Raw genomic sequence first — 449,913 nt, forward strand, 5'->3', positions numbered from 1 at the left:
CGCGCGGACCAGGCCGGCGTTGCGAAACCGCACCTCGGTCTTGGCCGGATGCACGTTGGCGTCGACCTCGCGCGGATCGAGCGTGACAAACAGCGCCAGCACCGGATGGCGGTCGCGCGGCAGATAGTCGGCATAGGCCCCGCGGACTGCCCCTAGGATCAGCTTGTCGCGCACCGGGCGGCCGTTGACGAAGAGATATTGCCCGAGCGCGTTGGCTTTGGTCAGCGCCGGCGCTGCGGCATAGCCGGCGACCACCACGCCCTCGCGCTCGGCATGGACCCCGATGGCATGGCTGCGGAACTCCGCCCCCAGGATGTCGCCGAGACGGGTCAGGCGACCGGCGACGCCGGGCAGCGCCGCAGCCCAGGTCACCGGCGCGCGCTCTTCGCCCGCGAGCGTGAAAGCGATTTCGGGTCGCGCCATCGCGAGGCGCCGCACCACCTCACGGATCGCTTCCGCCTCGGTCCGGTCGGTCTTCAAGAACTTCAGCCGCGCCGGCGTCGCGTAGAAGAGGTCGTTGACCTCGACCCGCGTGCCGTGGGCCAGCGCCGCCGGCATGATCTCGGATTTCTCGCCGCCCTCGACATTGAGCGCCCAGGCGTGCGGCTCGCTGGCATGCCGCGTGGTGATGGCAAGCCGCGCCACGGAGCCGATCGAGGGCAGCGCCTCGCCGCGGAATCCGAGCGTGCGGATCTGCAGCAAGTCCTCGTCGTCGAGCTTGGAGGTGGCGTGACGCTCGACCGCCAGCGACAGGTCCCTGGCGGTCATGCCGCCGCCGTCGTCGGTGATGCCGATCCGCCGGCGTCCGCCGCCATCGGTAAAGACGTCGATCCGGCTCGCGCCGGCGTCGATGGCGTTCTCGACCAGTTCCTTGACCACGCTCGCGGGACGCTCGACCACTTCGCCGGCGGCGATGCGGTTGACGACCTGTTCGGGTAATTGGCGGACGGGCATGAAACTCGATTTTCGGCTTTGATCTTGGGCTTCGATCTGGATTCGCGGAGAACGCCATTCTAGGCCGTGTTGCGTCAAAAGCATGTGTTGGGCAACAGGAACGTGGCGGGCTGGGGAAAAGGGCTATCTATCGCATTGATGGGATTGGACGTTCGAGAAAATCGCGCAACCGGGATGGATCGATCTCCGGCTGCCGTCCCGATTGTGGGGTACCGGGCTGCGGTGTAGCATCGCGAAAAAATGGCAACAGGACGGGAGGACGCCATGTGCCATCTCTTCGCGCATCAGCCCCAAGGCGACTACGAATCCCAGACCCGCTCGTTGCGGATCGGTGGGCATTGCACCTCGATCCGGCTGGAAATGGCATTCTGGGACACGCTGGAGGAGATCGCGGCCAAGGAGAACATGAGCGTCGGCAAGTTCCTGACGACGCTCTACACCGAGGTGCTCGACCATCACGGCGAGGTCAACAATTTCGCTTCGTTGCTGCGCTGCTCCTGCCTGATCTACCGCTCCAAGACGGCAGCGCCGGTGCAGGCGTTCAAGACGACGGTTGCGCCCATCCTCGATGCAGCGGAATAGCCCTGATGTCGTCCTGGCGAAGGCCAGGACCCATACCGCGGAATCCATCAGCGATGGGCGGTATGAGTCCCGAACAACAAGCCTTCGCCGAACTCCTTCCCGGGGCAATGGGTCCTGGCTTTCGCCAGGACGACGAACGAGATTGGATCAAATTTCCTTCTTCTGCATCGCACCCGCAATGTAATCCGCCTGCCGGATCGCCAGCGAGACGATGGTCAGCGTCGGATTGCAGGCTGCGCCGCTGGTGAACTGGCTGCCGTCGGAGACGAACAGGTTCTTGACGTCGTGGCTTTGCCCGAACTTGTTGACCACACCATCCCTGGGCTTCTCGCTCATCCGGTTGGTGCCGAGATTGTGCGTGCTCGGATAGGGCGGTGTCGGATAGCTCACGGTGGCGCCGACGGCGTCGTAGACCGCAGCGCCCTGCTTGTAGGCGTGCGCGCGCATCGCGAGATCGTTGGGATGATCGTCGAAGTGCACGCTTGCGACCGGCTGGCCGAACTTGTCCTTCACGACAGGATCGAGCGTGATGCGGTTGGTTTCCTGCGCCATGTCCTCGCCGACCAGCCACATCCCGGCCATCCTGGGATAACCGTCGAGCGCGGCGGTGAACGGACGTCCCCAGGCGCCGGGGTTGAGGAACGCCGCCATGAAGGGCAGTCCGAGCGACAGCGTCTCCATCTCGTAGCCGCCGACGAAGCCGCGCTTCGGATTGTTGGCGGCCTCGTCGCGGATGATGCCGGCCATGGTGGTGCCGCGATACATGTGCACCGACTTCTCGAACACGGCATAGACGCTACCGGTCATGTGGCGCATGTAATTGCGGCCGACCTGACCGCTTGAGTTGCCGAGGCCGTCGGGGAACATCGTGGATGCGCTGTTCAACAGCAGCCGTGGGCTTTCAATCGAATTGCCGGCGACCGCAACGATGCGTGCCTTCTGGCGCTGCATTGCACCGCTCTCGTCGGCGTAAACCACGCCGGTGACTTTGCCGGCGGCATCGTGCTCGATCTTGACCGCCATGCTGGCGGGGCGAACCTCGAGATTGCCGGTCGCCTCGCCCTTGGGTATCTCGGTGTAGAGCGTCGACCATTTCGCGCCGGACTTGCAGCCCTGGAAGCAGAAGCCGATCTGCTGACAGGCGCCGCGTCCGTCGCGCGGCTGGCTGTTGATCGCCATGTTGCCGGTGTGCACCGTCTTGTAGCCGAGCTTCTTTGCGCCGGCCTCCATCACTCTGAAGTTATTGTTGCCGGGAAGTCCGGGAATGCCGTTGGTGCGGGTCACGCCCATCTTGTTCTCGGCCTTGGCGTACCACGGCTCCATCTCCGCGAGCGTGACCGGCCAGTCCAGCAGGTTGGCGCCGGGAATGTTGCCGTAGGTGCTCTTCACCTTGAACTCGTGCTCGTCGAACCGCAGCGACGCGCCAGCCCAGTGTGTGGTCGAGCCGCCGACCGCCTTGACGATCCAGGCGGGAAGACCCGAGAAGTCTTTTGCGACGCGCCATGATCCCGATGTGGTGCGCGCATCGGTCCAGGCGAGCTGCGAGAAACTCTCCCACTCGTCATTGACGAAGTCCTGATTCTCGATGCGGGGACCTGCTTCGAGAATCACGACCTTGACGCCCTTCTGTGCGAGCTCGTTACCCAGCGTGCCGCCGCCGGCACCGGAGCCGACGATCACCACAACGCTGGAGTCGTTCAGATCGAATTTTGCCATATGCGTTCTCCTGAACCGTTGGGTGAGCCTTAAGCCTTCGGCAGCCAGTCGATGTCGGCGAAGCCGCGGTTGATGTAGCCGCCGTGTTCGGCGGAGGAGCCCTCGTAGCCGAACCGCGGCCAGACCTCTTTCTGGTTGTAGAGAGAGACGACGAGGTCGCCGCGCACCTTCTGGAAGAAGTCGCTCTGCTCGATCTCCTTCAAAAGCACCACGCGGTCGGCTTCCCAGGGCACTTCGACATAGGGCGCCTTGTGGCGATCACGCGCGTTCTGATCGAGCCTGGTGATGCCGTCGCTGATTAGCGCCTTGACGGCGGGGTCCTTGGCGGCCTTTCCGTCCCACGGCTTGATCGCGGTGATGTAGTAGCTGTCGCCGAGGACGTCGTGTGGATAGATATCGCGCGCGACTTTCAGCAGCGTCTTCATCGTCGCGGGCGAAAGCGCGCTTGCCTCGTCGGCCCAGGCGCCCTCGATGCTGACGGCGACGCTGGTCGCGACTGCCGCGACCGGCACGGCGGCCGCGGCGCCCTTGAGAAAGATGCGGCGGCTGTGCCTGCTTCGACGATCGACTTCTCTCATGGCATTCCTCCTTTTATGATTTTGATTTTGTGGTTCGATCAGTTGAAACGTCCGCCGCGCTGGATCACCTCGATCTTGTAGCCGTCGGGATCGCTGACGAAGAAGAAGCGCGCCAGCGTTTTGCCGTCGTGCTTGAAGTCGCGCAGCGGACCCGGTGCGAGCTTCTCACGCTCGAAGCGGGCATGTTCGGCATCGAGATCCTCGACCACCACGGCGAGATGTCCGTAGCCGTCGCCGAGCGCATACGACTCCTTGCGATCGAAATTGACCGTCAGCTCCAACTCGAAGGGTGAGGAGGGGTGACGCAGATAGATCAGGGCAAAGTCTGCGAACTTCAGACGGTCGGTGACTTCCAGGCCAAAGGCCCGTCTGTAGAAGTCGAGCGAGCGCGCCTCGTCGAGTGCGCGGATCATGGAATGGACCGGCTTTGCCACTCAGTTCTGCTCCTTAAGAAAGGCGATGATGGCGGCGCGCGTCTCCGGCTTCGCCTGCCGGTAGACCATGACCACGCCGGGAATCACGGCTTGCGGATTGGTCAGCCATGCGTCGAGCTTCGTCTCGTCCCAGGCGAAGGCTGCTTTTGCGAGGGGCTCTGAATAGTGAAAGCCTTCGACCTTGCCGGCGGGCCGCCCGACGATCCCGACCAGCGGCGGACCCTGCCGCACCGGTTCTGACAGGTTCGTGGTGTGGCACACCGCGCATTGCTGCTTGAACAGTGTTGCGCCATCCGGCGGCTTTGCAGCCGGCAAGGGCATCTGCGCCTCGGCCACCCGCACCACCAGCACCACCGCGGTGCACAATCCCAGCACGATCGCGCGCATCGTCAAAAGTCCGCCCGTCGACGTCAATTCAGCGTGCGCAAACTCTAGGCGCGGCAAAACATGCGGTGGTAGTAGCGGGCTGTTTCGCTGCGTGCGGAGGTGCACGCGGGTGCGTTGTTCCGCGCTGCCGTATATGCGGAGGACAATTCCGCGAAACCGCCGTCAAATCCCTAAACGATCACCACACGAGACAGGTTGCATTGCGGTCGCGCCGTTCGAGCTCGTAACGCGATGGACTGGTTCGGCTCAGACGGACGGCGCATCAAGCCGCCGAACCGATCATCGCGAAAATCCAGGAGAAATGGATGAAGTTGGTGAAGACCTCCGCAATCGCATGCGCCGTCTCGGCTCTCATTGTGACACCGGTTCTCGCGCAAGGTACGTCGTCTGGCGCGAGGCCTAGCGGCGCCGTGCAAAGCAAACCCATGCAAGGCAGCACAATGGGCAGCGGCGACGAGGAGATGAGCGCCCAGCCGGGCGCGGCGGGCGAGACGACGGGCATGAAGCCGACGAAGGGCACCAGGGGCACGGTTGGCACCACGGGCAGTGCTGCACACAAAGGGACCGCCGACGATTCCGCGACGGGCGGTGCAGCCACGGGCAAGCGCTACTAGCCAATGGAGTGAGACGGCAGAACTCCGGTCGCCCTGCGGCCGGAGTTCTTTTGCAGTCTCTGCTAGTCGTCGAAACCGCGCCCGCGCTTCGACTTGATGTCGCTGCGGTGTTTCTTGCCCTCGAGCCGGCGCTGCTTGGAGCCAAAGGTCGGCTTTGTCGCGCGCCGCGGCTTCGGCCGGATCATGGCTTCGCCGAGCATCTCCGTAAGGCGGTCGATGGCGTCCTGGCGGTTGCGCTCCTGGGTGCGGAAGCGTTGGGCCTGGATCACGATGACGCCGTCCTTGGTCATGCGCTGCCCTGCGAGCCGGGCGAGGCGCAACGCGGCATCCTCCGGAAGCGTCAGCTTCCGGGTGTCGAAGCGCAATTGCGCCGAGGTCGCGACCTTGTTGACGTTCTGCCCGCCCGGGCCGGAGGCGCGGACAAAGCCGATCTCGATGTCGTCCTCGTCGATGACAAGATCGCGGGATATCCGCAGCATGGTGGCACCATTCGTGATGCCCGGACATATCCCGGACGCCCAAGTTCGGCAATGGCGCCCCCAAATGCAAATGGCCGGGCGAGCCCGGCCATTTCAGAAGGGTATGGAAGACGTCAGTTCGACTTCGTCGCCGGTGCGGCTGCCGGTTGCGCCGCGGCCTGCGGAGCGCGGCCGACGACGACGGTCAGGAGGCCCTGGCCCCAGAGGCGCTTTGCGGCCGCCTTGGCGTCGTCCATGGTGACCGCATCCACGACGGCGTTGCGCTTCTCGATATAGTCGATCGGCAGCTTGTCCTGCTGATATTGCAGCAGCGCCTGCGCGAGCTTCGAGGAGGTGTCGAGCGCCAGCATCTGCGAGCCCTTGAGGTAGGATTTGGCCTCGTCGAGCTCCTTCTGCGTCGGGCCTTCCTCGGCGATCCGGCGCACCTCCTTGTCGATGGCATCGATGGTGTCGCCGGCACGGTCGGCGCGGGTGCCGGTATTGCCGATGAAAACCGCCGAATGCTCCATCCAAAGCAGTGATTCGAACACCGAATAGGCGAGCCCGCGCTTCTCGCGCACCTCGCGATAGAGCCGCGAGGACAACCCGCCGCCGCCGAGGATGTGGTTGACGACATAGGCCGCCATGAAGTTCGGATCGCTGCGCTTCACCCCGGGACCGCCGAAGGTGATCACGGTCTGGGGCACGTCGAGCGTCACGAAGGCGCGTTGCGGCGGCTTGGCGGCCTCGACGTCGGGGACGGGCACGAGATTGGCCTTGGCCGGCAGGCTACCAAATGTGTGGTCGAGCAGCTTGCCGAGCGTATCGGGATCCACGTCGCCAACCACCGCGATCTTGAGCGTGTCCTTGGCGAGCACGCGGCCGACATAATCCTTCATGTCGGCAACCGTAATGGTCGGAACGCTGTCGAGGTTGCCGTTGGACTGCCGACTGTAGGGATGATCGCCAAAGGCAACCTCCAGGAATTTGCGGCTCGCGAGCGAGGTCGGGTTGGTTGTCTCGCGGCGCAGGCCCGAGATCACCTGCGAGCGAATGCGTTCGACGTCGGCAGTTTCGAAATGCGGCGAGGTCAGCGCGCTCCGCAGCAGGTCGAAGGCCTCGTCCTTGTTGTCGCGCAGCATGCGCAGGCTGCCGCGGAACGTGTCGCGGGTGGCGCTGAAAGAGAGCTCGATGGCACGGCGATCGAGCCGCTCATGGAAGGTCTTGGAATCGAGATCGCCGGAGCCTTCGTCGAGGAGATCGCCGACCAGATTGGCGACGCCCGATTTGTCCTTGGGATCCTGGGCCGAACCGCCGGCAAAGGAATATTCCATGGCGATCAGCGGCACGGTCGCATCCTGCACGAACCAGGCCTCGATGCCGCCCGGCGAGGTCAAATGCTGGATCTTCGCCGCCGCCTGTGACGGCGAGACGGTAGCGAGCGCGAGTGCCGCGCCGGTGGCAAAGGAGAATGCAACGCGTCGAAGGAAGGGATAGGTCACGAACGCTTCTCCTCGCGCTTGGTGGTCGCGGTGTCTTTGATCAGATAGCCCGTCACCGAGCGCTTCTTCTCGAGCCATTTCTGCGCGACGGTGCGGACCTGCTCGGCGGTGACGGCGCGGATGCGATCTGGCCAGCTCCGGATGTCCTCGATCGACAGGCCCGTGGTCAGTGCGCCGCCATACCAGCGCGCCAGCACCGCCTGGTTGTCCTGGGCGTAGATCGCCTCGGCGATGAGCTGGGTCTTGACGCGCTCGAGATCCTCGGCGCGGATCGGATTCTGCGCGATGTCGGCAATGACGCCGTCGACCACCTGCTCGACCTCGGCGAAGCTGACCCCGGATTTGGGCGAAGCCGAGATCGCGAACTGGGTCGGGTCGAGCGAGATGCTCGAATAGCTGGCGCTGGCGGAGACCGCGAGCGGCTTGTCCACCACGAGCGCGCGGTAGAGATAGGAATTGCTGCCGCTGCCCATCAGCTGCGCCAGCACGTCGAGGGCCGCGCTTTCGCCGGCCGCAGCCGTGGTCGCCGAGGGCACTAGGTAATAGCGTCGCAGGCCGGGTTGCTCGACGCGCGGATCGGCCAGGGTCACGGTGCGCGGCGCCGCGGGTTCCGGCTCCTGCGGGCGGACGCGGCGCGCCGGGATCGCGGGCTGCGCCGGGATGGCGCCGAAATTGCGCTCGACCAGCGGGCGGATGTCGGCGGGCTCGACGTCGCCGGCGATCACCAGGATCGCGTTGTTCGGCGCATAGAAGCGGCGGTAGAAGGCGAGCGCATCCTCGCGATCGAGCTTCTCGATCTCCTGGTGCCAGCCGATCACCGGCCGGCCGTAGGGATGGTTGAGATAGAGCGCGGCCATGATCTGCTCGTTCAGCCGCGCGTCCGGATTGTTGGCGACGCGCATGTTGTATTCTTCGAGCACGACGTCACGCTCGGGCAACACGTTCTCGTCCTTGAGGATCAGGCCGGTCATGCGGTCGGCCTCGAATTCCATCATGGTCGGCAACTGCTCGCGCGGCACGCGCTGGTAGTAGTTGGTGTAGTCGACCGAAGTCGAGGCGTTCTCGTTGCCGCCGACGCGGAGCACGGTCTGGGAGAATTCGCCGACCGCATGCTTCGATGTGCCCTTGAACATCAGGTGCTCGAGGAAGTGCGCGAGCCCGGACTTGCCGGGCGTCTCGTCCGCCGAGCCGACCTTGTACCAGATCATTTCCGTGACGACGGGCGTGCGGTGGTCGGGAATCACCACGACCTGCATGCCGTTTCCAAGCGTGAAGCTGGCGGGCGGAGCCGATGTCACCGTGGTCTGCGCAAGGGATGCGCCGGCCGTGAGGACACTCGTCGAAAGCAGCGCGGCAAGGAGGCGGGCAGCCGATCGGTAAGAGGACATCATGATCCTTATGAAAGGCCGAGCCCGGATGTCCGGCTCGGAGGCACGGCATGGTACACCGTGCGGCAAACGCTTCGCGTCACGAAGCAGAGAACTCAACTCGGGCGCAAGTTACTGATCAGCAATTAAAGACCGCGTCCGGCGCGCACGAGCCGCCGGCGCGGGACCGCGTCTGTCGCGATATCGCGAAGGGACAGGAGCGCTATTGTTCCTTGTCCTTGCCGGACATGATGTCGAAATAGGTCCGCCGGGTCTTGTCCTCTCCGGCGCCATAGGCATAGCTCGGTGACGGTGTCTGGTAGCCCGGCGGCGGCTCGACCAGCGACTGGCGCGGCGGCTCGGTCGTGAATTGCTTGGCCTCGCCTTTGTTGTTCGACATCATGCCCCACAGACCGCCGGAGAAACCGAGCTGGGCCGGGCTGAGCGACGGATTGCCGTTGGTGCCCGGCTGAATAGGATCATTGCTCGTGCGCTCGGGTGCGGCTGTCCTGCCGACCTCCATCTCGGCGGGCGACAACGCCCGGCCTGCCTGCCAGCTCTCCGTGGCCTTGACGGCCTTCTTCCGCTGCGCGATGGCCTCCTTGCGGCGTCTCTCGTCAGGGTCCTTCGGCCAGTTCGGCGCGTTCTTGGCTTCAACGCCGGCGGGCGGCGGCAGGTCGAGCTTGGGCGGCACCACCAGCGGCGACCGCTCGCGGTATTCGATACCCTTCTTCTCCATGCTCTTGGCGCCGATGCCCGACATCAGATTGTCGATGAGCTTCTCTTCGAAGGTCATGTCGTCGTCGTCCTCGCCGTCGTCACCGGCGCGAGCGACGCCAGCCGACATGACGAGACCGATGCCGAGCGCGACAGCGGACAATTTCAACGCCCGCCAGAACCCCTGCCGGGGGTCTTCAACCATCGAACCGCTGGTCTTCGAGCTGCGCATCACTGTACCTGTTCCAAAATGTGGCAGTTTGCCGCTCTCGCGCGGCATAATCCCTCGCAAAAGCAAGGTTCCGCCTGCCGGTCCGTATCGGCCGGGATCAGGGCGCTTTTGCGGCGGGTACCCCCAGGAAGGAATCATACAATAGCGCCGCCACGCCAGCAACGATGGCCACGTCCGCGAGGTTGAACACGTACCAATTATAGGTATTTTCGCCGATATTGATGTGAAACAGGGCGAAATCGACCACCGCGCCATAGGCGAGGCGATCGATCCCATTGCCGATGGCGCCGCCAATGATCAGGCCAAGCGCGATGGTTGCCAGCAGGGTGTGCGAGCGGGCCATCCAGATCGCCAGCGCAACCACCGCGACGACCTTCACGGCCATCAGCGCCATTTGCGCCGCCTGACCGTCGTTCTGGAGCCAGCCGAAGCTGATGCCGATGTTCCAGGCCAGCACCAGGTCGAAGAACGGGGTCACCTCGACCGCGCCGCGACGGGCGAGGTCGAACACGTTCAGCAGCCAGAGCTTTGAAGCCTGGTCGGCCACGAGCGTGAGCAGGGCCGCGAGGATGCCGGCGCGGAGCGGGGTCATGGGCAGTCGGCCACAACACGCTCCGTCGTCGTCCTGGCGAAAGCCAGGACCCATAGTCCGAGGCGGTCGTTGTTTGAAAGACTTGCGGTCATCAGCCTTCGTCGCAATTGGCGGCCGTGGAATGGGTCCTGGCTTTCGCCAGGACGACGGTGAGACCTAGATGCTGACCCCCAGCGCCTTCCATTCGCGCAGCGCCTTGGCGTCGCGCGGGGTGACGTCGGGATATTCGGGGTCTTCACCCACCGTCGGCGAAATCTTCCAGGAACGGGCGCATTTGGTGCCGACCGCCTTCTCCACCACGACAGCGACGCCTGGAACGGCATCGAGACGGAATGCGGAAGCCGGCACCTCGCCCTCGCGCACCTCGTAGTTCGAGGTGATGCAGATCTCGGCGAGATCGGTGTCGAACAGCGTCGCAAGCATGTCGCGGTCGGCGACATAGATGACCGGTGATGCCTCCAGCGACGAGCCGATGTTCTTGGCGGCGCGTTCGAGCTCCAGCGCACCGGTGACGACGCGGCGGACATTGCGGATCGCTTCCCACTTCGCGGCGAGCTTGTCGTCGCGCAGGCTTTCGAGGTCGTCGGGAAACTGCGTCAGGTGCACCGAGGGCTCGGCGTCGGGCCTGTACATCCGCCAGGCCTCCTCCGCGGTGAAGCTGAGGATAGGCGCCAGCCATTTCAGGATCGAGCTGCACAACAGGTCGATCGTGGTCAGCGCCGCCTTGCGCGTCGGCGAGGACGGCGGATCGCAATACAGCGTGTCCTTGCGGATGTCGAAATAGAACGCGGAGAGCTCACTGTTCAGGAACGCGGACAAGGTTGCGACCACGGTCTTGTAGTCGAACTCCTGATAGGCTTTGCGGACGACGGCAGCACGGACCGCGAGCTCGTGCAGCATCAGCCGTTCGAGTTCGGGCATGTCGGCGGGCGCGACTGCGTCGGCCGGCTTGTAGTGATCCAGCGTTCCCAGCATCCAGCGTACGGTGTTGCGCAGCTTGCGATAGGTCTCGATGGTGTTCTTCAGGATCTCCGGGCCGATGCGCTGGTCGTCGGCATAGTCGGTGGCGCAGACCCAGAGGCGCAGGATATCCGCGCCCGAATCCTTGATCACCTTCTGAGGCTCGACGGTGTTGCCGATCGACTTCGACATCTTGCGGCCGTTCTCGTCGAGCGTGAAGCCGTGGGTGAGCACGATGTCGTAGGGCGCGCGGCCGCGCGTGCCGGCGCTCTCCAGCAGCGACGAATGAAACCAGCCGCGATGCTGGTCGCTGCCTTCGAGATACATCACGGTGTCGTCGCCGCCGTCGACCTTGCGAACGATGTTGCCGAGCTGCGGGAAGTTCTGGCGATCCTCGAGCACGAAGGCATGTGTGGAGCCGGAATCGAACCAGACGTCGCAGATGTCGTCGATCTTCTTCCAGTCTTCCTTCGCGCGGGATCCAAGGAAGCGCTCGCGGGCGCCTTCCATGTACCAGGCGTCGGCGCCTTCCTCCATGAAGGCCTCGGTGATGCGCTGGTTGACGATCTCGTCCTGCAGGATCTCGGCCGAGCCGTCGCTGTTCTCGCGCACGAAAACGGCGATGGGAACGCCCCAGGCGCGCTGGCGCGAGATCACCCAGTCCGGACGGTTGGCGATCATGCCGTTGATGCGGTTCTCACCTGACGGCGGCACCCATTGCGTGACCGAGATAGCATGCAGCGCGCGAGCCCGCAGCGTATCGCCCTTCCTGGCGTGGCCATCTTCGCTGATGTCCTTGTCCATCGCGATGAACCATTGCGGCGTGTTGCGGAAGATCACCGGCTTCTTCGATCGCCAGGAATGCGGGTACTGGTGCTTGAGGCGGCCGCGCGCGAGCAGCTTGCCGGCCTCGACCAACGCCTTGATCACGGCTTCATTGGCATCGCCCTTCTCGCCCTTGTCGTTGAGCACGCGCTTGCCGGTGAAGCCGGGGGCCTGCGCGGTATAGGCGCCGTTCTCGTCGACAGTGTAGGGGGTCGCGGTCGAGATGCCGCGCTCATCGAGCTCGCGGGTATTGGCCATCCAGACGTCGAAATCCTCGCGGCCGTGGCTCGGCGCGGTGTGCACGAAACCGGTGCCGGTATCGTCGGTGACATGCTCGCCGGCGAGCAGCGGCACGATAAACGCGTAACCGCCATCGAGGCCGCGCAAGGGATGGGCGCACTCCACGGCGTCCAGCGTATCGCCGGGAATGTCGCGCAGCTTCTCATAGGCCGTGACGCGCGCCTGCTTGAACACCTCTGCTGCAAGCGCATCGGCCAGGATCAGGAGATCGCCGGTCTTCGCCCAATTGTCCGCGGCCGCATCCGTCACCTTGTAGAGGCCGTAGGCGATCTTCGGTGAGAACGAGATCGCGCGATTGCCGGGCAGCGTCCAGGGCGTGGTGGTCCAGATCACGACCGATGCATTGGCGAGCGCACCATGTGCCGGGGACGTGACGGGAAACTTCACCCATACCATGTCGGATGTGTAGTCCTCGTACTCGACCTCGGCCTCGGCGAGGGCGGTCTTCTCGACCACGCTCCACATCACCGGCTTGGAGCCGCGATACAGCGTGCCGTTGGCGGCGAACTTCATCAGCTCGCGGGCGATCTGCGCTTCGGCGGGATAGCTCATCGTCTGATAGGGATGATCCCAGTCGCCGATGATGCCGAGCCGCTTGAATTCCTCGCGCTGCACGTTGATCCAGTGTGTCGCATAGGCGCGGCATTCCTTGCGGAACGCCACCATCGCAGCGGAGTCGCGGAAGTCGGGCTTCTGCTTGCCCTTGGAACGGTAGTTCTCTTCCTCGATCTTCCATTCGATCGGCAGGCCGTGGCAGTCCCAACCGGGCACGTAGTTGGAGTCGAAGCCGAGCATCTGCTGGCTCTTGGTCACGACGTCCTTGAGGATCTTGTTCAGCGCGTGCCCGATATGGATGTTGCCATTGGCGTAGGGCGGGCCGTCATGCAGCACGAATTTGGCGCGGCCCTGGGCTTCCTGGCGGAGCTTGTCGTAAAGGCCGATGTCGTTCCAGTATTTCAGCAGCTCCGGCTCGCGCTGCGGCAGGCCGGCCCGCATCGGGAATTCGGTCTGCGGCAGGAACAGGGTTTTCGAATAGTCTTTGGCTTCGGATTTTTGGGACTTTTGTGGCTTGTCGGACATGAGGCTGACTGGCTCGGAAGGGCGCGGGAACGGATGGCGATGCGGAATCGCGGGTGAAACGACGACATCCCGGTCTTGCGCCGAGCCGAAGGCTCAGGCGGAAGCCGGGCCGCTAATCCCTATGATGCGCCGCGCAAACATGGGCTCTCCATAGCAGGGGGGCGGGGGAAGCGCAAAAGGTTCGGCGGGCCGGTTTCCGGCCTCAATCGATGACGCCAAGCCGCGGAAACGCGTCCGGGGCGGCGGCGAGCATGGCGCGGGCGCGGGCGGAATCGTTGTCCATCTGGCGGATCAGGGCATCCAGGCCCTCGAATTTCAGCTCCTCGCGGATGAAGCCGATAAAGGCGCAGTCGAGCGTCTGCCCGTAGAGATCCCCCTTGAAGTCGAACAGGAAGATTTCCAGCAGCGGCGCACCATTGTCGAACGTCGGGCGGCGGCCGAAGCTTGCGACCCCATCCAGCCGCTCCGCGCCGCGGCCGACCCGCACCGCATAGATGCCGTGCTTGAGGCCGCAATTGGCATCAAGGCGGATATTGGCGGTGGGATAACCGAGGTCGCGGCCGCGCTTCTCTCCGTGGATGACCTCGCCGGTGATAAACCAGGGCGCGCCGAGCATGGCCGTGGCCTCGTCGAGTTGGCCTTCGGCGAGCGCGATTCGGATCGCGCTGGACGAGACCGGCCGCTCGTCGATATCGACATGCGGCTGCACGTCGACCTCGATGCCGAGCCGGGGCGCCTCGTTGACGAGGAGGCTCGGCGAGCCGACCCGACCCTTGCCGAAGTGGAAGTCGTAGCCGACGGCGATTCCGCCGATGCCCAGGCGCCCGATCAGGTCGTGGTGAATGAAGTCTTGCGCGCTGGTCCCGGCGCGGGACTTGTCGAAGGTCATGACCACGGCGCCGTCAAGTCCGGTGCCGGCCAGAAGCCGCAGCTTGGCACGCTCGTCCGTCAGGCGGAATTGCGGGGTGTTGGGGCTGAAAAACCGGCGCGGATGCGGCTCGAAGGTCAATGCCAGCGCAGGGCGGCCATGTAGCCGGCCCATTTCCAGCGCCGCAGCGATTACGGCGCGATGGCCGAGATGAACGCCGTCGAAATTGCCCATGGCGACCACGGCACCCCTTGCAATGGCGGAGTCCGGCGTGGTGTCGCGGATAACGGTAAAATGCGGGGCCATCAGGGGAATCTCGAACCGGCGGGACCGGCCGGGACCGTGGCGCGACGGGCCGGATGAAGTCAAGCAGGAGGGGGCGGCCGCATCGAGTGCGATTTCAGTCCACCGGGGGCGTTCCCAGTTAACGCGCTGTTTAACGCCTTGGTGCTAGTCCTTGGGCGTGGAACCGCGGGGCTCCGGCCCGGCAGGTCCGATCGTAATATTTCCTGGGTTTGCGTTGGGGGAGTCGAGATGGCGGTTGATTTGTCGATGTCGGTTCTGGTGGTTGACGACTACAGCACCATGATCCGTATCATCAGGAACCTCCTGAAGCAGCTTGGCTTCGAGAATATCGATGATGCAAGCGACGGTTCGGCAGCGCTGAACAAGATGCGTGGCAAGAAGTACGGGCTCGTGATTTCCGACTGGAACATGGAGCCGATGACGGGTTACGACCTGCTGCGCGAAGTGCGCGCGGATCCGAACCTCGCCACCACGCCCTTCATCATGATCACGGCCGAATCAAAGACCGAGAACGTGATCGCGGCCAAGAAGGCCGGCGTGAACAACTACATCGTCAAGCCGTTCAACGCGGCGACGCTGAAGACCAAGATCGAGGCGGTCTTCCCGGACATGGCGAGCGCGTAAGGCGCGATCGAAGCCATCAGTTGAATTCGGAAAGCCCGGGCGATTGTCCCGGGCTTTCTGCGTCGGGTTCGTCGTTCCGGAATCGACGCCCCACATCAACCGGGAATGACGATCAACTCGCTACCACTTCAGTTCGCGCATCAGCGCCTTCGGGGGATGGCCGAACAATTCCAGCACCGACGCCGGGTCGAGCTGGTCGAGACCCTCGAACTCCTCGGCATGGATGCCGCGGGTCACGAACAGGCAATCGATGCCGAACTCGCGCGCGCCGGTGAGGTCGGTCCGGACGGAATCGCCGATCGCGAGCACCTTTTTGCGGTCGATCTGGTGGCCTTGGCGTTCGCCGGCGAGCGCCATCGCGCGCTCGTAGATCGGCCGGTGCGGCTTGCCGTAGAAGATCACCTCGCCGCCGAGCTCGCGATAGAGCTCCGCGATCGCGCCGGCGCAATAGATCAGGCGGTCGCCGCGTTCCACCACGATGTCGGGGTTGGCACAAACCAGCGTCAGCTTGCGCTCGCGCGCCTTCAGCATCATGCCGCGATAGTCTTCCGCCGTCTCGGTCTCGTCGTCATAGAGGCCGGTGCAGACGATGTAATCCGCCTCTTCCAGCGGCGCGGTCACCGCATCGAGGCCGCGATAGATCGAGTTGTCGCGCTCGGGGCCGAGCCAGAACATCTTGCGGCCGGGATGGTCGGCGACATAGAGCCGCGTCAGGTCGCCTGAAGACACGATCGCGTCATAGGTCTCGTCGGCGACGCCGAGCTTGCGCAATTGCCGCTGCACGGAGTCGGCCGGGCGCGGCGCGTTGGTGATCAGGATGACCGTACCGCCGCGGCTGCGGTAGGTGTGCAGCGCCTCGCAGGCTTCGGGGAAGGATTCAAGACCGTTATGGACCACGCCCCAGATGTCGCTGAGCACGACGTCCACGCCCGCCACGAGTTCACGCAGGCTTTCGGCGAAATGCAGTGTGGTCATGATGCGTGCGGCCGATCAGATACGTCGCGCGAGCGCGGCGTTGCCGGTGACGCGCTGTGGCGCAGACGCAGCCGACGTCGCGCCTGAGCTGGATATGCCGGAGCCATTGGATCCCTGAATGTCCTGTGCCTGGTTCGGCGCGGCGGTAGCAGATGACCCCTCCGGCCGCAATGGCCGGGGCGGCGCGAACAGGAACCCCTGGCCGAACCGCACGTCATAATCGAGCAGGTCGATCACGGCGCGCTCGCCCTCGATTCGCTCGGCGATCAGATCGATGCCGAAGCGGCCGAGCAGGTCGGAGAGATCGGACGGGTGGATGTCCGAGGCCGAAGCCTGCCTGGGGTCGAGCAGGAGCGAGGCCGGCACCTTGATGAAGCGCACGCCGCGATCGGCGAGCTCGCGCGGTTCGATGCGCAAATCGGTGACATGGTCGATCGAGAAACGGAAGCCGCGCTGGGCGAGCGCCGCGAGATTCTCGGTTTCGGCCGGGCCGAGATTGCGGAAGGTGGATTGCTTGAATTCCAGCACCAGCGAGGGCGCCAGCGCCCGATTGGCTTCGAGGAAATCGAGGTATTGCGCGAAGGTCGTGGAATTGCCGAGCGTGGAAGCCGCGACGTTGCAGAACACGCCGACTTCCTTGTTGCGTACCATCAGGCGCCGCAGCACCTGCACGCAGCGCAGCATGACCATGTTGTCGATGCGCCCGATCAACCCGGAGGCCTCCGCGATGCTGATGAACTCCTCGGCCGCGACCAGCTGGTCACGCTCGTCGCGCAGGCGCGTCACGGCCTCGTAGAACCGGACCTTGCGCTGCGGCAGCGACACCATCGGCTGGAGGAAGATGTCGATGCGGTTCTCGTCGATCGCGTTGCGGAGCGTCGCCAGCAATTGGGTCTGGTTGCGGCCGTTGGCGGTCTGAACCGGATTGGCGGTCTGGGTCTGGATCGCCGGTGCTGCCGGCCGCATTGGCGGCGGCGCGGGCGCCGGGGCAGCCGGCCGTTCCTCCTCGAACGTGGCCATCAGGTCGAGCGGCGCGTCCGGCTCCTGCCTTGCGACCGGCGCGGGGGCCGACACTGGCGCGTTGCCGGCCATCAGATCCTCATGGGCCGACACGGTGGTGGCGAGTTGCCTGACCAGTCCGCCGAGTTCGTTGATCTCGCCGACCACCGACTGGATGCGGTCGGAGTTGGCCGAATTGGAAGAGGCGATGCGTGCTTCGATCGTGGCGAGCCGGCGGCCGAATTCGGCGACCTGACGGGCGAGGTCGGCGGTGCCGCGCGAAAGATCGGCGATCTGGCCGCCGACGTCGCTGCGGTCGCGCAGTCGCATCGACACTGCATTGTAGAGGATCAGGAAGGTCAGCGCCGTCAGCGCCACGATCGCGGATTCGGTTCCGCTGATGCCGGCGACCGCGTAGAGCAGGAGCCCGAGCGAGGCGGCGACCAGAACCATGCAGATCGCGATGAAGATCGTCGAAATACGAATCATGCCGCGCGTTACGCCTCAAGAGCTGACTGCCTGACCGGGAAAACACGGGTGGCGTTTCGAACCCGTCACGCCGCATGCTCCCCCAAGCGGCATGACCTTAACATCATTGTTGATTCGAGGGGATAGCGGCCCAATCGCAGAGTCAGGACGGCGCCGCGGCGCCGACCGTGTCGGCCGAGACGGCCTCGCGGGTGCCTAGCGGCTTGGGCGGCCCGGTGGTCGTGTCGCGCAAGGTCTGCCGTTCGATCTCCGAATTCAGCTCAGCCCCGAACATGATGACGATGGCCGACATCCACATCCACATCATCAAGCCGATCGCAGCGCCGAGCGAGCCGTAGGTCGCGTTGTAATTTGCGAATTCGGACAGATACCAGGACAGCAGCGCCGAGCCGGCGATCCAGAGGATCGCGGCCGTCACAGCGCCGGGGCTCAGCCATTGCCAGCGCGGGGCGTCGCGGCTGGGCGCGAAGCGGTAGAGGACGGCGAGCGCCGCAAGGAGAATGACGAACAGCACCGGCCATCGCGCCAGCGCCACGATCAGCTTGCTTTCGGGCGCCATGCCGAGGTGGTTGAGCGCGAGCGGGAAGGCGACGACGGCGCCCACCATCAGCAGCAGGGCAACGATGCCACCGACCGTGAAAGCCAGCGAGACCGTGTTCAGCCGGATGAAGCTGCGCTTTTCACGCTCCTCATAGGCGACGTTGAGGGCGTCGAAGATGGCTTTGACGCCGGCATTGGCGCTCCAGATCGCGAGCACGAGTCCAAACAGGAAAGTGAAACCAAGGGTCGCGCCGCCGTTCGACACGACGCGCGCCACCTGGTCCTCGACGATCTGGAACGCGCCCTCGGGCAGCATCATCGCGAGCGATTGCAGGTTGGAACTGATCGTCGAGGGATCGGCGAACAGGCCATAGAATGAAACCAGCGCCGTGATAGCGGGAAAGATCGCGAGCAGTCCGAAAAAGACGACGCCGCCGGCGGTCGCGAGCAGGCGATCCTCGTCGATGCGCTGATAGGTGCGCCAGAGGATGTCCTTCCAGCCTGCCCACGGGATCGCGAACGGGCTTTTCGCGCGGCGGCCGCGGCCGGGCTGCGAGGCTGCGCCCGTCGGGCTCGTTTCCGGCGAATTCGCCTCGCCGTTGCGGTGGTCTTGCGGAGGTCCCGGCCGGATCAGGCCAGAATCCTGGAAATACCGTTCCGCGGTGAGCACGAACACGGTCGTGGCTGCGACTAACAGCCAGCTGTCGAATTGCTCGGCGCGCCGCATACGCATTTTCAGGTATCCGCTCCGTGGCCGTGACGCCGCCTGCGCGCGGCCGTGATCCCGACCAGCCCAACGGCCGCGAGCATCAGCCCGAGTTGCACGGGCCGGTTGGACCGAGCCGGCCACGTGCTGCCGCCATGTCCTGACTCATGTCCTCGTTCGCCCGGCGCGAGCGGCGCCAGGGGAATTGTCGTCGCGACCTCTTTCACCGCCTCCTTCACCGTTCCGCGCGGGATGCGCGGGGTGGCGATAGCCACCCGTAGGCGGCTGGCGAGCGGCACGATCGGCTTGGTCTTGCGCTTCATCTGGGCCATGGCCACGCCGGCGCAGGCGGCGGCCAGGACCAGGAGCACAGCGCCGACGGCGCCGAACCCCCAGAATTGCCCGTAATGGATTGCAATCCAGCGGTACAGGGCGATCAGGCCGACGAAGAAGGCTGCGACGACGAACAAGCCCGCAACCGCGAGCAGTCCGGCCGCAGCCGCGTACGACGTCATGCGCCCTGTGGCCTGGTTGCTCCGGTCGCGGGCATAGGACTGGGCGGCGCGCTTGAGATGGTTGAGCTTGAGCGCGACGCCGGCGCGCAGCAATTCGCCCGATGGCGCAAGCATGCAGTTATCCTCCGAGTGCGAGAAAATTCGTCGGGGGATGAACGTGGCGGTATTTGACTTGTTCCGACGAGGTCTGCCCGCCGTGATGGATCAGCCGAGATCGGCTGCCGCGATCCAGAACACTTCGCCCTCGGAGTCCTCGGTGTCGAGCCAGAGCAGCGGCAATTCAGGAAAGGCCTCGTCAACCAATTCGCGGCCGCGGCCGATCTCGCAGATCAGCCCGCCATGCGGCGTCAAATGGCCGGGCGCATCGCGCAGGATCCGGCGCACCACATCGAGACCGTCGGCGCCGCCGTCGAAGGCGAGCTTCGGCTCGGCCCGGCACTCGGGCGGCAGCGCCGCCATGCCTTCGGCGTCGACATAAGGCGGGTTGGTGATGATCAGGTCGTATTTGGTGTTACCGAGTGGGGCGAACAGGTCGCCGCGATGCAGGCTGATCCGGCCATCGAGCCCGTATTCGCCGACATTTCGTCTGGCGACGTCGATCGCGCCCTTCGAGATATCGACGGCATCGATCGTGGCGTTCGGGAAATGATGCGCGGCGAGGATCGCGAGGCATCCCGATCCCGTGCAGAGATCGAGCACGCGCTCGACGGCGCTGGAATCGTCGATCAGCGAGCCGGCTTCGCCGTCGCCGCCGAAATGCGACTCCAAGAGTTCACCGATGAAGGAGCGCGGAACGATGACGCGCTCGTCGACATAAAACGGCAGGCCGCGCATGTAGATCTTGTTGACGAGATACGCGGCCGGTTTGCGCGTGGTGACGCGCTGATGAACGAGATCGATGATGGTCCTGCCCTCGGCGGTCGTGACGCGCGCGTTGGCAAAAATCTCGAACTGCTCGGGATGCAGATGCAGGGCTTCACAGACCAGGAAAGCCGCTTCCGCGACCGGATCGGGCGTGCCATGGGCAAAGGCGAGCTTGGCCTCATTGAAGCGGCTCACTGCATAGCGGACGAAATCGATCAGCGTGAGAAGCTCGCGGCGGCCCACCTTCGCGAGCTTTGGCGCGGCGTGGCCGCGCACGGCCTTTTTGGATGTTGTTGCCATCAGGATCGGGTCCAGCGTGCGGCGGCTTCGTCGTCGCGGGCCTGGGCCTCGACCCAGCCGGTGCCGGTGGCGCTCTCTTCCTTCTTCCAGAACGGCGCGTTGGTCTTGAGATAATCCATCAGGAACTCGGCTGCCTGGAACGCTGCCTGGCGGTGCTGCGAGGCGGTCAGCACCAGCACGATGTTCTGGCCGGGCATGAAACGGCCGACGCGATGGATCACCGTGACGCCGCTGAGAGGCCAGCGCGAGATGGCCTCGTCGGCATGGCGCCTGATCTCTTCCTCGGCCATGCCGGGATAATGCTCCAGCGAGAGCGCGGCGATCTTCGCGCTGTCTTCGTCGCTGCGGCAGATGCCGGAAAAACTCACGACCGCACCGATGTCGGTGCGGTTCCCGGTCAGCACCGCGATCTCGCGTGCGATGTCGAAATCGTCTTGCTGGATACGGATGGTGACGGGGCAGGTGGTGACGGGCATGGCCTAGCCGCCGGTCATCGGCGGGAAGAACGCGATCTCGCGAGCGCCCGCGATCGCGGCGTCCGACTTGACGTGGGCATGGTCGATCGCGGTGCGGATCACCTTCGGCTTCTCGAACGCATAGGCGTAGGCTTCGCCTTGGCCGGACAGCCAGGCGATCAGCTCTTCCACGGTGCGCACGGTCGCAGGCGGCTCGATCGTCTCCTCGGCCTTGCCGATGCGCTCGCGCACCCAGGCGAAGTACTTCACCTTCATCCCTCATCCTCCTTGATGAGGTGATGGATGCCGGCGCCGAAATAGTCGTAGCCGGTGTACATGGTGAGGATCGCCGAGGCCCAGAGCAGCGCCAGCCCGATCATCGAGACCATGGGCACGACCTCATCGCCGGCCGGACCAGCCAGCAGGAAGCCGATGGCGATGAGCTGAACCGTCGTCTTCCATTTCGCAAGCTTGGTCACGGGCACGCTGACACGCAGCGCGGCAAGATATTCGCGCAGGCCCGAGACCAGGATCTCGCGGCACAGGATCACGATGGCGGCCCACAGCGACCAGCCGTGAATGATGCCGTCGGCGGCCAGCATCAGCAGGCACGAGGCGACCAGAAGCTTGTCGGCGATCGGATCGAGCATGCGGCCGAACGCCGATTGCTGATTCCAGATCCGTGCGTAATAGCCGTCGAGGTAATCGGTGACCGCAGCCGCGATAAAAATGGCGACGGCGACCCAGCGCAGCCACAGCGGGCCGTCCATGATCGACTGTGCGTAGATGCACCCGACCACGACCGGGATCGCGGCGATCCGGCCGTAGGTCAGGATGTTCGGGAGGGACATCGCGCGGCTGGTCGTCCCTCGTGTCGTGGCGATGTTCATCCGTCCTACCAATACCGCTGCAGCCTGAAGGTCAACCGTTCCGCTCCCCAAATGGGGTGCGGGATGCGACGACCATATGACCGCGGCCCCCCTTTTATTTCACCCCGGCTGGGGATGGAAATACTCGAAAATCCTGCGGGCGCTCTCGGCGCTCACCCCCGGAACCTTACCGAGATCGGTGATCGAGGCCCGTTCGATCTCCTTCAGGGTTCCGAAATGATGCAGCAAGGCACGTTTGCGTGACGGACCGATGCCAGGAATCTCCTGCAAGCCGGCCTCGCGGATGTCCTTCTTGCGCAGCTTGCGGTGCGAGCCGATGACGAAACGGTGCGCCTCGTCCCGCAGCCGCTGGATGAAATAGAGCACGGGGTCGCGCGGCTCCAGCTTGATCGCCTCGCGCTCCGGCATGAACAGGGTCTCGCGGCCGGCATCCCGGTCCGGCCCCTTGGCCACCGACATCAGCGCCACCTGGGTCAGGCCGAGATTTGCAAAGATGTCCCGGACCGCGTTGAGCTGGCCGCGGCCGCCATCGATGATCACGAGATCGGGCCATTGCGGGAAGTCGTCGTCCTTGGCTTTGGCCGCATTGTCCTCGGGTGGATTGATCAAGCGCTTGAAACGGCGTTCGAGCACCTCGCGCATCATCCCGTAATCGTCGCCGGGCGTCAGGCCCTCCGACTTGATGTTGAACTTGCGGTACTGGTTTTTCACAAAACCGTCCGGGCCGGCGACGATCATGGCGCCGACTGCGTTGGTGCCCTGGATGTGGCTGTTGTCGTAGACCTCGATCCGCTTCGGCGCATGCGTCAGGCTCAGGGTCGTGGCCATGGCGTCCAACAGGCGGCTCTGCGTCGCGGTGTCCGCGAGCTTGCGGCCCAGGGCCTCGCGCGCGTTGGTGAGCGCGTGGGTGACGAGCTCCTTCTTCTCGCCGCGCTTCGGCATGGACACTTCGACCTTGCGGCCGGCCTTGATCGACAGCGCGTTGGCGAGCAGCTCGCTCTCCTCGATCTCGTGCGAGAGCAGGATATTCCTCGGCGGCGGCTTGTCGTCATAGAACTGGGCGAGGAAGGAGCCGAGCACCTCTTCCGGCGTATAGGTCTTCTCCGCGCGCGGGAAATAGGCGCGGTTGCCCCAGTTCTGCCCGGTGCGGAAGAAGAACACCTCGACGCAGGAGAAGCCGCCCTCCTGGTGGATGGCGAACACGTCGGCTTCTTCCACCGTGCGCGGATTGATGCCCTGCTGCGACTGGATCGCGGACAGCGCAGCGAGGCGGTCGCGGTAGAGCGCGGCGCTCTCGAATTCGAGCTCGCCGGAGGCCTTCTCCATCTCCGCGGCAAGCTCCTGCTTCACCGCATGGCTCCTGCCGGACAGGAAGTCGCTCGCCTCGCGCACCAGGGTCGTGTAGCCGGGGAAGTCGATCTCGCGGGTGCAGGGGCCGGCGCAACGGCGGATCTGGTAGAGCAGGCAGGGCCGCGAGCGACTCTCGAAGAAGGAATCCGTGCAGGAGCGGATCAGGAACGCGCGCTGAAGTGCGGTGATGGTGCGGTTGACGGCGCCGGCGGAGGCGAACGGGCCGAAATAGCGACCCGGCCGCGTCTGCGCGCCGCGATGCTTCAGGATCTGCGGCGCCCAATGGTCGCCCGTGATCAGGATATAGGGAAACGACTTGTCGTCGCGCAGCTGCACGTTGAAGCGCGGCCGAAGCTGCTTGATGAGGTTGGCCTCCAGCAGCAGGGCTTCGGTCTCGGTGTGGGTCGAGATGATTTCCACGGTCACCGTGGCGGCGATCATGCGCAGGATGCGCGCCGGCTGCGGCGCACTCTGGCGCGCATAGTTCGACAGGCGCTTTTTGACGTTCTTGGCCTTGCCGACATAGAGCACGTCGGCATTCGCATTGAGCATGCGGTAGACGCCGGGCGAGGTGGGGGCGAGGCGCACCGCGCGTTCGATCGCCTCGTGGCCGGTCGCCAGCGGCTCTTCGCCGACGGTGCCGCTCTCTTCCAGGATGTCCGGCAGCCGCGCATCGTCCTCGTCGTCGCCATTCGCAGTGGCGGGATCGAGGTCCGGCGGCGCGGCTTCCGTTTCCTGGGGAGGGACGTCGGGTGCGTTGCCGCGCACGGGTTTGCGTACGCGTGCGTCGTCCGGATTGTCGGGGGAATCGTGAACCATGGTGCGAATTTAAGCGCTGCGGGTGTCGATTTGAAGTTCCGGCCGAGCGGCACGCACAGGATGGCGGCGCAGTTCCCGGTAACGCTTGCTTAAGCCTGTTAACAGCGCAGTAACCCGGCTTAACAGGCCTTTAACTTAAAACTCTCGATAAATCTTACGCGAAAAATGGTGGTTCCGTAACCATGCGGTTTTGCCTCGCGCGGCGACGCGGGCATCGCAGCGGTGACGGGAGTTGCGTTGGAGTGTGTGATGAAGAGGCTCGTTGTGGGCGCAGCCGCATTGGCTGCAGTCGGCTGGACGGCTTCGGCAGAGGCCGCCGATCTCAATTACGGGCAGCGAGCGCCCTACACGGTCAATCAGCCGCTCAACGCCTATAGCTGGGCCGGTCCGTATCTCGGTGGCAATCTTGGCTATGAATGGGGTTCGGTGAACAACAATCCCGCAAAACCGTCGGGCTTCGTCGGCGGCGTTCAGGCCGGCTACAATTTCCAGAACGGCCCATGGGTGTTCGGCGTCGAGGGCGACATCCAGGCCGCCGGTGCCGACGACACCTTCGCGCCGTGGAAGTTCTCCAATCCGTGGTTCGGAACCCTGCGCGGCCGCGCCGGCTACGCCTTCAGCAACGTGCTGTTCTACGGCACGGCGGGCCTCGCCTTCGGCGAGCTGCGCGCGCAGACGTTCGGCTGGACCGAGTCGCACACCAGCGCCGGCTGGACCATCGGTGCCGGCGCGGAAGTTATGTTCGCGCCGAACTGGAGCGCCAAGCTCGAATATCTCTATATCGATCTCTCGACGAGTCAGTTCGCGATTACGGGCGTGTCAAACGGCTATAGCGCCAGCGTTGTGCGCGCAGGCGTGAACTATCACTTCTGATAGCTAAAGAAGAAAATACCGGACCAACCTCCCGGCCGCTTGCGGCCGGGATTTTTTTGACGCTTGGCTCGCTAGGGAAGGATGACCAAATCGACCGCCTTCGGCCCCTTGCCCTTCTTGTCCGGTTCGACTTCGAAAGTAATACGCTGTCCTTCGGCAAGGTCCTTCAGTCCGGCCCGCTCCACAGCAGTAATATGTACGAAGACGTCGCGGCCCCCGTCGTCCGGTTTGATGAATCCGTAGCCGCGCTCACCGTTGAAAAACTTGACCGTTCCCGTCATGGCCATCGGGAAACTCCCCCTCATTGCTCCTCCGTCGTGACGCAGACGCGCGTCACGACATGACCGGGCCTTACGAAGCCCGGGAGCTGGCCATCCTTCGGCAGACCATTCGGTCCGACTGGATCTTTCTTAGGCCTTCACTCCGCCGCAACCATTCGCGGAAGCGGAACGTAAAGCCAGTCACTGCAACAGCATAATACGGTTCTCTGCAGATTGACTACCGCTCCTGCATATTTTTCCCAAGAATGCCGGAGTGTTACGGTCTCGGCACCTCTAACCGGAATCTGGCAGCGCCACCCTGGCCGAGCGGCATTTCCAGCTCCGGCAGGATCGTCTTGAGTTCGCCGTGCAGCGTGTAAGGGGGATTGACGATCAAGAGCCCGCTGGAGGTGAGGGCTGCGCCGTCGGCTTGCGGCGCCACGCTGAATTCGAGGCGCAGGCATTTTCCCGGCGGTTTTGCTGCGGCTGCGAGCCGCGCCACTGATTGCACCAGCGTGTCGGTGGCGCGTCGGCTCTTGGCGGGATACCAGATTACATAGATACCGGTCGGCCATTTCGCGAAAGCCGCCGAGAAGGCCTCTGCGAGCTTTTCGAACTCGTCCTTTGCCTCGAAGGGCGGGTCGATCAGAACGAGCCCACGCCGTTCCTTCGGCGGCACGAAAGCCGGCAGCGCCATCCAGCCGTCGAGGTCGACCACGCGGGCCTGTTCGTCGCGGCGCAGTACGCCGATCAGCGCCTTGCGCGCCTTCGGCTCGAGCTCGCAGAGCAAGAGGCGGTCCTGCGGCCTCAGCAGGCCGCGTGCGATCAGCGGCGAGCCCGGATAGGCCTTGAGCTCGCCCTTCGGATTGAAGGCGCGGACGATGTCGAGATAGGGCTTGGTCAGCGCCATGGCGTCGTTCGACAACCGCGCCTGCATCAGCCGCGCAATGCCCGTCAGCCACTCGCCGCCCCGGCGCGCTTCGTCGCTTTCGAGATCGTAGAGGCCAGCGCCGGCATGGGTGTCGATGACGCGGAACGCACCCGGCTTGTCCTGGAGATAGGTGATGATGCGCGTCAGCACGATGTGCTTGATGACATCGGCGAAGTTGCCGGCATGGAAGGCGTGGCGGTAATTCATGCAAGAGCACTACGCCACGTGACGGCCCGAGCAAAGAGGCACGACGCCTGGGCTAGCCACCCCGGATCGGCGGCATCGTCACCTGGTCGCGGCGGCAGGCGCGGCGGTCGATCTCCTCGCAGGCGCGGAATTGCAGGTCCTTGCTGAGGCAGATGCGGACTTCCGATAGCCGCGTCCGGTTGCAGGTGATCGAGACGGCGGCATTGCTGAGGCCCGGATTGGCCTTGATGAAGGCTTCCTCCACCTCCGCCGGCGCCACGGTCTTGGCCTGCGATAGATCGAGATATTCGGCTGGAATCTTGATCGCGGCGCGCGCCTTGCGGATCGTCTCGAAATAGCTGCGGTCAGCGAGCCCCGAGCAGGTGCCGTGCTTGTCCCACTCATTGAAGATCAGCCCCGGCGCCGGCATCAGATCGAGCATGGAGGAGACGATGCTGCGGTTCAGCCGCGGCGAGGGCCGCTGGCAATATTCCGGAAATCCGCTCTCATATTGCGGCCACAAACCATGCACCACGAAAGCGTAGGGCCGTCCGCTGCACTGGGTCTGCGAGCGGCCGCCGCGCTCCGCCGCCTCCTCGCAGAAAGAGGGCGACCAAGACAGTGACAGCACATAAAAATCGAATTCGCCGGGCGTGTTCTGCCGCTTGTCCTGGGCCTTTGCGCCATCGGCCAGCGCAGCCAGCCCGGCCGCAAGCGTCAGCGAGATCATCAGGCGGGAGAACGAATGCAATCTGGAATGAAACATGGCGACGCCCCTCAACTAGACTGTGCAGACAAGCCTAGCAGGCGATAAGAACATTTCAAGAACAAAATGCGGGTGACCGTCGTTCGGCCGCCTGATCGGTCCGGATCAGAACGTTTCAATTACTGTTTGGCGGCGCGGCAGGCCGGGTTGTAGGCCCAGTTGCGGTCGAGCCCGACCACGCACCATTCGACGCCTTGGCCGTAGCCGGCGAAGCCGCCATCCTCCACGATCGAGAAATGCACCTTGCGCATCTTGCCGTCCGTGAGCATGGCCTCGCCGGTGCAATAGCGGCGCGGGATGTTGTCGGATGCCCAAGGCCGGAACGCGGTCTCGTGAACTGCGGCGAAGCCGGTGATCTTCAACGAAGAATTCCAGAACGCGCTTTCTTTCTCCCAGAACTGGGTCGCGATCGTCGGCAGCGCCCTGTCGCACTCGGAGACGTTGCCGTCATAGCGCGGCCCGCTCAGCCAGAAATTCAGCTCCAGCGGATTGGCGGCCCTGGCCTCGCCGAGCGACAGCGCCCCGAACAGGAGGCCGAGCACGGCGGCAAAGCGGAGCGATTTCAGGAAGGTCGAGGCGCGCATGGATGATCCAGACAGCATGATCTGCAAGGGTCGGACGGTGCCGTGAAGGCCGGGGGAGGTCAAGTGCAGCGCGGCAACACTTGCCGACGAGTTGACCGCAATGCTGCGTTGGACCGGCCATCCGTTCTTTCCACCGCCGCGCCGACACCGTAAACTGCCGCCAACCAATCGGAGTGACGGGAATGCGAATCATTGCGGCCGCGGGCCTACTTGCCTTGGGTATGATGGCGAGCCAGTCGGCGCATGCCGATCTGCTTCCGGTGCCTCCGTTCAAGGGCAACGACACCGGCGGCATCATCGCCTATTCGATGGCAACCCAGGTCGATGCGCGGCAGGTCGCGGTCGATCACTGCGCGCGCTATGGCAAAGTCGCCAAATTCCTGGCGGTGCAGGCCTATGAGGGCGGCTACATCTCGTTCTCCTGCCGCTGGGTGCCCTATGGCGCCGCCGACCAGCCGATCCGCACGCTCTACTGAGGCGCTTTCGCACGCCGCTACCTCTCAGCCGGGAACTTCCCACATGACGCGCAAACTCGCTTTGCTCGGCTCCGCCCTTTGCCTCGTGTTGTCGGCAGGCAGCGCTCGCGCTGACGACCTGCCGGTGCGTAAGGCAGGGCTGTGGGAATTGAAGATGGTCCGGACCGGCACGCCGGTGCCCGAGATGACCATGCAGCACTGCACCGACGAGACCGTCGACAAGGAAATGAACAACAACGTCTCGCCGATGGCCAAGCAGATCTGCGCCAAGCAGGACATCAAGAAGACCGCGACCGGCTATGTCAGCGATTCCGAGTGCAATGTCGCCGGCATCAGCACGACTTCGCATGCTGAGATCACCGGCGATTTCAATTCGGCCTATACGGTGAAGACGTCGTCGCACGCGCAAGGCGGCGCCGCCGGCGCGGCAGGCCGCGACACGACCGTGCAGCTCGAAGCGAAATGGCTGGGAGCCTGCAAGCCGGACCAGAAGCCCGGCGACATCGTGATGCCCGGCGGCTTCAAGATGAACGTGCGTGACATGGACAAGCTGAAGGCGCTGCTGCCGAAGTAAGGCTCTTCCCCTCTCCCCTTGTGGGAGAGGGTGGCTCGCCGCGCAGCGGCGAGACGGGTGAGGGGTTTGTCTCCGCGTGTGACTCTTTTCGCTTTGAATTCGCGGAGAGAGACCCCTCATCCGGCGCTTCGCGCCACCTTCTCCCACAGGGGGAGAAGGGAAGAGGCAGCTACACCGGTATCCGCACGCTCGCCCTTAATCCGCCCATCGGACTGTCGCCAAGCGTGATGTCGCCGCCGTGCGAGCGGGCGATGTCGCGGGCGATCGCGAGGCCAAGACCTGTGCCGCCTTCGTCCTGGTTGCGGGCGTTGTCGAGCCGCAGGAACGGCTTGAACACCTCTTCGCGCAGATGGGCGGGAATGCCCGGCCCGTCATCGTCCACCGTCACGGTCAAATAACGGTGATCGCGCTGGCCGGTGATGGCGATGCTCTTGCCGTAGCGGGCGGCGTTGGTGACGAGGTTGGCGAGGCCGCGCTTGAATGAGGCCGGCTTCACCGTGACCACGGGCAGCCCGTTGAACGCAACGGTCGCCGTGTGGCCGTGGCGCTCGGCGTCGCTGCGCAGCTCCTCGAGCGCCTGGGCCATGTCGGTCGGCTGCGACTGCTCGCCGGAATCGCCGCGGGCAAACGCGAGGTAGTCCTCGAGCATCATCGACATCTCGTCGACGTCCTTGCGCATGCCCTCCATTTCGGGGCTGTCGCCGATCAACGCCAGCTCGAGCTTGAACCGCGTCAGGATCGTGCGCAGATCATGGCTGACGCCGGCTAGCATCGCGGTGCGTTGCTCCATCGTTCGCTCGATGCGCGACTTCATTTCGAGGAAGGCGACCGACGCGCGCCGCACCTCGCGCGCGCCACGCGGGCGGAAATTCGGCGCCTCGCGGCCCTTGCCAAAACTTTCGGCGGCGTCGGCAAGTCGCAGGATCGGCTTGATCTGGTTGCGCAGGAATAGCACCGCGACGATCAGCAGGATCGAGGACGTGCCGACCATCCAGAACAGGAAGATCTCCGAGTTCGAGGCATAGGCGGCGCTGCGCTGTGCGAACACGCGCATCACGGCGTCGTCGAGCTGGATCCGGATCTCGACGAGGTTGGAGCGGCCGACCGTGTCGATCCAGAAGGAGCGCCCGATCTGGCGGCCGAGCTGCACCGACAGCGTCTGGTCGAGCAGCGAGAAGAACGGCTTTGGTCCCGGCGGCGGCATGTCGCCGGCCGGGAGGAAATCGACGACGAGGCCCAGGCGCTGCTGCGCGATGCGGCGGATCTGGTCGCGATCCTTGTCTTGCGGGTAGCCCTTGTAGACGTCGATCAGCGCGGCGATGTCCTGCACCACCGCGGCCGACAGGCGGCGTGTCACCGTGTTCCAGTGCCGCTCCATGAACACGAAGGCGACCACCGATTGCAGGATCACCATCGGCACGATCATGATCAGCAGCGCACGCGCATAAAGGCCGGTCGGCATCCAGCCCTTGAACGCATTGCCCATCCAGCCATTGGCGGCGGAGACGCGGCCGGCGGCGCTCTTCAAAAGCGTCAGGCCGGTATCGATCGTGCTCATCGGTGGCGGTTCACTCTTTATGGCGAGGCTACCAGCCGGTAGCCGATGCCGCGCACGGCCTGGAGGAACAGCGGATTGGCGGGATCGGTCTCGATCTTGCGCCGCAGGCGGTTGATCTGCACGTCGACGGCGCGCTCGTTGACGCTGCCATTGCCGGTCAGCGCGCTGCGCGGCACGGTCTCGCCCGGTGTCTCCGACAAAATCCGCAGCATCTCGCGCTCGCGGTCGGTGAGGTGAATGACGTCTTCGCCCTGGCGCAATTCGCCGCGGTCGAGGTGATAGATGTACGGGCCAAACGCGATCTTCTCGACCGCAGCGGCCTGTGGCGGCGGCGCGGCGCGCTTGAGGATGTTGTTGATGCGCAGCGCAAGCTCGCGCGGCTCGAACGGCTTTGCGACGTAATCGTCGGCACCGATCTGCAGGCCCTCGATGCGCGCTTCGGCTTCATGCCGCGCCGTCAGCATCACGATCGGCACCGAGGACGAGGTCCGGATGAAACGGGCGAGATCGAAGCCGGTCTCGCCGGGCATCATGACATCCAGGATCAAGAGGTCGAAGTGCAGGCCCAAAAGCTTGGAACGGGCATCGCTAGCGCTCGCGGCGGTCGAGACGCGATAACCTTCGCCGGCAAGGAAGCGCGAGAGCAGATCGCGGATGCGGCGGTCGTCATCGACCAGCAGGAGATGCGGGGCATCGTCTGCGGGACGTGCCGGCGGGCGTGCGAGCGTGGCAGCGAGCGGCACGGTCACTCCTTGTCCTGATTGACGGTGGCAAAGATCGTCTCGAGCACCTTGTCCGGATCGTCGCGGTCGATCATCGCGCGCAGGAAGCGCTTGACGGTCTCGGCATCCTGCGGCGCCATCTCGGCAAGCGCCTTGGTGATGCGCGTGGTCTGGAGGCCGGCGAGCTTCTGCACCAGCGCCTCGCCCTTCGGTGTCGCAAACAGCAGGCGTTGGCGGCGATCATTGTCGCCGGTCTTCTGCACGATATAGCCCTCGTCCAGGAGCTGCTTGAGCACCCGGCCGAGCGATTGCTTGGTGATGCGCAGGACGTCGAGGAGGTCGGCGACCTTGAGGCCGGGATAACGATAGACAAAGTGCATGACGCGGTGATGGGCCCGGCCGAAGCCGAACGCCTCCAGCTCCTGGTCGGGATCGCCGACAAAATCGCGATAGGCGAAGAACAGCAGTTCGATGATATCCCAGCGCAAATTGCCTCCGTCGTCTGCGGCCGGCCGCGGCCCGGCTGCGTCTTGAGAAGGAGTCGCGAAATTTATGTCAGGCATATTGACGTATCTTGGTCTCAATGTTACAAAACGATCAGCCCGCACGAAATTTTAGATCGTTTCGCGTCGGGTGGGCGTCGAAGCAAGGCGGCCGCAGTGGGCCGGACAGGCGGCAACGGCCGGAGCAGATCTACCGTGCGATGTCGAACGGCATTTCGGCAAAACATACTGGACTTCCGTCTTCCGCAAAAGCATGTCCTCCGTGACATGCTGGCCACGGAAACCGGCCGTAACAAGGCTGGCGGCGGTCCGGCCAGAAACCAATCGAGCCAGCCGGGCCCAAATCGGGGCAGGCGGGTGCCACAACGGCGCCGCTACCGGCAGCGGGAGGCAAGGACATGAGCATGAAATTCGACATCCAGCCCGCATCCAATCCGACCTCCGAGAAGGATCGGGTCGCCAAGCTGGTCGACCCCGGTTTCGGGCGGGTCTTCACCGACCACATGGCAGTGGTCCGCTACAACCAGGCCAAGGGTGGCTGGTACGAGGCGCGTGTCGAGGCCCGCGCCAATTTCCAGCTCGATCCGGCCGGCGCCGTCCTGCACTACGCCCAGGAAATTTTTGAAGGCCTCAAGGCCTACAAGCGCGACGACGGCGGCGTGAACCTGTTTCGCCCCGATGCCAATGCCCGGCGCTTCAAGGACTCGGCGGACCGCATGGCGATGGCGCAGCTCCCTGAAGACGTCTTCATCGAGGCGGTCGAGCAAATCGTGCGCATCGATCGCGCCTGGATGCCGGGCGGCGAGGGCAGCCTTTACCTGCGCCCCTTCATGATCGCGAGCGAGACCTTCCTCGGCGTCAAGCCGTCGTCCGAATACATTTTCGCGGTGATCGCCTCGCCGGTCGGCTCCTACTTCAAGGGCGGCCCCGCGCCGGTCTCGATCTGGGTGTCGGAGAATTACACGCGCGCTGCCGTCGGCGGCACCGGCGCCGTCAAATGCGGCGGCAACTATGCCGCAAGCCTGCGTGCGCAGGCCGAGGCGATCCAGCACGGCTGCGACCAGGTCGTCTTTCTCGATGCAATCGAGCGCCGCTACATCGAAGAGCTCGGCGGCATGAATGTGTTCTTCGTGTTCGACGACGGGTCGCTCTCGACGCCGCCGCTGGGCACCATCCTGCCCGGCATCACCCGCGACTCCATCATTGCGCTGGCCAAAGACGCCGGCAAGACCGTGCGTGAGGAGCCGTACTCGCTCGACCAGTGGCGCAAGGATGCGGCCAGCGGCAAGCTGAAGGAAGCGTTTGCCTGCGGCACCGCCGCCGTGATCTCGCCGATCGGCACGGTGCGCTCGGTGAGCGGCGATTTCGAGATCAGCGGCGGTGCCGCGGGCCCCGTCGCCATGGGCCTGCGCAAGCAGCTCGTCGACATCCAGTACGGCCGCACCAACGATCCGCACAACTGGATCCGGAAGGTGGATTGAGGCCCTTCTTCCTTCTCCCCTTGTGGGAGAAGGTGGCGCGAAGCGCCGGATGAGGGGTTCTATCCGCGAGTTCAAGGGTCAGTTGGACTCGCGGATAGAACCCCTCACCCGTCTCGCCGCTACGCGGCGAGCCACCCTCTCCCACAAGGGGAGAGGGGAAAAGGGCATCGCTGGTTGGCTTTTCTCGCCATGAACGCGACACCATGATCGTGCGACAAAGTCCAAGACCTCGCATACCCAGACATCGAGTCATCCGGACATCGCGATCATGACATCCACTCTTCCCCAGTCCCTGAAATGGGTCGTTCTTGCCGCGGTCACCGGCATCACCGTATTCGGCATTCTGACCATCGGCCCCAAGCCGGACGTCTCCGCTGAGGGCCGTTCGCCCGTCGTCGACGTGCGCACCACCGATCCGGAGATGAACACCGCGATCGCGCGCGCCCGCGGCACGCTGCCGACCTTTTGGGCCTCCTACGAGGCGCCGAAGCCGTCGGAGACAGGGCATGCCCTGAAGGTGCACTTTTCGACCCGCAAAGGCGGTGAGCACATCTGGATGGCCGAGGTGAAGAAGCTACCCAATGGGGCCTATTCCGGCCTCTTCGCCAACGAGCCACGCGATCTGGCCGGCAAGCGGGCAGGCGATAAGGTCGAATTCACTGAAGCCGACATCTCGGACTGGATGTTCATGCGCAACGGCAAGATCGTCGGCGGCGAAACCATCAAGCCAACGCTGAAGTCGCTGCCGAAAGCGGATGCCGACGCGCTCCGGGCGCGGATGGAGCAGCCGTAAGCCATTACCCGGCAGTTGCCGCATCACGCGTCGGCTGGTAAATGCCGCGCATGGCCGAAAAACCCAAAAAATCCCAGAAACTGAAGGCGCGCCTGCCGCGCGGGCTCGAGGATCGCGATCCCGCCGCGATCCGGGCGACGCGCGAGATGGTGGAAAAGATCCGGACCGTGTACGAACTCTACGGGTTCGAGCCGGTGGAAACGCCGGCGATGGAATACACCGACGCGCTCGGCAAGTTCCTGCCCGACCAGGATCGTCCGAACGAGGGCGTGTTCTCGTTCCAGGACGACGACGAGCAGTGGATCAGCCTCCGCTATGATTTGACCGCGCCGCTCGCCCGCTATGTCGGCGAGCGATACGGGACCGACGGTCTTGTGTTGCCCTACCGCAGCTACCGCGTCGGCTACGTCTTCCGCAACGAGAAGCCCGGCCCCGGCCGCTTCCGCCAGTTCATGCAGTTCGATGCGGATACGGTGGGATCGGCCACGCCGGCGGCGGACGCGGAGATCTGCATGATGGCCGCGGACACGATGGAAGCGCTAGGCATTGCGCGCGGCTCGTATGTCGTCAAGGTGAACAATCGCAAGGTGCTCGACGGCGTTCTGGAAGCCATCGGGCTCGGCGGCGAAGAGAACGCAGCACGCAGACTGACGGTGCTGCGCGCGATCGACAAGCTCGACAAATTTCCCGCCGAGGAAGTTCGCAAACTGCTCGGTCCCGGTAGATGGGATGGCGGCGAAGAAGGCAAGGGCGACTTCACGAAGGGCGCCAATTTGAGCGCGTCGGAGGCTGACGTCGTTCTCGCCATCACCAAACCGCGCGACGATTGGAAAGAGGCGATCGCCGCGGCGGAGGTCTATCTCGCCAAGAGCGAAGTCGGTCAGGCCGGCGTGAGCGAGCTGGAAGAGATCGCGAAACTGGTGACGGCGTCGGGGTACGGCGCGGACCGCATCAAGATCGATCCCTCCGTGGTGCGCGGTCTCGAATATTACACGGGCCCCGTCTACGAGGTCGAATTGCTGCTCGAGACCAAGGATGACAAGGGCCGCCCGGTCCGCTTCGGCTCGGTCGGCGGTGGTGGCCGCTATGATGGTCTCGTCTCGCGCTTTCGCGGCGAGCCGGTGCCGGCGACCGGATTCTCGATCGGCGTGTCGCGGCTTCAGGCCGCGCTGACTCTGCTTGGCAAGCTCGACACGCGGCCCGAGTTCGGCCCCGTCGTCGTCACCGTGTTCGACCGCGACCGCGTCGCCGACTATCAGAAGATGGTCGCATCGTTGCGAACCGCCGGCATTCGCGCCGAACTCTATCTCGGCAATCCCAAGAACATGGGCAACCAGCTCAAATATGCCGATCGCCGCAATGCGCCCTGCGTCATCATCCAGGGCTCGGATGAAAAAGCGCGTGGCGAGGTGCAGATCAAGGATCTGATCGAGGGCGCGAAGGCGGCGGCCGCGATCGCTTCCAACCAGGAATGGCGCGAGAGCCGCCCGGCGCAGTTCTCGTGCAGCGAGGCCGACCTCGTCGCCAAAGTGCGCGAGGTGTTGGCGCGGCATGACGTGAGCTGGGGCTAGCCATTCGCTGACGTCGCCATGCCCGGGCTTGTCCCGGACATCTACCTCCTGTTTGATGGCGCCCGTCAATGGCCGGCGTCCGGCCCCAAGGGAGAGAAAAATGCCTGAGATCACTGTCAGCATGGCCGAAGGCCGCACCGACGAACAAAAGGCCGGCATGATGCGCGACATCACCCAGGCACTGGTGAAGAATCTCGGCGTCGATGCCGACGCCGTCGTCATCCAGATCAATGAAGCCCCGCTCCGCCACAAGATGAAGGGCGGCAAGACGTTCGTGGAGCGCGCGGCGGCTGCGAAGAAGTAGCCGGCGCTGGTTCGGCAACCACAAAGGTCGTCCTGGCGAAAGCCAAGGACCCATTACCCCAAGCGGCAGTTGTCGCAGCAGGTCGTGGTTTAGACCGCGCATGACAATGTTGGGTCGGGGTAATGGGTCCTGGATCGGCGCTCCGCTTCGCTGCGCTTGTCCAGGACGACGGGGGGAGGCCCCATGGACGCACGCGACTTCATCAAGGTCGGCATGAGCGCCGAGCGCACGCTGGTGGTGCCGGTGGAGCGCACGGTCGGGCATTTCGTGCCCGGCATGCCGATGGTCTATGCGACGCCGATGATGATCCTGGAAATGGAGATGACGTCGGGCGATGCGATTCGTGCGGCGCTTCAGCCGGGCTGGGTCACCGTCGGCACCGAGGTCGATATCCGCCATCTTGCAGCAGCCCTCGTCGGTGCGACGGTGCGGACCACTGCGAAGGTTTTCGCGGTCGAGCGCCGCGTCATCCGCTTCGAGGTCGAGGCCTTCGAAGGCCCGCGAAAACTCGGCGAAGGGCGCCACGCGCGCGGGCTCGTCAATGTCGAGATGTTCAACAAGCGGCTAGCCGCAGGCTCGAAATCGTAGGGTGGGCAAAGGCGCGCAGCGCCGTGCCCACCATCTTTCCGCGATTGCATTCGAATGGGTGGGGCACGCTTCGCTTTGCCCACCCTACGGCACACTTTCTTACTTCGCCAATTCCTTCGACCGCTTCGTCGCCGCCGCGATGGCGCGGATCATCAGATCGCGCAGGCCGGGCTCGCCCATCAGCACGCCGAGTGCCGCGGCCGTGGTACCGCCGGGCGAGGTGACGTTCTGGCGCAGCGTGCCGGAGGCAAGCTCCGACTGGTGGAGAAGTTCACCCGAGCCGGCGACGGTTTCGCGCGCGAGTTTTGTCGCGAGCGCCTCGGGCAATCCCGCCTCGACACCGGCGCGCGCGAGTTCCTCGGCCAGCAAAAACACATAGGCCGGACCCGAGCCGGACACCGCAGTGACCGCGTCCATCAGGCTCTCATCGTTGACCCATTCGACCGAGCCGGTGGCGCGTAGCAGCGCATCGGCCACCGCGCGTTGCTGTGCGCTGACATTGTTCGCGGCGACAGCCACCGTGATGCCGCGACCGATCGCGGCCGGCGTGTTCGGCATCGCGCGCACCACCGCGCCGCCGCAGACCTCCTCGAGCGAGGCGATCGTGGTTCCCGCCATGATCGACACCACCGCGGTCTTGTCGGAGACGAATGGCTTCAGCTTGGCGCCGGCCTCGCGGAACATTTGCGGCTTCACCGCGACGACGAGCGTCTCGACCTGGCCTGCCGTCGTCACATCAGGATTGAGCGCAATCCCCTTGGCGGCAAGTGCGGTGATCTCGGCCGAGATGTGCGGATCGATCACCGCGACGCGGCGCGGATCGAGCCCGCCCGAAAGCCATCCGGTCAGCATCGCGCCGCCCATCTTGCCGGCACCGGCGAGCAGGATGGTGCCGGTGATGTTCTCGAGAGTGTTGTTGCTCGTCATAGCCGTTGCCACAAACTCAGTGTCGTCCCGGCGAAGGCCGGGACCCATAACCACAACTGGTTTTAATGGATGGAGGTGTTGGCAACAAGCAGCGTGCCACAAGCGAAATCACGCGGTATGGGTCCCGGCCTTCGCCGGGACGACGGCGAGCAGGGAGCGACGCCTTCCTCACGCGCTGGAGAGCTGAGTGCGCTTACGCCTCGCCCACCGTGTCGAACATGGCCGCGTCCATGGCTTCCGTCGTGGACTTGCCTGCCCACACCACGAACTGGAACGCCGGGAAATAGCGTTCGCAGGCGTGGATGGCGCCTGCGAGCATGGCTTCGCACTGGCCGGTGGAGGCGATGAGCCCGCCCGGCAGCACCAGGGCCTGCCGGTGCATGATCATGCCGGTGGTGGTCCACAGGTCGAAGTGCCCGACCCACAATTGCTCGTTGACCGCGGCCACGAGCCGCTGGACCTCCGGTCGCCGCGCAACCGGGATCTTCATGTCAAACGCGCAGGCCAGATGCAGCGCCTCGATCTCGCCCATCCAGGTGAAGGAGATCTGGTAGTCGGTCCATTGTCCCTTGGAGACAATCGTGAGTTCGTCTTCGCCGGAGCGTTCGAACGGCCAGTTGTTGCTGGCAGCGATATCCTCGACCACCGCGAGCGGATGGTTTTTGGAATCGATGGTGCCTTCGAGCAGGGACATGCCGTCTCGACCTCTTGCCTTTTTGTTGTCTTTGATACGCACGCGGTTGGTCCGGCGCGCGCTCCCTTAAATCTTGCTAAGGCGATCCATTCGGATCAGCGCGGGCTTGTCGCGGATCAACTGATGTGATTTGCGGAATCTGCGCAACTGGCTGCCGAGTCCGTCCACAAGTCAGGACTCGTTCGTCCACAGCTCATCTCCGCCACAATTATTAACGCCGGTGAGGCCGAACCGGATGGAGAAGAACAAACCGGAATCGGATTCGCCAAAGGCCTGCCAATCGCTAATTCCGTCGCGTGCCCCCTGGACCGCCATGGCGGCATGGGACCATGCGGTTTTCCCATGCGGAACCCGCTTGCCGCGGCCCCGAACCGGCGTCATATTCCGGTCAGGCCGTTCATCCCGGGCGGCCGATGTTCTCAGGGCGGGGTGAAAGTCCCCACCGGCGGTAAGGGCCGTAAGGCCTAAGCCCGCGAGCGCCTTCCTCAAAGCCTTGCTGAGGGGAAGGGTCAGCAGATTCGGTGCAACTCCGAAGCCGACGGTTAAAGTCCGGATGAAAGAGAACGGTCGGTGGCAGACGCATCGCAGGATGCGGCTGTTTGTCGTTCCGTGTGCCCTGATTCTGGTCCTTAACTGAGGAAAGCCATGAATCAGATGTTGCAAGATCCCCAAGCCGAAACGTCCCAACCAACTCAAACGCCACCGCCGGTTCCGCAAGATCCGGTGCCCGACCATCCGCGCTTCGCGAAACCGCAGCGGGTGGCCTTCGTGCAGGCCTGCTGGCACCGCGACGTGGTCGAGGAGGCCCGCATCGCCTTCGCGAAGGAGGCAGAAGCGCGCCACCTCAATCATGTCGACGTGTTCGAGGTGCCGGGCTCGTTCGAGATCCCGCTGCATGCGCAGATCCTGGCCAAGACACGACGCTACACCGCGATCGTCGCGGCCGGCCTCGTCGTCGACGGCGGCATCTACCGCCATGAGTTCGTCGCCGATACCGTGATCAAGGCGTTGATGGACGTGCAGCTGCGCACCGAGGTGCCCGTGTTCTCCGCGGTGCTGACGCCGCAGCAATTCCACGAGACCGAGGTGCACTACGATTTCTTCCGCAAGCATTTTGCCATCAAGGGCGTCGAAGTGGCAGCCGCCTGCGCGGAGACACTGCTCGGGCTCGAACGCCTGCGCGGCCAGGTCGCCGCGGGAATCGTGTAACGCAGCGCAACGACCATCCCTCATCCCGAGGGGCGCGAAACGCGTCTCGAAGGATGAGGGCGATCGCCGCCGTCATCACCCCAGTGACACCCCCGCTTTGGCGCGGCTGATCCCAAGCGTCAGGATGCGCTGCAGGAGAGCCGGATATTTCAGTCCGTCATGTAGAGCGGCCGTGGCGAACTCCTGGCTCTTGGCGATCTCGGGATTGGGATTGGCTTCGATGAAATATGGCGTGCCGTCGGCAGTGAGACGAAAATCGATGCGCGCATAGCCGTCGAGGCCGAGCACCCGGTAGATGCGTTTCGCGGCCCGCTGGATCCTGGCGGTCACTTCCGGCGCCAGATCCTTCGCAGGCCCGTCGACGATGCCGACCTTCTCCTGATAGTCGGTGTCGTGCTTGGCCTTCTCCGTGGCGATATGCCGTGACGAGCGGCCACCCATGCTGCCGAATTTCAGCTCCCAGACCGGCAGAACGCGCAAGCGATTGTTGCCGAGCACGCCGACGTAAAGCTCTCGCCCCTCGATGAACTGCTCGGCGATGGCGGCGGATTCGACCCGCTCGTGGATGAAGGCAACCCGCTCGGCCAGCTTCTCGTCGGTGTCGACGATGGAGGCTTGCGAGATGCCGAACGAGCCATCCATGTTCAGGCTCTTGACGATCAGCGGCAGCGCAAGGCGTGTCGGGCGTTTCACCTTGCGGCGCATCGGGAAGACCGCAAAGGCCGGCGCAGCGATCCGGCGGTGATGCACCAGCGTCTTGGACAAATCCTTGCCGCGGGCCAGGGTCAGGCCGCGCGGATTGCACCCGGTATAAGGGACCTTCATCAGCTCGAGATAGCTCGCGATGTGCTGGTCGAAGGCGACGTTGTTGTGGAATTCCTCCAGCAGCGTGAACACCACGTGCGGCTTGAACTCCTCGATCGCCTCGCGCACCGGCTTGATTTCCTCCTGCGCGCCGAGTGGTCGAACCTCGTGGCCGGCTGCGCGCAAGGTACTCACGACGTCGTATTCGGTTTTCCACGCGTTGATCTCCTGCACGGTGTGTCCGTCGCTGGAGTCCGGCGGCACGAAGTCCGGATGCATGAGCACCAGAATGCGCAGACGTCTCATAGCGCGATCCATTTTCGTTGAGACGGGCCAAACATCGTGTGCATCGTCTTGGCGGTCACGAGGACGATGAAGTCGAGAACGAGCTTCTGTTCGGGGCCGACGGCACGCAGATCGAGCTCGCGGCAGCGAGAGATCATCTCGTCGAGCACGGCATCGAGTGTAAGCTGATTCTCGCCCGTCCATCGCGCCACCAGCTGCCTGATATGGGCGCGGTGCCGCCGGATCAGGGCCGAAGCCGGCTTCGAGCGGTGATGCCGTGGATCGGCTGAAAACAGCCGGGACAGATCGCGGTCGTAGGTCTTGGGGGGCGTGAAGGCGTAGAACGCCTGCTTCTTCTTGTAGTGCTCTTCGAGCGTCTGGCTCAGCCGACCCAGCGTATCGACACGCTCCCGCGTCGTGATCAGCGGTCGCTTGCCCGCGATCTCGCCCATCAGTTCGTCGACATATTCGAGCTTCTTCAGCGCCGGCCAGCCGGCGTATCGTGTCCGCCAGTTCGAACGGGGCCGCAGCCACACCGCAAAGGTCTCGGCGAAATCCTCGTCCGGATGGCTCTGCGCGTACCAGAGCCGCAGATGCTGGACATAGCGCCGGCTGGCCGGATTGGGCCGGTAATAGCGCGGATAATGTTTCGACGACGGGCCGAACAGTTGCTGCCAGCGCCGGCGGCGCTGCAACTGGTAGCCGTGCTGTATGGCGTGGCCCGCTTCGTGACGGAGGATGGCCATGCATTCACGCCAGGTTCCGCCCTCGACGTCGAACATCATCTTCTTCTCGAGCTTCATCAGGCGGGGATGAGCGAGATAGAACGGAATGGCGATGCCGGGAACGCCGCCCGGACTGAACCATTCGCTCGACATCCAGGTGTGCGGCCGCAGCCGGATGCCGCGCTCCTGGAGCTCCTCGTACAGCGCGCTGACGCAATCCTCGAGCCAGGTGCCTTCGACCGTAACCCTCAGGCTGGAGAGGCGTTGCTTGAGCAACTCATCATCCGACAGCTTCTCCCAGGCAAATTTCCGGCGTGGCATCGGGCATCCAGAGGGCAGAGATGACTCGGGATTCGGATGATGTCATGGGCGCTCGTTGGCAACAACCCGGGGGGCGGCGGCGCGTGAGGCCGTAGGGGGCAAAGCGACTTGTCCGCCGGAACTCGACGAGCGAAGGCGGAAGCGTGCTCACCGTCTTCATGGCCACAAAAAAGGTGGGCACGGCGCGTTGCGCCTTTGCCCACCCTACGATTTTCCGCAAGCGGCCAGAGGCGAAAACCTCAGTCAAACAGGCTCGACACCGACTCTTCCGCCGCGGTGCGCGCGATCGCGTCGGAGATCAGGCTGGCGATCGGCAGCGTGCGGATGTTCGGGGCCTTGCTCACCGCATCCGTCGGCAGGATCGAGTCGGTGATCACCAGCTCCTTCAGCCTGGAGTTCGTGATCCGGGCCGCCGCGCCGCCGGAGAGCACGCCGTGGGTGATGTAGGCGTAGACGTCCTTGGCGCCCTTGGCGATCAGCGCGTCAGCGGCGTTCACCAGCGTGCCGCCGGAATCCACGATGTCGTCGATCAGGATGCAGGTGTAGCCGGCGACGTCGCCGATGACGTTCATGACCTCGGATTCACCCGCCCTCTCGCGGCGCTTGTCGACGATCGCGAGCGGGGTGTTGATGCGCTTGGCGAGGCCGCGTGCGCGCGCCACGCCGCCGACGTCGGGCGAGATCACCATTGTCCTGGAGAGGTCGAACTTGTCCTTGATGTCGCGCACCATCAGCGGCGCTGCGTAGAGATTGTCGGTCGGGATGTCGAAGAAGCCCTGGATCTGGCCGGCATGCAGGTCGAGCGTCATGACGCGGTCGACGCCAGCCTGGGTGATCAAATTGGCGACGAGTTTTGCCGAGATCGGCGTGCGCGAACCCGACTTGCGGTCCTGCCGGGCGTAGCCGAAATAGGGCAACACCGCGGTGATGCGGCGCGCCGAGGAGCGGCGCAGTGCGTCGGTGATGATCAGCAATTCCATCAGATGGTCGTTCGCCGGAAACGAGGTCGACTGGATGACGAAGGCATCCGAGCCCCGCACGTTCTCCTGGATCTCGACGAAGATCTCCATGTCGGCGAAGCGCCGTACCACCGCCTTGGTCAGCGGCAGGTCGAGACCTTGCGCGATGGCCTGAGCGAGAGCCGGATTGGAGTTGCCGGCGACGAGCTTGATGGAGCCGTTCTTGGCCGACATGGACGCTTCCTCCCGCGCTTTGCTGGACACGATGTTCAACATCAAACAATACCCACTGGAAGCACGGTTACGACGGGCGAGGAAATATCAGGCCGGGGGCTGCAATGGCAACCCGGGGCACTACGTTTTCCCTGCGAAATCCCGAGTCCGGCCAACGGTTTGGCCGGAAAACGGGGCCGTGGTTTCGCGGGGGTTAGCGCTCGGCATAGCCCAGCGCCGAGGCCGGCATGTCGGCCAATGGAGCCTCCGGGATCACGCTCGCCACGGCCGGCCCGCGCAAGCCGGGCGCCGAGTTCGGCGCATCCGGTGTACCGTTGATCATGTTGGAAAGTCCGCTGAATCCGGCCTGGGCGATCTTCCGCAGCACGAGGTCGTCGGCAGCGCCCCAAGGATCCCGGCCGCCCTTGGCCGCGGTCGGTTCCTCGCCGGAAAGGCGCAGCGCCCGCTGCTGGTTGGCGTCGTAGACGTCCCAGACCCAGGCGATCACGGTCTTGCCACGAACGATCTGGGCGGAGAGGTAGCTGCGCACGCGGTAGGCAGCCGTCCCCTCGCGGGAGACCACGGACAGGCTGCGCAGCTTGGATTCGCTGTCGAGCACGCCGACCATGCGGTCGAACACTTGCGGCGGCGGCCCGTCGATCGATTCGAACGCGACTGTCGCCCCCGAGCCGGCGCTCGGCGCCATCGCATAGGAGTTCGCGGCGCCACCGCCACCGGCACAGCCGCCAAGCGCGGCCGTCAGCAGCATGACCGCGAGCACGCGCGAACCCGCGCGGCGCAAGATGAATGACGCGTCCCTCATTATGGAGGGCAGCGATATCGTTAAAACGCATTAACGTCTAGGGCGGGGGCGCCACAGGCCACTATCATCGCGCGCAGGCATCGCCCCGGAATGACACGGGGTTGCCTTTGTGTTCACGCTTCGAGCGCGATCGCGTGAACGTGGCGGCCGTAATCCGGCTCCTTGCGATGTACCGAGCGGCGGTAGCTGAAGAAGCGTTCGTCGGCGTAGGTGTCCAGACCGAGATCGTCGATCATCAGGATGCCCGCGGCTTCCAGACGCTTGCGGATGAAGCCGGCGAGGTCGAACATCGCGTGTCCCTCGCGCACCGACGGGATGAAGAACATGGCGTTGTCTCCATCCGCCTCGATGAAGCGCGCCACGAACTCGTTGCCGACTTCATAACTGTCCTGGCGGATCAGCGGGCCGATCGCGGCGATGATGCGGCTCCGCGAGGCGCCGAGTTTTTCCATCGCCGAAATGGTCTGCTCCAGCACGCCGGTGAGCGCACCCTTCCAGCCGGCATGCGCGCCGCCGATCACGCCCGCATTGGGATCGACGAACAGCACCGGTCCGCAATCGGCGGTGGAGACGCCGAGCGCGATGCCGGGCACCTTCGTCACCAGCGCATCGCCCTTCGGCCGCGGCCCGCTCGGCCACCGAGCTTCGGCCACGAGCACGTCGGGCGAATGGATCTGGTGCAGGCTGAGAAAGCGTTCGGGTGCGACGCCGACATGCTCGGCCATGCGGCGGCGGTTCTCCGCAACAAGGGCCTGGTCGTCATTGGAGCCGAGCCCGCCGTTCAGCGCGGAATAGATGCCGCCCGAGACGCCGCCCTCGCGGGTGAAGAAGGCGTGGCGCAGGCCGGGCACCGCGGACAGCAGCGAGGAGGCAAGCGTCATGAATCGTCTCCGGCGCGTTCGAGATCGCTGAGTCCCGCAAGGCCCGTCAGCCGCGGCTCGGAGATGCCGAGCACCTTGAACATCGAACCCATGCCGCTGCGCCCGGTTTCGGTCAGGCGCTTGAGCGCGATCGAAATGTCGGTGACGACGTCAGGCGCCGCCTTCTGCATCAAGGCGGCTGCACGGGTCTCGATGCCGACGCGTTTGAGGAAATCGCCCTGCGTCACCGGCCCGTGCACGCGGGCGCCGACGTCCTCCGCCCCGCGCGCGAGCGCCTGGAAGTCGACATGGGCTGTGACGTCGGCCTGGCCCGGCGCCTTCAGGGGATCGGTGAAGGTGTGGCGCGCGATCGCCTGGAAGGTGTCGCCGGCATCGCTGCGCAGATGACCGTAATCGATGATCAGCGCCGCGCCGTCCTGGTCGCGCACGCGGCTGGCGAGCTTCATGATCTCGGCATCGGGCCGCCATTCGAACACGGCCCCGACGGGCGCGGCGCGCACCAGAGGCGGCAGCAACACCTCGAAGCGCGGCGTCGGCTCGGCCGCCGCGCCGAATTGAAGTTTTCCGTTGGCGTCGACCTCGATCACGCGCTCGTGCCAGCCGTTCTCGTGTCGGACCATCTGGTGGATCGGCAGCACGTCGAAATATTCGTTGGCGAGGATGATGCTCGGTCCCTCGGGCACGTCGTCGATGCTGTCGTGCCAGGCGATGTTGCGCACGCCCGACAGCGTCGCACTCTGCCGCTCGCGGAGGACGGGATTGACCTCGACCATGTGGATGTGGAGCGCCTGGTAGAGCGGCGGCAGCACGCGGAGCGCGCGCAGGGCGTCGGCCATCATGGTGCCGCGGCCGGGGCCGAGCTCGATCAGCCGCAGGAATTGCGGCGAGCCCATCTGCTTCCACACCGAGGCGGTCCACAGGCCCAAGAGCTCGCCGAACATCTGGCTGACCTCCGGCGCAGTGGTGAAGTCGCCTTCTCGTCCCAACGGATCGCGCGAGACGTAGTAGCCATAGCGCGGATGCATCAGGCACAGTTCCATGTACCGCCAGACCGGCATGGGGCCCGAGGATTTGATCAGCGCCTTGATCTCGTCGAGTAACGGCTGGTCGGTCACGGCCTATCTTCTCAAAAGGAATTAACGAATAGCCCCTACGGGCTCGGGCGCACCGCGCCTCACTGCCAATACAATAAGTATGAGGCCTACAATAAGCATCGGGATCGACAACAGCATGCCCATGGTTAATCCGCCCCAGAGGAAGCCGAGCTGGACGTCCGGTTCGCGGAAATGCTCGCCGGCGATCCGGCTCAAACCATAGATCAGGATGAAGGCGCCGAGGATCATGCCCGGCCGTTTCAGGGCGCCGAAGCGGATCATGATCGCGAGGGCGGCAAACAGCAAAATGCCCTCCATGCCGGCCTCGTAGAGCTGGCTCGGATGGCGTGGCAGCTGGGTGGGATCATTGGGGAAGATCATCGCCCAGGGCAGCTCCGGGTCGGCGGCGCGGCCCCACAATTCGCCGTTGATGAAATTGGCGATGCGGCCGAGCAGCAGCCCGACCGGAGCGACGGCGGTGGTGATGTCGCCGAGCGACAGGATCGAGATGCGGTTGCGATAGGCGAACCACATCACCGCGACGACGCAGCCGAGGAAGCCGCCGTGGAAGGACATGCCGCCTTCCCACAGCCTGAAAATCGCGGCGGGATGGTCGATGAAGAAGGGCAGGTTGTAGAACAGCACATAACCGGTGCGGCCGCCGAGGATGATGCCGAGCGTGACCCACAGAATGAAGTCGTCGATCTGCACCAGCGACATCGGCGCCGGGCCGCCCCACAGCCGCTCCCTTTTCAGGAGCGAGCGCGCATAGAGCCAGCCGAACACGATGCCGCAGATATAGGCCAGGGCATACCAGCGGATCGCGAACGGGCCGATCTCGATCGCGATCGGCTTGAAGGCGGGAAAGTCGATGAGCAGAAGTTGCATCGCGCCTTCTATGTCTGGACGAGATTGCGGCGATAGAGCGCCAGCAGACGCTCCCAATGCCGCTCGGCGGCGTCGCGGTGATAGGCCGGACGCTTGGGGAAGGCGAAGCCGTGATGGGTGCCGGGATAGATCTCGACTTCGGCTTTGGCGCCGCTCATGCCCTGCTTCACCTTCTCGATGATCTCGGCGGGCGCGTAGATGTCGGTCTCGGCGCAGGCGAAGTAGAGTTCGGCCTTGGTCTTGGCTGCCGCCAGATGCGGGCTGTCGTCCTGGTCGGTTGCGAGCTGGGTGCCGTAGACCGAAGCGGCGGCCTTGACGCGATCGGGAAAATGCGTGGCGGCGTTGACGGCGTAGCGGCCGCTCATGCAGTAGCCGACTGTACCGATCAGTTTGGTGTTCGCGGCCGCCTGGCCCTCGGCATAGGTGAGCAACGCCCGCGTGTCGTCCATGATCATGGGGATCGTGAGCGATCCCATCAGCGCGAACATGCGCTTGCGTTCCGGGGCGTTCGGATCGGCCGGCAGCGCGCCGAGCTCCATCACGCCGGAGCGGTAATAGAGGTTCGGCAGCATCACGTAATAGCCCGATGTTGCGAGCCGGCGCGCCATGTCGCGCAGCTCTTCGCGGATCGCCGGCGCGTCCATGTAGAACAGGATGACCGGAAACGGCCCGCCGCGTTCGGGATGGCTGATGAAGGTTGCGGTGTGACCGTCCTTGGTGGGGATCGCGATCTGCTGATCGATCATCTCGAGCGCCTTTTGTGATTCTTCTTATGCAGGGACGTTGAATACGATTGCAAGGAAACCGGGGCATGACAAGGATACCGCCGATCGGCCCTTGAACCCGCCCAATCGGATTGCCATTGTCTCCCCGCGCGTTCGCGCAGAGTTCATCGAAAGCCGCCAGGAGACCGACATGACCCAGACCAACAACCGGTTTTTCGACGAGATCGGCCGCCTGATGAACGATGCCGCCGGCGCCGCGCAGGGCGTCAAGCGCGAGTTCGACACGGTGATGCGCACCCAAGCCGAAAAATTCCTGCGCGACATGGACCTGGTCAAGCGCGAGGAGTTTGAGGCGGTCAAGGATATGGCGCGCCTGGCGCGCGAGGAGAACGAGGCCCTGAAGGCGCGCATCGCGGCGCTGGAGGCCAAGCTCGGCGGGTAACTCCGCCGGCTCCTTCCGGGCGATCCGGTTCCTTCCGGCCGCCCATTCTCCTTGTTATTTCCGCGTCTTCCGGGTAAAAGCCCGCCACGTCCGCAGCCCCCGCACCCCTGGAGGCTTGCTGCGGCGTATGCCATGGGCCGCGTTGCGGCCCATTAACTTTTGCAAAAACAAGGACTTAACGTTATGGCGACCGTCAAGGAATTGAAGGCGACCGCACGTCCGAAGAGCGGCAAGGGGGCCGCCCGGGCTGAGCGTCGCGCCGGGAGAGTGCCCGGAGTGATCTACGGCAACAACCAGCCCCCGCTGACCATCTCGGTGGACGATCGCGAACTGCGCTCGCGCATCCTCGCCGGCCGGTTCCTGACCACGCTGGTCGACATCGACCTCGAAGGCAACAAGCACCGCGTGATTCCGCGCGACTACCACCTCGATCCGGTCAAGGACTTCCCGATCCACGTCGACTTCATGCGGCTCGGCGAAGGCGCCACCATCCGCATCAGCGTTCCCTTGCACGTGGTGAAGGCCGAAGGTTCGCCCGGCGTGAAGCGCGGCGGCGCCGTGAACATCGTTGCGCATGCGATCGAGCTCGAGTGCGGCGTGGAGAACATCCCGCAGTTCATCGAGGCCGACGTGGGTTCGCTCGAAATCGGCCACTCGCTGCATCTCTCCGACATCAAGCTGCCGGCCGGCGTGAAGGCGCTGACCTCCGAGGACGCGACCCTCGTCACCATCGTGCCGCCGTCCGGCTACGCCGAAGAGCTGAAGGCTGCTGCTGCTGCTCCTGCCGCGGGTGCTGCTGCTCCGGCGGCTGGTGCTGCTCCGGCTGCGGGTGCTGCTGCTCCGGCAGCGGCTGCCAAGGCCCCGGCTGCCAAGGCTCCCGCCGGCGGCGACAAGAAGAAGTAATCTCTCAAAGCTGGCGCGCGGTCCCTGATCGCGCGCCGAGCGAGGGGCGCGCCGCGTCATGCGACTGTTTGTTGGGCTCGGCAATCCCGGCCCGAAATTCGCACGTAACCGGCACAATGTCGGCTTCATGGCCGTCGACGAGATCGCGCGGCGTCATGGTTTCGCACCCTGGCGCCGCAGGTTTCAGGGCGAGACCTCGGAAGGCACGCTCGGCACCGAGCGCGTGATCCTGCTCAAGCCGATGACCTACATGAATGATTCCGGCCGCAGCGTTCAGGAAGCGGCAAGCTTCTTCAAGATCGCGCCGGGCGACGTCACCGTATTCCATGACGAACTCGAACTGCCGCCGGGCAAGGTGCGGGTGAAGATCGGCGGCGGCATCGCCGGCCACAACGGCCTGCGCTCGATCTCCGCCCATATCGGCAACGAGTACCGCCGGGTGCGGCTCGGCATCGGTCATCCCGGCGTCAAGGAATTGGTGCACGGCCATGTGCTGTCGGACTTCGCCAAAGCGGACAACGACTGGGTGGCGACGCTCTGCGACGCGGTGGCCGAGCACGCGGCATTGGTTGCCAAAGGCACGGACGCGACCTTCGCCAACAGGGTGCACCTCGCCATGCAGGCGAAGGGATTTTTGACCAAGGACGACAACGGCAAGGAATAACGCTCGTGGGATTTAAATGCGGGATCGTCGGGTTGCCCAATGTCGGCAAGTCGACCTTGTTCAACGCGCTGACCGAGACGGCCGCGGCGCAGGCGGCGAACTATCCGTTCTGCACGATCGAGCCGAATGTCGGCGAGGTCGCGGTGCCGGATCCGCGGCTCGATAAGCTCGCAGCGATCGCCAAGTCGGGCCAGATCATCCCGACCCGGCTGACCTTCGTTGACATCGCCGGCCTCGTGCGCGGCGCGTCCAAGGGTGAAGGCCTCGGCAACCAGTTCCTCGCCAACATCCGTGAGGTCGACGCCATCGCGCATGTCGTGCGCTGCTTCGAGGACTCCGACATTACCCATGTCGAAGGCAAGATCGCCCCGCTCGCCGATATCGAGACCATCGAGACCGAGCTGATGCTCGCCGATCTCGACAGCCTCGAGAAGCGCGTCGACAATTTGTCCAAGAAGGCCAAGGGCAACGACAAGGACGCCAAGGAGCAGCTCGACCTCGTCAATCGCACGCTGGTGCTGCTGCGCGAAGGCAAGCCCGCGCGCCTCGTCGAGCGCAAGGCGGAGGAGGAGCGCGCCTTCGGGATGCTCGGCCTGCTGTCGTCCAAGCCCGTGCTCTACGTCTGCAACGTCGAGGAAGGCTCGGCCGCATCAGGCAATTCGTTCTCGAAGGCGGTGCAGGACCAGGCTGCCAAGGAAGGCGCCATTGCGGTCGTCATCTCGGCAAAAATCGAATCCGAGATCGCCACCATTTCGCGCGACGAACGCGCCGACTTCCTGGAGACGCTGGGTCTCGAAGAGGCCGGCCTCGATCGCCTGATCCGCGCCGGCTACACGCTGCTCGACCTCATCACCTATTTCACGGTGGGCCCGAAGGAAGCGCGCGCCTGGACCATCTATCGCGGCACCAAGGCGCCGGGCGCGGCCGGCGTGATCCACACCGACTTCGAGAAGGGTTTTATCCGCGCCGAGACCATCGCGTATGAGGACTACGTCGCGCTGAACGGCGAAGCCGGCGCCCGCGATGCCGGCAAGCTCCGCCTCGAAGGCAAGGAATACGTCGTCGCCGACGGCGACGTGATGCATTTCAGGTTCAACACGTAAGACGCTGGAGTTCGTGCCCCGGAAGCGCCCTACCGCACCCCGCCGCCTTGATCCCTGATCGCGCCAAGATGCTCGTTGATGCGGAAGATGATCAGGATCAGCTCGGCGAGAATGCGCGAGAACACGATTCCGACGACGACGCTCGCGATCGACGACAGCAGCATCAGGAAGCCGCCGAACGGGCTGATCGCCATCATTGCGAGCCCGGAGAAGATGCCGGAGAGGCCGAACAGGCAGATCAGCGCGATCACCAGCCAGTAGAAGGTCTTGATGATCGTCGGCGTGATAAAGCGGTCCCATTGAAACAGGTCGCTGAATGAAAACATTGCTCTCCCCAGGGCAATTCAGGTGTTGTCGGGCCTTGCAAATGGATCGTGGCCCCTGCTCGATCCGACTCAAGACCGACGCCGGCGCGCCGAATGTAGCACGAGCCATGCGGGCCGGCGGGTTGAGATTGCCGCAAAGTGCGGCCACAATCTGTCGTTCCCTCAAACCTTTCCCAAGATGACCCTGACCTTCGAAGATTTCCCGCCCGGCCGGTTCGGAACATTCGGCCCGCGCCATGTCACGCGCGACGAGATCGTGGCCTTTGCCGCCGAGTTCGATCCGCAGCCGATGCACCTCGACGAGGACGCCGCCAGCAAAAGCATGCTGCGCGGCCTGTCCGGCTCGGGCTGGCATCTCTGTTCGCTGATGATGCGGATGATGGCCGACGGTTTCATCACCCGCGCCGCTTCGCTGGGATCTCCCGGCGTCGACGAAGTGCGGTGGCTGTCGCCGCTCAGACCCGGCGACGATCTCATGCTCGAAGTCGACGTCGTGGAGGCCCGCACCTCGAAGAGCCGCCCGGAGCTCGGCATCGTCAAATTCAAATGCACCGTGCGCAACGCCGGGGGTGATGCGCTGTGCGAGATGACGTCGCCGATCCTGATCAAGCGGCGCGAAGGGGCGGTCTGATGCCGTTTTTCGAGGAGATCGAGATTGGGCATCGCCGTGAGATCGGCGCCTATACGTTCACGGCCGAGTCGATCAAGACATTCGCCGCAAAGTTCGATCCGCAGCGTTTTCACCTCGACGAGGAGGAGGGCAAGAACTCCTTGTTTGGCGGGCTCGCGGCCTCGGGCTGGCACGTCGGGTCGGCCTGCATGAGCCTGCTTGTCGCCGACGGCCAGCGCCTGGCGCGGGAAGCCGCTTCGCGCGGCGAGGAGGTCGCGGTGTGGGGCCCGTCGCCGGGCTTTCGCGACCTGCGCTGGATCAGGCCGGTGCTCGCCGGCGACATCGTCACCTACGTCAACGTCGTCATCGACAAGCGCAGCTCCGCCTCGCGACCCGGTTGGGGCATCCTGACCGCGCGCACCACCGGCACCAACCAGCGCGGCGAGGACGTCTACGCCATCACCGCAACCGCCTTCGTGCCGATGCGTGTGAACGGCGGTTAGATTCGTTCCAGGATGAACGGCGAAAACAGCGCGCGAGTGTTGCCCCCGCGCTATGGACGCGATTCCGGGTGGCTGCCATAAGCCTGCGCAACATGGTTTTCCCGCGAAGCAATGCGCGGAACCATCGAGTTGCTAACCAATTATGAACCTGTCGCTGTCTATTTGAACGAACTGGGCAGAGTACAGGGGACGAGGACCATGGCAGACCGCGGCGCACTCAAGCTGGTCGGATTCATCTTTGCTACCGCGACGCTGGCCGTGATGCTGGTGGCCGGCATGGTGGTGAAGGGCTATGCCGACGGCGCCTACACCCTGGAAGCTTCGACCGTGGAAGCCGCCCGGTAAGATTTCGTTAACTCCGCGGCCTCCGCCCTCAGCGGCTATAGACGAACGCCAATGTCGCGATCGCAACCGCCAGCAAACCGACAAAACGCAGCATGATCGTGCCGAACTGGTTCGGCGCGGGCCGCAGCGGTATCGGGTCGGTGGTGTCGGGCCGAATGCTTTCCATGAAAAGTCCCCAGGCCCGGCCGCGATGGCAAGAGCGCTTGGCGTTAGTCGCCGGATGGATGCGGGAAGTTCAAACCCCTCCGCTGTTATGCCCCGCCAAAGCGGGGCATCCGGTACGCCGCGCGTCACAGTTCTAGCCTCGCTGCCTCTGGAATACTGGATCACCCGCTTTCGCGTGATGACACTTTTCGTGGGGCGCGTGCGCACCGTCACACACCCCACGAATCAAAACCGCCGCGCCCCTTTCGGAACGCGGCGGCTGGTGATGCGGGATGCAGCGATCAACTGTTGCGCAGGCCGTCGGCGGCGCGCTTCCACTGCGAGACGTTGTCGGCGATCATGCGGGTCGACTTCATCGCGGCCTGGCTGAGCTGGGCGTAGCCGGAGATCTCGCGCTGGACGCGCTGGCCTTCGGCGTGGAGCAGGTCGCGCAGGCTCTCGAGCTCGGAGATCAAATTCTCGATCTCGGCGAGGGAGGTGCCGGCGACGCGCTGGATCAGCGAGTTGACGTTGGTGACGGTGGCCTCCGCGCTCGGATCGAGCGGCGGCGCGTCCGCGGCGGTCGCTGCCGGACGGCGCAGATAGGCGATGTCGTTGCGGACGAAGTCACGGATGCCGGCTTCGACTTCCGTCACTGCGGCAAGGTTGGTGTCGATGGTCTCGGTCTCGGTGGCTTCGGTCTTTTCCGGACGCATGGCGTTCATCGTTATTCCCCTGTTCGCGTTGAGCGCAGCGCGAGTGTCCCCCGCACGACGACGTCGGTCTGGGACTAGGGCGCCGGATTTTGGCCGCAACTTGGCCGAGGTGCGGCAAGGGCGGTCCATTCGGGGGCTTTGCCGTGGCGTATGGTTACCGGAGTCTGAACGCGGCCGCCGCGCCGAAGTGAATGCGCGGCCGGTCGGTGCTCGACTCCCTCGCCCCGCAGGGGGGAGAGGCGAAAACAGCTACCAGCTCTTCTTGAAACCCGCCGTCAGGCTCTTGTTGATCGCCCCTTGCGAGGTTTCGCCGACGGAACCGGAGACGGTGACGTTGTCGAACAGCTTCTGTTCCGCGCCGACCTTGCGCAGCCATTTGTCGTCCGTGGTCGACAGCGACTGGCCCGCGGTGATGCTGGTGCCGGTATCGGTGAGAGTGACCTTGGCCGACTGCTCGGTCTCGTAATTGCGCGTGACGTGACCGCCGACGCCGGGGAGCGCCGTGGTGCCCTGCTGGTTGACGCTGTAGCCGTTCTGCAGCGTCAGCGACGTGTCGCCCGACAGCGGCACCGACTTGATCAGCGAGGCCCCGAGCTTGCTCTGCTCCGCGCCGGGATCGACGCGAGCCTCCACCGCGGTCTTGTCCCAGATCGCGCCGGCGCCCGGCGCGGTCGCGGCCGCCCAGGCGCTGCCGGACGATTGAGGCACGCTGCCGCCATTGCTGGCCTTCTGTGCCAGCAGCTCGGACATCGTCCGCGGCTCGCTCGTCACCGTCATGTCGGCGCCGATGCGGGCGTCCCAGAATGAGGATACCGACTGCTTCACCGTCACCGCCGAGGAGCCGTTGGCGTTGGCGTTCGTCGCCCAGTTCAGCCCGTCCTTGGCGGCGGCCTGCGCGCGCTTCTTGGCGGCGATGATGTCGTTGAGCGTGCCGGCGTCGATCGCGAGCTGGCCCCAGTCGAGCTTGTCAACGTCGATGCCGCTCAGCACGTCGGGGTCGTTGACGTCGGGGGCCTCCGCCGCTTCGGCGTCGTCGTCGGGCGCTGCGGCCGGGCCGGGGGAGAAGGGCGGAATGATCTGCGCCGAAACCGTCAGCACCGATCCCAAGATCAAAGCGGCCGCCAGCATCGGCAGCCTGGTCCAGCCAAACCCTGTCGCGAATTCCATCGTCCTGCCCGTCAGCCCAGTTCCCGCCGAGGATGCGGAACCATCATTGCGAAATTGTGGCGGTTCCATCAGACGCGAACCAACGGGCCGCGCGAAAGGCGCGCGCCCGATGACGAGCTTCTCCACGATTGCATCGGCGGGGCTGGAGGCCAGGACGCGTCGTGGGGTGCTCAGCCATCGGTCCCGAGGTGCGGGGCCCGTTGGTGTTCCGTTCAGCCGACGCTGGTCATCTTCGGCAGATGAATGGCGCGGCCAAGTGCCTGCTCGACCAGATCAAACGTGTCGATCAGCACGCGCATGCTGGTGAGCTTGCCCGCCCTGAACTGGGCAAACTGCGCCACCCGCAAGCTGATCGGCTTGCTGGAATCCAGTGCGGTCAGCGAATAGCGCAGCATCGAGGCGGCGGAATCGACACCGAGCATGATGCTCTCGCGGTCGAAGCGGCGGACCTGGAAATTGTCGGCGAATTGGCGGATGACGTCGAGCACGGCGTCCTTGCCCTGGCGCGCGCCGAGGAACGGAAACATGTCGATCGGCCCATAGAGCGCCCACTCGACGTCCTCGTCGATCAGGGCCTCGATGTCCTCGAAATGCCGGTCGTTGATCGCGCGGTGCAACGCACGCGAGAAACGCCAGAGGCTGTGCTCTGTCATCTTGGGCAGTCCTGAAGCTGGCTTGCGAAAAAGCGAAAAACAACCCCAAGCGCACAGGAAAGATGCCGCGGGGTCGCTCAACTCATTTGTATACGAACAAAATACGTCAATTCGGCCAAAACGCAATTCACGTTTTCGCAATGCACAATTGATTCCGGCGTGTGAGATTTACAATAGAACCCCGTATTTTCCCGGTCCGGGCCGGTTTGGGAGAGAGCTAGCCCCCGTCCACCCGCTCGCCCACGATCAGGGGGCCGATCTCACGTTCCAGCACCTGCTGCACCAGGTCGTAGGAATCGATGATCTCGCGGATCTGCGCCACCTTGCCGCGGCGAAAAGTGTAGAAGACGGCCATGTCGACCTGAATGATGCGGTCGTTGCTGCGCTTCCTGAAGAACACGCGCAGATAGGCCGCGACCGTGTCCCCCTCGGCGACGATCTGCGGCACCTCGTAGCGGATCTCGGCGTATCGCTCCTGCACGGTGCGCCAGAATTCGCCGAGCTCCTGCTTGCCGTGGCAGGGGCCCATGTGCGGCAGCACATCGATCGGCGCGTGGGTGAGGAAGTCGACGTCGTCGGTGCAGCACGACAGCGCGGCAGCGAGATCGCTGCGCGAGATGGCGTCGAGCAGATGCAGCACGCGCTGGCGATTGAGCTTCTCGACCGTCATTCCGCCCGCCCTCATCGGCCGTGTGGAGTTCGCGCAAGGCTAACGCGCTGCCTCGGACACCGGCAATCCGCAAACCACAGGGGATATTGCTGACGTATGACGCGCCAGCGTAATGCCAGGTTCATGACTGCAATTTATGGTTGAGCAAGCGCGAGCCTTCACGAATTCGTGCAGGCGTTCGGCTGCATGGTCTAGCGAAGCATCGCGTGCGCGCGCGGGAACCGGGACGGGCCCGTGCCTGTTGAGAGTGCGAATCCGGAGACATTGATCCATGAAATCCCTCGCCGCCATCGCCGTACTTCTCATCTGTGGCGCGACGTCCGCCGCCAACGCCAAGGGCTGCATCAAGGGCGCCGTCGTCGGCGGCGTCGCCGGCCACTATGCTGGCCATCACGGCGTCCTCGGCGCCGCCGCCGGCTGCCTCTACGGCCGCCACCATGCCAAGGAACAGCAAGAGCAGGAGAGACAGCGGCAACAGCAGAGCCAGGTGAACGGGCAGGGCAAGCTGTAACCCCTGGTCATTCGGGGGGCGCGCGCCTTGTTCCCGCAGAGGAAATGGGCGTGACGCATCTCACATCAGGTCGCCCTGATGGCGGCTGGATTCATCCGCATGTCCTCAGGGAGACGTGCCATGGCCGCCATCGCCAGAGTCAGAAAGTCCAGCCTGCATAACGCGCTCGAAGGCCTCGCGCTGACCGCGACGCTGCAGAGCTTCCCGACCTTCGCCGCCGCCGCATTCCTGCTCAAGCTGGTCGGCAATCACGACCTGGTCGGCGATCCCGGCGTCGCCATCTTCGTCGCCATCGCCTCGCTTGCCCATGCGCTGCTTGCGGTGAGCTTCCCGCATTTGTTCAAGACCGTCTACGAACCGAAGTTCTTCGAGGCCCATCTGTCGCTCGCCGACAAGATCACGGCATGGCGCACCCAGCGGTCGCCTCGCTGCAACTGATGACCACCGTGCTGCTGCTGTCGGTGATGGCGGTGGTGACGGCGAGCCTGGGGTGAGTTCGCGTTCTCATGATTCTCCGACGCCGCCATGAACAACCATGGGCGGCGCCGGCGCTCCGCGCCCCCTTACCTCTTCTTCCACCCACCCCTATGCCCCGGCGCCCCACCGCTCGACCTCGGCGATGGCCCGAACTCCGGCCCTGACTGCCTTGAATCCGTCGGCTGGATGATGCGGCTCTCGCCACCGAACGGCTTCGACGGCAGCGCGCGGTCGCCCCGATATGGCAACGATTCCGGGCCGTGCATCTCGTCGAGATGCGGCTTGTGGATTCGCGAGCCCTTGCTGCCGCTGGCCTTGAGCGCTGTGGCGGCGCTCTTGTTCTTCAGCGCGCTGACCGGCAAATTGGCGGCGTCGCCGTATTTCTTCGCGCCCGCATAGGCTCCGGCCTTGCCCTGCACCGTGCGCTGCTTGACGGTGGGATCGTCGACCACCGCGAGCTCGGTGGCGCGCAGGCGCTTGACCTCGTCGCGCAGGCGCGCGGCTTCCTCGAAGTTCAGATCGGCGGCGGCCTCGCGCATCCTCGTCTCGAGATCGCCGAGCACGGCTTCAAAATTGTGGCCGATCGAGATGACGTCGTCGGTCATGTCGTGGCCGCCGATCTCGACCAGCACGTGATCGCGCTCGTAGACGCTGTTCATGATGTCGCCGATCGACTTCTTGATGCTCTCCGGCGTGATGCCATGCGCCGTGTTGTACTCGACCTGCTTCTCGCGGCGGCGGTCGGTTTCGGCGATGGCGCGCTCCATCGATCCCGTCATCTGGTCGGCATAGAGGATCACCTTGCCGTCGACGTTGCGCGCGGCGCGGCCGATGGTCTGGATCAGCGAGGTTTCGCTGCGCAGGAAGCCTTCCTTGTCGGCGTCGAGGATCGCGACCAGCGCGCATTCGGGAATGTCGAGGCCTTCGCGCAGCAAATTGATGCCGACCAGCGCGTCGAACGCGCCGAGCCGCAGATCGCGAATGATCTCGATGCGTTCGATGGTGTCGATATCGCTGTGCATGTAGCGAACGCGAATGCCCTGCTCATGCAGATATTCGGTGAGATCCTCCGCCATGCGCTTTGTCAGCACCGTAATCAGCGAGCGATAGCCGGCCTGCGCCGTGGCCCGGACCTCGCCGACGAGATCGTCGACTTGGGTGCGGGCCGGGCGGATGTGGACCGGCGGATCAATCAGACCGGTCGGGCGAATCACCTGCTCGACGAACACGCCGCCGCTCTCGTTGATCTCCCAGGCGCTGGGCGTCGCGGAGACCGCGATGGTCTGCGGCCGCATCATGTCCCATTCCTCGAAGCGCAGCGGGCGGTTGTCCATGCAAGAGGGCAGCCGGAAGCCATATTCGGCGAGCGTCGCCTTGCGGCGGAAGTCGCCGCGGAACATGCCGCCGATCTGGGGAACGGTGACGTGGCTCTCGTCGGCGAACACCAGCGCGTTGTCGGGCACATATTCGAACAGCGTCGGCGGCGGCTCGCCGGGCAGGCGCCCGGTGAGATAGCGCGAATAGTTCTCGATGCCGGCGCAGCTTCCGGTTGCCTCCATCATCTCGAGGTCGAAGGTGGTGCGTTGCTCCAGTCTTTGCGCTTCCAGCAGGCGGCCCTGGTCGTGGAGCTGGTCCAGCCGCATCTTCAATTCGGATTTGATCGACTTGATCGCCTGCACCAGCGTCGGGCGCGGCGTCACATAGTGCGAGTTGGCGTAGATCTTGATGAATTCGAGCTCGTCCTGCTTGTGGCCGGTGAGCGGGTCGAACTCCTCGATGGTCTCGACGGTGTCGCCGAACAGGTTCACGCGCCAGGCACGGTCTTCATAGTGCGCCGGGAAGATGTCGATGACATCGCCGCGCACGCGAAATGTGCCGCGGGTAAAATCGGCCTGGGTGCGCTTGTACTGCAGCGCGACGAGGTCGGCGATCAGCTGGCGCTGGTCGATGCGCTCGCCCTTCTTCAGGGCAAAGGTCATCGCGGTGTAGGTTTCGACCGAGCCGATACCGTAGATGCAGGACACCGAGGCAACGATGATGACGTCGTCGCGTTCGAGCAGCGCGCGCGTCGCCGAGTGGCGCATGCGGTCGATCTGCTCGTTGATCGAGGAGTCCTTTTCTATGTAGGTGTCGGTGCGAGGGACATACGCTTCCGGCTGGTAATAGTCGTAATAGCTGACGAAATACTCGACCGCGTTGTCGGGGAAGAAGCTCTTGAACTCGCCATAGAGCTGGGCGGCGAGCGTCTTGTTCGGTGCCAGGATGATGGCGGGCCGCTGCGTCGCCTCGATCACCTTGGCCATGGTGTAGGTCTTGCCGGAGCCGGTCACGCCGAGCAGCACCTGCGAGCGGTCGTTGCGGTTGATGCCCTCGACCAGCTCGGCGATCGCGGTTGGCTGGTCGCCGCGCGGCTCATAATGCGACTTGATCTCGAAGCGCACGCCGCCTTCGGACTTTTCCGGGCGCGGCGGCCGATGCGGGGTCCACACCCTGGTGGAGCCGTCGTCCTTGCGGAACTCCGGCCGGCCCTCGCGGATCAGCGATTCCAGCGCGTCGGCGGTGGCCTTGACGCCGAGCGCCTCCATCTTGCTGCGCGGCGGACGAGCCAGGGCTTCGGCATCGTCCTCTTCCGTCGGGAGGCCGAGCTGACGCGCCAGTTCCGGATCGAGCGTCGGTATCGTGGCCGCGGTTCCGTAATTGGCCTGCGGCGCCTCGTCGAAGCCCGCGTCGCGGGCGCCGGGCGGCTGCGGATTGGGCCGCAGCGGCATTGGCCTCGTATTGTCCTGCGGAAACTCTTTCGGCGTCGAGGCCCGCGCGCGATGCGCGGCGGCCTCGCCTCCGGAGCGGCGATCGCGCGAATTGTCCGGCGGCGGCTGCAGTCCGGTGCCCGATCCGAGCCCGGCACCGCCGCGATTGATCGCGGGATTGAGCAACTCGGCCAACGCCGGCCCGATCGGCTGCACGTCGGGGCGAGACGCCTTGGAATTCGGCGCCTTCGCGTTCGGAGCCTTGGCCTTGGGGGATTTGCCGGATTTTTCGGAGGATGCAGGTTTCTTCGCCATGCTCCGAATATGGGGCGAGTCCGCCTCGCAATAAAGAGCGAATGCCCGGCAATGCTCAGACTGCTGACAGCAGGTTGGCAGCAGGCCTTGGGATCTTGCGATCAGGCCGCCGGCAGCGGTCCCTCATCGTCCCCGGCTGCCTGACGCGGCTCGAGGATGTCGAGATGGATGCCGCCGCAATCGGTGCAGCGCATGGTCCAATACTCGCATCCGGCACGGCCGCCGATCACGCGGAGCACCGTGAGATCGCCCTCGCATTCCGGGCAGCTGGACAACACATTGCGGGTGTAAATCCTCGGCCGCGGCGTGTCTTCGAATTCGATGACTGACATGACCGATTTCCCCCTTTGACCCTGCGCCGTTCCTTGGTTCGCCTGCAGTCCCGCTCGCTTATTCGTCGTCGCTGTCGTCGGCCCGCCGGCGGAAGCGATCGATGTGGTGCTTGGCATGGGCAATCGCGGCATCGGGATCAGGCCAGGCGAAGCCGACTTCCATGGCCGGAAACAGCACGCCGTCGATGGCAACCGGGCTGAAATCGGCACGCCGGATCCGGGCGTGCCACAGCCCCTGGCCAGCTTCGAAGGATTCGATGTCAAAGCCGTCGTAAAGGGTCGTCATTGCAGTCCCCAAAATGTTTTATTCGAGCGCCTTGTTGGAGGGTCAGGGGACCACGTTTGCGGATTCTGGGATGTGAAGCCGTTCACAAGCGGCGGGCTTTTTTGCCAAAGTCCGATAGCAGCGTCAGTTCCGCGCGCTGGTGCGGCCGGGCCGCCGGACGGGACGGGCGGCGGGTTCCGACGCCGCGCGCATGATCCACCGGCGGAACGCGGCAAAGTCGCGCTGCTCGGTCTGGAAGCTGCGATAGAGCAGGTACCAGCGCATGCCCTTGGGCACCGAGAGCTCGAATGGCGCCACCAGCCGGCCGGCGGCGAGGTCGTCGTCGATATAGGGTCGGATGCCCATGGCGATTCCGAGCCCGTCGGCGGCAGCCTGAAGCGCCTGGCCGTAGAACTGGAACTCCGGTCCCCGCGCGTTGACGCGCGCGAGGTTTGCGGCCTTGAGCCAGATCGGCCAGTCCTCGGGCGAATGCGCGACGCGGATCAGGCTCGGTGCCTTGAGATCGGCCGGGCGCTTCAGCGAGGAGGCGAGGCGGGGCACGCAGACCGGCGTGAGGTCGCCGGCGAACAGCGGCTCGGCCACCAGCCCCGGCCAGTCGCCGGTGCCGAGCTGGATGCCGCAGCTCCAGTCCTCGCCGAACGGCACCGACGCGCCGCCGGTGGTGAAGCGCACCTCGATGTCGGGCTCTTCGCTGCGAAACTCCGACAGGCGCGGGATCAGCCAGCGCATCGCAAAGGTGTGGCCGATGCCGATGGTGAGCACGCGGACGCTCGAGGGCGCCGTCACCTGCGCGGTGAGGCTTGCGAGCGCATCGAAGATCGGCGTCAGCCCGCTCTGATAGGCGCGGCCCGCCTGCGTCAGCAGCAGCTTGTTGGCCTTGCGCTCGAACAGCGCGACGCCGAGCCGTTCTTCCAGGATGTGCACCATGCGGCTCACGGCGGCTGCCGATACGCTCAGCTCGAGGCCGGCCGCGGCAAAGCTGCCGGCCCGCGCCGCGGCCTCGAATGCCTTGATGCCGTTGAGAAACAGCAAGCGCCGCAAATGACCGACCCTCAGGAAAGCTGATGCCAGGCCAAGATAACTCAGTTTGCGTAGACGGGGCAAGCGGGGCACGTTTCCTTCGCTTCGCGCCGCGAGCGGGGAGAAGGTCGGGAGATTTTTACGTGACGCCCATCATGATCGCTGCCCTTGGATTGCTGATGGTCGGCACCGCGTTCCTGTCGGGGCTGTTCGGCATGGCGGGCGGGCTGATCCTGATCGGCGTGCTGCTGGCCTTGATGCCGCTGCCGACCGCGATGGTGCTGCATGCGATCACGCAGATGACCTCGAACGGCTGGCGCGCCTTTCTCTGGCGGACGCATATCCGCTGGCGCCCGGTAGCGAACTATATGGTCGGCGCGGCCGTCGCGCTCGCGGCGTGGTCGCTCACGCGCTACGTACCGGACAAGCCGGTCGCGCTGCTGCTGCTCGGGATCACGCCGTTCATGGCCCGGCTGCTGCCCGCCAACATCAAGCCGGATCCCGACCGTCTCTGGCAGGGCACCGTCTACGGCACGATCTGCATGGGCCTCATGCTGATGACCGGCGTGTCGGGGCCGCTGCTCGACACCTTCTTCCTCGGCGGCGATTTCGGCCGGCGCGAGAAGGTGGCGACCAAGGCGATGTGCCAGCTCGTCAGCCATTTCAGCAAGCTGATCTATTTCGGCGGCGTGATCGACCAGGCGGCGACGCTCGATCCCGTGCTCGCGGCCGTCGCGATCGCAGCATCCATGCTCGGCACCACGCTGGCGCGGCGCATCCTCGAAGCCATGACCGATCAGCAATTCGTGGCCTGGTCGATGAAGCTGATCACCACCATCGCCTGCTACTATATCGCCTATGGCAGCTGGCTGCTGGTCCGCACGCCGGTGCTGGCAGCCTTCGACAAGGGAGGTTTGCAATGAGCGAGACTGCCGACCCGCTGGTGCTGGACTTCGTCGAGTGGGTTGCGCGCGAGCCCCGCGCCTATGCCGAGGTGATCGCGACCTGGAAGACGTCGTGCCCGCGCCTCACCATCTGGGAAGACGCCGCCGACCGCGGCTATGTCGCGCGCGAGACGCTGCCCGGAATGGGGCTGGTGATCGCGGTGACGGAGGACGGCGAGAGGCTGCTGCGCACGAACGGGCGCTAGCTCTCCACATCCGTCGTTGCGAGCGCAAGCGAAGCAATCCAGAATGCTTCCGCGGCGGCAGTCCTGGATTGCTTCGCTTCGCGTGCAATGACGGAATACCGGGAGACCCTTTCATGTCGCTCAAACTCTTCGAACTCGTCGGCACAGACGCCTCGCGACCGTTCAGCCCGTTCTGCTGGCGCACGCGAATGGCGCTGGCGCACAAGGGCCTTTCGGCGGAAACGTTGCCCTGGCGCTTCACCGAGAAGAGCGCGATCGCGCCACATGGCTCGGAGAAGGTTCCGGTGCTGCTGCATCACGACCAGCCGGTGGTCGATTCCTGGACGATCGCGATCTATCTCGAAGACAAGTTTCCGGATCGTCCGTCGCTGTTTGGCGGCGAGGGCGGGCGCGCCATGGCACGCATGCTCAATGTCTGGGGCGACATCGCCATCGTCGGCGGCATCTTTCCATTGATCATCGCCGACATTCCCAACAATCTGGATGAGGTCGACGCCGCCTATTTCCGCCAGTCGCGCGAGGCCCGTTTCGGCGGCAAGAGGCTGGAAGAGATCATGGCCAGCCGCGATGCCGGCGTGGTCGCCTTCCGCAAATCGCTCGAGGTGATGCGGCAGACCCTCAAGAAGCAGCCCTTCATCGGCGGCGCCGCACCGAACTATGCCGACTACATCGTGTTCGGCGGTTTTCAGTGGGCGCGCGCGACGAGCCCGTTCAAGCTGCTGGAAGCGGACGACCCGGTTTACGCCTGGCGCGAAAAGCTGCTGGATGCGTTCGACGGCATGGCACGGAAGTCCCCGGGGCATCCAGTGTAGTTGTCGCGAGCCGTCTCTCCTCAACGTCGTCCTGGCGAAAGCTAGGACCCATACCGCGGACGCGGAGGGTTATGTTGCCTCCGCCGCCGCACGCAAGCACGCCCGGCACAAGCAATCCTCGCCCTTGACCGGCATCGGCAGCCGCGCCGTTTCTTCCGCGCACCAGCAGGTGCCGGAGAGGTCGCAGCCGAACTCGGCGCCGCAACGAGAGCAGGCGAGGCGGCGGGGTTGCTGCGCCGGAATGTCTTGCCGATTTGTCATGATTTGCGCAAAAGCCGGGCTGTCGTTTTCATGCCGGGTTCATCTCCCGCTGCGGTATATTAGGCCTCGCGCACGTATCGGGAAAGCGGTTGGCAGCGCGCGAAGGACATATCGATGGCCCGCGATTCGCAAGCCGCGCTCGTCGCGCTCAACCGTTTCGGCTTCGGCGCCCGCGGCGGCGCATCCGGCGATCTCATCAACGCGGCCTCCGATCCTCGCGGCTTTGTGAAGGCGGAACTCACTCGTCCCAACGGTGTGCTGCTGGAGGCGCCGGGCCTGCAATCCGCGCCGCAGCTCGGGCAGGCCGTGTTCGCCTATCAGGATCAGGTCAAGCAGGCGCGCGAGGCCGCCGCGAAGGCCGGCGCGCCGACTGAAGCGCCGTTGCAAGCGCCGGCCGATCAGAGGCCCGGACCGCGCCGCAATCTCTCGCTGAACGCCGTGGCAACCGAGATCGCCGGCCAGATGGCCGAGGCCAAGCCCGGTAACAATAAGCCGGCTGACAACAAGCCGGCGGACAATATGGCCAAGCCGGACACTATGCAGCCCAACGCGGCCGCGCCGCCTGCCGCAAAACCCGCCCCGCAGCCGCTCAACGTCATCCAAAAAACCTTTCGCGCCGAGGCACTGGCGCGGTTGCAGCGCGCGACGCTGGTCGAGTGCGGCTTCACCGAACGGCTGGTCGTGTTCTGGTCCAACCATTTCTGCATCTCCGCCAGCAAGGGCGAGCTGGCGCGGATCTGGGCCGGTGCGTTCGAGCGCGAGGCGATCAGGCCGCATGTGCTCGGACGTTTCGCCGACATGTTGAAAGCGGTGGAGCAGCATCCGGCGATGCTGTTCTTCCTCGACAACCAGCAATCGCTCGGACCGGACTCGCGCGCGGGCCAGAACCGCAAGCGCGGGCTGAACGAAAATCTCGCGCGCGAGATCATGGAGCTGCATACGCTCGGCGTCGGCGGCGGCTATACGCAGGACGACGTCACCTCGCTCGCGCGCATCATCACCGGCTGGACCTTTGCTGGCCGGCAGGGACAGCTGGGAGCGCCCGGTTCGTTCGTGTTCAACGTCAATGCGCACCAGCCCGGGCCGCAAATGCTGCTCGGCAAGACCTACGAGCCGACCGGCCTTGCGCAAGGCGAAGCCGCCCTCGCGGACATCGCACGCCATCCCTCGACCGCGAGCTTCATCGCCACCAAATTCGTCCGCCACTTCGTCGCCGACGATCCGCCGCCGGCGCTGGTGGCGCGACTGCGCGATGTCTTCATCAAGACCGACGGGGATCTCAAAGCGCTGGCAACCGCATTGGTCGATTCCGACGAGGCGTGGAAGGCGCCACTGACGAAGATGCGCAGCCCTTATGATTTCCTGGTCGCGAGCGGCCGGCTGCTCGCGCGCGTGCCGGAGGATCCCGGCGCCTATCTCAACAACCTCAATCTGCTGGGCCAGCCGCTGTGGTCGCCGGCCGGCCCGAATGGTTTCGCCGACACCAATGCCGCCTGGGCTGCGCCGGAAGGCATCAAGCTCCGGCTCGACATTGCCGCGCAAATGGGCGCGCGGCTTGGGCCCAACATCGACCCGCTCGATTTGTTGGAATTTGCCGCCGCGGATGCGGCCTCGATCGAAACGCGGCGGACCATCGAGCGCGCGGAGTCGCGGCAGCAGGCGCTGGCGCTGCTGTTGATGTCGCCCGAAATGCAGAGGAGATGATGATGATCGACTGCGTCGAGAACCGGCTCCTCACCTCGCGGCGCGGCCTCCTGCTTGGCGGCGCCTCGTTCGCGGCCTGGGCTTACTTGCCGAAATTCGCGCGCGCCGCGGATGGCCGCGATCCTCGCCTGATCGTGGTGATCCTGCGCGGCGCGCTTGATGGGCTTTCGACCGTCGCGCCCGTCGGCGATCCCGATTATGCCGGCCTGCACGGGGCGATCGCGCTCACGGCGGACGGTGCGCATCCCGCGATCATGCTCGATACTTTCTTTGCGCTGCATCCGGCGATGCCTGAGTTCGCACGCATGTATCGCGACAGGCACGCCGCGGTGATCCACGCGGTCGCGACGCCCTATCGCGACCGCTCGCATTTCGACGGCCAGGACGTGCTCGAAAGCGGCTATGCCGGCCCGGGGCGGGTGCAATCCGGTTGGCTCAACCGCGCGCTGGAAGCGCTGCCGCGCGGCGAGCGGGTGTCGAGTGCTCTTGCCGTCGGCCCGACCACGCCGCTGGTGCTGCGCGGCAATGCGCCGACCGTCGGCTGGGCGCCGGTGGCGCTGCCGCAAGCCGATGACGACACCGCAATGCGTCTGGTCGAGCTCTATCGTCACCGCGATCCCGCGCTGGCGGCTGTGCTGTCGCAGGGCCTTGCGCTGGAAAAGGCCGCGAGCGGCGACGACATGAAGCCGAAGCCGGGCAACGCGGTCGCGCAGATGCGGCAGGTCGCGCGCGGCGCCGCAAAACTGATGGCGTCCGACGACGGCCCGCGCATCGCGGCGCTCGCGTTCGATGGCTGGGACACGCACGCCAATGAAGGCGGCCCTGTCGGTCGCCTCGCATTCCTGCTCGGCGGGCTCGACGGTGCGCTCGCCGAGTTCGAAAGCGGCTTAGGGGAACGCTGGCGCGACACCGTCGTCGTGGTCGCCACCGAATTCGGCCGCACCGCGCGCATCAACGGCACAGACGGCACCGATCACGGCACGGGAACGATCGCGCTGCTCGCCGGCGGCGCGGTGAAGGGCGGCCGCGTCATCGCCGACTGGCCCGGCCTCAAGCCCGCCAACCTTTTCGAGGCCCGCGACCTCAAGCCCACCACCGATCTGCGCTCCGTGATCAAGGGCGTGCTGCAGGGCCAGTTCGGCCTGTCGGATCGCGTGCTGGCCGAGACGGTGTTTCCAGATAGCGCAAGCGCACGTCCGATGAAGGGGTTGGTTGCTTAACCTACGATTCCGGGGCCCGCACCTTGCGGCGCGTCCCGGAATGACGACATGATCGGCCGAACGTCAGGAGACCATCACCCATGTACATCGCCATGAACCGCTTCCGCGTCGCCAAGGGCTCCGAGGCTGCTTTCGAACAGGTCTGGCTTTCGCGCGATACTCATTTGGACAAGGTGCCGGGCTTCGTCGAGTTTCATCTGCTGCGTGGCCCCGAGCTCGAGGATCACACGCTGTACGCCTCGCACACGGTGTGGGCGAACCATGCGGCGTTCGAGGCCTGGACCAAATCGGATGCCTTTCGTGCCGCGCACGCGCGGGCCGGCGACACCAAGCCGACCTATCTCGGCCATCCCCAGTTCGAGGGCTTCGAGGTGATGCAGACGGTGGGGCGCGGCGCCAAGTAGCGCGCGCCGCCGCAAAGATCAGCCCAGCGTGATCTTGTCGATCTCCGCCATCTCCTGCGCACCGAGTTTCCACGCAATCGCCTTCACGTTCTCCTCGACCTGCGCGACGCGGGTGGCGCCGGCAATCACGCTCGACACTTGCGGGCGCGCGGCGAGCCAGGAGAAGGCGAGCTCGAGCATGCTGTGCCCGCGCGCTTTCGCAAATGCCGTGAGCTTCTCGACGATGTCCTCGTTGCGCGGCGTGACATAGCGGTCGCGTAATGCCGGTACCTTGCCGAAGCGCGTATCGGTCGGGGCGGCCGCGCCGCGCTGGTACTTGCCGGTGAGCAGCCCGCTTGCGAGCGGGAAGAACGGCAGCAGGCCGAGCTTGTACTCTTGTGCCGCCGGCAGCAGATCCTTTTCGATGTCGCGCACCAGCAGGCTGTATTCGTCCTGGCAAGAGACGAAGCGGCTGACATTCATCGCGCGCGCGGTGAACTCGGCCTCCGCTAGGCGCCAGGCCGGAAAATTGGAATTGCCGATGTAGCGCACCTTGCCTTGACGGACGAGATCGTCGAGCGCGCGCAGCGTCTCCTCCATCGGAGTCAGCGGGTCGTAATCGTGCTGCTGATAGAGATCGATGTAGTCGGTCTTGAGCCGCGTCAGGCTCGCCTCGACTGCGTTCATGATGTAGCGGCGCGAAGCGCCCTGCTTGGTTCCGTCGGCCGCCATCGGCTTGGAGAATTTGGTGGCGAGCACGATCTCCTTGCGGCGGTCGCCGAGCACGGTGCCGAGCACCGTTTCCGAACCGCCCATGCCGGCATAGATGTCGGCGGTGTCGAACAGCGTGATGCCGAGATCGAGCGCGCCGTGGATCACCTTGCGCGAGGTCTCCAGGTCCGTGCGCTGGCCGAAATTGTTGCAGCCAAGCCCGACCGCAGACACGCGCAGGCCGGAGGCGCCGAGATTGCGAATTTCCATGGGAGATCCCCGTCGGAGATGGGCAGGGGCGCATTGTGACCGCGGTGCCCCGCCGCAGCAAGCCGTGCGCCGCGTTGCTGCCATGCTGACAAGGCTGCCGACAAGGACTGCCGACAAAAAAATGCGGCCCCTGTCAGACGCGGCGACTGACGGGGACCGCTTTGGGGCGCTTGATCGGTGACGGGGGGCTGACCAGACGCAGCTGCAGCCTAGTCCCGCTATGTTACGCGCAGGTGACAGACAGAGTTATCCACAGGCGGCGCGATCGCGAGGATCAGAAGATCTTGCGATAGACGATGAACCCGGAACGCTCGGCGACCTTGTCGTACAGGCGCTGCGCCGTCACGTTGGTCTCGTGCGTCTGCCAGTACACGCGCGGCGATCCCATGAGCTTTGCGCGCTCGTAGACGCCGTGGATCAGCGCCGAGCCGACGCCCTTGCCGCGCGCGGCCTCGGTCGTGAACAGGTCCTGCAGATAGCAGGACGGCTCGATCGCGGTGGTGCTGCGGTGAAACAGGTAATTCGTCATCCCGAGCAGGCGGCCGTCACTCTCGGCGACCAATCCGTGCACCGGCTCATAGGCATCGAAAAAGCGCTGCCATGTCACGCGCGTGATTTCGGGCGAGAGCGCGGTCGGACCGGAGCGGCCGTAGAAGGCGTTGTAGCCGTCCCACAGCGGCAGCCATTGATCGTAGTCCTGCCTGGTGACGGGGCGAATGGTGAGCGACATATGAAATTCCCGCGATCGATGAGGCGTCCTTCATACGTGATGATGGACGTGCTGATCAATCGCGCATCACTCCGCGACGCGCAGATACCGGATCAGCTTGCGGCCCGCGGGATCGCGCAGCGAGCGGTAGTAGTCGGCGCGGGACGGCGCATCGGTGTGGCGCACGAGGTCGGTCACCGGCGTGTAGCTCAGCATGCGGCCGCCGTCGGGCAGCGCGGCACAGACGAAGCGCAACACCTCGCCATTGCGCAAGGCGATGTTGATCGGCGTGGCATCGCCGATCCGGACCATCTCCATGCGCTGAGCGATGAAGGTGCCGAGTTCGTCCTCGGGCAATTCGAACGCGCCGGTGTCGCGGCCGTGATACATCAGCGCGACGAACGGCGGCTTGCCGTCGGCGATGTCGTCCGGCACCGCAAAATAATCGCGGAACGCGCGGTTGATGAATTCGGCGCGCGTCTCGGCATCGAGCAGCACGATGCCGATATCGACCTGGTCGAGCGCGGCCGACAGCCGCGCGGCGATGGCGTGACTCCGACGCTCGGCGGCAAACGTGCCGAGCAGCCGCTGGCGCATCAGGCCGGTGATGCCTGCGGTGCCCGCGGCCGTCGCGGCCAGGAGGCCGAGCTGGATCATATCCGCCGTGGTAAGGCCTGCAACGCCGTGCCGGCTGAGGAGCAGCAGTGCCGCGCCGATGACGGCGATGGCTGCGCTGGCGACGGCGGAAGCGGGACCCGAGAGCGCGCCGGCGAGCGCCACGATGCAGACGAGCAGCGGCGCGGGCCAGGGAGTGGGGACGAAGCGATCGAAAAACACCGTCAGCAGCAAAGTCGCTGCCGTCAGCGCCGGACCGGAGATCGCACGCCATCCCAACCGCATGGGGCTGTCTCGCTCCTTCCTGAACGAGGTAAGGCGGCAACACTGACCGAACATTGCGCCATTGCGATGCGGTTTCGCGCGGTGTGCTTAAGGTGCGCTTTGGGTCTCGCGCAAAGCTTTCGGATGATTTTAGACCAAGTGCGCGTGCTTGAGACGTTGTTGCAGCGCGGGCGCATTCAGCTTCGACGTCCCCTGGCCCTTGCGCGTGCCGACGAAGATCAACAGCGATGCCGCGACCAGGATGGCCGCGGTCAGGGTGATTGCAACGATGACCACAGGTGATTTCATCGACGTCCTGTCGCGATGCCGGTCGGCGCGGGCCATGCGGCGCCTTGAAGGCGGGTCCAGGATGAAGCGGGAATCAGACCGGCAGGCCCATCGCCATGGTCGCCTTGGTCGACAGCACCGTCAGGGTGACGATCAGGCACAACGAGAGCGCGGCGACGGCGAGCGAGGCCGCGACCGCGTTGGTCAGCCGGGAAGACGAAACGGTAGCGGGTGGGCCCTGAAAGCCTGCCGTGCCGGACGCCCGAATCATGGTCTAAATCCTTCAACGCGCGAGCGAATCACCCGCGACATCGAACAATTTCACTGTTGCAATCGGCAATATTGCGGCGGCCAATCGAGCGAAAATGGCGAGATTGCGGCAATGGTGACCTTTATGCCCGCTATTTGCCAGAGCTCGCCCCTCAGGCACCAGCGGCGATGCTGGCGGGGTCCTCGATGTCGGCCGGCCGCCAGTCCATTGCGACGTAGCCAGGCGCCGCTTCCACGCGCTTCAGCCAGTCCCGGATCGCCGGGAAGGTCGAGAGGTCGAAGTCGCAGCGGTCGGCGAGGTGGGTATAGCCGTACAGCGCGATGTCGGCGACCGTGAGCTGGCGGGCGGCGAAATAGGCGTTGGTCCTGAGATGATTCTCCATCACCTGGAGCGCGCCATAGCCGCGCTCCATCCAGTCCTCCAGCGAATGAGTCTGGAGGTCGCGGCCGCCCCTCACCAGCGACAGCCAGAAATAGGCCGCGCCGATGTTCGGCTCCAGCGCGTGCTGCTCGAAGAACATCCATTGCAGCGCGTCGGCGCGATCGATGCGGTTCTCCGGCGCGAGCGGCGTGCCGACGGCGACGTACCAGAGAATGGCGTTGGACTCGGCGAGATAGCGATCGTCGCCGACCTCGAGCAGCGGCACCTGGCCGGATGGGTTCTTGGCCAGGAAGTCCGGGGTGCGGCTCTCGCCGCGCAGAATGTCCACCTCGACCGCTTCGTACGGCAAGTTCAGCAGCGCCAGCGCAAGGCGGACCTTGTAGCTGTTGCCCGAGCGCTGCATCGAATAGAGCTTGTACATTCTGGGGATGATTCCGGACGACGGGAGGGCGCGGCGCTTGTTGCCCCGCAACGCGGCTAAACAATGATGCCGATGCGAATCCGCCGCAAGACCCGGCCAATAGAAAAACTCGAAAACCCTACCGCATTGCAATGCGGCGGAAGATCATTTCCGTGCGACCATCCAACTCAGTTCACGCTTGCGTCAACGCGCAAGTGCGTTGCTCGACGCGATCGTGTGCGAGCACCGCGGTCGCGTCTTGGGCACTGAAGCTTCCGCATCGTCATGGCCCGCAAAATTGCTCCGAGGGCACGCGTTGTCGGATATAAGGGGTTTGCGCGGCAAAGTTACGGAATATTGCGGGAAATCGCGGCTCGAAACGCCAGACACGTAAACTTTTGCGGGATCGGACCGAAGTTTCTTGCGGTGCAACGGCACTCGTTTTAGGGTGGTTCATTCCCACAATCGGAGTCGTGAAGCCAAAGGGCTCACGACGCTTGTCAGGAGATGACGATGTCCTTCCTTGCCGCTGCGCTCGACCGTGTGAAGCCGTCCGCGACCATCGCGGTCACGGATAAAGCACGTGCGCTGAAAGCGGCGGGCCGCAACGTCATCGGTCTCGGCGCCGGCGAGCCCGACTTCGACACGCCCGCGAACATCAAGCTGGCCGCGATCCACGCCATCGAAGCCGGCAAGACCAAGTACACCGCGGTCGACGGCATTCCCGAGTTGAAGGAAGCCATTATCGCCAAGTTTCAGCGCGAGAACGGCGTCGTCTACAAGGCGAACCAGATCATCGTCGGCACCGGCGGCAAGCAGGTGCTCTACAACGCGCTGATGGCAACCATCAATCCGGGCGACGAGGTGATCATCCCCGCGCCGTACTGGGTCAGCTATCCCGAGATGGTGGCGCTCGCCGGCGGCGAGCCGGTGCCGGTGGTCTGCACCGCCGCGACCGGCTTCAAGCTCCAGGCCGAGGCACTCGAGCGCGCGATCACGCCGAAGACCAAATGGGTGATCCTGTGCTCGCCGTCGAACCCGACGGGAGCTGCCTACACCAGGACCGAGCTGAAGGCGCTCACCGACGTGCTGGTCAAGCATCCGCATGTGTGGGTGATGACCGACGACATGTACGAGCACCTCGTCTATGACGACTTCCAGTTCACCACGGTCGCGCAGGTCGAGCCGAAACTCTACGACCGCACGCTCACCGTGAACGGCGTGTCGAAGGCCTATTGCATGACCGGCTGGCGCATCGGCTATGCCGGCGGTCCGGCGCAGCTCATCAAGGCGATGTCGACGATCCAGTCGCAGTCGACCTCGAACCCGTCGTCGATCGCGCAATGGGCCGCGGTTGAGGCGCTGAACGGTCCGCAGGACTTCATCCCCGCCAACAACAAGGTCTTCAAGGAGCGCCGCGATCTCGTCGTCTCCATGCTGAACCAGGCCAAGGGCATCGAGTGCCCGCGGCCCGAGGGCGCCTTCTACGTCTATCCGTCCTGCGCCGGCACCATCGGCAAGACCGCGCCGTCGGGCAAGGTGATCGACAATGACGAGACGTTCGTCACCGAACTGCTGGAGACCGAAGGCGTCGCCGTGGTGCAGGGTTCGGCCTTCGGCCTCGGCCCCGCGTTCCGCATCTCCTACGCGACCAAGACCTCGGACCTCGAAGACGCCTGCAAGCGCATCCAGCGCTTCTGCGGCAATCTGCGCTGAACTCACAGACATGAAGTGACATCAAAGGGCCCGCGCAATGCGGGCCCTTTTTCTTTCAAGTCTGCACGATCTGGCGCCACCGGAACTGTTGTGGCATAGACCATCGCGCGGCGTGTGCCGCGCCTCCATGCTCGCATCACATTCATCGCCGGAGATATTCATGCGCCGTTCACTCCTCCTCGCCGGGCTTGCCGTTGCGAGCCTCGTCGCCTCCGTTACGGGCGCCAGCGCGCAATCGCGGATGGTGCAGGTGGGCGTGCTCGAATGCCGCGGCGGCGCCAGCGTGGGCTTCATCGTGGGATCGGTGACCCATCTCGGTTGCGTGCTGCGCGTCGATGGTTTGCCGGACGACCGTTACGTTGCGACGATCCGCAAGGTCGGTCTGGATATCGGCATCACACAGGAGACGGCTTTGGCGTGGGGCGTGTTCGCGCCGGTGAACCGGCTCGGCCCGGGCGACCTCGCCGGCAACTACGCCGGTGCGCAGGGCAGCGCCTCGGTCGGTGTCGGTCTCGGCGGCAACGTGCTGGTCGGCGGCTCCAACAATTCGATCGCGCTCCAGCCGCTCAGCGTGCAGGGCCAGGTCGGCCTCAACGTCGCCGCCGGCCTCGAGAGCCTGGAACTCCGCCCGGGACGTTGAGACTCGGCGCCAGCCGAAGCGCTCCTCCTCAACCTCTCTCCGGGAGAGGAGGAAATACCGACGACGCACCGCAGCGATTTTTGATGCTTGCCAAATCTCGGGGACGGGCAGAGCATCAGCGTTTGCCGACCCAATCATGGGCCGAGCTCCACACCAAGGAGGCGGCGAATGGGACAAGACGTCAGAAGTCCCCGAGGTCCACGGTGCATCGCGCTGGTGGGCCCTTTCCAAAGCGGTAAAACCACACTTCTCGAAGCCATCCTGGCGCGAACGGGCGCAATCCCGCGCGCCGGCAGCGTCGATGCCGGAACCTCCGTCGGCGACGCCACGCCAGAGGCCCGTCATCACAAGATGACCGTCGGGCTGACTGCCGTCACCACGAGTTTCATGGGCGACAGCTACACCTTCCTCGATTGTCCCGGTTCCGTCGAATTTGCCCACGACATGCGCGCCGCGCTGCCTGCGGTCGATGCCGCAATCGTGGTCTGCGAAGCCGACGAGAAGAAGCTGCCGCAGCTTCAGATCATCCTGCGCGAGCTGGAGGAGCTGGAGATCCCGCGTTTCCTGTTCCTCAACAAGATCGACCGCGCCAACAAGCGCATCCGCGAGACGCTCGAGATGCTCCAGCCCGCCTCGCGCGTACCGCTGGTGCTGCGCCAGATCCCGATCTGGAAGGACGAACTGATCGAGGGCTTCGTCGATCTCGCGCTGGAGCGTGCGTTCATTTACCGCGAGCACAAGGCCTCCGAAGTGGTCGCGCTCCAAGGCGGCGATCTCGATCGCGAGAAGGAGGCCCGCTTTTCGATGCTGGAGAAGCTCGCCGATCACGACGATGCGCTGATGGAGCAGCTGCTCGAGGACATCCAGCCGCCGCGCGATGCCGTGTTCGACGATCTCGCCCGCGAATTGCGCGACGGGCTGATCTGCCCCGTGCTGCTGGGCGCCGCCGCACGCGAAAACGGCGTGCTGCGTTTGATGAAAGCGTTGCGCCACGAGGCGCCCGGTATCGCGGAAACGGCAAAACGTCTCGGCGTTCCCGAAACGAGGGACGCCCTCGGCTTCGTCTTCAAGACGTTGCATTCGCAGCACGGCGGCAAGCTGTCGCTGACGCGCATGCTCGCTGGCCATCTCGACGACGGTGCCACGCTGCAAGCCTCCTCCGGAGGGGCCAGCCGCATCTCCGGCATCCTCGCCGTCACCGGGGCCTACGACACCAAGCGTACCGCGGCGGAAGCCGGCGATACGGTGGCGCTCGCCAAGCTCGACCCGATCAAGACCGGCGACACGGTCTCGAGCGGCAAGATCCAGCCGGCAGCGCTAACCGCCGTAGAACCCACTCCGCCGGTGCTCGCGATCTCGGTTGCGGCCACCGACCGCAAGGACGACGTCAAGCTCGGCCAGGCGCTGATGCGGCTGCACGAGGAGGACCCCTCGCTCGTCTTCGTGATGAACGCGCAGACCCACGACACCGTGCTGTGGGGTCAGGGCGAGATGCACTTGCGCGTCGCGAGCGAGCGGCTGCGCGATCGTTTCGGCGTCAAGGTCGCTTCGCATCCCCCCGCGATCGGCTATCAGGAAACCATCCGCAAGCCGATCGTCCAGCGCGGCCGCCACAAGAAACAGTCTGGCGGGCATGGCCAGTTCGGCGATGTCGTGCTCGACATCAGGCCGCTGCCGCGCGGCGAGGGCTTCAAGTTCGCCGAGAAGGTGGTCGGCGGCGCGGTCCCGCGCAACTACATCGGCGCGGTGGAAGAGGGGGTCATCGACGGGCTCGCCCGCGGCCCGCTCGGTTTCCCGGTCACCGATTTGCAGGTGACGCTGACCGACGGCTCCTATCATAGCGTCGATTCCTCCGACCTCGCCTTCCGCACGGCGGCGCGGGTCGGGCTCACCGAGGGCCTGCCGCAATGCCAGTCGGTGCTGCTGGAGCCGATCCATGTGGTCGAGATCGTCTGCCCGACCGACGCCACCGCCAAGATCAATGCGATTCTGTCGGCACGGCGCGGCCAGATCCTCGGCTTTGACACCCGCGACGGCTGGAGCGGATGGGACTGCGTCCGCGCCATGATGCCGGAAGCCGAGATCGGCGAATTGATCGTTGAGTTGCGCTCGGCCACGGCAGGCGCCGGCAGCTTCACCCGCCAGTTCGACCACATGGCCGAAGTCACGGGGCGCGCCGCCGACCAGATCATCGCAGCGCATCAGCACGCGGCGTGATCGGTCTGCCGAAGTAAGGGACGCATCACTGTCTCACTCCCTCTCGCCGTTCTTACGGGGAGAGGGGTGGGGTGACGGGCTTCACAATGGGCGTGGCGAAGGTTGGACTCACGCTGCTCCTCCCAACCGTCAGTGTGAGCGCAGCGACTTGTCCGCCGAAGCTTTAGCGAAGGCGGAAGCAATCCAGTCTTTCCGCGGAGGAATTCTGGATTGCTTCGTCGCTTCGCTCCTCGCAATGACGGTGGAGACGGATGGCTCGCATGGCGAGCTTCCCCTTGCGTTCGGTCGTTTATGATGTATTTTACATCATTGTGCATGTTCCAGACATCATTTATAATCTTTCATACGTGAGGCCAAGGTGATCACGTCGTTCCAGATGCGGGCAGCGCGTGCGCTGCTCGGCATTGACCAGAGGGCCTTGGCGGAGCTCGCAGGCGTTTCGCTGCCGACCATTCAGCGGATGGAGGCGAGCACCGGCAATGTCCGCGGCGTGGTCGAGACCTTGATGAAAGTGGTCGAAGCCTTTGATCGCGCCGGCGTCGAGCTGATCGGCGAACAGGCGCGCAGCGAAGGCGGCGGACGCGGCGTTCGGCTCAAGGAGCCGGGGCCGCCGCGTCGGGTGGGAGCATGATCCCGCAATGATCATGCTCGGGAGCAGTCTTAACTAACGCACCGTCGCGCCCCGATACGCGGCCGCACGATGCATCGGAGCGTTGTGGGCAGCGGAGCATTTTGCTGAAATGAGCATCACAGGCGAACACGCAGGCAAGCTGCACCAGCCTCGTCGGCCGACCTTTACCGAACTCTATCTGCCAAAGCTCGTCACCGTATGGCGCGAGGGCTATGGCTTATCGGATTTCCGTGCCGATGTGTTCGCGGGCCTCACGGTCGCGATCGTCGCGTTGCCGTTGTCGATGGCGATCGCGATCGCTTCGGGCGTGACGCCGGACCGCGGACTCTACACCGCTGTTGTCGGCGGCTTCATTGCGTCACTGCTCGGCGGCAGCCGATTCCAGATCGGCGGTCCGGCCGGCGCCTTCATTGTGCTGGTTGCGGCGACCGCCGACCGTCACGGGGTTGACGGCGTGGTCCTGGCCACGCTGATGGCGGGCCTGTTCCTGATCGCTGCGGGCTTCCTGCGGATCGGCACCTATATCAAGTTCATTCCATATCCTGTGACGGTTGGCTTCACGGCCGGCATCGCCGTCATCATCTTCGCCAGCCAGCTGCGCGATCTCGGCGGGATCACGCTCCTCGCGAAGGAGCCCAGCGAATTCGTCCCGAAACTCGTCGCGCTTGCCGGGGGCCTGCACACCGTCAATCCGTCGGCCGTCGCGGTTGCGATCGTCAGCATTGCCATCATCGCCGGCCTGCGACGCTGGCTGCCGTCCTGGCCCGGTATCCTGATCGCGGTCGTGCTCGCGGCGGTCGCATGTGCCGTGCTGTCGCTGCCGGTCGAGACCGTCGGATCGCGCTTCGGCGGCATTCCGCGGGAACTGCCCTCGCCAGCCTTGCCTGCATTCTCGCTCGCGAAGGCGACCGCCGTGCTGCCCGATGCGATCTCCTTCGCACTGCTCGCCGCCATCGAATCGCTGCTGTCGGCGGTGGTGGCCGACGGCATGACCGGACGCCGTCACCGCTCCAATTGCGAGCTGGTGGCGCAAGGTGCCGCCAATGTCGGCGCGGCGGTGTTCGGCGGCATCTGTGTCACGGGGCTGATCGCGCGCACGGCGACCAACATCCGCGCCGGCGCGCGGGGGCCGCTCGCGGGCATGCTGCATTCGGTTTTCCTGCTGCTGTTCATGCTGATCGCAGCGCCGCTCGCGAGCTACATCCCGCTGGCCGCGCTCGCCGCCGTGCTCGTCGTGGTGGCCTGGACCATGGCGGAGAAGCACGAATTCGCGACGCTCCTGCGCTCGTCATGGGGCGATGCCGTCGTGCTGCTCGCAACCTTCCTGCTCACCATCTTCCGCGATCTGACCGAGGGCATTCTGGTTGGCTTCGCGCTTGGCGCGGTCCTGTTCATCCATCGCATGGCGGAAATGACGGGCATCGAGGAACGATCGCCACTGGTGGCCGCCGATCGTCCCGATGACGATAATGGCGGGCGCGTGCCTTACGACCCCGCACTCGCGGTCGATCGCGACGTGCTGGTCTATCGCATCACCGGCGCGTTCTTCTTCGGCGCGGCCTCGGCGATCGGCAGCGTGCTCGACGGCATCGCCGACAAGCGCAAGGGTTTTATGGTCGATTTCGCCGACGTGCCGTTCCTGGATTCGACCGCGGCCAACGTGCTCGGCCGCGTCGCCGCCAAGGCCCACCGCCAGGGCATCCGGCTGTTCATCACAGGGGCGTCGCCTGCGGTCCGCCGTGCGCTGCTCACCCATGGCGTCACGCCGCCACGCGCGCGCTATCGCGAGACCATCGCGCGTGCGGTCGCCGACATCAAGGGCGGCGCGGCGCTGCCCGCGGGTGGTGAGGCGGGCACGACCTGACGTCGAGCCTCTCCCGAGACGGCCCCGCGCGCTTGACAGCGCCTGCGGGACGCGAAATGGATCGCCTCCGAAACCACCCCAGGGGAGGACGACCGTGACCAAGGCTCCCGCAGCCTGCCTGATCGGATGGCCGGCCGCGCATTCGCGCTCGCCGCTGATCCATCGTTATTGGCTGCGCACGCTCGGGATCGAGGGCGGCTATGTCATCGAGGCGGTTCCACCCGATAATTTGCGTGACTTCGTCCTGCGGCTGTCGCTGCGCGGCTTCGTCGGCGCCAACGTCACCATCCCGCACAAGGAAGGCGTGCTCGAGCTGTCGACGCCCGATGCCCGCGCGCGAGCGGTCGGTGCGGCCAACACGCTTTGGTTTGCAGACGGCGAGCTGCGCTCGACCAACACCGACGTCGAGGGCTTTATCGGCAATCTCGATGCCAGCGCGCCCGGCTGGGACGCAGCCGAAGAGGCGCTGGTGCTCGGCGCCGGCGGCTCCTCGCGCGCCATCGTGTTCGGGTTGCTTGAACGCGGCATCAAGCGCGTCCATCTCGCCAATCGCACCGTCGGCCGGGCCGAGATGCTTGCAAGGCAGTTCGGGCCGAAGGTGCATCCTGTTGCGTGGGATGGCATCGACCACATTCTGCCGCGTGCAAAACTTCTCGTGAACACGACCTCGCTCGGCATGCACGGTCAGCCTTCACTCGACCTTGAAGTGGCGCGCCTGCCGGATGGCGCCGTGATCGCCGATCTCGTCTATGTCCCGCTGGTGACGCCGCTGCTGGCGGCCGCACAGGCGCGCGGGTTGAAGACCGCCGACGGGCTCGGCATGCTGCTGCATCAGGCGGTCCGCGGCTTCGAGCTGTGGTTCGGCCAGCGGCCGCAGGTCACGGCCGAGCTGCGTGCGCTGGTCGAGGCCGATCTCACAAAGACTTGAGAGAATAGCGCGTAATCTCCGGAGTTCTATGTCCGTAGGGACAATAGGGCGCAATCGGAGACCATCATGTCTGTTCAACGTGCAACTTTCACACGTCCGCTCATCGCCGTCGCGATGGTGGCCGTCTCGACCCTCTCGGCCCTTGCGCAAAGGGCGCCGGTGCCGACGCGCGTGCGAGGCACGATCGAAAGCGTCAATGGCGACACGATGCAGGTCAAGGCGCGCAGCGGCGAGGATGTCAAGCTGCACATCGCCTCCGACGTGAACGTGTCGGGCATTACCAGGATTTCACTTGCCGACATCAAGCCCGGCTCCTTCGTCGGCGCCACCACCGTGCCGGGACCGGACGGAGGCGCGAACGCGGTCGAGGTGCACGTGTTTCCGGAGAGCATGCGCGGCACCGGCGAGGGCTCGCGACCCTATGACCTCAAGCCCAATTCCAGCATGACCAATGCGACCGTGTCGGAGAGCGTGGTCGGCAATGACGGCCATACGCTGCTGGTCAAGTACAAGGACGGCGAGAAGAAGGTGTTCGTCGCCGACAATACGCCGGTGGTGACCTTTGTCCCCGGCGACAGATCCGATCTGAAGGCCGGCGCCAAGGTGATCGCCTTCATGAAGCAGCTGCCGGACGGCTCATTCGAAACCAACCGCGTCAGCGTCGGCCGCGACGGCCTGACGCCGCCGATGTAAATGGAGAATAACAACATGTCGAAGAGAACCTGGATATCACGCCTCGGCGTGGCCGCGTTCGCCGCCTGCATCGTCACGTCATCCGCCCTGGCGCAGCAGACGCCGACGGTCCGCATCCGCGGCACCATCGAGAGCGTCGACGGCAACACGCTCGGCATCAAGACCCGCGAAGGAACCGACGTGAAGGTGCGCATGACCGACAACGTCGCCGTCTTCGCGGTGGTGAAGACGTCGTTGTCGGAGATCAAGGACGGCTCCTATATCGGCGTCACCGGCCTGCCCGAGCCCGACGGCACCCAGAAGGCGATCGCGGTGCACATCTTCCCCGAAAACCAGCGCGGCGCGGCCGAAGGTTTTCGTCCCTGGGACGCGCGCGCCAACTCGACCATGACCAACGCCACCGTGGCGCAGACGGTGAAGGGCACCGACGGCCAGAACATCACGGTCAAGTACAAGGACGGCGAGAAGAAAGTCGTGGTGCCGCCGGACACGCCGATCGTCACCTTCGTCGCCAGCGACAAATCCGAGCTCAAGCCCGGCGCCAAGCTGATCATTTTCGGCGCGGTGAAGAAGGACGATGGTTCGCTTGAGGCCAACCGGGTGAATGTCGGCCGCGACGGGGTGACGCCGCCGATGTGAGGGCGAACGCTGAAATCTTAGGGTGGGCAAAGGCGCGAAGCGCCGTGCCCACCCTACGATTTGCGAATTGGTGGGCACGCTTCGCTTTGCCCGCCCTACGGCACTGCCGCTGCGGTTCACATCGCGATGATATGTTCGTCGATTTCGTCAATCCGGTTGACGCCGCACAGGCCCATGGTGGTGAGCAGCTCCTTCTGGATGATGTCGATCGCCTTGGCGACGCCGGCCTGGCCGCCGGCGCCAAGGCCATAGGCGTAGGCGCGGCCGATCATGCAGGACTTCGCGCCGAGCGCGAGCGCGCGCATCACGTCCTGGCCGGAGCGGATGCCGCCGTCGAACATGATCTCCATCCTGTCACCGACCGCCTCGGCGATCTCGGGCAGCACCTCGATCGATGACGGCGCGCCGTCGAGCTGACGGCCGCCATGGTTCGAGACGACGAGAGCCTGCGCGCCGGTCTTGGCGGCTTCCTCGGCGTCCTCGACGTCCAGAATGCCCTTGATGATCAGCTTGCCCGGCCAGATGCTGCGGACCCACTCGACGTCCTTCCAGTTCAACGCCGTGTCGAACTGCGAGGCGGTCCATTCGGCGAGGCGATTGAGGTCCTCGGTGTTCTTCACGTGGCCGGCGATGTTGCCGAAGGTACGGCGCTTGCCCCGCAGCACGCCGGAGACCCACGCGGGCTTTGTGGCGAAATCCAGAAATTTAGACATCGTCCACTCGGGGGGGATCGTCATGCCGTTCTTGATGTCCTGGTGGCGCTGGCCGATGACCTGGAGATCGACGGTCAGCACCAGCGCGGAGCATTTCGCCGCGATCGCGCGCTGGATCAACTCCTTGATGAAGCCGCGGTCCTTCATCACGTAGAGCTGGAACCAGAACGGCTTCTCGACATTGGCCGCGATGTCCTCGATCGAGCAGATCGACATCGTCGACTGCGTGAACGGGATACCGGCCGCTTGCGCGGCACGGCAGGCATGGATCTCGCCATCGCCATGCTGCATGCCGAGCAGGCCCACCGGCGCGAGGATTAGCGGCATGGTCGAGGGCTCGCCGAGGATCGTGGTCGCGGTGTCGCGTTTGGAGACGTCGACCAGAATGCGCTGGCGGAACTTGATCGCCTGCATGTCTTCGCGGTTGGCGCGCAGCGTTTCCTCGGCGTAGGAGCCGCGGTCGCAATAATCGAAGAACGCCTTCGGCACGCGGCGCTGATGCAGTGTGCGAAGATCGTCGATACAGGTGATGTGCTTCATGAACGTTTCCCGGCCCGTCTTGTCGGAAGAGTCTTGTATGGGAAGACTCTTGCATCGGAAGATCGAGGGGTCATCTAGCATGGTTGGATGCACAGCCAAATCGTTTGCAAATCCTTTGTGGAGAGGAGGGCGCCATGACCAGGCCGCACACCGGACCGACGCCGGAGGAGATCAAGGAGAAGCATGATCTCGAGGAAGCGCTGGAGGAGGGTCTGGAAGAGACCTTTCCGGGCTCCGATCCCGTCAGTGTCACCCAGCCGGCGCCGAGCCGCGCCGACGGCCATGTGAAGCGCTCGGACTAGGTGCCGGTTCCGCCCTGTTCCAGTATCTTCAACGGAATATAATGTTAACAAGACGTTATCGGGGCCGGGAGCCGCCCGGTTCCGTAATGATTCATCATATTTTTTGAAGCCAAGTTAGCCGTGATGGCTCTATAAGACCTCAGCAAATCAGGGATGCGGGTCCCGCTTGGGCACCCGGAGGTTGCGCTGGGGATCCCTGGTTGTTGCGTGGGGGACGATATGAGCCGCAAATATTTCGGGACGGACGGGATCCGGGGCCGCGCCAACGGACTGATCACGCCGGAGCTCGCGCTCAAGGTCGGCCAGGCCGCAGGCCTGGCGTTTCAGCGCGGTGACCACCGCCACAGGGTCGTGATCGGCAAGGACACCCGCCTGTCCGGCTACATGATCGAATACGCGATGGTCGCGGGCTTCACTTCGGTCGGCATGGACGTGCTGCTGGTCGGCCCGATGCCGACGCCCGCGGTCGCGATGCTGACCAAGTCGATGCGCGCCGATCTCGGCGTGATGATCTCCGCCTCGCATAATCTGTTCGAGGACAACGGCATCAAGCTGTTCGGGCCGCAGGGCTTCAAGCTCTCCGACGACGTCGAGAAGCAGATCGAGCAGCTGCTCGATGAGCCCATCGACAAGCGTCTCGCCCAGAGCGCCAGTCTCGGCCGCGCCCGCCGCATCGACGGCGTGCATGACCGCTACATCGAATTCGCCAAGCGCACGCTGCCGCGCGATCTGTCACTCGACGGCCTGCGCGTCGTGGTCGATTGCGCCAATGGCGCCGCCTACAAGGTGGTGCCGGAAGCGCTGTGGGAGCTGGGCGCCGACGTGATCCCGATCGGGGTCGAGCCCGACGGTTTCAACATCAACAAGGAATGCGGCTCCACCTCGCCGGAAGCGCTGTCGAAGAAGGTGCGCGAGATGCGCGCCGACATCGGTATCGCGCTCGACGGTGACGCCGATCGCGTCATCCTGGTCGACGAGCGCGGCCACATCGTCGACGGCGACCAGCTGCTCGCGGTTATCGCGCAGAGCTGGAAGGAAGACGGTCGGCTGTCGCGATCGGGCATCGTCGCCACCGTGATGTCGAACCTCGGGCTCGAGCGCTTCCTTAATGCGCAGGGGCTCGATCTCGTGCGCACGCCGGTCGGCGATCGCTACGTGCTCGAGCAGATGCTGAACGGCGGCTACAATCTCGGTGGCGAGCAGTCCGGCCACATCATCCTGTCCGACTACGCCACCACCGGGGACGGCTTCGTGGCCGCATTGCAGGTGCTTGCCGTGGTGCAGAAGCTGCGCCGGCCGGTGTCGGAAGTCTGCCACCGTTTCGATCCGCTGCCGCAGATCCTGAAGAACGTCCGTCACAAGGGCGGCAAGCCGCTCGACAATTCCGACGTCAAATCGGCGATCTCCGACGGCGAGCAGCGGCTCAACGGCCACGGCCGCCTGCTGATCCGCTCCTCCGGCACCGAGCCGGTGATCCGCGTCATGGGCGAGGGCGAGGATCGCATCCTGGTCGAGGACGTCGTCGATACCATCGTCTCGGCGCTCGGGAACGCCGCGGCCTGAACTCGCAGCCATCCTTCGAGATGCCCGCTTTCGCGGGCTCCTCAGGATGAGGTTTTGTTTCCAGGCGAAGACGTAGACCCTCATGGTGAGGAGCCCGCCACAGGCGGGCGTCTCGAACCATGCAGGCCGCAGTTTGGCCGCGAAATCTGGCGAAGCGCATTCCAGCCATGGGCGTTTGGCGGTGGATCGGTCGCCGCGCGCATCGTAACTAGCTTGTCGCGGCAATCTGCCGCGCCCGCCGGGATGCTCCAGTGAACAAGCCTGTCGTCGTCTCAGAGGAAACACTGACGGAGCCCGTCCTCGTCAGCGACGTCGCACCCGGCGCCAAAAGTGCCGCGGGGCCGGCCTATGTCGTGCTGGCCGGCATCAGCTTCTCGCACTTCCTCAACGACACCATGCAGTCGCTGATCGCTTCGGTGTATCCGATCCTGAAGGACACCTACGCGCTCGACTTCGCGCAGATCGGCATGATCACGCTGGCCTTCCAGTTCACGGCCTCGCTGCTCCAGCCGGTGGTCGGCCACTACACCGACAAGAAGGCGCAGCCCTATTCGCTGTCGATCGGCATGGCCTCGACCTTCTTCGGTCTGTTGCTGCTCAGTGCCGCCCACCAATATCTGGTCATCCTCGTCGCCGCCGCTCTGGTCGGCCTCGGCTCGGCGGTGTTTCACCCGGAGTCGGCGCGCATCGCGCGGCTCGCCTCCGGCGGCCGTTACGGTTTTGCGCAATCGGTGTTCCAGCTCGGCGGCAGTTTTGGCACCTCGATGGGACCGGTGCTCGCCGCGCTCATCGTCGTGCCGTTCGGGCAGGGCAGCATCGCCTGGTTCTCCTCGATCGCCTTCCTCGCGATCCTCATCCTCTGGCGCATCGGCCGCTGGTACGAACCGCAGATCAAGGCGAAGAAGGCGGTGGTGGATCAAGCCCATCCCGACGCGCCGAATTCGCGTCGCGTCGTCGTTGCGCTCCTCGTGCTGGTCGCGCTGCTGTTCTCGAAGCAGCTCTACGTCTCGAGCCTGTCGAGCTACTACATCTTCTATCTGATCGACCGCTTCGGCGTATCGACGCAAGCCGCGCAGATGTATCTCTTCATTTTCCTCGCAGCGAACGCGGTCGGCGCTTTTCTCGGTGGTCCCCTGGGCGATCGCTTCGGCCGCAAGATCGTGATCTGGATCTCGATCCTGGGGGCGCTGCCGTTCACGCTGGCGCTGCCCTATGCCGGGCTCTATGCGAGCGCGGTGCTGTCCGTGCTCATCGGCCTGATCATCTCCTCGACGACGTCGTCGATCATCGTGTTCGCGCAGGAGCTGGTACCGCACCGCTTCGGCATGATCTCCGGCGTATTCTTCGGTGTCGCCTTCGGCATCGGCGGCCTGGGCGCCGCCGTGCTCGGCAAGCTCGCCGACCACACCTCGATCGCGTTCGTCTACCAGGTTTGCGCCTATCTGCCGGCGATCGGCCTGCTTGCGGTATTCCTGCCCAAGCTGCCGCGGCACGCGCGTTAACATATCCTGACTTGCTGCAACGCGGCTTCATACATCGTTAGGAAATGCGGCGACGGCGTCGCATTTGGCGCTGCATTTTTGCAACGCTCGCGACGCCCGCGCGTGCGAGTTGAGAAAAAATCAACCTTAAAAATTAGGGTTAAGTGGCGCTTAAGCATTTGCTGGCATCGTCCGGGCCGTGAGTTTCCAGAACGTGAGGCGCCGTATTGCCTCACCGGCCAAAAGGACGAAGCCAATGCGTAGCGTTAAGTCTCTCCTTGCCGCGGGTGCGGCAACCCTGATCTCCTCGATGGCGTTCGCCGCCGACATGCCGATCGCGGCGCCCCCTCCGATGTACGCGCCCCCGGCTCCGCCCGCCGACTTCGGTGGCTGGTACCTGCGCGGCGACGTCGGCTTCAGCAATCAGAAGACGAGCGATCTCCACTACGGTCGCGAGTCCGCCTATTCGCAGCTCACCTCGTTCAATCAGCAGTCGTCGTTCGACACCGCCGGCATCTTTGGCCTCGGCGCGGGTTACCGGTTCAACAATTGGTTCCGCGCGGACGTGACCGGGCAGTATCGCGGCAATTCGAATTTCAAGGGAACGGATCGTTTCACCGGAACCGCGGGCGGCGTGCCCTACAGCGGGATCGATAATTACAGCGCATCCAAGTCCGAATGGCTGGTCTTGGCGAACGCGTATGTCGACCTGGGCACCTGGTGGTGCATCACGCCGTTCATCGGTGCCGGCGTTGGCGGCGCACGCGTCTCCATCTCGAACTTTACCGATACCGGCATCAACGATCTTGCGTTCTCGACGGCGAGCTTCTCGAGCGCACCAGCCGGTTCGAAGTGGAACCTGGCGTGGGCTGCCCATGCGGGTCTCGCGTACAAGGTCAATCCCAACCTCGTTCTCGAACTGGCCTACAGCTATGTCGATATGGGTGAGGGGCAAACCGGTGTCTTGTCGACCTACACCGGGGCAACCACCGGCAACGTTTTCAAGTTCAAGGACATTACCTCGCACGACCTGAAGCTCGGCGTGCGCTGGAATCTCGACAGCCCGCCGGCCTACATGCCGCCGCTCGTCACCAAGGGCTGATCGTCAGCCTCATCGCTTAATCTCTCTTAACGGCGCGGGATCATCCCGCGCCGTTTTGCTTTGCGTATTTTTCATGGCGGGCGGCGACGAAAGCCTCCGGCGCAACCATTGGTTAAGGTTAACGGGCCATGATCACGAGCGAAAGTTCGAGTTCGATGGAGCGTTCGATGCGTAGGCTTTTGTTGGCGGTGGCGATGTTGGGGACGGTCTCTGCGGCGCACGCGGCCGATCTCTCCGATCTTCCCATCCTCCGAGGCAGCTTCACCGACGGGCTGTCAAAGACGTCCCACAACTGGGACGGTTTTTATGTTGGCGGCCAGTTCGGGTTTGCCACGACCGATGTTGATTTCAGTCATGCTCCGAAGACGATGACCGACTTCATGCTTCGCAACAGCATCCTTGAGGCGCCAGTCGGCGGCTGGTCGCTGCTGCCGAGTAACCACGTGCAGTCGACCGGGTTTGGCGCCTATGTCGGCCGCAATTGGCAGCTCTACGATGCAGTGTTCGGCGTCGAGGCCAATTACAGCTACATGAAGAATATATCGAGCTCGGCAAGTGATTCCATGACACGCATTCTCGACGGTGAGACGGCGCCAACGGGCCATACCTATACCTACGTCACTTCACTCGGTGGTGGTGCTGCGCTAAAGCTGAAGGATTACGCCACCTTCCGCGGTCGGGTCGGTTGGGACGGCGGCGACTTCATGCCCTATGCCTTCGCCGGTCTGGCGATTGGGCGCGCTGAAGTTTCGCGATTCGCGACGGTGTCCTACATCAAGCATGACGACTATGACGAGTCGATTGTCCTGGGCGGTGTTACGGCGACGATCCATCGACAGGACACGATTGACACGGGTACGTTTAACAAGACTGAGCTGCGCACCAACAGCTTCATGTACGGATGGACGGCCGGTATCGGTGTCGAGTACGCGATCTGCAACAACATCCTGGTTCGCGGCGAATGGGAGCATGTCGGCTTCTCGGACGTGAAGGACATCACTGTCGGCCTGAATAACTTCCGCGTCGGCATTGGCTACCAGTTCTGAGTCGCCCGCTTCCTGTTGACAGATTCCTTCCGTCCTGATGCTCTGTCGCCGAATGCGCGGGGGCACCGATGCGGATCTACGGCGATAGCAATTCCGGCAATTGTCTGAAGGTGAAGTGGGTCTGCGACAAGCTCGCGGTGCTCTACGAGTGGATCGAGATCGACACCCGCAAGGGCGAGACCCGTACGCCGCAATTCCTCCAGATGAACGGTGCCGGCCAGGTGCCCACCGTCGCTTTCGACGACGGTCGCACGCTGGCGCAGTCCAATGCCATCATCCGCTATCTCGCGCGCGACAGTGCGCTCATTCCGGGCGACGCCTTCACTGCCGCCAAGATGGACGAATGGCTGTTCTGGGAACAATACAGCCACGAGCCCTATATCGCGGTGTGCCGCTTCCAGCTCGTCTATCTCGGCAAGGACGCCTCCGAGCTCGATCCTGAAAAGGTCAAGCGCGGCTACGCGGCGCTCGATCGCATGGAGCAGCATCTGGCGGCAAACCGCTTCTTCGCCGGTGATGACGTTTCGCTTGCCGACGTCTCGCTGCTTGCCTATACGCGCGTCGCGCATGAAGGCGGCTTCGATCTCGGTCGCTATGCCGCCATCCGCCGCTGGATCGGCGAAGCCGAGACCTTTCTCGGGCTACCCAAGGTGCGTTAGGCGCGCTTGAGGCAGGAGTAACTTTATGAACGCCGAATCTGTCTCCATTCGTCCCGCGCGCCGCGAAGATGTTGCTGCGATCGTGACGATGCTCGCCGACGATCATCTCGGGAGCGCACGCGAGCGCGTGGAAGACCCGTTGCATGCGTCCTATTACGAGGCATTCGCGCGGGTCGAGCGCGATCAAAATATCCAGCTTGTGGTTGTCGAGAGTGAGGGCAGGGTGGTCGGCTGCCTGCAGCTCGCGATCCTGCCGGGTCTCAGCTCGCAAGGCGGCTTGCGCGGTCTGCTCGAAGACGTCCGCGTCGCTTCCGATTGCCGCAGCCGCGGCATCGGCGAGCAATTGGTGCAATGGGCGGTGACGGAAGCGAAAGCGCGCGGTTGCAATCTCGTCGAACTGCTGACGCATCAGACGCGAACAGATGCGCAGCGCTTCTACAAGCGGCTTGGGTTCACGGCGAGTCACGTCGGCATGACTGTCCGCTTTTGACGCAGCACGCTATGAGCCTTGCGCGATCAGCGAAATCGGATCGCGCGTACGTTCATATTAAGAGCTGATAAACCACCGTCACGGCGTTCACGTTGGTGAAGGAACGAACGGTGCTACGGGACGTCGAAACCGGGCTCGATCGGTTCGGGGATTTCGATGACAAGCTATTCGATGATCAAGGTCGGCAACGACTACGTCGTGCAGGCCAATGACAAATGCATTTTGAAAGTCGGCAGCCGCCGCCGCGCCGCGCAATTGATCAGCGATGCCACGGGCTTGCTGAACGCGCTGGCGGTGGTCGATTCCCCCAAGATCGCACCGGAGGCGCCATCACCCGCGCGTGAGGCGCCGGAACTTCCTTGACTGGTCTTCCCGATTCCCGTATCAGCCGCGGCGGGACACCTCCCCCCAACGGGAGGCTTACTATCTGGAAGGGTAGACGATGACTGTAGCGAAGCCCGCTTCGCGGCCGAACATGCCGCATTTTTCCTCCGGCCCCTGCGCCAAGCGCCCCGGATGGAATGCCCAAAATCTCAAGGACGCAGCGCTCGGCCGTTCGCATCGCGCGAAGGTCGGCAAGACCAAGCTCAAGCTAGCGATCGATTTGACGCGCGAAGTGCTCGAAGTGCCCGCTGATTATCGCATCGGCATCGTGCCGGCCTCCGATACCGGCGCGGTCGAGATGGCGCTGTGGTCGATGCTGGGTGCGCGGCCCGTCACCACGCTCGCCTGGGAATCCTTTGGCGAGGGCTGGGTCAGCGACATCGTCAAGGAATTGAAGCTCAAGGACGTCACCAAGCTCAACGCGGCTTACGGTGAGATCCCCGACCTCTCCAAGGTCGATCCGAAGTCCGACGTCGTCTTCACCTGGAACGGCACCACCTCGGGCGTGCGCGTGCCGAACGCCGACTGGATCAGCGCGACCCGCGAAGGCCTGACCATCTGCGACGCCACCTCGGCCGCGTTCGCGCAACCCCTCGACTGGGCCAAGCTCGACGTCGTCACCTTCTCCTGGCAGAAGGCGCTCGGCGGCGAAGCCGCGCATGGCATGCTGATCCTGTCGCCCCGCGCGGTGGAGCGGCTCGAAACCTACAAGCCGGCCTGGCCGCTGCCGAAGATTTTCCGCATGACCAAGGGCGGCAAGATCAACGAAGGCATTTTCGTCGGCGAGACCATCAACACGCCGTCGATGCTCTGCGTCGAGGATTATCTCGACGCACTGAACTGGGCCAAGTCGATCGGCGGCCTGAAGGCGTTGATCGCGCGCGCCGACGCCAACACCAAGGTGCTCGCCGACTGGAAGGCTAAGACGCCCTGGATCGACTTCCTCGCCAAGGACGCCGCAATCCGCTCCAACACTTCGGTGTGCCTGAAGTTCACCGATCCCGCGATCACCTCACTCTCCGAGGACGCGCAGGCCGAGTTCAGCAAGAAGCTGGTGGCGCTGGTCGAGAAAGAGGGCGCGGGCTACGACTTCGCCTACTATCGCGATGCGCCCGCCGGCCTGCGTATCTGGTGCGGCGCCACCGTCGAGGCCAGTGATGTCGCGCTGCTGACCCAGTGGATCGACTGGGCCTTCGCCGAGACCAAGGCCGCGCTCGCCAAGGCGGCGTAGTTTTTACCTCTCCCCGTTCTTACGGGGAGAGGTCGGGTCGCGCAGCGATCCGGGTGAGGGGCTCTCTCCGCGAGCACCTCGCCTGTGGCTGCCCCTCACCCCGACCCTCTCCCCGTAAGAACGGGGAGAGGGAGAGCAAAGAGCTTCCGAGCAATTCCCCATTCCGGCCCTCAGGCCGATCTCCCTCTAGGGACGGCGAAGGACACATCTCCATGACCAAACCCAAAGTTCTCATTTCCGACGCGCTCTCTCCCGCTGCCGTGCAGATCTTCAAAGACCGCGGCGTCGAGGTCGACTTCCAGCCCAATCTCGGCAAGGACAAGGACAAGCTCGCCGAGATCATCGGCAATTACGACGGCCTCGCGATCCGCTCCGCGACCAAGGCGACCGCGAAGATCCTCGAGAAGGCGACCAACCTCAAGGTGATCGGCCGCGCCGGCATCGGCGTCGACAACGTCGAGATTCCTGCCGCCACGGCCAAGGGTATCATCGTGATGAACACGCCGTTCGGCAATTCGATCACGACCGCCGAGCACGCCATCACCCTGATGCTGGCGCTGGCGCGCGAGATTCCGCAGGCGGACGCTTCGACCCAGGCCGGCAAGTGGGAGAAGAACCGCTTCATGGGCGTCGAGATCACCGGCAAGGTGCTCGGAGTCGTCGGCTGCGGCAACATCGGCTCGATCGTCGCCGACCGCGCGCTCGGCCTGCGCATGAAGGTGATCGCGTTCGATCCGTTCCTGTCGCCGGAGCGCGCCAGGGACATCGGCGTCGAGAAGGTCGAGCTCGACGACCTCTTCAAGCGCGCCGACTTCATCACCCTGCACACCCCGCTCACCGAGAAGACCAGGAACATCATCGACGCAGCCGCGATCGCCAAGATGAAGAAGGGCGTGCGCCTGATCAACTGCGCCCGCGGCGGTCTCGTCGACGAGCAGGCCGTGGTCAACGCTTTGAATTCCAAGCACATCGCCGGCGCCGCTTTCGACGTCTTTGTCGAGGAGCCCGCCACCGCGAATGTGCTGTTCGGTCATCCCAACGTGATCTGCACGCCGCATCTCGGCGCGTCCACCACCGAGGCGCAGGAGAACGTCGCGCTCCAGGTTGCCGAGCAGATGTCGGATTACCTGCTCACCGGCGCGATCTCGAATGCCGTCAACTTCCCCTCGATCACGGCGGAAGAGGCGCCGAAGCTGAAGCCGTTCATCGCGCTCGCTGAAAAGCTCGGTTCGTTCGCGGGACAGCTCACCGAGAGCGGCATCCTCAAGGTCGAGATCACCTATGAGGGCCACGTGGCCGAGATGAAGATCAAGGCGATCACCTCCGCCGTGCTGTCGGGCCTGCTGCGGCCGATGCTGGGTGAGGTCAACGTCGTCTCCGCGCCCGTCGTCGCCAAGGAGCGCGGCATGGTGGTGGACGAGATCGTCCGCGCCGCCCAGAGTGACTATGAAAGCCTGATCACCGTCACCGTCACCACCGAGCGGCAGGAGCGGTCGGTCTCGGGCACGGTCTATGCCGACGGCAAGCCGCGCCTGGTCGACATCAAGGGCATCCGCGTCGACGCTGAATTTGGCAAGTCGATGATCTACGTGACCAACGAGGACAAGCCGGGTTTCATAGGCAAGTTCGCGAGCCTGCTCGGCGATGCCAAGATCAACATCGCGACCTTCCATCTTGGCCGCGTTGCGCCGGGCTCCGATGCCATCGCGCTGATCGAGGTCGACGGCGCGGTGCCGGCCGATCTGCTTGCCAAGGTGCAGGCTCTGCCGCAGGTCAAGCAGGTCAAGGCGCTGACGTTCTGATCCGCCGACATATTCCGACCCGCGGAACAACGCCGCCCTCTCGCGAGGGCGGCGTTTTTATTTCTCCCGCGACCGCCGGACATTGTGTACCAATGGCGCCGAGAAACCTCGACCGATGCTCCGGTCAAAATCGTTCGAAAGGGAGAAAACAATGCGTGAAGCCGTCATCGTTTCCTATGCACGCACGGGCCTCGCGAAATCCGGCCGCGGCGGGTTCAACATCACCCCGCCGATGTCGCTCGCGGCCCACGCCATTCACCACGCAGTCGACCGCGCCGGCGTCGAGAAGGACTATGTCGAGGATTGCTATCTCGGCAATTGCGCTCATGGCGCGCCGAACATCGGCCGCCAGGCCGCGCTGCTGGCGGGAATGCCGAAATCGACCGGGGGCGTCTCGGTGAACCGGTTCTGCTCGTCCGGTCTCCAGACCATCGCGATGGCCGCCAACTCGATCCGCTCGGACGGTTCCGACTGCATCGTCGCAGGCGGCGTCGAGAGCATCTCGATGCCGGGCGGCGGCACGCCGAAGGAATCGATCGATCCCGAACTGCTCAAGACGGCACCGGCGATCTTCATGGCGATGATTGACACCGCCGATATCGTCGCCGAGCGCTACAATCTCAGCCGTGAATATCAGGACGAGTATTCGCTGGAGTCGCAGCGCCGCATGGCCGCCGCGCAGCAGGCCGGCAAGTTCAAGGACGAGATCGTCCCGATGAAGACTAAGATGAAGGTGGTCGACAAGGCGACCAAGGCCGAGTCGATCGTCGATTACGTCGTCGACCGCGACGAGTGCAACCGGCCCGAGACCACGCTGGAAGGTCTCGCCAAGCTCGAGCCCGTCAGGGGCCCCGGCAAGTTCGTCACGGCCGGCAACGCCAGCCAGCTGTCGGACGGCGCCGCGGCCGTGGTGCTGATGGAAGCCAAGGACGCGGAGAAGCGCGGCCTCAATCCCATGGGCCGCTTCGTCGCCTGGGCGGCCGCGGGTTGCGAGCCGGACGAGATGGGCATCGGCCCGATCTTTGCCGTGCCGAAGCTGTTGAAGCGTCATGGCCTGAAGATCGACGACATCGATCTCTGGGAGCTCAATGAAGCCTTCGCCAGCCAGTGTCTCTATTCGCGCGACAAGCTCGGCATCGATCCCGCCAAGTACAATGTCAACGGCGGATCGATCGCGATCGGCCATCCGTTCGGCATGACCGGCGCGCGGCTCACCGGCCACATCCTCCAGGAGGGCAAGCGCCGCAAGGCGAAGTGGGGCGTCGTGACGATGTGCATCGGCGGCGGCCAGGGCGGCGCGGGACTGTTCGAAATCTACAGCTGAGATCGAGCCTCATGAATGCGGAAGGCACGGCGTCGCAAGCGCCGTGCCTTGTTGTTTGAGCACCAGGTCAGGCGTGTACTCTTTGGGTCATCGGTTTTGTGGGATGAAGCGGCTGAAGGATGGTAGTCTAAGACAAAGCTTGATGAGAGGGGAAGCGCGAGGACCGGGATGACGCACGCAGCGACATAACCTTCCGCCAGCGACGGCAGACCGAAGCTCGCCGCTGCCCACACGAGCGTGACGTTGCGGTTTCCGCTCACGAGACCGATGGTACCGGCGGTTTGCCACCCCAGTCTCGCGAACGTCATGGCAGCGAGGACGCACAGACCGAAATTGAACACGATCGCCGCGGCGAGCATCACGTCGAAACGCAGGGCGTTGCTGGTCCATTGCGCCCGTATGCCTTGCGAGGTGGCAAGCCCCACGATCATGAGCCCGACAACGGCGATCCCGGTGGCGGCGCTTTGATCGGGCAGAACAGGAATCACATGACGACGAAACCTCATGGCTAAGAAGGCCACCAGGCCTGCAGCGCCGATAATGCTGAAGAGCCGGATCGCCAGCCTGCCCATGTCGAATGCAATTCCAAGTCCGAGCACCGTGGCAAAACTCGGAATCGAGATCGGCGTGAGCAAGGTCAGTGCGATGGAAACGAGCAGTGCGAGACGTGGTCGCAAACCGAGCATTCCGGCGATCGCAGCGGCGCTTCCGACCGGCGGCGCCAGCAATGAAAGCAGAACGCCGGCCCGCAGCGCAGGATCAAGCGGAGCAAAGGACAGCAGAATCGCAGCAGCGAATGGCAGCACCAGGCCAACCCAGGCAAGCACCACGCCCATCAGGAGCGGACGAATGCTGGCTTCAGAGGGGGCAAGACCCGCCGTAAGAAACGAGCCCAGCGTCAGAAGAAATGCCGAAAAAGGCAAAAGATCGTAGCCGAGATGAGCGAAGGGAGTGATCACCAGCCCTGCGCAAAGCGAGATCACCAGGAGCATGGGTCCTTGTCCGCCAAGCGTGGACAATATCCGGCCAACGTACATATCAGCTCCTCTGGACTTACGCATCAACGACGATGCGTCTTCAGATTTCAGTCATGTCGGCCGCCATTGCGAACGTCAGAAGAATCCGGCGCTCAAATCCAGGCCGTAGGTTCGTGAGAGCACGAACACAAAGGCGCACGCTGCGCACAACAGGAGGGCGTGCTTCGCCAATTCGGCACCGATGACCGAGAGGACCGTGCGGGAAATCGTGCGTATGATTGCTGGCATGTTGCCTCCTGGTTTTTCAAATCCCATGAACCGGCTGCATGTGGCGGCCGTCAGTCGGTGTGCGAAGCGAGGATCAGGGGCGGATCACCTGGCTCGGTCGACGCGCGCTGAATCAGGATCGCGCCGATCACGTGAACGAGGCCGAATCCCAGCAGAACGAGGATCATCAGGCGCGTCTCGCCGCCTGTTCGCTTTCTGTCGTGCGATGCCGGAGATCTGGCCCGAATTGGAGACGCAGCACGGTTGTGATTGTTCACGATTGTCCTCATATGCTTTGCTGTCGCTCGTCCCGATCGCCTACGGCGCCGGCGGGTTCGAAATGTAGTGGGTAACGAAATCGTCGGAGGCGAGGTTGGCTTGGCGCTCTCGGGGCGCCTTGCTCATTGCCGCGAAGGCAATCACCAGCGCCAGGAGCGAGCCATAGAAGGCGACCACTCCAAGTCTCCACATCGCAACCAATCGCTGTTCTTGGTCGGACGCGAGAAACCTCTGCGATTGTCTTCCCTGCTGTGCGATGTCGGTCAATGCGACCTCCTGTTTGATGGCTGTTGTGATGCCGGCGTGCGATCAGTCGCCTCCGAAAAGGAGCGGTGCGACGGGCGGCGCCGACTGCGAAGCGGCCCTGAGTGTCGGGTGTGCAAAGGTCGTCAACGCTGCGTCGAATCCGGCGAGAACCACGAACAAGCCAACGACGATCATGATGAGGTGATGCGCGCGCACGCTGACTTCCGGATGAAATTGCTCCGCGTCGATCAACCAACCGGCATCTCGTCGCGATGCGATCTGAACCCACTGTCGTCGTCGCCGGCGTCACTCGGCCGTCACTGCAGCGTTAATATTGTTCGCTAAGGCGGCAATTCGTGTAGGATGTATATCCGTGAGCGCATCTGCTTATTTTTGAGGCGGAATGACCGAAACTGCACCCGCGCCCAGCCCAAGTTTTACTCTCGCACTTCTTGGACGTTTTGAACTGATCGGGCCGGACGGTGCCGTCAGCTTACCGAACAAGAAGCTCGCGGGATTGCTGGCCTATCTGGCCTACACGGCACCTCAGCCTCAGCACCGCGAAAAACTCTCGACCTTGCTGTGGGGATCGCACTTCGAAGCGCAGGCGAAGCAAAACCTGCGACAGGCCCTGTTCAAGCTGCGTCAAGTTCTTGGTCAGAGTGCTCTCAGGAGTGACGGCGAATTCATTTCGTTGAATGCCGTTGTGATCACCTGCGATGTGCCGCAATTCGAGCGGCTTGTCAGAAAGGGCAGCCGTGACGCGCTGACCGCGGCGGCAGATCTCTATCGCGGGCGCCTCGTCGATGACATCGCGGTCAACGCTGAGGGCTGGAGCGAGTGGGTGGCCGGCGAACGCGAGCGGTTATCGGAGCTGGCTGTCGGCGCGATGGTAGCGCTCGGCGACCAGGAACTGTCCGACGGACGTGCCGGCGATGCCCTGCTCGCCGGCCAGCGCGCCAATGCACTCAACAGCATGCGCGAGGATGCGCACCGCCTGATCATGCGCGCGTTGTCCGCGGCCGGCCGCAACGCCGAGGCGCTCAAATATTATCAGGCCGTCGTTGCCTTTCTGAAGCAAGAGCTCGGCACCGCGCCCGATGCCACAACCAGCGCGCTGGCTGCGGAATTGCGCAAGGTCCAGGAGCAGAAGATCGTTCTGCCGGCAGCGGAGCCGACGGCAGACCTTTCGCACCAGGCGGAGCACGTGTTCGGCAACGACAGGCCCTCCGTGGCGGTGCTTCCGTTCCGCAACATGGGTGATGAAACCGAACAGGACTACTTCGCCGATGGCGTCACTGCAGACATCATCACCGCTCTATCGCGCTTTCGCGAGCTGGTGGTGATCGCGGCCGGATCGAGCTTTGCCCTTCGGGACAAGGGAATGACCAGCCGGCAGATTGCGCAGCAACTCGGTGCGCAATACGTCCTGAGCGGTCATATTCGCAAGGCGGGCAACCGCATTCGCGTCTCGGCCGAGCTCACTCATACCGGAAGCGAGGCCCAGGTCTGGTCCAATCGCTACGATCGCCCCCTGGTCGACATCTTCGACCTGCAGGACGACGTCAGCAGCAGTGTTGCCGCAGTCGTCGATCCCGCCGTTCGTAGCGCCGAGATCGAACGCGCACGCCGCAAGCCGCCAACTGATCTTTCGGCCTATGATCTGTATTTGCGCGGCCTTCATCATTTATGGGGCGGCACCCGCGAAGGTATCGTCAAGGCCATCGATCTGCTTCGGCGGTCTCTGAGCCTCGATCAGGAGCGAACGGCGACGCTGGCGGCGCTGGCTTGGGGACTCGTGATGGCTCCGCCGCTCGGCGCCAACATGTCTGCGGATGCCGCGTCCGAGGCGGTCGGTCTGGCGCGCCGCGCCGTCGAGCAGGATAGTGGGGACGCTTTCGCCCACGCTGTCTATGGCTTCACGCTGTTTGGGCCCGCCGGCGACAACGATCAGGGGCGCATTCACGCCAGCGAAGCCGCAAGGCTCAATCCGAGTTCGGCTTTCGCATGGGGTGTACTCGGAATGATCGACAGCATGGGAGGCGATTATGCCAACGCACTCGCATGCCTGCATCGGTCTCTCGTCCTCAGCCCCGAGGACAGCATGCTCCATATGTGGATGACGGGACTGACCGCGTCCTACTTTGCCCTCGGGCAGTACGAGGAGGGCGTTGCCTGGGCGCGCAAGTCGGTTCGGCACAATCCGAGCAACGGCACCGGACATCGCATGCTCGCGGCCAACCTGGTCGGGGTCGGCCGGCTGGAGGAAGCCCGCGAGGTCACCCGGGTTCGCGATGCGGCACAAAAAACGACGATCCGCGATCTGCGCGCCATGCGCTTTTTCAAGCAGCACGAGGCGCTTGAACGCTACCTTTCGGCCCAGCAGATCGCCGGCGTGGCCGACTGAGCCTCAAGCGCCGAGTGCAACGAGCAGCGTGCGCACGGTCATGAAGACCAGGATGACCGAGCCGACGGTCCACAGCATTGCGCGAATGTCGTGAATTTGCCCGGTGAGATAGGCGAGAAAATGCAGCAGGCGTGAGGCAACGTAGCCGTAGAGCAGGCATTGCGCGAGAAGCAGCGACGGCTTTGTGAGAACATAAAGAAAGCCCGCGGCCAGGAAATACGGCAGGCTCTCGAGATCGTTCATCTGGATCCGGCGGATCCGCTCCACATCTTCGTTGGGAAGAAGCTGCGCCGGATCGGGTGCGGGATTCAGTGGTGTCTTCTTGATGTCCTCCGGCGAACGGTAGCCGCCCTGGGCCCTCACCATCCGGACCACGGTGAGCCACGACATCGCCACGGCCTTGAGGATGATCAAGCTGGCGGCAACGACATAGGTGGCGAAGAGGGGATCGTGAAGATTGATTCCGTCCAATTTGGTACCCCGCTCCGGCAGGGCCATACTACATGTCCGAGCGGGTTGCGCCACTACGTAAAGGCAGCCGCCAGTCCAGTCCCAGCCTGATCTCGCCTTATGCCTTCGCCAGCGCCGATCGGCCATCCGTTCGGCATGACCGGCGCGCGGCTCACCGGCCACATCCTCCAGGAAGGCAAGCGCCGCAAGGCGAAGTGGGGCGTCGTGACGATGTGCATCGGCGGCGGCCAGGGCGGCGCGGGACTGTTCGAAATCTACAGCTGAGATCGAGCCTCATGAATGCGGAAGGCACGGCGTCGCAAGCGCCGTGCCTTTTGCTTTCTGGCGTGTGCTTGGGGATACGCCCGCGGCAACTCAACCGTTCTTCTCGGGCGCGACAGGTCGGAACACCCACTCGCGCCAGACCACCAGCAACGCCGACATGATCACCGGGCCGAGAAACAAGCCCAGAAGGCCGAAGGCAGCCAAGCCTCCGAAGATCCCGACAAACGCGAACAGAAACGGCAGCCGCGCCGAGTCGCCGACCAGGGTCGGCCAGACGAAATGATCGCCGGCCAACATGACGATCGCGCCCCAGAAGAAGACGCCCGCGGCTGCGAAGCCGCTGCCTCCGCCAGAGACCAGCACCACCGCCGCAGCGGTGAAAGCGAGCCAGGCGCCGAACGGAAGCATGGCGAAGGCCGTGGTCAATATTGTGAATACGATGGCATGCGGCACGCGCGCGACGAAATAGGCCACGCCGATCAATAATCCCTCGCCTGCGGCGACCAGCACCGTACCGTTCACGGTGCCGCGGATCGCATCGACCATTTGCTCGGCGAGACCCTCTCCCGCCTCACCGAAAAGCCGATCGCAGGTTTCCAGCACGCGGTCCGAGATCGACCGGCCGTTGCGCAGCAAGACGAACAAGGCGATCAGCGAAAAGAACAGAAGAAACAGGCGATGAAGCAGCTGTCCGCCGAACGTTCGAAACAGTTCCGATGCGTTGTCTGCGTTGACGCTTTTCAGCCATGCGGTCGCGGCTTTGGGATCGGAAAGATTGCTGCGCCACCACTGCTCGATGCTCTCTGCGGCGATCGGAAGGCGGGCGAGCCAATCAGGCACTTCGATCCCGCTCTCTCCGGCCTGTTTCATCCAGCCCACGAGCAGATCGCCTTGCTGCGCGATCTGATAGACGGCAAGCGACATCGGCGTAAACAGGATGAGGGCGACGACGAGCGTGAAGACCAGCGGGGCCAGGCTGGAGCGGCCGGAGGTCACGCGTGCCGCAAACTTGGTGTAGAGCGGCCACAGGCTGGTTGCGAGTATCGCGGCCCAGATCACCGCGGGCAGAAAGCCCGCCGCCGTCCACAACGCGAGTGCGACCAGCGCAAGGGCAAGCACGACTCGGGCGTTCATGCGCGCGCCTGCGCCGGTAGGCAGCGGCTTTCGCTCAGTCGTGGTCGGGCCTCTGTCGCTCCGCACCGCCTCGCTCCGCTTGGGCGGACGCTGCTTCGATGCCACGGATTTCGCTCGTTCGGTCATTTGAAGTCGCTGGAGTGCGGAGCTGCAGTGTCGAACTGATCAGCAGGAGAAACGCTGGGTCCAGGCTTCAAGCCGCAACGAGGGGCTTCGGTTCCGCTCGGGAAGAAGTCGCAATGAGCTGGCGCCCTTCGCGGGGCGCGGCTCGGCCGAAGCCGCCCGTGCACCGCGGGCAGGAAATCGCGTTCGCCGCTTACGCCTGCGCCAGTGCCGGTGCGAACACCACCTCGATCAGCGAGCCGGAGTTCGCCGCGCTCTTGATGTTGAAGCGGGCGCGGTTGGCTTCGACCAGGGCCTTGGTCAGCGACAAGCTCAGCGCCGAACTGTCTTCGGCGTCGCCGGGCGGCGGCGTGCGGAACGGCTCCATCGCGGCGGCGACTTCGCGCTCGCTGAGGCCGTGACCGGTGTCGCGGATGCGAAGTGCGACCTCGCCGCGGTCGGTGAGCGCGGTCGAGACGATGACCTGGCCGCCGGCGCTGGCGAGCCGGATCGAGTTCGAGATCAGGTTCATGGTGATCTGCCGCATCGCGCGCGCATCCGCGCTCACCTGCGGCAGGGCATGGCCGAGCGAGGTGCGGATGATGATGCGCTCGCGATTGGCCTGCGGCTGCATCACCACCACGCAGGCCTCGACGAGATCGTTGAGGTTGAGGTTGGCGAAGTTGAGGTCGAGCTTGCCGGTCTCGATCCGCGACAGCTCGAGCAGGTCGTCGATGATGGCGATGACGCGCTCGCCGGAGGCGCGGATGTCCTTCATGTACTCGCCGTAGCGCTCGTTGCCGAGCGTGCCGAAGCGTTCCGAGATCATCACCTCCGAGAAGCCGATGATGGCGTTCAGCGGCGTGCGGATCTCGTGGCTGATCCGCGCCAGCATGTCGGCCTTGGCATTGGCCGCGCCGTCGACCAGACGTCGCGCCTGCGTCAGCTCGCTCTCGCCCTGCTTGCTGTGCGAGAGATCGCGGAACACGGCGAAGAAGTTCGGGCCGTCGGGCCGGGTGCGGCCCATGATCATCGCGAGCGGAATGACGCCGCCCTTCTTCTCGCGCCCCAGCACCTCGCGGCCGTGGTCGAGCAGGCTCGCGATGTCCTGGCTCTTGAGGTTTTCCAGATAGTCGATCACGACATGCTGGCTCTCCGGCGCGAACAGCGTCACCAGATTCTGCTGCATCAGCGTCTCGCCGTCATAGCCGAACAGCGCCTCGGCGCTGCGGTTGCAGGCGTGGATGTTGCCTTCGGCATCGAACATCACGATGCCCTCGGCCGTGGTGTCGAGGATCGCGGCGAGATCTTCCGCGGCCGCCTCGCCGGCGTCGGGCTCCGGCGCGGTGGGGAAGGTCTCGGGGACAATGGTCTCGGCGGTGACGGTCTCGGCGATGACGGGCGCAGCCTGCGGCAGCGCGCAGATCAGCGCATGCGCGCTCTCGCCGTCCCAGTCGATCGCGTGCAGATGCGCCTCGGTGGTCGGCAGCGGCGCTTCGCCATTGGCGAGCGTCGCGCTGATCGTGACAGGCGTGCCGGCTTGCGACGTGCTGCTGGCCGCGGACACGCCCGGCTCGACATAGAGCGCATCCAGCCCGCCGGCATTCTCCAGTGCGCTCAGGCTGGCATAGCCCATGCGCGCGAGAAACGCGGGGTTGGCGTAGAGCAGGCGGTCGAGCCGGTAGATCAGGATGCCGGTCGGCAGCAGGTCGAGCAGCGCGCGGTCGCGCGGGCTGTGGCCGTGCGCGGGCGGCGCGGGCGCGGTCAGCCATTCGGCCGGCGCGTGCGGCGTCTCAGGCTCGGGCTCCGGCGTCGCCGCCTCAGGCGTGATCTCGGCATCCGGCGGCTCGGACGATGCCGCGATGGTTTCCTTGTCGCGTTCGAGGCGCTCGGACAATTGGCGGGCGAGCTCGTTGAACGCGCTGTTCTCGACCGGCGTCAGCGTCGGCGATCGCGTGTCGCCGGGCGCTCGGAACGGCAGGACATTGGGAGGCGTTTCCACTGGCGGTTCCGGATCGGTTGGATGTGAATTCGCGTCGGGTGTGGGTTCGGGCAGTTCAGCTTCAGGCTCAGGTGCGGGCGGCTCGATCGGCGGAGGCGGCGGCTCTGGCTCGGGCTCCGGCTCGACCACATTGGCGGACAGGCTTTGCGGCGCCGCCGGTTCGGCCAAAAGCTCAAAACGCCTGAGCGCATCGAGCCGGTTGAGGCCGTCGAGATCGCGGCAGACGCCAAATCCCCTGAAGCCCGCGAAATTGCGCTCGCCGTCATAAACCGGAAGTCCGGCAAGCTCGACCGGCAGATGCTCGCCGCCATCGGCCGGCCAGTTCACGGTGATCCCGGCCCAGGTGTCCTTGCTCGCAAGCGCCTGCGCCACGCGGCTCTCAGGATCGAGCGCGAAGGCGTCGGCGATCTCGCGCCAGGGGCGGTCGAAGCCGGCGGCGGTGCGCGCACCGATCAGGTGGATGAATTCGTCGGACAGAAGCACAAAGCGGCCCTCTGCATCCGCCTTCCAGAGGAAGCGCAGCGGATGCTGACGCGGTGCGGGCGGCTCTTCGTGGCCCGACGGCGGCTCGACCATGCCGGTTACGGTCGGCGCGGCCTGCGGCGACACCATGGCTTCGGCCGAGTTTTCAACCGGAGTCTTCGGTTCGACCTCGGCGCGCGCTTCGGCCGCTTGCTCGACGGCTTGCTGGATCGAGACGATCTCGGTCGCCGGCTCGCTTACGGGCGGTTCGTGCGCGATCGTTGCTTGCGGCGCGTCGACCGGCTCGGCGAAGGCGTCGAACAGCGCGATCTCTGATGGCGCCTCGTGCGACGGCGCCGCTTGCACATCCTGCGGTACGGCGGCTGGAGCAGCGGACGGCGCAGCCTCATGCTGAGCGATGTCTTCTCGGGCGATCTCTTCGCGCGCGACCTCTTCGGCGGCCTCGGACTCGACCTCATCAGTCGCAGCCGCCGCCTGCTGCACGGCAGGCTCGATCAGCGCGACCAGGCCGACATCGGCCCCGCTGCCGACCCGCTGCAGCACCATCTGGCCGATGCCGATCGGCGTCTCGGCGCGGCCAAGGCTGAGCGCATCGCTGCGCGCCTGTTCGAGGCCGCCCTCGGTGAGATCGCGGAAGCCGAGCAGGGTGCGGGCCGTTTCGCTGGCCCCGACGAACAGGCCGTCGGGTGCGAACGCCGCCATCGGCGTCTTGGCGCCGTCGACCAGACGAAGCAGCCGCTCGACCAGCGGCATGGTGCGCAAGCCGGGGTCCATCGCGGTGACCAGCACGGCGCGGCCGCCATCGGCGAAGTCGAGCCGGGCGCAGGCGCAGGTCATCAGAGTGCCCAACCGCGCGCCGAAGCCGCGCAGCCGTTCGAGCCGGATCGCGCCGTTCGGAGGCAGCCGGCCGGCAAGCCGGATGATCTGGCGGCGGTGGCTGTCGGCGGGCCCGAAGGTCTTGTCTGCGAGCGCCGTGGCATGGGCCGCGCCGAACAGTCTTGCCCCGACCGGATTGGCCCAGAGCACGCGCGTGCCGTCGATCGACCACAGCCAGACGGGCAGCGGCGAGGTCGCGTGCACGGCCAGCCGGGGATCGCCCACGCCTCGCAACTGGAAATCCGAACTCGTCATCCGACCGGCTTCGCGTCCCGCTTGTGCGCATCAGGCTGCCGGGAATGACAGCCTTAAGAAAGGGTTAGTATCGCCCGCAGGGCCGGGCAGGTCCACGGCCGAAGCCTATGCGCCAAGGCCTAAAGCCGCGATAACCTTAATGTCCCTGACCCCGCAAGCCGTAGCCCGTTCGCATCCCCATTCTTCGAGATCCCCGCGTCCGCAGATACCCATGCCGCCCAGCCTCATCCTGAGGAGATCGCGCAGCGGTCGTCTCAAAGGACGAGGCGCGCGCTCAGGCACCACCTGATTACCTCAACCACCGGTTCCCCATACCGGGAACCTCATCCTCCCCGCGATTAAATTTGCGCAATGCACCCCAAAACCCGTTGCGTTGCACAATGTTGACATCTTAGGCAGGCATGGTCTCCGCGCTGGGCGAGCCATCATTCGTTTTGTGTTTCCAGTCTTCGCACCCGTCACCCGGTTGGCCGGCGGGCGCGCCTGAAGGCTCACTCCGTTTTTTCATTAGTGTGAGGGACAAAGCATGACAGGTACGACTGATCCATTCTCCGCCTCCGTCATTCCGTTCGAGGTTCCGGAGCAGATGCGTGCGTTCGCCGAAAAGGGCGTGTCGCAGGCCCGCGAGAACTACGCCAAGTTCAAGGACGCCGCCGAAACCCACAACGGCACCGTCGAGGCCGTGTTCGCGTCCGCCCACAAGGGCGTCAGCGAATACACCGCCAAGCTGATGGAGTTCGCGAAGGCCAACACCAAGGCCCATCTCGACTTCACCCAGGAGCTGTTCAGCGTGAAGGCGCCGCAGGATGCGTTCGCGCTGTGGACCAACCATTCCAAGACGCAGCTCGAAACCTTCCAGGCCCAGGCCCGGGAGCTCGCCGAGATCACCCAGCGCGCGGCCACTGCCGCCGCCGAGCCGATCAAGGCCTCCGCCGCGAAGCTCTACCCCGCCGCCTGATCTGGCCGGGTCGTTTGAATTAAGAAACCCGGGCCTAGAGCCCGGGTTTTGCTTTGGAAATAACCTCGTTTGCGGGACGTTTTGAGGGTGTTGCGGCCTTGCCAAAAACGCCCGTTGCACCTAGTTTCCGCCCCGTCCAGCCCCCCTCGGTGACCGGCCCTATCAAGGGCGCCCCTCGGGCGGCTCGCAAGGATGCAGTTGTAGCTCAGTTGGTTAGAGCGCCTGTCTGTGGAACAGGAGGTCGGTGGTTCGAGCCCACCCAACTGTACCAACAGAGTTGAATTGCCCTGCAATCCCGGCATCTTACTGATAGACCTGATGTATTTGCGCCGCCTAAAATACAAAAGGCGTCACAAATGGCATTGCGGATGGCTGCGTTAAATCGTGCTTCGGATGGTCGATGGTTTGCCCGCAAAGGCATCCCCGAGGATGTTCGTGTCGAATACCAGCGCCTCTACGGAGTCAAACGTGAGGCTCATCTCAAGCTTCCCGCAGACACTCCTTGGCACGAGGCAAAGACGCGCAAGGCCGAGTGGGAAGCGGAGGTGGAGACGCGCATCGCCACGCTGCGAGCCCAGCGCAATGGCGCGGGCCAGCCTCTTACCAAACTCAATGCAATCGCGCTTGCCGGACGCTGGTACAACTGGTTCGTGAAGCAGTACGAGAGTGATCCCGGACCGGCGAAGGTCTGGCGGGAATTGAGCGACCTCTTCGTGTGGGAAGTGATCAGTCCCGAGGCTCCCGACAGTTACGAGGAGGACCCAAGGTCCGATCCTCACTGGGATTGGGCCAAGGAGCCTAAAGTTCGCGAAGCGGTGCGGCCACGGGTCGCCGAGCAGGCGCGGGTCGCTACATTTCTGGCCAGCGAAGGCATCGCTTTGAACGCTACAGCGTATGCGCTTTTTGTGGACGCTGTCAGCGACAACCTCTTGCCCGCCTTCTCGGTGTTAGAGAAGCGCGCCAACGGTGACTACTCTCGGGATGAAAACCCCAGCACCTTCCCAGAATTCAAAGATGGTCCCGTGCGCGCCTCGGGCGTTGGCTGCTGGGAGCTATTCGAGGCCTACGTTCTTGCGGTCAAGCCTGCACCGACTACGGTTATGCGCTGGCGGGCTGTCTTCCTCGCCATGCAACAGCATTTCGCCGAGGTGGGTGCTGATGGAATTACTGAGGACGCTGCGAGGGCGTGGATACACAGCCAAATCTCTGAGGGGCGTCAGGCCAGCACGGTTCGCGAGGTGTGGTTGTCCGCGTCACGAACGGTATTTGGCTGGGCGCGCGTTCATAAGCGCATTCGCCAAAATCCATTCAAGGAGGTGAAGGTCGATGTTCCTCGCAAGGTTCAGAAGCGAGAGGATGGCCGAAGCTTCACGAACGAAGAGGCTCTCACAATTCTACGAGCGAGCCTCACCTATCGGAAGCCCGCTACGCCCACTGAGAGAACGCGCCGGTGGGTGCCGTGGGTGTGCGCGTACTCCGGTGCTCGGTCAGGCGAAATCACTCAGTTACGAGGCGTGGACATCGAGGAGCGCGATGGCTTCTACGTTATGAAGATTACGCCGGAGGCTGGCACTACGAAGACCGGTCAAGTGCGTGTCGTTCCGCTTCACGAGCACCTAGTGGCTCAAGGTTTCATCGAGACGGTCAGGCAGGTAGGGAAGGGTGCGCTTTTCTACAATGACAAGACACCACAAAAGATGAGTAGCGATCCGCTGAGGCCATCGCGTCCTCGTGCAGCCACCGCGCGCGCCCATCTCGGAACTTGGGTTCGTGAACTCGGCGTTGATGATCCCGACATCAGTCCCAATCATTCGTGGCGTCACCTCTTCAAAAGGATTGGTGACGAGGTTGGGATGTCCGAGAGGATCAACGATGCGATCACCGGGCACGCCCCACCGACTGAAGGTCGGAAGTATGGACCGCCCAAGGTTGCTTCGATGGCTGAAGCTTTGAAGAAGTTCCCGCGCTACAAGCTGGATTGAACTGACTGAACGACAGTCGCGTGTTCGCTCCTCAGGGCCTGTTAAGCCCACGCGCATTACCAAGGTAACCCGATGAAGCCGCAAGGCAGCTCTGGGGCTCGCGAGAACCGCGGTGGCTAACGCACGATAAGCGGACGAGCCGGAGCAGTTCGGAAGGTCGCAGTTTGACCCTAGCGGAAATCTCGGCAGAGGATTACTCAGAAACGTCAGATCGATTTGGCAGCCATCCCCTAGAGTCGAAAGTATTTCAAAATGCCACGCAAGGCGAGCGGGATGGCTGCGAGCAACAGGAGAAAATCGGGCACCAAAGCAATACCGGCAAAGCCAAGACCTTCCCATAGGCTTACCTTCCGAGGACGATAGGGCATGCCATTGACGATGCGCGGCGTTTCGGGATGCACACTATCACCCGTCTTAGCTTGTTCAGTCTGAGGCTCCATGCCCCTAGTTTAACATCCAATCGCGACAGCATCGTTCACGAATGCGGAACCGACATCGCACGACCACACCCCTTCTCGCCGCACAGCTAAGTGACGGTGAATGCAGCACATCAAATCGTGCGCAGCTTCTGCTTGTGGCCCGATGGCGACCTTCGCTCGGAAAGCCGAAATGTCTGCTCCTGGGAGATGAGCCGACCAATGTGAAGTAGCCTGCGAAGGGCAGCTTGTGACCCGTAGCAGCCTACCTCTGTTCATGGAAAATTGAGCATTAGCCGTGGTCACGGTTGACTGCCTGCTGTTTCGCAACCGAAAGACGTTCTTAGTATCGGAAATCTTGCTCGACAGTCAGAATTGAGCCCAAACGTGAGCCTTATCTGCAAAGCCGCGCTCTTAGGCCCGGTAAAAAAGCAAAATCGCAAGATCGGCGCTGTGGATAGGGCTGCCCTCTGGTTCTCGACGGGCAGCGACATTGACGGGCTTTGGGTAGGGACTCAGGAAAGTAAGCGCCACCCCGGCTTGCGCCGCGTCGAGGACGCGCTTCAACTGATCAAACGCCATGACTCGCTTCACTATTCTCGCGTCACTTATAACTTAGAGCGGGTATGGGTGAGCATACTTCCGACTGCTCGTGCTTGCTATGACACGGCACTGAAGGCTTGCGTGCTGGATGAGCGATATGTTCTTCTTGAAACAACGACGCTCGAACAGATTGCTTGCACAATAATCCATGAAGCGACCCATGCAAGGCTGGAGCGATGGGGTATCAGCTACGATGAAAAGAAACGCTCTCGGATCGAAGCGGTCTGTCTTCGGCGAGAACTACACTTCATAGCCAAGATAGCGGGCGGCGAGGAATTGTCGGAGGAGAGAGCGCTCACATTGGAGTGGTGCGCTAGCGATCACGATCATTTCTCCGATCTGAGCTTTCAGCAGCGTAACCTGCAAGGCGCGGTTGAAACTCTGCGCTACTTGGGCGCACCAGACTGGCTCATCAAAATTTTACTGAAGGTGCGGGTTGTAGTTTCCCGGGTCCACCAATTGGTTCACCGCTTCGCCTGGCGGCCCCGGCCACAAGCTTAGGGCCACGGCCGACGTCTGCTCCTGGCCCCGTTTCGGACAAGCTAGGTCGGTTCCGTTATGTCCGCTGTTCGGGGTGGACCGGAAGTGACAGGTAGAAGTCTGCATCGACGCGAATGACCCCCGAAATCGACTTGCGCGACCGTTCAGAGGGTCGCTCTCGCTTTCGTCAAAATGAACAGGTGAGAGCCGGCGGCGATCAGCGAGAAAATGACAATTCCTAATTCAGCACCGTGCACTTGCTGCGGCGCATATGTCGAAGCCAACCAAATGAGGAGGCGGACAGCCGCCATGAAGGCAATCATTCCCCACATTGCGAGCCGTTTTGGCGCGTACCATGTTGGCTGGCCGTTTGGATCCCATTGCATGGCAATGCGCTCGCCTTGGATACGTGGGCCAAAATAGAAGTTCAACGCGACGACCATCGCGAGAGCTAAGCCAAAGACGTAGTCTGCTGGTAACATGCTGTATGCCTTCCAAACACCAGCCGAGACTATCGAGAGACGGAAAAGCTATCCATTCTTGTTTAGAAGGAACCGTTCGCGTCCATTTCCTTATGGTTGCTGTCAGGTTGACCGGACGCGACGACCGCTTCTGCCCATAGCGGCATCTCGGCCAATTCGCGCCTATCTCCGCCATTACGTTCTAAGCTGACGTGCCGCGAATAAGAAAGGCCGCACCTGAGGCTCCGAATGGGAAACCCTGGTGCGGCCTAGAGGCAATTACGCGACCTTCACGAGGAGGCCTTTAGTGGCTCGGCCTCGTCCTTGGACCTTGTAGAGAACACCCAGCTCATGCAGGGCAGTCGCAATGTTGCTTGCCGCCTTCGCCAGGTCTTCCTTCAGTCTGGCGAATTGCCGCTGGGTCAGTGACAGTTGCGTGCGGATGTAGGAGAGCGGGGTCTCTCCGGGCTCGCGTGTCCTCATCAGCTCGATGACGGCTTGAGCCACGGAATTGCTGCGCGGCGCATAGACCTTGGGGCCATCCGGCTCAAAGTCCCATGTTGCCTGTCTGAGACCGGGCATGTTGGTGTGAATGTCCTGCAAGATGGCGTCTCCGCGCCAGTCTTTCGGGAGCACGATGTACACGTCGGCCTCGGCGCATCGCCCCTCAGCATCGGTTACGCGCCTGATGCAAATGCGGTTGATGGCTTGGATCGCTGATGCCGAGACGTCCTTCTGAGAGATGACCGCTAAGATGTCTTCGTGTTCGCCGTGGCGGGGAGCCTTGAGCCACGAAGCATCCTTTGGCCCGTCGATGGCGAACACGTTGTTGATCGGCCGCGTCGGATCTTGCCAGTAGAGCCCAAAGATCACAGCCACGTTGCAATTTTGCCAATCGTTCTTCCCATCCACCGCGCCCCAATAGCCGATGTGCAGCGGCAGCTCTTTTGTACTGTAGGTGCCAGCCAAGTCTTTCGCGCACTTGTGGACGCACAGGAACACCTCTCTTCCCTCTGGCAGTTGCTTTCGCAGTTCAGCGGCGAGGCGGGGCAGGCGTGTATGCTTCGTCTTCTCCATCTTGGTTTTGCCCATGCCCGAGGCCGTGCGTGCGACGTGCAGGGTCACGTTTTCGTAGTTGCGGATGCCGCGAGGTACATCGGCGATCATGACGCCTCCGCCCAGTAGCTCATACGTTACGTTGGAGCGAGCTGTGGCATCCAGCACCAGAACACCCGGCATGCCCTTTGGGATGATGTAGCGCGCAGAATTGAGGGTGTGTTGAGGACCGCTGCGGTGATAGTAGGCGAACTCTTCAAGCATGACCTGCACCGCCTCAAGCACGGTTGACACGTTTTGCGCAGCATCCTCTGCGAAGAGGTCGGGATCGAACTCGACAGAGCCCAAGGCTTCGTGGAGAGCTTCAATCTCCGAGGCTTGCTCGGGGAAGCCCTGAGCCCACAGAGGCACCGTCTGAGCATCGCCGCGAGCGTGCTCTTGTTCCCTCTTGTCGAGGTAGCCCTGCAGTTTCGTCAGTGTGATGATAGCACCTCCGAATTTGTCTCTGTCCTCGTGCGGGATCCCTCGTAATACCAGTTCAATGTCCTTGCTGCTGACCCGATGGTGGCTAACTGAGTTCAGCAATGCCTCGTCCACCACGACGAGATGGCGCTTGCCTCCAGCCCACGAGTAGAGCGAGTTCCAACGCTCCTCTGCGCCCGACCCGAACGACCAGCATGCGCGCATGAAGGCGGCATGCGTGATCACCAGAATGTCCGCGTCAGCCATTTCGTGAGCTTTCAACTTACCCTCGGTGTGACTGGTGACCGCTACAGGACGTCCAGCGATTGCGTTGATCTTCTGCACCAAGCTGTCGGCATCCTTGATAAGCCGTGTGACGATCAATGCGCCGATTGGTGTCCCTTCGCCCTTCGCGTTGGCCTCCGCTTGGAGAGCTGCGTAAACACAGGTGCCTTCGGTCTTACCCGAGCCGGTCGGAAGGGGAAGCACCACAGAAGGCTTGAACGGACTGTCACTTGCATTGTTGACGATTAATTCTCTGGACTTGCTCTCGAAGACGCACCAAGCCTCCTTGAGGGCCGGTGTGGCTGGCATGTTGCCGTCAGAGATTTCGGACCAGTGTTGAACCATACGGTTCAGGAAGATTTGCGAGGGCACGAGAGCAAGCCCGTGCTGGTCGATAGAGGTCTGCAAAGCAGAATTATCCTTGAATTGAACACGACCCCTCATCCGGCCAAAGGACGGTCAGGAAGTGTCATGTTTGATGATTGATAAAACCTCCCCCCTTTCCTCCTAAGAGAACATCCAAGGTGGAGCTTGAGGGGGAGATTGAGTTGTGAGAGAATTGACGGTGAAAAGCTCGAACCGCAGCGGTCTCGGAGCTTGCCTCGGAGCCACAGGAAGCCCGGACGGTTCGTCTGAGCGTCTTGGTGCGGCAACAGCCATCACCCATCAAGAACGCTTCAGTGGAGTCCCCAGAGCCCTTACCGGGGATGGCGTGGTTGGATTGTTTGTTGGTGTTAGGCCAAGGCGTCCAGAAGCCCGCAAGGTGACGTCAGCTATAGGATGTGGTCGGCGAGACAACACCTACACGTAGAGATAAGTTGATCTTGGTCTACGGCGTTCTCCTCTCGTGCAGACCAGCAGGCTTGCGGCCACCAACCCAAGGCTCACCAGAGGCTTCCAAGGTCTCCCATAGTGCCTCTGGTGCTCGCCCTGCGCGGCTGGTGCCGCTCGCGTCTGCTCAGTCGCCCGAGGCGATAAGCGTGTTCAGGAAGTCTTCAGGCCTATCCCGCAAAAGCGCCTCTTTGCCGGTCGGTTTGGCCTTGGTGTACGTGAGGACGATGTTGATGGCCTGAGCTTTCAATCGTGGGTTCGAGGGTCCGACAGCGAGCACGAAGGCCTCGCGCAGGGCACCCTCCGCCTTTCCTTCATCAGTAGGTGGCACGAAGATGCCGCCGTCGCTGTTCTTGGCAACCTGGCGGGGCAGGTCAGGCAGTTCACCTTTCGCCTTCAGGCCTTCGATGAACCTATCGGCAAGTTCGTTAGCTCGCGCCCACAGGTGTTCTGCTTCGGCTCGACGCATCCCATCGGGCACACCGTATCTGTAGAACTTAGCGGGGTCCGCCTTCGCAGCCGCGATCCGCTCTTTATCTCGGCGCTTCATCTTCTCGCGAAACTCAGGGGTAGCCCAGAGTTCCTTGAGGCGTGCTGATGTAGCTTGAGTGGCCCTTGGGGCGCCCTTGCCCCGTGCAGACTTCTTTCGTGGGCGAGATTTGATCGTCGTTATTTCTCTCTTTGATTTTTGCATTGGTCGCTTAGTGCAGGGTTTCGCTCGGGTCTCGTCCGATCAGGTGCGAGAAGAAATCGCGAAGGGCGGTTTCGTAGCCAATCTGCCATTCGTTCTCGGCAGGATCGCACTGGCAGAGTTCAAGCTCCCCGTAGAGCCAATCGAGTGCTTTATCCCAGTTCAGTTCTTCTTGTTCGAAGTCGGTGCCGTTTATCGGAGGTGTCATTTAAGTTCCTTGCGTAGTCGCGTTGAGGTCGCACCGGGAGTTCCGCCTTGTGCCGTTTGGGGCTCTGAAAGCGCCTTCCTGTGCTTCGGGGACGGGCTATCGCCCCTCTGCCCCGGCTATGTTGTTGATTTTTATTGCACTTCCTGGTGTGATCTGCCGAAATTAGTGGACTTAACAAAACAGGTCCGCTAATGACTTGCCGCGATGCAGACCTTCCCTTCCAACCATCCCGTCTTGCACGATGAACATGCCGCGAGAGCCGCTGTGGAAGCCTTGAGGTGGCCAGACGGCGCCGTCTGCCCCCACTGTCAGGCGAAGGCTCAGAGCTTTGAAATTGGAGGAGAGAAGCAGTCCCATCGTGCGGGGCTGCGTCATTGCCGAGAATGTCGCCGACAATTTTCAGCCACTGTTGGCACCGCGCTCGAACGGACCCGAGTGTCTTATGTGAATTGGATGCGCTTGGCTTACGTTCTTAGTCAGACCGGTAGCCGTAACGTGAGTGTGCCCGAGGTATCTGAGGCGCTCGATGTGCCTTACAAGACGGCGGCCCGCATGTTGGAGCGCGTGGCCGATACGCTGGTCACCTACAAGGGGCTACTCGACAAGAGGAGGTTTGGGCCGCCCGCCACCGAGTTCGTCGTGAAAGCTCGGGGGCCTCAGCCTCGACTTAGGTTTCCGAAGCATCCTAGCGACCCGAAGCACAGAGCAAATGTGGGGCAAAGATACGTGCGATGGAAGGAGCGTTTGAAGCTGGACGCATCGGCCACGCCTAACCCGACCGGTGTTCTTCGTTCCAAGGACAATGCTTCGGTGGCACAGGAAAACCTTGATAGGGTCGAGAGGCTCCTCATGGTGGTTTTAAATGCTGACCAAGGCGAAGCAAAAGCTGCGAGGAAGAAGCGGAGTGGATGGGAGTGGCATCGGGCACGGTTTCAGAGGTTCAGAACTCGTCTTCCAAATCGTGCAGGCGTTAGTAAGCGGCTGACCCCTTCGGTGTTGCCTTCGAGAAATGGAGAGCAGTGACCGGGGAAGAACTGGTCGCAGTTCAAGCACGCTGCTGCGGTAAGTCTGGCGGCGGCTGGCCCCTTGAAGCCGAACAGTTTGAAGTCGGGGTGGCCGGGTTGGCCAAATTAGGGTCCGGTGCGTTGGGAGAGGCTCATTTTCGGAGCCTCAAGTGTGTGGGGACTACCAGCCGTGCCCGACAAAGCAGAATGCCGGCGTCCCGAGGACCGTAGCGGCCACAGGCGCCTCGAATGACACCGCGAGCGCCGCGAGCGAGGAAAAGAAGGCTGCAGTTGTCATTGGGTTTCTTGCTTGGCTGCGTTGCCGACCGCGCGCCCTGAAGCCCGCGCTAACATCAGCTTGATTGCTGTTGGGGCGTACGGCTTACCTGTCTTCGTGGAATGCCCTGCCTCAGCAAGCGCTGCAGAGATTTCCCTTAGAGACCGTTTGCCACCCTTGGGCCTCGCGCGTGCCAGCGTGCGAGCAAACTCAACTGTCTCAGGACGCTCTTCACCGATGGACTTTCGCCCTTCCACCTTTACCCCCAAGCGCCGCTTGCGGTCCCGAGCGCCCTTCAGCTTCGCCACCAGTATGGCCTTCTCAAATTCTGAGATGGCTCCAAGCACCTGTCTGATAAGCCGCGCGGTTGGCGTGTCGTCCAGGAAAGACGTTGGGCTATCCGCGGCGATCAAGTCGAAACCCCGGGCCTTCAGCATCGCGAAGCCGACCTCCTGAACCATCAGGTCGCGCGCAAAGCGATTGGCGGTCTCAACGATAATGGTCTTGGTGCCGTTTGCCTCTAATGCCTCAAGCATTTCAGCGAACCCGGGGCGGGTATCTATGGGATCAGAGCCTTTCACGGCTTCATCATGGTAGGCGCCCGCCAGCTCGATCCCGGCGCGCTTGGCGAACCCTTCGATGGCTTGGAGCTGCCTACGGCCGCTGTCCTTGTCCTCTCCGATGTTCGCCGCTGAGGACGTCCTTAGATAAGCGAATGCCTCGGTTGATTTCAGTGATTTTACCATAGCTTGCTTTGCTCGTTCGTATCTTATTCCTGAGAAATAGATACAAGCCTTCGCAAATTCAATGCACAAGTGGGAATCCCAGCGATTCCGAATTGCATGCCTCTTTTCGTCGTGTGCAAATGCCAGCCAAAGTTGAGGGGACACGCTTTGCAAGCTGTCTGGGGGGAACGATGAGTTTCTGGAATGATCGTCCAGCGTCGGTGAGCAACGTGCGCTACTACAAGCGCGAAGACGGTTGGCGTGCTCATGACGATGCAGTGAACAAAGAGGGCCAAGTGACCGAGCGCGGCAGCTCGCGCCTCATCGAGGAATCTTTGACGGCCAGCCTGAACGCTTCAAACCTCATCCTCCTGACAGGGGCAGGCTCCTCCTTTTGTGCGAAGAATAGCGGTCCGAACGCTATTACGGCGCCCGGCATGAGGGACCTTTGGGATACGGTGGTAGCTGAAGCCATCCACGGCTCGATTGACGCAATCGCCCGCCATATGCCTCGTTCGAATCAAGATATCGCGGAAAAGAACATCGAGAAGCTCTTAACTCACTGCAAAATTTACCTGGAGCTGTTCGGACCGGAGGAGGCTCGTGACGTCGCTGAATTCATCGCATCAGCCGAAAAGTCCATTGCGGCTCGTGTGGACTTCGTGAGCGATCAAACGGACCTGTCTGCACATCAGGCGATCCTAAGAAAAATCGCCCGACGCGGTGCAAGGAAGCCACGCGCGCGTGTGTTCACGACAAACTATGACTTGGGGTTTGAATACGCGGCGAGGGCGCTCCGTTTTACGGTTGTCGACGGCTTCTCTCATTCGATGCCGCAAGTCTATGATCGCGGACATTTCGCATATGACATCGTTCGTCGTGATTCCGTCAGCGAAGGGCCTGAGTACATCGAGAGTGTTTTCCATCTCTACAAGCTCCACGGCTCGATAGACTGGCGCCGAAAGGGGGCGGAGTTGATACGCTCTCGCAGCGAGGCTGACGGACCGGCGGTCCTTATTTATCCCCGCGACAGCAAATATCAGGAGGCATTCGAGACGCCATATTTGGACATGATGTCTGCCTTGCAGACGGCTTTGCGTGAGCCCGATACCGCCCTGATCGTCTCTGGGTTCGGCTTTAATGATGATCACATCAGCAAGCCCCTAATGGCCGCACTTGAAGCCAATATGACCCTGCGCTTAGTTGCTTGCGACATCGCGTTTCTGGCCGACGAGGAGTTGGAAAGGAATGAACCTTTGCTGCCAGCAACTGCGCAAGCTCGACCAAAAGCTAGCGCGTGTTTTTCCAGATTGAAGCGGCTCGCAGACATTGGTGACGAACGAGTTACGCTTTTGAATGCTCGGTTTGATGATCTTGCTCAAGCGATCCCAGATCTTGTTGCTCAAACGGAGCGCGAGCGTCATGCGGAGCGAATCAAGGTCTTGAATGAACCCACGGTGGTCTAAGCCATGGCGCGCAGTCTTATCGACCCAAGCCGCTACGCCGGAACGATTACCCTTGTTACCGCATCGGTTGCTCACGCCAATCTTCCCTATGCTACCGCTCGTCCCGAGCGTCGGGCCCTCGCAAGAGGCACCGTTGGGGATTTTGTCTTTGTCGATTGCGAAAGCGCGAAGCTGTTAGGCAGAATCATCGAAGTCAAACTCCCTGACAACGAGCGTTTGAGCGTCGAGCCGCAGATGGGACTGGCGCCCGAGCCGCATCCTATTGGCCGCATTCAGCTGCTAGCGTCCGTCGACCAGAAGAAAAATCGGCTGATCCGCGGGCTCAGGGCGCATCCCCGTGTCGGTGATGCTGTGTATCTCGCTCAGCCTGAACTGTTTGGAGAGTTGGCTGCAAATGCTCTCTCGACTGAAGGGCAGCTTTCCATCGATCTAGGGCTCTTGAGTGCAGGTAGTGAAATGCATTTGCGATTGCCTCCCGAAAAGCTATTCGGCCGTCACTGCGGTGTGTTCGGCGCGACCGGAGGCGGCAAAAGCTGGACGATTGCCACCATACTGGATCAGATTAAAGCCAACGGCGGGAAGTGTGTGCTTTTCGATCCGACCGGTGAGTTCGCTGGCTTGCCTTCTATCACAAAGCACTATGCTTTCAACGAAGGCGAGGAGGGAACTGAGCGCGTGCACTTCCCATACACTCAAACGACCGAGGAGGATTTGTTCGCTCTATTTCGGCCGTCGGGGCAATCTCAGGGACCAAAGCTCAGAGAAGCCATTCGAAGTCTTAAGTTGATGCGTGCTTGCAGAGGACAGGCTCCCGAGGGCATCAGATTCACGGCGCGAGGTACATTAGAAAAAGCATTTCAGCTTAGAGAGCCGTTTTTTAACGCAATCGATCTTCATCGCGACGCGATTAACTCACCTCTGTGTAACTTCAGGATTGAGGGCCTTGCAGAGCAAGTAACCGCCGAATGCGTTTGGTCAAGCGGTCAGGGTGCAAATGCGGATAATTGGGGAGGCCCTGACAACTCCGTGGCTCATTGCGAAACGCTTGTCGCCCGAATTAGGACCTTGGTCGGCACGCATCAACTATCATGCCTCTTTGAAGCAGCCGGTCTGTCGTTAGTTGACGTATTGACGAAGTTCTTTGCGGACGATGAGGATGACATTATTCGTATTTCATTTCGGTCCGTCCACTTCGAACACAACACCCGAGAAATACTTCTAAATGTTATCGGTCGCTATCTATTGAGTGAGGCAAGGAAGGGCTTGTTCCGAACACGCCCGATGATTGCAATTCTCGATGAGGCCCATCAATTCCTCGGCAGGACTGTGGGCGACGAGTATGCAAGCGTGAGGCTGGAATCTTTCGGCATAATCGCAAAGGAGGGACGAAAGTACGGACTTACGTCCATAATGGCGACACAGCGGCCCAGAGACGTCCCCCACGACGTGCTCAGTCAACTAGGCACCCTCATTGTGCATCGTCTCACGAACGACGAGGACCGGCACGCAGTCGAGCGCGCATGTGGTGACTTGGACAAAAACGCCGCCATGTTTATTCCAGCACTTGCCCCGGGCGAAGCTATAATTGTTGGTCCCGATCTTCCTGCCCCGATGCCGGTCCAAATTCATGAGCCACAAGTCCCGCCTGATTCTAAGGGCCCTGACTACAATAAGTTCTGGCGGGACCGAAAGGCGAACTAACTCGTGCATTGATGGCATTCGCGCGCGCGGCAGATGCTACTGCAAGTGGACAAGCTGTTGACTTGGAAGACCTGTGGATAAAAGCCCCAAGCGGTCGGGAAATGTCGTGTCACGAAAGTCGCCGGTATACTACGAGACACCTGAGAGCCGCCTAATGTGCCGCAACAGCTGCGCCGCGGAACCATGAGCCACTCACTTTCTGCCAAGTCAGACCAATTAGCCTTCGATTGGCTCGATCCAGATCGAGACGAACTTGCGCGCTTGGCAAAGCAATTCATCGACGAGGTGATGCGGCTTCCCAAGAATGCGATTGCGCTGGTGTCCTGCGGTAAGAATAAGAAGGACACCAAATCTATTGCTTCGGAGTTGTATACGTCTCCTCGATTTCGGATGTCGATCAATCTGATCAGCCGTCTACAAAAGCGTGCTTTCATTCTTTCCGCAAAGCACGGGCTGCTCACTCTCGCCGCCCAAGTCGCACCGTACGATGTGAACCTGAGCACGTTCGACGAAGAAAAACGCTTTCAATGGCGGTCAGCTGTCCTGTCAAAGTTGAATCGCCATAAGCGCGACAGCTCAGTAGTGATCCTTCTAGCAGATGATGACTATGCAACCCCGCTGGATGAGGGCCTCAGGTCGACCGGGTTCAAAGTAATCAATCCGCTAACTGGGCTCTCAAATAGCGCCCGCTTGTTGTTCTTGAAGGCGTGTCATCATTACCTGGATCGTATTGGAAGCATTGAAGAGCTGTATGCGATTTTCGACAGGTTGCACGCTGCTGGTCACGTCAAGCCGCTTAAAGAAGCACTTGGTGGTGCTCTTCCTGATCAAGGCGTATATTTCTTTTTTGATCCGGCAGAAAAGACCGTGTTCTCGGACGTTCTGCCGAGGCTAGTGCGCGTTGGTACGCACGGCGTTTCCGCGGGATCGCGCGCGACGCTCCGCGACCGGCTCCGTACCCACCTAGGAACGTCCGATGGATACGGCAATCATCGTAGCTCGGTATTTAGGCTTCACGTGGGTGAAGCTCTCATCCGACGAGACGGGCTGCGAGACAGATATCCAAATTGGGGCATAGGACAAAACTTGAGCGGCGTCGAGCGAGACAAGGAGCGGCCACTCGAAAAGGTCGTGTCAGAGATTATCGGTAATCTGTCCATTTGTTGTATCGCCGTCGCCGACAAGTCTGCAAAGGAGAGCGCTCGGTCAGTTATCGAGCGTCTTTCAATCGCTCTCTTCACTGAGCTTCTGCTCCCCATCGAGGTTCCTGGTCGGCTTTGGCTCGGTCTGCATTCCAAGCATGACGTGATTGCGAAGACGGGGCTATGGAATCTTCGGGACGCTGGCAGCAAGGCCGACCTTTCGATACCTAGAACGATCAACGCTCGCCTGATAAAATCTGGCGTCTTGGGAAGTTAGCAGGATGTTGCGCTCCACCGTCGCGCTTGAAGAAGCGTCGAAATCCCAGCCGCAACTTCCAGTCTGGCTGTGCCATATGTGGCAACGGCTTGATCGTCGTCGATTGGGGCTCATCCTTGGAGCCGGTGTGTCCATAGACGCAAATCTGCCGACATGGAAGGGGCTGGTGGAGCGGCTTACCGCTAGGTTTCCGGCGGTCGAAAAAACGTTCAACGCTCACCGAAATGCAGGGTTGCAGGAGACCTACATCACGCAAATTGCCTACGCGTTGCATCAAGCTAGCGTCAGAGGAGCGGCTCCAAGTCTTCCACTGCAGTTTGCGCAGTATCAGATCGATTCCACTTGGATGCAGATTGTCCACCAAGAGCTTTATCGTGACATCGCAAGCGTGAGCTATGACGACATACTTCGACGCCACACGTATTTGAGCTCTCTAGGACAGCTCGTCTGTAGGACGGAGCTGACTGTAAATTTCAACTTTGATGATTTGGTCGACGAAGCAGCAATCAGCTTTGCGCGGAGCAGAAATAAAGTCCAGCCAGAGATCATTTCGCGCCCCAAAATCGAAACGAGGCGCGACGCATCAGTGATTTATCACATAAACGGCTTTCTTCCTCGCGAGGCGCGGAGGCGACGAAGCGAAGGCCTAGTCTTTACTGAGGACGCCTTCGCGGACGTTTTGATATCGCCGACCCTCCATGAATCAGACTTCTTGATGTCTCGCTTCGCGACTACGACGTTTTTGCTGCTCGGGACGTCGCTTAACGATAACTCGTTGAAAAACATGCTGAGAGCCGGGATGAAGCGCAATCCAGCGAATCATCACTACATTATTTATTGGGAGAACCCAGCTTGCCGACGGTCCGATGAAGAGCGCAAACACATCTTCGATGTAAATCTCGACGTCTATAATCTCATTTCTATCTTCTTGGAAACCCAGCAGATCGCAGCCTTGATTGATCTTCTCAACGAAGAAGATAGCGGGCTATTCGAGGCCGATTTGGTGAAGTTTTCACAGCACCCCGCTCGGAGAAAATACTATCTTGTAGGCTCGGTTGTAGCCGGGAAGTCGAGCAATCTAGAAGGATTGCGATGCTTCTCCACGTTCGAAGAGTGGTCCGGCAGGGCGCCGGAAAAGATGTACCAGGATCACATGACGCTCACAGCGTCAGAAAGAAAGGAGATTGATGATTGGCTTTACAGTCAGTTGCGTGACAAAAATGACAAAATGCGGCGAGCTGGCGTCGGTATGCACGTTATGGATCGATGCTTTCTAGACCTCTGCGCGTTTTCTAAGACGAATGCCGAAAATGTCGAAAAACTCAAGGAGCTTAGGGCACGTGTCTGCAAGCACAGTGGCCCACTTGAGGCCGGTCAAATCATATTCTTGGAAGCAGATGAGCACGCGCTCAGCGACAGGCAGGCCCGGCGCGGAAAGCTGCGAGGCGCAGCCATGGTCATCGACTATGATGGCGCTTCGCTCGTCAATCAATCGGCTGCCTTGAAAGCGGTCTATCTGCCAGAACCTCAATTTACATTCGACAATTCTCGCGAGGGCAGCGACAAGACGTCACGAAGGATAGCTAGACAGATCTTGCTAGGCGACTATACCCCCTTCGATTTCGAAAAGCGTATAGACGAGCTTCTGGCAAGCGGAGGAAAGCTGTGACGGCCAACGGAACACGAGTGTATCTTGCGGCTCCATTGTTCTCACAGGCCGAGAGGATAAGGAACAAGTCTCTCCGGGATGCAATCTCGCGCTTCGCGAATGTGTATCTTCCGCAAGAAGACGGCGGTTTGATCCTCGACCTGGTGCGAGACGGGATGCCTGTGGAGCAGGCGAAGTTGGAGATATTCGAACTCGACATCGCTGCCATCAAGGCATGCGATGTGCTCGTCATTATATTGGACGGGCGAACGGTAGACGAGGGTGCGTCATTTGAATTGGGGTATGCCTATGCGCTTGGGAAGACGTGCGTTGGCCTCAAGACTGACCCTCGTATGCTGCTTCCAATTGGGGACAATCCGATGATCGAAGCCGCTCTTCGGAAGCTCTTTTCCGACGACGGCGAGTTGGTGAGCTGGATCGAGAACTTCGACCCGAATATGCAAGCGAGCTAACGAAAGCCGTAGCTACTCGGTTGAGGGACAAGTGGAAGCGGAGCAGCCTAAAATGGTTATGAAAAAATACAAAACCACGCTACAAAAGGGAACAAGGCGAGCGTGAATTCGCTAGGTTTTTCAAGGCTGAAGGCGGGCGTTGGCAGTACCCACCCAACTGTACCAGCGGTGCAATTCTCAGACACCTTAAGCCCCGGCACATTTGCGTCTTGAGAAGACCGATGCAGATCCGACCGGGACAAAGATCACTATCGTTGCTCATTATCTTGAACGTTCAAGCGCGTCCGGGGCAGTCCGGGAGCCCAGTTTTGCTCAGCGATGGGCGAACCATCGCAGCGATGATAATCGGCAGTTACGCTCCTAGGGCAGGTGGCGGCATCAGCTTGGGCGGTGTTGACCCTCATACCTTGCATCAGACCACCCACGCGATTTCCGCTGAGTACATTCGCGAGTTGCAGTCATGACCTTCGATTTCGAAAATTCTACGTCACTTGATTGGATAGGAGCGCTTCCGGCCGCTCATGCAAAGACTATAGAAGCGATGCTCTCCAATGGAAACGAGCTTAGAGGAAATCGGTCAGAATTGGCTGTCCAGGGTCGGTCCCGAGAACACCTTCCCTTTTGGAGCAAGTAGCGGGTCGCATAGTTTTTTCCGTCGAGTGATGGAAGAGGTGCGCAAGTTCATTGCGGAGACCCCTCTTACAAGGACTTGCGCAAAAAAGATCGAGAGCCTCACTAACAAGCATAAGGTTGAAGTCGTAGGCGCCATAGCCGCTGGAATTGGCTCTGTCGTTGGTTTATCGGCAGTTGTCTTGGTTCCTGTGGTCGGCATTGCACTTGCAGTAGCTTGTCGGATCGGCGTGAACGCATATTGCGCCGTACCACAGCCTGCAAGCGAGGCGACAAGCGGACAGAGGGGCACATAGACAAAACGCCGCAATAGCAGATTGCCGCTTGAGACGTGGGGTTAGTCGACCTGCCAGGTTACCCATAACAGTGCACTAACCTCTCGATCCCAGGGCACTCGTTTTCTGTAATCCCAATTTCACGCACTGTAACCGGAATCTCTTTTGTTGCAGCGCGTTTAGGTTGCGCTTCCCCGTACGTTGCGGTTGGATGCACGGCTGGGGGAATAGAACATGCGAGTTTTGGGAATCGTAGCGCTTGGCGTCGCGCTATGTGGTTGCGCTTTTCAGCGCGCCGAAATCGCCCAAGATGCACGAACGCAAATGGTAGGCATGTCAAAGGAGCAGGTGCTCTCTTGTATGGGCGCACCGGCCAACAAAGCGGCCGAGGGCGCGACCGAGGTCTGGGGCTATGATTCCGGCAATGGCATGGAGGTCGCCAGCGTCAGCGGCGATCGGTACGGCGCCACCGCGGTCAGCTCACGTCGCTTTTGCAAGATCAATGTGGTGTTTGCCGGCGGCCAGGTCTCTTCAATGAACTACACCGGCCCAACTGGCGGTCTCCTAACTGCCGGGGAGCAGTGCGCTTACGCGGTGGACGCGTGTGTGAAGACGCGGCAATAGCCCAGGTCCTAATTTCACGCCCACGGACATCCGAACACCGAAGCGTTAATCTGCCAAGCCCCTTTCGGGGCGCCTTGGCGCGCGCCTTCTGTTAGAACCTTCGGATGGCTCGCCTCCCGCCGCAACGCGGTGCTGCTCGCCGTCGCGTTTCTCGCTGGCTGGGCCGTCTATCGTTGTTCACGTAAGGAAGCGCCGGTGTCATCGCGGCCGGAGCTGCGGCTTTCGTCGCCTATCGCCTAGGAAGCTCCCAAGCTGAGGCGGCTCGCCTCCAGGCAGAAGTTGCCAAACAAAACTGGCAAACCGAGAATGAGCGCGTCGTGCTAGAGCTGTTCGACTGCCGTATAGCAATCTTTGAAGCAATAAGACATGTGGTAGCCAAGACCATGTCCTCCGGACAACCAGACGATGGCACACTTTATGAGTACGCGGAGGCAATCGAAAAAGCGCCGTTTTATTTTGGACCAGACGTCAACGAATATCTTGAGCGCATCCGAATTGTGATCATCGATCTGATGGACTCGAACTCTGCAATCAAACTACACGACCCGGCTGGCCCGAAGCTGCACTATGATCGAATGAATGAGCTGAACGAGTATTACCGGACTGCTCCCAAGCTGTTTGGCCCCTACATTCAGGCGCATCAAAAAGTTGGGAGTTGGCAATCTTAGTCCTTGGTTGCAATTTGCTCTCGTCAAGGTCGGCTGGGCCGCCTATCGCTGGCTTTAAGCTCGGGGAATAAGCGAATGACCGACAAGGCACCGTACGAAGGCGCGATTGAAGAAAGCGCAAAAGCCGCCAGCAAGGCGCTGGACCTTGTGAAGGCCAGTTCTCAGCAAATCGCCGATGTTTACGGTATTCTGATTGGAGACCCGCTCCACGCTGCACGGCACCGGCGACTGGATGCAATAACCCGGCGAACACAGGAGATATTGCGGGAGCGCGACGCTAAGACGACCGAACTGCCAGAGCAAATCGCTATACCGTTGCTGGAAGCAGCCCAGCAAGAATCTCGCACGGAGATGCAGGAGATTTGGGCAAGACTTTTAGCTAATGCGATGGACACCGATCGTGCCGCGGATGTCCGACCCGAGTTCGTTGCTGCTCTCCAGAAGCTGCAGCCGCTTGATGCACTTCTATTGCAAGAGGCTCGCGCGCTCGTCCAAAACCCCAATCAGGCAACTGTTGATCCAAAAATCTTTGCGGACCGATTGAGTATTCGCGAGACTCTAGCGGCTGTTTCGATCGAAAATTTGGTAATTGCTCGCTGTTTGTCGCGGCATCTTTCTGGTCAAACCGACTACTACAGGTTAGCTGGATTCGGCATCGAGCTGTTGCACGCATGCCGACCTTGAAATTCGGCGCTCAGTTAGCCTGTACTTGAAGCCCGCTCATACAGTGCTGGGGCAGTGCGGCGCCGGACAAGTCGGCCAGCCGTTCCTTTTAAAACTCTTGGGGTTACGGTGACGCAAAACTCCCGATGCGGGGAGTGCCCATCCGCAACGCTGCTTAAAGTGAGTTTTGTGCGCGGTCACCGTAGCTCCCCCGTTCGCAATGCGCTATCGGTAGCGAGCCAAAAGACGTTCATGGACAAGCAAGCCGGGCGAAAAAGATCGTGAGTTTCTTCGAGCGTCTCAAGACAGCAGCATCCGTTGAGTGGCGGGCTTACACCGAGCATCCCTTCACGAGCGGATTGGCAGACGGCTCGCTCCCCGAAGCGGCGTTTCGTCACTACCTCGTTCAGGACTATTTGTTCCTCATCGAGTTTGCTCGCGCCTACGCGCTCGCGGTCTACAAGTCGCCCCGACTTGCCGACATGCGTGAAGCCGCGGCCGGCCTTTCGGCTATCCTCGATGTCGAGATGAACCTGCATGTGAAGCTCTGCGCCGATTGGGGTCTGTCCCCGGCCGACCTTGAACAGGCCCCGCCGGCGGCCGAGATGCTGGCCTATACACGCTACGTGCTCGACGCAGGAATGCGCGGCGATCTGCTGGCGCTCAAGGTGGCGCTTGCCCCCTGCGTGATCGGGTACGCGGAGATCGCAACGCGGCTCGCCTCGCTCCCCCTCGCGGACGCTGCGACGAACGCCTACCGCGTCTGGATCGCCGAGTATGCCGGCGCGCCGTACCAGGAGGTCGCTGCCAAAGCGCAGGCGCACATGGAGCATCTCGCCGATCTCTACGCCACACCGGCCCGCGAGGCAGAGCTGATTGCGATCTTCAAGGAAGCCACCCGACTCGAGGCGGACTTCTGGCAGATGGCCTGGCGCGCGGGCCAGCGTGTTCAATAACTCTTTCGGCAGTCAGGTTCACAGCCTGAACGTCATACAATTCGAATTACTATGACAGTGCACCAAACTCACCAACGTCAGGCGACACTAACAGAACCTCACCACGCGTCACGCAATCATCGCCTTGATCTGCGCAGTGTCCGCAAACTCGATCAGCTCGATGATCTTGCCGTCCTTAAATCTGAACAGATCCAGGATCTCGGTGCTTGAAGCCTGCCCGGTCGGGCGGTATCGAACGACGAGGCGGGAATGGACGGCGACGCGATCTCCGTCGACCAGCTCAGCCAGGATTTCGCGACCTTCGAAGCCGAATTCATCAATCAATCTACTGAAAGCTCCACGCAGGGTCGGGTGCCCTTGCATGCTCCCTGTCAGTGCGAGCGCGCTCTTGTCGCCCATCAAGGTGAACAAGCCCTCGGGATGAAAGGCTGTCACCAAGCCCTCGGCGTCACCGCCATCGCGTGCTGCGTAAGCGCTTCTGATCACTGCCAGTCTCTCTTCACGCTGTCCCATATCACCCTCCCTGCAGGACGTATCAAGTCAGCCTAGCGACCTTTGCGTGTAAACGCAAAATCATCAGTTGAGGGGGGCGAAGGCTCAGCACGCCACGAAGCAGGATCGGTCGCTTTCGTTCCCCCATTTCAGGAGAAATCGGCGTCGGGCAACGCCGAACCTTTTCACGACCTGGAGTGTTTGTGTTGCGGCAGGACTGACAACGCTGAGGAGCTCAGACATGAACGGCATTATCTATTTGGTCGGACTCGTCGTCGTGATTGGTGTGGTGCTCTCGTTCCTGGGCCTGCGCTGATTGTATTTGGGAGGTGGTGCGGCGCACTCGCCAAGCCGCCGACCACCTCACCTCGCCACCACCCACACCACCACCGGCAACGTCACCGCCGCCAGCAGCGTGCCCGGAGCCACCGCAACTGACACCGGGTTCACCCGCCGCTGATACTGCACGGCGAAGATGTACGTATTCGCGCAGGTCGGCACCTGCATTGGGTCGAGCGCGCATACCACCAGGATGCTCGGCTTCTCGCCCCCTCGAAGCACGAAGCCACAGCTCCGTCGGGAAATCAGTCTGCCAGCTACCCGCCCCATCACGGCGTCGGGGCGACCACATCCTTGAAGTCAGACAAAGCGCGAATGGCTGCCGTTCTGTTCAACACAAATCGCTTCACTTCCTCTTGCTGGCTCGAACTCAAATCCGTCCAGTGATGTTTTTCAGTTGGGAAGCTGATCAGAAGGCCTTCGCTGCGGTGCTGTGCGACTTGGACAGGAACAACGTCATCAGGTGTGTCGACGAGATACTGGTCTGACGGATGATTTTCGGCTTTGAGTGTTCCGGATTGCACCTGATTGGATACCTCGGGAATACCCAACGAGAAACCGAGCGCCTTCAGATCGAAGACCAATGAGCCGGGATGAGTATCGACGCTGACGAACTGGAGAAAGCTGGTCTGCGACTTGGTCACGCCGGTTTTAAGATGACCGTGAACGACCCGCACGAGCTGGCCTTCCGATCCGTTGATCCAGTCTTCGAAGTCCATGAGCGGCGTCGTGAACACGACCGGCTTGCCCACTTGCGCATCCCGCAATTGTTTGGGATCGAACTTGTCGAAGCTCACGGGCGACACCTTGGGCACCTTCTTGAACATGCCGGCACCGATGGTCAGATCACCGCCGATAATCGGCCCAAAAAGCGAAAGTTCGCGCCCTGTACTCAAGTTCTTGATCTTCACGCGGAGCAAGCTCGATTTGACGCCGATACCCGAGGCGCCAAAGAGCGCTGCGATTTTCATCTCCCAGAAGGTGCTCGGCGCATAAACAAGCCGAGGCGGACGGTGCACCTTCTTGTAACCGCCCGTACCTGTCCAAACCAGGTCGACCATGAGGACGACACTGCGATCGATGGCGGCGTTATCTTCGCCGGCCGTCGGAAACGGTTCCGTGCTCCCGACTGCCTTTTGGCCAAGCGCGACGGGCAATCCCGGCAGCTGCATTTTGACGATGGGATCGACCTGGTCGAAGATCGTTTTCGCCCTGAATTCCGATAGGCGTTGGTTCAGTGCGGATGCCGCCGCCTTCGTGCGGGCACCTCTCCAGCGTCGGCTGGCGTGACCAACGCATGTGATGCGGACCGAAACCGTCCCATCTTTGGGAATGCCCATGGAACTGCTCCTTTATTGCAGATCTCTTTTTGGTCAGTTGAGCGTTTGGACCGGTTCAATGCGCCGAAATGGATTTATCACGCGTGTGCTGTCAGGGGTTCCACGCAGATCACACGGCTTTGGACAGCGACGACAAGGTGTCGCCACGAACGCTGATATGCGGATTGCGTTCGATGCCAACAGCTGGATGACATCAAAGAAGTTTTGCTCCAAGCGAGTTATCGCGCACAGCCTGCCTCACCTCGCCACCACCCACACCACCACCGGCAACGTCACAGCCGCCAGCAGCGTGCCCAGCGCCACCGCGCCCGATACCGGGTTCACCAGCCGCTGATACTGTACCGCGAAGATATACGCATTGGCGCCGGTCGGCATCGCCGCAAACAGCACGACGACGCCGGCCGCGAGTGGCGGCAGGTCGAGCATCCTTGCCAGCGCGAAGGCGGCCGCCGGCATCGCCAGCAGTTTGAGCGCGCTCATCACGACCACGCTCAACATCTCGCCCTTGACCTCGAACCTGAACAGATTGATGCCGAGCGCGATCAGCGCCGCCGGCGATCCCGCCTGCGCCAGCAGCTCGACGGTTCGGTCGACGACGGGATGCAGGCCGAGGCCGGTGAGGCGCCAGACGAGGCCGAAGCCGATCGCGAGCATGATCGGGTTGCGGGCGAGATCGCGCAGCACCGGCAGGATCAGCGACGCGGCAGAGGCGGTCTGCTTGCGGTCGACCAGCTCCATCTGCAGCGTGCCGCAGAGCCAGAGCAGCGGCGTGTTCACCGACAGGATCAGCGCCATCGGGCCTGCCGCCTCATTGCCGAGCGCCGAGAGCGTCAGGGGAATGCCGAGCATCACGATGTTGCCGTAGACCGAGCCGATCGCGAACACGACGCCGTCCTCGCGGTCCTCGCGCCGCTGCCGCAGCAGCGCCGAGAGCAGGAGCGCCGCGATCCAGGTCAGCGCGAGCGCGCCGTAATAGGCGCCCCACATCCGCCACGGGCTGACGCCGGAAAATTCCGAGACGACGATGGTGCGGAACAGCAGCGCGGGAATCGCGATGCTGAAGGCGAATTCGCTGATGCCCTTGTGCGCGGTCTCCGAGACGAAGCGAAACAGCACCGCGGCATAGCCGGCCGCGATCAGCGCAAACACCGGCGCGACGATCAGCACCGTGGTCATGCGCCGCTACGACCCCATCTCGATGATCCGGCGCGCCATCCGCACATTGGCATAGTCGATCATCTTGCCGTCGAGCGTCACCGCGCCCTGGCCCTGCGCCTCGGCGTGCTCCATGGCCGCGACCACCCGCCGCGCGTGCGCGAGCTCGGTGTCGGACGGGACGAACGCCCGCAGCGTCGGCTCGATCTGGTCGGGATGGATCACCTGCTTGCCGTCAAAACCCATCGCAGCCGCCTTGAGCGCGCTGCTTTCCGTCAGTCTGCCATCCCGGAACGCGCCGCACGGACCGTCGATGGCGCGCAGGCCGAACGCGCGCGCCGCCACCAGCAGGCGCATCATCGGATAGGCGAACAGATCGAGCGGGGCGGTGGCATAGCCGCTCTGGATGGAGCCGACATGGCGGTAGTCGTCCGGCGACGCGCCGATTTCCGAGGAGCGGGCGCCGATCGACGCCGCGAAATCGCCGACGCCGAGATGAAGGGCGGCGACGCTGTCGTGCGCGGCCGCGAGCGCGTCGACATTGACGAGACCGAGCGCAGTCTCGATCAGCAGTTCGAGCGCCACAGGCGAGGGGCGATCCGGCGCGGCGGCGCGCAGCTGATCGGCAATGGCGGCGATGTCGCTCGCGCGCTCCGCCTTCGGCACGATCACCGAATCCAATCTGGGAAGCGCAGCGAGCGTGCCGATTTCCTGCGCGATGAAGGGGCTGTCGACGGCGTTGAGCCTGACGGCGACGACCTTGTTGCCCCAATCCAGCGAGGATAGCGCCCGCGCAGCTTCCTCCAGCGCCGCGCTCTTCTCGGAGGGCGGGACGGCGTCCTCGAGATCCATAAACACCGCATCCGCGGCCGAGGCAGCCGCCTTGGCGACGAGACGGGAGCGATGCGCCGGAACGGCCAGATAGACCCGCGTCGGCCGCTGAGGGGCCATCGTCATGTCTCCTTTGCGAGACCGAGTTCGCTGAGGATGGATTGGTTGTGTTGCCCGACGTCAGGCACGGGATCCATCCGGGGCGACAGGCCGGGAATGGTGAGAGCCGGCAGGAAGCTCATCACCGGGCCGCAACGAGATCCCACCGTTTGCACCCGGGAGCGGGCGCGGAGCTGCTCGTGCTCCAGGAAAGCCTCGACCGAATTCAGATGCGCGTTGGCGATCGAGGCCTCGTCGAGCAGCCGCAGCACCTCGTCACTGGTCATCGCTGCAAAACGCTGCTCGATATGGACCTGCAGATCGTCCCTGTTCTGCATGCGCAGCGGATTGCTGCGGAAGCGGGGGTGGTCGGCAAGGGCCGCCTCGCCAAGCACGACGGCGCACAGCGATCGCCATTCCCGGTCGTTCTGGATGCCGAAGAAAATCGTGTTGCCGTCTCCGACGCGGAACGGGCCATACGGCGCTATCGTTGCGTGCCTTGCCCCGGTTCGCGGCAGTGGCCGGCCCGTACTCTGCGTATAGAAGGCGGGATAGCTCATCCAGTCCGTGATGGAATCGAACAGCGAGGCCTGGAAGGCGGTGCCCTTGCCGGTGCGCTCGCGGCGATATAGCGCCATCAGCACGCCGTTGAGGATGTACATGCCGGTGGCGATATCGACCACCGACAGCCCAACCTTGGCGGGCTCCGCCTCGGTGCCGTTGATGGCGAGAACGCCGGCCTCGCACTGCACGAGGAGATCGTAGGCCTTCTTGTCGCTGTAGGGACCGCCCGCGCCATAGCCCGACACGTCGCAGGCGATGATCCGGGGATACTTCCGCAGCAGCGATGCGGCATCGAGGCCCAGCCGCTCCGCCGCGCCGGGCGCCAGGTTCTGGATGAAGACGTCGGCCTGCGGCAGCAGGGCCTTGAGCACCTCCTGGCCTTCAGGGCTCTTGATGTCGATGGCGAGGCTTTCCTTCGACCTGTTGGTCCAGACGAACTGGCTGGACATCCCGTTCATCACGTGATCGTAGTCGCGGCAGAAATCGCCGTCGCCCGGCCGCTCGATCTTGATGACGCGCGCGCCCCAGTCCGCAAGATGCCGGCTGGCAAGAGGAGCCGCGATCGCCTGCTCGAGCGAGACCACCGTCACGCCGGACAGCGGCAGCTCCGCCTCATGTCGCTCCATGCAATCGTCTCCGCTCCCGCTCACGCTTTTGTCCAGCGCAGGAGACAAGCCGACCACCCCACGCACGTTCTGTGATGATGGCATCATGCTCCTGTTTTGCCCGACGAGTCAAACCTCATTTCGTAAAATCCGCAAATCGCGATCCGCAAAGTTCAATCGCCACATGGACTTGGCTACTGTGCATGGGGTTGTTTTCGCGTTTTTTGTTTTGGGGGTCCCTGTTGCCGAGACCGCACACGTCCCGCCTTTCGCATCTCCCCTCGGTTGCCAACGAACCCCCGTTCACCCACTATCGTCTCCGACTCGACATTTGGGGGATCGATGCCGGCGTTCCGCTTTAAGAAATCCGTGAAGACATACACGGCTGCCGCGATCACGGGGATCGCCCTGGCCGTCCTGATCCAGCCGGGTGAAGGCTTTGCCTACTCCCAGGAGGAGCAGCAGGCCTGCACGCCGGATGCGATGCGGCTGTGCGGCGAGTTCGTTCCGAACGTCGACGCCATCACCGCCTGCATGATCCAGAAGAAGTCGCAGCTCTCGCCGCAGTGCCGCGCGTTCTTCCGGCCTGGACCGGAGCCGGGCATGGCGGCCGCGCCCCGCGCCGGCAAGCCGACCAGCATCGCGCCCAGGAGCTCGGGCCGGACGGCGAAGAAGAGCACCAAGCCGGCCAAGAAGAAGAAAGCCAGCGAAGGCTGAACGCGGGCGCCGCGTTCCCTTTTTGAAACTCGATCATGCCCGGGCCACAGCGCGCAGTGCGTTTGATGTCCCGGGCATTTGCGTGTCCAGCCCTCGTTCGCTCGCCCCTTGAGTCAAACTGACCCAGGCATCAGCCCCACACCAGCCACCGGACTCCTTTTGTTCGCCTCGGCGTGCGGAAGCTTGCGATAAGGCAGGACGGAAACGGCTAGCGAAACGGATTGCGCGGCGAGGTTGCATTCCGCTTCGTCCTGCCAAGGCTGCTCAAAAAACGCACGATTGCTGGCGTGAAGGTGTTGCGATGCAGCTCGCACCCGTCGTCGCACGCAGTAGTGTGACTCAAAAGCCAACGCGCTTTGTTATTTCATGGCGCCAGCATAACTTATGATAAATTTTTCTTTCCCGAATCACCGCGGTGATTCATTTTCGCCGCCTGGGGTCAATCTGGAGGCAGAGGTATGAACGTTATTGTTTTTGCATCGCGTAAAGGTGGCTCAGGCAAGAGTACGCTGGCCGCACATCTCGCCGCGCAGATCAAGGCGACCAAGCCGATCCTGCTCGTCGATGCGGATCCGCAAGGCTCGCTCACGCTGTGGCACAAGCTGCGTGGCACCAACGAACCGCCGATCAAGTCCGCGGTGAACTCGGTCAGCGGCATCGTCTCCGCGGCCAAGCGCGACGGTTATGAATGGGTGTTGATCGACACGCCGCCGAACCTGTCGGCCGTCGTCGACGACGCCATCCGCAACGCCACCATGGTGGTGATTCCCGCCCGTCCCGGCGTGTTCGACGTCAACGCGGTGCAGGAAACCATCCAGATGTGCCGTGCGGCACGCAAGCCCTACGCGGTCGTGCTCAACGGTGCGCCGGCGCGCCGCGACGAGTCCGAAAGCCCGATCGTCACCATCGCCCGCGAGGCGTTGGCGAAGTTCCGTGCTCCGGTGTGGGGCGGCCAGATCACCAACCGTTCGGATCTGCTGATGGCGCTGAGCCACGGCGAGGGCGCGCGGGAATATCAGGCCGAGAGCCGTGCGGCGCAGGAAATCGCAAGGCTGTGGGCGGCGATCGAACGTTCGGTAAAGGCTATTCGCGGCACGGCGTCGGCGTCCGGCGCAATGCACAAGCAGGCGGCGTAATTTTCATAAATCATTCCCCGGACGAAAAACGCGCGGACATCCGCGCGTTTTGCGTTTTTGGGCGAGCACGATCCGGAAAAGTGTGAAGCGGTTTTCCGATAAGATCGTGCTCAAGAAAGTGGATGGAAGTTACGCCACCATCAGCATGTAGAACACGATCACCGGCGACAGAGTGAGGATCACCGACCAGATGCCGGCGGCCCACAGAATGTCCTCGGTGGTAAAGCCCTGCTGTCCAGCGTCGTAATGCGACGCCATCTCGTTATGACTATTCACAAACGCCCCCGCGATTTCTTCGCTTATGGGCATGAACGCTACACGGGATATTTTAAAATTCCGGGTCGCAGTTTCGCGCGCTTTTGAACACAGCTGCTACCACGAGTTAACCATCGCGGCGCGCTGGCATCACGCCAGCCAGACTCGAAACACCAGCACCGGCATCAGGCCGAGCATCACCGCCCAGAAGCCGAACGACGACACCACCACAATTCCCCGCAAGAAATCAGCCGACGCGAACATGTCTGCCGCCGTCGGGCGGATGCGTTGCCCCATGATCATTCCCCCATTTGAAAAGACTTTGAATGAAGACGATAGGCGCGTTTGCGTAAACGAGCCGTGGATGCGCCATGCGGCAGCAGCGAAGGCCGTTGGGGCGGGGTTAACCACGGTGCATCTTCCCTTCTCCCGCAAGAGAGAAGGGAAGCCTGCCGGGAGAGGTGAAGCATCTAAGCCGCGACTTGCATCCGCCGTTCGATCTCGCAATCGAGCTGCACGGCGAGTTCGCTGCCGATCTCGACCATCGGCAGGCGCACTTCGGGGCTGTCGATCAGGCCCGCGCGCCACAGCCAGTATTTTGCCGGGGCGGGACTGGGCTCGGTGAACAACAGGCGCGTCAGGTCCGCGACCTCCTGCCAGCGCGCCAGCGCTGCATCGTGATTGCCGCGCTTCAGCTCGGCATGGACAGCCGCGAACGTCGCGGTCTCGAGATGGGCTGACAGCACGATGCCGCCATCGGCGCCGTCGCTGAGCGCCTCGAAATAATTCGCATCCTCGCCGGTCAGCACGCGAAAGTCCGCAGGGCGGTCGCGCAGCAGCGCGATGGATTGCTCGCGGCTCGCGCCGCAATCCTTCAGGCCGATGATGCTCGGATGCCCGGCGAGCCGCAGCAGCGTCTGGTTGGTGATGTTGACCGAGGTGCGATAGGGAATGTTGTAGAGCGCGAACGGCCAGGCGGCGTGATCGGCGAGCGCCTCGAAATGCGCCAGCAGCCCCCGCTGCGACGGCCGCACATAATACGGGCTCGCGATCAGATAACCGTCGATCGGCCAGTCCGCGGTCTCGTCGAGACGCTCCTTCAGCCGCGAGGTGTCCGCGCCTGAAAGTCCGAGGCAGATCGGAAGCTTGCTGTGGGCGGTGGTCAGCTCGTCGCGCACGATGGCGACGAGGCGTTCGAGTTCGGCTTCGCGCAGCGTCATGCCTTCACCGGAGGTCGCCCCCAGGATGAAGCCGTCGACGGCCTGCCCGCTGTAATGCCGTGTCAGCCGGCGCAGCGACCTCTCGTCGAGAGCGCCGTCGCGAAACGGCGTTATCAGCGGCAGCCAGAGCCCGTGCAATTGTTCCTGTAGTCCGGTCATGTTCCATCTCCTTCTCGGGAAAAATCCTGAGACGGGGCACATGAAAAAACCCCGTCCAGGCGGCGGGGTTTTCGAAGTTTCGGCTCGCGATGACGAAGGCTGTTAGCGCGCGCAAAAATCCGAGGTCCCCAGATGGGGGCCTTTTTTCGAGGCGACTGCCTGCGAGGAGATTGCGCACGACTTCGTGATCATTCGCAAATGATGCGGGGTAAGCATGGAACTGTCAATACACGCGGAGGGCGATGGCCGGATTTGCCAAAAAAAAGCCGGGCTCGATCGAGCCCGGCTTAAGGTATTGGCCACGTGAGGCCGACACAATCACCTTCCAAGAGGGATTACTGAACTCCCGCGTCACTGGAGGAGGGGGACAAATGCGCAACGCGAAGGCTCAGCGTAGAAACATTATGGGCTAGCCTCGCGCCATGCATCAAGCGTCCAAGCCGCATGTCAGACATGCGGAAATCAGGACGGCCAGCGCTGCGCTTTGCTCACCACGAAGTCGCGGAACACTTGCACGCGCGCGACTGTCTTCAGCTCTTCCGGATAAACAAAATACGTATCGAGCTGGATCGAATCCGATTCGCCGAACAGCTGCACGAGGCGGCTCTGTTCTTCGATCAGATAGTCCGGCAGCGCCGCGATGCCGAGGCCCTGCTGACAGGCGCGGACGAGGCCGAGAATGTTGTTGACCCTGAAATAGGCTTCGCGCGGACCCGAGCCGTTGCGCCCCGCTTCGACCAGCCAGTTGCGGTTCTGAAGATGCGGGGCGAAGTTGCCGTCAGAGAGCGTGATGATGCGGTGGGAGTCGAGCTCCTCCAGCGTGCGCGGCGTGCCGAAGCGCTTGATGTAATCAGGCGAGCAATAGGCGTGGAAGCCCATCGCGAACAGCTTGCGCTGAATGAGATCCGGCTGCGTCGGCTTGCGGGTGCGGATCGCGACGTCGGCCTCCCGCATCGACAGGTCGAGCTCCTCGTCGGTGACGATCAGCGAGATCCGGATTTCCGGATAGAGCGCGGTGAATTCGCCGAGCCTGGGGATCAGCCAGTTGATGCCGACGCCGGGCGTGGTGGTGATCTTGAGATCGCCGCTCGGCCGCTCGCGGCTGTCGGTCAGTTTCGCGCGCGCCGCCTGCAGCTGCATGAAGACGTCATGGGCGGTGCGGAACAGGAGGTCGCCCTGTTCGGTGAGGATCAGGCCGCGGGCGTGGCGGTGGAACAGCGAGACCGAGAGCTCCTGCTCCAGTGCCGAGACCTGGCGTGACACCGCCGATTGCGACAGGCCGAGCTGCTCGCCCGCGTGCGTGAAGCTGCCCGCTTCCGCCGCGGCGTGAAACACCTTCAGCTTGTCCCAGTCCATATCCGTAAATCCGTCGCGTGTTCTTGCCATGATGTCTATTCCGCTGCCGCGCGCTCGCTGGCGCGCAGGGCCAAAAATCGTTCCGCCTCGAGCGCCGCCATGCAGCCGAGGCCGGCCGCCGTGACCGCTTGACGATAGGTCTCGTCGGCGACGTCGCCGGCGGCGAACAGGCCGGGGACCGAGGTCGCGGTCGAGTTCGGGGCGACCTCGACATAGCCCGACGGTTTCAGCTTGACCTGCCCAGCCACGAGCTCGGTCGCCGGGGCATGCCCGATGGCGATGAAGACGCCGTCGGTCGGCACATCGGTCAACGCGCCGGACTTGACGTTCTTGAGTCGCACATGGGTGACCTTGTTCGGGTTCTCGGTGCCGCAGATCTCGTCGACGGCTGAGTCCCAGACCACCTTGATCTTCGGGTGCTTGAACAGACGCTCCTGCAGGATGCGTTCGGCGCGGAAGTGATCGCGACGATGCACGATGGTGACCTGCGAGGCATGGTTGGTGAGATACAGGGCTTCTTCGACCGCGGTATTGCCGCCGCCGACCACCACGACTTGCTTGTTGCGGTAGAAGAAGCCGTCACAGGTGGCACAGGCCGACACGCCGCCGCCCTGGAATTTCGCTTCGGACGGCAGCCCGAGCCAGCGCGCCTGGGCGCCGGTGGCGAGGATCACGGTGTCGGCGAGATAGACGTCACCGCTATCGCAGGTGAGGCGAAAGGGTCGCTGCGAGGTGTCGAGCTTCGTCACCAGATCGGTCTTGATCTGGGTGCCCACATGCAGCGCCTGCTTCTCCATCTGCTCCATCAGCCAGGGGCCCTGGATCACGTCGGCGAAGCCGGGATAGTTCTCGACCTCGGTGGTGATGGTGAGCTGGCCGCCTGCCTGGATGCCCTGGATCAGGATCGGCTCGAGCATCGCGCGCGCGGCGTAGATCGCCGCCGTGTAGCCTGCGGGGCCGGAGCCGATGATGACGACCTTTGCATGGACAGCGGCGGACATTTCGACAGATGCCTTTCACGGGGGACTGCAGCGCGGGCGCGGAACGTGCCGGGAGGCCTCGCGGAGGCGCTGAAATATCAGAGGTAATCTAAGCCTTCTGGTGAGCTATGCAAGAATTGCATTCCCTATCGGCGGATTTTTCCAACAGGGAACAAAAGTCGATTGCGCTGCACGCGCAATAAAATTGCGCCGGTCGTGCGGTCTGGGCTATGAGGATTGCGACAAAGCCACCGATACCGCCGCAAGACCAGGAGTTCCAATCACGTGTCGCGGAACCTAGACGAGATCGACCTGAAGATTCTCACCGAGATTCAGGCCGACGGTCGAATCACGAATGTCGAGCTGGCCAAGCGCGTCGGCATTTCGCCCCCGCCCTGCCTGCGCCGCGTGCGGGCGCTGGAGGAGGAGGGGTATATCCACGGCTATCGCGGGCTTCTGGATGCACGCAAGCTCGGCTTCGACGTCACGGTGTTTGCCGCAGTGCACCTCTCCAGCCAGGCAGAGGCCGATTTGCGCGCCTTCGAGGAGTTCGTCCGCGCCGAGCCGCTGGTGCGCGAGTGCTGGATGCTGTCGGGCGAAGTCGATTTCATCCTGAAATGCGTCGCACCCGACATGGCCACCTTCCAGGATTTCGTCACCCACCTGACCGCCGCCCCGCACGTCCGCAACGTGCGGACCTCGCTGGTGCTGCACAATTCGAAATACGAGGCGGCCGTGCCGCTCGACGTGAGAGGAAGAAGGTAGTTCGTCCTCTCCCCGCAGGCGGAGCGAGGTGGAGTAAGCCGCACCCCCTCGGCAACACTAGATATAAAAAGGCCGCGCATCGCGCGGCCTTTTCAAATCACGCGCGACGGCAAATCGTTACCGCCACTCCACCTTGGTGATCTCATAAGCCTTGGCGCCGCCGGGTGCGTTGACCTCGACGGTTGAGCCCTTCTTCTTGCCGATCAGCGCGCGCGCGAGCGGCGAGGTGATGGAGATGCGGCCCTTCTTGGCGTCGGCCTCGACCTCGCCGACGATCTGCCACACCGTCTTCTTTTCGGTGTCCTCGTCGACCAGTGTCACGGTCGCGCCGAACTTGATGGTGTCGCCGGACAGCTTCGAGATGTCGATGATGTCGGCGCGCGCCAGCTTGTCCTCGAGCTCGGCGATGCGGCCTTCATTGTGGGACTGCTCTTCCTTCGCGGCGTGGTATTCCGCGTTCTCCGAAAGGTCTCCGTGCGAGCGCGCCTCGGCGATATGCTCGATGATCCGCGGACGGTCCTCCGACTGGCGCTTCTTCAGTTCTTCCCCGAGCGCGGCAAAGCCGCCCGCTGTCATCGGTACCTTTTCCATCTCTTCTCTCGTCCTTCGGTCGCGCGCGCCCTGAAAAGTCAGCGCGCACGCAACTTGATTCGTCAGTCTGTCCGGGGGCTCAACGCGCGTGCCGCCGAACGTTCATATGGGCTTGGCACCGGAACAGAACAACCATATGGCCGGACAGTTCCTCCGGCCATAGTGGCTTCACCGCCAATCACTAACAGAAGGTTGGGCCTTCCGCTCGCGATCAGGTTTCCGAAAAGTAGCTCTGCAGGGTCCGAACCTCAAGGTCCCCGCCCAGATAGGCGCGGATGCCCTGCGCGGCCGCCACGGCCCCGGAAAGAGTGGTGTAATACGGCACTTTATGCAAGAGGGCCGCGCGCCGCAGAGAACGGCTGTCGGCGAGCGCCTGCGGGCCTTCGGTGGTGTTGAAGACGAGCTGGACGTCGCCATTGGTGATGGCATCGACGATGTGCGGCCGGCCCTCCAGCACCTTGTTCACCTTCTCGGTCGGGATCCCCTGGTCGGTCAGGAAGCGGGCCGTGCCCGACGTCGCCAGCACCTTGAAGCCGAGCGAATGCAGCTCGCGAACGGCCTCGGTGATGCGCGTCTTGTCGCTCTCGCGAACCGAAACGAACACCGTGCCCTTGCGCGGCACCCGCGTGCCGCCGCCGAGCTGGCTCTTGGCGAACGCCACCGCAAAGGAGCGGTCGATGCCCATGACCTCGCCGGTCGAGCGCATCTCGGGGCCGAGCACGGTATCGACCCCGGGGAAGCGGGCGAACGGAAACACCGATTCCTTCACGCCGACATGATCGAGGTTCGCCTTCTTCAGGTTGAAATCGGCGAGCTTCTCGCCGGCCATGATGCGCGCCGCGATCTTCGCCACCGGCGTACCGACCACCTTGGCGACAAAGGGCACCGTGCGCGAGGCCCGCGGATTGACTTCGAGCACGTAGATCTCGCCGTCCTTGATGGCGTATTGCACATTCATCAGGCCGACGACGTCGAGGCCGAGGGCCAGCTCGCGGGTCTGCCGCTCCAGCTCCTCGATCATCTTGTCGTCCAGCGAGTGCGGCGGCAGCGAGCAGGCGCTGTCGCCGGAATGGATGCCGGCTTCCTCGATGTGCTCCATGATGCCGACGATGAAGGTGTCCTTGCCGTCGCAGAGGCAGTCGACGTCGATCTCGGTCGCATCGGACAGATAGCGGTCGAACAGCAGTGGGTTCTTGCCGAGCACGGTGTTGATCTGGCCGGTCTTGTCGTTCGGGTAGCGCGCCTTGACGTCGCCCGGCACCAGCTCCGGCAGCGTGCCGAGCAGGTAATCACTGAGCTGGTTTTCCTCGCGGATGATTTGCATCGCGCGGCCGCCGAGCACGTAGGACGGGCGCACCACCAGGGGCAGCCCGAGATCGGTTGCGACCAGGCGCGCTTGCTCGACCGAATAGGCGATGCCGTTCTTGGGCTGCTTCAGCCGCAGCTTGTCGAGCACCCGCTTGAAGCGGTCGCGGTCTTCCGCAAGGTCGATGGCGTCGGGCGAGGTGCCGAGGATCGGCACTTCGGCGGCTTCCAGCGCGCGCGCGAGCTTGAGCGGGGTCTGGCCGCCGAACTGCACGATCACGCCGTGCAGCGTGCCGTTCGTGCGTTCCTTCGCGATGATCTCCAGCACGTCCTCGGCGGTGAGCGGCTCGAAATAGAGCCGGTCGGCGGTGTCGTAGTCGGTCGACACCGTCTCCGGGTTGCAGTTCACCATGATGGATTCGTAGCCGGCGTCGTGCAGCGCGAAGCAGGCGTGACAGCAGCAATAGTCGAACTCGATGCCCTGGCCGATGCGGTTCGGTCCGCCGCCGAGGATGATGACCTTCTTCTTGTCGGACGGCGAGCTCTCGTCCGCAGGCGCGCCCGCGAACGGCGCCTCATAGGTCGAGTACATGTAGGCGGTGGGCGAAGCGAACTCGGCCGCGCAGGTGTCGATGCGCTTGTAGACCGGGCGAACGCCGAGCGCGTGTCGCTTCGCCGTGACCTCGGCCTCCGTCGTCTCTGCGATCACCGCGAGCCGGGCATCGGAGAAGCCCATGGCCTTGAGCGTGCGCATGCCGAAGGCGTTGCCCGGCAGGCCGTTCTTGCGGACCTTCGCTTCCATCTCGACGATGCCGCGCATCTCGCTGAGGAACCACGGATCGATCTTGCAGGAATTGAAGATCTCCTCGTCCGACCAGCCGAGCCGCATCGCCTGCCCGACCTGGAGCAGCCGGTTCGGTGTCGGCGTGCCCAGCGCAGCGCGGATCGCATTCTTATCGTCGTCGCGACCGAGACCTTCGATCTCGATCTCGTCGAGGCCGGTGAGGCCGGTCTCGAGCCCGCGCAATGCTTTCTGAAGGCTTTCCTGGAAGGTGCGGCCGATCGCCATGACTTCGCCGACCGACTTCATCGACGTAGTCAGCGTGGTGGAGGCACCGGGGAATTTCTCGAAAGCGAAACGCGGCACCTTGGTGACGACATAGTCGATCGTCGGCTCGAACGAGGCCGGCGTGGCGCCGCCGGTGATGTCGTTGGCGATTTCGTCGAGCGTGTAGCCGACCGCAAGCTTGGCGGCGACCTTTGCGATCGGAAAGCCGGTGGCTTTCGAAGCCAGGGCGGAGGAACGCGACACGCGCGGGTTCATCTCGATGACGACCATGCGGCCGTCTTCGGGATTGACGCCGAACTGCACGTTGGAGCCGCCGGTCTCGACGCCGATCTCGCGCAGCACCGCCAGCGAGGCGTCGCGCATGATCTGGTATTCCTTGTCGGTCAGCGTCAGCGCCGGCGCCACCGTGATGGAATCGCCGGTGTGAACGCCCATCGGATCGAGGTTCTCGATCGAGCAGACGATGATGCAATTGTCGTTCTTGTCGCGCACCACCTCCATCTCGTACTCTTTCCAGCCGAGCACGGATTCTTCGATCAGCACTTCGTTGGTGGGAGACGCATCCAGGCCGCGCTCGATGATGTCGAGGAACTCTTCCTTGTTGTAGGCAATGCCACCGCCGGTGCCGCCCATGGTGAAGGAGGGGCGGATGATCGCGGGCAGGCCGATCTCGGACAGCGCCATCAGCGCCTGGCCAAGCGCATATTCCTGGTAGCGCTTGCGGCGGTCGCTTTCGCCGAGTGTCCATTGCCGCTCGAGTTCTTCGAGTGCAGCGCCCGATGCCTTGGCGCGTTCGGCCTGGTACTTGTCGCGGAACGACTTCTTCAGGGCGGAGGCGTTGGCGAGCCGCGACTTAGGCGTCTCGAGCCCGATCTTGGTCATGGCCTCGCGGAACAGCTGGCGGTCCTCGGCCTTGTCGATCGCGTCCGCGGTGGCCCCGATCATCTCGACGTCGAACTTGTCGAGCGTGCCTTGCTGGCGCAGCGACAGCGCGCAGTTCAGCGCGGTCTGTCCGCCCATGGTCGGCAGCAGCGCGAAGCCGCCGGGAATGACGTGACGTTCCTTCTCGATGATTTTCGCGACGATCTCTGGCGTGATCGGCTCGATATAGGTCGCATCAGCCAATTCCGGATCGGTCATGATGGTGGCCGGATTGGAATTGACGAGGACGATGCGATAGCCCTCTTCCTTCAGCGTCTTCACCGCCTGGGTGCCCGAATAGTCGAACTCGCAGGCCTGGCCGATCACGATGGGACCGGCGCCGATGATCAGGATGGTGGTGATGTCTGTACGTTTGGGCATCAACTCTCGCCGAAGTGGAATTTGGGCACAAAAAAAGGGCGCGCCTGCTGCGCGTCCCTTTGGCCGAGAGCGCGGTGGTCCCCCCTCGCGCGCGGGGTGGGTCTTAGACCAGTTTTCCGGGCGGCGAAACCCCGAAAAACGCCCATCAACCGGCAATTTTGACCGGTTTTGGCCGGGCCTGCCAACCGCGGGCGAGATGGACCAGAAGAGCCGCCGAAACGCTTAATCCGCCGACCCAGCCGAGATCGGCGGGGCTCCACGCCGCAAGCACGGCGCCGCCCAAGGCACCGCCGATCGCAAAGCCGAGATACATGGCCGAGGCGTTGAGCGAGAGCGCGATCATCGAGGCCTGTGGCTCGATCCGGATGATGCTGGCGACCTGGGCCGGGTAGAACGCCCATCCCGAGATGCCCCAGAGGAAGATCGCACCTAGCACCGCGTAATGCGCCTGTTCCGGCATCAGCTTCAGGACCAGCGAATGCAGGATCAGCGCGCTGGCCATGCCGGCAAGTCCGAGACCTGCTGTGGCGAGCGTGCCGAGCCGGTCGGCCAGGACGCCACCGAACATGTTCCCGATCGCGGCGGCGCCGCCGAACACCAGCAGCGCGAGGCTGATCTGCGACGCATCGAATCCAAGGCCGCGCAGCGGGACCGCGAAATAGGTGAAGACGGTGAAGCCACCGAGCGCCCATAAAATCGTGATCAGAAGCGCCGTCAGGACATTGCGGTGACGCGCCACTGCCAGCCGATCGCTGAGCGAGGCCGTGTTGCGTGGCAGGCCGCGGGGCAGACCGAGCAGGAGGCCGGCGAGCGCAACGGCACCGATCAGGGCGACCATGGCAAAGGTCGCGCGCCAGCCGAGCAGGCTGCCGACGAGATTGCCGAGGGGAACGCCGATGACGGTCGCAACCGTGAGGCCCGAGGTAACCAGCGCCACCGCGCGGCCGCGTCGCTCCGGCGCGGCGACGGCCACGGATACGGCCAGCGCGGTCGGCATGCACAGCCCGGAGCCCAGCGCCATCAGCATGCGCGAGGCCAGCAGCAGGGCGTAATTCGACGCCACCATCGCCGCGAGGTTTCCGGCGATGAAGGTCGATAGCGCCAAGGCCAGCACGGTGCGGCGGTCGATATTGTTCAGTGTCACCGCCAAGATCGGCGAGCCGACCGCATAGGTGAGGGCGTAGGCTGTGACCAACTGCCCGGCGGCGGGGACGGAAATCGCCAGGTCCGTGGCGATCGACGGCAAAAGCCCAGCAATGACAAAGCCTTCCGTGCCGATCGCAAAGGCTCCCAAGGCCAACCAGAATACGCTCATCGGAGAAATCCCTATGTTCAACGTTTATTGAACTATTGATGGGACCGGGTCAGGAGTCAATTGGTTCAAGAACTATTGAACATCCAGGTCATTTCGCTATGCTCTTCGGACGATGAGCCGCACCCCACCCCACCCCACCCGCGAGCAGATCGAACTGCCGATGGTTCTGGATTGCCTGAGCGATCCGATCAGATTGGCGATCGTGTACCAGCTCGCGCAGCAGGAACGTGTCAGCGGCGAGCTGTGCTGTGGCGATTTCAACGGGCTCAGCGGCAAGTCGAATCTTGCCTATCACTTCGCCAAGCTGCGCGAATGCGGCCTGATGCAGACCCGCGTCGCCGGCACCAACCGCTTCGTGCGCCTGCGCCGCGACGATCTGGACGCACGCTTTCCGGGCCTGCTCGATGCTGTCATCACCTCCGCGGCAAAAGATGCCGACCGGCTGCGGCTTGTGTCGGAATGTGAAGTGGTTGAGGCTGATTGAGGATTGGGCGGCCAGTCCCTCTACGCTTGCCCTTCGCTCCAGCTACGCCGGACACGCTTAGCCCCCTTCGGGCCTCGCGTGGCTGCGCCACGCGTAGCCCCGTGAGGGGCGAAGCGTGGAGACCCGGCCTGGATTTGAACCAGGATAAAGAGCGATGCATCGCCCTCGCGTAGACACTTCCGCCACCGGGCCGCGGCGATCATTACCGATCGGGGTGCGACAAGCCACCTCAGGCAGACGTTATGCTTAACGGATCCACCAAGCTCAACGGACCAGCGGCGGCCGCGCGACGAACGTCATGCGCCAGCTATTGTGGCCGATATTGCGGTGAGCACGCTGGACCGCGAAGCCGACTCCCTTGAGCGTGGCGGTGATCTCCTCCTCACTGTAGCGCTGTAACCCGATGCGCGTTCGCAGCTGACGGTAATCCGACAGTGCGGTGCTGATCAGCCCGATCAGTGCATCTTTCAAAAAGCCGTGACGCAGGCCGAAGCTGAGCAGCGCCGTAACGTCCCTGAACATGCCGACATTGGGCTGGAGGATATCGCCCAGCACGAGCTTGCCCGAGGGCTTCAGGATACGGGAGAAGTTGAGGAGCGCGGCGTCGAGCTCGTCCGGCGTCATGTATTGCGCGACCGAGTTCATCACGACGAGATCGATCGACTGCTCCTGCATCTTGCGGACGTCGTCGAGCGAGCGGACGCGGATTTTCGTGTTCGGGGCAAACCGCGCGATCAACCGGCCGCGTACGCCGGGCGCAGGCTCGGCGAGGATCAGCTTGCCGCAGGCCGCCGCGACCTGGCTCGCCGACAGCGCCTCGCCGCAGGCATAGTCGAGCACGGTCGCCTCGGGCGAAGAGATGTAGCCGATGATGTCCCGCGCGATGATCTGGAAGTGCAAGTCGCGATGCAGCTTGCTGACATAGATCGTGTGCGTCGAGTCGTAATAATCGATCCAATCGTCCATGGTCGTCGAGGGCCCCGGCCAAACGGTTCCGTTGCAGGAACCGGCGCTGCCCGCCTGCGTTAGGGGTGCGGCGGCGCGCCGTCAATGTCTGCGTCCTAACAGGAAGGTTTCCCGTGAGCAAAGCTCCACAAAAGGTCTCGCCCGACCTCGACACGCCCACCGATCTGTCGTCCCAGGCGGTCAACAAGGTTTCGGAGGCACTCAACGTGCTTCTGGCCGACGCGTTCGCGCTGTATCTGAAGACCAAGAATTTCCACTGGCACATCAGCGGCCGGCATTTCCGCGACTATCATCTGCTGCTCGACGAGCAGTCCGACCAGATCTTCGCCACCACCGACCAGCTCGCCGAGCGCGTCCGCAAGATCGGCGGCACCACGCTGAAATCGATCGGGCAGATCGCCAAGCTCCAGACCATCAAGGACAACAACGAAGACTATGTCCCGCCGCGCGAGATGCTGCGCGAGCTGATGCAGGACAACAAGCATGTCGCCGCCGCAATGCGCAAGGCGCACGAGGTCTGCGACGACGCCGGCGACGTCGCCAGCGCCAGCATCCTCGAGAACTTCATCGACGAGACCGAGCGCCGCACCTGGTTCCTGTTCGAAGCCACAAGACAGGAAGGCGCGAACGAGGCGTAGGGGCACACTGTCGTAGGGTGGCCAAAGGCGCGCTCTTCGCGCGCCGTGCCCACTATCTCTCCGCAGTTCAAACTGTTTGGTGGGCAGGCTTCGCTTTGCCCACCCTACTGCACCGTCTTTGTAGCTACCGCCACAACCGCATCAACGCCCCGTTCTTGCCCGTCACCGGATCGGCCGGCGGCCGCGCGACGTTTGGAATCGTCTTCAGCGCCTTGGCGTGGTTCTCCGGTGTTGCGCGGGTGACCTCCATCTTCGCGCCCGGCGGATAGGCGCCGATCACGCAGAAATCCGCGCTGGCCTTGATGCGTTGGTGACCTGTGCCGGCGGGCAGGATCGCGACGTCGCCGGCCTTGATCTCCAGCTCCTGGCCGTGGTCGCCGCCGAAGCGGACGCGCGCGCTGCCACGCGCAACGCCGAGCACCTCGTGCACCGTTGCGTGATAATGCAGATAATCGAACACGCCATTGCGCCACGTGCCGCCCCAGCCGTTCGCTTCGAACAAGCGTTCGATCGTCTCTTCCGGCTGTCTGGAATCGAGCTTCACCGCGGCCTGGTAGACCAGGAAGGGGAGGATATTGTTGGGCACGAGCCCGTCATCCTCAAATACGATGGCGAGCGGCTCGGCATTGTCGCGGACGACAGACATAAGAGGCTCCTGCGTGAGCGTAGCAGTGATCAACGAAGGGAGTTAAGCGGCGTTCCTCGTTCCGCTGTCATTCCGGATTCGCGCTGCGCTGCGCCCGGAACGACAAGAGCCCGGGCGAAGGCCCGGGCTCGATGTCGTCAAAGCAGTTGCAGGAGAGCGCGCGCCCTACACGCTCTTGTTCTGCCGCATCAGATCGGCAAAGCGCTGGAACAGATAGTGCGAGTCGCGCGGACCCGGTGAGGCCTCGGGGTGGTACTGCACCGAGAACACCGGCTTGCCGTCGAGCTGGATGCCGCAATTGGAGCCGTCGAACAGCGAGATGTGGGTCTGCGTCGCGCCCGTCGGCAGGGTGCTCTCGTCGACGGCAAAGCCGTGGTTCATCGAGGTGATCTCGACCTTGCCGGTGGTCTCGTCCTTCACGGGATGATTGGCGCCGTGATGGCCCTGGTGCATCTTCTTGGTCTTGGCGCCGACGGCGAGGCCGAGCATCTGATGGCCAAGGCAAATTCCGAATGTCGGCGTGCCCGACTTGATCACGTCCTGGATCACGGGCACGGCATATTTGCCGGTCGCGGCCGGATCGCCGGGACCGTTCGACAGGAACACGCCATCCGGCTTCATCGCCAGGATATCCTCGGACGACGTCGTTGCCGGCACCACCGTTACCTTGCAGCCGACGCCGGCGAGCAGGCGCAGAATGTTGCGCTTGATGCCGTAATCGATGGCGACCACGTTGAACTCAGGCTTGTCCTGGCGGCCAAAGCCCTTGTCCCAGAGCCAGGGCGTCTCGTCCCAGGTGAAGCGCTGGCCTGAGGTGACCATTGGCACCAGGTCCATGCCCTCGAGGCCGGGCCATTCGCGCGCTTCTTCCTTCAAGCCGTGCAGGTCGAACTCGCCGTCCCTGGCGTGCGCGATTACGGCGTTGGGCATGCCCTTGTTGCGGATCAGCGCGGTCAGCGCGCGGGTGTCGATGCCGGAGAGGCCGATGATGCCGCGCGCCTTCAGCCACTGGTCGAGGTGCTTGGTGGCGCGATAGTTCGAGGGATCGGTGATCGCGGTGCGCAGGATCACGCCGCGCGCGCCGGGCGTCGCGGCCATGTTCACCGTCTCGATGTCGTCGTCGTTAGTGCCGACATTGCCGATATGCGGGAAGGTGAAGGTGATGAGCTGGCCGGCATAAGAGGGATCGGTGAGGATCTCCTCATAGCCGGTCATCGCGGTGTTGAAGCAGACCTCGCCGACGGCTTGGCCTTCGGCGCCGAGGCCAAAGCCTTCGAGCACCGTGCCGTCGGCAAGCACCAACAGCGCGGTCGGTTTGTGGTCCGGCCAAGCGTGATCGTTATCATGTTGTGTCATGAGCCCGGTTCATAGTCCCCGCGGGCGCTGCCGTCAAAGCGGAGATGCGCCGATTCACATGCGTTTTTGCATATTTGACAGGTCGGCTTGGGCCCCTAAGCTCCGCAGCATAATTTCCGGCAAATTCCGGGGCTCGGGAGGCAATAATGGACCAGACGACGCCGATTCTGCTGGTTCCGGGATTAGCCTCCTCGGCCCGGATCTATGCACCGGTGATCCCGTCGCTGTGGCAGTTCGGCCCGGTGATGGTCGCCAACCATATTCGCGATGACAGCATGGCGGCGATCGCCCGGCGGGTGCTGAGCGAGGCGCCGCCGCGCTTCGCGCTCGCCGGCCATTCCATGGGCGGCTACATCGCCCTCGAGATCATGCGCCAGGCGCCCGAGCGGGTGGCCAGGCTCGCGCTGATCAACACTCAGGCGCGGCCCGACACGGAGGAGGCGACCGCACGCCGCCGCGGCCTGATGGAGCTGGCCCGGCGCGGGGAGCTGCGTGCCGCGCGCGAGGAGATGTTTCCCGAACTGGTGCATCCGTCGCGCCGCGACGATGCAGGCATTCGCCAGCTCGTACACGAGCAGGGCGATGACGTCGGCGTCGAAGGCTATCTGCGGCAGCAGACCGCGATCATCGCGCGGGTGGATTCACGGCCGACGCTTGCGACGATCAAATGCCCGACATTGGTGCTGACGGGCGATCAGGACAACACGATTCCCAACGCATTCTCGAAGGAGATGGCGGAGGGCATTGCCGGCGCAAGGCTCGTCGTTCTGGAGAATTGCGGACACCTGCCGCAACCGGAGCAGCCTGCGGCGACGGTGCGGGCGCTGGTCGAATGGCTGGGAACCCCGGTTGTCTCCGGGCTGCGAACGGCCTAGATCAGGCGTCGGATAGTCTAGGGGATCACGATCATGCTGCGCGACGACATCAACAATGCGGTCAAGGAGGCCATGAAGGCCAAGGAAGAGCGCAAGCTGTCCACGCTGCGCATGGTCAACTCGACCATCAAGAACGCCGACATCGAGGCGCGCGGCAACGGCAAGCCGCCGCTCTCGGACGCGGACTTGCTCGGCGTGTTTCAGAAGATGATCAAGCAGCGCCAGGAATCGGTTGAGCTCTACGAGAAGGGCGGCCGTGCCGAACTCGCCGCGCAGGAGCGCGACGAGATCGCGGTGATCTCCGCGTACTTGCCGAAGCAGATGTCGGATGACGACGTCAAGAAGGTGATCTCGGACGCGATCGCCGAGACCGGCGCCGCCGGCATGAAGGACATGGGCAAGGTGATCGCCGTGTTGAAGACCAAGTACGCCGGCCAGATGGATTTCGGCAAGGCCTCTGGTTTGGTGAAGGCTGCTCTGACGGGCTAGGCGGCCGCGCCGAAGGTTTGCCAGGAGCTGACAGACTATCATCCTGGTCACGCCCGGCCTTGTGCCGGGCATCCACGTTCTTCAAAATGGAGAGAAAGAACGTGGATGGCCGGGACGAGCCCGGCCATGACGAGAACCTCCGATGAGCAGGGCCTCTCCCATGACCGCCATCAAGCCGTTCCGCATCGCCATCAGCGACGACGTCCTCACCGACCTCAAGTCGCGCCTCGCCCGCACGCGCTGGCCGGAGGCGGAGCTGGTCGATGATTGGAGCCAGGGCGCGCCGCTGGCATGGATCCAGGAAATCTGCACCTATTGGGCTGATGGCTACGACTGGCGCGCGCGCGAAGCGAAACTCAACTGCTTCGAGCAGTTCACCACCGAGATCGACGGGCTCGACATCCACTTCCTGCATGCGCGCTCGAAGGAGCCGTCGGCACTGCCGCTGATCATCACCCATGGCTGGCCCGGCTCGATCGTCGAATTCCAGAAGGTGATCGCGCCCTTGGTCGATCCTGTCGCGCATGGCGGCAATCCTGCCGATGCCTTCCACGTTGTCTGCCCGTCGCTGCCGGGCTTTGGCTTTTCCGGCAAACCCAAGACCACCGGCTGGGGCGTCGATCGTATCGCCGCGACCTGGGCCCAGCTGATGGACCGGCTCGGCTATATCAGGTACGGCGCGCAGGGCGGCGACTGGGGCTCGGCAGTGACGACCTCGCTTGGCATGCAGGACGCCGAGCATTGCGCCGGCATCCACATCACGCTCGCCTTCAACGCCGCGCCGAAAGTCGAGGGCGAACCGACGCCGGAAGAGAAGCGCGCGCTCGCCGGCCTCCAGCATTACGTCGACCTCGACTCCGGCTATTCGAAGCAGCAATCGACGCGGCCGCAGACACTCGGCTACGGCTTGACGGATTCGGCGAGCGGGCAGGCGGCCTGGATTCTGGAAAAATTCTGGGCCTGGACCGATTGCAACGGTCATCCCGAGAACATCTTCACCAAGGACGAGCTGCTCGACAACGTCATGCTCTACTGGGCGACGGAGACCGCGACCTCGTCGGCGCGGCTCTATTGGGAAAGCTTTGGCAAGCGCCGGACCACGCCGGTCGTCAAGGTGCCGACGGGCGTGGCTGTCTTTCCCAGGGAGATCATCACGCCGGTGCGGCGCTGGATGGAGCCGAACTTCCGCAACATCACGCATTGGAGCGAGATGGAGAAGGGCGGCCATTTCGCCGCATTCGAGCAGCCGGAGCTGTATGTCGGCGAGGTCAGAAAGTTCTTCCGGACGGTGCGCTGAGACGCATTCTCCGTCAGGCCCGGACTTGTCCCGGGCATCCGCGCCCTTAAACTCAGGTCAAACAAGAACGTGGATGGCCGGGACAAGTCCGGTCAGACGACGCTGCCGGGAAACGACCATGCTCACCGAAGCCAGCACCTATGACGAACTCTACGGCAATTTCCGCTGGGAGATCCCGGCGCGCTTCAACCTGGCGGAGGCCTGCTGCGATCGCCACGCCGACGGCACCGGCCGGCTGGCGCTGGTCTATCTCGATGAGAACGGCGCCATCACGCGCACATCCTTCGACGATGTCGCGGAGATGTCGCGCCGCTTCGCCAATGTGCTGAGGGCGGATGGCCTTGTCCGCGGCGACCGCGTCGCGGTGTTCCTGTCGCAGTCGCTGGAGCTGCCGATCGCGCACATGGCCGCGTTCCGTTCGGCGATGATCTCCATTCCGCTGTTCGCATTGTTCGGCGAAGACGCGCTGGAATTCCGCCTGTCGAACTCGCAAGCGAGGGCGATCGTCACCGACGAGGGTGGCTGGGAGAAGCTTTCGAAGATTCGCGACCGTCTGCCGGAGCTGAAGAAGGTCTACATCGTTGGCGAACGAACGCCGGCGGGTACGACATCGTTCTGGAATTCGGTCAAGGCTGCATCGCCCGACTTCAGGCTGGTGGACACGTCTGCTGACGATCCCGCGCTGATCATCTACACCTCGGGCACGACGGGCAATCCGAAGGGCGCGCTGCACGCCCACCGCGTCGTGCTCGGACATCTCCCCAATGTCGAGATGTGCCACAACTTCCTGCCGCGCCCCGGCGATCTGATGTGGACGCCGGCGGACTGGGCCTGGATCGGCGGCCTCATCAACGGCCTGTTCGCGTTCTGGTACCACGGCATTCCCCTGGTCGGTCACCGCGCGCGAAAGTTCGAGCCGCAAGCGGCGATGCAGATGATGGCCGATCTCGGCGTGCGTAATGTGTTCCTGCCGCCGACCGCGCTGAAGCTGATGCGGCAGGCCGGCGTGACGCATTCCGGCATCAAGCTGCGCAGCATCTTTACCGGCGGCGAGTCCCTCGGCGGCGAGCTGCTCGGCTGGGTGCGCGAGACCTTCGGCGTCGACGCGCACGAGGTGTTTGGCCAGACCGAATGCAATCTCGTGATCGGCAGCAACGCGAATCTGTTTCCGATCCGCCCCGGTTCGATGGGCAAGGCGACGCCGGGTTTCGACGTCCGCATCGTCAATGACAGAGGCGAGGAGCAGCCACGTGGCCAGCGCGGCATCATCGGGGTGCGCCAACCCTGTCCTTGCACGATGCTCGAATACTGGCGCAATCCGGAGGCAACGTCGAAGAAATATGCCGGCGAGTTCCTGCTCACCGGCGATCTCGGGGTGCAGGACGAGGACGGTTACTTCTGGTACGTCAGCCGCGAGGACGACGTCATCACCACCGCCGGCTATCGTGTCGGCCCGTCCGAAATCGAGCACACGCTGATGAAGCACCCGGCGGTGGCGATGGCGGCGGTGGTCGGCATTCCCGATCCGATCCGCACTGAATCGATCAAGGCCTGGATCGTGCTGCGCCCGGGCTTTGCCGCCAGCGACGCACTCGCGCGCGAGATCCAGGAGTTCGTCAAGGTGCAACTCGCCGCCCACGAATACCCACGGTTCGTGGAGTTCGCGGAGACACTTCCAATGACCGCCACCGGAAAGGTGCTGCGGCGCGAGCTGCGGACGAGGGGTTAGCTTCCTGCAATGGCAAAGACGTCTCAAGCCGCGGGGCTTCACCGCGCTTCACTTGCGAAGCTGAGCGAACTCGATGCGGCGCTGGAGCTCATGTATTACGGCTGGCGCGGCATGACACTCGAAGCCGACGCATATCTCGCCAAGCAAGGACTGTCGCGCCCGCACCATCGCATCCTCTACGTGGTGGCGCGCCGGCCCGATATCGCGATCGGCTCGCTGATCGAGATCCTCGGCATTTCCAAGCAGGCCCTGAACCGGCCGCTCAATTTGTTGCTTGAGCGCAAGCTCCTGACCTCAAAACGCTCGCCCGAGCAGCATCGCTCGAAGCTGCTGCGCCTGACGGCCGCGGGGCAGCGCATCGAGCAGCGCGCATCGGACCACGAGCGCAAGGTGCTGCGCGAGGCGTTCGATCGCGTCGGAGCGACAGGTGCGGCTGCGTGGATGGGCGTGATGGAGGCGATCGCCGACACCAACTGACGATTCCTGAAGTCAACATGGTTGACATGAGGAGCGGGCTTTGCCACTTTCCTGGCCAACGAGCCGTGGGAGGGCTCCGCCATGCGTCTTTCGGATATCGTGCTGCTCCTCAACGCGCTCTGGTTCGGCGGCGCCTTCATCCAGTTCAGCATTGCGCAAGCCAATACACTGAAGATTCTCCTGCCGCGGGAAGAGCGCACCAATCCGATCGCGCCGACATTGTCGGCCAGCGTGGCATTCCTTGGCGGCATCAATCTGCCGATCGGCCTTCTGTCGCTCTACCTTCTGGCAGCCCGTCCGGTCTTCTTCCAGCCGGTCGAAGCGCAGCTGGTGCTGTTCCTGTTCTTTGCCGCCTGCCATTTCAGCCAGTTCGCCTACAACCTTCCGGTCCTGCTGCGCGGAGGACGCGTCGGGGTCGCTTATTGGCCCGTGTTGAAAGGCCCGATGCTCAGGATCTTCGTCATCGACGCGGCCTTGTTCGTGGCCAATCTGGGTGCGGCGCTTCTCCTCGCGTCGCGCTCCTGACTACCGCGACGGCGTCGACAGCGCAGATCGCAGCATGGCGGCGAGGTCTCGCCGCCGGAACGGCTTGGTCAGGATGCGGGCATCGCCGATTGCGTCGGGCGCCGAGACCGGATTTTGGCTGTAGCCGGAGGTGAAGAGCACCTTGAGCCCGGGTCGCAGCTGGATTGCTTGCCGGGCAAGCTCCGGCCCGAACATGCCGCCGGGCATCACGACGTCGGTGAACAGCAGGTCGATATCCCCGGACTGGCGCAACAAGTCGAGCGCCGCCGGGCCGCTCGCGGCCGTGATGACGCGATAGCCGAGCGTCTTCAGCTCGCTTTCGACATAAGTCCGAACCATGTCGTTGTCTTCGACGACGAGAATGGTCTCGCTTCCTTCGCGCGTGACGATCCCTTCGGCGGGTGAGGCGTCCTCGTTTGGCGGTGTTGCCAGGCGGGGAAAGAACAGCCTGACGGTGCTGCCTTGTCTCGGTGCGGACTGCATCTGCACCAGCCCGCCGGACTGCCGCACAAAACCGTAGACCATGCTCAGGCCGAGCCCGGTCCCCTTGCCGACCTCCTTGGTGGTGAAGAACGGCTCGAACGCCCGGCTCGCCACCTCGGCGGTCATGCCGCTGCCGGTGTCGATCACGGCCACCATGACATAGTCGCCTGGTCGCGGTTCGCCATTGATGTCCAAGTCGGATTCACCGAGCGAGACGTTGCGCGCCTCGATGGTCAGCCTGCCGCCCAACTGCATGACATCGCGCGCGTTGAGCACGAGATTGAGCAGCGCAGTCGTGAGCTGGCCGGGATCGACGCTGATCAACCACAGGTCCGGTGCGAGCGCGAAGGTGCATTCGATGTGCTCGCCCAAGGGGCGGCGCAACAAGTGCTCCACCTCCTTAATCTTTTCGCCGATGTCGATGTCTCGCGGCCTCAGGGGCTGCTTGCGCGCGAAGGCGAGCAGGCTCCGCGTCAGGTCGGAGCCGCGTTCGGCAGCTGTCGCGATGTCGCCGGCGATCCGGTGCAACTCCTTGTTCCCCGCCAGCCTGTCGGCAAGGTGCTCCGAATTGCCGAGAATGACGGTGAGGAGATTGTTGAAGTCATGCGCCACACCGCCGGTGAGCTGACCCATGGCCTCCATCTTCTGGGATTGGCTGAGCTTCTGGTTGAGGTCCGCGATGGCCGCCCGTTGCTGCTCAAGCGATTCGGCAGTGTCGTTGAGCAGGGTCATCAATCCGCCCAGCTCGCCGCGCGGATGGGGAGGAGGAATTCGCGCGTTGAGATCGCCGAGCCCGAGTCTCTTCGCCATGTTGGCGAGCCGCCCGACCTGGCGCCCGACGCTCACGGTCGCGAGGATCCATACGCCGGCCAGCAGCAGCAGCAAGGCCACCGCGAGGATCGCCATATCCTCATAGAGCCGGCGATTCGCCGCCGCGACCAATCCGTCCTTGGACCGTCCGACCAGGATGTAGAGGCCGGCATCACGGATCGAAGGTGAGTGGGCGACGGCCCAGACCTGCGTGCGGCCGTCGCGATCGGTCACTTCCTGAAATGCCTTTTGATCGGGAGCCGTCGCGAAGCCGAGCAGGTCGGATCCCGCGATCGACGCGCCCACGGGCGCGGTCCAGCCGGCTCCCAAGGGAGCGACGAGAACGGTGCCCTTGCCGTCGATGAGCAGAATATCCTTCTCGGCGAGCAGCCGCTTGTGGTGATACTCGGCGAATTTGCGCAGGTTGAACGAGGCAAGCAGCACCAGCTTCAGCGCGCCCGCCTCCGATCGCACCGGATATGCGATCTGGAGCACCGATATTCCGGTCAGCCGGCCGAATACCGGCTCAACCACGACGTTGCGCGAGACCAGGGCCTGCTTGAAATAGGCGCGATCCCTCAGATCGAGGGTGCGGTTGGTCCGCAGCGAGTCGCAGAACAGGCTGCCGTCCGGATCGATGGTCAGGATTCCCGTGAACTGAGGGTATTCCTCGCGCACGTCCGACAGAAACGCCGAGCACGCCGCCTTGTCGCGCGTGTCGAGGTCGCGCGCGCGGGCCAGACCATAGTGAAGCTGAGCGGTGCCCTGAATCTTCCCACCCAGATCGCTCGCAATGTCGTCGGCCGAGGCCGACAGATTGGCCAGGGCGGCGTTGACTTCACTGCTCCGGTTCTGCACGAAACGCAGCCCGACGAGGCTCGCCGGCACCAGCATGGCCGCGATGACGAGTATCAGTAGTCGGGTACGCAAGCTCATCGGTCGGACGGTCCATTCGAGTCATCGCGCTCGTTCAAAGACTCAATTTGCGGCACCACCCGCCGCTCAGTCCATAGGCATCGGGTCGAAAAAGTCCCCGACGGGGAAAGATTTCGAGCCGCGGGCAGGACGGATGAGCTTCCCGAAGGACGCGCGCCGTCGGCGCGGTGGTTTTCCCGGGTCTGCGCCGGCGGCTTCGGGATACTGTCGTCCAGCCAACAACTCGCGCGTGCGCACCTGCCGCGGGGACGCTAAGATCGAGTCAATCCGCGTGCGACGGAGATCGCGCCGGCGAACGAGGAGGAAGCTGATGTCCATTTCGGGCAAGGTCGACCCGGTGGTGCGTCCCGTCGCGGCGACCGACATCGCCGAGGCGCTGGTCGAAGGCCTGCGGGATTTCCAGGCGCTGCCGCTTTACGGCCTCTGCTTCGGTACGCTCTACGCCGCCGGCGGCATCGCCATCATGCTGTGCTTCACTGCGTTCGGCATGGTCTATCTGGTCTATCCGCTGGCCGCCGGCTTCGCGCTGCTCGGGCCATTCGTGGCGATCGGGCTCTATGAAGTCAGCCGCCGTCGCGAGCGCGGCGAGCCCGTCTCGCTCGGCGCGATCTGGTCGGCTGTGCGCGCGCGCAGCGAGATCGGCTGGATGGCCTTCGTCACGCTGTTCGTGTTCGTGGTCTGGATGTATCAGGTGCGGCTTCTGATCGCGCTGCTGCTTGGCCTGCATGCCTCGTTCTCGAGCCTGCAGGAGTTCATGACGGTGGTGCTGACCACGAACGAGGGCCTGCTGTTCCTCGGCATCGGCAACGCGGTCGGCGCGGTGCTGTCGCTGATCCTGTTTTCGCTGACGGTCGTGTCGTTTCCGCTGCTGCTCGACCGCGAGGTCGATTTCGTCACGGCGATGGTGACAAGCGTGCGCGCGGTCGTGGCCAGCCCGCTGCCGATGATTGGCTGGGCCGCGGTGATCGTGATGGTCCTGATCGTCTCGGCGCTGCCGTATTTTCTGGGGCTGGTGGTGACGCTGCCCGTGCTCGAGCACGCGACCTGGCATCTTTATCGGCGGATCGTGGTGCCGGTGGCGTAGCGGGAAGCCGGACGCAACGGCAGCGAGCTATTCGCCGGTTGCCAGCCGGCGTTCGCCGGATGAGGTCAGTTCGAGTTCGCCGAGGCGCCTGATTGCATAACCGAGGTTGGTCAGGCGCTCGCCGTGCGCTTGCGGGATTTCGCCTTGCGCCTTGCCCTTGCCGATCTCGGCCAAGGACGCAAATTCATCGGCGCTGAGTGCAACGCTGCTGTCTGTCATCAGGCAACCTCGTCGGTCCATACCTTGAAATTGACAAGGGTATTCGGACCGAAGGTTTGGGTGATCGGGACGTCCGCGGCATCGCGTCCTTGTGCGATCAACACGCGACCGATCCGCGGCGTGTTGTTGCGCGGATCGAACATGTGCCAGCTTCCGCCGAGATAAGCCTCAAACCAGCCGGCGAAATCTCCCACGGCCCAGGGCTTCGGCGTGCCGATGTCGCTGAGATAACCGGTGCAGTAACGCGCCGGGATGTTCATGCAGCGGCAGAACGCGATGGCAAGATGAGCATAGTCGCGGCACACGCCCTTGCCTTCGTCGTAGGCTTCCCGCGCCGTCTTGGTCGCGCGCGCGTGCTCATAGCCGAAGGCGATGTGACGATGAACGAAATCGCAGATGGCCTGGACCCGCGCCCAGCCGGGCGGCGTGTGCTCGAACAACTTCCATGCGATATCCGACAGGCGATCGGTCTCGCAGTAGCGACTGCCGAGCAGATAGACGAGCGTGTCGGTCGGCAGCGCCTCGACGGCGTGCTGAGCCGCGTTCGGGAACACTGGATCGGGCAGGCCGCTGTCGCTCACGACGCCGTCGCCGGCAAGGCGAAAGGCGCCAGCCGGCGCCACGATGCGGCTGCACCAATTGCCGAAGAGGTCGCGATAGGGAGTGATCGGCACCGAGGGTCTGGTGGTCAGCAGGTCGGGCACGATGACATCGGAGGCGCGGGTGAAGTGCGTGCCCAGCACCATGATCATAGGCGTGGGCTGCGGGAATTCGTACAGCATCTCAAACCCGACGCGGAGCTTCATACGATTTTCCCTTGGCTAAGCTCGTAACATGGCTACGAAGCGGCCGATCACAAGGCTTTGACGGCTTATTCGGTCGCGGGCGGCAATTGGCGCCTCAAAAGTGCGGCACGGGCGAGAAAATGATAGCTAATTGCGGCGATTGCGCGCACGGTGCGGGAATGTCGAAAGATCTGTCGTTTCTGCGCCTATGCAGCGCCACGACTATTCGCGCGACGTGAAGCGCCTCATTCCCTCGCAGCGGCGGAGCCGACTCGTAGCGACGTCGTAACAGCGGTCGTCGCGCATATTGCCCACTCCAGCGGTGAGTTGGACGCGGCAGGCGCGTGCCGCGGACACCTGAAGGTTTCACCGCGATCGATCATGAGATCGAACGCCAACCGAAAGCACCCGATGCAAACTCAACCGATGCAAGCTCTCTCGCCACGGCACGTCAAGACAGAAGAAGCGCTCCGGCTCGGCGTCGAGTCGGGCTGGTACGCGATCAAGGTCAGTGGGACCTTTGTCTCGGGCCCGCACGACTCGGAAGCGGATTGCAGTCGCAAGATCGACGAAATCAATCCGCCTCCGGTGAAGAAGAAGCGATGACGACACGGAGTTCGCCCGCTACGGCGTCTTGATACCCATCGCCTTCAACGCTTCCAGCATCTGCGCCGGCGGCGCCATCTTGATCTGCGGCGCCTTGCCCGTTTCCAGCAGGCTCTTCAGCCCCGACAGGATTGCGGGCCAGCCGGTGCGGCCGCCGGAAAGGATGTCGTCGCTGAGCGGGCGGTCGTGGCGTTCGCTCACGGTGAGGCGGACGGCCTCGCCGGCTTGTTCAATCTCGTAAGTGACAAGCGTCGCGCCGAGCTTTGCGACGAGGTCGGGCCAGTTGACGTTCCACGTCACCGTCAGCTTGTTCGGCGGATCGTATTCGAACACATCGCCCGAAATGTGTTCCGAGCCATCAGGCGCGCGCACGACGAATTTGCCGCCGAGTCTTGGCTCCATCTCGACCGCAAAGCCGGAAAAATATTGGCGGCTGAACTCGGCGGAGGTCAGCGCCTCCCACACCTGGTCCGGCGTCGCGGCGATGTAAATCGTGTAGACGGTGAGCGGCTTGAACCGATCGAGGTTCATCTTGCATCGAATCCCTTGTTGAGGGCTGCGTGCGGAATGGCCAGCACCTTGCCGCTTTCCAGCAGGCTCTTGAGCCCGGACAGGATCGCCGGCCACCCGTTGGAAACGGCGCCGAAATATTTGCCGCCTTCGACGAAGCCGTCATGCAGCACCGTCAAACGCACGAGCGAGCCGAACGGTTCGATGGTAAAGACCACCCGCGAGATCGGCTCACCGCGCAGCTCCTCGTATTTTTGGTGCTTGAAGCTGTAAGACAGCCGCCGCGGCGGATCGGCTTCGAGGATCTCGCCGGAATCGGTGGTCTCGCCGTCCAGCAGCAGCGCGAAAGGGGAGCCGATTTTCCAGTCGGACCTGACCTCGGCGCCGAACCAGTATTGCTTGGTGAACTCGCTCGATGTCAGCGCCTCCCACAGCCTCGTTGGCGTTGTCTCGATGTAGGTGACATAGACGAATTGCGGCTTACTCATCACGCTTCTCCAACTGGCGTTTCAACTCGCCGAGTGCGGCGAGCTTGCCGCGCTCGAATTTCTTGATCCAGCGTTCGCCGATCTGATGGATCGGAACCGGATTGAGATAGTGCAGCTTCTCGCGGCCGTGCCTGATGGTCGTGACCAGATTGGCCTCTTCCAGAATGGCAAGGTGCTTGGTCACGGCCTGGCGCGTCATCGCGAGGCCTTCACAGAGTTCGTTCAGCGTCTGGCCGTTCCTGGCGTGAAGTCTGTCGAGCAGCGACCGTCGTGACGCATCGGCGAGCGCTTTGAAGACCTCATCCATGGCGGCGATAATAGGCAACCAAATGATTGCATGTCAAGCGCAAGGTCGTGACTTCCGTTCCCGCCCTCGCCATGCATTAATGCCGCAAACCGCTCCCAGCGAGTCCTCCCCATGATGTCTCTGCAAGCCTATCTCGCCTTCCTTGCCGCCTGCATCGCGCTCGCGCTGTTGCCGGGGCCGATCGTCACCCTCGTTATCGCCAACGGGCTGCGCCACGGCACGCGCGCGGCGCTGACCAATGTGGCCGGTGCGCAGGCCGGCCTCGCCATCGTCATCGGCATCGTCGCGGTCGGACTGACCTCGCTGATGGCGACCATGGGGTATTGGTTCGACTGGGTGCGCTTTGCCGGCGCCGCCTATCTGGTCTGGCTCGGCATCAAGCTGATCTGGGCGCCGGTCGAGGGCGTCAATGTGGATGAGCCGCCGGCGCCGCCGCGCGGCGGATTCTTCCTGCAAGGTTTCCTGGTGCTGCTGTCGAACCCGAAGGTGCTGGTGTTCTTCGGCGCCTTCATCCCGCAGTTCATGGACATGAACCGCGACCACTTCCCGCAGGTCGCGCTGCTGGGAGCCACCTTCATGGTCACTGCGGTGATGACGGACGCGCTCTACGCCATCGCCGCGGGGCGGGCCCGGAAGTTCTTCTCGGCTCGCCGCACCCGCATGATGTCGCGCATCTCCGGCGGCTTCATGATCGGCGGCGGCATCTGGCTGGCGCTGACCAGGGCGAAATAACCGCCGTCGGGCTAATCGACCAGCCTTTCCGCCCGCAGTTCAACCTCGATCTCTGCAAAAATCCGCGCCAGCCGCTCGGCCCATTGTTGCTGGCCAGACTGGTCGGCGATCAGATCCTGGCGGATCTCAATGCCGGTATTGACGAGGCCGCGAGCTTCGCCGTGCACGGGGATGGTGTAGTCGGTGAGGTCGTTCACCGCATAGGGCTCGTTGTCGCCCACGACGAGATCGCTCTCGCTGCGGAGATGCCTGAGCAGCAGCTGCGGCAGCACGGTGTCGCGATTGTAGAGCGCGCCGATGTGCCAGGGACGCGCGACGCCGGCGTAAACGGGCGTGAAGCTGTGCAGCGACACCAGCACCGTCGGCCGCTTGTCGTGCACGCGGCGGTCGATCGCGGCATGGATATGCCGGTGATAGGGCTCGAAAATCTCGCGGCGGCGCGCTTTGCGCTCCTGCTCCGAAATTCCCTCGTTGCGCGGGATCGCGGTTGCTTCGGAAATCAGGGGAATCGAGCTCACGGCGGCGGGCGGGCGGTTGCAGTCGATCACCAGCCGCGAATAGCGCTGGGCGATCAGATGTGCGCCCAGCATCTCTGCCAGCCGGTCGGCGACGCCCCCAATGCCGATGTCCCAGGCGATATGCCGCGTCAGCTCGTTCTCGGCGACGCCAAGATCGCCAAGCGCAGCCGGCAGGACCCTTCCGTAGTGGTCCGAGGTGAGCAAAAAAGGCGATGTCCCTTGCGCATTCACCTCGTGCACCGGGGGGACGTCACCCTCGCTGAGGAGTTGATTGGTCGCCCCGATTGTGTCTAAAGCCATCCTGATTGCCTAATGAAACAGCAGTCACCCCGAAGAATCGGGCGGGATTGCTATAGATTGGTCCGCCCGACATCACCATGATTGCCTGACGATGCCGTTGCTGACGATTCATCACAAGACCGAATATCGCTACACCCGCCCCGTGGCGTTCGGCGAACACAGGATCATGCTGCGGCCGCGCGACGGGCATGATCTGCGCGTGCTCGACTCCAGGCTCGAGATATCGCCCGAGCCGATGTCGCTGCACTGGATCCACGACGTGTTCGGCAATTCCGTCGCGATCGCGAATTTCGACGAGCGCGCGGACGCGCTGATCTTCGACTGGCACGTCACCGTCGAGCACAATCCGGTCGAGGAGTTCGCGCTGACGCCGGACGACTCGGCCTATTTCTATCCTTTCGCGTATGACGATGAGGAGTTTCCCGACCTCGTCCACTACATCACGCCGCAATATACCGATCCCGATGGCGAGATCGCGGAATGGGCGCGCGGCTTTCTCGACGAGGACGCGCCGACGCCGACCTTCAAGATCCTGAGCGGCATGACCCACGGTATCCGCGAGCGGTTCAAGTACCGCAAGCGCCACGAGCTGGGCACGCAGCATCCGCTCGACACCTTGCAGTCCGGTAGCGGAACCTGCCGCGACTACGCTCTGTTCATGATCGAGGCGCTGCGTCATCTCGGAATCGCCGCACGATTCGTCTCCGGCTACATCTTCCTGCCGGAGGATATCGAGCAGCGCCATGTCGGCGGCGGTTCGACGCATGCCTGGGTCCAGGTCTACCTGCCCAGCGCGGGCTGGATCGAGTTCGATCCGACCAACGGCATCGTCGGCACCCGCGACCTCATCCGCGTCGCGGTCGCCCGCGATCCGCGCCAGGCAATCCCGCTGCACGGCGTCTATATCGGCCCTGCCGGCGCGTTCGACGCCATGGACGTGACCATCAGGGTGGTGTCGGACGAGCAATGCAGCGGCGAGACACTCGAGGCGGAGGTTTTGTAGATCCGCTGCGATTTGCACGCTGCCGATTGATGGTTATAGAAGGCCATGACCTCCAATCGTCTCTTCGTCTACGGCACGCTGATGCGCGGCTTCGACCATCCGATGGCGCGGTTGCTTGCGGGCCACGCGGATTTTCTGGGTGAAGCGACCTGCCGCGGCCGGCTCGTTCTGGTGACGCATTATCCGGGGCTGCTGCTCTCCGATGTGCCGTCCGACCGCGCCCACGGCGAACTCTTTCACCTGCGCGTGCCCGACGAACTCTTGCGCGAGCTCGACATGTACGAGGCCTGCGGCGAGGGCTTTCCGGAGCCGACCGAATATCTGCGCCAGCTGGTCGACGTGACAGGTGCAGACGGGGTGACGGCACCGGCCTGGACTTACATCTACAACTGGCCCGTCACCGATCTGCCGCGCATCGAATCCGGCCGCTTTCTTGGGCTCTAGCCCGACAGCACTTCCTTCACTGCGCGCACGTCGACCTCGCGCTCGACATAACTCCACTCCTCGGTTCGCCTGAGCATCGCGACCAGCTCCTCGAACAGCGAGGCGTGCGCAGGCGCGAATTCGAACCAGGTCAGGAAGTCGAAGGGCCCGCCGAGGTCGCGGCAATGATAGAGCTGCCGCGCAATCGCAGGCAGGAAGCGCAGGCTGTTCGCGATGTGATGCGACTTGTCCTCGAAGATCCTGCGGCGCTCTTCCTGGGTCAGATCCCACCAGGCCTGCGACTTGCGGATCGGGATCAGCGCCCCACTGGTTGCTTCCAGCCGGCCGAGGCCGGCCTGCACGGCAGTGAGCTGCTGCTTCTCCGGGCGCTCGGTGTAGCGCAAGCTGCTCGCGACACCGACCAGGCGCCAAGCATTGCGCGAGGGCACCAGCGGCAACGCGATGGCCTCGCTGTCGGTGACCGACAGCGTTGGCATGAAGGCGAGGGGCTCGCCCGTCACCGGCGAAATCGAGGTGATGCGCCAACCCCCGCTCTGGCCGCCTCGGAAGGTCCTGAACATGGCCCCCATGGAAGCGTGGAACCGGGCCGGGTTCAAGCTTTCCGTCGAATCTTCGACCTGTGAATAGCCGGGAGAAGCCCTAAGTGCATCGTATTTCCCGGGGGCATCCTTATATGCCTATTCGTTGGCAAAACGCCCGACTCACCCCAGAAATCAACCTGATGCGCTTCACGCCCCAATTCCTCGACGAGCTTCGGGCCCGGCTTTCGGTCTCCGAAGTCGTGGGCAAGCGCGTCAAACTGAAGAAGGCGGGGCGAGAGTGGAAGGGGCTGTCGCCGTTCCAGCAGGAAAAGACGCCGTCCTTCTACGTCAACGACCAGAAGGGCTTTTACCACGACTTCTCCTCCGGCAAGCACGGCGACATCATCAGCTTCATGATGGAGACCGACGGCCTGCCGTTCGCGGAGGCCGTGGAGCGGCTCGCCAATATGGCGGGCCTGCCGCTGCCAGCGGTGACGCCGGATGCAGCGCGTCAGGAGCAGCGGCGCCGCTCGCTGCATGACGTCATGGATCTCGCCGCCAAGTTCTTTGCCGAGACGCTGGCCTCGCGCGTCGGCGCCAAGGCGCGCGGCTATCTCGCCGACCGCGCGATCTCGCCGGCGACGCAATTGCAGTTTCGGCTGGGCTATGCGCCACCTGATCGCTTTGCGCTGAAAGAGCATCTCGGCAAGCTCGGCGTCTCCGTCGACGACATGGTCGAAACCGGCATGCTGGTGGCCGGCAACGACATCCCGGTGCCCTATGATCGCTTCCGCGATCGCGTGATGTTTCCGATCATGGATCTGCGCGGCCGCGTCATCGCCTTCGGCGGGCGCGCGCTGGAGAAGGACGTTCCGGCCAAGTACCTGAACTCGCCGGAGACGCCGCTCTTCCACAAGGGCGACAATCTGTACAACCACCAGACCGCGCGCAAAGCCACCCATGACGGCAGCCCCCTCATCGTGGTCGAAGGCTATGTCGACGTCATCGCCATGGTCACCGCGGGCTTTGCCGGCAGCGTGGCGCCGCTCGGCACCGCGCTCACTGAAAACCAGCTCGCGCTGCTCTGGAAAATGGCGGACGAGCCGATCCTCTGCTTCGACGGCGACCGCGCCGGCCAGAAAGCCGCTTATCGTGCCGCGGATCTCGCCTTACCCTTCCTCGCGCCCGGCAAGAGTCTGCGCTTCGCCCTGCTGCCGGAAGGGCAGGACCCCGACGATCTCGTGCGCTCCGGCGGTCGTGGCGCGATCGAGGAGGTGATCGCGGCGGCGCGTCCGCTCGCCGAGATGATCTGGTCGCGCGAGCTCGAAGGCGGCAATTTCGCCACGCCCGAGCGCCGCGCCGCGCTAGAGGCGCGCATCAAGGAGCTCTCCAACGGCATCCGCGACGAGGTGGTGCGGCGCTATTACCGGCAGGATCTTGCCGAGCGGCTTCAGCGCGCCTTTGCCCCCGAAGGCGCACGCGGCGGCTTCGGCGGCGGCCGTGGCAATTTCCGCCCCGGCTCGGCCGGCCGTCAGTTCCAGCCCCGCGGTGGGGGAGGCGCGAATCGATTCGGCGGTCAGGGATTTGGAGGCCGCCGCGGCCCACCCGGGCCCATCCAGCTGCCCTCCGGACCCTACCAGGCGGCGAGCGCGCAGCTCGCGGCAAGCCCGATCATGCGCGGCCAGCGCAGCGCCATCTCCCGCCGGGAGGCCCTGATCCTGCAAATCCTGATCAATCACCCCTGGCTGCTGCACGATCATCTCGAGGAAGTCGCGGCCCTGGAGCTCGCCCATCCCGAGGTCCATAAGCTCCGGGCCGGCATCATCGCCGCCTTTGCCAACGACCATCACCATTCGCCGGACCCCGGCGAGCTCGCCGAGAAGATGCGCAGCGATCTCGAGAAGGGCGGATTTTCGCAGGCTCTTCAAAGGGTTGAGAGCGGTATCACGACCGCGGCGGTGTGGGGCGCCCGTGAGGGCGCCGCACGGGACGACGTTCTCTCCACCTGGCATCAGCTGGTCGCCTTGCATCGGCAGTACCATTCACTACTTAGAGAGCTGAAAGACGCCGAGCTGGCCTTGGGGGATGATCCCAGCGAGGCCAACATGGCGTGGCTGCGCGACGTCAAGGCTCGGATAGGCGAAGTCGACGGCACCGAGGCCCTGATCGAGGGTTTTGGCGAGCTGTCGGGCCGGTTCCAGAAGAGCGTGTGATGAAAGAATCATGCGGACGGCCGGGACCGGAACCGCTAAAAGACTCGCCAAATCCGAGGTTTGGCGGCAAAAACAGGGTTAATCGAGGCTTAACGGTCTTGTAGCACTTTGGCCACCAGGCGGCCGCAGGCAGAACAGACGCGTCAGGAATGAATCCGCGCAATTGCTGTTGGCACTACACCTGTATCCGCTGCGACAAAGAGGCTCTACGAAGCGTTAGGCAAATCCGGCGAGTGAAAGGTCGGGGGTGGCGACAAGAGGTCCGCGCCGCCCTTTCCGTGTCGAGATCTGACGAAGCGAGAGCATCGAGCAACAGGTTCAAGTGATTTTGCGCGGGCGCGGCGAACGTCTGTGTGAAACGCGTTTAGGAGCAATGGATGGCCACCAAGGCAAAGACGCTGCAGGCGAAGGACAAGGAAAAAGACGACAAGGCAGCGGACGCGCCGGAGAAGGACTCCCAGGACGCGCCCTCGCCGTTGCTCGATCTGTCCGACGCGGCCGTGAAGAAGATGATCAAGCAGGCCAAGAAGCGCGGCTTCGTGACCTTCGATCAGCTCAACGAAGTTTTGCCGTCCGACCAGACCTCTCCCGAGCAGATCGAGGACATCATGTCCATGCTCTCGGACATGGGCATCAACGTCACCGAAGCCGACGATAGCGAAGGCGAGGAGGACAAGGACGAGGGCGGCGAGGACGAGACCGACAACGAGCTCGTCGAAGTCACCCAGAAGGCCGTCACCGAGGTCAAGAAGAGCGAGCCGGGCGAGCGCACCGACGATCCCGTGCGCATGTATCTGCGCGAGATGGGCACCGTCGAGCTGCTGTCGCGCGAAGGCGAAATTGCGATTGCGAAGCGCATCGAGGCCGGCCGCGAGGCGATGATCGCAGGTCTGTGCGAAAGCCCGCTGACCTTCCAGGCCATCATCATCTGGCGCGACGAGCTCAACGAAGGAAAAATCTTTCTTCGTGACATCATCGATCTCGAAGCCACCTATGCCGGGCCCGATGCCAAGGCCGGCATGAACAATGCGATGATCGCCGGTCCGAACGGCGAGACCGGTGAAGCGACGGCCGAAGGCGGCCAGGCCACCGGCGCCGCGCCCGCGCATGTCGCGCCGCCGGCCGCACCGCCGGCGCCGACCCCGTTCCGCGCCGCGCCTGCGCCCGGCAATGTCGGCGACGCCGCGAAGGATCCGGCGGAATCCGCCGCCGAAGCCGACATGGACGAGGACGACGAGTTCGAGAACCAGATGTCGCTTGCGGCGATCGAGGCCGAGCTCAAGCCGAAGGTCGTCGAGATCTTCGACAAGATCGCCGACAGCTACAAGAAGCTGCGCAAGCTGCAAGAGCAGGACATCCAGAACCAGCTCGAGAGCACCTCGCACGGGCCCTCGCTCTCGCCGCACCAAGAGCGCAAATACCGCAAGCTCAAGGACGAGATCATCGTCGAGGTGAAGTCGCTGCGCCTGAACCAGGCGCGTATCGACAGTCTCGTCGAGCAGCTCTACGACATCAACAAGCGCCTCGTCTCGCATGAGGGCCGCCTGATGCGCCTTGCCGACAGCCATGGCGTCGCGCGCGAAGACTTCCTGCGCAACTACACCGGCTCGGAGCTCGATCCGCGCTGGCTCAACCGTGTCTCGAAGCTGTCGGCCAAGGGCTGGAAGAACTTCGTCCATCACGAGAAGGACCGCATCAAGGACCTCCGCCACGAGGTGCATCAGTTAGCTGCGCTGACCGGCTTGGAGATCATCGAGTTCCGCAAGATCGTGCACTCGGTGCAGAAGGGCGAGCGCGAAGCCCGCCAGGCCAAGAAGGAGATGGTGGAAGCCAACCTCCGTCTCGTGATCTCGATCGCCAAGAAATACACCAATCGCGGCCTGCAGTTCCTCGACCTGATCCAGGAAGGCAACATCGGCCTGATGAAGGCGGTCGACAAGTTCGAGTATCGCCGCGGCTACAAGTTCTCGACCTACGCCACGTGGTGGATCCGGCAGGCGATCACCCGCTCGATCGCCGACCAGGCGCGTACCATCCGCATCCCCGTGCACATGATCGAGACGATCAACAAGATCGTGCGCACCTCGCGCCAGATGCTCAACGAGATCGGCCGCGAGCCCACTCCTGAGGAATTGGCCGAGAAGCTCGGCATGCCGCTGGAGAAAGTCCGAAAAGTCCTCAAGATCGCCAAGGAGCCGTTGTCGCTGGAGACGCCCGTCGGTGACGAAGAGGATTCACACCTCGGCGATTTCATCGAGGACAAGAACGCGATCCTGCCGATCGACGCCGCGATCCAGTCCAACCTGCGCGAGACCACCACGCGCGTGCTGGCCTCGCTCACCCCGCGCGAAGAACGCGTGCTGCGCATGCGCTTCGGCATCGGCATGAACACCGACCACACGCTGGAAGAAGTCGGCCAGCAGTTCTCGGTGACGAGAGAGCGTATTCGACAGATCGAGGCGAAGGCGCTGCGAAAGTTGAAGCATCCGTCAAGGTCAAGGAAGCTGCGGTCGTTCCTGGATAACTAGTTCAAACGCCGCCACTTGGTGGTCTGTTGAAACAAGAACGGCGGGCGAAAGCCCGCCGTTTTCGTTCACGCCTACTTCGACAGCGTTCAGCCCAATAGAGGCTCATGCTTTTCCAATCGAATATACACCCGACCAGAGAGGCGCATCGATTCTGGAATTCCGGGTGGATGGCTCCAGCCTCGACGTCGCAAGGATCGACATCTATGCTTTGATGATGCCGGCTCACCTCACCGTCTGGTACAACACCCGTTGCCCTGTCTGCAATGCCGGCATCGACTGGCAGCGCAACAAGCTGTTGGCGCTGGTGCGCGCGGGTAGGATCGAATTCAGGGATATCAACGAGCAGCCCGAGGCGCTGGCGTGCTTTGGCGCCACGCTCGGCGACATCAGGCGCCGCCTGCATGCGACCGATGAGGCCGGCCAACTCATCGTCGGCGCGGATGTCGCGATTGCGCTGTGGAGGCTGACGCCGAGGGAGGGGTGGCTTGCGGGGTTGTTCGGAAATCGCGTGGCGCTGCCGTTCACCCGGTTCTTCTATGACCGGTTTGCCGATCTGCTGTTTGCCTGGAACAGGCGGAGCGGACGCTGGTGAGCGCCTGCCTGGATTGACCTACTTCTTCTTCGCGCCGACCCGCTCGAGGTTCTTGATCTCAAGCGCCGGGCGGCCGGATTTTTCGGCGATCTCGCGGTCCTGCTCCATGATATAGGCGCGGGCCGGCTCGTCGCCGTCGAGGCCGCCGAGCAATTCGGCGGGCACGCGCCGGTTGGAGCGTTGTGAGCCGTCTTCATAGAAGACGTTGAAAAAGGCGAATTCGCCCTTGGGATTGGTTCCGGGTTTTTTGGCCATGGCCGGCTTTTCGTCGATCAGGGGGCCATAGTCAAATGACTTTGGCAGGTTTCCGGTGGCTGGGCGCGGACCCTGCAGCGGCAGAACCAGCTGCGCGATCGATCGACGAACCCATTTACGAGGCGCCTCGATGTCGGGCGGAAGAGTCCAACCCTTCGTAAAACCCGATGCGCTCCTTAGGAGATCCTTGCCTCACCCTTGCCTCAACAAACGGCGGGCCGCGAAGCCCGCCGTTTATTTTGGTCTTCAGCGTCGCCCGGGGCTGGCGGGGCGACAACCTAGAATAGAATGTTATAACCGGCGCCATGCCATGGCAAGGCAAATCGCTGGCGCTGCGATGCCGCAGCGAGCGCATGAGATATGCAGTGGTCGCGACATCGGACTTCATTCGTCGAGCCAGGATGCGATTGGTTCTGGTGAGGATTTGCCGCTTTGACGCGAATCTGGTTCCCGGGCATGATCGCGCGCCGCTCTCCCGCCCATTCCCTGTAGGATTCATCCGAATGTCGAAATACGCCTTGGCCATCGCCTTCATCGCCTGTCTGGCCGGCGGATCGGCGCAAGCCGCGCGCTGCGGCGGCGACTTCAACAGCTTTGTCGCCAGCATGGCCTCGGAAGCGCAGGCCGCCGGCGTCTCGGCGAGCGTGACCAGCGCGGCGCTCAGCGGCGTGCAGCAGGACGGCGCGGTGCTCGCCTTCGACCGGCGCCAGCGCTACACCTTCAACAAGAGCTTCGAGCAGTATGTCTCGACCCGCGTCGGCCCCGGCCGCATCAATGGCGGCAAGGCGCTGTTGCAGCGCCATGCCGCGCTGCTCTCACGCATCGAGCAGCAGTTCGGCGTGCCCCGCTATATCCTGGTTGCGATCTGGGGGCTGGAGAGCGATTTCGGCAAGGGCGACATCGGCAAGCTGCCGGTGGTCCGCACGCTGGCGACGCTCGCGCATGACTGCCGCCGCACCGAGCTATTCCAGGGCGAGCTGCTCGCGGCGCTGAAGATCGTGCAGCGCGGTGACCTGCCGCTGCGCGACCTGATCGGCGCCTATGCCGGCGAGATCGGCCAGACCCAGTTCCTGCCGTCCTCCTACATCAAGTACGGCGTCGATTTCGACGGCGACGGCCACGTCGATCTCCGCCACAGCGTCCCCGACGTGCTCGCCTCGACCGCGAACCTGCTCCACACCAGCGGCTTCAAGATGGGCCAGCCCTACGGCGAAGGCACCGCCAATTTCGAGGCCATGCGCGAATGGAACAGGGCGGTGATCTATCGCAAGACGATCGGGTATTTTGCCGATCGGCTGGCGGGGCAGTGAGGGGAGCCAAAGAGACGGAGCACTCGCGCACATACTTGGTGTCATCGCCCGCGAAGGCGGGCGATCCAGTATTCCAGAGACCGCGCGAGAATACGGAGAGGCTGCGGCGTACTGGATTCCCCGCCTTCGCGGGGAGTGACAACGGAGAGGTCCGTGAACGCTCGCCAGGACGACGGTTTAATTCGACGGCGCCCCTCACTCCGTCCCCTTCGCCATCCTCTCCAGCTTGCGCTGCAACGGCGCCCAGTACGTTGCCGGGCGGAAGCGCTGCAGGAGATCCATGAAGCGGGCGTCGTTGCCGATCAGGATGCGCGGCTCGTTTCTCTCGATGCCCTTGATGATGCGCAGCGCGGCGTCCCGGGGCGTGGTCCTTGCCGCGTTCTCGAACCGCTCGATCGATTGCGACCGGCGTGCGTTGTCGGTGACGCCGACCCCGGTGCGCGAGTTGCGGGCGATGGCGGTGGCGACGCCGCCAGGATGCACGACCGACAGCCTGACAGGGCTGCCCGCCATGGCCAGCTCGTGCCGCACGCTCTCGGAAAAGCCGCGCACCGCGAATTTCGCCGCGGCATAGGCCGACTGTCCCGGCGGGGCGATGATGCCGAAGATCGAGGACAAATTGACGATGTGTGCCTCGCCCAGCGTCTTCAGATGCGGCAGGAAGGCGCGCGTGCCGTGCACCACGCCCCAGAAATTGATGTCGAACAGCCAGTCCATCTGCGCCTGGTCGATCTCCTCGAACGATCCCATCAGTGCAACGCCGGCATTGTTGACGACGATGCCAAGTGCGGGATGCGCGGTGGCCGCCTCACGCGCGAATTGCGCGATGTCGTCGGGCTTGCTGACATCGACGCGATGCAGGCTGAGCTTGCTTGCGGCGCCGATCTCGGCCGCGAGCGTCTTCAGCCCGGGCTCGTCGCGATCGGCGAGCGCGAGATCGCAGCCGCGCCGTGCAAGCTCGATCGCCAGTGCGCGGCCGATGCCGCTTGCCGCTCCGGTGATAGCGGCGGCGCCGCGGATTGCAGTCATGATGATTCCCCCGTCGAGCCACTTGAGCGGAACTATGATTTACATTTTTTCATATTGGAACCGAACCGCATGGCGGTTCCCACCTTAACCTACGTTACTTGATGAAGACAGGCAGCATTGGGAGCCGCCGATGGGACAAGCAAAGCCGTTTCGAGCCACCGCACTGATCGTGGAAGACGACCTCATGCAGAGGGAGATGCTCAGTCTTCTTCTCGAAGAAAGCGGCTACGACGTCATTCAATGCGAGAGCGCCGAGGCGGCCGAGCTTGTGCTGGAGAAGAGCGCCGGCGCGCTCTGCCTGATGATGACCGACGTTCAGCTTGCCGGCCGCATGAACGGCGTCGAGCTCGCGCATGTCGCCAAGGACCGCAACCCGAAGCTCGACGTCGTCGTCACCTCCGGCCGGCCCTTGATGCAGGCCTTGCCGAACGGCGCGAAGTTCTGGGCCAAGCCATGGGCGCCGCTCGACGTGCTCCGCGAGGCCGAGATCGCGCAGCTGTCCTGAGGGTCGATCCGGCAGGCCGGCTTTCGTGGTCCGCGGCGCGGTGATAAGGTCGGTCCATGACCTTGTCCTTCCTGCTCACCTCGCTGATCGTCGTCGCCTCGCCCGGCACCGGCGTGCTCTACACGCTGGCGGCCGCGCTGACCCGCGGCTCGCGCGCGAGCATCGCCGCTGCCTTCGGCTGCACCCTCGGAATCGTGCCGCACATGACGGCCGCGATGCTGGGGCTCGCCGCCGTGCTCCACACCAGCGCGCTCGCCTTCGCCGCGCTGAAATGGTGCGGTGTCGCCTATCTGCTCTACATGTCCTGGCAGGCGCTGCGCGAGACCGGGGCGCTGGCAGTCGACGGCGAGATCCGCGAGCGTTCGGTCGGTCGGGTGATCGTGACCGGCTTCCTGATCAACATCCTCAATCCGAAGCTGTCGATCTTCTTCCTGGCTTTCCTGCCGCAGTTCATCGCCGCGGACGAAGCCCATGTGCTGGCGCGAATGCTGCAATTGAGCGGCGCCTTCATGGCGATGACGTTTGCGGTGTTCGTGGTCTACGGCCTCTGTGCGGCATCGGTGCGCGAGCGCGTCATCTCCCGCCCGCGTGTCATGGCCTGGCTGCGCCGGAGTTTTGCCGCCGGCTTCGCCGCGCTCGGCGCCAAGCTGGCGTTCGCGGTGCGATAGCTTCTCCAGCCAACAAAAAAGCGGGCCTTGCGCCCGCCATCTTCCAACTCAGAACTCCCACCCGACGCCCGGGCGGAGCGTGCTCCACCCGGGCAAAGAATAAGAAGCCTCGCTACTTCTTCTTCGCTGCCTTCTTGGCCTTCTTCTTCGTCGCCTTCTTCGCCTTCTTCGCTTTCTTAGCCATAGGATCCTCTTCAGGGTTAATGGTGAAACGCGACACGAGGGATGCTCGGCGGAGGGCCAGCCTCGCAACATCCTCGATGACAAGCTCAGCAGATTCGCGCGCTTCTGCCCCGCGCTGTCACATCCGTGTCATCGCGTTATCCACAGCTCAGATGCATTTTCGGGTGATTTTAGCTCACGAATCCGCATCGCCGGCATGCCTAACGATCCGACAATGCGCCAGCCGTTCATGAATCCAAAACCAAAGTCATGCTTTCGCGGATCGCAGTGAGACTCCGTTAAGCGCGGCGGCGGCATTGTCCCCCCAAAGAAAACGGGGACGGGATCATGGACGGTCAGCTGGCAGGGACGGAGGGCGCGACGCTGCGCGCGCCGCGTGCGCCATGCTGAACGTGCCGACACTCTGGACCGTGTTCGTCGTCAACTTCCTGGCGCTCGGCCTGATCTGGGCCTACGTGATGCGCACCTATCCGAAATTCGCGGCCGCGCGGTTCTGGATGGCATCGTCCTTTATCGGCGCGACCGGCGCGATGACGGCCCTGCTGCGCCTGTTCGTCGCGTCTCCGTTGCCGCTCCTGCTTGGCGCTGCCGGCGTCATCGCGGCGAGCTGCCTTGCCGCCATGGGCATTCAACGCTTCTATCACCGGCCCGTCTCATGGCGCGTCATGATCGCAACAGCAGGCTTAAGCCTCGCCGGCGTCGTGTTCTTCGTGGTCGGCTTCGACAACATGCAGCTGCGCATGCTCTGCTACACGCTCGGTCAGGCCGTGCCGCTGGTGCTGGCGCTGCGTCTGTTGCTGTCGCCGCCGGAAGGCCGCGTCAGTCCGGGCGCCCGGCTGTCCGGCATCGTCATCCTCGCCATTATCGCGATCCTCGTCGTCCGCACGGTGGGCAATCTGCTCGGCGGCGATTTCTCGGCAAGCGCCGGCGGCCAGGCTCATGGCGTCATGGTGCTGGGTCTCCTGTTCCTGTCCATGACGCTCAATTTCGGCTTCCTGCTGATGGCGATGGACAGCTTGCGCAACGAGGTCGCCGACCTCGCGCTACTCGACGATCTCACCGGCGTCGCCAACCGGCGGCATTTGTTGCAGCGGCTGAGCGAAGAATGCGCCCGCTCGGAGCGCAGCAGCGAGCCGTTCTCGCTGCTGGTCATCGATCTCGACGGCTTCAAGACCATCAACGACACCCATGGCCATGCCGCGGGCGATGCCTGCCTCCAGCACTTCACCCTGATGGCGCAGACGCGCTTGAGGCCCGGCGACATGCTCGCCCGCACCGGCGGCGACGAATTCTGCGTCGTGCTGCCCTCGTCGACCTTGCGCGAGGCGGCTGCGATCGCCCGCCGCGTGCTCGAGGTCTGCCGCCAGGATGCCGTCACCTGCACCGGCGTCGACATTCCGATCGCGATCTCGATCGGGGTAGCGCAGTGGGACCGCGGCGTCGGCCAGTTTCCGGACCGCCTGATCGCGCATGCCGACCACGCGCTCTATGCGGCCAAGAAGAACGGCAAGAACGACTTTGCCGTCCACGATCCGGCGCCGCCGCTCATGCCTGACCCGATCGGTCCAGGCGAGGCCTTGCGCAAATTCGCGTAAGGGCGTGCTAACGTCAGGTCCGCATTGGACCCGCATGATGATCTCTCGCCTGCTCGCGGCCGTTCTCGCCGCTCTCACTCTGATCGCACCTGCCGCTGCGACCGACGCCGAGCTCGCAAAGCTCGCGCGCGCCTCCGGCACGCCCGACATTCCCGGCCTGAAGATGGTGTGGCTGGCGCCATGGGGTGACGTCGGCAACGCAAAACCGTGGCGCAACATCATCGTGCACCAGACCGAGGGACCGGCCGGCTCGGCGCGGGGCGGTGCCGAGGTGCAAGCGAAGAACCCCACGCGTCGCGGCGTCACATTGTGGGTCGAGACCGACGGCACCGTCTATTGGGCGGTCGCGGAAAACCTGGTGCCGACCCACGGCGATGGTGCCAACCGCAACGACAACAAGTACATCGACAACAAGCCGACCTATCGCCAGGTGGTGCGCGACAATTCGATCGGCGTCGAGTTCGCCGGCAACTATCCCGACGTCACGACGGGCCCGACCGCGGCGCAGGTCGCGGCGTGGAAGATCCTCCTCCAGATCCTGCGCGCGCGCTACGGCATCCCGCTCGACCGCGTCTATGCGCACAACTGGATCGACTACAAGGACGCCCGCTATTGCGAAGGCTGCTGGCTCGCGACGCTGGCGCGGGTTTGGGGGGAGTGACGAGCTACACCGGTTGCGACATCCAGCCGAACAGCCGCCGGATCAAGCCCGGCCGCCGCGGCAGTTCCGGCGGGTCATCCGCCGCCAGCACGCGTTTGAAGAAGTAGTCCAGGAACACCATGTCGTTCGGCTCGGTGACGGTGAATGTCTCGTCGCCGAAGTAGACGCTGTAGTTGAAGAAGAACGGACCCATCAGCGGGATCGTCGCGGTCGAGGCGTAGTCCTTCGAGATCACGAACTCCGACGGCTCGAGCCCGTGGTCGCGCATCGCCTGCTCGACCAGCGGCAGCTTCCGCATGAACTGGGCGGAGAAACCGCCGACGGTGGATTGCAGGATGATCGACACGGTGCGTGTCCGTTCTCTTGATGCTGTCGGCCCGATGCTTTTGGTCGGTCGACCGGCAGCGCGGGTTCAAGGCAGAGCCACAACCCCGCTGTCATCGCCCGGTTTAGCCGGGCGATCCAGTATTCCGGAGGCCTGCATTGGAGACCTCGCTCTTGCAACAAGCGCCGCGGCGTACTGGATGCCCCGCCTTCGCGTGGCATGACGGCGAGAGTTGCGTCCAAACAAAAAAGCCGGCGTTGCCGCCGGCTTTCTGTCACTTGTCGATCCGCCAAACTCTGGCGCTAAAAACCTCGCGCTTAGAGCGCGGCTTCCAGCGCGGCCTGTTCGGCCTTTGCGATCGTGCCCTTGACCGCGGACTGCACCTTCTCGAAGGCGCGGACCTCGATCTGGCGGACGCGCTCGCGCGACACGCCGAACTCGGCAGCCAGGTCTTCCAGCGTCATCGGCTCATCGGCGAGGCGGCGCGCCTCGAAGATGCGGCGTTCGCGCGGGTTGAGCACGCCCATGGCGCCGTTCAGGGCGTCACGGCGGTGATCATACTCCTCGTGCTCCGCCAGCATGGCTTCCTGGTTGGGCGAATTGTCGACCAGCCAGTCCTGCCATTCGCCGGCTTCGCCGTCGTCGCGGATCGGAGCGTTGAGCGACGCGTCGCCACCGAGGCGGCGGTTCATGTCGACCACGTCCTGAGCCGTGACGCCGAGACGCTTGGCAATGATGGCCACCTGGTCGGGGCGGAGATCGCCTTCGTCCAGTGCGGAAATCTTGCTCTTCGCCTTGCGCAGGTTGAAGAACAGCTTCTTCTGGTTCGCGGTGGTGCCCATCTTCACGAGCGACCACGAACGCAGGATGTACTCTTGAATCGAGGCCTTGATCCACCACATCGCGTAGGTTGCGAGACGGAAGCCCTTCTCGGGCTCGAACCGCTTCACCGCCTGCATCAGGCCGACATTGCCTTCTGAGACGACCTCGGAGATCGGCAGGCCGTAGCCGCGATAGCCCATGGCGATCTTGGCCACGAGACGGAGATGGCTGGTGACGAGTTGGTGCGCGGCGTCGCGATCATCGTGCTCGCGCCAACGCTTGGCGAGCATGTATTCCTGCTGGGGTTCCAGCATCGGAAACTTGCGGATTTCGCCGAGGTAACGGGAAAGGCCGGATTCGCCATTAAGGACCGGCAGGGTAGCTGTACGGGCCATAGTGCGCCCTCCAAACAGGTTCAGGCCCCCGATAGCGGCGGGCCAGGCAGACGACCGCTTGGTTAAAGCCGATCGGTGCTGCGATGTTCCGCGTTGGTCTTCAACGCAAGCGCAATATACTCCATCGGAAGGCAAAAAGGGAAGGATTGCTGACGTCACGTCCCCGTGTGGCAGCTATAACTTTTTGTAATGTAAAGCATTTCTGAAGCGGCCTGCGTCATAGCGCCGCCTTGAGGGCCCCCTGAAGGAGAAGCAAATCCTCCGGCAGAGGCGTCTCCCAGTGAAGTAATTCTCCAGTCCTCGGGTGCTCCAATACCAGCAGGTAGGCGTGCAGCGCCTGCCGCCCCAGCGCGGCGAGGGCGGCCTGCGACTCGGGGCCCAGCTGGTTCGCCTTGGTCTTGAAATGCGGGCCGTAGACGGCGTCGCCCATCAGGGGGTGGCCGATATGGGCGAGGTGGACGCGGATCTGATGGGTGCGTCCGGTCTCGAGTTCGCAGGCGAGCAGCGTCGCGATCGGCTTGCCGTCGCGTCCGGCAAAACTCTCCAGAAGCTCCCAATGCGTCACGGCCTCGCGGCCGCCCTGGCGCACCGCCATTTTCTCGCGCGCATGCGGGTGACGGTCGATCGGCGCGTCCACGGTGCCGCGATGGCGGCCCGGCAGCCCCCAGGCGAAGGCCATGTAGCCGCGCCGCATCGGCCCGGTACGGCCGTGATCGGCGAATTGCGCGGTGAGCGAGGCATGCGCGAGGTCGTTCTTGGCGACCACCATCAACCCGGTGGTGTCCTTGTCCAGCCGGTGCACGATGCCGGGCCGGCGCACCCCGCCGATGCCGGAGAGCGAGCCGCCGCAATGGGCGATCAGCGCATTGACCAGCGTACCGGTCTCGTGGCCCGCCGCGGGATGCACCACCAGCCCCTTCGGCTTGTTGAGGACGACGATGTCGTCGTCCTCGAACACGATCTCGAGGGCGATATCCTCGCCTTTCGGCTCCGGCGCGGCCGCTTCCGGCACGTCGATTGTGATCGTATCGCCGGAGGCGACGTGATAAGCGGGGTCCCGGATCGCGGCGTCCCTGAGGCTCACCGCGCCCCCCAGAATCAGGGCTTTCAGCCTCGATCGCGATAGCTCGGCAAGGTGCAGCGCCAGCACGCGGTCGAGCCGGGTCGAGCCCTCGGAGCCTTCGACGACAACCTCCAACCTTTGCGCAGAGCCAGAATTTTCCATGACGACGTCTGATACCGTTGTTCCCGAACCGAGCCCCGAGCAGGCCGCGCTGTTCGCGCGGGTGCGGCGGATGATGCTGGTCGCGGGGTTGACCACGGCGCTGGCAATCTGCGCCGTGCTGATCGCGGTGGGCTACCGCCTTTTCAAGTCCGAGGGAAGGGCGCCCGAGCCGGCAGGCGACGTCACCGCGACTCTCCCGAAGGGCGCCAAAATCGTCTCGAGCGGCGTCGCCGGCGACCGGCTCGTGATCACGCTCGACATCGGCGGCGTCACCGAGATCCGCACCTTCGATGCCCACACGTTGAAGCCGGCTGGAAAGCTGAAATTCGCCAATGAGCCGTGAGTACGGCCTCGGAACTCGCCGCCATCGTCTTCCTGGCGAAGGCCAGGACCCATAACACCGGCTGGTGTGGTTGCGGGGACTGGTGGGTCCTGGCATTCGCCAGGACGACAGCGGAGAGCGAGCATCCGAAACCCCTCGATCCCCGCTTGCCGCCGGCAAAATTCGAGGCTATGTCCTCTCCCTCAACGCTCCCTTCGTCTAGCGGTTAGGACGCGGCCCTCTCAAGGCTGAAACAGGGGTTCGATTCCCCTAGGGAGCGCCATTGTCTTGAAGCCAGCCTTTCCCCTGATCTCGATTTGATTGTTCCGCCCCTTGGGTGCGCCTGTGGCATTGGCGATCAATATCCGGTCTGACAACGATTCAGCAGGCGAGATCGTGCGGCTGTGGCATCAGGTTGCCGTCTTCGAGGCCGAGCCCTCGATGCGTGCCCTTGGCTACCGGCCTCATTTTACGTTTGCCATCTACGATTCCCCGGCGGCTCACGAGAAGGCTGCGTGCGATGCAATGCTGGCAGCTAGTTCTGGCGAGAGGCAACTGCGGATCAGGTTCAAACGAATTCGCTGGTTCGAAGCTTCTCCGCTTGTCCTCTGGGCGGAGCCGGAGGCCAACGAATCCCTGGCTCGCATCCACGGCATCATCAGCGCGGCAATCGATCCAGCGCATTGTCGTCCTCACTACCGGCCCGGCGCTTGGACGCCCCATTGCACGCTCGGCACTGCTATTGCCGATGAACGCCGCGATGATGCGATGGACTTCGCGCACGCGTTTGACCGCAACATTGAAGTGTTGTTCGACGTGGTGGATTGCGTCGCCTTTCCGCCTGTGCGGATCATCGCCGAGCGAAAATTGCCATTGTAGTTGGTTGTCGCTTCGGTGTCATTGATCGCGACGCATCAAACTCATGCCGCGCAGGCGCTCTCCTAAGCGATCGTGCCGTCGATCGAGCGGCGGATCACCCGCTGCACTTCGGCATTCGACAGAAAAAGATCGTGGTTGATGATGCCCCAGCCTTCCGCTGACGCATCGACCACGCGTACGCCGAGGCGCGCGATGACGGCTTTTTCGGCGGCGCCGACCCTGGTCATTCCACCTGCGATCTGTCCCGACAACGCCAGTGCGCGATCGTTCGTCGCGGCGATCACGGTGATTTTGCCCGCAAGCGGACCGATGCGCTGGATCGCTGACGAGAACACGTCCATGTCGATATCGGGCGCGGCAAACACCACGGCGCCGATCTTGCTCGTCACTGTGTCGCCGTATCGCGCATAGAGCTGACGCAGGCTTTCGAGCGACAGCATGGTTCCCATGCTGTGCGCAACGATGTTCACGCGGCCGGTGCCTGGCGCCGACACGAGTGTGGAGAGCACGCGCTCGAACTCGTCGCGGGACCACATCGCACTGTCGCGGTCATAGGCATAGTCGAACAGTCCTGCCTTGGAGGGCCAGGAGAACACCATGGTCCGGCCGCGGAACTTGATCCCATCGGAGAGATGGGCGCCATCCAGCACCGCCGTCTCGAACGTCTGCTTGAAGCCGTGCACATAGATCAGCACGTCTCCTCCGCCGGCCTGCGCAACGAGATCGCCAACGTCGGCCGACACCGGTTCGACCCGGTCAAGGCGCCAATCGCCAAGTCCAACCGAGGCCAGAGAAAGGCGGCTCTCGTCCGGCGCCCCCAGCTTCGCCCGCGCGATTGTCATGGTCGTCGCGCGCTCCGGCCCGAACCAGGGCTTCGTGCGACCGCCGTTCACCGGCTTGCGCGTGGTGGTGACGAGCAATGTGGGGTCAAGGGATAACGATGACGCGTCGAAACGCGCCCCGGTCGCACCCAAGCCGGCGCATCCGCCAAGCGCGAGGGCGGTCCCCGCCGACATAAATCCGCCGAGGAGAGCGCGGCGCGAAATAGAATGACGAGGGTCGCGTTGCAGGAGACGTCGAGCGATCACACAAAACCTTTGGGAACTTTGCCCACCGTAGCGCCCCGCTACATCTCTGAATGATAATGGGGGCGAGAAGACGGCGGAGCTGCTCTGCGGTCCATTGCATGGTCGTGCAGTCCGTCGTCTCCGCCGGTTGGGCGAAACAGCCGCAAACGCAAGTCAATCCCTCTCCGCAAAAATATTCCAGTTTACCGAAATTCGGAAATATCGCATGTGTCGGCCATCCCAGCCCACAAAAGGGGCGGTCGTACGTCGTCACGAACGCGGGCTGGGAGTTGCGGTGGACGCGGGCGGCGTTAAAGGCGGGCTTGTTGCGTGCAGGGCGAGATGAACCTCGTGAGCACGGCACGAACCGCATCGACGGACGGCGCCCAGACCTCGCGAAGCCTCTGGCGAAGCAGGCATGTCCTGCGAAGCCTCTTGGCGAAGCAGGGTCAGCCTGCGTACGGCGAAACCGTGTGGTCCTGGCCGTCGTTGCTACGGTCAAGCCTTTGCGAAGGCGTCAGCGCGTCAACCGGCGCGGTGCCGTGCATTTCGCGGGGGTGACGGAGACAAAAAGGAACTCGTCTCCGGGGAGAGCGCGGCATAGGCCGTCAAACCATCGCGCAGGGAAGGCCTGGTCTCGGCTGCCCTGTGTCTCCCCTATGCATTGCGTGTGCAATCAGTTCGCATGGGGGTTTTTATGGGTGCCAGCCGGCGCCCGGTCTTCCCTGCGCCCTTTCTTTTCGAGGGGGTGAAGCGAGAAGCATAGCTCGGGCAAAACATGCCGCGAGGCTGCGAGCGCGTATCCGCAACCCGCATGCAAACTGACCTCCCTTTCGAGCCTCCCTTTCGAGCCTTCCTTGCGAGCATGATGCGTCAGCATCGGTGGAGGTGGTCGTCCCTCCCGGAATCTGCCTTGATGCGAATTCAGCGCGGAGGAATTTTGATATGAGCGGCTTGGTGATCTCTGGCGGCCGGGTGGTGGATCCCGCCAGCGGAATGGACGCGGTTGGTGATGTGGCGGTCGTGGACGGCAGGATCGCCGCGATTGGCGCCTCGCTCGGAAGCGCCGAGCGGACGATCGACGCGACCGGGCTCGTGGTCGCCCCCGGCTTCATCGACCTTCATGCGCATGGCCAGTCGCTCCCCGCGGATCGGATGCAGGCGTTCGACGGCGTCACGACCACGCTCGATCTCGAAGCGGGCGTGCTGCCGGTCGGATCCTGGTATGAGCGCCAGGCGCGGAAGGGGCGCGTGCTGAACTACGGCGCGGCCACCAATTGGGCTTTCGCGCGTATCGGCGCGATGACGGGCTCCAATGCGGAGAGCTCGCTGGAGGCGTTCGGCAACGCCATGCGCGATCGCCGCTGGATGGACAATGTGGCCAGCGATGCGGAGGTTGCCGGCATTCTCGAGCGCCTTTCGCGCGGTCTGAACGAGGGCGGCATCGGCATCGGGATCTTGAACGCCTATGCGCCGGGCGCCGGCGTGCAGGAGCTGACCGCGGTCTGCCAGCTCGCGGCCGCGCAGGACGTGCCGACCTTCACCCATGTCGCCTACATGTCGCGCATCGATCCCGAGAGCGCGGCGGAAGCCTATATCCGCCTGATCGGCTATGCCGGAGCCACCGGCGCGCACATGCACATCTGCCATTTCAACTCGTCGAGCAAGACCGACGTCGAGCGCTGCCGCGTGCTGATCGCGAAAGCGCAGGCGCAGGGCCTGCCCATCACGGTCGAGGCCTATCCCTACGGCACCGGCTCGACCGTGCTGGCGGCCGCCTTCTTCAGCGACCCCGAATTCGTCGAGCGCAACGGCACCGGTTACGATTCCGTGCAGCGGGTCACCGACGGCCATCGCTTCAGCGATCGCGAGGAGCTCCTGAAGGCGCAGGCGGAAGAGCCGTCCTCGCTGGTGCTGTGGCACATCCTCGACACCGAGAACAATGCGCATCACCGCGACCTCCTCGACATGTCGGTGCTCTATCCCGGCGGCGCGATCGCCTCCGACGCGATGCCGTGGACGACGTCGGACGGCAAGACCTACACCGGCGATGCCTGGCCGCTGCCGAATGACGCCACCTCGCATCCGCGCTCGGCGGGCTGCTTCACGAAATTCATCCGCGAATGGGTGCGCGAGCGCAAGACCGTGTCGCTGCTCGAAGGCGTGCGCAAATGCGCGCTGATCCCGGCGGAGATCCTGTCGCAGAGCACGCCCGCGATGCGCGCAAAAGGTCGGCTCGCGAAGGATGCCGATGCCGACATCGTCGTGTTCGACTACGAGAAGCTCTCGGACCGCGCGACCTTCACGGCGATGAACCGTCCCTCCGAAGGCGTGCGGCATCTGATCGTCAGCGGCCAGCCGTTAATCACAGATGGTGTGCTGGACGTCGCGGTGCGGCCCGGCCGTCCCGTGCGCCGTCCCGTCGTCGGGAGCTGAGACATGCCGGTCCCCATTCTCCTGGTGACGGGCTTTCTGGGGGCCGGCAAGACCACTGTCGTGAACCATCTGCTGGCGCATGCGGAGGGGCGGCGGATCGCCGCTGTGGTCAACGATTTCGGTGCGATCAACATCGATGCCGAGCTGATCGCCGGCGCGAGCGACGGCGTGGTCAGCCTCGCCAATGGCTGCATCTGCTGCTCGCTCGAAGGCGACCTGCTGCGCACGCTTGCGACGCTGCTGCGGCGTGATCCGAAGCCGGAATACATCGTCATCGAGACCAGCGGCGTCGCCGATCCCGCCGAGATCGTCCGCAATTTGATGGATCCCGTGATCCTGCGCGAAGCGCCGTTGGAAACGGTGCTCTGCGTGATGGACACGGCGACACCGCCGGCCGCTCTCGACGACGCGCTGCACCGCTCGCAGCTGCGCGTCGCCGACATCGTGGCGCTGAGCAAGCTGGATCTGGCGGATGAGGGTGCGGGCGGGCGTATCCGCGAGGCCATCCGCGCACAGCGCGTTCCTGCCGTGGTGGTCGACGCGCAGCACGGCGAGATTCCGTCCGCGCTGCTGTTTCCCGCGACCGTCGATCGTGCGCCCGCGCCGCGCAAACCCGGACCGAAACGTCCGGCAGAGCAACGCTTCGAAACCCTGAGCTGGACCTCGGACCAGCCACTTTCGCTCGCCCGCTTGCAGCAGGCCATCGGCCGCCTCGCGCCAAAACTCGCGCGGGCAAAAGGCCTGTTGGAGACCGTCGAGCAGCCCGGGCGCCAGATGGTGTTTCAATTCGCGGCCGGCCGCGCCACGCTCGCCCCTGCAGATGCCGCGCTCGCCGTTAGCGATGCCGCGCTCGCCGTTGGCGATGCCCCGGCTCTGCCGTGCGCGCGGATTGTTTTCATCGTCGAGCTAGGCGTGCTCTCGAAGGCGGAGCTCGACGGGATCATGGAGACCTGCGTTGCGGATCGGTGAAGCTGCCGCTTCAGGCGAATTGCGCGATGCCATTTCCAACGGACCAGTTCTCCGCGGGCGCATCGAGGACGTTGACGAACACGTCCTCGGGGCGGAGGCCCGGGTTTTCGCCGAGCAGGTCCGCGATCCGCCGGTACAGGGCCTTCTTCTGCTCGGGGGTGCGCGAGGCGAACACGGTGATCTGGATCAGCACGGCATCGTCGCTGCGCGTGACGCTGTAGGCATTGCCGCAGCGGAAGTTCGCGGGCGAATGCTCGCTGATGGTCATGAACTCGTCGCCTTCAGGGACGTTCAGGGCCTCACGCATGGCGCGGTAGAGGCCGCCGAGGATTGCCTTCCGGTAAGCTTCCGGCTTTCCGGCGCGCATCGAGATGTGGAGGAGAGGCATCGCGAAATCCTCATTGACGAAAGGGCGCATCGGCCCCAGTTTGTTTTTGACGCGGCGTCAAGAAATCATGTTTTTGACATCGTGTCAAATATGCTTGATAGGGGCAAAGCTTGAGGCCGCGCGAGTTCGACCACGACGATGTCCTGCGTATCGCCTTCGACCAGTTCTGGCGCAAGGGCGTGCGCGGCACCTCGCTGTCGGACATCGCGCGCGACGCCGGTGTCCAGCGCGGCAGCCTCTACAACGCCTTCGGCACCAAGGAGGCGCTGTTCCTGCAGGCCTATGAGCGCTATGCGGCCGATTATCTCCTTGCGCTGCAAAAGGCGCTCGGCGCGGGCTCATTGCGAAAGCGCCTCACCGCGTTCTTCGACCTGACCATCAGCAACTTCCGCGCCGGCACGCCGCCGCGCGGATGCCCGACGACGCGCGGGCTGATGGAGCTCGGCGCGGCCGAAGGCGAGGGGCTGGACGAGGAGGCGCGGCAGGCCTTCGCGAACCTCATCTCGCGCATCACCGTTCTGGTTCAGGAGACGTTGTCGGCAGGTGCGGCGCGCGGTGAATTCAACGGCAATTCCGCGGCCGCGGCGCTGCACATCATCACGGTGACGCGCGGCCTCGCCGTGCTCGAACGTGCCTTCGGCGACGAGGCGCAGCTGCGCAAGATCGCGTCCCACACCATCGATCTCGTGCTCGGCAGGAAGGGCGGCTAGGTGTCAGCAGACCGCGAGCGCGTTGACCGCCCGCGTCGTCACGGTCTCGTTCTCGTTGCCGACGAACTGGCAGACGACAGTTTGGAGCTCGCCCGGCTGCTTGCCGCGTGCCACCGCCAGCAGTCGCATCAATTCCGCCTCGTCCTTCGACAGGCGTCGGCACGACGGCGGCATGAAGCACAATTGGCAGGGCCGGCCGCTGCGCAGGATTCTGACGAGCGCGGCAACGCGTGCGACCAGCAGCGGGCTGTCGGTGATGCCAGGCGCCTCGTCGGCAAAGCGATAGGCCGCCTCCCAGCAATCGGACGCGCCGGTCGTATAGGCGGCAGCGATGAACCGGAACAGCGAGAGCGTGACGCGGCCAAAATCATCGTAGCTCTCGACGTCAGGCCGCGTCGCAAGCGCGGCCTGAAGCGGACAGAGCCGCGCCTCGCCGGCTTCCGTGGCAGGCACAGAGCCGCAACTATCCTGCATCATGCGCGATCCCGGTCAGTGCAACGTGGGGCTTCCGACCAGCCAGCTCTTCATCGCCATCGTCTGGTCATGGTCCAAAGACGGAACGTGCCGGTCGGGCAGGATGAGACCCGCCATGCGGAAGATCGTTGCAAGCCCCCGCACGGGTGCGAGAGCCCAATCGGCGCCGACTGGCGGCAGCCAGCATTCGAACTGCTCGCGCGCGATATCGTCGCGCTCTTTCTGCGCGGCCGCGATCGCCCGTAACATGCTGTGCTCGCTGTCGGACATGCGGGGGCAGGTCGGGCAGTGCACCGCGATGGCCGTATGCGCCGTGCAGGCAAAGATCTCGATGATGGATTCCAGCGAAGGCACGGCGTCGCCCACGCCAAAATGGTCGTCACTTGCTGGATGTCGGCCGCGGTCGGAACGGCGCTTCCGCTGCGCGCCTTGGCCCGAAATCCCCAAATGAAGAGCCGCTCCGCTGCGCTCAGCGCCGGAAGGTCGAGAGACCCTGTCGATGTCGATTGGTGCATTGAGCCTCTGGCCTCCGGCTGCGCCCATGCCCCGGCTGGCGCCGATGATCTGCGCCGATCGTTCCGTCAGAGCCCCCTGCAAGTCAACGCTCGGAGGGGCGATGTCGAGGTCTTCTAGTTTTGAAGAGTTCGCATCTCGGATGCAGCCAGCCTCGCGAGCCTGCGAGCCGTCTGCGGCATGCCGGTAGGATGCATGGAGTTTTGCGGGGTGGGGGAACCCGAATGCTTAAAGCTTTGCTAAGGGGCGCGGGATAAACTGGCATATCAGCCTTCCAAATCTTGCGAGCACCAATGTTTTTCTCCCGCATCAGTTTCAAGCTGGTCCTGATTGTCGGCATCAGCCTCCTTGGCATGATCGCGCTGGCGCCGATCGCGCTTTCGACCTTGCGCGCGCAGATGATCGCCGATCGTCAGGCCAAGACGCAGCACTTGGTCGACGTCGGCTACGGCATCCTGGCGCACTACCAGAAGCTCGAGAGCGAAGGAAAACTCCCGCGCGAGCAGGCCCAGGCCGGCGCGATCGCGGAGATCAAGAGCCTGCGCTACGACAAGGTCGAGTATTTCTGGCTGAACGACATGACCCCCAAGATGGTCATGCATCCGATCAAGCCCGAACTCGACGGCAAGGATCTCTCCGGGATGAAGGATCCGTCCGGCAACGCGCTGTTCGTCGGCTTCGTCGACGTCGTCAAAAAGCAGGGCGCGGGCTTCTACAGCTACCTCTGGCCGAAGCCCGGCTTCGACCAGCCGGTCGGGAAAATCTCCTATGTGAAGGGCTTTGCGCCCTGGGGCTGGATCATCGGCACCGGGATCTATCTCGACGACGTCGACGCCGTTTTCCGCCAGAATGCGATGACCTTCGCCCTGGTGTGCCTGGTCGTGTTCGTGCTCGTGCTCGGCGCCTCCTTCGTGATCGGCCGCAGCGTGACCCGGCCGCTGGCGAAGATCACGGCACTGACCGACCGCCTCGCCGCCGGCGACAGCGCGTTCGACGTGCCCCATACCGATCGTCGCGACGAGATCGGCGGGCTCGCCAAGGCGCTCGCCGTGTTCAAGGACAATGCGTCGGCGGTCGGCCGCATGCACGCCGAACAGCAGGAGACGAAGCAGAAGGCCGACGAGGAGAAGCGCAAGACGATGACCGACCTCGCCGGCAAGTTCGAAGCGAACGTTCAAGCCGTCGTCCGCGACGTGTTCAAGGAGGCGCGCGCGATGCAGCAGGCCGCGCAGGGCATGTCCGAGACCGCCGACAAGGCGACCGACCGTGCGAGCCTCGTCGCCACCGCCTGCCAGCAGGCCTCGAGCAACGTGCAGACGGTGGCCTCCGCCGCCGGGCAGCTGTCGTCCTCGATCGCCGAGATCAGCCAGCGCGTCGCGCAGGCTGCAAGCGTGGCCGACAAGGCCGCCGCCGACGGTCAACGCACCAACGACACCGTGCAGGGACTTGCTGCAGCCGCGCACAAGATCGGCGAGGTCATCGACCTCATCAACCAGATCGCCTCGCAGACCAATCTGCTCGCGCTCAACGCCACCATCGAGGCGGCGCGCGCCGGCGAGGCCGGCAAGGGTTTTGCAGTGGTGGCAAGCGAAGTGAAGTCGCTGGCGAGCCAGACCGCGAAGGCGACCGACGAGATCGGCGCGCAGATATCGGCGATCCAGGCCGAGACCAACCAGGTGGTCGGCAACATCGACAGCATTCGCAAGACCATCATGGAGGTCAACGAAATTTCCTCGTCGATCGCCGCAGCCGTCGAGGAGCAGGGCGCCGCGACGGCGGCGATCGCGCACAGCGTACGGGAGGCCGCCTCCGGCACCGACCAGGTTTCGCAGAACATCTCGGGTGTGACCGACGCGACGGCGGAGACCGGCCAGGCCGCCGGCCTCGTGCTGCAATCGAGCGGCCGGCTGTCGCAGAAGCTGCAATCGCTGGAAGACGAGGTCAGTGCTTTCGTTGCGGGGGTACGGGCGGCCTAGTATAGCAGGAGAATGAGCGCGCGCATTCTCCTGATCAATCCGAACAGTTCTGTGGCGACCACTGAGATGATGGTCGCCATCGCGAGGTCGGCCGCCGTGGACGGCTTCGACATCGACGGCGCGACCGCAACGCGCGCGCCGCAAATGATCGTGACGCCGGATGCGCTGGATGCAGCTTCCATCGAAGTTCTGGAGATCGCGCAGTCGAACCGGCATGCATGCGACGGCATCATCGTCGCGGCGTTCGGCGATCCCGGGTTGGCCGGGATCAAAGCCGCGGTTAAACGGCCCGCGGTCGGTATCGGTCAGTCCTCCATGCTGGCAGCCGCCGAGAACGGCCGTCGCTTCGGCGTGGCGACCACGACGCCGCTGCTGGAATCGAAGATCGACGCCGTGCCGGACGCGCTGGGGTTGCGATCGCGTTATACCGGCGCCCGCTTCGCCAAAGGCGATCCGCAAGACCTGATGGGCGATCCGGCGCGATTGCGTGCGGCGCTTGCCGGCGCGGTCGAGGCCTGCATCGCACAGGATGGCGCGGAGGCGGTCATCATCGGTGGCGGCCCGCTGGGCGAAGCTGCGTGCGAGCTTCAGCCGATGTTCACCGTGCCGATCATCGCGCCGATCCCGTCTGCCGTGGCGCGGATTATTCGCCTCATCACGGCGCGCGCGACCGATTGAAATTCCGGCCCGCGGGAACGGTCGTCGGGACCGCGTTCTTGCCCTTGACGGCCTCGGTTAAAGTGACGAAGCAGAACCATGGGACCTGCCGACCCGCGCTTGGGCACGCGGGCATGGAGACGCTGCATGTCGTTCAAGAAGCTCCTGATCGCCAATCGCGGCGAGATCGCCATCCGCATCGCGCGCGCCGCAGCCGATTCCGGCATCGCGACGGTCGCGATCCATCCCGCGGACGATGCGATGTCGCTGCATGTGCGGGTTGCCGACGAGGCCGTCGAAATCCCCGGTCGCGGCGCGCGGGCCTATCTCGACATCGAGGCCGTGGTCAAGGCGGCGAAGAGCGCAGGCTGCGACGCCGTGCATCCCGGCTACGGCTTCCTCAGCGAGAACGCTGCGTTCGCGAAGGCCTGCGCCGATGCAGGCATCGCCTTCGTCGGGCCCCGGGCCGCGGCGCTCGAGTTGTTCGGCGACAAGGTGGCGGCACGGCAACTGGCAAAGCGCTGCGGCGTCCCGATCATCGCCGGCACCAGCGGGCCGTCCTCGCTGGAGGACATCGCGGCGTTCTTCACCTCGCTCGGCAGCAACGCGGCAATCGTGATCAAGGCAATGGCCGGCGGCGGCGGGCGCGGCATGCGCGTGGTCGAGCGCGCTGCCGATCTCGCGGAGGCCTATGCGCGCTGCCAGTCCGAGGCCAAGGCCGCGTTCGGCTTCGACGGCGTCTATGCCGAGCGGTTGATCCGGCAGGCGCGCCATATCGAGGTGCAGATCATCGGCGATCGCGACGGCGCGATCTCCCACCTCTGGGAGCGCGAATGCACCATTCAGCGCCGACACCAGAAGCTGATCGAGGTGGCGCCGAGCCCGTCGCTCAGCGACGGCTTGCGTGGCCGTATCATCGCGGCGGCGAAGCAACTCGCCGTGGCCGCGTCGTACGACAATCTCGGCACGTTCGAGTTCCTGGTCGACGGTGCCGCCGAAGACAGTTTTGCCTTCATCGAGGCCAACCCGCGGCTTCAGGTCGAGCACACCGTGACGGAAGAGGTGCTCGGCCTCGATCTCGTCCGCGCCCAGCTCGCGGTCGCCGCCGGTGCCTCGCTTGCCTCGCTCGGCCTGGCGCAAGGCTCGATCCCGAAACCGCGCGGCTATGCCATGCAGCTCCGCGTCAACATGGAGACACTGGACGAGCTAGGCGCGACGCACCCGACCGGCGGCGTGCTCGCCGTGTTCGAACCGCCGTCGGGCCCCGGCGTCCGCGTCGATAGTTTCGGTTATGCCGGCTACAAGACCAGCGCCGCCTTCGACTCGCTGCTGGCAAAGGTCATCGTGCATACGCCCGGTGAAGCCTGGCACGACGTGGTCGCCAAGGCTTCGCGCGCCTTGCGCGAGTTTCGGATCGACGGCGTCATCACCAACATCGCCTTCCTCCAGGCGGTGCTGGCGCATCCCGACTTCAGGTCCAACCGCATCGCGACCGACTTCATCGATTGCAACATGGGCAAGCTCGTCGAAGCCGCGGATGGCGCGGCCAAACCACTTTATTTTGCAGCGACGGAGCGAAACGGCGGTCCCGGCACCGAGGCGCATACGGCACAGACCGTGCCCGAAGGCACAGTGATGGTCGCGGCACCCTTGCAGGGGACCATTGTCACTATTCAGGTGAAGGAAGGCGAGGTCGTGCGCCCGGGCCAGCAGCTCGCCGTGATCGAATCCATGAAAATGGAACATCTGGTCATGGCCGAGCAGGGCGGCCGCGTCACGAAGCTACTCGCCGGCGACGGTATCACGCTGATGCATGGCGAGCCGATCATGTATCTGGAGCCGCTCGACGTTGCGGCGGACGCGTCGGCAACGGAAACCGATGTCGATCTCGACCACATCCGTCCTGATCTCGCCGAACTGATCGCCCGCCAGGCCAACACGCTCGACGAAAATCGCCCTGCCTCCGTCGAGCGCCGCCGCAACACCAATCAGCGCACCGCGCGCGAGAATGTCGCGCAGCTCGTCGACGACGACTCGTTCATGGAGTACGGCAGCCTTGCGATTGCGGCGCAGCGGCGCCGGCGCAAGCTCGACGATCTCGTCAAGAACACGCCGGCCGACGGCCTCGTCATGGGCGTCGCGACCGTGAACGCCGAGAAGTTCGGTCCCGAAGGCGGGCGCTGCATCGTCGTGGCCTACGACTACACCGTGCTCGCGGGCACGCAAGGCCACATGAACCACAAGAAGATCGACCGCATGCTGACGCTCGCGGAAGACTGGCGCGTGCCGCTGGTGTTCTATGCCGAGGGCGGCGGCGGCCGCCCCGGCGATACCGACCGGCTCGGCATGACCGGGCTTGATGGTCCGTCCTTCGTGCAGTTCGCAAGGCTCTCGGGTCTGGTGCCGGTTATCGGCATCGTCTCCGGCTATTGCTTCGCCGGTAATGCCGCGATGCTCGGCTGCTGCGATGTCATCATCGCAACCAAAAACGCCTCGATCGGCATGGGGGGCCCCGCGATGATCGAAGGCGGCGGGCTCGGTGTCTATCACCCGGCCGAGGTCGGTCCTGTTACGTTCCAGTCGCCGAACGGCGTGATCGACATCCTCGTCGAGGACGAAGAAGAGGCAACCGTTGCGCAAAAATACCTATCCTATTTCCAGGGTGCGGTGACGGACTGGCAGGCCGCCGACCAGCGCCTGCTGCGCCGCGCGATCCCCGAGAACCGCCTGCGCGTCTACGACATCCGCAGCGTGATCGACCTCGTCGCGGATAAGGAGTCCGTGCTGGAGCTGCGCCGCGACTACGGTGTCGGCATGATCACGGCGTTGATCCGTGTCGAGGGCAAGCCGTTCGGCCTGATCGCCAACAATCCGCGGCATCTCGGCGGTGCGATCGACGCCGATGCCGGCGACAAGGCCGCGCGCTTCCTCCAGCTCTGCGACGCCTTCGATCTGCCGATCGTCTCGCTGTGCGACACGCCCGGCTTCATGGTCGGTCCGGAAGCCGAGAAGACGGCAATCGTGCGCCACGTCTCGCGCATGTTCGTGACAGGCGCGAGCCTGACTGTGCCGTTGTTCGGCATCGTGCTGCGCAAGGGCTATGGGCTGGGTGCACAGTCGATGATTGGCGGTGGCTTCCACGCCTCATTCTTCACCGCGGCCTGGCCGACCGGCGAGTTCGGCGGCATGGGCCTGGAGGGTTACGTCCGCCTCGGCTTCCGCAAGGAGATGGAGGCGATCGCCGACCCCGTCGAGCGCGAGACTTACTATCGCAACAAGGTCGCCGAGCTCTATGCCAACGGCAAGGCGGTCTCGATCGCCTCCGTGTTCGAGATCGACAACGTCATCGACCCCGCCGAGACCAGGCGCTGGATCATGGCGGGCCTGCGCTCGGTGCCGAAGCCGCCGGCGCGGACTGGGAAGAAGCGGCCCTGTATTGATACGTGGTGAGGGCGGTGCAGCAATTCTGATTGCGCTTCGCCGCGTTCCCGGTTCCCGATTGACATCCCCGCCTGCGGTGCCAGACTTTGCACAATAATGCAGGGTGGAGACGTCCGCGATGGCCAGCCTTTCGGCCTCGAACCATGTCGCCCGTGTCTTGTCCGTCGCCAATCAGGTTATAGACCGCTTGGCCGACGTCGATGCCTCTTCGCGCATTGCCAATTCCTGGCGGCGCTGCCTGGTCAGCCACAAGCTCGATCCCGGCCGTCAGGGGCCGCCGCAGACGCTCACCGAAGCCGAGATCCGTCACGTCGCCGAACCCATGGAGGAGACGATCCGGCTTGCAACACCGGAGCTCGACGACCTCGCCCGGGTACTGCGCGGTGCCGGTTATTGCGTCAACCTGGCAGACGTGAACGCAACCATGCTGTTCAGCCGCCTGCCCGGCGAGGCCGACGCACGACTATTCATGGACTGGAAGATCTACACAGGCTCGAATTTTTCCGAGGCCTCCGAAGGCACCAATGGGCTCGGCACCGCGCTCGCCGAGCAGAAGCCGATCCTGGTGCATCGCGACGAGCATTTTCGCGCGCAGTGGCACATGTTTTCCTGCGCCGTGACGCCGCTGTTTGACCAGGCGGGACGGCTCGCAGGCGCCGTGAACATCACCTCCTGCCGCGAGGACCTCGAACGCACCGCGCATCAGCTTGCGCTCGCGGTGACGATGGAGGCAACGCGGCGCATGGAGGGCGCGATCTTCCGCAGTCATTTCCGCAACGCCTGGATCGCGACCGTGCCGGGCGACGGCGGCGGCGGCCTGCTCGCCTATGACGACGATCGCCGCATCGTCGGCGCCTGCCGTTCGGCGCGCGCACTGCTGGGTCTCACCGACGGCTTGATCGCAGCCGGCATCGATCTGTCGCGCTATGTCAAATTCGACCATCCCGCCGCGCGCGACGCAGACGATCTCGTCGAACTGCGCCGGGCCGATGGCAGTTCACTAGGGCACGGCCATGTCGCGCCGCCGCTGCGGGCGAGGGCCTCGACCCGTCCGCTCGCGCCGCGCCGCGATGCACCGGTCGATCGCTTCGATGCGCTGCAGCGGCTCGCCGGACGCGATCCCAGCCTGATCAGGAGCGTGAAGCGACTTAGAAGCATCGGCGATCGCAATCTGCCGGTGCTGCTGCATGGCGAGACCGGCGTCGGCAAGGATGTGTTCGCCCGTGCCATTCACGCAGCCGGCAATCGCGCGCGCCACAACTATGTCGCGCTGAACTGCGCGGCGATGCCGGAAAGCCTGATCGATGCCGAGCTGTTCGGCTACGAGGCCGGCGCCTTCACCGGCGCACGCCGCGACGGCTCGAAGGGCCTGATCGTGCAGGCAGACGGCGGCACGCTGTTCCTCGACGAGATCGGCGACATGCCGATCGCGCTGCAGACGCGGCTGCTACGGGTGCTGGAGAACCGCGAAGTCTGGCCGCTCGGCGCGCTGAAGCCCGTGCCGGTCGACATTCGCCTGATCAGCGCCACCCATCGCGATCTCGGCCGCATGGCCGAGGAGGGCGCCTTCCGCACCGACCTATATTTCCGTCTGCGCGGCATGGAGGTGCGGCTGCCGGCCTTGCGCGAGCGCGCCGACCGCGACGACGTCATCCGCCAGATCGCTCACGAGGAGGCGCCGAATTGCTCGCTCTCGGACGAGGCCTGGGCGCGGCTCGCGGCCTATCCCTATCCCGGCAACATGCGCCAGCTTCGGCATGTGCTGCGGCTCGCCGGCTGCACGGCGGAGGACGACGTCATCACCGATGCCGACCTCGATCTGCCGCCGTTTGGTGGAAGGGCGGAGCCGGATCTCGCAGCGGCGGAGCGCGCGGCGATCGTCGAAGCCTTGCGCAAACACGGCGGCCGCGTGACGGAAACAGCGCGCGCGCTGAAGCTGAGCCGCGCCACGCTGTATCGCAAGATCAAGCAGTTGAAGATCGAGACGACGCAGTAGCGATCTTTCTTCCCTCTCCCCTTGCGGGAGAGGGCGGCTCGCCGCGAACGCGGCGAGACGGGCGAGGGGTATCTCTCCGCACTTGACTCTCTTGCTTCTGAGTCCGCGGAGAGATACCCCTCATCCGGGGCTTCGCGCCACCTTCTCCCGCAAGGGGAGACGGGAGCGGCAGCGAGCCTGCCGCCGCTCTCTACGAAAAATCGCTCCAGCTCAGATGTCGCGAGTCGAGGTCGCCGACTGTCACGGTGCCGCGGATTTCGCGCGGGGCGTGGAAGCTGCTGCGCAGATACACGAGCGGCGCCGCCCCGTCGGAATGCGATGCGCCGCGCACCTCGCCGACGAAGATCGAATGCGTCTTGGTCTCGAATTCCTGCGCCAGCACGCAGTCGAATGCGGCGACCGCATCGCTCAGCACCGGCGCGCCGGTCACCCCACGCGTCCACTCCCCGAACGCAAAACGGTCGTCGCCATTGACGCCCTTCTGGCCACTGAAGGTAAGCGCCAGGAGGGCGTGGTCCTCGTGCAGGAAGTTGATCGCGAACGCGCCTTCCTCGCGGATGCGCGCGTGCGCACTGGCGTTGCGGTTGACGCACACGATCAGGGATGGTGGCGAGTCCGACAGTGAGCAGGCCGAGGTCACCGTCAGCCCCGTGCGCTTGCCGTGCTCGGCGCCGACCGTCACCAGCGCGACCGCGCCGGCGCACTGGCGCATCGCCTGCTTGAAATTCTTAGCGTCGAAAGCACTGGCGTCCACCGTCACGCGGAAATCTCCGAAATGGATGTGGGTGCGGCACGATCGCGCCGCACCCGCGTCGGGTCAAGCCGCCTTCTTCGCGGAGCCGAGATGCTTCAGGCGCGGCATCACCTCGTTCTTCAGCAGCGACAGCGAGTGATGCCAGGCTTCAGCCTTGTGCTTGTAGTCGAAGCCGAACACCAGCAGCACGCCGAAGCCGCCGACCTCCTCGTAGATCTTCTCGATTTTCTCGGCGACGGTCGCTGGCGAGCCGACGATCCAGTTCCGCTTGGCGCAATATTCGACGGTGACGTCGCTATCGGGCACGTCGGGCGCGTGCTTCAGATAGTCCTTGAAGCCGAAATGGCCGAGCAGCGGCAGGAAGTACTCGCCCATCATCCGGCCCATCATGTCGCCGGTCGAGAGCCGCCACGCTTCCTCGTCGGTATCGGCGACGAACACCTCGCGCACCAGCCGCCAATCGGCCCGGTCCGGCTTGCGCCCGGTCTTGGCGGCACCGGCTACAACCGAATCCCAATGACTGCCGACATAGGCCGGGTTCAGGTTGAGGCTCATTGGAATGAAGCCGCGCTCGCCGGCGAGCTTCAGCGTGTCCGAGTTCTTCGAGAGCCCAGCGACGCCGATCGGCGGGTGCGGCGTCTGCAACGGCTTGATGTGGGGTTTCAAGAAGTCGAACATCGTGTCCGGCTTGGTCACCGTCCAGAATTTGCCCTTGTAGGTCCAGGGCGCGGGATCGCTCCACATCTTCAGAATGATCTCCAGCGCCTCGCGCGTCATGTCGCGGTTCTGTCCGCTCATGCCGTCGACATTGAACATGGCCCAGTCGCTCGGCAGGCCGCTCGCCGCGACGCCGAAATTGAGCCGACCTCCCGAGAGGTGATCGAGCATGGCGACGCGGTTGGCGAGCTCGGCCGGGTGGTGATAGGGCAGCAGGAAGCCGCCCGGCCCGATACGGATATTCTTGGTCTGCATCAGCGCCTGCGCGATCAGCAGATCGGGCGTGGGATTGGGTTCCCAGGGCGCGGTATGGTGCTCGCCGACCCAGGCCTCCTGATAGCCGAGCTCGTCGAGCCAGCGCATGACCTGCAGGTCCCAGTCGTTCCCTTCCTTCAGGCCGCACTCCGGCGGGTGCGAAGGCATCGTGAAATAGCCGATCTCCATGGGTTTCCTCATCTGATGTTGACGCGTCTTATTGCGCGGTTCACGGACGTGAGCAGGGTTGCTTGAGCAAGCGGTGTGCCACCGCTCCGCAAGCGGTGTGCCAGCGCTACAGCGGCTCAGTCCCGCGAGAAAACGCTGGTTTGCGGCGGCAATAGCCGATATCCCGTGGCGAATTTGCGGGCCGTCGTCTCATTGTCGCGAGACGGCGTCTTGCCGGTGAGACGAGGACGAGAACCGAGATGACCGAACCCGCTTACGTCGCGGTGGACTGGGGCACCAGCAGCTTCCGGCTCTGGTTGATCGATCGTACCGGCGTAGTGCTGGCCGAACGCCGCAGCGGCGAGGGCATGCTGGCGGCGGCAAAGACCGGCTTCGCGGCCGTGCTGCAATCCCATCTTGCCGCCGTCGAAGCACCAGCTCATCTGCCGGTTCTGGTCTGCGGCATGGCCGGCGCCAAGACGGGCTGGGTCGAAGCCGGATATGTCGATACACCCGCGCCGCTCGCGGCCGTCCTGGAGCAGGCCGCGCACGTGCCGGGCGAAGCACGCGATATCCGCATCCTGCCGGGTATCGCGCAGCGCGATACAAGAGCGCCGGACGTGATGCGCGGCGAGGAGACACAGCTGCTCGGCGCGCTTGGTCTCGATGCCGCAGGTGAGGCGCTGGTCTGCATGCCCGGCACGCATTCGAAATGGGTACGCCTGAAGGACGATACGATCGCGCATTTCTCCACCTTCATGACCGGCGAGCTCTTCAGCGTTGTGTCGCGCGAGACGATCTTGTCGCTTGCGGTCGCAGGCGCCGAAGACGCCGAGGACGTCGCGAGCTTCAAGGCGGCGGTGAGAGCTGCGTATGAGGCGCCGTCGTTCGCGGCCAATTTTCTGTTCGGCGCGCGCTCGCGTCAGCTTCTGTTCGGGAGCACACCGGCCGCGGCGCGCGAAACGCTGTCGGGCACTTTGATCGGCATCGAGCTGGCCGCCGGGCTCTCCGGCGCCGTGCCGAAAGCAGGCATTACGTTGATTGCCTCGGGGCGGCTCGCGATGCTGTACACGTTGGCTTTCGATGCGTTGTCGGTCACCGTGAACCCCGTCGATGCCGATGAAGCGGTCCGCCGCGGTCTGTCGATGGCGGCTGCCGCGATCTGGACGAAATGAGAGGACTGTTGAAATGAGCGTTCCCTTTCCGGCGATGAAGCGGCCACTGCTTGCGATCCTGCGCGGCGTGAAGCCCGAGGAAACGCAGGCCATCGTCGGCGTGCTGATCGAGGCCGGCATGACCGCGATCGAGATCCCGCTAAACTCGCCCGATCCGTTCCGCTCCATCGCCACCGCCGTCAAGCTCGCGCCGGCCGGCGTGCTGATCGGCGCCGGCACGGTGCTGACCACAGCGGATGTCGATCGGCTCAACGATGTCGGCGGCAAGCTGATGGTCTCGCCGAATGTCGATACGCAGGTGCTCACGCGTGCGCACCAATACGCCATGGTCACGTTGCCGGGCGTGTTTTCGCCGACCGAGGCGCTGCTGGCCGCGCGCTCCGGCGCCTCTGGCCTGAAGTTCTTTCCGGCAAGCGTGCTCGGCGCGTCCGGCATCGCCGCGATCCGCGCCGTGCTGCCGGCCGGCGTGATGATCGCCGCCGTCGGCGGCGTCTCCGACCAGAATTTCGCGGAGTACATCGAGGGTGGCGTGACGGCGTTCGGGCTGGGCTCCAACCTCTACAAGCCCGGCATGACGGTAACGGACGTTGCCGCTCGCGCAAAATTGACGATCGCGGCCTACGATCGGGCGATTGCGAAAGACTGAAGCGGCAATAAACAAGCCGTGATGTCGTCACGGTCGCACGTTATCCTATCTTGCTGCACCAGCGAGATCAGGAGACCGACATGGCGATCAACAATGTAGCCGATCTGTTCGTGGCAACGCTCGAACAGGCTGGCGTCAAGCGCATCTACGGCATCGTCGGCGACAGTCTGAATGCGCTGACCGAAGCGCTGCGGCGGCGCGGCACGATCGAATGGATCCATGTCCGGCACGAGGAGGTCGCGGCCTTCGCCGCCGCCGGGGAAGCGGAAATGACGGGCAGCCTTGCGCTGTGCGCGGGCTCGTGTGGTCCCGGCAATCTGCATCTGATCAACGGCCTGTTCGACGCCCATCGCAGCCGCGTTCCCGTGCTGGCGATCGCCGCGCAAATTCCGACCGCCGAGATCGGCAGCGGCTATTTCCAGGAGACGCATCCGCAAAACCTGTTCCGCGAGTGCAGCCATTATTGCGAGCTGGTCTCCGATCCGAGTCAGCTTCCCTACGTGCTGGAAAACGCGATCCGCGCGGCGGTCGGCATGCGCGGCGTCGCCGTTGTCGCCATGCCGGGCGACGTCGCCTTCCGCAGCCCACCCAAGCGCGCGCTGTCGACGGCGCGTGGCCTTGCGCTGTCGGCGCCGAAGGTTGTGCCGCAGGCGGATGAGTTGAAGGCGCTTGCGGATCTCCTGAACGGCGCCGAACGCATCACCCTGTTCTGCGGTCGCGGCTGCGCCGGCGCGCATGCGCCGCTGATGCAGCTTGCGGAAGCCTTGAAGAGCCCGATCGTGCATGCGCTGGGCGGAAAGGAGCATGTCGAATACGACAATCCCTACGATGTCGGCATGACCGGCTTCATCGGCTTCTCCTCCGGCTATGCCGCCATGCACGCCTGCGACGCGCTGGTGATGCTCGGGACCGATTTTCCCTACAAGCAGTTCTTCCCGACCGATGCCAAGATCGCGCAGATCGACATCCGTCCGGAAAATCTCGGGCGCCGCTGCAAGATCGACCTCGGCCTGGTCGGCGACGTCAAGCTCACCCTCGAGGCGCTGCTGCCGCTTCTGAAATCCAAGACGCAGCGCAAGCACCTCGACGATGCGATCGCGCATTACAAGAAGGCGCGCGAAGGCCTCGACTCGCTCGCCAAGGGCACGCCGGGCAGCAAACCAATCCATCCGCAATACCTGGCAAAGGTCATCAGCGACCATGCGAGCGATGATGCGGTGTTCACCACCGATGTCGGCACGCCGACGGTGTGGGCCGCGCGCTATCTCGAGATGAACGGACGCCGCCGGCTGATCGGCTCGTTCGTGCACGGCTCGATGGCCAACGCCATGCCGCAGGCGATCGGCGCGCAGGCCGCGCAGCCCGGCCGGCAGGTGATCTCGCTCTCCGGCGACGGGGGCTTCACCATGCTGATGGGCGATCTGATCACGCTGACGCAGATGAAGCTGCCGGTGAAGGTGGTCATCTTCAACAACGGCGTGCTCGGCTTCGTCGCACTGGAGATGAAGGCGGCCGGTTTCGTCGACACCAATGTCGATCTGGAGAATCCGGACTTCGCGGCGATGGCGCGCGCGATGGGTATCTTCGCAAGGCGGGTCGAGGATCCCGGCGAGCTTCCAGGTGCGATGAAGGAGATGCTGGCCCACCACGGACCGGCGCTGCTCGATGTGGTCACCGCCAAGCAGGAGCTGTCGATGCCGCCGACCATCACGCCCGAACAGATCAAGGGCTTCAGCCTCTGGGTCTTGCGCGCCGTGATGAACGGCCGCGGCGACGAGGTCGTCGATCTCGCCAAGACCAATTTGCTGCCGCGCTAGCCGCGCTTGACCGATGGCACGGGCAGCCGCTCATGGCGGCGCTGGAAGCGTTGCCAGTGCAGCACGATCCCGATCAGCAGCGCCGGCACGAAGCCGAGCGCGATCAGAAAGTGGGGCAGCTGCGTTGGCGAGATGAACGCGATGCCGATGTCGGAGATCAGCCAAAGCGCGGCGAACATCACCGCGAAATCGGTGCGCGGGCAGCGCAGATAGTAGAACACGGCGGTGATGACGACGGCGGGTCCGATGGCGATGCCGATCATCACCGTCGTCAGCTCCTTCGGCGTCAGCGCGTCGAGCACCATCGCTGCCAGCAGCCAGAGCGCGGCGAACATGGCGATGATGTCGAGCGGATGCCGCAAGCCAATACCTCTCGTGAGGGGACGCGCTATCGTTGTGGCCCAGACCTTGGCCGTCAAGGGAAAATGCGCCTATTCCTCGTCGTTTCCGGGCGTCGGCCGCAGCATGAAATGGCCGAAGGCTGTGGCGATCGGCTTGTTCGCATCGTCCTGCCAGGCCCGTGCCTCGAAGGCGACGATGCGCCGGCCCTGTTTCACGATCGAGACGTTGGCGAACGTGTCGAGCGCGCGGCCGGAGCGCAGATAGTTGACGGTCAGTCCGATCGGCTTGGGCAGTGCGGTGGCGCCGAGTTCACGGGCCACTCCGAAGATCGCGGTGGTTTCGAGGAAGGCGCCGGTCATGCCGCCATGGATCGCAGGCAGAATCGGATTGCCGATGATCTTTGGCGAGAACGGCATCGTCAGTGTGCCGTCGTCGTTGACGCGAATGCCGAGGCAGCGTGCGAACGGGCTGTTGGCGAACGGGCCTTCCGGATCGTCCGGCGCCTCCAGCCTCGGGATGCCGGGCGAATCCATCCTGCGATCCGCGAGCATGTTGGTGCGGTTGGCGCCGATCATGAAACAGGCGGTCGCGGTCGCGACCGGATCGTCCTCGGACTCCTGATAGGCGGTGGAGCGCACGAAGGCAATCGAACGCGTGGTGCGGTAGCAGACCGAATGCGCCTTGATGTCGAGGCCCGGCGTTGCCGGCTTCTGATAGTCGATGCGCAGATCGAGCGTCGCGATCGCGCTTGTGCCGTCCAGCGCGAGTTGCACCGCCATGCCGCAACTCTCGTCCAGCATCGCGGTGACGACCCCGCCATGCAGGACGCCGGTCTCGGTGTCACCGACAAAGACCGGCCGGTAGGGCAGGCTGGACCAGGCTTCGCGCGGTGCGAAGCGGTCGAGCTGGAGCCCGCTGATCTGGCCGTAATCGGAGCGGCGACCCTTGATCGCCTCGGCGAGGTCCTCGAACGAAAGTGTGGTCGGTGAGCTGGACATGAGGACGTTCTAGACCAGTGGCGGGCGCGGCGCAAAACCCCGAATGCGCGTCCCACGGTGGGTGCCGGGGGCGGTTTGGCCTCGACAGGGCGGGCCGAAGCAACGATGGTGGGCGCCTCGTTCGTTCGACCAGCCGTAAGGAGTGCCCATGGCCGATCCCGAAACGCCCGTCACCAGCCAGGGGCCCGTCATCATTTCGACATCGAGCTCGGAGCGGGCGCCGATCATCTATTTCGACGGTGCATCCTGCTTCGGCCACCACAACGGCGCGATTCAAATCGAGCTTGCGGCGAACCTTCTGATGCCGGTCGGCGCCGCCGTCAGGGTTGATGTGGTCCAGACCGCGCATCTGCGTTGCAGCGTGGCCGCGGCGCTGGCTCTGCGCGAAGCGCTCGAAAAGGCGCTGGCAATGTACCAGCAGGGCCAGCAGCAGCCCCGGCCGGAGGAAATTCCCTCGGTGAAGAACTGAGGCCGTTCGCGGATCGCAAGTTAATGCGATCAACTCGCTCAGCTCACATGCACCTTCGGCTTCCTGCCGTCGTTCCACTTGCCGTCGAGCGCGCGCTCGATCTGGGCGGCGAGTTGCAGCAGGAGGCCGTCATTGGCCTGCTTCGCAATCGCCTGGATGCCCAGCGGCAGGCCGTGGTCCTGCGTGGCCATCGGCATCGAGATCGCCGGCATGCCGCAGAGATTGGCGAGCGGCGTGAAGGCGAAGAAGCGCCAAAGATTGCCGAACCAGTCGAGCACGTCGGGGTTGTCGGAGATGGTGAGATATTCCCGGGTGCCGACCTTCGGCGTCGGCAGCGCCGTGATCGGGGTCAAGATCACGTCCCACTGCTCGAAGAAGGCGCCGAAGGCGCGCGAGGTCGTGTTGAACACGCCTTGCATCTTCGCCCGCTCGGCGAAGCTCGTATGCCGGCCGGCTTCCCAGATCCGGATATTCATGGGTTCGATGAGATCTTCCGGCGGCCGTTCCAGTCCGCGCGCGGCGAGCATGTTGGAGATCACCACGGCAAAATTCGAGATGTAGCAGGTGGTCTGCGCCTCGAACGCGGCGCGGAACTCGAGTTCGGGCAGGGCGTAGTCGACGTGATGGCCGAGGCCTTCGAGGAAGCGGCCGGCCTTCGCCAGCTCGGCCGCGATCTCGGGCGTCGCGGTGTAGTCGCCCCAGCTGTGCGACAGCGCGATACGAAGCTTTGACGGGTCGCGCTTGATCATCTCGGAATAAGGCTGCGCCGTGGTCCAGAACGGCATGAATTCGCCGGGCGCCGCTCCCCTTGCATGGTCGACGAAGGCGGCGGTGTCGCGCACCGAGCGCGACTGGCAGCCCTGGATCGAGACGAGGCCGGTGAGATCGGACATGTGCGGTGCGAGCGAGAACACGCCGCGCGAGACTTTCAAGCCGATATTGCCGTTGACGCCGGCGGGAATGCGGATCGAGCCGCCGCCGTCAGTCGCGTGTGCGATCGGCACCACGCCGGCCGCGACCATTGCGGCGCTCCCGGCCGACGAGCCGCAGGTGGTGTAGTCGGTGTCCCAGGGATTGCGCGTGACATAGACGGCCGGATTGTCGGCCGAGCTGCAGACGCCGAACTCCGGTGTCGTGGTGCGTCCGATCAGGTTCAGTCCGGCCTGGCGGAATTTGCCGGTCAGGAACGTGTCGGCGCTGGCGCGATTGCCGCGCATTAACAGCGAGCCCATCTCCTGGAGCCGCCCCTTCATGGTCGGGCCGAGGTCCTTCATCAGGAAGGGCAGGCCTGCGAACGGGCCGGCGAGATTGGCGCCGTCCTTGGCCGGATCGGCGATCACGTCATCGAACAGCTCGACCACGCCCGACAGTGCCGGATTGACCTTGGCGACGCCCGCGGCGGCCTGGCGCGCCAACTCCTTTGCCGTGAGCTCGCCCTTGCGGACGCGCGCGGCCAGCCCCACGCCATCGTGCTGCGCCCATTCGTTCCAGCTCATCGGGAAAGTCATGCGATCCAAACCTCTTCGTGCGGCGCCACCTTAGTTTCGCACAGGAACACTTTAATCAACTGAGCGGCGCGAAGGGCAGGGTTGCGCCGGATGGAGAGGTAATCCCGAATTGCATGCGCGCGCATCAATTGGAGAACTTTGCGATCACCGCGACCGGGCCGCCGCCGGCTGGGCCCTGATGCTCGGCGCCGCCGGAGACGTAGACCGCACCAGTGCCGGCGAGGCCGGCAATCAACCCGCCAACGGCAGCCCGGGCGTGGCGTGTCGAGCTGATATCGGTATCTTCGAGCATGGTGTGGCGGAAGCCGCGCACGCAGCCATCAGGGGAGGCCTCGGCCTTAGCGAAGATGTTGACAAGCTTGCTGCCGGTCGTCGTCTGTTGCCCGGCACGGAGCCCAACGCTCTCCAACGCCGCAAGCACCGCCGCGGTGTCGATCGCATCGCTCATCACGGCATGCCCGATCTCGAATTCGCTCGTCGAGGACATCGAATTGCCGAGCACGATGACGACGTTATGCATGAGCTCGATCCCGGACGAGGTCGAGGCGACGTTCGAGAACAGATCGTAGCGTCGCAGCACGTCCTCATCACGAACGCCGGTTGCGATCTCGCCGAGCGCGACCGCAACGCCGAGTGCGGAAGCGCCGCGCGAATAGGCCATCGAACTGTAGGCGCTGGTCGTCGCTGTCTTGTGACCGCGCGCATTCGCCGCTTCGACGCGCTCGCTGGTGAGCAGCGGGCATTTGATCTGCACGAAATGGACGTCGGCGGGATCGGCGATCCCGGCATCCGCCATCGCGGCCTTCACGGCCTTGGCTGTCTCCGTGATCTGAGCGGAGCGGCCGAGCTCTTCAGGGAGAAAATCCCGCGTGTGCGCCATGCCGATGCTCAGGCGCTTGCCGGAGAGGCCTGCCGGGCGCTGTAGAATGTCCTGGCGCGTGAACACCGTGATGTGCGGGCTGAGCACGCCCTCGGTGCCGCCCGACATCACGAAGGCGATGCGTTGCTCGACCTCCTGCGGCGACAGCCCGAGCTGCGGCGCCAGCGCCGTGCACAGCGCGGCAACGGCATATTCCCGGGTAAAGTCGTTGACGCCGCCGTTGCCTTCGGTCTTGCCGAGGATCGCCAGGATGGATGCCGGATCGATCGCGCCGGAGCCGATCATGCTCATCAATCCGGAGACGTCGCCGGGGCCTCTGGTGGCGACCTTGAAGACGCCGACCGATGTCGTCCGCATTATAATCCTCACATGAAGTTCAGGAGTCCGGCAGACGAAAACAGCCGCTGAACCGGGGCGCCTGTCAAGGTGTCGAGGCAATCCCCGTCGTCGTCCTGGCGAAAGCCAGGACGACAGCAGGACGTGCGCCGTCTGCGTAGCACCCACGATTGTGGCGAGATCGCATCGCTTCGACAAAAAATCCCTTGTCGACGGTCGTCCGCCGCACCTTGATGAATCAACCCCGATTGGTCCATAAGCGGCGTCCCGCAGCCGGTGGTTCGCCTCCGCGATGCGTGCTTGGATAGAGGGGTTCTCGCGTGGTAAATATCAACCAGAAAATTGCGCAGGAGCTTGGGGTTCGGGCGGAGCAGGTCGAGGCGACAGTGGCGCTGCTCGACGGCGGCGCCACGGTTCCCTTCATCGCCCGCTACCGCAAGGAAGCGACCGGTGCGCTCGACGACGCACAATTGCGCACGCTGGAGGAGCGCCTGGGTTACCTGCGCGAGCTCGAGGACCGCCGCAAGGCCATCCTCGAATCGGTCCGCGAGCAGGGCAAGCTCGATGCCGCGCTGGAGGCCTCCATTCTCGCTGCCGACAGCAAGGCGCGCCTCGAAGACATCTATCTGCCGTTTAAGCCGAAGCGCCGCACCAAGGCCGAGATCGCCAAGGAAGCCGGGCTCGAGCCGCTCGCCTTTCAGCTCATGGCCGAGCCCAACAACGATCCGAAGGTGGTCGCTGAAGCCTTCGTCAATCCCGAGAAGGGCGTTGCCGATGCCGCTGCGGCACTCGATGGCGCCCGCGCCATCCTGGTCGAGCGCTTCGACGAAGACGCCGACCTGATCGGCGCGCTTCGCGAGGAGGTGTGGACTAATGCGCGCATGACCTCCAAGGTGCGCGACGGCAAGAAAACCGAGGGCGAAAAGTTTGCCGACTATTTCGAGTTCTCCGAGCCGCTGACCAAGCTGCCCTCGCACCGAATCCTCGCAATGTTCCGCGGCGAGAAAGAAGAAATCCTCGATCTCCAGATCCAGGCCGAGGCCGAACCATCGCCGCCCGGCGTGCCGAGCGTCTATGAACTGAAGATCATGAAGCGGTTCGGCATCGCCGACCTTAAGCGCGCCGGCGACCGCTGGATGATCGATACCGTGCGCTGGGCCTGGCGCACCAAGATCCAGGTGCATCTCAACATCGACCTGCGCATGCGGCTGTGGAATGCGGCCGAGACAGAGGCCGTGCGCGTGTTCGCCTCGAATCTGCGCGACTTGCTGCTCGCGGCGCCCGCCGGCACCCGCGTCACCATGGGTCTCGATCCCGGCTTCCGCACCGGGGTCAAGGTCGCCGTCACCGACGCGACCGGCAAGGTGGTGGATACCGCCGTGATCTATCCGCACGAGCCGCAGCGGCAGTGGAACGAGGCGCTTGCGATCCTCGGCAAGCTCGCGCTGAAACATCGTGTCGAGCTGATCGCGATCGGCAACGGCACCGCCTCGCGCGAGACCGACAAGCTCGCGGCCGACCTCGTCAAGGGCCTGCCCGACTTGAAGATGACCAAGATCGTGGTGTCGGAAGCCGGCGCGTCGGTTTATTCGGCCTCGGCGTTCGCCTCGGAGGAGTTGCCGGGCCTCGACGTCACCCTGCGCGGCGCGGTGTCAATCGCGCGGCGGCTCCAGGATCCTCTCGCCGAGCTCGTCAAGATCGAACCCAAGGCGATCGGCGTCGGCCAGTACCAGCACGACCTAGGCCAGGCCAAGCTCGCCAAATCCCTCGACGCCGTGGTCGAAGACTGCGTGAACGCCGTCGGCGTCGACGTCAACACCGCGTCCGCTCCGCTGCTCGCGCGCGTGTCGGGCGTCGGCTCCGGCCTCGCCTCGAGCATCGTGGCACACCGCGACGCCAACGGGCCGTTCAAGTCGCGCAAGGCGTTGAAGGACGTGCCGCGGCTCGGCCCCAAGGCGTTCGAGCAGTGCGCGGGCTTCCTGCGCATCCTCGGCGGCGAGGACCCGCTCGACGCCTCCGGTGTGCATCCGGAAGCCTATCCGGTGGTGCGCCGGATTCTCAGCGCCACCAAGAGCGACATCAAGGCGCTGATCGGCAGCAGCGACATCGTTCGCACGCTGAAGCCGAAAGACTTCGTGGACGAGACGTTTGGTCTGCCGACCGTCACCGACATCCTGCGCGAGCTCGAGAAGCCCGGTCGCGACCCGCGTCCGGCCTTCAAGGCAGCTGTGTTCATGGACGGCGTCGAGGAGATCAAGCACCTCAAGAAGGGCATGATCCTCGAGGGCACCGTAACCAACGTCGCGGCGTTCGGCGCCTTCGTCGATATCGGCGTGCACCAGGACGGCCTCGTGCACATCTCGGCGATGTCCAAGACCTACATCAAGGATCCGCGTGAAGTGGTGAAGCCCGGCGACATCGTCAAAGTGAAGGTGCTAGACTTCGAGGTCGCGCGCAAGCGTATCTCGTTGACACTACGGCTCGACGACGAGGTCGGCGCCAAGAAGGACGCGCCCGGCATGCAGCGGGATAACAGCTCACGTAACCCGTCCCGCATGACGTCGTCGGCCCCGCGCCAGCAGGAGTCTTCCGGCGGCGGTGCGCTCGCCGAAGCGCTGCGCCGCGCGGCCGAGAAAAACGGCGGCAAGCGGGCGTAGCTTCTAACCTCTCCCCGCTCTCACCCCACCCTCTCCCCGCAAGAACGGGGCGAGCGAGTGAGAGAGCAGCGTCTCCCTAACTTCCGCGTCAGAATCTGGCGCGTTTGTAAGTTGAAGGCGCCTGTCCCTTCCTCTCATCTGATCCTCCTCGCGCGGCAGAATATTGTCGCGCAGCACGGAGGATGCTTCGATGGACAACAGGATTCTCAAAGGCCTCACCGCGGTGACGATCGCAGCGGTGATGGCGCTCGCTTCACCGGTGCTTGCCAGAGGCGGTGGCGGTGGCGGTGGCGGTCATGGCGGATTCGGCGGTGGTGGGCATTTCGGTGGCGGCGGCATGCACACGGGAGGCTTCGGCGGCGGCATGCACACCGGTGGCTTCGGTGGTATGCGCGTCGGCGGCATGGGCGGCGCCCGTTTCGGCGGCCCGGGCTTTGGCGGTGCACGTTTCGCGCATGCGGCGATCGGGCCGCGCTTCGCTGGCTCCGGCTGGCACGGCAGGCCCTTCATCGGCCGCCATGCCTTCTTCCGGCAACACCATCGCTTCTTCTTCGGAGCACCTTTCATCTATGCCGGCTACTATGACGGCTGCTGGCGCAGGAGCTTGACGCCCTATGGGTGGCAATGGGTCAATGTGTGCGGAGACTCTTGGTACTAGCATCGCCGTACCGCACCATTGTCGCGATCGTCATCGGACGGTTCCGCTCAGCCCCGGAACGGGATAGTCTGGTGGCGATCGTCGCGCGGAGTTTGTCATGACCGGAGCTCACCGCCGCATTCTGGTCGTCGAGGACGACGCGGAAACCGCAGGCCAGCTCGTCGAGGAGCTGACGACTTCCGGCTACGACGTCGATCTCGCCGCCACCGGGCGCGAAGCGCTCAGCCATGGCGCCGCGCGCGACTATGCCGTGATCACCATCGACCGCATGCTGCCCGATATCGACGGCATCAGCGTGATGCGCCAGTTGCGCGACGACGGCATCGCCGCGCCGTTCCTAATCATTTCCGCACTTGGCGAGGTCGACGACCGCGTGCGCGGCTTGCGGGCCGGCGGCGACGATTATCTCGTCAAGCCGTTCTCCTTCACCGAATTGCTGGCGCGGCTGGAGGCACTCGGCCGGCGCAGCGACACCGTCGCCAAGGAGACGATCCTGCGGGTCGGCGATCTCGCCATCGACCTGATCGCACGCAGCGCGAGCCGCCGCGGCCGGAAGATTCCGCTGTTGCCGCGGGAATTCCAATTACTCGAATATCTGGTCCGCAACGAGGGCCGCGTCGTCTCGCGTGCGATGCTGCTCCAGCATGTCTGGGATCTGCATTTCGATCCCTCCACCAACATCATCGACGTCTATGTCGGACGCGTCCGTCGCAAGGTCGATGATGCCCAGGCCTATCCGCTGATCCACACCATCCGCGGCATCGGATATTGTCTCCGTGCTCCTGGCTAAAACGCTCCGCTCCTCGACCTTCCGCCTTGCGCTGATCGCGATCGCGGCGTTCGGGCTGATCGTCGCGGCGATCATGGCCTATGTCTATTTCGGCACGATCGCCTATGTGCAGAGCCGTGTCGGCGATGCCGGCGACCACAGCGGCTTCACCGCGATGATCGAGCTCGCAATGGCCGCTGTCGCCGTGCTGATGCTGGTGCTCGCCGGGCTCGCCGCGGTGCTGGTGACGCGCCGCACGGTCGGGCGGATCGAGGAGATCAACGCCACCAGCCGCGCCATCATGATGTCGGGCCTCGACCAGCGCATTCCCTTGCGCGGCAGTCACGACGAATGGGACCGGGTCGCCGAAAACCTCAACCAGATGCTCGACCGCATCGAGACTTTGATGGGAGAGGTCAAGCAGGTCAGCGACAACGTCGCCCATGATTTGCGTACGCCGCTGACGCGCATGCGGGGTCGGCTGGAAAAGGCTTATCACGCCTCGCGCAATGGCGAGGCCGACGCGGCGCTGATCGGTGACACCATCGCCGATCTCGACGCCGTGCTCGGCATGTTCGCCTCCATCACGCGCATCTCGGAGATCGAGACCCGCGCCCGCCGTAGTGCGTTTCGCACCCTCAATCTCGCCGAAATCGCCGGCGAGGTCGTCGAGCTCTACGATGCCGCCGCCGAACAGGTTGCGACGCGGCTCAGCCTCGGCGGCGATCGCGAGGTGGCGATTATTGGCGATCGCGACCTGCTGTTCGACGCTATCGCCAATCTCGTCGACAACGCGATCAAGCACGGCTGCAAAGGCGGGCAGGTGACCGTCACCTGCAGCAGCACCGACGGCGGTGCGACGATCGCGATCGCCGACGACGGCCCGGGCATTCCGGCGGATCAGCGCGATCACGTGTTCAAACGCTTCTACCGGCTCGAGCAGAGCCGCTACACCCCGGGTAACGGCCTTGGCTTAAGCCTGGTCGCCGCGGTCGCTCGCCTCCATGGTGCCGAGATTGCCCTGCACGACAACGCGCCGGGCCTGACGGTCCAGCTCAGCTTCCCGCCGCACCCGACCTAGAGCTCGATCACGCCGCGGCGGGCCGCATGTGCCACCGCATCGGTGCGGCCGGTAGCGTCGAGCTTGTCGAGCAGCGAGCCGACATGGAATTTCACCGTGTGGACGGAAATGCCGAGCTGACGCGCGATCATCTTGTTGGAGCCGCCTTCCGCCATCAACGCCAGCACGTCGAGCTCACGTTGCGTCAGCGCAATGTCCTCAGGCATGATGCGCGGATCGCGAGTGACAATCGTCGCGGCGGCTTTCTCGCCGGGTTCGGCGAGGCGAAGCCCGGCGATATTGCCGAGCAGAGCAGCCAGGCGATCGGCGAGGGCGGGATCGTCGATCTCCAAAGCCAACACGATCTCGGGCGCGATGTCCTCGCTCACGCCGCCGGCCTCTCGCCGATCGTGACCTTGAAGCTGACCGGCTCGCCGCCGCGGCGCGCCGCGATATCGACCACCGCGCCCACGCTCGCCGGACCCAGCGTCCGCGACAGCGCGCGCACGCCGGACAGCTTCTGGTCGTTGACCGCGACGATGACGTCGCCCTGGCGGATGCCGGCCGCCGCCGAAGGGCCGGCCTTGTCGACATTCATCACCATCGCGCCGACGCCGTCGTCGAGCCGGACCGGCTGCAGCCCGAGGCCGAGATATCCGCGTGCGATGCGGCCGCGCGCCTCTAACTGGGCCGCGACCCGCTCGATCGTCGCTGTCGGGATCACCAGCACACGCCTCGGGCCGAGCACGGCCATGCCGAAGGCTTCGCCCGATGCGTCGAGCGCGAGGCCGCCCTGCTGGCTGGAGCGCAAGCGGACGTCGAGCTCGATCCGCGCGTCGATGTCGCCGCCGCGCAGGGAGCGCCAGCTCTTGCCGGACTGCGACACCATCGCGAGCGCGGCGCTCGGCGTATCGCGGTTGGTGGCGACGACGACCGACAACGCGCCAAGGGGCGGCACAATTGTGGCCAGCTTGACCGGGGCAATCGCCGTATCGGCGCGCAGCAGTGCGATATCCGTCGTATGGTCGCGGCCGGCGATCGTGGCGGCCGCGGTGCTGCCGTCGGGGAGGCCGATCTCGACGTCGCCCTCGTCGGCCAGCGCCTCGTCGGCGGTGACGATCAGGCCGGGTTTCCAGACGAAGCCGGTGGCGCGGGAACGATGCGAATGGACGGCGACGACGGACGGCGCGGTGCGGGACACCATATCCGCGAGCGCGGACGACAGCGAAGTCAGGGGAGTTGAGTCGGTCATGGCAGGCTCCTGTAAAGCTGTCCTCAATCTGGGATGTCGCGGGCGATCGCGTAACTGGCCGCATGGCCAGGAAATAAGCAGGGAAGCTGGTCCGTAAGAGCACGGCCGACGAACATGTGATTGGAGCCGCTCACGGGAACGTGTAGCAATCGGCTCGACCTTGTGCCGTACGGCCTCAAGCCTTTTTGCGAGCCCTGATTGATGACCATCGACCTTACCCGCCGCACCCTGCTTCAACTCGCCGGCGCCAGCTCGCTCGCAATGGCGGCTGCGGGCGCGGCGCGCGCCGAGGGCACACCGCAGGGCGGCGGTCCGACCTATGCCAGCCGCACGCCGATGCGCGTCGGCATGGTGACGCTCCGGGTGAAGAATCTCGACAAGGTTGCGAACTACTACCGCGACGTGATCGGGCTCACCGTGATGGAACGCTCGGCGAGCGCCGCCAAGCTCGGCACGGCCGGCATCGCGCTGCTGGTGCTGGAGGCCCGTCCTGATGCCGAGATCGAGCCGCGCAACGCCGCCGGCCTCTATCACACCGCCTTCCTGATGCCGACCCGCAAGGACTTGGCCCGCTGGCTGGTAGCAGCCGCTTCGCATCGCGTGCCGCTGTCGGGCTTTGCCGATCATCTCGTCAGCGAATCCGTCTATCTCGACGATCCCGAAGGTAACGGCATCGAGGTCTATGCCGACCGCGATCCCTCGCAATGGCAGTGGAGCGAAGGCAGCGTGAAGATGGCGGCCGACGAGCTCGACATTCCCGACCTGCTGTCGCTGACCAATACGCGCGTGCCTGATTATGCCAAGGCACCGGACGGAATGCGCATCGGCCACATGCATCTGCGCGTCGGCGACCTCGCGCAGGCGCAGAATTTCTACCACGGCACGATCGGACTCGACCCGACCCGCAGCCGCAACGGCGCCGCGTTCCTGTCGTCGGGACGCTACCATCATCATCTCGGCATAAACGTGTGGCAGAGCGAGGGCGCCGGCCAACGCGACGATCAGACAACGGGGCTCGCCTGGTTCTCGCTGGTGACAGCTAAGCAGGATCTGCTCGCCGCACAGGAAGAGCGCCTGCGCAAGGGCGGCGCGAAAGTCACGGCGCTAGCGGACGGCGTTGAGGCGATCGATCCCTGGGGCACGCGGGTGCGGCTGATCAGGATTTGATCGCCGGCACGAGCGTTGGTAAGACCGTCAGGCGCTAGCCAGTTTCCGGGATTCACACCTGACATGTCCGATTTTCGCGGCGTCTTCCCTTATCTCGTCTCTCCCGTCGCTGCCGATGGCGCGGTGCGGACGAACGTCCTCGCAAAGCTCTGCGACGATCTGATCGGCGCGGGCGTCCACGGTCTGACCCCGCTCGGCTCGACCGGCGAGTTCGCCTATCTCAACGCCGCCCAACGCACCGCGGTCGTGCAGACCACGATCGAGGCGGCAAGGGGACGTGTGCCTGTTGTCGCGGGCGTCGCCTCCACCTCGACGGCAGATGCGGTGGCGCAGGCGAAGGCGTATCAGAAGCTCGGCGCCGACGGCATTCTGGCGATCCTGGAAGCGTATTTCCCGCTCGCCGACGCCCAGATCGAATCCTATTTCCGCGCCATCGCGGATGCCGTGGACATCCCCGTCGTCATCTATACCAATCCGCAATTCCAGCGCTCCGATCTCACCCTCGAAATCATCGCGCGCCTCGCCGAACATCCGCGCATCGGCTACATCAAGGACGCCTCGACCAACACCGGCCGGCTGCTCTCGATCATGAACCGCTGCGGCGATGCCTTGCGGGTGTTCTCCGCCTCCGCCCATATCCCGGCCGCGGTGATGCTGATCGGCGGCCTCGGCTGGATGGCGGGCCCCGCCTGCATCATTCCGCGCCAGAGCGTCGCGCTCTACGACCTCTGCAAGGCCGGCCGCTGGGACGAGGCGATGGCGCTCCAGCGCAGGCTGTGGCGCATCAACGAAGCTTTTGCCCGCTTCAACCTGGCGGCCTGCATCAAGGCCGGCTTGGCCATCCAGGGGTACGACGTCGGCGATCCTGTCCCGCCGCAGGCCGCTCTCACCGCCGATGCGCGCAAGGTCGTAGAAGCGGCATTGCGGGAGCTGGCGTAGCGGTTTGTCACGCGGCAATGGGCCCCGGCACGGGCAGCGGAACCGTCCTTAGCTGCCCGATTCGAGAAACTTCCATTCATTTTCGACGTTGCTGCGTGAGCTGGCTCTGTCACCTCCCGGCATGTGCATTCGAGAGATCGTCTTCAGCATACGACACGGTGATCACTGATGAATCGTCGCTACGCAATCATTGCGGCGGCTTTTGCCGCCCTGCTGCTCGTGGTAACTGCCGTGAAGGTCCAGCATGCGCCATGGACAACCCCCTCCGCGCGCGCCGTCGAGCAACGTGGTCCGCTGTCCGAGGCCGAAAGGGCCACCATCGACATCTTCGAACGAGTGTCGCCCTCGGTTGTCCAGGTTGCGGTGAGATCGGCCGCTACTCCTGTCATGGGAGAGGAGGGGCAGGGCGGCGCTTCCGGCACGGGATTTGTCTGGGACCGCGACGGGCATCTCGTCACGAACAACCATGTCGTGGCCAATGGCGGCGAGATCGCGGTGCGCTTTGCGTCGGGAGAGGTGGCTCGGGTTGATCTGATCGGCACCGCCCCCAATTACGATCTTGCGGTCCTGCGGATCCGCAGCGTGCGCGAGCTTCCACCGCAGGTGGCTCTCGGCAGCTCGACCGACCTGAAAGTCGGGCAATCCGCGTTTGCGATCGGCAATCCTTTCGGGCTAGATCAGTCGATGACGAGCGGCATCATCAGTGCCCTCAAGCGGAGGCTTCCGACCCATGGCGGCCGGGAGATTGCCAATGTCATCCAGACGGATGCCGCAATCAACCCGGGCAATTCAGGCGGGCCGCTGCTGGACTCCGCCGGCCGGCTGATCGGCGTCACGACTGCGATCATATCGCCGTCCGGCTCGAATGCAGGCATCGGTTTCGCGGTGCCGGTGGACGTCGTGAACCGGATTGTCCCCGAGCTCATTCGCAATGGCCGCGTGCCGACGCCCGGCATCGGCATCGTCGCCGCCAGCGAGGATGTGTCGACGCGGCTTGGCGTCCAAGGGGTGATCGTGGTCCGGACAGCCCCCGGCAGCCCTGCGGAACAGGCGGGGATTCGCGGTGTCAACTTGTCGACTGGAACGGTCGGAGACATCATCACCGCGGTGGAAGGCAAGCCGGTGCGGCGGCTCTCCGACCTGACTGATGCGCTCGAGCAGGCCGGTGCCGGTAAGACCGTTCGCCTCACGGTAAAGCGGGATTCGGACACCCGTGATATCAATGTGGGCATCATCGACATAGAGCGCTCCTGACCCGGCAATCTGCGGCCAAAGCGGGCGTGACACGCAATGCAGATGTGCCGCGGCTCGGTTGTATCGACCGCAAAATCGGCTAAAACCCCCGCGGTCGTTTTCTGGGTTTCAAGGACATGGTGGAATGAACATTCTTCCCGGCAATTTGCGTTTCGGAGCGGGGCAGCCCGTCAAGCGTTTGGAAGACCAGCGACTGCTCACCGGGAAGGGGCAGTTCATCGACGACAAGCCGGAAGATGGCGCGCTGTGGTTGTACCTGCTGCGCTCGCCGCATGCCCATGCGAAGATCGTCTCGATCGACACCAGCGCCGCCACGGCGATGCCCGGCGTGACCGCGGTCTATACCGGCGCCGACCTCGTCAAGGACGACATCGGCGTCATCCCGACCTTGAGCATCTTCAAGCGCCCCGACGGCAAGCCGATGACGGTGCCGCCACGCCGCCTGCTGGCGCACGAAGTCGTGCGCTATGCCGGCGAGGCCGTGGCCGCCGTGGTGGCCTCCTCGCGTGCCGACGCGCAGGGCGCGGCCGAAGCGATCGTGGTCGAATATGACGTGCAGCCGGCGGTGGTCGATCCGGTCGAGGCGGTCAGGCCCGGCGCGCCCGTGGTGTGGCCGGAGGCCCCCGACAACATCGTCGGCGCGATGGCTTACGGCGATGCCGCCAAGGTGGACGAGGCTTTTGCCAGGGCGGCGCATACCGTCGAGCTCGATCTCGTCAGCCAGCGCCTGGTGCCGTCGGCGATGGAGCCGCGCTCGACCATTGCCGAGATCGACAAGACGTCCGGCCGCCTCCTGCTGCATGTGCAGTCGCAGACGCCTGCCTCGACCCGCGACGTGCTGGCCGAGGCCGTGCTGAAGCGTCCGAAGGACAGCGTTCGCGTGCTGGTCGGCGATATCGGCGGCGGCTTTGGCCAGAAGACCAACCTCTATCCCGAGGACGGCATCGTCGCCTATGCCGCAACCAAGCTGAACAGGAAGATCCGCTGGCGCGGCGACCGCACCGACGAATTCGTCGGTGGCACCCACGGCCGCGATCTTACCTCGACAGCTTCCTTCGCGCTCGACGAGAAGGGCAAGGTGCTGGCCTACCGCGTCAGCTCGATCGGCTGCACCGGCGCATATTCCTCAGGCGCGGCCAACATCATCCCGCTGGTGCTGGGGCCGTTCGTGCAGACCGGCGTCTACGATTTGCCGCTGGTACATTTCGAGGTGAAGTCGGTGATGACCCACACCGCGCCGGTCGGCGCTTATCGCGGTGCGGGCCGCCCGGAGGCCGTGTTCATCGTCGAGCGCCTGTTCGACGCGGCCGCGCGAAAAATCGGCATGGACCCGCGCGCGATCCGGAAAGCCAACTACATCAAGCCGGCGCAACTGCCCTACACCAACGCTGCAGGGCAGGTTTACGATTCCGGCGCCTTCGCGCACATGCTCGATCGTGCCGTGAAGCTTGCGGATTGGGACGGCTTTGCCGCGCGCAAGAAGGCGGCGAAGAAGAAGGGCCTGCTCTACGGCCGCGGGCTCACCTCCTATATCGAATGGACCGGCGGCCGCGCCCACACCGAGAAGGTCAGCCTGCATGCGACCGCGCAGGGCCGCGTCGTCCTGCATTCCGGCACCATGGCGATGGGGCAGGGGTTGCAGACCACCTACACCCAGATGATCTCCGACACGCTCGGCATCCCCATGGACAAGATCGACGTGGTCCAGGGCGACACCGATCTGGCGACGGGCTTCGGCAGCGTCGGCTCGCGTTCGCTGTTCGTCGGCGGCACGGCGGTCGCGGTCTCATCCAACGATCTGATCCAGAAGGCGCGCGAGAAGGCGGCGAACGTGCTGGAGACCTCGATCGAGGACATTGAATATCAGGGCGGCATGCTCACCGTGGTCGGCACCGACCGCCGCATCAGCCTGTTCGACATTGCCGAGAAAGAAGGCGGCGCAAAGCTCAGCGTCGATTCCGAAGGCGAGGTGGACGGTCCGAGCTGGCCGAACGGCACCCATATCTGCGAGGTCGAAATCGATCCCGAGACCGGCGTCTCCAAGGTCGTGCGCTACACCACGGTCGACGACGTCGGTGTCGCGGTGAACCCGATGCTGGTGACGGGACAGATCCATGGCGGTGTGGCGCAGGGTATCGGCCAGGCGCTGTATGAGGGGGTGTCCTATGATGCCGACGGCCAGCTGCTCACCGCGAGCTACCAGGACTATTGCATCCCGCGCGCCGACGACGTTCCGCCGATCGTGGTGACGCTCGACGATTCCGCGCCCTGTCGCACCAATCCGCTCGGCGCCAAGGGCTGCGGCGAATCCGGCGCCATCGGTGGCCCCCCTTGCGTCACCAACGGCGTGATGGATGCGCTCGCCGAGCTCGGCATCACCCAGCTCAACACGCCCCTGACGCCGCAGAAGATCTGGCAGGCGATCCGGGATGCGAAGGTGGGCGGTTAGCGGCCATTGTCGTGCTGGCTGTCGCCACAAATCCAACTCGTCGTCCCGGCCTTCGCCGGGACGACAGTGAGACCGGGACGACAGTGAGAATGTAGCGCCAGTGCCCCTCAGATCCCCAACATCATCTTCGCAATAATATCGCGCTGGATCTCCGAGGTGCCGCCGAAGATCGTATAGGCGCGGCCGTTGAGATATTCCGGCATCACCGTCAGCATCTCCTCCGGCATCGCCGGCTCGTGGTTGAGCTTGTAGAGCGGGCGCATCGGCTCGACCGCGAGGGCGTCATGGCCGATCACGTCGGCGCCGAGCCGGGTCACGGCCTGGCGGATCTCGCTGTTGCGCAGCTTCAGGATCGACGACACCGCACCGGGATTCTGTCCGGTCTGCAGCGCCGACAGCACGCGCAGCTCGGTCATCTCCAGCGCGTCGATGTCGACCTCGACTTCGGAGATGCGCGTCGCGATGTCGGGACTGTCGATCGCGCGGCCCGTCAGATCGGACTCGGCAAGCTCCGCGATCGCCTTCAGCCCCTCGCGCAGCTTCGCCGAGGCGATGCCGGAGCCGCGCTCGAACTCGAGCAGATACTTGCCGTAGGTCCAGCCCTTGCCTTCCTCGCCGACGCGGTTCGCCACGGGAACGCGCACGTCGTCGAAGAATACCTGGTTAACCTCGTGGTCGCCGCCGATGGTGAGGATAGGACGCGTCGTGATGCCCGGTGTCTTCATGTCGATCAGGATGAAGCTGATGCCGTCCTGCTGCCGTGGCCCGTCGCTGGTGCGCACCAGCGCGAACATGCGATTGGCGTGGTGGGCATGCGTGGTCCAGATCTTGGTGCCGTTGATGACGTAGTCGTCGCCATCGCGCACCGCGCGCGTCTTCAGCGAGGAGAGATCGGAGCCGGAGCCCGGCTCGGAATAGCCTTGGCACCAATAATCCTCACCGGACAGAATGCGCGGCAGGTAGAAGTTCTTCTGCTCCGCCGAGCCGAAGCCGATGATGACGGGCCCGACCATCTTCACGCCCATCACATTGACATTGGGCACGCCGGCCCGCGCGCTTTCAGTCTCGAAGATCCAGCGCTGCGCCGGGGTCCAATCCGGCCCGCCATGCTCGACCGGCCAGCCCGGCGCGCCCCAGCCTTGCTTGTGCAGCGTGCGCTGCCAGGCCATGCCGATATCGGGATCGGAGAACACCGACGGCGTCAGCGCCGTCGCGCGCTTCATCTCCTCGGTGAGGTTTCTGGCAATGAAGCCGCGCACCTCGTCCTGGAAGGCGCGCTCCTCGGCATTGAACGACAGGTCCATGATGCGCTCCTTGTATCAGGCCGGCACGCTGGCGCGGCCAAGCCGGGCGTGGCGGCCATAATGGTGGGCGCTGCCGCCGAACAGCGTGTCGAACGCGACCAGCCGCTTGAAATAGGCGCCGACCTCGAGCTCCTCGGTGACGCCCATGCCGCCGTGAAGCTGGATCGACTGCTCGCCGACGAAGCGCGCAGATCTGCCGATCTTCGCCTTCGCGCCCGACGCGGCCCGCGCGCGCTCGACCGGATCGGCGTCGAGCTTCAGCGCGGCGCGCAACGCCATCGAGCGCGCTTCGTCGACCTGCACCGCCATGTCGGCAAGGCGGTGGCGGATCACCTGGTTGGCGGCGAGCGGCCGGCCGAATTGCTTCCGGATTTTTGTGTACTCCAGCGTAGTATCCAGCAGTACCTGCATGATGCCGACGGCCTCGGCGCCAAGCGCAGCCATGGCGCGATCAACAGCCCATTCGATTGCCGGCAGCGCGTCATGCCCGTTGCCGAGCAAGGCATCCTCCGGCAGTTGCACGTCCGACAGCTCGATGTTGCAGGCCCGCCCGCCGCCGAGGCGCTCGTAGTCGGAGATCGCAACACTCGGAGTTGTCGCCTGCACCAGGAACAGGCCGATGCGGCCGGAGGAGCCCTGATGATCATGGATATGCGCGGAGACGATGATCTCGTCGGCGGCGTGGCCATCGAGCACGGCAATCTTGCGACCGGCCAGGCGCCAGCCTTGCGCCGTGCTGTGGGCGGTGGTTGCGACCTTGGCAAGATCGAACCGCGCCGCGCGCTCGGAATGCGCGAGCGCGAGCTTCAACGATCCGTCCGCGATCTTCGGCAGGATGGCCTGCTTCTGCGCCATGCTGCCGCATCGCTCGATCAACGCGGCGCCAAGCACGACCGACGCGATATACGGCTCCGACACAAGCCCGCGGCCGAAGGCTTCCATCAAAATGCCGATCTCGACCGCGCTGCCGCCGAGCCCGCCACACTCCTCCGCGATCGGCAGCGCCAGCCAGCCCAGTTCTGCGAATTGTTTCCACACCGCCGGACTGAAGCCGAGCGGATCGTTCGCCATCTTGCGGCGGTGATCGGCATCGTAGCTTTCGGCCACGAAGCGCTCCGCGCTTTCGCGCAGCAGGCGTTGCTCGTCGCTGAGATTGAGATCCATCCGTCTACTCCGCGGCGGCCGGCGGCTTGCGGACGGAGGGGTGTAGGCCCGATGGATCGACGATCATGCCGAATTCCTGAAGATTATGCGCGTGACAGAGCTGATGCAGCGCAAAGGCCTGGTCGATTGCAGCCGGTTGGCCCATCACGTCAACCGAACGATTCACGGCTTCCTTGGTCAGCTTCAGCGCAAAGGACGGTTTTGACGCGATTTTGCGCGCCAGCGCCAGCACGGCGGATGACAGCTCTGCGCGCGGCACGACCCGGTTGACCATCCCGAGTTGATGCGCCTCCTGCGCGCTCCATGCGTCGGCCGTGAACAGAAATTCCTTGGCCTTGCGCGGGCCGAGCTCCCAGGGATGCACGAACCATTCGACGCCGCAGACACCCATGGTGACCACGGGATCGCAGAACTGCGCATCGCCACTCGCGATGATGAGATCGCAGGCCCAGGCCAGCATCAGGCCGCCGGCGATGCACTTGCCGTGAACCTCTGCAATGGTCGGCTTGGCGAGGTTGCGCCAGCGCCGGGTGATCTGGAGATAGATCTCCTGCTCGCGCGCGAAGCGGCCATGGGCGTTTGCTTCGGCGAAGCCGCCCCAATTTCCGATCGGCGGAAAATCCACGCCCGCTTCATTCTTGCTGCCGGGTCGCAGGTCATGGCCTGAGGAGAAGTGCGGACCATTGCCGGCGAGAATGATCACCTTGACCGCGTCGTCCTGCACCGCCTCGTCGAAGGCGGCGTTGAGATCGTAGGTCATTTGCAGGTTCTGCGCGTTGCGCGCGTCGGGCCGGTTCATCACGACCCGGGCAATCGCCGGCTCCGGCCTCTCCACGAGGATGGTCTCGAACGAGCTCATCGCGTTCCCCTGGCGTTCCCGACCTGGCATTATTGTTCCCTCAAGTTGACTATTACAGCCAGGATTAAGCAAGAGGCTTGCGTACATCGGCTGCTTTTCACAGGCCACGGCCGGGACGCAAGATGTCTGGCATCTCGCGCGCGCAATCTGGTAGCTTGCGCCCGATTCCACCGGGAGAAATTTGATGCGCAAGATCCTGACCGTGCTGGCGGCGCTGGCCTCGTTGAGCCTCACCAATTGCGGCTATAACGCGATCCAGAGCGAGGACGAGCAGATCAAGGCCAATTGGTCCGAGGTCGTGAACCAGTATCAGCGTCGCGCCGATCTCGTGCCCAACCTCGTCAACTCGGTGAAGGGTTTTGCGCAGCAGGAGAAGGACGTGCTGCTCGGCGTCACCAATGCCCGCGCCAAGGTCGGCAGCATCCAGGCGACGCCCGAGGTGCTGAACGATCCCGCCGCATTCCAGAAATTCCAGGCCGCCCAGGGCGAACTCTCCGGCGCGCTGTCGCGGCTGCTCGTGGTCACCGAGAACTACCCCCAGCTCAAGTCGGATGCGCTGTTCAAGGATTTGATGTCGCAGCTCGAAGGCACCGAGAACCGCATCACGGTGGCGCGCAACCGCTACATCAAGGCGGTGCAGGACTATAACGTCACCATCCGTTCGTTCCCGAGCAACGTCACGGCGATGATGTTCGGCTACAAGGAAAAGCCGAACTTCACGGTCGCGAACGAGAAGGAAATCTCGACCGCGCCGAAGGTCGATTTCAATCCGGCGCCCGCGCCGTCGAAGTAAGTGCCTTCGACCCCGATGCATGCCCCACCCACCACCGTCATTCCCCGCGAAGGCGGGGAATCCAGTACGCCGCGGCTTCACGGTTCAATCACTGCTGCCTCTGGAATACTGGATCGCCCGCCTTCGCGGGCGATGACAACGATGTTGTGGCGTGCCGTTTTGGGCTTCTCAGCATTCGTCCTCGTCTTCGCGCTCCTGTTCACCTTTGCGCTCCCCGCCTCAGCCGATGTCGCCGTGCCGCAACTGACCGGCCGCGTGGTCGATCAGACCGGCACGCTCTCCAGCGGCGACATCGCCGCGCTGTCGCAAAAGCTGCAGGACTTCGAGATGCGCAAGGGCAGCCAGATCGCCGTCCTGATCGTGCCGACGACGGACCCGGAGACCATCGAGCAATTCGCGATCCGCGTCGCGGAGGCCTGGAAGATCGGACGCAAGAAGGTCGACGACGGCGCCATCCTCGTTGTGGCCAAGAACGACCGGCATTTGCGCATCGAGGTCGGTTACGGCCTCGAGGGCGCGCTCACCGACGTCACGTCGCGGCGCATCATCGATGAAGCCATCACGCCGAAATTCAGGAGCGGCGATTTCGCCGGCGGCATCACGGCGGGCGTCGACCGCATGATCCGCGTCATCGACGGCGAGCCGCTGCCGACGCCCTCGCGCAGCGTGAATTTCGGCGATTGGAACGACGTCGAGCCGCTTTTCTACTTCCTGCTGTTCGGCCCGCTGGTCATCGGAGGCATCCTGCGCTCCATGTTCGGGCGGCTGTTCGGTTCGGGAATAACGGGAGCGATCGTTGGTGTCCTCGCCTGGTTCGTGATCGGCTCAGCGGTCATCGGACTGGGCGTCGGTGTGCTCGGCGCTGTCCTGACGTTTATCGCCGATCTGTTTGGGGCGGGATCGGGCACGGGGTCCTCGCGTCGTGGCTCGTGGTCGAGCGGCTCGTCATCCGGCGGCTGGAGCAGCGGGTCGTCGTCGAGCGGCGGCTTCAGCGGTGGTGGCGGCAGTTTTGGCGGCGGCGGCGCCTCGGGGAGCTGGTAGGTCATGAGCATCAGGCGCATCACCCGGCATCTGCTCCAGCACCATTGGCGTGCCAAGCAGGTGTTCCCGAAGGGCGTGCTCGGCCGCATCGAGCAGGCGATCAAGCGCGGCGAAGCCAGCCATTCCGGCCAGCTCCGCTTCGTGGTGGAAGGCGCGCTCGACGGCGGCCCGCTGTTTCGCAACCAGCCGGCGCGCGAGCGCGCGCTTGACGTGTTCTCGCAACTGCGCATCTGGGACACCGCGCACAACAATGGTGTCCTGATCTATCTCCTGCTCGCCGACCGCGATGTCGAGATCATCGCCGACCGCGGTATCGATGCGAAGGTTGGTGGCGAGCGTTGGGAGAGCATCTGCCGCGCCATGGAAGTCGAGTTCAGGTCGGGGCAGTTCGAGCGCGGCGTGATCGGCGGCATCGAGGCGGTGTCCCGGGAGCTGACAAAGCACTTTCCGTCAAGCGGCCCGCACCCCAACGAGCTGCCGGATGCACCGGTGCTGATGTGACGGACAGTGATGTGGACAGAGCGGGCGTCATCCACGCCCGTCGTTGACCACGTGGGGGCGGCAGACCCTGTCCGTTGCGCGGCCGTTCATCTTCGCCCGGTTACAAATTGCTTCATACCCGCCACACCGGTTCCACGTTCCCGGCCCAATTCGGCCCCGGATGACTCCCTAAAATTTCGGTAAGCGGGTCCCGAAGTAAGGATTTCGCAAGCAATGAAAGTTACCAAAAGGTCAATCCAGAGTGGAGTATTTGAGCTGTGAGCGAACCAATGGCTGAGCAGGCTGCCCAAACGACCGGTGAGCAGACGAGCGTCGTCGAAGCCGCCGCGACCGCGCCGCAGGCCGTCGAGTCTGCGGGAATCGAGGCCCCTTCGATTGCCCCTGACCACGAGGCGCCGCCCAAGCCTGATCCGATCGAGATTGAGCCGCCGCGGATCGAGGTGCCGAAGTTCGAGGCCCAGGTTGAGCCCAAAGCCGAGACCAAGTCCGAGCCAAAGCCCGGCAAGCTCATCGTCATGGCACCCGCAGAGCGGTCCTGGGACCGTGAGGAGTTTGCGCCGCATGTGAAGGCGGACGAGCCGCGCGAGAGCGGCGGCGCGCGCCGCCTGTCGGCGATGGCCGCGGTAGTGGCGATTGCAGCCAGTGTCGGCGCCATCAGCGGCGCGCTCGCGACCGCAGGGATGATGCACTTCGCAAGCTCCGCGCCGGCACAGGTTGCCGACACCAGCGCGCTGGAATCCTCGGTCGCCCGGATTGATGCCGATGTCGTCGCGCTCAAAGCCAACGTCGAGCATACCTCCAAGACCGGCCTCGGCCAGTTCAACCGGACCAACGACCGCCTCGACAAGCTCGAGAAGGCGCAGGCCGAGCCAATGGCCAAGATCGCAAAGCTGTCCGAGACGGTCGACAAGCTCCGCGCCACCCCGCCCGCGGCGCCCGTCCAGGCCGCAGCCGCCGTGCCCGCCAAGGAGACCACTGGTTCGATCGCACCGACCCAGGTTGCAACCGCCGCAGCTGCGCCGGCTCCCGTCGCACCCAAGACCGAGGTCGGCCGGTTGCCGACGGTCGAAGGCTGGGTGCTGCGCGACGTCTCCAACGGCGGCGCACTGGTCGAGGGCCGCGGTGGCCTCTACGAGGTGTATGCCGGTGACCCCATCCCAGGGGTTGGCCGTGTCGATGCGATCCGCCGTCAGGACGGCCGCTGGGTCGTCGTCACCAGCAAGGGGCTGATCGTCGCGCGCTGAGCGGCCCATATCCGATTTCCGAAAAGGCGCTTCACCACGATGTGAAGCGCCTTTTTGCTTGAATAGCCGTCCCTGCGCGGTGTTACCTGAGGCATGAGCCGCGCCTTGCGAATTCTCGTTGCCGCCGCCGTATTTTTCGGCGGCATCGTGTCGTTGTTGGCCGCGGAGAACGCGCAACTGGCACGCGGCACGGCGATCACCGATCCCGATCTCCTGCGCGAGCTCGACCAGCACGATGCGCTCACGATCTCGCGCCTGTTGTGGCCGGAGCGGAACGCGAACTTTCCGCTGACGACCGATCTGATGTTTTCGTGGTTGTCGCAGCTCAAGGAGATTCCTCCCGCGATCGAGGCGGAGATCGATCGCTACGTCGCCCAGCAGAAGGCGGCATATCCGACCGAGACCATCGGCGTCGGCGAGGGCTTCGACGTACAATTGTTCGATCGCGCCAATCTGAAATCCCGCGACACCCGTTTCGTGCTGGCCGGCATCGTCAACCGCATGGACCGGGCCTATGTCTCGGAAGACTCCTGCGGCGAGATCAGGCTGATCTATCGTCTTGTGCGTTTCGAGACCAAACCGGATGGCGGCAGGACAGCCACGCGGCTGCCGATGACGCTCAATCTGGTGATGAAGGCGCGCGACGTGCGCCAGATGGACGGGAACGGCAAGCCGATCACCTGCGCCGAGGTCGCGCGACGCTGGCTCGGCAATGGCGACTGGCAGGGGCTGATCGGCAGCGACTTCTTCCCTTACGATGCGATGCTCGATCGCATCGAGACCAACATTCAGATCTCAGTTGCGGCGAAATCGGCGCTGCACGATTTCCGCTCCGACTATCTGCTCAAGGTGTTCAAGTACGACGCCGCCTCGAAGACGTTCGAGGAATCGACGCTGGAGAACCAGATCGACCGCGACCGCATTCTCGCTGACAATGATCTCCGGCGCGACTTCAGGGATTGGCTGCTCGCGCCCGATCATCTTCGCGACTTCGATCGCGGTACGGTGCTGATCCCCGAGAAATTCCTGGCCAAGGCTGCAATCGTGCCGACGCCAGCCGGCCTCGATGCTTCTCCGTTGCAGCCGGAGTTCGGGATGGTGCAAGGGGAGCGCAACGGAGAGGGACAGGGCGAGCCGGTCTTCTCCGACAACGATGTGGTTGGTGCGTTGAAGCAAGCTGCTGCGCGCGGGGACATCCAGAACGTCCGCTCGGTCGCGGGCTTCCAGCGCCGCCTCAATGACGTCACCTGCGCCGGCTGCCACCAGACCCGCGGCATCGGCGGCTTTCACTTCCCGGGCGTTGATTGGCTTGCGGACAAGCCGTCCAACTTGACCATCGTGCCGGCCTCGCCGCATTTTCTTGGCGACCAGGTCCGCCGCCGTGACATCCTGACCGCGATGGCCGCAGGCAAACGTCCTGATTTCTCACGTGGATTTGCCAGCCGGCCGCAGACCCGCGGCAGCACTGAGCTGGCGGGGACCGAATATCAGGACGGCTGGGGCGCGCATTGTTCCCTGGAAAATGCGGGATCGCGATCGACCGACAGGAGTTTTACGTCATGGAGCTGTGCTAAAGGATTGACCTGTCAGGCTGCCGCGGCTTCGCGCCGCATCGGCATGTGCTTCATCAAGACGCGTTAGGCTGTCTCGAACCGGTTTGGATGACCCATGACGGACTCCAGCGAAGCCAACAAGGAGCGCAATCGCGAGATCGCGCAGAATGAAGAGGCCAAGCAGGTTACCGGCAGCATCCGCGTCAGCACCTGGGCGGTCGCGGTCGTCGTCATCATCGGCGGAATCCTGTTCACGCTCGGCTGGCTGGCGCTGAAGTAGCCGCGCCCTCACTTCGCGTAATTCGTCATCCGCTTGCCGGGCAGCAGCTCGTAGGCCGGCTGCCAGCCGGGCAGTGTGGCCATGCGGCCAAGCCAGGCGTGAATGGCGGGATAGCTTTCCGCGAAGTCGAAGCCGTGCTCGTCGCTCGGATAATGCAGATAGGCCATCATCGAGATATCGGCGACGGTCGGCCTGGTTCCGATCGCGAATTCGTTGTGCTGGAGATGACCGTCGAGAATGCCGAGAAAGTCTTCGAGCCGCCTGCGAAAATGTTTCAGCACCTGCGGATCGTTGCTTTGCGTGAAGGCGCGCATGAAGCGGTAGGTCGCCATGTAGCCGGTGAGCTTGTGGTTGTCCCAGAACAGCCAGCGCAGCAGCTCGAACTTTTCCTCCTCGGTCTCGGCGCCGAAACGCCCGTGCTGCTCGGCAAGCTTGAGCAGGAGAGGCGCGGTCTGCGTCATCTTCACACCGTCGACTTCGAGCACGGGAATCTCACCCATCTCGTTCACGCTCTTGCGCCATTCCGGCGTGCGCGTGACGCCGCCGCCAAAATCGGTCCAGACCGGCTCGAACCTCTCGCCGCAAAGCGTCAGCATCAGCCCCAGCTTGTAGCTGTTGCCGGATTCGGGGAAGTAGTGCAGGCGGTAGCTGGGCATGGGACCTCGCGATGACTGTGATTGTTGAAGCGATCTACGTCGTCGTCCCGGCGAAGGCCGGGACCCATAACCACCGAACGCAGTTTGGCGAAGATTTGGAGTTATCAGCTTCGTTCGACCTCTTCCTCTCTGGGATATGGGTCCCGGCCTTCGCCGGGACGACAGCGTGGATGTATGACCGCTGTCGGCTCCTTACCCCACAGCCCCCTGCGACCGCAGCTGCTTGATCGCGGCGTCATCGTATCCCGCGCCGCGCAAAATTTCGTCACTGTGCTCGCCGACGTCGGGCGGCTTGCGCGGCTGCACTTTCTTGGCGCCGTCGATCCAGATCGGGCTGGAGATGGTGAGCATGGTGTCGTTTTCGAATGGCACTAGAACTTCGTTGTCAAGCATCTGCTTGTCGTTCGGGATGTCGTCCAGGATGCCGACGATGCCGAACACGAGACCGTTGCCGTCGAGGATCTTGCGCCATTCGGCGAGATCCTTGGTCGCAAAGGTCTCGTCAAAGATCTTGATCAGCTCGACGGAGCGGGCGTGGCGGTCGGGCTTGGTGGCAAAGCGCGGGTCGGTGATGAGATCTTCGCGGCCGAGACACCTGGCCAGCGTCGGAAACTGTTTCTCTTCGCTCAGCAGTGACAGGATCAGCCAGCGGCCGTCCTTGCACTGGTAGTGGTTGGCGACCGCGTTCAACGCGCGTTCGCGCGGCCGCCGCTCGGCGAACTTGGCGCCGCAGAGCTTTGCCTGCGCCAGCACGCTCGCAGCCCACACGCCGTTCGCCATCAGATTGGAGGCGACGTGCGAGCCCTTGCCGGTCTTCTCGCGCTGGTACAGCGCGGTGACGATCGCGCCGTAGAATGCCATGGCGCAGGGATGGTCGCCCATGCCGGCGACCGAGCGGGCTGGCGTCGTGTCGGTGTCGGCGCGGACGAGGTCCATCAGGCCGGAGCGCGCCCAATAGGCGTTGCTGTCGAAGCCGGGCTTGTTGGCCTCTTCGCCTTTCTCGCCATAACCGGTGAACGAGGCGTAGATCAGGCGATCATTGAGATGGGCGAGATGGTCATAGGTGATGCCGAGCTTGGTGCGCACCGGCGGCGGCATGTTGGTGATGAAGACGTCGGCCTCTTCGACCAGCTTGTAGAGCACGGCCTGCGCCTCGGGCTTTGCGAGGTCGAGCGCGATGCTCTTCTTGTTGCGGGCCTCCAGCAGCCAGGCGAAATTGTGCTCGCTGGTCGGATAGCCCGGAATGTTGGGCAGATTGCGGTAGGGATCGCCGGCGCCGGGCGGCTCGATCTTGACGACTTCGGCGCCGAAATCCGACAGCACGGTCGCGGCCGCTGGTGCTGCGATGAAACTCGCGCAATCCAGCACCTTGAGCCCTGCAAAAATGCCCTTTTCCATTGCGGCGTTGCTCCCTCACTCGTGTTGTATCCCGCGCGCTGGAATTGGCGAGGGCCACGTCACGGCAGCATTAGACCGATGTTTCGGCGGGATGCAACGCTCCTCGCCGCGCCTCACTCATCCCCTGCGAGCAGGGCAGCATTGCCGCCGGCTGCTGCGGTGTTGATCGTCACGGTCTGCTCGGTCGCAAAGCGCGCGAGGTAGTGCGGGCCGCCGGCTTTCGGGCCGGTTCCGGACAGGCCGTTGCCGCCGAACGGCTGCACGCCAACCACGGCACCGATCATGTTGCGGTTGACGTAGATGTTGCCGATCTGGACGCGGTCGACGATCGCCTCGATCGTATCGTCAATGCGGGAGTGGATGCCGAGCGTCAGCCCGTAGCCGGTGCGCTCGATCGCTTGCAGGACGCGTTCGAGATTTTCCGCACGATAGCGCACGACGTGGAGGATCGGGCCGAACACCTCCTCGGTGAGCTGGCCGGCATCCCCAAGCTCGAAGATGTGCGGCGCCACGAAGCAGCCCTCCGGCGCGGTGCCGGCAAAGTGCAGCCGCGCCTCTCTCTTCATGCGTGCGATGTGCGCATCGAGGCGCTGCTTGGCCTCGACATCGATCACCGGCCCGATATGGGTCGCGACGTCGCTTGGATCGCCGATCTTCAACTCGCGCGCCGCGCCCGCGATCATCTCGATCATGCGGTCGGCTACGTCCTCCTGCACGAACAGCAGCCGCAGCGCCGAGCAGCGCTGGCCGGCGGAACGAAACGCCGAGGTGACGACGTCGTCCGCGACCTGCTCTGGCAACGCGGTCGCATCCGCGATCATGGTGTTGATGCCGCCGGTCTCCGCGATCAGCGGCACGATCGGCCCGTCCTTGGCTGCCAGCGCCCGGTTGATGCTGCGCGCGACCTCGGTCGATCCGGTGAAGACGATTCCACCGATATCGGGGTGCGCGGCCAGTGCGGCGCCGATGCGGCCGTCGCCAGTGACGAGGTGCAATGCGCTTGCGGGGATGCCGGCCTCGTGCAGCAGCCGCACCGCCTCGACCGCGATGCGCGGGGTCTGCTCTGCGGGCTTGGCCACCACGCTGTTGCCGGCCATCAGCGCCGCCGTGACCTGGCCGAGGAAGATCGCCAGCGGAAAATTCCATGGCGAGATTGCCACGAAGACGCCGCGGCCGCGCATGGCCAGCGCATTGCTCTCGCCGGTCGGGCCCGGCATCGCCACATCGTTGCCGAACAGCTTGCGACCCTGCGCGGCATAATAGCGGCAGAAGTCGGTGGCCTCGCGCAGCTCCGACAGCGCATCGTCGAGCGTCTTGCCGCCCTCGCGTTGCAGCAGCGCTATGAAATGGGGCGCGCGGTTCTCCAGAAGATGCGCGGCCTGCTCCAGCGCCGCCGCGCGCGTGGCTGCGGGTGTCCGGCTCCAGGCGGCAAAGCCGGCGCGCGCCGCAGCCACTGCCGCATTGGCCTGATCCGGCGTTGCGTCCGCGATCGGCTTGAGGTCGATCGTCTCGGCTTTGACCTCCGTCAGCAACCGGTCGAGCGCGGCGCGCGCGCCGAATTCGACGCCGCGCGAATTGCGCCGCTCGGGCGCGAACAGGTCGCCCGGCAACGGAATCTTGGGATGGGCCGCGTGCTGCGGCCGGACGATGGCATCCGCCGGGCGCTGCAACAGCGCCGTAACCGGCACGCGATAATCGGACGCTTGCGCCACGAAGGAGGAGTTGGCGCCGTTCTCCAACAGTCGCCGCACCAGATAGGCGAGCAGGTCGCGATGGCTGCCGACCGGGGCGTAGGTGCGGTAGGCGATGTCCGGGTGATCCTTGGCGAGCTGCTCGTAGAGCGCCTCGCCCATGCCGTGCAGGCGCTGGAATTCGAAGCCGCCGTTCGCACCGGCAAGCTCCAGCACGGTCGCGACGCTCAGCGCGTTATGGGTGGCGAATTGCGGGAAGATGCGTGGCCGCAGACTCAACAGCTTTTGAGCGCAGGCGACGTAGTTCAGATCCGTCATCGCCTTGCGGGTGAACACGGGATAGCCGTCGAGCCCGCGCTCCTGCGCGCGCTTGATCTCGGTGTCCCAATAGGCGCCCTTGACCAGCCGCACCATCAGCTTGCGGTCGTGCGCCCGGGCGAGCGCATCGACATAGTCGATCACGTCGCCGGCGCGCTTCTGATAGGCCTGGATCGCGAGGCCAAATCCGTCCCAACCGGCAAGCGAGGGATCGGCGAGCGTTGCCGCAATCACGTCGAGGGACAATTCCAGCCGGTCGGCTTCCTCGGCGTCGACGGTGAAGTTGAGATCATGGACCTTGGCGCGCTGCGCCAGGTCCAGCAGTTGCGGCACCAGCTCGGCCATCACACCGTCGCGGCTGATTGCCTCGAAGCGCGGATGCAGCGCCGACAGCTTGACGGAGATGCCGGGCCGATCGGGCAGGGGATGGCTGCCCGCCGCCTTGCCGATAGTCAGAATCGCGCTGGCATAGGCGTCGAAATATCGCCTTGCGTCGGTGGCGGTGCGGGCGCCTTCGCCGAGCATGTCGAAGGAATAGCGCTGCCTCTCGCCGGAGCGCGGCCGGGCCCGCTCCAAGGCCTGCGCGATGGTCTCCCCCAGCACGAAATGATTTCCCATCAGCCGCATCGCCTGGCGCGTGGCGGTGCGCACGGCGGGTGCGCCCAGCCGCTTCACCAGCCGGCCGATGGTGCCATCGGGCGTCTCGCCGGGCTGGATCACCCGCGCCGAGAGGCCCAATGCCCAGGCCGAGGCGTTGACCAGGAAGGCGGTGGACTTGGTCTCGTGGTGGATGAAGTCGCCCTCGCCGAGCTTGTCCTCGATGAACTGGTCGGCGGTGCGCGCGTCCGGCACGCGCAACAGGGCCTCGGCCAGCACCATCAAGGCCAGCCCTTCCTTGGTCGAGAGCGCAAATTCCCGCAGCATATCCTCGACTCCACCAAGCCGGTCGTCGCGCTTGCGGATGGCTTCGATCAGCCGCGTCGCGGTGCGATCGATCCGCGCCTCCTGCGGCGGGCCGAGATGCACAGATGGCAAAAGGCGCGCGGCGATATCGGCGTCATCGGGCGCGTAGGCGGCGGAGAAGGGAGGCGGAATGTTCGGCATGGCGTGTCCTGTGGCTTCAATTCAGGATAATGCCCACGCTACCTTAGCTCGATAGACAATTTAGCTCATTCGGCTTAGAAAATGAAGTCGCCCAGTCATTTGACCTTACGGAATATGGAATTAGATCGAACCGACCGGAAGATCCTCTCGATTTTGCAGCAGGACGGGCGAATCGCCAATGTCGAGCTCGCGGAGCGCATTGGGCTGTCGCCGACCTCGATCGGCGAACGGCTGAAGCGTTTGCAGCGAGAGGGCTTTATCGAGGGCTATGGCGCGCGGCTAAACCCGCACCGGCTCGGCCTCGGCCTCCTGGTGTTTGTCGAAGTGCTGCTCGACAAGACCACGCCCGACAATTTCGAGCGTTTTGCCCGCGCGGTGAAGCTGGCGCCCGAGGTGCTGGAGTGTCACATGGTCGCCGGCGGCTTCGACTATCTTGTGAAGGCGCGGCTGGCAGACATGGCTGCGTATCGGCGCTTCCTCGGCGAGACCTTGCTGTCGATGCCCGGCGTGCGCGAAACGCGAACCTATGCGGTGATGGAGGAGATCAAGCGCGACGCACCATTGCCGGTGGACTAACGAAGTGCCGTCGCGATTGTCATTGCTGTGGCGTCCAATGGGCGGTCTTCGCGGGCAAATAGTTCTCCCTGTGCAATCGCAACGCCTGTCGTCGAGTGCACTGACCGTTTCTAAAATTTCTTGGCCCGGCTCCCGGATCGATCCGGGAGTTAGCAAAAGCCGGCGGGCTTATACTTTGAGGTTCTCTGCGGAGCTTTTGCCTCGGTTTGCGATCTCTTCATATTCAACCGTCTGTCCTTCGTTCAGGGACGACAGACCGGCTTTCTGCACTGCCGAGATATGCACGAACACATCCTTGCCGCCCGACGCAGGCTGGATAAATCCATAACCCTTCGTCGGGTTGAACCACTTGACCGTACCTTTAGCCATCACGACTTCTCCGCGGGTCTTCCTCCGAGATCTCGAACCGCCAGTCCCCGCCAACCGGCCGGTTCGGTCCTAATACGATACGCGGAATGTGGCTGGCTTGGTAGCTCAAACCACATCGGCATTTCGGCGAATTCCGCTCAACTTCGCGGCGTTTTTGCCGGATTTGCCCTTTTCGCGGTCACTTGGTCGGCGCGCCGCGCGCCATCCGTCAATAAGTCGCGGCCAGATAATCGACGATCTTGCTGACATCGGCATCGTCGATGGGGGCGCCATAGACCTTGATCATCTTGGTCACCTCGGCCTGCCAGAAACCTTTCTTGTCCTTCATCGGCGGCTGCGTGTTGATGTAGTCGGCGGAGTGGCAGGCGCTGCAATTGCCCTGCACGACTTCGAGATTGGGCCCGAGCTTGAACGCCGCGACCTCATCGGGGGTCTTGTAATTGACCGGTGCTGCAAGTGCCGAACCCACCACGGCGGCGAGGGCGAGCGTGATGGCGAGGAAAACGGTGCGCTGCATGATCATTCCCCTCAAGCCACGGTAACGCGGACGGTTTCGACGACGTTGCGCAAGTAACCCGCCGGATTCCAGCGCGGCGTATCCGGCTGGGTTTCGCCGCCATTGCCGGTGGCGCGCACCTTGAGCTCGTGGGAGCCCGCCGCGAGCTTCACCGGCAGCGTCCATTCACGGAATGAGTATTTGCCGAGATCCTTGCCGAGCCTGGCGTTGGTCCAGGTCTTCCCGCCGTCGGTGGAGACCGCGACCTCCTTGATACCCTTGCCGCCGTCGAAGGCGATGCCGCGCAGCGTCGTGCCGCCTGCTTTCAGCTTGGCTCCGTCCGGGACGCTGGTGATGAAGGAACGGATGGTGAAGCGGTTGATCGGGATCGTCGCCTTCGGCGCGGTGCCCGGCTCGACCGCATTGTTCGGCGTGTCCGGAATGCGATAGGCCGACTTCATCCAGAACCCGTCATAGACATTGTCGACGACGGTGATCTCGTTGAGGTGCTTGACCCAATAGGTGCCGAAATAGCCGGGCACGATCAGGCGCAGCGGAAAGCCGTTGAGGAACGGCAGGTCTTCGCCGTTCATGCCATAGGCCAGCATCACCTCACCGTCGTTGGCGTGATCGATATCGAGCGCCTTGACGAAATCGGGCGTTTTGTCGCTGACCGGACCGTCCATGCCGTTGAAGGTGACCTGCTTGGCGCCGCTCTGCACGCCCGCCATCGCCAGCACGGCCTTCAGCGGCACGCCGCGCCAGCGCGCATTGCCCATCGCGCCGTTGGCGAGCTGACCGCCGGCCACGCGCGGATCCAGGAAGCCGCGGCTGTTGCCGGAGCACTGGTTGACGGCGACGATCTCGGTCGCCTTCATCTTCCTTATATCCTTCAGCGACAGCTTGAGCGGCTTGTCGACCTTGCCCTTGACCTCGAGCGTGAACTTGTCGGGGTCGAGACTGTAGGGCAGGTCGGAAAGGTGATAGCGCACGAAGAACGCGTTATTCGGCGTGATCGGGCCGTCGTTGAACACCGCGAACGGCGTCTCGAGCTGCGGCGGGCGGCTGGTCAGGCCGATCATCGGCCGCTTCTGCGGATATTTCACCAAAGGCCGTTCGCCATTGGCAAAGGGCAGGGCGACGGTGTCGAGTGCCAGCGCTTTGGTCGAGTTCAGTGCAGTCGCAACAGCGGCAAGGCCCGCTCCTTTGAGCAGGTCGCGTCGATCGAACATGTGGTCTCCTCCCGGAGCTTTTCGTTGGATCACGGTCATCACCGCGATCTCTCACTCATCTGTCGCAACGACTCAGATGAAGTCAATTCGTGCTTTCGCAGCAGGCCCATGCCGCTGCGTTGCAGCAAGCCGGTGTTACGCCGCGACGCGTTCGCCGGGATCGACGAGCGCCGACAGCTCCCTCGCGTCCGCAACCACACGCACGGCCATCGGTTCGTCGCGGCCGCGGATCGCGACCTCCTGCTGCGGCAGCGCATCGTCGGCAAGGCCGGCGGTCCGGCGGACTTCCTCCGAGACGATCGCTTCGCAGGCCAGCGTCTTGGTCATGTCCTGGAGGCGGGCCGCGACGTTGACAGCATCGCCCAGCGCCGTGAAGACGATGTGATCGCGATACCCGATGTCACCGATGATGACCTCGCCGCCATGGATGCCGATGCCGAAGCGGATCGGCTGGCGTAGATCGTGGGACAGGAGCTCGTTGAGCTCATCGATATGCCTGGCGATGCCGGCGGCGGCCTTCAGCGCCTGCCGGCAGGCGGTTTGCGGATCGGCGCTCAGTCCGAACAGCGCCAGCATGCCGTCGCCGACAAATTGGTTCGGCTGGCCGCCATTCTCGATCACAGCCTGCGAGACGGCGCCGAGGAAGCGGTTGACGATGAACACGGTGTCGAACGGCAGCCGCTTCTCGGCCAGCTGCGTCGAGCCGCGCATATCCACGAACAGGCTGACGAGATAGCGCTCCTGGCCGATTCTGGCAGGCGTCGAGGCCTGTGTGTTCGCCGAAAGCGTATGCGCGGTGAAGAGCTGGAAGAAGGAGAGATCCGACGTCGGCCGCAGCTGGCAGGCCAGCCTGATCGAGGGGTCACTGGTGCCGACACGGGTGAGCACGAACGCCTCGCGCTGCGACGGCTCGGGCAGGGCGCCATGATCGCCGATGATGCGGATGCGGCAGGTCGAGCAGCGGGCGCGGCCGCCGCAGACGCTGGCATGCGGCACATTGTGGCGCAGGCTCGCTTCCAGCACGGAGAGGCCCTTGGGGACGCGCACCGTCTTGCCGTTGCCGTAGGACAGCGCGATCATGCCGCCGCGCCGCTCGCACAGGGCGCGCGCGCCACGCGCCAGCAGCGCCAAAGCGAGCAGTCCGAGATAGCCGGCGGTGAGGCCGCCGGTGATGCGGTCGAGCATCGCGGCCTCTGCCGTGGTGCCCAGCTGGCGGCGCGTGAGATTGTGCGTCCGCCATTCCCCGTCGTCGGCCTCGACCTCGACGCTGCGGCCACCCTGGTAGACACCCAGCAGCGACAGCGTCGGGATCAGCACGGCAGCCGCGAGCAGATAGGGCGCCGCGCGCGTGAAGAACGGTTTGAGGCGAAGCCAGAAATAGATGCCGATGCAGCCGTGCACCCAGGCGATGAGAAGCAGGATCGTCATGGTCCAGATACGGTTCGACGCGACGAAGAACAGATAGAGTTCCTGCGGATAGAGTTTTTGGTGTCCGTAAAGCGTCTGACCGAGCCGCACCCCGATCACATGCGCCATGACCAGCGCGGGGATGCTCAAGCCCAGCACGAGCTGCAGCGGCTCGACCGTCCGCCAACGGAACTGCCGGCGCTGATACAACGCGTAGATGCCGAGCCCCATATGCGTGAGCGCCGCCGTGTAGAACACGATCGCAACCGGCAGGAACTGCCAGAACAGCATGTGGTAGTAGACCCCGATCTCCATGGCATCGACCGAGATGTTGCCGAGCGCATGGTTGAGGAAATGGCTGACCACATAGGCGAACAGGATGACACCGCAAACCAGCCGCACCTGGCGTACGCTGATGGCGCGGGAAAGATCGGAAAATCGTGTGGATGCGGTTGCGGCCATGATTCTGTTGTATCAGTTCATGAAGGAGAACAGCCAGCGTCGCGTTTAATTCCGGGGGTGGATAGCGCGCCCGATCACATGCGCGGCAAGCGGCCGCAATCTCCGTGTCGTCCTGGACAAGCACCCCCGGGGGCGCACGCGGATCCGGGACGACGGTACCCAACATTGACTCCCCCTCCCAGGTTGGCGAAAAGCGCCGCCGTGAGGACAGCTCCCGACATCACGATGCTCCCCGCCGGCGCGGCGCGCCGGCCGCTCGTCATGGCCGCGGCGATCATCGCCGCGATGACGCTGCTGCGCATCGTCTACGCCTCGGTCATCGAGCTGCGCACGGACGAGGCCTATTACTGGACCTGGTCGCAGGAGACGGCGCTCAGCTTCCTGGATCATCCCCCCGGCATCGCCTGGCTGATCCGGTTCGGTACTGCGATCTTCGGCGACACCACACTCGGTGTGCGCTTCGGCGGCATCGTCGCGATGCTGGTGACGCAGCTCCTGCTCGCGGACATCGTCCGCCGCCTCACTCATGATGTGCGCGCCGTCGTGCTCGCGGTGCTGATGCCGGAGGCCGCGCTCTATTACGGACTGCTGATGGCCAAGGTCGCGCCCGATGTCGCCATGATCCCGTTTGCGGTGGCAATGATGTGGTGCCTGGTGCGGCTCGCGCAGGGCGGCGACGGCCGCTGGTGGCTCGCGGCCGGCCTGTTCGCCGGGCTCGCGATGCTGTCGAAATTTACCGTGATCATGTTCGCACCGGCGGTTGCCGCCTTTCTGCTGGTGCCGGATTGGCGCTGGCGCTGGTTGCGCAGCCCCTATCCTTATCTCGCGGTCCTGATCGCAATCGCCGTGTTCTCGCCGGTCCTGATCTGGAACGTGCAGCACGACTGGGCCGCGATTCGCTTCCAGGGTGTGCGCGCCACCACCAGCTACGGCATCTCGCTCCGCACATTCGGCGACTACATCGGCCTGCAATTCGGACTGGTCGGCTTCGTCATGCTGCCGGTGGTACTGACGGGGGTGGTGCTGACGGCGTGGCGCGGCTATAGCACGCGCGAGCCGGTCGCGATTTTGCTGTCGACCGCGGTCCTGGTGCCGTTTCTCTATTTCCTGGCGAAATCGCTGACCCTCCGCGTCGGCGACACCTGGCCGATGTTCATGTGGCCGGTCGGTTTCGCCGCCGCCGCTGTCAACCTCACCATGCTGTCGCGTGAAAAATGGTCGGCGCGGATGATCAGATCGTCGCTGTTCTGGGTCAACACGGCGGTGGTCTCCGGCACCGCCTTTGTCGTCATCGTGTTCCTCTACTACGTCGCCGCGCCCTGGAATTTACTTGGCAAGATCGATCCGATCGGTGCCGAGTCCGGTTACGAGCAGGTCGCCGCGCGCGCACAGGCCGCATTGGACGAGACTGGCGCGACCTGGATCGCCACCACGGACTACCGCACCTATGCCATGATGCGCTGGCTGTTCAGGGGCCGGGTGCCGGTGATCGAGATCAACGAGCGCGGCCGCTTCCAGGACTTTCGCGATCCGGGCATGGACCGGATCAAGGGCCACGTCGGCATCTATGTCGGGCGCGAGCCGGACAATCGCTCATCACTGTGGGAGAACATCCCCGCCAAGCGCGAGCCGCTCGGTCAGGTCGAGCGCCGCTGGCGCGGTCTCGTGATGGACACGTACACGCTGGAAAAGCTCACCGGCTGGACCCCAGAGCTGTCGCCGCCGAAAGACTCGCCGCTGTTCCGGTGGCGCGTGCTGGCGGGCGAGTTTGAGCGGCGTACGCTCGCCTAGCAAGGCGGCCTTCTTCCTTCTCCCCTTGCGGGAGAAGGTGGCGCGAAGCGCCGGATGAGGGGTCTCTATCCGCTAAGACGACTGCGAGAGGCGCGCGCGGAGAGAACCCCTCACCCGTCTCGCCGCTCTGCGGCGAGCCACCCTCTCCCGCAAGGGGAGAGGGGAAAACGAGTCCGCCGCGCAAGATGGCGTTCTACTCTTCCTCGTCCTTCTTCCGCAGCAGATCCGTCGCGAGGTCCGACAGCTTCGGCGGCGGCAGTGCGGCGAACGGCAACGGCCGTGTGACGTCGATTGCGGCGAGGCCGAGCCGCGCCGTCAGTAATCCATTCAGCATGCCTTCGCCCAGCCGCTGCGACAGCTTCGCCGCAATGCCGTGGCCGAGCATCTGCTGCACCAGGCTGTCGCTCGCCGCCATGCCGCCGGTGATGGCGAGATGGGCGATGACATGGCGGAGCAGGCGGATCATGCCCAGCGCGCCAGGCCGGCCGCCATAGAGGAAAGCGAGCTGGCGGATCAGGCGCAGCGACACGATGAACACAAACATCACGTCGATCGCCGCTCGCGGGCTCACCGCCGTGACGATTGAGACTTTTTGCGCGGCTGACGACACCAGCCGCCGCGCCTCGATGTCCAGCGGCGACATCAATTCGCGCTCGGCGAGCCGGATCATGTCGGCGCCGTCGATGATCTCGCCGGCGTGGCTCTCCAGGGCGGCACGGGCGCGCGCGAGCTGCGGGTTCTGATGCGCTATCTTGAGCAGATCCTGCACGATGATGCGGCTCTCCTTGCGATCGTCGCTGGCAAGAACAGCGGCTGCGCGCTGATGCAGCTTTTCGATGGTTGCTAGCCGCGCCAGCCCGAAAGCCTCGCGTCCGGTCACCACCGCGAGCGCAAGCGCGGTGATGAAGGCAAGGGCCACTCCGACGAAGCCGAGGCTGTCGCTGCGCGCAAACAGATCCTCGATCAGACGGACGACGCCGAGTCCGACCCCGAGCAGCGTCAGCCCGGCAACGCCGGACCAGAACATTGGGCCCCAGGGAAAGCCGCGCCGCGCCGGAAGCGTCGCTGCGATTGGCACCGGCAAATTCGCCGGATCGGGCTCCGGCGTGATCTGGATGGTGGTACGGCCGAGCCGGGTCGTCTCGTCGGCCTCGGTGACGACGACGCCGGGGTCGTCGAGCCGGAACGTCGCCGGTCGCCGTGGCTTCGATCGGTCGTTCATGACAATTTGTCTCCGATCAGGAACTGCAAGGCACGGTCGAGGCGGATGTGAGGCAGCGCCGGGTGGTCGGCCCCCTCACGTTCGAGCTTCGGCGGACGGAAGCGCAGGAAGCGAAAATCGCTCTTCCCGGCGGCCTCGGTCGAGAGGCCGCGGAATGCGTCGGTGCCGTTGAACAACGGCTCGGGATCCAAGGGCAGGTCGCCCGGAAAGGTTGCCACCTCGGTGCTGCCGTCGAAGAATTCGCCGCCGGCGCTTTCTCCCGCGGCGGGCGTTCCCAAGATCGACGGCAATTTGTCACGGCCATGCGCGACCTGCGCCTCGCGCGTGGCGCGGACGGCGGCGAGCGCGACGACGTCGATCGCCGCACCGGTATTTTCCGCGCGCGCAACGGCGCGGGTGACCGCGCGGCGCAGCACGGCCTCCAGCCGGTCATGGCTGGAATGATGCAGATGATCCGCCTTGGTCGCCGCGAACAGCACGCGGTCGATCCGCGGCCGGAACAGGCCGGAGAGGAATGTGCTGCGGCCGATGTTGAAGCAGTCGAGAATGCCCGCGAGTGCGGCTTCGAGATCGTGCAGCGCTTCGGGGCCGGCGTTGAACGCGGCGAGCGCGTCGGCCAGTACGATCTGGCGATCGAGCCGAGCAAAATGATCGCGGAAGAACGGCCGCACCACGACGTCCTTGTAGGCCTCATAGCGGCGCACCATCATCGCCCACAGCGATCCCTCCGGCGCCTGGCCACCCGCGGGTACGTCGAGCGGCGCAAAGGTCAGCGCCGGTGTGTCGGCGAGATTGCCCGGCATCAGGAAGCGGCCGGGCGGCAGCAGGCTCATCGCAAACCGCTCGTCGCGGCAGCCTTGCAAATAGCCCCTGAAGAGCTTTGCGGCCGTCAGCGTCGCCTGCTCGTCCTCGCGCGCCTCGGGCTTGAGCGTTGCGAGATGCGCGTGCCAATCCGCGGCAAGATGGACGCGCGGCGCCTCGCGTGACAAGGCGAGACTTTCGGCCGACCATTGCTCAAAACTCTTCTGAAGCAGCGGCAGGTCGAGCAGCCACTCGCCGGGATAGTCGACGATGTCGAGCGTCAGCGTGCGGTCGGCGCCGTTCTGGCGCTGGTAGTCGATGACGAGCCTGAGCTCGCTGATGTCGACAGTCGAGTTCGGCCAGCGCCGCTCCTCGATCAGCGCGCGCAGATGGCTCTCATAGGCAAAGCGCGGCACCGCGTCGTCCGGCTGCGGCGCCAGATGCGCCCGCGCGATCCGCCCGGATGAATAGGCCTCGAACACCGGAAACCGGCCGCCACGGGTGAGGCCGTGGATCAGCGCGGTAATGAACACCGTCTTGCCGGCCCGGGACAGGCCGGTAACCCCCAATCGTACCGTCGGATTGAAGAAATGCTCGCCGTAGTCGATCAGCGCCCGAGCCGACAGGCGCGCCTCCTCGATCATATCCTGGAAACTAAATGCCATATGAACGTTGGGAATCCCGGGCGAGGGCGGATAGGCAAAAAGGACTAATCACAAAAGTGGCAACTGCCTGAGGAAAATCAAGCTTCATACTTCCACCGTCTTTGTCGGCAAATCAGCCGTTTGAACGACGCGCCGATCCCGAAACACCCATACAAGAGGGTATTAACTCACCTTGCGGATTGCCATGACCGTCTTCCAATTGAAACAGCTCGCATCCTCCTCCGTCCACGCAGCCGCCGACGCGGTCGGCTGGCATTACGACCGCGCCGAGTTGATCGCCGACGGCGTGATCCACGCGATCGGCGTGCTCTGCGGCATCATTGCCGCGACCGTGCTGGTGGTGCTGACGGTGCTCTTTGCCGACGCGACCGACATCGTCGGCGTCTCGATCTACGTCGCCGGCCTGCTTTCGATGCTGGTGTTGTCGGCGACCTATAATCTGTGGCCAGTCTCGCCGGCCAAATGGCTGCTGCGGCGCTTCGACCATTCGGCGATCTATCTCCTGATCGCGGCGACCTACACGCCGTTCATCCTGGAGGTGAAGGACAGTGGGTTCGCGCTGGTGCTGCTCGCCGGCGTCTGGTGCGTGGCGCTCCTCGGCATCGTGCTGAAACTTCTCTACCCCGGCCGGTTCGACCGCGTTGCGGTCGGGATCTACCTAGCGATGGGCTGGAGCGGCATCATGCTCTACGATTCCGTGGTCAAGGCGCTGCCTGCGCTGGTGCTGGGCTTCGTCCTTGCGGGTGGACTGCTCTACAGCTTCGGCGTGATCTTTCATGCCTGGCGGCGGCTGCGCTTCCAGAATGCGATCTGGCACGGCTTTGTCTTGGCCGGCGCGGCGTGCCATTATACCGCGGTGCTCGACCTCGTGTTGAGCTGAGCAAGCTCCGCGAAGCGCAATAAGCCAAAACGGTACAAGACAAGAGGAGACGTCGCATGCAGGTGACCGGCAAGGTCGTGGTCGTCACGGGCGGCGCCAACGGCATCGGCAAGGCGCTGTGCGAAGCCTTTCACAAGGCGGGTGCGGCCAAGGTCGTCGTCGCCGACATGGACGCGGACAACGCGCGGGCGGTCGCGGCCACGGTGGATGGCGCGGCCTTCAAATGCGATGTCGCGCAGGAAAAGGATATTTCCCACGTCATCGAGGAGACCGAGCGTCAGTTCGGCCCGATCGAATTGTTCTGCTCCAATGCCGGCATCGGCGGCGGCTTCGACCCGATGTCGGTCAATGCCGGCGGCGCCTCGGATGAGCCCTGGCAGCGCAGCTGGGCGATCCACGTCATGGCGCATGTCTATGCGGCGCGGCATCTGATCCCGCGCATGAAGGCGCGCGGCGGCGGCTATTTCCTTAACACGATCTCGGCCGCCGGCCTGCTGTCGCAGGTCGGCAGCCCGGCTTACTCCACCACCAAGCATGCCGCGGTCGGCTTTGCCGAAAATCTCGCGATCTCGCACAAGGCGCACAACATCCGTGTCTCGATCCTCTGCCCGCAGGGCGTGGACACCAACATGCTGCGTTCGATCCCCAAAGGCCCGCAATCCGGCGACGGCGACCTCTCGCCCGAGCAGGTCGCCAAGGACGTGCTCGCCGGTCTCGATCAGGAGACGTTCCTGATCCTGCCGCACCCGCAGGTGCTCGGCTACATGCGCAAGAAGACCGAGAATTACGACCGTTGGATCGGCGGCATGGCCAAGATCCAGGCTAAGATGCGGGAAGATTTCGGGACGTAGGAAGGGGCCTGCCACGACCTCCGGTGTCGTCCTGGCTTTCGCCAGGACGACGGTCGGCCCTCAATGCTTCTGCCCGTACAGCACCGGCACCGCCGAATCCACGACCACCTCCACCAGGCTCGTCCCTTCGAATGCCATCCCGCGCTTGAGCGCCTCGCCCAGTTCGGCCGCCTTGCTCACCCGCACCGCATGGCAGCCCATGCCCTCGGCCAGCCGCACGAAATCGATCCCCGGCAACTCGAGTCCCGGCACGTTCCTCACCTGCATCACCTGGCTGAACGAGCGCATCGCGCCGTAGCCGGAATTGTTGATGACGATGATGGTGAGCGGCAGCTTGCGCTGCGCGGCGGTCCACAGCGCCTGGATCGAATACATCGCCGAGCCGTCACCGATCAGGCACACCGTGCGGCTCGTCGGCTTGCCGAGCGCCATGCCGACCGCGGCCGGCAGCGAGTAGCCGAGGCCTCCGCTCGCCATGGTGTAAAAACTGTCCTGGCCGCGCATCGGCATGAACTTTTGCATGGCCGGCCGGTGCGAGGGGATTTCCTCGACCAGCGACGCGCCGTCCGGCATCGCCTGCGACAGCGAATGCAGCAGGAATTCGACCGGCAACGGATCGCCGGCTAGCAGGGCCGGCGGCAGCGTTCGCCCCTTCGGTGCCGCGCGCTTGCTCTCCGGCAAGAGGTCGAGCAGCATTGCGAGCGCCGGCTTCATCGTCGCGATGATGCTGGTGCCGACCGGCGTCACCGCCGCGGCATCCGGGTCATCGGTGATCTGGAAGATCGTCGCGCCGCCGTCGAAGATCGCGGCATGGCCCTCGACGTGGAAGGTGAACACCGGCGCGCCGATCACGACGACGAGGTCGTGCTCGCGCAGCGCGTCCGACAATTGCGCCGGCGAGGCATGCAGGAAACCCGCGAATTGGGGATGACGTTCCGGGAACGAGCAGCGCGCCGAAAACGGGCTGACCCAGACGCTGGCCCTGGCCTTCTCGGCCACGCGCACCATCAGGTCGACCGCGCCGGCGCGATCGACGCCGGGGCCGACGACGAGGGCAGGGTGCTTGGCTGAATTGAATGCGGTGACCAGCGCCTTCATCGCGTCAGCTTCGGGCCCGATCTCGCGGCTGACCTTGCGTGCTTCGATGGGAGCGGCCGCATGCGCCCAGTCGTCGACCGGGATCGAGACGAAGGTCGGCCCGCATGGCGGCTGCATCGCGGTGTAATAGGCGCGCGCGATGGCGGCCGGAACGTCCTCGGGCCGCGCCGGCTCCACGCTGTACTTCACATAAGGCCGCGGGAATTCGGACGCACGCTCGGCATAGAGGAACGCCTGCAAGGGGAGGATCGAGCGTGCCTGCTGGCCCGCGGTGATCACCAGCGGCGTCTGGTTGCGATGCGCGGTATAGATGTTGCCGAGCGCGTTGCCGACGCCGGCGGCCGAATGCAGATTGACGAAGCCGGCATTGCGCGTCGCCTGCGCATAGCCGTCGGCCATGCCGACGGCGGAGGCTTCCTGAAGCGCGAGCACGTAGTCGATGTCGTCGGGCCAGTCGCTCAGGAACGGCAGCTCGGTCGAGCCGGGATTGCCGAATACCTTCTTGATGCCGAAGGAGCGTAGCAGGTCGAGCGTCGCCTGCTTGACGGTGACGGATTTGGTTGTGGCTTTGCCGTTCTTCACCATGGTTGCCGTTCCCTGTTGTCCATCGGCGCTGCTACCTCACCCGTCATTGCGAGCGCAGCGAAGCAATCCAGAATGCCGCCGCGGCGACAGTCTGGATTGCTTCGTCGCTTCGCTCCTCGCAATGACGAGGAGAGACCATCACCACACCGCGGTCCCCTTCATCGTCGGCTGCCCCTCCGCGTTCGCGGTCCACAGCTCCATGCCATCAGCGGTCTCGTTGGCGTTGATGGAGAACTCCGAGCCCTCGAACAGCGGCTGGAGGCCGCGATAGGTGAACTTCTTCGGCGGCTTGCCGCCGCGCAGCTTCGCCGCCATCTCGATGATGAAGGTTGCCTGCAACGGCCCGTGGAAGATCAGGCCCGGATATCCCTCGACCTTGGTGACGTAGTCGCGGTCGTAATGGATGCGGTGGCCGTTGAAGGTCAGCGCGGAATAACGAAACAGCAGCACGGGATCGGAGACATGCGTCTGGCGATGCTGCGCCTTCGGCGGCGGAGGCGGCGCCTTTGCCGGCGCGGACGTCGTCGTCATCTCGCGATAGACGATGTCCTGCCGCTCGCGGATGGCGATGCCGCGCGGCGAGGAGATGCTGTGCTCGACCGAGACGAAGCACAGCGTGCCGGTCGAGCCGGTCTTCACCTGTACGTCCGCGATGCGCGAGCTCCGCGTCGATTCGTCGCCGACGCGCAGCGGCTGCAGGAACTCGATCTCGCCGCCGGCCCACATCCGGCGCGGCAGCGGCACCGGAGGCAGGAAGCCGCCGCGGGTGGGGTGGCCGTCGGGGCCGAGCATCGACATCGGAAACACCGGCTGCGCCAAGCACCAATGCACCGTGAACGGCGCCGCGTCGCCCGGCTTGGGCGCGCCGACCTCCTGGAACAGCGTCGCACGCAGGCCCTTCACGAGCTGCGCGGTGACGGTGTCGGTGGCCTCTTCGCTGCGGCCGATCCATTGCCTGAGATGATCGATGTCGAGCTTCTCGGTCATGACGCCTCGCTCTTGTTATTTCTTGGATTGGGGATTTTCGCCGATCGCCGGTACAGCACCATAGCTGCGCGTCTCGCCGACAATGATCGGCGCCGGCGCGGGATAGCTGACGCGTCCCTGCGGCGTGTCCACCTCGATGCGGCGCAGATGCGGATGCTTGGTGAGGTCCGCCATGGTGTTGACCTCGGCAAAGGCGATGTCGGCCTCGGACAGCCGCTTCAATAGCTCATCGCGCGTCATCTTGCCGAAGGCATCCGCGACCGTCTTGTCGGTGAAGTCGCGGTTGCGCACGCGCTCGACCATGTTGGCCACGCGCGGATCGGCGGGCAGATCGGGCTGGTCCAGCACTTTTGCGCAAAGCGTCTTCCACTCGCGCTCGCTTTGGATCGAAATCAGGATGTCCTTGCCGTCGCTAGACGTGAACACGCCATAGGGCGCGATCGAGGGATGGCGCAGCCCCATGCGCTTGGGCGGATTACCGGCTTCGGAATTGAGCAGCGGCACGGTGCACCAGTCCGCCATCACGTCGAACATAGAGATGCGGATGTCGGCGCCCTTGCCGGTGCGTCCGCGCCCGATCAGCGCCTCCAGGATCGCCGCATGCGCGGTGGCACCGGTCGCGACGTCGACGATGGACATGCCGACGCGCGAGGCGCCGTCGGGATTGCCGGTGATCGAGGCAAGGCCGCTCTCGGCCTGGATCAGGAGATCATAGGCCTTGCGGTGCGCATAGGGGCCGTCGTCGCCATAGCCGGTGATCGTGCATGAAATCAGCCTGGGATAATCCTTCAAGAGCCGCTCCCGCGAAAAGCCGAGCTTGTCCATCGAGCCGGGCTTGAGATTCTGGATCAGCACGTCGGCGCTCGCGATCAGTCGCTCCAGTTCGGCGCAGCCTTCCCTGGTGGCGAGATCGACCACCGCCGATTGCTTGCCGCGGTTGAGCCACACGAAGTAGCTGCTCTGGCCCTTGGCCGCCGCGTCATAGCCGCGGGCAAAATCGCCCTCGGGCCGCTCGATCTTGATGACTTCCGCGCCGGCATCCGCCAGCCGCGACGAGCAGAACGGTGCCGCCACCGCCTGCTCGACCGCAATCACCCTGATCCCGTCAAGTGCTCCCATGATGGCTGCCTCAGTACGAGCGGGGCATGCCGAGGACGTGCTCGGCGATGAAGGACAGCACGAGGTTGGTCGAGATCGGCGCGACCTGATAGAGCCGCGTCTCACGGAATTTGCGCTCGACGTCGTACTCCTCGGCGAAGCCGAAGCCGCCATGGGTCTGGACGCAGGCATTCGCCGCTTCCCACGACGCATCGGCCGCGAGCATCTTGGCCATGTTGGCCTCCGCGCCGCAGTCGAGCCCGGCCTCGTATTTGCGCGTCGCTTCCTTCACCATCAGTTCGGCCGCGCGCATCGCGGCGTAGGCCTTGGCGATCGGGAACTGGATGCCTTGGTTCTGGCCGATCGGCCGGCCGAAAACGCTGCGCTCCTTGGCGTAGCTGGTGGCCTTGGCGATGAACCATTTGGCGTCGCCGACGCATTCGGCAGCAATCAAAATGCGCTCGGCATTCATGCCGGAGAGGATGTAGCGAAAGCCCTTGCCCTCTTCGCCGATCAGATTTTCCGCCGGCACCTTCATGTCGGTAAAGAACACTTCGGTGGTGGCATGGTTCATCATGGTGCGGATCGGGCGGATCTCGAGGCCCTTGTTCTTGGCCTCGCGCATGTCGACGATGAACACCGAAAGTCCATCCGTGCGCTTCTTGACCTGGTCCTTCGGCGTGGTGCGCGCCAGCAGGAGCATCAGGTCGGAATGTTCGGCGCGGCTGGTCCAGATCTTCTGGCCGTTGACGACGTAGCCGGCGTTGCCGTCCTTGCGCGCGAAGGTCTTCAGCGAAGTGGTGTCGGTGCCGCTGGTCGGCTCGGTGACGCCGAAGGCCTGCAGCCGTAATTCGCCGCTCGCGACCTTCGGCAGATATTTTGCCTTCTGCTCGTCATTGCCGTGCCGCAGCACGGTGCCCATCGTGTACATCTGGGCGTGGCAGCCGCCGCCGTTGCAGCCCGCGCGCTGGATCTCTTCGAGGATCGCCGCGGCCGCTGAAAGCTTCAAGCCCGCGCCGCCATATTCCTCGGGGATCAGCACCGAGAGATAGCCGGCCTCGGTCAGCGCGTCGACGAAGGCCTTCGGGTAGGCCATCTCACGGTCGAGCTTGCGCCAGTATTCGCCGGGAAACTGCGCGCAGAGCTTTGCGACGGCTTCGCGGATGTCGGCGTGATCTTCGGTGTGGTGTTCTTCACTCATGGGGTTTCCCGTATGTGCGGCAGTTAAGATAACGCCGGCCGATCCTCTGGCGTTGTGAAAACACTGCCAGCCCCCTATGCTCATTTGCTATAGCGTATGGAGTAGCCTTCCAGGATTGGCAAGCATGGATTTCCGTCAGCTCAGGACCTTCAGTTGCGTGGCGGAGCTCGGCAGCCTCTCCAAGGCGTCCGATACGTTGCGCGTGGCGCAGCCGGCGCTCTCCAGGCAGATCAAGCTCCTGGAACACGAGCTGCGCACGGAATTGTTCACCCGCAACGGCCGCGGCATGGTGCTCACGGATGCCGGCCGCCTCTTGCTGGCGCGCACCTCCGGTATCGTGCGGCAGATCGACCAGATCCGCGACGACATCCAGTCGTCCAAGGGGCCGCCATCGGGCCAGGTCGTGCTCGGCCTGGTCCCGACCGTGAGCTGCGTGCTGTCGGCGCGCTTCGCGCGGCGCTGCGTCGAAAAATTTCCCGGCATTTCGCTGCGCATCGTCGAGAGCTACAGCGGCCATCTCGTCGAATGGCTGCATCGCGGCGAGATGGATCTCGCCATCCTCTACGGCCGCTCCGCCGATCTGCATCTCAACGTGGAGAGCTTGGGGCGCGACAACATCGTCGCGGTTGGTCCGCGCGGTTGTGGCCTCGCGCGCAAGAAGAGCGTCGATGTCGGCTGGCTGCTGCGGCAACGGCTGGTGCTGCCCAGTCATTCCCACGGTCTCCGTGCGCTGATCGAGCATGCGGCGGCCCAGCGCAAGATCAAGCTCAACGTCCAGCTCGAGGCGGATTCGTTCCGCGTGCTCACGAGCCTCGTCGAGGAAGGCCTCGGCTTCGCGCTGCTGCCGCCCTCGTCGGTCCACGGCGAGGTCGCGGACGGGCGGCTGGAAACGGCTGTCGTCTCGAAGCCGATGACGCGCGAACTCATATTCGCCTCTCCGATCGACCGTCCGGTCTCGACGGCCTCGCTTGCCGTCACCGCCCTCCTGCGCGAGGAAGTCGCCGCCTGCCGCAAGGACGGCGTGTGGGACATCAAGTTGAGTTAGATGTGGCGGTGCGGTTTAGGACAGAAGGCCGTATGCGACCCATCGCATGTTGCGCGAGCTGTCATGCCGGAATTTTATAGCTGGGGTGGAGTCGCCCGCTCTCAATCCACCCCCGCGTGTCATTGCCCGCGAAGGTGGGCAAATCCAGTATTCCAGAGCCCGCAGTGCTTGAGCCGAGAAGCCGCGGCATACTGGATGCCCCGCTTGCCGCCTACGCTAAAGCTTCGGCGCCCCTGGACCTCAGCCCGGCGAAGCCTTGGCGTAGCCGGGTCGCGGAGCATGACAGCTGAGGTTGAGAAACACCTGCCGTATAGCGAGCACTCTACCCCGGAATCCTCACCGGCAGCGACTCGTACCCCTTGATGAAGCTCGAATAGATCCGCTTGGGCTCGCCGACTACCTCGATGCGGTCGAAGCGCTTCAGCATCTCTTCCCAGACGATCTTGAGCTGGAGTTCGGCGAGGCGCATGCCGACGCAGCGGTGGATGCCGAAGCCGAAGGAGAGATGGGTCCGCGGCCGCGGGCGGTCGATGATGAACTCGTTCGGCTTTTCGAACATCTCCTCGTCGCGATTGCCGGAGACGTACCACATCACGACGCGGTCGCCCTTCTTGATGTGCTTGCCGCCAACTTCAGTGTCCTGCAGCGCGGTGCGCCGCATATGCGCGAGCGGGGTCTGCCAGCGGATCACTTCGGGCACCATGGAATCGATCAGTTCCGGGTTGGCGCGCAGCCTGTCGTACTGCTCCGGATTCTCGTTCAATGCCAGCACCGAGCCGGTCATGGTGTTGCGCGTGGTGTCGTTGCCGCCGACGATGAGCAGGATGATGTTGCCCATGAGATTATCGGGGTCCATGAAGCGCGTGGCGTCGTTGTGCGCCATCAGCGACAGCAGGTCGTTGCGCGGCGCGGAGTTGACGCGCTCGTTCCAGAGCTTGGACATGTAGGCGTAGCATTCGTCCATCTCGCGGCGGCGCTCTTCGGCCGAGGCCACGATGCCGCTCTTGGGCAGCGCGGTCGCGACATCGGACCAGCGCGTCAGCTTGCGCCGTTCTTCCCAGGGGAAGTCGAACAGGGTGGCTAGCATCTGCGTCGTCAGCTCGATCGAGACGCGCTCGACGAAATTGAAGGTCTCGTTGCGCGGCAGATTGTCGAGCACGGTCTGCGAGCGCTGGCGGATCAGTTTTGCCAGTTCGTCCAGATGCGTCGGCGTGAACATCGGCGACACCGTCTTGCGCTGCGACGAATGACGCGGCTGGTCCATGGCGATGAAGCTCGGCCAGTCATAGCCTTCCGGCACGTCGCGGATCCCGATGCCGCCGAGCGTTGAATCCGAGGAGAACAGGCCGTGATTGGTGTCGACATGCATGATGTCGTTGTACTTCACCACCGACCAATACGGCTCGATCGGCGCATTGGTGCAGTAATGCACCGGCTCTTCCTTGCGCAGCCGCTCGAACCACGGCCACAGGGTGTCGTCCTGGAACAGCCTGGGCGCGCCCGGGTGGAATTGCGCCAGCGGCGTCGCATAGGCCTCCTCGCGCGCCCTGCGCATGCGTTCGGCCTTGTCCACTTGAACCGGCGCTTGGATGTTCATGGTGGTTTGCTCCAGTTGCTTGCTTGACCTCTCCCGCGTGCGGGAGAGGGGGCACAGCTTCCTTGTGGACGTGTCGAACTCATCTTTGCGAATCTAAGCCGCGATCTTCACCGGCAAGGTTTCAAGACCCTTCACGAAACTCGAATAGACCCGCTTGGGTTCGCCGACCACCTCGATATGGTCGAATCGCTTGAGGATCTCTTCCCAGATAATCTTGAGCTGGAGTTCGGCAAGCCGCAAGCCGACGCAGCGGTGGATGCCGAAGCCGAACGAGAGATGCGTGCGCGGCCGCGCGCGGTCAATGATGAATTCGTAAGGCTTTTCGATCGCATCGGCGTCGCGGTTGCCCGAGACGTACCACATCACGACCTTGTCACCTTTCTTGATCTGCTTGCCGCGGAACTCGAAGTCCGCAAGCGCTGTGCGCCGCATATGGGCCAGCGGCGTCTGCCAGCGGATCACTTCCGGCACGAAGCTGTCGAGAAGCGCTGGGTTTTCGCGCAGCTTGCGATATTGCTCCGGGTGCTGGCTCAGCGCGTGGAGCGAGCCCGACATGGTGTTGCGGGTGGTGTCGTTGCCGCCGACGATCAGAAGGATGAGATTGCCGAGGAAGTTCTTCGCGTCCATGTCGCGCGTCGCGGCGCCATGCGCCATCATCGACAACAGGTCGCTCTTCGGCGGCTGTTCGATGCGTTCCTTCCACAGTCGCGTGAAATAGCCCGCGCATTCCGTCAGCTCGGCCTGACGCTCGTCTTCGGTGGCGACGAGGCCGTCGGGGCCGGGAATGGTGGTCGCGATGTCCGACCAGCGCGTCAGCTTGCGGCGATCCTCCCAGGGAAAGTCGAACAGCACCGCGAGCATCTGCGTGGTGAGCTCGATCGAGACATGGTCGACCCAGTCGAACACCTCGCCGCGGGGCAGATTGTCCAGGCACTCGGCCGAGCGCTGGCGGATGCTGAGCGCGAGATTGTCCAGATGCGTCGGCGTGAACATCGGCGCCACGGTCTTGCGCTGCGCCGCATGGCGCGGCGGGTCCATCGAGATGAAGCTCTCGCGGCGCAGTTCCGGATCGATGTCGCGGATGGTGATGCCGCCGAGCGAGGAGGCCGAGGAGAATACCGAATGATTGGTCTCGATCTCCATGATGTCGTTGTAGCGCGTCACCGACCAATACGGCCCGAACATCGAGTCCTTGCAATAGTGCACGGGATCTTCGCGGCGCAGGCGATCGAAATAGGGCCAGAACGTATCGGTCCTGAACAGCTCTGGGTCGCCCGGATCGAACTGCTCCAGCGGCAGTGACGTAGCGCGTGCGCGTAACGCGTCGAGCTTCGCCGCGTTTTCGATGGTCCCATGCATGACCGCTCTCCCTGACATCAACCGCGCGTTCTCGTTGAATTCTGCGCTGCGGTATTTGATTTGCAATTACAGCCGGTTGTCTGCGCCGGAGCAAGGGCGAGTTTTGCCACATGGGTGTGATGTAGCCCGGATGGAGCGGAGCGAAATCCGGGATTCGGTCCGCCACTGCCGCTGTCCCGGATTGCACTGCGCTCCATCCGGACTACGAGGCCATTGATCCAACAACGTGATCTCGCGCACGCCCTCGGCCGTGGAATCGTGCCAGAAATCGACCGGAATCGAGCTAAATCGAACCCGCCCATCTTGGGGATCGACTAATCTCTGATCTATAAGTTTGATCGAACCAGGTCCGCACCCCGAGGTTGCCGCCGTGAACGACATGCAATGGGCCCCCATCGGCTCCGAACCCTTACCCCCGCCGCTGCCGCCCACGCGGGTCGATTTCACCGGCAACCGTACCGAGTTTCGCAAATTGGTCACCAAGGGTGCCCTGCTCGAGCTCGTCACCTTCGGCTTCTACCGGTTCTGGCTCGTCACCGACATCCGCCGTCATCTGTGGGCGAACACCGCGGTTGATGGCGACGCCGCCGAATATACCGGGCGGGCCAAGGAGCTGCTGGTCGGCTTCCTGTTCGCGCTCGCGATCCTGGTGCCGATCTACCTCGCTTACTTCCTTGTCGGTATCGAGTTCGAACGCTGGCAGGGCTTTGCCTCGACGCCGCTGTTCATCAGCTTCTACGCCTTTGGTCAGTTTGCGATCTTTCGCGCGCGGCGCTATCGCCTGACGCGCACGGTCTGGCGCGGCGTGCGGTTCTGGATGGACGGATCGGGCTGGGCCTATTCGTTCCGCGCCATGCTGTGGGGCTTGCTCGTGTTCCTGACGCTCGGGCTCGCATTGCCGTGGCGCGAGGCCTCGCTCGAACGCTACAAGATGCGGCACACCCATTACGGCGATTTACGCGGCGATTTCGAAGGCGACGGCTGGACATTCTTCAAGCGCGGCTGGTGGCTGTGGCTGCTGAGCCCGATCGCGATGGTGATCTTCCCGCTCGCGCCGTTCTTCTATGCCGAGTTCAAGGCGCGCGAGTGGCGCTGGTGGCTCGACGGTATCCGCATCGGCGACGTCAGCGTGTCCTCGCAATTGCCGCACAACGCATTCTACGCGTTGTACTGGAAAGTGATCGGCTGGTGGATGCTGCTCTCGGCCATCTTCGCCGCCTATATCGGCGGAGCGACCATGCTCGTCGTCAAGCTGAGCGGTCTTTCGGTCGAGCAGGCGTTGGTGCGGGGCAATGCCGCCAAGAGCATCCCGACGCTGGTGATGATGGTGATCGGCTACTTCGCACTCGCTCTCGCCCTCAACATCGTCATGCGGGTCTATCTCCAGCGCGATCTCTGGGCCAAGGTGCTGGAAACTGTCGAGGTGCACAACATCGGAGCCGCGGCGGATGTGCGCGGCAGCGGCGAGCTCGCCAGCGCGCTCGGCGAAGGCTTTGCCGATGGACTCGATGTCGCGGGATTCTGAGCTGTGAGTGAGTTGTCCACAGAGGTCCCGGCGCAATCCGCAAAGCCGACGATCTTCTTCGACGGCGTGTCGAGCCGCAGGCGGCAGGTGGCGCTGACGCTCGGTGACGCGCTCGAGATCCTCGAAGAGGGTGCGACGCCCGTTCGCTGGGCCTATGCCGACATCCGCCGCGCCGATAGCCCGCCCGGCATCTTGCGGCTCGCCTGCGCTTCCGCTCCGCCGCTGGCCCGGCTGGAAATCCGCGACGCTCTGCTCGCGTCAGACGTGACCGCGCGCTGCATGCGGCTCGACGAGCACCAGACCTCGCGCCGCGGGGTCGCAAAAATCGTCGGCTGGTCGATGGCTGCCGCCGTCTCCATTGTCTGCGTCGTGCTGTTCGGCGTGCCGCTCGCTGCCGACCGCCTCGCGCCGCTGGTGCCGAAACCGATCGAGCGGCGCATTGGAGATGCGGCGGAGGTTCAGGTGAAGACGATCTTCGGGCGCAGCGAGTGCCAGGATGGGGCGGGGAAAGCCGCCTTCGTCAAGCTCGTCAATCGGCTGCGCGATGCCGCCGGCCTCGACGACGATTCCATGACCGCGGGCGTGCTGCCGACCCCGGTGCCGAACGCGTTCGCGCTGCCGGGCGGCAAGGTGTTCGTGCTGAAGGGCCTGCTCGACAAGGCCGAAAATGCCGACGAGATCGCCGGCATCCTCGCCCACGAGCTCGGTCATCTCAAGCATTACGACAACATGCGCGGCCTGATCTACAACGGCGGCACCTCGTTCCTGATCGGCCTGTTGTTCGGCGACGTCACTGGCTCGAGCGCCGTGATCTTCGCCTCGCGCAGCGTGGTTGAGGCTTCCTATTCGCGCGAGGCCGAGACCGCTGCGGATACGTTTGCCATCGAGATCATGCACAAGCTCGGCCGTTCGCCTAAGCCTGCAGCCGAATTGATGTTCCGCATCACCGGCAAGGAAGGCGGCGGCCTCACGTCGATCCTGGCGAGCCATCCGCTGACCGAGGACCGCCTCGCGCGCATGACGAAAGAAGACCGCCCCGCCAGCGGCCCGCCGCTGCTCACGGATGCGGAGTGGCAGGCGCTGAAGGGGATCTGCGGCAGCGGCAAGGTGTGACGGCCCGCCCTCAGCGCATCACTTCGCGGGCGCAGCAGGTGGATTCGATCCGGTGGTGACGCTCGGCGCGTTGTTCGGATTGGAGGTCGTGGTCTGCGGGCCGACGTCGCGTCCATTGTAGAAGAAGACGGCAGCGACCACGGCGATCACGAAGATCGCGCCGATCGCCCAGCCCACCGGGCTGTTGCGGCGTGCTCTGTCTGCCCTGCGGTCATCCTGATAGGTCATCGTGCTCTCCATCGTAGAGCAGGAAAACCTTGCGCGAGCGAACCTGTTCCTAACGTGACGCGGTTTGCAAGCCGGCGCCTATCTCGTCCCGTAGGCGCGGTCGCCGGCGTCGCCGAGGCCCGGCAGGATAAAGCCGTTCTCGTCGAGACCTTCATCGACTGCGGCCGTCCAGATCGGCACGTCAGGATGCAGTCCGCGCAGCCGTTCGAGCCCTTCGGGGGCGGCGATCAGGCAGGCGAGGCGAATATCCTTGGCGCCGCGCTCCTTCAGCCGGTCGATTGCGGCCACAGCCGTGTTGGCGGTCGCAACCACGGGCGTCACCACGATCGCCAGGCGCTCGCTGAGATCGGACGGCGATTTGAAGAAGTACTCGACCGCGGCAAAGCTGTGCGGCTCGCGGTAGAGGCCAATATGGGCGACGCGCGCGGTCGGCACCAAATCCATCATGCCGTCGACGAAAGTGGTGCCGGCGCGCAGCATCGGCACGAACACCAGCTTCTTGCCCGCGATCTTGGCCGAATGCATCGTCGCCAGCGGCGTTTCGATAACGGTATCGGCGAGCGGCAGGTCGCGCGTCACCTCGTAGCACAGCAGCATGCCGATCTCCTTGATCAGCTCCCGAAACGATTTGGTCGAGATCGATTTGTCCCGCACCAGGGTCAGCTTGTGCTGCACCAACGGATGATCGACGATCGTGACGCCTTGCATGATCGGATGCCTTTCTTCCTTCTCCCGTTGTGGGAGAAGGTGGCGCGAAGCGCCGGATGAAGGATCTGTTTCCGCGAACTCGAACGAGAGACTAGAACACCGTACCGTCGCTGATCACCTTGAGCGGCGGCGAACCATCGGGCCGGCGCGCGAAGGCGATGGCGCGGCCCGCGGCCCAGGTGCCGCCTTCGAGAATGCTGGCGAGCGGCAATGTCTCAGGAGTGCGCCCGAGTTTGGCGCGGACCAGTTCGGCGAGCCGGTCCAGCAGCGCCACGGTCAGCGCGCGCCACTCGACGACGAGCAGGGAATCCACCGCATGCGCGCGCTCGGCATCGGCGGCGTCGCGCAGGCGCAGCACCTCGTGATCGACGAACAGCCCGCCATTGCGATATTCGGCAAGCCCGGTCAGGCCGTCGATGTCGGTGACGTCGAATCCGGCGCGCTGCAGCGGCTCAATCAACGAATAGCTCAGCCATTGCGACAGCTTGTGCAGGGGCACAAGGCCCGCGGTAGCGTCATCGGCCTTGATCGCCGGGTGGCGCCAGCAATCGCCGAGCGGAATCCCGGCAAGCTCCAGCCGCGACGGCCAGATCGGTCCGAGCTGATTCAGCACCGCCGAGAGAATCGCGGGCGCGGGAACCGCGCCGCCCTTCGCCTGCGCCGCGATGTGATCGAACAGCCCGCCCGGCCGCGGGGTGTCGTGCGCGCCGAACACGTCCGCCCGCTCCGCCACCAGCTTGCCCAAGCGGCGCAGCAGATCGGTCCGCCCCTCGACCCCGAGCAGCGGATTGGCATCGCTCACCTGAAAGGCCGAAGTGAGCGCGGCGAGTGGCAGTCGCGCGAGCACGTCGGCATCGGTCCTGAAGGGCGCGCGGGGATCGTGGGAAAAAAGGCCGCTTGCGAACATGTCGAGGCTCGCAATCGCGAGTCCCTCGGATCGGCCGATGCTCTGTCCCGTCACCGCGTCGCGGTATCGCCACGCGGCACCCGCGCCGGCGTCGAGCAGCACGCTGACGATGGCAAGGTCGAACTCCGCGCGCGCCCGTGCCGCGCGGTCGGGCCATGACGTCGCGTCCGCGAGCCGCGCCCAACGGTCGACGCCATCAAGCACGAAATGCCGCCAGCGCGCATGGAACGGAATCTCCAGCGTCGGATAGGCCTCGCGCGTCACGGCGAGAACGGCGTCGGCAACGCCATCCATGCGATCGAGATCGATGGTGAAATGCGTCAGCCCGCCGTTCAGACCGATCCCAAACATCTCGCCGGCACGCGCGCGAACCGCTGCTGCGCTAAGCAGCGAACGGGCCTGCAATTCCAAAGCGTCTGCCATCAATCGATCAGTATTTTTCCAGCGAACGCCCGACCACGCCGTCGACGTCCTTCTCCGGCGCAATGTCGGTGGAGTAATAGCCGGCGGCCTTCTTCGCGGCGATCTCGACATAGGCGTCGGCGGGAATGAGCTCGGGCGGGATCGGCACGCGCTCGACGATGTCGATGCCCTGCGAGGTCAAAGCGTCATGCTTCATGTCGCTCATCGAGAGGAAGCGGTCGATGCGCTTCAGGCCCAGCCAGTGGATGGTGTCGGGCATCAATTGCTGGAAGCGCGCGTCCTGGACGCCGGCGACGCATTCGGTGCGCTCGAAATAGGCGGCGGCCGCATCGCCGTCCTCCTGGCGCTTGCGCGCATTGTAGACCAGGAACTTCGTGACCTCGCCGAGCGCGCGGCCTTCCTTGCGGTTGTAGATCACGAGCCCGAGTCCGCCCTCCTGCGCGCCGCGCGCGGATTCCTCGATGCCGTGAATGAGGTAGGGCCGGCAGGTGCAGATATCGGAGCCGAACACGTCGGAGCCGTTGCACTCGTCATGCACGCGGCAGGTGATCTTGGTGCGATGGTCCGGCAGCTTGGTGACGTCGCCGAACATGTAGACGGTGGTGCCGCCGATCGGCGGCAGAAACACCTTCATGTCCGGCCGGGTCACGAGCTCAGGGAACATGCCGGCGGTCTGCTCGAACAGCGTGCGCCGCAGCTCGGTCTCGTTGGTCGCAAAGCGCTCCGCAAGGCCTGGCAGATACCAGACCGGATCAATCGCGATCTTCACCACCGACACGCTGCCATTGGCGTGCACGACGTCGCCGTCGGCGCGCAGGCGCTTGGCGGCGAGCGCCTCGCGGATCTCCGGCAGGTCCAGCCGCGCGCGCGTCACCGCGATGCTCGGCCTGATGTCGATGCCCTCGGCGATGTCCTTGCCGAAATTCTCGGCGACGAGATGCCCCCAGGGATCGAGCGCGACGATCTTGGCGGGATCGCTCCATTGCGGGAACGGCCCGATGGTCGCCGCGGGAAACGTGTTGGTGAGGTCGGGCCTACGAATCGGATCGAGCGCGCCGGCGGACACCGCGAGCGCGCGGTACATCGCATAGGAGCCGCCATGGCTGCCGATCACGTTGCGATCTCCCGCGCGCGACACCGTGCCGATGATCGGACCGCGGGTGCGTGCGTCGGCGGCGCCCCAGTGGATCGGGAAGGCGGCTGTCCTGCCCGGCTCCGGATGGGAGGTGAGGCGGATGTGGTCGGTACGGTTCGCGCGGCTCATGACCAAACTCCTAAAAAGCCAACGGCCCGCCGCTCGGACGGGCCTTGGCTCGTCGCGCTGCCGATGCGGAACACCGGCGGCGCGAGCTCAATCCAACATATTGTAGCGGGCAGTCGCGACAGACAAGTTAATCGTGCTGCGCGGGGGCGGGGCGGTTCGCGGCCAAATTCCTGTCGTCCCGCGACCCGGCAGCGCTTGCCCGAGTCCCACGCTACCGCACTGGCGGAGCTCTCCGCCACCGCAGTAAGATGATGAAGTAATTATGGTTTTCACGTTTTCAAGAGGCGCCACACGGTTGGCGTGCCGGGCGTCGAGTTTCCGGACAAAACGTGTCATCAAACCAAAACGTACAGATCGCCTTTGCCGCATCGCCTTCCTTGGAGACCGCCATGCCCGCCCCCGCCTACATCGACCCCCGCAACGGTAAGCTCTATCCGCTGGACCAGCCGCGCTGGTGCTCGGACGAGCGCACGCCGCTGCTGGTGACGCCCGGGGCAGGGATGTCGCGGGAGGAGATCGAGCCGCGCACGCGTTCGCTCTGGCGCTACCGGGCGGCGCTGCCGGTCGAGATCAAGACTCCGATCACGCTCGGCGAAGGCTGCACGCCACTGGTGCAGCAGGCCTGGGGCGAGCTGCGCCCGTTCTTCAAGCTCGAATGGTTCAACCCGACCGGCAGTTTCAAGGACCGGGGCTCCGCCGTGATGCTGTCCTTCCTTCGGCAGATCGGCGTCGACGCCATTCTGGAGGACTCGTCCGGCAATGGCGGCTCGTCGATGGCGGGTCTCGGCGCCGCCGGCGGCATGCGCGTGAAGATTCTCGCGCCGGCCTCGACATCGCCGGCCAAGATCGCGCAGGTCCGCGCCTATGGCGCGGCGGTGCAGCTGGTCGAGGGCCCGCGCGAGGAATCGGAGGCCGAGGCAATCCGGCAGTCGAGCCAGACCTTCTATGCCAGCCACAATTGGCAACCGTTCTTCCTCGAAGGCACCAAGTCGCTCGCCTATGAGATATGGGAGGACCTCGGCTTCCGCGTCCCCGACAACGTCATCGTGCCCGTCGGCGCCGGCAGCAGCCTTTTGGGTTGCGCCCTTGGTTTCCGTGAGCTGTTGAAAGCCGGCCAGATCACCAGGCTGCCGCGCCTGTTCGCGGCGCAGCCGCTCAACTGCTCGCCGATCGATGCAAGCTTCAAGGCCGGCGTCGACACCCCTGTCGCGCGCGAGGTGAACAAGACCATCGCCGAAGGCACCGCGATCAAGCATCCGCTGCGCCTGCGCGAGATCATCGGCGCGTTGCGCGAGAGCGGTGGCGGCACTGTCGCGCTGACCGAGGACGAGATCGTCGCCGCGCTGCGGCGTCTTGCGCGGCAGGGCCTGTTCGCCGAGCCGACCAGCGCAAGTGCTGCCGCCGCGCTGGAGAAACTATCCGTCACCGGTAGCATCAAGGCGACCGAGACCACGGTCGCGGTCCTCACCGGCACCGGCCTCAAGGCCGCGACCATCGTTGCCGATCTCGTGCAATAGGACCGCCAGGGAGGCGAAGCCGTCGCCGTCATGGGCTTGCGTTGAACCTTTGGCATCCGTCGTCAGCCTCATGAAAAACTGACATTGAGCGAAGGGAGAGTTCCATGGCCGACCAAGACCCGTTTGCTGGTTTCAAGGCAGTCCAGAAGGAAGCCTGGTCGCTGTTCACGCCGATGGAAGTGTTCACCACGCCCTCGGCCGCCAAGCTCGTGAGCTTCGCCGGGGTCGCGACCGGCCAAATGCTGCTCGACGTCGGATGCGGCACCGGCGTTGCCGCGATCACGGCGGCGCGCCGCGGTGCGAAGGTCAGGGGTCTCGACCTGTCGCCGGTCCTGCTCGAGCGCGCCCGCGAGCACGCGCAGCTGGCGAATCTCGATGTCGACTTCGCCGAAGGCGACGCCGAAAGCCTGCCCTATGGCGACAACGAGTTCGACGTGGTGCTCAGCCAGTTCGGCCACATGTTCGCGCCGCGTCCCAAGGTCGCCATCGGCGAGATGCTGCGCGTGCTGAAGCCCGGCGGCACCATCGCCTTCTCCACCTGGCCGCCGCATCTCTATGTCGGCCGGATGTTCGCGCTGATCGGCCGCCATCTGCCGCCGCCCGAGGGCGTGGCCTCACCGGTGTCGTGGGGCGATCCGAAGATCGTCGCCGAACGTCTCGCAGGGAAAGCGAAGGATATCACCTTCGAGATGGACATCATGACGCCGTCCGCACTCAGCCCGCAGCATTTCCGCCGCACCATGGAAACGACGATCGGGCCTTTGATCAAGCTCGTCGCCCAGTACAAGGACGAGCCGGACAGGCTGCGGAGTTTTCGCAGCGAGTTCGAGGCGCTGATCTCCGAATATTACGACGGAAGCAACAACGTGATGCGCCAGCAATTTTTGATGTCGAAGGCGAAGAAGGCGTAAAGCCGCGCCACGGTGCTTTCCTTCTCCCCTTGCGATCTCACTCCTTCAGATCGTTCACGCGCCTTACCCAAATGCGTACATCGGTGAGCACGTCGGGCAGCGCCGCCTTGACCTCAGCCACGGTCATGCCGGCCTTGATGCGGGGATCGTAGAGCAGGTTGAGGATGTACTGGTCATAGACGTCGAAATAGCCCATCGAGACGTTGTCGTTGAACATGGTCCAGGGCACGCTGGCGGTGTCGTTGATCGGGCCGAGCGATTGCAGCAGCTCCTCATAGGCGCAGTCGAGGAAGGTGAAATCGCCGTTGTCGACGGTGAGGATGACGTCGGAATGCTCGATCTCGAAATTGTCGTTCTTGCGGAAGCCGGACAGGCATTGCGGATCGAGCGAGGTGCGGATCTCGCGGGCCTTCTCCGCACCGTAGAAGCTCGAGATGGTGCGGAACAGATCGCGGTCGCGCACGAGCTTCACGCGCACATTCGCCGCTTCGCTGGAGTCGATCATGGCGATGTCGAGATGTTGCACGCGCTTGCCGATGTCGGCTACGACTTTCGCGAGCTGCGCCTTGCGGTCGGCGCGATCGCTCTCGGCGAACACGCGCACCGGTCCGTCGAACTTGCGGATGCGATCGACACGGCCGGCAAGGTGGTATTCGGCGCCGAACGCCGTCTTCAGAAAGCCGTCGACGATCTCGCCGTCGGTAAAGCTCTTCTTCTCGGCGCGCTGGCGCGAAGCGATCGCGGGCAATTCGCCCGCGACGGCGATGGTAGCGGTGTCAGGCGCGAACGCGACAGTGGCGAGCGCCAGCAGCACGATGCGAAAGCCGGACGGAGACGGGGCCAATGCGCTCATTGCCAGGCGACGCTGCCGTATTCGGAACCGACGCACAAGGCCGCATATCCACGCGCCGCCGATTCTTGCTAGTTGTTCAGCACGACCACCGTGGTGCCGACCCCGACGCGGCCGTAGAGGTCGGTGACGTCGTCATTGGTCATGCGGAAGCAGCCCGAGGACACCGCCTGGCCGATCGTCTCCGGCTCGTTGGAGCCGTGGATGCGATAGAGTGTCGAGCCCAGATACATCGCGCGCGCACCGAGCGGATTTTCGACGCCGCCCTTCATGTGACGCGGCAGGTCCGGCCGGCGCGCCAGCATCTGTGACGGCGGCGTCCAGTCCGGCCATTCCTTCTTGGCGGTGATCCGGTGCACGCCGCCCCAGCGGAAGCCGTCGCGGCCGACACCGATGCCGTAGCGCAGGGCCTGGCCGTTCTGGAGCACCAGATAGAGCCGGCGCTCCGAGGTGTTCACCACGATCGTGCCCGGGGCGTAGTTGCCGTTATACATGACGGTGGTGCGGGGAACTGGGCTCGAGCCGCCGCGGAAGAAATTCGGGCCGCCGCCCATGATGTCGCGCGAGTCGAACTCCTCGGCGAAGGCGCCGCCGGCGGTCGCCGACAGCAGTGCGATGGCGGCAATCGGCGCGGCAAAATACCGGATCATTGTTCCCCCAGCAAAAAATCGATTCAACTGAAGTTACAGGCCATATTTGCGGGCTTTCCGCAAGCCACGGCCTCGTGAGACGGGGCATCCTTAACGGTTGGCGTTACCAAACCGGCAACCGCGCCAATTTGCCGGAAAGTATTAGCCAAACCAGCGCATCGCCGCGCGGGGCAGGGCGGCGACGCCGGCTATTGCTTTGACGAGACGAGCGAACAATGATTGATCGGATGGATTGTTGGAACATTGCCGGTTGCGGGAGCTGACGGATGAACGGTGCGGAAAGTCTGGTGCGGACGATGGTCAAGGGCGGGGTCGACGTCTGCTTCTCCAACCCCGGCACCTCCGAGATGCATTTTGTCGCAGCGCTCGACCGCGTGCCCGGCATGCGTTGCGTGCTCGGCCTGTTCGAAGGCGTGGTGACCGGCGCCGCCGACGGCTATTTCCGCATGAAGGGCACGCCGGCCTCGACGCTGCTGCATCTCGGCCCCGGTCTTGCCAACGGCCTTGCCAATCTGCACAACGCCAAGAAGGCGAATTCCGGCATCGTCAACATCGTCGGCCAGCACGCCGTCTACCACATCGACTACAACGCGCCGCTGACCTCCGACATCGAGGGCCTGGCCCGGCCGATGTCGTCCTGGGTCCGCACTTCGCCGGACTCCAAATCGGTCGCCGCCGACGGTGCCGCGGCGATCGCCGCCGCCAAGAGCGCGCCGCCGCAGATCGCGACCCTGATCCTGCCCGCCGACACCGCCTGGAACGAAGCGGACGGCATCGCCGAGGTTCCGGCCGAGCAGCAGCGCGCGAGCTATTCGCCGCAGGCGGTCGAGCAGGCCGCAAAGATCCTGCACGGCGACGGCGAGGGCACGCTGCTGCTGATGACCGGCAGTGCGCTGAGCGAGCAGGGCCTGGCGCTGGCCGAGCGCATCGCCGCCAAGACCGGTTGCACCGTGATGGGCCCGACCTTCCGTCCCAGGATGGCGCGCGGCCGCGGCCGCTTCTCGATCGACCGCATCCATTACGTGATCGACAACGCGCTGCAGATGCTGGCCAGGTTCCGCCATATCGTGCTGGTCGAGTCCGACGATCCCGTGGCGTTCTTTGCCTATCCGAACAAGCCGAGCATCCTCAAGCCCGAGGGCTGCGAGGTGCATCGCATGACCTCCTGGGGGGAGAATTCGGTCGCTGCACTGGAAGCGCTCGCCGGCGCGGTGAAGGCCAGCGCGAAGGACGTCAAGCCGCAGGCCGCGGCTGAGCTGCTCAAGCCGACCGGCGCACTGACCCACGCCTCGATCGCGCAATCGATCGCCTATGCGATTCCGGAGAACGCGATCCTGGTCGACGAATCCCTCACCACCGGCCGCGCCTTCTTCCCGCCGACAGCGGCGGCTGCTCCGCACGACTGGCTCCAGAACATGGGCGGCTCGATCGGCTTCTCGACGCCGCTCTCGATCGGTGCCGCGATCGCCTGCCCGGACCGCAAGGTGATCTGCATGGTCGGCGACGGCAGCGCGATGTACACGATCCAGTCGCTGTGGACGCAGGCGAGAGAAAACCTCAACATCGTCACCATCGTGTTCGCCAACCGCATCTACCAGATCCTGCGCGGCGAGTTCGACAATGTCGGCGCCGGCGAGCCCGGACAGCGCGCCAACGACATGCTGCGGCTCGACCGGCCGACGCTGGATTTCGTGGCACTGGCCAAGGGCATGGGCGTGCCCGGCCGCGCCGTCACCAACGCGGACGAGTTCAACAAGGCGCTGGCCGAGGCCGTCGCCGAGCCCGGACCGCGGCTGATCGAAGTCCAGATGTAGGGCACCGCATCAGGAGCGCCGAGGGCCGGGGGCAAGATGCAGACCGAGCTGAACAAGGTGATCGCGGCACTCCGGGACTTCTACGCACACGAAACATTCCTGTTCGAGAAGGACATCGGCGAGCGTGCCATCACGCACCGCTTCGCCGTGCATCTGGAGAAGCAGTTCTGCGGCTGGTCGGTCGATTGCAACTACGACCGGCTAGGCGAGCGTACGCTGCATCTGCCGCACGGCACCATCATCTCGACCGACGATCATCTGGGCAAGTCGATCTACCCTGACGTCGTGGTGCATCAGCGCGAGATCCCGAACAATTTGCTCACCATGGAGATCCGCAAGGCCAGCAATCACACCGCGCTCGACCACGACCAGCACAAGCTGATGGCGTTGACCGATGCGCATGTCTGGTTCGCCTTTTGGATCGGCGTGCTGCTGGTGCTGGACAAGGACAACGTGACGATCTCGGAAGTCTATGTCAGCGGCGTCCTCGATCAGCCGCTGTCGCGCTGGTTCGCCACGCGGCTGGAGGAGGTCGGCCTCGGGATGGCGCGTTAAGGCGTGTGCCGAATTGTCGCCTTTAATTCAGCTATTCCCTTGAGTCATAGCCCAAGCGCGATCTCGGCCCATTTCAGCATGCGGTCGCTATTGAGGAACGCCAGCACCGCCGGCTCGAGCGACGCGGTGGCGCCCGGTGCGAGCAAAGCCGTCGCGGCCACCATGTCGCAGCGTTGATTGAAGGCGAGTGAGAGCGCGGCCTTGGCGTTCCCCTCGACGCGATATGCCCGGCTGCGGCCGCGCATTGGACCGACAAGGATCTCTCGGCCGGCGGCCGTCGGCGTTGCCTTCCCAATCAGCGCCAGGTCGCCCATCTGCTCGAGGTCGCCGTCATCGGCAATGCCGGTGGCGCAATTGCAAAAGCCGAGCTTGGCGCGAACGTAGAGCTGGACTTCGCCGCCGCAATCCGCGGCCTTGCAGCGGAACGCTTTTCCTTTCCCCCAGGGATCCGCACCGAAAGGCCAGTCGATTTCCGTCCACACTGGGCGAACCTCGCCGGAGGTCGCTGTTGCGCGTGCCGGTTCACCGGATCGCAATATCCAGAGCGCTGTGGCTGAGCAGAACAGTGCGATGGCTGCGCTGGTTGCAACGAGCTTGCTTGTCAGGCGCATGGAAGTTGCCGCGACATCTTTGCTAATTCTGAGCCATCAACTTTCGTGCGGCCGCGAGGTCCTCTCGCGATGAGTCGCCATTTCTCGCGGTTTCGACGACTTTCGCGTAGTACTGGCGGGCCTTCACAGGATCCCCCGCTTTCTCGGCCGCGTGAGCGGCGCCGATCGTCGCGCCAAATCGGTTCGGCTCCTTGCGCATGGTGCTTTCGAACGCGACCAATGCCTCCGTCGCCATGCCGCGTTCGAGCAGCATGGTCCCGTAAAGCTCGCGTGCGGGGGCAAGTGGACCCGGCGTCACGATGGATTTTTCGGTCTTGTCTTCGGCATCGGCGGCAAGGCGCATCGCTTCCAACGCATCCGCCTGCTTCCCCAGGGCGTTGAGCTGCCAGGCTGTAGCGACCTGCCGCTGAATGTCCACGATTTCGGCCCAATAGGCGTCCTTGTCCTGCTGCAGCTTGTCCCGCAACTCCGCCAGCTTGGCGATGTCCGCCGTTGCCGCGTCTGCATTGCCGGAGCGCGCGGCGCCAAGGGCGCGGGCGAAATAGGTGATCGCATCGACATAGGCAAACCGGCTCGGCTCGACCTTCAGCGCGGCGGCGCCCTGCCAATCACCGCGCTCGACCATATAGCGCGCTTGGCTGGCTGCTATCGCGTAGGGACCGGCGCGGACAGCCGGCACATAGCCAGTGGTCGCAATCATGTCCGCGATGACCTCGCTGGCTCGGCTGTCCTGCGCAAGCTGGAGCAGCGCGTAGACCATATAATCGTCGGCATGCAGCTGCTCGCTGGGGTCTTTGCCCTCCTTGGCAGCCTTCGCGGAACGGCTATTGGCGTCGATGGATTCGTTCCAGTAGCCGACGCGCGTGAAGATGTGCGACGGCATATGCAAGGCGTGCGGTGCCGCCGGCGCGATCTCGGAATAACGCTTAGCAGCGTCGAGTCCTTGCTCTGCGATCGCCGGATAGTCATAGAGATGGATCAGGTAATGTGCGACGCCGGGATGCCGCGGCTGGCGCTTGAAGATCGGCTCCAGGATAGCGGCGCCCTTGAGCTGGTTGGCATAGGACTTGTCGTTTGGTGACGCCGTGACGTTCAGCGTAATGGCGTAGGCGATCTGCGCCTCGTCATCATCGGGATAGCGCGCGGCGACGGCTTCGGTTGCCCTGAGATAGGCCTGCGCACGCTGTCCAAACGTCGTCTTTTCGTCGCCCGAATAGAAGGCCAGCAGCGCATCGATATAGTCGCGTTCGCGTTCGCTCTTGGCGCCGAGTGCCTTCGCCTTCTGCAGCGCGGCGAGCCCTCCGGTGAGGTTTTCCTTCGGCGCGGCAAAATGCGGATTGTACAGCAGGCTCAGCGCAATGCCCCAATAGGCGATCGCGCATTCCGGATCGGCCTGCAGCGTCTCCTCGAAAATTTCCTTTGCGGGCCGGTACCAGAACGAGTGCTGATAACGCATCCCGCGATCAAAGCGGCGCTGCGCCACCTCGTTGCAGGAAGTCTGGAAGTGCACCTTGCCAAATTGCTCATCGGCCCCGTCTTCCGCGCGTGCGGCGGGCGTGCCGGAAATCGAGCCTAAGGTAGCGAGGGCGAGAAGAGAGACGGTTCTCAAGGCGAGCGCGCGCATCGGCCCCTCCGTTTCTGTTCAGAATAAATCTGGTCAGATGGCGCCGATAAAACCGAGGGCGCCGAAGTTCGTACTGCTGAGATCGGCAATGGCAATTGCGTTGTTGAAGGATTTCTCCATTCGCGATGCGAGTCAACAGGAAGCGGACGGATTTGCGTTAGGGAAGCACGCCTGCCAGGATCCATCCGCCCGCGCGTCGAGGCGAGTGGGTCACAAGGCCGCTCGCACGACGAGCGGCCTTGCATCATCGACCGTCATCCCCTCAATGCAGCGGATCGCCCTGGCCGAGCGCGTAGGCGACGAGGTCCTTCAGCGCGAAGCTGGAGCCGGTCACCGGCGTCCATTGCGGGTCGAGCGACAGCACGGAGGAATTATCTCCGAACATCATGCCGAGGAAGACTTCGGCGACGATGCGACCGCCCACCGGTCCGAGCTGCGGTGTCTTGACCGTGGCGGGCCCACCAGTCGCGGAGATTGGCACGTCGGTCATGTTTTGCCGCGCCTCGGCCAGGATGTAAGCCCACAGCGGACAGTTGCCGGCGAACGCGCCGTTCGCGATGCTCGCGATCTTGACTTGCGGATCGCCCGTCCCGGGCTCGTCGACGGCCTTGCCGATGATGATCTCGTCGTCGCTCAGCGGCGTCAGGTTCATCGCCCTGGCGACGGCCTGGCCCGACGGCAGTCCGAGCCGCCAGCTGCGCTCGAGATTGCGCAGCGCCAGCGACGCCGGATTGGACGCGACTTCCGGCGGCAGCTTGCGCAGCGGGTCCACCAGCGAGGCATCGATGCGATAGGCAAACTGCAGCCGCCTCTTGTTGTCGGGATTGGTGTCGACGTCCTCGACCCCGTAGGGGCGCGTGTCGAGATCGATGAAGCGGCCCCAGTCCATGGCGCGTCCCGGTCCCATGGCGCGGAAGCCGGTCAGTGCGTTGTGGTCGGGATTGTTGGGATCGGGGAAGATCTGCAGCAGCATGTTGGCCGCGTCGTTCAGCCGGTATCCAGGGCGGATCATGGAGTGCCCGAGCCGGTAGGCCGCGACCGAGAACTCGACCGGCATGAACGGATAGGTCTTCCAATGGTAGTAAGCGAGCTTGCTGCGATCGTAGTGACCCGCGGTCTTCAGCTGGTCCAGCACGCTGGCGTGGACGATGCGCGGCAGGAAGTCGTTCAGCACCACATACTGATAGTGGAATCGAACGCGCTGCTGCACGTCTTCGAACGACAGGCTGTCATTGTCGTCGACCATGCGGTTGTGAAAGCGCAGCATCAAGGCCTGGAATTGCGAGACGATGCTGTTCTCGTCGTTGCGGGGTCGCCGATCAGCGCGCGGCCCTTGAAGCGCGGCAAATCGACCGCATCGGGCACGCCCGCGCCGGTGACCTTTTCGCCGAGGCGGAACTTGATGCCGTCATACATGTAGGGCTGGTCGTTCGGACCGCGGCCGTAGACATTGTCCATGTCGAGCGACGGCGTGCGGAAATCGACGAGACCGTCGGGGTCCTGCTGCTTGGTCAGCGAGCTGACCGGATCGAAGGTGATGTCGTGGTCGATGAACTGGCCGAAATAAGTGTAGAGCGAGGGAATGCCGCTCTCTTCCGCGTCCGGTCCGTCCTTCGGCCCGTCGAAGCCGGCGACCATCTTGTCGGCGAGCGCCGACAGGTTTGCGATCGTGTTGGAATCGTTCGGGCCGAATTTGGCCGGTGCGAGCTTGCGGAACATGCGGCCGAAGCGGCCTTGCGAAAGCGGCGAACGCGTTGCGTTCAGACCGCGCGGAACAATTGCGTGGCGGCTGCTCATTGAAACACCTTCCTGAAAAGTCGAATGGAAAGATCGGGCTAAGGTTTCTCGCGCTGGAGTTTGCAGCCTAGGCGCGATCACGCCTGCCACGAGCGAGATGGATCACAATTGCCCGGTATCGAAATTTTCGGAAGGTGCGCCTTGGCCCGCAAGCCACGGCTGCGCATCGTGAATTTCTCGGTGCTGATGACGGATAACATTCTCGTCATCGACGGACGCAAGCGGCTTCGCACAGTTTCAATTCGCCGGCACGTCGGCGAAGCGGGTCGTCTTCACGCAAAAATTGTGGCGGCGCGCGCGTCATACGCGCACGCCGCCAATTCGTCAGTAGTCGCGCTGCTGCGAGAACGCGTAGCGCGGGTTGATGCCGCAATAGGACGACGTGCCGGAGGCGGTAGCGAGGCACTGCTGATAGCTGGCGAACTGGCAATTGCCGGGATAGCCCCACGAGCGGCCCTGGATGCAATATCGATCGTTCGCAGGATGTGCCTGGGCTGCCGGGGATGCTACGGCGAGCAGGGCCGCGAGCGATGCGAGAGTGAGGATCGTGCGACGCATGTCAGTCTCCTTCGAGAGCGAGTGGGTGGGAATGTCAGCGAGCCTGGCTCGTCTGTTGCGCAGTCATGCCTGTATTGGTGTCGCCAGAATGCTTTGCGTTCGCGACAAGGCGCATCATGACGCAGCCTGCTGCCGGCAATGTGATCTCGGCCACAGTTCACCATGGGGTTCGAGCCCATCGTGAACGGACTTGCACGCGTCGATCCCGCAGAAATACGCTTGCCTTATTCGGATCAGGTATTTTGGAGGTTCTAATGCAGAAATCATACTTGCTGGCTGCGACAGCAGCGCTGGCGCTTCTCATGCAGACACCGCTCGCGTTGGCGCAGGGCGCACCAGCCGCCGCCGGAACCGCGGCGCCTGCGGCGACAACCGCCGCGCCGGCAGCGACGCCGGCAGCGCCGGGCGCAACCAACGACACCTCCAGCCAGCCGACCGACTCCAAGAAGAGTGCGTCGAAGAAGCCGGCGAAGAAGAAGATGACGCGGCAGCAGGAGATCGATCACTCGGTCGACAGCGGCACGGTGCCCGCGCGCTACCGCAGCTCGGTGCCGAAGCAATACCAACAATACATTCCGTTCGATAAGCAGTGACGGATCGCACGGCAGCGCGGCGTGATCGGGCATCGCCCCGCCAATGCCATCACGTGAAATAGGATCTTGGCCGGACGGAATCCGGCCATACATCCCCAGTGGCGGTCCGCGCGAGCGGTGCTAGAGTAGGTCGAAGCCTGGGGGGAGTAATGAGTGACGACGTGAAGGATGCTGGCCTCGTGGCCATGATCAGCAGCATCCTGGGAGGCAACAGGCGCGCCGCAGAAAGCATTGCGCCGCCGCCGCTCATCGAGGTTCCGCCGCCGACCGCGCCGACGAACGGATTTGAGCTGGTCGAGCCGCCCGCCGCCGATACGCCGCCGGCCAACCTCGAGGGCAAGCCCGAAACAAATTCCGAGAACGCGCCCGATGCGGCGCTGGCCCCCGCGAAGCCAGTCGAGCCGCCAGCGAAGATCGCCACGACACCTGATGGCAAGCAGTTGCTGCCTGCTGAAGCGATCGCCGATCTCGTCCTGGGTGAGTTGCGCAAGCTCGAGAATTTTCCGGCGACCGGCGCCTCCGTCACGGTCTACGGCTACAGGCACTGGAACGCGATGATCACCTTCGCGCCGTTCTCGACCACGTTCCGGGATGCCACGCGGTTCCGGCAGGCCATGCCGGACATCGTTTTCAAGCTGCGCCGTTTCGTCGTACTTGAGATATGATCCGGGATGATCGCCAGCTTCTGCCCGCCGCGATTGCTTGCGGCGCGAAGGCGCGGGCCGTGAGCCCGAACAGTTCGACAGGATTTTCGACTTGAGCGTTGCCTTTACCAAGGAAGAGAGCGCGGAAACCGCCGCCGAGACGCTGTTGCCGGATCGGCCGATCTCGCCGCATCCAAACCTCGTGACGGAAGCAGGCTTGCAGGCATTGCAAAAGCAGCTTCAGGACGCGCGCGAGGCCTATGAAGCCGCGCAAGCCATCGAGGACGTCAACGAAAAGCGCCGGCAGTCGGCGGTGCCCTTGCGTGACGCCCGCTATCTCACCGAACGGCTGCGCACGGCGCAGGTCATTCCCGCCCCGGCCTCGACCGATGTCGTCGCCTTCGGCAGCACGGTGACCTTCAGCCGCGCCGATGGCCGCGTGCAAACCTATCGCATCGTCGGCGAGGACGAAGCCGATCCCAAGGCCGGCACGATCTCATTCGTGGCACCGGTGGCGAAGTCGTTGATGGGGAAGGCGGTCGGGGATGTCGTGGGGTCCGGTGCGCAGGAGATCGAGATTTTGTCGATTGGGTAGGGGGCGTTTATCGATGGTTTCCGCTGTGTCCGCGCAACAAGGCGCGATAGCTGGATGAGGCGGTTTCTATCGGGAGCATTGCCGTTTTACGCGCTGGCCGGGTTGGCCATGTGCATGTACCTCGTCCTGTACAGGACAAACCTCTTCGACCTGAACGCCATCGTCCAGGATGCGACCGGTTCGGCGTGGTTTCCGGCTTTCATATTCGTCTGCGTGCTGCTGGAGGCGGTCTTCCCGTATTTTGGCTATTTCCCCGGAACCGCTCTCATCTTGATGTCCGTGGCGCTCAATCCGAAGCCCGCGGACGTCTCCGTTTTCATCGTGGCATGGCTGGCCATCATCCTGGGCGCCGTCCTGAGTTACGGACAGGCTCGTTTTTTCAGACCGCTGTTGCAGCGAGTTGCCTCAAAGGCGGCACTGAACCGGTGTGAGTCCCTCCTCGACGCCTACGGTCCTTACGCGCGCATTGCGCTGTTCGTTCATCCTAACGCCTGCGCGATGTATTTCACGGCACTCGGACTCCTCGGCCGCAAGCTGACGCGCGAGCTCGCCTATCTCGGCGTGGGTGCAGCAGCCTCCGTGGGCATTCTGTTCGTCGTGGTGACCAGACTTGTGTCGTCCGTAGGCACCACGGACGATGGAGAATTGCAGCTGCTGCTGGCCGCAGCGCTGGTTATTATCGGCACCCTGGTCGGTTTGTACGCAGCCTGGCGACCGGCGCGGGTTGCGTGAAGCTTGATGCGATCGCGCTTCAGGTCCCCGCGATGATGCCATCATGCCGGTGTTTTGCCCGACGAGTCAAATTCTATTTCGGAAAAGTCGCAATCCCGTAACTCATTGATCCGACTGAGGTCGGCTACTGTGCATGGGGTTGTTTTCGCTGTTTTTGATTTGGACGGGTGAAGACAGCCGCCGAGCGTCGGTTATCTTCCGCAGCAAATTATGGTTCAGGAAGGTGAATGGTGGGCGCACAAGGGATCGAACCTTGGACCTCTCCCGTGTGAACCACAACTGGTGGACTGTAGCCAACCTAATCCAGCCATAGTTTTGTTGCAAAAGTCCTTGTAAGGTAAGGACTTGTGGCCATATTGGACCATCCGTGGCCTCGGTTGGCCTTACCACATGTTGTATGTCCCTGCTGTGCCCTTCAGAGGATTTCCCTTAGGGCACATTAACTGGGAACGCGAAGGCAATGGCTTGTGGTCCATTTCTTCTAGGATCGCCGCGACCCGTCTCAGGGCGCAAGGAGCGAGAGCACAAACGATGGAAAAGAGTAAAGAATCTCTCAGAGCTGAAGGAACGACGAACTACCTGAGACTCACTGACGCGGCCATCCGTGCGGCGACGCTGCCGCCGGGCAAATCGCAGCACTATCTGCACGACACAGAGCAGCCGGGGCTCGCGATCAGGATGCGCGCGACGGGTGGCAGGACCTGGGTCTTCATGTTCACAAAGCCTGGGACGAAAGGCACCCAACGCAAGACGCTGGGTGCATGGCCCAAATTCAATGAGAAGGCCGCGCGCAGGGCCGCCACCGTCGTCGCTGGGGAGGTGGTCATTGGGATCGATCCCAATGAGGGCAAGCGCGAGGCGAAGCGGCAAGCGCTGGCCGAGCGGCAGTGCACGACACTGGCGACCTTGATCGTTGAAGATGGCCCCTACGAAATGTCCCTGACCGGGCGCCAGGTCGTCAACTGGAAACCGGCTATGTCGGCACTCCGACGCGGTCTGAAAGATCATTTCGACCTCGCCATCGCCGAGCTCACGCGACGGCAAATCATGGCGGCGGTGGACAGGATCGGCAAGACCGGCAAGCGCGGCGCAGCAAAGGACTTGCGCAAGCACACGCACACGTTCCTCGAATGGTGCGTCGGCGAAGGCTACGTCGAGCACAACGTGCTCGCCGGCTATCGCGTGCCCAAGGAGACGCGCGCGCAGCGGGTCGGGCGCCGAACGAAGGGCCGGGCGCTGCCCGACGAGGAGATCATCAAAGTCTGGCACGCATCCGGCAAGCTTGGGACGTTTGGGCTATTGACACGAATGTGCCTACTTGGCGGCCCGCGCCGCAGCGAGCCAGCCATGATCGAGTGGCAAAATCACGTCATGGATGACCGCATCACTTTCGAGGCAGCATGGACCAAGATGGGCGTTTACCACGACGTGCCGCGTACCCACCTCGTTGACGAGGTGCTTACGGCCGCAAAACATTTCCAGCGTGCGACGTCGGACTATGTCTTCCCGTCACCGAAGACCGGCGGCCAGATATCGGGCTTCACAAACTTGGTCGACCGCCTGGTCAAGGAAGCGGGTGTCGCCAAGTTCACAATGCATGACTTAAGGCGCAGCTTGCGAACCATCATGTCACGCTGCGGCTATGACAACGAAATCCAGCGGTTGTGTGTCGGGCAAAAGCCGCGCGGGATCGATCAGGTCTACAATCACGACGAACAGTGGATCATCCGCAAGATGGCGTTCGAAGCTGCTCATGACTACATCGCGGAGTTGGTCGGCGCTAAACGGGGAGGCAAGGTCGTGCGCCTGCAGCGGACGAATCCGCTCGATCCCATCAAGGCCGAATTGCTTGGCCGTCTTCGCGAGCATTATGCGGCTGCGACGACTTAGTTGTCTCATCGCGTCCGGCCAGATAGTCGCGCACCGCATCAACTCGGTAAAGCGGGCGGCCATCGATGTAGCGCCATTTCAGCGGGTGGTTCGGATTGCGCCGCCATAGCTCCAGGGCTCCAGGCGTGCGCCGGATCACGGCGGCCGTTTCTAATGCCGTTAAGTTTGAGCTGCCCGGCAGCGAATCGATATCGAACGTCGCGGGCGGCGGCATGCCGCGATTCTTCCGAGGTCGCTTCATGGTGCGGAGCGTCTCCTTCAAGTGGCCCATCGTCAACTCTCACGATTGAAGCGAGCGAGGCTCTTGTGTATTCGCCTGGTCGCTTCTTGGGCGGGGACGTCAAGAGAATCAACGCAGTCGTCGAACTTTCCCTGTCGAGTGCCGCCGATTTGACCATCATGCTCCGGTTGATGTTGCATAGGAACACGTTAATTGCGCGTCGTAGGATTGGATATCAACGCGAATAGAAGAAAAGTTGCTGGTACTAGCCGAGACCACTCCGCTCGCATTGCGGCCCTGCGAGTGGCCACGTCAGCGGCCCGGTCACGCCCGCAGGCTATTGGCCGTCGTGGGAAGCATGTCGAAGAATGAAAAACGAATTGATAGGTAGTTCGACGCTTCGTAGCTACATCGAGGCGGGCCGGCGGACATCGGAATTGATTTGGCAATACGGACTTGCTTGGCGCCAAAGGCGCCTCACGGAAACGACTCGGCACGACGCCACTAGGACGGCGCGTCATGGAAGAACTTCGATGATCCATCTACCGACCGCTTTCAACTGGCGTTCCATAAAAGCGACGCACCGCGTTCCAGGATCCGGTTCGTTCGCTGGCGGCCATTCCTATGCGCCCAATGCACGCGAGCGCCATGGGAATCTGTGTCAACCTGGCGATAAGATCTGGCTCCTTCATCGCGTCAGGCGCATTAGCCCCAAGGGCCATTCTGGCAGCAGGGTCAACAGTTCAGACGACATTGCCGCTGGAACAAGATATGTTTAAGCATCATTGTCGATAAGAAGATCTGTTTACGTTTCGCTTGACTGCGATGTATGATCTGTTTACATATCATTTCGGTGTTAATGATCCGAGAACATATCATGGCTTCGGCTCCAAACCCGCTGCTCGAGGAACTTGGCCTACACTTTCGCAGAGCGCGAAGGGCTGCTGGCCTCTCCCAGGAGCAAGTCGCCCTCCGGGCGAACATTAGCAGGCCCCGCTATCGCGACATTGAAACGGGTGCCGCTGCAGCGCGCGCAACGACACTCGTCAACGTTGCTCGCGCCCTTGGCATGGAAATGATGCTGATTCCGCAAGCGATGGTACCGGCTATTCAATCAATGCTACAGCCAGCTACGGGCGATGATGACCATCCTGCGTTCACGTCAGATGTTGAGGAGGAGCATGAATAAGCCTGTCCTCGCGGCTGAACGTATCCAATCGCTCGACATCTCATTAAACGATCTTGCCGTCGGCACGCTCGTGCGAACGCCGGGCGACTACAGCGCATTCAATCTCTTGCCCGCGTATAGGAGCTTGAACGACCCTCCGATCTTCAGCCTGTCGCTTCGCTCGGCGGATGGCAGCCTCCGCCGGGATCCCAAACCCATACGCGGCGCGCTGCCGCCGTTCTTCGCGAACTTGCTGCCCGAAGAGAAACTGCGCGAAGCAATGGAAAAGCACCACGCAGCGTCAGTAAGACCTGGAAACGACTTCGATCTCTTGGCAGCACTGGGGACAAATCTACCGGGAGCGGTACGAGCGTTGCCGAGCGACGGCGTTCCCGTTCCGGCCGGGCCAGAATCAGAAGGCAAGAAGAAGGCGCGCTTTTCGCTCGCCGGTGTCCAGATGAAGCTCTCCGTCATCAAAAATACCGGAAAAGAAGGGGGGATCACGCTCGCCGTCGACGATGAGCAAGGGCAGTACATCGCGAAATTTCCCTCCCTCACCCACATTGGGCTTTCGGAAAACGAATTCGCGATCCTAGCCTTAGCGGAAGCGCTAGGGATGGAAGTGCCTGCACGTGAGCTCGTCGAAAAGACGGATTTCGCCAGCATTCCGGAAGAGTTTAACACCATGTCCACGGGCAAAGTGCTTCTTGTCCGTCGCTTCGATCGCGGTGGCGATGCAGCGCGCGTGCATATGGAGGACTTTGCACAGGTCTTCGGCCGCTATCCGTCCGAGAAATATACCGGTGCGGCGTATCACAATATCGCGGCCGCGCTGAACAGCGGTGTCTCGTTCGATTCCGCGATCGAATTTGTCCGTCGTCTTGCGCTCACCGCGATCACGGGCAATGGCGACATGCATCTCAAGAATTGGTCGTTACTGTATCCTGGAGACGGACGGAGGCCTACGTTGGCGCCAATCTACGACGTGCTCTCAACAATTTCGTATATCCCGAAAGATGGTCTAGCATTGAGCCTTGCGGGCGAAAAGTCATTCAAGCCCCTGACTCCAGAGCGCTGGCGCAATTTCGCGAACCGCAGCCGTCTTCCAGAGGGGGCAGTGGTGACGGCTGTAGCTGAGACCGCGGCGGCCGTGCGCGACAAGTGGTCAGTTCTTCCAGAACGCGACGTCGTGCCTGGGCAGGTTCTCGAACGGATCGATGCACATATCGACGAAATGGTATCCATCCTTGACCCTTAGGCGCGGCACTGATTGCAGCGCCACCTGGGCTGATCAAGAAGCAAGAATAGTAGGAGGATTTCTGGATGCGAAACAATTCAGCATCACATGGATTGTGGGCTCTCACCGCGCCATCGGCGCCAGACACTGTTCCCCTCGCCAGTGACACCGCAGCGGATGTGATCGTGATTGGCGCTGGATATACCGGGCTGTCGTCTGCACTTCATCTCGCCGAAGGAGGGGCGCGCGTCGCGGTGTTGGAGGCGTCCGAAATTGGGTTCGGCGGTTCGGGCCGGAACGTCGGTCTGGTTAACGCGGGCATGTGGGTGATGCCTGACACCCTTCCGGATACGCTCGGCGCCCCCTTCGGCGAACGGTTGATTGAACAACTCGGCCGTGGACCGCAAAAGGTGTTCGACCTCATCCAAAAGCATGGCATCGAATGTGAAGTGGAACGTGCCGGTACCCTGCATTGTGCCGTCGGACGTAAGGGCTTGCAAGAGATCGAGGCCCGCGCCGAACAGTGGCAGAAGCGTGGCGCCCCTGTCGTAGTGCTAAATGCAGAGGAGACACGCAGGAAAGTGGGCGGTGGCGAATACAGCGGGGCGCTGCTCGATAAGCGCGCCGGGACGATACAGCCGCTGGCCTATGTGCACGGTCTAGCGAGAGCCGCGCTTGCAGCGGGCGCCAGGATATTCACACAGAGCGAGGCTGTTACTGCGCAACACAACGGCCTGCGCTGGAGGATTAGCACAGAAAGCGGATCGGTAGATGCGGAATGGGTGATCGTTGCGACGGATGCCTATGGTAAAGGACTTTGGTCGCAGGTACGGCGGGAGCAGATCCATCTGCCCTACTTCAACTTTGCTACAGGTTCTCTGCCGGATGGTCTGAGGAAGTCGATCCTGCCTGAACGGCAGGGAGCGTGGGACACTCGAGAGGTCCTCTCTTCATTTCGCTTGGATCGCTCCGGGCGCCTCGTGTTTGGCAGTGTTGGTGCCCTTGAGGGTATTGGCGCATCCGTTCACCGGGCATGGGCTCAGAGATCGTTGCGCAAGCTGTTTCCGGGACTTCAGGATGTCGAGTTTGAAACCGGCTGGTTCGGCATGATTGGAATGACCTCGAACAACCTGCCGCGCTTTCACGAGCTCGACCGCAACGTCGTTGCTTTCAGCGGTTATAACGGTCGCGGCATCGCACCTGGCACAGTCTTTGGCAGTGTGTTGGCTTCGTACGTTCTGGGGCAGATCGCGGAGAACGATCTTCCGCTGCCGGTCACTGCCGTTGAACGGCAACGCTTTCGTGCCGCGCGGGAAGCCTTCTACATCGCGGGGTCCCAACTTGTTCACCTAATGGAGACCCGGTTCTGATTACCCAAGCGAGTTCGCCAAGTATGGGACTGTCATCGGCATGCTCATGACTCAACTTCGCGCTCTGACGGCCATTGACCTCGATCTGTTGCTACGAGGCGAGCGATTTTTGTGTTCTGTACGTTCGGTCGAGCTTCACACGGAATTCTAAACGCTGGCGACGGCCTCTCTTTGGCGGCGGTATAGACCGTGCTGTCATCGGAGGGACGGGTGCTAAACTCGTCCGAACTTCGCATAAAACGAGGAAATCATGTCGCGTTATTTCTCCGTCCCAGAGGTAGATGCCGGCCTCAACTATCCGAGGTTGATGGATGCCTTAAGCGGCGCGGCGGAGAAGCGATGCCGGTGCGGCAGAGCTATAATGTTGGTACCGCTGCAAGCCCAGGTCGTCTCCTGACAATGCCGGCTTGGGAGCGGGGCAAGGCACTCGGCGCGAAGCTGGTGACCGTGTTAAGAGCGGGGGCATGCGGTCTCCCGCCTTTTCCTCGCTTTACATGCTGTTCGACGGCAACCGGTCGGCCGCGCGCAATGATCGATGGCGAAACACTCACTAATCGGCGTAGGGCCGCCGCCTCCGCGCTCGCATGACGACATCTCTCACGCCCCGACAGCCGCACGCTGCTGCTGATTGTAACCGGCCGGCTCGCCTCCTATTTGGCCGTTGCCCATCGCGCAGTTAGGCCGATTGAAGCCGTGCTGGTCTCGGGGCGCAATGCGCAACGTGTCTAAGCTCGCGGACACACTTGAGCATCAGGTCTCAAGGCCAAACCGGCTGCTGATCAGACGGACGCTCTCTCGTTGGCGGACATCGTTAGCTGCGCCACCACGTCACGTGAGCCGCTGATCGTAGGCCAGCACCTCAGGCCAGGAACACATCTCGATCTCGTCGGCGCATTCACACCAGAAATGCGTGAGACCGACGACGATGCTGTTTGCCGCAGCCGCGTGTTCGTAGATACTATGCGTGCCCTCAAAGAAGCCGGTGATCTGCTCCAGCCGATTGCGGGTGGCCGGTGGGACGCCTCAATGATTTGTGGGGATCTTCATGAGTTAACCAATGGTTTGAAGTCTGGCCGCCTTTCGCAGCAAGAGATCACTCTCTTCAAGTCTGTTGGGGCCGCAACCGAAGATCTTGTGGCTGCGAATCTTCTTGCCTGAGAAATACAATGGTTTTGAAAAAAAACGAGATCGCGTATTGACACTGATGTGCGCCTTCAGGCGAGGTTGCCGACTCTGAAGTGTTTCGCCGAAGTCAGATCGAGGCATGTAAGCGCGAAGAATGCTGACACCCTAGGCGAATCACTGTTGACGCGTCACGTAGCTGATAGCGCGAATGATCCTGTACGCAGATTTTCTGCGGATACCTTGCCTGAGCTGCCAGTCTTGATCTCTAACCTGATCAAGGCCCCCTCTGCAAGATCGGTATAGCCGGCCTTCTCGACCGCCCTGTGTGCACGAAAACGTCGGCTCCGCCATTAATCCAGCTTGATAAAACTATAGCCTGGGTCGCGTTAAACCACTTTGCGATGCCAGTCGTCACTAAGTATCTCTAATTCCAAATGAGGGCGATCTACCTAATGCTAGAGAGGGATCAAGTCCGTACTCGTTGCCAACGTGCGATCTTGTCGCCGCGCAATGAACCGGCAATAGCAAGCAGCTTCGCGGAACGGTTAGACCGAGCGCGCCCTTGGCTACTTCCGGCGGCGAAGCCTGCGAATCGCGCTGCGTGAGAATTCTAGGTATCGAGAGCTGAAAATTCACGTCGTCAACCAAACTCAGGCAACGCGACCGCCGCAGATGTTAGCGGCATCTGCCGGAGCCCGCGCTCGGCTTCAAAACAAGGACCTGAAAAGTAACGGTAGTGCACGGATCGTCCCGCGATTCGGACGCAAATTCAGAATGTCCTTTCGGATTTCGGGAGAGGCCCTTTGATGTTTTTCCCGGGCCGTTCGGCACGACTTGCCGGCTGTCCAGCATCGAAGCTGATCCTGGACAGGCCAGTGCTCCACGAACGCGAGCCCACATTTCCCGAAGAGACGCAGCCAAAAACTCGCGAGAGTGAGTTTCCAATCAAAGGTCACGACAGAGCAAGAAGATTGAAAACTACCATACGCGCGTGAATGTATCGGCACCCCTCAACTTGCCGGGCTTGCCGTTCTTGTCAACGTAGAACAGCGTCCATGAGGTCGGCATTTGAGACCCGTTGAGCTTTCCAACCCACCGGGTGAAGGAATTGCACTGGGCAAAGGTAACAACAAAATACAAGCCAGCAGGGCTAACGGCTCCCGATGCAGGATATGGAATGCCCTGGCACGCAAACCCTTGAGCATGGTTTGTGAAAGTCCCTTGTATTGCCCCGCTATTGGCGGACCAAACAAAAAGTTCTGAACCTCGTTCATTCTTCCAGTACGAGGGGGCAGGAAGCCCCTGTGCGATGGCCTCGGCGGAAAGGAAGAAGGAATGGGCGAGCAGCAAGAGTCCCAGAAGTCTCTTCATATTTAAGCCCCAAAAGAGGTCACTTAAAGGTCGCAACGTGGATCATCTAGCGTGATACAACTTGAGGTCATATTCACTGCCATTATCTCGCGTTCGGCATAGGAATGCGGCGCATATACCCGAAATCACGCTGGATCGCGGCGTAGCCGACCCTGTCGAGCCCTCGGCGCTTCTCATCCTCGAATCGGTTCGCCTGGGCGGCCGAGCGCCGAGCCGGTGCTCGGTTATTTTGATGTGCCACGCCTGTGGTCGTCGGAGGAGATGCGGAGAGTAGAGGTCATTGTCCACGAGCTGTATCGGATCGGGCAATCCGCGCCAGGACTCCGACGCGATCGAATGAGCTGCGCCGGGCAATGGGGAACCCACGGCCGTCGACAGCGCGGGCGGACCCAGGCCGATCGAGCAGAAAGACGGCGCCTAACAAGGACAAACGCTGCTAATCGCCATGGTTGCAATGGTAAAGTTCCCACTGACTGGGGGCAACATGGTTAAGGCATTTCGCAATACGGTCATGGCACTTACTTTTGTGGGAGTTGCCGGCTGCAACATGTTTTGGAATTTCATGAATGACTATATGGTCTGCGGCCTTGCGCTGGCGGCTTCAGTGACAACCGGCTTTTGCGTTGAGCGCATCTTCATCGAGCGGTCCCGTCGGGAGATGATCCGCCTCTACGGCGCGGACTGGCATTCGGCGGAGAACCGACAGCTCGACTCATGAACGTAACCCGTCGCCCGCCGTCATTTTCATCATCCAATTGTTCGCATTCGACCCGAGGAGCCTGGCCCGATGATTAAACCGGTCCATCCATTCCGGTTCGCTCGCATCGAGCGCCTGCGAGAGCTGCTTGAACGAGACTACCGAATGGCAGTTGACCCGAATACGGGCGTGAGCACCACGAAGCTGGTGAGACCCGATCCGCAGCTGCTTGATGCAGGTTTGGTGCTCGATCGTGATCCAGAAGGGTGCGAGCTGGGTCCTTGGTTGAGAGCCTGCGAGCGCTACGGCACGCAACCGGTCGATACGCCCGAGTAGCATCACGATCTGGAAGGGCGACCACCACAAGCTGGTAGGGGGCGATTGGACGCGCCCGTGCATCCACCACCCCGCATCGCCAAGAGCGGACTTTTGGATTCCATACGCAACAGAATGTTGCGGTTGAATCGAGGTGGATTTGTATGCCGGCTGGCAAGGCTCACGTCGCGAGCCCACGACACTCCAGAGCGTCTTCGCCTATCCGCCGCTGGCGCACCGTATCAGCTCTCGTTTTGAATGCAACGCTGGCTCGGCCAGACGTGAGTTTGTGCGTGCGTTCGAGGCCTATCGGTCGCGAAACCTTCACGTCCTTGTCAGCTACAGTGACACGATTCATTCCGATCGCAGATCTCGCGAAGCTTAATGAGAAAGTTCTCGCGGATGATACGGTTTTATCTGAGCGCATTCCACGTCATTCCCAAGGAGCGAGATTGGGCATTTCGGCTAGTCAGGGGGCAAGTGATTGAATCTGTGCTCGTTGCGCGTCCGTAGAGCTTCACTGGATTGTCCGGTCTCACAACCTCATTTGCTCAGCGGGGGTCATTCCTGGCCAAATGAGCCGCTTCTCGTAGAAGATCACTGCATATCCGTGCAACATCCCTTCCCTGCGGCGAACATAGCCAGCGCTCTCATAAAGTCTTTGGGCCCCTACTTGGATCGTTGTTGTATCGAGCATTATCCACTTGAAACCGAGAGCAACAGCTCGCGACTCCAATTCACGAAGAACCCTCCTTCCAAACCCTCGTCGCTGAAAGACGGGGTCGACCCGCATACGTTTTAGTTCTGCGACATCATCATCAAAAGGTTTCAGCCCACCCATGGCAGCGAACCGGGGACCAATATGCGCAACTACGAAGTCACCGCCCGAGGCGATGTATACTTCCCCGATATTGCGTAAATCATCCTCCCAAGCCCCTTCCGGGCCACACACACCAACATCCTGCGATGCGCTTCTGTGCAGATGCCATGCATCATCGCTATCCCCGGACTCGAACCGACGAAGGATCAGTTCGTCTTGAGACATCGACTATTACCTCTCGACCGGTGGCGGACGCCTGCGCCTTTGTTTTTAGCCACGCAGAGACCACCGTCGGCTTACGGGCGCGCCTCTGTCAACAGCCGCTGAGAAAGGACAGCCTCAACACTTTCCGATACCTCAACTCCGACAACTGGACGACCCGGCTCAACCGTATATTTTAAGGCCGTACTACGATGCATCCGGGTAAACCGATCCAGTGCACAAACACAGGACGTGCGCAGCGTTCCGATTTCGCCGCCGTGATGCTCCACGACTGGCGAAATGGTCGCAACCCTGGGAAAGTCCGCTTTCCCCTTTAGCCAACCTGGCTTGAGCGGTGCACTCCCTTTGCCTGACGACAGCCAGCGGAATACCTCGTGAATGCATCTCTGCGGATAATATTCGGACAGCCGGTACAGATCCCTATAAAATTGCGGTTTGTGGTGGAAGAGTTCTTCACCGACCAGTAGCACCGAGACCGCCACGATACGGGCCGAGAAGCGGCCGCTTGGACCAAGCGTATTCTTATAAGGATTCTTTCCGTAAAACACACGAAATTGGCCAAATAAGTCCGGCGACATATGTTCATAAAAGCGCGTCAGAACATTGTTTGCTGACTCAAGGCGCTCCAGGCATGTCGCAAGACATTGCCCCGCATCCACGTCGGCCACATCACGCAACTTGAGCAGAGCGTCCATTGCTGACTGCAATTCGCTCTCGATGATCTGGTGGCCCAAGCAAAAATCTCGCTCCTCGACGCCGGCCGCGCCGAGGCAGTATACGCGTGGATCGTTCTGCAGCGGATTCGTAAGGATCATATCTTCATAGGAGAGGACCTCAATGCCAGGCCGCCGTTGACAAGTCGAGCGCGCAAGGCGGATCAGTACATCTCCCACCGTCAGCTCGGCGTCCACGGGATGAAGGCCGGCAAACGCAGACATCTGATAAGCACAATTTACGAGATATTGGATGTCTGTCTTAGCGATCTCGAATTCCGACTGCGGCAGACTTAGCAGCTGCGCTTCATAGTCCGCCTCCGCAATCATCGCGTTGATATTACGCCCAAGAGCCTTAACCGCTTCATCTGGTCGTTCACTGCATTTGATCTCCGCAATGCAGTGCGGCAGTTGATCGGCGACAAAATTGCTGACAAGCCCAAGCGGGCGTTCTCGGTGCCGGCGATCAATGCTATCGGACAGATGCGAAAATATGTCCTCCGCCTGGGAGGGCGAGCCTTGCGGGGTGGAAACGGAAAAAGGAGCGACCATAAATGAGCGCGCACGCGACTTCATCGAAACGCAACTTGCATTTCGGCACTTGACCCGTATCGTGCGGCCGGTGAGTAATCGTGCTTTTCGAGCAGATCAGTTCGTTTGTCTATTATCCTACTGTCGTTGTACGCGACCCGCTCGAGTATATTGTTCGAGAAAAATAGCAGCGATACGGCGCCCGAATTGATAGTGCCGGCGGCAGTTAGCGAAAGCAGGCCGTTCGAAATGCAGATGAGTCCTGCCTCATTCAAGAGTTCAAGCTCGCGGCCAAAGCATTTCTCAATGGAAACCCCAAACTCCCGCTCGAAGCGGGAGAGCAACACCCCACTGCTACGCAGGGCAAACATTACCGTTCTGCGCATGAGATCATCTTGCGACAGGACAACACCCTTCCACACAGGCTTCTCGCCCGCCTCAACCCTATATAGGTAGCGATCTAAATCTGCCTCGTTATAGAACTGGCACTGGCTCATGTAACCAAACCCGGCAACCCCAAACGGGACCAGATTATTGTCGTTCCAGGAATCGTATTTGCGGCTCTGTTGAATTGAGTGCGGCTGCGACTGCTTACTCCAATAGAAAATCGGCCCATGGCGATAGCCGAGTTTCGTGAGGATGTGCTCGGCCATAAAATGCATGATAATGCGCTCCTTAGCCCCGGCAAATTGATATCGTCCCCTAGCCAAATGGCGGGCTACGGGGTCTGTAGATTTAAACATCAATGGGAATACATTGAACTTCTCTATTCCCATATCCAGTAAGCCGATAAGTGAGTCGTACCAGCTCCGGAGCGTTTGCTGCGGCAACCCATACATGAGATCAAGCGACAGATTCTGAACGCCCATCTCATTCAGTAACTTTACTAGTTGTACTACCTCGTCCACGTGGTGCCCGCGGTTCAATATGCGTAAAATGCTCGGATCTAGACTCTGAACGCCCAATACGAAGCGGTTTACGCCGGCTTTAAGCAGTGTGGATATGCGATCTGCAGCGTCCGCTTGCTTTGCAAGAGAGGGATGCAATTCGAAACTCACTTCCGACTTAGACAAGTCAAAGCGCCGGCTAATCATGCCAAATAGCGTTTCGAGTTGACGGTTGGTTAAGAACGAGGGAGTGCCGCCTCCAAAAAAAGCAGTCTCAACAGCTCTGCCACCGAGCGCTGCGTCCGACCAACTCATCTCTTTATCTAAAGCCGCCAGATAGCGCTCCACTCGCCCGGAAGATGGATTGATTTCCTTGGCGAAGTGGCAAAAGGTACAATACTGATCACAGAAGGGGATGTGAAAATAGAGATCAATTGACGACGAAACCTGAAGCAACAACTTTTCGGCATTCAGGTCGCCCATTGCCTTGAGAGGCGGATATGTGCCGACAAGATAATCGTTGTGCATGTCAAGGTGCAAATTCCGTGACCTCAACATGTCAAGGTTAATGTCGTACGAGCGGTCGATCGCGAATTCCAAGGCCTCGGAATAGGACGGCGCACGCATTTTTTTAAACTCCTCTAGCTTTCTTGTGAAGGCAAGGCCCGATGGCAGCTTCGTTGCTCGTGTCACATCGCGCTCTTAAGCTCGGGCTCGATACTGAAGTCGTGCAATTCGATCAGACGCGGATTTGTCGGCTCCTACTCGACGCAACCACCGTAGAGCAGACCGAGTGTCGCCATCCGCTCGGGGACACGCGGGATGATTATGGTTCGGCGAGGAAGACAGATGCCGTGGCCGAATGTCCTTCGGGCGTTGCGAAACGGCACCGAGAAAGACTTCAGGGGCTGAGGAGTGCGAATACTATGGAGAAAATGGTGCTCCACCTTCGAGTGTGACCCGCGCCGGGTCGGGCGCCGAGCTCGATCTGCTCCAGCGTGCCATTGAACAACTTCTGTCCGCTCCCCTCTTCGACAGGAAGCGGCCATTGCTCGAGACCAAGCTTGATTTGGTTTCCTCCCGGTCCGACGCCAACATTCGCATGCCGCTGCATGCATTCGACACAGAGCCGCCCAAACGTGTCACACTGGTTCGGATTTGCTCGGGAGTAAGCGCGCTCAATGCTAGTCGTGTCTGGTGGTCTTGAGAGTTACCCGACGCGAAGAACGACAGCGGCACCCGCGAGGGACGCGGCAAAGCTTTAGGCGGGACCGCACTCAATAGCGCAGGTCCAAGGCATTGAGTCGAGCAAGTTTCATTTGAACTCCTGGGCCGGCGAATGCGAGATCGTCATGGTCGTGCGGATCCATTTACGGTGTCCCAGCAATACACGTGCCACTAAAGACATTTGCGAGCCTGGCTTGAAGAGGGCAAAACCATGTGCTTCGTGTCCACCGACGGAATACTCGCGTCTCAGTGTCTGGTCCCGGACATTAACGTCTTCAGCCGGACACGGCTGAACACGACAACGCGGAATGTTGAATGACGTTGGCGGCCTCTCATGCCGAACTCGAACATCTGCTCCAACGGCCACCTTACGACCGAATCGCCCGGCTCATGAAGGCAGCGTCCCGGCACGTGACGGATATGCAAATGAACTCGTCGCTTTCTTGCGGCGCGGTGGCCACGGAGCGACTTCGATCTATTGGCAGCGCTCGGCGCGGACTTGCCAGGCGCGGTGCGTGTCGTACCGAGCGACGAGCTCGGGCGCAGAGCATCGGCGCGGCCGACTCTTCGGTCAAGGTACCGTGGATCATTCTGCCCGGTTTCATCGATCTCCATGACCATCTCACCTGGAATATCCAGCCGCGATGGCTGACCGGCCGGAATTTAACAATTGCTAAGAATGGTAGGATTCGCGGAATAGGACTGCTTGCTGAACAATCCGCACTGCCGGGCAATCCCGACTTTTTCCTGCGAAGCGGAGATGTACGCGGAGATCAAGGCGCTTGCCAGTGGGGCGACCTCGGTCCTCGGGGATTGCTGAGCAGCGATAAGAGCTCTGCAAACCATCCGTGCGTGCGGGACTTGCCCGAAATCTGGATAGGGGGTGCCGGCTTCTCGCAAAGCAACCGGTCTCCGACCGGCCTTGCGCCGGGCAGCCTCAACCTGCACGCACCAAACCCATTGGCACTTGCTGCGGAACGCGCCTCTGTGCAAGACAATTCGTCCCAGAACGGCAGTAAGGAAACCGCACTGTGACAGCTTCTCTTGATGGCGAAATTCGCGACGGCGGCCATCATATGCAGGTCCGCGTCTATTTCGAAGATACTGACTCCGGTCAGATTGTTTATCACGCAAATTTTTTGCGCTTCATGGAACGCGGTAGAACGAACTACTTGCGCCTGCTCGGAACCACTCAGCAAGCGCTACTCAGAGAAGCCAAGAAAGATGCGCCCGGCTTTGCCTTCGTTGTCCGCTCCATGACGATCGATTTTCTAAAACCGGCGGTCTTGGATGACCTGCTTGACGTCGTCACAGTCCCGCAAGAGGTGAGGGGAGCGTCGATTGCGTTGCTGCAGGAATGCAGGCGCGGAGACGATCTCCTAGTCACGGCGCGTGTACGCGTGGCGTTTATTTCAGCCGGAAAGGCGCAGCGCATCCCGAAGTCGCTGCGGCTCGCTATGGAAGGGCTTCGATAGATCTGCCGCTTAGTTCAAGCTTTTGGCTTCCAGCGCCCCACTGAAATCAAGTCATTAAGCTTCTGTTGCGACCTAGTCAAACCAGTGTTCGGCCAAATTGTGTATCACTCGAACTTTTTGCGCTTCATGGAACGCAGCAGGACGAATTACTTGCGCCTGCTCGGAACCAGTCAGCACGCGCTGCTCCAAGAAGCGCAGAACGATGCGCCGGGCTTTACCTTTGTCGTCCGGTTGATGACAATCGATTTTCTAAAGCCGGCGGTCTTGGACGACGAGCTTGACGTCGTTACTCTCCCGCAAGAGGTGAGAGGCGCGTCAATTACCTTATTGCAGGAATGCAGGCGCGCAGAGGATATCTTGGTCACGGCGCGTAGCGCGGAGGCGCGCGCCATGCCGTTCCGGTCTCCACAATCGCCTCGACCGGAATCGAACCCTGCTCTGACTCGAAATCACGGCCGAGATCGACCTATCGTAATGTCGCGAGGTCAAAGGAGGGTCTTGTCATGCGTATCGGCGAACGATCCGCACCTAGTAAGGACGCCCGATTGCTTGCTTTTGAGCGTGCCGGCTTATTCAGCCTCGTGGCACATCCGAACCCATGGCGTGGGCCCAACTCGCAATAGCTCTGTCCCGTTCAGTCGGCCGAGCAATAAGTCGGTGGATGAGGCGGGCGAATGATTTCGGGCGACGTCACATTCTTAACCGCGTCCTTGCCGCGAGCGGAAGGTGCGCTTGCCAAAAAGGTGTTGGCCAGCGGTGTGCGGCTGCTTGGTAAATCGAAAAAAGCTGCCGCACAGAATGGTGCCATGTTTCAGCAGTCCGTACGGCGAAGGCCTCCATAGCGACGCAATCGCCGAGGAGTTGGCGGCCGATTGCCTCTGCACCGTCCACCGCCGATGCTAACGCGTTCGCAAGGCCTTGAGATGCGATCGGATCGAAGCTTGCGGCGGCGTCGCCGATTGCCAGCCAACCCTCACCGGCAGGATGATCGAGCAGCGACGGCGAGGCGTCGACGCTCTTCACATGGCCGCTACGAACCAGTTCCCTTGTCCAGCGAGGAAGCGAGTTTGTGTCGTCAAGCGCAGCGAGAAGGGCTGACCGCGCGGCGTCGCTTCGGGCGCTGGCGGGATCACCGGTGAACAGGGCGCAGGTAAGCGTCCGCCCCGGGCCGCACACCGCGTACCACCATCCGACCCCAGTGGCTTCGACGGTCAGTGACGCCGGTTCGCTCTGCCTTTCTGTGTCGGGCGCGGACTGGACGTGAACGGCGAGGAGGCGAAAGAGACTCTTGCGTTTCGCACCGAGCCGGCGAGCTAATGTCGACGTAGGCCCGCTTGCATCGACCACGAACGCCGCACGCAGGGAAGCTAGACCATTCCTCGAACGGCTCTGCACAGACCAATAGCGATTGCGGCGGCTTAGACCGCGAACGTGATGGCCGGGAAACACATGGGCGCCGGCCCTCATGGCTCGGCTCACGAGCAATTGTTCGAGGGCGCCGCGGTCGATCACCCAAGCGCGCCCGCCCGGGTGACCGAGAAAATGCTCGCGGTTCGGCCGAGCCATCGACCATGCGCGATCGATGCATGCGAGGGGACATGCCAGATTGCCATTCGCTTCGATAAGGTCGAGGAGACCGAGATGAGACAGAATAGGAATGGCGTTCGGCGTCAGTACCTCGCCGGGCTTGCCCTTAGGCTGCAGTTCTTTCTCCAGGAGTGCGACGAGCAGACCCCGCTCCGCCAGAGCCGCGGCGGCGACTGCTCCCGCCGGGCCCGCGCCGACCACGAGAACGTCCCAGACGCGGTCGTCGTCCACGCCGTTCACACCTCACCCTAACGGAACTGATGGCGCGGCGGCGTGATCGGTTCGGGCGGCGCTTCGAGGCCCGCTTGGGACGGAGTCGGCTCCGGTGTCCGCTCCCGCAGCGACTCGATCCGGGCAATCAAGGCAATTTTTTCGTCGGTGCCGGCATTCGCGCAATCGCGGCCAGTCTCCACGTGGACTGTTTCGGGGAAGCCAACGTCGCGCAGCGCCTGCGGCGTTTGGCGTGGTTCGACCAGCCCGAGCGTTGCCCACAGCTGAACCATCTTGTCAATGCGCTCGTAATAGGTGCGGCCGCGCACGTCGCGCAGCCAGTCCTCCCGCAGCAACGCGTGCTTGAGACGTTGCAGCTTTGGGTCATCAAACGGATCGGTGATGTTAGCGCTTGCTCGCTCGAAAGCGGCGGAGCTCAGCACTTGGTCGGGCACGCGCGCGCCCCAGAAGCTCGGGAATGACAAATAAGTGCTTGGGGAGTAATCGGCGCTGGAGTTGCACGATGCTTCGTCCGTCTGCCAGGGCAGGCCGAGCCAGCGCGTGAGCGCACCGGGGCCCGCGGCTGTGATCGGGCCTGCGGGTCCGAGGCATGTGTCCCGCGTCAGTTGTGAACCGAAATCCTGGCGCACAGCTTCGCCCTCGGGCAAAAGGTTCAATCTGTACAGCAGGCGACCGTCGCGTTGGGCCGCGTGATGCAACGCCCACAGCTCAGGCCGCCGCATCGGCCATGTAAGCTCGATGCCTGGGTGGAACGGTCCGCCGAGGCACTCGGTCAGGCCCGCGCGCATCAGCTGAGATACTTGCGCATCGGCGGAGAGGGCCGCGAAGTCCGGTAGCGACGGTGGTCCGTGCCAATCGGACACGAACGTGCCCGCGGCCCACCGATCGAGGTGTGCGAACATCGTAGGCGTGACCGACAGAAAGGTCAGATCGACGTCGCGGGCCTCACCAAAAAGGTCCCCGTATATGTAGGGTATCTGCCGTTGCGAGCCGGGGCCGGGAGATATCGGGCGGAACAAGGCAAATACCTGTTGGCGCCATGACTTGTTCTCGGGACTGGCGTCGGCCAAGCGTGAGATCACCGAGACGGCCCGCGCATCGAGCGGCGACCCCACGCCGTGCGCGACAAGGAATCCGTGATTGATCCACTGCAGCGCGGTTAGACGGTCGAAGATCGGCCAAATGTCGTGCGAGAAACTTGTCGTCGTCGGTCGGGCGAGCCAGCCGGCTGCCATGAACGCCTCCCGGACGGTGTCGTCCATCGTCACGAGACCGTTAAGGCCGGGCGCGAAATTGGGCGGCGTGACGACCACATAACCGGGATCAGCTTCGAATTCCGTGGTGCCCACGGTTATTCGCGCGCGCACCGGCCCGTCGCATGTGTCGTCATACCAACGATCGTTGTTGGCGAAGGTGACGGGGCGCATACTGGTGTAGAACGGCGCCGACTTGCCAAAACCGCCCAAGAAAATGAGCCGCCCGGCGTCGTCAGTTCGTAGCTCGCCAAGCGTGACGAAGAAATTGAGAATCTGCCCATCGTCGAAACGGAATTCGGGCCCGGACAGGTTCAGACCGCTGATCTGCCGCGCTGCCGGGCGAATGTCGAGCTCAAGCCGCCGAGTATAGTCCACGTTGCGCCGCGTCGCTGGAACCACGAACTGCGCCGGCAGGTCCATGGCCTGGTTGAACTGGTACCAGCCGGCTTTGAGATTGGCGACTTCAACGCGCCAGGAGATCTTCACGTCCGGGCCCTGGACGAGTTCGATAGTCTCGCCTGACTTCAGCCGCGCATAGACGTGGAAGCGCACCCCTTGGCGTTTGATCTCGCCGGCCGCAGTCTGAAATCCGCCGCGCGCATCGGGCGTTCCGCCGATCACCTCGGGCGCCAGCGTGTAGTCGTCCTGCCCATGCGCGTTGCCCAGGCGAGCAATGCCGATCGGCGGATAAACGCCTATCCAGGCAATCTCGGATGCACTCACGCCCGCCATGTCGTCCCCCCCTGTACGCTGCCGCCTATTCCTTGAATCGAAGGTCCATCTCGTCTTCAGCGATGATGCTGTCGTCAAAACCGGTCGAGCGCAGTACACGAACGGTGGCACGCTCCGCAGCAGGAAACTGGTTGCGGTCAAGCACGACCTTCGGGCTCTTCTGGCCAACGGCGATCGTTTGCCATATTTTCTCGCCGTCAGGCCGCACCTGGATCGTGTAACTGACGCCCGGTTCATCGGGGGCGGCCATGGACATCGATCGCTTTTCGGGATGTCCAGGCGGCCCCGCGCCCATTTCCAATCCTTGAGACCGGGCTGTCACGGTGGGTTCGGGAGAGCCTGCCTCGAACGTGTTCACGACCTTGCCATCATGCAGCAGCACGAGACGGGCCATGCCCGCCGCATACGATACGTTCTGGTCGATCAGCCCGGTCTTCGATGCATGGTCGTCGCTGGGAAGGAGAATGGTTGGCCGCACGCGGCTCAGCTCCTTCCCATCCGCCGCTTCCACGACGAGTTCGAACCCGGTGCCTTGCGGCGGCTGGTTAGCGGGTGGAGCCGCGCCTGCCGTTGCTGATTGGCTTGCCGCCGCGGTGGCCGGATTGACATAAAGGAATTCACCCGTACCTGATCCGATGTCGACTGATCCGACGATGTGAATAACTTTGTTCTCGTATGACATCATTCTCCTCCTGATCGTCCGCCGGTATCACGCGTTCGGCGGAGCGAGCGCCATATCCTCATGGACCAAGTGATCGTGAATGGCCTCATAAGTATACGCCGAGAGCCACTGGCTGTCGGCATAGGTCATCACATCGTGATGGATGTTACCCGGCAGAGCCCGCATCTGCAGGCCAAGGGCGGGGTCACCGAAATCGAAGCCCACGAATTCCTGCGCTGGTGAGCTAATCAAGCCACCGGCATAGGGAAAGGTCGTTTCGAGGTTGTCTCGGGGCTGGCCCGTCCCCTGAACAGGATCAAAGGTCGGGAACCCCGGGTGCCGGCGCTGGAACGTGTGGCCAAGCTCGTGCGCGCCGTACCAGTCCGCAAAACTCGCGTCGCTGTCGCCGGTCCAGCCGTTAGGCACGCCGCAGGGGCCGCATGCCACCGCGCCGAAGATGGTGGTCGCCTCATCGTAAAGGGCGCTGCCGCGCATGAAGCTATTGCCCGCCTCATTGTCCACCAGGCCATAATAATGGGTCCGTGGATCCATTCCGGATGAAATCTCTCGCGTGCGCAGGGCCGATAGTTGGGCGTTGACCAGGATCGACTGATTGCCCCCGAATGGCGGCCTGAGGCGGTCGCCATCGATGACAATCTGCGACCATGCGAGCGCGGCAACCGGGTAGGCCCGTGTCAGATAGGACCGAAGGTAATCGAAATGGATTGCGCCGGGCGTGATCGTCGCCGTCGGGGCGTTCGTGCTGCGATAGCGAAGCCCGATCGCCCGGATGCGCAACACCGGCGCTGTGACGAAATTGGCGGTCATCGCCGGTTGCGCCGCGAGTGGCAGCTTCTCTCCTCCCGGCACATTGAGGTGGTCGAGACGGAGTTCGATCGATCCGGCGCCGAGCGCGTCGGCCGGAAGAACAAAATTCAGGCTTTCGGCGACATCGAAGCGTTGTCCCATGAGATCGGGCGTGCGCGCCGGATCTAGCTTCACGCGGTTCATCGCCGCGAGATAGAAAGCGCCGCCGTTGGCGCGTCGCCACGTAATCTCGCCAGTCACCAGTGTCGAGGCAGCGACCGTGGCGGGGTCAAGATAGACGCGCACGATTGTGGGTTTGCCGGCAATGAGCCGCACACGATTGTCGAGTGCCTGGATGACCTGCACGATCTCGACGCCGCGCACGCCGACATTGGCCGCTGAGCCTATCCCCGCTGCAGCCGAAGCCGCTGCCGCCATTCGCGCCCGGCGCGGCCTCCTGATGGTTGGCTGTTCGTAGGGCGAGGACCCCACCGAATCATATTTAGGCGCCGCCCTGCCGCTGGAGCTCGGCGCCTCCGCCGCTGACTTTCCTGGCCGTCGCGCACGTGGTTTTATGGTCAAGGCGCCCTCCCTTCTCTTCTGCACCAGCCACGCTTGGAGTTGCGCATGGCTACCGTGCGATGTTCCCTCAACTTTGGCAGCGCGCTCGATGATGAAATGGTCACGCGTAATACGTTGCGCTAAATTGCCAATCGTTTCACAGGCCTGATGCCATTCGGCGAATATTTCGGCACTGAGCGGCAGCGGATGCTCGTTGGGCTGAAACGTCGTCCCGAGCGGATAAAGCTCGCCGTGCGTCCTTGTCATCTCGATATGGTTTCCGAGCACGAGTGAAACCGGGTGCTCGGATGCGAACACCGCAAGGCGCGCCGCGCTGCGTCGATAAGCTGCCCAGTCGGCAACAGTCAGCAGGCCATGGTAGAGCGTGTCCCCGGTCAGCAGAGCCTGCATGCGAGGGTCATAGACGGCGATGTGATCGGAAACGTGGCCTGGAAGGGGCAACACGACCAGCGCGCGGCTGCCGAGATCGAGCGTGGCTTGCCCGTCCGGCCAGGCGGGGAGATTGAACGCGTGCTGAACCGCGCCTACGCCGCGGCCGATAATTCTCGTCTGGGGCCGCCCGGCAAACTGCCTGTCCCAGAAGACATGATCGCCGTGGCCATGTGTGTGCGCTATAATAAGCTCGCTGATGGCGCGACCTTCTTCGGCACGCCGTGACAGCAGCGTATCGACGGCCTCGCGGATCGGCAGGATTTTCCGTGGATCGCCGTCGTCGGGACTGGCCCCCGTATCGAACAGCACGGCCTTCTCGCTGCCCATAAGCAGGTACATGAACGGTGCTTCGAAACTGAAGCACTTGCTCTGCCGGAGCACATGGGTGTCGTCATCGACCGACACCACTTGCAGCGGCGGGTCGGTGCTCGCCGCGCAATCAGCGGAGCCGTGGATCCAACTGACCTCGTCAAGACGGAGCGGCATGGCTTGCCTAGAGCCGTCCGCGCGTGTCGCCGGCCGAAAGCACCGCGCTCACCGAAAGCGGCCCGCCAGGACCGCCGGCGGCACCCGCTCCGTCGCCGACGCAGCCGCGAACCGGCTGCGCCGTACTCTGGCCGATGCGCGTTGCGAGCGCCCGGATCGTCATTTGAATCCGGTCTGCGATCTGGCCACCGAACTGGATCGCTCTTCCGTCGATTAGTACATCGCCCAGCACGTAACCGCGGTCGCTCGGCACTTCGATGACGGCTCGGACCGGACGTTCTGGAGTTCCGCGCGTATACTTCCAGAAGGAGGCAGGATCGCTGCCGTCGGGGGTTTCCCATTCCTGCGTGTCCAGGCCGCCGAAATAGATGCCGACAGGGTTGGCGACAGTAACGTCTGCCTTGCTACGCGCATGAAAGTTCACGCGCGCGCCGATGAATGGGTCGCTGTGTCGCTGTTCGGCGCCGTATCGGCCACACCGGATCAATTCCAGGGTATCGACCATCGGCGAACCATCGGCGCGCAGCCGCGAAACCGTTGCCGCGCCCGCGATCTCGATCTCGGCGCCCAGTGTGTTGTTTCTCTGCACGAGGTGCATGGCCCCGTTGGAGGTCGAATTGTTGAAGCGGTTGCGCAAGATGTAGGCCCCCGATGGGGTGAAGAGGTCTGCCTGTGTTGCCGAGGCGTCGACATGTTGCTTGTAGAGTGCGAGCGTTTGGGTCGGATCGGTTGCGGCGAGAAAGCGCCAGTACTCCGGCCCTTCGCAGGTAAACGTGACCCGCGTCATCTTGTTCGTGCCGGATTGCCGGGTCACGCTCCACTCGCAGTACTCGTCCTGAACGTCGCGTGAGGCATCGGCAGAGCGCCAGCGCTCCATGTCCGAGCCGCTGCTGATCTGCACAATGCGGGGAAACGCTGTCCATTTCACATCTTCGAACGCCGGGTTGGGTCCCGCCTCGACTTTGGCGGCATTGAAGAACTGCGCCCGGGGCGAGTCGAACGGATCGCCGCTACCCTCTTGAGCGGAGTTCATCGCGTCGGAGATGAACTGATGCCAGGCATCGCGTTGGGCCGGTCCGAAATCGTCGAGAAAACCCGGTGGGTCAAACCGTTGAAACGCCATATTCACCTCCCTGATGACTGCGCGACAGGACCGGAAATCTCATCGTTCGACCACCTCGGCATCCCTGGTTACTGCCAGGGGCGGCGCGTTCTCGTCGATATTGCTGAACGGCAGCGTCAGGCCGAATTCAGCTATCCTGCGCTTGCGGAAAGCGCGCCTGCGCCAATCGGCGACACGCATGAAATCGAGAACGCCTTGCGACGTCGCGAGACGCGCGCGCACTTTGGCAACGAACGCGTCAAGCTCGGCGGCGGCCCGTGTGCGCATCGCTCCCTCGTCGAGCGTCAGGTAGTCAGCTGCGATGCGTTCCGGTGCCTCTGGAGGTAGGCCGGTCGCGGCATCGTTGATGTTCCTGCGCGTTTCGGCCTCGATCTGGCCTGCTGGCGTTGTCCCCGCGGGGACGTACTGCAGCAGACTTTCACGCGTGGCCGAGTCAGTCGGATTCCAGGCGTCCACCATCAGGAGCCCAAGCGCAAAGCCGGGAGAAAGGATGCCTCGTCGCGTGAGCTCGCCCACGACTACGCAGTCCTCGAATGCCCGCTCCGAAACAGGCCAGGCAAAGAAAGCATCGCCGGCCTGCTGGAAGCCCGCATCCGAGTGCTTCAGCACGAGCCCGAGTGCGGCGACGGCGCTCTCGTAGTCCGGTCGTCGCACCTGAAACGCTTGGCCGAGTCCGGAGATATCGAGCGCGAGCTGGTTGACGATGCTCTCCACGTCGAAGAAGAAAGTGGCCGGCAGTCCGAACTCCGGCTTGCTCCCGCGGCTTCGCTCCTCGCTTGAGACGATATTGACGGATGTGGCCGCGAGCAGGTGGCGCAACAGCTCCCTGGGCGCCGCGACACCGCCTGGCGCGCCGAGCAGGCGATCAAGGCGCGCGCGGGTCCAGCGTTGAACGGCCGGGCGGACCACCCGCCGCTCCAGGATGTCCGCGCTCTCGCGGGCAGCGAAAAGCGGATCGGTCCTCACCGGGTGATCGGGCGGAAAGGACTCGAGTGGGATCTCCTGCGCCGTGCTGTTCCAGTGCAGCCAGGGCAAGCGCAGTTCTTTCATGACCAGCGTGCCATTCACGTGGCTATCGAATGGCCCTTTGCCCCGCGCTGCATCATCGAACGCTTGCCAGGAGGAGCCTTCCCACAACCATGCGTCTCCTGCGCGCTCGTAGAAATGAAACACCTTGTTGCGACTGTCCCAGCCCGCGACCTGCAGAAAAGCGGTCGGATCGGTCGCGGGCGGTCGCGTGCTGACCAGAACCGTTGGTCCACTGGCGGGGCGGCCGCGGGTGACGACGTAGCGGACACTCCTCGGCAGCCGCGCGCTTGCACTGTTGAATGGAATCTGGCCGGCTTCCGCGACGACGAAGACCATTTGCTCAGGCAGGCCTTCGGGGGCGCCATTCGTCTCGTTCAGGACGGCGAGAAGTTCGGCAGCCGTCCCTGGGAAGCGTCCGCGCGCCAGTACGAGCTCGAAGAAGGGGTCGCCCAGGGACGCGCGTTCGCCGTCTGTCATGGGTCGGCCTCCATTGGGATCTATACCGACCACTCTCGCGCGAAGGCTGGATGGAGATGAGCCCACGGAGTCGGAGGGACGATCGAGTCCCGCCGCTGCATACGATAAAGGATGGGTGCGTGTAGGATTAAGCGGATCTTGGCCGAGACTCATGGTGAGCCTCCCTTCCGACGCCTCTGGTGCTTGCCCTCCCAACCATCAGCGTCCCCAATCTCAGTAAGTATTCTTGTCACAATCTAATATGGTATCTACTATCTGATGATGCCTCGGGTTGTGCAACAATTTTCTTGCTGATTGCCACGCGCGGAATGTCGCAGAACCGCTTGCGATGCGGCAGCGCGAACAATTGCGGATCTCGCTCTCGCCACATTGCGATTCTTTGCGCGGCCAAGAGATCGAAATCGCTGCTGATGCGCGGTGGCTGCCTTTCGAAAGGTCAGCCGCTAGACCGAGCCCGCATCCCGGCGCGAAAGCCGAACGAAATCGTGGAAGTCGCAATTGGAAACGGGACACACGACGCTTGGATGCACCGCGCCGTCGGCGTCGAAAAGCGAATTATTTCCGACAGCGGATGGGAGTGTATATAACTAATTGAATAACGCCGAAAATCGGCCTTACGAGATTGCTATTTTTCAGAAGTTTACATTTTTCGACACGCCCAAGCGCGTCGAGAAACGTCGCATCGTCATTTCGCGGGGTGACAATGCCATCTGGTCCTAAACATGCGGGGCTTGAATTGGACCTTCTGGTCCTGCTACGGCATTCGAATATTGAAATTGAATGGGCACCGTTCGAGTGCCAATGGTGAGATTCACCTCCTTCATCACGCGGCTCAGATTCGCACCAGCTTCGGTTATCGGGAAGTCGCCGCACTCTTCACCCTGCGCGGACGTCCATCCGAGAAACTTGACCGCATTGGGGCTGCTGCCGGCCCGAATGGCATCCTCCACGTCGGGGTCCGTCCGAGCCTCGTTCAGCTCGTGATAAAGCGTCGCAACGATGTTTTTCCATGGCTGATCGAACGCGACGATCCCGTTATCGGATCCGCTCGGCCGCGTTTCGGAGAAGACGCCGATAGCGTAGTAGATCGTGACCTTGCTGGTCGGATGGATTGAGCCATGATAGCCGCCCAACCCTCGCAGCGAGCTCGCTTCATCCTCGACGGGAATAGCAGCAGCGGCGGCGGCATTGCCGACGCTGATTGCAGCCGTCGGATCCTCATCGGTCGTCAAGATCGTTCCGCTCGGCAGCAGGAAATTGAAGACGGTCGAGCCGAAATCGAAACCCTGCAGCGCGCCCTGCTGGAAAAGGCTGTTGACCAGCTGTTCGACGTCGCCTTGCGAGAACTGGGATGGTCTTGCGCCAGGCAGTATGTGCGAGGGCTCGAACGTTGTGGTGATCGGCTTGTTCTTGAAATACTGCATCATGACGTTGTTCAAGTTGGTGTCCGCCATCGCGGCTGCCAAAGCATCGTCGATATTCTTGATGTCGCTTGCCGCCCATGACGATGCGCCACCGATATAGAAATTGGTATAGACGAGGTCCTGGATGATATTTCCACCGTGATTGATCAGATTGTGCGCGGGAGTTGGCGCGAATTTCGACGCGGTCGCTGCTACAATGGCGGCCATCGGCGCGGCCATCCCCCGGTAATACTTTTCAGCCGGCGAACCCGGGGAGGTAACAACGTTCATCGGACGAAATTTGACCGCTCTCTTGGTGGTTGATTTCTTGGCCTTGCCCGATTTCGCTTTCGTAACTGACTTCTTCTTTGTAACCGACTTCTTCGTCTTTGCCTTGGCCATGAGACTTTCCCCTCCTTGAGCAACCCGACATCCGGGCCATCAATATCGTTGCGCGCGTTCGCCGCCACGACGCACGAAATGCGAGAACGTCGATGGCAGCTCAATTCGTGAGCCCACCGGGAAGATCGCAGCCGCGATGGGACTTTCCCTCATTCTCCCCGTCGCTCCGCACGAGCATGCGAAGTGCTTCGGGGCGAGCGACAAGGGGCGCGTGCGAGCGCTGGCGATCTTACGGCGCGAGCTTGAGCACTCCCGGCATGAGGCCCTTGTGGATCACACAAAAGAAGTCGACCGGATCCTTGAACTTGTCCGTGACTTCCAGCCGAAGGCTTCCAGTGAACCCGACGCCGAACTTACTGGTGGTCCCGTTGCAATCGAGTTCGCGGAGCGCGGCGTTGGGTTTGGCCGTCGTGTCGTCGCAGGCAAGCACGGGACTCTTGTCCTCGGCCGGAGACCCGCCATCGGTTCGCTTGATGGTGACAAATCCGTGATGGACGGGGCCGCTGGGGATCTGAACCTCGACGATGTCGCCGACCTTCAGATCATCGACGGCGAGAGGTGTGGAAGCCGTCGATTTCTTGTCCTTGTAGGTCCAAGCGAGCCCCTGGACACCGATCACATGGGTGTCGGCCGCAGATGCAGCACCCGCAAATGCCAGAGTTGCACCGACAATGATGCTCGCCGTCGGAAGCGGCATTGACAACGTCCTCATTGGTCTCCTCCTCACTTGGCGTTTTGACGCTATTGCGCTGCCAGCCCGGGACCCCAGACCTCGATAGGAGCCATCAACCCTTTGTCCTCGTGCTTGAGGATATGGCAATGGAAAACGAATCGTCCGAGCTGCTGGCTTGTATCGAAGCTCATCACCACAAACACCGACTGCCCCGGAGGCAGCGGAATCGTATCGTGCCAGCGTCGCGTCGCGCCGGGATCCAGGTCGCTGTTTTGTTGATCGTCATAGAGATCATAGTTTGGCGTATTCGCCGGGCATGCGCCCTGGCCGCAAGTGCGCGCCGAAGCGGGAGGCTTTATGAAATAGCTGTTGAGTTCATTGCCTGTCGCCAAACGAAATTTCATCTGGTGAATGTGGAAATTATGCAGAGTGCCGGTTGCATTGGTCAGAACCCAAAGCTGTTTGTGGCTGCCCGCATGAGCTTTCTTGTCGATGAAGACACACACATGCTTCTTCGTCCAATCGACCAGCTCATCGCTTCCGACATATTCCTCGAATGGGATGCCCCCTCCGTTGAGCCCGACCGTGTTTTTGTCGGGATCTTCATCCGGTGGCGGGTTGTGCATCGGTTCGTCCTGCGGGTCCGGTCCCGTCGGGCGTATAATCTGGGTGAAAACGCTCCAATCCGTCATTTTCCCGTTGCTCGTCGTGACGCCATCCAGAAACATGACACGGCGATATTCGCGAAATGCCGGGGCCAGATCGCGAATGCATCCCGGGGGTAGCTCCGTCGTCTCAATCGCCAATGCGGCACTCGGAGTTTGGGGTGGACCGGGAGTGGCGACGGCAGCATTCAATGCGATCCGCACGTTGCTGGTCGTCGCATTTGGCTCCAGCACGATACGGGCCAGCTGGATCTCCGGCCATTCGTCCGTCCCCGCTTCGACCGTGTGCTGCTTGGTCTTGAGAATATAGACCCGCTGGCGCTCGTGCTTGTCGTCGTTGCGCACGTAAATCTCCGCACGCGTGGCCGGCATCATCAGCACATCGTCATAGTCGACGGCCTGCACCGGTTTCTGTGCCTGCCCGGGCGCAATCGGTATCGCCGGGACGACTCCATCGAGGCTGAGGATCGTCATCCGCAGAGGCTTCGTGTCCGTCGCGTCCTCGTTCCGCAGCTCCAGCCAGTACGGGATGTTGGCGCTGAGATTGCCCAGCCGGAGGAGGAGATTCTTGCCGCCCTCCACAGTGATTGTCGGGTATCGCTGCCCGTTCACAGTAAAAAGCAGTGCCTTCTTCTGCTCGCGCTGACAGAAGCCGGTTCGCAGCTTCGGATCGAGGTCCGGTCCGGAACCGTCCGGCTTCCACACCCCGCATGGCTTGCCTGGGGTAAAATCCCGCGCGGCCGGATCGGGATCCCACGTCGCGGCATCGCCGTTCGCCTCGCCGGGGAGCTTGGCGATGTTCATCACCGGCATGTCGCGGAGCAGCGCATAGCGCACCATGGTGATGCGCTTCAAGTCGCTTGTGTCCTTCGCGATGTCGTTGGAGCACTTCTCCTTGTCGTTCGGATCCGGCAGACAGCCCGCCTTGACGTTGGCCGTTGCTTCGCCGACCGAAAGCAGTCCCGACATTCCACCCATCACCTGATCCGACGAGGTGCCGTGCAGATGCGAGTGATACCAATTCAGCCCAAGAGGGTGCGGGATGAGTCCCGTGCTTTCGAGAACGCGTGCGTCGATCATGTCATTGCCGGGGATCGGCGTCTTTCCCGGGATCGGCACCTTGTAATCGAAACGCAGGCCGGACTTGAGATGGACATAGACGTTGTCACCCGTGCCAAGCTCCGCGGGCGCGGGTCGCGCGTTGTTCGGCGATACGATTCCGCCATGAAAATAATGAAGGTTCGTCGAACCGTCATTATGGTCGTGCATGCTGCCGTTGGCGCTGGGGGTGAGCGCGTTGATCAGGTGCGCCGAAACGGTATCGCCCGGCATCGCTTCAACGATTGGGGTCAGATAGTTGTAATTGTAGTTTCCGGAGGTGACCTTGTAGCCACCCATGACGATCTCGGCGCTGGCTGCCCTCAGAGTGATCTTCACCTCGTTTTGGCCAATGCCGAGCGGCGTAATGGAGCAGATGCCGGCGAGATCAGGCTGTCCTGCCGTTGCTTCAGAGCAGATTGGCGGCTGAACGAGCTCTGCTGCGATTGCCGGCTGAAGCAGGAAACCCAGGGCGACCCCGGTCACCCATGCAGCCTGGCCAAACCGGATCGGAAGCCGCGCTTCCCACGGATTTAAGCGTTGCATCACCTGACTACCCAAATGACGGTGCGCACATGACGCCGCGCACGAAAGCGCGGACCAAATTCAATCGATTCAAAAAATAGTTCGAACTAAATAAAAAGACGTGAGCCACCTCACGTTGCCGTTGATACTACATGCGCCTTTCTGATGTAGTCAATCCATTCCACGCAGCCAGCGACGAAGACCCCAGATGCGGCCATTGATTGAAATGGCTGGTCTGAGGACATTTCCGGCTCCGCGAGGGCGGCCGGTAACATAGGGACGATCAAACAGCCATTCGGAGGCAGCCGCGCCGGCTGATCCGCAGACTGTTTCAGCTCCTTCTGCGGGCGGTCGCCGGAGCTTCCAGTCCGGCCGTGACGATGCCGTTCCGCCAAAGCCAACCCAGAACAGCCAGGGCCTTCTCCATGCGGTTTGCCAGATTGCGATCAGTTCGGAGCGCGGTGGACAATGTCGACATCGATGCGAGGACCGCATGAAGCGGTACGCCGTCCACGAAGGCGACGGCTTCCTGCAAATTCGGATGGAACAGGAAGGTGGTGCGGACAACTTGGGCGCCGATCAGGCTGGGTGACTGCACGAGCTCGGCTGCTGCACTCAGGGCCAGTATCTGGTCCGGCGGCGGCAATGGTGTTGCTGGCAGGGCGTTTTCGACACGCGGCGGCATGGGCGTCGCCCGAACACGCCAAAACTCAGTCGCGTGGACATGGTACGCCTCGGCGTATCGGTCCGATGACCAGCTGCGATGTGTCGCGGCTTGCGCGGATCGGCGCGCCTTCCAGTATTCGCTTGCGGCGTCCTTGTCGGACGACGGCGCGAGCATGGTGTTGACGACCGGGCCCGCGCGGAGCGCAGATTGAATTGCGGCTTGGACGCCGCTAGACGACAGCGGATCGAGGGCTGTGTCGGCATCGCCAATCCGCGACACGCCCGGCTCGTCATTGTCTGTTTGATAGGGCGCGGCGTCGCAAACCCGCGGCTCGCCTTCAAGATCGAGGCCGGGTCCGAGCACGCCGGCTTCTTCTAATAGGCGCAAATAACGGTCGCCCAGCGAGCCCGCCATTTCCTGGAGGGGGTGCGCTGCCGCGAACGCGATGGCAAGGCGTCGACGACTTGCAATTGGCGCTGCCCAGCTCCAGGACGACGCGGCGGCGCCGATGCGCACGCTGGCCTGCGTGTTGCCGCTCCACGTGCCGCGTAGCGCCAGAGTGCGGGGACCCATTCAGGTTCGCCGCTACCGAGCGCGCGAAGTTCTGCCGCGCGCATCGATGATATAACGGTCCCGTATTGGCGGCCCGACGGTTCGGTGACATCGGCTTGCCATCCAGCCCCATCGCGTGCCAGTCGATCTATCCCGGCGGGTTGGAGAACCCGAACGCCGCAATCTGCTCCCGCACTGAGCAGGTCCGCGTCAAACCGACCTCTGTCCGCGATCAACGTGGGGACCGGTGCCGGCTGGAAACCTGACGATCCCCAACGCAATTGCACAGTGGGCCGGATCGTCCAAGATGTGCCGGATGCCCAGGAAGCCGAGTTGGTGGATGACACCGGGACTGAGGCAGACGCCGACATGTTCGCGCGGGAAGCTTCAACAGCGGACGCACGCGCTCGATGATGCGCTCGAAGCTGCCTCGGCCTCCCTTGGAGGGACGAAGGCGATCATGGACATCGGCCGGCCCATCGAGGCCGACCGTGACGGCAAAGCCATAGGCGTCGAATCGCGAGGGACAGCGCGCGCACGGCCCGGTGGTTCGTCGCCGATCCGGGGCGCCTCGGGCGCGAGCCCGGACACGCGCAGCAACTCCGACATTTGCTCATCGTCGGTCGCGGAGACGTCGCAAGACGTCCGCGAAGCTCCTTCCAGCCCTCTTGCATGTCCATGCGCGCGATCGTTCATACGCGTATCTCGCGAGCGAGCAGTAGTCTCTGTTCTCAATCTCCTGCGTCGTCCACGTGGTTGGGGTTGTGGCAGCGATCAGCGAAAGAAAGTTGAGAGTTGCAGTCGAACCCGTGCCGGCCTCATTCCAAGGATCAAGCACGAACACATTCTGTTTAGCGGCGAAAGCCCGATGGAAGAAGGGTCCGGCTGCTTGAGCAATTTCGCCCTCCGGGTCGACAACGACGTCGGCTTGATCATCAAGCCCGCTACCGAAAAGAAACGGCGCAATCGCGTTGGTAAATTTGCCGCCGCCGACGTCACCTACAATGGGCTGACTAAGATCAGCGTTGTATCGGGAAGGGCTCAAAGTCGTTCTTGCTCTCCCACCCGAACCCGACAAACATTCCCGACGATGACAGCAGCTCGGAATCGTCTGCCTCGTCGCGGGTCGCCCATCGGGCTGTCCCATGAACTGACATGCTGAATTCCCCAACCCGCCCAAGGGCGGCCCCACGCAATTGGCATTTAGATTGGCACCGTCATATTCTCACCGCCATAGAAACATCCGCCGGTTGCATAGCGCATTTTTTCATGAGACAGTTGGGTCCGGGTAGCTGAGTATCCTGGAGCCGCCCAATGGCGATCTCCAGCCTCAATCACAGCTTTTTTGGCCGGAGCACCCATGCTGCCGGCTCCGCCAGCTTTTTGCCCGCTACGCCACCGGTCAAGACCGTTGCATGGAAATCATCAGCCGCCGGATGCCTAACGACCGGTCCGGCCTTATGAGGGGGGCTGGATCAGGAAGAGCAGGCCGAGCGCAAGAATGCCTGCGTTATCGACAAGGTGGTGGTGGCCCTTCCCTTAGAGCTGACCCACGATGAAGATGAAAACGTCAGCATTGTATATGCCTTCTGCCACCGAAGGACGGGCCTCCTGGGCGGCCGCCATCCACGCTGGGCCAAAAGACCTCGATAATCCTCACGCCCACATCATTTTCAGGGATCGTGACCGAGAACCGGCAAACGGGTTGTGATGACGACCGAGCGTGGCAGTGCCGAGCGCTTCCAAGAGGGATGAGAGCAGGAAGCCAATATCGTCCTTCAGAGGGCCGGATATGACATAAGGATGGACCGGCGCAGCCTGGCAGATCAAGGCATCGACCGCGAGGCCCAATTGCATGTAGGCCCCGCACGGAGCACTACCGCGAACGATACCAGGAAGCTTATTCCGCGAGCCAGTTGCACGGCCTCGCACGGGTTTTGGCCATGAAAGCGGAGGGCGCCGCGCCGCGACGGATTCGACACGCTCGGAAGCGGCGGATTAAACTTCTTGGCAAGATCTCAGAGTCCCTCGAAAGGCTGTTCGACGGACCTGCAGGACAAAAACGACAGGACGAAGGACGAGAGATGGCAGATGACAGGAAAACAATACCATTCGGCCGGTAGAACAACAGCAGCGCCAGGCAGAGGCCGAGCAAGCGGAATCGCACAAGGCCGAGATGGAGGCCTATTTGGAGCAGCGCTCGTGCGAGCGCGGTGTTGATCGAGTAAGATCGCGATAACTGGCACGCGACACTTTATTGGAGTTAGTTCCTGCGGAGCACGTCATGGTTTATTTGCTGCTTTTTGTGATTTCTGCCGCTCTGACGATTTTTCTGACGTTTCGATCGGAGCTTCCTTTCGTCGGAAAGCTAGGAGTGAACATCGCCATTGCAACTTTTGCATTCTATTGCCTACTTTTTGCGAAAGGCGTCTTCTTCAACCCATTCAATACCGGCGACCCGACCATTCCGTTCGGCGACAAGCTGTCTGACTTCTCACCTTTGCACCTGCTGGCGGCTATCTTTGGTGCGCTCCTTGGCATCGTCGGCAGCGTGTATTTCAAGCTCGGTACCCTTCGTGCTCCTTTGGCTGCATTTGTCCGCCCCGCGTGCTGCGCACCCATGACTCTCATACCGGTCATCAAGCTCGCAGAGTCGGCCAATGACACATCGCTGCTTGGGGTTGCGACTCTTTTCTTGCTGGCCTACCAGACCGGCTTTTTTTGGGAAACGTTGCTTCGCACAACGACGCGAACCAAAGCTAGCAGGTAGTATGCGTCCCCCTCGTTTTCTCACCGCGAGGCTATGGCGACTGCTCGTCATGGCCGCAGCATTGTACTGCGAAAGCGCTCTCGCCTGTCCGCAGGTGCCAGCCGATGCCAGATTCACGGTGGTAAGGTGCGATGATCAACCCGCACCAACTCCTTGGTCCCAGCTTCTCAGGATACTCTTTGGCCTCGACGCCCGCGCAACGCGTCCCCTTAGAGTAGCCGTGGTAGCTGGCATAGACCGCTATCCGCAGATGGCCAAAGAGCCCACGCTTCCACCCGCAGGAAAGGATATAGAGAATCTTATCGATCTCTTCGCGAATTTTCTGGCCTACGATGTAGTCATCGTTTCCAAGAATGAGGCTGTGGAGCCCACTCAATTTGTTCGGCTCTTTTCAGAGTACCTACCATCGATCCTTCAAAATCGTTTTGGTTCACAAGTTGTGTTTGCATACAGCGGACATGGAGGATTCTGGGCCAACGAGTCGTATATTCTTACACAACGTGCCGAACGCTTGATTATTGACAGTCAGAAGAGCGCAGACGACGCTATTTCCATGACCGATTTGCGATCGATGTTGAGGCCAACGATTATTGCGTCACACCAATTCCTTGCCCTGCTGAACTCGTGCGAAGGCGGAGCGTTTCTGCGGGATAGGTTGCGGTTCGGGCAACCGTCTTTCAAGGACGAAGCCGCCGTCGCAGCCACAGCTGGCCGCGAGCAAGACATCGTGTACGCGGGACCTAAGGGGATGGGGAGCGTGTTCTTCGAGACCATCATCTCCATTTTGCGAACGAACAAGCCGCCGGTCTGGATGTCAGCGAGCGGGCAAAATCAGCCACCCCAAGGAAATCCACCAGATCAGCCTGCGGCGACGCCAGATGGGATGATCACGCTGACCGACCTGATGTCCCAAGTACGAGGTTTGGTAAACCGCTATGAAAACTACCGCGTTCTTCCCCAATGGGGCCCGATCCTGGATAGCAGGCGAGAAAGCGACTTCGTCTTTTTTGTCGATGCGCCGAAAGTCAAGGAAGCACTAAAGCGAACACACTTCAAAAGCGCGCGCGCTGTGTTTGGCGTGAACGAAGTGCCGACGCCCCCTGCGTGGCCTCTCACCAATCTGTTCTCGATTGAAGAGGCCCAATCTCTCGCAAAAGAAGGCGATTACGAAGTCCTTGGTATGAAGGCCGGCAGGCGTTCCCAGATTTGCTTTATCGAATCGACGGGCGTTGCATACGGAAATTCATTGTTGGAAAAGAACCAGTTCCGCATGTGGCAGATGCGATTGTTCGGCACAGGGAAGCAGACAAAACTTCGCTACATTCCGTTTCAGGATGCGCTTCCAAACACCGCAGCCGGCTTCTGGTACCTGGTCGATGCGGATGCCCTATCAACACTCCGTCCAGCAACAGGTATCGAATTCGTCGTAGATCGCGCAACTAATGACAATTCGATGAGGGTGAAGATCGATAAGCCCACAGAACGAATTCAAGAAGGGATTGGCATAGAGCTCAAGTATAGAAATGGGAATCTGTTTGACGAAATCTCGAATGGTCGATGGATTTCGGTTACGGGGTTTGAGCGAAGCCAGCCCCTCCCGTTAACGCCCACCTTGGTGGAAATGAATCCGAAAACACTTGCCTTCTTGAACAGTCGAATATCCGGATCGATCGCTATAGCCAAGATCCTCGGTGTACAAGAGGACTTCGTCAAGCGTACGGCCGCAATGAAGGATCTGGTCAGGTACGATACCGAGCCAAGCTCCCAAAACGTGTCCGACATTGCCAAACGGGGAGAGTTCAAACAAGATAACCCGTTCACGAGTCGCCACGAAAACGCGGGGTACCAAGCCCTGCCATACGATCAACAGTTGCTCATCCAACGCTTGTCAGAAAAAGATTGGTTGGCAATTCTGTCTGCATATGACGTGGAACGGGAAATCTTCGGTGAGCAAATTAGCCTTTTTGGATTCACACGCGCATTTGACAAACTCCGTGAGGCATGTGCGCCGAACAATCCTTCTCATTTTCCGCCTCTGCCAAAACGTACATAACGCGACCTAGCAGCCCGAACCGGCGCGCCGCAACCATTGAGTAGTGGGACGGAGCTGCGCCATTCCATATGTACAGGCAGAACGCCCTGGAATCGACAAAGCATCCCTACCACATGCCCGCATGCGTCTTGGGGCTTTGTGCTCAGTCGGGCGATAGCGTACTTTATCTACGCCGCGAGCCGCGGTATCTGCCCTTCGGCCAACCGAAGGAATTGAGTGTTGCAAGCCCGGGATTTGGACTTCCCTGGGAACATTCGAAGCCGCAGTTGGATCGCAGACGTTGCGCTCTTGCCGCTCGGCAAGAGCGTTTGATTTTCAGTCCGGTTGGGTTGGCACGATGGCAGCCCGGCGCCGCTGTAGATCCCCAAAGTGCAGGCAGCATTCACACGGTAGGCGCTGAATTTTCAGATTGCAGGAGCCGAGCCCAAGAGCTTTGACGATTGCTCAGTAAATTGCCTGTATGCAAGACAATTGGTTCTCGGGACCACAATTGGGGGGATCGTACCGTGACAGCTTCTCTTGATGGCGAAATTCGCGGCGGTCACCATCATATGCAGGTCCGCGTCTATTTCGAAGATACGGACTCCGGCCAGATTGTTTATCACGCGAATTTCTTGCGCTTCATGGAACGCGGCAGAACAAATTACTTGCGTTTGCTCGGAACGAATCAGCGAGAGCTCCTCAAAGAAGCGCAGAACGATGCGCCAGGCTTTGCCTTTGTGGTCCGTTCGATGACCATCGATTTTCTAAAACCGGCAATCTTGGACGACCTGCTTGAGGTTGTCACAGTTCCAGAAGAGGTGAGGGGCGCATCGATTGCCTTGCTCCAGGAATGTAGGCGCGGAGACGATCTTTTAGTCACGGCCCGCGACGCGTGGCATTTATCTCGGGCGGATAAGCACAGCGCATCCCGAAGTCACTGCGGCTCGCCATGGAAGGGCATGGATAAATCTACGCTTGTTCACGCTATAGCCCTCCAACGCCCCAATGAAATCAAGGCGCTGTGTTGCGATGTTGGCAAGCCAGAGTTTTCCGGCATCGTCTATCACGCCAACTATCTGCGCTTCATGGAGCGCGGGCGGACCAATCATCTGCGGCTGATGGGCGCCGAGCAGCAGGCATTGTTCGAGCAGGCCGGGGCGGAAGAGGCAAGCTTCGCCTTCGTGGTGCGCTCGATGCATCTCGATTTCCTCAAGCCTGCCCGGATGGACGACGTGCTCGATGTCGTGACCTGGCCGGTCGCCGTGAAGGGCGCCTCCATCATGCTGGCGCAGGAGGTGCGGCGCGGCGAAGTCGTGCTGGTCAAAGCCGAGGTGCAGGTCGCCTTCATCAGCGGCGGACGTGCCCAGCCGATCCCGAAATCGATCCGCGCCTTGATGAAGGCTGATCTGATTTCGTGATCGGGCGATAGCGGACGGCCTCTCGACTCCTCCGCGCGCGGCGATAGATTGCACTCCCGCCAACCGATGAGGCCCTCATGTCGCGCCCGCCGCTCCCGCCCTTTACCCGTGAGACCGCAGCGCAAAAGGCCCGCATGGCCGAGGATGCCTGGAATTCGCGCGACCCGGTGCGCGTCTCGCTCGCCTATACCGAGGACAGCCGCTGGCGCAATCGCTCCGAGGTTTTTCAGGGGCGCGAGGCCATCGTCACGTTCCTCACCCGCAAATGGGAGAAGGAGCACGACTACCGCCTGATCAAGGACCTCTGGGCGTTTGACGAACACCGCATCGCGGTTCGCTTCCAGTACGAATGGCACGATGCGAGCGGCCAGTGGTATCGCTCCTACGGCAACGAGCAGTGGGAGTTCGACGAGCACGGCCTGATGCGGCGCCGCGAGGCCTCGATCAACGACATCGCGATTGCGGAGAAGGACCGGCGGTTTCACTGGCCGGCACCGGGGCCGAGGCCTGCGGATGTGGTGGGGCTGGGGACGGATCCGTTCTGAGGCCTATCAAGACGAGCTTGTCGCTTTCTTCCCTCTCCCCTTGTGGGAGAGGGTGGCTCGCCGCGAAGCGGCGAGACGGGTGAGGGGTCTCCCTCAGCGAGCACCTCTCGCGATTGAATCCGCGGATAGAGACCCCTCATCCGGCGCTTCGCGCCACCTTCTCCCACAAGGGGAGAAGGGAAGAGTCTGCGTGGCGAGAGCTGCGGACTACGTTGCCGTACGCTTCGCCAGAAACCTTGCAATCGCGCCACCAAGCTTGGCGTGATCCATCGGCTGCGCCAGTGATTCCCTCGCGGTGGCAACGACATCCTCCGGCGCCTTGCCGATGCGCAGCTCGCAGCACACTTGCGCAAACTCCACGTCGAACTCCGGATGCGGCTGCAGGGTGAGCGTCGCGCCGTTGGCGTAGAGCAGGCCGGCATGCGGGGTGAAATCGGAGGAGAGGATCGTCAGCGCATCGTTGGGCGGCTCCATCACCTGGTCCTGATGCGAGCAGGCGATGGCGACCGCTTCGCCGTCAACGACGCCGTTGTCCGGCAGCACCTGATAGACGTGCCGGCCGATGCCCCAGCCCTTCTCCGACTTGCGCACGGTGCCGCCGAGCGCCTGCGCGATCAACTGATGGCCGAAGCAGACGCCGACCATGGGTGTCCTGTTGGCGTAGGCCGTGCGCACGAAATCTTCCAGCGGCGCGATCCAGTCGAGCCCGTCATAGACGCCGGCGGCCGCGCCGGTGATCAGCACCGCCTCCAAATTGCGCGGATCGGGCAGCGCATCGCCGTTCGGGATGCTGACGATTTCGACCGTAGCTGTCGGATCCTCGGCGCGGACCATGCGCTCGAACATGTCCGGGAATGAACCGTGGCGCTCGCAATATTTTTGTGGGACCTGTCCGGTCTCGATGATGGTGATGCGTGCCATGTGCCCTCCGGTAAAGGTCAAGCTCAGTCGCTTCCTGCCCCATGTTGTTGGTGTGGCGCTGTGCGCTCCAGCAGCGCACTCTCTTTCCGGACCTCGTTGAGAAACGCCTTGGCCAGGCGCGACAGCGGCTCGGCTTCCGACCATAGCATATAGGCCACGGCGTGCGTCGTCGGCGCGAACGGCCGTACGGCGAGGCCGGTCCCGCCGTTCTGCCGTGGCGAGAAGGGATCGACCACCGCGGCGCCGACGCCAGCGGCGGCGAGCACGCAGGCCGTGTTGCAGTAGCGCACCTCGACGGTCGGCTGGAACGGCGCGCCGGCGCGTGCGAAACTGTCGCGCACGGCCTCGCCAAGCCGCGTGCCGCGCTCGAGCCCGATGAAGGGCAGGCCGGACAGGTCGGCTGCCGAGATCACCGGCCGGTCGGCGAGCGGGTGCTGCGGCGGCAGCACGCAGACCATCTCGCCGGTGTGCACCACCTCATGGGCGATGCCCGGATGATGTGTCAGCCCGAGCGCGAAGCCGAGCTCGGCGACGCGGTTGAGCACGCCTTCGATGATGCCCTCATAGCGCCGCACGTCGAAGAACACCCGCGTCTCCGGGCGGCGGCGCAGGAAGCCTGACAGCGCCGCGGGGATGATGCTGTAGGCGAGCGGCGGCGTCGCGACCAGCGCGAGATGCCCGGAGCGGTTCTCGCGCAGATCGCGCACGCGGTTCTCGAGCTTTGCGTGCAGCGCGAAGATCGCCTCGCTCTCCTTGTAGAGCGCCATCGCTTCCGTGGTCGGAAACAGCCGGTTGTTGACGCGCTCGAACAGCGCAAAACCCGCCTGCGCCTCCATCGTCTTCAGCGCATTGCTGACGGCAGGCTGCGACAGCGCCAGTTCGTCGGCGGCCGCAACCGTGGTGCGGTGGCGGATGACGGCGCGGAGAATCTCGAGCTGGCGCAGGTTCATATCACTGCCGATTATACTCTGGGCCAAAACATCATAGCAGAACGAATTGATTTTGCAGCCCCGCTTCCGCGTAATGGCCGCGGATTTGCACGTCGCATCAAAGGGTTCATCCGCCCATTGAGGCGCCACTGCGCACAGATTGGAGGCAATCTTGGTTCGTGTCCTTCGCGCTGCCGCCGCACAGATGGGGCCGACGCAAAAAGCCGATCCGCGCGAGCATACGCTGTCGCGGATGCTTGCGCTGCTGGAAGAGGCGGCCGGCCGCGGCGCCAGCCTCGTGGTGTTTCCCGAGCTTGCCTTCACCACATTCTTTCCGCGCTGGTTGCTCGAAGGCGACGCGCTCGACCATTATTTCGAACGCGGAATGCCGAACCCGAACGTCGCCGCCTTGTTTGACCGTGCGCGTGCGCTGCGCGTCGGCTTCTATGTTGGCTATGCCGAGCTGACGCCGGATGGACGCCGCTACAATTGCGCCATCCTGGTTGACCGCGACGGCGAGCTGCTCGGCCGCTATCGCAAGGTGCACCTGCCGGGCTCGGTCGAGCCGCGACAAGGTGCGCGATACCAGCAGCTTGAGAAACGCTATTTCGACTATGGCGACCTCGGCTTTCCGGCCTTCCGCGCCGGCTCGGCCTGGGCCCACGCCATTATGGGCATGATGATCTGCAACGATCGCCGCTGGCCGGAATCCTGGCGCGTGCTTGGCCTGCAGGGCGTCGAGCTTGTCTGCATCGGCTACAATTCGGCGGCCTATGATCCCAATGGCGGTAGCACGGAAGATGCCTCCTTGCGCACCTTCCACTCCACGCTGGTGACGCAGGCCAACGCCTATATGAACGCGACCTGGGCGATCTCGGTGGCGAAGGCGGGCGAGGAGGACGGCTCCGGGCTGATCGGCGGCTCCTGCATCGTCGATCCCAATGGCCGCATCGTCGCGCAGGCCGCAACGCTGACCGACGAGGTGATCGTCGCCGATATCGATCTGGACCTCTGCCGCCAGGGCAAGGACAAGATGTTCAACTTCGCCGCGCACCGGCGGCCGGAGCAATACAGGGTGATCACCGAACGCGCCGGCGTCATCGAACCCGCGGTTCTCGACGCGGACTGACAGGACGTTCCAGCAACGTTGGCAAAGGAGCCGATATGACGCGCCTCTCGTATTTCCTCGGCATCGCAGCGCTGACGGCCGCCACGTCCGCGCAGGCGGCGGAGCTTCCGGCCGAGATCAAGCAGGCGGGCGCGTTGAAGCTCACGGTCAACTCGACATACGCGCCGATGGAATATCGCGATCCCGCAACGAATGAGCTCGTCGGGCTCGACGTCGATCTGGCGAACGAGCTCGCCAAGCGCCTCGGCGTGAAGATCGTCTGGAGCGAGACGCCGTTCGCCGAATTGATCCCGTCGCTCCAGACCAGGCGCGCCGACTTCATCATCTCCGGCATCTCCGATCGCGCCTCGCGGCGCGAGACCGCAGATTTCGTCGATTATCTCGGGACCGGCCCGCAGTTCTTCGTGATGGCGGAGAACGAAGCCAAGGCTGCGACCGATCTCTGCGGCAAGAAGGTCGGGACCACCCGCAGCACCAGCTTCCCGGTCGAGATCGAGAAGTGGAGCAAGCAGAATTGCGAGCCGGCCGGCAAGCCGGCGATCCAGTACGTGCCGGGCGAGAACTCGATCGACGTTCGCAACCAGCTCAAGCAGGGCCGTATCGACGCCGCCGTACAGGGCAGCGAGACGCTGCCTTATGCGCAGACGCAGGAACCCGGCAAATACCGCGTGATCGGCGAGCCCTTTGCCAAAGGCTATCAGGGCATCATGTTCCGCAAGGACGATGCGGCGCTTCGTGAAGTGGTGACCGAGAAGCTCATCGCGATGATCGCCGACGGTTCCTACAAGGCCGTCCTCGACAAATGGAGCCTTGGCGGCAACGCGGTCGCCCAGCCCATGCTGAACGCGGCGCCGCAATGAAGCCGGCACCGGCACTCGCGGAGGGTTTTCCCGATCTGTCGGGAATGCGGGTCGCGCGCGAGCCGCACTGGTTTCGCTGGCTCAGCGCGGCGCTGATCGTCCTCGTGCTTGCATTGATCGGGCGCGCTTTTGCGGGCGGCCAGATCGAATGGTCTTATGTCGGCCGCTTCCTGACCGCAAAGGTGATCATAGAGGGCATCGTCAACACCATGGTGATGGCGGTGCTGGCGATGGCGCTCGGTATCTTCCTTGGCGTCGTCGTCGCGATCATGCGGCTGTCGCCCAACCCGGTACTGAAGACCGTTGCCGCCGGCTACACTTGGTTGTTCCGCGGCACGCCGCTGATCCTGCAACTGCTGCTGTGGTTCAATCTCGCGCTGGTGTTTCCGACCATCGGCATTCCCGGCCTGTGGAGTGCGCGCGCCGTCGACGTCATGACGCCGTTCCTTGCCGCGCTGCTCGGGCTCGGCATCAACCAGGGTGCCTATACCTCGGAAGTGATGCGCGCCGGCATGCTGTCAGTCGATATCGGGCAATATGAGGCCGCGCAGGCGATTGGCATGGGACGCCTGCGTGCGCTGCGCCGGATCGTGCTGCCGCAGGCGATGCGGGTGGTGATCCCGCCGCTCGGCAACGAGTTCATCGGCATGGTGAAGGCGACCTCGCTCGCCAGCGTCATCCAGTATCCGGAACTGCTGCACAACGCCGAAAACATCTACTACGCCAATTCGCGCGTGATCGAGCTCCTGATCGTGGCCGGGCTCTGGTACCTGCTCGTCGTCTCAATCCTGACGCCGCTCCAGATGCTGCTCGAACGCCGTTTTGCGCGCGGCACATTGCGGCTCGCGCGATGACAAGACCCCTCGTCGCGATTCGCTCCGTCGCCAAGAATTTCGGCGAGTTCCAGGCTCTCAAGAGCGTCACGCTCGACGTCTGGCCCGGCGAGGTGATGTGTCTGATCGGCGCCTCCGGCTCGGGCAAGACCACACTGCTCCGCTGCATCAACCAGCTCGCGGCGATCGACAGCGGCGGCATCTGGCTCGACGGCGAGCTCCTGGGCGTGCGCGAGCAGGGCGGACGACTGCATCGGCTCAGCGAGCGCGAAATCGGGCGGCAACGGCTGAAAACCGGCATGGTGTTCCAGCGCTTCAACCTGTTTCCGCACAAGACCGCGCTCGAAAACATCACAGAGGGTCCGCTCCAGGTTCAAGGCCGAAAATCCGACGAGGTGCGCGCTGAGGCGATCGAGCTGCTGCGGCGCGTCGGATTGTCGGCCAAAGCGGACGCGTATCCCGCCCAGCTCTCCGGCGGCCAGCAGCAGCGGGTCGCGATTGCCCGCGCGCTTGCCATGAAGCCGATGCTGATGCTGTTCGACGAGCCGACCAGCGCGCTCGATCCCGAGCTCGTCGGCGAGGTCTTGGCGGTCATGAAGGAGCTGGCGCGGAGCGGCATGAGCATGATGGTCGTGACGCACGAACTCGGCTTCGCGCGCGAGGCCGCCGACCGCGTCGTCTACATGGACCAGGGCGCGATCATCGAGCACGGGCGCGCATCCGATGTGTTGGGCGCGCCGCGCGAGGAGCGTACCAAGGCATTTCTTTCGGCAGTGATCTGAATGGGGGCGTATCGATGAAGAGACTTCTGGTTACGGCGGCACTCGTTGGCGCCATGAGCGCTCCGGTCATGGCAGTCGAGCTGCCGGCGGAGATCGCCAAGCGCGGCAGCATCAAGGTCGCGCTGGTGCCGAACTATCCACCGATGGAGTTCCGCGATCCCGCCACCAACGCGTTGTCCGGCTTCGACATCGATCTCGGCGAGGCCATCGGCCGCAAGCTCGGCGTCAAGATCGAGTGGCAGGAGACCAGCTTTGCCGAGTTCATGCCGTCGATCTCGACCGGGCGGGTGGACGCCATCCTGTCCGGCTTCACGGACTATGCCAGCCGGCACGAGATCGCGTCCTTCGTCGATTATTTGCGCAGCGGCCCGCAGTTCTTCGTGCAGCAGTCGCGCAAGGCGGAGTTCAAGGACGCAGCCGCGCTCTGTGGCAAGAAGGTCGGCGCCAGCCGCCGCACCATGTTCCCCGCGCAGATCGCGGCCTGGAGCGAGAAGAATTGCGGCACCAATCCGATCCAGTTCGTCGGCACCGACGGCTCGGCCGACGCCCGCACCCAGCTCAGGCAGGGCCGCATCGATGCCGCCGCCCAGGGCAACGAGACGCTGCCCTACATCATGGACCTCGAGCCCGGCACCTATGCGACCGTGGGCGAGCCCATCGCGCAGCAATTCACCGGCATCGCTCTGCCGGTCAAGGAAAAGGCGCTGCAGCAAGCCATGCTCGAGGCGGTCGATGCACTGATCGCGGATGGCACCTATCGCACGCTCCTCGCCAAGTGGAAACTGACCGACAACGCACTCGAAAAGGCGACCATCAATGCTGGACAGTAAGGCACTCCAGAGCATTCCGCTCGTTCCGGCCAACACCGCGGATCCTGCACCGGAATACCCCTGGCCGAAGCCGTACAATTCGGCGATGTTCCTGTCGTTCGACGTGGACGCGGAGAGCGCCTGGACCAGCAAGGACGCGGTGCACGCCCAGCGGCTCATCACCATGAGCTATGGCGGCTATGAGGCGCGCGTCGGCACGCCGAAGCTCCTGGAGCTGCTCGAACAGCTCGATCTCAAGGCGACCTTCTTCGTCACGGGATGGTCGGTCGACGCGCATCCGGCGATGGCCGAGGCCATTCTCAAGGCCGGTCACGAGATCGGCCACCACGGCTATCACCATCTGTTGCCCGATCCCGGCGATCCCTGGATCGAGGAGGAGCTCGAGCGCGGGTTCGAGGCGCTCAAGCGCCGGCTCGGCGTCAGGCCGACCGGCTACCGCGCGCCCTACGGCGAATTCACCGAGGAACTGCGGGTGGCGTTAGTGCGCCACGGCATCGTCTACACCTCCTCGTTCCGCGACGACGTGCGGCCCTATCGCCATCGTCTCGCCGACGGCAAGCCGGGCACGATCGAGCTGCCGGTGACCGCCAGCTATGACGACTGGATGCACGGCCTGTCCGCGCGCTTCAGTCCGCGCTCGATTTTCCCCAAGGAGCATGTGCTCTCGATCTGGAAGGACGAGCTCGACGAAACCAGAGACTGGGGCGCGATGGTGACGACCGTGCTGCATCCACAATGCAGCGGTCGACCGATGCGGCTGCGCCTGCTGCGCGAATTCCTGACCTACGCAAAGTCGTGCCCGGATGTCTGGATCACGACCGGTGAGAAGATCGCGGCCAACTTCCTGCGCCACGAGGCCGGAAAAAGTTGAGCCACGCCATGACCCGTATCCTCGTCATCAACCCCAACTCCTCCGCATCGGTGACGGCGGCGATCGACGACGCCGTCGCGCCGCTACGCATCGCCGGCGGACCCGCAATCGAGGTCGTCGGCCTTGCCGGGGGGCCGCCGGGCATCAGCTCGCAACGCGACGCCGACAGCATGGTGATGCCGCTGGTCAACCGTGTGTCGCGCGCCGATGCGGATGCCTTCGTGCTCGCCTGCTTCAGTGATCCCGGCCTGCATGCGGTGCGCGAGGCGGCCGGCGGGCGCCCGGTGATGGGCATCGCCGAGTGCGGCATCTTTCGCGCAATGATGCTGGGCGAGCGATTTGGCGTCATCGCGCTGTCGCCGTCGAGCATTCGCCGCCAGCAGCGGATGGTGCGGCTGATGGGCATCGACAGCCGCTATGCCGGAAGCTGGTCGGTCGGCGCGAGCGCGGCGGAGACGGCAGGCGCGGACATCCGGGGACGGTTGATTGAAGCCGGCCGCGCGCTGGTCTCGCAATGCCGTGCCGATGTCGTGGTGATGGGCTGCGCCGGCATGGCCTCGCACCGCGCGGCGATTGCGGATGCCATCGGTGTGCCCGTGGTCGAGCCGGCGCAGCAGGCGGTGGCCGCTGCGATCGGCGCGGTCTTGTTGAACACGTAAGATCCTTCAGGAGCCTCTTGCAATGCCCGTCTCCCGCCGTTCGCTCCTCAAGGCCGTAGCCGCGGTGCCGGCGCTGTCATTTCCGGGCATCCTGCGCGCCGAATCCCAGACCACGCTACGCTTCATTCCGGTGATCGACCTCGCCTTCGTCGATCCCATCTATTCGACGGCACAAGTGTCGCGAAACCACGGCTTCATGGTCTACGACACGCTCTACGGCATGAGCTCTTCGCTCCAGGTCTCGCCTCAGATGCTGTCGGGCCATGTCGTCTCCGGCGACCGGCTGCAATGGGACCTCAGCTTGCGCGACGGTCTGTTCTGGCACGATGGCGAGCGCGTGCTCGCCCGCGACTGCGTCGCGAGCATCCGCCGCTGGGCCGCGCGCGACGGCTTTGGCGGCGAGCTGATGGAGGCGACTGACGAGCTGTCGGCCACTGACGACCGCACCATCCGCTTCCGCCTCAAACGTCCATTCCCGCTGTTGCCGCAAGCGCTGGGCAAGGCCGCGATCAACGCGTGCTTCATGATGCCGGAGCGGCTGGCGGGCCAGGATCCGTTCAAGCCGCTCACCGAAGTGATCGGCAGCGGCCCGTTCCGCTATCTCGCCGACGAGCGCGTGCAGGGTGCGCGCAACGCGTATGCCAGGTTCGAGCGCTATCAGCCGCGCACGGACGGCAAACCGGATTGGACAGCGGGCCCGAAGATCGTGCACTACGATCGGGTGGTCTGGACCACCACGCCCGATGCCGGCACCGGCGTCGCCGCGCTGCAGACCGGGGAGCAGGACTGGCAAGAGACCACGCCACACGACCTGCTGCCGATCATCAAGGCGGCCGGCGACATCGAGACGCGGATCCTCGATCCCCGCGGTTACGCCTGCATGCTGCGCCTCAATCATCTTCAGCCACCGTTCGACAATCCTGCCGTTCGCCGCGCGCTCCTGGGGGCCATCGATCAATCCGCCTTCATGACCGCGGTGGCCGGTACCGATCCGAACTTCCAGGTCTCACCGATCGGCTATTTCGCGCCGAATACGCCGATGGCCAGCGATGTCGGCCTCGATGTCTTCCGCGGCCCGCGTGACTACGCCAAAGTGAAGGCCGATCTCAAGGCCGCGGGGTATAATGGCAAGAAGGTCGTGGTGCTCGTGCCCACCAACTCACTGGCGCAGAAGCCGCTTGGCGAGATCGCCGTCGACTCCTTGCGCAAGGCCGGCATGAACGTCGAATATGCCGGGCTCGATTTCGCCGTGGTGCTGCAACGCCAACTCAAGAAGGACCCGATCGGGCAGGGCGGCTGGAGCGCGGCGGTCGGCAACTGGCAGGGCATCGACTGGCTCAATCCGGCCGGCAACACCAATATCCGTGGTGAGGGCAAGGTCGCCGGCTGGTATGCGAGCGAGAAGATGGCCGGGCTCCGCAGCCAGTGGCTGGCGGCCTCCGAGCTCGCGGAGCAGCAGCGCATCTGCCGTGAGATCCAGGCGGTGGCTTTCCAGGAAATCCCCTATATTCCGATTGGCCTGTACAAGCAGCCGACCGCCTATCGCAAAGCCATCACCGGCATTCTCGACGGCACCGCCGTCTTCTGGAACGTACGCCCCGCATGAGCATGATCGCAATCTTCGGCAGCTATGTGCTGTCACGCAAGGACGGCGCGCAGGACGTGTTGCGCGACCATTGGGTTCTGGTCGAAGGCAAGAAGATTGCCGCGGTCACGCGCGACAAGCCGCGGGCGGACGAGGTGCATGACCGTCCCGGCCGCTTCGTTCTGCCGGGCCTGTTGAACCTGCACAATCACTGCTTCTCCGAAGCGCTGGCGCGCAGCCACACCGAGGACGGCAACGGCCGCCGCAACAATCAGAGCATCGTTTACACGGTGCTTTTGCCGCTGACCAAGCGCGGTGCAGATATCTTGTCGGCGGAAGAGCGCATGGCGGTCGCGCGGCTCGGCATCCTCCAACTCCTGAAGGGCGGCGCCACCACGGTGATGGAGCCGTTCCGCAACTCGATCCCGGAGATGTTCGATGCCGCCGAGGAGATGGGCATCCGCTTCTACGGCGCGCCCTATCTGTTCTCGACGTCGGACGCCAAGGCCGGCCCCGACGGCGTGGTGCACTATTCCGGCGATGACGGCACAGCCGACATGGCGACCTGGGATGCACTCTACCAGCGCTGGAATAATCGCGGCGACGGCCGCATCGGCCTTGCGATGAGTCCGCATGCCACCGACACCTGCGGGCCTGATCTGTTGAGGGCCTGTGCCGCGCGGGCACGCGAGCTCGGCGTGCCCGTCACGACGCATATGGCGCAGAGCCGCGCCGAGGTCGAAACCATCGGCAAGCGCTATGGCGGCCGCACGCCGGCGCAACATCTCGACTGGCTCGGCCTGCTGGCGCCCGACCTGATGGCGGCACACTGCATGTTCAGCACCGATGACGATCTCAAGCTGATGGCCGCGCGCGGTATGACGGTTCTCAACTGCCCGCGCGTGTTCGCGCGCGCCGGCGTCACCGCGGCCTTCAGCCAGTTCGCGGAGCACGGCGTGCGCACGGTGGTCGGCACCGACGGCTACAACATGGACCTGCTCGGCGAGCTCAATGCGGCGTCGCTGATCTCCAAGATCACCTCGGCGCGTGCCGATGTCGCGAACGCGCCCGAGTTGATCGAGGCGAACACGGCAATCGCGGCCGATGTCATCAAGCGGCCCGATCTCGGCCGTATCGAGCCGGGCGCGACCGCCGACCTCACGATCGTCGATCTCACCCATCCGCATCTTCAGCCGCTGTTCGACCCGCGCCGCGCGCTGATCGCGCTCGCCAATCGCGCCAATATCGATCAGGTCATGGTCGACGGCCGCATGCTGGTCGATGCCGGCCGCTATCTCGGCGCCGACGAGGCGGCGATCACGGCTGCCGGCACCGCTGCGATTGGCAAGATCTGGGACCTGCCGGAGGCACAGGCGGCGTTCAACGGCTGAGGGGTGGCTCGTCGAATTCGGCGAGCGCCTTGCGTATGGTCTCGACCAGATCGAGCGCTACCGGCGAGGGGCTGCGCTGTGCCGGAAAGACCGCCGAGAATTCGAAGTCGATGCGCGGCAGGAAGCGGCGCACGACGACGCCGCGGGTGGAAAATTCCTGGGCGGTGAAGGGATCGCAGATGGCGACGCCAAGTCCTGACGACACCATGCCGCACATGATCTCCGACAGCGTGGTCTCGACCCTGAGCACGCGGCGGACATCGTGGCGATGGAAGACCTGGTCGACGAGGTGGCGGCTCGACGAGCCCGCCGACAGCGAGATGAAAGTCTCGCCCTCGAAGTCGCGGGGCTCCAGCACTTCCTTTTCCGCGAGGCGGTGACCGGTGGGCAGTACAGCCACACGCGCGGGCGCCGGCAGCTTCTGGCTCGGCAAGCCCGAATGCGCGATGGGCACCTCGGCAAAGCCGACGTCGCACTGATTGTTCAGTACCCAGTCGACCACGATCGGCGAGATCACGCCGAAGAAAGCGAGGTTGAGGTTCGGCCGCTCCCTCAGGAAGTGCCCGGTGAGCCGCGGCAAATAGCCATTCGACAATGCTGGAAGTGCCGCGATCCGCAGTGAGCCGGTGCGGCGGCCGCGGATTTCCTCGGCTGCCGCGGTGATGCGTTCGAGGCCGACGAAGGAGCGCTCGACTTCGGTGTAGAGTGCCATGGCCGCAGCGGTCGGCACGAGGCCGGTGCCGCGCCGTTCGAACAGCTCCATCTTCAACAGCGCCTGGAGGTCGCGCAGCAACCGGGAGACCGCCGGCTGCGTCACGGTCATCAGCGCCGCCGCCTCCGTCACGCTGCCGGTCAGCATCGTCGCCCGGAAAGCCTCCACCTGCCGCGAATTGATCCGGGCCATCCCCATTTCCATTCATAATATTTAGGCATGCAGAGGCTGCCATTATTCATTGGACGATGGAAGCCGGAGTTTGCGATCTTTTTCATCAGTGCTGGAGACGGCCCGCTTTTTCGGCAGATTGGAGGGGTTTAAACCTCCGGATCGCGCCAAAATTCGCCGCGCAAGGGCTGGAGCCCTAGTCGGAGAGGGATCTGCGCGGAAGGAAATGCGGAAGGTTCAGCCAACGAGACTCGTCGGCACGTCACCTCATCCCGGTATGGAGATCGGACCACATGAAGACTTTTCGCCTTCTGACAGCGGTCAGCATCGCGGCCCTCATCGCCGCCCCCTCGGTTGCCACGGCTCAGCAAAAGACGCTCTATGTCGCCGGCTATGGCGGCTCGTTCGAGAAGACCATCCGCGACGAGGTGATCCCGACTTTTGAGAAGGAGAACGGCGTCAAGGTCGAGTACGTCGCCGGCAACTCCACCGACACGCTGGCCAAGCTCCAGGCGCAGAAGGGCAACCAGCAGATCGACGTCGCCATCGTTGACGACGGCCCGATGTACCAGGCGATCCAACTCGGCTTCTGCGGCAAGCTCGATGGCCTGCCGACCGATCTCTACGACACCGCGCGCTTCAAGGACGATCGTGCGGTCGCGATCGGCATCGTCGCGACCGGCCTGATGTACAACACCAAGGTGTTTGCGGAGAAGGGCTGGGCGCCGCCGACCTCCTGGAACGATCTCAAGGACACGAAATACGCCAAGCAGCTCGTGATCCCGCCGATCAACAACACCTATGGCCTCGAAGCGCTGGTGATGCTGTCGAAGATGAATGGCGGCGGCGAGTCCAATGTCGATTCCGGCTTCAAGATCTTCAAGGAGCAGATCAATCCGAACGTGCTCGCCTATGAGCCGTCGCCGGGCAAGATGACCGAGCTGTTCCAGTCCGGGCAGGCTGTGATCGCGGTGTGGGGCACCGGCCGCGTGCAGAGCTTTGCCAATACCGGCTTCCCCGTCGATTTCGTCTATCCGAAGGAGGGCGCCGCGACGTTGCTGACGACCGCCTGTCCGATCACCAAGCCGAACGCCTCGCCGCTTGCGTCTAGCTTCGTCAAGATGCTGCTCGAACCCAAGATCCAGCTCGTGATGCTGAAGGATTACGGCTACGGCCCGGTGCTGAAATCGCTGGTGATCCCGCCCGAGCTCGGCAAGATGGCGCCGATCGGCGAGCGCGCGGCAAAGCTCTATAATCCGGACTGGACCGTCATCAACGAGAAGCGCGAGGAATGGACCAAGCGCTGGAATCGCGAGGTCGAGCGCTGATCGGTCATCCCGGAGACAGTGCGATGGCCTATCTCGAGCTCGAAGGGGTCGCCAAGCAATTCGGAGCGCAGACTGTCGTCGACGACTTCAGTCTCGCGGTCGGGAAGGGGGAGTTCGTCTCCTTTCTCGGCCCCTCCGGCTGCGGCAAGACCACGACCCTGCAGATGATCGCGGGCTTCCTCGATCCCACCCGCGGCGCGATCCGGCTGCAAGGCAAGGATCTGACCGCGATCCATCCGGCCAAACGCGGGCTCGGGATCGTGTTCCAGAGCTACGCGCTGTTTCCGCACATGACCGCGGCCGAGAATGTCGCCTTCGGGCTCGAGATGCGCAATGTGCCGCGCGGCGAACGGACCGAGCGCGTTCGCGCAGCGCTCGCGATGGTCGGGCTTGCCGGCTACGAGGATCGCCATCCGCGTCGCATGTCCGGCGGCCAGCAGCAGCGCGTGGCGCTGGCGCGCGCGCTGGTGATCAAGCCGAGCGTGCTGTTGCTCGACGAGCCGCTATCGAATCTCGACGCCAAGCTGCGCGAGGAGATGCAGATCGAGCTGCGCCAGATCCAGCGTACCATCGGCACCACCACGATCCTCGTCACCCACGACCAGAACGAGGCGATGTCGTTGTCCGACCGCATCGTGGTGATGAGCCAGGGCCGGATCGAGCAGATCGGCACGCCGCAAGAGACTTATGAGAAGCCGGCCTCGGCCTTCGTCTCGCAGTTTTTGGGAAAGACCAACGACTTTGCCGCGACGATCGATCGGACCAGTGCGCCTGGGCGATTGATTGTCGGCTCGTGGAGCGCGCCTGCGCATGTCGGGCGCAGCGGTCCCGTCACCATTAGCATTCGCCCCGAGCGGATCGACTTTGGCGACGCGGGCCTCAGCGCAAAGATCGTCACACGCATCTTCCAGGGCAATCACTGGCTGTTCCAGTGCGAGAGCGAATGCGGCCCGGCGACCGTGATCCGCCAGAATGACGGCCGGTCGCAGCCGGTCGAAGGCGAGGCCGTTCACCTCACCTGGCGGCCCGAGGACATGAGCGTGAGGGGCGTCGCATGAGCGCTTCCGCCGAGGAACGAAACGCACGCACGCCCTGGGCGCTGACGGCGCCCGCTTTGATGCTGTTCGTCGGCGTGCTCCTGATTCCGCTGGCAATGACCGTGATGCTGTCCTTCCATGATTGGGGCCAGTACAAGGGCATCGAGCCGGTCTTCATCCTCAAGAACTGGCATGAGATCGTAACCGATCCCTATTACGCCGAGATGTTCGGGCGGACGTTTCGCATCGCGATCCTGACTACGCTGCTCACCGCCGTGCTCGGTGCACCCGAAGCCTACATCCTCAACCGCATGAGCGGACGCTGGAAGAGCGTTTTTCTCCTGGTCATCCTGGGGCCGTTGCTGATTTCCGTGGTGGCGCGGACGCTCGGCTGGGCGCTGCTGTTCGGCGGCAACAACGGCCTCGTCAATAAGCTGCTGATGTCGGCCGGGCTGATCCGCGCGCCTATCCCCTTCATGTTCACCGAAACCGGCATGGTGGTCGCACTCGCGCACGTGATGATGCCGTTCATGGTGCTGTCGGTGTGGGCGGCGCTGCAGCGGCTCGATCCGCAGATCGAGAATGCCGCGATGTCGCTCGGCGCCGGCCCTGCGACCATCATCCACCGCATCATCATGCCGCAGATCATGCCGGGCGTGCTGTCTGGGGCGATCATCGTGTTCTCGCTCTCGGCCAGCGCGTTTGCGACGCCCGCCATCATCGGCGGCCGTCGACTCAAGGTCGCGGCGACGCTGGCCTATGACGAGTTCCTCAACACGCTGAACTGGCCGCTGGGGGCGGCGGTCGCCACGCTGCTGCTGGCCGCGCTGGTCTTGATCGTCGTCGGCAGCAACGCACTGATCGAGCGCCGTTACGCGGAGGTGTTCCGATGAGCCGGAATGGCCCGCTCGCGCTGATCTTCCACACCATCTTTGTCATCGTCATGGTGGCGCCGATCCTCGTCGTCTGCCTCGTTGCGTTCACGCCTGAAGGCTTCCTGTCGTTGCCGACAAACGGTTTTTCGTTGCGCTGGTTCAGGGCGATCGCCAACTATCCCGAATTCGTCCATGCTTTCTGGGTCAGCCTTGGCCTGGGCGCACTATCGTCGTTCGTCGCGCTATTATTCGCGGTACCGGCGGCGCTCGCGATCGCGCGCTATCGCTTCCGCGGCCGTGATGCGCTCGCGGCCCTCTTTCTCTCGCCGCTGATGATCCCGCATGTCGTGCTCGGCATCGCGTTCCTGCGCTTCTTCACCTCGGCCGGGATGGGCGGCAGCTTCGCCGCGCTGATCATCGCGCATGTCATCATCGTGTTTCCGTTCGCGCTACGGCTGACCCTGGCGGCGGCGACCGGCATGGACCTTTCGGTCGAGATGGCGGCGGTCTCGCTCGGTGCCGGCGGCTGGACGCTATTCCGCCGCGTGACGCTGCCGTTGATCCTGCCCGGCGTCATCAGCGGCTGGGCGCTCGCCTTCATCCAGTCCTTCGACGATCTCACCATGACCGTCTTCCTCGCGGGACCCGGCACCGAAACACTGCCGGTGCGCATGTTCCTCTACATCCAGGACAACATCGATCCGCTGGTGACGTCCGTCTCGGCCTGCGTGATCGCGATCACCATGACCGCCCTCATTCTGCTCGATCGCTTCTACGGGCTCGACCGCGTGCTCGCCGGCAAGGGCGATACAGGGCGATAGGAGAATCCATGCGAACAGATTACGACGTCGCCGTCGTCGGCGGCGGATTGCTCGGCTCCGCCATCGCCTGGGGCCTGGGAAGACTCGGCAAGAAGGTGGCCGTGCTCGACGAAGGCGACATCACCAAGCGCGCCTCACGCGCGAACTTTGCGCTGGTTTGGGTCCAGAGCAAGGGGCTCGGCATGCCAGCCTATACCGTCTGGACGGTGCAGGCGTCACAGGCGTGGAGCAGGCTCGCCTCGGAGCTGAAGCAGCAGACCGGCCTCGATGTCTCGCTTCAGCAGAACGGCGGTTTTCATCTGACGCTTGGCGAGGACGAGTTCGGTCAGCGCGCCGAGCTGGTCAAGCGCATGCACAACCAGACGGGTGCCGCCGATTACAAGATGGAGATGCTGCCGGCATCCGAGGTGAAGAAGGCGCTGCCGCTGATCGGGCCCGAGGTCTCCGGCGGCAGTTATTGTCCACTCGACGGTCACGTCAATTCGCTGCGCACGTTTCGTGCGTTCCACACCGGCTTCAAGGCATTCGGCATCGACTATCTTCCGGAGCGCCCGGTCTCGGCGATCAGCAGGAGCAGCGGCGAATTCTGCCTGACGACGCCGCAGGGCGAGCTCCGTGCCGCCAAGATCGTGCTCGCCGCCGGCAATGCTAACCAGACCCTGGCGCCGATGGTCGGTCTCCACGCCCCGATGGGCCCGACCCGCGGCCAGATCGTGGTGACCGAGCGCACCATGCCCTTTCTGCCGCATCCGCTGACCACGATCCGCCAGACCGACGAGGGCACGGTGATGATCGGCGACAGCAAGGAAGACGAGCTCGACGATCGCGCGCTGAAGCACTCGATCAGCGCCGTGATGACGGATCGCGCCCAGCGCATGTTTCCGCATCTCGCGCGGCTCAACGTGGTCCGGAGCTGGGCCGGCATCCGCGTCATGCCGCAGGACGGCTTTCCGATCTACGACCAGTCGGAGACGCATCCCGGTGCCTTCGTCGCCTGCTGCCACTCCGGGGTGACACTCGCCTCCAACCACGCCTTCGAGATCGCGCGGATGGTTGCGCAAGGCGCGCTCGAGCCCGAGCTGGTCGGCGCGTTCTCGGCCAGCCGTTTTGGCGCCGCCGGTGCCGCGAACAACAGCGGCTACTAGGGACATTGAAGGAGCCAGGATGTTCAAACGATCCGAGCAGGACAAGCGGCCAGCGGTGCAAATCTTCGTCGATGGCGTTGCCGTCGCGGCGCGGCAGGGCGACACCGTCTCCGCCGCGCTGCTGGCCTCGAGCTGCGATGCACGCCGTTCGACCGCAGTCAGCGGGGCGCTGCGTTTGCCCTATTGCATGATGGGCGTGTGCTTCGATTGCCTCGTCACCATCGATGGCGTCGGCAACCGACAGGGCTGCCTGGTGCCGGTCACCGACGGCATGCAGATCGAGATTCAGAAGGGCAAGCGGGAGATCGGGAAATGACTGTGGCTCCCAAGCGCGAAGAATATGACGTCGTGGTGATCGGGGCCGGGCCTGCCGGCCTTGCCGCCGCCGCGACGGCCGCCGAAGCCGGCCTGTCCACGCTGCTGCTCGACGAGAATATCGGCCCCGGAGGCCAGGTGTTTCGTGCCATCGCCTCGACGCCGGTGACCGACCGCAGCCAGCTCGGTGAGGACTATTGGGTCGGTACCGATCTCGTGCAGGCGCTACGCGCAGGCAACGCGGAGGTCATTCAGCGCGCAACGGTCTGGAGCCTCGATCGCAATCTCGATATCGCCGTCTCGGTCGGCGGCGCGTCCGCCTTCGTCAAGGCCAGGCGCGTGATCCTCGCGACCGGCGCGCTGGAGCGGCCGTTTCCGATTCCCGGGTGGACGCTTCCGGGCGTGATGACCGCGGGCGCCGCGCAGACCATGTTGAAAACATCGGCCCTGGTGCCGGATGGCCGCACGGTGATCGCGGGGCAGGGGCCGCTGCTCTGGCTGCTCGCCGCGCAGATCTTGCGTCTCGGCGGTCGCATCGATCGCATTCTCGACACCACCGAGCGCGGAAACTATTTCGCCGCACTCCCCCACGCTTTCGCTTTCCTGACCTCGCCGTATTTCGCCAAGGGCTTGTCGATGATGCGCGAGGTGAAGGCGAAGGTGCAGGTCGTCTCAGGTGTCAGCGAGCTTGCTGCCTCTGGTGACGGCCAACTCGCGAACGTCAGCTATGTCGCCGGCGGCAAACGCGAGACCGTCCTTGCGGATCTCTTGCTGCTGCACCAGGGCGTCGTGCCCAACGTCAATCTGGCGATGGCGGCCGGAATCGAGCATCGCTGGGATGATTTGCAATTGTGCTGGTCTCCGGTGCTGGATGCCAGCGGCAATTCGTCGGTCGCCGGCATTGCGATTGCTGGCGACGGCGCCGGCATCGGCGGGGCGAACGCAGCCGTAGTGCGCGGCCGCATCGCGGCACGCGCGGCAGTGGAGGCGTTGGCGCCTGCGGCTGCAAAAAAATCTGCGCCGATGGCGAGCCTCCGCGCCGATCTCGCCAAGGCCGAACGTGGTCGCGTTTTTCTCGACACGCTGTTCCGGCCGGCGCCGCAGTTTCGCATTCCCGCAGGCGACACCATCGTCTGTCGCTGTGAGGAGGTCACCGCAAAGGATATTCTCGACGCCGTCGCGATCGGCGCGACCGGGCCGAACCAGCTCAAGGCCTACCGCCGCACCGGCATGGGGCCGTGCCAGGGCCGGCTCTGCGGCCTCACCGTCACCGAGCTGATGGCGCAGGCGCGGGGCAAGAGCCCGCAGGAGATTGGCTATTACCGGCTGCGCGCGCCGGTCAAGCCGATCACGCTCGCCGAGCTCGCCGCCGTTCCGAAGAGCGCAGACGACATCAAGGCGGTGGTGCGCGGATGACGAAAAACGTGGATGCGATCGTCGTCGGCGGCGGCATCCACGGGTGCTCGACCGCGCTATATCTGTGTCTCGCCGGCCTCAAGCCGGTGCTGATCGAGAAGGACTATGCCGGCCGGCACGCTTCCGGTGTCAACGCCGGCGGCGTGCGCCAGCTTGCGCGGCACATCCCCGAAATCCCGCTTTCGATCCGCTCGATGGGTATCTGGGAGAAGATCACCGATCTCCTCGACGACGATTGCAGCTTTGAGAGCTATGGCCAGGTCCTCGTCGCCGAGAACGAAGAGGAACTCGCGGTCTGCCGCGCACGTGTGGCCGAGCTCAACGCGCTCGGCTTCACCCACGAAGAGCTGATCGATGCCGCAGAGCTGCGGCGCCTCGTGCCGGCGGTGGCCGAGACCTGTCCCGGCGGCGTGGTCTCGCGCCGCGACGGTGCGGCCAATCCCGCGCAGGCGACGACGGCGTTCCGTCGCAAGGCGGAGCAACTAGGTGCGACCGTGCGCGAGGGCATTGCCGCCACGAATATCCGGCACACCGATGGTCTCTGGCATGTCGATGTCGGCGCCGAGAGCTTTGCCGCGCCGGTGCTCGTCAATGCCGCCGGCGCCTGGGCCGGGACCATCGCAGCCGCGCTCGGTGAGCCCGTTCCGGTCGAGACGGTGGCGCCGATGTTGATGATCACCTCGCGCGTGCCGCATTTCATCGATCCGGTCGTGATCCTGCGCGGCCGCAAGCTGTCCTTCAAGCAATTCAAGAACGGCACGGTGCTGATCGGCGGCGGCCATTTGGCTACGCCCCATCAGGATCGCAACGAGACGGTGTTGGACTGGAAAAGCCTCGCGACCAGCGCCCGCACCGTGTTCGAGCTGTTCCCGGTCATGCGCGACGCGACGATCATGCGGGCCTGGGCCGGCATCGAGGCCAAGACCAAGGACGATCTGCCCGTGTTTGGACCGAGCAGCCGGCACAAGGGCCTCTATCACCAATTCGGTTTTTCGCTGCACGGTTTCCAGCTCGGCCCCGGCGCGGGCGCCGTCATGGCGGAGCTGATCGTCAACGGCGGCACCCAGACCCGCATCGGCGATCTCGGCATCGACCGTTTCCACCCCTCCACGCTCTAGCAAAAGAGGACATCATGAGCATTACCCGCAGCATCCGCACGCCCATCATGCACCGCGCCGTCGAAGCCAACGGCTTCGTCTTCATTGGCGGCACCATCGCCGACGACACCTCTGTGTCGATGGGCGAGCAGACCCGCAACATCCTCGGCAAGATCGCCGGCTATCTGAAGGAAGCGGGCACCGACAAGTCGCGCGTCGTGAGCACCTCGATCTTCGTCACGGACCTTTCCAAGAAGAAGGAGATGGACGCGGTCTGGACCGAGTTCTTCGGCGACAATCTGCCGACCCGCGCCACCGTCGGCGTCGCCGATCTCGGCGGCAGCGCGCTGATCGAGGTCGTGGTCACCGCGCTCAAGGGTTGATCGCGCGGGCCTGCGGCGGACGTCGGCGCTCCGCGCGCCGTCGTTCCTCAGAGCCTCGCCTTGATCTCGCCCTTCGATGGGATTAGTTAGAGAGCCCTCAAACAGGATATTCGAGATCCATGGATTTGACCCCGACCGCAAAGCCGACCTGCCTTGCTCACGGGGAATTCCATGCCTGCTTCCATCATCCTGTCCAACCTGTCGCTGTCCTCGCCTGACGGCCGCTCTCTTTTTTCCAATATCGATCTGACGTTCGGCGCCGAGCGGACCGGCCTCGTCGGCCGCAACGGCGTCGGGAAGACGACGCTGCTTGCGTCGATTTCGCGAGAGCACATTCCTCAATCGGGGCGCGTTGCTATCAACGGAACCGTTGGTCTGTTGCGCCAGGACGTCCAGCCCCTTGCGGGCGCGAAGGTGATCGACCTGTTCGGTGCGCGAGCCGCGCTCGATGTGCTTCGCCGTGCCGAGCGCGGGGATGCCTTGGCCGAGGAGGTTTCCGAGGTCGATTGGACCCTCGAAACACGGCTTACGTCCGCCCTTGCGCGTGTCGGGTTCGACGTCGCTCCGGAGATCGAGCTCGACCGCCTGTCGGGCGGGCAGGTCACGCGGGTTCGTCTGGCCGCGCTGATCTTTGCGGAGCCAGACTTCCTGCTGCTCGACGAGCCCACCAACAATCTCGATCGGGAGGGGCGCAAGGCGGTGATCGATTTCCTTGCGTCTTGGCGCGGTGGGGCGATCGTCGTCAGCCACGATCGGAGCCTGCTCGAAACCATGGATGCGATCGTCGAGCTGACGTCGCTCGGAGCTACGCGATACGGCGGCAATTGGAGCAGTTATTGCGAGCAGAAAGCCGTTGCGCTCGCGGCTGTCAGGCACGACCTCGCGCATGCCCAGAGGCGCCTGTCCGAGATCGACGGGAAAGCGCAGGAGGCCGCGGAGAGGAAAGCGCGCAAGGACGGCGGGGGCAAGAAGAAGCGCGCCAAGGGCGACATGCCGCGCATCCTGGCCGGCGCACGCAAGGACCGTAGCGAAGACACCGGCGGCAAGACCGCGCAGATCGCCGAGCGGCGGCGTGCGGATGCGCTTGAGGCCCTTGATACGGCGCGCCGGCGCATCGAGATTCTTCAGTCGCTGTCGGTGAAGCTGCCCTCGACCCGGCTGCCAGCGGGCAGGGAGGTGGTTTGGCTCGATTGCGTCAGCGCCGGCTATCGGCCGGACCGGGAAGTCTTGCGCGATCTATCGCTCGCGATCGTTGGTCCGGAGCGCCTGGCAATTGTCGGACCCAACGGTTCCGGCAAGACGACGCTGCTGAAACTCGTCGCCGGCGAACTACGTCCGCTCTCCGGCACCATGCGGGTCAGGCCGGATCTTGCGCTGTTCGATCAGAAGGCCAGCCTGCTCGATCCCGCGGTCTCCATCCTGGATAACTTCAGGCGCTTCCATCCGAAGGCGGGTGCAAATGAATGCCATGCGGCGCTGGCCCGGTTCATGTTTCGAGCCGATGCCGCCTTGCAGATTGCGGGACATTTGAGCGGCGGGCAGATGTTTCGTGCAGGCCTTGCCTGCGTGCTGGGCGGAGCGATGCCGCCGTCGCTGCTGATCCTCGACGAGCCGACCAATCATCTGGACATCGAATCCATCGAAGCCGTCGAAGCGGGCTTGAGGGCCTATGACGGCGCGCTGCTCGTCGTCAGTCATGATGAGGCGTTTTTGCAGGCGATCGGGATTACCCGACGGCTCGATCTTGCTGCCCCGAGGCAGCGCGCCGGTTGCAGGATCATTTGATCCCGCTTTGCGGTTCGGCACGACGACAATTTTCAAAAACCCGACGCCCTGCCCCCAGCGCGTCGGGTGGAAAAAGATGAGTATCAATCCGTGATCCCAACGCAGCAGTTGTGACTCGCGTCGCTCCAATTTACCACTCCGGGAAACTACCGCGTTGGAACCGGACGCCGCCCAACCCGCGCGCGGCCTAGGAGGCGGCGCTGCCGCCCGGTTCGAGCGCCTCACCCATCTCCAGCGGATGGGCCATGGTCTCGTGCAGCGCATCGCGGTCGAGCTCGCCTTCGGAGATGCTGATGACGACACAGGCGACGCCGTTGCCGATCAGATTGGTCAGCGCGCGGCACTCGCTCATGAACTTGTCGATGCCGACCAGGATCGCAATCGACTGGATCGGGATGTCGGGCACGATCGAGAGCGTCGCCGCCAGCGTGATGAAGCCCGCCCCCGTCACGCCAGAGGCGCCCTTCGAGGTGATCATGGCGATGCCGAGAATGCCGAGCTCCTGCCAGATGGTCAGATGGGTATTGGTCGCCTGCGCCAGGAACAGCGTTGCCAGCGTCATGTAGATGTTGGTGCCGTCGAGGTTGAAGCTGTAACCGGTCGGAATGACGAGGCCGACCACCGAACGCGAGGCGCCGAGATGCTCCATCTTCTGGATCATCTGCGGCAGCACCGTTTCTGATGACGAGGTGCCGAGCACGATCAGCAGCTCGTCCTTGATGTAGGCGATGAAACGCAAGATCGAGAAGCCGGCGAGCCGCGCGATTGCGCCGAGCACGACCACCACGAACAGGATGCTGGTGAGATAGAACGTGCCGATCAGGGCCGCGAGGTTGAGCAGCGAACCGAGGCCGTAGGCACCGACGGTGAACGCCATCGCGCCGAACGCTCCGATCGGGGCGACGCGCACGATGATGCGGATGATGCCGAAGAACATCTTTGCGGCCTTGTCGATCGCCTCCGCAATGGGCTCGCCGGCCTTGCCGAGGAACGCGATGGCGAAGCCCGACAGGATCGAGATCAGTAGCACCTGCAACAGATCGCCGCGTGCGATGGCGCCCAGATAGCTGTCGGGGATGATCGCCATCAGATGGGCGACGATGCCTTCTTCCTTGGCCTTGGTGACGTAGGTCGCCACCGATTTCGGGTCGATCGTGGCGGGATCGATGTTGAAGCCGTGCCCGGGCTGGAGCACCTCGCCGACCAGCAGGCCGACCGCGAGCGCCACGGTCGAGACCGTCTCGAAATAGATCAGCGACTTCAGCCCGACCCGACCGACGCGCTTGAGGTCGCCCATCGAGGAGATGCCGTGCACCACGGTGCAGAAGATCACCGGCGCGATCATCATCTTGATCAGCGCGATGAAACCGTCGCCGAGCGGCTTCAGGGCCTTGCCGAGATCGGGATAGAAATAGCCGACGAGCACCCCGAGTGCGATCGCGATCAGCACCTGAATGTAGAGGATCTTGTACCAGGGCTGGTGCCGGCGGTGGACGGCTGGCTGGATCGCAATGTGTGTCATAGAATAGGCCCCGGACGTATTGATCTTGTTTGATTTGCATCATGTGATGGCCGCTGCAGAAGCGACAATCACATTTTTATCTGTTCGCACGAAGATCTGTCGCTGCACCGCAACTGGGGGGAACATGCCGATTGCAACGGGCTCCGATGAGCGAGCGCAAGGCTATTTTCCGCGTTGGATTCTGAAGTCCTCCGGCGTGATCATGCCCGAGCAGCGGCTGCCGCTTGGCCAGACCGTCGTCTCCGGTCTCCAGCATTGCGTCGCAATGTCGGGCTCGACGATCATCGCGCCGCTGCTGATGGGGTTCGATCCCAATGTTGCGGTGCTGTTTTCCGGCATCGGCACGCTGATCTTCTTCGTCATCGTCGCGGGGCGCGTGCCGAGCTACCTCGGCTCGAGCTTCGCGTTCATCGCGGTCGTGATCGCCGCCACAGGCTATGCCGGGCACGGGCCGAACCCGAACCTGTCGGTTGCGCTTGGCGGCATCGTAGGAGCCGGCGTCCTCTACGGCCTGATCGCGCTGGTCGTGATGTGGTCGGGGGTTGGCTGGATCGAGAAGCTGTTGCCGCCGGTCGTCACCGGCGCTGTGGTCGCCGCGATCGGCCTCAACCTCGCGCCGGTGGCGGTCAAGGCAGTGAGCGCCAATGCGTTCGACACAGGAATCGGGCTCGCGACCGTTCTGATCATCGGCGTGGTTGCCGTTGGCGCGCCTGGCCTGTGGCGCCGCCTGCCGATCATTCTCGGCGCGATCGGCGGATATCTTTTGTACCTGCTGTTCGCGAACGGCCTCGGCTTCGGCAGGCCGATCGACTTCACGCAAGTTTCGGCTGCGTCGTGGATCGGCCTGCCGAGTCTTACCACGCCGACCTTCCAGGCCGATGCAATCGTCCTGATCGCGCCGGTCGCGATCATTCTCGTCGCCGAGAACCTCGGTCACATCAAGGCCGTCGGCGCCATGACGGGCCGGAGCCTCGATGACTATCTCGGCCGCGCCTTGCTTGCCGACAGCCTCGCGACCATGGTGGCCGCCTGCGGCGGCGGCACCGGCGTCACCACCTATGCCGAAAACATCGGCGTCATGGCGGCGACGAAGGTCTATTCGACCTTGCTGTTTGCCTTCGCGGCGATGGTGTCGATCGTGCTCGTTTTCTCGCCGAAATTCGGCGCGCTGGTCCTGTCGATCCCGGGTCCCGTCATCGGTGGGCTCTCGATCGTGCTGTTCGGGTTGATCGCCGCAATGGCCGGATCTGGGTCGAGAACAAGGTCGACTTCTCAAGTCCGGCAAACCTGATCACCGTCGCGGTCGCGCTCACCGCAGGCGCCGGCGACCTCACGCTCAAATTCGGCGCCTTCACGATCGGCGGGATCGGCACCGCAACCTTTGGCGCCATCATCCTGTACCAGATCCTGACTTCGCGACTGGCTCGCCGCTAGGAGTGAATCCCAGCGGTGCGCCGACGGATGGAACAAAACGCCGGTTCCCTCCATGTTGATGTGTCCCCCGGAGAAGAACGATGCCACATATCGACCGCTCGACCACCTTTTCTTCGCGCCTCGTCGGCCAATACGCGCTGGTGACGGGCGCCTCGCAAGGCATCGGCCGCGCCGTCGCCATTCGGCTTGCCCAGGAAGGCGCGACCGTCGCCATCAACTATGTCGATCATCCGGAAAAGGCAGAGGAGGTGCTCGCGTCCGCGCGTACGGCATCGAGCGATCGCGGCCACGGCAAGCTCGACCATATCGTCGTCAGGGCCGACGTCAGCAACGAGCAGGACGTAGCCGCGATGTTCGAGACGATCCTGGCGCGCTGGAAGCGTCTCGACTGCCTGGTCAACAATGCGGGCTTCCAGCGGGAATCGCCGAGCGAGGCGCTCGACATCGACACCTATCGCCGCATCATCGACGTCAATCTCAACGGCGCCGTGCTCTGCGCCCAGAAGGCGCTCGCGCATTTCGTTGCGCGCGGCGCAGGCGGCAGCATCATCAATTGCTCCAGCGTCCACCAGATCATCCCGAAACCCGGCTACCTCGCCTATTCCATCAGCAAGGGCGGCATGGCCAATCTGACACGCACGCTGGCACTCGAATTCGCCGGCCGCGGCATTCGCGTCAATGCGGTCGGTCCAGGCGCGATCGACACCCCAATCAACGCGGCCTGGACCGGCGATCCGGAAAAGCGCGGTGTGGTCACCAGCCACATTCCGCTCGGCCGTGTCGGCACGCCGGAGGAGATCGCCGGCGTGTTCGCCTTCCTCGCCTCGGATGAGGCCAGCTACATCACGGGGCAGACCATCTATGCGTGCGGAGGTCTGACGCTGTTTCCCGAATTCCGCGAGAACTGGGCAAGCTAGCGGGCTTCCTCGCCATCTGGCAAAACCGGCCTGCGCAGACTACATCTGCGTCATGGCAAATCATCCGCTCCGCGATTTCGTCGGACGGCACGAAAATCTGTTCGTGCTGACCGGCGCTGGCTGCAGCACCAATTCGGGCATCCCCGATTATCGCGACAGTCACGGCAACTGGAAGCGGACCCAGCCGGTGAACTTCCAGGCTTTCATGTCGGAAGAGCATACGCGTCGGCGCTATTGGGCGCGCAGCCTGATCGGCTGGCGGCGGTTCGGCCAGGCGAGGCCGAACGATGCGCATCACGCGCTCGCCCGGCTCGAGGCGAGCGGGCGTTGCGGAATGCTGCTGACCCAGAACGTCGACCGGCTGCATCAATCCGCCGGCCACCGCCAGGTGATCGACCTGCACGGCCGGCTCGATCTGGTCCGCTGCATGGGCTGCGGTCAAAAGACCCCGCGGAGCGAATTCCAGAAGACGCTCGGCCACGCCAATGCGGAATGGTTGACGCTCGACGCGGCCGATGCGCCCGACGGCGATGCGGACCTGGAGCATGCGGATTTTTCGTCGTTCAAGGTGCCGGCCTGCGAATCCTGCGGCGGCATCCTCAAGCCCGACGTCGTGTTCTTCGGCGAGACCGTCCCGCGCGACGTGGTCGTGACCGCGCAGGATCATCTGGCGCAGGCGGACGCCATGCTCATCGTCGGCTCGTCACTGATGGTCTATTCCGGTTTCCGCTTTGTGCAGGCGGCCGCGCAACGGCAAATCCCGATCGCTGCGGTCAATCTCGGACGCACCCGCGCCGATGATCTCCTCACGCTGAAGGTCGAGGAGCGCTGCGAAGCGGCGCTTGCATTCCTGCTCTGATCGCGCGGCCTGCGAACACGCCTTGCCTATTGCATGGGTGCCAAGCAGAATAGCTGGACGGCAGCATGTTCCTGTCATCCATGGCATGGAAATTGCTGCGCTTTTGTCCTCGGTCTTGACGATCAGCACGGAGAGTTTGGAATGCTTGAGGGAGCCGAGGTGCGGCTTGCCGTCGATATCGGTGGCACGTTCACCGACATCGTGCTGGACGTGGGCGAGGTGCGCAAGACGCGCAAATTGCTGACGACGCCGCAGCGGCCGGAAGAGGCGGTGCTGGACGGCATGCGGCTCATTCTCGCTGATGCGCGCGCCTATATCAGCGACATCGACGTCTTCATTCACGGCACGACGCTCGCGACCAACGCCATCATCGAGCGTCGCGGCGCCAAGACGGCGTTGATCGCGACCGAGGGCTTTCGCGACGTGCTCGATATCGGCACCGAGAGCCGCTACGACCAGTATGACCTCTCCATCGACAAGCCGAAGCCGCTGGCGCCGCGATCTTTGCGCTTCACCGTGCCCGAGCGCATCGACGCGCATGGCGCCGTCCGCCTCCCGTTGGACGAAGCGGCGGTGCGCGCGCTCGCGCCAAGATTGCGCGCGCTGAACGTCGAGAGCGTCGCAATCGCGTTCCTGCACTCCTACGCCAATCCCGAGCACGAGCGCCGCACGGCCGCGATCATCAGTGAGGAGATGCCCGGCATTTCCGTGACCGTATCGTCCGCGGTGTGCCCGGAGATCCGCGAATATGAGCGCACATCGACTGCAGTGGCCAACGCCTATGTGCAGCCGCTAATCGATGGTTATCTCGCTCGCATGTCCGACGCCTTGCAGGTCGAGCAGTACCGCGGCGCGATCTATCTCGTCACCTCCGGCGGCGGTGTCACCTCGATCGAGACGGCGCGGCGCTTTCCGGTGCGCCTCGTCGAATCCGGTCCTGCCGGCGGCGCCATTTTCGCGGCGCAGATCGCGGCGCGTCTCGGCGAGAGCAAGGTGCTGTCCTTCGATATGGGCGGTACCACGGCAAAGATCTGTCTGATCGAAAAATACCAGCCCGAGACCTCGCGCGTGTTCGAGGTCGATCGCGCAGCGCGCTTCCTGAAAGGTTCGGGTCTGCCGGTGCGGATTCCCGTGATCGAGATGGTCGAGATCGGCGCCGGCGGCGGCTCGATCGCCCATGTCGATGCGATGAAGCGCGTCACGGTCGGTCCTGAGAGTGCCTCGTCGGAGCCCGGGCCCGCCTGCTACGGCCGCGGCGGCCTGCGCCCGGCCGTGACGGATGCCGACGTCGCGCTCGGCATGATCGATCCGGACGACTTCGCGGGTGGCACGATCAAGCTCGACCCTGAACTCTCGAAGCAGGCGCTGCTGCGCAGCGTCGGCGAGCCGCTGGGTCTGTCGGCAGAGACTGCGGCCTATGCCGTGCACGAGGTCGTCTGCGAGAACATGGCGAGCGCGGCGCGCGTGCATGCGGTCGAGCGCGGTGAGATTGTCGGTCAGCACACGCTGATCGCCTTCGGCGGCGCGGCGCCTCTGCATGCGGCGCGCGTCGCCGAGAAGATCGGTGTCTCCCGCGTGATCGTTCCTTCCAATGCCGGCGTCGGCTCGGCCGTTGGCTTCCTCGCGGCTCCGATCGCCTACGAGCTGGTGCGCAGCCGTCATGTGCGGCTCGACGATTTCGACACCGAAGGGGTCTCCGATCTGCTCCAGGAGATGGTGACCGAAGCGCGTGCGCTGGTCGAGACGGGTGCGGCAGGCGCGCCGGTCCGCGAGCGCCGCGCGGCCTTCATGCGCTATGTCGGTCAAGGCCATGAGATCTCGATCGAACTGCCGAACCGGCGGCTGGCGACGGCCGATCTGGCCGGCCTGCGTCAGAAGTTCGAGGCGGATTATGCGGTGATGTTCGAGCGGCCGATCCCGGGTGCGGCGATCGAGGTCTTGAGCTGGTCGGTGCTTGCGACGACCGAGGCGCGCAATCCGCCTATTGTCGCGGCCGTTACGCGCAAGCCCGCCGGGAAGGCGACCGGCAGCCGCAAGTTCTTCGATGGCCGGGTCGGGGAGGTGATCGAGATCCCGCTCTATCGCCGCGAGGACATGGCGCCAGGCGCGACGATTGCAGGTCCCGCCGTGATCGCGGAGGACGAGACCTCGACGTTCGTCTCCAACAGTTTTGATGCCCATATCGACGGTGCCGGCAGCATCGTCATGGAACGGAAGGCGGCCTGATCATGAGCAAGGCAAGCGGCGCGAGCCTGATCGACCTTCAGATCATGTGGCACCGGCTGATCGCCGTGGTCGAGGAGCAGGCGCAGGTGCTGCTCCGCACGGCCTTCAGCCCGATCGTGCGCGAATGCGGCGACCTCTCGGCCGGCGTGTTCGACCTCAAGGGACGGATGCTGGCGCAGGCGGTGACCGGCACGCCCGGCCACGTCAACTCGATGGCGGAATCGGTCAAGCACTTCATCGCCCACTTTCCGATCGAGACGATGAAGGAGGGCGACGCCTACATCACCAACGATCCCTGGATGGGCACCGGCCATCTCAACGATTTCGTCGTCACCACGCCCTGCTTCAAGGACGGCAAGCCGGTCGCGCTGTTTTCCTGCACCAGCCATCTCATGGACATCGGCGGCATCGGCTTCGGACCCGACGCCACCGACGTGTTCATGGAGGGGCTCTACATCCCCATGCTGAAGCTGATCGACCAGGGCGTCGTCAACGAGACGCTGATGGCGATGATCCGCACCAACACGCGGCTGCCGATCGACACCGAGGGCGATACCTATTCGCTCGCCGGCTGCAACGACGTCGGCTGCGAGCGCCTGGTCGAGATGATGACCGAGTTCGGCATCGACTCGCTCGATGCGCTCGGCGACTACATCTGCGACCGCTCGCGCGAGGCCGTGCTGGCCGAGATCGCCAAACTGCCGAAAGGCAGCTGGCGCAACACCATGGTGGTCGACGGCTATGATGAGCCGGTCACGCTGGCCGCCGTGCTGACGATCTCGGACGAAGGCATCCACGTCGACTTCGACGGCACCTCGGCCGCGTCCAGGTTCGGCATCAACGTGCCTCTGTCCTACACCATCGCTTACACCGTGTTCGGTCTCGGCTGCGTCGTCGCCTCCCAGATTCCGAACAATGCCGGTTCGCTCTCGCCACTGACGGTGTCGGCTCCCAAAGGCGCGATCCTCAATGCGCCAAAGCCGGCGCCGGTCGCCTCGCGCCACATCATCGGCCAGATGCTGCCCGATGTCGTGTTCGGCTGCCTGCGCCAGATCATTCCCGAGCGCGTGCCCGCGGAAGGCACCTCGTGCCTGTGGAATCTCAACGTGCGCGGCCAGACCCGCTCGGGCGCCGGCGGCAATTACGGATTTTCGATGGCGGTGACCTCCAATGGCGGGACCGGCGCGCGCTTCGCGAAGGACGGGCTGTCGGCGACCGCCTATCCCAGCGGCGTGCGCGGCACGCCGGTTGAGATCGCCGAGACGCAGACGCCGCTGATCTTCTGGCGCAAGGAACTGCGTCCGGATTCCGGCGGGGCAGGGCGAACCCGCGGGGGCCTCGGCCAGATCATCGAGGTCGGCAGCGGTGTCGATGGGCCGTTCGACATCCTGGCGGCATTCGATCGCATCGATCATCCGCCACGCGGACGTGATGGCGGCAAGAACGGCGAGGCCGGCTATGTCGGCCTGAAGTCCGGCAAGAAGCTGCGTGGAAAAGGCTTTCAGCAGGTGCCGCCGGACGACCGGCTGGTGGTGCTGACACCAGGCGGCGCCGGCATCGGCGATCCCCGGGAGCGCGCGCCGACAGCCGTCAACGACGACATCGAAAGCGGCCTCGTGTCTGCCGACAATGCGGTTGAAATTTATGGGCACACGCGATGACGCTTCAGGCGTCGTGCGCGTAGCAAACGGAGGGGCTCAATGATCACGCGACGGACTTTTACCGCGGGCGCAGCGACGCTGCTCGCAGCCGGCCACATCTCGACCCGCGCGCGAGCGGCGACGGTAAGCTGGGACATGTCGACGGTATGGCCCGACGGCAATTTCCACACCCAGAACGCGTTTGCCTTCGCGGAAGAGGTGAAGAAGCAGACGGCTGGCTCGGTCGCGATCACCGTGAAGGCCGGTGGACAGCTCGGCTTCAAGGGCCCCGAGCATCTGCGCGCCGTCCGCGACGGTCTGGTGCCGCTCGCCGACGTCCTCAATATTCAGCAGGTCGGCGACGAACCCTTCATGGGCGTCGAAAGCATTCCCTTTCTCTGCGGCTCCATGGACGAATTGAAGGTGCTGCACAAATACGTGCGGCCCGAATACGAGAAGGTCGCCGCGCGCAACAACCAGAAGATCCTCTACATCGTGCCCTGGCCGACGCAATATCTGCATCTCAAGGTCAAGGTCGCCGATGTCGACGGCTTGAAGAACATCAAGATCCGCGTGCCCGACAAGAACGCCGTCGACATGCTGGCCGTGGTCGGCATGGCGCCGGTGATGATTCCGTGGGGCGAGACCATCCCGGCGCTGGCGTCGGGCGCGGTCTCCGGCGTATCCACCTCGTCGGTGTCGGGCGTCGACGGAAAATTCTGGGAATTCCTGAAATACATCTACCCGACCAACCACGTCTGGTCGTCGCAGATGCTCACCGTCAACCTCGATTCCTGGAAGGCGCTGAGTGCCGATCAGCAGCAGCTCGTCGCCGGCATTGCCGCGAAGATGGAGCCGGGCTTCTGGGCGAACTCGCTCAAGGCGGACGTCGACAGCCTCAACCGGCTCAAGGAAGGCGGCATGGAGGTGATGCCGGTCTCGGATGCCATGATCACGGACATTCGCGCCAAGACCGCGCCGCAGCTCGACGCTTTCGTCAAGCGCGTGCCGGCGGCCGACAAGCCGGTGCGGGCCTATCTCGCGGAAATGAAGCGCTGAGGACTTGCAGTGGCGGATGTTTTGCCTGCGTCGTCCCATAGTCTCAACGCGGCGGCGCCGGAGCCGCTGCGCATCCTGCTCGACGGCATCGACCGTCTTGGCCGGCTGGACGGCTGGATCGGTGGCGGCTGCCTCTTGATGCTGACGCTGCTGATGCTGTGCGAGGTCGCAACGCGCTTCCTCTCGAACTTCCTGCCGTTCTTTCCGCCCACAATCTCGATCGCGTGGGAGTATTCCTCCTATCTGATGGCGGCGTCCTTCACCTTCGGCGCCGCCATGACCCTGCGCGTCGGCGGCCATATCCGTGTCGTGCTGCTGCTGAAGAACGTCCCCGCTCCGTTTCAGCGCGCGATCGAAATCCTGTCGGCCGCCGCCGGCTTCGCCTTCATGGCCTTCCTGACATCGTCGATGGCGAAGTTCGCCTTCGGCGCCTATGTGCGCGGCCAGGTCTCGACCTCGAGCGACACCCCGCTGTGGTTTCCACAGGCCGTCGTCACCTTCGGCATGCTGCTGCTGACGCTGCAGTTCCTGGCGCGCGTGATCCAGGCCGTGCTCGGCCTGCCGCTGGAGGACCACCGCATGAAGGCCTCGCCCGTCGAATGATCGCCCACGCGCCAGCCAGCAGACACCGGATACCATGACCATCGAAGTCATTGCTCTCTTCGGGATCCTGTTTGCGCTTCTGGCATGCGGCGTATGGATCGGCCTGACGCTTGCGCTCACCGCAACGCTGCTGCTGGCGATGTTCCGCTCAATCCCGCTCGACAAGCTGCTGCCGCAATACGCCTGGAACATCTTGACGACGCAGGAACTGCTGGCGCTGCCGCTGTTCATCCTGATGGGCGAGTTGCTGTTTCGCACCCGTCTGTCACGTTCTCTGTTCCAGGGGCTCGCGCCCTGGGCGGGGCTTTTGCCGGGTCGTCTTCTGCATGTGAACGTGATCGGCTGCACCATCTTCGCCGCAATCTCCGGCTCGTCGGCGGCGACGACGCAGGTGATCGGCCGCATGTCCCTGAACGAACTGCTGCGCCGCGGCTATTCCCGCGACATCGCGATCGGCTCGCTCGCCGGCGCCGGCACGCTCGGCTTTTTGATCCCGCCATCCAACATCATGATCATCTACGGCGTGCTCGGCGACGTCTCGATCCTGAAACTGTTCACGGCCGGGGTGCTGCCCGGACTGCTGCTGGCCGCCACCTTCATGGGGTGGGTGATGCTGCACACGACCCTTAACCCCGGCATGGTGCCGGAGGCGGAAGCCAAGCTCTCGCAAGTGCCATGGCGCGAACGGTTTGCGGCGCTCAAGGACCTCGCGCCGGCGCTGTTCCTGATCGCCTGCGTGCTCGGCTCGATGTATGGCGGGCTGGCGACGCCGTCGGAGGCCGCCGCGGTCGGCGTGTTCGGCGCGGCGCTGGTCGCCTGGGCGCAGGGCTCGATGTCGCAGCAGGTGATGCGTGACGTGCTGATCGGCTCGGTCGTGACCTGTTCGATGATCGCGCTGATCGTGCTCGGCGCCTCGATCCTCGGCAACGCCGCGGCCTTCCTCGGCATCCCGCAGGCAGTCGCCGCCTTCGTGAAGGGCTTGGGGCTATCGCCGTTCATGCTGATCGTGGTGCTGATTATCTTTTATCTGATCCTCGGCTGTTTCCTCGATGGCTTCTCGATGATCGTGATGACGCTGCCGATCGTGCTGCCGATCGTGAAGGGCGCGGGCTTCGACGAGATCTGGTTCGGCATCTTCCTCGTGCTCGCGGTCGAGATGGCCCAGATCACGCCGCCGGTCGGCTTCAACCTGTTCGTGATCCAAGGCCTGACCGACGACGGCCTCGGCTACATCGCGCGCGTCACGATGCCCTATCTCCTCATCATGGTCGGATTCGTGCTGCTGCTGACGCTCTGGCCCGGCATAGTCACGATCCTGCCGAGGGTGTTGTACGGATAGATTGCGCCGTCCCGGCCGCTCAGCCGGGACGGCGCGCCTCAATCGTCAAAGCTTACGCCGCGGCCTTCTTCCGCGCCTGCTCGGCCTTGTACAGCTCGAACTCTTCCGCGATCGCCTTGGCGATCGAGGGCCGTTGACGCAGGCGTTCGTAATAGGCCTTCACGTTCGGCCATTTGGCGAGCTCGATCGGCGGCGTCGCCATGGTCCAGTTGATGACCGTGACGAGATAGGCGTCGGCGACGCTGAATTGGTCGAGCAGGAAGTCGCGCCCCTTCAGGTAATTGTCGAGATAGTCCAGCCGCGACAGGTTCTTCTCCAGCGCGTAGGCTTTCGTCTCCTGCGGCGCCTTGCGGTCGAGCACCGGGATGAACAGGCCCTTGTGCAGCTCGGTGCCGATGAAGCAGAGCCATTGATGCAGTCGCGTGCGCTCGATGCCCGCTGCGGCTCCGAGACCCGATTGCGGGAAGCGGTCGGCGATATATTGCAGGATCGCGGCGTTCTCGGTCAGCACCACGCCGTCGTCCGTCCGCAGTGTCGGCACCAGGCCGATCGGGTTCACGGTTCGAAAGTCGGTGCCGTCGCTCAGCACCGTCTTGGTCGGCGGATCGACTTCGAGATAATTGGCTTCGGCGCCGGCTTCATACAGCGCGACGCGGCTCGCCATCGAACAGGCGAGCGGCGAGAAATAAAGATCCATCTTGAGCCTCCTTGGGCAATTCTTCGATGTGACTTTTGGAGTGGCGCTCAACCTGGCCAGATTGATTTTTGTACTGTCTTGCATATTATGGAGTTGGTCAAGGATTAAATTGCGAAATGGTACAAAAATCGAAGCCGCCAGCTGCTGCCACTGAGCCCAAGCGCCGCGGCCGTCCGCGCGCCTACGAACCCGAGGTCGCGCTCGGCAAGGCGCTCGACCTGTTCCGCACGCAGGGTTTCGCCGCGACCTCGCTCGACGATCTCAGCGAAGCCACCGGCATGAATCGCCCGAGCCTCTATGGCGCCTTCGGCGACAAGCGCGAGCTCTACATCAAGAGCTATCAGCGCTACCGTGAGGACGCGCGCGCATCCATGGTGGAGATCTTTCGACAGGAGATGCCCGTGCGCCAGCGGCTGGAGCGTATCTTCGCCTCCGCGCTGAACATCTATCTGTCCGGCGCAACCGGCCCGCGCGGCTGCTTCACCGTGGTCACGGCGGCCTCCGAAGCGGTCGGCGATCCCGACATCCGCGCCATGGTGCTCGATGGCCTTAACGAACTCGACAAGGCGTTTGCGAGTTGCTTCCGCCGCGCCAAGGAGAAAGGCGAATTGCCCGAAAGCGCCGATCCCGCCGTGCTGGCGCAGCTCGCTTCAGCGACCGTGCACTCAATTGCCATTCGTTCGCGCGCGCGCGTGTCGCGGAAGGATCTCGAGGCGATCGTGAAGGGAGCGATCGACGTGATGGTGGGACGAAAGAGCTAGGCGGTTGCGTGGCGCGAGCTAACGTCGTCCTGGCGAAAGCCAGGACCCCTAGCCACCGAATCTGGTTTGGCGAAGATTCGGAGTTGCCGCCGTCGCGCCGCAGCTCCTCCCTGTAGCCCGCCTACGCCGCGCGAATATGCGCGAGGAAGCGGTCCACCTCGTCCCGCAGCCGCTGCGATTGCTTTGACAGCTCGATCGCGGAGCCCAGCACCTCCTCCGCTGCTGTTCCCGTCGCGGCGATGCCGGCGGTGACGCCTGCGATGTTTTGCGAGACCTCGCCGGTGCGGGCGGCTGCCTGCTGCACGTTCTGGGCGATCTCCTGCGTTGCGGTGCCCTGCTGGCCGACGGCGGCGGCGATCGCGGCGGAGATCTCGTCGACCTCCTGGATCGTTGCGCAGATCGACTGGATGCCGTCCACTGCGCCGGTGGTCTCGCCTTGTACCGCCGTGACCTGGGCGCCGATCTCCTCGGTCGCTTTGGCGGTCTGGGTTGCCAGCGCCTTCACCTCGGAGGCGACCACCGCAAAGCCGCGGCCGGCTTCGCCCGCGCGCGCCGCCTCGATCGTCGCGTTGAGTGCCAGCAGATTGGTCTGCTCGGCGATGCCGCTGATGAAGGAGACGACGTCGCCGATTTTTTGCGCGGCGTCGGCCAGACTTTGCACGCGCTCGTTCGACCGTCGTCCGTCGCTCGCGGCTTTGCCGACCACCGCGGTCGCGTGCGCAAGGCGCCGGCTGATCTCGGTCATGGACGACGACAGCTCTTCCGCGGCGGCAGCGACCGTCTGCACATTTTCCGAGGCGAGCGCCGAGGCCGACGACACCGTGCCGGTCTGCTGCCGCGACCGCTCGACGATATCAGACATCGAGCGCGCCGTGTTCTCCATCTCGACCGCGGCCGAGGAGACCGTGGTGACGACCTCGCGGATGCTGGCTTCGAAATTGTCGGCGAGCGCGGCGAACGCGCGTCGCTTCTCCGCTTCGGATTGCGCCTTAGTGTCGGCCTGTTCGGCCTGGAGCCGGTTGAAGTTGACGGCGTTGTCGCGGAACACCGCGACAGCCTTGACCATCGCGCCGACCTCGTCATTCGCCTTGCTGACGGGGACGGTGACATCGAGGTGTCCGTCGGCCAGCTCGCGCATCACGCTGGTGATGGAAATGATCGGGCGCGAGATGCTGCGGGCGATGAGATAGCCGACGATGGCGGCGAGCACGAGCCCGAGCGCGGCGATGCCGAATGCCAGCAGCCAGGCACGGTCGGCGGAGGCCACATAGTCGGCATTGTCCATCACCAGTTCGACGGCGCCGAGCGGCTTGCCGGAAAAATCCCTGATCGGTCCGAGCAGCGCCGCTACTGGCGTCGTGTCGAGCTTGGCCTGCCGTACCGTGAAGTCGCCGCCGGCGGCGCGGCCGTAATCGGCCGCATCGAAGAAGCTCTTCCCCTTCAGCGTGCCGCCGAACAGCTTGAAGCCGCCGCCGTCCGCGAGATGGAAGGCGATGTCGACATGGCGGTTGGTCTTGAAATCGTCGAGGAAGGACTGGCCGAAGGTCAGGCCAAACTCCACTGAGCCGAGATGCTTGCCGCCTTGCGCGATCGGCACGACGCCGCGGATGCCGAGCCCAGCCAAGCCGCCCTCGAGGCCGACCACGACCTTGCGCTCCTGGTTGGCCATGATCACGGTTTTGCGGAAGCCCGAGAGGTCGTCGCCAAATTTAGCAGGCTGGTGCACGCGCAGGAACGAGGTCGCGGGCGCCACGTGGAACTGGAACTGTTCGACGCCGTACTCCGATTTGGTCGCAGCAAACACCGGCCCGAACAGGCTGATCAGGGCATTGCGATCCTGTTTGGCCATCGCGTCCTGCGTTGCCGGCATCGCGGCGACGACGGCGCTCATGGCGGCGGCGCGCTGGGATTCCTCGGCAATTCGCGACTGGAGCGCGTCGTAATGACTGCGAAGCTCGCGCTGGTCGGCCCGGTCGATGATGCCGGAAATGATCCACATCGCCCCGAGCACGGCGAACAGGGCGGTCGCCGCCGCCGTCACCGCCAGCGCAACCGTGATCCGCATCCTGAGGCCGAGCGTGAAGCGCATGTCCGACTCGTTCGTTGAGCGTTGATTAAGGAGACCTATCAACTTCTCGCTAAGAGAGGGTGAACGGGATGCCGGCCGAGCGGGTGCCTTCGGGGGTGACGGAGTGACCAAAGAAGTCTGGTGTCGTCCTGGCTTTCGCCAGGACGACACGGAGGGTAGGGAGCGGTCGTGCCTTTTTCAGGCGTGCGGCCTAATACCCCCGCGTCCGGTCCACCACGTTCTCCAGCACACCACACGCCTCGAACCGCGCGATCTGCTCGGCGACATAGGCCGAGATCGCGTCGGCGTCGGTGTCGGCGGCGTTGTGCGGGGTCAGCAAAACCTTGGGATGGGTCCAGAACCGGCTGTCCGCCGGCTGCGGCTCCTGTACGAAGACGTCGAGCGAGGCGGCGCCCAGCGTGCCGTCGTCGAGGCAGGCCAGGATGTCGGCTTCATTCTGGAGGCCGCCGCGGCCGGCGTTGATCAGCACGGGCGCACCGAGCGGGCTCTTGCGGTTGAGCTTGGTGAAGACGTCGCGGTTGAGGATGCCGTGTGTATCAGGCGTCAGCGGCAATAGGCTGACGAGAATATCGGTCGTGCGCAGGAACGCGTCGATTTGCCCGGCGCCATGGAAACATTCGACACCCGCGATGATACGCGGGCTGCGGCTCCAGCCGGCGACGCGGAAACCAAGCCGCCGCAGCACATCGGCCGCATCAGTACCGAGCGTGCCCAGGCCCATGATACCCACCGTGACGGCGCTCGCTGGCCATTGATAGGTCGGCTCCCAGCGCTTTTCGCGCTGCGACTGGCGCAGATAAAGCTCCTGGCGGTGGTGCATCAGCACGTGCTGCACGACGTATTCGGTCATGCGGCCGGTCAGATCAGGCACGGCCACGCGCACCAGCGGCACGTTCGGAAGGCTCTTGTCCGCCATCAGCGCGTCGACGCCGGCGCCCAGATTGAAGATCGCACGCAGATTGGGGAAAGAGCCGAGGTCGCCCGGCACCGGCTTCCACACCGCGGCATAATGCACCTCGGCCGGATCGAGCCCGGCATCGGGCAGCAGCACCACGCGGCGGCCGCCGCAGACGGCGTCGAACCGGGCCTTCCAGCGCTCAGGCAGCCAGTTCTGCTGCGTGCTGTTGATCAGGACGGCCAGGGTGCCAACGGTCATTCGAAGTGCCTCTTTAAGTTCCGCTTTTGAAGGCCCTCCTTGGCACGATCTGCCGGATTTTTCTTGCAATTTTTTTCCGCAGCCATGTCGGGGCAAGGCATACTGGATCGTCTTCAAAACAAGCGCTCAGAGAAGGTACTGCCCATGCTTTATGCGATCCTTTGCTATCACGACGAGGACTTCGTCGGCTCATGGAGCAAGGACCAGGACGAGACCGTGATGAAGAAGCTCGCCGTGGTGCAGGAAGGTCTCGCGAAGCAGGGCAGGCTCGGCCCGGTGGCGCGGCTGCTGCCGACCACTGCGGCAGCGACGCTGCGCAAGGAGGACCCGCCACTGGTGCTCGACGGCCCCTACGCTGAGACCAAGGAGCAGTTGCTCGGCTTCTATATCGTGGATTGCAAGAATCTCGATGACGCACTCGATGTCGCCCGCGACCTCGGTGCCGCCAATCCCGGCGGCGCCTACGAGGTGCGCCCCGTCGGCGTGTTCAGTCCCGGAGGGAATCTGAAATGAGCGAAGCCGATACCGCCTGGATCGAGACCGCGCTGACCTCGGCGCGCCCCCAGGCGGTCGGCGCGCTGCTGCGCTATTTCCGCGATCTCGACACCGCCGAGGAGGCCTTCCAGAACGCCTGCCTGCGCGCGCTGAAGACCTGGCCGCAGAACGGACCGCCGCGCGATCCCGCCGCCTGGCTGATCATGGTCGGCCGCAACGTTGCCATCGACGAGGTGCGCCGCACCCGCAAGCAGCAGCCGCTGCCGGAGGACGACCAGGCGATCTCCGATCTCGACGACGCCGAGGGCGCGCTCGCCGAGCGGCTCGACGGCTCGCACTACCGCGACGACATCTTGCGGCTGATGTTCATCTGCTGCCATCCAGGGCTGCCGGCAACGCAGCAGATCGCGCTGGCGCTCCGCATCGTCTGCGGCCTGACGGTGAAGCAGATCGCGCGCGCCTTCCTGGTGTCGGAAGCGGCGATGGAGCAGCGCATCACGCGTGCCAAGGCCAAGGTCGCGGAGGCCGGGACGCCGTTTGAAACGCCGGGCGCGGTCGAGCGCTCGGAGCGGCTCGCCGTTGTCGCGGCGATGATCTATTTGATCTTCAACGAGGGCTATTCGGCGAGCGGCGACACCGCCGAAATCAGAAAGCCGCTGTGCGAGGAAGCGATCCGGCTGGCGCGGCTGCTGCTGCGGCTGTTCCAGAGCGAGCCGGAGATCATGGGACTCACGGCGCTCATCTTGTTGCAGCATGCGCGCAGTGCCTCGCGCTTTGCCGCGGATGGCTCGCTGATCCTGCTGGACGACCAGGATCGTTCGCTGTGGAACGGCACGATGATCGCGGAAGGCCTCGCGCTGATCGACAAGGCGATACGCCATCGCCGCAGCGGGCCCTACCAGATCCAGGCCGCGATTGCTGCGCTGCATGCCCGCGCCTCCACGCCTGAGGAGACCGACTGGGCGCAGATCGACCTGCTCTATGGTGCGCTGGAGGTGGTGCAGCCCTCGCCGGTGGTGACGCTCAACCGCGCGGTCGCGGTTTCCAAGGTGCGCGGACCGCAAGCCGCGCTCGACCTGATCGAGCCGCTGGCGCCAAAGCTTGCCAACTACTTCCATTTCTATGGCGTGCGCGGCGCCTTCCTGATGCAGCTCGGCCGCAACGACGAAGCCCGCATCGCCTTCGACCGCGCCATCGCCCTCGCCAACACGTCCGCAGAAGCCGCTCACATCCGCATGCATCTCGATCGCCTGATCCGGGACAGCCAGCCCAAGGGCGCCAATGGCGGCGCCAGGCAAGACGCTAAGGTCGAAGGCGCAAAGGTGAAGTAGGGAGCGCCTGCCTGGGGCATAACAAATTTTTCCGCTTCGCCTTGTCGGGCCCGGTCCCCTCCCTTCGTCCTAGGAGCGTATCCAGGGAGCCATTCATGCTGAAAGCCATTGCCGTCATCGCCATCCTGCTCGCGGTCGGAATCGTGGGCGTGCTCGGCTTTGCCCTGACGAAGCCCGACACATTCCGCGTCGAGCGCAGCCTCGCCGTGAAAGCGCCGGCCAATGCAGTCTATCCCTTGGTTGCCGATTTCCATCGCTGGACGGCCTGGTCCCCCTACGAGAACCGCGATCCTGCGATGAAGCGGGCGTTTGGCGGCACCGCGCAAGGCAAGGGCGCGACCTATGCCTGGGACGGCAACAACAATGTCGGCGCCGGCCATATGGAGATCCTCGAGGCGAGTGCGTCGTCAAAACTACGCATCAAGCTCGATTTCGAGCGGCCTTTCGAAGGCCACAACACCGCCGAGTTCACCTTTGTGCCGCAAGGCGATGCCACACTGGTCACGTGGGCGATGTCCGGTCCGGCCCCGTTCCTGTCCAAAGTCATGCAGGTGTTCGTCAACATGGACAACATGATCGGCAAGGATTTCGAGGCGGGCTTGGCCAGCCTGAAGAAGCTCACCGAGAAGTAGCGCCGTCACCCCGAACCAAAGCAAAAAGGAGAGAAACGATGCTCAATCCCTATCTGTTCTATCAGGACACCTGCGAAGCGGCGTTCAATTATTACGCCAAGGTTCTCGGCGGCAAGATCGACGCCATGATGCGTTCTTCGGACGCACCGCCGGACATGGCTGCGGCGCCCGGCCGCGAGAAGACGATCATGCATGCGCGGATGTCGCTGCCCGACGGCAGCGTGCTGATGGCCTCCGACGCACCAAGCGAACATTTTCACAAGCCGCAGGGCTTTTCGATCTCGCTCACGGTCGCGGACCCGGCGGAGGGCGAGCGCAAGTTCAACGCGCTCGCCGATGGGGGCAACGTCACCATGCCCTTCAGCAAGACGTTCTGGGCCAAGGGTTTTGGCATGTGCGTCGACAAGTTCGGCATTCCCTGGATGGTGAACTGCCCGGCCGAGGAAATGTGACAGGCGCGATCGCCTGACGCGCTGAACGGCGATCCCCTCTCCTCTACGATGCGGGAGAGGGGCGCCCATGAGGACGTCGCGTCGACCGCGTGCCCCTCAGCGGATCGATCCGGTCACGTCATTGCTCGGTGGCTGGGAGGAGGGAACGCAGCGCGGACAGATCACGAGCTTTGTCCCGAGCTGCCTGTCATTCTCCGCTTCGATTTCGTCATGGATTGCCCACCACGCCGGGGAGTACGGGCGCAAGGTGCCGAGGACTCTCTCCCGCTCCTGATTCGGATCACTCGCCGCGGGAGCTTGGGTCGCCACGCGACGCTTGATCCCGGAGGGACGGTTCGGATCCTGACCGAGGCCGTCCCATGCGATCGGACGGCGATCCTGCGCAGGCGCGACCACGCATCCCATGAGCGTTGCGCAAAAAGTGAGCAAGACGAAGCCGTGTCGGATCATGCCGGACCCTTGGGTGTTGTATGCGACGCGCCAAGTCCGCTTACCGAAGCTTGCGTCGCACCGCTCAAATGGAACCTAAGGGAAACGCGTGGCCGACATGGCCGAATATGAATTCTGCTGTCGCACCACATTGCGAGAGCAGTGAGGCCGCTTCGTGAAATGATGCGGACCGCATCGCACAACAACTGGCGCAATATTAGGCTGTGAACTCCGGGACAGAATCGTTATTTATTCCGTCATAAATTCTAAAAACTGGGGCGGGCGGACTTGGAAGGGGAGCGACCGATGGCGGCGGCGCTGCAGATCAACTTTGCACTTTGGGGTATGCTCATCTGCGCGAGCATGGAATTGACCGAGTTGATCCAGAGTTTTTACTAGAGCTCTCGAAGCAGGTGACCGGCGCAATTTTGCCGGGCACTCGCGTCCGTCGATCATCACCGGCAGCGCGGATAGATCGCGGCGAGGTCGCGTCCCTTCAGCAGAAGCAACCGCGACGAGAGGCCGCCGCGGCGACTGATCCAGTCGCGCACCGGGCCGGGATAGGCCGCAAGCACCGCATCGGATGCTTCCGGCTCGGCGTAGAAGCGTCCGCGCCGATCGACCGAGCGCGCCGCATGGAAGCCGAGCACGGCGCGTTTTGTCACACAAATCCGCTCGCCCGGCACGATGCTCAGTACCAGTGTGCAGGCGGACAGGCAGGGACCGTCGATCACCACGCGCTCGCCGCTCTCGCGCACCTTCTCGAACAAATCGAGGAACGGCCCGACCTGTCCACCGGGCGACTGGATGATGCGGATTTCGGCCGAGGCAGGTGTGGCGGCGAGCAGCGCGGATGCGAGGATCAGGGCCCTGAGAAAGGTGACGCGCCGCATGAAGCCTCCGCGAATTCGAGTCCGTAGGATAGGCCGACGAGAAGAGGTGGTAACGCTTCGCTAGGCCAACCTACGCGGTGCCTACCCGTTCCTCCGCTCGCCGCGCAGCGTCGGCAGGCCGATGCCTGCCGCATCGAAGCCGCCATCGACGGCCAAAATTTGTCCGGTGATGTAGCTCGATCGTTCCGAGCACAGGAAGTAGATGGCTTCGGCGAGTTCCTCTTCCAGGCCGTAGCGGTTGAGCGGAATGGCGTCGTGATAATCGGCGCGGATCTCGCTGGTGTGCACCTGCTTCGCCATCGCGGTGTCGACCGGTCCCGGCGCGACCGCGTTGACGCGGATGTTGAGGGACGCGAGCTCAACCGCGAGCTGCTTGGTAAGGTGCGCGAGGCCGGCCTTGCTGGTGCCGTAGGCCGAGCGCAGCGTCGAGGCGCGCACTGCCGAGATCGAGGTGATGTTGACGATGGCGCCGCCATTGCCGTCGCGCATCAGCGGCACCGCCGCCTTGGTGCAGAGGAACGGGCCGGTGAGGTTGACCTCGAGCACGCGCCGCCAATCGGTCTCCGACGTCTCCATCAGCGGCGCGAACACGGCAACGCCGGCATTATTGACGAGCGCATCGAGCCGGCCAAACCGCTGTTCGACCGTCGTCATCGCGGCGGCAACCGCGGCTGCGTCCGAGACGTCGCAGGTCAACGCCAGCGTGGCCTCGTCCCGGCCGATCTCGGCGACCGCGCAGCCGAGCAACTCGCCCTCGATGTCGATCAACGCCACCCGCCAGCCCTCGCTCAAAAACTTCTTCGCGGTCGCAAGCCCGATGCCACGCGCGGCTCCGGTGACGAGGGCAACGCGGTGCGGGGTAGGGGGCATTGGCTGATCGGTCCTTATGAAAGATTGGGTCGCGCAAACGCGAGCCTCTTTTTACTTCGCTTTCGTCCCGACGAGGAAGGCCTTAACTCGAAGGCACGATGTCGGGACGGTCCTCGATGGATCGTCTTCCAGGGGATCATTGCCAGGGAGATCCGCAATGTCCAACCACGAGCGCCAGATTCGAGACCTTTTCGCCGCTTATCTCGGCAACGACCGGCAACGGGTCGCCGACGCGTTGGCGGACGATTTTCGCTTCACCAGCCCGTTCGACGACGATCTCGACAAGGCGGCTTATTTCGAGCGTTGCTGGAGGGACACCGGCTGGATTGCGCGGCACGACATCGAGCGGATTTTCGTCCAAGGCGACGAGGCCTTCGTCACCTATCTCTGCCTGGCGACAGATGGCAGGAGCTTTCGCAACACCGAGTTCTTCACCTTCGCCGGCGGCAAGATTCGCTGCATCGACGTCTATTTCGGCGCTGCCCGGCAGGACGGGCGTTTCCTGCCGCAGGCGCGCTAGGGCCAGCCAATAATCGCCAGAATAATTTTCGTCACCTGTCGGTTTCGTCAAGGTTCCTTCGTCTTGGAGGTGAGGGTGGGCGGCCCGGGCCGTCGCTCCGCCCATCCGGAGTGGCGCCTCGGCGCGCAACCCGAACGAAAAAGCACGCAAGGAGTGCTCATGCGATTCATGATGCTGATGATCCCGCTCGGCTACGAGACCGCGGCGCCCGACGTTCAACTCGATCCCGAGCGGGTCGCTGCGATGATGCGCTACAACGAGGCGCTGAAGGACGCCGGCGTGCTGATCACGCTCGACGGCCTGCACCCGCCCTCGATGGGCGCGCGCGTCTCGTTTGCGGCCGGCAAGCCCATCGTGACCGATGGTCCGTTCGCCGAGGCCAAGGAGGTCCTGGGCGGCTACTGGATGATCGAGGTTGCCTCGCGTGCCGAGGCGATCGCCTGGGCCAGGCGGTGTCCGGCCGCACCGAACGAAATCATCGAGATCCGTCAGGTGCAGGAGATGAGCGACTTCCCGCCTGACGTGCGGGAGGCCGCCGGTTTCGGCGACCTGAAGAAATAGCCGCAGCTTCGTCTATCCATCACCAAAGGAGAGAACCGATGAGCACCGACACCTATCTCGCCGTTTTCCTCGGCAGCAAGACCAGTTCCAAATGGACCGCATGGAATGCGATGCCCGAGGCCGAGCGCAAGGCGAAAGAGCAGGAGGGCATGGCGGCGTGGAAAGGCTGGGTCGAAAAGCACCAGGGCGCGATCGAGGCCATGGGCGGCCCGCTCGGCAAGACCAAGAAGGTCGACGGCAAGGGCATCGCCGACATCGCCAACGAGATGGGCGCCTTCACCGTGGTGCGCGCAGCGTCCCATGAAGCCGCGGCGAAGATGTTCGAGAACCACCCGCACTTCACGATCTTCCCCGGCGAACGCGTCGAGATCATGCCGGTGCTGCCGATCCCTGGCGGCTAGGATCTCGGGCCGCCTCGCCGGACCGGGAAGAATACGGGCTGATCAACCCGTCGCCGCTAGTGACCTTCACCGCCGGCTCATGTAAAGGTCGTTCACATGAGCTGGCGCAAGGAGACGCGCCGCGCCGAGCGCGGCTATCACCACGGCAATCTGAAGGAAGCCCTGTTGCAGGCCGCCCTCGGATTGATCGCCGAGAAGGGCGCGGCCGGCTTCACCTTTGCCGATGCCGCGCGCATGGCCGGCGTCAGTGCGGCGGCGCCGTACCGGCATTTTCGCGACCGTGAAGAACTGCTGTCCTCGATCGCGCAGCGCGGCTTCGAGCAGTTTGAATCGCGCCTGACCGCGGCTTGGGACGACGGACGGCCCGACACCGTCACGGCGTTCGAGCGTGTCGGCAGGGCCTATCTCGCCTTCGCCCGCGAGGAGCCCGCGTTCTACAACGCGATGTTCGAATCTGGCCTCCCGGTGGATGCCAATCCGGCGCTCCAGGCGGCCAGCGAGCGTGCTTTCAACATCATTCGTGCCGCGGCGGAGCGGCTTGCCGCGCTGGCGCCGCCGGGCACGCCGCGGCCGCCGGCGATGATGATGGCGCTGCACATCTGGTCCATGGCGCATGGCGTGGCCTCGCTGTTCTCCCGCGGTGACGCCGCGCGTCGAAAGCTGCCGATGTCGCCGGACGAGCTGCTCGAAGCTGAGGTGCTGATCTATCTGCGCGGTCTCGGCTTCCCGACCGATCGCCGTCCCCCGGCGAAAAGCGCCGAGCCGCCGCCGGTGCCGCCGGAGGCATCCTCCGGTTCAGGCGTGCCGCCCGGTGGTCCCTGGGGCAAGCCGAAATAAAGTTACCCAAATAATTGCCCCGCCCTGTCAGGCGGTCGGCTTGACAAAACCGCGGGATGATCTACCTATGTAAATGTTATTTACATTCACAACGGCGCTGATGCCGTCATGGAGAGGGAAATGGCCTACACCGCTGATGTCAATCGATGGCGCGGCCCTTCGGACCAACAATACGAGCGCCCCCACATGCTCAATACGCCCTGGCATCCCGGCTGGATCGCCGTGACCATCCTCGGCTTCATCATCTGGTGGCCGATCGGACTTGCCCTTCTCTTTTTCACACTCGGGAGCAGAAGAATGTCGTGCTGGAGCAACCAGGATCGCTGGCAGAACAAGATGGAGCGGATGCAGTACAAGATGGATCGTATGCGCGGCCGCATGGAGCGCCACGGTTTCGGCTTTGGCTTCGGTCCGCCCTCGAGCGGCAACCGCGCCTTTGACGAGTACCGCACCGAGACATTGCAGCGGCTCGAGGAGGAGCAGGTCGAGTTCAAGAACTTCCTCGACCGTCTGCGTCACGCCAAGGACAAGGAAGAGTTCGACCAGTTCATGGCGCAACACAAGACACGCCCGACCCCGCCGCCGACCGACCAGCAGCAAGGTTGATCTCAAGCTTGATCTCGGGACTGACGCCTCTCAAAGCCGTCAGGCGCATGCCCCCAAAGTCCTGATGGCCCCGAGCCGCCCGCCTGCGCAACCCGCAGGCGGGCGGTTTGATTTTGGGAATGCGCGTCAGGCTGCCGCGACCGTCCGGATTGCCTTGGTTTGGAAAAGTCTTGATCTGGAAAGTCCTGGTCCAGAGAGACTTGGTCAGCGCGCCGTGGCGAGCTGCGCGCGAACCGACTCCAGGAAGTGTTCGTAGGCATAGTCCACGATCTCGTTCAGTGATCGCGTTCGCGCAAACATCGCCTTGGCCTCGGCGAGAAACTCGTCGCGGGTCGGAATCTTCGGCAAATGCAGATGCGTCAGTGCATCGACACCTTCGTGCGCGCGACTCAGGATGTCGTGCAGCGTCGGCAGTTGCAACTGGGCCAAATCGGCTCGGCGGAGCGCCGACGAAATCGCATGCGCCAGGGTCTGCGCATCGAACCGTCCGGCAAGCTCGCGGGCCGCCCGGTTGATGACGCGTGCGCCAAGCGGCTGCTCGTTGCGCAGCACCTGCTCGGGTGGCGACTTCATGTTCCAGACGATGCCGAACCAGGACAGCACCTTCAGGATGTAATAGGTGACGTCGATTTCCCACCAGCGAAAACCCTGCCGCACGCTGCTCTGGTAGGCGTGGTGATTGTTGTGCCAGCCCTCACCGAGAGTGAACAAGGCCAGCAGCCAATTGTTGCGTGAATCATCGCCGGTCACGTACCGCTTGCGTCCATGCACGTGGGCGAGGGAATTGATGCAGAAGGTCGCGTGATAGACCAGCACGGTGCTCCACAGGAAGCCGACGACGAGACCGGACCATCCGCCAACCAGGAAGCAGAGCGCAGCCAGCGTGACGGCTGGCAGGAGTTCCAGGCGATGCAGCCACATCAACTCCGGATAGGCGGCGAAATCTCCGACTTTCACGAGGTCGGTGCCATCGTGCTCCCTGTAAAAAATCCAGCCGAGATGACTGTAGAGGAAGCCTCGATGACGCGGCGAATGCACGTCGTCTTCGGTATCGGAATGCAGATGATGATGTCGATGCTTGGCCGCCCACCACAAAACGCTTTTCTGCGCGGTGCTTTGCGCAAGCCAGGCCAGGATGAACTGAAACACTCGACCGGTCGCAAAAGCCCGATGGGAGAAATAGCGGTGGTAGCCTGCTCCGATCGCAAACATACGGACGACATAGAGTGAGGCGCAGATCGCGATGGCCTGCCAGGTAACGCCGGTCCAGATCGCAGCAATGCAGCCGAGATGGACCAGCAGGAACGGCAGGGCGGAGGGATACATGATGTCGTCGTGTTGGTCGTCAGCGGGGGCGTTGGGCGACATGTATTGGCGTGACCTTGGAGGACGGGGATTCGGGATTCGCTTCGGCAGCACTGAGGGCCGCTGTGTGCGACAATCCCGGGGATGGCGGACCACTGCGGGGCTTTGAACGAGATGCTTTGCCTGAGCAACCCGGGCCAGCGCGGCAGCACGAACCTGAGACCATAGCTACGGGCGGAACTCGGCTGCCTCCATATATATGATCCCGACTGCTTGGCATGCAAGCTCGTAGCCTCACGGGGTGCGTGGCGCGCGGGCTGCCGACGGCCTATAGCCGACAGTGAAAAGGAAGCGTCAAAATACCGCAGGCAGCAACGATGGCGGAAGCGGCGATGATGGCGAGCGAAACCCTCTGGCAGAAGATCCGCGACGAGGCGCAGCGCACCGCGGCAGCCGACGCCATATTCGGCAAGGCTCTTGTCGGACTCATCCTCGTCCATGACGATTTTACCGCCGCACTGTCCGACCTGATCGGACGCCGGCTTGGCGACAGCGAGGTCGAACGCGCGCGCTTCACGACATTTTCCCGCGACGCCTTCAATGGTCAGCCGGATCTGATCGAGGCGGCCGGCCGCGACTTGCAGGCCATCGTGCTTGGCGATCCCGCCATCAGCGGAGTGTTGGCGCCGCTGCTGCACTTGAAGGGCTACGTCGCCTTGCAGGCGTGGCGCGTCTCGAACTGGCTCTGGCATCACGACCGTGGTGACGCGGCGCTGCTGTTTCAGAACGAGGCGTCGAACGTCCTGCAGGTCAGCATTCATCCGGCGGCGAGCTTGGGATCGTCGGTGTATCTCGACCACGCCACCGGCATCGTGATCGGTGCCGATGTGGTGATCGGCGACGAGGCCACCATCCTTCAGAACGTCAGCATCGGTCGTGGCACGGAACTGCCGGCGCGCTCGCCTCGCATTGGTCGCGGCGTGTTCATCGGCTCCGGCGCGACAATTCTCGGCAACGTCAGAATCGGCGATTTTGCAAAGATCGGCGCCGACACCGTCGTGACGAGCGACGTGCCCCGGGGCTGCACCGCAATCGGCAATCCGGCGCGGCTGACCAATTGCCCAGAGCCCGCTTCCGCGGCCTGACTCGCCGTCACGTCATCAGGCGACGTGCTCCTCGTTCACGCGGCGCGGCGGCGGCTCTCGCCGCCATGACGCGGGCTGACCGGCTCCGAACTGGTCTGGCCCGGCGCGTCCAGCACCGCGACGTGATGCCGGTAGACCAACTCCCAGCCCTTCCAGCCCGTGAAAAGCAGAATGCCGACCACGACCAGGGACAGCGCCACGCCCCACGGCTTGATTGCAGCTTCCGCGCCTTGCGCGTAGCGGAGGTAGAAATTGATCAGGGCCAGCACGACGGCTACGAGATTGCCGATCATGTGATACCAGGCGTCATTGAGGCTGCGGATGCGGGCATCGCTGAAGAAGTCGGTGAAGCCGGCCACGGCCGCAACGAGCGCCATCACAATACCGGCGCCGATCAGCCAGATCGCGGCTCTGGCCCAAAAGCCGTCACCGGTGCCGATGAAGGCGAGATCGGCGATGGGCGCGCCGACCAGGAAGGCGACGGGGAACGGGATGATCATGGGGTGGAGCGGATGATCGCCGACCGCGGCGGTCGTCTTGGGGTTGATGCTCATGGCAAAACCTCGCGAGAAGTGATTTTCCAGACAATTTTTCGGACGGAGGCTGGTTCCTCTGACCGGGATAGCGGGCTCCGCTCCTGATGCGCACGGGAAAGCGGAACTCTGCTGTCCCGGGCGCAGCGCACCGTCCCGTCGGGAACACGGCCCGCCCGCCGCGCCTCCCATCCCCCTGTGCGACCTCCCTTTCCCGCACTCAAATTCGTCTGCGGTAACCCAGCATTAACCATCGCCGGGCTCTGGTAATTGCGGACAATCGCGCGCCCAAAGCCTGAAGTCTGAGCCTTGGGGTCGGGCCCATAGTTTTGACATCTTGGCAGGGAATGCAGGCGGCCGGCTTTGGACGAGCCCTGCACCCCAGAAAGACAAGGCTTTGAGCGGGCTTGCCGGCCGCGCCGGTTCTAGCGCGGCTATTGGGGAACCGGCGGCCATTTGCTGGCCGGGACATTAGGTCGGGACATCAGGTAACGATCGCCTTGAGAGGATACTGCTTATGAATCCGGCCGACGTGGCTCAGTCAGCCCTTCCGGTTGCCGCTTCCGCGGACGTGTCGCTGATCGCGCTGTTCTGGCAGGCTCACTGGATCGTGAAAGCGGTGATGCTGGGGCTTCTCGCCTGCTCGGTCTGGGTCTGGGCGATCGCCATCGACAAGATCTTCCTGTTTGCCCGCACCCGCCGCTCGATGGACCGTTTCGAGCAGGCTTTCTGGTCCGGCGAGTCGATCGAGGACCTCTATCGCACGCTCTCGGCCAAGCCGACACATTCCATGGCGGCCTGCTTCGTCGCCGCGATGCGCGAGTGGAAGCGTTCGTTCGAGAGCCAGGCCCGCTCGGTCGCAGGCCTTCAGATGCGCATCGACAAGGTCATGAATGTCTCGATCGCCCGCGAGGTCGAGCGGCTGGAACGCCGGCTGCTGGTGCTCGCCACCGTCGGCTCCGCAGGCCCCTTCGTCGGCCTGTTCGGCACCGTCTGGGGCATCATGTCGAGCTTCCAGTCGATCGCGGCGTCGAAAAACACCTCTTTGGCGGTGGTGGCCCCTGGCATCGCGGAGGCGCTGTTTGCGACCGCCGTCGGCCTTATCGCCGCCATTCCTGCCACTATTTTCTACAATAAGTTCACCTCCGAGGTGAACCGGCAGGCCCAGCGGCTCGAAGGCTTCGCCGATGAATTTTCAGCCATCCTGTCGCGCCAGATCGACGAGCGGGGCTGACGGACGGCATGTATAGTGTGAAGGGCAATTTGGGCACCAGACCATGGGCATGAACGTTGCGAGTTCGTCCGGAGGCGGTGGGCGCCGTGGCCGGCGCAAGCCGGTCGTGGCCGAAATCAACGTCACGCCGATGGTGGACGTGATGCTGGTGCTGCTCATCATCTTCATGGTCTCGGCGCCGATGTTGACGGTCGGCGTGCCGCTCGACCTGCCGCAGACCCAGGCCAAGAGCCTCGAAAACAACGACCAGAAGCCGATCCAGATGTCGGTGGACATCAAGGGCAAGGTGTTCATCAACGACGCCGAGATCGCGATCAACGAACTGATCCCCAAGCTGAAGGCGATCACGGACGCGCGCGGCGGGCTCGAGGAACGCATCTATTTGCGTGCCGACAAGAAGGCGGATTACGGGACGGTGGCCAAGGTCATGGGCCAGTTGTCCGGCGCAGGCTTCAAGAAGCTGGCGCTCGTCACGGAAGCGGATCAGGGGTAAACCGTGAAGGTGAAGGTCGACAAGACACTCGTTGCGTCGATTGCCCTCCACGTCCTCGTGCTGGGATGGGGGCTCGTCACCTTTAGCAGCAGGGCTTTTGTGCCGGCGGAAGAGTCGCTGCCGATCGACATCATCTCCACCGATCAACTCGCGCAGATGATGTCGGGGCAGAAGACCGGCGACAAGAAAGAGCCGAAGCCGAAGGTCGAGAAGATCGCGGAAGCCAAGCCCGAGGAAGACGCTGTCGGCAAGGTCACCGAGAAGAAAGAGCTGATCAAGACCAACTCGACGCCGGAGCCGCCGCCAAAACCCGTGGAGAAGCCGGTCGAGAAGAAGCCCGAGCCGCCCAAGCCCGTCGCTGAGGCGAAGCCCAAGGAAGAACCGAAGCCGCCGGAAAAAAAGCCTGACCCGGCCAAGGAAGATCCGATCGCCGAGCTGCAGAAAAAGCTCGAAACCAAGAAGCCGCCGCCCAAGCCGCCGGAGCAAAAGGTCGCGGCGGTGCAGCCGCAACAGCAGCTGCCGAAGCCCAAGGAGCGCAGCTTCGATCCCGCGCAGATCCAGCGCGATCTCGACAAGCGCGCCGCGACCCGGCACGAACTCGCCGGCTCGACGCTGAATGCGTCGGCCTCGCTGGGATCGACGACCGGAACGGCCGCCAACAACATTGCGACCTGGCGGGGCGCGTTCCAGGGGGCGGTGAAGCGCTGCTTCACGCCGACCTATAACGGCCAGGATGCGGATCAATACGAAGCCGACATCGACATTCCCATGAAGATCGACGGATCGCTCGCGTCCGAGCCGATCGTCGTCGCGGTGAGGGGACCGTCGCGATCGATCGCACAGGCGGTGGCGGAGAGTGCCAGACGCGCCATCGTGCAGTGTCAGGTCTATTCGTTCATGCCGAAGCAGCAATACGAGAGCTGGAAGCTCATTCCGATGACTTTCGGCCTGAAAGACATGTTGTGACATCCGAACAAAAGAATTTTGCGATGAATGACGTTCGATCGATGAACCGCCGCCGCTTCATGACCCTGACCGGATCGACGCTCGCGATGCTGGGGGGCGGACAAGCCTTGGCCCAGCAGCCGCAGGGACGGCTCCGCATCGATCCCACCGAGTTTCGGCCGATTCCGATTGCGATCACCAATTTTGTGCCGGGCTCGCCGGCCGACGGTGACGTCGGCAACGGCGTCACCCAGGTCATCACCAACAATCTGAAGCGCTCGGGCCTGTTTGCGCCGGTCGACCAGGCCGCCTTCATCGAGCGCATCAGCAACATCGACGTCGCGCCGCAGTTCGAGAACTGGAAGACCCTGAACGCGCAGGCCCTCGTCACCGGCCGCATGACGCGGCAGCCGGACGGCCGCCTCAAGGCTGAATTCCGCTTGTGGGACGTCGTCACGGGCCAGCAGCTCGCCGGCCAACAATATTTCACCTCGCCGGAATATTGGCGTCGCATCGCCCACATCATCTCCGACCAGATCTATGAGAAGCTGACCGGCGAGAAGGGCTATTTCGACAGCCGCGTGGTGTTCGTTGACGAGACCGGGCCGAAAGAGCGCCGCGTCAAGCGGCTCGCGATGATGGACCAGGACGGCGCCAATGTGCGCTATCTGACCCGCGGCTCCGACCTCGTGCTGACGCCGCGCTTCTCGCCGAACTCGCAAGAGATCACCTACATGGAATTTGGCCAGGGCGATCCGAAGGTCTACCTGTTCAACATCGAGACCGGCCAGCGCGAGATCGTCGGCAACTTCCCCGGCATGACCTTTGCGCCGAGGTTCTCGCCGGACGGCCAGCGCGTCATCATGAGTCTGCAGCAGGGCGGCAATTCCAACCTGTTCGTGATGGATCTGCGCTCGCGCTCGACCACGCGCCTCACCGACACGCCCGCGATCGACACCTCGCCTTCCTACTCCCCGGACGGCACCCGCATCTGCTTCGAGTCCGATCGCGGCGGCAGATCGCAGATCTATGTCATGGCCGCGGGCGGCGGAGCGGCGCAGCGCATCTCTTTCTCCAAGGACGACAACAACGCCACCTATTCGACGCCGGTGTGGTCGCCGCGGGGCGATTACATCGCCTTCACCAGGCAAGGTGGCGGGCAGTTTTCGATCGGCGTGATGAAGCCGGACGGCTCCGGCGAACGGCTTCTCACCTCCGGCTATCATAACGAAGGTCCGACCTTCTCGCCGAACGGCCGCGTGCTGATGTTCTTCCGCGATCCGGGCGGCAGCGGCGGGCCGTCGCTGTTCTCCGTCGACATCTCGGGGCGCAACGAGCTGAAAGTGCCGACGCCGGGCTTCGCCTCCGACCCGGCATGGTCGCCGCTCTTGTCCTCGACATCGGGCTAGCCGCCGCCCCCGGCGCGCGATGATTTGACCGCGCGCCTTTTCCGAAAACTTGGCGAGATGTTTCCCCGCGATAATTGTTCTTTAAGGTTGCACTAGGCAAACTTTTCCCATGGGTTTGTTTCTATTGATGTATTCCGACTATTGGTCATTCAAAACAACTCGACTTTAACGATGTTCCCTCAGAAAGACTTCATACCGGATCGGTAAAACTGCGCTCCAGACAGGACGCGCGTAAACACCAGATGCAGTTTGCAAGTCAGAGCGGAGAGCCGGAACAGCGGCCGCCGAAAACTTCGGCGGCGCAAATCGATTCGCTGTTCGAAGCGCCTGGCCCGTTGCTGGCGGGACTCATTTTCGTGTCGATTGGTGCGGCCCTCACCGCGCTGAGGACGGGCGAGCCGCTGATCTGGGCGTGCGTCGCACTTCTGATCCTGGCCGGGACCGCGCGGGCGATCGACCTGCGCCTCTATCAGGCACGTCACGCGGTCATGACCGTCGAGGCGGCCGCACGCTGGCAGAAGCGCTATCAGATCGGAGCAAAGATCCAGGCGGCTGCGATCGGCATCTGGTGCGCCACCACCCTGTTGGCCACGGACGACGCCGTGGCCCACATGATCGCCTTGTCCGTCACGACCGGAATCGCGGCAGGCGGCGCGGGCAGGGCATATGGCCGGCCTGCGATCTTCCACCTCCAGGCCGTGCTGATCTTCGGCCCGGCCGTGCTTGCCTTGGCGCTGCGTGGAACACCCTACTACATCGCGATGGCGCTGGTCAGCGCCGCGTTCCTGATGGCGATCATGCAGCTCTCGGTGAATCTGCATCGAATCTTCATGGGAGCGGTCGTGGCACGTGAGCGTGAAGCCGCGCTCGCCGGCCAGTTCGATACGGCTCTGAACAACATGCCGCACGGCCTCTGCATGTTCCGCGTCGACGGACAGCTGGCGGTCATGAACCACCGCTTCGGCGCAATGATGAATCTGCCGGAAGGTCTCGCGCAGCGCGGGGTCAACGCGCGTGACATCGTCGCGGCGTGCGTGAGCGCGGGATCCATCTCCGCTGGGAGCGGCGAGCGAATCGTCGCGGACATCGAGAGTTCGCAAGCCAAGGAGATCATCACCGCCGATCCCGATACGCAGCGAAACCGGTCGTTGTCCTGGACTGTCCAGCCGATGGCTGACGGTGGCGCGGTGGTGCTGCTCGAGGACATTACCGAGCGACGTAGCGCCGAGGCCAAGATCACGCATCTGGCGCGCTACGACGACCTCACCGCGCTGCCCAACCGCGTTCATTTCCGCGATGAGATCGAAAGGCTGCTGGCGATCTCGCACGGCGCCGAGCGCCTGTCCGCGCTGCTGTTCGTCGACCTCGACCAGTTCAAGCAGGTCAACGACACGCTCGGCCATCCCTGCGGCGACCAGCTCCTGTGCGCGGTCGCCAACCGTCTGCGCGAGATGCTGCGCCCCGAGGATTTCGTCGCCCGCTTCGGCGGTGACGAATTCGTCGTGTTCCAGGAGAACATCTCCTCGCCCGAGGACGCCGCTGCGCTGGCGCGCCGGATCGTCGAACGGCTGAGCGAGCGTTACCGCATCGACAATCATCTGGTCGAGATCGGCGCCAGCGTCGGCATCGCATTGACCTTGCCGGAGGGCATCAGCGCAGACACGCTGCTCAAGAATGCCGACATGGCGCTGTACCGGGCCAAGGCCGACGGCCGCGGCACCTTCTGCTTCTTCCGCGACGAGATGGCGGCGACCGTCGAGGCGCGCCGCATCCTCGAGCTCGATCTGCGCAAGGCGCTCGCCAACGAGGAGTTCGAGCTGTTCTATCAGCCGCTGGTCAATCTGAAATCCGGCAAGATCACGACGTGCGAGGCGCTGCTGCGCTGGAATCATCCGGTGCGCGGCACGGTCTCGCCGATCGACATCATCCCGGTCGCCGAGGACATGGGGCTGATCGTCGATCTCGGCCGCTGGATCCTGCGCCGCGCTTGCATGGAATGCATGAAGTGGCCGGAGGGCGTCAGCGTCGCCGTCAACTTCTCGCCGCAGCAATTCCACCAGCGCGACGTCTTGAGCGAAATCCGCTACGCGCTCGAGGTTTCGGGGCTCCCGGCGCATCGGCTGGAGATCGAGATCACCGAATCCTCCCTGTTGCGCAACACCCAGCTCACGCACGACATCCTGTCGCAATTGCATGCGATCGGCGTGCGCATTTCGCTGGATGATTTCGGCACCGGCTATTCGAGCCTCAGCTACCTGCACAATTTCCCGATGCAGAAGGTGAAGATCGACCGCTCCTTCCTCGAGGGCATCGATGCCGACCGGCCGCTGACGCTGCTGCGCGGCGTAGCGCGGCTGTCGGCCGATCTCGGCATGGCGGTCGTGGTCGAGGGCATCGAGACCAATGATCAGCTCGAGTTGATCAGCGCCGACGGCACCGTGACCGAAGGGCAGGGCTATCTGTTCAGCCGGCCGGTGCCGGCAGTCCGGATTCGCCAATTGCTCAATGCCTCGCATGGCCGCCGCGGGGCTGAGGACCACATCGTCATGGTGTCCTCGCGATCGATCGCCTGATCTTTCTCCGCCTCGCTCCTTCAACGCATTTAGCTCTCGTTCGCCCGTGTTTTTGCGGGCTGCAAAGGTTAACCCTAACGTTTCTAAGCCTTTGCAATTCCGTTAATGAACCATTAATCTCCTCACACTCGCAGAAGTTGCTTTGGAGTGTAGGGGTACTGGATGACGTCTGGAGCTGAACCGCAAACGGTGCTCCTTCCGCGGGGAGCCGCTCTGTTTGACCGCATCGATTACCGCCTGATCGAAACTCCCGAGGACCGAGACAACCTCTATTTGATGCGGTACCGGGCCTATCTGCACGCCGGTCTGATCGAGCCGTCGGAGTCGCGGCGCGTAACCGATCGCTTCGACGATGCGCCCAACACCTGGAATTTCGGGGTCTATGTCGATGGAGAGCTCTGCAGCTCCGTTCGCATTCACGTCCTGACGTCGGACTGGCGGATGTCCTACACGACCGAAGTGTTTGGCGACGTGCTGCATCCCCGCCTCGACCGCGGCGAAGTTCTCATCGATCCATGCCGGTTTGTTGCCGATCCCGAAAAGCACCAGCGTTTTCCGGAGCTGCCCTATCTGACGGTGCGGCTGGCCTTTGTGGCCTGCGATCATTTCAACGCCGATACCGGGCTGGCCATGATCCGGACCGACCACCAGGCGTTTTATCGTCGCATCTTCCTGCACGAGACCATTTCACCGGAGCCACGCGGGTTTCCGGGCTGGCCCACCAAGAAGGCCGTGCTGATGGCGTCCGATTTCCGGAACCAGCGGGAAAAGGTCCTGACGCGCTTTCCGATCATGCGCTCCAGCGCGTTTGAGCGGCGCATGCTGTTTCAACGCAGCAGCCCCCGCCAGGCTGCCGCGCGCCCGGTGTCGCTGGCCACGCAGCGGCCCCCGGACGTAGCCGTCTCGGCAACGGGTTCTGCCCGCTAGGCCCCACGCGACGAGCCTAAAATTCCAGCAAAGGCCGCGGTTTTTGCCGGTCGTTGCGGCTTGCCTTCACCGTCGCGCCACATTTACAACCCATTAACCATGACGGTTGCTTTTCGCTGGTTGGGGGCATTTGACCGGCTGTGGCAAGGTTCCATCAAGGTTGACGGAACGTTCGCTTAACCAACCCCCTGTAGACCGGACAGCAGTGGACGAAACGTGAGCGTGGAGGCTCCGGAATGAAACATCCTATGCGCATCCTCCAGGGATTGAAGCTGGCCGCGGTGCTTGCCGTCGCGTTGTCGATGGGTGCCTGCGCCAACAAGAACTCTGCCACGGATGCGATGGCCAACGCGGCGACGCCGGGCAGCCAGCAAGACTTCGTCGTCAATGTCGGCGACCGCGTGTTCTTCGAAAGCGACCAGACCGATCTGACCCCGCAGGCGATCGTGACCCTGGAGAAGCAGGCGCAGTGGCTCCAGAGCTATCCGCGCTACAGCTTCACCGTCGAAGGTCATGCCGACGAACGCGGCACCCGCGAATACAACATCGCGCTCGGCGCTCGCCGCGCCCAATCGGTGCGTTCGTTCCTCGCCTCGCGCGGCATCGATCCGAACCGCATGCGCACGATCTCGTACGGCAAGGAGCGGCCGGTGGCCGTTTGCAACGACATCTCCTGCTGGTCGCAGAACCGCCGCGCCGTCACCGTGCTGAACGCGAGCTCCTGACGATCGGTCAGGCGCCGTTCATCTTCAGATAGCGATTATGCCGGCGCCCTCTCGGGCGCCGGTTTCGTTTCAGCGATCTGTGACAGAAACCCGTTTGTTACAGTCACAGTTTTGGCGTACTCCCCTTCAATGTGTGGCGCGTCGAATGTTCGGTCGCAGGCCATTTCGCTTTCGTCGTCAGGGCAAGATGTCATCCAGATTTAAGGTCTTCACCGGCACCGTGGCGATCGCCGCGCTGCTTTCGTTGTGCTCGCCCGCCCTCGCACAATCGGACGATGCAGATCCCGAGATGCGGATCGAGCGGCTGGAGAACCAGCTGCGCCAGCTCACCGGTCAGAACGAAGAGCTGCAATATCGCAACCGCCAGCTCGAAGAGCGGCTAAGAGCGCTCGAGGGCGGCGCGCAAGCTTCGCCCGGCCAGACGCCGGTCCAGCCCAATGTCGCGGCCATGCCGCCCGCACAAGCCGCGCCGGCCTATCGCCAGCAGCCGCCGCACCAGCAAGCGGCCCAGCCGAATTACGAGCAGCCGCAGATCGCCTCTCCGGCACCGATCGTTCAGGAGCAGCCTGCGCCCGGCGCGCCGGGCACGCGCCGCCGCGGCGATGCCTTCGACCCGAACCAGAGTCCGAATGCGCCGGGTGCGCCGCGCGCGCTCGGCGGCGGGCAGCAACCGATGCCTGCAGGTGCCCCGAGCGGCGCGCCCGGCGGCCGTGGCGCCGGCGAACCGCTTGATCTCGCCAACAGCGGCCCCCGCTATCCGCAGGCGGTCGGGCCTCAGGCTGCGCAGCCCGGCTATCCGCCGGTCTCATCCGGCTCTCCCGCGCCATCAGGCGGCACGGGCCTTGCGACCCTGCCGCCCTCGGCAACGCCGCGCGACGAATTCGACCTCGGAATCGGCTACATGCAGCGCAAGGACTACGCGCTGGCCGAGCAGACCATGAAGAATTTCTCGCAGAAATATCCGAGCGACCCGCTGCTCGGTGACGCGCAATACTGGCTCGGCGAGAGCTATTTCCAGCGCCAGCAATATCGCGACTCCGCGGAAGCCTTCCTCGCCGTCACCACGAAATACGACAAATCCGCCAAGGCACCGGATGCCCTGCTGCGGCTCGGCCAGTCGCTGGCGGCGCTGAAGGAGAAGGAGGCGGCGTGTGCCGCCTTCGGTGAAGTCGGGCGCAAATATCCGCGCGCTTCCGCCGGCGTCAAAGCTGCGGTCGACCGCGAGCAGAAGCGGGTGAAGTGCTGAGGCGCGGCGATTGATCCTGACAAGACGGATGGCGCTGCGCTAAACAGTGTCCATCCGCGGACGATTGCAGTGTCATGTCAGAGGACAATTCACCGATCTCGGCGCGTGAGGCCAAGCGCCTCTTCGCAGGCCTGAAAGGCGCGCAGGGACTGCTGCTCGCGGTCTCCGGCGGGCCCGACTCGGTGGCGCTGATGTGGCTTGCGGCGCGCTGGCATCGCAGCCTTTCGCGCGGCCCGCGTCTCACCGTAGTCACCATCGACCACGGCTTGCGGCCGGAGGCGGCGCGCGAGGCGCGCGCGGTCAAGCGTCTCGCAACCGGGCTTGGCCTGCCGCACCGGACCGTGCGCTGGCGCGGGGCAAAGCCGAAAACGGGACTGCCGGCCGCCGCGCGCGAAGCTCGCTACCGCCTGCTTGTGCAGGCCGCGCGCCTCGCCGGTGCGAGCCACGTGCTGACCGCCCACACCCGCGACGACCAGGCCGAGACCCTGTTGATGCGGCTTGTGCGCGGCAGCGGATTAGCCGGGCTGTCGGCGATGGCCCGTCTCACCGAGCGCGACGGCGTCGTTCTTGCGCGTCCACTACTCGATGTTCCGAAGTCGCAGCTGATCGCGACCTTGAAGCGGGCGAAGATCGGCTTTGCCGACGATCCCACCAACCACGACGCTGCCTTTACCCGGCCGCGGCTGCGTGCGCTGCTGCCGCAGCTCGCGGCGGAGGGCGGTGATGCCCGCAGCCTGGCTCGGCTCGCGGCAAGGCTGGCGCGCGCCAATTTGGCCGTCGAGGTGCTGACCGATGGAGCCGAGCGCTTCCTCCGTTTGCGGGATCGCGGCGATGCGCCGCAGGCCGGCGTTCGAAGCTTCGAGGCCTCCGGGTTTGCCGCCCTGCCGGAGGAGGTCCGGCTGCGGATCCTGCTGCGGGCCATCAACGCGTTCGGGCATGAGGGGCCGGCGGAACTCGGCAAGGTCGAATCCCTCCTGGCCGTGCTCGATCAGGCCATTGCCGCAAGTGCCCGCGCACCCGCAAATGGCCGGCCGGCCCTGAAGCAGACGCTTGCGGGAGCCTTGATCAGCCTTGCCGGGGGACGTATCCGCATCGCCCCGGCGCCGGCCCGGCGCAAGGGTGGATCAAGGGTGGATAAGGGCGGATCATGGCACCGGCCATTTCGAGACCGCGCCGTGAGGACACCTTAACCAGGCAGGAAAAACCCGGATCCGGGCGCCATTATTTCAGCGGGAATCGGACTAAGATGGGCTAAATAGTCCCATCTCGTTCCCTTGGCAGCGACCGGAGCGACACCTAGATTGTATGCGTCTAACCGAGAGGATTCCTTGGGGATTTCCTCGCGCTGCCCAAATAACTGCCCAAGGCTCAGGCCGCGATCCGCGCGACCACGAAGGAAGATCGATGAACGCCAATCTGCGCAATTTCGCCCTCTGGGTCATCATTGTCCTGCTGCTGTTGGCGTTGTTCACGCTCTTCCAGAATCCGGGTCAGCGCGCCTCCTCGCAGGACATCGCCTTCTCCCAGCTCCTGAGCGAGGTTGACCGCGGCAATGTGCGCGACGTCGTAATCCAGGGGCCGGACATTCACGGCACCTTCACCAACGGCTCGAGCTTCCAGACCTATGCGCCGAGCGATCCGACGCTCGTGAAGCGCCTCTATGACAGCAAGGTGCAGATCACCGCGAAGCCGCCCGGCGACAACGTGCCGTGGTTCGTCTCGCTGCTGGTCTCCTGGCTGCCCTTCATCGCGCTGATCGGCGTGTGGATATTCCTGTCGCGGCAGATGCAGGGCGGCGCCGGCAAGGCGATGGGCTTCGGCAAGTCGCGCGCAAAAATGCTGACTGAAGCGCATGGCCGCGTCACCTTCGAGGACGTCGCGGGCGTCGACGAGGCCAAGCAGGACCTGCAGGAGATCGTCGAATTCCTGCGCGACCCCGGCAAATTCCAGCGCCTCGGCGGCCGAATTCCGCGCGGCGTGCTGCTGGTCGGACCTCCCGGCACCGGCAAGACCCTGATCGCGCGTGCGGTCGCGGGCGAAGCCAACGTGCCGTTCTTCACCATTTCGGGTTCTGACTTCGTCGAGATGTTCGTCGGCGTCGGCGCCAGCCGCGTCCGCGACATGTTCGAGCAGGCTAAGAAGAACGCGCCCTGCATCATCTTCATCGACGAAATCGACGCCGTCGGTCGTCACCGTGGCGCCGGCCTCGGCGGCGGCAATGACGAGCGCGAGCAGACGCTGAACCAGTTGCTGGTCGAGATGGACGGCTTCGAGGCCAACGAGGGCGTGATCCTGATCGCCGCGACCAACCGTCCCGACGTGCTCGATCCCGCGCTGCTGCGTCCCGGCCGCTTCGACCGTCAGGTCGTGGTGCCCAACCCGGACGTCGTCGGCCGCGAGCAGATCCTCAAGGTCCACGTCCGCAAGGTGCCGCTGGCGCCGGATATCAACCTCAAGACCATCGCGCGCGGCACCCCGGGTTTCTCCGGCGCCGACCTGATGAACCTCGTCAACGAAGCCGCGCTCACCGCCGCCCGCCGCAACAAGCGGATGGTGACCCAGGCCGAGTTCGAGGAAGCCAAGGACAAGGTGATGATGGGCGCCGAGCGCAAGTCGCTCGTCATGACCGAGGAAGAGAAGCTGCTGACGGCCTATCACGAGGGCGGCCACGCCATCGTCGGCCTCAACGTCGTCGCGACCGATCCGATCCACAAGGCGACCATCATTCCGCGCGGGCGTGCGCTGGGTATGGTCATGCAGTTGCCCGAGCGTGACAAGCTGTCGATGTCGCTGGAGCAGATGACCTCGCGCCTTGCCATCATGATGGGTGGCCGCGTCGCCGAAGAGCTGATCTTCGGTCGCGAGAAGGTAACCTCGGGTGCGTCGTCCGACATCGAACAGGCGACGCGTCTGGCGCGCATGATGGTGACGCGCTGGGGCCTGTCCGAGGCGCTCGGTACCGTGTCCTACGGCGAGAATCAGGACGAGGTTTTCCTGGGCATGTCGGTGTCGCGCACCCAGAACGCATCGGAAGCGACGGTTCAGAAGATCGATACCGAGATCCGGCGCTTCGTCGAAGAAGGCTATAACGAGGCAACGCGTATTCTCACCGAGAAGCGCGCCGATCTCGAAGCTCTCGCCAAGGGCCTGCTCGAATTCGAGACGCTCTCCGGCGACGAGATCATCGACCTGCTCAAGGGCAAGAAGCCGAACCGCGAATCCGTGCTCGAGCCGACCACACCGCGCGCCTCGGCCGTGCCGCCGGCCGGCAAGTCGCGCCCGCGACCCGATCCGGATCCCGGCCTGGAGCCGCAGCCGCAGGCGTAATCGCGTACGGCAGATCGAATTGAAAAACGCGGCGGAAACGCCGCGTTTTTTGTTGGTGATGGTGATTTGCGGGTGGTGCCAACTCAGCGCCCGTCATTGCGAGCGCAGCGAAGAAATCCAGAATAGATCCGCGGTGACAGTCTGGATTTGCTTCACTGCGCTCGCATTGACGATTTTGATGCAGTTGCACTGGAAACTCAGAAGTACGGCAGGCAAAGGTGCCTAAGCGCCGGGCCCACCATCTCTCGCCAATCACGCTAGAAGTGGTGGCACACGCTCCGGAGTTTGCGTCATCACTTCGGCGCCCGCATCGCCAGCCGCAGATTGGATTCAGGAATGCGGCGACATTGCCGGCTCGCCAGACCCTGCCGGACTGCGCAACGCGCCGAACACGACGCCGATGAGAGCGACGATGAGGAGCGGCGATAGTCGTCCCGCCGGAATATACACCGCCGGGCTGAGCAACGGCACCATCCAGATGCCGAGCCCGATCAGCCAGTCGCGAAAGCGTGGAGCATCGATCGATGCGGCAAGCCACAGCACGACGGCGACCGTCAGCAGCGTCGCGTCATAAGGGCCCGAATGCGGGGCTGCCAGCACGGTTGCCGCAAGCAGTACGATCAGCTTGTTGTTGGTACGGAGCGAGGAGCGAAAGACCGCGAACGTTGCCGCCGCGCTCGAAAGGATCGCGGCCAGCTGCAGGATGGAGGCCAGCCGCTCCGGCAGGCCTAGCAGCATCGCGCAGGCCCACACGCTGTGACCCCAGATGCGGCCATAGGCCAGCCATTTCGCGTCGGGGCTGACCAGATTGTTGTACGCCTGCGGTATCCACCAGAGCCACAATTCGACGCCAAAAATCATGGCACTTGCAGCCGCCAATGCGAATGCCGAGCATGCAGCAGCGCACAGGCTGCCATAGCGGCGCGCCCCCATTAGCGCGAGCGGGACGAGCAGGAAGAATTGCGGCTTGAAACTCAGCAGCCCGAGGATTGCCCCGGCCAGGAGCGGTCGCGGTCCGAGCAGCCTGACGCCCGCGACCAGCAGTGCGGCAACGAGAAAGGCGCATTGTCCATCGGCCAGGTTGAGAGATGCCGATGGCGAGACCAGCACGGCCGCGATGATGTAGGGCTTCAGTTGCGGCTGATCGGACCGGTTGCGAAGCGCCCAGGCCAGGAAGCCTGCGGTCGCGGCCTGGAATGCGACATAGGAGCCGATGAAGCCAAGCGGCGCGAATGGCAGCAGCAGAACGAGGAAGCCGGGCGGATAGAACCATGGACGGAACTCCAGAGGCACCGTGAGCCATGATGCGAACGACTGGTTGAGATAGGCCGTGAACGCGTCACCATCGGTGACCAGCGCAAGATTGCCGGCGAGCGACGATTTGACGGCGCCGTAAAACACCATCCAGTCGGTGCCGGGAGCGACGTGGTTCAGCCCGATCCAACCGGGATGGGTGAAGGTGGAGATCAGGACGCCCCAGGCGAAGAGCGTTGCGATCGAAAACGCTGGCAGCATCACGAGAGGAATTCCGATCCAGCGGCGCGATGGACCGGATATCGGCTGCTGAGCTGACGCGCTCACTTGACGGCTTCCCTCGAGGACTCCGCTTCCGGCATCGCGCCGGCCTCTGTGCCGCCGGTTCGCACGTGGATCACGGCGATGTTGTCCGCGTAGAGCCGCTTCCAGCCCTTGATGTGGTCCAGCACCTGGGCGGCCGGTGCGTCCGCGACCATGAGCGTGGCGTCGATCTGGTACGCGTCGAGCAGCCGCGTCAGACTGTCGAGCTTCTTGAGCTCCACGGCCTTGAAGACGTCCATGGCGAAGGTTTCGCCGTAGAGCTCGGCGCGGCCGTCGATGAAGACCGGGATGTCACGCGAGATCAGATAGCCGCCGAACTGGTAGGCGTTGAAGATGCGTTGCGCCTTGCGTTTCTCGAGCAGATCGACGGCGGCGACCGGTGTCTGATCCATCGTGAAGGTGAAGCGGTGATGCGCCATGTAGAGTGAGGTCGAGGTCCAGCCTGCGGCCACGATCATCAGCGCGCCTGTCGCGGTGACGTAACGGGCAGCCCAACTCTCGCCGCCCTGCGTGCCAGGCTGCGGCAGCGCAGACCGTTCGCCGAGGGGCTTGGCCAGTACCAGCGGCACCAGGAAGGCGAAGGCCTCGATGCTCCTGACGTGGGTGAGCGCCATCCAGGTCAGAAGCAGGATCAGAAGAATACGCGGGGGCGAGAGCGTCAGGCCGCGATACAGCCCGATCGCAATCAGGCCGAACAGCGCGCCTTCGAATGCGTTGAAGGAGGCGAAGTTCGCGGGCGCCCACTCGGAGATGATCGTCAGCAGCTCGCCCAGATTGAGGATGTTGATCGCGCCGAGCAATGTGCGCCAGCCATAAGGCGTGACGCAGCTTGCGGCGAGTGCCGCAACACCGAACAGGAACCAGCGCGACAGCAGTCGGACCTGCTTGCCGGACTCCATGCCCCAGAGCGCCACAAATGACATCGGGCCGATCAGCGCCAGGCCCAGCACGAAGCCGCCATGCAGGTTCGACCACAGGGACATTAGCGGCAGCCAGTACCATGACGGGGCGCCCTTGCGGTCGGCTGCGGCCATCAATACGCCGACCCACGCGATCATCACGGGCAGCGCCAGCATGTGTGGCCGCGCCAGAACGTGGTGCAGCGACAGCAACAGCGCGAACATCGCGAACAGGACCGCTCGCGGAATTTCCAGATGGGCCTCGAGCAGGCCGACCAGCATCGCCGCCGACAATGCGACCGCAAGCGCGGTGAGGATCACCGGGCCGGCCCAATCCCATTGCGCATAGGAGAGGGCGAACAGGACCTGCGACAGCCATGAGGTCGAAACCCAGGGCGCCCCCGGACGGGTGAAGGAATAGAAGTCCGTGTAGGGAAGCGCCTGGTGATCGAGGATCCATTGTCCGATCTTGATCTGCCAGAGCGAGTCGGAGTCCTGAAGCAGCGTGTCGCCGACATACACGAAGAAGAGATAGGCGCTCGCACCGACGCACAGCGGCACCAGGGCTCGCGCACGACCCTGCACCGTGATGCTGTTGGCAAAGGAAAGGGACATGCCGCCTCGTCGTCCTGGTGTTTTTGTCGTTGTGCCGAGCGATCGACATTGGACCACGGCGGTCATAATTCCGGGTAAACCGGTGAGGCGGGGCCGGCTTGATGTCTCGACAATTTAACGGATCGTTTTAGATTTCGGTTTACCATCGACGCATACACGCAAACCGCTCTGTGTTTCCGCAGTCGAATTAACTGCGGCGCAATTCTTTGCCTCTACGTTCGGTTCCATGGTCAAGCGGCGCTGGGAAGCCCAAAAGACCAGATCAGTTGTAGCCTCGTGTACTCATTTGGAGCTCTTTATGAAGAACCTCGTTGCGCGTTTTGCGAAAGATGAATCCGGCGCCACCGCTATTGAATACGGTCTGATCGCCGCCGGCATTGCGCTGGCGATCATCACTGTCGTCAATAACCTGGGCACCACGTTGAACGCCAAGTTCACCTCGATCTCGAGCAGCCTCAAGTAACGCTGTACGAATCGCGAATTCAAAGAGCCCCGTCCTTGACGGGGCTCTTTTCTTTTGGCGGACGATTTCCGGATCTGGGAAGTCGTGAAGCTGTAGCAAGCTTGTAGGGCGGCAAAGCGTCTGCCGCGGCTCCGAAAGCGCAGGCGTTCCCACCGTCGAGAACATTGAACATTGAAAGTTGCCGGCGGGCACGCCGCTACGCGCGGACCCTAGGGCAACTTGTCGGCTGTCATTCCGCGAGGCCGGGCTGCCAGACCGCCGACGGCGCAGGCGCGGCAGACGTTTGCTGCGCGCGGCGGTGCCATTCGAGATAGAATTTCGCCGCCCAGATCGACGCTGCGGCGACTGCGATTCCGCCGGCGACGTCGATGACGTAATGCGCGCCGATCACCGGTGTTGCCGCAATCATCAGCAGATTGAGCGCAGCCGCGATGCCGCCGAGGCCGCGCACCGGCCACAGCGCCCACATGTAGAGCACGGCGGATGCGGCGTGGAAGCTCGGAAACGAGACAACGCCGGCGAGGAAGAACAACTGGAGCTCGTGCAGGCTACCGTCGCGAAGCGCGAGGATGTCGCGCAACTGCCCGGCATAGACCGCGGTGTTGATTTCGGGAAAATGCGCGGCGGACAGCTGCAGCCCCCAATAGGTGCCGATCGCGGGCACGACGGCGGAGATCGCGATGGTGACCGCGAGCGCGAGGCTCATCGCGAGCATGAACAATTGCAGCCGCATATAGTGCGCCGTCAGTGCCAGCACGACGGGAATGCCGAGCAGCGGCAATTTGATCAGCCCATATCCGCGAGCCAGGCAGTCCGCGAGCCAGGGATGGTCGTTGACGTATCGCGCGATCGGTTCGGGATCGAGGCCGAGTGCACGGTCGATCGCAAGCAGCGCCTGGTCCTGCAGCGGCCAGTTCAGCTTAGCCGCGACATAGCTGAGCGGTCCGACGATGGCGCAGGTGAGAATGATCTGTCCGATCGTTCCGAGCGAAAACAGCAGCTTCGGGTCGGCAAGCTCGCCTTTGACGATGCGGTGGCCATAGGCCAGCGCGAGCAAGACTGCAGCAACTGCCAGCGTCACCCAATAGGCGACTGGTTCGAGGCTCAGGCCGGTGAAGGCGAGGCCCAGCGCCAGCAGGCTGCCCATGGCTGCGATGGGAAGCCAGTTCAGGTGGAAGAGCTGCCAGGCGGTCCGGGCGTCCGTGTCGACCATGCTGCACCGAGGTGGGATCGCGATACCGCAGCACAGTCGCGGAGCAGGTTTAAGATGGCGGTAACGATCGTGGTTACCCCTTCACCAAAGCAGTTCGCGACGTTTTTAGCTGTTTGAGCTCGCGTTTTTTTTGCGTGACGCTTCATGCATTTGCACCTTGTCATCCACTCTGAATAGTTGTTCAGTCCTTGCGGGGCGATTTGCGATATCAGTGACGAAGCGTTCGGCCGCAAGGCGTGCGACCGGCGTGTGGGACAGGAAGCGCGCCATGGTTTATCGGCGGACGCATCAAGTGGTGAAGCGCCTTGCGGCCCGGCGCAGTGCGATACTGGCGGCGGCGCGGGAGGCGGCGGCGGAAGGCGGGATGGCGGCGGTGCAGATTGCGCCAGTCGCGGTTCGCGCCGGCGTCGCTGCGGGTACGGTCTACCGCTACTTCCCCTCCAAGGCCGATTTGATCTCCGAGTTGATTGCCGAAGTCTCCCGCGACGAGCTCACGGCGATCCGGCGAGCCGCCGATGCCGCGCCGGGGCCGTCCTCGGCGCTGGCGGCGGCGGTCACCACCGTGGCTGTCCATACCCTGTCACAGCGCAGGCTCGCCTGGGGCATCCTGGCCGAGCCGGTCGATGTCGATGTCAGCGCTTCACGTCTCGCCAGCCGGCGCGAGATCGCGGGCGAGATGGCCTCGCGGATCGACGCCGCCGTGCGCGCCGGCCACCTGCCGGCGCAGGACACGGCCCTTGCTGCCACCGCGCTGCTCGGCGCGCTGCACGAGGCCCTGGTCGGACCGCTCGCGCCGGACAATCTCGACGATCCCGCCAGGATGCGCGATGCCGTGCAGACCGTGACGCTGCTGGCGCTCCGCGCGGTCGGCGTCATGGACGCCCGCGCCAGGGGGCTCGTCGTGCAGCAGACGCTGCTGCCGACGGCGAAAGCGCTGGTTGGGGCCTAAAACGTCATCCTGATCGACCGGCGGACCTGATCGCGCCCAGGCCGTTGCTCGAGCTCGCCTTTTCAAAAAACCTCAGCACATCCGCCGGACCCGCCGGCTACTGTGCATGGGGTTGTTTTCGACATTTTTTGTTTGCCGGGTGCCGGCGGAGCTAGATATTCGCTTCGCCCTCGGGGCCGACCGAGGCGATGCGCACCATGTTGGTGGTGCCGGGGATGCCGAGCGGCACGCCGGCGACGATGATCACGCGCTGGCCCGCCCGGACGAAGCCGTCGCGGAACGCGATCTGGCCGGCGCGGCTCACCATGTCGTCCTGGTCGCGCGCATCTTCTGCCACCACGCAATGTATGCCCCAGACGACCGACAGCCGGCGTCCCGCCGCGACATTCGGCGTGATCGCCACGATCGGCGGCTTCGGCCGCTCGCGCGCCACGCGCACGGCGGTCGATCCCGAACTGGTCCAGCAGATCAGGGCCGGCAGGTCGAGCGTCTCGGCGATCTGCCGCGCAGCGTCCGCGATGGCATCGCCGGCGGTGGCTTCCGGGGCCGGGCGCTGTGCGGTGATGACGGAGCGATAAATCGGGTCGCGCTCGACCTCCTCGCCGATGCGATTCATGGTCGAGACGGCCTCGACCGGGAATTTGCCGGCCGCCGATTCCGCCGACAGCATGATGGCGTCGGCACCTTCGTAGACGGCGGTGGCGACGTCGGAGACCTCGGCGCGGGTCGGCACCGGCGACTGGATCATCGATTCCAGCATCTGGGTCGCGATCACCACCGGCTTGCCGGCGCGCCGCGCCATGCGCGTCATCTGCTTCTGCAGGCTCGGCACGCGTTCCAGCGGCAGCTCGACGCCGAGGTCGCCGCGCGCCACCATCAGGGCGTCGGAGGCGTCGATGATGTCGGCGAGGCGATCGATCGCCTGCGGCTTCTCGATCTTGGCCATCACCGCCGCACGGCCGCGGATCATCTTCTTGGCCTCGAGCACGTCGTCGGCGCGCTGCACGAAGGACAGCGCGATCCAGTCGACGCCGGTGACCAGCGCCGCTTCGAGATCGGCGCGGTCCTTCGGCGTCATCGCCGAGACCGGCAGGTCGGTGTCGGGCAGGCTGACGCCTTTGCGGTCGGACATCCGGCCGCCGACCACGACGCGCGTCACCGCGTGCTCCTTCGAGGTCTCCTCGGCGATCAGCCGCACCTTGCCGTCGTCGAGCAGCAGCGCGTGGCCCGGCCGCAGCGCGGCCAGGATCTCCGGATGCGGGAGCTGGACGCGGGTGGTGTCGCCCGGCGCCTTGTCGGAATCGAGCGTGAAGGTCTGGCCATTCTGGAGCTGGACCGCGCCTTCGGCGAAGGCACCGAGCCGGAGCTTTGGCCCCTGGAGATCGACCAGAATGCCGATCGGCCTTCCATAACTGCTCTCGACGTTGCGGATCGTCGCCACCAGCTCGCGCATCTTGTCATGCGGGGTGTGGCTCATGTTGATGCGGAAGAGGTCGGCGCCGGCCTCGAACAGGCGGCGGATCATCGCGAGGTCCGAAGAAGCGGGTCCAAGGGTCGCGAGAATCTTGATACGGCGAAGACGCCTCATGGCTTATTTCCAGACGGGGGCGAGGGAGCTGGCGGGAGGCCAGGCGCGGCGGGGGGCGTACCACCGGGCGGGCCATTGGGCAAACCCGGGACCCCCGGGCCAACAGGGCCGGGGAGGCCTGGCACGCGCTGCTGCTTTGACGGCTGTTCGTTGGCATCGGTGAGCTGCACCGTCCAGGCCCGCTGCTCGCCGGTATCGACCTCGAAATAGCCGGTCCGGTCATAGCCGCGCGCAAGGCAATCCTCGGTGCCGCGGATGGTGAACTCCTTATCGCGCGAGCACATGAAAGCCTGGCCCGACCATTCGCCGCCGCGGTCATAGTCGATGGCGTAGATGTAATAGAAGCGGGCCACCAGAGTTCCGCGCAGCAGGGTCTCGCAGGAGCGCGACGAGATGTTCCACCAGCCTTCGGTGGTCCAGCCCTCGGCATCCTTGTAGCCGAGCGCGATGCCGACCCGGCTCGATGTGTTGTTGCAGAGCCGGAAATCGGCGGAAGCCGGGCTGGCCCAGAGGTACAGCAGGCCAACCACCAGCACCGGGACCAACCGGGCGAGCAGGCGAAGGCGGGAGCGGGGAGATTCGGCGATCATTGTCGCGGAAGCTATATCAGATCATTGACGATTTGGCGTAGGGCCCAGGAACTGCCTGAAGCCGGCTTCGCGCCCGTTTGCGCCGCGATATGGCAAAATCTGTGACAGGCCCCACCTGATCTCGTAAGGGTGACCCATCCAGGTCACAGCCAATTCGCAAAGCCGAGGGATCCAGCCATGGCAATTGACGACAAAACCAGAACGGAACTCGAGGCTGCCGCTTTCCGGCGCCTGGTCGATCATTTGAAGACGCGGACGGACGTCCAGAACATCGACCTGATGAACCTCGCAGGCTTCTGCCGCAACTGCCTGTCCAACTGGCTCAAGGACGCCGCCGACGCCCAAGGCGTCGCCTTGAGCAAGGATGAGAGCCGGGAAGCCGTCTATGGCATGCCCTATGAGGCCTGGAAGTCGAAATACCAGGGCGCGGCCACGCCTGAGCAGCTCGATGCCATGAAGAAGGTTCATCCGGGGCACTGAACGGCCTCGCCGGCAGCCTGATATGCGGTGCCTTTGAGTCGCATCACACAACCGCTTTCTTCGACACGCCGCAGGAAGGTGTGGGCGCGCTGTGGACGAGCGCGATGCTGCCTTGAACGCGAGAGGTCCGAACCCTAAGGGTCTAACCAGCACGCGCGGTGAGGATGCCGGCGTCACCTCGTTTTGCCAGTTCCATTGGGAGTACCAAGATGGCCACCTCCGCCGCCGTCCGCGACGACGAGCCCGCGACGAAATTTGCCAAGGACCAGCTCAAGTCCATCATCGAGCGCATCGAGCGGTTGGAGGAAGAGAAGAAGGCGATCTCCGACGACATCCGCGACGTATTCGCCGAGGCCAAGGGCAACGGCTACGACGTCAAGGCGCTGCGCACCATCGTGCGCATGCGCAAGCAGGACCCGAACGAGCGCGCCGAGGCCGAGACGATCCTTGAGACCTACATGCAAGCACTGGGGATGATCTGAGCTATCGGTGTCGTCCTGGCTTTCGCCAGGGCGACACCATGCCGATCGAAGGAGACCGCGGTGACTGCGCCGCCGCTGCCGCGCGAGGTAAGCCGTGCCTACGATGCTTTTCCGGCGTCGATCGGCAAGCGGCTGCTTTGGGTACGCGAGCTGATCTTCGCGGCCGCCGCGGCGCATGAAGGCATCGGCCGTCTTACCGAAACGTTGAAATGGGGCGAGCCTGCTTATCTGACCGAAGAGACCGGCAGTGGCAGCACGATCCGGCTCGGCCGCCTGAAGGACTCCGCGCACGCCGCGATTCTGTTCAACTGCAAGACGACGCTGGTCGATACCTTTCGTGAACGCTTTCCCGATCAGTTCGAATATCGGCAGACCAGGGCGTTGCTGTTGCCGGTGTCGGGCAAGCTGCCGAAGCAGGACCTATCGGTCTGCCTGTTGCTGGCGTTGACGTATCATCTGGATCGACGGAGGAAGCGTTAGCGGCGCGCGAAGACGTCAGCGCAGCGAAGCCGTCCGTACGACGAAGGACGTCGTCTCGAGTTTGGCGGTGGCGGTGCCCGAGAAACTGTCGCAGGACAGGCCCTGCATCGGATCGTCGGCAAAACCCATGGCGATCACGGACTGCGGCTTGACGAAGTAGGCGCGCATTGCGGCGGTGTCGAGCTCGCCCATCAGCGTGACCGACATCGCGCGGCTGGCGCTCGGCGACAGCATCACGATCTTGAGCCAGATGCTTTCGCCCTTGGCTGCGGAGAGCCGGGTCGCGGTTGCGACCATGCCGTCGATGCGCTTGCCGACCACCGTGTTGATCTCGGTCGCGGGCGCAACGTTGCGCGATGCGGCGGCGGGACGGGCGGAGCGCGGGATCGGCGCAGAGGCGGCGACGACATTGGCGCGGTCGACCGGGGAGGCGGACGCCGGCGCGTAGGCCAGCGCCTGATAGGCGGCGCTGGACACGCTCGCGGTCGGCTGCGGATCGGTGGCGGCGGCAAGCGCCTGCCGTGCCTTCAGCGCAGCAATTTGGGCCGGCGTCGCCTGCTGCGGCGCAGTCGGGGTATCCCAGAAGCCGCGGGCATTGATGATGTCGGCGGGGGTCTCGGGCTTGGCGTCAGCAGATTTGCCGGCGGCCGGCTTGTCAGCCACGGGGGCCGGCTTCGGCTTGGCAAGCGCGACGATCTGCGCATCGGCCGAGGCGAGCTGGATCGTCGCCGCGACTGACGGCTTGGCGCGCGGCGTCGGCACCGGATCGGCCGGCTTGGTCGCGGCGGCGACCACGGTCGGCGCGACAGTCTTCGCGGACGGGGCGGGCGCGCCCTCGTCATCCTCGTCGTTGCTCGCCGCGGCCGGAGCCGACTTGCCCTTGAACAGGGCGGCAAAGAAATTCGACTTGCTGCCGGAATCCTCGCCGCTGCCGCGCCGCTCGATCTCTGCCTTGGCGAGCTCATAACCCTTCAACGGCGTGCCGTCGGTCGGGAGGTGGACGGTGCGTCCGTCCGGGAAGACCCGGGCGAGCTGGTCATGCGTCATGCGCGGCCAGTGCCGGATGCTGCCGGTGTCGAGATGTACGAACGGCGAGCCGGAGGTCGGGTAGAAGCCGACGCCGCCGCGCTGGAGGCGCAGGCCGGCGAAGCGGATCTGCTCCAGCGGCACGTTCGGGATGTAGAAGTCCATCGCATGCCCCAGCATGTGCTGGCTGAAGCGCGCCACGCCGGAGGAGCGGCGGCGGAGCATGGAGTTGGTCGCGGGCGAGCGGTAGGCGGAGATGATCTGGATCGGCTGCTTGCCGTCGACGTCGCGGTAGACTTCCCAGAGGATGTCGAAGAGGTGACGGTCCATGACCGTCTCGTCCTGGCTGCGCCAGTCGCGCAGGAAGTGGTTGAGCTGCTTCAGCGCCGCTTCGTCGTAGCGTCCGTCGCGCTTGAAGGTGACGGTGAGGTCTTCGCCGGAATGGGTGTGGTGGAAGGAGAGCGTCTTGGTCTCGTTGAGCGCGGCGGCGTTGTGAACTGAACCCGCGGCAGCAAGCAGCAATACGGCAGCGAGGCCGATTCTGGATCCGGCCTTCACTCCCGCATGGGACAACGACAGCACAGCGAATTGGCGTGCGATTCCAGTCAGCACGTTAGAGCCCACCCAGTCGACGAGCGTTCAAAATGGACTCTCCCGCTAACCCCGTTAGCGCGCGAAAGAGGATGAACGCTTTGTTAAAGCGAGAAGGTTAATTCGAGGTTGACCTTCCCGCCCCCAAACCAAGTCAGATCGCGAACCTAACCGGGTGAGTGTGGCAAAAAAACGCCCGCTGCCTGAGGTCAGGTGGAGAATGGTTAACGTTAAGCGACCCCATCCAGAGGATGAGGTCGCTGATTTTACTGCAGAATTTCAGGAAATCAGGCGCCGGGCGGCCTGGCTCAGCGGGTGAATACCCGCTGCTGCTGCGGCCGGCGGCCGACCGGGGCCGGCGGCGGGGTGGGCGCTCCGAACAGCCGCTCGAAGAAATTCGGCCCGGACGAGCCGCCGTTGTTGGCCGCCAACACCCCGTTCGGCAGTGTCGTCGCCGGGCGTGAATAGCTCGGCTGGGAGTGCGCGACGACGTTCTCGAGATCCTTGCCGCGACCGTTCTTCAGGATGTTGATCATGGTCGCGTCGCGGCCATAGACGTCCTTGCGGAATTGCAGCTTGCCGCCATCGTCCACGAATGCGGTCTGATAGGTGATGTTGACCGGGATCGGGGTCGGGAATTTCAGGTCGATCTCGCTCTTGCCGTACATGCTGCGGATGCGTTCCGGCGTGTACTTCTCGTTCGGCATCGCGATGTTGAGCAGGACCGAGGCGTACTGATCCGGGTTCTGCACGCGCATGCAGCCGTGGCTGAAGGCGCGTTCGTCCCGGGCGAACAGGTTCTTGTCCGGCGTGTCGTGCTGATAGACCAGGAACTTGTTGGGGAAATTGAAGCGGATGCGGCCGAGCGCGTTGGCTTCACCGGGCGGCTGCGAGATGTGCACCGAACCATCGCGGTTCTGTTCGAGCTTGAGGCCCATGCGCTGGAGCACTGTCGGGTCCTGCTGAAGCGCCGGCAGATATTCGTTGTAGACGATCGACGGCGGCACGTTCCAGGTCGGATTGACCGTGATGTACTTCATCGTCTCGGTGAGCAGCGGGGTCGCATGCGTGCCGGGCTTGCCGGTGACGACGCGGGTGGTCCAGACCTGTTGGCCGCGCTGCATCACCTTCAACGTGTAGTCGGGAATGTTGAGGATGACATAGGCATCGCCCAGCGAGGGCGCGCCCAGGTCGCGCGGCAGCCAGCGCCAGCGCTCCATGTTCACCAGCACCACGTCGATCTGCTTGTCGCGCTTCGGGGCGTTGATCGCCCTCACCGTCTTGTCGTCGAGGATGCCGGTCGCCTTGAGCTCGGCGCTGTTCTGGAATTTGCGCACGGCTTCGGCGACCGCCGCGTCATAGCGGGTGTCGCTGGCGTTCTCGGTGATGCCGAGCTTGGCGCGCAGCTGCGGCACGCGCGGATCTTCAACGACGATTTCAGCCTGCTTCTTGCCGGCCGGGGTGTATTTCAGCGCCGGACCATCGGCGATCTCGATCACCGGGCCGTTGCCCTGGCCGCGGAGCTCCGCGAGCTTCGCCTTCAGCTCCTTGTAAAGTTTTTGCGGCGGATTGTAGCTGTCGAGCGCCGCGGAGGCGTCCGCCGCGGTCGTGACCTTGGCGAGCACCTCGTTCGGATCGACCGGATGCTCGGGATAGAGGATGTCGCCGCTGACCTGCGACCAGTGCATGCGGCCGCTCTGGGCCTGGCGCGCATAGTCGAACATGCTGGCGGTGAGCTTGAGCTCGGCATCGGCGAGCGTATCGGGTGTCGTGGCGGCCGCGAAGTCCGGCACCGGGTAATCGGCGGGATTGAGACCGTCGGACGCCGCGTCCTTCAGCCGTGCGATCACGCCCTTGGCCGCAGCGGTCAGGCTGCCGCCCTGGCTCCAGACCGGCGCGAAGTCGCGTGCACCGTAGAACTTCTCGATCGCAGCGCGTTCGTTCTTACGGTCGAGATAGCGCGAGGCCTTTGCGCCAATGATGTCCTTGAGCTTGTCGGCGACCGGCTGGTCGGCCGCGGGAACGTTGCTCGCGGCCCTCACCGGCTCCGAGGCCGGAGCCGCAGCGGTGGCGGGCGCGGCCGGCGTTGGGATCGCCGTGTCGGCCTTGGCAGGTTCGGTCTTGGCAGGTTCAGTCTTCGCCGTCTCGCTCTTCGTCGCCTCGGCGGCGGGCGTGGTGGCGACGTCGGAAGGCTTGGTCTCGACCTTGTCCGGCGCGGGGGCGGATTCGGCCTTCAGGGGTTCCTTGGCGGGCTCCTTAGCAGGGTCCACCACCGTGGCGGTGGTGTCGAGCTTGATGTCTGATGCGGTCGGGGGCGGGACGTTTGCGGGTTCGGGGCGCGGGATGGCGGCTTCGATCGCGAGCTCGGCAGCGCTGCTGTGCGCCTGATCCTGCGCCAGGGCTGAGCTGGCCGATACCGTGAGGAAGGTCGCCGCGACCGTGATCAAGACACGGTCAAAGCCTGCACGGTGGTTCAAACAGTCACGCATTGTGTCGCACCCCTCGGGTGAACTGTCCCCCGTGGAACAGCTTCGTTATCGCCTATTGAGCTTCGGCTAAACCGCGCCGGCCTCTCGAAAGTTGCACGCCTGCACGCAACGATTCCTACGCAGACGAATCTTACGCGGACGATATACAGGCCCCGATTTCGCAGCCAGCGCTACCCGGGACAACTCACGACAAACTGACTTCAAGCACGCCTCTTGGCAACGGATTGTGCGCTTCTGCCACGCGCTTTTCCCTGTGTCTGTCACTTCCAAGTCACGGTTCAAATCGCAGTCGAATTCCGTCGTCATACGAACGGCTTACAGTCGTATCGCTCCGCCCGGACGAACCGCCGTTCGCGTCCGGCTCAGTGCGTCTCCTCACCGCTTTTGCCGCCATGGCCGGGAACTCCGGCTTCATCGAGTTTGCGGTAGAGGGTGGACCGGCCGATTTTGAGGCGGCGGGCGACCTCCGACATCTGCCCGCGGTAATGCGAGATCGCGAAACGGATGATCTCGTTCTCAATGTCTTCCAGCGGCCGGACGTCGCCGGTCGCGGTCAGCATTGAGAGGGCACCCGCCATGGGCAGCGGCGCGATCGGTATTTCATTACCTGACACCACGGAGGGGGCCGCGATCGGCTCCAGCATCAGCGGCGCGGTCGGAATGTCTGTTCCCGGATGCGGCTGCGAGGCGATCAGAGGGAAGTCGTCGAGGCCAAGCTGGTCGCCCTCGCTCATCACCACGGCGCGATAGACCGCGTTTTCGAGCTGGCGAATGTTGCCGGGCCAATCGAGCTGGGCAAGGTGCGCAACGGCCTCGCCGCTGATGCCGGTGATGGGGCGGTTCTCCTCGGCGGCAAAGCGCGCCAGGAAATGCCTGAGCAGATGCGGAATGTCCTCGCGCCGGGCGCGCAGCGATGGGATCGTCAGCGGCAGCACGTGCAGGCGATAGAACAAGTCTTCCCGGAAGTGGCCCTGCTTGACCCGCTCGAGCAGCCTGCGGTTGGTCGCCGAGATGATGCGGACGTCGACCTTCACGGGTTTGCGGCCGCCGACCGCCTCGACCGCGCCTTCCTGGAGCGCGCGAAGCAGCTTGACCTGCGCGCTCAGCGGCAGCTCGCTGACCTCGTCCAGGAACAGCGTGCCGCCATGAGCTTCGACGAACTTGCCGGTGTGGCGTTCGGTGGCGCCGGTGAAGGCACCCTTCTCGTGACCGAACAGAATGGATTCGACGAGGTTGTCGGGGATCGCGCCGCAATTGACCGCGACGAACGGCTTGGCCTTGCGCTCGCCGCTGCCATGAATGGCACGCGCGAACATCTCCTTGCCGACGCCGGACTCGCCCTCGATCAGCACCGGGATCGAGGAGTTTGTTGCTTTCTGCGCCGCGCGCATCACGCCCGCCATCGCCTCGGCGCGTGTGATGATGTCGGAGAAGGTCAGCCGGCCTTCGCGGCTGTGACGGATGCGCTGCAGTTCGCCCTTGAGCGCGGACGAATTGAGCGCGTTGCGAAGCGAGACCTGGAGCCGCTCCAGGCCGACCGGCTTGACCACGAAGTCGGCCGCACCCGCGCGCATCGCCGAGATCACATTGTCGATGCCGCCATGGGCCGTCTGCACGATGACGGGGATGCTGAGACCCGCTTCGCGGATTTTCGCCAGCACGCCCATGCCGTCGAGGCCGGGCATCACGAGATCGAGGATGACGCCGTCGATGGCCGCGTCGGGGGCGGTGAGGGCGGCGATCGCCGCATCGCCGGAGTCCACCACGATCGTCTCATAGCCGCATTTCTGCACCATGTTTTCGACCAGCCGGCGGGCTACAGCGTCGTCGTCGGCGATCAAAATACTGGCAGCCATGGTGTTCCCCGCACGCTACTACTATCTGTCTCGAATCGGGGCACTCTGGCCGAAGCCGATTAACGCACTGTTAAATCCTGATGCCCCCGCCCGCCGTCGCGATTGTTGAACACAGGTTTCCCACACAATGAATTCGAGCTCCAAGCTTGCACTCAAAAAGTCTGCTCTCAAAAAGTCTGCTCTCCGCAAACCAGGCACCAAGCAATCGGTCATCAAGGCAAAGTCCTCCAGACCTTCACCCGCAAAGCCTGCGAGCAAGACCGGCAAGCTTCCGGAGTGGAACCTCGCCGACCTCTATTCCGGGATCGATGCGCCGGAAGTGGCGCGCGATCTCGCAAAGATGGATGCCGATTGCGTCGCGTTCGAGACGGACTACAAGGGCAAGCTCGCAACAGGAACAGCAAAGGAAGATGGCGGAAAATGGCTCGCAGAAGCCGTGCGACGCTATGAGGCGATCGACGACCTCGCCGGCCGGCTCGGCTCGTACGCTGGCCTCGTTCATGCCGGCGACAGCGTGGACCCCAAGATTTCAAAGTTTTACGGCGACGTTTCCGAGCGCCTGACGGCGGCATCGACGCATCTGCTGTTCTTCGCGCTCGAGCTCAACCGGATCGATGACGATATTTTGAACCGCGCGATGCAGGCCACCGAGCTCGCGCACTACCGTCCCTGGATCGAGGATCTACGCAAGGAGAAACCGTACCAGCTCGAGGACAAGCTCGAGCAGCTCTTCCTGGAGAAGGCGCAGACCGGCTATTCCGCCTTCAATCGGCTGTTCGACCAGACCATTTCGAGCCTGCGCTTCAAGGTCGGGCCCAAGGAGCTCGCGATCGAGCCGACGCTCAATCTGTTGCAGGACCGCGACGGCGCCAAGCGCAAGGCCGCGGCAGAGGCGCTCGCAAAGACCTTCAAGGCCAATGAGCGCACCTTTGCGCTGATCACCAACACTTTGGCCAAAGACAAGGACATCTCCGATAGCTGGCGCGGCTTCAAGGACGTCGCAGATTCCCGGCACCTGAACAACCGCGTCGAGCGCGAGGTGGTGGATGCGCTGGTCGCCTCGGTGCGCGCAGCCTATCCAAAATTGTCGCATCGCTACTACGCGCTGAAGGCACGCTGGTTCGGCAGGAAGCGCCTGGCCTATTGGGACCGCAACGCGCCGCTGCCTTTTGCTGCGACCGACGTGATCGGCTGGGGCGATGCGCGAAACATGGTGCTCTCCGCCTATCGCGGCTTCTCGCCCAAGATGGCTGATATCGCCGAGCGCTTCTTTGCCGACCGCTGGATCGACGCGCCGGTACGTCCGGGCAAGGCGCCGGGGGCCTTCTCGCATCCGACCACGCCGTCCGCGCACCCCTACGTGCTGATGAACTACCAGGGCAAGCCGCGCGACGTGATGACGCTCGCCCATGAGCTCGGCCATGGCGTGCATCAGGTGCTGGCGGCCAGGAACGGCGCGTTGATGGCGCCGACGCCGCTGACGCTGGCGGAGACCGCGAGCGTGTTCGGCGAGATGCTGACCTTCCGGCGGCTGCTGGCGCAGACCAGGAGCGCAAGGCAGCGCCAGGCGCTGCTCGCCGGCAAGGTCGAGGACATGATCAACACCGTGGTGCGGCAGATCGCGTTCTATTCCTTCGAGCGCGCGGTCCACACCGAACGCAAGAACGGCGAGCTCACCGCGACGCGGCTCGGCGAGATCTGGCTCTCGGTGCAGGGCGAGAGCCTTGGTCCGGCAATCGAGATCAAAGCGGGCTACGAGAACTACTGGATGTACATCCCGCACTTCATCCATTCGCCGTTCTACGTCTACGCCTATGCATTCGGCGATTGTCTCGTGAACTCGCTCTACGCCGTCTACGAGAACGCGGCCGAAGGCTTTGCCGAGCGCTATCTCGACATGCTCGCCGCCGGCGGCACCAAGCATTATTCCGAACTGCTGCGGCCGTTCGGGCTCGATGCCAAGGATCCAAAGTTCTGGGACGGCGGCCTGAGCGTCATCGCCGGCATGATCGACGAACTGGAAGCGATGGGCTGAGCCGAACCGCCTTCAGCGCTGCAGCGAGCAGGTCGGGTCGGCCGTCCGAGTGTCCCGTTGTTCCGACAACGGGGGAGGCGGGTTGTAAAGATCCCGCCATGCACATTGAACGTTTGTGCCCGGGACCGGACTAATTCTTGCAGGCGGGTTCGACCTGCAATGCAATCTGTGATCGTTGATCGTCGCGTGTGCTCGGCCAGGGAGGCGAACATGGCCAGGATCAGTGCCCCAGACCCCAAGGTGGAGCCGCCACGGGCTGTGGGGGAACAGCAGCTGTGGGGGACGCAGCACCGGAAGATCGTCAAGCGCGAGCTCGCAGCCATCAACAACCGCCGCCTAGCCCAGGGTATGGATCCCGTTGCATACCCTGGCGACGAAAAGGCGATCGACACGGTCGGCCTTGCGCTGTCAGGCGGCGGGATCCGATCCTCCGCAATCTGCCTCGGCGTCTTGCAGGCTTTCAATCACCACGGGCTCATCAAGCACATCGACTATCTGTCGACCGTATCGGGCGGCGGTTACACCGGCTGTTCGTTTACGGCGACCATGACGCGGGCGCAGAATTTCGTCTTCGGAAGCACGCCGACACCTGGAGCCGAGAGCGCAAATGAGATCAGTGACACGCCTGCGGTGGGCCATATCCGGAATTACTCGAACTATCTCGTTCCGGCCGGCGCGCGCGACCTGATCACCGGCGTCGCAATCGTCGTGCGTGGACTCGTTGCCAATCTGAGCCTGACGCTGCCGGTTGTACTGCTCGTTGCAGTGATCACGATCCTGTCCAACGCCGCACGCTCGTCACTCTATACGACCAATTTCTTCGGCCTGAGCGTCGACGACACCCACAATCTTGGTCCCCTCTCCAGCCTGGGATTGATGCCTGCCTTCTTTCTTGTCGGCCTTGTTGTCGCTTTGCTGCTTTTGTTGGTCGGGCGCCTTTTCAAAGTCGGGCGGCGCGAGCTGTTTCGGTACCTGGCCGGTCTTGCGTTTGCGATGGGTCTCATCTGTGCGATCGCCAGCTGCCTGAATGTCGATCACTTTGGCCTTTCGCTTGCAGCGGTCCTGCTCGGCCTTGCGCTTTTCTTTGGCTGGGCAGTGCTGCGATCGATTTCGTCGACCAAGGGAGGTGAATTCCGCGGCTATCCGTCGACGGTCGGCGCGACCTATCTCGTTCTGCTTGCCGCCATCTGCTTCTTCGAATTTCAGCCCTTCATGATCGCCCAGATGTTCGATGTCGCCGACGCTAACACGACTCAGTCCGGCGGCATCATTGGCGGCGTTGCAATCAAGTGGGTCCAATCGCTTGCGGCCATCACTGCGCCGGTTGCGGCGGCTGTCACGCTGTTCCGGCAGCAATTCGCCGACCTGCTGAAGGGCGCCGGCGCCTCGGACCTGGGATCACGCCTGCTCGCCCATGCGGCGAAAGCAGCCGTGCTTGTCGCGGGACTGGCGCTGCCCTTGCTGATCTGGGTCGGATATCTCTATCTTTGCTATTGGGGCATCGCGAACGACAAGACCCTCGACGCCGCCTACCGTCAATACCCCATGATCGAGGAGTGGGGAGCGGCTGGCGTGCAACCCGTGCCGCCCGCGGCCGGTGTCGATGTCAAGGGAAATGTCCAGTTTGACTCGGCGACCCGCAAGCTCTCGGCCGAAATCACCAATCGCGAAGCGAAGGTCGTCGTCTCCAAGCCGGTGGGGCCGATCTCGCACATTCCCGCATGGCTGTTTTCCGTTGCGTCATTGCAGTCCCCGGACAAATTCACTTGGTCGAAGTACCAGTTCGGCAACAGTGTCAGCTGGCGGATGATGCTGCTCTACTTCTTGTCGGGCTCGGCCATGTTCGGCCTGTCGTGGGTTCTCGGGCCGAATGCCAATTCGTTGCACCGGCTCTATCGTGATCGCCTCAGCAAGGCCTTCTTGTTCAATCCGCTCTATTACGCCGACGGGGAGCCGTCGCGGAACATGCCGAGCCTGGACCAGGGGAGGGATTTCCTTCCGCTCGACGAGGAGAAGCTGAGCGGTCTGTTACATCAGATGGTCTACGGGGTCGATCCAGCGGGAGCGATGACGGTCGCGACATCGAAAAAATGCAGCCTGGCCTCGCCATATCCCATCATCAACGCCGCGCTGAACATCCAAGGATCCGACTTCGCCAATCGGCGGGGACGGAACGCGGATTTCTTCATATTCTCGCCGCTGCACGTCGGCAGCGAGGCCACTGGCTATGCGAATACACCGGCATTCGAGAAGGTCGCGCCGGGCCTCGATCTTGCGACCGCGATGGCAATCTCCGGGGCCGCTGCTTCGTCGAACATGGGCTCGGGGTCGATCCGCTCGCTGACCCCGACCCTGGCGCTCCTCAACGTGCGCCTGGGGTACTGGTTGAAGAACCCGCGCTGGGTCTCGACAAAGGACAAGCCGCAGCACCACTCGACCCCTTTGTTTCTATGGTCTGAGATCTCGGGCCGGCTTTACGAGAATGCCGATGCGGTCTACCTGACGGACGGCGGACACATCGAGAATCTCGGTGTCTACGAGTTGTTGCGACGACGCTGCAAGGTGATCATCGCGGTTGACGCCGAAGCCGATGCACCCATGAATTTCTCATCCCTGGTGACGCTGCAGCGCTATGCGCGCATCGATCTCGGGATCATCATCGATCTGCCGTGGACGCCGATCCGCAACACCACGCTCGAGTGGATGAAGTGCAACGCAACCAAATCCCCGGCCCGGCGCACGGCGGGCGGACCGCACGTGGCGGTCGGCACCATCGACTACGGCTCGGGGGAAAAGGGGTACCTCGTGTACATCAAGTCGTCCCTGACCGGAGACGAGAACGACTACATCCGCGACTATGCACGCCGCAACGACACCTTCCCGCATGAAACCACCGGTGACCAGTTCTTCTCGGAGGAGCAGTTCGAGGTCTACCGCGCGCTGGGTTTCCACATGAGCCACGGTTTTCTCACCGAGGATGCCGGCGCGGATGCAATCGTCGTCAACGTTCCGGGAGAACGCTGCGCAAAGCGAAACTTCTGCGACAGCAAGGTGGAGCCGATCGGCGCAGTCCGCCGTGCGCTCGGCCTGCGCTGAGAGGCCTCGGCTCGTGGCATCGGAGACCGCCTCTGACGGGCGGATCACCGGTCTGAGCCGAATTCCCGCCCATTGGAATTCCAAATGACCTGATTTGCCGGGAAACCGCGCCTCCGTGCCGTTGCCCTGCCCGGAAGTTTGCGGTATCCCAGCCACGAAATTCGACTTTCGACTGGGGACAATTCATGGCTGACCATAGCGAAGTGGCGTACAGCACCGCCGACGGCAACGACTACGTTGCCCACGAGCAGACCTACGAGGGCTTCATCAAGCTGGTGAAGTACGGCACGGTCTCGGTCGCGCTTATCGTGATCCTGATGGCGATCTTCCTGACCTGATTCATCCCCTGCAGCACCGCCAGTGTCGTCGGTGCCTATAAAATTTGCAATCAAGCCGGATTGAAAACCGGTATCCAACGTTGCGGGAGTAACGCTAAGTTCGCGTGCGCGCTTCTTCCCGCGTCGCCGGAGGGCCTATGAAGATCGCCGTTGCCAAGGAAATCGATCCGTCGGAGCCGCGGGTCGCCGCTTCGCCGGATACGGTGAAGAAGTTCAAGGCGTTGGGCGCCGAGATCGCCGTCGAGCCGGGCGCCGGCCTCAAGTCGGGCCTGCCGGACTCCGAATTCACCGCCGTGGGCGCCACCGTCAGCGCCGACGCGCTGAAGGACGCCGACATCATCATCAAGGTGAAGCGCCCTGAAGCCTCCGAGTTGGCGCAGTACAAGCGCGGCGCGCTCGTCATCGCCATCATGGACCCCTACGGCAACGAGGCCGCGCTGAAGACGATCGCCGATGCCGGTGTCTCCGCCTTCGCGATGGAATTGATGCCGCGCATCACGCGCGCGCAGGTGATGGACGTGCTGTCCTCGCAGGCCAACCTCGCCGGCTACCGCGCCGTGATCGAGGGCGCCGAGGCCTTCGGACGCGCCTTCCCGATGATGATGACCGCGGCCGGCACGGTGCCCGCCGCCAAAGTGTTCGTGATGGGCGTCGGCGTCGCCGGCCTCCAGGCGATCGCGACCGCACGCCGTCTCGGCGCCGTCGTCACCGCGACCGACGTCCGGCCCGCCACCAAGGAGCAGGTCGAATCGCTCGGTGCAAAATTCCTCGCCGTCGAGGACGAGGAATTCAAGAACGCGCAGACCGCCGGCGGCTACGCCAAGGAAATGTCCAAGGAATACCAGGCCAAGCAGGCCGCGCTCACCGCCGAGCACATCAAGAAGCAGGACATCGTGATCACCACCGCGCTGATTCCGGGCCGGCCGGCGCCGAGGCTCGTCACGGCTGACATGGTCAAGTCGATGAAGCCGGGATCAGTGCTGGTCGATCTCGCCGTCGAGCGCGGCGGCAATGTCGAAGGCGTCAAGGCGGGCGAGGTCGCTGATGTCGGTGGCATCAAGATCGTCGGCTACACCAACGTCGCCGGCCGCGTCGCGGCGTCGGCCTCCAGCCTCTACGCGCGCAATTTGTTCAACTTCATCGAAACGATGGTCGACAAGACCAGCAAGGCGCTGGCCGTGAACTGGGACGACGAGCTCGTCAAAGCGACCGCGCTGACCAGGGACGGCGCCGTCATCCACCCGAACTTCCAGCCGAAAGCGTAAGGAGAGCCGCCATGGAGCATGTTGCACAGGTCGTCGACCCCTTCGTCTTCCGGCTGTCGATCTTCGTTCTCGCCGTCTTCGTCGGCTATTTCGTGGTGTGGTCGGTGACCCCGGCGCTGCATACGCCGCTGATGAGCGTGACCAATGCGATCTCCTCGGTGATCGTGGTCGGTGCGCTGCTCGCGGTCGGGGTCGGCATGATCTCGAGCGGCTCGGGCTGGGCGCGCGGCTTCGGCTTCATCGCGCTCATTTTCGCCTGCGTGAATATCTTCGGCGGCTTCCTTGTCACCCAGCGCATGCTGGCGATGTACAAGAAGAAGGTGAAGTGAGCGGCGTTCACCTCGGGGTGACAAAGACAAAGGGGACCTGAGATGAACGCCAATCTGGCTGCAGTTCTGTATCTCGTGGCAGGTGTGCTGTTCATCCTGTCGCTGCGCGGGCTGTCCAGCCCCGCCTCATCGCGGCAGGGTAATTTCTTCGGCATGATCGGCATGGCGATCGCGGTCGCCACCACGCTGGCCAGCCATCCGCCGGCGGACGGCCTCGCCTGGATCCTCGTGATCCTTGGCATCGCGATCGGCGGCAGCGTCGGCGCAGTGATTGCCCGCCGGGTGCCGATGACCTCAATGCCGGAACTGGTCGCCGCGTTCCATTCGCTGGTCGGCATGGCCGCGGTGCTGGTCGCGGCCGGTGCGTTCTACGCGCCGGAGGCCTTCGACATCGGCAGCCCCGGCAACATCCATCCGCAGAGCCTGGTCGAGATGTCGCTCGGCGTCGCCATCGGCGCGCTGACCTTCACCGGCTCGGTGATCGCGTTCCTGAAGCTGTCCGCGCGCATGAGCGGTGCGCCGATCATCCTGCCGTTCCGCCACATCATCAACATTGCGCTCGCGATCGCGCTCGTCGTCTTCATCGTCGGGCTGGTCATGACGGGCAGCGCGCTCGACTTCTGGCTGATCGTCATCATCGCGCTGGCGCTCGGCGTCCTCATGATCATCCCGATCGGCGGCGCCGACATGCCGGTCGTGATTTCGATGCTTAACTCGTACTCGGGCTGGGCCGCGGCCGGCATCGGCTTCACCCTCGGCAATTCCGCGCTGATCATCACCGGCGCGCTGGTGGGATCAAGCGGCGCGATCCTGTCCTACATCATGTGCCACGCGATGAACCGCTCCTTCATCTCGGTCATTCTCGGCGGCTTCGGCGGCGAGACCGCGGCGGCCGGCGGTGGCGGCGGCGAGCAGAAGCCGGCCAAGCTCGGCTCGGCCGACGACGCAGCCTTCATCATGAAGAACGCGCAGAAGGTCATCATCGTGCCCGGCTATGGCATGGCGGTGGCACAGGCTCAGCATGCGCTGCGTGAAATGGGCGACATCCTGAAGAAAGAAGGCGTCGAGGTGAAATACGCCATTCACCCGGTCGCCGGCCGCATGCCCGGCCACATGAACGTGCTGCTGGCCGAGGCCAACGTGCCCTATGACGAGGTGTTCGAGCTCGAGGACATCAACTCCGAATTCGCGCAGGCCGATATCGCCTTCGTGATCGGCGCCAACGACGTCACCAATCCGGCGGCCGAAGAGGACAAGACCTCGCCGATCTACGGCATGCCGGTGCTCCAGGTCTGGAAGGCCGGCACCGTGATGTTCATCAAGCGCTCGCTCGCTTCCGGCTATGCCGGCATCGACAATCCGCTGTTCTATCGCGACAACACCATGATGCTGCTCGGCGACGCCAAGAAGGTCACCGAGAACATCGTCAAGGCGATGTAGCGCGGAGGCAAGCGGGCCATTGCCAATGCGACGCGCGAGCAGCGCGTCGCGTGGCACACCGCTCACCAGGCGGCGTGCGGCTGCCGTGACGTTCCGGCCCGCCTCGGGCGATGTCATGAAATTGCTGCCGAGCCGGTGCAAACCCTGAACAGGGGCCGGGTCGCGTCATCATGACCATCGTCAAATGGATCGCCATCCTGCTCGTGACCGTCTATTGCGCCGGTCTCCTCGTGCTGTATGTCAGGCAGCGCGAGATGCTGTTTCCGATCCCGCCCGTCGGTCGCACCACGCCGGACGCCGCAGGCTTCCCCGAGGCCGAAGAGCACGTCCTGACTACCTCCGATGGCGAGAATGTCATCGTCTGGCACGTGCCGGCGAAGCCAGGCCGCCCCGTGATCCTGTATTTTCCGGGCAATGGCGATTATCTCGCTGGTCGCGTCAGCCGCCTCAAGGCCATGACGGCGGACGGCACCGGCCTGGTCGCGCTGTCCTATCGCGGCTATGCCGGCTCGAGCGGGGCGCCGAGCGAGGCGGGCCTGCTGCGCGATGCCGCGGCCGCCTACGCCTTCACCACCGCGCGCTACGCGGCGGAGCGAATCGTCGCGTGGGGCTTTTCGCTCGGGACCGGCGTGGCGGTCGCGATCGCCTCGGAGCATCGTGTTGGAAAACTCATCCTGGAAGCGCCCTATACATCGACGGCCGATATTGCAGCTTCATCGTTCTGGTACGTTCCGGTCCGCCTGCTGATGCGAGATCCATTTCATTCCGACGAGCGCATCCCGCGCGTCACTGTGCCGCTATTGGTGATGCATGGCACCGATGACCTTGCCATTTCCATCGTGTTCGGAGAGCGTCTGTTCGCGCTTGCGCACGAACCGAAGGAGTTCGTTCGCTTTGCGGGCGGTGGACACGACAATCTCGATGCGTTCGGTGCGATTGAAACGGCGAGGCACTTCATTGCTTTCTAGACGGCTTGTCGTTCGGCGCGCGAGCGGGTTCATCGCCGCGATCCTCGTCGTGTTGTTGCCACAGCACGCATGGGCGGCGACCGGGCTCGACGGCGCGGCGATGCGCTGGCCGTATGCGCTGCCCTTTGCCGGCCTCCTGCTGTCGATCGCTCTCGGGCCGCTGCTGTTTGCAAAAGTCTGGCACCATCATTACGGCAAGATCGCCGCGGCCTGGTCGCTGCTGGCACTCGCCTCGCTCGTCATCCTGGCCGGGAGCATGGCGACGTTGGCGGCGCTCGTTCACGCCATGCTCGCCGAATATCTCGGCTTCATCGTGCTGCTGTTCTCGCTCTATGTCGTGGCTGGCGGCATTCTCGTGACGGGCGACATCAAGGCGACGTCGGCATCAAATGCCGGCATCCTCGCGCTCGGTACGGTGATGGCGAGTGTCGTCGGCACCACGGGGGCGGCCATGATCCTGATCCGCCCTCTGATCCGCGCCAACCGACCGCGGCGCTACAACGCCCATGTCGTCATCTTCTTCATCATCCTGGTCGCCAATGTCGGTGGCGCGCTGAGCCCGCTCGGCGATCCCCCGCTGTTCGTCGGCTTCCTGCATGGTGTCGACTTCTTCTGGACCACGCGGACCATCTGGCTGCAGACGGCGATCGTTGCCGGACTGCTGCTCGCGATCTTCGTCGTCATCGACGTCTGGCGCTTCCGCAGCGAACCCTTGCTCGGCGCCGCCGGCGCCGCGAAGCCGGTCCGCATCCGCGGCCTCGTCAACCTGGTGCTGATTGCAGCCATCGTCGCGAGCCTGCTGGCCTCGGCGATGTGGAAGCCCGGCATCGCTTTCGACATTCTCGGAACCAGGCTGGAGCTGGAAGATATCGCCCGCAACGCGGCGCTGCTGGCCATAGCGGGCCTGTCGGTGTGGTTGACGCCGGACGAGCACCGGCAGGCCAACGGCTTCACCTGGGAGCCGATCCGCGAAGTCGCAAAGCTGTTCGCCGGCATTTTCATCGCGATCATCCCGGTCATCGCCATGCTCGATGCCGGCCATCACGGCGCGTTCGCCTGGCTGTTGTCGGCCGTGACCGCTCCGGACGGCACGCCGCGCGAGGTTGCCTATTTCTGGTTCACCGGTCTGATGTCGGCATTCCTCGACAATGCGCCGACCTATCTGTTGTTCTTCGAGCTCGCCGGCGGCGACCCGCAGGTGCTGATGCACGAACTCTCGGGCACGCTCGCCTCCATCTCCATGGGCGCAGTCTACATGGGCGCGCTTACCTATATCGGCAATGCGCCGAATTTCATGGTGAGCAGCATCGCCAGCGAGAACGGCATCGAGATGCCGAGCTTCTTCGGTTATTTCCTGCGCGCCAGCGCGGTGCTGATCCCGCTGTTCGTGCTGCTGACGCTGCTGCCGTTCGCTCCGATCCTGCGCTGGCATTGAATCTGCCGCGCGATTGCTACTGCTCGGCTGAGACAATTGGAGCCGATGGATGAGCGCGCACAATCCGACGCCTCGATCGGCCTGGATCTTTCCGGCGCTGGCCGTGCGAGGCGCATCTGTCGGGCCGGGCCTTGGTGCTCAGCGTCGTGCTGCTGCTGATTGCGCTGCTGGCGGTCGTGTTGCTGTCCAAGAAATTCTCGCTGGTGGTCGATGCCGTCGCGGCCAGGATCGGCGCGCCGCCTGCCTTTGCTCCTGACCTTCTTCCTGAGCATGCTGACCTTCGGTACGGGCAGGACCAATGTCCTGTTCGGGCTGGTCCATAAGGTGGTATTTGCCGTCTACGTGTTCGTGGTTTTCGTGCCCTGAACCGGTTTTCCGGATATGCCCCAGGAGAGTTCCGATGCTTGCCGCCGAGTCCGAGGTTCAGGTCGACAATGAGCAGGTTCGGGTAACCGAGTGGCGGCTCGCGCCAAACAGCGCCACGGGGCATCACACCCATGGCATGGACTACGTCATTGTTCCCGTGGTCGGAGGGGAAATGACCATCGTGGCGCCCGATGGCGAGCGGTCCAAAGCACAGCTTGCGGCCGGGAAATCCTATTTTCGCAAGGCCGGCGTCCAGCACGACGTGCTTAACGAAACCGCAACCGAGATCGTGTTCCTTGAGGTTGAGCTGAAGTCGTAAGTCCGGCGTACCCCTTTGCCATTGATCCGTCGCAGTTGATCCCTCACTATGCCTCAAAGTTCCCGCATCAGATCGCGCGGGGAGTGGCCGGAATGCTGAAATACATCGCTAAAATCTCGATGGACATCTTCCCCTCGGTGCTCGCAACGATCATCGGGGCGTATATCGTTAATCATTACATCAACGCCAAGCCGGCGGCGGATGCGCCCGCGGCCGTGACGGCGCCCGCCGAGGCCGGCAAGAACGGCAAGCCCGCCGATGTGGCCAACCTCCCCGCGCCCGGCGTCAAGGCCAAGGGCATCTCCGAGAAGAACGTGACGGACAAGCCGGCGGCCGAGAAGGCTGCCGATCATCCGGGCGCGGAGTCGAAGACCTCGACGGCGGACGTGGCACCGGCCGAGGCCGCCCCGCGCGGCAAGCCGTCCGGTCGCGAGAAGGCAGTCGCCAAGTCCACGCCGGCCGTCAGTGCAGCCGCTCCCGCCACCCCGGTGGTGGAGGCCAATTCGGCGCCCGCTGCTGCCGCGCCGGCCGCAACCCCCGACGCCAACGATCTCGTGCGCGCCGCGATCGAGCGCCTGCGCAAGTCGCCTGAGAGCAAAGCGGCTGAGGCCAAAGCTTCCGACACAAAGGCTGCCGACACAAAGGCTTCCGACAACAAGTCTTCCGAGACCAAGGCGCCCGAGAAGACTCAGGAGCCTGCGGTGCGTGAAGCCGCCCGCACTCCGGAGGCCCCGCGTATCATTCCCGTGGATACGTCATCGGTGCGTCCGTTGCCGCCGCCGATCACGGTCTCGACACCCGCAGCCGAGGCCTATGGCAATGGCGGCTCGTCGCAGCCGAGCCCGCCCTACACGGCGTCGGTCGGCAACGAGAACCCGAATCGGCTGACGCCGCCGGCTGATATTCCGGTCCCGATGATTGCGCCCCCGCTCGATCTGCGCGCCGATGCCGGCGCGTCGATGCCGCGGCCGAAGACCAATGTCGCCGACGACATGCTGTCGGGCGTCAGGTCCATGTTCCACTCCGTTCTGCCGAAGAGCGTCACCCCGGATTAAGACGGCGCCTGCGCTGCGCCAGACTCGTCAGCCGCCGACGCGGGCGAGGCCGCTGCGGGCGGCGTCGTCGCGTGGGCGAAGCGAGACCGCCTTGGTGTAGGACGCCGCCGCCTTGGTCCTGTCGCCCAGCCGTTCATAGGCTTGTCCGCGTATGGTCCAGACTTGGGCATTGTGGGGATCGGCCTCGGAAGCCTCATCCAGATCGGCCGCGGCCTCCTTGACCTTGCCGAGGGCGAGATAACTGGTGGCGCGGCCGAGCAGCGGCTCGACCTTCTGCGGGTTAAGGCCGCTCGCGGCACTGAAATCGGCGATGGCGAAGTCGTGCTGGTTCTTGCCCTGGTAGATCAGGGCGCGGCCATAGAGCGCCTGCGCATTGTAGGGATCGAGTCCGACCGCGTGATTGAATTCATCGAGCGCGGCCGCCGTCTCGCCGGACTTTGCCAGAGCCTGGGCCTTTGCCGTATGGGCCTGGGCTTCGCTGACATTGCCGGCGCTGACCACGTTCTCAGCGGTCGTGGCCGCCTTGGGTGCCTCCTGCGGCTTCTCCTTCTCCGGCGTCAGCGACCCCAGGTCGAAGGAGCAGCCGCATAGCGAAATCCCCATCAAGGCCAGCGCAAACGGCTGCTGCAAGATCTGCCGTAGCCGCGCCAAGCCGCGCTTGGGGAGAGGGGAGGCCATCTACGGTTCGCTCGCGCTAGTGCCGCATCGGTAGTGCCCCATCCCAGCAAGGCACCGCTCACAAAACAATAACGCGGGCCAGGGGCCCGCGTCATCGAAAACTGAAATCTCTCAAGTCGGGTAAATCAGCGCGGTCCGCGCGGACCAGCACTTGCACCTGCGCCTGCACCCGGGCCGCCGCGACCGCCACGATCACCGCCGGGGCCAGCACCGAACACCGGCTTCGGCTTCATCGGCAGCAGGCCTTCGCGCTGCAGCTTCTTGCGGGCCAGCTTGCGTGCGCGACGCACGGCTTCGGCCTTTTCACGGGCCTTCTTCTCGGAGGGCTTTTCGTAGTGACCGCGGAGCTTCATCTCGCGGAAAATACCCTCGCGTTGCATCTTCTTCTTCAGCGCCTTGAGGGCTTGATCGACATTGTTATCGCGAACGAGAACCTGCACGCGGCATCCTCTTCAGTGGATCGGATTTGAATTCTGGTAAGTCAAAGGGGATGGCGAAACGCACAAGCCCTTAACCTTGAGGGCGCGGATGTATCAGACAAAACTTGGGATGTCCACCGGCCAAGCGGGTTTTCGGGCCAAGTTCAGCCATTAAATGAGGCAAAATACCTCTGTGCGGCCCTGATTTGGGAGATTTGACGCCAAGGGCGGGGCCGTTTCCGGAGCTTTGTTCCGGAATCTTTGAAAGCAGGGGACGACACATGGATATGAAGAAATACGCGGCCGAAGCTATCGGTACCTTTTGGCTCACATTCGCAGGTTGCGGAAGTGCGGTGATCGCAGCCGGCTTTCCGCAGGTTGGCATCGGTCTGGTCGGTGTCTCCCTCGCATTCGGACTGAGCGTGGTCACCATGGCCTATGCGATCGGCCACATCTCAGGCTGTCATCTCAATCCGGCCGTCACTGTCGGTCTTGCCGCCGGCGGACGTTTTCCGGCCGGACAGATCCTGCCTTATGTGATTGCGCAGGTCGCCGGCGCGATCGTGGCCGCGTGGCTGCTCTACGTCATCGCAAGCGGAGCTCCCGGCTTCGACGTCAGCAAGGGGTTCGCGTCCAACGGGTACGATGCCCATTCTCCCGGCCAGTACAGCATGATCGTGTGCTTCCTCACCGAGGTGGTCATGACCATGATGTTCCTGTTCATCATCATGGGCGCGACTCACGGCCGCGCGCCCGCCGGCTTTGCGCCGCTGGCGATCGGGCTCGCGCTGGTGATGATCCATCTCGTCAGCATCCCCGTCACCAACACCTCCGTGAACCCGGCGCGTAGCACGGGGCCCGCGCTGTTCGTCGGCGGCTGGGCGCTGTCGCAGCTCTGGTTGTTCTGGGTTGCGCCACTGATCGGCGGCGCGCTGGGCGGGGTGATCTATCGTTGGCTCAGCGAAGAGCCCACTGGCGTCGTCGCGGGCGCGAAGACGGCATAACTGCAAAGCGGGATCGCGGCATGCGCCGCGGTCCCGTTATTTGCCGGTCGTGGGTCGCACTTCGGTGACATGTCCCATCTTGCGGCCCGGACGCGGCGCGCCCTTGCCGTAGATGTGCACCGTTGCGCCCGCGACGCTCAACCACTTGTCATATTCGTTGATCTCGTCGCCGATCAGATTGGTCATGGTGACGACTTCGCCGTGGCGCACGGGCTTGCCGAGGGGCCAGCCGGCAATGGCGCGGATGTGCTGCTCGAACTGCGAGACGGACGCACCGTCGAGCGTCCAATGTCCGGAATTGTGCACGCGCGGAGCGATCTCGTTGACCAGCACCTTGGGTCCGGTGCCGTTGGCGAGCACGAACATCTCGACGGCAAGCACGCCGACATAATCGAGCGCGCCCGCGATCTTGCCGGCGATACTGCGCGCTTCCTCGGCGAGCACGTCCGGGATCCGGGCGGGCGCACGGGAGATCTTCAGGATGTGGTCGCGGTGCTCGTTTTCGGTGACGTCGAAACACTCGACCTGGCCCGTGGCCGAGCGGGCGGCGATCACGGAAATCTCACGCTCGTACGGCACGAAGGCTTCCAGGATGGCCGATTTGGTGGCGAGACTGGTCCACACTTTCGCGACGTCGTCGCCCTCGCGGATGATGGCCTGGCCCTTGCCGTCATAGCCGAAGCGACGGGTCTTCAGCACCGCCGGAAGGCCGATCCTGGCGATCGCCTCGCGCAATGACGGGACCGAGGTGACGTCGGCGTAGGCTGCGGTGCCGATGCCCAGCCGCGTCACGAAATCCTTCTCGGCGAGCCGGTCCTGGGTGGTCTCGAGGATCTTGCGGTTGGGCAGCACCGGGCGGCGCGCATCCAGCACCATCGCGGCCGCGGACGGCACGTTCTCAAATTCGTAGGTGATGACGTCGACGTCGTTGGCGAACAGCTCGAGTGCTTCGACATCGGCATATTCGGCGCAGGTCGCATTCAGGACGACGTCGAAGGCCGGTGAGTCCGGATCGGGCGAGAACACCTGGCAGCGCAGGCCAAGCCGGGCCGCCGCCATGGCCAGCATCCGCCCCAATTGTCCGCCGCCGAGGATGCCAATGGTGTCGCCGGGCTTCAGCTTCACCTGCTTTGCGTCAGTCACGCCTTGTCCTCCGGGCGCTCGGCCACGGCCTCGGTCTGCGCCTTGCGCCAGGCGGCGAGGCGATCGGACAAGGCCGGGTCGGACAAGGCCAGCACGGCCGCCGCCAGCAACGCCGCATTGATGGCGCCCGCCTTGCCGATGGCGAGGGTGCCGACCGGGATGCCTGCGGGCATCTGGACGATCGAATAGAGCGAATCGATGCCCTTGAGCGTCCTGGATTCGATGGGGACGCCGAACACGGGCAATTCCGTCAGAGCCGCCGCCATGCCGGGCAGGTGGGCTGCGCCACCCGCGCCGGCGATGATGACCTTGTAACCAGCCGTCTTGGCGCCTTTGGCGAACGTAAACAGCCGGTCGGGGGTGCGGTGGGCCGAAACGATGCGGGTGTCGGCGGCAACGCCGAGCCCTGCGAGCGTGTCGGCGGCATGCCGCATCGTGTCCCAGTCCGACTGGCTTCCCATGATGATGGCGATCGGCGCGGTCATGACGTGAATTGTTCTCGAAAAACAGAAAGATAGGCCAGACTAAAGGTTCCGGCCGGTGGCTCGCAAGGCGGTGGCAAGGAGAAGGGAATGAACTATCCTGTCTTGGTGAATCCCCGCAAGCCTTCATTGAGCAGGATGCCCATGAAGAAACCAAAAAGGGCAAGCGCTGCGAAGGCCAAAAAGGGCCCGAAGGCCAGTGCCGGCCGCTCCAAAGTTGCTCTCAAGCGTCCGGCCAAGCGTCGGATCAAGGGTCCGGCGCGGCGTCCGACCAGGCCGTCGCAGCGGGCAGCGTCTGCCGATGACGGGGCCAAAGCGGCCATCGAGCCGGCCATCAACGCGACCATCCGCGAGCTCCGGAGCAAGCTCAGGGGGGCGCTGCGGCGGGTCGCGGAGCTCGAGGCGGCTGCCGACACCGATTTCCTGCTCGAAATTCCGAACCGGCGCGGCTTCGAACGCGAGCTCGCCCGCGCCGTCGCCTACATGAAGCGCTACCGCGCCAGCGGGGCGCTGATCGTGCTCGACGTCGATCGGTTGAAGCCGATCAACGATTCCTTCGGCCATGCGGCCGGCGACGAGGTCCTGAAGGCGATTGCCACCACGCTGACGCGGCAGATCCGCGCTTCGGACGTGGTCGGCCGGCTCGGCGGCGACGAGTTCGCGCTGCTGCTCTGGAATCTCAGCGAGACCGACGCCAAGGCGAAGGCCGCGGCTTTCGAGCAGGCCATCGACGAATTGTCCTTTGTCTTTCGCGGCCAGCACGTGAGCGCGGGCGCTTCCGCCGGCGTCGCCCTGCTCGGAGTGCAATCCGACGCCACGCGCGCCCTGGAGGAGGCCGATGCCGCGATGTATGTGCGCAAGGCGCACCGGCGGCACGAGCCGCACATCAGGCTCGTCAGCAGCTAGTTAAAGCGTCCCGAGGTCTTTCGGTACGTCGCCGAAGCTGCGGAGCAGTTTTGCGTCCCCGAATTCGCCGGTCATGGGATCGCCGCTGCGGCTGAACGCGACCGCGCCGGTGTGGCCGGCGCCGTGCGACATAATCTCGGCGCGCCGTAGCGCGGCCGCCGCGCTCTGGCATTCCTCGGCCGCACCCGCGACCGGCGATCCGTCCTCGTCGGTCAGGAAAGGTAATGCAACGTAATAGGTGACATCGGACATGGTCGGCTCCGATAGCTGACAGTCAGGCGGCGCTGCTCTTGCTCCGCATCTTGCTGCGCGAGGTCTCCGGAATGCAGCCTGCGGAAACCGCCGCCTGCAATTCTTCCAGCTCGGCCTCCAGATATTCATTGGCCATGATCAGCGCCTTGATGGTGCTGCGCAGATTGCCGTCGCACATCGCGATCGCCTGATCGCAGGCTTGTTCATAATGGCTGTTGTCGAGAAGGGCGGTTGCCGACATCTGCATTTTCCTTAGACGGTTTCCCCGGGGGTGTTGGGTGCTCAAATGTTCTTATTTTGTTCCTTTCGAGTCAAGCGGATTTACGTGCGGCGGGGCCGCCGTAAAGTTCTACCCGTGGATCAGGCGATGATGTCGGGCGTGATCTGGTCTTCGATGAACGCGATACGGTCACGCAACAACAGCTTGCGTTTCTTCAACCGCTGTAACCGCAACAGGTCGGGGGCGGGCGATTGATGCAGTGCATCGATCGCCACATCGAGATCTCGGTGTTCCTGGTGCAACCGGGCGAGCTCGGATTCGAGTTCGCGCGCATCTTCATTGGTCATGTCTGCGGTGGCCGAAAAACCGATAGGCGTGAGATTAAGGCTGTGGATGCCCTGTGGAAACTATCGTCCTTGCGCGCCGTGATCGCAAGCGATCTCGGGCTGTCGCGCGCCGATCTCCCGCGAGATATTTCTGCGGTCGCTCCGGCGTTGCGCAAGCGCATTGATATCACGGATTTTTCCCGCGTGGTTCCCTTACTCACGCTTCGTTACATATGAATTTCTAAAAATGACAGCGCGACGACTGATATCCATCGACAGAACAAATCGGTGATGTACACTTCCTCGTCCGGTCGAATCCAAGGTTCACCCCTACCGAGGAGGTTTCGAATGACAATTCAGGCACATCTGGTTGAATTGGAACGGAAGCACAAAACTCTCGAAAACGAATTGCACGAAGCTCTCGTGCACCTTTCAACAGACGACCTGCAAATTGTTGAGTTGAAGCGCCGGAAGTTGATGGTCAAGGACCAGATCGAGCGTCTCAGGCACGGCGACACGCTCCACTAGTAACCCCGTAACAGCGTAGAGGTGATCGCACCCTTTCAGGCAGGGATGGGAGCCTTTGCGCTCATCCCTGCTGCAAGGCGCGCAGCGTGCAAGGATTTGCGCGGCTCCAGCGTCTTGTCTGGACGCAGTTCTTTACGCGCAACCGGAATCCAATTCGCTTTAAACCACTAGATGTTTGCGAGCTCGGCGACGTGATCCGCGATCGCGAGCGATGACGTCAATCCGGGCGACTCGATGCCGAACAGATTGATCAGGCCTTCGACGCCGTGATCGCGCGGGCCCTGCATCAAGAAATCCTGCGTGGCCACCGCCGGCGGCACGATCTTCGGGCGGATGCCCGAATAGCTCGGCATGAGAGCACCGTCAGGCAACGTCGGCCAGTATTTGCGGATCGCCGGGTAGAAGCGCTCGGCGCGTGACGGGTCGACCTCATAGTCGATCGTCTCGATCCACTCGACGTCAGGGCCGAAACGGGCCTGCCCGGCCATGTCCAGCGTCAGATGCACCCCTAGGCCACCGGGCTCGGGCACCGGATAGATCAGGCGCGAGAACGGCGCCCTGGCATTGCAGCTGAAGTAGTTTCCCTTGGCGAGGTAGGCCGTCGGGATCCGTTCCAGCGGCATGCCCTCGATGTTGCGCGCCACGGTGGTCGCCGAGAGCCCGGCGGCGTTGACGAGGAGGCTGCATTGCAGCGTCATCGGCGCTTCGCCGCCCGCCTCGATCTCGATGACGCCGGCGGTCGCCTTGGCACGGATCAGCGGGGTGTGAAACGCGAAGGCCGCGCCCGCGTCCTCGGCTTCGCCGCGCAGCGAGAGCATGTAGGCGTGGCTGTCGATGATGCCGGTCGACGGCGACAGCAGCGCGGCGTCACAGGCGAGCGCCGGCTCCAGCGCACGTGCCGCATCACCCGTGAGCAACTGCATGTCGAGCACGCCGTTGGCCTCGGCATGCGCCTTGATCGATTGCAGCTTCTCGGTCTCTTTCGGATTGGTCGCGACGATCAGCTTGCCGCAATTCCTGTGCGGGATGCCGCGCTCGGAACAGTAACGATAGAGCGCGTGCTTGCCGTCGACGCACATGCGCGCCATCCAGCTTCCGGCGCGGTAGTAGATGCCGGCATGGATCACCTCGCTGTTGCGCGAGGAGGTGATGGTGCCGATGGCCTCGGCTTGCTCGAGCACGATCACCTCGCGCCCGGCTTGCGCCAGCTTTCGAGCCACCGCGAGCCCGATCACGCCGGCTCCGATGACGACGCAGTCCACCCTATCCATGGTCGTGCAGGACGTCCGCTCGAAGCGACGATGGCCCCACGCCTGGGGAGGGCGGCGCGGGGGCTTTTTCCGTTAAGGAAGCATTTATCATGTCAGGGCAATTGCCGTATTTGATGCCACATTGTTCCGTTGCGCGTACAGGCGTTTACCCGATCCAAACTCGCGAGGCCAGACAATCCGACGTTGAAATCGCGGGTGGCTGATGGCTGAGAAGAACTGGCACGCGGGCAGCGCGCTTCCGATTGCGGTGCAGGCCGTCGTGTGCCTGGCCGCAGCGGTCGCGCCTGCGCGCGCCTTTGCCCTCTCAGACAGCTTCACCCCTCCGAGCTATCTCGGCGAGCTTGATCCCAACGTGATCTGGGAAGCCCTGATCGCGGGAATTGTGATCTGTTCGTTCTTCGCCGCGATCGCGCTGTGGATCCATTCCTCGCTGCGCCGGACCAGGCGTCTGCAGCTGCGGCGCAATGCCTTCGTCTCCTCCGCCATGAACAATCTCAACCAGGGCGTGGTGATGACGGATGCGCAGCGGCGCGTCATCTTCTGCAACGACCGCTATATCGAGATTTACGGCCTGGCGCGGTCGGATCTCTGGGCCAACATGAACGGCTACGAACTCCTTGAGCTGCGACGCAAGCGCGGGGTGCTCGGCGCCGCCTCCAACGACGAGTTCTACGAGAAGGCGGCAAGCACCAACGGCTTGATCACCGAACTGCCGGACGGGCGGGCCATCCTGGTGAAATATTTCGTGCTGCCCAACGGCGGCTCGGTGACGACGCATCTGGACGTCAGCGAGCAGCGCAGGCTGTCGCGGCAGCTCGCCTCCACCAAGCAGTTCCTGGAAACGGTGCTGGACAACGTGCCGGCCTGCGTGGCCGCAAAGAACATCGAGGATGGTCGCTACATCTTCGCCAACAGCGCCTATGAGCGGTTCTGGGGCTTCTCGCGCGACCATGTCGTCGGCAAGAACGCGCGCGAGCTGTTTGCGCCGATCTCGGCGGACAGCATCGAGGCGACCGACCGCACGGCACTCGATTCGCCGGACGGCCAGTTTCGCAACGAATTCGAGGTCGACCGCGCCGGTGAGCGACGCATGGTTGCCTCGATCCGGATCGTTGTCCGCAACGAGAGCAACAAGCCCGAATTCCTGATGCTCGTGTTCGAGGACATCACCGATCGCCGCTCGCTGTCGAAGGAGCTGGAGAGCACGAAGAAGTTCCTCGAGCTCGTGGTCGACAACATCCCGGTGGCCCTGATCGTCGAGCAGGTCAAGGACGGCCGCTACCTGCTCGCCAACCGCAGCGCCGAGACGATCCTCAACCGCAGGCGCGAGGAAGCCACAGGCCTGACCGCGTCCGACATCTTCAATCCCAAGGAAGCCAAGCTGATCATCGCGCGCGACGAAGCCGCGATCAAGAAGCGTGGGATGATCACCGAAGAGCACCCGATCTCCACAAAGGACGGGCTGCGGCTGTTCCTCACCCGCCGCGCCACCGTGCTGAGCGACACCGGCGAGCCGCAATATCTGATCAAGACCCACGAGGACGTCACCGATCGCCGGCAGACCGAGTCGCGCATGGCGCACATGGCCTATCACGACGGCCTCACCGATTTGCCGAACCGTGCCGCTTTCCTGCAGGCGTTGACCCAGATGATCGAGGCCTGCGAGGGCACCGGCGAGGAGTTCGCGGTTCTGTGCGTCGATCTCGACGGTCTCAAGGAGGTCAACGACGTCTTCGGTCATGCGCACGGCGACAAGCTCCTGGTCGAGGTGGCCCAGCGGCTCCAGGACTCCGCGCGCGGCGGCGTGGTGGCGCGCCTGTCCGGCGACGAGTTCGGCCTGATCATCGACGGTAAGCAGCCGGATGCAGGTCTCGCGCTGGCGCAGCAGATCGGTGATGCCGTCGCTAAGGAATTCCAGATCGACGGCCGCCCGGTCCGCGCCGGCGTCACCACCGGCATGTCGATCTTCCCGCACAACGGCGCCGACGCCGCCTCGTTGCTCGCCAATGCCGGCGCGGCGCTGTTCCGCGCCAAGCAGAAGTCGCGCGGCACGATCAGCCTGTTCCAGCCGGAGATGGACCAGCAGATCCGCGATCGCCGCGTGCTGCACCAGGATCTCTCGATGGCGATCAAGAACGGCGAGCTCTCGCTCGCCTTCCAGCCGCAGGGAGCAGCGGGCCATAGCGTCGCCGAGAGCGAGATCATCGGCTTCGAGGCGCTGGCGCGCTGGCAGCATCCGGTGCGCGGCCAAGTCTCCCCGGCCGAATTCATCCCGATCGCGGAGGAAAGCGGCCTGATCGTCGAGATGGGCGAGTGGATCCTGCGCGAAGCCTGCCGCGAGGCCGCGTCCTGGCCGAAGCCGCTTCAGATCGCGGTCAACCTGTCGCCGGCGCAGTTCATGCACGGCGACGTGGTCGGGCTCGTGCATTCCATCCTGCTCGAGACGGGTCTCGCACCCGGTCGGCTCGAACTCGAGATCACCGAGGGCGTGCTGATCGAGGACTTCGATCGCGGTCTGGCGCTGCTGCGCCGGCTCAAGGCGCTCGGCGTGCGCATCTCCATGGACGATTTCGGCAGCGGTTATTCCTCGCTGAGCTATCTCCAGGCATTCCCGTTCGACAAGATCAAGATCGACCGCGCCTTCATCATCAATCTCGGCCGCAACCCGCAATCGGCGGCGATCGTGCGCGCGGTGATCGATCTCGGCCATGGCCTGGAAATGTCGATCGTCGCCGAGGGCGTCGAGACGCTGGAACAACTCGCCTTCCTCGCCGCGGAAGGCTGTGACGGCGTGCAGGGCTATCTGCTCGGCAAGCCACTGCCGATCGGGAAATATGCCGGCCTCGTCGGTCGTGCCGAAGTCATGGAGCTTGCGCTCAAGACCGGCTAGAGCGTTTTTCGAGCGCAGCGGATGCGGGTTCGCGTCAAGAAAACGCGCCAAATCAGAATCTAGAGCCCCGTTCCGATTTTCATCGGAAGGGAAATGGCTCTAGAGATGGCGAGCGTTTCGCTCCCATTCGACGGCTTCATGGCGGATTACGATTTTGCGATCATCGGCGGCGGCCTGAACGGCGTCAGCCTCGCCCGCGATGCCGCCGGCCGCGGCCTGCGGGTCATCCTGTTGGAGCAGGGCGATCTGGGCGGCGCGGCGTCGTCGGCAACGCCGCGGCTGATCCATGGCGATCTCTCGGTTCTGGAACGGCGCGGCTTCCGCCGGGTGCGCCGGGCGCTCGCCGAGCGCGGGATCTGGCTCCGGATCGCGCCGCATCTGGTTCGGCCGATGCGCTTCGTGATCCCGGCGCATTCCGACGAGCGCCCACCATGGCTGCTGCGCGTCGGCCTGCTCCTCTACGACAGCCTCACCAGCCGGTGCGGCCTGCCTGCAACGGCGACCCTCGACATCACGCATCATTCGGTCGGCAACGCGCTGAAACGACCATTCGGCACGGCCTTCGAATATTCGGATTGCGTTGTCGACGATTCCCGACTGGTGGTGCTCACGGCACTGGATGCGGCCGAGCGCGGCGCCGTGATTCGGACTGGAGCGCGCTGTGTGCGCGCCGATCGAACCGACACATGGCGGCTCGCGGTGGTCGACCGCGGCCATCGTCGCACGATCACGGCCCGGGCGCTGGCCAACGCCACCGGCGGCTGGACGTCGATAGTCGCCGAGACCGTGCTGCGGCAGCCGCAACCCGCCATGGCGGCGATGCAGATGAGCCAGATCATCGTCCCGCGGTTGTTCGATTCCGATAACGTCTACGTCTTCCAGAACAGCGATGGCCGGCTGATCTTCGCGAGTCCCCTCGCGCGCGATTTCACCCTGATCGGAACAGTCACGCACGATTTCACCGGCGATCCTGCGATCGTCGCGATGCGGGGGGCCGACGTCACCTATCTCTGCGAAGCGGCCAGTCGCTATTTCCGCGAGCGCGTTGCCCCGACCGACGTGGTGCGCGCGGTCTCCGGCGTCAACCTGACGCTGGCGTCCGCGCGCGGGCGTGATGGCACGACGCTGTTCGACGCGCGACGGCGCAAGGCGCCGCTGATCACGATGTTTGGCGGTGACGTCACCACCTCGCGCCTGCGGGCGGAGCGCGCGGTGACGAAGTTGACGCCGTTCTATCCGATGTCGCCGCCCTGGACCGCAGGCGCGGCGCTGCCGGGCGGAGATTTTGCCTGGGATCGTTTCGACACCGAGGTCGATCTTGCGCGTGACCGCTGGCGCTTTCTCTCGGAGGCGCAGGCCCAACGCCTCGTCGCGGCCTATGGCTCGCGGCTATCGGCTGTGCTTGCCGAGGCGAAGACCCGGGACGATCTCGGCCCCGCCTTCGGTCCCGAACTGACCGGGGCCGAGGTGCGCTATCTCATGACCCACGAATGGGCGCGTTTTCCCGAGGACATCCTGTGGCGCCGCTCCAAGCTCGGCCTGACGATGTCAGCGGGGGAATGCGATGCGCTGGCTGCGTTCATGGCGAATGCGTGAACGAACGGCCTCTAACCGGTTGAGTGAGGGACGATCGGCCGCTAGCGTGCGGCTTGATTGGGGTTGGCAGGAACCATGACTGACGAGTTGCCCAGAACAGACGCGGCTGCGGCTGCGGTCGGAGAGACGCAGTTCGCTGCCGGCGAGCCGTTGCTGCGCATCGAGGGCGTTGCCAAGACGTTCGGGACGTTCCGGGCCGTCGATGGCGTCTCGCTCGACATCAAGGCCGGCGAGTTCTTTGCGCTGCTCGGGCCCAGCGGCTGCGGCAAGACCACGCTTCTGCGCATGCTCGCCGGTTTCGAAGCGCCGGATCAAGGGCGCATTCTGCTCGGCGGCAAGGACATCGCGCAGGCGCTGCCGCATGAGCGGCCGATCAACATGATGTTCCAGAACTACGCGCTGTTTCCGCACCTGTCGGTGCGCGACAACATCGCCTTCGGCCTGAAGCGCGCCGGTATGGCGCGCGCTGACATCGCCACGCGTGTGGCGGAGATGGTTGCGCTGGTGAAGCTCGACGGACTCGAGAAGCGCAAGCCCGACCAGCTCTCCGGGGGACAGCGCCAGCGCGTGGCGTTGGCGCGTGCACTGGCGCGACGCCCGCAGCTCCTTCTGCTCGATGAGCCGCTCGCAGCGCTGGACAAGAAGCTGCGCGAAAGCACCCAAGGCGAACTGATGGAGCTTCAGCGCCGGCTCGGCATGACCTTCATCATCGTCACCCACGACCAGGAAGAGGCGATGACGATGGCGAGCCGGATCGGCGTGATGAGAGACGGCAAGCTCGCGCAGGTCGCGAGTCCCCGCGAACTCTACGAGGCGCCACGCTCGCGCTGGATCGCGGAGTTTGTCGGCGACATCAACCTGTTCGACGCCGAGTCCAAATTGCGCGACGGTCATCGTCTGGTCATAGGCACGCGCGATGCGGGACCGTTGGTGGTGGCGGAGCCGCGCGAGCCGTTCGGCGAGGTCAGATTATCGGTTGCGATCCGCCCCGAAAAGGTCAGGCTGTCGCGCCGTGGTCCGGCGAGGGAGGCCGGTCATGAAACGGCGATCAACCAGCTGGACGGCGTGATCGCCGACATCTGCTATCTCGGCGGCACCACCACTTACAAGGTGAAGCTCGAGGCCGGAGGGATGGTGCAGGCTTCGGTCGCCAACAGTGCGCGCCTTGATGTCGACGCCTACAGCCTGAACCAGCCTGTCGTCGCCTGGTTCACGCCCGACGACTGCGTGGTGCTGCCGTCATGAGCGGGCGCCGCATTTTTGCGCGACCGGCTCGCTTTGCCGCGATCGCGCCCTATGTCTGGATGGTGCTGTTCTTCCTGGTGCCGTTCGGCTTCGTGCTGAAGATCAGCCTGTCGCAGACGGCGATCGCGCAGCCGCCTTACGAGCCGGTGTTCGACCTGATGGCGGGATGGGGGGCGCTGAAGGCCGCCTTTGCCGCGCTGTCGATCGACAATTTCAGGCTGCTCGTCTCTGACGATATCTACGTGTTCGCCTATGTGCGTAGCCTCACCGTCGCCGTCACCGCGACCGCGCTGTTGCTCCTGATCGGCTATCCCATCGCCTACGGCATGGCGCGGCTGCCGGCGCGCTGGCAGGCCGTGGCGATGGTGCTGGTGATCGTGCCGTTCTGGACCTCGTTCCTGATCCGGATCTATGCCTGGATCAACATCCTCCAGCACGACGGCCTGCTCAACCAGATCCTGCTGGGGCTGCATCTGGTTAGTCAGCCCGTGGTGTGGCTCTCCACCGACAGCGCGATGTATATCGGCATCGTCTATTCCTACCTGCCGTTCATGATCCTGCCGCTCTACGCCACGCTGGCCAAAATGGAGCCGGTGCTGGAGGAGGCGGCCTCCGATCTCGGCGCGCCGCGCTGGCAGGTGTTCTGGCTCGTCACCTTCCCGCTGTCGCTGCCCGGCGTCGGCGCCGGCGTGCTGCTGTGCTTCATCCCCATCGTCGGCGAGTTCGTCATTCCGGATCTCCTGGCCGGCTCCAATGCGCTGATGATCGGCCAGACCTTGTGGCTCGAATTCTTCACCAACAAGGACTGGCCGGTCGCCTCCGCCGCGGCCATCGTGTTGTTGGTGGTGCTGCTGGTCCCGCTGCTGCTGTACGAACGGCTGCAGAAGCGGCAGCTGGAACAGGGGCGGTGAGGCGATGCGCAAGGTCTCCCGCCTGTCCCGCTTCAACGTCGCCTCGCTCGCGCTGGGTCTTGCCTTCCTCTATCTGCCGATCCTGATCCTCGTGATCTATTCCTTCAATGCCTCGCGGCTGGTGACGGTGTGGGGTGGCTGGTCGCTGCGCTGGTATCACGAGTTCTTCAATGACCGCGCCATGATCGAGGCGGCCTGGATGAGCCTGCGCGTCGCGGTTTCGTCGGCGACTATTGCGACCCTGATCGGCACGCTCGCCGCCGTGGCGCTGTCGCGCGGCGAGCGGTTTCGCGGCCGCACCCTGTTCTCCGGCATGCTCTATGCGCCGCTGGTGATGCCGGAGGTGATCACCGGATTGTCGCTGCTGCTGCTGTTCGTGGCGCTAAACGCGGAGCGCGGCTTCTGGACGGTGACGATCGCCCATACCACGCTGACGATGTGCTTCGTCGCCGTCGTCGTGCAGTCCCGCCTCGGCTCGCTCGACCGCTCCTTGGAAGAGGCCGCGATGGATCTCGGCTGCGACCCCCTGCGCGCGTTCGTGGCCGTAACGCTGCCGCTGATCGCGCCTGCGATCGTCGCGGGCTGGATGCTCGCCTTCACGCTGTCGCTGGACGATCTCGTGATCGCGAGCTTCACCACCGGCCCCGGCTCGGCGACGCTGCCGATCCGGATCTATTCGGAGGTGCGGCTCGGAGTGAAGCCCGAGATCAACGCGATCTGCACGCTGGTGATCGCCTTGATTGCTGTTGTCATCGTCATCGCCTCGCTCGCCTCGAAACTGTCGAGTTCGCAGGGCGAGAGCGCGGCGCCGCTATAACGGGAGGCGATGATGACGTTTGCCTATCAGGTCCTGGTGCATACGCCGCTCTGGGTCTGGACCTTGCTCGCCTATCTGGTCTGGCAGGGCATCAAGGCGATGCAGCCGCGCAAGACGCCGGTCTGGCGTGCGCTGATCGTTCCGATCGTATTCATCGTCTGGGGCATTTCGCGGATTGGCTTCGGACATCAGGATAGCGCGTGGCCGCTGGTTGCCTGGGGCGGGGCCGCATTGGTGTTGTTGCCGATCGGCGTATTAACGTCGCGTCCGTTCGACGTCGATCACAAGACAGGCGAGATCATCCGCGCGGGTGGCGCCTTTGCGCTGATCCGCAACCTCGTCATATTCTCTCTGCAGTATGCGGTCGGCGTGATCTCGACGGTCGATGCGAGCGACCGTGCACTCGCACTCGTCGTCGGCCGCGCGATTTCGGGCGCGACCGCGGGCTATTTCATCGGCTCGACGATCGCGCTACTGGTTGCCTACCAAAGAAAGCGCGCCGTGGATCTCAGGACTTCACCGCACCGGCCGTGAGCCCGCCCACCATGTAGCGCTTGAAGGCGTAATAGACCGCGGCCGGCGGCAGCGCGTAGATGAAGCCGGTGGTCATCAACAGCTCCCACGGCGAGTCGTCGGCGGCGAGGAAGTTGCCGAGCGCGACCGGCAGCGTGATATCGGTGTCCTTGGACAAGAGCAGGAACGCGTAGAGATATTCGTTCCAGGCCAGCAGCACGGCATAGGTGCCGATCGCGACCAGCGAGGGCATCATCAGCGGCACATAGACCAGGCGGAACAGCTGCAGCGTGGTCGCGCCGTCCATCACGGCGGCCTCGTCGAGCTCGACCGGCAGCTTGTCGGACGCCTGCTTCAGCACCCAGATCGCGTAAGGCGAAGCGATCGTCACCATCGCCAGGATCAGCGACCAGTGATTGTTGAGCAGGCCGTAGTTGCCCATGGTGCGGTACATCGGCACGGCGAGGAACGCCGCCGGGATGAAGTAGGTGAACAGCGCGAGATTCATCACCCAGCGGCCGCCCGGCGCCTTAAGCCGCGAGATCGAGAATGCGGCGGCGGTCGCGACGAACAAGGTCAGCGCGCCTGCGGCCAGCGCGATCACCGTCGAGTTCCAGAACTGGATCCAGAAGTCTCGCAGGAAATAGTGCTCCTGGTAGAACACGATGTGAAAGTTGTGCAGCGTCGGATGATCCGGCCACAGCTTGCCCGAGAACGCGTCCTCCTTGGGCGAGATCGCGAACAGGAACATGTGGTAGATCGGAATCATGGTCCAGATGAAGACCGGGATGCCGATCAGCAGGAGCTTGGCTTCGGTGCCAACTTCGCGGAGGGTGGGAAGCTTCATCGCGACAACCGTTTCATCATGAAGTATATCAGCGGCAGCACGAGCGGTATCGCGCAGACGATAGAGGCCATCGCAAGCGAGAGCTGGTCGAGCCGGAGATAGCGGATGCCGAGTGTCGACAGCACGTGCGTGAGGTCGGCCGGCCCGCCGCCAGTGAGCAGATAGACGCTGTTGAAGTCGCCGAGCGTCCAGATCATCGAGAGCAGCGTGCAGGTGACGTAGAGCATCTGCATCGACGGCCAGGTGATGAAGCGGAATTTCTGCCACGGACTGGCGCCGTCGACCTCGGACGCCTCGTACAGATCCTGCGGGATCGCGAGCCGCCCGGTCAGCAGGATCAGCGTCCAGAACGGCAGCGACTTCCAGATATGCACGGCGATCGCCATGGTCAGCGCGACCGTCGGATCGTTCAGCCAGTTCGGCCCGTCATCGCCGGTGAGAGAGAAGATGAAATGGTTGACCATGCCCCATTCGGGATTGAGCATGAAGCGGACCGACAGGATGGTCGGGATCGACGGCACCGCCCAGGGCAGGATGAAGATCACCGACAGCCATTTGATCCAGGGGCGCTGCTGGGCGAAGAAGCCGGACAGGAACAGCGCGATCAGCATCTTCACGTTGATGCCGATGACCAGGAAGATCAGCGTGTTGACCGCGGCGCGCGCGAAGATCGGGTCGTTGTACAGCGCGACATAGTTCGCCGGACTGCGCGCCAGCCACAGGCCGTAGCCGACGGGATAGACGACGAAGGCCAGGAAGACGAGTAGATAGGGCACAAGCAGCAAGATGCCCCAGACCTGCTGCGTGGTCAGGCGCGCCGACAGGGGAGGGGCCGGAATTGTGTCTGAGCCGGAAAGTGTGATCGCCATATCGCATACCCACCGAAAGCAACCGGTCGCGGAGAGCCGCGACCGGTATTAGCATATACCTTATTGCAGTCCGAGATCAGCCCGCGACCGCCTTGATGCGGGCGATCAGCTCGTCGACCGCCTTGTCCACCGGCACCTTCTCGCTGACCACGCGGTTCATCGCCTTGGCCCAGACGTTCTCGTTGTTCAGGATGGTGAACTTCCAGTTCTTGGTGAAGTCGAACGCGGCGGTGCCGCCCTTGAACTGCGAGTAGACCGCCTTGCGATGCCGGTCAGCCTGCCAGAACGGGCTCTCTTGGCTTTCCTTCGTCACCGGGAACCAGCGGCCGAGCGCACCCTCGATATAGGGCCGGACGTTCTCCTCCTGGAGCAGGAAGGCGATGAACTGCTTGGCCTCGGCCTTGTTCTTGGCCACGGAGAAGACCAGCCCGGTCTTGACGTCCGAGCGGTAGCGGATCGTCGAACCGTCCGGAGCCTTCGGGAAGGACGCGGTGATGATATCCTCGCCATAGGCCTTCTTGCCGGCTTCGCGCTGCTCGGGCGTGAGCGTCTGGTTCTGGGAGTCCTCGAACCATTTCGCCGCGATCGAGATCGTGAAGTTGTGGGTCATCACGATGGTCTTGTTGTGGAACGCGACGTTGTTGTCGGGATCCTTCCAGGTCGTCGAGGACGGCGGGGTGCAGCCTTTGATGTAGGTGTCGGTGTAGTCCTTCATCGCCTTGATCAGGTTCTCGCGGACCTTGGGATCGTCGACCGTGAGCTTGCCGTCGTCGTCGACCAGCTTGACGTGATAGGCATCCATGAAGGTGTAGAACGACTGGAAAGCGTCGGTGGATTCCACGCCCATCGGCTGGCCGACGCCGTAGACGCGCTGGCCGGTCGCCTTGCGGATCCCCGGTTGCACCTTGTCGCACCAGAATGTCCAGTAGCCTTCCCAGTCGGTCGGGATGTCGGCGAGCTTGAAGCCGGCCTTCTCAAGCATGTCGTTCCAGATCTCGACATGCATGCTCTGCTGCTTCAGCGGGAAGCCGTAATAGGCCTTCTTCTTGGTGACGTCGTTATAGAGGATCGACGCATCCAGCGTGTTCTGCACGAACCGATCCTTGATCGGCTCCATGATGTCTGAGAGGTCCTCGAGCCTGCCTTCGTAGGCCCACTTGCCCTGGACCTGCACGTCGTAGGTGTCGGAATAGGCAACATCGGGCACGGTGCCTGAATCGAGTGCGGCGACCGTCTTCGGAATCATGTCCTGGATCGCGTACTGCGACAATTCGACCTTGATGCCGGTCTTGGCTTCGAACTTCTTGATCGTCTCGAGCAGCGCGTCGTCTTCGGAGCGGTAGAAGCCCTTGCCCCACCAGACCGTAATCGTCTTCTGCTGCGCAAATGCGGGTGCAGCGGCTGCAAACAGCCCGGCCGCAGCGACCGCCAGTGATACTGCGCCAATAACCTTGGATTTCACGTTTTTCTCCCTCAAACGGCCGGTGTTTTTAACCGGTCGTATAAAACACTAGCGCATGGCCGCTATCCGATCTAGCGGCTTCTTGTCAGACATAGGTCGTGGGGTGTCGGGCGAGAGGAGATGCTTAATGTGCGCATCGATCCAATCGCCGCATCAATTCGCCCTGATCAATTCGCGCCGATCTGCTGGCGCCGCTTGATCGCCGTCCTTAATTGGACTTCGCGCCTTCCTTGGCGTTCTCCGCCGTCGGCGCTTCGGCCGGTGCGGGACGTTTTCCGGTGCCGGTGATGCGCTCGATCGCGGAGCGCACCGCGTCGCCCGGCTTGCGGTCTTTCAGCATGTCGAGCAGGGGCGCAGAGGCCGGCGAACGGCGGATCAGGCTTTCCGGATCGGGGAAGACGAGGGGGTCGTCCCAGGGGCCCTGCACCACGAAGGGCAATTCGAACCCCGACGCGCTGTTGAGGCTGGCCACGCCCTTCATGTCGTATTCGCGCGTCGGCACCGAGGCGGTACCGGTCATGGTGATCTTCGCCGCCGGTCCTTCGACGCGGATGTCCTCGGCGGTGGCGACGCCGTCGGAGAACTTCACCGCGATGGTGAGATTGTCGTAAGGGGTAGAGCCGTTGCGGAAATTGCCGCCGCCGGACAGCGGCCGCCGCTCGAGCCGCTTCAGGAGCTGCTCGGCATTGAAGCCCGCGATCGCGCCGTCATGCCCGGTCACTGTGGCGCTGCCGTCGAGCGACTGCACGAGGCCGAACGGGCTCGAGCCGGACGCGAGGAGCGAGACGTTGATGTTGCCGCGCCCGGACAGCTTGTTGATGCCAAACAGCTCGGAGGCGCAGGCCTGAAGGTCGACGTCGGTGAACTGGAATTGTGCCTTGATGTCGGCGACGGTGTCGGAGCGCGCGATGCCGAACGAGCCCTTGGCGATACCGCCATAGACCTGGGCCTCGCCGACCGAGAGCGCCAGCGTGCCGTTGCGGAGATTCGCGCCGATCGCGGTGCGGCCGAGTTTCGACGTCCCGACCGTCAGCTTGGCGGCCGACAGGCGCATGTCGAGGTCGGTGGTCGACAAGGCGTTGAGATCGAACAGCTGCCTGTTCCAGTCGCGCGCGCCGCTCGCGAGCAGGCGGAAAGTCGAGATATAGGGGGTGAAGTCGAGCGCGTCGGCTGCGAGCGTCGCCTGCAGCGTCTGCCGGCCGTTATTGGCGTAGGTCATCACGCCCTCGGCGGTGTTGCCGTCGAGCTCGACATTGACATTGGTGAGCGCGATGGACGCGCCGACGACATTGGCCCGCGCCTTCAGCGCGAAGCGGCCGAAGCCGCCGCTGGCGGGCTGCGGTTGGCCGGTCCAGCGTAGCGCGTTGCGCAGGGACGGGCTGTCGATGGTGAGCGTGCCCTCCATCATCGGGCTGGTGCGGTTGGCGACGCTGCCGTCGAAGGCGAGCTTGAGCGGCGCGCTCGCGATCCGCGCCTTCAACCCCGAGCGCTCGCCGGAGAGCGCGGCGACGAAATCGGAAAAGCTGATCGAGCCGTCGACCCGTTCGCCGCGCCAGTCGAACTGTCCGGTCGCGGCGAAGGAGCGCGAGATCGAGGGCCAAGCCAGCGACAGGTCGATGTCCTCGAGCTTCTCGGTGCCGTGCGTGGCAGCGTCCTCGTAATTGAGCACGCCGTCCTGGATCCGGATCTCAGAGAACGACACTTGATTCTCGGCGCCGGGCTTCATGGTGCGCGCGATGGTCTGGATGAACGGTGTCCAGTTGCTTTCACCGTCCGGCTTCAGGCTGACATGGATGCGCGGCCGCAGCAGCGTCAGGTCCGCGATCTCGAACCGTTGCAGCAGCAGCGGCAGCAGCCGCAGGTTCGCGGTGAGAACGTCGACATGGAGCGCGGGATCGCTGGTGCCGCCGCCCTTCAGCCCGACGTCATGGAAGGAGATGTAGCTTGCCGGCAGCACCGAAATGTCGATCGCGCCTGCGACGTTGACCTCGAGTCCGGTGACGTCGCGGATCTGCGTTTCCACGGCCTTGCGCAGTGCGTCGCGGTTGATGAGCCATGAGGTCGCGATCAGGGCGATCAGCGCCACGCCGAGCAGCGCCGCGATCGGCGTCCCGAGGCGCTTCATTCCTTGGGCCATGGTCAATGGCATGTCCTGATCGAGTTGGTCGCTGGAGCCAGAAGGCGGGCTGGGAAACCTGCGCGCCCCACGCCCAAGACCTATTGTGTTAAGTGCCGCAACTTGATGGGTTTTCTTGTCGCTTTCAAGGCCGCGGGAACGGTTGCGCCCACGGCTTGGGCAGCTTCTATCACCCAGGGGCGGAGCGGAGAACCCCGTATCATTGACGGCTTCGGACGATTTCGCCTAATAATCGCCGCCACTAAGGCGCGACGCCTGCAAGCCGAAGGTTCACTCGAAGGTAATTTGCATGAACAAGGTCTATCCCGACGCCAAGTCGGCTCTCGAGGGCGTTCTGAAAGACGGCATGATGATCATGTCGGGCGGCTTCGGCCTCTGCGGCATCGCCGAGACGCTGTCGGACGCGATCCGCGACTCCGGCGTCAAGGACCTGACGGTGGTCTCAAACAATGCCGGCGTCGACGGCATTGGCCTCAGCCGCCTGCTCGAAACCCGCCAGATCAAGAAGATGATCTCGTCCTATGTCGGGGAGAACAAGCTGTTCGCCCAGCAATTCCTCGCCGGCGAGCTGGAACTCGAATTCAATCCGCAGGGCACGCTGGCCGAGCGCATCCGCGCGGGCGGCGCCGGCATTCCGGCCTTCTACACCAAGACCGGCGTCGGCACGCTGATCGCCGAAGGCAAGGAAGTGAAAGAATTCGACGGACAGAAATACCTGATGGAGCGCGGCCTGTTCGCCGACCTCGCCATCGTCCACGCCTGGAAGGGCGACACCGCAGGTAACCTCATCTATCGCAAGACCGCGCGCAACTTTAACCCGATGATGGCGACCGCCGCCAAGGTCACGGTGGCCGAGGTCGAGCATCTGGTTCCGGCCGGCGAACTCAATCCCGACCACATCCACACGCCCGGTCTTTTCGTCAAGCGCATCGTCGAGGTCGGAACGGCCAAGAAGCGCATCGAATTCCGCAACACCCGCCCGCGCACGGCAGCTTGAGATCAGGAGACTAAGATGGCCTGGACCCGTGAACAGATGGCTGCGCGCGCCGCGAAGGAACTGCGTGACGGCTATTACGTCAATCTCGGCATCGGCATCCCGACGCTGGTCTCGAACTACATCCCGGACGGCATGGACGTCAGCCTTCAGAGCGAGAACGGCATGCTCGGCATGGGCCCGTTCCCGTATGAGGGCGAAGAGGACGCCGATCTCATCAACGCCGGCAAGCAGACCGTGAGCGAACTGCCGTCGACTTCGTATTTCTCGAGCGCGGATTCCTTCGGCATGATCCGTGGCGGCCACATGGATCTGTCGATCCTCGGCGCCATGCAGGTGGCCCAGAACGGCGATCTCGCCAACTGGATGATCCCCGGCAAGATGGTCAAGGGCATGGGCGGCGCGATGGATCTCGTCGCCGGCGTCAAGCGCGTGGTCGTGGTGATGGAGCATTCGGCCAAGGACGGTCCAAAGCTCCTGAAGCAGTGCAATTTGCCGCTGACCGGCGAGCGCGTGGTCGACATGGTCGTGACTGACCTGGCCGTCTTCACCATCGACAAGCACGGCAGCGGCGGCATGGCGCTGATCGAGCTCGCCGACGGCGTCTCGCTCGACGAGGTCAAGGCCAAGACCGAGGCCGAATTTCGCGTCGCACTGAAGAACACGTAAGGTTTTCGCGAAGGGGGCGCGCATGACGATACGGTCTGCGCGTCCCGAAGACGCCGATTTCATCGCACAAACCATCCTTTCATCGCAGCGCGGCTACCGGCCGCGTGGCTGGTTCGACGTTGCGCTCGGTTGGCCTGAAACACAGTGCCGTGATTTCATCGCGCACGTCGCAGCCGCTCGCGCGGTGTCGATGTGGCACGTCTCGCAATTTCTGGTCGCCGAGATCGATGGCAAGCCTGCTGCCGCCTTGTGTGCGCTACCGGCGGCCGGCACGGGACCAGCGGCTTGGCGTGCGATCGAGGAAGTCGCAGCCGCGTCCGGAATCGCCGCGGCAGAGCTGGAGGCCATCCGTCAACGCGGCGGCTACACCCGCGCCTGCTGGGTTCAGGGCGGCGAGGGCGATTGGATGATCGAGCATGTCGCGACCGATCCCGCCTATCGCGGCCGCGGCCTGGTGCAGTCACTGATCGCGCATGCGCTGGAGAAGGGGCGAGCGGCTGGATGTGCACGGGCGACAATATCGTTCCTGATCGGCAACGAGCCCGCCGAGCGCGCTTATACCAAGGCCGGCTTTGTCCTTGCCGAGGAGAAGCGCGATCCTGCCTTCGAGGCGATCATCGGTGCGCCGGGCTTTCGCATGTTTGCGCCGGTGATGTGATCGGTCTTGAAAATCAAGCCGCGGTTGCCGCCAATGGCCGGGCGCCTTTGCGCCATGCGGTGATGGTGCAGCCGAAATGGCCGCGAAACCAGCGGGCCATGGCGCTCTGTGCGGAGAAGCCGAGCTGCACGGCGATGTCGGCCAGCGGCCGGCCGGGGTCGTCGATGAGCTGGACCACGAGATCGGCGCGCTGCGCGTCGAGAATGGCCGAGAAGCTGGTGCCGGCTTCGGCGAGGTGGCGGTGGATGGTGCGCCGGGTGCAGGCGAGGTGTTCGGCGACGCGCTCGACCGTGCAGTCGCCGCCGGCGAGCAGGAGACGCACGACCTCGTCGACCTTCTCCTCCCAGCTTGCCGGCCGCGTCTCGATCGCCTCGATCCGCTTGCGCAGATAGCTCGCGATCAGCGGATGCGCGCTCGGGATCCGGCGCTCCATGTCGTGTGCCGACAACAGGATCGAATCGGCCTCCGCATTGAAGGTCACACGGCAGCCGTAGAACTCGCGGTAGCGTTTGCGGTCGAGCGGCGGTGGGTAATGCAGGTGAACTTCCTGCGGCCGCCAATCGCTGCCGAACAGCGACTGGATGATGCGGTGGACGCTGCCGAGCGCCATGTCGATCGACTGGCGCGGCGCGGCCGGCTGCCGGCCACGCAGGTGCAGCGTGACGGTCACGGTCTGCTTGTTGCGGGTGACGTCCAGCTTCATGCCGTCGTGATGGATCGGGATGAAGCGCGAGAAGGCTTCGATGGCTTCACCAACGGTCGCCTGTTCGCGCACGATCAGGCCGACCGCGCCGAAATTGGTCAGCCCGCCGCGTTCAGCAAGCCGCAAGCCGAAATCTTCGGCGCCGGACGCCTCGGCCGACAATTCGAGCAGACGGCGGAGACCGGTGACGGCAATGGGCGTGTCGGGCTTGTCGAGGCAGGCCAGCGGCAGCCTGACCTTGCGCATCATGTGTTTGGGGTCGAGCCCGACCGACCGGGCGACCTCCGGGTAATAGCTCAAGCCCGCGCTGCGAATGAGGTCGGTCATGCGACCCGTTCCTGCCGGACATCCCGCAGATGTCCCGAAATGTAAAGTTTCTGTCCCGATCCGTCAAATCCGGGAAATGGGTGGAACATACATAAGTAAAACCGAAGCACGGGCGTGAATGCCGTGCATATGACGGCGCGGCGCGACGAGGCCCCGCTGCCGTCTCGGACCATTTGACCCAAGACATTGCTGGATCGGAATTATGCCGGGGGACATGCTTTCCAAGGGTGAGGTATTCGTCATCGACACCGATGCCGCCTCCCGCGAACAACTTTCCACCGCGCTTCAACAAAGCGCATACAACGTGATCTGCTTCGCCGACGGCGCGTCTCTGCTCTCGGAGGCCAAGGCGCGGATGCCGGCCTGCGTGCTGCTGGAGATGCCGCCTGATCGCTCCGGTCTCGACGTGCTCAAGCGCCTGCGCGAGGAAAACTGCATGGCGCCGGTGCTGGTGACCGCGACGAACGGCAGCATCGCCATGGCGGTCGACGCCATCAGGAGCGGTGCGGCCGACTTCATCGAGAAGCCGTTCCGCACCCGCGACATCGTCGACCGGATCGATGCCGCCATCGACGAGTTTGCACAGCCCGGCTCCAACCGGCAGCGCTGGCTGCCCGGCTGCGAACCACTGACCGCGCGCGAAGGCGACGTGCTCGAGCATCTCGCCGCCGGCCTGACCAACAAGGAGATCGCCCGGCGCATGCATCTGAGCGCGCGCACGGTCGAGGGCTACCGCGCCGGTATTCTGAGGAAGGCCGGTGCGAAGAACGTGACGGACCTGCTTCGCCGCATCTTCGGGCAGGGTTCGACTCCTCAGGATTAAGCGCTCCGTCGCGGGCCTTGCTGCCGCCGCGGCGGCGCCCCACGGAAACCCCAATCGAACCAGTTCCTTCCCTGCCGCGTCCAACCATGTTGGCGAGGCATTGGATCGCGCGTCCGGCTGGCGGCGGCGATGACTTGGAGGAGGGACTTGATGCGCATCACCGCAAGATGTTTGGCGACGACGAGCCTGGTTCTGGTGAGCACGGCATTCGCGTCGTCGTCATGGGCCGCCGAATTGGACGCCACGTCGGCCATCGATACCGTCACGGTTTACCCGGATGGCGCGACCGTAACCCGCGTCATCGCAGTGGACCTGCCGTCTGGTGACTCGACGCTCGTTGCCAAGGACTTCCCGCTTGGTCTCGACACCTCCTCGATCCGGGTGGAGGGTGAGGGGGGAGCGAAGCTCACCATCGGCACGATCGATGCGCGAACGCCACGTGCGGCGCCGGTCAATTTGCCGGAGCTGGACAAGCGCATCGAGGCGCTGAACGACCAGCGCGCCGACCTGCAAGGCGCGATCGACTCGGCCATTGCGCGGCGCAAATTCGCGGAGCACTTTGCGGAAGCCTCTCCCGCGGGCATCGGCGACAAGGGCGAGGCGCGGCCGATTGCCTAATGGCGCACGGCCTTTGCCGCCGTTGGCGACGAAATTGCGAGCGCCGATACCGCCGTTCGCGACGCCACGCGCAAGATGCGCGAGATCGATCGGCAGATCGCCCAGCTCGAAGTCGAGCGCAAGGCCAAGCCGCCGAGCAAGCTCGAAGTCGGCATGGACATCGCGGCGCCGGCAGCAACCAAGGCGACGTTGCGGGTGACCTACAATGTGCGTAATGCGCGCTGGCTGCCGCTCTACGACGCCCGCCTCGACACCGGCGCGAAGGACCGCAAACCGCAGCTCGAGCTTGTCCGCCGCGCCGAGGTCACGCAGGCGACCGGCGAGGACTGGTCGAACGTCGCGCTCGGCGTCTCCACGGTCCGCATCGGCCGCGGCGGCAGCGCGCCGGAGCTGAATTCGCTGGTCGCACAATATCCGCAGGTACCGAGGCCGCGGGCGCTGGGCTCAGTTTCGGATTCGGCAATGCCTGCGGCGGCGCCCATGCAGCAGCGCAAGATGGAAACTTCCGCGGCCAAGGCGGCGGACGATATCCGCGAACGCGCCGAAGAGCAGCAGGCGGTCGCCGAGATCGGTGACTTCCAGGCCACCTACAAAATTCCCGGCCGCGTCAGCCTCGGGGCCGCCGAGGGCGCCAAGAGCCTGCGCATCGCCTCGATGACCGTGCCCGCCGATCTCATGGTGCGCGCGGCACCGGTGATGGACCCCACCGCCTTCCTCGAAGCGAGCTTCAAGCAGAGCGACGACACGAGCCTGTTGCCGGGCAAGGTTGCAATCTATCGCGACGGGACTTTCGTCGGCCGCGGCAAGCTCTCGGCTTCGGCCAAGGACGATATCGTGCGGCTCGGCTTCGGCGCCGACGACAAGGTCAGGATCGAGCGCGCGGTGCTCAAGCGCAACGAAGGTTCGGCCGGTCTCCTGGTCACGACGTCGAAGACCGACGAGCGATCGTTCAAGACGACGATCCGCAATGGTCACGACTTCCCGATCAAGGTCGCGATTGAGGATCAATTGCCGGTCAGCGAGAACGAGGACATCCTCGTCGAGATGCTGCCTGCGACCACGCCGCCGACCGCAAGCAACATTCGCGACCGGCGCGGCGTGCTGGAATGGTCGTTCGACGCCAAGCCCGGCGAGGTCAAGGACATCAACTTCGTCTGGCGCATTCGCTGGCCGAAGGACAAGAGCATGGTGATCGTGCCGGCGGGTTGATGTGCGGCGCCGAGGTGCGAGTTGTCTTTACCTCGTGCTCGCTCACTGTCCGTCATGTCCCGCCTAGTGCGCAGTTACGCACGAGGGCGGGGCATCTAGTACGCCGCGGCCTCACGATTTGATCGCTGGCGCCGCGGCGTACTGGATCGCCCGGTCGAGCCGGGCGATGACCCGCGTTGAGAGAGCGCTGGCTTACTTCGCCTTCAGGAAGTCCGCGACATCGAGCAGCATGAACTCGTCGTCGTCGGCCTTGTTGGGATCGCGGCTGGACGAGAACGGTAGATTGTTGTCATTGCCGACGATGATGTGGGTTTCGTCGACACGATCGACGTTCTCGATGGTGAAGAACGGGAACGTGTAGACGCCGTCATTGAGCGGCTTCTTCGCCTTCTTGTCGGGATCCCTGATCTTCAGGAGGTCGATGTAGCCGATCTTGCGCACGGGCTTGCCGACATTGGCGTCGGTGAGCTCGATCTTGTAGACGCGCTTGAACTTGGCCACGTCGGGGAAGCAGTTCTCGCCGCGGGTGCCTTGCGGGCAGGCCTTTTCGGGCGTGCCTTCGCCGTTGTCGCGCTCGATGATCAGGCCGGCGCTCGGGTCGATTATGTTGAAGTCGCCGATGGCATTGCCGTTCTGCTCGAACACATACTGCCAGTAGCGGCCGGTGAATTTTTCCGCGGCGACGTCGAATTCGAGGATGCGCGAGGCTTCCTTGCCGTCGACCTTCTCCCAGTCCTTTTTCTCGGCATCCCAGAGCGGCCCCTCGAGCAGGCCGTAGAGAAACTTGCCGTCTTTCGAGGCGGCGAAGCCCTCGTAACCCTTGGAGCGTCGGAGGTTGACGTTGGTGTAGGTCGCACCCGGCGCGCCCGGGGTCGCCACCGCCCAATGATCCGGCGATCGCACGGGCTTACCGTCGGCGACCGTCTCGAATACGGCCAGAATCTTGCCGGTCTTGTCGGCCTTCAGGATGTAGGGGCCGAACTCGTCGCCGATCCAGAAGGTGTCGCCGATAATCTGGAAACCTTCGGTGTCGAAGTCGGAGCCGGTGAGGTAACGCCTCTCGGTGTCTTCATGCACGATGCGGAACGGCACGCGTCTGTCGGGATCGTGCAGGAACACGGTCTCCAGCCGCTCGATCTTGCCGCCGGCCCAATCCATCCTGTAGCGGTTGAGGTACAGCATCGAATCTGGCGAATTGGCGCGCGCGCCCATGCCGTTGTCGGTGATGACCCAGAAAGTGCCGTCCCCCATCGACTTGATACCGGAATGGCCCTGCAGCGGCTGGCCCTTGAACGGCAGCGACACGCCGGTGGCCCGCTCATAGGACTTGCCCATCACCGTGCCGAGCGCGTCGACCCGCTTCCCGGTGGTGTATTTACCGGATGTCTTGAGATCGGCGGGAGCATCAGCCGGCGCGTCGATGAACGTGGCGGCCGGCATCACGACGTGGCCGGCGAGCTTGGCGGGGAATTCGCCTTCGCTCTGCGCCAGCGCGGAGCTCGCGGTCAGAATGATCGTTGCGACGGTACTAAGCAAAGTCGCGCGCATGTGCGTCTCCTGTTAACGGAGGCCGTCTTATGCGGACCGCGCATTGCAGTTTTGTGAAACCGGGCCAAACGCCGCAGCCGACAGCTACTCCTTGACCGCGCCCGTCAGCGACGACACGTAGTAATCGACGAACAGCGAGTAGAAGATCGCAACCGGCAGCGAGCCGAGCAGCGAGCCCGCCATCAGCGCGCCCCACTGATAGACGTCGCCGGTGACGAGCTCGGTCAGGATCGCGACCGGCACCGTCTTGTTGGCGCCGCTCTGGATAAAGGCGAGCGCGTAGATGAACTCGTTCCAGGACAGCGTGAAGGAGAAGATGCCGGCCGAGATCAGGCCGGGCACCGCCAGCGGCAGCGTGATCCGTCGCAGGATCTGGAGCCTGGTGGCGCCGTCCACCAGCGCGCATTCCTCGAGCTCGTAGGGGATCGACTTGAAATAGCCGATCAGGAGCCAGGTGCAGAACGGCACCAGGAAGGTCGGGTAGACCAGGATCAACGCAAGCGGGCTGTCGAACAGGCCGAACTGCACGACCACGGTCGCGAGCGGAATGAACAGGATCGACGGCGGCACGAGATAGGCCATGTAAATGCCGAGGCCGACATAGGGACTGCCGCGGAAGCGCAGGCGCTCGATCGCATAGGCGGCCAGCGTGCTCGCGATCAGCGACAGCGTAGTCGCCCCGACCGCGACCAGCATCGTCGTCCACAGCCAGCGCGGATAGGCGGTGTCGAACAACAGGTGCTTGATGTGGGCCAGCGTCGGCGAGGAGATCCAGAACGGGTTGTGCTCCCGGTAGTTCATCAGCTCTGCGTTCGGCTTGAACGACGTGATCGTCATCCAGTAGAACGGAAATAGGAGGATCAGCACGAAGCAGCCGAGCGGCAGATAGATCATCATCAGCCGCCGCAGCCCGGAATCCCAGGCCATGGTGTCCGGCGGCGTGGTGGCGACGGCGGCCGGCTCGGCGGCGGTATCAGTCATTGCTCTCTCCCTGCTGCCATTTGCGGCGCGCCAGGCCGAAATAAGAGAACAGCGTTGCGAACACGAGGAACGGGATCATCGACACCGCAATCGCCGCGCCCTCGCCGAGCTCGCCGCCCGCAATGCCGCGCTGGAAGGCCAGCGTTGCCAGCAAATGGGTTGAGTTGCCGGGGCCGCCCCGGGTGATGGCGTAGACCAGCTGGAAATCGGTGAAGGTGAAGATGATCGAGAAGGTCATGACGATCGCGAGGATCGGCATCATCATCGGGAAGGTGATGTAGCGGAACCGCTGCCAGGCGCTGGCGCCATCGAGCATCGCGGCTTCGTAGAGCGAGGGCGAAATGGTCTGCAGGCCCGCCAGCAGCGAGATCGCGACGAAGGGAATGCCGCGCCAGATATTGGCGGCGATCAGCGAGAAGCGCGCCGGCCAGGGCGAGCCGAGGAAGTCGATATTGGTGGTGCGCCAGTGCAGCACGTCGACCAGAAGGTAGGAGATGATCGAGAACTGCGGATCGTAGATCCACCAGAACGCCAGCGCCGAGAGCACCGTCGGCACGATCCAAGGCATCAGGATGATCGCACGCAACAGGCTCTTGAACGGAAAATGGTTGTTGAGCAGCAGTGCGAGCCAGAAGCCGAGCGCGAACTTTCCAAAGGTCGCGATCCCCGTGTAGACCACGCTGTAGAACACCGCGTTCCACCACAGGGAATCGGTGAGCAGATACTGGAAATTCTCGAAGCCGACGAAGACGCCTTTTCTGCCGATTGTCGTGTCGGTGAAGGCGAGCCAGATGCCGAGGCCGAGCGGATAGGTCAGGAACACCGTGAGCAGCCCGATCGCAGGTGCGAGGCACATCACGATCAGGAACGGCTTGTAGTCGAACAGGCGCACCAGCCAGGAGGGTTGCCGGTGCACGAGGGCTGGAGAAGAGAGTGTGGTCACGGACATCGGTTTGTTGTCCCGTCTCTGAAAGTCACCAAGCCCGTCATTGCGAGGAGCCCGTGACAAAATTGCGAAGCAATTTTGCACTGGTGCGACGAAGCAATCCAGGCTGTAACTGGGAAGACAGGCTGGATTGCTTCGCTTCGCTCGCAATGACGCGCTTTGTCCAGCGCTACTTCTGCCGCCGGAAGTACCGCTTGCAGCGCTGCTCGGCTTCCGCGGCCGCGGCTTCCGGCGTGGCAGCGCCGGTCGCGACGGATGCGAACATCTGAATCAGCACGTAGTCGGCGCTGACGGCACCGGTCGCGGTCGAGATCGGGCCAGCATAGCCGTCATAGTAGATGGTGTTCATGGTGTCCTTGAAGATCTTGATCTTGGGATCTTCGCTCCAGACCTTGGCCTCCGCGTAAGCCGCGAGCGGCTGGGCCCAGTAGCCGGAATTGGCGTTGAGCCACGGCTCGTACTGGTCCTTTTCCAGCATGTATTGCAGGAAGGCCTTTGCGGCGTTGGGGTACTGGCTGTGCTTGAACAGCATGGCGTTCAGCGTCAGGCCCGCCATCGGCGAGACCTTCGCGACACCCTTCGGCAGCAGTTGATGTTCGCTGTCGTCGGCGATCGCCTTGGTCGCCGGATCGTTCTTCAGTGAAAAATACAGCGAGACGCCGTTGGCGGTCAGCGAGATCTCCTGCGCGGCGTAGGCGCGGTTGTTGCTGACGTCGTTCCATGACGTCGTGCCGGCGATGAAGGTCGGATAGAGCTGTTTGACCCAGTTCAGTGCGGCGATCGTCTCCTTGCTGTTGATGACGACGTTCCCCTCTTCGTCGAGCAGCGCCGCGTTGTGCGACCACAGCGCCCAGTTCGCAAAACCGTTGCCGTCGCCCTTGGCGTTGCCGAGCGCCAAGCCGGCCGGCTTGCCGGCCTTCTGAAGCTTCTGGCAGAGATCGAGGATTCCGGCATGGTCTTCCGGCACCTTGTCGAAGCCGACCGATCGCAGGATCGACTTGCGGTAGATCAGCGGACCCGCGGTCGCGCCGAACGGCAGTCCGATCCAGGCGTCGCTCTTGTTCTTCTTGCCGTAGCGCTGCGCCAGCGGCAGCCAGCCGCCGTACCGCTTGCCGACATAGTCGGCGACGTCGGTCAGCTCGATCAGCTTGTCGATATAGATGTGCGGCGCATCGGAGAAGCCGATGATAATATCGGGGCCGGCACCGGAATTCGCGGTCACCGCGGTCTGCTGGTTGATGTCCTCCCAGCCGACGAAGTCGACCTTGACCTCGACCCCGGTCTCCTTGGTGAATTTGGCCGCATTGGCGCGGAACACGTCCTCGTCGGCCTGGACGAAACGTACCGGTCGCAGCATGCGCAGGGATGCGCCTTTCTCGATCGGCAGTTTCGGTGTGGGGACGTCCGCGGCCTTGATCGCGGATTGCGCATTTGCCGGAGCACCGGTTGCCGCGATTGCCGCAGCGGACAGGCCCAGCGCCAAGGCATCACGACGCGTGATGTCGTTCCTCATCGGTTCCTCCCTATATGTTTCCCTTCCCGGCGTTGATCGCCGGTGAAGGGTCTTTCCGGTTGCCGGCGCGCCTTCGCGGCCGTCCCGTCTAGCTGTTCGGGCCGCGGTCCATGCTGACAGGCTGCCAGCGGCGGAGCGCGGTGTCTTGCAGCACCGACGGATTGACGCAGCTTACCGGCCACATGCCCTGAAGCACCAGTGACAATTCGTAGCCCACCCGGCGCTTGCGCGCCTCGTCAAACCGTGCCGAGGCGGAGGCGACGTGGGCGGTCAGGGTGACATTGTCCATGCCGAGCAGCGGATTGTTGTGCGAGGGCGGCTCCTTCTCCAGCACGTCGAGGGCGGCATGGGCGATCCAGCCCTCCTGAAGCGCCTTGATCAGGCTTTCCTCGTCCACGGTGGCGCCGCGGCCGGTGTTGATGAAGACCGAGCCCTTCTTCATCTGCCGGAAGTGCTTCTCGGTGAGCATGTGATGCACCTCGGGCCGAGCGGGGGCGTGCATCGAGAGGAAGTCGGATTGCGACAACACCTCGTTCAGCGTCGCCGGAATCACCCCGTGGTCGGACATCAGCGTTTCCTGGATGAAGGGATCGTAGGCCATCATCCGCAGACCGAACGGAGCTGCGCGTTTCGCAACTGCACGCGCGACGCGGCCGAACGAGATGAAGCCGAGCGTCTGGCCCATCAGTCGTGGGATCTTCGACAACGCCGGCCGGCCCTCCGCCCAGCGGCCGCTGCGCGCCATCCGGTCCTGCTCGACCAGGCGGCGGAAGCCGGCGAGCAGCAGCATCATGGCATGGTCTGCGACCTCCTCGATGAAGGTGTCGGGGATGTTGGTGACGGGAATGCCGCGCGCGGTTGCAGCCTTGATGTCGACGCTGTCGACGCCGACCGAGCCGAGCGTAACGACCTTGCAGCTCTCCAGCGCGTCGATGATGGTCTTGGTGATCGGGATGCCCTTGGCGTAGATGGCGTCCGCTGTCTTCGCGGCGGCGATGAACCCGGCCTCGTCGGCCGGCGCCTCGACGATCTCGGCGTCGATCGGATCGAGCGCCTCGCGCTCGTAGGAATAATCGCTGCTCGCGACCGTGAAGCTCGCGCCCTTCGGCGTCACCACCCTGTATTTCGGCATATCCTGCTCCCGATTTGGTTTCTTGTTGTGACCCATGCTTTGCGCGGGCCTTTGCGTCTTTTACGCGAAATCGAGGAGGTCGCGTACAATTCCCGGTTGTCATTGAGGCGATTTATACGACTGGTTCGACGTCTTCTCCGGGCTTCTACGGGGCGCCCCGTAACAGCTTGCTAAGGGGTCACCCCCTAAAGGTTAATTTGATTTCGATCGATTCACTCGCGCGTCCTTATCCCTGTGTTGCCGGAGCATCCCGTGAAATTAAGCAATATGAAGATCGCCCCCAAGCTCGGCATCCTCGTCGGCGTCACCTTGTTCGGACTGTGCATTTCCGGGATCCTCGCCGGATACCTGATGAAGCAGGAGATGGTGAACGCGCGCATCGATCAGGCCAAGGCGATCGTGGAGATGGGGCGCAACTACGCCGCTGCCCTCAAGAAGCGGGTCGACGCCGGCGAGCTGACGAAGGATGCGGCGATGGCCGAGATTCGTCGCTACGGCAATGCAATGACGTATGACAACGGTGCGGGCTATTTGTTCGGCACGTCCTATGACGGCATCACCCAGCTCGCGCCCGATCCGAAGCAGATCGGCAGCAACCGCATGGATGTCGTGACCAACGGCCGCAAGCTGTCTGCCGAGTTGATGGACGGGGTCAAGGCCAATGGTTCGATCCTGCTGTATTATGAATATGTGAAGCCCGGCCAGGAGAAGCCGATCCGCAAGCTCGGCTACGCGGTCGCGGTCCCCGGCTTCGACATGTATCTCGGCACCGGCGCCTATCTCGATGATATCGACGCCAAGATGGGTCCGGTCTACTGGCTGCTCGGCTTGGCCATGCTCGGTATCGTCATCGTCGCCGGCAGCGTTGCCTGGCTGATCGGTCGCAGCATCAGCCGCCCGCTCGCCCTGCTCGGAGCCCGCATGAAGGATCTCGCCGAGGGCAAGCTCGACGGCGACATTCCGGGCGTCGGCCGTGGTGACGAGGTCGGCGCAATGGCGTCGACCGTCCAGATCTTCAAGGACAACGCTGTCCGCATCCGCGACATCGAGAAGAGCGAAGCCGATGCCAAGGATCGCGCAGCGGCGGAACGTCGCAGCGTGATGGAGGGCATCGCCAGCGACTTCGAACGCAGCGTCAATGGTATCGTCCGCTCGGTCTCCTCGGCTGCGACGGGCATGCAAGCCACTGCGCAATCGATGACCGCGACCGCCGGCGACGCCTCGTCGCGTGCGGCGACGGTCGGCGCGGCCTCGCAGAGAGCGTCGGGCAATGTCGGCACGGTTGCCGCGGCTGCCGAAGAGCTGTCGAGCTCGGTTGCGGAGATCTCGCGCCAGGTCACCCGCTCGACCGAAGTGGCGAGCCGCGCTGTCAACGACGCCGAGCGCACCAATGCCACGGTGCAGGAACTCTCCACCGGCGCCGAGAAGATCGGCGAGGTGGTCAAGCTGATCCACTCGATCGCGGCACAGACCAATCTGCTCGCCCTCAACGCCACCATCGAAGCGGCGCGTGCCGGTGAATCCGGCCGCGGCTTCGCCGTCGTCGCTTCCGAAGTCAAGGCGCTGGCCAACCAGACCGCCAAGGCCACCGAGGAAATCTCCGCCCAGGTCGCGGCGATGCAGACATCGACCAGCGATGCGGTCGCCGCCATCGGCGGCATCACTCAGACCATCGCCGAGATGAGCGAGATCACCGCGGGCATTTCCGCGTCGATCGAGCAGCAAGGCGAGGCGACCCGCGAGATCGCCCGCAACATTCAGTCGGTCGCGGCCGGATCGAACGAGATCAACGCCAATATCGGCAGCGTCACCTCGGCCGCGGAAGCGACCGGCACGGCGGCAAGCGACGTGCTCACCAACGCTCGCGAGCTCGACAGCCAGTCCGGCGCGCTGCGCAGCGCAGTCGACGGCTTCCTCGCCAAGGTGCGCGCGGCGTAGGTCGCCACACCAAAGCGACGCCATCTCCTCTATCGTCATGCCCGGGCTTGTCCCGGGCATCCACGTTCTTGGACACCGGACGCTTTGATCGACGTGGATGGCCGGGACAAGCCCGGCCATGACGGAGAATGCCGAGCGCGCGGCTTTCGCGAGCCCCTACTGCTTCTCGATCCCTGCCTCGCGGATCAGCTTCTCCCACAACACCAGCTGTTCGTTCACGAACGTGCCGAGCTGCTCGGGCGTGCCCGAAAACGCGTCCATGCCGAGGGTGGCGAGCTGGGCCTTGATCTCCGGCTTCTCGACGATCTTCCGGATCTCGGCGTTGAGTCGCGTCACGATCTCCTTGGGCATGCCGGCGGGGCCAAAATAGCCCTGCCACGACGAGATGTCGAAGTCCGGCACGCCGGCCTCCTGCATCGAGGGCAGGTTCGGCACCAGCGACGAGCGGTCCTTCGTCGTGACGGCGAGCGCGCGTAGCGCGTTGCCCTGGACATGCGGCAGGCCGGTCAGGATGTCCACGAACATCATCGAGACGCGGCCGCCCATGACGTCGTTGAGCGCCGGCGGCGAGCTCTTGTAGGGCACGTGCAGGAGGTCGAGCCCGGCATTGTGTGCAAAGGTCGCCCCCGACACGATCGCCGAGGACGAGCCCGAGGCGTAGCTCAGCTTGCCCGGATTGGCCTTGCCGTAGGCGATGAGCTCGCCGACGGTCTTGGCCGGCACCTCCGGGTGGATCACCAGCATGAAGGGCAGGTCGCCGGTGCGCGCGATCGGGGTGAAGTCCTTGACCGGATCGTAGGTCAGGCTTTTGAGCAGATAGGGATTGGCCGAATGCGTGGTGTTGGTGGTCACCAGCAGCGTGTAGCCGTCGGGCGCGGCGCGCGCGACATAGGTGGCGGCGATCATGCCGTTGGCGCCCGCCTTGTTCTCGATGACGATGCCGACGCCGAGGGCCTGCGACAAATGCTGCGAGATCAGCCGCGTCGTGGTGTCGGTGCCGCTGCCGGCGGCGAACGGCAGCACCAGCGTGATGTTGCGGCTCGGATAATTGTCGGCCTGCGCAGCGGACGCGGCGGCGAGACAAAGGGCGCCCGTGCCGATGGCACGCAGGTTTCGGATCAACGCTGAAAGCATGTCTGGTCGTTCCCTCTTTTTTGGTTGGCGGGGAACCTAGCGTCTCCTCGTCGAAATCGGAAGGCGCGAGTTTGTCGCCTCGTCTCGCGTCGCGGAATTACTTCACCGCAGAACCCTGGCGCGAGGCGATCACGACGCCGGCGAGCACCAGCAGGTAGCCGATCAGGTGGAAGGGCTGAATCTTTTCGCCGAGCAGCAGGATCGCCATCGCCGAGCCGAACACCGGCACCAGATGGAAGAACGGCGCGGCGCGGTTCGGGCCGATCAGCGCCACGCCCCGGTTGAAGAAGAGATAGGCCAGCGTCGAGGGAAAGATCAGGATGTAGCCCAGCGTCGCTAGCGTCACCCCGTCGAGTTGCAGGACGCGACCACTCCAGGCCTCCCAGATCGCGGTCGGCAGCAGCATCGTCGCGCCGCAGCAGGTGGTGAAGGAGAGAAAGGAGAGCTGGTGGATCTTGGGCCGCCGCGGGATGAAGGCAGAGTAGATCCCGAACGCCACCAGCGAGGAGGCGAACATGATGTCGCCCCTGTTGAAGCTGATGCTCGCGAGCGCGGCGAGATCGCCGCGCAGGATGATGATCAGCACGCCGAGAAGCGAGATCCCGATGCCGGCGAGCTGCGCACCGGTCAGCCGCACGCCGAACAGCACCAGCGACCACAGCGCCACGAACAACGGTCCGGCCGACTGGATCAGCAGCGCGTTCAGCGCTTCCGTGTACTGCATCGCCCAGTACGAGATCGCGTTGTTGAAGGCAAAGCCCACCAGCGACAGGAACAGCATCAGCGGCAGGCTCTTGCGCAGATTCGGCCAGTCGCGCTTCAGATGCGGCCAGGCGAAGGGCAGGAGGATCAGGAACACGCCGAACCAGCGGATCGTGGTCACCGTCAGCGGCGGCACATGCGCGCCGACGTGGCGCGCGAGCACGATGTTGCCGGCCCAGAACAGCGAGCTCAGGCTGAGCAGCAGATAAGGCTGGTTGTTGAGCCAACTGGCCGGATTGGAGGCCGGTGGCGCGGGCGAAGCGATCGTCATTGGCGTTGCATACGAGCTTGCGCCGGATTTGCGTCGTGACACAAGTCATGCGACCGCAATGCTACAATGCAGGCATGACCAGAGGAGGCGGCATTGGCGGTTAATATGTTGAACATCGATGGCCTTGATCGGCTCGATCGGCATGCACCGGTGGTGATGTTGAACCTGATGCGCTTCCACGCGCACTCCGGCGACGGCGACGGTTCCGGCTGGGACGCCTATCTGCGCTACAGTGCGGTCACAGTGCCGATGATCAAGGCACGCGGCGGCACGCTGCTCTGGACCGGCGAGGCCAGGGCCGTCGCGCTCGGCCCGCAGCAGGGCAACGACTGGGATTTCGCGGCGCTGGTCTATTATCCCACCGTCACGGCTTTCATCGACATGATGACCTCGAAGGCCTACGAGACGGAGGCTGATCCGCACCGCGTCAACGCCTGCGCCGAGCACGTCATCATTGCGACCAGCGAAGCGTACAGCAAGTTCAAGATGAAGTAGCGCCGCCTGCTGCCGGCTTACTTCAGCCCGTCCACAGCCGCGTGGCACGCCGTCTGCAGCAAGCGACAGACCTCCTCCGTCGACCGCTGCCGGCTCAGCGCTGCAAACGTCGGATAACTCGTCAGCACGAAGATCAAATCAACCGTGTCCCGCATGGCGCGCTTTGCCGCGTGCTTGCCCACGATCCGCGACAGCAGCGCGGTCAGCAATTCGCGCCGTCGCTCGTTACGCTCGATCAGCGCCTCGCCGAATTCCGGATCGGTCGCGATGGCCTGGTTGAGCCCGCCGATGGCGGGATCGCGCCCCCAGAACGTACAGAAGATTTCGATGACGCGGTCGAGCGCGGCGCGCGGATCCGCCATCGTCATCACCTCGGCCAGTTCGAACAGTCCGCCCTGGTGCGCGATGTCGTCGAACACGGCCTCCAGCAATCCCCGCCGCGATCCGAACTGGTTGTAGACGGTCAATCGCGTGACGCCGGCCGCCTTGGCGACCACGTCGAGGGAGAAGTTCGCAATGCTCGCGTCCTCGCGTAGGAGTCGCGCGCCGGCCGCGATGATGCGCTCGCGCGTCGCCGCCGCCGCGGAAGCCCGCGCGGAGCTCACATAATTGCGCTTCGGCATCGCCTTGCCATTCTGTTGACGTATTGACTATACATGTAGTATATCTAATTTAGAAGCCGGTTCGGAGCTTGCCATGCAAACTGCCCTCGTGATCGCCTTGTCACTTCATGTGTTGTCGTCCGTGTTCTGGGCGGGATCAAGCTTTGCGCTGGCCCGCATCGGCGGAGTTGCCGGTGAGCAGCTGGTCTTTCCACAACTCGGCGCGGCGACGATTGCCATCCTGACCGGCGGCTATCTCGGCCATCTCGTTCATTCCCACAGCTTCGGCACGACCGAGCAGGTGCTCGCCGTCGGTGCTGTCTGTGCACTGATCGCGGCCGCTATTCAGGCTGTCATCGGTCCTCGTGCGCTCGCGGCCTTGCGTCGCGGCACCGGCAAGCCGGAGGACCTCCGTGCACGTATCGCCGCCGCCCAACGTGCGGCGGCCGGCCTGCTGGGCATGGCCGCGCTCTGCATGGGCGCCGCGCGCTACATTTGAATGCAGTCCAGGGAGGAGTGTTGAGAGCTCTCTGTTCCCAATGTCAGACCATAGCGCGGCTTCCAGCCGCTTTCGAAGGAAAAGCAATGTCCAAGATGATTCTGGTCAACCTGCCGGTACGCGATCTCGCCGCATCGACAGCGTTCTACGTAGCCCTGGGTGGCGCGGTGAATCCTCAATTCTCCGGAGCAAATTCGACGTCGCTCATGTTCACGGACGCGATCGGCGTGATGCTGCTGACCCACGACCGGTATCGTGAATTCACCAGCCGAACCGGGCCCCAAGCCTAGCTCGCCTGCTTCCGTGACGCCACGAACACGCCGGCCAGCACCAGCGCGAAGCCGATGAAGTGGAACGCCTGCGGGTGCTCGCCCAGAAACGCCATTGCCATGATCGAGCCGAACACCGGCACGACATGGAAGAACGGCGCGGCGCGGTTGGCGCCGATCAGGCGGACACCGCGATTGAAGCAGAGATAGGCGAGCGTCGAGGGGAATACCGCGACATAGAAGAGGGTCAGGAGGTTCGGCCCGTCGAGCTTCATCCCGGGACGCGCGGACAACTCCCAGATCTCCAGCGGAATGAGACAGGCAGCACCGCAGCCGAACGTGAAGGCGAGGAACGACAGGCCGTGCATCGGCGGCCGCTTCAAGGTCAGCACCGAATAGAGCGCGAAGATGATCAGCGCGACGACAAAGATGAGGTCGCCCTTGTTGAAGTCGATGTTCGACAGCGTGGTGAAGTCGCCATGCAGCAGGATGATCAGCACGCCGCACATCGACAGCAGCACGCCGAAGGCCTGCGCTACGGTGAGGCGGACGCCGAGGATGGCGAGCGACCACAGCGCCACGACCAGCGGCGCGGCGGATTGCAAGAGGAGAGTGTTGAGCGCCTGCGTATGCTCCAGCGCCCAATATTGCAGCGTGTTGAAGGCGCCGATGCCGGTGATCGAGAGCGTGACCATCAGGCCGAGCTTGCCGCGGATCGCGGGCCAGTCCTGCGCAAGGTGTTTCCAGGCGAACGGCAGCACCAGCAGGAAGGCGAAGAACCAGCGCAGGAACGACAGCGTCACCGGCGGGATGTGACCGGCGGCGAGCCGGCCGACGATGGCATTGCCCGCCCAGCACAGCGCGGTGATGCTGAGCAGCAGATAGGGCTGGTTGGCGATCCAGTTGTGGCCGGACGTGGCGGCGCCGGTGGTCTCGTCGGTGGCGGACATTGGATTGTTGTGGCCCCGCGTCATGCGCCAAGCCTCCAGCCCGGTGGCACCCGGGCCGGTTCAAACCCGGCCCCGTTCAAAGACACGGAAATCGAGGTTGCATCAACGGGGGCCGGATGCATCGCGACCATGCAGCGGCGGAAGCAGCCTCTCACGCTTTGGTCGAAGCATTGCACCCGCCGCGAAGGTTTCTGGATTTTCAGGGGATATCAAAGGCTTGGAGTGCGCTCGCGGCCTCGAAAAAGTCCCGTTCTTGCTTGCCTAGAGAGGCTGCATCCTTTATCCGGTTGGCTGCCTCGCGTTCGAGCGGCCCCGGCCGTGATTGGGCTGGGCGCATCTGACAGATTGCATAGGGATTACCCGCGAATGGCCAATGTTGTCGTCGTCGGCGCCCAGTGGGGCGACGAAGGAAAGGGCAAGATCGTCGACTGGTTGTCGGAGCAGGCGGACATCGTCGTCCGTTTCCAGGGCGGCCATAACGCCGGCCACACGCTGGTGATCAACGGCAAGACCTACAAGCTGGCGCTGCTGCCCTCGGGCGTGCTGCGCGAGCAGAAGCTGTCGGTGATCGGCAACGGCGTCGTGTTCGATCCCGCCGCCTTCCTCGACGAGGTCACCAAGCTGCGGTCGCAGGGCGTCGCGGTCGGCCCGGACAATCTGCGGGTCGCCGAGAACGTCACCCTGATCCTGCCGCTGCACCGCGAACTCGACGCGCATCGCGAATCCGCCAATGCGGCGACCGCGATCGGCACCACCCGCCGTGGCATTGGCCCGGCCTACGAGGATAAGGTCGGCCGCCGCGCCATCCGCCTGATGGACCTCGCCGATCTCGACACCCTGCCGCACAAGATCGACCGGCTGCTGGCGCATCACAACGCATTGCGCCGCGGCCTCGGCCTGCCGGAGTTCGACGGCAAGGAGATCGTGAAGGAATTGACCGCGCTCGCGCCGCAGCTCCTGCCCTATGCCGAGACGGTGTGGCGGCTGCTCGACATCAAGCGGCGCGAGGGCAAGCGCATGTTGTTCGAAGGCGCGCAAGGCGCCCTGCTCGACGTCGATCACGGCACCTACCCTTACGTCACCTCGTCCAACACGGTGGCGGCGCAGGCGGCGACCGGCTCGGGCCTCGGCCCCGCCGCGGTCGGCTATGTGCTCGGCCTCTGCAAGGCCTATACGACCCGCGTCGGCCAGGGCCCATTCCCGACCGAGCAGGACAACGAGACCGGCCGCAAGATCGGCGAGCGCGGCCGCGAGTTCGGCACCAATACCGGGCGGCCCCGCCGTTGCGGCTGGTTCGATGCGGTTCTGGTTCGCCAGGCGGTCCGGACCTGCGGCATCAACGGTCTGGCGCTGACCAAGCTCGACATCCTCGACGGCTTCGATTCGATCGAGGTCTGCACCGGCTACAGGCTGGACGGCAAGGAGATCGATCATTTCCCGGCGGGCGAAGGCGCCCAGGCCCGGGTCGAGCCGATCTACGAGACCATCGAGGGCTGGAAGGAGCCGACCGCCAATGCGCGGTCCTGGGCCCAGCTGCCGGCCCAGGCGATCAAATATGTCCGCCGGATCGAGGAATTGGTGGGGTGCCCGGTGGCGCTGCTTTCCACCAGCCCCGAACGCGAGGATACTATCCTGGTACAAAATCCGTTTGAGGCTTAACGATCTCTTACCGGGACGCGCGTATAATTGAGTAGAAATGGCTGATTACTACCCGCTGATCGCCCGCGCTATTGCCGCCCTGGACCCCAACGCTCCCGGCGAGAGCCGTCGCGCGCTCTATGAGCGGGCGCGCACGGCGCTGATCGCGCAGCTCCGCAGCGTGCAGCCGCCGCTCTCGGAATCCGAGATCACCCGCGAGCGCCTCTCGCTGGAAGAGGCCGTCCGCAAGGTCGAATCAGAGGCGGCCCAGCGTGCCCGCGAGGCCTCGCGCCCCGCTGGCGGCGCCCGCAGCAGCGGCAGCGGCGACGCCTTCCGCCGCGCCAGCACCCGCGCCACCGAGGGCAACTCGCCCGCGCCGCAAACGGCTGCCCCGCCGCGCACCCGTCCGGCTCCGCCGCCGCCGCGGGCTGACCGGCCCTCCTTCAATGTCGATGACCAGGGCGACGCCCCGCGTGCGCCGCGGGCCCCGCGTTTCGACGCGCCGCGGCAGCCGGGTCCGCCGGCCCCGTCGTCGATGCCGGAGCCTCCGCCGGTCGGACGTGATCGCGCTGGTGGGCGCCGTCCGCCGGACATGGGACCGCCACCGCCGCTGCCGCCCGCACCGGGCGTGCGCGGCTTCCGCGACATCACGGCGGACGCCAACGAGCTCGGCGGCGCCGCCGCGCAGGCCAACCGCGCGGCGCGCCGCACCTACGCCAACGTGCCCTCGCCCTCGCCGGAATTCGACCGGCTCGAGCCGAGCCTGGAGAATCGCGGCGCCGGAGCCGACGCGCCGTATTCCTACGACGAATCGATCGAGGAAGCTGAGCGCTACGCGCCGCCGTCGCAGCCGCCGTCGCAACGTCCGCACATCCCCGTTCTCGACCGCGAACCCAAGAAGAAGCGCGCCCGCACCGGCCGCGCCTTTCCGTTCAAGAGCGCGATCGCCGTCGGCATCGTGCTGATCCTGGTCGGTGCCGGCATCCTGTGGGGCAAGCAGCTGGTCCAGACCGCGACCAACCTGTTGAAGTCTTCGCCGACGCAGGTGGTGGAGGCGCCCAAGGATTCGTCTCAGCCGCAGAGCAAGCCCAAGATTCCGGATCGCGTCGGCCAGCCCTCGGCCAGCGACCAGCCGGTCGCGCCGGTGGCGCAGAAAGTCGTGCTCTACGACGAGGATCCATCCGATCCGAAGGGCAAGCAATATGTCGGCTCGGTGGTGTGGCGGCTCGAGCCGATCAAGGCGTCGGGCAACCAGAAGGCCGACGTCGCCGTGCGCGCCGACATCGAGATTCCCGACCGCAAGTTCAAGATGACGATGTCGTTCCGCCGCAACACCGACTCCTCGCTGCCGGCGAGCCACACCGCGGAGCTGACCTTCGTCCTGCCGCCGGACTTTCCGGGCGGCGGCGTTTCCAACGTGCCGGGCATCCTGATGAAGTCGAACGAGCAGGCACGCGGCACGCCGCTCGCAGGCCTCGCGGTCAAGGTCACCGACGGCTTCTTCCTGGTCGGCCTCTCCAACGTCGATGCCGACCGCAGCCGCAACGTCCAGCTGCTGAAGGAGCGCTCCTGGTTCGACGTGCCCTTGGTCTACGCCAACCAGCGCCGCGCCATCATCGCCATCGAGAAGGGCGCTCCCGGCGAGCGCGCCTTCAACGACGCCTTCGCGCAGTGGGGCGACTAGATCTCTACTCCGTGAGACCTCGGCCTGCATGGTTCGAGACGCCAGCCTTGGCGGGCTCCTCACCATGAGGGTTTGATATCTCGCCGCGAAACGAGACCTCATCCTGAGGGCCCGCCCCTTGGGCGGGCCCTCAGGATGGCCGCAGATACGCTCTCTCTATTGCGCGGCTGCTTCCCGCTTGCGCGATCCTGTCGCGGCGGCGTGCTCGCGGTCCATCACGGCGCGACAGCCCGGGCTGACCTGAGCCTTCTTCTGCACCATGCAGGCCCTGATCCTGGGGATGTCGGGGATCTCACTGGAGCACAGCCGCATCGCATCGCCCGAGCACATCTGCTGCGCTTCGGACGAGAACGCGAAGCTTGGCGATGTCGGGATTGCGATGGCGGTGGTGGCGAGGGCGAAGAGAGTTGCGATCGTCTGATTGCGTGTCATGTAGAATGCGTCCCCGAGTTCCGTGGGCTTGAGCCACTTGGTTTTGGGGCGCCGCACGCGGCTTGACCTGCCGCATGTCTCAGCCATCACGCCGGGACCTCAATCCCGCATGTGGTTGCTCGATCTCTGGTGATGTTCGAATCGAAAAGTGCTGCGCCGCCCGAGCCAAGTATGCGCCATTGTTGCGCGACCGCAATGGCAGGCAAAAAGGAATTCGCAATTGTTGCGCGCACGTCACGCACAACGCGACTCGCGTGCGATCAGATCAACCGATCGGAGGATACGCTCGCTTGTTCCACATCGCTTGCGCCAAGCGCTGCATGCTCTTCGACCGCCGTAACGCCCTTTGCCGTGAGCTCGAACAGATCTCCGTCCTTCATCACATAACCGTCGGCGATCAGCTCGCCTATCTTGCCGTGCCGGTCGTCGGCAAAGGCGATGGATTGGCTGATGTCCCTGAGGATCGAGAGCTGTTCGTCGCGCAACATGGCTTCACTCTCCGTTCGCCGGGGATGGTTCCGGTCCTCACATGCCGTGGCTCTGAAAGACCTTGCTGCAAGACCGCGACAGTTTGGTCCGGTTGGCTTGCAGGCAGGCCTGCACCGCACCGTCATTGCCGAGGTCCTTGCGGCAGAAGCGCGAGGCGTCCCGCGAACAGGCCTGCTGCTCCTGCGGCGAACCCATATGGCCTTGTGCGAGAGCGGGCGCGTTCGACAGGCCGCTCACGGCCGTCAGTGCGATCGTCGCCAGGAAGAACAGTTTGCGGGACATCGGCGGCTCCAAATCTGAGAGGTGAATTTCAAGTCCGTCGCTATGCCGCTTGTTCCCAGCGCAGAGCCCGCACCCCCCGCTATTCAAGGTTCCCGCGGCGCTGCTATAGTAAGGTGAAGGATGAGGGTGCCTGATGAAACGCTATCTCGTGTTTGCGCTGGTCGGCCCGTTCGTGGGCGGGTTCCTGCTGCTGCTGACGACGACCTATCAGTCCGGCTATTGGACCCAGACCAGTCTCGCTGAGGTCGGCAAGCTGTTCGCGGTGTTCTTCAAATCCTTGCAATACAGTTATCTGTTCGGCTTCCTGCCCTCGCTGATGATCGGTGCGGTCGACGATATCCTGGTCCACGTCCGCCGGATCGGCCCGGTGCTGCGGATGCTGCTGGTCGGCGTGTTCGCCTTCATCCTGGCCTCGCTGACCTACAGCTCGCGCGGGCCGGACTCGGGCGCGGTGCAGTTCATCCTGTACGGCCTCGTCGGGTTCGTGCCGGCGGTGATTTCATCCTGGCTCGTGCATAAATATGTCGCGGAGCCGCAGCCGGCGGCGGCACAGACTTGAGGGCGCGACCTTCGATCACGCCGCAGCAACCTCCGCCGCGCTGGCGCGTTCCCTACAGGCCATGACCATGTCCGATGACGATATTCTTGCTCCGCGTCGATCCCGTTCGGGAAGCCGCTCGGGTGCGGCCTCTTCGGGCACCGACGGGCGTGGGCCGATCATCGATCAGGACGGTCACGAGATCCGGCCCGAAACGCTGGGGCAGGGCTTTCGCGAATTTCGCTTCGAGTTCGGGAAGGACAGTCCCTTCGCCGGCAACCCGTTTGGCAATTTAACGCGCGAGCAGCGGATCGCGCGGATCGAGGCGATCGCAAAGCTGCTCGACGTCGCCTTCGTGCTGCCCGGAACCAACATCGGCTATGGCATCGATGGGTTGATCGGGTTGATCCCCGTCGTCGGCGACATCATCACCACCGCGATCTCGCTCTGGCTGGTGCAAGAGGCGAGGGCGCTCGGGGCGCCCTGGTACATCACCGCGCGCATGCTCGGAAATGTCGCCCTCGACGGCGTCGTCGGTATCGTCCCGTTCGCGGGCGACGCATTCGACGTCATGTTCCGTGCCAACATGCGCAACGTGCGCCTGCTCCGCCGCTGGCTCGACAAGCAGCCTCGCATCTGACACGCCCCAAAACGCAAAAAGCGCGACGGCCTTTCGGGCCATCGCGCTTTCAGCGCACATCGGAGCGCGTGACGAAAACTTACGCCGCGTCGGCAGCGTCGGTGCTGGCTTCCACCGGCTTGCGGTGGCGGGGCAGCGGGAAGGCTTCGCTCTCATAGAGCGACCGGATGCCGTTCTGGTCGAAGCGCGCTTCTTCGACTTGGAGATAGGCGCCGTTCAGCGAATCCGTCGGCAACTGCTCCATCGCGAACTGGACGGCTTCGGCCGCGGTGCCGAACCGGCGATAGGTGAAGCCTGCACGCTTCTTCTTGCGGATCGCAGCGGGGAAGAGTTCGGCGGAAGTGTTGAAGTTGAACGGACGCAGTGGACGCATGGTCAAAGACCTCGTGATCTCTCTGGGGCTTTAAGCGCGTGGGGTTGGGACGGGCAGAGGCCACGATTGAGTGGGCGCCGCACATGTCATTTTCGTCCTCTAATATAGCCCGTTTTGACAAAATTGCGACCCCCGCGATGCGAGATGATGAATCTGCGCATGGCAGCTCCGCAGCCCGGGAAATTGCAGGAATATCAGCGACTTGAATGGTCTACAGCTTGCCAAGGAGCAGCAGCACGAGCAGCACCACCAGGACGAGGCCGCCGATCCCCATGCCGGAATGACCCATTCCGTAGCCGTAGCCGCCGAAGCGGCCCGACAGGCCGCCGACGAGATAAATGATCACCAGGATGATCAGGATGGTCCCAAGCGTCATGGCATCCTCCCTGGCGGCCGCCGCCACGCCATGGCCAGCCGCACCACCAGGGAAGAAAAGCACATCGCGGCGCCGGGTTCCATGACGGAACTCGGCGCCGCGCAAGGTTTATTTGGGTTCGAGCTTCAGCGCGGCGGAATTGATGCAGTAACGCAAGCCCGTCGGTCCCGGGCCGTCGGGGAAGACATGGCCGAGATGACCGCTGCACTTGGCGCACAGCACCTCGGTACGGATCATGCCGTGGCTGACGTCCCGCTCCTCTTCGATATGGCCCTCGACGGCGGGTTGGGTGAAGCTCGGCCAGCCGCAGCCGGAATCGAACTTCGCGTCGGACTCGAACAGCACGTTGCCGCACCCGGCGCAGGTGTAGGTGCCGGCGCGGTGGTCGTGCTCATATTCGCCGGAGAAGGGACGCTCGGTCGCCTTCTCGCGCAGCACCGCGAATTGCATCGGCGACAACTCGCTGCGCCATTGCTCTTCGCTCTTGATGACCTTGTCGTCCGTGGTTTTCGTCTTGGTGTCGGGCATGGGTCTCCCGTTTTTTCAGTTGGTGGCCTTGCTGGCGCTCACCAGCGTCGGCTTCTCGATATAGTTATCCGCGAACAGCTTTTTCAGGTTCTCGACCTTCGGAAGGTCGTTGTAGGCGATATAGGGCTGGTTCGGGTGCAGGGTCAGATAATCCTGGTGATAGGCCTCCGCCGGATAGAATGCCTCCAGCGCGCCGACCTTGGTCGCGATCGGCTTGCTGAAGACCTTGGCGCCGTTGAGCTGGGCGATATAGGCCTCGGCCACCTTCTTCTGTTCGTCGGACGTGGTGAAGATCGCCGAGCGATATTGCGGACCGGTGTCGGGGCCCTGCCGGTTGAGCTGGGTCGGGTCGTGCGCCACCGAGAAGTAGATCTGCAGGATCTTGCCGTAGGAGATCTTCTTGGGGTCGTATTTGATCTCGACGGATTCCGCGTGGCCGGTCCGGCCGCTCGAGACGGTCTGGTAGTCGGCCGTCGCCTTGGTGCCGCCGGCGTAGCCGGAGACCGCGTTGACGACGCCCGCGGTGTGCTGGAACACGCCCTGCACGCCCCAGAAGCAGCCGCCGGCGATCACGGCGGTCTGGATCCCGCTTGCGGGGGCCACATCAACGGCAGGAGCGGGGATCACGACCGCATCCTCTGCGGCCCGGGTCGGCGCGGCAAAGGCCAGCGTCAGTGCGGTGGTTGCGGCGAGCAGGGACAGGACGGCAGGTCGGCGCATGGCGATCCTCTTTCGGAAGGTCTGACAGTCTAGGGCGGTTGGGGCCGGGCGAACAGCCTGCCCGGCATTTTCGGACATTCGAGATACGGGCGGACCGGGCGATTGTTACGGCCGGAGGGACACGAGTCCGTGAAACGCGCCGCCTCCAGCGGCCCGGCTTGGCGACGACCGGAACTCCGCGCTAGATGAACCGGCGCGATCGGTGATCGACTTAAGAGAATCGTGGCTGGAGCTGACCTGACAACATGCTGCGCGTGGCATCCCTGACCCTCGTCGTCGTGCTCGCCATCCTGGCCGGCTGGAGCTCGCTCGCGGCGGCCGAACCGCAACCCGGCGACGACCTCGCCATTTGCCGCGACCGCCAGGCGGATGCACAGGCGAGGGCGCAGGCCTGCGACAAGCTGCTCAACGCCGACCGGCTCACCGGCAAGGACAAGGCCATCGCGCTCTCCGTGCGCGGTAACACACTGCTCAACAAGCGCGACTACGGCCACGCCATCGAGACCTTGTCCATGGCCGTCGACCTCGATCCCGACAACGTCGTCACGCTCAATTTGCGCGGCCTCGCCTATGAGCGGACGGGCCAGGACGATCATGCGATGGCGGACTACGACCTCGCGCTCCAGAAGCGCCCGACCTACGGTGTCCCCTACAACAACCGCGGCGTCATCCAGTTGCGCCGGGGTGCGCTGCAAAGCGCGCTCGACGATTTCAACCTGTCGATCAAATACGCGCCCAGGTTCCTGCTCGGCTACACCAACCGCGCCCGCGTGCGCACGCTGATGCAGGATTTTGACGGCGCGATTGCCGATTTCGCGGAGGCCGAGAAGATCGAACCGGCCGCGCAGCAGATCACCGGCAACCGCTGCATCACCTACGGCATGATGGGCAAGTTCGACCAGGCCTTCGCCGACTGCAACGGCCTAATCGAGAAGCAGCCGAAGAACACGTACGCGATCAACAATCGCGCCGACGTCAACATGTTGAAGGGCGATTTCGACGCCGCGCTGAAGGACTACAACACGGCCATCCAGATCAACCCGAACAACGTCCGGGCACATTCAGGTCGCGGCCAGATCTACGAGCGCAAGAAGGATCTCGCCCAGGCCCGTGCCGACTATCGTGCGGCGGCCTATTCGCTGACGAAGTTCGACGAGCTCGACGTCGCGCGCGCCCGCGCGATCGCGCAGGAGCGATTGGCCGCGCTGACCCCGCAGGCACCGGCCGGATCCACGGGGCGCCGTGTGGCGCTGGTGATCGGGAACGGCGCCTACAAGAACGTCCACGCCTTGCCCAATCCGCCACGCGACTCGAAAATGATCGCAGCCGCGCTGCGCGATGTCGGCTTCCAGACCGTGATATCCGTCAGCGACCTCACCCGCGACAAGTTCTTCGAAGCGTTGCAGACGTTTGCCGCCGAGGCGGAGAAGGCGGATTGGGCGGTGGTCTATTATGCCGGCCACGGGTTCGAGATCGGCGGCGTGAATTATCTCGTTCCCGTCGACGCCAAGCTCGCCGCCGACAGGGACGCCGAGACCCAGGCGGTCGCGCTGGAGCAGGTGATCGCGGCGGTGGGCGCTGCGCGAAAAGTGCGTCTGGTGATGCTGGATGCCTGTCGCGACAATCCGTTCGCGCCGACCATGCAGCGCACGCTGTCGCTCAAGCTCGTGGACAAGGGCTTTTCCAACATCGAGCCGGGCGCCGGCTTCATGGTGGTCTACGCCGCCAAGCACGGCGAGACCGCGATGGATGGCGACGGCGGCGCCGACAGCCCGTTCGCCACCGCGCTCGCTCGCGAGATCAAGATGCCGCGCGTCGAGATCCGAAAACTGTTCGACATCGTTCGCGACGATGTCTGGCTTGTGACCAAGCACGAGCAGCAGCCGTTTTCCTACGGCTCGCCGCCGGGGCGCGAGGATTTTTATTTCGTCGCGGGGAAGTGACTTCGTAGCCCGGGTGGAGCGCAGCGAAATCCGGGAATCACGATCGCGGAGCTAACCCCGGATTACGCTGCGCTCCATCCGGACTACCGCAGTTTCAAACCACGATGCTCAGCCGCTTCGCCGCCCGCGTGATGCCCGTGTACAGCCACCTCGCCCGGCTCTCCTGAAACGCAAAGCTCTCGTCGAACAGCACGACGTCGTCCCATTGCGAGCCCTGCGACTTGTGCACGGTCAGCACGTAGCCGTAGTCGAACTCGTCATAGGGCTTGCGCTGCTCCCAGGCGATCGCCTCGACGCCGCCCTCGAAGCAATCGGCGCGCACCGAGACCTTGGTCACCTTGTGGCCGAGATCCTCGTCCGGCGACAGTCTCATGCTGAGAATGCGGGATTTCGAGCGCGAGGTGTTGCGCGACTTCACGCGCCACAGCCCGCCGTTGAACAGGCCCTTCTTGCGGTTGTTGCGCAGGCAGACCAGCTTGTCGCCGGCGACGGGGAAGATGTCCTCGATGTTCTGGCGCTGGCGCACCCGCATGTTGTACGCGCGTCGCGTGTTGTTGCGGCCGACCAGCACCTGGTCGGCGGCCATGACGCGATCAGGGTCGAGCTCCTTGCGCGACACCACCTCGCTCTCGCCGTAGCGGCCGATGTCGAGCTCGCGGCCCTCGCGGACGTCCATCGACATCCGCACGATCGGATCGTCCTGGGCCTGGCGGTGCACCTCGGTCAGCATCGCGTCGGGCTCGGTATTGGTGAAGAAGCCGCCGCCCTGGATCGGCGGCAGCTGCGCGGGATCGCCCAGCACCAGCAGCGGGCAGTCGAACGACATCAGGTCGCGGCCCAGTTCGGCATCGACCATCGAGCATTCGTCGATCACGATCAGCTTGGCCTTGGAGGCCGGGGCGTCGTCCCACAGCTCGAAGCTGGGCTGCTCCTCACCGGATTCGCGGGTGCGGTAGATCAGCGAATGGATGGTGGAGGCTTCGTCGCACCCCTTGTTGCGCATGACCAGCGCCGCCTTGCCGGTGAAGGCGGCGAACTTCACCTCGCCGTCGACGCCGTCGGCGATGTGCCGCGCCAGCGTGGTCTTGCCGGTGCCGGCATAGCCGAACAGGCGGAACACCGGCGGCGTGCCGTTGCGGCCGGGTTTGGCCTTGAGCCAGTCGCCAACGGCCTTGAGCGCGGCATCCTGATGCGGGGTGAATGTGGCCATGTCTGTCTTGAGGAGGGGGCGAAAACGGAGCGATTCGCCAGCCCCAAAACTAACCATTCGCACCGCTGGTTCAAGCCGGGCGGGGCGCCCTATTGCCAGCCGGGAACGCCGCGCATGTCGGGCAGATGGTGGGCGATGCCCTTGTGGCAGTCGATGCAGGTCTTTTCCTTGGTGAACAGGAAGCGCTGGTGCGCGACCGAGGCGCGCGGCGACTGCTTGGTGATGTCCATGGAATCGGCGCTGTGGCAGTTCCGGCATTCCAGCGAATCGTTGGACTTGAAGCGCGCCCATTCATGCGCCGCCAGTTCGAGCCGGTGATCCTGGAATTTCTCGCGGGTGTCGATCGTGCCGAAGATCTTGCCCCAGACCTCCTTGGAGGCCTGCATCTTGCGGGCGATCTTGTCGGTCCAGTTGTGCGGCACGTGGCAATCCGGACAGGTCGCGCGCACGCCGGAGCGGTTGGCGAAATGGATGGTCGACTTCAGCTCGGCGAAGACGTTGTCCTTCATCTCGTGGCAGCCGGTGCAAAATTTTTCGGTGTTGGTCAATTCCAGCGCGGTGTTGAAGCCGCCCCAGAAGATCACGCCGGCCATGAAGCCCGCCAGCACCAGCACGCCGAGCCCGAACACCGAGCTCGGACGGATCAGCACCTGCCAGAGCTCGCGCGCGAAGTCCCAGCTTCGCGCGACGAAGCCGCGTCTGGCCTTCAGTCCCTCGCCGGGTTCATCAGCGGTCGTCGTCATCGGCGGCCACCGGGGCTTGCGCGCGACAGCAGCGTGTCGATGTCGGTGAAGTCGTTGCTGACGGGCGGATTGGCGGTGTTCTGCGGCACGTGGCATTCCGTGCAGAAGAAGCGGCGCGGCGAGATCGAAGCCAGAAACTGGCCGTCGCGGTCCATGAAGTGGGTGATCGAGACCATCGGCGCCTGCGATTCCGCGATGCGCGCCCGCGCATGGCAGGACAGGCACTTGTTGCCGTTGAGGTCGATCTGATAGCCGTCGATCGTGTGCGGGATCACCGGCGGCTGCTCCGGATAGTTGCGCACGGGTTGGCCGATCCTGTTCACGCCCATGTACTTCATCGCGATCTGGGCGTCTCATTTCCCGAACGGCGGCTGGTCCCGCAGCTGGCCACCGGTGCTGCCGAATTTCCCCCTGACCCATCTCTGGTTCATCTATGTGCTGCTGGAGCTTTATGTCGTCGTGCTGCTGCTGCGCGGCGCATTTGTCTGGCTAGATGCGTCAGGCAGGTGGCGAGCGGTGATTGACCGCGTCTTCGCCGGGATCATGAAAAGTCCGCTGGCCCCCCTTGTTCTGGCAATCCCGATCGGCGCCGCCTTCTGCCTCGACCAACGCTGGATCAACGTGACGGGCGTGAGGACGCCGGATCAATCGCTCGTCACCAACGCGCAGGCCTGGATTGGCTTCGGCACCGCCTTCGCGATCGGCTGGCTGCTGCATCGGCAGATCGATCTGCTGCGACTGATTGAGCGGCGCTGGCTCCCGCATCTTCTGCTCGCAATCACTCTGATCCTGATCAGTTTCGTGCTGGTTGGGGCGATGACGTCCGCGCCGGGGGCACTGAAACTGCCTTTCGGCTTCGCCACGCTCCGGCTTGTCTCCGTGATCCTGTATGCGCCGGCGATATGGATTTCGACCTTTGCGGTCATCGGCCTCGCGCTCCGCTTCATGTCCGGCTTCAGCCCGACCTGGCGCTATCTCGCCGATGCATCCTACTGGGTCTATCTGATCCACCTGCCGATCGTGATGGCGCTGCAGGTCGCGCTGTCGCAGCTCGACTGGCCCGGTCTGATCAAGTTCGGTGTTCTTCTCGTCGTCGCGCTTCCTCCGATGCTGGCGAGCTATCATCTGCTGGTGCGCTTCACCTTCATCGGCGTGGTCCTGAATGGCCGCCGCGCCGAAAAGCACCTTCTCCCGCAAGGCGGAATTGCGACTGCGTAGACAGCGCCGCCCCGCCCATTAAGATGCCCGCAACAAAAACATAAGCGGCAAGAAAATTTGCAAGAAAACTTGCAACAAAACCTGGGAGAGACGGCGTCATGAAGTTCGGCATCTTCTATGAGCTGCAACTGCCACGGCCGTGGGTGGCCGGCGACGAGCTCAGCCTCTATCAGAACGCGCTGTCGCAGATGGAACTCGCAGACAGCCTCGGCTACGACCACGCCTGGGTTGTCGAGCATCACTTCCTCGAAGAATACTCGCATTCGCCCTCGCCGGAATCGTTTCTCGCAGCCGCGAGCCAGCGCACCAAGAACATCCGGCTCGGCCACGGCATCCTCCAGCTCACGACCAACCACCCCGCACGTGTCGCCGAGCGCGTCGCGGTGCTCGATCTGCTCTCCAACGGCCGCTGCGAATTCGGCATGGGCGAGAGCGCCTCCATCACCGAGCTCACGCCGTTCGGCCGCGACATGGAGACCAAGAAAGAGGTGTTCGAGGAGGCCGTCGCCGCGATCTTCCCGATGTTCAAGGACCCAGGAAGCGAGCACCACGGCAAATATTTCGACATCCCGTTGCGCAACGTCGTGCCAAAACCGGTGCAGAAGCCGCATCCGCCATTGTGGATGGCCTGCTCGCAGCTGCCGACCATCGAGCGCGCCGGCCGCCAGGGCTTTGGTGCGCTCGGCTTCCAGTTCGTCAGCGCAGACGCCGCGCACGCCTGGGTGCACGCCTATTACAACGCCATGACCAAGCGTCTCGCCAAGCTCGCCGACTACGAGATCAACCCGAACATGGCGCTGGTGTCGTTCTTCATGTGCGCAAAGACGGACGAGGAGGCGCGTGCGCGCGCCGACGGCGCCACCTTCTTCCAGTTCGCGCTACGCTTCTACGGCGCGTCGCAGAATCGCCAGCGTCCGGCGCCCTATACCGTCAACATGTGGGACGAGTACAACAAGTGGAAACGCGACAATCCCGAGGCGCAGGAGGCTGCGCTGCGCGGCGGACTGATCGGCTCGCCCGAGACGATCCGCAGGAAGCTAAAGCGCTTCCAGGGCTCGCATATCGACCAGGTCATCCTGCTGAACCAGGCGGGCAAGAACAGCCACGAGCACATCTGCGAATCGCTGGAGCTGTTCGGCCGCGAGGTGATGCCGGAATTCCAGAACGATCCCGCGCAGGCGGCCTGGAAGCAGGGCGTCATGAGCGGCGAGATCAAGCTCGAGGAGATCGACACGCAGGCGTTCACCGACCGCTATGGCAAGCTCGCGATCAACGTTCCGCCGGCGAAGGCGGCGGCGGGGTAGGGTCTTTCGCCGCTGCGGCCGGCTGAGTTTATTTGGATTGGGTTTTCGTCTGGATGTTCTGAACGGCTCCGCCCGCCGGAGTCCACTGCACGCGGCCATCCAAAGCGGAGAAGTTTAGACCACCGCCGGTCCCGAAGAGAACCATGTGACCCGAGCTGACGGAGTCCACAGCGAGCGTCGCACGGGGAAGTTTTGCAGCATTGTACATCGTCAAGGACGCATCCTGATGATCGTTCAGGGACAGCACTGCCCGCTGACCCTGCTCCGTATCGAGGAGCGACACCGAAGGTACGCCATCCTGGCGAAGCCCGATGCTGAGACGCACCTTCTCGCGGCTATCCAAGAGCGAGATGTGCGGCGTTCCGTCGGAAGTGGATGAGATCAAGGCGACGATTTTGCCGGTGCCATTTCGTAAGGCAATTGTTTCCACAGACAGGGTCTTGGCCTTGACTGTATCGGCATTAGCGGTCGCATGCCATTGCGATGAAATGATCGCCGCAGCCGCCAGGATCGTAGCCCCCAAAACGCTCCAACTCATAGCCTTCAGTGACCGGTCCTGCCGCTGGATATGCGATGCGAGATTTTCAAGCGTGGGTTCGACCTTGAACATAGCTGCGCCTTTGCCTTGGAGTAAGCTTCACATCCGAGCATACCCTGCTGGGTGCGAATTCTGCTAACCTAGCAGGGGGTGCCGGCAAAACACTGTCGAGACAGTCACCTCAGCGGCCGCCCGGAACGTGGTTGCGCTGGCACGATGCAGAGTGCCGCAACTGCCTTGAACGCTCAGTGACCGATATCACTGGCGCTTTGATGGAGCGCATTTGCCGCCGTATATTGCTTCGCGGGGCTTCTCAGTCAGAACCTCTACAGGCAACTCCATCGATGATATCGTATAAGGCCTTCGGCCGCAGCGAGATCCATGGAGTGGTTATGGCGAAACACAGGATCTATACCACCAGCTTCGCAAGCGTTTACCCGCTTTACGTTGCGAAGGCGGAGAAGAAAGGACGTACCAAAGCAGAGGTCGATCAGGTCATCTCCTGGCTGACGGGCTATGGTCAGACGGAATTGGAAGCTCAACTGGAGCAGGGGACGGACTTCGAAACCTTCTTTGCGAAGGCCCCAAAGATCAATCCTTCGCGAACCCTGATCACAGGCGTGGTTTGCGGCGTCCGGGTCGAGGACGTCAAAGAACCCACGATGCGAGAGATCCGCTACCTGGACAAGCTGATCGATGAGCTGGCCAAGGGAAAAGCAATGGACAGGATTCTGCCAAAAGTGCTTCCTGAGCCCCTTCGTCCGCCGGCTCGGCGACGTGGCAGGAGATATCGGGCGACACCCGCCTTCCGCTGCGCGGCCATTGCTGATAAATTTCGTCAAAAGGCGATGGGGAGAAAACGATGCGCCCTCGCGGGACGCCCGCAAATCCGGCAGCTGGGGATGTCACGCCCGCCGTGCTTGCCATCGGTCGCCCGGATTTCCCTGATGTCCTGATCGAGACGTTGCGTCGGCAGGCCGGGGTCGGGCATTGCATGGTGTTCGCGCTGAGCCGCGCGGGCGCCGCACACTGCCTGCTCGATGCCGGCAACATCCCGATCGGCGGCGATCTCGGCGCTGCCTATGCCGGCCAGTTCCACCAATCCGATCCCAACCGCGATGCGCTGTTCGAAGGCGAGGGCCGCGCCACGCTCGTGCTGCCCGCCTTCGCGCCGCGCATGTACGGCGCCCGCTACCGAAAAATGTTCTTTGTGGATTCCGGCATCGTCGACAAATGCGCGACCGCGATCTGGGTCGACGACACCTGCTTCTACGTCAATTTCTATCGCATCGCTGTCCAGGGCCGCTTCAGCGCCCCCCAGCGTGCGCGGCTTCAGGCCATCGCACCGGCCATCAGTGCGAGCGTGGCACGCCATTTCCAGCACGGCTCGGCTGCGACGACCGAGCAGTCTCTCGCCGCGCTCTTCGCGACGCGCGCGCCGCTCGCCAGCCTCACCCCGCGCGAGCAGGACGTTTGCCGGCGCATCCTCTCCGGCTTCAGCTCCGAGGCGATCTCGCAGACGCTCGGCATCAGCCTGCATTCGACGCTAACCTATCGCAAGCGCGCCTATGAGCGGCTCGGCATCTCGTCACAAAGCGAGCTGTTTGCGATCGTGCTGCGCCTGCTCGCCGGCCCGCGCGGCCTGAACTGAAGCTGTCCCAATCGCTGGGGACAGACGGCGCCTCCTGAAGCCGCTAACCTCGGTGGCGAACAGCAATGGAGCGAAGCTTGAGCACCGCGCCGCGCATCGACATCGACCCGGCCGCATTCTGGGCCGATCCATATCCGATGCTGGCAACGATGCGCAAGGAGGCGCCGATCGCCTTCGTGCCGCAGCTCGGCTCGACACTGCTGACGAGCCGCGACGATATCTCGATCTCCGAGAAGCAGATCGACGTGTTCTCCTCGCACCAGCCCGCGGGCCTGATGAACCGGCTGATGGGCCACAACATGATGCGCAAGGACGGCGAGGCGCATCAGGTCGAGCGCCGCGCGATGTTTCCAACGGTGTCGCCGAAGACGGTGAAGGCGCACTGGGCCGCGCTGTTCCAGGCCCATGCCGACCGCATCATCGAAGCGATCGAGCCCGGGCGGATCGATTTCATGCGCGACTTCGCGTTGCCGTTCTCCGGCGAATGCCTGAAGTCGATCACCGGCCTCACCAATATCGGCTTTGCGGACATGGACGCCTGGTCACAGGGCATGATCGAGGGCATCGCCAATTACAGCGGCGACGCGGCCGTCGAGGCGCGTTGCCATGCAGCGACGTCGGGCATCGATGCCGCGATCGACGACATCCTGCCGGTGATGCGCAAGCATCCCGACCAGAGTATCCTCGGCGTGCTCCTCGCGTCCGGCATGGCGATGGAGAGCGTGCGCGCCAACGTCAAGCTCGCGATCTCCGGCGGCCAGAACGAGCCGCGCAAGGCGATCGCCGGCACGGTGTGGGCGCTGCTGACCCATCCCGACCAGCTCGATCTCGTGCGCAAGGGCGAGGTGACGTGGCTCCAGGCCTTCGAGGAATATGCCCGCTGGATCTCGCCGATCGGCATGTCGCCGCGGCGCATCGCAAAGCCGTGGACGATCCGCGACGTCGCGTTCGAAACCGATGAACGCGTATTCCTCATGTTCGGCTCCGCCAACCGCGACGAGAAGCATTTTGAGCGCGCCGACCAGTTCGACGTGCGGCGTGATACGGCCAAGAGCGTCGCGTTCGGCGCCGGTCCGCATTTCTGCGCCGGCGCCTGGGCCTCGCGCGCCATGATTGCCGACGTCGCACTGCCGACCTTGTTCGCCCGTGCCGGCCGGCTCGAGATCGCCGACGACGAGCCGGTACGGATCGGCGGATGGGCCTTTCGCGGGCTGCAGAATCTACCGGTGAGATGGCTGCATTAGGCCGGCAGGGACCGGTCCATCCGCAACGCCGCCACGATGCCATCCTGCTCCTGTTTTGCCCGACGAGTCAAGGTCAATTTCGGATAAGCGTAAGTCATTGTTTTCGCGCGCCCCGGC

433 protein-coding genes, 2 tRNA genes, 10 pseudogenes and 1 riboswitch (1 of these 446 only partly in view) are annotated in these 449,913 nt (G+C 63.8%); of the genes and pseudogenes, 236 read left to right on the forward strand and 209 right to left on the reverse strand.

Going from position 1 to position 449,913, the window contains the following annotated elements; translation table 11 throughout:
- Positions 1-954 carry the 5' portion of a DNA mismatch repair endonuclease MutL gene (mutL, locus tag IVB07_RS05325; RefSeq protein WP_018453471.1) on the reverse strand. 858 nt of this gene lie to the left of the window's left edge, so only the first 954 of its 1,812 coding nucleotides appear in the window; its start codon is at positions 952-954; the stop codon falls past the left edge of the window.
- A gap of 264 nt (positions 955-1,218) precedes the next feature.
- Between mutL and IVB07_RS05330 the strand changes: the two genes are divergently transcribed.
- Entirely contained in the window at positions 1,219-1,536 is a 318-nt protein-coding gene (locus IVB07_RS05330; protein ID WP_018453472.1) for a ribbon-helix-helix domain-containing protein, read from the forward strand.
- A 147-nt stretch (positions 1,537-1,683) separates the two neighbouring features.
- On the opposite strand, the gene IVB07_RS05335 is transcribed toward IVB07_RS05330, so the two are convergent.
- The 4 genes from IVB07_RS05335 to IVB07_RS05350 are packed head-to-tail and all read right to left on the reverse strand — an operon-like array spanning position 1,684 to position 4,651.
- The gene (locus tag IVB07_RS05335; protein WP_085350087.1) at positions 1,684-3,252 is read right to left on the reverse strand and encodes a GMC family oxidoreductase; all 1,569 of its coding nucleotides are present in this window, start codon (positions 3,250-3,252) and stop codon (positions 1,684-1,686) included.
- A gap of 29 nt (positions 3,253-3,281) precedes the next feature.
- Complete coding sequence (locus tag IVB07_RS05340; RefSeq protein WP_018453474.1) at positions 3,282-3,830, reverse strand: hypothetical protein; 549 nt, start codon at positions 3,828-3,830, stop codon at positions 3,282-3,284.
- 38 nt (positions 3,831-3,868) lie between these two features.
- Complete coding sequence (locus IVB07_RS05345) at positions 3,869-4,264, reverse strand: VOC family protein (protein WP_018453475.1); 396 nt, start codon at positions 4,262-4,264, stop codon at positions 3,869-3,871.
- Positions 4,265-4,651, reverse strand: coding sequence for a c-type cytochrome (locus IVB07_RS05350; RefSeq protein ID WP_018453476.1), 387 nt, complete (start codon positions 4,649-4,651; stop codon positions 4,265-4,267).
- A gap of 425 nt (positions 4,652-5,076) precedes the next feature.
- Between IVB07_RS05350 and IVB07_RS05355 the strand changes: the two genes are divergently transcribed.
- A complete protein-coding gene (locus IVB07_RS05355) occupies positions 5,077-5,265 on the forward strand; it encodes a hypothetical protein (RefSeq protein WP_240544164.1) in 189 nt (62 codons plus the stop codon).
- A 62-nt stretch (positions 5,266-5,327) separates the two neighbouring features.
- Here IVB07_RS05355 and arfB read toward each other — a convergent pair whose 3' ends face one another.
- The 7 genes from arfB to IVB07_RS05390 all read right to left on the reverse strand — a co-directional run bounded on the left by arfB (position 5,328) and on the right by IVB07_RS05390 (position 14,472).
- Positions 5,328-5,744, reverse strand: a complete 417-nt coding sequence (gene arfB, locus IVB07_RS05360) for an alternative ribosome rescue aminoacyl-tRNA hydrolase ArfB (RefSeq protein WP_018453479.1) — start codon at positions 5,742-5,744, stop codon at positions 5,328-5,330.
- A gap of 113 nt (positions 5,745-5,857) precedes the next feature.
- Entirely contained in the window at positions 5,858-7,225 is a 1,368-nt protein-coding gene (locus IVB07_RS05365; protein ID WP_018453480.1) for a pitrilysin family protein, read from the reverse strand.
- Positions 7,222-8,616 carry a pitrilysin family protein gene (locus IVB07_RS05370; RefSeq protein ID WP_018453481.1) on the reverse strand — a complete coding sequence of 465 codons (1,395 nt, stop codon included), beginning with the start codon at positions 8,614-8,616 and terminating at the stop codon, positions 7,222-7,224. The genes IVB07_RS05365 and IVB07_RS05370 overlap by 4 nt, the downstream gene beginning before the upstream one ends.
- A 199-nt stretch (positions 8,617-8,815) precedes the next feature.
- Entirely contained in the window at positions 8,816-9,541 is a 726-nt protein-coding gene (locus IVB07_RS05375; RefSeq protein ID WP_018453482.1) for a hypothetical protein, read from the reverse strand.
- 97 nt (positions 9,542-9,638) lie between these two features.
- Positions 9,639-10,133, reverse strand: a complete 495-nt coding sequence (lspA, locus tag IVB07_RS05380) for a signal peptidase II (RefSeq protein ID WP_026232539.1) — start codon at positions 10,131-10,133, stop codon at positions 9,639-9,641.
- 156 nt (positions 10,134-10,289) lie between these two features.
- Entirely contained in the window at positions 10,290-13,298 is a 3,009-nt protein-coding gene (gene ileS / locus IVB07_RS05385; RefSeq protein WP_247299163.1) for an isoleucine--tRNA ligase, read from the reverse strand.
- A 202-nt stretch (positions 13,299-13,500) separates the two neighbouring features.
- On the reverse strand, positions 13,501-14,472 hold the full coding sequence (locus IVB07_RS05390) for a bifunctional riboflavin kinase/FAD synthetase (protein WP_018453485.1): 972 nt from the start codon (positions 14,470-14,472) through the stop codon (positions 13,501-13,503).
- Positions 14,473-14,700: 228 nt separating this feature from the next.
- Between IVB07_RS05390 and IVB07_RS05395 the strand changes: the two genes are divergently transcribed.
- Entirely contained in the window at positions 14,701-15,096 is a 396-nt protein-coding gene (locus tag IVB07_RS05395; protein ID WP_007596883.1) for a response regulator, read from the forward strand.
- A gap of 120 nt (positions 15,097-15,216) precedes the next feature.
- Here IVB07_RS05395 and IVB07_RS05400 read toward each other — a convergent pair whose 3' ends face one another.
- From IVB07_RS05400 to uvrC, 9 genes are all read right to left on the reverse strand, one after another.
- Positions 15,217-16,071: a TIGR01459 family HAD-type hydrolase gene (locus IVB07_RS05400; protein WP_018453486.1), complete on the reverse strand. Its 855-nt coding sequence runs from the start codon at positions 16,069-16,071 to the stop codon at positions 15,217-15,219.
- A gap of 15 nt (positions 16,072-16,086) precedes the next feature.
- A complete protein-coding gene (locus tag IVB07_RS05405) occupies positions 16,087-17,559 on the reverse strand; it encodes an EAL domain-containing protein (RefSeq protein ID WP_018453487.1) in 1,473 nt (490 codons plus the stop codon).
- Positions 17,560-17,701: 142 nt separating this feature from the next.
- Positions 17,702-18,832, reverse strand: coding sequence for a YihY/virulence factor BrkB family protein (locus tag IVB07_RS05410; RefSeq protein WP_026232540.1), 1,131 nt, complete (start codon positions 18,830-18,832; stop codon positions 17,702-17,704).
- Positions 18,833-18,834: 2 nt separating this feature from the next.
- Positions 18,835-19,434 (reverse strand): hypothetical protein, encoded by a 600-nt coding sequence (locus IVB07_RS05415; protein ID WP_018453489.1) that lies wholly within the window; start codon positions 19,432-19,434, stop codon positions 18,835-18,837.
- 90 nt (positions 19,435-19,524) lie between these two features.
- The gene (gene prmB / locus IVB07_RS05420) at positions 19,525-20,484 is read right to left on the reverse strand and encodes a 50S ribosomal protein L3 N(5)-glutamine methyltransferase (RefSeq protein ID WP_247767504.1); all 960 of its coding nucleotides are present in this window, start codon (positions 20,482-20,484) and stop codon (positions 19,525-19,527) included.
- Positions 20,484-20,960 (reverse strand): molybdenum cofactor biosynthesis protein MoaE, encoded by a 477-nt coding sequence (locus IVB07_RS05425; protein ID WP_018453491.1) that lies wholly within the window; start codon positions 20,958-20,960, stop codon positions 20,484-20,486. The genes prmB and IVB07_RS05425 overlap by 1 nt, the downstream gene beginning before the upstream one ends.
- Before the next feature lie 3 nt (positions 20,961-20,963).
- Entirely contained in the window at positions 20,964-21,215 is a 252-nt protein-coding gene (moaD, locus tag IVB07_RS05430; protein ID WP_018453492.1) for a molybdopterin converting factor subunit 1, read from the reverse strand.
- A complete protein-coding gene (pgsA, locus tag IVB07_RS05435; RefSeq protein WP_007596859.1) occupies positions 21,212-21,829 on the reverse strand; it encodes a CDP-diacylglycerol--glycerol-3-phosphate 3-phosphatidyltransferase in 618 nt (205 codons plus the stop codon). Before pgsA ends, moaD begins: the two co-directional genes overlap by 4 nt.
- A 99-nt stretch (positions 21,830-21,928) precedes the next feature.
- Positions 21,929-23,998, reverse strand: a complete 2,070-nt coding sequence (gene uvrC / locus IVB07_RS05440) for an excinuclease ABC subunit UvrC (protein WP_018453494.1) — start codon at positions 23,996-23,998, stop codon at positions 21,929-21,931.
- A gap of 249 nt (positions 23,999-24,247) precedes the next feature.
- Between uvrC and IVB07_RS05445 the strand changes: the two genes are divergently transcribed.
- Positions 24,248-24,871 (forward strand): outer membrane protein, encoded by a 624-nt coding sequence (locus IVB07_RS05445; protein WP_018453495.1) that lies wholly within the window; start codon positions 24,248-24,250, stop codon positions 24,869-24,871.
- A gap of 71 nt (positions 24,872-24,942) precedes the next feature.
- Here the strand turns inward: IVB07_RS05445 and IVB07_RS05450 are convergent, their stop codons facing one another.
- The 4 genes from IVB07_RS05450 to IVB07_RS05465 form a co-directional block, all read right to left on the reverse strand.
- Positions 24,943-25,158, reverse strand: coding sequence for a cold-shock protein (locus IVB07_RS05450; protein ID WP_007614865.1), 216 nt, complete (start codon positions 25,156-25,158; stop codon positions 24,943-24,945).
- Positions 25,159-25,408: 250 nt separating this feature from the next.
- Complete coding sequence (gene rlmJ / locus IVB07_RS05455; protein ID WP_018453496.1) at positions 25,409-26,269, reverse strand: 23S rRNA (adenine(2030)-N(6))-methyltransferase RlmJ; 861 nt, start codon at positions 26,267-26,269, stop codon at positions 25,409-25,411.
- 52 nt (positions 26,270-26,321) lie between these two features.
- On the reverse strand, positions 26,322-27,014 hold the full coding sequence (locus IVB07_RS05460; RefSeq protein WP_026232541.1) for a ribonuclease T2: 693 nt from the start codon (positions 27,012-27,014) through the stop codon (positions 26,322-26,324).
- 119 nt (positions 27,015-27,133) lie between these two features.
- A complete protein-coding gene (locus tag IVB07_RS05465; protein ID WP_018453498.1) occupies positions 27,134-27,598 on the reverse strand; it encodes a hypothetical protein in 465 nt (154 codons plus the stop codon).
- A 182-nt stretch (positions 27,599-27,780) separates the two neighbouring features.
- Between IVB07_RS05465 and IVB07_RS05470 the strand changes: the two genes are divergently transcribed.
- Entirely contained in the window at positions 27,781-28,074 is a 294-nt protein-coding gene (locus IVB07_RS05470; RefSeq protein ID WP_026232542.1) for a hypothetical protein, read from the forward strand.
- A 43-nt stretch (positions 28,075-28,117) separates the two neighbouring features.
- Positions 28,118-28,648: a DUF3617 family protein gene (locus IVB07_RS05475; RefSeq protein WP_018453500.1), complete on the forward strand. Its 531-nt coding sequence runs from the start codon at positions 28,118-28,120 to the stop codon at positions 28,646-28,648.
- Between the two features lie 169 nt (positions 28,649-28,817).
- Here IVB07_RS05475 and IVB07_RS05480 read toward each other — a convergent pair whose 3' ends face one another.
- The 3 genes from IVB07_RS05480 to IVB07_RS05490 are packed head-to-tail and all read right to left on the reverse strand — an operon-like array spanning position 28,818 to position 31,491.
- Entirely contained in the window at positions 28,818-30,206 is a 1,389-nt protein-coding gene (locus IVB07_RS05480; protein ID WP_247767505.1) for an ATP-binding protein, read from the reverse strand.
- Positions 30,207-30,223: 17 nt separating this feature from the next.
- On the reverse strand, positions 30,224-30,955 hold the full coding sequence (locus tag IVB07_RS05485; RefSeq protein ID WP_018453502.1) for a response regulator transcription factor: 732 nt from the start codon (positions 30,953-30,955) through the stop codon (positions 30,224-30,226).
- Positions 30,952-31,491, reverse strand: a complete 540-nt coding sequence (locus IVB07_RS05490; RefSeq protein ID WP_007596846.1) for a MarR family transcriptional regulator — start codon at positions 31,489-31,491, stop codon at positions 30,952-30,954. The genes IVB07_RS05485 and IVB07_RS05490 overlap by 4 nt, the downstream gene beginning before the upstream one ends.
- A 338-nt stretch (positions 31,492-31,829) precedes the next feature.
- Between IVB07_RS05490 and IVB07_RS05495 the strand changes: the two genes are divergently transcribed.
- The 5 genes from IVB07_RS05495 (at position 31,830) to IVB07_RS05515 (ending at position 36,168) form a co-directional block, all read left to right on the forward strand.
- The gene (locus IVB07_RS05495; protein ID WP_026232543.1) at positions 31,830-32,912 is read left to right on the forward strand and encodes a branched-chain amino acid aminotransferase; all 1,083 of its coding nucleotides are present in this window, start codon (positions 31,830-31,832) and stop codon (positions 32,910-32,912) included.
- 268 nt (positions 32,913-33,180) lie between these two features.
- Positions 33,181-33,705 carry a DUF2314 domain-containing protein gene (locus IVB07_RS05500; RefSeq protein ID WP_018453504.1) on the forward strand — a complete coding sequence of 175 codons (525 nt, stop codon included), beginning with the start codon at positions 33,181-33,183 and terminating at the stop codon, positions 33,703-33,705.
- Positions 33,706-33,755: 50 nt separating this feature from the next.
- The gene (hisS, locus tag IVB07_RS05505; RefSeq protein WP_026232544.1) at positions 33,756-35,276 is read left to right on the forward strand and encodes a histidine--tRNA ligase; all 1,521 of its coding nucleotides are present in this window, start codon (positions 33,756-33,758) and stop codon (positions 35,274-35,276) included.
- A 55-nt stretch (positions 35,277-35,331) separates the two neighbouring features.
- Entirely contained in the window at positions 35,332-35,580 is a 249-nt protein-coding gene (locus tag IVB07_RS05510) for a tautomerase family protein (protein ID WP_256470640.1), read from the forward strand.
- Between the two features lie 183 nt (positions 35,581-35,763).
- Entirely contained in the window at positions 35,764-36,168 is a 405-nt protein-coding gene (locus IVB07_RS05515; RefSeq protein ID WP_018453507.1) for a hotdog domain-containing protein, read from the forward strand.
- 99 nt (positions 36,169-36,267) lie between these two features.
- On the opposite strand, the gene proC is transcribed toward IVB07_RS05515, so the two are convergent.
- Positions 36,268-37,095, reverse strand: a complete 828-nt coding sequence (gene proC, locus IVB07_RS05520) for a pyrroline-5-carboxylate reductase (protein WP_018453508.1) — start codon at positions 37,093-37,095, stop codon at positions 36,268-36,270.
- Positions 37,096-37,288: 193 nt separating this feature from the next.
- Positions 37,289-37,789: a YbjN domain-containing protein gene (locus IVB07_RS05525; protein WP_018453509.1), complete on the reverse strand. Its 501-nt coding sequence runs from the start codon at positions 37,787-37,789 to the stop codon at positions 37,289-37,291.
- Positions 37,790-38,200: 411 nt separating this feature from the next.
- Positions 38,201-38,358, forward strand: a riboswitch (FMN riboswitch).
- A gap of 76 nt (positions 38,359-38,434) precedes the next feature.
- On the opposite strand from IVB07_RS05525, the gene IVB07_RS05530 reads away from it, so the two are divergent.
- On the forward strand, positions 38,435-38,998 hold the full coding sequence (locus IVB07_RS05530) for a 6,7-dimethyl-8-ribityllumazine synthase (protein WP_026232546.1): 564 nt from the start codon (positions 38,435-38,437) through the stop codon (positions 38,996-38,998).
- Between the two features lie 75 nt (positions 38,999-39,073).
- Here IVB07_RS05530 and IVB07_RS05535 read toward each other — a convergent pair whose 3' ends face one another.
- The 8 genes from IVB07_RS05535 to IVB07_RS05570 form a co-directional block, all read right to left on the reverse strand.
- Positions 39,074-40,108, reverse strand: coding sequence for an ATP-grasp domain-containing protein (locus tag IVB07_RS05535; RefSeq protein ID WP_018453512.1), 1,035 nt, complete (start codon positions 40,106-40,108; stop codon positions 39,074-39,076).
- Complete coding sequence (locus tag IVB07_RS05540) at positions 40,105-41,133, reverse strand: putative zinc-binding metallopeptidase (protein ID WP_018453513.1); 1,029 nt, start codon at positions 41,131-41,133, stop codon at positions 40,105-40,107. The genes IVB07_RS05535 and IVB07_RS05540 overlap by 4 nt, the downstream gene beginning before the upstream one ends.
- A gap of 239 nt (positions 41,134-41,372) precedes the next feature.
- On the reverse strand, positions 41,373-42,326 hold the full coding sequence (locus IVB07_RS05545; RefSeq protein ID WP_007614838.1) for a ribose-phosphate pyrophosphokinase: 954 nt from the start codon (positions 42,324-42,326) through the stop codon (positions 41,373-41,375).
- Between the two features lie 193 nt (positions 42,327-42,519).
- Positions 42,520-43,128: a hypothetical protein gene (locus IVB07_RS05550; RefSeq protein WP_018453515.1), complete on the reverse strand. Its 609-nt coding sequence runs from the start codon at positions 43,126-43,128 to the stop codon at positions 42,520-42,522.
- A 113-nt stretch (positions 43,129-43,241) separates the two neighbouring features.
- Positions 43,242-44,009 (reverse strand): peptidoglycan editing factor PgeF, encoded by a 768-nt coding sequence (gene pgeF, locus IVB07_RS05555; protein WP_018453516.1) that lies wholly within the window; start codon positions 44,007-44,009, stop codon positions 43,242-43,244.
- Positions 44,006-45,124 carry an SAM-dependent methyltransferase gene (locus IVB07_RS05560; RefSeq protein ID WP_247360972.1) on the reverse strand — a complete coding sequence of 373 codons (1,119 nt, stop codon included), beginning with the start codon at positions 45,122-45,124 and terminating at the stop codon, positions 44,006-44,008. Before IVB07_RS05560 ends, pgeF begins: the two co-directional genes overlap by 4 nt.
- 21 nt (positions 45,125-45,145) lie before the next feature.
- Positions 45,146-45,991, reverse strand: coding sequence for a prolipoprotein diacylglyceryl transferase (lgt, locus tag IVB07_RS05565; protein WP_018453518.1), 846 nt, complete (start codon positions 45,989-45,991; stop codon positions 45,146-45,148).
- 8 nt (positions 45,992-45,999) lie between these two features.
- On the reverse strand, positions 46,000-46,737 hold the full coding sequence (locus IVB07_RS05570) for a dienelactone hydrolase family protein (RefSeq protein WP_018453519.1): 738 nt from the start codon (positions 46,735-46,737) through the stop codon (positions 46,000-46,002).
- Between the two features lie 169 nt (positions 46,738-46,906).
- Here IVB07_RS05570 and IVB07_RS05575 point away from each other — a divergent pair, with 169 nt between their 5' ends.
- The 4 genes from IVB07_RS05575 (at position 46,907) to ychF (ending at position 49,828) form a co-directional block, all read left to right on the forward strand.
- Positions 46,907-47,158: an accessory factor UbiK family protein gene (locus IVB07_RS05575; protein ID WP_007596812.1), complete on the forward strand. Its 252-nt coding sequence runs from the start codon at positions 46,907-46,909 to the stop codon at positions 47,156-47,158.
- Positions 47,159-47,341: 183 nt separating this feature from the next.
- Entirely contained in the window at positions 47,342-48,061 is a 720-nt protein-coding gene (locus tag IVB07_RS05580) for a 50S ribosomal protein L25/general stress protein Ctc (RefSeq protein WP_018453521.1), read from the forward strand.
- A gap of 58 nt (positions 48,062-48,119) precedes the next feature.
- Entirely contained in the window at positions 48,120-48,725 is a 606-nt protein-coding gene (pth, locus tag IVB07_RS05585) for an aminoacyl-tRNA hydrolase (protein WP_018453522.1), read from the forward strand.
- 5 nt (positions 48,726-48,730) lie between these two features.
- Positions 48,731-49,828 carry a redox-regulated ATPase YchF gene (gene ychF, locus IVB07_RS05590; protein ID WP_026232547.1) on the forward strand — a complete coding sequence of 366 codons (1,098 nt, stop codon included), beginning with the start codon at positions 48,731-48,733 and terminating at the stop codon, positions 49,826-49,828.
- Positions 49,829-49,857: 29 nt separating this feature from the next.
- On the opposite strand, the gene IVB07_RS05595 is transcribed toward ychF, so the two are convergent.
- Complete coding sequence (locus IVB07_RS05595; RefSeq protein ID WP_018453524.1) at positions 49,858-50,154, reverse strand: DUF4282 domain-containing protein; 297 nt, start codon at positions 50,152-50,154, stop codon at positions 49,858-49,860.
- Between the two features lie 178 nt (positions 50,155-50,332).
- Here IVB07_RS05595 and IVB07_RS05600 point away from each other — a divergent pair, with 178 nt between their 5' ends.
- From IVB07_RS05600 to IVB07_RS05610, 3 genes are all read left to right on the forward strand, one after another.
- Positions 50,333-50,785, forward strand: coding sequence for a MaoC family dehydratase (locus IVB07_RS05600; protein WP_018453525.1), 453 nt, complete (start codon positions 50,333-50,335; stop codon positions 50,783-50,785).
- Positions 50,785-51,267 (forward strand): MaoC family dehydratase, encoded by a 483-nt coding sequence (locus IVB07_RS05605; RefSeq protein ID WP_018453526.1) that lies wholly within the window; start codon positions 50,785-50,787, stop codon positions 51,265-51,267. Before IVB07_RS05600 ends, IVB07_RS05605 begins: the two co-directional genes overlap by 1 nt.
- 198 nt (positions 51,268-51,465) lie before the next feature.
- Positions 51,466-51,612: a hypothetical protein gene (locus IVB07_RS05610; protein ID WP_007596790.1), complete on the forward strand. Its 147-nt coding sequence runs from the start codon at positions 51,466-51,468 to the stop codon at positions 51,610-51,612.
- Positions 51,613-51,640: 28 nt separating this feature from the next.
- Here the strand turns inward: IVB07_RS05610 and IVB07_RS05615 are convergent, their stop codons facing one another.
- From IVB07_RS05615 to IVB07_RS05635, 5 genes are all read right to left on the reverse strand, one after another.
- Positions 51,641-51,778 (reverse strand): hypothetical protein, encoded by a 138-nt coding sequence (locus tag IVB07_RS05615; protein WP_018453527.1) that lies wholly within the window; start codon positions 51,776-51,778, stop codon positions 51,641-51,643.
- Positions 51,779-52,058: 280 nt separating this feature from the next.
- Positions 52,059-52,481: a hypothetical protein gene (locus IVB07_RS05620; protein WP_018453528.1), complete on the reverse strand. Its 423-nt coding sequence runs from the start codon at positions 52,479-52,481 to the stop codon at positions 52,059-52,061.
- Between the two features lie 240 nt (positions 52,482-52,721).
- Positions 52,722-53,639: a hypothetical protein gene (locus tag IVB07_RS05625; protein WP_026232548.1), complete on the reverse strand. Its 918-nt coding sequence runs from the start codon at positions 53,637-53,639 to the stop codon at positions 52,722-52,724.
- A gap of 212 nt (positions 53,640-53,851) precedes the next feature.
- On the reverse strand, positions 53,852-54,292 hold the full coding sequence (locus IVB07_RS05630; protein ID WP_018453530.1) for a nuclear transport factor 2 family protein: 441 nt from the start codon (positions 54,290-54,292) through the stop codon (positions 53,852-53,854).
- 217 nt (positions 54,293-54,509) lie between these two features.
- Positions 54,510-54,962, reverse strand: a complete 453-nt coding sequence (locus IVB07_RS05635; protein ID WP_247299169.1) for a nuclear transport factor 2 family protein — start codon at positions 54,960-54,962, stop codon at positions 54,510-54,512.
- Positions 54,963-55,233: 271 nt separating this feature from the next.
- Here IVB07_RS05635 and IVB07_RS05640 point away from each other — a divergent pair, with 271 nt between their 5' ends.
- A complete protein-coding gene (locus IVB07_RS05640) occupies positions 55,234-55,473 on the forward strand; it encodes a hypothetical protein (RefSeq protein WP_018453532.1) in 240 nt (79 codons plus the stop codon).
- A gap of 120 nt (positions 55,474-55,593) precedes the next feature.
- A complete protein-coding gene (locus IVB07_RS05645) occupies positions 55,594-55,911 on the forward strand; it encodes a hypothetical protein (RefSeq protein ID WP_245288369.1) in 318 nt (105 codons plus the stop codon).
- A 125-nt stretch (positions 55,912-56,036) separates the two neighbouring features.
- Here IVB07_RS05645 and uvrB read toward each other — a convergent pair whose 3' ends face one another.
- From uvrB to IVB07_RS05665, 4 genes are all read right to left on the reverse strand, one after another.
- Positions 56,037-59,012, reverse strand: coding sequence for an excinuclease ABC subunit UvrB (gene uvrB, locus IVB07_RS05650; RefSeq protein ID WP_018453533.1), 2,976 nt, complete (start codon positions 59,010-59,012; stop codon positions 56,037-56,039).
- Positions 59,013-59,113: 101 nt separating this feature from the next.
- Entirely contained in the window at positions 59,114-59,344 is a 231-nt protein-coding gene (locus tag IVB07_RS05655) for a hypothetical protein (protein ID WP_018453534.1), read from the reverse strand.
- Between the two features lie 58 nt (positions 59,345-59,402).
- On the reverse strand, positions 59,403-59,630 hold the full coding sequence (locus IVB07_RS05660; protein ID WP_007596778.1) for a hypothetical protein: 228 nt from the start codon (positions 59,628-59,630) through the stop codon (positions 59,403-59,405).
- A 123-nt stretch (positions 59,631-59,753) separates the two neighbouring features.
- Complete coding sequence (locus IVB07_RS05665) at positions 59,754-60,671, reverse strand: LysR substrate-binding domain-containing protein (protein ID WP_018453535.1); 918 nt, start codon at positions 60,669-60,671, stop codon at positions 59,754-59,756.
- A gap of 122 nt (positions 60,672-60,793) precedes the next feature.
- Between IVB07_RS05665 and IVB07_RS05670 the strand changes: the two genes are divergently transcribed.
- The 3 genes from IVB07_RS05670 (at position 60,794) to IVB07_RS05680 (ending at position 62,612) form a co-directional block, all read left to right on the forward strand.
- Positions 60,794-61,573 carry a sulfite exporter TauE/SafE family protein gene (locus IVB07_RS05670; RefSeq protein WP_026232549.1) on the forward strand — a complete coding sequence of 260 codons (780 nt, stop codon included), beginning with the start codon at positions 60,794-60,796 and terminating at the stop codon, positions 61,571-61,573.
- On the forward strand, positions 61,570-61,800 hold the full coding sequence (locus tag IVB07_RS05675; RefSeq protein ID WP_018453537.1) for a hypothetical protein: 231 nt from the start codon (positions 61,570-61,572) through the stop codon (positions 61,798-61,800). The genes IVB07_RS05670 and IVB07_RS05675 overlap by 4 nt, the downstream gene beginning before the upstream one ends.
- Before the next feature lie 113 nt (positions 61,801-61,913).
- Positions 61,914-62,612: a glutathione S-transferase family protein gene (locus IVB07_RS05680; RefSeq protein ID WP_018453538.1), complete on the forward strand. Its 699-nt coding sequence runs from the start codon at positions 61,914-61,916 to the stop codon at positions 62,610-62,612.
- Between the two features lie 69 nt (positions 62,613-62,681).
- On the opposite strand, the gene IVB07_RS05685 is transcribed toward IVB07_RS05680, so the two are convergent.
- Positions 62,682-62,873 (reverse strand): cysteine-rich CWC family protein, encoded by a 192-nt coding sequence (locus tag IVB07_RS05685; protein WP_083926324.1) that lies wholly within the window; start codon positions 62,871-62,873, stop codon positions 62,682-62,684.
- A 114-nt stretch (positions 62,874-62,987) separates the two neighbouring features.
- Here IVB07_RS05685 and IVB07_RS05690 point away from each other — a divergent pair, with 114 nt between their 5' ends.
- From IVB07_RS05690 to IVB07_RS05700, 3 genes are all read left to right on the forward strand, one after another.
- Positions 62,988-64,577: a DUF1800 family protein gene (locus IVB07_RS05690; RefSeq protein ID WP_018453539.1), complete on the forward strand. Its 1,590-nt coding sequence runs from the start codon at positions 62,988-62,990 to the stop codon at positions 64,575-64,577.
- A 2-nt stretch (positions 64,578-64,579) separates the two neighbouring features.
- Complete coding sequence (locus IVB07_RS05695) at positions 64,580-65,797, forward strand: DUF1501 domain-containing protein (protein WP_026232550.1); 1,218 nt, start codon at positions 64,580-64,582, stop codon at positions 65,795-65,797.
- Positions 65,798-65,877: 80 nt separating this feature from the next.
- On the forward strand, positions 65,878-66,201 hold the full coding sequence (locus tag IVB07_RS05700; RefSeq protein ID WP_007596764.1) for an antibiotic biosynthesis monooxygenase: 324 nt from the start codon (positions 65,878-65,880) through the stop codon (positions 66,199-66,201).
- A gap of 18 nt (positions 66,202-66,219) precedes the next feature.
- Here the strand turns inward: IVB07_RS05700 and IVB07_RS05705 are convergent, their stop codons facing one another.
- From IVB07_RS05705 to IVB07_RS05730, 6 genes are all read right to left on the reverse strand, one after another.
- A complete protein-coding gene (locus tag IVB07_RS05705) occupies positions 66,220-67,161 on the reverse strand; it encodes an aldo/keto reductase (RefSeq protein ID WP_247767506.1) in 942 nt (313 codons plus the stop codon).
- Between the two features lie 274 nt (positions 67,162-67,435).
- The gene (locus tag IVB07_RS05710) at positions 67,436-67,891 is read right to left on the reverse strand and encodes a GNAT family N-acetyltransferase (protein ID WP_018453542.1); all 456 of its coding nucleotides are present in this window, start codon (positions 67,889-67,891) and stop codon (positions 67,436-67,438) included.
- A gap of 66 nt (positions 67,892-67,957) precedes the next feature.
- A complete protein-coding gene (locus IVB07_RS05715; RefSeq protein ID WP_018453543.1) occupies positions 67,958-68,770 on the reverse strand; it encodes a PAS-domain containing protein in 813 nt (270 codons plus the stop codon).
- A 129-nt stretch (positions 68,771-68,899) separates the two neighbouring features.
- The gene (locus IVB07_RS05720; RefSeq protein ID WP_018453544.1) at positions 68,900-69,094 is read right to left on the reverse strand and encodes a hypothetical protein; all 195 of its coding nucleotides are present in this window, start codon (positions 69,092-69,094) and stop codon (positions 68,900-68,902) included.
- A gap of 37 nt (positions 69,095-69,131) precedes the next feature.
- On the reverse strand, positions 69,132-69,308 hold the full coding sequence (locus IVB07_RS05725; protein WP_007614766.1) for a hypothetical protein: 177 nt from the start codon (positions 69,306-69,308) through the stop codon (positions 69,132-69,134).
- Between the two features lie 151 nt (positions 69,309-69,459).
- On the reverse strand, positions 69,460-70,110 hold the full coding sequence (locus IVB07_RS05730) for a glutathione S-transferase family protein (RefSeq protein ID WP_018453545.1): 651 nt from the start codon (positions 70,108-70,110) through the stop codon (positions 69,460-69,462).
- 492 nt (positions 70,111-70,602) lie between these two features.
- Between IVB07_RS05730 and IVB07_RS05735 the strand changes: the two genes are divergently transcribed.
- The 8 genes from IVB07_RS05735 (at position 70,603) to IVB07_RS05770 (ending at position 79,417) form a co-directional block, all read left to right on the forward strand.
- Positions 70,603-71,805: a pyridoxal phosphate-dependent aminotransferase gene (locus tag IVB07_RS05735; RefSeq protein WP_007596745.1), complete on the forward strand. Its 1,203-nt coding sequence runs from the start codon at positions 70,603-70,605 to the stop codon at positions 71,803-71,805.
- Between the two features lie 160 nt (positions 71,806-71,965).
- Entirely contained in the window at positions 71,966-72,445 is a 480-nt protein-coding gene (locus tag IVB07_RS05740; protein WP_026232551.1) for a DUF992 domain-containing protein, read from the forward strand.
- Positions 72,446-72,613: 168 nt separating this feature from the next.
- Complete coding sequence (locus tag IVB07_RS05745) at positions 72,614-74,662, forward strand: elongation factor G (RefSeq protein ID WP_026232552.1); 2,049 nt, start codon at positions 72,614-72,616, stop codon at positions 74,660-74,662.
- A 358-nt stretch (positions 74,663-75,020) separates the two neighbouring features.
- Positions 75,021-75,293 carry a helix-turn-helix transcriptional regulator gene (locus IVB07_RS05750; protein ID WP_007614761.1) on the forward strand — a complete coding sequence of 91 codons (273 nt, stop codon included), beginning with the start codon at positions 75,021-75,023 and terminating at the stop codon, positions 75,291-75,293.
- 109 nt (positions 75,294-75,402) lie between these two features.
- Positions 75,403-77,157 carry a SulP family inorganic anion transporter gene (locus tag IVB07_RS05755; protein ID WP_247296238.1) on the forward strand — a complete coding sequence of 585 codons (1,755 nt, stop codon included), beginning with the start codon at positions 75,403-75,405 and terminating at the stop codon, positions 77,155-77,157.
- Positions 77,158-77,251: 94 nt separating this feature from the next.
- Positions 77,252-78,085, forward strand: coding sequence for a shikimate dehydrogenase (locus tag IVB07_RS05760; protein ID WP_204512354.1), 834 nt, complete (start codon positions 77,252-77,254; stop codon positions 78,083-78,085).
- Between the two features lie 66 nt (positions 78,086-78,151).
- The gene (locus IVB07_RS05765) at positions 78,152-78,778 is read left to right on the forward strand and encodes a hypothetical protein (RefSeq protein ID WP_085348798.1); all 627 of its coding nucleotides are present in this window, start codon (positions 78,152-78,154) and stop codon (positions 78,776-78,778) included.
- 15 nt (positions 78,779-78,793) lie between these two features.
- Positions 78,794-79,417: a hypothetical protein gene (locus tag IVB07_RS05770; protein WP_026232553.1), complete on the forward strand. Its 624-nt coding sequence runs from the start codon at positions 78,794-78,796 to the stop codon at positions 79,415-79,417.
- Between the two features lie 116 nt (positions 79,418-79,533).
- Here IVB07_RS05770 and IVB07_RS05775 read toward each other — a convergent pair whose 3' ends face one another.
- Positions 79,534-80,670, reverse strand: coding sequence for an alpha-hydroxy acid oxidase (locus IVB07_RS05775; RefSeq protein WP_247360980.1), 1,137 nt, complete (start codon positions 80,668-80,670; stop codon positions 79,534-79,536).
- 134 nt (positions 80,671-80,804) lie between these two features.
- On the opposite strand from IVB07_RS05775, the gene IVB07_RS05780 reads away from it, so the two are divergent.
- The 11 genes from IVB07_RS05780 (at position 80,805) to IVB07_RS05830 (ending at position 92,054) form a co-directional block, all read left to right on the forward strand.
- The gene (locus IVB07_RS05780; RefSeq protein ID WP_018453553.1) at positions 80,805-80,972 is read left to right on the forward strand and encodes a hypothetical protein; all 168 of its coding nucleotides are present in this window, start codon (positions 80,805-80,807) and stop codon (positions 80,970-80,972) included.
- A 219-nt stretch (positions 80,973-81,191) separates the two neighbouring features.
- Positions 81,192-82,535, forward strand: a complete 1,344-nt coding sequence (gene glmM, locus IVB07_RS05785; protein WP_018453554.1) for a phosphoglucosamine mutase — start codon at positions 81,192-81,194, stop codon at positions 82,533-82,535.
- Between the two features lie 251 nt (positions 82,536-82,786).
- Positions 82,787-84,037 (forward strand): MFS transporter, encoded by a 1,251-nt coding sequence (locus tag IVB07_RS05790; RefSeq protein ID WP_247296232.1) that lies wholly within the window; start codon positions 82,787-82,789, stop codon positions 84,035-84,037.
- A 235-nt stretch (positions 84,038-84,272) separates the two neighbouring features.
- Positions 84,273-85,118: an outer membrane beta-barrel protein gene (locus IVB07_RS05795; RefSeq protein WP_240543166.1), complete on the forward strand. Its 846-nt coding sequence runs from the start codon at positions 84,273-84,275 to the stop codon at positions 85,116-85,118.
- Positions 85,119-85,246: 128 nt separating this feature from the next.
- Entirely contained in the window at positions 85,247-86,164 is a 918-nt protein-coding gene (locus tag IVB07_RS05800) for an outer membrane beta-barrel protein (RefSeq protein ID WP_085348794.1), read from the forward strand.
- Positions 86,165-86,232: 68 nt separating this feature from the next.
- Entirely contained in the window at positions 86,233-86,823 is a 591-nt protein-coding gene (locus tag IVB07_RS05805; protein WP_018453558.1) for a glutathione S-transferase family protein, read from the forward strand.
- 25 nt (positions 86,824-86,848) lie between these two features.
- Positions 86,849-87,313, forward strand: coding sequence for a GNAT family N-acetyltransferase (locus IVB07_RS05810; RefSeq protein ID WP_018453559.1), 465 nt, complete (start codon positions 86,849-86,851; stop codon positions 87,311-87,313).
- A 171-nt stretch (positions 87,314-87,484) separates the two neighbouring features.
- The gene (locus IVB07_RS05815; protein ID WP_240543165.1) at positions 87,485-87,676 is read left to right on the forward strand and encodes a hypothetical protein; all 192 of its coding nucleotides are present in this window, start codon (positions 87,485-87,487) and stop codon (positions 87,674-87,676) included.
- Positions 87,677-87,755: 79 nt separating this feature from the next.
- Positions 87,756-88,928 (forward strand): phosphoserine transaminase, encoded by a 1,173-nt coding sequence (locus tag IVB07_RS05820; RefSeq protein ID WP_247296226.1) that lies wholly within the window; start codon positions 87,756-87,758, stop codon positions 88,926-88,928.
- A 212-nt stretch (positions 88,929-89,140) separates the two neighbouring features.
- Positions 89,141-90,730, forward strand: a complete 1,590-nt coding sequence (gene serA / locus IVB07_RS05825) for a phosphoglycerate dehydrogenase (RefSeq protein WP_247337608.1) — start codon at positions 89,141-89,143, stop codon at positions 90,728-90,730.
- A 151-nt stretch (positions 90,731-90,881) separates the two neighbouring features.
- Positions 90,882-92,054, forward strand: a complete 1,173-nt coding sequence (locus IVB07_RS05830; protein ID WP_007596708.1) for an acetyl-CoA C-acyltransferase — start codon at positions 90,882-90,884, stop codon at positions 92,052-92,054.
- Here IVB07_RS05830 and IVB07_RS05835 read toward each other — a convergent pair.
- The 4 genes from IVB07_RS05835 to IVB07_RS05850 form a co-directional block, all read right to left on the reverse strand.
- Positions 92,045-93,046: a hypothetical protein gene (locus tag IVB07_RS05835; RefSeq protein ID WP_247360982.1), complete on the reverse strand. Its 1,002-nt coding sequence runs from the start codon at positions 93,044-93,046 to the stop codon at positions 92,045-92,047. The two genes, IVB07_RS05830 and IVB07_RS05835, sit on opposite strands and share 10 nt — an antisense overlap.
- A gap of 120 nt (positions 93,047-93,166) precedes the next feature.
- Positions 93,167-93,346: a hypothetical protein gene (locus IVB07_RS05840; RefSeq protein WP_247371574.1), complete on the reverse strand. Its 180-nt coding sequence runs from the start codon at positions 93,344-93,346 to the stop codon at positions 93,167-93,169.
- Between the two features lie 270 nt (positions 93,347-93,616).
- A complete protein-coding gene (locus IVB07_RS05845) occupies positions 93,617-93,844 on the reverse strand; it encodes a hypothetical protein (RefSeq protein WP_085348786.1) in 228 nt (75 codons plus the stop codon).
- A 42-nt stretch (positions 93,845-93,886) separates the two neighbouring features.
- A complete protein-coding gene (locus IVB07_RS05850; protein ID WP_018453567.1) occupies positions 93,887-94,075 on the reverse strand; it encodes a hypothetical protein in 189 nt (62 codons plus the stop codon).
- A gap of 151 nt (positions 94,076-94,226) precedes the next feature.
- Between IVB07_RS05850 and IVB07_RS05855 the strand changes: the two genes are divergently transcribed.
- Complete coding sequence (locus IVB07_RS05855; protein WP_247296216.1) at positions 94,227-96,230, forward strand: BTAD domain-containing putative transcriptional regulator; 2,004 nt, start codon at positions 94,227-94,229, stop codon at positions 96,228-96,230.
- Positions 96,231-96,233: 3 nt separating this feature from the next.
- On the opposite strand, the gene IVB07_RS05860 is transcribed toward IVB07_RS05855, so the two are convergent.
- Positions 96,234-96,701 carry an MAPEG family protein gene (locus tag IVB07_RS05860; protein WP_094183402.1) on the reverse strand — a complete coding sequence of 156 codons (468 nt, stop codon included), beginning with the start codon at positions 96,699-96,701 and terminating at the stop codon, positions 96,234-96,236.
- 117 nt (positions 96,702-96,818) lie between these two features.
- Between IVB07_RS05860 and IVB07_RS05865 the strand changes: the two are divergent.
- Positions 96,819-96,965, forward strand: a pseudogene (locus IVB07_RS05865) (acetyl-CoA C-acyltransferase); the annotation flags it as partial.
- Positions 96,966-97,055: 90 nt separating this feature from the next.
- On the opposite strand, the gene IVB07_RS05870 reads toward IVB07_RS05865, so the two are convergent.
- Positions 97,056-98,099: an AI-2E family transporter gene (locus tag IVB07_RS05870; protein ID WP_247767507.1), complete on the reverse strand. Its 1,044-nt coding sequence runs from the start codon at positions 98,097-98,099 to the stop codon at positions 97,056-97,058.
- 316 nt (positions 98,100-98,415) lie between these two features.
- Positions 98,416-101,817, reverse strand: coding sequence for a PAS domain-containing protein (locus tag IVB07_RS05875; RefSeq protein WP_247360985.1), 3,402 nt, complete (start codon positions 101,815-101,817; stop codon positions 98,416-98,418).
- 526 nt (positions 101,818-102,343) lie between these two features.
- On the opposite strand from IVB07_RS05875, the gene IVB07_RS05880 reads away from it, so the two are divergent.
- The 3 genes from IVB07_RS05880 (at position 102,344) to IVB07_RS05890 (ending at position 104,757) form a co-directional block, all read left to right on the forward strand.
- Positions 102,344-102,775, forward strand: a complete 432-nt coding sequence (locus IVB07_RS05880; RefSeq protein ID WP_018453573.1) for a phasin — start codon at positions 102,344-102,346, stop codon at positions 102,773-102,775.
- Positions 102,776-102,969: 194 nt separating this feature from the next.
- A tRNA-His gene (locus IVB07_RS05885) sits at positions 102,970-103,046 on the forward strand.
- Positions 103,047-103,131: 85 nt separating this feature from the next.
- Positions 103,132-104,757, forward strand: coding sequence for a hypothetical protein (locus tag IVB07_RS05890; RefSeq protein ID WP_247767508.1), 1,626 nt, complete (start codon positions 103,132-103,134; stop codon positions 104,755-104,757).
- Between the two features lie 230 nt (positions 104,758-104,987).
- Here IVB07_RS05890 and IVB07_RS05895 read toward each other — a convergent pair whose 3' ends face one another.
- Complete coding sequence (locus tag IVB07_RS05895) at positions 104,988-105,158, reverse strand: hypothetical protein (protein ID WP_247767509.1); 171 nt, start codon at positions 105,156-105,158, stop codon at positions 104,988-104,990.
- 402 nt (positions 105,159-105,560) lie between these two features.
- Here IVB07_RS05895 and IVB07_RS05900 point away from each other — a divergent pair, with 402 nt between their 5' ends.
- Positions 105,561-106,277, forward strand: coding sequence for a hypothetical protein (locus IVB07_RS05900; RefSeq protein ID WP_247767510.1), 717 nt, complete (start codon positions 105,561-105,563; stop codon positions 106,275-106,277).
- A 143-nt stretch (positions 106,278-106,420) separates the two neighbouring features.
- Here the strand turns inward: IVB07_RS05900 and IVB07_RS05905 are convergent, their stop codons facing one another.
- The 5 genes from IVB07_RS05905 to IVB07_RS05925 all read right to left on the reverse strand — a co-directional run bounded on the left by IVB07_RS05905 (position 106,421) and on the right by IVB07_RS05925 (position 112,277).
- Positions 106,421-106,738 (reverse strand): DUF1648 domain-containing protein, encoded by a 318-nt coding sequence (locus IVB07_RS05905; RefSeq protein ID WP_247767511.1) that lies wholly within the window; start codon positions 106,736-106,738, stop codon positions 106,421-106,423.
- Between the two features lie 258 nt (positions 106,739-106,996).
- Positions 106,997-108,928 (reverse strand): hypothetical protein, encoded by a 1,932-nt coding sequence (locus IVB07_RS05910; protein ID WP_247767512.1) that lies wholly within the window; start codon positions 108,926-108,928, stop codon positions 106,997-106,999.
- Between the two features lie 550 nt (positions 108,929-109,478).
- Positions 109,479-110,045 (reverse strand): hypothetical protein, encoded by a 567-nt coding sequence (locus IVB07_RS05915; protein ID WP_247767513.1) that lies wholly within the window; start codon positions 110,043-110,045, stop codon positions 109,479-109,481.
- Between the two features lie 7 nt (positions 110,046-110,052).
- On the reverse strand, positions 110,053-110,250 hold the full coding sequence (locus IVB07_RS05920) for a hypothetical protein (protein ID WP_247767514.1): 198 nt from the start codon (positions 110,248-110,250) through the stop codon (positions 110,053-110,055).
- 1,298 nt (positions 110,251-111,548) lie between these two features.
- A complete protein-coding gene (locus IVB07_RS05925; RefSeq protein ID WP_247767515.1) occupies positions 111,549-112,277 on the reverse strand; it encodes a recombinase family protein in 729 nt (242 codons plus the stop codon).
- A 170-nt stretch (positions 112,278-112,447) separates the two neighbouring features.
- Here IVB07_RS05925 and IVB07_RS05930 point away from each other — a divergent pair, with 170 nt between their 5' ends.
- From IVB07_RS05930 to tenA, 9 genes are all read left to right on the forward strand, one after another.
- Complete coding sequence (locus tag IVB07_RS05930; protein WP_247767516.1) at positions 112,448-113,722, forward strand: SIR2 family protein; 1,275 nt, start codon at positions 112,448-112,450, stop codon at positions 113,720-113,722.
- A 3-nt stretch (positions 113,723-113,725) separates the two neighbouring features.
- A complete protein-coding gene (locus IVB07_RS05935) occupies positions 113,726-115,423 on the forward strand; it encodes an ATP-binding protein (RefSeq protein ID WP_247767517.1) in 1,698 nt (565 codons plus the stop codon).
- A gap of 156 nt (positions 115,424-115,579) precedes the next feature.
- Positions 115,580-116,842 (forward strand): DUF6884 domain-containing protein, encoded by a 1,263-nt coding sequence (locus IVB07_RS05940; RefSeq protein ID WP_247767518.1) that lies wholly within the window; start codon positions 115,580-115,582, stop codon positions 116,840-116,842.
- A gap of 4 nt (positions 116,843-116,846) precedes the next feature.
- Positions 116,847-118,511 (forward strand): SIR2 family protein, encoded by a 1,665-nt coding sequence (locus IVB07_RS05945; protein WP_247767519.1) that lies wholly within the window; start codon positions 116,847-116,849, stop codon positions 118,509-118,511.
- A complete protein-coding gene (locus IVB07_RS05950) occupies positions 118,508-118,963 on the forward strand; it encodes a nucleoside 2-deoxyribosyltransferase (protein ID WP_247767520.1) in 456 nt (151 codons plus the stop codon). The genes IVB07_RS05945 and IVB07_RS05950 overlap by 4 nt, the downstream gene beginning before the upstream one ends.
- A 1,229-nt stretch (positions 118,964-120,192) precedes the next feature.
- Complete coding sequence (locus IVB07_RS05955) at positions 120,193-120,492, forward strand: hypothetical protein (RefSeq protein WP_247296211.1); 300 nt, start codon at positions 120,193-120,195, stop codon at positions 120,490-120,492.
- 317 nt (positions 120,493-120,809) lie between these two features.
- On the forward strand, positions 120,810-121,160 hold the full coding sequence (locus IVB07_RS05960; protein ID WP_247296209.1) for a hypothetical protein: 351 nt from the start codon (positions 120,810-120,812) through the stop codon (positions 121,158-121,160).
- A 75-nt stretch (positions 121,161-121,235) separates the two neighbouring features.
- Positions 121,236-121,844, forward strand: coding sequence for an Abi-alpha family protein (locus IVB07_RS05965; RefSeq protein WP_247296207.1), 609 nt, complete (start codon positions 121,236-121,238; stop codon positions 121,842-121,844).
- 260 nt (positions 121,845-122,104) lie between these two features.
- Complete coding sequence (tenA, locus tag IVB07_RS05970; protein ID WP_247296205.1) at positions 122,105-122,779, forward strand: thiaminase II; 675 nt, start codon at positions 122,105-122,107, stop codon at positions 122,777-122,779.
- Between the two features lie 108 nt (positions 122,780-122,887).
- Here tenA and IVB07_RS05975 read toward each other — a convergent pair whose 3' ends face one another.
- The 6 genes from IVB07_RS05975 to IVB07_RS06000 all read right to left on the reverse strand — a co-directional run bounded on the left by IVB07_RS05975 (position 122,888) and on the right by IVB07_RS06000 (position 128,225).
- On the reverse strand, positions 122,888-123,292 hold the full coding sequence (locus IVB07_RS05975) for a nuclear transport factor 2 family protein (protein ID WP_247296203.1): 405 nt from the start codon (positions 123,290-123,292) through the stop codon (positions 122,888-122,890).
- Positions 123,293-123,634: 342 nt separating this feature from the next.
- Positions 123,635-123,778 carry a hypothetical protein gene (locus IVB07_RS05980; RefSeq protein ID WP_247296202.1) on the reverse strand — a complete coding sequence of 48 codons (144 nt, stop codon included), beginning with the start codon at positions 123,776-123,778 and terminating at the stop codon, positions 123,635-123,637.
- A gap of 101 nt (positions 123,779-123,879) precedes the next feature.
- The gene (locus IVB07_RS05985; protein ID WP_204512338.1) at positions 123,880-124,950 is read right to left on the reverse strand and encodes a hypothetical protein; all 1,071 of its coding nucleotides are present in this window, start codon (positions 124,948-124,950) and stop codon (positions 123,880-123,882) included.
- Between the two features lie 237 nt (positions 124,951-125,187).
- Positions 125,188-126,126 (reverse strand): AEC family transporter, encoded by a 939-nt coding sequence (locus IVB07_RS05990; protein WP_247296200.1) that lies wholly within the window; start codon positions 126,124-126,126, stop codon positions 125,188-125,190.
- Positions 126,127-126,132: 6 nt separating this feature from the next.
- The gene (locus IVB07_RS05995; RefSeq protein ID WP_247296197.1) at positions 126,133-127,056 is read right to left on the reverse strand and encodes a CoA ester lyase; all 924 of its coding nucleotides are present in this window, start codon (positions 127,054-127,056) and stop codon (positions 126,133-126,135) included.
- Positions 127,057-127,058: 2 nt separating this feature from the next.
- Entirely contained in the window at positions 127,059-128,225 is a 1,167-nt protein-coding gene (locus IVB07_RS06000; RefSeq protein WP_247296195.1) for a CaiB/BaiF CoA-transferase family protein, read from the reverse strand.
- Between the two features lie 321 nt (positions 128,226-128,546).
- On the opposite strand from IVB07_RS06000, the gene IVB07_RS06005 reads away from it, so the two are divergent.
- The gene (locus IVB07_RS06005; RefSeq protein ID WP_247296193.1) at positions 128,547-128,921 is read left to right on the forward strand and encodes a hypothetical protein; all 375 of its coding nucleotides are present in this window, start codon (positions 128,547-128,549) and stop codon (positions 128,919-128,921) included.
- A gap of 458 nt (positions 128,922-129,379) precedes the next feature.
- The gene (locus IVB07_RS06010) at positions 129,380-130,057 is read left to right on the forward strand and encodes a ParA family protein (RefSeq protein ID WP_007596685.1); all 678 of its coding nucleotides are present in this window, start codon (positions 129,380-129,382) and stop codon (positions 130,055-130,057) included.
- 129 nt (positions 130,058-130,186) lie between these two features.
- Here the strand turns inward: IVB07_RS06010 and IVB07_RS06015 are convergent, their stop codons facing one another.
- From IVB07_RS06015 to trxB, 5 genes are all read right to left on the reverse strand, one after another.
- Positions 130,187-130,366 carry a hypothetical protein gene (locus tag IVB07_RS06015; protein WP_007596684.1) on the reverse strand — a complete coding sequence of 60 codons (180 nt, stop codon included), beginning with the start codon at positions 130,364-130,366 and terminating at the stop codon, positions 130,187-130,189.
- 96 nt (positions 130,367-130,462) lie between these two features.
- Positions 130,463-130,609, reverse strand: a complete 147-nt coding sequence (locus IVB07_RS06020) for a hypothetical protein (protein WP_166517545.1) — start codon at positions 130,607-130,609, stop codon at positions 130,463-130,465.
- Positions 130,610-130,782: 173 nt separating this feature from the next.
- Positions 130,783-131,691, reverse strand: coding sequence for a 4-hydroxy-tetrahydrodipicolinate synthase (locus tag IVB07_RS06025; RefSeq protein ID WP_247296191.1), 909 nt, complete (start codon positions 131,689-131,691; stop codon positions 130,783-130,785).
- Between the two features lie 462 nt (positions 131,692-132,153).
- Positions 132,154-133,077 (reverse strand): LysR family transcriptional regulator, encoded by a 924-nt coding sequence (locus IVB07_RS06030; protein ID WP_007614700.1) that lies wholly within the window; start codon positions 133,075-133,077, stop codon positions 132,154-132,156.
- Between the two features lie 5 nt (positions 133,078-133,082).
- On the reverse strand, positions 133,083-134,048 hold the full coding sequence (gene trxB, locus IVB07_RS06035) for a thioredoxin-disulfide reductase (protein WP_247296188.1): 966 nt from the start codon (positions 134,046-134,048) through the stop codon (positions 133,083-133,085).
- A 264-nt stretch (positions 134,049-134,312) separates the two neighbouring features.
- Between trxB and IVB07_RS06040 the strand changes: the two genes are divergently transcribed.
- Positions 134,313-134,792 carry an Lrp/AsnC family transcriptional regulator gene (locus tag IVB07_RS06040; RefSeq protein WP_007596676.1) on the forward strand — a complete coding sequence of 160 codons (480 nt, stop codon included), beginning with the start codon at positions 134,313-134,315 and terminating at the stop codon, positions 134,790-134,792.
- 117 nt (positions 134,793-134,909) lie between these two features.
- Here IVB07_RS06040 and greA (IVB07_RS06045) read toward each other — a convergent pair whose 3' ends face one another.
- From greA (IVB07_RS06045) to IVB07_RS06055, 3 genes are all read right to left on the reverse strand, one after another.
- Positions 134,910-135,383, reverse strand: coding sequence for a transcription elongation factor GreA (gene greA, locus IVB07_RS06045; RefSeq protein ID WP_007596674.1), 474 nt, complete (start codon positions 135,381-135,383; stop codon positions 134,910-134,912).
- A 211-nt stretch (positions 135,384-135,594) separates the two neighbouring features.
- Complete coding sequence (carB, locus tag IVB07_RS06050) at positions 135,595-139,059, reverse strand: carbamoyl-phosphate synthase large subunit (protein WP_085348771.1); 3,465 nt, start codon at positions 139,057-139,059, stop codon at positions 135,595-135,597.
- Between the two features lie 145 nt (positions 139,060-139,204).
- Positions 139,205-140,374, reverse strand: a complete 1,170-nt coding sequence (locus IVB07_RS06055; RefSeq protein WP_247296186.1) for an MFS transporter — start codon at positions 140,372-140,374, stop codon at positions 139,205-139,207.
- Between the two features lie 112 nt (positions 140,375-140,486).
- On the opposite strand from IVB07_RS06055, the gene IVB07_RS06060 reads away from it, so the two are divergent.
- The gene (locus IVB07_RS06060) at positions 140,487-140,858 is read left to right on the forward strand and encodes a helix-turn-helix transcriptional regulator (RefSeq protein WP_247296184.1); all 372 of its coding nucleotides are present in this window, start codon (positions 140,487-140,489) and stop codon (positions 140,856-140,858) included.
- Positions 140,859-141,122: 264 nt separating this feature from the next.
- Here IVB07_RS06060 and IVB07_RS06065 read toward each other — a convergent pair whose 3' ends face one another.
- Entirely contained in the window at positions 141,123-141,824 is a 702-nt protein-coding gene (locus tag IVB07_RS06065) for a class I SAM-dependent methyltransferase (RefSeq protein ID WP_247296182.1), read from the reverse strand.
- Positions 141,825-141,937: 113 nt separating this feature from the next.
- Here IVB07_RS06065 and IVB07_RS06070 point away from each other — a divergent pair, with 113 nt between their 5' ends.
- On the forward strand, positions 141,938-142,462 hold the full coding sequence (locus tag IVB07_RS06070) for a DNA starvation/stationary phase protection protein (RefSeq protein WP_007596666.1): 525 nt from the start codon (positions 141,938-141,940) through the stop codon (positions 142,460-142,462).
- A gap of 124 nt (positions 142,463-142,586) precedes the next feature.
- Here IVB07_RS06070 and IVB07_RS06075 read toward each other — a convergent pair whose 3' ends face one another.
- Positions 142,587-143,108, reverse strand: coding sequence for a hypothetical protein (locus tag IVB07_RS06075; RefSeq protein WP_247360997.1), 522 nt, complete (start codon positions 143,106-143,108; stop codon positions 142,587-142,589).
- 165 nt (positions 143,109-143,273) lie between these two features.
- Positions 143,274-144,464: a glutamine-hydrolyzing carbamoyl-phosphate synthase small subunit gene (carA, locus tag IVB07_RS06080; RefSeq protein WP_026232561.1), complete on the reverse strand. Its 1,191-nt coding sequence runs from the start codon at positions 144,462-144,464 to the stop codon at positions 143,274-143,276.
- 146 nt (positions 144,465-144,610) lie between these two features.
- Between carA and IVB07_RS06085 the strand changes: the two genes are divergently transcribed.
- From IVB07_RS06085 to IVB07_RS06110, 6 genes are all read left to right on the forward strand, one after another.
- Complete coding sequence (locus IVB07_RS06085; protein WP_204512331.1) at positions 144,611-145,339, forward strand: alpha/beta hydrolase; 729 nt, start codon at positions 144,611-144,613, stop codon at positions 145,337-145,339.
- A gap of 33 nt (positions 145,340-145,372) precedes the next feature.
- Positions 145,373-145,828 carry a GatB/YqeY domain-containing protein gene (locus IVB07_RS06090; protein ID WP_018453597.1) on the forward strand — a complete coding sequence of 152 codons (456 nt, stop codon included), beginning with the start codon at positions 145,373-145,375 and terminating at the stop codon, positions 145,826-145,828.
- A 160-nt stretch (positions 145,829-145,988) separates the two neighbouring features.
- Positions 145,989-147,125, forward strand: coding sequence for an epoxide hydrolase family protein (locus IVB07_RS06095; RefSeq protein WP_247296249.1), 1,137 nt, complete (start codon positions 145,989-145,991; stop codon positions 147,123-147,125).
- Between the two features lie 118 nt (positions 147,126-147,243).
- A complete protein-coding gene (locus IVB07_RS06100; RefSeq protein WP_204512330.1) occupies positions 147,244-148,854 on the forward strand; it encodes an acyl-CoA synthetase in 1,611 nt (536 codons plus the stop codon).
- A gap of 9 nt (positions 148,855-148,863) precedes the next feature.
- A complete protein-coding gene (locus IVB07_RS06105; protein WP_018453600.1) occupies positions 148,864-149,331 on the forward strand; it encodes a MarR family transcriptional regulator in 468 nt (155 codons plus the stop codon).
- An 81-nt stretch (positions 149,332-149,412) separates the two neighbouring features.
- The gene (locus tag IVB07_RS06110; RefSeq protein ID WP_018453601.1) at positions 149,413-149,856 is read left to right on the forward strand and encodes a hypothetical protein; all 444 of its coding nucleotides are present in this window, start codon (positions 149,413-149,415) and stop codon (positions 149,854-149,856) included.
- Here the strand turns inward: IVB07_RS06110 and IVB07_RS06115 are convergent, their stop codons facing one another.
- Positions 149,857-152,085: an ATP-binding protein gene (locus IVB07_RS06115; protein WP_247296177.1), complete on the reverse strand. Its 2,229-nt coding sequence runs from the start codon at positions 152,083-152,085 to the stop codon at positions 149,857-149,859.
- 310 nt (positions 152,086-152,395) lie between these two features.
- On the opposite strand from IVB07_RS06115, the gene IVB07_RS06120 reads away from it, so the two are divergent.
- Positions 152,396-153,169: a DUF2189 domain-containing protein gene (locus tag IVB07_RS06120; RefSeq protein WP_247767521.1), complete on the forward strand. Its 774-nt coding sequence runs from the start codon at positions 152,396-152,398 to the stop codon at positions 153,167-153,169.
- Between the two features lie 27 nt (positions 153,170-153,196).
- Here IVB07_RS06120 and IVB07_RS06125 read toward each other — a convergent pair whose 3' ends face one another.
- Positions 153,197-153,388, reverse strand: a complete 192-nt coding sequence (locus tag IVB07_RS06125; RefSeq protein WP_018453604.1) for a hypothetical protein — start codon at positions 153,386-153,388, stop codon at positions 153,197-153,199.
- A complete protein-coding gene (locus IVB07_RS06130) occupies positions 153,388-154,194 on the reverse strand; it encodes a transglutaminase family protein (RefSeq protein ID WP_018453605.1) in 807 nt (268 codons plus the stop codon). The genes IVB07_RS06125 and IVB07_RS06130 overlap by 1 nt, the downstream gene beginning before the upstream one ends.
- 360 nt (positions 154,195-154,554) lie before the next feature.
- Here IVB07_RS06130 and IVB07_RS06135 point away from each other — a divergent pair, with 360 nt between their 5' ends.
- Positions 154,555-154,779 (forward strand): hypothetical protein, encoded by a 225-nt coding sequence (locus tag IVB07_RS06135; protein WP_007614662.1) that lies wholly within the window; start codon positions 154,555-154,557, stop codon positions 154,777-154,779.
- Between the two features lie 18 nt (positions 154,780-154,797).
- Here IVB07_RS06135 and IVB07_RS06140 read toward each other — a convergent pair whose 3' ends face one another.
- Genes IVB07_RS06140 through IVB07_RS06150 form a run of 3 tightly spaced genes read right to left on the reverse strand, consistent with a single transcriptional unit; the run spans position 154,798 to position 156,084 of the window.
- Complete coding sequence (locus IVB07_RS06140) at positions 154,798-155,310, reverse strand: SRPBCC family protein (RefSeq protein WP_247361000.1); 513 nt, start codon at positions 155,308-155,310, stop codon at positions 154,798-154,800.
- Positions 155,307-155,777, reverse strand: coding sequence for an SRPBCC family protein (locus tag IVB07_RS06145; RefSeq protein ID WP_204512327.1), 471 nt, complete (start codon positions 155,775-155,777; stop codon positions 155,307-155,309). The genes IVB07_RS06140 and IVB07_RS06145 overlap by 4 nt, the downstream gene beginning before the upstream one ends.
- Entirely contained in the window at positions 155,770-156,084 is a 315-nt protein-coding gene (locus IVB07_RS06150) for a metalloregulator ArsR/SmtB family transcription factor (protein WP_007614659.1), read from the reverse strand. The genes IVB07_RS06145 and IVB07_RS06150 overlap by 8 nt, the downstream gene beginning before the upstream one ends.
- 111 nt (positions 156,085-156,195) lie before the next feature.
- Between IVB07_RS06150 and IVB07_RS06155 the strand changes: the two genes are divergently transcribed.
- Positions 156,196-156,816: a LysE family translocator gene (locus tag IVB07_RS06155; protein WP_085384410.1), complete on the forward strand. Its 621-nt coding sequence runs from the start codon at positions 156,196-156,198 to the stop codon at positions 156,814-156,816.
- Positions 156,817-156,827: 11 nt separating this feature from the next.
- Here IVB07_RS06155 and IVB07_RS06160 read toward each other — a convergent pair whose 3' ends face one another.
- On the reverse strand, positions 156,828-157,634 hold the full coding sequence (locus tag IVB07_RS06160; RefSeq protein WP_247296173.1) for an N-formylglutamate amidohydrolase: 807 nt from the start codon (positions 157,632-157,634) through the stop codon (positions 156,828-156,830).
- Positions 157,635-157,725: 91 nt separating this feature from the next.
- Between IVB07_RS06160 and IVB07_RS06165 the strand changes: the two genes are divergently transcribed.
- Positions 157,726-158,637 (forward strand): transglutaminase family protein, encoded by a 912-nt coding sequence (locus tag IVB07_RS06165; RefSeq protein ID WP_018453611.1) that lies wholly within the window; start codon positions 157,726-157,728, stop codon positions 158,635-158,637.
- A 45-nt stretch (positions 158,638-158,682) separates the two neighbouring features.
- Entirely contained in the window at positions 158,683-159,081 is a 399-nt protein-coding gene (locus tag IVB07_RS06170; RefSeq protein ID WP_247296171.1) for a gamma-glutamylcyclotransferase family protein, read from the forward strand.
- Here the strand turns inward: IVB07_RS06170 and IVB07_RS06175 are convergent.
- Positions 159,078-159,641: a chlorite dismutase family protein gene (locus tag IVB07_RS06175; protein WP_018453613.1), complete on the reverse strand. Its 564-nt coding sequence runs from the start codon at positions 159,639-159,641 to the stop codon at positions 159,078-159,080. The two genes, IVB07_RS06170 and IVB07_RS06175, sit on opposite strands and share 4 nt — an antisense overlap.
- Before the next feature lie 161 nt (positions 159,642-159,802).
- Between IVB07_RS06175 and dnaG the strand changes: the two genes are divergently transcribed.
- From dnaG to IVB07_RS06190, 3 genes are all read left to right on the forward strand, one after another.
- A complete protein-coding gene (gene dnaG / locus IVB07_RS06180) occupies positions 159,803-161,815 on the forward strand; it encodes a DNA primase (RefSeq protein WP_247296168.1) in 2,013 nt (670 codons plus the stop codon).
- 377 nt (positions 161,816-162,192) lie between these two features.
- Positions 162,193-164,343, forward strand: a complete 2,151-nt coding sequence (gene rpoD, locus IVB07_RS06185) for an RNA polymerase sigma factor RpoD (protein ID WP_247296166.1) — start codon at positions 162,193-162,195, stop codon at positions 164,341-164,343.
- 214 nt (positions 164,344-164,557) lie between these two features.
- Entirely contained in the window at positions 164,558-164,935 is a 378-nt protein-coding gene (locus tag IVB07_RS06190) for a DCC1-like thiol-disulfide oxidoreductase family protein (protein WP_247296247.1), read from the forward strand.
- An 18-nt stretch (positions 164,936-164,953) separates the two neighbouring features.
- Here the strand turns inward: IVB07_RS06190 and IVB07_RS06195 are convergent, their stop codons facing one another.
- Positions 164,954-165,190: a hypothetical protein gene (locus IVB07_RS06195; RefSeq protein ID WP_007614643.1), complete on the reverse strand. Its 237-nt coding sequence runs from the start codon at positions 165,188-165,190 to the stop codon at positions 164,954-164,956.
- Between the two features lie 503 nt (positions 165,191-165,693).
- On the opposite strand from IVB07_RS06195, the gene IVB07_RS06200 reads away from it, so the two are divergent.
- On the forward strand, positions 165,694-166,500 hold the full coding sequence (locus tag IVB07_RS06200; RefSeq protein WP_085360517.1) for a lytic murein transglycosylase: 807 nt from the start codon (positions 165,694-165,696) through the stop codon (positions 166,498-166,500).
- Between the two features lie 195 nt (positions 166,501-166,695).
- Here IVB07_RS06200 and IVB07_RS06205 read toward each other — a convergent pair whose 3' ends face one another.
- On the reverse strand, positions 166,696-167,529 hold the full coding sequence (locus tag IVB07_RS06205; RefSeq protein ID WP_247361002.1) for an SDR family oxidoreductase: 834 nt from the start codon (positions 167,527-167,529) through the stop codon (positions 166,696-166,698).
- Positions 167,530-167,659: 130 nt separating this feature from the next.
- Between IVB07_RS06205 and IVB07_RS06210 the strand changes: the two genes are divergently transcribed.
- From IVB07_RS06210 to IVB07_RS06225, 4 genes are all read left to right on the forward strand, one after another.
- Positions 167,660-168,034: a response regulator gene (locus IVB07_RS06210; RefSeq protein WP_018453620.1), complete on the forward strand. Its 375-nt coding sequence runs from the start codon at positions 167,660-167,662 to the stop codon at positions 168,032-168,034.
- Positions 168,035-168,090: 56 nt separating this feature from the next.
- Complete coding sequence (locus tag IVB07_RS06215) at positions 168,091-168,702, forward strand: LysE family translocator (protein WP_247361004.1); 612 nt, start codon at positions 168,091-168,093, stop codon at positions 168,700-168,702.
- 566 nt (positions 168,703-169,268) lie between these two features.
- Entirely contained in the window at positions 169,269-170,480 is a 1,212-nt protein-coding gene (locus IVB07_RS06220; RefSeq protein ID WP_247296158.1) for a GGDEF domain-containing protein, read from the forward strand.
- Positions 170,481-170,514: 34 nt separating this feature from the next.
- Positions 170,515-171,141, forward strand: a complete 627-nt coding sequence (locus IVB07_RS06225; protein ID WP_247767522.1) for a peptidoglycan recognition family protein — start codon at positions 170,515-170,517, stop codon at positions 171,139-171,141.
- A 4-nt stretch (positions 171,142-171,145) separates the two neighbouring features.
- Here the strand turns inward: IVB07_RS06225 and IVB07_RS06230 are convergent, their stop codons facing one another.
- The 3 genes from IVB07_RS06230 to IVB07_RS06240 form a co-directional block, all read right to left on the reverse strand.
- Positions 171,146-171,487: a hypothetical protein gene (locus IVB07_RS06230; RefSeq protein WP_027520274.1), complete on the reverse strand. Its 342-nt coding sequence runs from the start codon at positions 171,485-171,487 to the stop codon at positions 171,146-171,148.
- Positions 171,488-171,783: 296 nt separating this feature from the next.
- Entirely contained in the window at positions 171,784-172,683 is a 900-nt protein-coding gene (gene rpoH / locus IVB07_RS06235) for an RNA polymerase sigma factor RpoH (protein ID WP_007596598.1), read from the reverse strand.
- Positions 172,684-172,900: 217 nt separating this feature from the next.
- Positions 172,901-173,908, reverse strand: coding sequence for an RluA family pseudouridine synthase (locus IVB07_RS06240; protein WP_247296155.1), 1,008 nt, complete (start codon positions 173,906-173,908; stop codon positions 172,901-172,903).
- On the opposite strand from IVB07_RS06240, the gene IVB07_RS06245 reads away from it, so the two are divergent.
- The 3 genes from IVB07_RS06245 (at position 173,907) to IVB07_RS06255 (ending at position 175,109) form a co-directional block, all read left to right on the forward strand.
- Entirely contained in the window at positions 173,907-174,251 is a 345-nt protein-coding gene (locus IVB07_RS06245; RefSeq protein ID WP_247296153.1) for a hypothetical protein, read from the forward strand. The two genes, IVB07_RS06240 and IVB07_RS06245, sit on opposite strands and share 2 nt — an antisense overlap.
- Before the next feature lie 187 nt (positions 174,252-174,438).
- Positions 174,439-174,513: transfer RNA gene (locus IVB07_RS06250), tRNA-Glu, on the forward strand.
- A 62-nt stretch (positions 174,514-174,575) separates the two neighbouring features.
- Positions 174,576-175,109, forward strand: a complete 534-nt coding sequence (locus tag IVB07_RS06255) for a 2'-5' RNA ligase family protein (RefSeq protein ID WP_085349596.1) — start codon at positions 174,576-174,578, stop codon at positions 175,107-175,109.
- Between the two features lie 62 nt (positions 175,110-175,171).
- On the opposite strand, the gene IVB07_RS06260 is transcribed toward IVB07_RS06255, so the two are convergent.
- Positions 175,172-176,197 carry an alpha/beta hydrolase gene (locus IVB07_RS06260; RefSeq protein ID WP_085349595.1) on the reverse strand — a complete coding sequence of 342 codons (1,026 nt, stop codon included), beginning with the start codon at positions 176,195-176,197 and terminating at the stop codon, positions 175,172-175,174.
- 924 nt (positions 176,198-177,121) lie between these two features.
- Between IVB07_RS06260 and IVB07_RS06265 the strand changes: the two genes are divergently transcribed.
- The gene (locus IVB07_RS06265; protein ID WP_247296148.1) at positions 177,122-178,612 is read left to right on the forward strand and encodes an amidohydrolase family protein; all 1,491 of its coding nucleotides are present in this window, start codon (positions 177,122-177,124) and stop codon (positions 178,610-178,612) included.
- A gap of 3 nt (positions 178,613-178,615) precedes the next feature.
- Positions 178,616-179,581, forward strand: a complete 966-nt coding sequence (locus IVB07_RS06270) for a GTP-binding protein (protein WP_247296146.1) — start codon at positions 178,616-178,618, stop codon at positions 179,579-179,581.
- Positions 179,582-179,591: 10 nt separating this feature from the next.
- Here the strand turns inward: IVB07_RS06270 and IVB07_RS06275 are convergent, their stop codons facing one another.
- Complete coding sequence (locus tag IVB07_RS06275; protein ID WP_247296144.1) at positions 179,592-179,969, reverse strand: tautomerase family protein; 378 nt, start codon at positions 179,967-179,969, stop codon at positions 179,592-179,594.
- Between the two features lie 110 nt (positions 179,970-180,079).
- Between IVB07_RS06275 and IVB07_RS06280 the strand changes: the two genes are divergently transcribed.
- Positions 180,080-180,679, forward strand: a complete 600-nt coding sequence (locus IVB07_RS06280; RefSeq protein ID WP_247296142.1) for a TetR/AcrR family transcriptional regulator — start codon at positions 180,080-180,082, stop codon at positions 180,677-180,679.
- A gap of 3 nt (positions 180,680-180,682) precedes the next feature.
- Here the strand turns inward: IVB07_RS06280 and IVB07_RS06285 are convergent, their stop codons facing one another.
- A complete protein-coding gene (locus IVB07_RS06285) occupies positions 180,683-181,156 on the reverse strand; it encodes a hypothetical protein (protein WP_247296140.1) in 474 nt (157 codons plus the stop codon).
- Positions 181,157-181,168: 12 nt separating this feature from the next.
- Entirely contained in the window at positions 181,169-181,519 is a 351-nt protein-coding gene (locus tag IVB07_RS06290) for a hypothetical protein (RefSeq protein WP_018453636.1), read from the reverse strand.
- Between the two features lie 440 nt (positions 181,520-181,959).
- Between IVB07_RS06290 and IVB07_RS06295 the strand changes: the two genes are divergently transcribed.
- The 4 genes from IVB07_RS06295 to IVB07_RS06310 all read left to right on the forward strand — a co-directional run bounded on the left by IVB07_RS06295 (position 181,960) and on the right by IVB07_RS06310 (position 189,736).
- Entirely contained in the window at positions 181,960-183,642 is a 1,683-nt protein-coding gene (locus tag IVB07_RS06295) for a cache domain-containing protein (RefSeq protein WP_018453637.1), read from the forward strand.
- A 12-nt stretch (positions 183,643-183,654) separates the two neighbouring features.
- The gene (locus IVB07_RS06300) at positions 183,655-184,320 is read left to right on the forward strand and encodes an aspartate/glutamate racemase family protein (RefSeq protein ID WP_247296136.1); all 666 of its coding nucleotides are present in this window, start codon (positions 183,655-183,657) and stop codon (positions 184,318-184,320) included.
- Between the two features lie 126 nt (positions 184,321-184,446).
- Entirely contained in the window at positions 184,447-187,749 is a 3,303-nt protein-coding gene (locus IVB07_RS06305) for a carboxyl transferase domain-containing protein (protein WP_247767523.1), read from the forward strand.
- A gap of 109 nt (positions 187,750-187,858) precedes the next feature.
- Complete coding sequence (locus IVB07_RS06310) at positions 187,859-189,736, forward strand: sigma-54-dependent Fis family transcriptional regulator (protein ID WP_247296133.1); 1,878 nt, start codon at positions 187,859-187,861, stop codon at positions 189,734-189,736.
- Positions 189,737-189,926: 190 nt separating this feature from the next.
- On the opposite strand, the gene IVB07_RS06315 is transcribed toward IVB07_RS06310, so the two are convergent.
- A complete protein-coding gene (locus tag IVB07_RS06315; protein WP_204512308.1) occupies positions 189,927-190,496 on the reverse strand; it encodes a flavin reductase family protein in 570 nt (189 codons plus the stop codon).
- 57 nt (positions 190,497-190,553) lie between these two features.
- On the reverse strand, positions 190,554-191,651 hold the full coding sequence (locus IVB07_RS06320) for an LLM class flavin-dependent oxidoreductase (RefSeq protein WP_018453642.1): 1,098 nt from the start codon (positions 191,649-191,651) through the stop codon (positions 190,554-190,556).
- Between the two features lie 239 nt (positions 191,652-191,890).
- On the opposite strand from IVB07_RS06320, the gene IVB07_RS06325 reads away from it, so the two are divergent.
- From IVB07_RS06325 to poxB, 3 genes are all read left to right on the forward strand, one after another.
- Positions 191,891-192,805 (forward strand): 2-dehydro-3-deoxygalactonokinase, encoded by a 915-nt coding sequence (locus tag IVB07_RS06325; protein ID WP_018453643.1) that lies wholly within the window; start codon positions 191,891-191,893, stop codon positions 192,803-192,805.
- 13 nt (positions 192,806-192,818) lie between these two features.
- On the forward strand, positions 192,819-193,451 hold the full coding sequence (locus tag IVB07_RS06330; RefSeq protein ID WP_204512306.1) for a 2-dehydro-3-deoxy-6-phosphogalactonate aldolase: 633 nt from the start codon (positions 192,819-192,821) through the stop codon (positions 193,449-193,451).
- An 80-nt stretch (positions 193,452-193,531) separates the two neighbouring features.
- The gene (gene poxB / locus IVB07_RS06335; protein ID WP_247767524.1) at positions 193,532-195,268 is read left to right on the forward strand and encodes a ubiquinone-dependent pyruvate dehydrogenase; all 1,737 of its coding nucleotides are present in this window, start codon (positions 193,532-193,534) and stop codon (positions 195,266-195,268) included.
- Here poxB and IVB07_RS06340 read toward each other — a convergent pair.
- A complete protein-coding gene (locus IVB07_RS06340; protein WP_166517536.1) occupies positions 195,265-195,630 on the reverse strand; it encodes a hypothetical protein in 366 nt (121 codons plus the stop codon). The two genes, poxB and IVB07_RS06340, sit on opposite strands and share 4 nt — an antisense overlap.
- Before the next feature lie 69 nt (positions 195,631-195,699).
- Positions 195,700-196,608 carry a PaaI family thioesterase gene (locus tag IVB07_RS06345; protein WP_204512304.1) on the reverse strand — a complete coding sequence of 303 codons (909 nt, stop codon included), beginning with the start codon at positions 196,606-196,608 and terminating at the stop codon, positions 195,700-195,702.
- Positions 196,609-196,756: 148 nt separating this feature from the next.
- On the opposite strand from IVB07_RS06345, the gene IVB07_RS06350 reads away from it, so the two are divergent.
- Positions 196,757-197,077: a hypothetical protein gene (locus IVB07_RS06350; RefSeq protein ID WP_204512303.1), complete on the forward strand. Its 321-nt coding sequence runs from the start codon at positions 196,757-196,759 to the stop codon at positions 197,075-197,077.
- Positions 197,078-197,115: 38 nt separating this feature from the next.
- On the opposite strand, the gene IVB07_RS06355 is transcribed toward IVB07_RS06350, so the two are convergent.
- Positions 197,116-198,585, reverse strand: a complete 1,470-nt coding sequence (locus tag IVB07_RS06355; protein ID WP_247296130.1) for an amidase — start codon at positions 198,583-198,585, stop codon at positions 197,116-197,118.
- A 124-nt stretch (positions 198,586-198,709) separates the two neighbouring features.
- Entirely contained in the window at positions 198,710-199,822 is a 1,113-nt protein-coding gene (locus IVB07_RS06360) for a ring-opening amidohydrolase (protein WP_247296127.1), read from the reverse strand.
- Between the two features lie 299 nt (positions 199,823-200,121).
- On the opposite strand from IVB07_RS06360, the gene IVB07_RS06365 reads away from it, so the two are divergent.
- The 4 genes from IVB07_RS06365 (at position 200,122) to IVB07_RS06380 (ending at position 204,966) form a co-directional block, all read left to right on the forward strand.
- Positions 200,122-202,458 carry a Tex family protein gene (locus IVB07_RS06365; protein ID WP_247296124.1) on the forward strand — a complete coding sequence of 779 codons (2,337 nt, stop codon included), beginning with the start codon at positions 200,122-200,124 and terminating at the stop codon, positions 202,456-202,458.
- A gap of 190 nt (positions 202,459-202,648) precedes the next feature.
- Entirely contained in the window at positions 202,649-203,116 is a 468-nt protein-coding gene (locus IVB07_RS06370; RefSeq protein ID WP_085349581.1) for a hypothetical protein, read from the forward strand.
- 97 nt (positions 203,117-203,213) lie between these two features.
- Positions 203,214-203,906 (forward strand): response regulator transcription factor, encoded by a 693-nt coding sequence (locus IVB07_RS06375; RefSeq protein ID WP_018453654.1) that lies wholly within the window; start codon positions 203,214-203,216, stop codon positions 203,904-203,906.
- Positions 203,893-204,966, forward strand: coding sequence for a HAMP domain-containing sensor histidine kinase (locus tag IVB07_RS06380; RefSeq protein ID WP_018453655.1), 1,074 nt, complete (start codon positions 203,893-203,895; stop codon positions 204,964-204,966). The genes IVB07_RS06375 and IVB07_RS06380 overlap by 14 nt, the downstream gene beginning before the upstream one ends.
- Here IVB07_RS06380 and IVB07_RS06385 read toward each other — a convergent pair.
- Together IVB07_RS06385 and IVB07_RS06390 are read right to left on the reverse strand one after the other, a co-directional pair.
- On the reverse strand, positions 204,963-205,334 hold the full coding sequence (locus IVB07_RS06385) for a helix-turn-helix transcriptional regulator (RefSeq protein WP_007614569.1): 372 nt from the start codon (positions 205,332-205,334) through the stop codon (positions 204,963-204,965). The two genes, IVB07_RS06380 and IVB07_RS06385, sit on opposite strands and share 4 nt — an antisense overlap.
- Positions 205,331-206,197: a S1C family serine protease gene (locus tag IVB07_RS06390; protein ID WP_018453657.1), complete on the reverse strand. Its 867-nt coding sequence runs from the start codon at positions 206,195-206,197 to the stop codon at positions 205,331-205,333. Before IVB07_RS06390 ends, IVB07_RS06385 begins: the two co-directional genes overlap by 4 nt.
- A 201-nt stretch (positions 206,198-206,398) precedes the next feature.
- Between IVB07_RS06390 and IVB07_RS06395 the strand changes: the two genes are divergently transcribed.
- The 4 genes from IVB07_RS06395 (at position 206,399) to IVB07_RS06410 (ending at position 212,006) form a co-directional block, all read left to right on the forward strand.
- Positions 206,399-207,364 carry a VOC family protein gene (locus IVB07_RS06395; protein WP_085349580.1) on the forward strand — a complete coding sequence of 322 codons (966 nt, stop codon included), beginning with the start codon at positions 206,399-206,401 and terminating at the stop codon, positions 207,362-207,364.
- A gap of 63 nt (positions 207,365-207,427) precedes the next feature.
- Positions 207,428-208,303, forward strand: coding sequence for a dihydrodipicolinate synthase family protein (locus tag IVB07_RS06400; protein WP_018453659.1), 876 nt, complete (start codon positions 207,428-207,430; stop codon positions 208,301-208,303).
- A 168-nt stretch (positions 208,304-208,471) separates the two neighbouring features.
- Entirely contained in the window at positions 208,472-209,557 is a 1,086-nt protein-coding gene (locus IVB07_RS06405) for a trypsin-like peptidase domain-containing protein (RefSeq protein ID WP_018453660.1), read from the forward strand.
- A 124-nt stretch (positions 209,558-209,681) separates the two neighbouring features.
- A complete protein-coding gene (locus IVB07_RS06410; RefSeq protein ID WP_085349579.1) occupies positions 209,682-212,006 on the forward strand; it encodes a xanthine dehydrogenase family protein molybdopterin-binding subunit in 2,325 nt (774 codons plus the stop codon).
- 107 nt (positions 212,007-212,113) lie between these two features.
- On the opposite strand, the gene IVB07_RS06415 is transcribed toward IVB07_RS06410, so the two are convergent.
- Genes IVB07_RS06415 through IVB07_RS06425 form a run of 3 tightly spaced genes read right to left on the reverse strand, consistent with a single transcriptional unit; the run spans position 212,114 to position 215,333 of the window.
- The gene (locus IVB07_RS06415; RefSeq protein ID WP_204512298.1) at positions 212,114-213,310 is read right to left on the reverse strand and encodes an acyl-CoA dehydrogenase family protein; all 1,197 of its coding nucleotides are present in this window, start codon (positions 213,308-213,310) and stop codon (positions 212,114-212,116) included.
- 15 nt (positions 213,311-213,325) lie between these two features.
- The gene (locus IVB07_RS06420; protein ID WP_085360485.1) at positions 213,326-214,474 is read right to left on the reverse strand and encodes an acyl-CoA dehydrogenase; all 1,149 of its coding nucleotides are present in this window, start codon (positions 214,472-214,474) and stop codon (positions 213,326-213,328) included.
- 4 nt (positions 214,475-214,478) lie between these two features.
- Complete coding sequence (locus IVB07_RS06425) at positions 214,479-215,333, reverse strand: enoyl-CoA hydratase (RefSeq protein WP_204512297.1); 855 nt, start codon at positions 215,331-215,333, stop codon at positions 214,479-214,481.
- A 184-nt stretch (positions 215,334-215,517) separates the two neighbouring features.
- Between IVB07_RS06425 and IVB07_RS06430 the strand changes: the two genes are divergently transcribed.
- The 6 genes from IVB07_RS06430 to IVB07_RS06455 all read left to right on the forward strand — a co-directional run bounded on the left by IVB07_RS06430 (position 215,518) and on the right by IVB07_RS06455 (position 220,745).
- Positions 215,518-216,126 (forward strand): LemA family protein, encoded by a 609-nt coding sequence (locus tag IVB07_RS06430; protein WP_018453665.1) that lies wholly within the window; start codon positions 215,518-215,520, stop codon positions 216,124-216,126.
- Positions 216,127-216,258: 132 nt separating this feature from the next.
- On the forward strand, positions 216,259-217,167 hold the full coding sequence (locus tag IVB07_RS06435; protein WP_085349575.1) for a YgcG family protein: 909 nt from the start codon (positions 216,259-216,261) through the stop codon (positions 217,165-217,167).
- A gap of 3 nt (positions 217,168-217,170) precedes the next feature.
- Positions 217,171-217,668, forward strand: coding sequence for a TPM domain-containing protein (locus IVB07_RS06440; RefSeq protein ID WP_018453667.1), 498 nt, complete (start codon positions 217,171-217,173; stop codon positions 217,666-217,668).
- Between the two features lie 269 nt (positions 217,669-217,937).
- Positions 217,938-218,912 (forward strand): hypothetical protein, encoded by a 975-nt coding sequence (locus IVB07_RS06445; protein WP_018453668.1) that lies wholly within the window; start codon positions 217,938-217,940, stop codon positions 218,910-218,912.
- A gap of 93 nt (positions 218,913-219,005) precedes the next feature.
- The gene (locus tag IVB07_RS06450) at positions 219,006-220,553 is read left to right on the forward strand and encodes a hypothetical protein (protein WP_247296117.1); all 1,548 of its coding nucleotides are present in this window, start codon (positions 219,006-219,008) and stop codon (positions 220,551-220,553) included.
- A 27-nt stretch (positions 220,554-220,580) separates the two neighbouring features.
- Positions 220,581-220,745: a hypothetical protein gene (locus IVB07_RS06455; RefSeq protein ID WP_007596528.1), complete on the forward strand. Its 165-nt coding sequence runs from the start codon at positions 220,581-220,583 to the stop codon at positions 220,743-220,745.
- Positions 220,746-220,753: 8 nt separating this feature from the next.
- Here IVB07_RS06455 and IVB07_RS06460 read toward each other — a convergent pair whose 3' ends face one another.
- The 3 genes from IVB07_RS06460 to putA all read right to left on the reverse strand — a co-directional run bounded on the left by IVB07_RS06460 (position 220,754) and on the right by putA (position 225,912).
- Positions 220,754-221,401 (reverse strand): glutathione S-transferase family protein, encoded by a 648-nt coding sequence (locus IVB07_RS06460; RefSeq protein WP_018453670.1) that lies wholly within the window; start codon positions 221,399-221,401, stop codon positions 220,754-220,756.
- Positions 221,402-221,593: 192 nt separating this feature from the next.
- Complete coding sequence (locus tag IVB07_RS06465) at positions 221,594-222,799, reverse strand: CoA transferase (protein ID WP_018453671.1); 1,206 nt, start codon at positions 222,797-222,799, stop codon at positions 221,594-221,596.
- Between the two features lie 113 nt (positions 222,800-222,912).
- Positions 222,913-225,912, reverse strand: coding sequence for a bifunctional proline dehydrogenase/L-glutamate gamma-semialdehyde dehydrogenase PutA (gene putA / locus IVB07_RS06470; RefSeq protein ID WP_018453672.1), 3,000 nt, complete (start codon positions 225,910-225,912; stop codon positions 222,913-222,915).
- Positions 225,913-226,026: 114 nt separating this feature from the next.
- On the opposite strand from putA, the gene IVB07_RS06475 reads away from it, so the two are divergent.
- Positions 226,027-226,488 carry an Lrp/AsnC ligand binding domain-containing protein gene (locus IVB07_RS06475; RefSeq protein WP_018453673.1) on the forward strand — a complete coding sequence of 154 codons (462 nt, stop codon included), beginning with the start codon at positions 226,027-226,029 and terminating at the stop codon, positions 226,486-226,488.
- A 168-nt stretch (positions 226,489-226,656) separates the two neighbouring features.
- On the opposite strand, the gene IVB07_RS06480 is transcribed toward IVB07_RS06475, so the two are convergent.
- The 4 genes from IVB07_RS06480 to IVB07_RS06495 form a co-directional block, all read right to left on the reverse strand.
- Entirely contained in the window at positions 226,657-226,857 is a 201-nt protein-coding gene (locus tag IVB07_RS06480) for a cold shock domain-containing protein (protein ID WP_007596519.1), read from the reverse strand.
- A 208-nt stretch (positions 226,858-227,065) separates the two neighbouring features.
- Positions 227,066-227,374, reverse strand: a complete 309-nt coding sequence (locus IVB07_RS06485) for a sulfite:cytochrome C oxidoreductase subunit B (protein WP_026232570.1) — start codon at positions 227,372-227,374, stop codon at positions 227,066-227,068.
- 11 nt (positions 227,375-227,385) lie between these two features.
- Positions 227,386-228,585 (reverse strand): molybdopterin-dependent oxidoreductase, encoded by a 1,200-nt coding sequence (locus IVB07_RS06490; RefSeq protein ID WP_018453675.1) that lies wholly within the window; start codon positions 228,583-228,585, stop codon positions 227,386-227,388.
- A 135-nt stretch (positions 228,586-228,720) separates the two neighbouring features.
- Positions 228,721-230,454 (reverse strand): adenylate/guanylate cyclase domain-containing protein, encoded by a 1,734-nt coding sequence (locus tag IVB07_RS06495; RefSeq protein ID WP_018453676.1) that lies wholly within the window; start codon positions 230,452-230,454, stop codon positions 228,721-228,723.
- 225 nt (positions 230,455-230,679) lie between these two features.
- On the opposite strand from IVB07_RS06495, the gene IVB07_RS06500 reads away from it, so the two are divergent.
- On the forward strand, positions 230,680-232,245 hold the full coding sequence (locus IVB07_RS06500) for a glycosyltransferase family 39 protein (protein ID WP_018453677.1): 1,566 nt from the start codon (positions 230,680-230,682) through the stop codon (positions 232,243-232,245).
- Positions 232,246-232,438: 193 nt separating this feature from the next.
- Here IVB07_RS06500 and IVB07_RS06505 read toward each other — a convergent pair whose 3' ends face one another.
- A complete protein-coding gene (locus IVB07_RS06505; RefSeq protein WP_018453678.1) occupies positions 232,439-233,467 on the reverse strand; it encodes a TIGR01620 family protein in 1,029 nt (342 codons plus the stop codon).
- Positions 233,464-234,933, reverse strand: coding sequence for a YcjX family protein (locus tag IVB07_RS06510; protein ID WP_026232571.1), 1,470 nt, complete (start codon positions 234,931-234,933; stop codon positions 233,464-233,466). The genes IVB07_RS06505 and IVB07_RS06510 overlap by 4 nt, the downstream gene beginning before the upstream one ends.
- A 184-nt stretch (positions 234,934-235,117) precedes the next feature.
- Between IVB07_RS06510 and IVB07_RS06515 the strand changes: the two genes are divergently transcribed.
- Both IVB07_RS06515 and IVB07_RS06520 read left to right on the forward strand, forming a co-directional pair.
- The gene (locus tag IVB07_RS06515; RefSeq protein WP_018453680.1) at positions 235,118-235,813 is read left to right on the forward strand and encodes a hemolysin III family protein; all 696 of its coding nucleotides are present in this window, start codon (positions 235,118-235,120) and stop codon (positions 235,811-235,813) included.
- 56 nt (positions 235,814-235,869) lie between these two features.
- A complete protein-coding gene (locus IVB07_RS06520; protein WP_018453681.1) occupies positions 235,870-236,664 on the forward strand; it encodes an SDR family oxidoreductase in 795 nt (264 codons plus the stop codon).
- 60 nt (positions 236,665-236,724) lie between these two features.
- On the opposite strand, the gene mdlC is transcribed toward IVB07_RS06520, so the two are convergent.
- From mdlC to IVB07_RS06540, 4 genes are all read right to left on the reverse strand, one after another.
- A complete protein-coding gene (mdlC, locus tag IVB07_RS06525) occupies positions 236,725-238,347 on the reverse strand; it encodes a benzoylformate decarboxylase (protein WP_247296115.1) in 1,623 nt (540 codons plus the stop codon).
- A 138-nt stretch (positions 238,348-238,485) separates the two neighbouring features.
- Entirely contained in the window at positions 238,486-239,334 is an 849-nt protein-coding gene (locus IVB07_RS06530) for a MaoC family dehydratase N-terminal domain-containing protein (protein WP_018453683.1), read from the reverse strand.
- Between the two features lie 15 nt (positions 239,335-239,349).
- Positions 239,350-240,453 (reverse strand): CaiB/BaiF CoA-transferase family protein, encoded by a 1,104-nt coding sequence (locus IVB07_RS06535; RefSeq protein WP_026232572.1) that lies wholly within the window; start codon positions 240,451-240,453, stop codon positions 239,350-239,352.
- Between the two features lie 10 nt (positions 240,454-240,463).
- Positions 240,464-241,633, reverse strand: a complete 1,170-nt coding sequence (locus tag IVB07_RS06540; protein ID WP_018453685.1) for an acyl-CoA dehydrogenase family protein — start codon at positions 241,631-241,633, stop codon at positions 240,464-240,466.
- Between the two features lie 124 nt (positions 241,634-241,757).
- Here IVB07_RS06540 and IVB07_RS06545 point away from each other — a divergent pair, with 124 nt between their 5' ends.
- Complete coding sequence (locus IVB07_RS06545; RefSeq protein WP_085349559.1) at positions 241,758-242,678, forward strand: LysR substrate-binding domain-containing protein; 921 nt, start codon at positions 241,758-241,760, stop codon at positions 242,676-242,678.
- A gap of 322 nt (positions 242,679-243,000) precedes the next feature.
- Here IVB07_RS06545 and IVB07_RS06550 read toward each other — a convergent pair whose 3' ends face one another.
- Together IVB07_RS06550 and IVB07_RS06555 are read right to left on the reverse strand one after the other, a co-directional pair.
- On the reverse strand, positions 243,001-244,275 hold the full coding sequence (locus IVB07_RS06550; protein ID WP_018453687.1) for a cytochrome P450: 1,275 nt from the start codon (positions 244,273-244,275) through the stop codon (positions 243,001-243,003).
- A 93-nt stretch (positions 244,276-244,368) separates the two neighbouring features.
- Positions 244,369-245,634 (reverse strand): cytochrome P450, encoded by a 1,266-nt coding sequence (locus tag IVB07_RS06555; RefSeq protein WP_018453688.1) that lies wholly within the window; start codon positions 245,632-245,634, stop codon positions 244,369-244,371.
- 370 nt (positions 245,635-246,004) lie between these two features.
- On the opposite strand from IVB07_RS06555, the gene IVB07_RS06560 reads away from it, so the two are divergent.
- Both IVB07_RS06560 and IVB07_RS06565 read left to right on the forward strand, forming a co-directional pair.
- On the forward strand, positions 246,005-247,159 hold the full coding sequence (locus IVB07_RS06560; RefSeq protein ID WP_247767525.1) for a YjgN family protein: 1,155 nt from the start codon (positions 246,005-246,007) through the stop codon (positions 247,157-247,159).
- A 3-nt stretch (positions 247,160-247,162) separates the two neighbouring features.
- Complete coding sequence (locus tag IVB07_RS06565) at positions 247,163-248,272, forward strand: M48 family metallopeptidase (RefSeq protein ID WP_026232574.1); 1,110 nt, start codon at positions 247,163-247,165, stop codon at positions 248,270-248,272.
- 18 nt (positions 248,273-248,290) lie between these two features.
- Here the strand turns inward: IVB07_RS06565 and IVB07_RS06570 are convergent, their stop codons facing one another.
- The 4 genes from IVB07_RS06570 to IVB07_RS06585 form a co-directional block, all read right to left on the reverse strand.
- The gene (locus IVB07_RS06570; RefSeq protein ID WP_026232575.1) at positions 248,291-248,500 is read right to left on the reverse strand and encodes a hypothetical protein; all 210 of its coding nucleotides are present in this window, start codon (positions 248,498-248,500) and stop codon (positions 248,291-248,293) included.
- A gap of 78 nt (positions 248,501-248,578) precedes the next feature.
- A complete protein-coding gene (gene upp, locus IVB07_RS06575) occupies positions 248,579-249,208 on the reverse strand; it encodes a uracil phosphoribosyltransferase (protein ID WP_007614501.1) in 630 nt (209 codons plus the stop codon).
- 91 nt (positions 249,209-249,299) lie between these two features.
- A complete protein-coding gene (locus IVB07_RS06580; protein WP_247296112.1) occupies positions 249,300-250,538 on the reverse strand; it encodes a URC4/urg3 family protein in 1,239 nt (412 codons plus the stop codon).
- A 7-nt stretch (positions 250,539-250,545) separates the two neighbouring features.
- A complete protein-coding gene (locus tag IVB07_RS06585) occupies positions 250,546-251,802 on the reverse strand; it encodes a GTP cyclohydrolase II (protein WP_018453693.1) in 1,257 nt (418 codons plus the stop codon).
- A gap of 389 nt (positions 251,803-252,191) precedes the next feature.
- Here IVB07_RS06585 and IVB07_RS06590 point away from each other — a divergent pair, with 389 nt between their 5' ends.
- Both IVB07_RS06590 and IVB07_RS06595 read left to right on the forward strand, forming a co-directional pair.
- Positions 252,192-253,319: a threonine synthase gene (locus tag IVB07_RS06590; RefSeq protein ID WP_026232576.1), complete on the forward strand. Its 1,128-nt coding sequence runs from the start codon at positions 252,192-252,194 to the stop codon at positions 253,317-253,319.
- Positions 253,320-253,423: 104 nt separating this feature from the next.
- Positions 253,424-254,230: a class I SAM-dependent methyltransferase gene (locus IVB07_RS06595; protein WP_018453695.1), complete on the forward strand. Its 807-nt coding sequence runs from the start codon at positions 253,424-253,426 to the stop codon at positions 254,228-254,230.
- Positions 254,231-254,267: 37 nt separating this feature from the next.
- Here IVB07_RS06595 and IVB07_RS06600 read toward each other — a convergent pair whose 3' ends face one another.
- Both IVB07_RS06600 and IVB07_RS06605 read right to left on the reverse strand, forming a co-directional pair.
- A complete protein-coding gene (locus IVB07_RS06600) occupies positions 254,268-255,083 on the reverse strand; it encodes a DUF2927 domain-containing protein (protein WP_018453696.1) in 816 nt (271 codons plus the stop codon).
- 68 nt (positions 255,084-255,151) lie between these two features.
- A complete protein-coding gene (locus IVB07_RS06605) occupies positions 255,152-255,730 on the reverse strand; it encodes a L,D-transpeptidase (protein WP_007596474.1) in 579 nt (192 codons plus the stop codon).
- Between the two features lie 266 nt (positions 255,731-255,996).
- Here IVB07_RS06605 and IVB07_RS06610 point away from each other — a divergent pair, with 266 nt between their 5' ends.
- On the forward strand, positions 255,997-257,544 hold the full coding sequence (locus tag IVB07_RS06610; RefSeq protein ID WP_085349553.1) for an acetolactate synthase large subunit: 1,548 nt from the start codon (positions 255,997-255,999) through the stop codon (positions 257,542-257,544).
- Between the two features lie 36 nt (positions 257,545-257,580).
- Entirely contained in the window at positions 257,581-258,099 is a 519-nt protein-coding gene (locus IVB07_RS06615) for a hypothetical protein (RefSeq protein ID WP_018453698.1), read from the forward strand.
- A 44-nt stretch (positions 258,100-258,143) separates the two neighbouring features.
- On the opposite strand, the gene IVB07_RS06620 is transcribed toward IVB07_RS06615, so the two are convergent.
- The 4 genes and pseudogenes from IVB07_RS06620 to IVB07_RS06640 form a co-directional block, all read right to left on the reverse strand.
- Positions 258,144-258,710: a hypothetical protein gene (locus IVB07_RS06620; RefSeq protein WP_247296111.1), complete on the reverse strand. Its 567-nt coding sequence runs from the start codon at positions 258,708-258,710 to the stop codon at positions 258,144-258,146.
- Positions 258,711-258,732: 22 nt separating this feature from the next.
- The gene (locus IVB07_RS06625; RefSeq protein WP_018453700.1) at positions 258,733-260,334 is read right to left on the reverse strand and encodes a hypothetical protein; all 1,602 of its coding nucleotides are present in this window, start codon (positions 260,332-260,334) and stop codon (positions 258,733-258,735) included.
- Positions 260,335-260,596: 262 nt separating this feature from the next.
- Positions 260,597-262,131 (reverse strand): annotated as a pseudogene (locus IVB07_RS06630) (heme peroxidase family protein).
- Positions 262,132-262,455: 324 nt separating this feature from the next.
- Positions 262,456-262,689, reverse strand: a complete 234-nt coding sequence (locus IVB07_RS06640; protein WP_007596464.1) for a DUF3551 domain-containing protein — start codon at positions 262,687-262,689, stop codon at positions 262,456-262,458.
- 254 nt (positions 262,690-262,943) lie between these two features.
- On the opposite strand from IVB07_RS06640, the gene IVB07_RS06645 reads away from it, so the two are divergent.
- From IVB07_RS06645 to IVB07_RS06665, 5 genes are all read left to right on the forward strand, one after another.
- Entirely contained in the window at positions 262,944-263,282 is a 339-nt protein-coding gene (locus IVB07_RS06645; protein WP_018453701.1) for a hypothetical protein, read from the forward strand.
- Positions 263,283-263,431: 149 nt separating this feature from the next.
- On the forward strand, positions 263,432-263,947 hold the full coding sequence (locus IVB07_RS06650; RefSeq protein ID WP_018453702.1) for a hypothetical protein: 516 nt from the start codon (positions 263,432-263,434) through the stop codon (positions 263,945-263,947).
- Between the two features lie 91 nt (positions 263,948-264,038).
- Positions 264,039-264,521, forward strand: coding sequence for a transcription elongation factor GreA (gene greA, locus IVB07_RS06655; protein ID WP_026232577.1), 483 nt, complete (start codon positions 264,039-264,041; stop codon positions 264,519-264,521).
- A 54-nt stretch (positions 264,522-264,575) separates the two neighbouring features.
- Positions 264,576-265,253, forward strand: coding sequence for a hypothetical protein (locus tag IVB07_RS06660; protein WP_247296109.1), 678 nt, complete (start codon positions 264,576-264,578; stop codon positions 265,251-265,253).
- A gap of 531 nt (positions 265,254-265,784) precedes the next feature.
- On the forward strand, positions 265,785-267,143 hold the full coding sequence (locus IVB07_RS06665) for an integrase arm-type DNA-binding domain-containing protein (protein ID WP_026232579.1): 1,359 nt from the start codon (positions 265,785-265,787) through the stop codon (positions 267,141-267,143).
- Here the strand turns inward: IVB07_RS06665 and IVB07_RS06670 are convergent.
- Entirely contained in the window at positions 267,088-267,414 is a 327-nt protein-coding gene (locus tag IVB07_RS06670) for a hypothetical protein (RefSeq protein WP_083926328.1), read from the reverse strand. The genes IVB07_RS06665 and IVB07_RS06670 overlap by 56 nt on opposite strands.
- 826 nt (positions 267,415-268,240) lie before the next feature.
- On the opposite strand from IVB07_RS06670, the gene IVB07_RS06675 reads away from it, so the two are divergent.
- The 4 genes from IVB07_RS06675 (at position 268,241) to IVB07_RS06695 (ending at position 272,296) form a co-directional block, all read left to right on the forward strand.
- The gene (locus tag IVB07_RS06675; protein ID WP_026232580.1) at positions 268,241-268,552 is read left to right on the forward strand and encodes a helix-turn-helix transcriptional regulator; all 312 of its coding nucleotides are present in this window, start codon (positions 268,241-268,243) and stop codon (positions 268,550-268,552) included.
- Positions 268,545-269,789, forward strand: coding sequence for a type II toxin-antitoxin system HipA family toxin (locus tag IVB07_RS06680; protein WP_247371612.1), 1,245 nt, complete (start codon positions 268,545-268,547; stop codon positions 269,787-269,789). Before IVB07_RS06675 ends, IVB07_RS06680 begins: the two co-directional genes overlap by 8 nt.
- 65 nt (positions 269,790-269,854) lie before the next feature.
- A complete protein-coding gene (locus tag IVB07_RS06685) occupies positions 269,855-271,138 on the forward strand; it encodes an FAD-binding oxidoreductase (RefSeq protein ID WP_026232581.1) in 1,284 nt (427 codons plus the stop codon).
- Between the two features lie 798 nt (positions 271,139-271,936).
- Positions 271,937-272,296 (forward strand): hypothetical protein, encoded by a 360-nt coding sequence (locus tag IVB07_RS06695; protein WP_083926331.1) that lies wholly within the window; start codon positions 271,937-271,939, stop codon positions 272,294-272,296.
- A gap of 155 nt (positions 272,297-272,451) precedes the next feature.
- Here the strand turns inward: IVB07_RS06695 and IVB07_RS06700 are convergent.
- Together IVB07_RS06700 and IVB07_RS06705 are read right to left on the reverse strand one after the other, a co-directional pair.
- A pseudogene (locus IVB07_RS06700) lies at positions 272,452-272,666 on the reverse strand (cold shock domain-containing protein).
- 575 nt (positions 272,667-273,241) lie between these two features.
- Complete coding sequence (locus IVB07_RS06705) at positions 273,242-273,634, reverse strand: avidin/streptavidin family protein (protein WP_247455914.1); 393 nt, start codon at positions 273,632-273,634, stop codon at positions 273,242-273,244.
- 484 nt (positions 273,635-274,118) lie between these two features.
- On the opposite strand from IVB07_RS06705, the gene IVB07_RS06710 reads away from it, so the two are divergent.
- Together IVB07_RS06710 and IVB07_RS06715 are read left to right on the forward strand one after the other, a co-directional pair.
- Positions 274,119-274,352, forward strand: a complete 234-nt coding sequence (locus IVB07_RS06710) for a hypothetical protein (RefSeq protein WP_026232582.1) — start codon at positions 274,119-274,121, stop codon at positions 274,350-274,352.
- A 69-nt stretch (positions 274,353-274,421) separates the two neighbouring features.
- Positions 274,422-274,667 carry a hypothetical protein gene (locus tag IVB07_RS06715; protein ID WP_247282434.1) on the forward strand — a complete coding sequence of 82 codons (246 nt, stop codon included), beginning with the start codon at positions 274,422-274,424 and terminating at the stop codon, positions 274,665-274,667.
- Positions 274,668-275,181: 514 nt separating this feature from the next.
- On the opposite strand, the gene IVB07_RS06720 is transcribed toward IVB07_RS06715, so the two are convergent.
- From IVB07_RS06720 to IVB07_RS06730, 3 genes are all read right to left on the reverse strand, one after another.
- A complete protein-coding gene (locus IVB07_RS06720; RefSeq protein ID WP_026232583.1) occupies positions 275,182-275,691 on the reverse strand; it encodes a GNAT family N-acetyltransferase in 510 nt (169 codons plus the stop codon).
- 71 nt (positions 275,692-275,762) lie between these two features.
- A complete protein-coding gene (locus tag IVB07_RS06725) occupies positions 275,763-276,977 on the reverse strand; it encodes a hypothetical protein (protein ID WP_018453715.1) in 1,215 nt (404 codons plus the stop codon).
- On the reverse strand, positions 276,974-278,446 hold the full coding sequence (locus IVB07_RS06730; RefSeq protein WP_247455915.1) for a coproporphyrinogen-III oxidase family protein: 1,473 nt from the start codon (positions 278,444-278,446) through the stop codon (positions 276,974-276,976). The genes IVB07_RS06725 and IVB07_RS06730 overlap by 4 nt, the downstream gene beginning before the upstream one ends.
- Positions 278,447-279,361: 915 nt before the next feature.
- Here IVB07_RS06730 and IVB07_RS06735 point away from each other — a divergent pair.
- Genes IVB07_RS06735 through IVB07_RS40615 form a run of 3 tightly spaced genes read left to right on the forward strand, consistent with a single transcriptional unit; the run spans position 279,362 to position 281,199 of the window.
- The gene (locus IVB07_RS06735; protein WP_157642892.1) at positions 279,362-280,081 is read left to right on the forward strand and encodes a hypothetical protein; all 720 of its coding nucleotides are present in this window, start codon (positions 279,362-279,364) and stop codon (positions 280,079-280,081) included.
- Positions 280,078-280,521: a tol-pal system-associated acyl-CoA thioesterase gene (gene ybgC / locus IVB07_RS06740; RefSeq protein WP_026232585.1), complete on the forward strand. Its 444-nt coding sequence runs from the start codon at positions 280,078-280,080 to the stop codon at positions 280,519-280,521. Before IVB07_RS06735 ends, ybgC begins: the two co-directional genes overlap by 4 nt.
- Positions 280,522-280,566: 45 nt before the next feature.
- A complete protein-coding gene (locus tag IVB07_RS40615) occupies positions 280,567-281,199 on the forward strand; it encodes a hotdog domain-containing protein (protein WP_345946686.1) in 633 nt (210 codons plus the stop codon).
- Between the two features lie 12 nt (positions 281,200-281,211).
- On the opposite strand, the gene IVB07_RS06750 is transcribed toward IVB07_RS40615, so the two are convergent.
- The 11 genes from IVB07_RS06750 to IVB07_RS06800 form a co-directional block, all read right to left on the reverse strand.
- Entirely contained in the window at positions 281,212-282,339 is a 1,128-nt protein-coding gene (locus tag IVB07_RS06750; RefSeq protein ID WP_157642893.1) for an FAD-dependent monooxygenase, read from the reverse strand.
- A 17-nt stretch (positions 282,340-282,356) separates the two neighbouring features.
- Entirely contained in the window at positions 282,357-284,327 is a 1,971-nt protein-coding gene (locus tag IVB07_RS06755; protein WP_247767526.1) for a LodA/GoxA family CTQ-dependent oxidase, read from the reverse strand.
- Between the two features lie 25 nt (positions 284,328-284,352).
- Positions 284,353-285,009, reverse strand: a complete 657-nt coding sequence (locus tag IVB07_RS06760; protein ID WP_157642894.1) for a hypothetical protein — start codon at positions 285,007-285,009, stop codon at positions 284,353-284,355.
- A 27-nt stretch (positions 285,010-285,036) separates the two neighbouring features.
- Complete coding sequence (locus IVB07_RS06765) at positions 285,037-287,295, reverse strand: MBL fold metallo-hydrolase (RefSeq protein ID WP_247361054.1); 2,259 nt, start codon at positions 287,293-287,295, stop codon at positions 285,037-285,039.
- A gap of 7 nt (positions 287,296-287,302) precedes the next feature.
- Complete coding sequence (locus IVB07_RS06770; protein ID WP_247361056.1) at positions 287,303-288,418, reverse strand: hypothetical protein; 1,116 nt, start codon at positions 288,416-288,418, stop codon at positions 287,303-287,305.
- 39 nt (positions 288,419-288,457) lie between these two features.
- Positions 288,458-289,924 (reverse strand): hypothetical protein, encoded by a 1,467-nt coding sequence (locus IVB07_RS06775; RefSeq protein WP_247455917.1) that lies wholly within the window; start codon positions 289,922-289,924, stop codon positions 288,458-288,460.
- Between the two features lie 716 nt (positions 289,925-290,640).
- Complete coding sequence (locus IVB07_RS06780; RefSeq protein ID WP_039798710.1) at positions 290,641-291,729, reverse strand: hypothetical protein; 1,089 nt, start codon at positions 291,727-291,729, stop codon at positions 290,641-290,643.
- A gap of 229 nt (positions 291,730-291,958) precedes the next feature.
- Positions 291,959-292,441, reverse strand: a complete 483-nt coding sequence (locus IVB07_RS06785) for a hypothetical protein (RefSeq protein WP_157642895.1) — start codon at positions 292,439-292,441, stop codon at positions 291,959-291,961.
- Positions 292,442-292,470: 29 nt separating this feature from the next.
- Entirely contained in the window at positions 292,471-294,711 is a 2,241-nt protein-coding gene (locus IVB07_RS06790) for a multicopper oxidase domain-containing protein (RefSeq protein WP_247367500.1), read from the reverse strand.
- A 310-nt stretch (positions 294,712-295,021) separates the two neighbouring features.
- Entirely contained in the window at positions 295,022-295,873 is an 852-nt protein-coding gene (locus IVB07_RS06795) for a hypothetical protein (RefSeq protein ID WP_247455918.1), read from the reverse strand.
- A 1,692-nt stretch (positions 295,874-297,565) separates the two neighbouring features.
- Positions 297,566-297,766 (reverse strand): hypothetical protein, encoded by a 201-nt coding sequence (locus IVB07_RS06800; RefSeq protein ID WP_039798712.1) that lies wholly within the window; start codon positions 297,764-297,766, stop codon positions 297,566-297,568.
- 427 nt (positions 297,767-298,193) lie between these two features.
- On the opposite strand from IVB07_RS06800, the gene IVB07_RS06805 reads away from it, so the two are divergent.
- From IVB07_RS06805 to IVB07_RS06825, 5 genes and pseudogenes are all read left to right on the forward strand, one after another.
- Positions 298,194-298,679 (forward strand): hypothetical protein, encoded by a 486-nt coding sequence (locus IVB07_RS06805; RefSeq protein ID WP_247361062.1) that lies wholly within the window; start codon positions 298,194-298,196, stop codon positions 298,677-298,679.
- Positions 298,680-298,728: 49 nt separating this feature from the next.
- The gene (locus IVB07_RS06810; protein ID WP_247367505.1) at positions 298,729-300,732 is read left to right on the forward strand and encodes a caspase family protein; all 2,004 of its coding nucleotides are present in this window, start codon (positions 298,729-298,731) and stop codon (positions 300,730-300,732) included.
- Between the two features lie 506 nt (positions 300,733-301,238).
- A pseudogene (locus IVB07_RS06815) lies at positions 301,239-301,630 on the forward strand (YbgC/FadM family acyl-CoA thioesterase).
- Between the two features lie 43 nt (positions 301,631-301,673).
- On the forward strand, positions 301,674-302,132 hold the full coding sequence (locus IVB07_RS06820; RefSeq protein WP_247367512.1) for a YbgC/FadM family acyl-CoA thioesterase: 459 nt from the start codon (positions 301,674-301,676) through the stop codon (positions 302,130-302,132).
- Between the two features lie 77 nt (positions 302,133-302,209).
- Positions 302,210-302,677: a nuclear transport factor 2 family protein gene (locus tag IVB07_RS06825; RefSeq protein ID WP_018453738.1), complete on the forward strand. Its 468-nt coding sequence runs from the start codon at positions 302,210-302,212 to the stop codon at positions 302,675-302,677.
- Between the two features lie 207 nt (positions 302,678-302,884).
- Here IVB07_RS06825 and IVB07_RS06830 read toward each other — a convergent pair whose 3' ends face one another.
- A complete protein-coding gene (locus IVB07_RS06830) occupies positions 302,885-303,598 on the reverse strand; it encodes a type 1 glutamine amidotransferase (RefSeq protein WP_018453739.1) in 714 nt (237 codons plus the stop codon).
- A 23-nt stretch (positions 303,599-303,621) separates the two neighbouring features.
- On the reverse strand, positions 303,622-304,548 hold the full coding sequence (locus IVB07_RS06835) for a LysR family transcriptional regulator (protein ID WP_018453740.1): 927 nt from the start codon (positions 304,546-304,548) through the stop codon (positions 303,622-303,624).
- Between the two features lie 151 nt (positions 304,549-304,699).
- On the opposite strand from IVB07_RS06835, the gene IVB07_RS06840 reads away from it, so the two are divergent.
- The 9 genes from IVB07_RS06840 to IVB07_RS06880 are packed head-to-tail and all read left to right on the forward strand — an operon-like array spanning position 304,700 to position 313,467.
- The gene (locus IVB07_RS06840) at positions 304,700-305,656 is read left to right on the forward strand and encodes an N-carbamoyl-D-amino-acid hydrolase (RefSeq protein ID WP_083926347.1); all 957 of its coding nucleotides are present in this window, start codon (positions 304,700-304,702) and stop codon (positions 305,654-305,656) included.
- A 35-nt stretch (positions 305,657-305,691) separates the two neighbouring features.
- A complete protein-coding gene (locus IVB07_RS06845) occupies positions 305,692-306,516 on the forward strand; it encodes an ABC transporter substrate-binding protein (protein WP_247294020.1) in 825 nt (274 codons plus the stop codon).
- Positions 306,513-307,370, forward strand: a complete 858-nt coding sequence (locus IVB07_RS06850; protein ID WP_018453743.1) for an amino acid ABC transporter permease — start codon at positions 306,513-306,515, stop codon at positions 307,368-307,370. Before IVB07_RS06845 ends, IVB07_RS06850 begins: the two co-directional genes overlap by 4 nt.
- The gene (locus tag IVB07_RS06855; RefSeq protein ID WP_018453744.1) at positions 307,367-308,131 is read left to right on the forward strand and encodes an amino acid ABC transporter ATP-binding protein; all 765 of its coding nucleotides are present in this window, start codon (positions 307,367-307,369) and stop codon (positions 308,129-308,131) included. The genes IVB07_RS06850 and IVB07_RS06855 overlap by 4 nt, the downstream gene beginning before the upstream one ends.
- 14 nt (positions 308,132-308,145) lie before the next feature.
- Positions 308,146-308,961 (forward strand): ABC transporter substrate-binding protein, encoded by an 816-nt coding sequence (locus tag IVB07_RS06860; protein WP_026232589.1) that lies wholly within the window; start codon positions 308,146-308,148, stop codon positions 308,959-308,961.
- Positions 308,948-309,832, forward strand: coding sequence for a polysaccharide deacetylase (locus IVB07_RS06865; protein WP_018453746.1), 885 nt, complete (start codon positions 308,948-308,950; stop codon positions 309,830-309,832). The genes IVB07_RS06860 and IVB07_RS06865 overlap by 14 nt, the downstream gene beginning before the upstream one ends.
- An 8-nt stretch (positions 309,833-309,840) precedes the next feature.
- Positions 309,841-310,491, forward strand: coding sequence for an aspartate/glutamate racemase family protein (locus IVB07_RS06870; RefSeq protein ID WP_247294022.1), 651 nt, complete (start codon positions 309,841-309,843; stop codon positions 310,489-310,491).
- A 22-nt stretch (positions 310,492-310,513) separates the two neighbouring features.
- The gene (locus IVB07_RS06875; RefSeq protein ID WP_018453748.1) at positions 310,514-312,097 is read left to right on the forward strand and encodes an ABC transporter substrate-binding protein; all 1,584 of its coding nucleotides are present in this window, start codon (positions 310,514-310,516) and stop codon (positions 312,095-312,097) included.
- On the forward strand, positions 312,094-313,467 hold the full coding sequence (locus IVB07_RS06880) for an amidohydrolase family protein (protein WP_247767527.1): 1,374 nt from the start codon (positions 312,094-312,096) through the stop codon (positions 313,465-313,467). Before IVB07_RS06875 ends, IVB07_RS06880 begins: the two co-directional genes overlap by 4 nt.
- Here the strand turns inward: IVB07_RS06880 and IVB07_RS06885 are convergent.
- Positions 313,457-314,371, reverse strand: coding sequence for a LysR substrate-binding domain-containing protein (locus IVB07_RS06885; RefSeq protein ID WP_018453750.1), 915 nt, complete (start codon positions 314,369-314,371; stop codon positions 313,457-313,459). The genes IVB07_RS06880 and IVB07_RS06885 overlap by 11 nt on opposite strands.
- A 272-nt stretch (positions 314,372-314,643) precedes the next feature.
- Between IVB07_RS06885 and IVB07_RS06890 the strand changes: the two genes are divergently transcribed.
- The 10 genes from IVB07_RS06890 (at position 314,644) to IVB07_RS06935 (ending at position 324,552) form a co-directional block, all read left to right on the forward strand.
- Complete coding sequence (locus IVB07_RS06890; protein ID WP_018453751.1) at positions 314,644-315,678, forward strand: ABC transporter substrate-binding protein; 1,035 nt, start codon at positions 314,644-314,646, stop codon at positions 315,676-315,678.
- A 23-nt stretch (positions 315,679-315,701) separates the two neighbouring features.
- Positions 315,702-316,736: an ABC transporter ATP-binding protein gene (locus IVB07_RS06895; protein WP_026232591.1), complete on the forward strand. Its 1,035-nt coding sequence runs from the start codon at positions 315,702-315,704 to the stop codon at positions 316,734-316,736.
- Positions 316,733-317,608: an ABC transporter permease gene (locus tag IVB07_RS06900; protein ID WP_018453753.1), complete on the forward strand. Its 876-nt coding sequence runs from the start codon at positions 316,733-316,735 to the stop codon at positions 317,606-317,608. Before IVB07_RS06895 ends, IVB07_RS06900 begins: the two co-directional genes overlap by 4 nt.
- On the forward strand, positions 317,605-318,411 hold the full coding sequence (locus tag IVB07_RS06905; RefSeq protein ID WP_018453754.1) for an ABC transporter permease: 807 nt from the start codon (positions 317,605-317,607) through the stop codon (positions 318,409-318,411). Before IVB07_RS06900 ends, IVB07_RS06905 begins: the two co-directional genes overlap by 4 nt.
- Before the next feature lie 8 nt (positions 318,412-318,419).
- On the forward strand, positions 318,420-319,556 hold the full coding sequence (locus IVB07_RS06910) for an FAD-dependent oxidoreductase (protein ID WP_018453755.1): 1,137 nt from the start codon (positions 318,420-318,422) through the stop codon (positions 319,554-319,556).
- 19 nt (positions 319,557-319,575) lie between these two features.
- The gene (locus IVB07_RS06915) at positions 319,576-319,872 is read left to right on the forward strand and encodes a (2Fe-2S)-binding protein (protein ID WP_018453756.1); all 297 of its coding nucleotides are present in this window, start codon (positions 319,576-319,578) and stop codon (positions 319,870-319,872) included.
- The gene (locus IVB07_RS06920; protein ID WP_018453757.1) at positions 319,869-321,287 is read left to right on the forward strand and encodes a (2Fe-2S)-binding protein; all 1,419 of its coding nucleotides are present in this window, start codon (positions 319,869-319,871) and stop codon (positions 321,285-321,287) included. The genes IVB07_RS06915 and IVB07_RS06920 overlap by 4 nt, the downstream gene beginning before the upstream one ends.
- Entirely contained in the window at positions 321,284-322,405 is a 1,122-nt protein-coding gene (locus IVB07_RS06925) for an FAD-dependent oxidoreductase (RefSeq protein WP_018453758.1), read from the forward strand. Before IVB07_RS06920 ends, IVB07_RS06925 begins: the two co-directional genes overlap by 4 nt.
- Before the next feature lie 14 nt (positions 322,406-322,419).
- A complete protein-coding gene (locus IVB07_RS06930) occupies positions 322,420-322,767 on the forward strand; it encodes a RidA family protein (RefSeq protein ID WP_007596366.1) in 348 nt (115 codons plus the stop codon).
- 171 nt (positions 322,768-322,938) lie between these two features.
- Positions 322,939-324,552, forward strand: coding sequence for an ABC-F family ATP-binding cassette domain-containing protein (locus IVB07_RS06935; RefSeq protein ID WP_018453759.1), 1,614 nt, complete (start codon positions 322,939-322,941; stop codon positions 324,550-324,552).
- Between the two features lie 187 nt (positions 324,553-324,739).
- On the opposite strand, the gene IVB07_RS06940 is transcribed toward IVB07_RS06935, so the two are convergent.
- Positions 324,740-326,074 carry a dicarboxylate/amino acid:cation symporter gene (locus tag IVB07_RS06940; protein WP_018453760.1) on the reverse strand — a complete coding sequence of 445 codons (1,335 nt, stop codon included), beginning with the start codon at positions 326,072-326,074 and terminating at the stop codon, positions 324,740-324,742.
- Between the two features lie 124 nt (positions 326,075-326,198).
- Here IVB07_RS06940 and IVB07_RS06945 point away from each other — a divergent pair.
- The 8 genes and pseudogenes from IVB07_RS06945 to IVB07_RS06980 all read left to right on the forward strand — a co-directional run bounded on the left by IVB07_RS06945 (position 326,199) and on the right by IVB07_RS06980 (position 336,151).
- Positions 326,199-327,508, forward strand: a pseudogene (locus tag IVB07_RS06945) (solute carrier family 23 protein).
- Positions 327,509-327,588: 80 nt separating this feature from the next.
- The gene (locus IVB07_RS06950; RefSeq protein ID WP_247294038.1) at positions 327,589-328,425 is read left to right on the forward strand and encodes an SDR family oxidoreductase; all 837 of its coding nucleotides are present in this window, start codon (positions 327,589-327,591) and stop codon (positions 328,423-328,425) included.
- A gap of 52 nt (positions 328,426-328,477) precedes the next feature.
- On the forward strand, positions 328,478-329,284 hold the full coding sequence (locus IVB07_RS06955; protein WP_018453763.1) for an NAD-dependent protein deacetylase: 807 nt from the start codon (positions 328,478-328,480) through the stop codon (positions 329,282-329,284).
- Between the two features lie 141 nt (positions 329,285-329,425).
- Entirely contained in the window at positions 329,426-331,510 is a 2,085-nt protein-coding gene (locus IVB07_RS06960; RefSeq protein WP_018453764.1) for a hydantoinase/oxoprolinase family protein, read from the forward strand.
- 2 nt (positions 331,511-331,512) lie between these two features.
- Positions 331,513-333,171: a hydantoinase B/oxoprolinase family protein gene (locus IVB07_RS06965; RefSeq protein WP_018453765.1), complete on the forward strand. Its 1,659-nt coding sequence runs from the start codon at positions 331,513-331,515 to the stop codon at positions 333,169-333,171.
- A gap of 39 nt (positions 333,172-333,210) precedes the next feature.
- A complete protein-coding gene (locus tag IVB07_RS06970; protein ID WP_247361073.1) occupies positions 333,211-334,209 on the forward strand; it encodes a TRAP transporter substrate-binding protein in 999 nt (332 codons plus the stop codon).
- A 9-nt stretch (positions 334,210-334,218) separates the two neighbouring features.
- On the forward strand, positions 334,219-334,812 hold the full coding sequence (locus IVB07_RS06975) for a TRAP transporter small permease (protein ID WP_018453767.1): 594 nt from the start codon (positions 334,219-334,221) through the stop codon (positions 334,810-334,812).
- A gap of 34 nt (positions 334,813-334,846) precedes the next feature.
- Entirely contained in the window at positions 334,847-336,151 is a 1,305-nt protein-coding gene (locus tag IVB07_RS06980) for a TRAP transporter large permease subunit (RefSeq protein ID WP_018453768.1), read from the forward strand.
- A gap of 52 nt (positions 336,152-336,203) precedes the next feature.
- Here IVB07_RS06980 and IVB07_RS06985 read toward each other — a convergent pair whose 3' ends face one another.
- The gene (locus IVB07_RS06985; RefSeq protein WP_018453769.1) at positions 336,204-336,848 is read right to left on the reverse strand and encodes a glutathione binding-like protein; all 645 of its coding nucleotides are present in this window, start codon (positions 336,846-336,848) and stop codon (positions 336,204-336,206) included.
- 116 nt (positions 336,849-336,964) lie between these two features.
- Here IVB07_RS06985 and IVB07_RS06990 point away from each other — a divergent pair, with 116 nt between their 5' ends.
- Entirely contained in the window at positions 336,965-337,609 is a 645-nt protein-coding gene (locus IVB07_RS06990; protein ID WP_018453770.1) for a TetR/AcrR family transcriptional regulator, read from the forward strand.
- Positions 337,610-337,730: 121 nt separating this feature from the next.
- Here IVB07_RS06990 and IVB07_RS06995 read toward each other — a convergent pair whose 3' ends face one another.
- Positions 337,731-339,698 (reverse strand): methyl-accepting chemotaxis protein, encoded by a 1,968-nt coding sequence (locus tag IVB07_RS06995; protein WP_018453771.1) that lies wholly within the window; start codon positions 339,696-339,698, stop codon positions 337,731-337,733.
- A gap of 190 nt (positions 339,699-339,888) precedes the next feature.
- Positions 339,889-340,854 carry a glyoxylate/hydroxypyruvate reductase A gene (locus tag IVB07_RS07000; RefSeq protein ID WP_018453772.1) on the reverse strand — a complete coding sequence of 322 codons (966 nt, stop codon included), beginning with the start codon at positions 340,852-340,854 and terminating at the stop codon, positions 339,889-339,891.
- Positions 340,855-340,998: 144 nt separating this feature from the next.
- Here IVB07_RS07000 and IVB07_RS07005 point away from each other — a divergent pair, with 144 nt between their 5' ends.
- From IVB07_RS07005 to IVB07_RS07020, 4 genes are all read left to right on the forward strand, one after another.
- Positions 340,999-341,367, forward strand: a complete 369-nt coding sequence (locus tag IVB07_RS07005; RefSeq protein ID WP_026232592.1) for a YciI family protein — start codon at positions 340,999-341,001, stop codon at positions 341,365-341,367.
- A complete protein-coding gene (locus tag IVB07_RS07010) occupies positions 341,364-342,680 on the forward strand; it encodes an RNA polymerase sigma factor (protein ID WP_018453774.1) in 1,317 nt (438 codons plus the stop codon). The genes IVB07_RS07005 and IVB07_RS07010 overlap by 4 nt, the downstream gene beginning before the upstream one ends.
- A gap of 95 nt (positions 342,681-342,775) precedes the next feature.
- Positions 342,776-343,312: an SRPBCC family protein gene (locus IVB07_RS07015; protein ID WP_018453775.1), complete on the forward strand. Its 537-nt coding sequence runs from the start codon at positions 342,776-342,778 to the stop codon at positions 343,310-343,312.
- Between the two features lie 38 nt (positions 343,313-343,350).
- On the forward strand, positions 343,351-343,764 hold the full coding sequence (locus IVB07_RS07020) for a VOC family protein (protein WP_204512222.1): 414 nt from the start codon (positions 343,351-343,353) through the stop codon (positions 343,762-343,764).
- Between the two features lie 96 nt (positions 343,765-343,860).
- Here IVB07_RS07020 and IVB07_RS07025 read toward each other — a convergent pair whose 3' ends face one another.
- The 3 genes from IVB07_RS07025 to IVB07_RS07035 form a co-directional block, all read right to left on the reverse strand.
- The gene (locus IVB07_RS07025) at positions 343,861-344,214 is read right to left on the reverse strand and encodes a hypothetical protein (RefSeq protein WP_018453777.1); all 354 of its coding nucleotides are present in this window, start codon (positions 344,212-344,214) and stop codon (positions 343,861-343,863) included.
- 434 nt (positions 344,215-344,648) lie between these two features.
- Positions 344,649-345,086 carry a hypothetical protein gene (locus IVB07_RS07030; protein WP_018453779.1) on the reverse strand — a complete coding sequence of 146 codons (438 nt, stop codon included), beginning with the start codon at positions 345,084-345,086 and terminating at the stop codon, positions 344,649-344,651.
- Positions 345,087-345,167: 81 nt separating this feature from the next.
- On the reverse strand, positions 345,168-345,956 hold the full coding sequence (locus IVB07_RS07035) for an SDR family oxidoreductase (RefSeq protein ID WP_018453780.1): 789 nt from the start codon (positions 345,954-345,956) through the stop codon (positions 345,168-345,170).
- Positions 345,957-346,113: 157 nt separating this feature from the next.
- Here IVB07_RS07035 and IVB07_RS07040 point away from each other — a divergent pair, with 157 nt between their 5' ends.
- The 5 genes from IVB07_RS07040 (at position 346,114) to IVB07_RS07060 (ending at position 348,881) form a co-directional block, all read left to right on the forward strand.
- Positions 346,114-346,476, forward strand: a complete 363-nt coding sequence (locus tag IVB07_RS07040; protein ID WP_018453781.1) for a nuclear transport factor 2 family protein — start codon at positions 346,114-346,116, stop codon at positions 346,474-346,476.
- Positions 346,477-346,635: 159 nt separating this feature from the next.
- Complete coding sequence (locus tag IVB07_RS07045) at positions 346,636-347,037, forward strand: YciI family protein (protein ID WP_247294054.1); 402 nt, start codon at positions 346,636-346,638, stop codon at positions 347,035-347,037.
- Between the two features lie 38 nt (positions 347,038-347,075).
- On the forward strand, positions 347,076-347,438 hold the full coding sequence (locus IVB07_RS07050) for a YciI family protein (protein ID WP_085394687.1): 363 nt from the start codon (positions 347,076-347,078) through the stop codon (positions 347,436-347,438).
- A 96-nt stretch (positions 347,439-347,534) separates the two neighbouring features.
- Entirely contained in the window at positions 347,535-348,275 is a 741-nt protein-coding gene (locus IVB07_RS07055; protein ID WP_085348908.1) for a TetR/AcrR family transcriptional regulator, read from the forward strand.
- Positions 348,276-348,395: 120 nt separating this feature from the next.
- Positions 348,396-348,881: a DUF2852 domain-containing protein gene (locus IVB07_RS07060; protein ID WP_018453785.1), complete on the forward strand. Its 486-nt coding sequence runs from the start codon at positions 348,396-348,398 to the stop codon at positions 348,879-348,881.
- Positions 348,882-349,085: 204 nt separating this feature from the next.
- Here IVB07_RS07060 and IVB07_RS07065 read toward each other — a convergent pair whose 3' ends face one another.
- The gene (locus tag IVB07_RS07065) at positions 349,086-350,249 is read right to left on the reverse strand and encodes an acyl-CoA desaturase (RefSeq protein WP_018453786.1); all 1,164 of its coding nucleotides are present in this window, start codon (positions 350,247-350,249) and stop codon (positions 349,086-349,088) included.
- A gap of 314 nt (positions 350,250-350,563) precedes the next feature.
- On the opposite strand from IVB07_RS07065, the gene IVB07_RS07070 reads away from it, so the two are divergent.
- A complete protein-coding gene (locus IVB07_RS07070) occupies positions 350,564-351,331 on the forward strand; it encodes a serine acetyltransferase (protein WP_085348906.1) in 768 nt (255 codons plus the stop codon).
- A 35-nt stretch (positions 351,332-351,366) separates the two neighbouring features.
- Here IVB07_RS07070 and IVB07_RS07075 read toward each other — a convergent pair whose 3' ends face one another.
- The gene (locus IVB07_RS07075; RefSeq protein WP_018453788.1) at positions 351,367-351,885 is read right to left on the reverse strand and encodes a DUF2231 domain-containing protein; all 519 of its coding nucleotides are present in this window, start codon (positions 351,883-351,885) and stop codon (positions 351,367-351,369) included.
- A gap of 496 nt (positions 351,886-352,381) precedes the next feature.
- Between IVB07_RS07075 and tolQ the strand changes: the two genes are divergently transcribed.
- From tolQ to ftsH, 10 genes are all read left to right on the forward strand, one after another.
- Positions 352,382-353,098 carry a protein TolQ gene (gene tolQ, locus IVB07_RS07080; protein WP_007596319.1) on the forward strand — a complete coding sequence of 239 codons (717 nt, stop codon included), beginning with the start codon at positions 352,382-352,384 and terminating at the stop codon, positions 353,096-353,098.
- A 43-nt stretch (positions 353,099-353,141) separates the two neighbouring features.
- Complete coding sequence (gene tolR / locus IVB07_RS07085; RefSeq protein WP_018453789.1) at positions 353,142-353,591, forward strand: protein TolR; 450 nt, start codon at positions 353,142-353,144, stop codon at positions 353,589-353,591.
- A 3-nt stretch (positions 353,592-353,594) separates the two neighbouring features.
- On the forward strand, positions 353,595-354,557 hold the full coding sequence (locus IVB07_RS07090; RefSeq protein ID WP_018453790.1) for a hypothetical protein: 963 nt from the start codon (positions 353,595-353,597) through the stop codon (positions 354,555-354,557).
- A 41-nt stretch (positions 354,558-354,598) separates the two neighbouring features.
- Positions 354,599-355,945, forward strand: coding sequence for a Tol-Pal system beta propeller repeat protein TolB (tolB, locus tag IVB07_RS07095; RefSeq protein WP_026232593.1), 1,347 nt, complete (start codon positions 354,599-354,601; stop codon positions 355,943-355,945).
- A 242-nt stretch (positions 355,946-356,187) separates the two neighbouring features.
- Complete coding sequence (locus IVB07_RS07100; RefSeq protein WP_018453792.1) at positions 356,188-358,518, forward strand: EAL domain-containing protein; 2,331 nt, start codon at positions 356,188-356,190, stop codon at positions 358,516-358,518.
- A gap of 162 nt (positions 358,519-358,680) precedes the next feature.
- Positions 358,681-359,445 (forward strand): hypothetical protein, encoded by a 765-nt coding sequence (locus IVB07_RS07105; RefSeq protein ID WP_026232594.1) that lies wholly within the window; start codon positions 358,681-358,683, stop codon positions 359,443-359,445.
- Positions 359,446-359,681: 236 nt separating this feature from the next.
- Positions 359,682-360,170, forward strand: coding sequence for a peptidoglycan-associated lipoprotein Pal (gene pal, locus IVB07_RS07110; RefSeq protein WP_026232595.1), 489 nt, complete (start codon positions 359,682-359,684; stop codon positions 360,168-360,170).
- 187 nt (positions 360,171-360,357) lie between these two features.
- The gene (gene ybgF / locus IVB07_RS07115; RefSeq protein ID WP_018453795.1) at positions 360,358-361,416 is read left to right on the forward strand and encodes a tol-pal system protein YbgF; all 1,059 of its coding nucleotides are present in this window, start codon (positions 360,358-360,360) and stop codon (positions 361,414-361,416) included.
- 74 nt (positions 361,417-361,490) lie between these two features.
- Positions 361,491-362,606, forward strand: coding sequence for a tRNA lysidine(34) synthetase TilS (tilS, locus tag IVB07_RS07120; RefSeq protein ID WP_018453796.1), 1,116 nt, complete (start codon positions 361,491-361,493; stop codon positions 362,604-362,606).
- 214 nt (positions 362,607-362,820) lie between these two features.
- Positions 362,821-364,743: an ATP-dependent zinc metalloprotease FtsH gene (ftsH, locus tag IVB07_RS07125; RefSeq protein WP_007596301.1), complete on the forward strand. Its 1,923-nt coding sequence runs from the start codon at positions 362,821-362,823 to the stop codon at positions 364,741-364,743.
- A gap of 330 nt (positions 364,744-365,073) precedes the next feature.
- On the opposite strand, the gene IVB07_RS07130 is transcribed toward ftsH, so the two are convergent.
- Positions 365,074-366,258 carry a glycosyltransferase family 87 protein gene (locus IVB07_RS07130; protein WP_247767528.1) on the reverse strand — a complete coding sequence of 395 codons (1,185 nt, stop codon included), beginning with the start codon at positions 366,256-366,258 and terminating at the stop codon, positions 365,074-365,076.
- A gap of 62 nt (positions 366,259-366,320) precedes the next feature.
- The gene (locus IVB07_RS07135; RefSeq protein WP_085394682.1) at positions 366,321-367,835 is read right to left on the reverse strand and encodes a hypothetical protein; all 1,515 of its coding nucleotides are present in this window, start codon (positions 367,833-367,835) and stop codon (positions 366,321-366,323) included.
- 298 nt (positions 367,836-368,133) lie between these two features.
- Between IVB07_RS07135 and IVB07_RS07140 the strand changes: the two genes are divergently transcribed.
- Positions 368,134-368,298 (forward strand): Flp family type IVb pilin, encoded by a 165-nt coding sequence (locus tag IVB07_RS07140; protein WP_007614256.1) that lies wholly within the window; start codon positions 368,134-368,136, stop codon positions 368,296-368,298.
- Positions 368,299-368,527: 229 nt separating this feature from the next.
- Here IVB07_RS07140 and IVB07_RS07145 read toward each other — a convergent pair whose 3' ends face one another.
- Positions 368,528-369,511 (reverse strand): phosphatase PAP2 family protein, encoded by a 984-nt coding sequence (locus IVB07_RS07145; RefSeq protein WP_018453800.1) that lies wholly within the window; start codon positions 369,509-369,511, stop codon positions 368,528-368,530.
- Between the two features lie 268 nt (positions 369,512-369,779).
- On the opposite strand from IVB07_RS07145, the gene IVB07_RS07150 reads away from it, so the two are divergent.
- The gene (locus tag IVB07_RS07150) at positions 369,780-370,460 is read left to right on the forward strand and encodes a TetR/AcrR family transcriptional regulator (protein WP_026232596.1); all 681 of its coding nucleotides are present in this window, start codon (positions 369,780-369,782) and stop codon (positions 370,458-370,460) included.
- A 151-nt stretch (positions 370,461-370,611) separates the two neighbouring features.
- Here the strand turns inward: IVB07_RS07150 and pyk are convergent, their stop codons facing one another.
- Together pyk and IVB07_RS07160 are read right to left on the reverse strand one after the other, a co-directional pair.
- The gene (gene pyk / locus IVB07_RS07155) at positions 370,612-372,048 is read right to left on the reverse strand and encodes a pyruvate kinase (protein ID WP_026232597.1); all 1,437 of its coding nucleotides are present in this window, start codon (positions 372,046-372,048) and stop codon (positions 370,612-370,614) included.
- Complete coding sequence (locus tag IVB07_RS07160; protein WP_018453803.1) at positions 372,045-372,638, reverse strand: DUF1036 domain-containing protein; 594 nt, start codon at positions 372,636-372,638, stop codon at positions 372,045-372,047. Before IVB07_RS07160 ends, pyk begins: the two co-directional genes overlap by 4 nt.
- A gap of 177 nt (positions 372,639-372,815) precedes the next feature.
- Between IVB07_RS07160 and IVB07_RS07165 the strand changes: the two genes are divergently transcribed.
- The 3 genes from IVB07_RS07165 (at position 372,816) to IVB07_RS07175 (ending at position 374,080) form a co-directional block, all read left to right on the forward strand.
- Entirely contained in the window at positions 372,816-373,118 is a 303-nt protein-coding gene (locus IVB07_RS07165; protein WP_007596287.1) for a DUF1244 domain-containing protein, read from the forward strand.
- Between the two features lie 209 nt (positions 373,119-373,327).
- Positions 373,328-373,600, forward strand: coding sequence for a DUF2312 domain-containing protein (locus tag IVB07_RS07170; protein WP_007596286.1), 273 nt, complete (start codon positions 373,328-373,330; stop codon positions 373,598-373,600).
- A gap of 60 nt (positions 373,601-373,660) precedes the next feature.
- Positions 373,661-374,080, forward strand: coding sequence for a hypothetical protein (locus IVB07_RS07175; RefSeq protein ID WP_018453805.1), 420 nt, complete (start codon positions 373,661-373,663; stop codon positions 374,078-374,080).
- A 15-nt stretch (positions 374,081-374,095) separates the two neighbouring features.
- Here the strand turns inward: IVB07_RS07175 and IVB07_RS07180 are convergent, their stop codons facing one another.
- The 3 genes from IVB07_RS07180 to IVB07_RS07190 all read right to left on the reverse strand — a co-directional run bounded on the left by IVB07_RS07180 (position 374,096) and on the right by IVB07_RS07190 (position 380,042).
- Positions 374,096-375,730, reverse strand: a complete 1,635-nt coding sequence (locus tag IVB07_RS07180; protein ID WP_026232598.1) for a DUF882 domain-containing protein — start codon at positions 375,728-375,730, stop codon at positions 374,096-374,098.
- 275 nt (positions 375,731-376,005) lie between these two features.
- A complete protein-coding gene (locus IVB07_RS07185; RefSeq protein ID WP_026232599.1) occupies positions 376,006-378,186 on the reverse strand; it encodes a L,D-transpeptidase family protein in 2,181 nt (726 codons plus the stop codon).
- 362 nt (positions 378,187-378,548) lie between these two features.
- Positions 378,549-380,042: a sigma-54 dependent transcriptional regulator gene (locus IVB07_RS07190; RefSeq protein WP_018453808.1), complete on the reverse strand. Its 1,494-nt coding sequence runs from the start codon at positions 380,040-380,042 to the stop codon at positions 378,549-378,551.
- A 127-nt stretch (positions 380,043-380,169) separates the two neighbouring features.
- Between IVB07_RS07190 and IVB07_RS07195 the strand changes: the two genes are divergently transcribed.
- The 11 genes and pseudogenes from IVB07_RS07195 (at position 380,170) to IVB07_RS07245 (ending at position 392,688) form a co-directional block, all read left to right on the forward strand.
- Positions 380,170-382,077 carry a M3 family oligoendopeptidase gene (locus IVB07_RS07195; RefSeq protein ID WP_018453809.1) on the forward strand — a complete coding sequence of 636 codons (1,908 nt, stop codon included), beginning with the start codon at positions 380,170-380,172 and terminating at the stop codon, positions 382,075-382,077.
- Between the two features lie 210 nt (positions 382,078-382,287).
- On the forward strand, positions 382,288-385,173 hold the full coding sequence (locus IVB07_RS07200) for a cell division protein (protein WP_026232600.1): 2,886 nt from the start codon (positions 382,288-382,290) through the stop codon (positions 385,171-385,173).
- 185 nt (positions 385,174-385,358) lie between these two features.
- Positions 385,359-385,511 carry an aa3-type cytochrome c oxidase subunit IV gene (locus IVB07_RS07205; RefSeq protein ID WP_007596280.1) on the forward strand — a complete coding sequence of 51 codons (153 nt, stop codon included), beginning with the start codon at positions 385,359-385,361 and terminating at the stop codon, positions 385,509-385,511.
- Positions 385,512-385,648: 137 nt separating this feature from the next.
- The gene (locus tag IVB07_RS07210) at positions 385,649-386,776 is read left to right on the forward strand and encodes a Re/Si-specific NAD(P)(+) transhydrogenase subunit alpha (protein ID WP_018453811.1); all 1,128 of its coding nucleotides are present in this window, start codon (positions 385,649-385,651) and stop codon (positions 386,774-386,776) included.
- Between the two features lie 11 nt (positions 386,777-386,787).
- Positions 386,788-387,105: a proton-translocating transhydrogenase family protein gene (locus IVB07_RS07215; RefSeq protein WP_018453812.1), complete on the forward strand. Its 318-nt coding sequence runs from the start codon at positions 386,788-386,790 to the stop codon at positions 387,103-387,105.
- 42 nt (positions 387,106-387,147) lie between these two features.
- The gene (locus IVB07_RS07220; protein WP_085349147.1) at positions 387,148-388,545 is read left to right on the forward strand and encodes an NAD(P)(+) transhydrogenase (Re/Si-specific) subunit beta; all 1,398 of its coding nucleotides are present in this window, start codon (positions 387,148-387,150) and stop codon (positions 388,543-388,545) included.
- Positions 388,546-388,715: 170 nt separating this feature from the next.
- Entirely contained in the window at positions 388,716-389,513 is a 798-nt protein-coding gene (locus IVB07_RS07225) for an alpha/beta hydrolase (RefSeq protein ID WP_018453814.1), read from the forward strand.
- Complete coding sequence (locus tag IVB07_RS07230; RefSeq protein ID WP_247767529.1) at positions 389,467-390,948, forward strand: sodium:proton antiporter; 1,482 nt, start codon at positions 389,467-389,469, stop codon at positions 390,946-390,948. The genes IVB07_RS07225 and IVB07_RS07230 overlap by 47 nt, the downstream gene beginning before the upstream one ends.
- A 110-nt stretch (positions 390,949-391,058) precedes the next feature.
- Positions 391,059-391,314, forward strand: a pseudogene (locus IVB07_RS07235) (ionic transporter y4hA); the annotation flags it as partial.
- 34 nt (positions 391,315-391,348) lie between these two features.
- Complete coding sequence (locus IVB07_RS07240) at positions 391,349-391,633, forward strand: cupin domain-containing protein (protein WP_018453817.1); 285 nt, start codon at positions 391,349-391,351, stop codon at positions 391,631-391,633.
- A 92-nt stretch (positions 391,634-391,725) separates the two neighbouring features.
- Entirely contained in the window at positions 391,726-392,688 is a 963-nt protein-coding gene (locus IVB07_RS07245; protein ID WP_247767530.1) for a hypothetical protein, read from the forward strand.
- A gap of 27 nt (positions 392,689-392,715) precedes the next feature.
- Here the strand turns inward: IVB07_RS07245 and IVB07_RS07250 are convergent, their stop codons facing one another.
- Together IVB07_RS07250 and rpsU are read right to left on the reverse strand one after the other, a co-directional pair.
- On the reverse strand, positions 392,716-393,366 hold the full coding sequence (locus tag IVB07_RS07250; protein ID WP_085349151.1) for a tetratricopeptide repeat protein: 651 nt from the start codon (positions 393,364-393,366) through the stop codon (positions 392,716-392,718).
- Positions 393,367-393,491: 125 nt separating this feature from the next.
- Positions 393,492-393,806, reverse strand: coding sequence for a 30S ribosomal protein S21 (rpsU, locus tag IVB07_RS07255; protein ID WP_007614218.1), 315 nt, complete (start codon positions 393,804-393,806; stop codon positions 393,492-393,494).
- A 260-nt stretch (positions 393,807-394,066) separates the two neighbouring features.
- Between rpsU and aqpZ the strand changes: the two genes are divergently transcribed.
- Positions 394,067-394,789 carry an aquaporin Z gene (aqpZ, locus tag IVB07_RS07260; RefSeq protein WP_018453820.1) on the forward strand — a complete coding sequence of 241 codons (723 nt, stop codon included), beginning with the start codon at positions 394,067-394,069 and terminating at the stop codon, positions 394,787-394,789.
- Positions 394,790-394,825: 36 nt separating this feature from the next.
- On the opposite strand, the gene IVB07_RS07265 is transcribed toward aqpZ, so the two are convergent.
- Both IVB07_RS07265 and purE read right to left on the reverse strand, forming a co-directional pair.
- Entirely contained in the window at positions 394,826-395,932 is a 1,107-nt protein-coding gene (locus IVB07_RS07265) for a 5-(carboxyamino)imidazole ribonucleotide synthase (protein ID WP_018453821.1), read from the reverse strand.
- The gene (purE, locus tag IVB07_RS07270) at positions 395,929-396,417 is read right to left on the reverse strand and encodes a 5-(carboxyamino)imidazole ribonucleotide mutase (RefSeq protein ID WP_007614214.1); all 489 of its coding nucleotides are present in this window, start codon (positions 396,415-396,417) and stop codon (positions 395,929-395,931) included. The genes IVB07_RS07265 and purE overlap by 4 nt, the downstream gene beginning before the upstream one ends.
- Positions 396,418-396,558: 141 nt before the next feature.
- Here purE and IVB07_RS07275 point away from each other — a divergent pair, with 141 nt between their 5' ends.
- Complete coding sequence (locus tag IVB07_RS07275; RefSeq protein WP_085384897.1) at positions 396,559-397,320, forward strand: GGDEF domain-containing protein; 762 nt, start codon at positions 396,559-396,561, stop codon at positions 397,318-397,320.
- Here the strand turns inward: IVB07_RS07275 and IVB07_RS07280 are convergent, their stop codons facing one another.
- From IVB07_RS07280 to IVB07_RS07290, 3 genes are all read right to left on the reverse strand, one after another.
- Positions 397,321-397,572 carry a hypothetical protein gene (locus IVB07_RS07280; RefSeq protein WP_007614211.1) on the reverse strand — a complete coding sequence of 84 codons (252 nt, stop codon included), beginning with the start codon at positions 397,570-397,572 and terminating at the stop codon, positions 397,321-397,323.
- Between the two features lie 22 nt (positions 397,573-397,594).
- Positions 397,595-397,813, reverse strand: a complete 219-nt coding sequence (locus IVB07_RS07285; protein ID WP_007614210.1) for a hypothetical protein — start codon at positions 397,811-397,813, stop codon at positions 397,595-397,597.
- 119 nt (positions 397,814-397,932) lie between these two features.
- Positions 397,933-398,139, reverse strand: a complete 207-nt coding sequence (locus IVB07_RS07290) for a DUF465 domain-containing protein (protein ID WP_007596255.1) — start codon at positions 398,137-398,139, stop codon at positions 397,933-397,935.
- A 69-nt stretch (positions 398,140-398,208) separates the two neighbouring features.
- On the opposite strand from IVB07_RS07290, the gene IVB07_RS07295 reads away from it, so the two are divergent.
- Together IVB07_RS07295 and IVB07_RS07300 are read left to right on the forward strand one after the other, a co-directional pair.
- On the forward strand, positions 398,209-398,355 hold the full coding sequence (locus tag IVB07_RS07295) for a hypothetical protein (RefSeq protein WP_240543946.1): 147 nt from the start codon (positions 398,209-398,211) through the stop codon (positions 398,353-398,355).
- A gap of 111 nt (positions 398,356-398,466) precedes the next feature.
- On the forward strand, positions 398,467-398,646 hold the full coding sequence (locus IVB07_RS07300; RefSeq protein WP_007596254.1) for a DUF465 domain-containing protein: 180 nt from the start codon (positions 398,467-398,469) through the stop codon (positions 398,644-398,646).
- A gap of 167 nt (positions 398,647-398,813) precedes the next feature.
- Here IVB07_RS07300 and IVB07_RS07305 read toward each other — a convergent pair whose 3' ends face one another.
- Positions 398,814-399,917 (reverse strand): NAD(P)/FAD-dependent oxidoreductase, encoded by a 1,104-nt coding sequence (locus IVB07_RS07305; protein WP_018453826.1) that lies wholly within the window; start codon positions 399,915-399,917, stop codon positions 398,814-398,816.
- Between the two features lie 202 nt (positions 399,918-400,119).
- Here IVB07_RS07305 and IVB07_RS07310 point away from each other — a divergent pair, with 202 nt between their 5' ends.
- The 6 genes from IVB07_RS07310 to IVB07_RS07335 all read left to right on the forward strand — a co-directional run bounded on the left by IVB07_RS07310 (position 400,120) and on the right by IVB07_RS07335 (position 407,910).
- Positions 400,120-402,807 (forward strand): EAL domain-containing protein, encoded by a 2,688-nt coding sequence (locus tag IVB07_RS07310; RefSeq protein WP_018453827.1) that lies wholly within the window; start codon positions 400,120-400,122, stop codon positions 402,805-402,807.
- Between the two features lie 138 nt (positions 402,808-402,945).
- Positions 402,946-404,403 carry a glycerol-3-phosphate dehydrogenase gene (locus IVB07_RS07315; protein WP_247767790.1) on the forward strand — a complete coding sequence of 486 codons (1,458 nt, stop codon included), beginning with the start codon at positions 402,946-402,948 and terminating at the stop codon, positions 404,401-404,403.
- 75 nt (positions 404,404-404,478) lie between these two features.
- A complete protein-coding gene (locus IVB07_RS07320; protein ID WP_085359442.1) occupies positions 404,479-405,648 on the forward strand; it encodes an ABC transporter ATP-binding protein in 1,170 nt (389 codons plus the stop codon).
- Complete coding sequence (locus IVB07_RS07325) at positions 405,645-406,559, forward strand: ABC transporter permease (protein ID WP_085359440.1); 915 nt, start codon at positions 405,645-405,647, stop codon at positions 406,557-406,559. The genes IVB07_RS07320 and IVB07_RS07325 overlap by 4 nt, the downstream gene beginning before the upstream one ends.
- Positions 406,560-406,563: 4 nt before the next feature.
- Entirely contained in the window at positions 406,564-407,376 is an 813-nt protein-coding gene (locus IVB07_RS07330) for an ABC transporter permease subunit (protein ID WP_085349158.1), read from the forward strand.
- 12 nt (positions 407,377-407,388) lie between these two features.
- A complete protein-coding gene (locus IVB07_RS07335; protein ID WP_085349159.1) occupies positions 407,389-407,910 on the forward strand; it encodes a DUF6622 family protein in 522 nt (173 codons plus the stop codon).
- On the opposite strand, the gene IVB07_RS07340 is transcribed toward IVB07_RS07335, so the two are convergent.
- From IVB07_RS07340 to IVB07_RS07355, 4 genes are all read right to left on the reverse strand, one after another.
- Positions 407,885-408,736: a carbohydrate ABC transporter permease gene (locus IVB07_RS07340; protein WP_018453833.1), complete on the reverse strand. Its 852-nt coding sequence runs from the start codon at positions 408,734-408,736 to the stop codon at positions 407,885-407,887. The two genes, IVB07_RS07335 and IVB07_RS07340, sit on opposite strands and share 26 nt — an antisense overlap.
- Positions 408,733-409,605 (reverse strand): sugar ABC transporter permease, encoded by an 873-nt coding sequence (locus tag IVB07_RS07345; RefSeq protein ID WP_018453834.1) that lies wholly within the window; start codon positions 409,603-409,605, stop codon positions 408,733-408,735. Before IVB07_RS07345 ends, IVB07_RS07340 begins: the two co-directional genes overlap by 4 nt.
- Before the next feature lie 76 nt (positions 409,606-409,681).
- Positions 409,682-411,067 (reverse strand): ABC transporter substrate-binding protein, encoded by a 1,386-nt coding sequence (locus IVB07_RS07350; protein WP_018453835.1) that lies wholly within the window; start codon positions 411,065-411,067, stop codon positions 409,682-409,684.
- A gap of 208 nt (positions 411,068-411,275) precedes the next feature.
- Positions 411,276-413,204, reverse strand: a complete 1,929-nt coding sequence (locus IVB07_RS07355) for an AsmA family protein (protein ID WP_162496341.1) — start codon at positions 413,202-413,204, stop codon at positions 411,276-411,278.
- A 289-nt stretch (positions 413,205-413,493) separates the two neighbouring features.
- On the opposite strand from IVB07_RS07355, the gene IVB07_RS07360 reads away from it, so the two are divergent.
- From IVB07_RS07360 to IVB07_RS07370, 3 genes are read left to right on the forward strand one after another with little or no spacing between them, the layout of a single operon-like run.
- A complete protein-coding gene (locus IVB07_RS07360; protein ID WP_085349162.1) occupies positions 413,494-414,201 on the forward strand; it encodes a CoA transferase subunit A in 708 nt (235 codons plus the stop codon).
- Between the two features lie 15 nt (positions 414,202-414,216).
- Positions 414,217-414,867 carry a CoA transferase subunit B gene (locus tag IVB07_RS07365; RefSeq protein WP_007596236.1) on the forward strand — a complete coding sequence of 217 codons (651 nt, stop codon included), beginning with the start codon at positions 414,217-414,219 and terminating at the stop codon, positions 414,865-414,867.
- A 22-nt stretch (positions 414,868-414,889) separates the two neighbouring features.
- Positions 414,890-415,525: a GNAT family N-acetyltransferase gene (locus IVB07_RS07370; protein ID WP_247767531.1), complete on the forward strand. Its 636-nt coding sequence runs from the start codon at positions 414,890-414,892 to the stop codon at positions 415,523-415,525.
- A 13-nt stretch (positions 415,526-415,538) separates the two neighbouring features.
- Here IVB07_RS07370 and IVB07_RS07375 read toward each other — a convergent pair whose 3' ends face one another.
- Positions 415,539-416,555 carry an AraC family transcriptional regulator gene (locus tag IVB07_RS07375; RefSeq protein ID WP_085349164.1) on the reverse strand — a complete coding sequence of 339 codons (1,017 nt, stop codon included), beginning with the start codon at positions 416,553-416,555 and terminating at the stop codon, positions 415,539-415,541.
- 202 nt (positions 416,556-416,757) lie between these two features.
- Between IVB07_RS07375 and IVB07_RS07380 the strand changes: the two genes are divergently transcribed.
- Together IVB07_RS07380 and IVB07_RS07385 are read left to right on the forward strand one after the other, a co-directional pair.
- On the forward strand, positions 416,758-417,378 hold the full coding sequence (locus IVB07_RS07380) for a response regulator (RefSeq protein WP_247767532.1): 621 nt from the start codon (positions 416,758-416,760) through the stop codon (positions 417,376-417,378).
- Between the two features lie 150 nt (positions 417,379-417,528).
- Positions 417,529-419,205, forward strand: a pseudogene (locus IVB07_RS07385) (mucoidy inhibitor MuiA family protein).
- 192 nt (positions 419,206-419,397) lie between these two features.
- On the opposite strand, the gene IVB07_RS07390 reads toward IVB07_RS07385, so the two are convergent.
- The 5 genes from IVB07_RS07390 to IVB07_RS07410 form a co-directional block, all read right to left on the reverse strand.
- A complete protein-coding gene (locus tag IVB07_RS07390) occupies positions 419,398-420,753 on the reverse strand; it encodes an esterase-like activity of phytase family protein (RefSeq protein WP_247767533.1) in 1,356 nt (451 codons plus the stop codon).
- Positions 420,754-420,837: 84 nt separating this feature from the next.
- Positions 420,838-421,734, reverse strand: a complete 897-nt coding sequence (locus IVB07_RS07395; protein ID WP_247475613.1) for a carbohydrate ABC transporter permease — start codon at positions 421,732-421,734, stop codon at positions 420,838-420,840.
- Complete coding sequence (locus IVB07_RS07400; RefSeq protein ID WP_018453845.1) at positions 421,727-422,683, reverse strand: sugar ABC transporter permease; 957 nt, start codon at positions 422,681-422,683, stop codon at positions 421,727-421,729. Before IVB07_RS07400 ends, IVB07_RS07395 begins: the two co-directional genes overlap by 8 nt.
- A gap of 166 nt (positions 422,684-422,849) precedes the next feature.
- Complete coding sequence (locus IVB07_RS07405; protein ID WP_018453846.1) at positions 422,850-424,193, reverse strand: extracellular solute-binding protein; 1,344 nt, start codon at positions 424,191-424,193, stop codon at positions 422,850-422,852.
- Between the two features lie 88 nt (positions 424,194-424,281).
- Positions 424,282-425,325, reverse strand: a complete 1,044-nt coding sequence (locus tag IVB07_RS07410; protein ID WP_247767534.1) for a C-terminal binding protein — start codon at positions 425,323-425,325, stop codon at positions 424,282-424,284.
- A gap of 252 nt (positions 425,326-425,577) precedes the next feature.
- On the opposite strand from IVB07_RS07410, the gene IVB07_RS07415 reads away from it, so the two are divergent.
- A complete protein-coding gene (locus tag IVB07_RS07415) occupies positions 425,578-427,263 on the forward strand; it encodes a methyl-accepting chemotaxis protein (RefSeq protein WP_026232608.1) in 1,686 nt (561 codons plus the stop codon).
- Between the two features lie 156 nt (positions 427,264-427,419).
- Here IVB07_RS07415 and IVB07_RS07420 read toward each other — a convergent pair whose 3' ends face one another.
- Positions 427,420-428,397 carry a tripartite tricarboxylate transporter substrate binding protein gene (locus IVB07_RS07420; protein ID WP_018453849.1) on the reverse strand — a complete coding sequence of 326 codons (978 nt, stop codon included), beginning with the start codon at positions 428,395-428,397 and terminating at the stop codon, positions 427,420-427,422.
- A gap of 97 nt (positions 428,398-428,494) precedes the next feature.
- A complete protein-coding gene (locus IVB07_RS07425; RefSeq protein ID WP_007614154.1) occupies positions 428,495-429,430 on the reverse strand; it encodes a DMT family transporter in 936 nt (311 codons plus the stop codon).
- Positions 429,431-429,535: 105 nt separating this feature from the next.
- On the opposite strand from IVB07_RS07425, the gene IVB07_RS07430 reads away from it, so the two are divergent.
- Positions 429,536-429,925: a hypothetical protein gene (locus tag IVB07_RS07430; RefSeq protein ID WP_018453850.1), complete on the forward strand. Its 390-nt coding sequence runs from the start codon at positions 429,536-429,538 to the stop codon at positions 429,923-429,925.
- Between the two features lie 17 nt (positions 429,926-429,942).
- Here the strand turns inward: IVB07_RS07430 and IVB07_RS07435 are convergent, their stop codons facing one another.
- Positions 429,943-430,548 (reverse strand): TetR/AcrR family transcriptional regulator, encoded by a 606-nt coding sequence (locus IVB07_RS07435; protein WP_018453851.1) that lies wholly within the window; start codon positions 430,546-430,548, stop codon positions 429,943-429,945.
- A 73-nt stretch (positions 430,549-430,621) separates the two neighbouring features.
- Here IVB07_RS07435 and IVB07_RS07440 point away from each other — a divergent pair, with 73 nt between their 5' ends.
- Both IVB07_RS07440 and IVB07_RS07445 read left to right on the forward strand, forming a co-directional pair.
- Positions 430,622-431,026 carry a hypothetical protein gene (locus tag IVB07_RS07440; protein ID WP_018453852.1) on the forward strand — a complete coding sequence of 135 codons (405 nt, stop codon included), beginning with the start codon at positions 430,622-430,624 and terminating at the stop codon, positions 431,024-431,026.
- 86 nt (positions 431,027-431,112) lie between these two features.
- Positions 431,113-431,295 (forward strand): annotated as a pseudogene (locus tag IVB07_RS07445) (lactoylglutathione lyase); the annotation flags it as partial.
- A 17-nt stretch (positions 431,296-431,312) separates the two neighbouring features.
- On the opposite strand, the gene IVB07_RS07450 reads toward IVB07_RS07445, so the two are convergent.
- Positions 431,313-432,245 carry a DMT family transporter gene (locus tag IVB07_RS07450; protein WP_018453854.1) on the reverse strand — a complete coding sequence of 311 codons (933 nt, stop codon included), beginning with the start codon at positions 432,243-432,245 and terminating at the stop codon, positions 431,313-431,315.
- Between the two features lie 366 nt (positions 432,246-432,611).
- On the opposite strand from IVB07_RS07450, the gene IVB07_RS07455 reads away from it, so the two are divergent.
- Both IVB07_RS07455 and IVB07_RS07460 read left to right on the forward strand, forming a co-directional pair.
- Positions 432,612-433,904 carry an adenylosuccinate synthase gene (locus IVB07_RS07455; protein ID WP_018453855.1) on the forward strand — a complete coding sequence of 431 codons (1,293 nt, stop codon included), beginning with the start codon at positions 432,612-432,614 and terminating at the stop codon, positions 433,902-433,904.
- A 37-nt stretch (positions 433,905-433,941) separates the two neighbouring features.
- A complete protein-coding gene (locus IVB07_RS07460) occupies positions 433,942-435,567 on the forward strand; it encodes a hypothetical protein (RefSeq protein ID WP_018453856.1) in 1,626 nt (541 codons plus the stop codon).
- A 156-nt stretch (positions 435,568-435,723) separates the two neighbouring features.
- Here IVB07_RS07460 and IVB07_RS07465 read toward each other — a convergent pair whose 3' ends face one another.
- From IVB07_RS07465 to IVB07_RS07475, 3 genes are all read right to left on the reverse strand, one after another.
- Positions 435,724-435,999: a hypothetical protein gene (locus IVB07_RS07465; RefSeq protein ID WP_051112961.1), complete on the reverse strand. Its 276-nt coding sequence runs from the start codon at positions 435,997-435,999 to the stop codon at positions 435,724-435,726.
- A gap of 260 nt (positions 436,000-436,259) precedes the next feature.
- Complete coding sequence (locus IVB07_RS07470; protein WP_018453858.1) at positions 436,260-436,487, reverse strand: hypothetical protein; 228 nt, start codon at positions 436,485-436,487, stop codon at positions 436,260-436,262.
- 37 nt (positions 436,488-436,524) lie between these two features.
- Positions 436,525-436,770 (reverse strand): cysteine rich repeat-containing protein, encoded by a 246-nt coding sequence (locus tag IVB07_RS07475; protein WP_026232611.1) that lies wholly within the window; start codon positions 436,768-436,770, stop codon positions 436,525-436,527.
- 133 nt (positions 436,771-436,903) lie between these two features.
- On the opposite strand from IVB07_RS07475, the gene IVB07_RS07480 reads away from it, so the two are divergent.
- Positions 436,904-437,329 carry a DUF5413 family protein gene (locus IVB07_RS07480; RefSeq protein WP_085349175.1) on the forward strand — a complete coding sequence of 142 codons (426 nt, stop codon included), beginning with the start codon at positions 436,904-436,906 and terminating at the stop codon, positions 437,327-437,329.
- 61 nt (positions 437,330-437,390) lie between these two features.
- On the forward strand, positions 437,391-437,948 hold the full coding sequence (locus IVB07_RS07485) for a DUF4112 domain-containing protein (protein ID WP_247294068.1): 558 nt from the start codon (positions 437,391-437,393) through the stop codon (positions 437,946-437,948).
- Between the two features lie 79 nt (positions 437,949-438,027).
- Here the strand turns inward: IVB07_RS07485 and IVB07_RS07490 are convergent, their stop codons facing one another.
- From IVB07_RS07490 to msrA, 4 genes are all read right to left on the reverse strand, one after another.
- The gene (locus tag IVB07_RS07490; RefSeq protein ID WP_007596188.1) at positions 438,028-438,321 is read right to left on the reverse strand and encodes a hypothetical protein; all 294 of its coding nucleotides are present in this window, start codon (positions 438,319-438,321) and stop codon (positions 438,028-438,030) included.
- 211 nt (positions 438,322-438,532) lie between these two features.
- Positions 438,533-438,697: a DUF3309 family protein gene (locus IVB07_RS07495; protein ID WP_083926348.1), complete on the reverse strand. Its 165-nt coding sequence runs from the start codon at positions 438,695-438,697 to the stop codon at positions 438,533-438,535.
- Positions 438,698-438,805: 108 nt separating this feature from the next.
- Entirely contained in the window at positions 438,806-439,225 is a 420-nt protein-coding gene (gene msrB / locus IVB07_RS07500) for a peptide-methionine (R)-S-oxide reductase MsrB (protein ID WP_018453863.1), read from the reverse strand.
- A 15-nt stretch (positions 439,226-439,240) separates the two neighbouring features.
- Positions 439,241-439,945 carry a peptide-methionine (S)-S-oxide reductase MsrA gene (gene msrA, locus IVB07_RS07505; RefSeq protein ID WP_018453864.1) on the reverse strand — a complete coding sequence of 235 codons (705 nt, stop codon included), beginning with the start codon at positions 439,943-439,945 and terminating at the stop codon, positions 439,241-439,243.
- 245 nt (positions 439,946-440,190) lie between these two features.
- On the opposite strand from msrA, the gene IVB07_RS07510 reads away from it, so the two are divergent.
- Positions 440,191-441,888, forward strand: coding sequence for a caspase family protein (locus IVB07_RS07510; RefSeq protein ID WP_085359416.1), 1,698 nt, complete (start codon positions 440,191-440,193; stop codon positions 441,886-441,888).
- Between the two features lie 94 nt (positions 441,889-441,982).
- Here IVB07_RS07510 and IVB07_RS07515 read toward each other — a convergent pair whose 3' ends face one another.
- The 3 genes and pseudogenes from IVB07_RS07515 to IVB07_RS07525 form a co-directional block, all read right to left on the reverse strand.
- On the reverse strand, positions 441,983-443,098 hold the full coding sequence (locus IVB07_RS07515; RefSeq protein WP_018453866.1) for an ATP-dependent RecD-like DNA helicase: 1,116 nt from the start codon (positions 443,096-443,098) through the stop codon (positions 441,983-441,985).
- A gap of 89 nt (positions 443,099-443,187) precedes the next feature.
- Positions 443,188-443,841: a NapC/NirT family cytochrome c gene (locus IVB07_RS07520; RefSeq protein WP_018453867.1), complete on the reverse strand. Its 654-nt coding sequence runs from the start codon at positions 443,839-443,841 to the stop codon at positions 443,188-443,190.
- Positions 443,838-444,143 (reverse strand): annotated as a pseudogene (locus IVB07_RS07525) (nitrate reductase cytochrome c-type subunit); the annotation flags it as partial. The gene IVB07_RS07520 and the pseudogene IVB07_RS07525, both read right to left, overlap by 4 nt.
- A gap of 25 nt (positions 444,144-444,168) precedes the next feature.
- Here IVB07_RS07525 and IVB07_RS07530 point away from each other — a divergent pair.
- Complete coding sequence (locus IVB07_RS07530; protein ID WP_018453869.1) at positions 444,169-445,059, forward strand: acyltransferase family protein; 891 nt, start codon at positions 444,169-444,171, stop codon at positions 445,057-445,059.
- 98 nt (positions 445,060-445,157) lie between these two features.
- Complete coding sequence (locus IVB07_RS07535; protein ID WP_247767535.1) at positions 445,158-446,363, forward strand: LLM class flavin-dependent oxidoreductase; 1,206 nt, start codon at positions 445,158-445,160, stop codon at positions 446,361-446,363.
- Between the two features lie 28 nt (positions 446,364-446,391).
- Here IVB07_RS07535 and IVB07_RS07540 read toward each other — a convergent pair whose 3' ends face one another.
- Positions 446,392-446,973 (reverse strand): hypothetical protein, encoded by a 582-nt coding sequence (locus IVB07_RS07540; RefSeq protein ID WP_018453871.1) that lies wholly within the window; start codon positions 446,971-446,973, stop codon positions 446,392-446,394.
- Positions 446,974-447,293: 320 nt separating this feature from the next.
- Here IVB07_RS07540 and IVB07_RS07545 point away from each other — a divergent pair.
- The 3 genes and pseudogenes from IVB07_RS07545 to IVB07_RS07555 form a co-directional block, all read left to right on the forward strand.
- Positions 447,294-447,635: pseudogene (locus IVB07_RS07545) on the forward strand (DUF2200 domain-containing protein); the annotation flags it as partial.
- A 128-nt stretch (positions 447,636-447,763) separates the two neighbouring features.
- Positions 447,764-448,552 (forward strand): helix-turn-helix transcriptional regulator, encoded by a 789-nt coding sequence (locus IVB07_RS07550; protein WP_026232612.1) that lies wholly within the window; start codon positions 447,764-447,766, stop codon positions 448,550-448,552.
- Between the two features lie 77 nt (positions 448,553-448,629).
- A complete protein-coding gene (locus tag IVB07_RS07555) occupies positions 448,630-449,796 on the forward strand; it encodes a cytochrome P450 (protein ID WP_247294072.1) in 1,167 nt (388 codons plus the stop codon).
- The last annotated feature ends 117 nt before the right edge of the window (positions 449,797-449,913 follow it).

Source organism: Bradyrhizobium sp. 172, from assembly GCF_023101065.1.
Classification (GTDB): Bacteria; Pseudomonadota; Alphaproteobacteria; order Rhizobiales; family Xanthobacteraceae; genus Bradyrhizobium; species Bradyrhizobium canariense_D.

Excerpts from the sequence above, each read along its gene's own strand:
- IVB07_RS05330 (WP_018453472.1), top strand. The coding sequence starts at position 1,219 with ATGTGCCATCTCTTCGCGCATCAGCCCCAAGGCGACTACGAATCCCAG.
- IVB07_RS05335 (WP_085350087.1), bottom strand. The coding sequence starts at position 3,252 with ATGGCAAAATTCGATCTGAACGACTCCAGCGTTGTGGTGATCGTCGGC.
- IVB07_RS05340 (WP_018453474.1), bottom strand. The coding sequence starts at position 3,830 with ATGAGAGAAGTCGATCGTCGAAGCAGGCACAGCCGCCGCATCTTTCTC.
- IVB07_RS05350 (WP_018453476.1), bottom strand. The coding sequence starts at position 4,651 with ATGCGCGCGATCGTGCTGGGATTGTGCACCGCGGTGGTGCTGGTGGTG.
- IVB07_RS05355 (WP_240544164.1), top strand. The coding sequence starts at position 5,077 with ATGCAAGGCAGCACAATGGGCAGCGGCGACGAGGAGATGAGCGCCCAG.
- arfB (WP_018453479.1), bottom strand. The coding sequence starts at position 5,744 with ATGCTGCGGATATCCCGCGATCTTGTCATCGACGAGGACGACATCGAG.
- IVB07_RS05370 (WP_018453481.1), bottom strand. The coding sequence starts at position 8,616 with ATGATGTCCTCTTACCGATCGGCTGCCCGCCTCCTTGCCGCGCTGCTT.
- IVB07_RS05375 (WP_018453482.1), bottom strand. The coding sequence starts at position 9,541 with ATGCGCAGCTCGAAGACCAGCGGTTCGATGGTTGAAGACCCCCGGCAG.
- lspA (WP_026232539.1), bottom strand. The coding sequence starts at position 10,133 with ATGACCCCGCTCCGCGCCGGCATCCTCGCGGCCCTGCTCACGCTCGTG.
- ileS (WP_247299163.1), bottom strand. The coding sequence starts at position 13,298 with ATGTCCGACAAGCCACAAAAGTCCCAAAAATCCGAAGCCAAAGACTAT.
- IVB07_RS05390 (WP_018453485.1), bottom strand. The coding sequence starts at position 14,472 with ATGGCCCCGCATTTTACCGTTATCCGCGACACCACGCCGGACTCCGCC.
- IVB07_RS05395 (WP_007596883.1), top strand. The coding sequence starts at position 14,701 with ATGGCGGTTGATTTGTCGATGTCGGTTCTGGTGGTTGACGACTACAGC.
- IVB07_RS05400 (WP_018453486.1), bottom strand. The coding sequence starts at position 16,071 with ATGACCACACTGCATTTCGCCGAAAGCCTGCGTGAACTCGTGGCGGGC.
- IVB07_RS05405 (WP_018453487.1), bottom strand. The coding sequence starts at position 17,559 with ATGATTCGTATTTCGACGATCTTCATCGCGATCTGCATGGTTCTGGTC.
- IVB07_RS05410 (WP_026232540.1), bottom strand. The coding sequence starts at position 18,832 with ATGCGTATGCGGCGCGCCGAGCAATTCGACAGCTGGCTGTTAGTCGCA.
- IVB07_RS05415 (WP_018453489.1), bottom strand. The coding sequence starts at position 19,434 with ATGCTTGCGCCATCGGGCGAATTGCTGCGCGCCGGCGTCGCGCTCAAG.
- prmB (WP_247767504.1), bottom strand. The coding sequence starts at position 20,484 with ATGGCAACAACATCCAAAAAGGCCGTGCGCGGCCACGCCGCGCCAAAG.
- IVB07_RS05425 (WP_018453491.1), bottom strand. The coding sequence starts at position 20,960 with ATGCCCGTCACCACCTGCCCCGTCACCATCCGTATCCAGCAAGACGAT.
- moaD (WP_018453492.1), bottom strand. The coding sequence starts at position 21,215 with ATGAAGGTGAAGTACTTCGCCTGGGTGCGCGAGCGCATCGGCAAGGCC.
- pgsA (WP_007596859.1), bottom strand. The coding sequence starts at position 21,829 with ATGAACATCGCCACGACACGAGGGACGACCAGCCGCGCGATGTCCCTC.
- uvrC (WP_018453494.1), bottom strand. The coding sequence starts at position 23,998 with ATGGTTCACGATTCCCCCGACAATCCGGACGACGCACGCGTACGCAAA.
- IVB07_RS05445 (WP_018453495.1), top strand. The coding sequence starts at position 24,248 with ATGAAGAGGCTCGTTGTGGGCGCAGCCGCATTGGCTGCAGTCGGCTGG.
- IVB07_RS05450 (WP_007614865.1), bottom strand. The coding sequence starts at position 25,158 with ATGGCCATGACGGGAACGGTCAAGTTTTTCAACGGTGAGCGCGGCTAC.
- rlmJ (WP_018453496.1), bottom strand. The coding sequence starts at position 26,269 with ATGAATTACCGCCACGCCTTCCATGCCGGCAACTTCGCCGATGTCATC.
- IVB07_RS05460 (WP_026232541.1), bottom strand. The coding sequence starts at position 27,014 with ATGTTTCATTCCAGATTGCATTCGTTCTCCCGCCTGATGATCTCGCTG.
- IVB07_RS05465 (WP_018453498.1), bottom strand. The coding sequence starts at position 27,598 with ATGCGCGCCTCGACCTTCCTGAAATCGCTCCGCTTTGCCGCCGTGCTC.
- IVB07_RS05470 (WP_026232542.1), top strand. The coding sequence starts at position 27,781 with ATGCGAATCATTGCGGCCGCGGGCCTACTTGCCTTGGGTATGATGGCG.
- IVB07_RS05475 (WP_018453500.1), top strand. The coding sequence starts at position 28,118 with ATGACGCGCAAACTCGCTTTGCTCGGCTCCGCCCTTTGCCTCGTGTTG.
- IVB07_RS05480 (WP_247767505.1), bottom strand. The coding sequence starts at position 30,206 with ATGAGCACGATCGATACCGGCCTGACGCTTTTGAAGAGCGCCGCCGGC.
- IVB07_RS05490 (WP_007596846.1), bottom strand. The coding sequence starts at position 31,491 with ATGCCTGACATAAATTTCGCGACTCCTTCTCAAGACGCAGCCGGGCCG.
- IVB07_RS05495 (WP_026232543.1), top strand. The coding sequence starts at position 31,830 with ATGAGCATGAAATTCGACATCCAGCCCGCATCCAATCCGACCTCCGAG.
- IVB07_RS05500 (WP_018453504.1), top strand. The coding sequence starts at position 33,181 with ATGACATCCACTCTTCCCCAGTCCCTGAAATGGGTCGTTCTTGCCGCG.
- hisS (WP_026232544.1), top strand. The coding sequence starts at position 33,756 with ATGGCCGAAAAACCCAAAAAATCCCAGAAACTGAAGGCGCGCCTGCCG.
- IVB07_RS05510 (WP_256470640.1), top strand. The coding sequence starts at position 35,332 with ATGGCGCCCGTCAATGGCCGGCGTCCGGCCCCAAGGGAGAGAAAAATG.
- IVB07_RS05515 (WP_018453507.1), top strand. The coding sequence starts at position 35,764 with ATGGACGCACGCGACTTCATCAAGGTCGGCATGAGCGCCGAGCGCACG.
- proC (WP_018453508.1), bottom strand. The coding sequence starts at position 37,095 with ATGACGAGCAACAACACTCTCGAGAACATCACCGGCACCATCCTGCTC.
- IVB07_RS05525 (WP_018453509.1), bottom strand. The coding sequence starts at position 37,789 with ATGTCCCTGCTCGAAGGCACCATCGATTCCAAAAACCATCCGCTCGCG.
- IVB07_RS05530 (WP_026232546.1), top strand. The coding sequence starts at position 38,435 with ATGAATCAGATGTTGCAAGATCCCCAAGCCGAAACGTCCCAACCAACT.
- IVB07_RS05535 (WP_018453512.1), bottom strand. The coding sequence starts at position 40,108 with ATGAGACGTCTGCGCATTCTGGTGCTCATGCATCCGGACTTCGTGCCG.
- IVB07_RS05540 (WP_018453513.1), bottom strand. The coding sequence starts at position 41,133 with ATGCCACGCCGGAAATTTGCCTGGGAGAAGCTGTCGGATGATGAGTTG.
- IVB07_RS05545 (WP_007614838.1), bottom strand. The coding sequence starts at position 42,326 with ATGTCGGCCAAGAACGGCTCCATCAAGCTCGTCGCCGGCAACTCCAAT.
- IVB07_RS05550 (WP_018453515.1), bottom strand. The coding sequence starts at position 43,128 with ATGAGGGACGCGTCATTCATCTTGCGCCGCGCGGGTTCGCGCGTGCTC.
- pgeF (WP_018453516.1), bottom strand. The coding sequence starts at position 44,009 with ATGACGCTTGCCTCCTCGCTGCTGTCCGCGGTGCCCGGCCTGCGCCAC.
- lgt (WP_018453518.1), bottom strand. The coding sequence starts at position 45,991 with ATGCAACTTCTGCTCATCGACTTTCCCGCCTTCAAGCCGATCGCGATC.
- IVB07_RS05570 (WP_018453519.1), bottom strand. The coding sequence starts at position 46,737 with ATGATCGATCAGCAGATCGCGATCCCCACCAAGGACGGTCACACCGCA.
- IVB07_RS05575 (WP_007596812.1), top strand. The coding sequence starts at position 46,907 with ATGACCCAGACCAACAACCGGTTTTTCGACGAGATCGGCCGCCTGATG.
- IVB07_RS05580 (WP_018453521.1), top strand. The coding sequence starts at position 47,342 with ATGGCGACCGTCAAGGAATTGAAGGCGACCGCACGTCCGAAGAGCGGC.
- pth (WP_018453522.1), top strand. The coding sequence starts at position 48,120 with ATGCGACTGTTTGTTGGGCTCGGCAATCCCGGCCCGAAATTCGCACGT.
- IVB07_RS05595 (WP_018453524.1), bottom strand. The coding sequence starts at position 50,154 with ATGTTTTCATTCAGCGACCTGTTTCAATGGGACCGCTTTATCACGCCG.
- IVB07_RS05600 (WP_018453525.1), top strand. The coding sequence starts at position 50,333 with ATGACCCTGACCTTCGAAGATTTCCCGCCCGGCCGGTTCGGAACATTC.
- IVB07_RS05605 (WP_018453526.1), top strand. The coding sequence starts at position 50,785 with ATGCCGTTTTTCGAGGAGATCGAGATTGGGCATCGCCGTGAGATCGGC.
- IVB07_RS05610 (WP_007596790.1), top strand. The coding sequence starts at position 51,466 with ATGGCAGACCGCGGCGCACTCAAGCTGGTCGGATTCATCTTTGCTACC.
- IVB07_RS05615 (WP_018453527.1), bottom strand. The coding sequence starts at position 51,778 with ATGGAAAGCATTCGGCCCGACACCACCGACCCGATACCGCTGCGGCCC.
- IVB07_RS05620 (WP_018453528.1), bottom strand. The coding sequence starts at position 52,481 with ATGAACGCCATGCGTCCGGAAAAGACCGAAGCCACCGAGACCGAGACC.
- IVB07_RS05625 (WP_026232548.1), bottom strand. The coding sequence starts at position 53,639 with ATGGAATTCGCGACAGGGTTTGGCTGGACCAGGCTGCCGATGCTGGCG.
- IVB07_RS05630 (WP_018453530.1), bottom strand. The coding sequence starts at position 54,292 with ATGACAGAGCACAGCCTCTGGCGTTTCTCGCGTGCGTTGCACCGCGCG.
- IVB07_RS05635 (WP_247299169.1), bottom strand. The coding sequence starts at position 54,962 with ATGACGGTCGAGAAGCTCAATCGCCAGCGCGTGCTGCATCTGCTCGAC.
- IVB07_RS05640 (WP_018453532.1), top strand. The coding sequence starts at position 55,234 with ATGAAATCCCTCGCCGCCATCGCCGTACTTCTCATCTGTGGCGCGACG.
- IVB07_RS05645 (WP_245288369.1), top strand. The coding sequence starts at position 55,594 with ATGGCCGCCATCGCCAGAGTCAGAAAGTCCAGCCTGCATAACGCGCTC.
- uvrB (WP_018453533.1), bottom strand. The coding sequence starts at position 59,012 with ATGGCGAAGAAACCTGCATCCTCCGAAAAATCCGGCAAATCCCCCAAG.
- IVB07_RS05655 (WP_018453534.1), bottom strand. The coding sequence starts at position 59,344 with ATGTCAGTCATCGAATTCGAAGACACGCCGCGGCCGAGGATTTACACC.
- IVB07_RS05660 (WP_007596778.1), bottom strand. The coding sequence starts at position 59,630 with ATGACGACCCTTTACGACGGCTTTGACATCGAATCCTTCGAAGCTGGC.
- IVB07_RS05675 (WP_018453537.1), top strand. The coding sequence starts at position 61,570 with ATGAGCGAGACTGCCGACCCGCTGGTGCTGGACTTCGTCGAGTGGGTT.
- IVB07_RS05680 (WP_018453538.1), top strand. The coding sequence starts at position 61,914 with ATGTCGCTCAAACTCTTCGAACTCGTCGGCACAGACGCCTCGCGACCG.
- IVB07_RS05685 (WP_083926324.1), bottom strand. The coding sequence starts at position 62,873 with ATGACAAATCGGCAAGACATTCCGGCGCAGCAACCCCGCCGCCTCGCC.
- IVB07_RS05690 (WP_018453539.1), top strand. The coding sequence starts at position 62,988 with ATGGCCCGCGATTCGCAAGCCGCGCTCGTCGCGCTCAACCGTTTCGGC.
- IVB07_RS05695 (WP_026232550.1), top strand. The coding sequence starts at position 64,580 with ATGATCGACTGCGTCGAGAACCGGCTCCTCACCTCGCGGCGCGGCCTC.
- IVB07_RS05700 (WP_007596764.1), top strand. The coding sequence starts at position 65,878 with ATGTACATCGCCATGAACCGCTTCCGCGTCGCCAAGGGCTCCGAGGCT.
- IVB07_RS05705 (WP_247767506.1), bottom strand. The coding sequence starts at position 67,161 with ATGGAAATTCGCAATCTCGGCGCCTCCGGCCTGCGCGTGTCTGCGGTC.
- IVB07_RS05710 (WP_018453542.1), bottom strand. The coding sequence starts at position 67,891 with ATGTCGCTCACCATTCGCCCCGTCACCAGGCAGGACTACGATCAATGG.
- IVB07_RS05715 (WP_018453543.1), bottom strand. The coding sequence starts at position 68,770 with ATGCGGTTGGGATGGCGTGCGATCTCCGGTCCGGCGCTGACGGCAGCG.
- IVB07_RS05720 (WP_018453544.1), bottom strand. The coding sequence starts at position 69,094 with ATGGCCCGCGCCGACCGGCATCGCGACAGGACGTCGATGAAATCACCT.
- IVB07_RS05725 (WP_007614766.1), bottom strand. The coding sequence starts at position 69,308 with ATGATTCGGGCGTCCGGCACGGCAGGCTTTCAGGGCCCACCCGCTACC.
- IVB07_RS05730 (WP_018453545.1), bottom strand. The coding sequence starts at position 70,110 with ATGTACAAGCTCTATTCGATGCAGCGCTCGGGCAACAGCTACAAGGTC.
- IVB07_RS05735 (WP_007596745.1), top strand. The coding sequence starts at position 70,603 with ATGTCCTTCCTTGCCGCTGCGCTCGACCGTGTGAAGCCGTCCGCGACC.
- IVB07_RS05740 (WP_026232551.1), top strand. The coding sequence starts at position 71,966 with ATGCGCCGTTCACTCCTCCTCGCCGGGCTTGCCGTTGCGAGCCTCGTC.
- IVB07_RS05745 (WP_026232552.1), top strand. The coding sequence starts at position 72,614 with ATGGGACAAGACGTCAGAAGTCCCCGAGGTCCACGGTGCATCGCGCTG.
- IVB07_RS05755 (WP_247296238.1), top strand. The coding sequence starts at position 75,403 with ATGAGCATCACAGGCGAACACGCAGGCAAGCTGCACCAGCCTCGTCGG.
- IVB07_RS05765 (WP_085348798.1), top strand. The coding sequence starts at position 78,152 with ATGTCTGTTCAACGTGCAACTTTCACACGTCCGCTCATCGCCGTCGCG.
- IVB07_RS05770 (WP_026232553.1), top strand. The coding sequence starts at position 78,794 with ATGTCGAAGAGAACCTGGATATCACGCCTCGGCGTGGCCGCGTTCGCC.
- IVB07_RS05775 (WP_247360980.1), bottom strand. The coding sequence starts at position 80,670 with ATGAAGCACATCACCTGTATCGACGATCTTCGCACACTGCATCAGCGC.
- IVB07_RS05780 (WP_018453553.1), top strand. The coding sequence starts at position 80,805 with ATGACCAGGCCGCACACCGGACCGACGCCGGAGGAGATCAAGGAGAAG.
- glmM (WP_018453554.1), top strand. The coding sequence starts at position 81,192 with ATGAGCCGCAAATATTTCGGGACGGACGGGATCCGGGGCCGCGCCAAC.
- IVB07_RS05795 (WP_240543166.1), top strand. The coding sequence starts at position 84,273 with ATGCGTAGCGTTAAGTCTCTCCTTGCCGCGGGTGCGGCAACCCTGATC.
- IVB07_RS05800 (WP_085348794.1), top strand. The coding sequence starts at position 85,247 with ATGATCACGAGCGAAAGTTCGAGTTCGATGGAGCGTTCGATGCGTAGG.
- IVB07_RS05805 (WP_018453558.1), top strand. The coding sequence starts at position 86,233 with ATGCGGATCTACGGCGATAGCAATTCCGGCAATTGTCTGAAGGTGAAG.
- IVB07_RS05810 (WP_018453559.1), top strand. The coding sequence starts at position 86,849 with ATGAACGCCGAATCTGTCTCCATTCGTCCCGCGCGCCGCGAAGATGTT.
- IVB07_RS05815 (WP_240543165.1), top strand. The coding sequence starts at position 87,485 with ATGATCAAGGTCGGCAACGACTACGTCGTGCAGGCCAATGACAAATGC.
- IVB07_RS05820 (WP_247296226.1), top strand. The coding sequence starts at position 87,756 with ATGACTGTAGCGAAGCCCGCTTCGCGGCCGAACATGCCGCATTTTTCC.
- serA (WP_247337608.1), top strand. The coding sequence starts at position 89,141 with ATGACCAAACCCAAAGTTCTCATTTCCGACGCGCTCTCTCCCGCTGCC.
- IVB07_RS05830 (WP_007596708.1), top strand. The coding sequence starts at position 90,882 with ATGCGTGAAGCCGTCATCGTTTCCTATGCACGCACGGGCCTCGCGAAA.
- IVB07_RS05835 (WP_247360982.1), bottom strand. The coding sequence starts at position 93,046 with ATGCTCCTGGTGATCTCGCTTTGCGCAGGGCTGGTGATCACTCCCTTC.
- IVB07_RS05840 (WP_247371574.1), bottom strand. The coding sequence starts at position 93,346 with ATGGGATTTGAAAAACCAGGAGGCAACATGCCAGCAATCATACGCACG.
- IVB07_RS05855 (WP_247296216.1), top strand. The coding sequence starts at position 94,227 with ATGACCGAAACTGCACCCGCGCCCAGCCCAAGTTTTACTCTCGCACTT.
- IVB07_RS05870 (WP_247767507.1), bottom strand. The coding sequence starts at position 98,099 with ATGAACGCCCGAGTCGTGCTTGCCCTTGCGCTGGTCGCACTCGCGTTG.
- IVB07_RS05875 (WP_247360985.1), bottom strand. The coding sequence starts at position 101,817 with ATGACGAGTTCGGATTTCCAGTTGCGAGGCGTGGGCGATCCCCGGCTG.
- IVB07_RS05880 (WP_018453573.1), top strand. The coding sequence starts at position 102,344 with ATGACAGGTACGACTGATCCATTCTCCGCCTCCGTCATTCCGTTCGAG.
- IVB07_RS05890 (WP_247767508.1), top strand. The coding sequence starts at position 103,132 with ATGGCATTGCGGATGGCTGCGTTAAATCGTGCTTCGGATGGTCGATGG.
- IVB07_RS05905 (WP_247767511.1), bottom strand. The coding sequence starts at position 106,738 with ATGTTACCAGCAGACTACGTCTTTGGCTTAGCTCTCGCGATGGTCGTC.
- IVB07_RS05915 (WP_247767513.1), bottom strand. The coding sequence starts at position 110,045 with ATGCAAAAATCAAAGAGAGAAATAACGACGATCAAATCTCGCCCACGA.
- IVB07_RS05920 (WP_247767514.1), bottom strand. The coding sequence starts at position 110,250 with ATGACACCTCCGATAAACGGCACCGACTTCGAACAAGAAGAACTGAAC.
- IVB07_RS05925 (WP_247767515.1), bottom strand. The coding sequence starts at position 112,277 with ATGGTAAAATCACTGAAATCAACCGAGGCATTCGCTTATCTAAGGACG.
- IVB07_RS05930 (WP_247767516.1), top strand. The coding sequence starts at position 112,448 with ATGAGTTTCTGGAATGATCGTCCAGCGTCGGTGAGCAACGTGCGCTAC.
- IVB07_RS05935 (WP_247767517.1), top strand. The coding sequence starts at position 113,726 with ATGGCGCGCAGTCTTATCGACCCAAGCCGCTACGCCGGAACGATTACC.
- IVB07_RS05945 (WP_247767519.1), top strand. The coding sequence starts at position 116,847 with ATGTTGCGCTCCACCGTCGCGCTTGAAGAAGCGTCGAAATCCCAGCCG.
- IVB07_RS05955 (WP_247296211.1), top strand. The coding sequence starts at position 120,193 with ATGGTAGGCATGTCAAAGGAGCAGGTGCTCTCTTGTATGGGCGCACCG.
- IVB07_RS05965 (WP_247296207.1), top strand. The coding sequence starts at position 121,236 with ATGACCGACAAGGCACCGTACGAAGGCGCGATTGAAGAAAGCGCAAAA.
- IVB07_RS05975 (WP_247296203.1), bottom strand. The coding sequence starts at position 123,292 with ATGGGACAGCGTGAAGAGAGACTGGCAGTGATCAGAAGCGCTTACGCA.
- IVB07_RS05980 (WP_247296202.1), bottom strand. The coding sequence starts at position 123,778 with ATGCAGGTGCCGACCTGCGCGAATACGTACATCTTCGCCGTGCAGTAT.
- IVB07_RS05985 (WP_204512338.1), bottom strand. The coding sequence starts at position 124,950 with ATGGGCATTCCCAAAGATGGGACGGTTTCGGTCCGCATCACATGCGTT.
- IVB07_RS05990 (WP_247296200.1), bottom strand. The coding sequence starts at position 126,126 with ATGACCACGGTGCTGATCGTCGCGCCGGTGTTTGCGCTGATCGCGGCC.
- IVB07_RS05995 (WP_247296197.1), bottom strand. The coding sequence starts at position 127,056 with ATGGCCCCTCAGCGGCCGACGCGGGTCTATCTGGCCGTTCCGGCGCAT.
- IVB07_RS06000 (WP_247296195.1), bottom strand. The coding sequence starts at position 128,225 with ATGGAGCGACATGAGGCGGAGCTGCCGCTGTCCGGCGTGACGGTGGTC.
- IVB07_RS06005 (WP_247296193.1), top strand. The coding sequence starts at position 128,547 with ATGCCGGCGTTCCGCTTTAAGAAATCCGTGAAGACATACACGGCTGCC.
- IVB07_RS06010 (WP_007596685.1), top strand. The coding sequence starts at position 129,380 with ATGAACGTTATTGTTTTTGCATCGCGTAAAGGTGGCTCAGGCAAGAGT.
- IVB07_RS06015 (WP_007596684.1), bottom strand. The coding sequence starts at position 130,366 with ATGCCCATAAGCGAAGAAATCGCGGGGGCGTTTGTGAATAGTCATAAC.
- IVB07_RS06020 (WP_166517545.1), bottom strand. The coding sequence starts at position 130,609 with ATGGGGCAACGCATCCGCCCGACGGCGGCAGACATGTTCGCGTCGGCT.
- IVB07_RS06025 (WP_247296191.1), bottom strand. The coding sequence starts at position 131,691 with ATGACCGGACTACAGGAACAATTGCACGGGCTCTGGCTGCCGCTGATA.
- IVB07_RS06030 (WP_007614700.1), bottom strand. The coding sequence starts at position 133,077 with ATGGCAAGAACACGCGACGGATTTACGGATATGGACTGGGACAAGCTG.
- trxB (WP_247296188.1), bottom strand. The coding sequence starts at position 134,048 with ATGTCCGCCGCTGTCCATGCAAAGGTCGTCATCATCGGCTCCGGCCCC.
- greA (WP_007596674.1), bottom strand. The coding sequence starts at position 135,383 with ATGGAAAAGGTACCGATGACAGCGGGCGGCTTTGCCGCGCTCGGGGAA.
- carB (WP_085348771.1), bottom strand. The coding sequence starts at position 139,059 with ATGCCCAAACGTACAGACATCACCACCATCCTGATCATCGGCGCCGGT.
- IVB07_RS06055 (WP_247296186.1), bottom strand. The coding sequence starts at position 140,374 with ATGAGCGTATTCTGGTTGGCCTTGGGAGCCTTTGCGATCGGCACGGAA.
- IVB07_RS06060 (WP_247296184.1), top strand. The coding sequence starts at position 140,487 with ATGAGCCGCACCCCACCCCACCCCACCCGCGAGCAGATCGAACTGCCG.
- IVB07_RS06065 (WP_247296182.1), bottom strand. The coding sequence starts at position 141,824 with ATGGACGATTGGATCGATTATTACGACTCGACGCACACGATCTATGTC.
- IVB07_RS06075 (WP_247360997.1), bottom strand. The coding sequence starts at position 143,108 with ATGTCTGTCGTCCGCGACAATGCCGAGCCGCTCGCCATCGTATTTGAG.
- carA (WP_026232561.1), bottom strand. The coding sequence starts at position 144,464 with ATGACACAACATGATAACGATCACGCTTGGCCGGACCACAAACCGACC.
- IVB07_RS06085 (WP_204512331.1), top strand. The coding sequence starts at position 144,611 with ATGGACCAGACGACGCCGATTCTGCTGGTTCCGGGATTAGCCTCCTCG.
- IVB07_RS06090 (WP_018453597.1), top strand. The coding sequence starts at position 145,373 with ATGCTGCGCGACGACATCAACAATGCGGTCAAGGAGGCCATGAAGGCC.
- IVB07_RS06095 (WP_247296249.1), top strand. The coding sequence starts at position 145,989 with ATGACCGCCATCAAGCCGTTCCGCATCGCCATCAGCGACGACGTCCTC.
- IVB07_RS06100 (WP_204512330.1), top strand. The coding sequence starts at position 147,244 with ATGCTCACCGAAGCCAGCACCTATGACGAACTCTACGGCAATTTCCGC.
- IVB07_RS06105 (WP_018453600.1), top strand. The coding sequence starts at position 148,864 with ATGGCAAAGACGTCTCAAGCCGCGGGGCTTCACCGCGCTTCACTTGCG.
- IVB07_RS06110 (WP_018453601.1), top strand. The coding sequence starts at position 149,413 with ATGCGTCTTTCGGATATCGTGCTGCTCCTCAACGCGCTCTGGTTCGGC.
- IVB07_RS06115 (WP_247296177.1), bottom strand. The coding sequence starts at position 152,085 with ATGAGCTTGCGTACCCGACTACTGATACTCGTCATCGCGGCCATGCTG.
- IVB07_RS06120 (WP_247767521.1), top strand. The coding sequence starts at position 152,396 with ATGTCCATTTCGGGCAAGGTCGACCCGGTGGTGCGTCCCGTCGCGGCG.
- IVB07_RS06125 (WP_018453604.1), bottom strand. The coding sequence starts at position 153,388 with ATGACAGACAGCAGCGTTGCACTCAGCGCCGATGAATTTGCGTCCTTG.
- IVB07_RS06130 (WP_018453605.1), bottom strand. The coding sequence starts at position 154,194 with ATGAAGCTCCGCGTCGGGTTTGAGATGCTGTACGAATTCCCGCAGCCC.
- IVB07_RS06135 (WP_007614662.1), top strand. The coding sequence starts at position 154,555 with ATGAGATCGAACGCCAACCGAAAGCACCCGATGCAAACTCAACCGATG.
- IVB07_RS06140 (WP_247361000.1), bottom strand. The coding sequence starts at position 155,310 with ATGAACCTCGATCGGTTCAAGCCGCTCACCGTCTACACGATTTACATC.
- IVB07_RS06145 (WP_204512327.1), bottom strand. The coding sequence starts at position 155,777 with ATGAGTAAGCCGCAATTCGTCTATGTCACCTACATCGAGACAACGCCA.
- IVB07_RS06150 (WP_007614659.1), bottom strand. The coding sequence starts at position 156,084 with ATGGATGAGGTCTTCAAAGCGCTCGCCGATGCGTCACGACGGTCGCTG.
- IVB07_RS06155 (WP_085384410.1), top strand. The coding sequence starts at position 156,196 with ATGATGTCTCTGCAAGCCTATCTCGCCTTCCTTGCCGCCTGCATCGCG.
- IVB07_RS06160 (WP_247296173.1), bottom strand. The coding sequence starts at position 157,634 with ATGGCTTTAGACACAATCGGGGCGACCAATCAACTCCTCAGCGAGGGT.
- IVB07_RS06165 (WP_018453611.1), top strand. The coding sequence starts at position 157,726 with ATGCCGTTGCTGACGATTCATCACAAGACCGAATATCGCTACACCCGC.
- IVB07_RS06170 (WP_247296171.1), top strand. The coding sequence starts at position 158,683 with ATGACCTCCAATCGTCTCTTCGTCTACGGCACGCTGATGCGCGGCTTC.
- IVB07_RS06175 (WP_018453613.1), bottom strand. The coding sequence starts at position 159,641 with ATGTTCAGGACCTTCCGAGGCGGCCAGAGCGGGGGTTGGCGCATCACC.
- dnaG (WP_247296168.1), top strand. The coding sequence starts at position 159,803 with ATGCGCTTCACGCCCCAATTCCTCGACGAGCTTCGGGCCCGGCTTTCG.
- rpoD (WP_247296166.1), top strand. The coding sequence starts at position 162,193 with ATGGCCACCAAGGCAAAGACGCTGCAGGCGAAGGACAAGGAAAAAGAC.
- IVB07_RS06190 (WP_247296247.1), top strand. The coding sequence starts at position 164,558 with ATGCCGGCTCACCTCACCGTCTGGTACAACACCCGTTGCCCTGTCTGC.
- IVB07_RS06195 (WP_007614643.1), bottom strand. The coding sequence starts at position 165,190 with ATGGCCAAAAAACCCGGAACCAATCCCAAGGGCGAATTCGCCTTTTTC.
- IVB07_RS06200 (WP_085360517.1), top strand. The coding sequence starts at position 165,694 with ATGTCGAAATACGCCTTGGCCATCGCCTTCATCGCCTGTCTGGCCGGC.
- IVB07_RS06205 (WP_247361002.1), bottom strand. The coding sequence starts at position 167,529 with ATGACTGCAATCCGCGGCGCCGCCGCTATCACCGGAGCGGCAAGCGGC.
- IVB07_RS06210 (WP_018453620.1), top strand. The coding sequence starts at position 167,660 with ATGGGACAAGCAAAGCCGTTTCGAGCCACCGCACTGATCGTGGAAGAC.
- IVB07_RS06215 (WP_247361004.1), top strand. The coding sequence starts at position 168,091 with ATGACCTTGTCCTTCCTGCTCACCTCGCTGATCGTCGTCGCCTCGCCC.
- IVB07_RS06220 (WP_247296158.1), top strand. The coding sequence starts at position 169,269 with ATGCTGAACGTGCCGACACTCTGGACCGTGTTCGTCGTCAACTTCCTG.
- IVB07_RS06225 (WP_247767522.1), top strand. The coding sequence starts at position 170,515 with ATGATGATCTCTCGCCTGCTCGCGGCCGTTCTCGCCGCTCTCACTCTG.
- rpoH (WP_007596598.1), bottom strand. The coding sequence starts at position 172,683 with ATGGCCCGTACAGCTACCCTGCCGGTCCTTAATGGCGAATCCGGCCTT.
- IVB07_RS06245 (WP_247296153.1), top strand. The coding sequence starts at position 173,907 with ATGACGACGTCTGATACCGTTGTTCCCGAACCGAGCCCCGAGCAGGCC.
- IVB07_RS06240 (WP_247296155.1), bottom strand. The coding sequence starts at position 173,908 with ATGGAAAATTCTGGCTCTGCGCAAAGGTTGGAGGTTGTCGTCGAAGGC.
- IVB07_RS06265 (WP_247296148.1), top strand. The coding sequence starts at position 177,122 with ATGAGCGGCTTGGTGATCTCTGGCGGCCGGGTGGTGGATCCCGCCAGC.
- IVB07_RS06270 (WP_247296146.1), top strand. The coding sequence starts at position 178,616 with ATGCCGGTCCCCATTCTCCTGGTGACGGGCTTTCTGGGGGCCGGCAAG.
- IVB07_RS06275 (WP_247296144.1), bottom strand. The coding sequence starts at position 179,969 with ATGCCTCTCCTCCACATCTCGATGCGCGCCGGAAAGCCGGAAGCTTAC.
- IVB07_RS06285 (WP_247296140.1), bottom strand. The coding sequence starts at position 181,156 with ATGATGCAGGATAGTTGCGGCTCTGTGCCTGCCACGGAAGCCGGCGAG.
- IVB07_RS06295 (WP_018453637.1), top strand. The coding sequence starts at position 181,960 with ATGTTTTTCTCCCGCATCAGTTTCAAGCTGGTCCTGATTGTCGGCATC.
- IVB07_RS06300 (WP_247296136.1), top strand. The coding sequence starts at position 183,655 with ATGAGCGCGCGCATTCTCCTGATCAATCCGAACAGTTCTGTGGCGACC.
- IVB07_RS06305 (WP_247767523.1), top strand. The coding sequence starts at position 184,447 with ATGTCGTTCAAGAAGCTCCTGATCGCCAATCGCGGCGAGATCGCCATC.
- IVB07_RS06310 (WP_247296133.1), top strand. The coding sequence starts at position 187,859 with ATGGCCAGCCTTTCGGCCTCGAACCATGTCGCCCGTGTCTTGTCCGTC.
- IVB07_RS06320 (WP_018453642.1), bottom strand. The coding sequence starts at position 191,651 with ATGGAGATCGGCTATTTCACGATGCCTTCGCACCCGCCGGAGTGCGGC.
- IVB07_RS06325 (WP_018453643.1), top strand. The coding sequence starts at position 191,891 with ATGACCGAACCCGCTTACGTCGCGGTGGACTGGGGCACCAGCAGCTTC.
- IVB07_RS06330 (WP_204512306.1), top strand. The coding sequence starts at position 192,819 with ATGAGCGTTCCCTTTCCGGCGATGAAGCGGCCACTGCTTGCGATCCTG.
- poxB (WP_247767524.1), top strand. The coding sequence starts at position 193,532 with ATGGCGATCAACAATGTAGCCGATCTGTTCGTGGCAACGCTCGAACAG.
- IVB07_RS06345 (WP_204512304.1), bottom strand. The coding sequence starts at position 196,608 with ATGTCCAGCTCACCGACCACACTTTCGTTCGAGGACCTCGCCGAGGCG.
- IVB07_RS06350 (WP_204512303.1), top strand. The coding sequence starts at position 196,757 with ATGGCCGATCCCGAAACGCCCGTCACCAGCCAGGGGCCCGTCATCATT.
- IVB07_RS06355 (WP_247296130.1), bottom strand. The coding sequence starts at position 198,585 with ATGACTTTCCCGATGAGCTGGAACGAATGGGCGCAGCACGATGGCGTG.
- IVB07_RS06360 (WP_247296127.1), bottom strand. The coding sequence starts at position 199,822 with ATGCGGACGACATCGGTCGGCGTCTTCAAGGTCGCCACCAGAGGCCCC.
- IVB07_RS06370 (WP_085349581.1), top strand. The coding sequence starts at position 202,649 with ATGGACAACAGGATTCTCAAAGGCCTCACCGCGGTGACGATCGCAGCG.
- IVB07_RS06375 (WP_018453654.1), top strand. The coding sequence starts at position 203,214 with ATGACCGGAGCTCACCGCCGCATTCTGGTCGTCGAGGACGACGCGGAA.
- IVB07_RS06390 (WP_018453657.1), bottom strand. The coding sequence starts at position 206,197 with ATGACCGACTCAACTCCCCTGACTTCGCTGTCGTCCGCGCTCGCGGAT.
- IVB07_RS06395 (WP_085349580.1), top strand. The coding sequence starts at position 206,399 with ATGACCATCGACCTTACCCGCCGCACCCTGCTTCAACTCGCCGGCGCC.
- IVB07_RS06400 (WP_018453659.1), top strand. The coding sequence starts at position 207,428 with ATGTCCGATTTTCGCGGCGTCTTCCCTTATCTCGTCTCTCCCGTCGCT.
- IVB07_RS06405 (WP_018453660.1), top strand. The coding sequence starts at position 208,472 with ATGAATCGTCGCTACGCAATCATTGCGGCGGCTTTTGCCGCCCTGCTG.
- IVB07_RS06410 (WP_085349579.1), top strand. The coding sequence starts at position 209,682 with ATGAACATTCTTCCCGGCAATTTGCGTTTCGGAGCGGGGCAGCCCGTC.
- IVB07_RS06415 (WP_204512298.1), bottom strand. The coding sequence starts at position 213,310 with ATGGACCTGTCGTTCAATGCCGAGGAGCGCGCCTTCCAGGACGAGGTG.
- IVB07_RS06420 (WP_085360485.1), bottom strand. The coding sequence starts at position 214,474 with ATGGATCTCAATCTCAGCGACGAGCAACGCCTGCTGCGCGAAAGCGCG.
- IVB07_RS06425 (WP_204512297.1), bottom strand. The coding sequence starts at position 215,333 with ATGAGCTCGTTCGAGACCATCCTCGTGGAGAGGCCGGAGCCGGCGATT.
- IVB07_RS06430 (WP_018453665.1), top strand. The coding sequence starts at position 215,518 with ATGCGCAAGATCCTGACCGTGCTGGCGGCGCTGGCCTCGTTGAGCCTC.
- IVB07_RS06435 (WP_085349575.1), top strand. The coding sequence starts at position 216,259 with ATGACAACGATGTTGTGGCGTGCCGTTTTGGGCTTCTCAGCATTCGTC.
- IVB07_RS06440 (WP_018453667.1), top strand. The coding sequence starts at position 217,171 with ATGAGCATCAGGCGCATCACCCGGCATCTGCTCCAGCACCATTGGCGT.
- IVB07_RS06445 (WP_018453668.1), top strand. The coding sequence starts at position 217,938 with ATGGCTGAGCAGGCTGCCCAAACGACCGGTGAGCAGACGAGCGTCGTC.
- IVB07_RS06450 (WP_247296117.1), top strand. The coding sequence starts at position 219,006 with ATGAGCCGCGCCTTGCGAATTCTCGTTGCCGCCGCCGTATTTTTCGGC.
- IVB07_RS06455 (WP_007596528.1), top strand. The coding sequence starts at position 220,581 with ATGACGGACTCCAGCGAAGCCAACAAGGAGCGCAATCGCGAGATCGCG.
- IVB07_RS06460 (WP_018453670.1), bottom strand. The coding sequence starts at position 221,401 with ATGCCCAGCTACCGCCTGCACTACTTCCCCGAATCCGGCAACAGCTAC.
- IVB07_RS06465 (WP_018453671.1), bottom strand. The coding sequence starts at position 222,799 with ATGGAAAAGGGCATTTTTGCAGGGCTCAAGGTGCTGGATTGCGCGAGT.
- putA (WP_018453672.1), bottom strand. The coding sequence starts at position 225,912 with ATGCCGAACATTCCGCCTCCCTTCTCCGCCGCCTACGCGCCCGATGAC.
- IVB07_RS06475 (WP_018453673.1), top strand. The coding sequence starts at position 226,027 with ATGGAATTAGATCGAACCGACCGGAAGATCCTCTCGATTTTGCAGCAG.
- IVB07_RS06480 (WP_007596519.1), bottom strand. The coding sequence starts at position 226,857 with ATGGCTAAAGGTACGGTCAAGTGGTTCAACCCGACGAAGGGTTATGGA.
- IVB07_RS06485 (WP_026232570.1), bottom strand. The coding sequence starts at position 227,374 with ATGCAGCGCACCGTTTTCCTCGCCATCACGCTCGCCCTCGCCGCCGTG.
- IVB07_RS06490 (WP_018453675.1), bottom strand. The coding sequence starts at position 228,585 with ATGTTCGATCGACGCGACCTGCTCAAAGGAGCGGGCCTTGCCGCTGTT.
- IVB07_RS06495 (WP_018453676.1), bottom strand. The coding sequence starts at position 230,454 with ATGGCCGCAACCGCATCCACACGATTTTCCGATCTTTCCCGCGCCATC.
- IVB07_RS06500 (WP_018453677.1), top strand. The coding sequence starts at position 230,680 with ATGCTCCCCGCCGGCGCGGCGCGCCGGCCGCTCGTCATGGCCGCGGCG.
- IVB07_RS06505 (WP_018453678.1), bottom strand. The coding sequence starts at position 233,467 with ATGAACGACCGATCGAAGCCACGGCGACCGGCGACGTTCCGGCTCGAC.
- IVB07_RS06510 (WP_026232571.1), bottom strand. The coding sequence starts at position 234,933 with ATGGCATTTAGTTTCCAGGATATGATCGAGGAGGCGCGCCTGTCGGCT.
- IVB07_RS06515 (WP_018453680.1), top strand. The coding sequence starts at position 235,118 with ATGACCGTCTTCCAATTGAAACAGCTCGCATCCTCCTCCGTCCACGCA.
- IVB07_RS06520 (WP_018453681.1), top strand. The coding sequence starts at position 235,870 with ATGCAGGTGACCGGCAAGGTCGTGGTCGTCACGGGCGGCGCCAACGGC.
- mdlC (WP_247296115.1), bottom strand. The coding sequence starts at position 238,347 with ATGGTGAAGAACGGCAAAGCCACAACCAAATCCGTCACCGTCAAGCAG.
- IVB07_RS06530 (WP_018453683.1), bottom strand. The coding sequence starts at position 239,334 with ATGACCGAGAAGCTCGACATCGATCATCTCAGGCAATGGATCGGCCGC.
- IVB07_RS06535 (WP_026232572.1), bottom strand. The coding sequence starts at position 240,453 with ATGGGAGCACTTGACGGGATCAGGGTGATTGCGGTCGAGCAGGCGGTG.
- IVB07_RS06540 (WP_018453685.1), bottom strand. The coding sequence starts at position 241,633 with ATGAGTGAAGAACACCACACCGAAGATCACGCCGACATCCGCGAAGCC.
- IVB07_RS06545 (WP_085349559.1), top strand. The coding sequence starts at position 241,758 with ATGGATTTCCGTCAGCTCAGGACCTTCAGTTGCGTGGCGGAGCTCGGC.
- IVB07_RS06550 (WP_018453687.1), bottom strand. The coding sequence starts at position 244,275 with ATGAACATCCAAGCGCCGGTTCAAGTGGACAAGGCCGAACGCATGCGC.
- IVB07_RS06555 (WP_018453688.1), bottom strand. The coding sequence starts at position 245,634 with ATGCATGGGACCATCGAAAACGCGGCGAAGCTCGACGCGTTACGCGCA.
- IVB07_RS06570 (WP_026232575.1), bottom strand. The coding sequence starts at position 248,500 with ATGACCTATCAGGATGACCGCAGGGCAGACAGAGCACGCCGCAACAGC.
- upp (WP_007614501.1), bottom strand. The coding sequence starts at position 249,208 with ATGCAAGGCGTCACGATCGTCGATCATCCGTTGGTGCAGCACAAGCTG.
- IVB07_RS06580 (WP_247296112.1), bottom strand. The coding sequence starts at position 250,538 with ATGGCAGACGCTTTGGAATTGCAGGCCCGTTCGCTGCTTAGCGCAGCA.
- IVB07_RS06585 (WP_018453693.1), bottom strand. The coding sequence starts at position 251,802 with ATGAGCCGCGCGAACCGTACCGACCACATCCGCCTCACCTCCCATCCG.
- IVB07_RS06590 (WP_026232576.1), top strand. The coding sequence starts at position 252,192 with ATGCCCGCCCCCGCCTACATCGACCCCCGCAACGGTAAGCTCTATCCG.
- IVB07_RS06595 (WP_018453695.1), top strand. The coding sequence starts at position 253,424 with ATGGCCGACCAAGACCCGTTTGCTGGTTTCAAGGCAGTCCAGAAGGAA.
- IVB07_RS06600 (WP_018453696.1), bottom strand. The coding sequence starts at position 255,083 with ATGAGCGCATTGGCCCCGTCTCCGTCCGGCTTTCGCATCGTGCTGCTG.
- IVB07_RS06605 (WP_007596474.1), bottom strand. The coding sequence starts at position 255,730 with ATGATCCGGTATTTTGCCGCGCCGATTGCCGCCATCGCACTGCTGTCG.
- IVB07_RS06610 (WP_085349553.1), top strand. The coding sequence starts at position 255,997 with ATGAACGGTGCGGAAAGTCTGGTGCGGACGATGGTCAAGGGCGGGGTC.
- IVB07_RS06615 (WP_018453698.1), top strand. The coding sequence starts at position 257,581 with ATGCAGACCGAGCTGAACAAGGTGATCGCGGCACTCCGGGACTTCTAC.
- IVB07_RS06620 (WP_247296111.1), bottom strand. The coding sequence starts at position 258,710 with ATGCGCCTGACAAGCAAGCTCGTTGCAACCAGCGCAGCCATCGCACTG.
- IVB07_RS06625 (WP_018453700.1), bottom strand. The coding sequence starts at position 260,334 with ATGCGCGCGCTCGCCTTGAGAACCGTCTCTCTTCTCGCCCTCGCTACC.
- IVB07_RS06640 (WP_007596464.1), bottom strand. The coding sequence starts at position 262,689 with ATGCGTCGCACGATCCTCACTCTCGCATCGCTCGCGGCCCTGCTCGCC.
- IVB07_RS06645 (WP_018453701.1), top strand. The coding sequence starts at position 262,944 with ATGCAGAAATCATACTTGCTGGCTGCGACAGCAGCGCTGGCGCTTCTC.
- IVB07_RS06650 (WP_018453702.1), top strand. The coding sequence starts at position 263,432 with ATGAGTGACGACGTGAAGGATGCTGGCCTCGTGGCCATGATCAGCAGC.
- IVB07_RS06660 (WP_247296109.1), top strand. The coding sequence starts at position 264,576 with ATGAGGCGGTTTCTATCGGGAGCATTGCCGTTTTACGCGCTGGCCGGG.
- IVB07_RS06665 (WP_026232579.1), top strand. The coding sequence starts at position 265,785 with ATGGAAAAGAGTAAAGAATCTCTCAGAGCTGAAGGAACGACGAACTAC.
- IVB07_RS06670 (WP_083926328.1), bottom strand. The coding sequence starts at position 267,414 with ATGGGCCACTTGAAGGAGACGCTCCGCACCATGAAGCGACCTCGGAAG.
- IVB07_RS06675 (WP_026232580.1), top strand. The coding sequence starts at position 268,241 with ATGGCTTCGGCTCCAAACCCGCTGCTCGAGGAACTTGGCCTACACTTT.
- IVB07_RS06680 (WP_247371612.1), top strand. The coding sequence starts at position 268,545 with ATGAATAAGCCTGTCCTCGCGGCTGAACGTATCCAATCGCTCGACATC.
- IVB07_RS06685 (WP_026232581.1), top strand. The coding sequence starts at position 269,855 with ATGCGAAACAATTCAGCATCACATGGATTGTGGGCTCTCACCGCGCCA.
- IVB07_RS06705 (WP_247455914.1), bottom strand. The coding sequence starts at position 273,634 with ATGAAGAGACTTCTGGGACTCTTGCTGCTCGCCCATTCCTTCTTCCTT.
- IVB07_RS06710 (WP_026232582.1), top strand. The coding sequence starts at position 274,119 with ATGGTTAAGGCATTTCGCAATACGGTCATGGCACTTACTTTTGTGGGA.
- IVB07_RS06715 (WP_247282434.1), top strand. The coding sequence starts at position 274,422 with ATGATTAAACCGGTCCATCCATTCCGGTTCGCTCGCATCGAGCGCCTG.
- IVB07_RS06720 (WP_026232583.1), bottom strand. The coding sequence starts at position 275,691 with ATGTCTCAAGACGAACTGATCCTTCGTCGGTTCGAGTCCGGGGATAGC.
- IVB07_RS06725 (WP_018453715.1), bottom strand. The coding sequence starts at position 276,977 with ATGAAGTCGCGTGCGCGCTCATTTATGGTCGCTCCTTTTTCCGTTTCC.
- IVB07_RS06730 (WP_247455915.1), bottom strand. The coding sequence starts at position 278,446 with ATGCGTGCGCCGTCCTATTCCGAGGCCTTGGAATTCGCGATCGACCGC.
- IVB07_RS06735 (WP_157642892.1), top strand. The coding sequence starts at position 279,362 with ATGACGTTGGCGGCCTCTCATGCCGAACTCGAACATCTGCTCCAACGG.
- IVB07_RS06755 (WP_247767526.1), bottom strand. The coding sequence starts at position 284,327 with ATGGCGGGCGTGAGTGCATCCGAGATTGCCTGGATAGGCGTTTATCCG.
- IVB07_RS06760 (WP_157642894.1), bottom strand. The coding sequence starts at position 285,009 with ATGTCATACGAGAACAAAGTTATTCACATCGTCGGATCAGTCGACATC.
- IVB07_RS06765 (WP_247361054.1), bottom strand. The coding sequence starts at position 287,295 with ATGCCGCTCCGTCTTGACGAGGTCAGTTGGATCCACGGCTCCGCTGAT.
- IVB07_RS06770 (WP_247361056.1), bottom strand. The coding sequence starts at position 288,418 with ATGGCGTTTCAACGGTTTGACCCACCGGGTTTTCTCGACGATTTCGGA.
- IVB07_RS06775 (WP_247455917.1), bottom strand. The coding sequence starts at position 289,924 with ATGACAGACGGCGAACGCGCGTCCCTGGGCGACCCCTTCTTCGAGCTC.
- IVB07_RS06780 (WP_039798710.1), bottom strand. The coding sequence starts at position 291,729 with ATGGCCAAGGCAAAGACGAAGAAGTCGGTTACAAAGAAGAAGTCAGTT.
- IVB07_RS06785 (WP_157642895.1), bottom strand. The coding sequence starts at position 292,441 with ATGAGGACGTTGTCAATGCCGCTTCCGACGGCGAGCATCATTGTCGGT.
- IVB07_RS06790 (WP_247367500.1), bottom strand. The coding sequence starts at position 294,711 with ATGCAACGCTTAAATCCGTGGGAAGCGCGGCTTCCGATCCGGTTTGGC.
- IVB07_RS06800 (WP_039798712.1), bottom strand. The coding sequence starts at position 297,766 with ATGCAATTGGGCCTCGCGGTCGATGCCTTGATCTGCCAGGCTGCGCCG.
- IVB07_RS06805 (WP_247361062.1), top strand. The coding sequence starts at position 298,194 with ATGGTTTATTTGCTGCTTTTTGTGATTTCTGCCGCTCTGACGATTTTT.
- IVB07_RS06810 (WP_247367505.1), top strand. The coding sequence starts at position 298,729 with ATGGCCGCAGCATTGTACTGCGAAAGCGCTCTCGCCTGTCCGCAGGTG.
- IVB07_RS06820 (WP_247367512.1), top strand. The coding sequence starts at position 301,674 with ATGGATAAATCTACGCTTGTTCACGCTATAGCCCTCCAACGCCCCAAT.
- IVB07_RS06825 (WP_018453738.1), top strand. The coding sequence starts at position 302,210 with ATGTCGCGCCCGCCGCTCCCGCCCTTTACCCGTGAGACCGCAGCGCAA.
- IVB07_RS06830 (WP_018453739.1), bottom strand. The coding sequence starts at position 303,598 with ATGGCACGCATCACCATCATCGAGACCGGACAGGTCCCACAAAAATAT.
- IVB07_RS06835 (WP_018453740.1), bottom strand. The coding sequence starts at position 304,548 with ATGAACCTGCGCCAGCTCGAGATTCTCCGCGCCGTCATCCGCCACCGC.
- IVB07_RS06845 (WP_247294020.1), top strand. The coding sequence starts at position 305,692 with ATGACGCGCCTCTCGTATTTCCTCGGCATCGCAGCGCTGACGGCCGCC.
- IVB07_RS06850 (WP_018453743.1), top strand. The coding sequence starts at position 306,513 with ATGAAGCCGGCACCGGCACTCGCGGAGGGTTTTCCCGATCTGTCGGGA.
- IVB07_RS06855 (WP_018453744.1), top strand. The coding sequence starts at position 307,367 with ATGACAAGACCCCTCGTCGCGATTCGCTCCGTCGCCAAGAATTTCGGC.
- IVB07_RS06860 (WP_026232589.1), top strand. The coding sequence starts at position 308,146 with ATGAAGAGACTTCTGGTTACGGCGGCACTCGTTGGCGCCATGAGCGCT.
- IVB07_RS06865 (WP_018453746.1), top strand. The coding sequence starts at position 308,948 with ATGCTGGACAGTAAGGCACTCCAGAGCATTCCGCTCGTTCCGGCCAAC.
- IVB07_RS06870 (WP_247294022.1), top strand. The coding sequence starts at position 309,841 with ATGACCCGTATCCTCGTCATCAACCCCAACTCCTCCGCATCGGTGACG.
- IVB07_RS06875 (WP_018453748.1), top strand. The coding sequence starts at position 310,514 with ATGCCCGTCTCCCGCCGTTCGCTCCTCAAGGCCGTAGCCGCGGTGCCG.
- IVB07_RS06880 (WP_247767527.1), top strand. The coding sequence starts at position 312,094 with ATGAGCATGATCGCAATCTTCGGCAGCTATGTGCTGTCACGCAAGGAC.
- IVB07_RS06885 (WP_018453750.1), bottom strand. The coding sequence starts at position 314,371 with ATGGCCCGGATCAATTCGCGGCAGGTGGAGGCTTTCCGGGCGACGATG.
- IVB07_RS06890 (WP_018453751.1), top strand. The coding sequence starts at position 314,644 with ATGAAGACTTTTCGCCTTCTGACAGCGGTCAGCATCGCGGCCCTCATC.
- IVB07_RS06895 (WP_026232591.1), top strand. The coding sequence starts at position 315,702 with ATGGCCTATCTCGAGCTCGAAGGGGTCGCCAAGCAATTCGGAGCGCAG.
- IVB07_RS06900 (WP_018453753.1), top strand. The coding sequence starts at position 316,733 with ATGAGCGCTTCCGCCGAGGAACGAAACGCACGCACGCCCTGGGCGCTG.
- IVB07_RS06905 (WP_018453754.1), top strand. The coding sequence starts at position 317,605 with ATGAGCCGGAATGGCCCGCTCGCGCTGATCTTCCACACCATCTTTGTC.
- IVB07_RS06910 (WP_018453755.1), top strand. The coding sequence starts at position 318,420 with ATGCGAACAGATTACGACGTCGCCGTCGTCGGCGGCGGATTGCTCGGC.
- IVB07_RS06915 (WP_018453756.1), top strand. The coding sequence starts at position 319,576 with ATGTTCAAACGATCCGAGCAGGACAAGCGGCCAGCGGTGCAAATCTTC.
- IVB07_RS06920 (WP_018453757.1), top strand. The coding sequence starts at position 319,869 with ATGACTGTGGCTCCCAAGCGCGAAGAATATGACGTCGTGGTGATCGGG.
- IVB07_RS06925 (WP_018453758.1), top strand. The coding sequence starts at position 321,284 with ATGACGAAAAACGTGGATGCGATCGTCGTCGGCGGCGGCATCCACGGG.
- IVB07_RS06930 (WP_007596366.1), top strand. The coding sequence starts at position 322,420 with ATGAGCATTACCCGCAGCATCCGCACGCCCATCATGCACCGCGCCGTC.
- IVB07_RS06935 (WP_018453759.1), top strand. The coding sequence starts at position 322,939 with ATGCCTGCTTCCATCATCCTGTCCAACCTGTCGCTGTCCTCGCCTGAC.
- IVB07_RS06940 (WP_018453760.1), bottom strand. The coding sequence starts at position 326,074 with ATGACACACATTGCGATCCAGCCAGCCGTCCACCGCCGGCACCAGCCC.
- IVB07_RS06950 (WP_247294038.1), top strand. The coding sequence starts at position 327,589 with ATGCCACATATCGACCGCTCGACCACCTTTTCTTCGCGCCTCGTCGGC.
- IVB07_RS06955 (WP_018453763.1), top strand. The coding sequence starts at position 328,478 with ATGGCAAATCATCCGCTCCGCGATTTCGTCGGACGGCACGAAAATCTG.
- IVB07_RS06960 (WP_018453764.1), top strand. The coding sequence starts at position 329,426 with ATGCTTGAGGGAGCCGAGGTGCGGCTTGCCGTCGATATCGGTGGCACG.
- IVB07_RS06965 (WP_018453765.1), top strand. The coding sequence starts at position 331,513 with ATGAGCAAGGCAAGCGGCGCGAGCCTGATCGACCTTCAGATCATGTGG.
- IVB07_RS06970 (WP_247361073.1), top strand. The coding sequence starts at position 333,211 with ATGATCACGCGACGGACTTTTACCGCGGGCGCAGCGACGCTGCTCGCA.
- IVB07_RS06980 (WP_018453768.1), top strand. The coding sequence starts at position 334,847 with ATGACCATCGAAGTCATTGCTCTCTTCGGGATCCTGTTTGCGCTTCTG.
- IVB07_RS06985 (WP_018453769.1), bottom strand. The coding sequence starts at position 336,848 with ATGGATCTTTATTTCTCGCCGCTCGCCTGTTCGATGGCGAGCCGCGTC.
- IVB07_RS06990 (WP_018453770.1), top strand. The coding sequence starts at position 336,965 with ATGGTACAAAAATCGAAGCCGCCAGCTGCTGCCACTGAGCCCAAGCGC.
- IVB07_RS06995 (WP_018453771.1), bottom strand. The coding sequence starts at position 339,698 with ATGCGCTTCACGCTCGGCCTCAGGATGCGGATCACGGTTGCGCTGGCG.
- IVB07_RS07000 (WP_018453772.1), bottom strand. The coding sequence starts at position 340,854 with ATGACCGTTGGCACCCTGGCCGTCCTGATCAACAGCACGCAGCAGAAC.
- IVB07_RS07005 (WP_026232592.1), top strand. The coding sequence starts at position 340,999 with ATGCTTTATGCGATCCTTTGCTATCACGACGAGGACTTCGTCGGCTCA.
- IVB07_RS07010 (WP_018453774.1), top strand. The coding sequence starts at position 341,364 with ATGAGCGAAGCCGATACCGCCTGGATCGAGACCGCGCTGACCTCGGCG.
- IVB07_RS07015 (WP_018453775.1), top strand. The coding sequence starts at position 342,776 with ATGCTGAAAGCCATTGCCGTCATCGCCATCCTGCTCGCGGTCGGAATC.
- IVB07_RS07020 (WP_204512222.1), top strand. The coding sequence starts at position 343,351 with ATGCTCAATCCCTATCTGTTCTATCAGGACACCTGCGAAGCGGCGTTC.
- IVB07_RS07025 (WP_018453777.1), bottom strand. The coding sequence starts at position 344,214 with ATGATCCGACACGGCTTCGTCTTGCTCACTTTTTGCGCAACGCTCATG.
- IVB07_RS07030 (WP_018453779.1), bottom strand. The coding sequence starts at position 345,086 with ATGCGGCGCGTCACCTTTCTCAGGGCCCTGATCCTCGCATCCGCGCTG.
- IVB07_RS07035 (WP_018453780.1), bottom strand. The coding sequence starts at position 345,956 with ATGCCCCCTACCCCGCACCGCGTTGCCCTCGTCACCGGAGCCGCGCGT.
- IVB07_RS07040 (WP_018453781.1), top strand. The coding sequence starts at position 346,114 with ATGTCCAACCACGAGCGCCAGATTCGAGACCTTTTCGCCGCTTATCTC.
- IVB07_RS07045 (WP_247294054.1), top strand. The coding sequence starts at position 346,636 with ATGCGATTCATGATGCTGATGATCCCGCTCGGCTACGAGACCGCGGCG.
- IVB07_RS07050 (WP_085394687.1), top strand. The coding sequence starts at position 347,076 with ATGAGCACCGACACCTATCTCGCCGTTTTCCTCGGCAGCAAGACCAGT.
- IVB07_RS07055 (WP_085348908.1), top strand. The coding sequence starts at position 347,535 with ATGAGCTGGCGCAAGGAGACGCGCCGCGCCGAGCGCGGCTATCACCAC.
- IVB07_RS07060 (WP_018453785.1), top strand. The coding sequence starts at position 348,396 with ATGGCCTACACCGCTGATGTCAATCGATGGCGCGGCCCTTCGGACCAA.
- IVB07_RS07065 (WP_018453786.1), bottom strand. The coding sequence starts at position 350,249 with ATGTCGCCCAACGCCCCCGCTGACGACCAACACGACGACATCATGTAT.
- IVB07_RS07070 (WP_085348906.1), top strand. The coding sequence starts at position 350,564 with ATGGCGGAAGCGGCGATGATGGCGAGCGAAACCCTCTGGCAGAAGATC.
- IVB07_RS07075 (WP_018453788.1), bottom strand. The coding sequence starts at position 351,885 with ATGAGCATCAACCCCAAGACGACCGCCGCGGTCGGCGATCATCCGCTC.
- tolQ (WP_007596319.1), top strand. The coding sequence starts at position 352,382 with ATGAATCCGGCCGACGTGGCTCAGTCAGCCCTTCCGGTTGCCGCTTCC.
- tolR (WP_018453789.1), top strand. The coding sequence starts at position 353,142 with ATGGGCATGAACGTTGCGAGTTCGTCCGGAGGCGGTGGGCGCCGTGGC.
- tolB (WP_026232593.1), top strand. The coding sequence starts at position 354,599 with ATGAACCGCCGCCGCTTCATGACCCTGACCGGATCGACGCTCGCGATG.
- IVB07_RS07100 (WP_018453792.1), top strand. The coding sequence starts at position 356,188 with ATGCAGTTTGCAAGTCAGAGCGGAGAGCCGGAACAGCGGCCGCCGAAA.
- IVB07_RS07105 (WP_026232594.1), top strand. The coding sequence starts at position 358,681 with ATGACGTCTGGAGCTGAACCGCAAACGGTGCTCCTTCCGCGGGGAGCC.
- pal (WP_026232595.1), top strand. The coding sequence starts at position 359,682 with ATGAAACATCCTATGCGCATCCTCCAGGGATTGAAGCTGGCCGCGGTG.
- ybgF (WP_018453795.1), top strand. The coding sequence starts at position 360,358 with ATGTCATCCAGATTTAAGGTCTTCACCGGCACCGTGGCGATCGCCGCG.
- tilS (WP_018453796.1), top strand. The coding sequence starts at position 361,491 with ATGTCAGAGGACAATTCACCGATCTCGGCGCGTGAGGCCAAGCGCCTC.
- ftsH (WP_007596301.1), top strand. The coding sequence starts at position 362,821 with ATGAACGCCAATCTGCGCAATTTCGCCCTCTGGGTCATCATTGTCCTG.
- IVB07_RS07130 (WP_247767528.1), bottom strand. The coding sequence starts at position 366,258 with ATGCTGCCAGCGTTTTCGATCGCAACGCTCTTCGCCTGGGGCGTCCTG.
- IVB07_RS07135 (WP_085394682.1), bottom strand. The coding sequence starts at position 367,835 with ATGTCCCTTTCCTTTGCCAACAGCATCACGGTGCAGGGTCGTGCGCGA.
- IVB07_RS07140 (WP_007614256.1), top strand. The coding sequence starts at position 368,134 with ATGAAGAACCTCGTTGCGCGTTTTGCGAAAGATGAATCCGGCGCCACC.
- IVB07_RS07145 (WP_018453800.1), bottom strand. The coding sequence starts at position 369,511 with ATGGTCGACACGGACGCCCGGACCGCCTGGCAGCTCTTCCACCTGAAC.
- IVB07_RS07150 (WP_026232596.1), top strand. The coding sequence starts at position 369,780 with ATGGTTTATCGGCGGACGCATCAAGTGGTGAAGCGCCTTGCGGCCCGG.
- pyk (WP_026232597.1), bottom strand. The coding sequence starts at position 372,048 with ATGAGGCGTCTTCGCCGTATCAAGATTCTCGCGACCCTTGGACCCGCT.
- IVB07_RS07160 (WP_018453803.1), bottom strand. The coding sequence starts at position 372,638 with ATGATCGCCGAATCTCCCCGCTCCCGCCTTCGCCTGCTCGCCCGGTTG.
- IVB07_RS07165 (WP_007596287.1), top strand. The coding sequence starts at position 372,816 with ATGGCAATTGACGACAAAACCAGAACGGAACTCGAGGCTGCCGCTTTC.
- IVB07_RS07170 (WP_007596286.1), top strand. The coding sequence starts at position 373,328 with ATGGCCACCTCCGCCGCCGTCCGCGACGACGAGCCCGCGACGAAATTT.
- IVB07_RS07185 (WP_026232599.1), bottom strand. The coding sequence starts at position 378,186 with ATGCGTGACTGTTTGAACCACCGTGCAGGCTTTGACCGTGTCTTGATC.
- IVB07_RS07190 (WP_018453808.1), bottom strand. The coding sequence starts at position 380,042 with ATGGCTGCCAGTATTTTGATCGCCGACGACGACGCTGTAGCCCGCCGG.
- IVB07_RS07195 (WP_018453809.1), top strand. The coding sequence starts at position 380,170 with ATGAATTCGAGCTCCAAGCTTGCACTCAAAAAGTCTGCTCTCAAAAAG.
- IVB07_RS07200 (WP_026232600.1), top strand. The coding sequence starts at position 382,288 with ATGGCCAGGATCAGTGCCCCAGACCCCAAGGTGGAGCCGCCACGGGCT.
- IVB07_RS07205 (WP_007596280.1), top strand. The coding sequence starts at position 385,359 with ATGGCTGACCATAGCGAAGTGGCGTACAGCACCGCCGACGGCAACGAC.
- IVB07_RS07210 (WP_018453811.1), top strand. The coding sequence starts at position 385,649 with ATGAAGATCGCCGTTGCCAAGGAAATCGATCCGTCGGAGCCGCGGGTC.
- IVB07_RS07215 (WP_018453812.1), top strand. The coding sequence starts at position 386,788 with ATGGAGCATGTTGCACAGGTCGTCGACCCCTTCGTCTTCCGGCTGTCG.
- IVB07_RS07220 (WP_085349147.1), top strand. The coding sequence starts at position 387,148 with ATGAACGCCAATCTGGCTGCAGTTCTGTATCTCGTGGCAGGTGTGCTG.
- IVB07_RS07225 (WP_018453814.1), top strand. The coding sequence starts at position 388,716 with ATGACCATCGTCAAATGGATCGCCATCCTGCTCGTGACCGTCTATTGC.
- IVB07_RS07230 (WP_247767529.1), top strand. The coding sequence starts at position 389,467 with ATGCGTTCGGTGCGATTGAAACGGCGAGGCACTTCATTGCTTTCTAGA.
- IVB07_RS07240 (WP_018453817.1), top strand. The coding sequence starts at position 391,349 with ATGCTTGCCGCCGAGTCCGAGGTTCAGGTCGACAATGAGCAGGTTCGG.
- IVB07_RS07245 (WP_247767530.1), top strand. The coding sequence starts at position 391,726 with ATGCTGAAATACATCGCTAAAATCTCGATGGACATCTTCCCCTCGGTG.
- IVB07_RS07250 (WP_085349151.1), bottom strand. The coding sequence starts at position 393,366 with ATGGCCTCCCCTCTCCCCAAGCGCGGCTTGGCGCGGCTACGGCAGATC.
- aqpZ (WP_018453820.1), top strand. The coding sequence starts at position 394,067 with ATGGATATGAAGAAATACGCGGCCGAAGCTATCGGTACCTTTTGGCTC.
- purE (WP_007614214.1), bottom strand. The coding sequence starts at position 396,417 with ATGACCGCGCCGATCGCCATCATCATGGGAAGCCAGTCGGACTGGGAC.
- IVB07_RS07275 (WP_085384897.1), top strand. The coding sequence starts at position 396,559 with ATGAAGAAACCAAAAAGGGCAAGCGCTGCGAAGGCCAAAAAGGGCCCG.
- IVB07_RS07280 (WP_007614211.1), bottom strand. The coding sequence starts at position 397,572 with ATGTCCGATGTCACCTATTACGTTGCATTACCTTTCCTGACCGACGAG.
- IVB07_RS07285 (WP_007614210.1), bottom strand. The coding sequence starts at position 397,813 with ATGTCGGCAACCGCCCTTCTCGACAACAGCCATTATGAACAAGCCTGC.
- IVB07_RS07290 (WP_007596255.1), bottom strand. The coding sequence starts at position 398,139 with ATGACCAATGAAGATGCGCGCGAACTCGAATCCGAGCTCGCCCGGTTG.
- IVB07_RS07300 (WP_007596254.1), top strand. The coding sequence starts at position 398,467 with ATGACAATTCAGGCACATCTGGTTGAATTGGAACGGAAGCACAAAACT.
- IVB07_RS07305 (WP_018453826.1), bottom strand. The coding sequence starts at position 399,917 with ATGGATAGGGTGGACTGCGTCGTCATCGGAGCCGGCGTGATCGGGCTC.
- IVB07_RS07310 (WP_018453827.1), top strand. The coding sequence starts at position 400,120 with ATGGCTGAGAAGAACTGGCACGCGGGCAGCGCGCTTCCGATTGCGGTG.
- IVB07_RS07315 (WP_247767790.1), top strand. The coding sequence starts at position 402,946 with ATGGCGGATTACGATTTTGCGATCATCGGCGGCGGCCTGAACGGCGTC.
- IVB07_RS07320 (WP_085359442.1), top strand. The coding sequence starts at position 404,479 with ATGACTGACGAGTTGCCCAGAACAGACGCGGCTGCGGCTGCGGTCGGA.
- IVB07_RS07325 (WP_085359440.1), top strand. The coding sequence starts at position 405,645 with ATGAGCGGGCGCCGCATTTTTGCGCGACCGGCTCGCTTTGCCGCGATC.
- IVB07_RS07330 (WP_085349158.1), top strand. The coding sequence starts at position 406,564 with ATGCGCAAGGTCTCCCGCCTGTCCCGCTTCAACGTCGCCTCGCTCGCG.
- IVB07_RS07335 (WP_085349159.1), top strand. The coding sequence starts at position 407,389 with ATGACGTTTGCCTATCAGGTCCTGGTGCATACGCCGCTCTGGGTCTGG.
- IVB07_RS07340 (WP_018453833.1), bottom strand. The coding sequence starts at position 408,736 with ATGAAGCTTCCCACCCTCCGCGAAGTTGGCACCGAAGCCAAGCTCCTG.
- IVB07_RS07345 (WP_018453834.1), bottom strand. The coding sequence starts at position 409,605 with ATGGCGATCACACTTTCCGGCTCAGACACAATTCCGGCCCCTCCCCTG.
- IVB07_RS07355 (WP_162496341.1), bottom strand. The coding sequence starts at position 413,204 with ATGGCCCAAGGAATGAAGCGCCTCGGGACGCCGATCGCGGCGCTGCTC.
- IVB07_RS07360 (WP_085349162.1), top strand. The coding sequence starts at position 413,494 with ATGAACAAGGTCTATCCCGACGCCAAGTCGGCTCTCGAGGGCGTTCTG.
- IVB07_RS07365 (WP_007596236.1), top strand. The coding sequence starts at position 414,217 with ATGGCCTGGACCCGTGAACAGATGGCTGCGCGCGCCGCGAAGGAACTG.
- IVB07_RS07370 (WP_247767531.1), top strand. The coding sequence starts at position 414,890 with ATGACGATACGGTCTGCGCGTCCCGAAGACGCCGATTTCATCGCACAA.
- IVB07_RS07375 (WP_085349164.1), bottom strand. The coding sequence starts at position 416,555 with ATGACCGACCTCATTCGCAGCGCGGGCTTGAGCTATTACCCGGAGGTC.
- IVB07_RS07380 (WP_247767532.1), top strand. The coding sequence starts at position 416,758 with ATGCCGGGGGACATGCTTTCCAAGGGTGAGGTATTCGTCATCGACACC.
- IVB07_RS07390 (WP_247767533.1), bottom strand. The coding sequence starts at position 420,753 with ATGCGCGCGACTTTGCTTAGTACCGTCGCAACGATCATTCTGACCGCG.
- IVB07_RS07395 (WP_247475613.1), bottom strand. The coding sequence starts at position 421,734 with ATGACTGATACCGCCGCCGAGCCGGCCGCCGTCGCCACCACGCCGCCG.
- IVB07_RS07400 (WP_018453845.1), bottom strand. The coding sequence starts at position 422,683 with ATGTCCGTGACCACACTCTCTTCTCCAGCCCTCGTGCACCGGCAACCC.
- IVB07_RS07405 (WP_018453846.1), bottom strand. The coding sequence starts at position 424,193 with ATGAGGAACGACATCACGCGTCGTGATGCCTTGGCGCTGGGCCTGTCC.
- IVB07_RS07410 (WP_247767534.1), bottom strand. The coding sequence starts at position 425,325 with ATGCCGAAATACAGGGTGGTGACGCCGAAGGGCGCGAGCTTCACGGTC.
- IVB07_RS07420 (WP_018453849.1), bottom strand. The coding sequence starts at position 428,397 with ATGCTTTCAGCGTTGATCCGAAACCTGCGTGCCATCGGCACGGGCGCC.
- IVB07_RS07425 (WP_007614154.1), bottom strand. The coding sequence starts at position 429,430 with ATGACGATCGCTTCGCCCGCGCCACCGGCCTCCAATCCGGCCAGTTGG.
- IVB07_RS07430 (WP_018453850.1), top strand. The coding sequence starts at position 429,536 with ATGTTGAACATCGATGGCCTTGATCGGCTCGATCGGCATGCACCGGTG.
- IVB07_RS07435 (WP_018453851.1), bottom strand. The coding sequence starts at position 430,548 with ATGCCGAAGCGCAATTATGTGAGCTCCGCGCGGGCTTCCGCGGCGGCG.
- IVB07_RS07440 (WP_018453852.1), top strand. The coding sequence starts at position 430,622 with ATGCAAACTGCCCTCGTGATCGCCTTGTCACTTCATGTGTTGTCGTCC.
- IVB07_RS07450 (WP_018453854.1), bottom strand. The coding sequence starts at position 432,245 with ATGTCCGCCACCGACGAGACCACCGGCGCCGCCACGTCCGGCCACAAC.
- IVB07_RS07455 (WP_018453855.1), top strand. The coding sequence starts at position 432,612 with ATGGCCAATGTTGTCGTCGTCGGCGCCCAGTGGGGCGACGAAGGAAAG.
- IVB07_RS07460 (WP_018453856.1), top strand. The coding sequence starts at position 433,942 with ATGGCTGATTACTACCCGCTGATCGCCCGCGCTATTGCCGCCCTGGAC.
- IVB07_RS07465 (WP_051112961.1), bottom strand. The coding sequence starts at position 435,999 with ATGACACGCAATCAGACGATCGCAACTCTCTTCGCCCTCGCCACCACC.
- IVB07_RS07470 (WP_018453858.1), bottom strand. The coding sequence starts at position 436,487 with ATGTTGCGCGACGAACAGCTCTCGATCCTCAGGGACATCAGCCAATCC.
- IVB07_RS07475 (WP_026232611.1), bottom strand. The coding sequence starts at position 436,770 with ATGTCCCGCAAACTGTTCTTCCTGGCGACGATCGCACTGACGGCCGTG.
- IVB07_RS07480 (WP_085349175.1), top strand. The coding sequence starts at position 436,904 with ATGAAACGCTATCTCGTGTTTGCGCTGGTCGGCCCGTTCGTGGGCGGG.
- IVB07_RS07485 (WP_247294068.1), top strand. The coding sequence starts at position 437,391 with ATGACCATGTCCGATGACGATATTCTTGCTCCGCGTCGATCCCGTTCG.
- IVB07_RS07490 (WP_007596188.1), bottom strand. The coding sequence starts at position 438,321 with ATGCGTCCACTGCGTCCGTTCAACTTCAACACTTCCGCCGAACTCTTC.
- IVB07_RS07495 (WP_083926348.1), bottom strand. The coding sequence starts at position 438,697 with ATGACGCTTGGGACCATCCTGATCATCCTGGTGATCATTTATCTCGTC.
- msrB (WP_018453863.1), bottom strand. The coding sequence starts at position 439,225 with ATGCCCGACACCAAGACGAAAACCACGGACGACAAGGTCATCAAGAGC.
- msrA (WP_018453864.1), bottom strand. The coding sequence starts at position 439,945 with ATGCGCCGACCTGCCGTCCTGTCCCTGCTCGCCGCAACCACCGCACTG.
- IVB07_RS07510 (WP_085359416.1), top strand. The coding sequence starts at position 440,191 with ATGCTGCGCGTGGCATCCCTGACCCTCGTCGTCGTGCTCGCCATCCTG.
- IVB07_RS07515 (WP_018453866.1), bottom strand. The coding sequence starts at position 443,098 with ATGGCCACATTCACCCCGCATCAGGATGCCGCGCTCAAGGCCGTTGGC.
- IVB07_RS07520 (WP_018453867.1), bottom strand. The coding sequence starts at position 443,841 with ATGACGACGACCGCTGATGAACCCGGCGAGGGACTGAAGGCCAGACGC.
- IVB07_RS07530 (WP_018453869.1), top strand. The coding sequence starts at position 444,169 with ATGTACTTCATCGCGATCTGGGCGTCTCATTTCCCGAACGGCGGCTGG.
- IVB07_RS07535 (WP_247767535.1), top strand. The coding sequence starts at position 445,158 with ATGAAGTTCGGCATCTTCTATGAGCTGCAACTGCCACGGCCGTGGGTG.
- IVB07_RS07540 (WP_018453871.1), bottom strand. The coding sequence starts at position 446,973 with ATGTTCAAGGTCGAACCCACGCTTGAAAATCTCGCATCGCATATCCAG.
- IVB07_RS07550 (WP_026232612.1), top strand. The coding sequence starts at position 447,764 with ATGCGCCCTCGCGGGACGCCCGCAAATCCGGCAGCTGGGGATGTCACG.